This is a genomic window from Pandoraea sputorum (assembly GCF_000814845.2).
GTDB lineage: Bacteria > Pseudomonadota > Gammaproteobacteria > Burkholderiales > Burkholderiaceae > Pandoraea > Pandoraea sputorum.
In genome coordinates, this window is sequence record NZ_CP010431.2 from 1,323,085 (window position 1) to 1,784,457 (window position 461,373).

The 461,373-nt window shown below is 62.4% G+C and carries 372 protein-coding genes, 6 tRNA genes, 10 pseudogenes and 3 riboswitches (2 of these 391 cut by a window edge); of the genes and pseudogenes, 218 read left to right on the top strand and 170 right to left on the bottom strand.

All coding sequences use genetic code 11. The annotated features are described in order from the left end of the window. Positions 1-764 carry the 3' portion of a glycosyltransferase family 9 protein gene (locus tag NA29_RS06035; RefSeq protein WP_039396789.1) on the top strand. It extends 367 nt beyond the left edge of the window, so only the last 764 of its 1,131 coding nucleotides appear in the window; the start codon falls outside the window, past its left edge; it ends in the stop codon at positions 762-764. Between the two features lie 1,089 nt (positions 765-1,853). Here NA29_RS06035 and NA29_RS25665 read toward each other — a convergent pair. Then, complete coding sequence (locus NA29_RS25665; RefSeq protein WP_157127345.1) at positions 1,854-2,015, bottom strand: hypothetical protein; 162 nt, start codon at positions 2,013-2,015, stop codon at positions 1,854-1,856. Here NA29_RS25665 and NA29_RS26650 point away from each other — a divergent pair. After that, positions 1,978-2,325 carry a hypothetical protein gene (locus tag NA29_RS26650; RefSeq protein WP_503423038.1) on the top strand — a complete coding sequence of 116 codons (348 nt, stop codon included), beginning with the start codon at positions 1,978-1,980 and terminating at the stop codon, positions 2,323-2,325. The genes NA29_RS25665 and NA29_RS26650 overlap by 38 nt on opposite strands. Here NA29_RS26650 and NA29_RS06040 read toward each other — a convergent pair. Continuing rightward, entirely contained in the window at positions 2,228-3,211 is a 984-nt protein-coding gene (locus tag NA29_RS06040; protein ID WP_039396791.1) for an IS110 family transposase, read from the bottom strand. The two genes, NA29_RS26650 and NA29_RS06040, sit on opposite strands and share 98 nt — an antisense overlap. A 385-nt stretch (positions 3,212-3,596) precedes the next feature. On the opposite strand from NA29_RS06040, the gene NA29_RS06045 reads away from it, so the two are divergent. Together NA29_RS06045 and NA29_RS06050 are read left to right on the top strand one after the other, a co-directional pair. Continuing rightward, positions 3,597-5,198: an autotransporter outer membrane beta-barrel domain-containing protein gene (locus NA29_RS06045; protein ID WP_039396793.1), complete on the top strand. Its 1,602-nt coding sequence runs from the start codon at positions 3,597-3,599 to the stop codon at positions 5,196-5,198. Between the two features lie 269 nt (positions 5,199-5,467). Next, complete coding sequence (locus tag NA29_RS06050; RefSeq protein WP_052252561.1) at positions 5,468-7,681, top strand: autotransporter outer membrane beta-barrel domain-containing protein; 2,214 nt, start codon at positions 5,468-5,470, stop codon at positions 7,679-7,681. 100 nt (positions 7,682-7,781) lie between these two features. On the opposite strand, the gene NA29_RS06055 is transcribed toward NA29_RS06050, so the two are convergent. The 3 genes from NA29_RS06055 to NA29_RS06065 form a co-directional block, all read right to left on the bottom strand. Further along, positions 7,782-8,276 (bottom strand): hypothetical protein, encoded by a 495-nt coding sequence (locus NA29_RS06055; RefSeq protein WP_039396796.1) that lies wholly within the window; start codon positions 8,274-8,276, stop codon positions 7,782-7,784. Further along, on the bottom strand, positions 8,273-9,250 hold the full coding sequence (locus tag NA29_RS06060; RefSeq protein ID WP_231965173.1) for a winged helix-turn-helix domain-containing protein: 978 nt from the start codon (positions 9,248-9,250) through the stop codon (positions 8,273-8,275). Before NA29_RS06060 ends, NA29_RS06055 begins: the two co-directional genes overlap by 4 nt. Positions 9,251-9,632: 382 nt before the next feature. Continuing rightward, positions 9,633-11,714, bottom strand: a complete 2,082-nt coding sequence (locus tag NA29_RS06065; RefSeq protein WP_039396799.1) for a hypothetical protein — start codon at positions 11,712-11,714, stop codon at positions 9,633-9,635. 274 nt (positions 11,715-11,988) lie between these two features. Between NA29_RS06065 and NA29_RS06070 the strand changes: the two genes are divergently transcribed. From NA29_RS06070 to NA29_RS06100, 7 genes are all read left to right on the top strand, one after another. After that, the gene (locus NA29_RS06070; protein WP_052252563.1) at positions 11,989-16,974 is read left to right on the top strand and encodes an RCC1 domain-containing protein; all 4,986 of its coding nucleotides are present in this window, start codon (positions 11,989-11,991) and stop codon (positions 16,972-16,974) included. Between the two features lie 78 nt (positions 16,975-17,052). After that, positions 17,053-17,550 (top strand): hypothetical protein, encoded by a 498-nt coding sequence (locus NA29_RS06075; protein ID WP_039396801.1) that lies wholly within the window; start codon positions 17,053-17,055, stop codon positions 17,548-17,550. A 47-nt stretch (positions 17,551-17,597) separates the two neighbouring features. Continuing rightward, on the top strand, positions 17,598-20,747 hold the full coding sequence (locus NA29_RS06080) for an RCC1 domain-containing protein (protein ID WP_052252564.1): 3,150 nt from the start codon (positions 17,598-17,600) through the stop codon (positions 20,745-20,747). 139 nt (positions 20,748-20,886) lie between these two features. Further along, complete coding sequence (locus NA29_RS06085) at positions 20,887-22,503, top strand: immunoglobulin-like domain-containing protein (protein WP_039396804.1); 1,617 nt, start codon at positions 20,887-20,889, stop codon at positions 22,501-22,503. A gap of 216 nt (positions 22,504-22,719) precedes the next feature. Next, positions 22,720-24,093 (top strand): hypothetical protein, encoded by a 1,374-nt coding sequence (locus tag NA29_RS06090; protein ID WP_039396806.1) that lies wholly within the window; start codon positions 22,720-22,722, stop codon positions 24,091-24,093. 32 nt (positions 24,094-24,125) lie between these two features. After that, a complete protein-coding gene (locus NA29_RS06095) occupies positions 24,126-25,499 on the top strand; it encodes a hypothetical protein (protein WP_039396809.1) in 1,374 nt (457 codons plus the stop codon). Positions 25,500-25,678: 179 nt separating this feature from the next. Next, positions 25,679-26,464, top strand: a complete 786-nt coding sequence (locus NA29_RS06100; protein WP_174555901.1) for an acyl-homoserine-lactone synthase — start codon at positions 25,679-25,681, stop codon at positions 26,462-26,464. On the opposite strand, the gene NA29_RS06105 is transcribed toward NA29_RS06100, so the two are convergent. From NA29_RS06105 to NA29_RS06145, 9 genes are all read right to left on the bottom strand, one after another. Then, on the bottom strand, positions 26,431-27,132 hold the full coding sequence (locus tag NA29_RS06105; RefSeq protein WP_039402529.1) for an autoinducer binding domain-containing protein: 702 nt from the start codon (positions 27,130-27,132) through the stop codon (positions 26,431-26,433). The two genes, NA29_RS06100 and NA29_RS06105, sit on opposite strands and share 34 nt — an antisense overlap. Before the next feature lie 560 nt (positions 27,133-27,692). Then, entirely contained in the window at positions 27,693-28,073 is a 381-nt protein-coding gene (locus tag NA29_RS06110; RefSeq protein ID WP_039396812.1) for a DUF1801 domain-containing protein, read from the bottom strand. 224 nt (positions 28,074-28,297) lie between these two features. Continuing rightward, a complete protein-coding gene (locus NA29_RS06115) occupies positions 28,298-29,458 on the bottom strand; it encodes an iron-containing alcohol dehydrogenase (protein ID WP_039396815.1) in 1,161 nt (386 codons plus the stop codon). Positions 29,459-29,506: 48 nt separating this feature from the next. Further along, a complete protein-coding gene (locus NA29_RS06120) occupies positions 29,507-30,148 on the bottom strand; it encodes an ATP-binding cassette domain-containing protein (protein ID WP_039396818.1) in 642 nt (213 codons plus the stop codon). Then, complete coding sequence (locus tag NA29_RS06125) at positions 30,141-30,905, bottom strand: ABC transporter ATP-binding protein (protein WP_039396821.1); 765 nt, start codon at positions 30,903-30,905, stop codon at positions 30,141-30,143. Before NA29_RS06125 ends, NA29_RS06120 begins: the two co-directional genes overlap by 8 nt. 10 nt (positions 30,906-30,915) lie before the next feature. Continuing rightward, positions 30,916-31,932: a branched-chain amino acid ABC transporter permease gene (locus tag NA29_RS06130; RefSeq protein WP_084103492.1), complete on the bottom strand. Its 1,017-nt coding sequence runs from the start codon at positions 31,930-31,932 to the stop codon at positions 30,916-30,918. Next, complete coding sequence (locus NA29_RS06135) at positions 31,929-32,825, bottom strand: branched-chain amino acid ABC transporter permease (protein WP_039396822.1); 897 nt, start codon at positions 32,823-32,825, stop codon at positions 31,929-31,931. The genes NA29_RS06130 and NA29_RS06135 overlap by 4 nt, the downstream gene beginning before the upstream one ends. Positions 32,826-32,976: 151 nt before the next feature. Continuing rightward, on the bottom strand, positions 32,977-34,269 hold the full coding sequence (locus tag NA29_RS06140) for an ABC transporter substrate-binding protein (RefSeq protein WP_084103494.1): 1,293 nt from the start codon (positions 34,267-34,269) through the stop codon (positions 32,977-32,979). A 145-nt stretch (positions 34,270-34,414) separates the two neighbouring features. Further along, a complete protein-coding gene (locus NA29_RS06145; RefSeq protein WP_039396824.1) occupies positions 34,415-35,863 on the bottom strand; it encodes an NAD-dependent succinate-semialdehyde dehydrogenase in 1,449 nt (482 codons plus the stop codon). Between the two features lie 266 nt (positions 35,864-36,129). Between NA29_RS06145 and NA29_RS06150 the strand changes: the two genes are divergently transcribed. Together NA29_RS06150 and NA29_RS06160 are read left to right on the top strand one after the other, a co-directional pair. Further along, entirely contained in the window at positions 36,130-36,981 is an 852-nt protein-coding gene (locus NA29_RS06150; RefSeq protein WP_084103496.1) for an IclR family transcriptional regulator, read from the top strand. Between the two features lie 492 nt (positions 36,982-37,473). Continuing rightward, positions 37,474-38,130: a flavodoxin family protein gene (locus tag NA29_RS06160; protein WP_052252567.1), complete on the top strand. Its 657-nt coding sequence runs from the start codon at positions 37,474-37,476 to the stop codon at positions 38,128-38,130. 194 nt (positions 38,131-38,324) lie between these two features. Here NA29_RS06160 and NA29_RS06165 read toward each other — a convergent pair whose 3' ends face one another. Beyond that, positions 38,325-39,041: a GntR family transcriptional regulator gene (locus tag NA29_RS06165; protein WP_039396830.1), complete on the bottom strand. Its 717-nt coding sequence runs from the start codon at positions 39,039-39,041 to the stop codon at positions 38,325-38,327. Positions 39,042-39,228: 187 nt separating this feature from the next. On the opposite strand from NA29_RS06165, the gene NA29_RS06170 reads away from it, so the two are divergent. From NA29_RS06170 to NA29_RS06195, 6 genes are all read left to right on the top strand, one after another. Continuing rightward, positions 39,229-40,449 carry a pyridoxal-phosphate-dependent aminotransferase family protein gene (locus NA29_RS06170; protein ID WP_039396834.1) on the top strand — a complete coding sequence of 407 codons (1,221 nt, stop codon included), beginning with the start codon at positions 39,229-39,231 and terminating at the stop codon, positions 40,447-40,449. Between the two features lie 201 nt (positions 40,450-40,650). Continuing rightward, the gene (locus NA29_RS06175) at positions 40,651-41,928 is read left to right on the top strand and encodes an MFS transporter (protein ID WP_039396838.1); all 1,278 of its coding nucleotides are present in this window, start codon (positions 40,651-40,653) and stop codon (positions 41,926-41,928) included. A gap of 280 nt (positions 41,929-42,208) precedes the next feature. Further along, positions 42,209-45,208, top strand: coding sequence for an FAD-binding and (Fe-S)-binding domain-containing protein (locus NA29_RS06180; protein WP_095178415.1), 3,000 nt, complete (start codon positions 42,209-42,211; stop codon positions 45,206-45,208). Between the two features lie 101 nt (positions 45,209-45,309). Next, entirely contained in the window at positions 45,310-46,476 is a 1,167-nt protein-coding gene (locus NA29_RS06185; RefSeq protein ID WP_039396841.1) for a DSD1 family PLP-dependent enzyme, read from the top strand. A 128-nt stretch (positions 46,477-46,604) separates the two neighbouring features. After that, positions 46,605-46,680: transfer RNA gene (locus tag NA29_RS06190), tRNA-Ala, on the top strand. Between the two features lie 16 nt (positions 46,681-46,696). Next, a tRNA-Glu gene (locus tag NA29_RS06195) sits at positions 46,697-46,772 on the top strand. Between the two features lie 128 nt (positions 46,773-46,900). On the opposite strand, the gene NA29_RS06200 is transcribed toward NA29_RS06195, so the two are convergent. Together NA29_RS06200 and NA29_RS06205 are read right to left on the bottom strand one after the other, a co-directional pair. Then, positions 46,901-47,197 (bottom strand): YciI-like protein, encoded by a 297-nt coding sequence (locus NA29_RS06200; RefSeq protein ID WP_039396844.1) that lies wholly within the window; start codon positions 47,195-47,197, stop codon positions 46,901-46,903. Between the two features lie 91 nt (positions 47,198-47,288). After that, positions 47,289-48,011 (bottom strand): AraC family transcriptional regulator, encoded by a 723-nt coding sequence (locus NA29_RS06205; RefSeq protein WP_039402544.1) that lies wholly within the window; start codon positions 48,009-48,011, stop codon positions 47,289-47,291. Between the two features lie 177 nt (positions 48,012-48,188). Here NA29_RS06205 and NA29_RS06210 point away from each other — a divergent pair, with 177 nt between their 5' ends. Further along, on the top strand, positions 48,189-49,106 hold the full coding sequence (locus NA29_RS06210; RefSeq protein ID WP_039396854.1) for a DMT family transporter: 918 nt from the start codon (positions 48,189-48,191) through the stop codon (positions 49,104-49,106). A gap of 65 nt (positions 49,107-49,171) precedes the next feature. Here NA29_RS06210 and NA29_RS06215 read toward each other — a convergent pair whose 3' ends face one another. The 5 genes from NA29_RS06215 to NA29_RS06235 all read right to left on the bottom strand — a co-directional run bounded on the left by NA29_RS06215 (position 49,172) and on the right by NA29_RS06235 (position 53,447). After that, entirely contained in the window at positions 49,172-50,548 is a 1,377-nt protein-coding gene (locus NA29_RS06215; RefSeq protein WP_052252569.1) for a HipA domain-containing protein, read from the bottom strand. Between the two features lie 127 nt (positions 50,549-50,675). Next, the gene (locus NA29_RS06220; RefSeq protein ID WP_039396856.1) at positions 50,676-50,993 is read right to left on the bottom strand and encodes a VOC family protein; all 318 of its coding nucleotides are present in this window, start codon (positions 50,991-50,993) and stop codon (positions 50,676-50,678) included. 227 nt (positions 50,994-51,220) lie between these two features. Continuing rightward, the gene (locus NA29_RS06225; RefSeq protein WP_052252570.1) at positions 51,221-51,736 is read right to left on the bottom strand and encodes a hypothetical protein; all 516 of its coding nucleotides are present in this window, start codon (positions 51,734-51,736) and stop codon (positions 51,221-51,223) included. 137 nt (positions 51,737-51,873) lie between these two features. Then, positions 51,874-52,635 carry a 3-oxoacyl-ACP reductase gene (locus NA29_RS06230; RefSeq protein WP_039396859.1) on the bottom strand — a complete coding sequence of 254 codons (762 nt, stop codon included), beginning with the start codon at positions 52,633-52,635 and terminating at the stop codon, positions 51,874-51,876. A 77-nt stretch (positions 52,636-52,712) separates the two neighbouring features. Beyond that, the gene (locus NA29_RS06235; protein ID WP_039396860.1) at positions 52,713-53,447 is read right to left on the bottom strand and encodes a YoaK family protein; all 735 of its coding nucleotides are present in this window, start codon (positions 53,445-53,447) and stop codon (positions 52,713-52,715) included. Between the two features lie 286 nt (positions 53,448-53,733). On the opposite strand from NA29_RS06235, the gene NA29_RS06240 reads away from it, so the two are divergent. Together NA29_RS06240 and NA29_RS06245 are read left to right on the top strand one after the other, a co-directional pair. Then, positions 53,734-54,159 (top strand): TOBE domain-containing protein, encoded by a 426-nt coding sequence (locus NA29_RS06240; protein ID WP_039396863.1) that lies wholly within the window; start codon positions 53,734-53,736, stop codon positions 54,157-54,159. A gap of 56 nt (positions 54,160-54,215) precedes the next feature. Then, entirely contained in the window at positions 54,216-54,893 is a 678-nt protein-coding gene (locus NA29_RS06245) for a nitrogen fixation protein NifQ (protein ID WP_072633212.1), read from the top strand. On the opposite strand, the gene NA29_RS06250 is transcribed toward NA29_RS06245, so the two are convergent. Both NA29_RS06250 and NA29_RS06255 read right to left on the bottom strand, forming a co-directional pair. Beyond that, entirely contained in the window at positions 54,877-55,536 is a 660-nt protein-coding gene (locus NA29_RS06250) for a hypothetical protein (protein ID WP_039396864.1), read from the bottom strand. The genes NA29_RS06245 and NA29_RS06250 overlap by 17 nt on opposite strands. Positions 55,537-55,763: 227 nt before the next feature. Further along, on the bottom strand, positions 55,764-56,501 hold the full coding sequence (locus tag NA29_RS06255) for a hypothetical protein (protein ID WP_039396866.1): 738 nt from the start codon (positions 56,499-56,501) through the stop codon (positions 55,764-55,766). 213 nt (positions 56,502-56,714) lie between these two features. Between NA29_RS06255 and NA29_RS06260 the strand changes: the two genes are divergently transcribed. After that, complete coding sequence (locus tag NA29_RS06260) at positions 56,715-57,236, top strand: DUF1993 domain-containing protein (protein ID WP_039396868.1); 522 nt, start codon at positions 56,715-56,717, stop codon at positions 57,234-57,236. Positions 57,237-57,344: 108 nt separating this feature from the next. Here NA29_RS06260 and NA29_RS06265 read toward each other — a convergent pair whose 3' ends face one another. Together NA29_RS06265 and NA29_RS06270 are read right to left on the bottom strand one after the other, a co-directional pair. Beyond that, entirely contained in the window at positions 57,345-57,872 is a 528-nt protein-coding gene (locus NA29_RS06265) for a GNAT family N-acetyltransferase (RefSeq protein WP_039396871.1), read from the bottom strand. After that, complete coding sequence (locus NA29_RS06270; RefSeq protein WP_039396875.1) at positions 57,869-58,558, bottom strand: type 1 glutamine amidotransferase domain-containing protein; 690 nt, start codon at positions 58,556-58,558, stop codon at positions 57,869-57,871. Before NA29_RS06270 ends, NA29_RS06265 begins: the two co-directional genes overlap by 4 nt. A 97-nt stretch (positions 58,559-58,655) precedes the next feature. Between NA29_RS06270 and NA29_RS06275 the strand changes: the two genes are divergently transcribed. Continuing rightward, complete coding sequence (locus NA29_RS06275; RefSeq protein WP_039396877.1) at positions 58,656-59,270, top strand: glutathione S-transferase family protein; 615 nt, start codon at positions 58,656-58,658, stop codon at positions 59,268-59,270. A 71-nt stretch (positions 59,271-59,341) separates the two neighbouring features. Here the strand turns inward: NA29_RS06275 and NA29_RS06280 are convergent, their stop codons facing one another. The 3 genes from NA29_RS06280 to NA29_RS06290 all read right to left on the bottom strand — a co-directional run bounded on the left by NA29_RS06280 (position 59,342) and on the right by NA29_RS06290 (position 61,618). Continuing rightward, positions 59,342-60,103, bottom strand: a complete 762-nt coding sequence (locus NA29_RS06280; protein ID WP_039402551.1) for an ABC transporter permease — start codon at positions 60,101-60,103, stop codon at positions 59,342-59,344. A gap of 8 nt (positions 60,104-60,111) precedes the next feature. Then, the gene (locus tag NA29_RS06285; RefSeq protein ID WP_039396879.1) at positions 60,112-61,041 is read right to left on the bottom strand and encodes an ABC transporter ATP-binding protein; all 930 of its coding nucleotides are present in this window, start codon (positions 61,039-61,041) and stop codon (positions 60,112-60,114) included. A 148-nt stretch (positions 61,042-61,189) separates the two neighbouring features. Continuing rightward, complete coding sequence (locus NA29_RS06290; RefSeq protein ID WP_039396883.1) at positions 61,190-61,618, bottom strand: VOC family protein; 429 nt, start codon at positions 61,616-61,618, stop codon at positions 61,190-61,192. 221 nt (positions 61,619-61,839) lie between these two features. On the opposite strand from NA29_RS06290, the gene NA29_RS06295 reads away from it, so the two are divergent. Then, positions 61,840-62,493: a TetR/AcrR family transcriptional regulator gene (locus NA29_RS06295; RefSeq protein ID WP_039396884.1), complete on the top strand. Its 654-nt coding sequence runs from the start codon at positions 61,840-61,842 to the stop codon at positions 62,491-62,493. A gap of 21 nt (positions 62,494-62,514) precedes the next feature. Here the strand turns inward: NA29_RS06295 and NA29_RS06300 are convergent, their stop codons facing one another. After that, a complete protein-coding gene (locus NA29_RS06300) occupies positions 62,515-63,411 on the bottom strand; it encodes a LysR family transcriptional regulator (RefSeq protein ID WP_039396886.1) in 897 nt (298 codons plus the stop codon). A gap of 173 nt (positions 63,412-63,584) precedes the next feature. Here NA29_RS06300 and NA29_RS06305 point away from each other — a divergent pair, with 173 nt between their 5' ends. Continuing rightward, entirely contained in the window at positions 63,585-64,343 is a 759-nt protein-coding gene (locus NA29_RS06305) for an SDR family NAD(P)-dependent oxidoreductase (RefSeq protein ID WP_039396887.1), read from the top strand. Positions 64,344-64,381: 38 nt separating this feature from the next. Here the strand turns inward: NA29_RS06305 and NA29_RS06310 are convergent, their stop codons facing one another. Next, on the bottom strand, positions 64,382-65,341 hold the full coding sequence (locus tag NA29_RS06310) for a DMT family transporter (RefSeq protein WP_084103498.1): 960 nt from the start codon (positions 65,339-65,341) through the stop codon (positions 64,382-64,384). Next, a complete protein-coding gene (locus NA29_RS06315; RefSeq protein WP_039396891.1) occupies positions 65,334-65,822 on the bottom strand; it encodes an Lrp/AsnC family transcriptional regulator in 489 nt (162 codons plus the stop codon). Before NA29_RS06315 ends, NA29_RS06310 begins: the two co-directional genes overlap by 8 nt. A 313-nt stretch (positions 65,823-66,135) precedes the next feature. Here NA29_RS06315 and NA29_RS06320 point away from each other — a divergent pair, with 313 nt between their 5' ends. From NA29_RS06320 to NA29_RS06330, 3 genes are all read left to right on the top strand, one after another. Then, positions 66,136-68,343 carry a TonB-dependent siderophore receptor gene (locus tag NA29_RS06320; RefSeq protein WP_084103500.1) on the top strand — a complete coding sequence of 736 codons (2,208 nt, stop codon included), beginning with the start codon at positions 66,136-66,138 and terminating at the stop codon, positions 68,341-68,343. A gap of 170 nt (positions 68,344-68,513) precedes the next feature. Then, complete coding sequence (locus NA29_RS06325) at positions 68,514-69,098, top strand: TetR/AcrR family transcriptional regulator (RefSeq protein WP_039396893.1); 585 nt, start codon at positions 68,514-68,516, stop codon at positions 69,096-69,098. Between the two features lie 279 nt (positions 69,099-69,377). Further along, positions 69,378-69,803, top strand: a complete 426-nt coding sequence (locus NA29_RS06330) for an organic hydroperoxide resistance protein (protein WP_039396894.1) — start codon at positions 69,378-69,380, stop codon at positions 69,801-69,803. 111 nt (positions 69,804-69,914) lie between these two features. Here NA29_RS06330 and NA29_RS06335 read toward each other — a convergent pair whose 3' ends face one another. Together NA29_RS06335 and NA29_RS06340 are read right to left on the bottom strand one after the other, a co-directional pair. Next, the gene (locus NA29_RS06335) at positions 69,915-70,559 is read right to left on the bottom strand and encodes a DUF1439 domain-containing protein (RefSeq protein WP_072633213.1); all 645 of its coding nucleotides are present in this window, start codon (positions 70,557-70,559) and stop codon (positions 69,915-69,917) included. Between the two features lie 168 nt (positions 70,560-70,727). Further along, on the bottom strand, positions 70,728-70,940 hold the full coding sequence (locus NA29_RS06340; protein WP_039396896.1) for a SlyX family protein: 213 nt from the start codon (positions 70,938-70,940) through the stop codon (positions 70,728-70,730). A 114-nt stretch (positions 70,941-71,054) separates the two neighbouring features. Between NA29_RS06340 and NA29_RS06345 the strand changes: the two genes are divergently transcribed. Next, positions 71,055-71,372, top strand: coding sequence for a YnfA family protein (locus NA29_RS06345; protein WP_039402560.1), 318 nt, complete (start codon positions 71,055-71,057; stop codon positions 71,370-71,372). A 33-nt stretch (positions 71,373-71,405) separates the two neighbouring features. Here NA29_RS06345 and NA29_RS06350 read toward each other — a convergent pair whose 3' ends face one another. Next, the gene (locus tag NA29_RS06350; RefSeq protein ID WP_306592194.1) at positions 71,406-72,005 is read right to left on the bottom strand and encodes a helix-turn-helix transcriptional regulator; all 600 of its coding nucleotides are present in this window, start codon (positions 72,003-72,005) and stop codon (positions 71,406-71,408) included. A 140-nt stretch (positions 72,006-72,145) separates the two neighbouring features. On the opposite strand from NA29_RS06350, the gene NA29_RS06355 reads away from it, so the two are divergent. Both NA29_RS06355 and NA29_RS06360 read left to right on the top strand, forming a co-directional pair. Continuing rightward, complete coding sequence (locus NA29_RS06355; protein ID WP_052252571.1) at positions 72,146-73,648, top strand: MFS transporter; 1,503 nt, start codon at positions 72,146-72,148, stop codon at positions 73,646-73,648. Further along, positions 73,645-74,778 (top strand): LysR family transcriptional regulator, encoded by a 1,134-nt coding sequence (locus NA29_RS06360; protein WP_052252572.1) that lies wholly within the window; start codon positions 73,645-73,647, stop codon positions 74,776-74,778. Before NA29_RS06355 ends, NA29_RS06360 begins: the two co-directional genes overlap by 4 nt. On the opposite strand, the gene NA29_RS06365 is transcribed toward NA29_RS06360, so the two are convergent. After that, positions 74,706-76,256, bottom strand: a complete 1,551-nt coding sequence (locus NA29_RS06365) for a sensor domain-containing diguanylate cyclase (protein ID WP_039396905.1) — start codon at positions 76,254-76,256, stop codon at positions 74,706-74,708. The two genes, NA29_RS06360 and NA29_RS06365, sit on opposite strands and share 73 nt — an antisense overlap. Before the next feature lie 97 nt (positions 76,257-76,353). Next, on the bottom strand, positions 76,354-76,818 hold the full coding sequence (locus NA29_RS06370) for an Lrp/AsnC family transcriptional regulator (RefSeq protein ID WP_039396907.1): 465 nt from the start codon (positions 76,816-76,818) through the stop codon (positions 76,354-76,356). Between the two features lie 267 nt (positions 76,819-77,085). On the opposite strand from NA29_RS06370, the gene NA29_RS06375 reads away from it, so the two are divergent. The 5 genes and pseudogenes from NA29_RS06375 (at position 77,086) to NA29_RS06395 (ending at position 82,272) form a co-directional block, all read left to right on the top strand. Continuing rightward, complete coding sequence (locus NA29_RS06375; protein ID WP_039402566.1) at positions 77,086-77,715, top strand: LysE family translocator; 630 nt, start codon at positions 77,086-77,088, stop codon at positions 77,713-77,715. 510 nt (positions 77,716-78,225) lie between these two features. Next, positions 78,226-79,284 (top strand): ubiquinol oxidase subunit II, encoded by a 1,059-nt coding sequence (gene cyoA, locus NA29_RS06380; RefSeq protein WP_084103502.1) that lies wholly within the window; start codon positions 78,226-78,228, stop codon positions 79,282-79,284. Between the two features lie 15 nt (positions 79,285-79,299). After that, complete coding sequence (gene cyoB / locus NA29_RS06385) at positions 79,300-81,279, top strand: cytochrome o ubiquinol oxidase subunit I (protein ID WP_039402570.1); 1,980 nt, start codon at positions 79,300-79,302, stop codon at positions 81,277-81,279. 2 nt (positions 81,280-81,281) lie between these two features. Next, positions 81,282-81,908, top strand: coding sequence for a cytochrome o ubiquinol oxidase subunit III (locus NA29_RS06390; protein WP_039396910.1), 627 nt, complete (start codon positions 81,282-81,284; stop codon positions 81,906-81,908). Then, positions 81,908-82,272 (top strand): annotated as a pseudogene (locus NA29_RS06395) (cytochrome o ubiquinol oxidase subunit IV). Before NA29_RS06390 ends, NA29_RS06395 begins: the two are co-directional and overlap by 1 nt. Positions 82,273-82,581: 309 nt before the next feature. Here NA29_RS06395 and NA29_RS06400 read toward each other — a convergent pair. The 3 genes from NA29_RS06400 to NA29_RS06410 all read right to left on the bottom strand — a co-directional run bounded on the left by NA29_RS06400 (position 82,582) and on the right by NA29_RS06410 (position 86,135). Next, positions 82,582-84,366: a peptidoglycan D,D-transpeptidase FtsI family protein gene (locus NA29_RS06400; RefSeq protein WP_039396914.1), complete on the bottom strand. Its 1,785-nt coding sequence runs from the start codon at positions 84,364-84,366 to the stop codon at positions 82,582-82,584. A gap of 281 nt (positions 84,367-84,647) precedes the next feature. Then, positions 84,648-85,478, bottom strand: coding sequence for a DUF3047 domain-containing protein (locus NA29_RS06405; protein ID WP_084103504.1), 831 nt, complete (start codon positions 85,476-85,478; stop codon positions 84,648-84,650). Positions 85,479-85,508: 30 nt separating this feature from the next. Next, positions 85,509-86,135: a LysE family translocator gene (locus NA29_RS06410; RefSeq protein WP_039396917.1), complete on the bottom strand. Its 627-nt coding sequence runs from the start codon at positions 86,133-86,135 to the stop codon at positions 85,509-85,511. A 186-nt stretch (positions 86,136-86,321) separates the two neighbouring features. Between NA29_RS06410 and NA29_RS06415 the strand changes: the two genes are divergently transcribed. Then, positions 86,322-87,689 (top strand): hypothetical protein, encoded by a 1,368-nt coding sequence (locus tag NA29_RS06415; protein WP_150777509.1) that lies wholly within the window; start codon positions 86,322-86,324, stop codon positions 87,687-87,689. Positions 87,690-87,703: 14 nt separating this feature from the next. Here the strand turns inward: NA29_RS06415 and NA29_RS06420 are convergent, their stop codons facing one another. After that, positions 87,704-88,234 carry a chromate transporter gene (locus NA29_RS06420; protein WP_039396924.1) on the bottom strand — a complete coding sequence of 177 codons (531 nt, stop codon included), beginning with the start codon at positions 88,232-88,234 and terminating at the stop codon, positions 87,704-87,706. Continuing rightward, the gene (locus NA29_RS06425) at positions 88,231-88,887 is read right to left on the bottom strand and encodes a chromate transporter (protein ID WP_224786866.1); all 657 of its coding nucleotides are present in this window, start codon (positions 88,885-88,887) and stop codon (positions 88,231-88,233) included. The genes NA29_RS06420 and NA29_RS06425 overlap by 4 nt, the downstream gene beginning before the upstream one ends. 158 nt (positions 88,888-89,045) lie before the next feature. On the opposite strand from NA29_RS06425, the gene NA29_RS06430 reads away from it, so the two are divergent. Continuing rightward, positions 89,046-89,969, top strand: a complete 924-nt coding sequence (locus tag NA29_RS06430) for a LysR family transcriptional regulator (protein ID WP_039396934.1) — start codon at positions 89,046-89,048, stop codon at positions 89,967-89,969. A 13-nt stretch (positions 89,970-89,982) separates the two neighbouring features. On the opposite strand, the gene NA29_RS06435 is transcribed toward NA29_RS06430, so the two are convergent. Then, complete coding sequence (locus NA29_RS06435) at positions 89,983-90,591, bottom strand: TlpA family protein disulfide reductase (protein ID WP_157744762.1); 609 nt, start codon at positions 90,589-90,591, stop codon at positions 89,983-89,985. Positions 90,592-90,652: 61 nt separating this feature from the next. Further along, positions 90,653-91,801 carry a transglutaminase-like domain-containing protein gene (locus tag NA29_RS06440; protein ID WP_039396936.1) on the bottom strand — a complete coding sequence of 383 codons (1,149 nt, stop codon included), beginning with the start codon at positions 91,799-91,801 and terminating at the stop codon, positions 90,653-90,655. 193 nt (positions 91,802-91,994) lie between these two features. Here NA29_RS06440 and selD point away from each other — a divergent pair, with 193 nt between their 5' ends. After that, positions 91,995-93,092, top strand: a complete 1,098-nt coding sequence (gene selD / locus NA29_RS06445) for a selenide, water dikinase SelD (protein ID WP_052252574.1) — start codon at positions 91,995-91,997, stop codon at positions 93,090-93,092. Between the two features lie 104 nt (positions 93,093-93,196). On the opposite strand, the gene NA29_RS06450 is transcribed toward selD, so the two are convergent. The 4 genes from NA29_RS06450 to NA29_RS06465 all read right to left on the bottom strand — a co-directional run bounded on the left by NA29_RS06450 (position 93,197) and on the right by NA29_RS06465 (position 97,901). Continuing rightward, a complete protein-coding gene (locus NA29_RS06450) occupies positions 93,197-94,018 on the bottom strand; it encodes an alpha/beta fold hydrolase (RefSeq protein WP_052252575.1) in 822 nt (273 codons plus the stop codon). Positions 94,019-94,032: 14 nt separating this feature from the next. Then, positions 94,033-95,598, bottom strand: coding sequence for a benzoate-CoA ligase family protein (locus NA29_RS06455; RefSeq protein WP_039396940.1), 1,566 nt, complete (start codon positions 95,596-95,598; stop codon positions 94,033-94,035). 203 nt (positions 95,599-95,801) lie between these two features. Next, a complete protein-coding gene (locus NA29_RS06460; protein WP_039396942.1) occupies positions 95,802-97,388 on the bottom strand; it encodes a 3,4-dehydroadipyl-CoA semialdehyde dehydrogenase in 1,587 nt (528 codons plus the stop codon). Positions 97,389-97,430: 42 nt separating this feature from the next. Further along, positions 97,431-97,901, bottom strand: a complete 471-nt coding sequence (locus tag NA29_RS06465; RefSeq protein WP_039396944.1) for a DUF4863 family protein — start codon at positions 97,899-97,901, stop codon at positions 97,431-97,433. Positions 97,902-98,019: 118 nt separating this feature from the next. On the opposite strand from NA29_RS06465, the gene NA29_RS06470 reads away from it, so the two are divergent. From NA29_RS06470 to NA29_RS06495, 6 genes are all read left to right on the top strand, one after another. Then, positions 98,020-98,934 (top strand): helix-turn-helix transcriptional regulator, encoded by a 915-nt coding sequence (locus tag NA29_RS06470; protein ID WP_052252576.1) that lies wholly within the window; start codon positions 98,020-98,022, stop codon positions 98,932-98,934. Between the two features lie 112 nt (positions 98,935-99,046). Continuing rightward, positions 99,047-100,702, top strand: coding sequence for a 2,3-epoxybenzoyl-CoA dihydrolase (gene boxC / locus NA29_RS06475; protein WP_039396947.1), 1,656 nt, complete (start codon positions 99,047-99,049; stop codon positions 100,700-100,702). Positions 100,703-100,789: 87 nt separating this feature from the next. Then, complete coding sequence (boxB, locus tag NA29_RS06480) at positions 100,790-102,217, top strand: benzoyl-CoA 2,3-epoxidase subunit BoxB (RefSeq protein ID WP_039396949.1); 1,428 nt, start codon at positions 100,790-100,792, stop codon at positions 102,215-102,217. 57 nt (positions 102,218-102,274) lie between these two features. Next, on the top strand, positions 102,275-103,540 hold the full coding sequence (gene boxA, locus NA29_RS06485) for a benzoyl-CoA 2,3-epoxidase subunit BoxA (RefSeq protein ID WP_039396951.1): 1,266 nt from the start codon (positions 102,275-102,277) through the stop codon (positions 103,538-103,540). A 211-nt stretch (positions 103,541-103,751) separates the two neighbouring features. Then, positions 103,752-104,333 (top strand): DJ-1/PfpI family protein, encoded by a 582-nt coding sequence (locus NA29_RS06490; protein ID WP_039396953.1) that lies wholly within the window; start codon positions 103,752-103,754, stop codon positions 104,331-104,333. Between the two features lie 230 nt (positions 104,334-104,563). After that, the gene (locus NA29_RS06495) at positions 104,564-105,889 is read left to right on the top strand and encodes a hypothetical protein (protein ID WP_039396955.1); all 1,326 of its coding nucleotides are present in this window, start codon (positions 104,564-104,566) and stop codon (positions 105,887-105,889) included. 47 nt (positions 105,890-105,936) lie between these two features. On the opposite strand, the gene NA29_RS06500 is transcribed toward NA29_RS06495, so the two are convergent. Continuing rightward, positions 105,937-106,869, bottom strand: a complete 933-nt coding sequence (locus tag NA29_RS06500) for a LysR family transcriptional regulator (RefSeq protein WP_039396957.1) — start codon at positions 106,867-106,869, stop codon at positions 105,937-105,939. Positions 106,870-106,998: 129 nt separating this feature from the next. On the opposite strand from NA29_RS06500, the gene NA29_RS06505 reads away from it, so the two are divergent. From NA29_RS06505 to NA29_RS06530, 5 genes are all read left to right on the top strand, one after another. Continuing rightward, positions 106,999-108,009, top strand: coding sequence for a zinc-dependent alcohol dehydrogenase family protein (locus tag NA29_RS06505; RefSeq protein WP_039402581.1), 1,011 nt, complete (start codon positions 106,999-107,001; stop codon positions 108,007-108,009). A 31-nt stretch (positions 108,010-108,040) separates the two neighbouring features. Then, positions 108,041-108,148, top strand: a riboswitch (ZMP/ZTP riboswitch). A gap of 98 nt (positions 108,149-108,246) precedes the next feature. Further along, complete coding sequence (gene glyA / locus NA29_RS06510; protein WP_039396959.1) at positions 108,247-109,494, top strand: serine hydroxymethyltransferase; 1,248 nt, start codon at positions 108,247-108,249, stop codon at positions 109,492-109,494. 17 nt (positions 109,495-109,511) lie between these two features. Beyond that, positions 109,512-109,994, top strand: a complete 483-nt coding sequence (gene nrdR, locus NA29_RS06515) for a transcriptional regulator NrdR (RefSeq protein ID WP_039396961.1) — start codon at positions 109,512-109,514, stop codon at positions 109,992-109,994. Between the two features lie 3,249 nt (positions 109,995-113,243). Beyond that, positions 113,244-114,020, top strand: coding sequence for an autotransporter outer membrane beta-barrel domain-containing protein (locus NA29_RS06520; RefSeq protein WP_072633214.1), 777 nt, complete (start codon positions 113,244-113,246; stop codon positions 114,018-114,020). Between the two features lie 567 nt (positions 114,021-114,587). Next, positions 114,588-117,770, top strand: coding sequence for an autotransporter family protein (locus NA29_RS06530; protein ID WP_157744764.1), 3,183 nt, complete (start codon positions 114,588-114,590; stop codon positions 117,768-117,770). Positions 117,771-117,889: 119 nt separating this feature from the next. Here the strand turns inward: NA29_RS06530 and NA29_RS06535 are convergent, their stop codons facing one another. Next, positions 117,890-118,954, bottom strand: a complete 1,065-nt coding sequence (locus NA29_RS06535; RefSeq protein ID WP_039396969.1) for a porin — start codon at positions 118,952-118,954, stop codon at positions 117,890-117,892. Positions 118,955-119,559: 605 nt separating this feature from the next. Continuing rightward, positions 119,560-120,489 (bottom strand): LysR substrate-binding domain-containing protein, encoded by a 930-nt coding sequence (locus tag NA29_RS06540; RefSeq protein WP_039396971.1) that lies wholly within the window; start codon positions 120,487-120,489, stop codon positions 119,560-119,562. 173 nt (positions 120,490-120,662) lie between these two features. Here NA29_RS06540 and NA29_RS06545 point away from each other — a divergent pair, with 173 nt between their 5' ends. The 4 genes from NA29_RS06545 to NA29_RS06560 all read left to right on the top strand — a co-directional run bounded on the left by NA29_RS06545 (position 120,663) and on the right by NA29_RS06560 (position 126,030). Continuing rightward, positions 120,663-121,571, top strand: a complete 909-nt coding sequence (locus NA29_RS06545) for a VOC family protein (protein WP_052252577.1) — start codon at positions 120,663-120,665, stop codon at positions 121,569-121,571. Between the two features lie 133 nt (positions 121,572-121,704). Continuing rightward, a complete protein-coding gene (locus tag NA29_RS06550; protein WP_039396973.1) occupies positions 121,705-122,586 on the top strand; it encodes an NAD(P)-dependent oxidoreductase in 882 nt (293 codons plus the stop codon). A gap of 98 nt (positions 122,587-122,684) precedes the next feature. Then, positions 122,685-124,199, top strand: coding sequence for an aldehyde dehydrogenase family protein (locus NA29_RS06555; RefSeq protein WP_039396974.1), 1,515 nt, complete (start codon positions 122,685-122,687; stop codon positions 124,197-124,199). A 463-nt stretch (positions 124,200-124,662) separates the two neighbouring features. Then, positions 124,663-126,030: a DUF3100 domain-containing protein gene (locus tag NA29_RS06560; protein ID WP_095178418.1), complete on the top strand. Its 1,368-nt coding sequence runs from the start codon at positions 124,663-124,665 to the stop codon at positions 126,028-126,030. A 142-nt stretch (positions 126,031-126,172) separates the two neighbouring features. On the opposite strand, the gene NA29_RS06565 is transcribed toward NA29_RS06560, so the two are convergent. Further along, on the bottom strand, positions 126,173-126,745 hold the full coding sequence (locus tag NA29_RS06565; RefSeq protein ID WP_052252578.1) for an EF-hand domain-containing protein: 573 nt from the start codon (positions 126,743-126,745) through the stop codon (positions 126,173-126,175). A 115-nt stretch (positions 126,746-126,860) separates the two neighbouring features. Next, the gene (locus tag NA29_RS06570) at positions 126,861-127,127 is read right to left on the bottom strand and encodes a YMGG-like glycine zipper-containing protein (protein WP_150661568.1); all 267 of its coding nucleotides are present in this window, start codon (positions 127,125-127,127) and stop codon (positions 126,861-126,863) included. Between the two features lie 1,319 nt (positions 127,128-128,446). Between NA29_RS06570 and NA29_RS06580 the strand changes: the two genes are divergently transcribed. Both NA29_RS06580 and NA29_RS06585 read left to right on the top strand, forming a co-directional pair. Next, positions 128,447-129,094, top strand: a complete 648-nt coding sequence (locus tag NA29_RS06580; protein WP_052252579.1) for a TetR/AcrR family transcriptional regulator — start codon at positions 128,447-128,449, stop codon at positions 129,092-129,094. Positions 129,095-129,105: 11 nt separating this feature from the next. Further along, positions 129,106-130,062, top strand: a complete 957-nt coding sequence (locus NA29_RS06585; protein WP_039396979.1) for a LysR substrate-binding domain-containing protein — start codon at positions 129,106-129,108, stop codon at positions 130,060-130,062. A 73-nt stretch (positions 130,063-130,135) separates the two neighbouring features. On the opposite strand, the gene NA29_RS06590 is transcribed toward NA29_RS06585, so the two are convergent. The 11 genes from NA29_RS06590 to NA29_RS06640 all read right to left on the bottom strand — a co-directional run bounded on the left by NA29_RS06590 (position 130,136) and on the right by NA29_RS06640 (position 140,102). Further along, positions 130,136-130,495, bottom strand: a complete 360-nt coding sequence (locus NA29_RS06590; RefSeq protein WP_052252580.1) for a helix-turn-helix domain-containing protein — start codon at positions 130,493-130,495, stop codon at positions 130,136-130,138. Positions 130,496-130,702: 207 nt separating this feature from the next. Continuing rightward, positions 130,703-131,413: an ABC transporter ATP-binding protein gene (locus tag NA29_RS06595; RefSeq protein WP_039396980.1), complete on the bottom strand. Its 711-nt coding sequence runs from the start codon at positions 131,411-131,413 to the stop codon at positions 130,703-130,705. Then, on the bottom strand, positions 131,410-132,180 hold the full coding sequence (locus tag NA29_RS06600) for an ABC transporter ATP-binding protein (protein WP_039396983.1): 771 nt from the start codon (positions 132,178-132,180) through the stop codon (positions 131,410-131,412). Before NA29_RS06600 ends, NA29_RS06595 begins: the two co-directional genes overlap by 4 nt. Beyond that, positions 132,177-133,151, bottom strand: a complete 975-nt coding sequence (locus NA29_RS06605) for a branched-chain amino acid ABC transporter permease (RefSeq protein ID WP_039402593.1) — start codon at positions 133,149-133,151, stop codon at positions 132,177-132,179. The genes NA29_RS06600 and NA29_RS06605 overlap by 4 nt, the downstream gene beginning before the upstream one ends. Positions 133,152-133,168: 17 nt before the next feature. Continuing rightward, positions 133,169-134,089 carry a branched-chain amino acid ABC transporter permease gene (locus NA29_RS06610; protein WP_039396985.1) on the bottom strand — a complete coding sequence of 307 codons (921 nt, stop codon included), beginning with the start codon at positions 134,087-134,089 and terminating at the stop codon, positions 133,169-133,171. Beyond that, the gene (locus NA29_RS06615) at positions 134,086-134,958 is read right to left on the bottom strand and encodes an alpha/beta hydrolase (protein ID WP_039396987.1); all 873 of its coding nucleotides are present in this window, start codon (positions 134,956-134,958) and stop codon (positions 134,086-134,088) included. The genes NA29_RS06610 and NA29_RS06615 overlap by 4 nt, the downstream gene beginning before the upstream one ends. Before the next feature lie 74 nt (positions 134,959-135,032). Next, the gene (locus tag NA29_RS06620; protein WP_039402595.1) at positions 135,033-136,226 is read right to left on the bottom strand and encodes an ABC transporter substrate-binding protein; all 1,194 of its coding nucleotides are present in this window, start codon (positions 136,224-136,226) and stop codon (positions 135,033-135,035) included. 212 nt (positions 136,227-136,438) lie between these two features. After that, positions 136,439-137,434 (bottom strand): amidohydrolase family protein, encoded by a 996-nt coding sequence (locus NA29_RS06625; RefSeq protein ID WP_039396989.1) that lies wholly within the window; start codon positions 137,432-137,434, stop codon positions 136,439-136,441. Between the two features lie 37 nt (positions 137,435-137,471). Further along, positions 137,472-138,026 (bottom strand): 3-hydroxyanthranilate 3,4-dioxygenase, encoded by a 555-nt coding sequence (locus tag NA29_RS06630; RefSeq protein ID WP_039396991.1) that lies wholly within the window; start codon positions 138,024-138,026, stop codon positions 137,472-137,474. 51 nt (positions 138,027-138,077) lie between these two features. Next, positions 138,078-138,512 (bottom strand): RidA family protein, encoded by a 435-nt coding sequence (locus NA29_RS06635; protein WP_039396993.1) that lies wholly within the window; start codon positions 138,510-138,512, stop codon positions 138,078-138,080. A gap of 117 nt (positions 138,513-138,629) precedes the next feature. After that, positions 138,630-140,102: a 2-hydroxymuconic semialdehyde dehydrogenase gene (locus NA29_RS06640; RefSeq protein WP_039396995.1), complete on the bottom strand. Its 1,473-nt coding sequence runs from the start codon at positions 140,100-140,102 to the stop codon at positions 138,630-138,632. Between the two features lie 347 nt (positions 140,103-140,449). Between NA29_RS06640 and NA29_RS06645 the strand changes: the two genes are divergently transcribed. Then, positions 140,450-141,478: a hypothetical protein gene (locus tag NA29_RS06645; protein ID WP_039396997.1), complete on the top strand. Its 1,029-nt coding sequence runs from the start codon at positions 140,450-140,452 to the stop codon at positions 141,476-141,478. 51 nt (positions 141,479-141,529) lie between these two features. On the opposite strand, the gene NA29_RS06650 is transcribed toward NA29_RS06645, so the two are convergent. Continuing rightward, positions 141,530-142,096 carry an SRPBCC family protein gene (locus tag NA29_RS06650; RefSeq protein WP_039396999.1) on the bottom strand — a complete coding sequence of 189 codons (567 nt, stop codon included), beginning with the start codon at positions 142,094-142,096 and terminating at the stop codon, positions 141,530-141,532. A 332-nt stretch (positions 142,097-142,428) separates the two neighbouring features. Here NA29_RS06650 and NA29_RS06655 point away from each other — a divergent pair, with 332 nt between their 5' ends. The 6 genes from NA29_RS06655 (at position 142,429) to NA29_RS06680 (ending at position 148,296) form a co-directional block, all read left to right on the top strand. Then, positions 142,429-143,475 (top strand): LacI family DNA-binding transcriptional regulator, encoded by a 1,047-nt coding sequence (locus NA29_RS06655; protein WP_039397001.1) that lies wholly within the window; start codon positions 142,429-142,431, stop codon positions 143,473-143,475. A gap of 224 nt (positions 143,476-143,699) precedes the next feature. Then, positions 143,700-144,713 (top strand): extracellular solute-binding protein, encoded by a 1,014-nt coding sequence (locus NA29_RS06660; RefSeq protein ID WP_039397003.1) that lies wholly within the window; start codon positions 143,700-143,702, stop codon positions 144,711-144,713. A 56-nt stretch (positions 144,714-144,769) separates the two neighbouring features. After that, positions 144,770-145,594, top strand: a complete 825-nt coding sequence (locus tag NA29_RS06665) for an ABC transporter permease (RefSeq protein WP_039397005.1) — start codon at positions 144,770-144,772, stop codon at positions 145,592-145,594. A 5-nt stretch (positions 145,595-145,599) separates the two neighbouring features. Then, complete coding sequence (locus NA29_RS06670) at positions 145,600-146,403, top strand: ABC transporter permease (RefSeq protein ID WP_039402597.1); 804 nt, start codon at positions 145,600-145,602, stop codon at positions 146,401-146,403. A 14-nt stretch (positions 146,404-146,417) separates the two neighbouring features. Next, on the top strand, positions 146,418-147,461 hold the full coding sequence (locus NA29_RS06675; RefSeq protein ID WP_039402599.1) for an ABC transporter ATP-binding protein: 1,044 nt from the start codon (positions 146,418-146,420) through the stop codon (positions 147,459-147,461). Positions 147,462-147,468: 7 nt separating this feature from the next. Then, positions 147,469-148,296 carry a phosphodiesterase gene (locus NA29_RS06680; protein WP_039402601.1) on the top strand — a complete coding sequence of 276 codons (828 nt, stop codon included), beginning with the start codon at positions 147,469-147,471 and terminating at the stop codon, positions 148,294-148,296. A gap of 98 nt (positions 148,297-148,394) precedes the next feature. On the opposite strand, the gene NA29_RS06685 is transcribed toward NA29_RS06680, so the two are convergent. The 3 genes from NA29_RS06685 to NA29_RS06695 form a co-directional block, all read right to left on the bottom strand. Next, positions 148,395-149,597, bottom strand: a complete 1,203-nt coding sequence (locus NA29_RS06685) for a globin domain-containing protein (protein WP_039397007.1) — start codon at positions 149,595-149,597, stop codon at positions 148,395-148,397. A 217-nt stretch (positions 149,598-149,814) separates the two neighbouring features. After that, positions 149,815-151,293, bottom strand: coding sequence for an ankyrin repeat domain-containing protein (locus NA29_RS06690; RefSeq protein ID WP_150777513.1), 1,479 nt, complete (start codon positions 151,291-151,293; stop codon positions 149,815-149,817). Between the two features lie 305 nt (positions 151,294-151,598). Then, complete coding sequence (locus NA29_RS06695) at positions 151,599-152,684, bottom strand: ankyrin repeat domain-containing protein (protein WP_157127347.1); 1,086 nt, start codon at positions 152,682-152,684, stop codon at positions 151,599-151,601. Between the two features lie 260 nt (positions 152,685-152,944). Here NA29_RS06695 and NA29_RS06700 point away from each other — a divergent pair, with 260 nt between their 5' ends. Next, positions 152,945-153,604, top strand: a complete 660-nt coding sequence (locus tag NA29_RS06700) for a DUF1415 domain-containing protein (protein WP_052252581.1) — start codon at positions 152,945-152,947, stop codon at positions 153,602-153,604. 150 nt (positions 153,605-153,754) lie between these two features. On the opposite strand, the gene NA29_RS06705 is transcribed toward NA29_RS06700, so the two are convergent. The 3 genes from NA29_RS06705 to NA29_RS06715 form a co-directional block, all read right to left on the bottom strand. Then, positions 153,755-153,830 (bottom strand) — tRNA-Thr (locus NA29_RS06705). A 190-nt stretch (positions 153,831-154,020) separates the two neighbouring features. Then, complete coding sequence (locus NA29_RS06710) at positions 154,021-155,034, bottom strand: class 1 fructose-bisphosphatase (RefSeq protein ID WP_039397012.1); 1,014 nt, start codon at positions 155,032-155,034, stop codon at positions 154,021-154,023. A 159-nt stretch (positions 155,035-155,193) separates the two neighbouring features. Then, complete coding sequence (locus tag NA29_RS06715) at positions 155,194-156,477, bottom strand: aspartate carbamoyltransferase (protein WP_039402605.1); 1,284 nt, start codon at positions 156,475-156,477, stop codon at positions 155,194-155,196. A 206-nt stretch (positions 156,478-156,683) separates the two neighbouring features. On the opposite strand from NA29_RS06715, the gene NA29_RS06720 reads away from it, so the two are divergent. The 4 genes from NA29_RS06720 to NA29_RS06735 all read left to right on the top strand — a co-directional run bounded on the left by NA29_RS06720 (position 156,684) and on the right by NA29_RS06735 (position 162,028). Continuing rightward, on the top strand, positions 156,684-157,532 hold the full coding sequence (locus NA29_RS06720; RefSeq protein WP_456299545.1) for a LysR family transcriptional regulator: 849 nt from the start codon (positions 156,684-156,686) through the stop codon (positions 157,530-157,532). Positions 157,533-157,646: 114 nt separating this feature from the next. Continuing rightward, complete coding sequence (locus tag NA29_RS06725) at positions 157,647-159,617, top strand: aconitase family protein (protein ID WP_039397017.1); 1,971 nt, start codon at positions 157,647-157,649, stop codon at positions 159,615-159,617. 306 nt (positions 159,618-159,923) lie between these two features. Then, the gene (locus tag NA29_RS06730) at positions 159,924-161,342 is read left to right on the top strand and encodes an MFS transporter (RefSeq protein ID WP_039402608.1); all 1,419 of its coding nucleotides are present in this window, start codon (positions 159,924-159,926) and stop codon (positions 161,340-161,342) included. Positions 161,343-161,434: 92 nt separating this feature from the next. Further along, on the top strand, positions 161,435-162,028 hold the full coding sequence (locus NA29_RS06735; protein ID WP_039397019.1) for a class I SAM-dependent methyltransferase: 594 nt from the start codon (positions 161,435-161,437) through the stop codon (positions 162,026-162,028). Between the two features lie 42 nt (positions 162,029-162,070). Here NA29_RS06735 and NA29_RS06740 read toward each other — a convergent pair whose 3' ends face one another. Further along, the gene (locus tag NA29_RS06740; RefSeq protein WP_039397021.1) at positions 162,071-162,994 is read right to left on the bottom strand and encodes a LysR family transcriptional regulator; all 924 of its coding nucleotides are present in this window, start codon (positions 162,992-162,994) and stop codon (positions 162,071-162,073) included. 319 nt (positions 162,995-163,313) lie between these two features. Between NA29_RS06740 and NA29_RS06745 the strand changes: the two genes are divergently transcribed. After that, the gene (locus tag NA29_RS06745; RefSeq protein WP_039397023.1) at positions 163,314-163,910 is read left to right on the top strand and encodes a hypothetical protein; all 597 of its coding nucleotides are present in this window, start codon (positions 163,314-163,316) and stop codon (positions 163,908-163,910) included. A gap of 36 nt (positions 163,911-163,946) precedes the next feature. Here NA29_RS06745 and pepN read toward each other — a convergent pair whose 3' ends face one another. Beyond that, the gene (gene pepN / locus NA29_RS06750; RefSeq protein ID WP_039397026.1) at positions 163,947-166,658 is read right to left on the bottom strand and encodes an aminopeptidase N; all 2,712 of its coding nucleotides are present in this window, start codon (positions 166,656-166,658) and stop codon (positions 163,947-163,949) included. A gap of 234 nt (positions 166,659-166,892) precedes the next feature. On the opposite strand from pepN, the gene NA29_RS06755 reads away from it, so the two are divergent. Next, positions 166,893-167,501 carry a DUF4136 domain-containing protein gene (locus NA29_RS06755; protein ID WP_039397027.1) on the top strand — a complete coding sequence of 203 codons (609 nt, stop codon included), beginning with the start codon at positions 166,893-166,895 and terminating at the stop codon, positions 167,499-167,501. 95 nt (positions 167,502-167,596) lie between these two features. On the opposite strand, the gene NA29_RS06760 is transcribed toward NA29_RS06755, so the two are convergent. The 7 genes from NA29_RS06760 to xdhA form a co-directional block, all read right to left on the bottom strand. Then, positions 167,597-168,154: a TMEM165/GDT1 family protein gene (locus tag NA29_RS06760; protein WP_039402610.1), complete on the bottom strand. Its 558-nt coding sequence runs from the start codon at positions 168,152-168,154 to the stop codon at positions 167,597-167,599. A gap of 13 nt (positions 168,155-168,167) precedes the next feature. Then, a riboswitch (yybP-ykoY riboswitch) is annotated at positions 168,168-168,352 on the bottom strand. A gap of 329 nt (positions 168,353-168,681) precedes the next feature. After that, positions 168,682-170,019, bottom strand: a complete 1,338-nt coding sequence (guaD, locus tag NA29_RS06765; RefSeq protein WP_052252583.1) for a guanine deaminase — start codon at positions 170,017-170,019, stop codon at positions 168,682-168,684. A 19-nt stretch (positions 170,020-170,038) separates the two neighbouring features. Continuing rightward, the gene (locus tag NA29_RS06770) at positions 170,039-171,493 is read right to left on the bottom strand and encodes an NCS2 family permease (protein ID WP_224786867.1); all 1,455 of its coding nucleotides are present in this window, start codon (positions 171,491-171,493) and stop codon (positions 170,039-170,041) included. A gap of 251 nt (positions 171,494-171,744) precedes the next feature. Then, positions 171,745-172,785, bottom strand: coding sequence for an adenosine deaminase (locus NA29_RS06775; RefSeq protein ID WP_052252584.1), 1,041 nt, complete (start codon positions 172,783-172,785; stop codon positions 171,745-171,747). Positions 172,786-172,902: 117 nt separating this feature from the next. Further along, positions 172,903-173,982, bottom strand: coding sequence for a xanthine dehydrogenase accessory protein XdhC (gene xdhC / locus NA29_RS06780; protein WP_039397029.1), 1,080 nt, complete (start codon positions 173,980-173,982; stop codon positions 172,903-172,905). Beyond that, entirely contained in the window at positions 173,982-176,321 is a 2,340-nt protein-coding gene (gene xdhB, locus NA29_RS06785; RefSeq protein ID WP_039397031.1) for a xanthine dehydrogenase molybdopterin binding subunit, read from the bottom strand. The genes xdhC and xdhB overlap by 1 nt, the downstream gene beginning before the upstream one ends. A 12-nt stretch (positions 176,322-176,333) precedes the next feature. Then, positions 176,334-177,806, bottom strand: coding sequence for a xanthine dehydrogenase small subunit (xdhA, locus tag NA29_RS06790; protein ID WP_039397033.1), 1,473 nt, complete (start codon positions 177,804-177,806; stop codon positions 176,334-176,336). Between the two features lie 226 nt (positions 177,807-178,032). On the opposite strand from xdhA, the gene NA29_RS06795 reads away from it, so the two are divergent. Beyond that, a complete protein-coding gene (locus tag NA29_RS06795; protein WP_039397035.1) occupies positions 178,033-178,998 on the top strand; it encodes a LysR substrate-binding domain-containing protein in 966 nt (321 codons plus the stop codon). 96 nt (positions 178,999-179,094) lie between these two features. Here NA29_RS06795 and NA29_RS06800 read toward each other — a convergent pair whose 3' ends face one another. The 4 genes from NA29_RS06800 to NA29_RS06815 form a co-directional block, all read right to left on the bottom strand. Next, positions 179,095-179,607 carry a disulfide bond formation protein B gene (locus NA29_RS06800; protein ID WP_039397037.1) on the bottom strand — a complete coding sequence of 171 codons (513 nt, stop codon included), beginning with the start codon at positions 179,605-179,607 and terminating at the stop codon, positions 179,095-179,097. A gap of 209 nt (positions 179,608-179,816) precedes the next feature. Further along, entirely contained in the window at positions 179,817-181,193 is a 1,377-nt protein-coding gene (locus tag NA29_RS06805; protein ID WP_039397039.1) for an amidase, read from the bottom strand. A gap of 2 nt (positions 181,194-181,195) precedes the next feature. Further along, the gene (locus NA29_RS06810) at positions 181,196-181,855 is read right to left on the bottom strand and encodes a GntR family transcriptional regulator (protein ID WP_052253210.1); all 660 of its coding nucleotides are present in this window, start codon (positions 181,853-181,855) and stop codon (positions 181,196-181,198) included. 72 nt (positions 181,856-181,927) lie between these two features. After that, on the bottom strand, positions 181,928-182,614 hold the full coding sequence (locus NA29_RS06815; protein ID WP_039397041.1) for a DUF2848 domain-containing protein: 687 nt from the start codon (positions 182,612-182,614) through the stop codon (positions 181,928-181,930). A gap of 500 nt (positions 182,615-183,114) precedes the next feature. Here NA29_RS06815 and NA29_RS06820 point away from each other — a divergent pair, with 500 nt between their 5' ends. Beyond that, positions 183,115-184,902: a cation:proton antiporter gene (locus tag NA29_RS06820; protein WP_039397043.1), complete on the top strand. Its 1,788-nt coding sequence runs from the start codon at positions 183,115-183,117 to the stop codon at positions 184,900-184,902. A gap of 87 nt (positions 184,903-184,989) precedes the next feature. Here NA29_RS06820 and NA29_RS06825 read toward each other — a convergent pair whose 3' ends face one another. The 3 genes from NA29_RS06825 to NA29_RS06835 all read right to left on the bottom strand — a co-directional run bounded on the left by NA29_RS06825 (position 184,990) and on the right by NA29_RS06835 (position 187,252). After that, positions 184,990-185,556, bottom strand: a complete 567-nt coding sequence (locus tag NA29_RS06825; RefSeq protein WP_039397045.1) for a PaaI family thioesterase — start codon at positions 185,554-185,556, stop codon at positions 184,990-184,992. A gap of 230 nt (positions 185,557-185,786) precedes the next feature. Continuing rightward, on the bottom strand, positions 185,787-186,500 hold the full coding sequence (gene ribB, locus NA29_RS06830; protein ID WP_084103516.1) for a 3,4-dihydroxy-2-butanone-4-phosphate synthase: 714 nt from the start codon (positions 186,498-186,500) through the stop codon (positions 185,787-185,789). Positions 186,501-186,597: 97 nt separating this feature from the next. Next, positions 186,598-186,774: riboswitch (FMN riboswitch) on the bottom strand. A 277-nt stretch (positions 186,775-187,051) separates the two neighbouring features. Beyond that, complete coding sequence (locus tag NA29_RS06835) at positions 187,052-187,252, bottom strand: heavy-metal-associated domain-containing protein (RefSeq protein WP_039397047.1); 201 nt, start codon at positions 187,250-187,252, stop codon at positions 187,052-187,054. Positions 187,253-187,541: 289 nt separating this feature from the next. On the opposite strand from NA29_RS06835, the gene NA29_RS06840 reads away from it, so the two are divergent. From NA29_RS06840 to NA29_RS06860, 6 genes and pseudogenes are all read left to right on the top strand, one after another. After that, positions 187,542-190,127, top strand: a complete 2,586-nt coding sequence (locus NA29_RS06840; protein ID WP_039397049.1) for a heavy metal translocating P-type ATPase — start codon at positions 187,542-187,544, stop codon at positions 190,125-190,127. Between the two features lie 174 nt (positions 190,128-190,301). After that, positions 190,302-191,108, top strand: coding sequence for an endonuclease/exonuclease/phosphatase family protein (locus tag NA29_RS06845; protein WP_084104181.1), 807 nt, complete (start codon positions 190,302-190,304; stop codon positions 191,106-191,108). A 7-nt stretch (positions 191,109-191,115) separates the two neighbouring features. Beyond that, positions 191,116-191,508: pseudogene (gene cueR, locus NA29_RS06850) on the top strand (Cu(I)-responsive transcriptional regulator); the annotation flags it as partial. A gap of 207 nt (positions 191,509-191,715) precedes the next feature. Beyond that, on the top strand, positions 191,716-191,898 hold the full coding sequence (locus NA29_RS25670; protein ID WP_150777515.1) for a hypothetical protein: 183 nt from the start codon (positions 191,716-191,718) through the stop codon (positions 191,896-191,898). A 107-nt stretch (positions 191,899-192,005) separates the two neighbouring features. After that, positions 192,006-192,146: a DUF3563 family protein gene (locus NA29_RS25675; protein WP_072617503.1), complete on the top strand. Its 141-nt coding sequence runs from the start codon at positions 192,006-192,008 to the stop codon at positions 192,144-192,146. A 613-nt stretch (positions 192,147-192,759) separates the two neighbouring features. Next, positions 192,760-195,027 carry a TonB-dependent receptor gene (locus NA29_RS06860; RefSeq protein WP_224786868.1) on the top strand — a complete coding sequence of 756 codons (2,268 nt, stop codon included), beginning with the start codon at positions 192,760-192,762 and terminating at the stop codon, positions 195,025-195,027. Between the two features lie 116 nt (positions 195,028-195,143). On the opposite strand, the gene NA29_RS25680 is transcribed toward NA29_RS06860, so the two are convergent. The 4 genes from NA29_RS25680 to NA29_RS06880 all read right to left on the bottom strand — a co-directional run bounded on the left by NA29_RS25680 (position 195,144) and on the right by NA29_RS06880 (position 197,587). Beyond that, a complete protein-coding gene (locus tag NA29_RS25680; protein ID WP_157744765.1) occupies positions 195,144-195,626 on the bottom strand; it encodes a DUF995 domain-containing protein in 483 nt (160 codons plus the stop codon). 196 nt (positions 195,627-195,822) lie between these two features. Continuing rightward, entirely contained in the window at positions 195,823-196,488 is a 666-nt protein-coding gene (locus NA29_RS06870) for a DUF799 domain-containing protein (RefSeq protein WP_039397054.1), read from the bottom strand. Further along, the gene (locus NA29_RS06875) at positions 196,485-196,862 is read right to left on the bottom strand and encodes a DUF4810 domain-containing protein (protein WP_039397056.1); all 378 of its coding nucleotides are present in this window, start codon (positions 196,860-196,862) and stop codon (positions 196,485-196,487) included. The genes NA29_RS06870 and NA29_RS06875 overlap by 4 nt, the downstream gene beginning before the upstream one ends. An 83-nt stretch (positions 196,863-196,945) precedes the next feature. Next, positions 196,946-197,587, bottom strand: coding sequence for a CsgG/HfaB family protein (locus NA29_RS06880; RefSeq protein ID WP_052253211.1), 642 nt, complete (start codon positions 197,585-197,587; stop codon positions 196,946-196,948). Between the two features lie 197 nt (positions 197,588-197,784). Between NA29_RS06880 and NA29_RS06885 the strand changes: the two are divergent. Beyond that, a pseudogene (locus NA29_RS06885) lies at positions 197,785-197,898 on the top strand (DUF1348 family protein); the annotation flags it as partial. Between the two features lie 65 nt (positions 197,899-197,963). Here the strand turns inward: NA29_RS06885 and NA29_RS06890 are convergent. Further along, positions 197,964-199,135, bottom strand: a pseudogene (locus NA29_RS06890) (Nramp family divalent metal transporter). Between the two features lie 301 nt (positions 199,136-199,436). Here NA29_RS06890 and imuA point away from each other — a divergent pair. The 5 genes from imuA (at position 199,437) to NA29_RS06915 (ending at position 206,177) form a co-directional block, all read left to right on the top strand. Then, on the top strand, positions 199,437-200,366 hold the full coding sequence (gene imuA / locus NA29_RS25685; protein WP_052252585.1) for a translesion DNA synthesis-associated protein ImuA: 930 nt from the start codon (positions 199,437-199,439) through the stop codon (positions 200,364-200,366). Continuing rightward, positions 200,269-202,035 (top strand): Y-family DNA polymerase, encoded by a 1,767-nt coding sequence (locus tag NA29_RS06900; protein WP_052252586.1) that lies wholly within the window; start codon positions 200,269-200,271, stop codon positions 202,033-202,035. Before imuA ends, NA29_RS06900 begins: the two co-directional genes overlap by 98 nt. Before the next feature lie 21 nt (positions 202,036-202,056). Further along, positions 202,057-205,380, top strand: coding sequence for an error-prone DNA polymerase (locus tag NA29_RS06905; protein ID WP_084103522.1), 3,324 nt, complete (start codon positions 202,057-202,059; stop codon positions 205,378-205,380). Positions 205,381-205,512: 132 nt separating this feature from the next. Continuing rightward, the gene (locus NA29_RS06910; RefSeq protein ID WP_072633217.1) at positions 205,513-205,791 is read left to right on the top strand and encodes a type II toxin-antitoxin system RelE/ParE family toxin; all 279 of its coding nucleotides are present in this window, start codon (positions 205,513-205,515) and stop codon (positions 205,789-205,791) included. 74 nt (positions 205,792-205,865) lie between these two features. Continuing rightward, entirely contained in the window at positions 205,866-206,177 is a 312-nt protein-coding gene (locus tag NA29_RS06915) for a HigA family addiction module antitoxin (RefSeq protein WP_039397058.1), read from the top strand. Positions 206,178-206,204: 27 nt separating this feature from the next. On the opposite strand, the pseudogene NA29_RS06920 reads toward NA29_RS06915, so the two are convergent. From NA29_RS06920 to NA29_RS06945, 6 genes and pseudogenes are all read right to left on the bottom strand, one after another. Continuing rightward, positions 206,205-207,574 (bottom strand): annotated as a pseudogene (locus NA29_RS06920) (nucleobase:cation symporter-2 family protein). A gap of 532 nt (positions 207,575-208,106) precedes the next feature. After that, entirely contained in the window at positions 208,107-209,606 is a 1,500-nt protein-coding gene (locus NA29_RS06925; protein ID WP_052252587.1) for an HDOD domain-containing protein, read from the bottom strand. Positions 209,607-209,624: 18 nt separating this feature from the next. Continuing rightward, positions 209,625-211,364, bottom strand: a complete 1,740-nt coding sequence (locus NA29_RS06930; RefSeq protein ID WP_052252588.1) for a putative bifunctional diguanylate cyclase/phosphodiesterase — start codon at positions 211,362-211,364, stop codon at positions 209,625-209,627. A gap of 555 nt (positions 211,365-211,919) precedes the next feature. Further along, entirely contained in the window at positions 211,920-212,648 is a 729-nt protein-coding gene (gene cuyB, locus NA29_RS06935) for a cysteate racemase (RefSeq protein ID WP_039397062.1), read from the bottom strand. 87 nt (positions 212,649-212,735) lie between these two features. Further along, positions 212,736-213,638, bottom strand: coding sequence for a transporter substrate-binding domain-containing protein (locus NA29_RS06940; protein WP_039397064.1), 903 nt, complete (start codon positions 213,636-213,638; stop codon positions 212,736-212,738). Positions 213,639-213,823: 185 nt separating this feature from the next. Further along, positions 213,824-215,080, bottom strand: a complete 1,257-nt coding sequence (locus NA29_RS06945) for a D-amino acid dehydrogenase (protein WP_039402642.1) — start codon at positions 215,078-215,080, stop codon at positions 213,824-213,826. Positions 215,081-215,299: 219 nt separating this feature from the next. Here NA29_RS06945 and NA29_RS06950 point away from each other — a divergent pair, with 219 nt between their 5' ends. Then, positions 215,300-216,259: a LysR family transcriptional regulator gene (locus tag NA29_RS06950; RefSeq protein WP_039397066.1), complete on the top strand. Its 960-nt coding sequence runs from the start codon at positions 215,300-215,302 to the stop codon at positions 216,257-216,259. A 17-nt stretch (positions 216,260-216,276) separates the two neighbouring features. Here the strand turns inward: NA29_RS06950 and NA29_RS06955 are convergent, their stop codons facing one another. Then, positions 216,277-216,888: a hypothetical protein gene (locus tag NA29_RS06955; protein ID WP_150661534.1), complete on the bottom strand. Its 612-nt coding sequence runs from the start codon at positions 216,886-216,888 to the stop codon at positions 216,277-216,279. 46 nt (positions 216,889-216,934) lie between these two features. Next, positions 216,935-218,356: an ATP-dependent RNA helicase DbpA gene (gene dbpA, locus NA29_RS06960; RefSeq protein ID WP_052252590.1), complete on the bottom strand. Its 1,422-nt coding sequence runs from the start codon at positions 218,354-218,356 to the stop codon at positions 216,935-216,937. A gap of 237 nt (positions 218,357-218,593) precedes the next feature. Between dbpA and NA29_RS06965 the strand changes: the two genes are divergently transcribed. From NA29_RS06965 to NA29_RS06975, 3 genes are all read left to right on the top strand, one after another. Beyond that, positions 218,594-223,588, top strand: coding sequence for an NAD-glutamate dehydrogenase (locus tag NA29_RS06965; RefSeq protein WP_039397070.1), 4,995 nt, complete (start codon positions 218,594-218,596; stop codon positions 223,586-223,588). A 245-nt stretch (positions 223,589-223,833) separates the two neighbouring features. Next, positions 223,834-225,081, top strand: coding sequence for an MFS transporter (locus NA29_RS06970; protein ID WP_039397072.1), 1,248 nt, complete (start codon positions 223,834-223,836; stop codon positions 225,079-225,081). A 251-nt stretch (positions 225,082-225,332) separates the two neighbouring features. Further along, positions 225,333-225,518 (top strand): hypothetical protein, encoded by a 186-nt coding sequence (locus tag NA29_RS06975; protein WP_039397074.1) that lies wholly within the window; start codon positions 225,333-225,335, stop codon positions 225,516-225,518. Between the two features lie 4 nt (positions 225,519-225,522). On the opposite strand, the gene pdxR is transcribed toward NA29_RS06975, so the two are convergent. Next, the gene (gene pdxR, locus NA29_RS06980) at positions 225,523-227,115 is read right to left on the bottom strand and encodes a MocR-like pyridoxine biosynthesis transcription factor PdxR (protein WP_224786869.1); all 1,593 of its coding nucleotides are present in this window, start codon (positions 227,113-227,115) and stop codon (positions 225,523-225,525) included. 106 nt (positions 227,116-227,221) lie between these two features. Here pdxR and NA29_RS06985 point away from each other — a divergent pair, with 106 nt between their 5' ends. Further along, positions 227,222-227,947, top strand: a complete 726-nt coding sequence (locus NA29_RS06985; protein WP_039397076.1) for a GNAT family N-acetyltransferase — start codon at positions 227,222-227,224, stop codon at positions 227,945-227,947. A gap of 108 nt (positions 227,948-228,055) precedes the next feature. Here NA29_RS06985 and NA29_RS06990 read toward each other — a convergent pair whose 3' ends face one another. From NA29_RS06990 to NA29_RS07000, 3 genes are all read right to left on the bottom strand, one after another. Beyond that, positions 228,056-229,348, bottom strand: a complete 1,293-nt coding sequence (locus NA29_RS06990; protein ID WP_039397078.1) for an NCS2 family permease — start codon at positions 229,346-229,348, stop codon at positions 228,056-228,058. 117 nt (positions 229,349-229,465) lie between these two features. Next, complete coding sequence (locus tag NA29_RS06995) at positions 229,466-230,506, bottom strand: porin (RefSeq protein WP_039397080.1); 1,041 nt, start codon at positions 230,504-230,506, stop codon at positions 229,466-229,468. A 353-nt stretch (positions 230,507-230,859) separates the two neighbouring features. Next, positions 230,860-231,699: a metal-dependent hydrolase gene (locus tag NA29_RS07000; protein WP_039397081.1), complete on the bottom strand. Its 840-nt coding sequence runs from the start codon at positions 231,697-231,699 to the stop codon at positions 230,860-230,862. Positions 231,700-231,849: 150 nt separating this feature from the next. On the opposite strand from NA29_RS07000, the gene NA29_RS07005 reads away from it, so the two are divergent. Continuing rightward, positions 231,850-232,500 carry a TetR/AcrR family transcriptional regulator gene (locus NA29_RS07005; RefSeq protein ID WP_039397083.1) on the top strand — a complete coding sequence of 217 codons (651 nt, stop codon included), beginning with the start codon at positions 231,850-231,852 and terminating at the stop codon, positions 232,498-232,500. Between the two features lie 102 nt (positions 232,501-232,602). Then, positions 232,603-234,210: a Na/Pi cotransporter family protein gene (locus tag NA29_RS07010; protein WP_052252591.1), complete on the top strand. Its 1,608-nt coding sequence runs from the start codon at positions 232,603-232,605 to the stop codon at positions 234,208-234,210. A gap of 80 nt (positions 234,211-234,290) precedes the next feature. Here the strand turns inward: NA29_RS07010 and NA29_RS26230 are convergent, their stop codons facing one another. Next, positions 234,291-234,422 carry a hypothetical protein gene (locus NA29_RS26230; protein WP_257125718.1) on the bottom strand — a complete coding sequence of 44 codons (132 nt, stop codon included), beginning with the start codon at positions 234,420-234,422 and terminating at the stop codon, positions 234,291-234,293. Between the two features lie 255 nt (positions 234,423-234,677). Between NA29_RS26230 and NA29_RS07015 the strand changes: the two genes are divergently transcribed. Continuing rightward, positions 234,678-235,907: an arabinose transporter gene (locus NA29_RS07015; protein ID WP_084103526.1), complete on the top strand. Its 1,230-nt coding sequence runs from the start codon at positions 234,678-234,680 to the stop codon at positions 235,905-235,907. Between the two features lie 430 nt (positions 235,908-236,337). Next, positions 236,338-237,648, top strand: a complete 1,311-nt coding sequence (locus NA29_RS07020; RefSeq protein ID WP_039402652.1) for an MFS transporter — start codon at positions 236,338-236,340, stop codon at positions 237,646-237,648. A gap of 178 nt (positions 237,649-237,826) precedes the next feature. On the opposite strand, the gene NA29_RS07025 is transcribed toward NA29_RS07020, so the two are convergent. Next, the gene (locus tag NA29_RS07025) at positions 237,827-240,067 is read right to left on the bottom strand and encodes an NADP-dependent isocitrate dehydrogenase (RefSeq protein ID WP_039397084.1); all 2,241 of its coding nucleotides are present in this window, start codon (positions 240,065-240,067) and stop codon (positions 237,827-237,829) included. A gap of 628 nt (positions 240,068-240,695) precedes the next feature. Here NA29_RS07025 and NA29_RS07030 point away from each other — a divergent pair. From NA29_RS07030 to NA29_RS07040, 3 genes are all read left to right on the top strand, one after another. Then, entirely contained in the window at positions 240,696-242,087 is a 1,392-nt protein-coding gene (locus NA29_RS07030; protein WP_039397086.1) for a surface lipoprotein assembly modifier, read from the top strand. 103 nt (positions 242,088-242,190) lie between these two features. Then, complete coding sequence (locus tag NA29_RS07035; RefSeq protein WP_039397089.1) at positions 242,191-243,405, top strand: hypothetical protein; 1,215 nt, start codon at positions 242,191-242,193, stop codon at positions 243,403-243,405. A 137-nt stretch (positions 243,406-243,542) separates the two neighbouring features. Continuing rightward, positions 243,543-244,067 carry a DUF2867 domain-containing protein gene (locus NA29_RS07040; RefSeq protein ID WP_039397091.1) on the top strand — a complete coding sequence of 175 codons (525 nt, stop codon included), beginning with the start codon at positions 243,543-243,545 and terminating at the stop codon, positions 244,065-244,067. Positions 244,068-244,127: 60 nt separating this feature from the next. Here the strand turns inward: NA29_RS07040 and NA29_RS07045 are convergent. The 4 genes from NA29_RS07045 to NA29_RS07060 form a co-directional block, all read right to left on the bottom strand. After that, positions 244,128-244,202 (bottom strand) — tRNA-Val (locus NA29_RS07045). Positions 244,203-244,476: 274 nt separating this feature from the next. Then, complete coding sequence (gene dnaQ / locus NA29_RS07050; protein ID WP_039397093.1) at positions 244,477-245,217, bottom strand: DNA polymerase III subunit epsilon; 741 nt, start codon at positions 245,215-245,217, stop codon at positions 244,477-244,479. 104 nt (positions 245,218-245,321) lie between these two features. Next, positions 245,322-245,768 (bottom strand): ribonuclease HI, encoded by a 447-nt coding sequence (gene rnhA, locus NA29_RS07055; protein ID WP_039397095.1) that lies wholly within the window; start codon positions 245,766-245,768, stop codon positions 245,322-245,324. Between the two features lie 11 nt (positions 245,769-245,779). Continuing rightward, positions 245,780-246,646 (bottom strand): methyltransferase domain-containing protein, encoded by an 867-nt coding sequence (locus NA29_RS07060; RefSeq protein ID WP_039397098.1) that lies wholly within the window; start codon positions 246,644-246,646, stop codon positions 245,780-245,782. A gap of 14 nt (positions 246,647-246,660) precedes the next feature. Here NA29_RS07060 and gloB point away from each other — a divergent pair, with 14 nt between their 5' ends. The 9 genes from gloB to mdtD all read left to right on the top strand — a co-directional run bounded on the left by gloB (position 246,661) and on the right by mdtD (position 258,099). Beyond that, entirely contained in the window at positions 246,661-247,488 is an 828-nt protein-coding gene (gloB, locus tag NA29_RS07065) for a hydroxyacylglutathione hydrolase (protein ID WP_052252593.1), read from the top strand. A 385-nt stretch (positions 247,489-247,873) separates the two neighbouring features. Further along, the gene (locus NA29_RS07070) at positions 247,874-249,565 is read left to right on the top strand and encodes a transglycosylase SLT domain-containing protein (RefSeq protein ID WP_039397100.1); all 1,692 of its coding nucleotides are present in this window, start codon (positions 247,874-247,876) and stop codon (positions 249,563-249,565) included. 211 nt (positions 249,566-249,776) lie between these two features. Next, positions 249,777-249,959 carry a hypothetical protein gene (locus tag NA29_RS07075; RefSeq protein ID WP_039397102.1) on the top strand — a complete coding sequence of 61 codons (183 nt, stop codon included), beginning with the start codon at positions 249,777-249,779 and terminating at the stop codon, positions 249,957-249,959. Positions 249,960-249,972: 13 nt separating this feature from the next. Continuing rightward, positions 249,973-250,713, top strand: a complete 741-nt coding sequence (locus tag NA29_RS07080; RefSeq protein ID WP_039397103.1) for a lasso peptide biosynthesis B2 protein — start codon at positions 249,973-249,975, stop codon at positions 250,711-250,713. A gap of 138 nt (positions 250,714-250,851) precedes the next feature. Continuing rightward, positions 250,852-251,472, top strand: coding sequence for a class II glutamine amidotransferase domain-containing protein (locus tag NA29_RS26005; RefSeq protein ID WP_167370888.1), 621 nt, complete (start codon positions 250,852-250,854; stop codon positions 251,470-251,472). Beyond that, on the top strand, positions 251,469-252,686 hold the full coding sequence (locus tag NA29_RS25690) for an asparagine synthase-related protein (protein WP_072633219.1): 1,218 nt from the start codon (positions 251,469-251,471) through the stop codon (positions 252,684-252,686). Before NA29_RS26005 ends, NA29_RS25690 begins: the two co-directional genes overlap by 4 nt. Then, a complete protein-coding gene (locus NA29_RS07095; protein ID WP_039397107.1) occupies positions 252,683-254,545 on the top strand; it encodes an ABC transporter ATP-binding protein in 1,863 nt (620 codons plus the stop codon). The genes NA29_RS25690 and NA29_RS07095 overlap by 4 nt, the downstream gene beginning before the upstream one ends. Positions 254,546-254,669: 124 nt before the next feature. After that, positions 254,670-256,571, top strand: coding sequence for a propionate--CoA ligase (locus tag NA29_RS07100; protein WP_039397109.1), 1,902 nt, complete (start codon positions 254,670-254,672; stop codon positions 256,569-256,571). Between the two features lie 73 nt (positions 256,572-256,644). Continuing rightward, complete coding sequence (gene mdtD / locus NA29_RS07105) at positions 256,645-258,099, top strand: multidrug transporter subunit MdtD (RefSeq protein WP_072633220.1); 1,455 nt, start codon at positions 256,645-256,647, stop codon at positions 258,097-258,099. A gap of 39 nt (positions 258,100-258,138) precedes the next feature. On the opposite strand, the gene NA29_RS07110 is transcribed toward mdtD, so the two are convergent. Further along, positions 258,139-259,056 carry a LysR family transcriptional regulator gene (locus NA29_RS07110; protein ID WP_039397111.1) on the bottom strand — a complete coding sequence of 306 codons (918 nt, stop codon included), beginning with the start codon at positions 259,054-259,056 and terminating at the stop codon, positions 258,139-258,141. Positions 259,057-259,263: 207 nt separating this feature from the next. Between NA29_RS07110 and NA29_RS07115 the strand changes: the two genes are divergently transcribed. Beyond that, on the top strand, positions 259,264-260,661 hold the full coding sequence (locus tag NA29_RS07115; RefSeq protein ID WP_039402657.1) for a M20 family metallopeptidase: 1,398 nt from the start codon (positions 259,264-259,266) through the stop codon (positions 260,659-260,661). Then, a complete protein-coding gene (locus tag NA29_RS07120; protein WP_084103533.1) occupies positions 260,658-262,016 on the top strand; it encodes an MFS transporter in 1,359 nt (452 codons plus the stop codon). The genes NA29_RS07115 and NA29_RS07120 overlap by 4 nt, the downstream gene beginning before the upstream one ends. Positions 262,017-262,084: 68 nt before the next feature. On the opposite strand, the gene NA29_RS07125 is transcribed toward NA29_RS07120, so the two are convergent. From NA29_RS07125 to NA29_RS07175, 9 genes and pseudogenes are all read right to left on the bottom strand, one after another. Beyond that, the gene (locus NA29_RS07125) at positions 262,085-262,369 is read right to left on the bottom strand and encodes a DUF5076 domain-containing protein (protein ID WP_157744767.1); all 285 of its coding nucleotides are present in this window, start codon (positions 262,367-262,369) and stop codon (positions 262,085-262,087) included. A 220-nt stretch (positions 262,370-262,589) separates the two neighbouring features. Continuing rightward, the gene (locus NA29_RS07135) at positions 262,590-262,865 is read right to left on the bottom strand and encodes a hypothetical protein (RefSeq protein ID WP_039397114.1); all 276 of its coding nucleotides are present in this window, start codon (positions 262,863-262,865) and stop codon (positions 262,590-262,592) included. Positions 262,866-263,016: 151 nt separating this feature from the next. Further along, a pseudogene (locus tag NA29_RS07140) lies at positions 263,017-263,675 on the bottom strand (transposase). A 125-nt stretch (positions 263,676-263,800) separates the two neighbouring features. Next, positions 263,801-264,478 (bottom strand): hypothetical protein, encoded by a 678-nt coding sequence (locus tag NA29_RS07145; protein ID WP_039397116.1) that lies wholly within the window; start codon positions 264,476-264,478, stop codon positions 263,801-263,803. Between the two features lie 69 nt (positions 264,479-264,547). After that, positions 264,548-264,859, bottom strand: a pseudogene (locus NA29_RS07150) (IS5/IS1182 family transposase); the annotation flags it as partial. A 407-nt stretch (positions 264,860-265,266) separates the two neighbouring features. Then, positions 265,267-266,070: a hypothetical protein gene (locus NA29_RS07160; RefSeq protein ID WP_052252595.1), complete on the bottom strand. Its 804-nt coding sequence runs from the start codon at positions 266,068-266,070 to the stop codon at positions 265,267-265,269. A 376-nt stretch (positions 266,071-266,446) separates the two neighbouring features. Next, positions 266,447-274,537 (bottom strand): hemagglutinin repeat-containing protein, encoded by an 8,091-nt coding sequence (locus NA29_RS26235; RefSeq protein WP_371328957.1) that lies wholly within the window; start codon positions 274,535-274,537, stop codon positions 266,447-266,449. Between the two features lie 88 nt (positions 274,538-274,625). Beyond that, positions 274,626-276,917 (bottom strand): annotated as a pseudogene (locus tag NA29_RS07170) (two-partner secretion domain-containing protein); the annotation flags it as partial. A 9-nt stretch (positions 276,918-276,926) separates the two neighbouring features. Continuing rightward, complete coding sequence (locus NA29_RS07175) at positions 276,927-278,759, bottom strand: ShlB/FhaC/HecB family hemolysin secretion/activation protein (protein WP_157127355.1); 1,833 nt, start codon at positions 278,757-278,759, stop codon at positions 276,927-276,929. A 454-nt stretch (positions 278,760-279,213) separates the two neighbouring features. On the opposite strand from NA29_RS07175, the gene NA29_RS07180 reads away from it, so the two are divergent. From NA29_RS07180 to NA29_RS07210, 7 genes are all read left to right on the top strand, one after another. Next, complete coding sequence (locus NA29_RS07180) at positions 279,214-281,556, top strand: bifunctional salicylyl-CoA 5-hydroxylase/oxidoreductase (protein ID WP_039397120.1); 2,343 nt, start codon at positions 279,214-279,216, stop codon at positions 281,554-281,556. Between the two features lie 9 nt (positions 281,557-281,565). Continuing rightward, positions 281,566-282,387, top strand: a complete 822-nt coding sequence (locus NA29_RS07185) for an SDR family NAD(P)-dependent oxidoreductase (protein ID WP_052252598.1) — start codon at positions 281,566-281,568, stop codon at positions 282,385-282,387. A gap of 141 nt (positions 282,388-282,528) precedes the next feature. Beyond that, positions 282,529-283,392 (top strand): enoyl-CoA hydratase family protein, encoded by an 864-nt coding sequence (locus NA29_RS07190; protein WP_039397122.1) that lies wholly within the window; start codon positions 282,529-282,531, stop codon positions 283,390-283,392. A gap of 3 nt (positions 283,393-283,395) precedes the next feature. Beyond that, complete coding sequence (locus NA29_RS07195; RefSeq protein WP_039397124.1) at positions 283,396-284,580, top strand: acyl-CoA dehydrogenase family protein; 1,185 nt, start codon at positions 283,396-283,398, stop codon at positions 284,578-284,580. A 202-nt stretch (positions 284,581-284,782) separates the two neighbouring features. Further along, positions 284,783-286,426 (top strand): AMP-binding protein, encoded by a 1,644-nt coding sequence (locus NA29_RS07200; RefSeq protein ID WP_039397126.1) that lies wholly within the window; start codon positions 284,783-284,785, stop codon positions 286,424-286,426. A 65-nt stretch (positions 286,427-286,491) separates the two neighbouring features. Continuing rightward, complete coding sequence (locus NA29_RS07205; protein ID WP_052252599.1) at positions 286,492-286,965, top strand: acyl-CoA thioesterase; 474 nt, start codon at positions 286,492-286,494, stop codon at positions 286,963-286,965. Between the two features lie 2 nt (positions 286,966-286,967). Beyond that, the gene (locus NA29_RS07210; protein WP_039402674.1) at positions 286,968-287,375 is read left to right on the top strand and encodes a RidA family protein; all 408 of its coding nucleotides are present in this window, start codon (positions 286,968-286,970) and stop codon (positions 287,373-287,375) included. 414 nt (positions 287,376-287,789) lie between these two features. Here the strand turns inward: NA29_RS07210 and NA29_RS07215 are convergent, their stop codons facing one another. The 3 genes from NA29_RS07215 to NA29_RS07225 form a co-directional block, all read right to left on the bottom strand. Beyond that, complete coding sequence (locus NA29_RS07215; protein ID WP_039397128.1) at positions 287,790-288,323, bottom strand: ureidoglycolate lyase; 534 nt, start codon at positions 288,321-288,323, stop codon at positions 287,790-287,792. 50 nt (positions 288,324-288,373) lie between these two features. Continuing rightward, the gene (gene alc / locus NA29_RS07220) at positions 288,374-289,396 is read right to left on the bottom strand and encodes an allantoicase (protein WP_039397131.1); all 1,023 of its coding nucleotides are present in this window, start codon (positions 289,394-289,396) and stop codon (positions 288,374-288,376) included. Between the two features lie 119 nt (positions 289,397-289,515). Further along, positions 289,516-290,841: a C4-dicarboxylate transporter DctA gene (locus NA29_RS07225; RefSeq protein WP_039397133.1), complete on the bottom strand. Its 1,326-nt coding sequence runs from the start codon at positions 290,839-290,841 to the stop codon at positions 289,516-289,518. A gap of 483 nt (positions 290,842-291,324) precedes the next feature. Between NA29_RS07225 and NA29_RS07230 the strand changes: the two genes are divergently transcribed. The 8 genes from NA29_RS07230 (at position 291,325) to NA29_RS07265 (ending at position 301,029) form a co-directional block, all read left to right on the top strand. Then, the gene (locus NA29_RS07230; RefSeq protein WP_039397134.1) at positions 291,325-292,092 is read left to right on the top strand and encodes an SDR family NAD(P)-dependent oxidoreductase; all 768 of its coding nucleotides are present in this window, start codon (positions 291,325-291,327) and stop codon (positions 292,090-292,092) included. Between the two features lie 2 nt (positions 292,093-292,094). Continuing rightward, positions 292,095-293,528, top strand: a complete 1,434-nt coding sequence (gene treF / locus NA29_RS07235; protein ID WP_095178420.1) for an alpha,alpha-trehalase TreF — start codon at positions 292,095-292,097, stop codon at positions 293,526-293,528. Between the two features lie 154 nt (positions 293,529-293,682). After that, positions 293,683-294,444, top strand: a complete 762-nt coding sequence (locus tag NA29_RS07240) for a FadR/GntR family transcriptional regulator (RefSeq protein ID WP_039397136.1) — start codon at positions 293,683-293,685, stop codon at positions 294,442-294,444. A gap of 195 nt (positions 294,445-294,639) precedes the next feature. Continuing rightward, positions 294,640-295,785 carry a glutamine-hydrolyzing carbamoyl-phosphate synthase small subunit gene (gene carA, locus NA29_RS07245; protein WP_039397138.1) on the top strand — a complete coding sequence of 382 codons (1,146 nt, stop codon included), beginning with the start codon at positions 294,640-294,642 and terminating at the stop codon, positions 295,783-295,785. Positions 295,786-295,818: 33 nt separating this feature from the next. Further along, positions 295,819-296,487, top strand: coding sequence for a leucine efflux protein LeuE (gene leuE, locus NA29_RS07250; RefSeq protein ID WP_039397140.1), 669 nt, complete (start codon positions 295,819-295,821; stop codon positions 296,485-296,487). A gap of 18 nt (positions 296,488-296,505) precedes the next feature. Then, positions 296,506-299,748 (top strand): carbamoyl-phosphate synthase large subunit, encoded by a 3,243-nt coding sequence (carB, locus tag NA29_RS07255; RefSeq protein WP_039397142.1) that lies wholly within the window; start codon positions 296,506-296,508, stop codon positions 299,746-299,748. Positions 299,749-300,053: 305 nt separating this feature from the next. After that, positions 300,054-300,530 (top strand): transcription elongation factor GreA, encoded by a 477-nt coding sequence (gene greA, locus NA29_RS07260; RefSeq protein ID WP_039397144.1) that lies wholly within the window; start codon positions 300,054-300,056, stop codon positions 300,528-300,530. Continuing rightward, a complete protein-coding gene (locus NA29_RS07265) occupies positions 300,514-301,029 on the top strand; it encodes a DUF4149 domain-containing protein (RefSeq protein WP_052252600.1) in 516 nt (171 codons plus the stop codon). The genes greA and NA29_RS07265 overlap by 17 nt, the downstream gene beginning before the upstream one ends. Positions 301,030-301,168: 139 nt before the next feature. Here NA29_RS07265 and yhbY read toward each other — a convergent pair whose 3' ends face one another. Beyond that, the gene (yhbY, locus tag NA29_RS07270) at positions 301,169-301,669 is read right to left on the bottom strand and encodes a ribosome assembly RNA-binding protein YhbY (RefSeq protein WP_039397147.1); all 501 of its coding nucleotides are present in this window, start codon (positions 301,667-301,669) and stop codon (positions 301,169-301,171) included. 156 nt (positions 301,670-301,825) lie between these two features. Here yhbY and NA29_RS07275 point away from each other — a divergent pair, with 156 nt between their 5' ends. The 11 genes from NA29_RS07275 (at position 301,826) to phoR (ending at position 314,521) form a co-directional block, all read left to right on the top strand. Further along, positions 301,826-302,476 carry an RlmE family RNA methyltransferase gene (locus tag NA29_RS07275; protein WP_039397148.1) on the top strand — a complete coding sequence of 217 codons (651 nt, stop codon included), beginning with the start codon at positions 301,826-301,828 and terminating at the stop codon, positions 302,474-302,476. A 119-nt stretch (positions 302,477-302,595) separates the two neighbouring features. Then, on the top strand, positions 302,596-304,470 hold the full coding sequence (gene ftsH / locus NA29_RS07280; protein ID WP_039397150.1) for an ATP-dependent zinc metalloprotease FtsH: 1,875 nt from the start codon (positions 302,596-302,598) through the stop codon (positions 304,468-304,470). A 483-nt stretch (positions 304,471-304,953) separates the two neighbouring features. Beyond that, on the top strand, positions 304,954-305,733 hold the full coding sequence (folP, locus tag NA29_RS07285; protein WP_224787022.1) for a dihydropteroate synthase: 780 nt from the start codon (positions 304,954-304,956) through the stop codon (positions 305,731-305,733). A gap of 126 nt (positions 305,734-305,859) precedes the next feature. Then, positions 305,860-307,203 (top strand): phosphoglucosamine mutase, encoded by a 1,344-nt coding sequence (glmM, locus tag NA29_RS07290; RefSeq protein WP_039397152.1) that lies wholly within the window; start codon positions 305,860-305,862, stop codon positions 307,201-307,203. 470 nt (positions 307,204-307,673) lie between these two features. After that, positions 307,674-308,708 carry a phosphate ABC transporter substrate-binding protein PstS gene (gene pstS / locus NA29_RS07295; RefSeq protein ID WP_039397154.1) on the top strand — a complete coding sequence of 345 codons (1,035 nt, stop codon included), beginning with the start codon at positions 307,674-307,676 and terminating at the stop codon, positions 308,706-308,708. Positions 308,709-308,847: 139 nt separating this feature from the next. Beyond that, positions 308,848-309,822, top strand: coding sequence for a phosphate ABC transporter permease PstC (pstC, locus tag NA29_RS07300; RefSeq protein ID WP_039397156.1), 975 nt, complete (start codon positions 308,848-308,850; stop codon positions 309,820-309,822). 2 nt (positions 309,823-309,824) lie between these two features. Continuing rightward, entirely contained in the window at positions 309,825-310,721 is an 897-nt protein-coding gene (pstA, locus tag NA29_RS07305; RefSeq protein WP_039402682.1) for a phosphate ABC transporter permease PstA, read from the top strand. Positions 310,722-310,792: 71 nt separating this feature from the next. Further along, positions 310,793-311,575, top strand: a complete 783-nt coding sequence (gene pstB, locus NA29_RS07310) for a phosphate ABC transporter ATP-binding protein PstB (protein ID WP_039397158.1) — start codon at positions 310,793-310,795, stop codon at positions 311,573-311,575. A 21-nt stretch (positions 311,576-311,596) separates the two neighbouring features. Further along, the gene (phoU, locus tag NA29_RS07315; protein ID WP_039397160.1) at positions 311,597-312,304 is read left to right on the top strand and encodes a phosphate signaling complex protein PhoU; all 708 of its coding nucleotides are present in this window, start codon (positions 311,597-311,599) and stop codon (positions 312,302-312,304) included. Between the two features lie 72 nt (positions 312,305-312,376). Next, positions 312,377-313,078: a phosphate regulon transcriptional regulator PhoB gene (phoB, locus tag NA29_RS07320; protein ID WP_010805263.1), complete on the top strand. Its 702-nt coding sequence runs from the start codon at positions 312,377-312,379 to the stop codon at positions 313,076-313,078. A 102-nt stretch (positions 313,079-313,180) separates the two neighbouring features. After that, complete coding sequence (gene phoR / locus NA29_RS07325) at positions 313,181-314,521, top strand: phosphate regulon sensor histidine kinase PhoR (RefSeq protein ID WP_039397162.1); 1,341 nt, start codon at positions 313,181-313,183, stop codon at positions 314,519-314,521. A 75-nt stretch (positions 314,522-314,596) separates the two neighbouring features. Here phoR and ppk1 read toward each other — a convergent pair whose 3' ends face one another. Then, on the bottom strand, positions 314,597-316,711 hold the full coding sequence (ppk1, locus tag NA29_RS07330; protein WP_052252601.1) for a polyphosphate kinase 1: 2,115 nt from the start codon (positions 316,709-316,711) through the stop codon (positions 314,597-314,599). Positions 316,712-316,863: 152 nt separating this feature from the next. Between ppk1 and ppx the strand changes: the two genes are divergently transcribed. Continuing rightward, positions 316,864-318,405, top strand: a complete 1,542-nt coding sequence (gene ppx, locus NA29_RS07335; RefSeq protein WP_039397166.1) for an exopolyphosphatase — start codon at positions 316,864-316,866, stop codon at positions 318,403-318,405. Positions 318,406-318,528: 123 nt separating this feature from the next. Here the strand turns inward: ppx and NA29_RS07340 are convergent, their stop codons facing one another. Together NA29_RS07340 and NA29_RS07345 are read right to left on the bottom strand one after the other, a co-directional pair. Continuing rightward, positions 318,529-319,356 carry a GNAT family N-acetyltransferase gene (locus NA29_RS07340; protein ID WP_039397168.1) on the bottom strand — a complete coding sequence of 276 codons (828 nt, stop codon included), beginning with the start codon at positions 319,354-319,356 and terminating at the stop codon, positions 318,529-318,531. 217 nt (positions 319,357-319,573) lie between these two features. Beyond that, positions 319,574-320,050: a SixA phosphatase family protein gene (locus tag NA29_RS07345; RefSeq protein WP_039402684.1), complete on the bottom strand. Its 477-nt coding sequence runs from the start codon at positions 320,048-320,050 to the stop codon at positions 319,574-319,576. A 189-nt stretch (positions 320,051-320,239) separates the two neighbouring features. Between NA29_RS07345 and NA29_RS07350 the strand changes: the two genes are divergently transcribed. Continuing rightward, positions 320,240-320,316, top strand: a tRNA-Pro gene (locus NA29_RS07350). A gap of 62 nt (positions 320,317-320,378) precedes the next feature. Here the strand turns inward: NA29_RS07350 and NA29_RS07355 are convergent. Beyond that, positions 320,379-320,864, bottom strand: a complete 486-nt coding sequence (locus tag NA29_RS07355) for a site-specific integrase (RefSeq protein ID WP_052252602.1) — start codon at positions 320,862-320,864, stop codon at positions 320,379-320,381. A gap of 84 nt (positions 320,865-320,948) precedes the next feature. Between NA29_RS07355 and NA29_RS07365 the strand changes: the two genes are divergently transcribed. The 3 genes from NA29_RS07365 to NA29_RS07380 all read left to right on the top strand — a co-directional run bounded on the left by NA29_RS07365 (position 320,949) and on the right by NA29_RS07380 (position 323,290). Beyond that, positions 320,949-321,993 (top strand): IS3 family transposase gene (locus NA29_RS07365; RefSeq protein WP_371328958.1). Its coding sequence is split into 2 segments (ribosomal slippage): positions 320,949-321,199 and positions 321,198-321,993, totalling 1,047 coding nucleotides; the frame shifts between segments, so codons are not numbered across the junction. 743 nt (positions 321,994-322,736) lie between these two features. After that, positions 322,737-322,994, top strand: coding sequence for a type II toxin-antitoxin system ParD family antitoxin (locus NA29_RS07375; protein WP_039397175.1), 258 nt, complete (start codon positions 322,737-322,739; stop codon positions 322,992-322,994). Further along, positions 322,991-323,290, top strand: coding sequence for a type II toxin-antitoxin system RelE/ParE family toxin (locus tag NA29_RS07380; protein ID WP_039397177.1), 300 nt, complete (start codon positions 322,991-322,993; stop codon positions 323,288-323,290). Before NA29_RS07375 ends, NA29_RS07380 begins: the two co-directional genes overlap by 4 nt. A 695-nt stretch (positions 323,291-323,985) precedes the next feature. On the opposite strand, the gene NA29_RS07385 is transcribed toward NA29_RS07380, so the two are convergent. Genes NA29_RS07385 through NA29_RS07400 form a run of 4 tightly spaced genes read right to left on the bottom strand, consistent with a single transcriptional unit; the run spans position 323,986 to position 327,407 of the window. After that, positions 323,986-324,717, bottom strand: a complete 732-nt coding sequence (locus NA29_RS07385) for an ABC transporter permease (protein ID WP_052252603.1) — start codon at positions 324,715-324,717, stop codon at positions 323,986-323,988. A gap of 20 nt (positions 324,718-324,737) precedes the next feature. Beyond that, positions 324,738-325,502 carry an ABC transporter permease gene (locus tag NA29_RS07390; protein WP_039402688.1) on the bottom strand — a complete coding sequence of 255 codons (765 nt, stop codon included), beginning with the start codon at positions 325,500-325,502 and terminating at the stop codon, positions 324,738-324,740. 22 nt (positions 325,503-325,524) lie between these two features. Continuing rightward, entirely contained in the window at positions 325,525-326,403 is an 879-nt protein-coding gene (locus NA29_RS07395) for an ABC transporter ATP-binding protein (RefSeq protein ID WP_039397178.1), read from the bottom strand. Further along, a complete protein-coding gene (locus NA29_RS07400; RefSeq protein WP_224791856.1) occupies positions 326,400-327,407 on the bottom strand; it encodes an ABC transporter substrate-binding protein in 1,008 nt (335 codons plus the stop codon). Before NA29_RS07400 ends, NA29_RS07395 begins: the two co-directional genes overlap by 4 nt. Positions 327,408-327,843: 436 nt before the next feature. On the opposite strand from NA29_RS07400, the gene NA29_RS07405 reads away from it, so the two are divergent. Continuing rightward, positions 327,844-328,299, top strand: a complete 456-nt coding sequence (locus tag NA29_RS07405; protein ID WP_039397180.1) for a MarR family winged helix-turn-helix transcriptional regulator — start codon at positions 327,844-327,846, stop codon at positions 328,297-328,299. A gap of 76 nt (positions 328,300-328,375) precedes the next feature. On the opposite strand, the gene NA29_RS07410 is transcribed toward NA29_RS07405, so the two are convergent. From NA29_RS07410 to NA29_RS07430, 5 genes are all read right to left on the bottom strand, one after another. Further along, complete coding sequence (locus NA29_RS07410; protein ID WP_039402692.1) at positions 328,376-330,664, bottom strand: xanthine dehydrogenase family protein molybdopterin-binding subunit; 2,289 nt, start codon at positions 330,662-330,664, stop codon at positions 328,376-328,378. A 172-nt stretch (positions 330,665-330,836) separates the two neighbouring features. Continuing rightward, positions 330,837-331,499: an isochorismatase family protein gene (locus NA29_RS07415; RefSeq protein ID WP_039397181.1), complete on the bottom strand. Its 663-nt coding sequence runs from the start codon at positions 331,497-331,499 to the stop codon at positions 330,837-330,839. 76 nt (positions 331,500-331,575) lie between these two features. After that, positions 331,576-332,610 (bottom strand): 2,5-dihydroxypyridine 5,6-dioxygenase NicX family protein, encoded by a 1,035-nt coding sequence (locus NA29_RS07420; protein WP_039397183.1) that lies wholly within the window; start codon positions 332,608-332,610, stop codon positions 331,576-331,578. 42 nt (positions 332,611-332,652) lie between these two features. Next, a complete protein-coding gene (locus tag NA29_RS07425; protein WP_039397185.1) occupies positions 332,653-333,495 on the bottom strand; it encodes an alpha/beta fold hydrolase in 843 nt (280 codons plus the stop codon). A gap of 41 nt (positions 333,496-333,536) precedes the next feature. Then, positions 333,537-334,289, bottom strand: a complete 753-nt coding sequence (locus tag NA29_RS07430; RefSeq protein WP_039397187.1) for a maleate cis-trans isomerase family protein — start codon at positions 334,287-334,289, stop codon at positions 333,537-333,539. 326 nt (positions 334,290-334,615) lie between these two features. Between NA29_RS07430 and NA29_RS07435 the strand changes: the two genes are divergently transcribed. The 3 genes from NA29_RS07435 to NA29_RS07445 all read left to right on the top strand — a co-directional run bounded on the left by NA29_RS07435 (position 334,616) and on the right by NA29_RS07445 (position 338,891). Continuing rightward, a complete protein-coding gene (locus tag NA29_RS07435) occupies positions 334,616-335,785 on the top strand; it encodes an FAD-dependent monooxygenase (RefSeq protein WP_039397189.1) in 1,170 nt (389 codons plus the stop codon). An 87-nt stretch (positions 335,786-335,872) separates the two neighbouring features. After that, complete coding sequence (locus tag NA29_RS07440; RefSeq protein WP_039397191.1) at positions 335,873-336,376, top strand: (2Fe-2S)-binding protein; 504 nt, start codon at positions 335,873-335,875, stop codon at positions 336,374-336,376. Positions 336,377-336,473: 97 nt separating this feature from the next. Then, the gene (locus NA29_RS07445; protein ID WP_084104193.1) at positions 336,474-338,891 is read left to right on the top strand and encodes a c-type cytochrome; all 2,418 of its coding nucleotides are present in this window, start codon (positions 336,474-336,476) and stop codon (positions 338,889-338,891) included. A gap of 138 nt (positions 338,892-339,029) precedes the next feature. Here NA29_RS07445 and NA29_RS07450 read toward each other — a convergent pair whose 3' ends face one another. After that, positions 339,030-340,346: an MFS transporter gene (locus tag NA29_RS07450; protein WP_095178421.1), complete on the bottom strand. Its 1,317-nt coding sequence runs from the start codon at positions 340,344-340,346 to the stop codon at positions 339,030-339,032. Positions 340,347-340,650: 304 nt separating this feature from the next. On the opposite strand from NA29_RS07450, the gene nadC reads away from it, so the two are divergent. Both nadC and phnN read left to right on the top strand, forming a co-directional pair. Continuing rightward, positions 340,651-341,484, top strand: a complete 834-nt coding sequence (nadC, locus tag NA29_RS07455; RefSeq protein WP_039397193.1) for a carboxylating nicotinate-nucleotide diphosphorylase — start codon at positions 340,651-340,653, stop codon at positions 341,482-341,484. 48 nt (positions 341,485-341,532) lie between these two features. Beyond that, positions 341,533-343,311, top strand: a complete 1,779-nt coding sequence (gene phnN / locus NA29_RS07460) for a phosphonate metabolism protein/1,5-bisphosphokinase (PRPP-forming) PhnN (RefSeq protein ID WP_039397195.1) — start codon at positions 341,533-341,535, stop codon at positions 343,309-343,311. Between the two features lie 68 nt (positions 343,312-343,379). Here phnN and NA29_RS07465 read toward each other — a convergent pair. The 4 genes and pseudogenes from NA29_RS07465 to gcvA all read right to left on the bottom strand — a co-directional run. Continuing rightward, positions 343,380-343,694: pseudogene (locus NA29_RS07465) on the bottom strand (aldehyde dehydrogenase family protein); the annotation flags it as partial. A 35-nt stretch (positions 343,695-343,729) separates the two neighbouring features. Further along, positions 343,730-344,617, bottom strand: coding sequence for an oxidoreductase (locus NA29_RS07470; protein ID WP_039397197.1), 888 nt, complete (start codon positions 344,615-344,617; stop codon positions 343,730-343,732). 19 nt (positions 344,618-344,636) lie between these two features. After that, entirely contained in the window at positions 344,637-345,464 is an 828-nt protein-coding gene (locus tag NA29_RS07475) for an EamA family transporter (protein ID WP_039397199.1), read from the bottom strand. Between the two features lie 68 nt (positions 345,465-345,532). Continuing rightward, positions 345,533-346,444, bottom strand: coding sequence for a transcriptional regulator GcvA (gene gcvA / locus NA29_RS07480; RefSeq protein WP_039397201.1), 912 nt, complete (start codon positions 346,442-346,444; stop codon positions 345,533-345,535). 1,075 nt (positions 346,445-347,519) lie between these two features. Between gcvA and NA29_RS07490 the strand changes: the two genes are divergently transcribed. The 8 genes from NA29_RS07490 (at position 347,520) to NA29_RS07525 (ending at position 355,441) form a co-directional block, all read left to right on the top strand. Next, positions 347,520-348,044, top strand: coding sequence for a hypothetical protein (locus NA29_RS07490; protein WP_150777891.1), 525 nt, complete (start codon positions 347,520-347,522; stop codon positions 348,042-348,044). After that, positions 348,041-349,024 (top strand): DMT family transporter, encoded by a 984-nt coding sequence (locus NA29_RS07495; protein WP_039397205.1) that lies wholly within the window; start codon positions 348,041-348,043, stop codon positions 349,022-349,024. Before NA29_RS07490 ends, NA29_RS07495 begins: the two co-directional genes overlap by 4 nt. A 6-nt stretch (positions 349,025-349,030) precedes the next feature. Further along, positions 349,031-350,641 carry an amidohydrolase family protein gene (locus NA29_RS07500; RefSeq protein ID WP_039397207.1) on the top strand — a complete coding sequence of 537 codons (1,611 nt, stop codon included), beginning with the start codon at positions 349,031-349,033 and terminating at the stop codon, positions 350,639-350,641. After that, complete coding sequence (locus NA29_RS07505; protein ID WP_072633226.1) at positions 350,631-351,539, top strand: CobW family GTP-binding protein; 909 nt, start codon at positions 350,631-350,633, stop codon at positions 351,537-351,539. The genes NA29_RS07500 and NA29_RS07505 overlap by 11 nt, the downstream gene beginning before the upstream one ends. 285 nt (positions 351,540-351,824) lie before the next feature. Next, positions 351,825-352,775, top strand: coding sequence for a branched-chain amino acid ABC transporter permease (locus tag NA29_RS07510; RefSeq protein ID WP_039397208.1), 951 nt, complete (start codon positions 351,825-351,827; stop codon positions 352,773-352,775). An 18-nt stretch (positions 352,776-352,793) separates the two neighbouring features. Further along, complete coding sequence (locus tag NA29_RS07515) at positions 352,794-353,924, top strand: ABC transporter permease subunit (protein WP_039397211.1); 1,131 nt, start codon at positions 352,794-352,796, stop codon at positions 353,922-353,924. A gap of 21 nt (positions 353,925-353,945) precedes the next feature. After that, complete coding sequence (locus NA29_RS07520; RefSeq protein ID WP_039397213.1) at positions 353,946-354,719, top strand: ABC transporter ATP-binding protein; 774 nt, start codon at positions 353,946-353,948, stop codon at positions 354,717-354,719. Beyond that, the gene (locus tag NA29_RS07525) at positions 354,719-355,441 is read left to right on the top strand and encodes an ABC transporter ATP-binding protein (RefSeq protein WP_039397216.1); all 723 of its coding nucleotides are present in this window, start codon (positions 354,719-354,721) and stop codon (positions 355,439-355,441) included. Before NA29_RS07520 ends, NA29_RS07525 begins: the two co-directional genes overlap by 1 nt. 189 nt (positions 355,442-355,630) lie before the next feature. Here the strand turns inward: NA29_RS07525 and NA29_RS07530 are convergent, their stop codons facing one another. Further along, entirely contained in the window at positions 355,631-356,773 is a 1,143-nt protein-coding gene (locus NA29_RS07530; RefSeq protein WP_039397218.1) for a branched-chain amino acid ABC transporter substrate-binding protein, read from the bottom strand. A gap of 23 nt (positions 356,774-356,796) precedes the next feature. Further along, the gene (locus tag NA29_RS07535; RefSeq protein WP_224786824.1) at positions 356,797-358,083 is read right to left on the bottom strand and encodes an MFS transporter; all 1,287 of its coding nucleotides are present in this window, start codon (positions 358,081-358,083) and stop codon (positions 356,797-356,799) included. Positions 358,084-358,515: 432 nt separating this feature from the next. On the opposite strand from NA29_RS07535, the gene gabT reads away from it, so the two are divergent. The 3 genes from gabT (at position 358,516) to NA29_RS07550 (ending at position 362,214) form a co-directional block, all read left to right on the top strand. Continuing rightward, the gene (gene gabT / locus NA29_RS07540; RefSeq protein WP_039397222.1) at positions 358,516-359,808 is read left to right on the top strand and encodes a 4-aminobutyrate--2-oxoglutarate transaminase; all 1,293 of its coding nucleotides are present in this window, start codon (positions 358,516-358,518) and stop codon (positions 359,806-359,808) included. 36 nt (positions 359,809-359,844) lie between these two features. Further along, positions 359,845-360,558 carry a haloacid dehalogenase type II gene (locus NA29_RS07545; RefSeq protein WP_039397224.1) on the top strand — a complete coding sequence of 238 codons (714 nt, stop codon included), beginning with the start codon at positions 359,845-359,847 and terminating at the stop codon, positions 360,556-360,558. Between the two features lie 75 nt (positions 360,559-360,633). Further along, positions 360,634-362,214, top strand: coding sequence for a PucR family transcriptional regulator (locus NA29_RS07550; protein WP_039397226.1), 1,581 nt, complete (start codon positions 360,634-360,636; stop codon positions 362,212-362,214). A gap of 62 nt (positions 362,215-362,276) precedes the next feature. On the opposite strand, the gene NA29_RS07555 is transcribed toward NA29_RS07550, so the two are convergent. The 5 genes from NA29_RS07555 to NA29_RS07575 all read right to left on the bottom strand — a co-directional run bounded on the left by NA29_RS07555 (position 362,277) and on the right by NA29_RS07575 (position 369,102). Further along, complete coding sequence (locus tag NA29_RS07555) at positions 362,277-363,731, bottom strand: NAD-dependent succinate-semialdehyde dehydrogenase (protein WP_039397228.1); 1,455 nt, start codon at positions 363,729-363,731, stop codon at positions 362,277-362,279. 142 nt (positions 363,732-363,873) lie between these two features. Further along, positions 363,874-364,602: a haloacid dehalogenase type II gene (locus NA29_RS07560; RefSeq protein WP_039402700.1), complete on the bottom strand. Its 729-nt coding sequence runs from the start codon at positions 364,600-364,602 to the stop codon at positions 363,874-363,876. A gap of 129 nt (positions 364,603-364,731) precedes the next feature. Further along, complete coding sequence (locus tag NA29_RS07565) at positions 364,732-366,156, bottom strand: FAD-binding oxidoreductase (RefSeq protein WP_039397230.1); 1,425 nt, start codon at positions 366,154-366,156, stop codon at positions 364,732-364,734. 507 nt (positions 366,157-366,663) lie between these two features. Further along, entirely contained in the window at positions 366,664-368,241 is a 1,578-nt protein-coding gene (locus NA29_RS07570; protein ID WP_039397233.1) for an EAL domain-containing protein, read from the bottom strand. Between the two features lie 114 nt (positions 368,242-368,355). Beyond that, a complete protein-coding gene (locus NA29_RS07575) occupies positions 368,356-369,102 on the bottom strand; it encodes a GntR family transcriptional regulator (protein WP_167370889.1) in 747 nt (248 codons plus the stop codon). Positions 369,103-369,658: 556 nt separating this feature from the next. Here NA29_RS07575 and NA29_RS07580 point away from each other — a divergent pair. The 19 genes from NA29_RS07580 (at position 369,659) to NA29_RS07670 (ending at position 386,938) form a co-directional block, all read left to right on the top strand. Next, positions 369,659-370,690: an ABC transporter substrate-binding protein gene (locus NA29_RS07580; protein WP_072633227.1), complete on the top strand. Its 1,032-nt coding sequence runs from the start codon at positions 369,659-369,661 to the stop codon at positions 370,688-370,690. Then, positions 370,687-371,520 carry an ABC transporter ATP-binding protein gene (locus NA29_RS07585; RefSeq protein ID WP_224786823.1) on the top strand — a complete coding sequence of 278 codons (834 nt, stop codon included), beginning with the start codon at positions 370,687-370,689 and terminating at the stop codon, positions 371,518-371,520. Before NA29_RS07580 ends, NA29_RS07585 begins: the two co-directional genes overlap by 4 nt. Then, positions 371,517-372,296 carry an ABC transporter permease gene (locus tag NA29_RS07590; RefSeq protein WP_039397237.1) on the top strand — a complete coding sequence of 260 codons (780 nt, stop codon included), beginning with the start codon at positions 371,517-371,519 and terminating at the stop codon, positions 372,294-372,296. The genes NA29_RS07585 and NA29_RS07590 overlap by 4 nt, the downstream gene beginning before the upstream one ends. Positions 372,297-372,341: 45 nt before the next feature. Further along, positions 372,342-372,764, top strand: coding sequence for a cupin domain-containing protein (locus NA29_RS07595; protein WP_052252608.1), 423 nt, complete (start codon positions 372,342-372,344; stop codon positions 372,762-372,764). Then, the gene (locus NA29_RS07600) at positions 372,754-373,827 is read left to right on the top strand and encodes an Ldh family oxidoreductase (protein ID WP_052253215.1); all 1,074 of its coding nucleotides are present in this window, start codon (positions 372,754-372,756) and stop codon (positions 373,825-373,827) included. The genes NA29_RS07595 and NA29_RS07600 overlap by 11 nt, the downstream gene beginning before the upstream one ends. A gap of 42 nt (positions 373,828-373,869) precedes the next feature. Then, positions 373,870-374,271, top strand: coding sequence for a RidA family protein (locus NA29_RS07605; protein ID WP_039397239.1), 402 nt, complete (start codon positions 373,870-373,872; stop codon positions 374,269-374,271). 49 nt (positions 374,272-374,320) lie between these two features. Then, a complete protein-coding gene (locus NA29_RS07610; RefSeq protein WP_039397241.1) occupies positions 374,321-375,229 on the top strand; it encodes a fumarylacetoacetate hydrolase family protein in 909 nt (302 codons plus the stop codon). 66 nt (positions 375,230-375,295) lie between these two features. Beyond that, positions 375,296-376,195: a VOC family protein gene (locus NA29_RS07615; RefSeq protein ID WP_039402710.1), complete on the top strand. Its 900-nt coding sequence runs from the start codon at positions 375,296-375,298 to the stop codon at positions 376,193-376,195. Between the two features lie 29 nt (positions 376,196-376,224). Further along, on the top strand, positions 376,225-377,181 hold the full coding sequence (locus NA29_RS07620; RefSeq protein WP_052252610.1) for an amidohydrolase family protein: 957 nt from the start codon (positions 376,225-376,227) through the stop codon (positions 377,179-377,181). Positions 377,182-377,346: 165 nt separating this feature from the next. Further along, positions 377,347-378,873: an amidase gene (locus tag NA29_RS07625; RefSeq protein WP_084103543.1), complete on the top strand. Its 1,527-nt coding sequence runs from the start codon at positions 377,347-377,349 to the stop codon at positions 378,871-378,873. 63 nt (positions 378,874-378,936) lie between these two features. Further along, entirely contained in the window at positions 378,937-380,268 is a 1,332-nt protein-coding gene (locus NA29_RS07630; RefSeq protein WP_052252611.1) for an MFS transporter, read from the top strand. 131 nt (positions 380,269-380,399) lie between these two features. Continuing rightward, positions 380,400-381,131, top strand: a complete 732-nt coding sequence (locus tag NA29_RS07635) for an iron-containing redox enzyme family protein (RefSeq protein ID WP_039397245.1) — start codon at positions 380,400-380,402, stop codon at positions 381,129-381,131. An 83-nt stretch (positions 381,132-381,214) separates the two neighbouring features. After that, complete coding sequence (locus NA29_RS07640; RefSeq protein WP_039397246.1) at positions 381,215-382,669, top strand: aldehyde dehydrogenase family protein; 1,455 nt, start codon at positions 381,215-381,217, stop codon at positions 382,667-382,669. Positions 382,670-382,713: 44 nt separating this feature from the next. Next, a complete protein-coding gene (locus tag NA29_RS07645) occupies positions 382,714-383,193 on the top strand; it encodes a GlcG/HbpS family heme-binding protein (RefSeq protein ID WP_039397248.1) in 480 nt (159 codons plus the stop codon). A gap of 14 nt (positions 383,194-383,207) precedes the next feature. Continuing rightward, positions 383,208-384,236 carry a 2Fe-2S iron-sulfur cluster-binding protein gene (locus NA29_RS07650; protein ID WP_039397250.1) on the top strand — a complete coding sequence of 343 codons (1,029 nt, stop codon included), beginning with the start codon at positions 383,208-383,210 and terminating at the stop codon, positions 384,234-384,236. 25 nt (positions 384,237-384,261) lie between these two features. Beyond that, positions 384,262-384,591: a 2Fe-2S iron-sulfur cluster-binding protein gene (locus tag NA29_RS07655; RefSeq protein ID WP_039397252.1), complete on the top strand. Its 330-nt coding sequence runs from the start codon at positions 384,262-384,264 to the stop codon at positions 384,589-384,591. A 332-nt stretch (positions 384,592-384,923) separates the two neighbouring features. Further along, entirely contained in the window at positions 384,924-385,217 is a 294-nt protein-coding gene (locus NA29_RS07660) for a 2Fe-2S iron-sulfur cluster-binding protein (RefSeq protein ID WP_039402713.1), read from the top strand. Beyond that, a complete protein-coding gene (locus tag NA29_RS07665; RefSeq protein ID WP_052252612.1) occupies positions 385,211-386,173 on the top strand; it encodes an alpha/beta hydrolase in 963 nt (320 codons plus the stop codon). The genes NA29_RS07660 and NA29_RS07665 overlap by 7 nt, the downstream gene beginning before the upstream one ends. Before the next feature lie 90 nt (positions 386,174-386,263). Continuing rightward, positions 386,264-386,938, top strand: coding sequence for a GntR family transcriptional regulator (locus NA29_RS07670; RefSeq protein ID WP_039397254.1), 675 nt, complete (start codon positions 386,264-386,266; stop codon positions 386,936-386,938). Positions 386,939-387,002: 64 nt separating this feature from the next. Here the strand turns inward: NA29_RS07670 and NA29_RS07675 are convergent, their stop codons facing one another. Beyond that, positions 387,003-387,941: a metal ABC transporter solute-binding protein, Zn/Mn family gene (locus NA29_RS07675; protein WP_197701872.1), complete on the bottom strand. Its 939-nt coding sequence runs from the start codon at positions 387,939-387,941 to the stop codon at positions 387,003-387,005. 116 nt (positions 387,942-388,057) lie between these two features. Here NA29_RS07675 and NA29_RS07680 point away from each other — a divergent pair, with 116 nt between their 5' ends. Further along, a complete protein-coding gene (locus tag NA29_RS07680) occupies positions 388,058-389,401 on the top strand; it encodes a dihydroorotase (protein WP_039397259.1) in 1,344 nt (447 codons plus the stop codon). Positions 389,402-389,448: 47 nt separating this feature from the next. Here NA29_RS07680 and NA29_RS07685 read toward each other — a convergent pair whose 3' ends face one another. Together NA29_RS07685 and NA29_RS07690 are read right to left on the bottom strand one after the other, a co-directional pair. Next, positions 389,449-390,033: an NADPH-dependent FMN reductase gene (locus NA29_RS07685; protein WP_039397261.1), complete on the bottom strand. Its 585-nt coding sequence runs from the start codon at positions 390,031-390,033 to the stop codon at positions 389,449-389,451. Positions 390,034-390,036: 3 nt separating this feature from the next. Further along, positions 390,037-391,599, bottom strand: a complete 1,563-nt coding sequence (locus NA29_RS07690) for an MFS transporter (RefSeq protein ID WP_052252613.1) — start codon at positions 391,597-391,599, stop codon at positions 390,037-390,039. Positions 391,600-391,825: 226 nt separating this feature from the next. Here NA29_RS07690 and NA29_RS07695 point away from each other — a divergent pair, with 226 nt between their 5' ends. Together NA29_RS07695 and NA29_RS07700 are read left to right on the top strand one after the other, a co-directional pair. Continuing rightward, a complete protein-coding gene (locus NA29_RS07695; RefSeq protein WP_052252614.1) occupies positions 391,826-392,764 on the top strand; it encodes a LysR family transcriptional regulator in 939 nt (312 codons plus the stop codon). A gap of 32 nt (positions 392,765-392,796) precedes the next feature. Beyond that, a pseudogene (locus tag NA29_RS07700) lies at positions 392,797-392,942 on the top strand (IS5/IS1182 family transposase); the annotation flags it as partial. 7 nt (positions 392,943-392,949) lie between these two features. Here NA29_RS07700 and NA29_RS07705 read toward each other — a convergent pair. Further along, complete coding sequence (locus NA29_RS07705; RefSeq protein ID WP_039397263.1) at positions 392,950-393,399, bottom strand: GNAT family N-acetyltransferase; 450 nt, start codon at positions 393,397-393,399, stop codon at positions 392,950-392,952. Positions 393,400-393,920: 521 nt separating this feature from the next. Here NA29_RS07705 and NA29_RS07710 point away from each other — a divergent pair. From NA29_RS07710 to NA29_RS07730, 5 genes are all read left to right on the top strand, one after another. Beyond that, positions 393,921-395,006, top strand: coding sequence for a mechanosensitive ion channel family protein (locus NA29_RS07710; RefSeq protein WP_052252615.1), 1,086 nt, complete (start codon positions 393,921-393,923; stop codon positions 395,004-395,006). A gap of 131 nt (positions 395,007-395,137) precedes the next feature. Then, positions 395,138-395,770 (top strand): hypothetical protein, encoded by a 633-nt coding sequence (locus NA29_RS25695; RefSeq protein ID WP_150777349.1) that lies wholly within the window; start codon positions 395,138-395,140, stop codon positions 395,768-395,770. A 459-nt stretch (positions 395,771-396,229) separates the two neighbouring features. Then, positions 396,230-397,411: a porin gene (locus NA29_RS07720; protein WP_039397265.1), complete on the top strand. Its 1,182-nt coding sequence runs from the start codon at positions 396,230-396,232 to the stop codon at positions 397,409-397,411. Between the two features lie 488 nt (positions 397,412-397,899). Then, positions 397,900-398,112 (top strand): 30S ribosomal protein S21, encoded by a 213-nt coding sequence (rpsU, locus tag NA29_RS07725; RefSeq protein WP_010806331.1) that lies wholly within the window; start codon positions 397,900-397,902, stop codon positions 398,110-398,112. Between the two features lie 161 nt (positions 398,113-398,273). Further along, positions 398,274-398,747: a WbuC family cupin fold metalloprotein gene (locus NA29_RS07730; RefSeq protein WP_039397267.1), complete on the top strand. Its 474-nt coding sequence runs from the start codon at positions 398,274-398,276 to the stop codon at positions 398,745-398,747. Between the two features lie 88 nt (positions 398,748-398,835). Here NA29_RS07730 and NA29_RS07735 read toward each other — a convergent pair whose 3' ends face one another. Further along, the gene (locus NA29_RS07735) at positions 398,836-399,852 is read right to left on the bottom strand and encodes a hypothetical protein (protein WP_039397269.1); all 1,017 of its coding nucleotides are present in this window, start codon (positions 399,850-399,852) and stop codon (positions 398,836-398,838) included. Positions 399,853-400,250: 398 nt separating this feature from the next. Beyond that, entirely contained in the window at positions 400,251-401,117 is an 867-nt protein-coding gene (locus NA29_RS07740; protein WP_039397271.1) for a CsgG/HfaB family protein, read from the bottom strand. Between the two features lie 492 nt (positions 401,118-401,609). Here NA29_RS07740 and NA29_RS07745 point away from each other — a divergent pair, with 492 nt between their 5' ends. Then, entirely contained in the window at positions 401,610-401,819 is a 210-nt protein-coding gene (locus tag NA29_RS07745) for a Sec-independent protein translocase family protein (protein WP_039397273.1), read from the top strand. A 101-nt stretch (positions 401,820-401,920) separates the two neighbouring features. Here the strand turns inward: NA29_RS07745 and NA29_RS07750 are convergent. Beyond that, positions 401,921-401,995: transfer RNA gene (locus NA29_RS07750), tRNA-Arg, on the bottom strand. A gap of 1,113 nt (positions 401,996-403,108) precedes the next feature. Further along, complete coding sequence (locus NA29_RS07755) at positions 403,109-403,714, bottom strand: hypothetical protein (protein ID WP_150659859.1); 606 nt, start codon at positions 403,712-403,714, stop codon at positions 403,109-403,111. 595 nt (positions 403,715-404,309) lie between these two features. On the opposite strand from NA29_RS07755, the gene NA29_RS07760 reads away from it, so the two are divergent. The 14 genes from NA29_RS07760 (at position 404,310) to NA29_RS07825 (ending at position 419,644) form a co-directional block, all read left to right on the top strand. Beyond that, positions 404,310-405,503, top strand: a complete 1,194-nt coding sequence (locus NA29_RS07760) for a porin (protein ID WP_039397276.1) — start codon at positions 404,310-404,312, stop codon at positions 405,501-405,503. Positions 405,504-405,688: 185 nt separating this feature from the next. After that, a complete protein-coding gene (locus tag NA29_RS07765) occupies positions 405,689-406,489 on the top strand; it encodes a GntR family transcriptional regulator (protein WP_039397278.1) in 801 nt (266 codons plus the stop codon). Between the two features lie 20 nt (positions 406,490-406,509). Beyond that, positions 406,510-407,724, top strand: coding sequence for an ABC transporter substrate-binding protein (locus NA29_RS07770; RefSeq protein ID WP_039397280.1), 1,215 nt, complete (start codon positions 406,510-406,512; stop codon positions 407,722-407,724). 4 nt (positions 407,725-407,728) lie between these two features. Then, entirely contained in the window at positions 407,729-408,601 is an 873-nt protein-coding gene (locus tag NA29_RS07775; protein ID WP_039397282.1) for a branched-chain amino acid ABC transporter permease, read from the top strand. Positions 408,602-408,624: 23 nt separating this feature from the next. After that, on the top strand, positions 408,625-409,641 hold the full coding sequence (locus NA29_RS07780) for a branched-chain amino acid ABC transporter permease (RefSeq protein ID WP_039397284.1): 1,017 nt from the start codon (positions 408,625-408,627) through the stop codon (positions 409,639-409,641). Further along, complete coding sequence (locus NA29_RS07785; protein WP_039397286.1) at positions 409,634-410,410, top strand: ABC transporter ATP-binding protein; 777 nt, start codon at positions 409,634-409,636, stop codon at positions 410,408-410,410. The genes NA29_RS07780 and NA29_RS07785 overlap by 8 nt, the downstream gene beginning before the upstream one ends. Further along, positions 410,407-411,117 (top strand): ABC transporter ATP-binding protein, encoded by a 711-nt coding sequence (locus tag NA29_RS07790; RefSeq protein WP_039397288.1) that lies wholly within the window; start codon positions 410,407-410,409, stop codon positions 411,115-411,117. Before NA29_RS07785 ends, NA29_RS07790 begins: the two co-directional genes overlap by 4 nt. A gap of 4 nt (positions 411,118-411,121) precedes the next feature. Continuing rightward, positions 411,122-412,390, top strand: coding sequence for a 3-isopropylmalate dehydratase large subunit (locus tag NA29_RS07795; protein WP_039397290.1), 1,269 nt, complete (start codon positions 411,122-411,124; stop codon positions 412,388-412,390). Between the two features lie 39 nt (positions 412,391-412,429). Beyond that, positions 412,430-412,960, top strand: a complete 531-nt coding sequence (locus NA29_RS07800; RefSeq protein ID WP_039397293.1) for a LeuD/DmdB family oxidoreductase small subunit — start codon at positions 412,430-412,432, stop codon at positions 412,958-412,960. Continuing rightward, a complete protein-coding gene (locus NA29_RS07805) occupies positions 412,954-414,654 on the top strand; it encodes a hydantoinase B/oxoprolinase family protein (protein WP_039397295.1) in 1,701 nt (566 codons plus the stop codon). Before NA29_RS07800 ends, NA29_RS07805 begins: the two co-directional genes overlap by 7 nt. Then, positions 414,651-416,702, top strand: a complete 2,052-nt coding sequence (locus NA29_RS07810; RefSeq protein ID WP_039397297.1) for a hydantoinase/oxoprolinase family protein — start codon at positions 414,651-414,653, stop codon at positions 416,700-416,702. Before NA29_RS07805 ends, NA29_RS07810 begins: the two co-directional genes overlap by 4 nt. A gap of 22 nt (positions 416,703-416,724) precedes the next feature. After that, positions 416,725-417,342: a cysteine hydrolase family protein gene (locus NA29_RS07815; protein ID WP_039397299.1), complete on the top strand. Its 618-nt coding sequence runs from the start codon at positions 416,725-416,727 to the stop codon at positions 417,340-417,342. Beyond that, entirely contained in the window at positions 417,339-418,772 is a 1,434-nt protein-coding gene (locus NA29_RS07820; protein WP_039397301.1) for an FAD-dependent oxidoreductase, read from the top strand. The genes NA29_RS07815 and NA29_RS07820 overlap by 4 nt, the downstream gene beginning before the upstream one ends. After that, positions 418,769-419,644 (top strand): isocitrate lyase/PEP mutase family protein, encoded by an 876-nt coding sequence (locus NA29_RS07825; RefSeq protein WP_039397302.1) that lies wholly within the window; start codon positions 418,769-418,771, stop codon positions 419,642-419,644. The genes NA29_RS07820 and NA29_RS07825 overlap by 4 nt, the downstream gene beginning before the upstream one ends. Before the next feature lie 192 nt (positions 419,645-419,836). Here NA29_RS07825 and NA29_RS07830 read toward each other — a convergent pair whose 3' ends face one another. Further along, on the bottom strand, positions 419,837-421,060 hold the full coding sequence (locus NA29_RS07830) for a CaiB/BaiF CoA transferase family protein (protein ID WP_039397304.1): 1,224 nt from the start codon (positions 421,058-421,060) through the stop codon (positions 419,837-419,839). Positions 421,061-421,348: 288 nt separating this feature from the next. Between NA29_RS07830 and alaS the strand changes: the two genes are divergently transcribed. From alaS to NA29_RS07855, 5 genes are all read left to right on the top strand, one after another. Continuing rightward, positions 421,349-423,973, top strand: a complete 2,625-nt coding sequence (alaS, locus tag NA29_RS07835; RefSeq protein ID WP_039397306.1) for an alanine--tRNA ligase — start codon at positions 421,349-421,351, stop codon at positions 423,971-423,973. 207 nt (positions 423,974-424,180) lie between these two features. After that, positions 424,181-425,434: a YbfB/YjiJ family MFS transporter gene (locus NA29_RS07840; protein ID WP_039397308.1), complete on the top strand. Its 1,254-nt coding sequence runs from the start codon at positions 424,181-424,183 to the stop codon at positions 425,432-425,434. A gap of 56 nt (positions 425,435-425,490) precedes the next feature. Continuing rightward, on the top strand, positions 425,491-426,261 hold the full coding sequence (locus NA29_RS07845) for a class II aldolase/adducin family protein (RefSeq protein WP_039397310.1): 771 nt from the start codon (positions 425,491-425,493) through the stop codon (positions 426,259-426,261). Positions 426,262-426,376: 115 nt separating this feature from the next. Next, positions 426,377-426,571 carry a 4-oxalocrotonate tautomerase gene (locus NA29_RS07850; RefSeq protein WP_039397312.1) on the top strand — a complete coding sequence of 65 codons (195 nt, stop codon included), beginning with the start codon at positions 426,377-426,379 and terminating at the stop codon, positions 426,569-426,571. A 214-nt stretch (positions 426,572-426,785) separates the two neighbouring features. After that, positions 426,786-427,778, top strand: coding sequence for a threonine aldolase family protein (locus NA29_RS07855; RefSeq protein WP_052253217.1), 993 nt, complete (start codon positions 426,786-426,788; stop codon positions 427,776-427,778). Between the two features lie 9 nt (positions 427,779-427,787). Here NA29_RS07855 and NA29_RS07860 read toward each other — a convergent pair whose 3' ends face one another. Beyond that, complete coding sequence (locus NA29_RS07860) at positions 427,788-429,068, bottom strand: chloride channel protein (protein ID WP_052252617.1); 1,281 nt, start codon at positions 429,066-429,068, stop codon at positions 427,788-427,790. 297 nt (positions 429,069-429,365) lie between these two features. On the opposite strand from NA29_RS07860, the gene NA29_RS07865 reads away from it, so the two are divergent. Continuing rightward, the gene (locus NA29_RS07865) at positions 429,366-429,896 is read left to right on the top strand and encodes an NUDIX domain-containing protein (protein ID WP_039397314.1); all 531 of its coding nucleotides are present in this window, start codon (positions 429,366-429,368) and stop codon (positions 429,894-429,896) included. A 137-nt stretch (positions 429,897-430,033) separates the two neighbouring features. Beyond that, positions 430,034-430,261, top strand: coding sequence for a sulfurtransferase TusA family protein (locus tag NA29_RS07870; RefSeq protein WP_039402727.1), 228 nt, complete (start codon positions 430,034-430,036; stop codon positions 430,259-430,261). A 119-nt stretch (positions 430,262-430,380) separates the two neighbouring features. On the opposite strand, the gene galU is transcribed toward NA29_RS07870, so the two are convergent. Beyond that, positions 430,381-431,268 carry a UTP--glucose-1-phosphate uridylyltransferase GalU gene (gene galU, locus NA29_RS07875; RefSeq protein WP_039397316.1) on the bottom strand — a complete coding sequence of 296 codons (888 nt, stop codon included), beginning with the start codon at positions 431,266-431,268 and terminating at the stop codon, positions 430,381-430,383. Between the two features lie 29 nt (positions 431,269-431,297). Beyond that, positions 431,298-434,159 (bottom strand): valine--tRNA ligase, encoded by a 2,862-nt coding sequence (locus NA29_RS07880; RefSeq protein ID WP_039397318.1) that lies wholly within the window; start codon positions 434,157-434,159, stop codon positions 431,298-431,300. A 110-nt stretch (positions 434,160-434,269) separates the two neighbouring features. Here NA29_RS07880 and NA29_RS07885 point away from each other — a divergent pair, with 110 nt between their 5' ends. Beyond that, positions 434,270-436,588 (top strand): UvrD-helicase domain-containing protein, encoded by a 2,319-nt coding sequence (locus NA29_RS07885; RefSeq protein ID WP_039397321.1) that lies wholly within the window; start codon positions 434,270-434,272, stop codon positions 436,586-436,588. A 103-nt stretch (positions 436,589-436,691) separates the two neighbouring features. Here the strand turns inward: NA29_RS07885 and NA29_RS07890 are convergent, their stop codons facing one another. The 3 genes from NA29_RS07890 to NA29_RS07900 form a co-directional block, all read right to left on the bottom strand. Next, positions 436,692-437,504: a BPSS1780 family membrane protein gene (locus NA29_RS07890; protein WP_039397323.1), complete on the bottom strand. Its 813-nt coding sequence runs from the start codon at positions 437,502-437,504 to the stop codon at positions 436,692-436,694. A gap of 30 nt (positions 437,505-437,534) precedes the next feature. Next, positions 437,535-438,506, bottom strand: coding sequence for a homoserine kinase (locus NA29_RS07895; RefSeq protein ID WP_039397325.1), 972 nt, complete (start codon positions 438,504-438,506; stop codon positions 437,535-437,537). A gap of 139 nt (positions 438,507-438,645) precedes the next feature. Further along, complete coding sequence (locus NA29_RS07900) at positions 438,646-439,017, bottom strand: hypothetical protein (RefSeq protein WP_052252618.1); 372 nt, start codon at positions 439,015-439,017, stop codon at positions 438,646-438,648. Between the two features lie 354 nt (positions 439,018-439,371). On the opposite strand from NA29_RS07900, the gene NA29_RS07905 reads away from it, so the two are divergent. Beyond that, positions 439,372-440,604: a YeeE/YedE family protein gene (locus tag NA29_RS07905; RefSeq protein WP_039397327.1), complete on the top strand. Its 1,233-nt coding sequence runs from the start codon at positions 439,372-439,374 to the stop codon at positions 440,602-440,604. 96 nt (positions 440,605-440,700) lie between these two features. Here NA29_RS07905 and NA29_RS07910 read toward each other — a convergent pair whose 3' ends face one another. Continuing rightward, a complete protein-coding gene (locus NA29_RS07910; protein ID WP_039397329.1) occupies positions 440,701-441,435 on the bottom strand; it encodes an LOG family protein in 735 nt (244 codons plus the stop codon). On the opposite strand from NA29_RS07910, the gene polA reads away from it, so the two are divergent. The 4 genes from polA to NA29_RS07930 all read left to right on the top strand — a co-directional run bounded on the left by polA (position 441,436) and on the right by NA29_RS07930 (position 447,852). After that, on the top strand, positions 441,436-444,174 hold the full coding sequence (gene polA, locus NA29_RS07915) for a DNA polymerase I (RefSeq protein WP_039397331.1): 2,739 nt from the start codon (positions 441,436-441,438) through the stop codon (positions 444,172-444,174). 206 nt (positions 444,175-444,380) lie between these two features. Next, complete coding sequence (locus NA29_RS07920; RefSeq protein WP_039402731.1) at positions 444,381-445,745, top strand: NAD(P)/FAD-dependent oxidoreductase; 1,365 nt, start codon at positions 444,381-444,383, stop codon at positions 445,743-445,745. A gap of 177 nt (positions 445,746-445,922) precedes the next feature. After that, the gene (locus NA29_RS07925; RefSeq protein WP_039397333.1) at positions 445,923-446,798 is read left to right on the top strand and encodes a dienelactone hydrolase family protein; all 876 of its coding nucleotides are present in this window, start codon (positions 445,923-445,925) and stop codon (positions 446,796-446,798) included. Positions 446,799-447,042: 244 nt separating this feature from the next. Further along, positions 447,043-447,852, top strand: a complete 810-nt coding sequence (locus NA29_RS07930) for a ZIP family metal transporter (RefSeq protein WP_039397334.1) — start codon at positions 447,043-447,045, stop codon at positions 447,850-447,852. A 71-nt stretch (positions 447,853-447,923) separates the two neighbouring features. Here NA29_RS07930 and NA29_RS07935 read toward each other — a convergent pair whose 3' ends face one another. The 3 genes from NA29_RS07935 to NA29_RS07945 form a co-directional block, all read right to left on the bottom strand. After that, positions 447,924-448,808 carry a sulfurtransferase gene (locus tag NA29_RS07935; protein ID WP_039397336.1) on the bottom strand — a complete coding sequence of 295 codons (885 nt, stop codon included), beginning with the start codon at positions 448,806-448,808 and terminating at the stop codon, positions 447,924-447,926. A gap of 42 nt (positions 448,809-448,850) precedes the next feature. Continuing rightward, entirely contained in the window at positions 448,851-449,705 is an 855-nt protein-coding gene (locus NA29_RS07940; protein ID WP_039397338.1) for a DMT family transporter, read from the bottom strand. A gap of 280 nt (positions 449,706-449,985) precedes the next feature. Continuing rightward, entirely contained in the window at positions 449,986-451,101 is a 1,116-nt protein-coding gene (locus NA29_RS07945; RefSeq protein ID WP_039397341.1) for an aromatic ring-hydroxylating oxygenase subunit alpha, read from the bottom strand. A gap of 228 nt (positions 451,102-451,329) precedes the next feature. Here NA29_RS07945 and NA29_RS07950 point away from each other — a divergent pair, with 228 nt between their 5' ends. From NA29_RS07950 to folE2, 4 genes are all read left to right on the top strand, one after another. Further along, positions 451,330-451,602 (top strand): exodeoxyribonuclease VII small subunit, encoded by a 273-nt coding sequence (locus tag NA29_RS07950; RefSeq protein WP_039397342.1) that lies wholly within the window; start codon positions 451,330-451,332, stop codon positions 451,600-451,602. 121 nt (positions 451,603-451,723) lie between these two features. Beyond that, positions 451,724-452,620, top strand: coding sequence for a polyprenyl synthetase family protein (locus NA29_RS07955; RefSeq protein ID WP_039397344.1), 897 nt, complete (start codon positions 451,724-451,726; stop codon positions 452,618-452,620). Positions 452,621-452,862: 242 nt separating this feature from the next. Continuing rightward, positions 452,863-454,779, top strand: a complete 1,917-nt coding sequence (gene dxs / locus NA29_RS07960; RefSeq protein WP_039397346.1) for a 1-deoxy-D-xylulose-5-phosphate synthase — start codon at positions 452,863-452,865, stop codon at positions 454,777-454,779. Between the two features lie 199 nt (positions 454,780-454,978). Beyond that, the gene (folE2, locus tag NA29_RS07965) at positions 454,979-455,788 is read left to right on the top strand and encodes a GTP cyclohydrolase FolE2 (protein ID WP_039397347.1); all 810 of its coding nucleotides are present in this window, start codon (positions 454,979-454,981) and stop codon (positions 455,786-455,788) included. Positions 455,789-455,892: 104 nt separating this feature from the next. Here folE2 and tsaD read toward each other — a convergent pair whose 3' ends face one another. Then, complete coding sequence (gene tsaD, locus NA29_RS07970) at positions 455,893-456,924, bottom strand: tRNA (adenosine(37)-N6)-threonylcarbamoyltransferase complex transferase subunit TsaD (RefSeq protein ID WP_039397348.1); 1,032 nt, start codon at positions 456,922-456,924, stop codon at positions 455,893-455,895. Positions 456,925-457,014: 90 nt separating this feature from the next. Here tsaD and NA29_RS07975 point away from each other — a divergent pair, with 90 nt between their 5' ends. The 3 genes from NA29_RS07975 (at position 457,015) to dnaG (ending at position 461,066) form a co-directional block, all read left to right on the top strand. Then, complete coding sequence (locus tag NA29_RS07975; protein WP_039397351.1) at positions 457,015-458,262, top strand: BaiN/RdsA family NAD(P)/FAD-dependent oxidoreductase; 1,248 nt, start codon at positions 457,015-457,017, stop codon at positions 458,260-458,262. A gap of 405 nt (positions 458,263-458,667) precedes the next feature. Beyond that, entirely contained in the window at positions 458,668-459,114 is a 447-nt protein-coding gene (locus NA29_RS07980) for a GatB/YqeY domain-containing protein (protein ID WP_039397353.1), read from the top strand. 68 nt (positions 459,115-459,182) lie between these two features. Beyond that, entirely contained in the window at positions 459,183-461,066 is a 1,884-nt protein-coding gene (gene dnaG / locus NA29_RS07985; protein ID WP_039397355.1) for a DNA primase, read from the top strand. Between the two features lie 20 nt (positions 461,067-461,086). On the opposite strand, the gene NA29_RS26630 is transcribed toward dnaG, so the two are convergent. Continuing rightward, positions 461,087-461,373, bottom strand: the end of a protein-coding gene (locus tag NA29_RS26630; RefSeq protein WP_039397357.1) for a hypothetical protein. The gene runs 292 nt beyond the window's last position; the window shows 287 of its 579 coding nt (coding positions 293-579); its start codon lies beyond the right edge, outside the window — the gene reads right to left on this strand; the stop codon is at positions 461,087-461,089.

Here is a 461,373-nt window from a genome sequence, read left to right on the forward strand (position 1 = left end):
TCTTCGACGATCCGGCCGCGGTCAATCCGGCCGAGTACGACGTCGTCGTCATGCAGGAATTCAATTACCCGACGTTGCGCATCAAGCGCCGCTTTTTTGCGACGCTTCCCTTCGCGTGCCTGTTTCGCTTTTTCCACGGGCCGGACCGTAATCAGACGCAATTCAGTCTGGCAGCCGTCAACGATGTTTTCGGCCTGGGACTTGGGCCGGACGAACTGTTTGCGCAGGCGAAGCCGTATCTGCGCGAAGAGACGGACTTGCCTGCGGCTGTCGTGAATCAACTTCCGTCGGGACCGTTCGTTGTGCTGGCGATGGGCGGCGTGGAGCCGCGCCGCACCTATGCGCACTGGCGCGCGTGCCTCGATGCCTACGATGCGGCGTATGCCCCCGGTCTACCCACGGGCATTGTGTTGTTGGGTTCGGGTAACGGGGCCGACGCCGCCCGCGCGCTCATGGAAGCGAAATTCCGGCATCTCGAAATGGTGTCGTTCGTCGGCCAGTTGACGCTGCGCGACGCGAAGCGGGTGATCGCGAATGCATCGCTGTTCGTCGGTGCCGATGGCGGGCTGATGCACGTGGCCCACACCACGCGAGCGCCGAGTGTGACGCTCTTCGCTGCTGCGGAGCCGCCGTATCTGCGTCTCACACCGCGCTGTCAGTCGACGCCTTTGCAAACGCAAAGCGATGTGAGCGCCCTCGATCCCACTGAGCTTGCCGAGACCATCATCGCGGCCCTCGCCAGTCATCCGCAACGCCTTCGGTAACGCGTTCATCGCACGTTTGCTAGCGGTTTGCGCGTCGCAGACCCGCTGCATCCCCACTGCACCCCCACACCACAGCGCTGTCGCCCGTCCACAGACGTCGGCGGCGGCGCTGTTTCGCCTGCGCCGCGGGCATCCGCCACCGGCACATCTTCGGCCTACGTCGCCCTTTCTTGTGTCGTCGCAGCAACAAGAGTGACGCATGATTAATTCGAATGAATTGCTGTGAAAACCAATGCGTGCAATGGCTTTGCGGCGGCGTTGACGCTTATCGTCTGCTTCGATCGTCGTCGAGCAAAGAGGATTCAATAACGATTTGTCAGGCACGCAGGTGGAAGTCGGTGAGGTTGTGCCTTATCGATGCAGAAAGAAAATATCTGCGGGCGTGTCGGGATGCTTGAAGTGCGGCGACGAGTGTCCCGACATGCCTTGGGAGGTGCGCGTAGGGGTGCGTGCATCGCCCTACCACTGGCTTGACGTGGCCTGGGAGCTGGTTCCCCTAACCTGGCTTCCGGGGCCATCTTTCCCCGCACAGTTTCGGCTGTGCGGGGATTTTTTCGTTGCCGGTCACCTGTCAACGTTGACAGGTGACGCATTGCTATGTGTCGCCTAAGGTAAGTCGAAATGACTAGGTGAACGCACGTCACGGATGGTTTTTCTGCATGACGAATCGGATTTTAGCCGCTCAGATGCGAATTTGGCGCATGACAAAAGACTTCGAATAACAACTCGATTGCGCGCGACGCAGGCTGAAACGGCATGGCGAAGGGCAACGCCAAGGAACTCGCTTTCTTGAAGTTGTGAGCTGGGAGGCGCAGGCCAGCCCGGTCTTTGGGAGCCAACGATCATGCGTAACTCTATCTCCGTGAATCCCCGGCAGCGCGTGCTGGTGTCGGCTGTCGGGCTGGCCGTTGCGTCGTTGGCTATCCCCGCGCAGGCCGATACGGTGACATCGGGCACCACCACGGTACCCGCTCCGGGCAATCCCAATACCACCTGGACGGTGACCAACAACTCCACGTTGATCTTGCAAAGTGGCGCATCGAGCAACTGGATCTCGCTGTCGGGGAGCCCCCCCTCGACGGGACGGCCTCAACTCATCATGGACGGTGCGACCGTCATCTCGACGGCACCCCCCGCCGCCTCCCCGGTGGGCACGACACCACCACCGGCGATCAGCGTACGCAATGCCTCTGCAACCATCTCCAACTCCACGATCTCCAGCCCGAACAACATCGGTATCGAATTTGTCACGCAGCTTGTATCCGGGCTGCAGCCCTCGACGGGGACGATCACCAATAGTACGGTTTCCGGGTTTCAGTACGGCGTAGCGGTGAGCGCCGGGGCGACCGTGACGATCACCAATTCGACCCTGAGCGCCGGCACCGGGACCAATAGCGGGGTCAATGGCGGGCTCATCAATTTTGACTCGAACGTGACCGTCAATGGAGATACCGTCTTGCCCGTCAAGCGATTGCGACGTAGTTCGCCCGATAAGGCTGTCGTGTCTTCAGAACGCCGAAACACAGATGCACAAGCTTACGCATTGCAGCGCCGAGTATAGACATGGTGGATTTGCCACGCGCTGCCAAGCGTTCACACAATGCCTTGATGTGGGGGTTATAGCGTTTAGCGACGACGGCCGCCATGTAGAGAGTTGCCCGTACCTTGGGCGGCCCGGCCTTCGATAAACGTGAAGGGCCCTGGATCGACGATCCCGACTGCCTCTGCACCGGCACCAGGCCGAGATACGCCGCAAGTTGTTCTGCAGAATCGAAGTGGCGCGCGTGCATGATGGCAAGCAGCGTGCGGCCTACCTGAGGGCCAACTGCCGGGATACTTTGCAGCAGCATCAAGTTTGCTTTAAGGCCCGGATGGGCAGCAATGTGATCATCGATCTCGCGTTGCAGGCTGGCTAAATGGCGCTCCAGAAACTCGATCGTCTCGAGAATCGAATGCAGGACTAGCGCCGTTGGAGCCGTGATTTCCGCTTTCTCATGCCGGTTGCGCTCACGCTGAAGATCTTGTGCAAGCGCTTCACGGCGCGCCATCAGTGCTTGAAGTATGCGAGCCTCGGGCGCTGGAGGACTCCAGCGCATTGGTCGTGCGTGCATCGCAAAGCGCGCTAACACGTGGCTGTCTACAATGTCGTTCTTCGTGCGCACGCCCATTCCCGTCGCAAAAGCGCGCACCTGCGCAGGATTAACGACAGACACGGAGAGCCCGGCATCGTGCAGGCCACACGCGGCCATCTCGTGATAGACACCGGTACCTTCGAGCGCGACATGTACGTGGCTCGGCTCGGTGTGTCTCTTGCCCAACCAGCCCAACAGATCGGTTAGGCCGGCGCGGCTATTGGCAACAACCTTCGTACTACGCTTGCCGTTTGTCATGTCCAGCAGGCAGCAATCCAGCTTGGCTTTGGCAACATCAATACCGAGGTAGAACATCAATTTGATCCTTAATCGAGGAATCAATACCAACTCACCCACTTGCCTTGTACATACAGGGTCCACGCCCTTGGCTACCGTTCAGTGTCTGTGCTGGTGAGGGCGAGGCGAAGGGCATTATCTCCACAGCAAGGTCCAAGCCTTCAGGCTCCAAACATGCTCACTTCACCTCATGTGACGGTAGCTAACCATCACGAAGACGAAGATACAAGGCTCCATCAGCGGCAATCTGGCCGGTGTCGGCGCCATCTCCCTCAATACCGGGCTCACGTTCGCCTCGAACACGACGCTCAACGGCGTCGCGGTAAGCGCAGCGAGCGGCCCCGCGATTCTCATTGCACCGGCGCGTGCGCTTCCCCCGTATGCCGGTCACACCGCCAATGTCATGGTGCAAAACGGCACGACGCTTCAGGGCAGCAATGGGTTCGCGGTGCAGGCGCGCGGCGACGTGACAGGAAACGTGACCATCGACGGCGCGAACACGGTGATCGGCGGGGATGTCGGCAGCGACAGCACAGCTACGCTCAATCTCACGCTTCAGAATGCCGCCTCGCTTACCGGCAATCTGACCAATCTGAAGTCGCTGGCCGTTAACTCCAATGCCGTGTGGCGTCAGGCAGGCGATAACACCGTCTCAAACGTGACGATGAATGGCGGCACGATCGACGTCTCCGGTACCGCGCTCGGTACGTCGACGCTGCGTACCCTGAACATCGGTACGCTGTCGGGCAGCGGCACGTTCCAGATGAGTACGAATCTGGGCACGCATTCGGGCGATCTGCTCAATGTGACCGGCGCCGCCACCGGCGACTATCAGGTTCTGGTGCGTAACACTGGCGCGCAGCCGACCAACTTCTTGCCGCTTACCATCGTGCAGACCGGCGGAGGCGGTGCAGGCTTCGGGCTGGTCAACGGCAAGGTCGATATAGGCGTGTACACCTACAAGCTGCAACAGCAAGGCAACAACTGGGCGCTCGTGACCGACACCGGAACTCCGGTCGACCCGCGCACCGGCGAGGAGACGCTCGATGCCGCGACGGGAGATGCAGGCGATCCGGCGACCGGCGATCTGTCACCGAGCACGCAGACCGTGCTGGGGCTGTCGTCCGCCGCGCCCTCCGTCTGGTATGGGGAGGCGACGGTGCTACGCAGCCGTATGGGCGAGTTGCGAATGGACGATCAGCGCAATAGTGGTGTCTGGGCGCGTACCTTCGGCAAGCAATTCAATGGCAAGCCCAATGCGGGAACCAGCTATCGCCAGACGCAATACGGCGTGGTGGCGGGCGTGGATGGTGTGGTCGGGCAGACGTGGGGCGGCTCGTGGCTGGTAGGCGCGATGCTCGGCACCAGTCACAGCAAACTCACATTCGAGAATGCCTCGACGGGGGGCGTGAATAGCTATTCCGCCGGACTCTACGCGACCTGGCTCGGCCCGACAGGATGGTATTTCGACGGTGTGTTCAAGTACAACCGTTTCCAGAACTCTGCCGACGCTGTGATGAGCGATGGCGTCGCCGCGCACGGCAGCTTCAACAACAATGGCGTGGGGGTGCAACTGGAGTTCGGTCGACATCTCGAATTCGGCGACCGCTGGTTTGTGGAGCCTTATGTTCAGTTCTCTGCGCTGGGTGTGAGCGGGGCGGATTACGGACTGACCAACGGGATGGTGTCCAACTCGGCGCACAGCGGGTCCGTACAGGCGCGCGTTGGTGCTGCGTTCGGCAAGACGCTGACGTTGCCCGGTGGAGGCGCAATTCAGCCGTACCTGAAGATTGCACTGGTCCAGGAATTCATCAAAAGCAACCAGACCACCATTAACGGCATCGTGTTCAACAACGACTTGTCAGGCACGCGCGCGGAGTTTGGCGCGGGGGTGATCGGGCAATTGCGGCGCAACGCGCAGATCTACGTGGAAGCGGAGACTGCGGTGGGGAAACGTCTCAACCAGCCCTGGGGCGCGCAGATCGGCGTGCGTTACACCTTCTGAGGGAAAAATCTGTGATGACGCTTCAAAATCAGTGAAATTTTATTAAATTCACTGATATTCGTCTTATTTTGACGTAGATTCGCGGTTCTTGCGCATATCGTTCGCCTTGCATTTTTACCCCGACAAGGATTACCGATATGCCATCCCATGCTCAGACACACTTTCGTGTCCGCCTTTTAGCGGCCGCCGCGTCCGCACTCGTTTTCGCGCCTCTTGCGCACGCGCAAGCCAACCCGACATTGACGATCGACACGCCTGGCCCCGGCGGCATGGCCCACGTCGTCACGGCAACCGACAATATGGGCGTGACCGTGACGGGCGCAGGGATTGCGAACATCGGCGGCGGGGGGCGGGTCTCGATCGACGGCCGGACCCCGATGTCGTACGTGCGTACGACGAATGGCGGCACGAGTTTCATCAGTGAAATCAACATTTCGGGCAACGGCGGCATATCGCAGAATTCAGCGCTGGCGACCGCGATGTATGGATCGACCGTCACGCTCATCGATTCGAGTATCAGGAACACCGGCGATGTCGCCTTTTGGGCGGCACGCGGCAATATGGACATGAACGTGCCGGGTTCGACCGTTCATATGGATAACGTGATCCTGGAAGGTAACGGCCGCGCGCTCGTGGTGGCCGGCGACAGCACGGTCGACGTTCGGAATTCGCATATTGAGGCAACCCGTCGCGACGGCGCTCGCATGAATTACGCAGTGCAGGTGACCGATTCCCAGTTCACCGCCGTCGACACGACGATTTCAGGGACGGACGCCGCCGTGAAGATCACCACCGAGTCGCGTCCGCAGCGGGCCGGTTCGACGGTCGTGCTGGACAACGCGCGTCTGATTGCCGAAGGTGCGGGCATTCGAATCGAGCGCGGCGTGCTGAGTGCGCCGGGTGATTTCACGATCGACGTCGATATCAGGAACGGCACGACCATCAAGGCCGACAGTGGCACGCTGCTCAGCGTCACATCGGTGCCGAACGCGCTGACGCCGTATCACGTCAACGTGAACGTGGACAACAGCGTTCTCGAAGGCGACATGACGTTCCGTCCCGAACACGTGACGAACGAGCCTATCGACACGCGTCTGCGCCTGGACAACAACGCGATCCTGACCGGCAGAATCGAAGGCCTGGCCCATCTGCACGTCAACAACGACGCCGAATGGCGTCTCGTCGACAACCAGGTGCTCGCGGGTGAGGTGATCATGGGCGGTGGCGTGATCGATCTGCGCCATGGCGAGGCCCCCGGTCAGTTCCGTACGCTGGAGATTGCCACGCTTGCGGGCGAGGGCACCTTCCGCATGCAAACGGATCTCGAGCACGGTGGGGCCGACCAACTGCACCTGAGCGATAACGATTCGTCGGGCCAGTTCAAACTCGACGTGCTCAATACGGGCGCGTTCGCCGCAATACCGGTGCAGCAACTGGTGCAGGACGATGGCGGTGCCGCAACCTTCTCCGTCATCGGCGATAAGGTCGATCTCGGCGCTCGCGCCTATGAACTGGTGGCGCGCGAGGCCGATGGCAAGCGCTATTGGGAGTTGGTGCGCACACAAGAGCAATCCAATAGCACCGAGACGGTTCTCGGTGCGGCCAGCGCCCTGCCGACAGTGTGGCTCGGCGAAATCACGACGCTGCGTGCGCGTCTGGGCGAAGTCCGTCTGAACGAAGGCAAGGGCGGTGGCGTGTGGGCGCGTACGTTCGGCAACCGATATAACGCCAAACCGGCGGGCGGCCACGGTTATTCGCAAGATCAGTGGGGCGTGCTCGCTGGTGCCGATGGGATCGTCGCCAGCAACGACGCGGGCCAGTGGCTCGTCGGTGCAATGGCGGGTACGTCGACCAGCCGGATGAAGTTCGGTGTCGGCTCCACCGGCAGCGTTGAGAGCTACACGCTCGGGATGTACGCGACGTGGCTGGGCAAGAACGGTTACTACTTCGATGGCGTGTTCAAGTACAACCGTTACGCATCCGAACTGGATGTGATGATGCGCGACGGCCGTCGCAGCAAGGGCGACTATCACGCCAATGGTCTCGGTCTCTCGACGGAGTTCGGCCGCAAGCTGTCGTTCAACAACGGCTGGTTCGTCGAGCCCTATGCGCAAGTCGCCGCCATGATGTCGAGTGCCTCCGACTACACGCTGGATAACGGTCTGCAAGTCGACGCGGGGCGTGGCCGTTCGGTGCAGGGCGCGCTGGGTATCGGCGTGGGTAAGACGATCGAAACGAAAATGGGGACGTTCGAACCCTACGTTCGCGCCGCGGTAGTGCAGGAGTTCGCGAAGCACAACGCGGTCGTGATTAACGGCGAAACCTTCAATAACGACTTGTCGGGTACACGCGCAGAGTTCTCCGTCGGTCTCGCGGCCCAGATGCAGAAGAACCTTCAGGCTTATGTCGATACGTCGTACGCCGTGGGCAAGCGTCTTGAAAAGCCCTGGGGCGTCAATGTTGGGGTGCGCTACACGTTCTGAAAATAACGAGAGGCGAAGGTAAGGCCGGGTGTCGACATGCGCGAACACCCGGCCCGGATCTTCTTTAACCCTGTGCGATGCAATATCGCACAGGGCTTTTTTATTGCCGCTCGCAGAAGATGCGGGGCTGGTCGACGAACGCCATCGCCGCGTTGTTCTTCACGCGCACGATCTGGAAGTAATCGGTGTTACCGGGACGAAAACGCGGCAGCAGATGTCGCAAGACTTTCTCTTCATCCGAGTTGTCGCTCAGCAGTCGGGCGCTGCGCGTGGTGGTCATGCGCACTGTGTCGCCGAGCGTCTGGTAGTCGAACTCCATCGCGCGGTGAATCCGTGTCGCCGAGCGGCCGTCGGCGATGTAGCCAGCGAAGCGTGAAAACCCCGTGCCGTCCCGGCCAAACGCCGTGTCGAGTTCTCCCCAAACCCGCACCATGCCGGGTTGGGGCGTGTCCGAATGCGTCACGATTTCAATGTCGGCGTGACATTGCCAGGGCTTGCGCTGAGGCGTTGTGGTCAGCCACACGACCACCCACGGCGCAATGACGGCAAGTGCCGTGCCGAGCACAACATGGCGCAGACGAATTCGGAGTCTCATGGAAATGACCGGTTGCCCGTCTCCTGCATGACCAGATACGAAACGCAATTCGCATCGGGACTATCAATGGGTTGTCGGCAGAGGAAGTAACTGTACAAATCGTTGTACGCAGTGCCGTTGATGTAGATGAGACGTTCGGGAAAGTCGAGGATCGATTTGGGCGGTTCCTTTTCGATCATGCTCACGCGATTCGCGAGGAACTGGGCGTCGCCCGCGCGCTCCGGCGTCACGAAGTAGCGATGGGTATCGTCGCTCGGCACGGGCACCCATTGGCCCGAGCGTGCATGTTGATACAGATTTCCGAGCAACGGCGGAAGCGTCCGGAAAGCGTAAATGACACTTGCCAACGCGATGATCGTCCAGAGACCCAGCGCGAAGAAGAGATGCGTGGTGCGCACAGGTCGCGCAGGCACGCGGTGCCGGACAACGGGGGGGGCATCGTGGGACGAAGGGATTGTCACCGGAGACGTCGCCGCCACCACAGCGGCGCTCGGCAAAGTCTCCGAGGGTGTGTGCGAAAGCGCAGGAACACCGTCTGCCGCCAACGGTACATCGCCTTGCGATCCCGCTTCCGATGCGGTTACGGATGCCGTTGGCGACATCGGTGCGAGATCGGATTCGATGTCGTGAACGATCGCTTCCGTGATGGGAAAAGAATTTTCTGGTTCCGAGTCACTTTGGGATTTTTCATCGAAAAAGTGAGGTATCGGAAGCACCGGAGAGGCAGGAAGTACGCTTTCGACAGCGCTGGCATCGACGAACGGACTGACCTTCACAACGCTGTTCAGGCGATAGCCGATGCGCGGCACGGTGACCAATAACGAGGGATCGGCACCGGCTTGTTCGAAGGCGCGCCGGATCTGCATGATCGCCTGGCTCAGATTGTTGCTCGTCACGACGGCTCCGTATTGCTCCCATGCCTTGCCGAGCATCGCACGCTTGGTGACGATTTCGCCGTTCGCTTCGAGCAGCACCAGCAAGCAGCGGCCTGCTGCCGCGCCCAGTGGGAGCGACACGTTGGGATTCCCTTTGGTAGCAAGCGCAAACGTATCGCTGTCGAAACGTACGGCGTCGCCGATCAGGAACTTGGCCATCTGTGAGTGTAAGAAAGCGGCGTTGCGCGTCTGCCACTGGCGCTGCGTCGCGGTGCTGTCATGGGGACTTCAGTACGTGCATCTCGCGCTTGTGGCAACAGCCGGACGCACTGGTTTTAAACCATAGTACGCCGAAAACGTAGCTTCGGAGTTGGCCCACCCATTGGCGACGTGCGTTGAAAAAACGGACCGTTTCCCGATGATCGGGGAAACGGTCCGGCGTGCCGCAAAGTACCGGCCAAGCCGTTGAACGAGCGTCCGATCAGGTCGGACGACTCGGGTCGAGTGGCGGGGTTCTGTTCGCCCGCGTATCGGCGAAGATGAGCGGCGCCTGCGGCGACGTGACCGAGCCGGCGCGGTTCGTGACCGTCACCCGGGCCGTCACCTGGCAGATCGAATAGAAGTATTGCTGACGCGACCATGGGTACCTGAACTCGATCGGTTGTCCGGGCGTGGTCACCGTGACCTCGTACGGCGTCCCGGGAAGCAACGTGTCGCCGACATGACCGAATTCGGCGAGTGCAACCGGTCCCAGATCGCCGTTTCTGCCGAAGAAGCCGAAAACGTGAATACGCACGCGGTCGCCGATTTGCATATTGAGGTACGGCGGAACGCGAACGATCGAGCCCCCAGCCGCGAGCGAGCGCGTGTAATCGAGGTTGTTGTTGGGTGCGCCGACTTGCGGCATGAACACCGGCGTCGGCAACCCGCCGCCTCCGCCGGGCAGTTCGGCGGCGCTTTGCACCGTGACGTTCTGCACGCGTGAGTACGACGTATTGGCGACCTCCGTGATGCCGTTACCGGGATCGGCCGCACGCACCACGCGCGTGGCGGTGTACGCGGCGGGAATCGACCCGCTGCCGAACTCGGTGATCTTTGCGAAAGGCAGCACCTGCGTGAGGTCGACGCCGTTCGTCACATCGGCTGCGGTGACGGTATACGTCGCAAACGGCGTGGCGGCCGGTGTGACCAGGGGATCGACGCCGTAGAAGAGCGCGATGACGTCGCCCGCCTGGAACGATGGGGTACCCGATACGCCTTGCCACGGGATGACGAAAGTCGCGTCCCTGAGCGAGTCTTCCACCGGAATGTCGTTGATGGGTTGGGGGGCGACCCAGCCTCCCTTGCGCACGATCGGCAGACCGAGGTTATCGTTGGTCGGCGTGTTCGGATCGGCATCGTCTCCGCCCGGCTGCGACAGGTCGACGACCACGGTGGTCGCCGTGGCCGGCGTACCGAGCAATTCGCCGTTGCGAAGGACCTCGTAGGTCACGGCAATGTTGCCGTTACCCTCGGCCTGAATCGTCGCATACGGGATCGAAATGCTCATGAGCGGCTCGACCGCCCCACCCGCATTGGTCACGGCGACCGGCGCACTGCGTGTGTTTCCCCAGATGACGACAATCCGGTCGCCGTTCTGAATCTTTGCGTTCAGTGGAATTTCCACGCCGACCGGCGTGCGGGCGTCGGCCTCGCCGATGAGACCGTCGTCGGCGAACAAGGGGACGACCGGCGGTGCGAGATCGGTGATGCCTTCCTGAAGGCGAATGACGGACGGCACACCGGGCGAAGTGGTCGACGTGTTGCCCGCCAGATCCGTGATCGTGTAGGCAAACGATACGGGGCCGTCCCCCAGAGAGAGCAACTGGTCGCGGGTGAACGGCACTTCGATCAGATTGTCCGCGCCGCCCAGTGGAATGCGATAGGTGCTCGTCGCGGTGGTGCCGTCGGCACCGGTCGCGACGACTGTGATGAGATCGCCCTGAGACCGGTCGGAGTAGCTGTGGATGGTGGCATTGACCACATCGCCGAGCGCGGTGAGCACAACGTCGGTAATGCCATCGGGCCGGACCTCTGGCGGAAGACTCAGGCTGCCCGGATTGGGCACAGCCGGGGGTCTCGTGTCGACGACGTAGAACACAGGGTCGCTGAAACCCGATTCGTTACCGACGAGATCGGAGATGAGCTGATACCGTACTTCATAGTTGCCGTGGGCGCGCGGCGCGGGAATGACGATGGTGATCTCTCCGGCATCGCTTTCAGCCGCCGTGATCGCACGCGTCGTCTGAAGCACGCCGTTGATCGACACTTCGACAAGATCGCCATCATAGTAGCCGTCGATGCTGGAGCGATCGAGCGTCGCCTTGAGCGTAAGCGGCTTGTCGTTCGCCGATGCCAGCAGCAGTCCATTTGCAGGGAATCCGGGGGGCAACGGCGCCAGAAGTTCCACGGGAAGTGTCGGCGTGTAGATGTCGATCCCGCTATCGCTTTGCACCTTGATTCGAGGGGCCGCGACCTGATTGCCTACCGGCACGATCAGTGGCGTATTTTCGTCGGTTCTCATAACAGAACTCCTTACCAGAGGAAGTCGGCGCGTGCGCGTTGCGTGCTGGCTGTGAGGGCCATGCTTCCATGCTCGCGGCTCGCGGGCGGATCCGCCGGGCGCACACCGTTGGCGGGTGACCATTGTTGATCCGCAGTTTGCTGCCGGGGAACTGTCAACCTTGACAGTTGGCGCACGCAAATCAGCCGTGGCTTGATGGAGCTCCGGAGTGCCGGGTGCGCTGTAGTCGCTCCCGGGCATTCGACGACTCATCGAATTCCTGCGGAGACGAACCATGCCGACGACTGACGTTCTTTCCGCGCTGCAACCCGAGACATCGGCAAGCGACGCCCTTGTCTTTGCGCCTGTGCAGCGCGATCTCATTTCGATTAATACCGACCTTCAATCGATTATCGTGCCGGTGGTTCTGGCATACGGCGGCGTCGGCTTTCGCGATGTTCAGCAGCCCGATGCAAAGCTCCTCGTAACCATTGCGCCGAATGTGCTTTTCGAAATTGGCGACGTCTTCAGGGTGTTCTGGGGCACGGACCAGTTCGCAGCGGCCGTGCACACGATGGCGCAGGAAGACAGGAACCTGCCCATCACGCTCGAGATCGACGTGACCTTGATTCAACGTATCGGCGACGGCCTGATTCCGGTTTGGTTCACGCTGACGTCTGCTTTCACTGGCGATGTGCAGCGTTCCCCGGACGCGCTGGTGCGCGTGAAGATGACGCTGCCGGGCGGTCGCGATCCGAACCCGGTCGATACGCCTTATACCAACGAGAACCTCGCCGCGCCGACCATTCCGCCGGGCATCATCGGCGTACCGGAAGCTGAAGTCGGCGTGCCTGTCACTGTGCCCCCCTGGGTGAACATGGCCGTAGGCGATCGGCTGCGCATTCGCTGGGGCATCGAGTCGGTGCGCCACCCGCCGCTCACGCAAGCGGAAGTCGGCAAACCGGTCACGGTCGTCATTGACAAGAACACGATCCTTGCTGGCGGGGATAGCGAGAATCTGATGGTCACGTACGACATCGACGACGTGGTGAGCGAGTGGTCGTATAACTCACCGGCGTCGTTTGTCAATGTCGAAGCGAGCGGCGCGACACTGGCCGTGCCGTACATCCTTCAGGCGCCCAGCGGCGATCTCGACTATGCCGCGCTCAGTGGCCGGGATGCGGATGTCGTCGTGGTTTATCTGAGTCCGCCGATGGCCATCGGCGACACAGTGCTCGTGGTCTTCGAAGGACTCTCCGGCGACGGCGTTACGGTTCGTCATGAAATGACGGCGCGCGTGACCGCAGCGGGTGCGCTCATCACGACCAAGCTGCCCAATGCCGTTGTGCGCACCGTAACGCCGGGCACCGCGTCGGTCTACTACTTCGTACGTAACGGAACGACGGAGAAGGGGCGTTCGCGGCGGCTGTCCTTGCGCGTACTCGGTGAGCGGGGCGGGTTGGCAGCGCCGCGCGTTCGCGAGGCAACAGCCAACCGGCAACTCGATCCCATCAACACGCCCAACGGCGCCAACGTGGAGATCGACCCCTACGCGGGAATGAGCGAAGGGGATCTCGTGTCATTGCGTTGGGAAGGCACCCGTGCGAACGGCACGCCGATGGTCTACACGTCGTGCAAGACGCTGACGGCGGCCGATCTTCAGCGGCGGGTGGACTTCCTGGTGCCGCCGCTCTATGTCGATACGCTGTTGGGCGGCACGGTGAACGTGTTCTACACGGTGACGCCGAGTTCGGGCGACAGACTCACGCGCGTGTCGGATGTCCTCGCGCTCAACGTGGTCGGCGCGAATCTGCTGCGACGCCCCGAAGTGGCGGGTGTAACCAATGGACAACTGACGCCGCCGGCGAATCCGTCTCAAGGCGTCGAGTTGAGCGTGCTGCCCTACACGTTAATGAGCGCAGGCGACGTGATCGAGTGGTTCTGGGACGGTCCGACCGCCGCGGGTACCACGCGCGGGCGCGTCGTCGTCACCGACCCCAGCCGGGCCGTCACGGTGACCGTTCCCCGTTCGGTCGTCGATGCGAATTCGGCCGGGCTCGCTTCGGTCGACGCGCATTACCGCGTGACGCGCGCCGGTCAGGCCACGCCGCAGGAGTCGAGCATCAATCGTTTTACCGTACTGGCTGCACCGCAGCCGGGCTTGCCCCCGCCGCTGGTCGACGAAGCGCCGATGGGCGTACTGGACCCCGAAGCGCTCACGGGCAGCTTCGTCACGGTACGCGTCAAACCGTATCCCGGCATGCGCAACGGCGACCGCGTGACTGTGCGATGGGGGGAGGGCACCGGTGGCGGCGAGCAGATTCGCACGATCGATATCACCACGAACATCGAGAACCTGGATATCACGATGCGCGTGGACAGGAGCCGGGTGGACTTCTTCCAGGACAGCTCGGTCATCGTGAACTACACCGTCAATCGCCTTGACGGTACCCGCCAGGATTCGGAGGACTTCACGGTTGTCGTGCGCACCGAGCGCCGGTGGCCGGCGCCGCGCGTTGTGGATGCGGTCGGCGACTTTCTCGATCCTGCACTGGCCGCCCTTGGCGCGGAAACCATCGTACTGCGCTACGCAGATATGATGCGCGGCGATCGCCTCATCATGCATTGGGGCAATCCGGGTGACGTCGGCTTCTACACCGATAGCATCACGGTGAGCACCGTACGCGATTATCACTTCCTGCTCAATGCCGCCACGGTCGCGCCATGGATCAATCGCACCGTACCGGTCTGGTACGAAGTTCAGCGCGGCGGGGTGGTGCGATTCCGTTCCGAGGTGCTCCAGTTGCGCATCGGCATGAACGAGCAGCCCGCACTGCCTGCACCCTCGGTGCCGGAAGCCGACGGCACCGTGCTCGATCCCTCGAAGCTCACCACAAGTGCGACCGCCACGATTCCGGCTTACCCCGGCATGGCCAGCGGCGACTTCATCGTCATGACGTGGGGCGGCGGGCCGGGCAGCGGTGGGTTGGAGTGGGAGATCGACGTGTCGGCTGCCATGGTCGGGCGGCCCATCACGCGGCCGATCCCGATTGCCAACATCACACCGTTCGAAGGGCGAGACGTCACGCTGCAATACAGCGTCGACGGCGTCCGGCCGCCCCGCCGCGTGTCCGATCCGCTGACGCTGACGGTGCGTCGTCAGTCGCTTCAGATCGGTGCACCGCGCGTGCCGTCCGTGCAGAACGGCGTGCTGGACCCGCGCGAGGTGCTTCAGGGCGCGCAGGTGCTGGTCGACTTCAGCAACGTCATGCGCCAGGGCGACACCATCCGCCTGCATTGGGAAAACTCGATTGCAGCGGGCAGCGACGAGCGGTCTGCGACGGTCGGCAGCACGCAGAATCCGATTTCATTCACCATCGGCGCCGACAAGGTTCAGGCGGGCACGGGGGGCAATGTCTCCGTCTGGTACGAAGTGGTGCGTCTGAATGCGGTCATCGCGACGAGCGCGCGTCTGGAGTTTGTCGTCCGTCGTTCGGCGCTGCCCTTGCCCGTCATCGTGCAGGCCATCGGGCAGGTCCTGGATCCTACCGCCGTGCCAGCCACGGGCGCCACCGTGCGGCTCGCGGCGACAGGGATATTCCGGGCCAACGATCGGATCGAATTGCGGGTGGTCGGGGCGGCCGGGGCGGGTTCCGGGACGTTCTCTCACGTGGTGCTGGCGTCACAGGAAGGTTCGCATATCGACATTGTCGTGCCGAAGAGCGTGATCGACGCGAACAATGGCGGCGCGCCCATGACACTGAGCTATTCGGTGACGCGTCAGGGCAGCACTCTCGTCGAGAATTCCGGACCAAACGTGTACGACGTGAGGCGTGAGCTGGGCGTCGGCGATCTGCGCGTGGTCGGCGCACGTAACAACGGTACGTCCTACCGGTCGTCGTCAATGCCGCAGTACCTGCGCGCCCTCGATCGCACGACGCGCAACGACATGTTGGCCGAATGGCGGTATTCGGATGAGCAAGCCTGGACCTCCGCCGTTTCGTTCAAGGACACGCGCCCGTGGATGCCGCTGCGGGTGCGCTCAAGCACAAATCAGGTCACGATCAATCCGGTGAATCTCTTCGGTAACGGCTCCGACAGCGTGACCGCGAGCGGTGTGGCGGCGCTGAGCGCGATCTTCGCTCGCAGGAACATCGATGCCTGGGGAGCCGACGCGCACGGCGGCGTGGTGCGGCCGACGACCTATCTCACGCTGGACGACATCGTGGAGGTGTCGGCAACACGCAGTGCGTTCGCCATCCGTCGCGCGGGTGGACAGATCGCTGCTTGGGGCAATAGCGCCGAAGGCGGGGCGAGCACCCTCTTCGCGAGTGTCAACGATGCGGTGCGTATTCACGGCAACAGCCGGGCATTCGTCGTCGTGCGCGGGCAGGGTTACTTGAGCGCATGGGGCACCGCCGCAGCGGGCGCAACGCTCTCGACGGCCGCAAGCAATCTGAGAGACGTCAGATCGGTGGCTGTCGCAGGCAACGCGTTCTGTGCCCTGACCAGCCGCCGCACGGTCGTTGCCTGGGGCGAGCAAGCCAACGGCGGCAACCCCAGTCTGGCGATTACCGGTCTGAACGACATCATCGACGTACGCGGAAATTTCACGGCGTTCTGCGCCTTGCGCGCGAACGGCTCGGTCGTGGCATGGGGCGCGGGCGTCAACGATGGCAGGCAGATCGCCGGTCGGTTCGACATTGTGGAACTGGCCAGCGCCACGGCGCGCGCCTTTGCGGTGCGCACCCGAGCGGGCGGAGTACTCGCGTTCGGCCTGGGCGCATACGGCGGCACGCCTGACACCAGTGTGACCAATCTGACCAATGTCGAAGAGGTGACGGCGACGTGGGGCGCGTTCGCTGCCCGGCTCAGCAACGGTGCTGTCGTTTGCTGGGGCGACGTCAACCGTGGCGCGAATGTGCCGGAAGCGATCGCGCGCCGCCGCGACATCGTGCACGTCGCCAGTACGGCGGGTGCCTTCGCCGCGCTCACGCGTAGCGGCACCGTGGTCGCCTGGGGGAATACGTCGCAAGGCGGTAACGCCGCGCCGGTCGCGGGTCAGTTGACGGACATCGTGGCGCTCTATTCCAGCACAGAAGCTTTCTGTGCGGTCAGAGCGACGGGCGGCGTCGTGACCTGGGGCGTGGCGAACGGCGGTGCAACCATTCCGGCTGCGATCCGCGCGAATCTCGATACGAACTTCTTCTATCAGGCGACTGCTGGGGGATTGTCATTGGCGACCCCGCAAGGAAAGGCCGCGATGGCGGCAACCGTATGACCTACGCTGCGCCGGCGCGGTCCATGCGGATCGTGTGGACTCGCCGCCGCTCAGAGAAAACGCTTCGGGAGATCGATCATGGACGATGGCAAGAGCAGTGTTGACCCGGCAGGCGCTGGCGCAGGCGGTGCGCCGCTGCCCCCGCCGATGTGCAACGACGCAGTGAACGGCACGCTTGCGCTAGGTGAACTGGGCATGCGCGGCGCCTGCTTTTCGGTCGCCGCGTACCCCGGCATGCGCGAAGGCGATTACGTGTCGCTGCGTTTCGATGGTGGCGCTTCTGGGGCGGGCGCCATCGACTTCGATGTGACTTCGAATTGGGTCGGAAAGGACCTCGAGATGTGGGTGCCGTGGCCCAGACTCAAGACATTGGCGGCCCGTAACGTGACCGTGGACTATGTGTTGCAGCGTGTCGGTAGCGGCGTCGGCGAAGCTTCTACGGCGGTCTCGTTGAACGTCGAAGCGTTCCCGGTTGGTGGGGCCGGGCGTCGACGCCGAAGTACCGATGAAGACGCCGAACCGCGCGTGCGCGGCGAAAAGAAGGACTTCCGAAATCGCACGCGTTGGCAGAGCTAAGTCTGATCGCGTCATTCGCTGACATTCGAAAATGGCAGGAGGGAATCATGGCGGAAGGCACTCTGGTCGCTGCGGCGGCAACCCTTGCGGCGCCGGTTAGCAACGAAGCAAAGAACGGGGCGGTCAATCCGCCGGACTTGTCGGCGCGCGGTGCGACCTTCACGGTCAAGAGCTATCCGACGATGGCCGACGGCGACTACGTCCAGTTGTTCTTCACGGTCGATGGCGTGCGCACGCAGGTCGGTGAGTACGACGTCTCGGACACCAAGGTCGGTACGGACCTCGTGATTACGGTGCCCAAGGCGACCATGACCGCAGCGCTGAACAAGACGATCGGCGTCGATTATGTGGTGTCGCCGTTCGAAGGGGACGATCTGACGTCTGCGTCGTTGCCGCTGTTCATCGGGGTTCGGGCGGTGACCAAGCTTATCGCGCCGGTGGTGGTGGAGGCGACGGGAGATCAGCTGGACGTCGAATTTCTCGACTACGGTATCTCTGTGCGAATTCCGATCTACGCGGGCATGGCGATCAATGACGAGATCCGTCTGCTGATAGGCACGCCGGGCGAATCGACGTTTTACACCGACAAGATCAAAGTACGCGCGGTGCGAGCGGTGACATTCTCGGTGCCGCCAAACGCCATCGTGCCGTTCAAGAACCGGAAGATGCCGGTGGCCTACGAGGTGATGCGCACGGGTGTCGTCACGCCGATCCCCTCGGAGGTGCTGGGTGTGAAGGTCGGCGAGGTGGAGGATCCGAACCTGCTGGCCGTGCCGGTGATCAGCGAAGCGACCGGCAGCGTTCTGAACCCGGATCTGGCGCCCACGGGGGTGACGGCGCTCATCGGCCCGTACGCGGGCATTGCCGATGGCGACTACGTGCACGTGGTGTGGGCCGGTGGTCCGCCAGCAGGCGCGGAGTGGTATCTGGACATCTCGGAAAAGTACCTGAACGCGCCGTATCCGCTGCGCATTCCGGTGAACAAGATCACACCGTTCATCGGGCAAAAAGTCACGCTGTCGTACTCGAAGGAAATGCCGGACGGGTCGTGGCAACCGTCAAAAGCGCTGGTGCTGGACGTCAAACGCGAGTCGGCTGCGGTGGCCGCGCCGGTGGTGCCGTCGTCGGCGAACGGGCAACTGGATATTCGCGACGTGGACCCGGCGACAGGCGTAGTCGTGACGGTGCCAGCCAACGCGGGCATACGTCAGGGTGATGTGATTACGCTGTACTGGGACAGCGAGGTCGACGAGGGCGATTACACGAGCAATCCGTATATCGTCAAAGCGACGGACGTGGGGCAGGACATCCGCTTTACGGTGCCCTACTCGCGGGTGAGGGCCGGTGGCGAGAAGATGGCGGATGTGAGTTACGACATCACGCGCGGTGCGGCGGTGGTCTTTACCGGGGAAGTGACGGAGTTGGTGGTTCGCAATGCGGTGACTCCGGCGGCGGAAATCGTCCAGGCGATAAACGACCGTCTGAATCCGGACGACTGTCCGAACGGGGTGCATGTGCGCATTCCGGCCACGGCGAAGTTGCGACTGAACGACGAGGTGACGGTGACGCTGCGAGGTGCGCCGGGCGGGGGCACGATGACGCAGACGGCCAAGGTGACGCAGACGCAAGCCGGGGGTGAGTTGATCGTAGTGCTGCCCAAGAGTGTGGCGCAAGCCAATATCGGACGAACCATCTCACTGGAGTACTCGCTCAAGCGCGCGAATGGCGGAGCGCAAGAGGTGGCGCCGCCTGCGCGCTTCGATGTCGTGGCGGTACCGGGCAAGGGGCAGTTGCTGGTAATGGGGGCGCGCAACTTGTTCGGCGATCCTCTCGCGTCCCGTACGGCGCAATTCATGAGCAGCTTCGTGCGTGCCACGCGTCAGCCGGTGAAGGCGCTGTGGAAATACGACGATGAGAGCGAGGTGACACTCGCCACGACCTTCCGGGACCGGCGTCCGTGGATGACGCTTCAGGTCAGCACGCAGGACGATGTTGTGACGTTGAACCCGGTCAACATTTTCAGGATCGGCATTGGGGGTAACGCCCAGGGTCAAATGATGGCCTTGACCAACCGCGGAAGTGTTGTGAGCTGGGGCGCTAACGCGCCCGCCGTCACGGGGGCGATGCCATCGACGCTGTACACGCTTGACGACGTGATCGATGTCGCTTCGACGAACTATGCCTTTGCGCTGCGTCGGCTTAACGGTCGCATCGCGGTATGGGGCCATGCGTCCTACGGCGGTGTGCTTCCGGCGGATTTCTCGGTGACGGATGCCAGACGGATCGTGGGCACCCAATTCGCCTTTGCCCTTGTGCGCAACAACGGTCAATTGGCGGCATGGGGACATCCGAGCTACGGCGGACAACTCAGTGCAGAGGCCAAGGCGGTCACCGACGGGCGCATGGTCTATTCCACCACCGCCGGCGCGTTCGCGTGTGTGCGGGCAGGCGGGAATGTGACCTGCTGGGGGCACGCTTCGTACGGCGCCAATCCGGGGAAGGACATTCTCAACTTCACCGACATTCTCGGCGTGCGCGGCACCTGGTACGCCTTCGTGGCCTATCGCCGTAACGGCACCGTCGTGGCGTGGGGCGACCATTCGCACGGCGGACTCGTGCCGCCCAATATTGCGTCGCGTTTCGATATCGTCGTGCCCGGAGCGGCGTCGGCGCACGCGTTTACCGCCATCACGGCGAACAAGGAGGTTGTGGCGTGGGGGCATGCCGATTACGGCGGCAAGGTGCCGGATGATATTGCAAGCTTTACCGATATTGAGGAGACGACCGCGACGCAGGCCGCAGTTTGCGCGCGTCGCAGCAATGGCTCGGTAGTGGCTTGGGGGCACACATCATACGGGGCAGTCGTACCCGCCGACATTGCACGTCGCAACGACATCGTGCAGGTGGCAGCCACGAATTCTGCGTTCGCTGCTTTGTGTCAGGACGGTACGGTCGTGGCTTGGGGGAATCAGAACGATGGCGGAAATACGGCACCGGTCGCAGGACAGTTGAGAAACGTTGTCGCGGTGTACGCAGGCCCCCAGTGTTTCGTGGCTGTGTTGGAACACGGCGGCATCGTGACCTGGGGCCTGGCCGCTGCGGGCGGTAACAGCGCCGCTGTTCAACAGTTTCTCGGCACGAACCTCACGTATCTCGCCACGGCAGCCTCGCGTGGCCGGATCGTCGTGGCGTCCTGATCGACAAGGAGCGTCATCATCGATGAGCGCAACACCGACAGCGTGTCCCTGCGTGTGGGCGGCGGGCACGCAGGCGTAGTCTCGACCGGGCGCGACGCGAGGCACTTCCCCGGCCATCATTTTTGAGTGGAGCACGATCATGGATCGCGACGACGTATCGGTATTGGCAGCCGCTGCGGCAGTCCTTGAAGCGCCGAGAGTTACCGAAGCTAACGGTAACAAGCTCGACCCTGCGACGGACCCGGCAACAGTGGAAATTCCCGTGTACACGGGCAAGGCGCTGGACGACCTCGTCACCGTGAATTGGCGAGGCCGCTCGGCAGCCGCAAGCTTTTCAGATGCGCTACGGGTGAGCGCGTCTGCCGTGACGCGAGTGCAGCGTTTTTCCGTGCCGGGCACCGTCATCCTTGCGGGCGAGGGAGGGACGGTCAGCGCGACCTATACCGTGACACGCCGCAACGGGGTGACCGACACGTCCCGCACGCTCACCCTGCAGATCGGTGAGCCTGCGCCGGAGCCGGGACTCGTCGATCCGCCAGTCATCGACGGCGTTGTGGGCGGCGTGTTGAATCTGGAGAGCGTCCCTGCACAAGGTGCATCGGCGACGATCCGGCCCTATGCGGGAATGGCGCGCTTCGATGTCGTTTTCATCAACGTCGATAACGCCAGGTGGGAAGACGCGAAACGCATCGAGCTGCCCACCGACGTCAACCAGCCGGTGCGTTTCACCATTCCTCGCGAGGTGCTGGCCAGCATCTCGGGACGCGAAGTGGTGGTGAAAACGCAGGTCATGCTGGCGAACGGCACGCTCATTCACTCGAACGATTCGCGGATACGGGTGCTGGAACCTGTTGGTGCGCTGCCCGCCGTCGAAGTGCCGCAAGCCCAGTCTCAGGCGATCGATCCTGTCACGCTCAATACCCCTACGGTGCAAGTGCGGGTCAGGCCTTATCCGGGCATTGCAACCGGCGATGTGGTGGAGCTTACCTGGACCAACGCCAGCGGCGCACCGGCCCCGTTCGTGGCCCGCAGTACGGTGGGGGCGACACCTCAGGATGACATTGTCTTCGAAGTCCCGCGCATTCACGTCGACCAGAACGTCGATCGGTCGGCGTCGATTGCATACGCCGTAGTGCGCGGCACCGCGATGCCCGTGCGCTCGGCGGCCTATCTGTTGTATGTGGGCGCGCCCTTCGATGCGCCCGCGACGATCGATCTGGCCGTACATGGGTATGTCATCGGCGAGAGGCCGCCGCTTGCGCCCCCCGATTTCGCCATGCTCACACGCGAGGCGAGATTCGGCACGGCACCCTACACGTATCGCTCGGATGACACCACTGTGGCGCAGATCGATGCCAACGGGCGCGTGACGGCAACCGGCAACGGTACGACGAGGATTACCGCGACGGACCGCCTCGGCCAATCGCGCAGTTTCACCCTGACGGTGCGCGGCGCACGACGGATGTTTTTCGTCAGCGGTAATGCGACCCAATCGGGCGCACGCACCGCATGTACCGCTGCGGGGCTGGTGTTGCCGAGCGTGGACGAAGTTCAGGCGTTCTGGCGAACTTATTTCCCCAGCAGCGGGCCGGTGGGTCGTCATATGGGGTGGCTCAGTTACCACTTTTGGACGAGTACACCGTTGGACGCGGCGACCGCAGTGACGTACGACCTGAGCGGCGGGTCCGAGGAGAGAAATGTGGGCGGCCGCCGCCTGACGGATCGACTCCAGGTGGTGGGCATCACACCCCCGTGACGTCCCGCATTGCCCACGCGACACGCAATCGTGCCCTTAAGACGCTTGCCTGACATCGCTTCGATTCCTGTCTGAAATTCCCGATGGGTTGGACCGCCCGGTGGTGCGGCCATGCCCCCGGCGCGCGTTCGCGCGCGCCGGGTGGACCGGTTCACGCGCAGAATTCATACCGAATTCGCGCCGTTGCCACACAGGGCTTTCGTATGGAGGTTCCTCATGACGCGCTTATTCCGATGGCTGACGAGGGTCGGTTATGTGCTGACGTTATGGCTTGTCGCGGGCGCGGCTCATGCGCTTGCGCCCGACGATACCGGCACACTCAGCGACACCGTCGCAATCGATGCCGCCGAGGCGGCACAAATGAGCGGTGCCGACACCGCCCGGCTCATCAACATGCGATACGCGAAAACGGTGCCCCGATGCTTTGTGGCGAGTTCGACCTACGAGTGCTCCGGGGTGCTACTGCGCGTGCCACCGCCGAACGGGGTGGGCAGTACGTTCTGGCGTCAGAGTCCTGCGGAGACGGCGGCGGGGTACGCCGAAATTACGTACGTGCGTCGGGACACACCGGCGGCGCGCCCGCCCGGCTCGGTGGGTTTCGTGCTGGCGGACCGGCCGAGCGCGGCAGGCAACGAAAAGCCATATTCGCTCATGTGCGGATGCCCGCCGTACGGCCAGACATTGCCCACGTGCGCGGCGTGTGCGCGCAGCCCGAACGCCGTGGGCGTGAGTTTGTGGAACGTCAACACACCGGCTGCGCTCGACGTGGAGGCGATTTACTACGACGTCAGCGCGGGCGGCCAGCTCATGCAGGCGCTGCGGTATCAGAACGATTACTTCGCCGCGACCGGGCAATGGGTGCCGATTCTGCGTGCGTCGCTCACTGGCGGCGATGGCACCGCATTCGGCTTCGATGAGCGGGACCAATTGATGTGGGGCTTTACTGTCGTGAGGGATCTGGAAGCGCGGTATGCCGACACCCGCATGGTGTGTCCGGGCAACACACCGGGCTATCAGTGCTCCGGCGTGTTGATTCGTGTGACGGGATCAGGTCCCACATTCAGGTCATGGAATCCGAGTCCGGCGGCCGTCAGAGACGGTGCTGTGTCCTGGTCGTACGTACGCCGAGATATGAACATGACGGCTACGGCGGGCACCGGGCCGGGGCTCCTGTTGCATGAACTGCAATATCCGTCGGCATACATGCCGCAATGGCGATGCGCTTACGCGGTGAACGGGAGCACTTCGGGCACGCCGGGGCGGTGCACGCGTCCGGGCGCTCTGCCTGCGACCGCCGCCGGATTCCAGGCGTTTGTGACTGCCCGGCAATCTATTCGCGGCCCGCACAACGAAATCATTCTTCCCGCATGGCCGCAAAACATTCCTGACGATCTCCCTTTGCAGGGCATCTTCTATACGGTCGACACCTCTCGCAGCGGCGCTCAGTCCATTCAGCAGGATTACATGGGGACGACCGGGCACTTCATGCCGGTCCTCTCCGTACGTCTAACGATGGCGCCGGGCGCGATTTTCCGATTCGTTCCCGCAGAACAAACGGGGGCGACGAGCACGACGGCTATCGGAAATTGAGTTCTCACAGGACTTTCGTAGGGAGGTTCGTCATGGCGCACATATTCCAGTGGTTGACGAGGGTCGGTTACGTGCTGACGTTATGGCTTTTCGTGGGCGCGGCTCATGCGCTGGCGCCCGACGATACCGGCACACTCAGCGACACCGTCGCAATCGATGCCGCCGAGGCGGCACAAATGAGCGGTGCCGACACCGCCCGACTCATCAACATGCGATACGCGAAAACGGTGCCCCGATGCTTTGTGGCGAGTTCGACCTACGAGTGCTCCGGGGTGCTACTGCGCGTGCCACCGCCGAACGGGGTGGGCACTACGTTTTGGCGTCAGAGTCCTGCTGAGACGGCGGCGGGGTACGCCGAAATCACGTACGTGCGTCGGGACACACCGGCGGCGCGCCCGCCCGGCTCGGTGGGTTTCGTGCTGGCGGACCGGCCGAGCGCGGCAGGCAACGAAAAGCCATATTCGCTCATGTGCGGATGCCCGCCGTACGGCCAGACATTGCCCACGTGCGCGGCGTGTGCGCGCAGCCCGAACGCCGTGGGCGTGAGTTTGTGGAACGTCAACACACCGGCTGCGCTGGACGTGGAGGCGATTTACTACGACGTCAGCGCGGGCGGCCAGCTCATGCAGGCGCTGCGGTATCAGAACGATTACTTCGCCGCGACCGGGCAATGGGTGCCGATTCTGCGTGCGTCGCTCACTGGCGGCGACGGTACCGCGTTCGGCTTCGATGAGCGGGACCAACTGATGTGGGGCTTTACGGTCGTGAGGGATCTGGAAGCGCGGTATGCCGACACCCGCATGGTGTGTCCGGGTAACACGCCCGGCTATCAGTGCTCCGGCGTGTTGTTCCGCGTGACGGGATACAGTCCCGGGTCCCGGGCATGGAATCCGAGTGCGCAAGGCGCCAGAGACGGTGCGCTGTCCTGGTCGTACGCACGCCGGGACATGAACATGACGAACGCGCTGTACACCGATGCGGGGATGTTGCTGCACGAACTGCGATATCCGTCGACATACACCCCGCAATGGCGATGCGCCTACACGTACGATGCCGGGACTGCGGGCACGCCGGGGCGGTGCTCGAGACCGGGGGCCATGCCTGCGAGCGTCGCAGGGTTTCAGGCGTTCGTTAATTCCCGGCAATCGGCTCGCGGCGCGCACAACGAGATCATTCTTGCTGCGTGGCCGCTGGACATTCCCAACGATCTGCCCTTGCAGGCCTTCTTCTATCAGTTCGACGCAACGCGCAGAAACGCGCAGTCCATTCAGCAGGACTACATGGGGAGAACCGGACACTTCATGCCGGTCGTTGCCATGCGCCTGCCGATGGTGCCGGGGTCGATATTCCGATACGTACCGGCAGAACAAACGGGGGCGATGAGCACGACGGCCGTCGGAAACTGAGTCGAAGTGCTGCGATGCAACGAGAACGACGCACCCGGGCCGACATGCCGGGAAATGCCCGTTTCTCGAAAGCTAATCTCCCAAATTTTTCAACGCACGACTGTCAACCTTGACAGTTTTCGCTCATCGGTCCAGTCGATACGCTGAGCTCTCCTATCATTTTTTATTGGAGAGATACGATGCGAGTGGATGTTGTCACAGGTGCCCAGATGATGCCAGCGATGCGCGCAGAACTGGCGCGCTTCAGGCACCGGGTGTTTGTGGAGCGGCTCGGTTGGCGCGTGCCGGATCAGCGGGCTGGGGATGCCGCGTCGCGTGGCGAAGAGGCCGACGAATACGATCACGAGGAAACCGTGTACATAACGTTGCGCGGTCCGGGCGAGGACATCGTCGGCTGTGCCCGTCTGTTGCCCGCGACCCGCCGTTTCCTGTTGAAGGACCATTTCCACTATCTCGTCGACGACCTGCCCGCAGCTCTGTCGATCGGACGTCCTGCAAGCAACGGACGAGGCGCAAATCGGGTCACCAGCGCCAGCAATGTGCTCAGCGAACCGTTTCCGCCCGACGACACGGCTTGCCCCTCGGTGTGGGAGTTGTCGCGTTTCGCATTGTCGCTACCGGTTGCGCAGTCGCACAGTGCGATTCAGGGGGCGCGCGAACTGTTACGTGCCGCGATGTTCGCAGCCCTGGCGCTAGGGGCGAGACGCCTTATCGGCGTGACCTATGTCAGTCTGGCGCGGTTGTTCGTGCAATTGGGGGTGCCAACGCATCGGCTGGGGGAATGCCATCGCATCGACGGTCGGTGGGTGGCGGCCTATCGCATCGATGTCGATGCGATCACGCTCGCGGCGCTCGGCCTGACATGCGCGACAACACCTGCCGCCGATGCGACGCTGCCGGTGCAAAGCCCGGCGTCGATACCCGATCCGCGTCAACGCCACATGACAAGCCGTATGGCACTTTGAACCTTGTTGCGGCATCCCGTTTTGTCGAGACAGTTGCGGATGTGAAAATTGACCGTTCGTGCGGAAATACCGAGGATTTGGCCGATCTCGTCGGCCGTCTTTCCCTCTGCGGTCCACAGTAGCACCTCACGTTCGCGCATAGAGAGTGCGTCGATGTCGAAAGGGGGGCGTTTCGGCCGCAGAAGGCGGCTCATTGCCTCGTGCGTATAGTTTGCAATCGCCCCCATCCCCACACGCAACGAAGCGATCTCAGTGGCATCTAGTGGGGGGTGCGTGCGTCCGAAATTCAGCAGCCCGAATTCGCCGTGCGGCCCCCAGCTAGATCGGGCGACGCCATGATTGAGTCCGAATCGCGAAGCGGCTTCCCAGAAAGCGTTCGCCGGAGGTAGCGACGGATCGCGCCAGATCACCAGGCGGTCGCTGTGCTGGCCCACGACCACGGTCGGGTCGACTTCGATGAAATTATGCTTTGCGTAATAGTCCATCCAACCCGGCGGATACGTGTCGAAGATATGCAGCTCCGACTGCGTTGCGCTGTGATGGCTGCGAAAGCCGTAACACGTGTACTCGAAGCCAATCCGTTTGGAGAACGCATCGATGCGCTGAAACAATGTTTGCGCATCGGTAATGCCGTTGCAGTCCTTATCCATTGCTTCGAGCAAATGCATCAAGGCAGACATGATGTCTCCAGGGGGAAGTCGGATGCTTGTGCGTTCAACTGCTCATTTTAAAGACGTCGATTCCGAAAGCGCGCACGACGCCACCATGGAGAATTGCGCCATGTCGGCCCCTGGGTCATGCTGATGCGTCGGAGTTTTTAATAGGGCACTGCAAAAAGATGGTGTCGCTTACGTTGGCAATCGTCTCGCACGCCGTGGCAAATGCAATAAATCGAAAGCACTACGTACCGGTGTCGGATGGCTCTGGTCACATGTATGAACTTGGCTCCGTACACCGATGCGTTGAAGAATATCAACGGGTTAACGGGATTTCAATGACTGCATCGAAAATATAGGAAAACGAGACATCTCGAATTTCTAGATATTTTTTTGTTGTTTTTTCTATTCTAATATTGAAGATTTTGTATGAGGCGGATTCCGTTTTTCGCGCTTTTTTATTGAGGTTTTTGGCTTTTTATTTTTTTGAGAATCATTATCAAGAATTGTAACCGTCACCGATGAGGTGTGCAAATCGAAATTAAAAATTTTCTGACTTCATATGCCGTGTATTAACGGCGATTCGCCTTGATTGCTTCGCGAATGAGATTGATCAACGCTTTCTCGTCGATGGCGGCGCCTTCACGGAAATCGATGGCGCGGCGGGTATTACCTTCGAGGCTGGCGTTGAAGAGACCTGTGGGGTCGGGGAGCGAAGCGCCCTTGGGGAAGGTCAGTTTGACGGTGGCCTTATAGGTTTCGCCGGTGCATAGGATTCCGTCACAGGACCAGACGGGCACGCGCCACTTCCATTGCTCGACGATATCGGGCGCTGCGCGGGTCACGATGGCGCGAAGGCGGGCGAGCATATCGCCGCGCCAGTCTGTGAGCTCAGTGATGCGGGCGTCGATAAGTGCAGAGGCTTCGTCGGGAGAGGGAAAGGCCTTCGTCATGTCGAGCGTCTCCGTGGGAGATAAGGGCGATGTGTGCGATACAGCGCCCGATTCTAACGAAAACAGGAAAACGAAAGGTTTGGGGGGAAGAGAAGGGGGAAGACGGACCGGGGCTCCCTTCTGAACCGAGTTGAGTTTATGTCTGAGGGGCGGAAGGGAGCCCCGGTCCGTCGGGGGGCGGCTGGCTAGCACGACCGGAGTCGAAGCATCGCCAGCGCAAAAAATCAGAACGCTGCCGAGTAAATCGCGAAGGCGTCGGCTTCGGAGACTTCGCGGGGGTTATTGACGAGAAGGCGGGTCTGAAGCATGGCGTCGCTGGCCATACGTGCGATGTCGTCCTGCTTGACGCCCACTTCGCGCAGCGTGCGGGGAATGGCGGTGTCGACGATCATCGACTCGATGTGCCGGATCAAGGCATCGGTCTTGGCTTCATCGCTGCCGGTTGCCTTCACGGGAAGAATCACGTCGGCGAGTTCTGCGTAAAGCTTGCTGGCAGCGGGTGCATTGAAGCGCATGACGTGCGAGAGCACCAGCGCGTTCGACAGGCCGTGGGCGACGTGGAAGATGCCACCGATCGGGTAGGCGAGGGCGTGGACGGCGGCCACCGGCGAGTTGGCGAACGATTGTCCGGCGAACATCGCGCCGACGAGCATGGCTTCGCGCGCTTCACGGTTTGCGCCATCGTTGCAGGCGGGCAGGAGATTGCGCGAGAGCAATTCCAGGGCCTTCACGGCGAGCATGTCCGAGACCGGATTTTTCAGGTGTGCCGACGTATAGGCTTCGATCGCGTGCACCATCGCGTCGATACCCGTGGCGGCAGTGGCTGCGCGCGGCAGGCCGAGTGTGAGTTCCGCGTCGAGAATCGCGAGGTCGGCAAAGAGTTGCGGTGCGACGACACCCATCTTCGTCGTCTCGCCCGTCGTCACGATCGACACGGCCGTGACTTCCGAGCCAGTGCCTGCGGTCGTCGGCATTTGTACCAGCGGCAGGCGCGTGCCCGTCACCTTCTTCACGCCGTACATGTCCTTGAGCGATTGCGTGCCCGGCAGCAGTACCGCGAGCAGCTTGGCCACGTCCATCGACGAGCCACCGCCCAGGCCGAGCACGATTTCGGCGTCTGCCGCGCGCGCACGCTCTGCGGCTTCGAGCACCACGTGCTCGGGCGGATCGGCGATCACGTCGTCGATGACCGACACCTGCCAGTCGTGCTTCGTCAGATCGGCCAGCGCCGGTGCGAGCAGACCGCTCTTATGCAAAAAGCCGTCCGTGACCACGCACAGGCGTTTGGCTGACGCAAACTGCTCGCGCAGCAGCGCACCCAGGCGGCGCGCTGCGCCGAATTCCACGACGACGGTGGGGACCGTCTGGAAACGAAATGCGTTCATGATCGCTTTCCTATTTTCCTAATGAGGCTTGGTGAGACTTGATGGGACTTACGCGACCATCTGGCCGCGATCGATCCGGTGGACGTTATCGAGCACCGCACCGGCGTGTTGCAAGTCCGCGCCCGAGAGAACGACGGCGAGGCCTTCGCCGCGCATCTGGCCGATCACTTCGGCAATGCGCTTCGAGAGCGCCGGGGCCACGCCTTCGAACGGTTCGTCGAGCATCAGCAGGCGCGAACTCGTCATCAGCGCGCGGCCGACGGCCACCAGTTTCTGCTGGCCACCCGACAATTGCAAGGCACGGCGCGGGGCCCACTCGCGGGCTTCCGGAATGATGCGATACACCTTGTCCAGGCGCGCCTGGACATCCTTCGCCTTGAGTGCCCACGCAGGCACGCACAGGTTTTCCTCAACCGTCATATCCGGGATCAGACGGCGGTCTTCCGGCGCATAACCGATGCCCAGTGCAGTGCGTTCGTGCGACGGCGCTTTGACCAGATCGACGCCATCGAACGTCAACGTGCCGCCGTTCGCCTTCACGAGCCCCATGATGGCGCGCAGCGTCGTCGTCTTGCCCGCGCCGTTGCGGCCAATCAGCCCGACGATGGCGCCCTTCGGTACCGAGAACTGCACGCCCCGAAGAATGTCCGTTGCGCCGAAGCGCACATTCAGATTTCCGACTTCAAGCATGGGCTACCTCGCCAGCCATATTTCCCGACGTCGGCGCTGCGGCCACCGTCTCGCCAATGATCAACTCGCGCACCTGCGGGTCGGCCAGCACCACATCCGGTGTGCCGTCCGCCAGAATGCGGCCGTCGCAGAACGCCAGCACGCGGTCGCTGTAGCGGCGCACGATTTCCATGTCGTGCTCCACGAACAGCACCGTAATGCCGAGCGCACGCGCAGCATCCAGCACGCGATTCATCACGTCGAATTTCTCTTCCGCTGCGACGCCCGACGTCGGCTCATCAAGCAGCAGGACTTCCGGTTTGCAGACCATCGCGAGTGCGATGTCGAGCAGCTTGCGCACGCCTTCGGGCAACGTGCCGGAGATCATGTCGGCAAACTCCAGCACGCCCAGACGCGCCAGACTCTCGTTCGCCAGATCCGCCGACAAACCCGAGATCGCCAGCGCAATCTCAATGTTCTCGCGCGCAGTCTGCGAGCCGAACAATTGCGGAATCTGGAACGAACGCGCAATGCCCAGGCGCGTGATCTTGCGCGGTGCGAGGCCCGTGATGCGCTTGCCACGGAACATGATCTCGCCGCGATCCGGCTTGATGTAGCCCGTGAGCATGTTGACGAACGTCGTCTTGCCCGCGCCGTTCGTGCCGATCAGACCGACCACGCTCTGTGCGTCGATGTTGACGGTGATGTCCTTCGCGGGCGTCACGCTCCCGAAGGTCTTGTGCAGGCCCGTAGCCTCAATGATGTGTGTCGATGCCATCTCGTGCCTCTTATGCTGCGTCGGTCGAAGCGCCGACTTTCGCGGTCGCTGTCTGCGTGACGGGATGTGAGGCGGAAGCCTTGCGACGTCCCAGGCCCAGACTCGTGAGACCGCCCGGCAGGAAGGCGATGATGGCGAGCATGATCGCGCCCATCACGATTTGCCACGTATTCGGTGCGTAGCGATACGCCATCGCCCGCGCCACTTCGAGCAACAGCGCGCCGATGAACGGCGAGAAGGCGAAGCGGGTGCCCGAGAGCACGGCGATAAAGACGAATTCGCCTGACGTCGTCCAGAACGCCATGTCCGGATCGATGTGACCGATGTTGAACGCCTGCAACGCACCACCGAGACCGGCGAGCGCGCCTGCGATCACGTACGTCAGATGAATGTTGCGACGCGCGGAAGTGCCCAGATACTCCACGCGGATCTCGTTGTCCTTGATCGCGGGGCCGAGACGTCCCGGCGTGGAGCGCATGTACACAGCCACAGCCATCACGCACACGATGGCGGCGATGAAGCCCACCGCGAACAGGTTCGTGCCCGTGAGTTGCCACGGCTCGGCACTGCTGCCGAGGGTGGGGGCGTTCACGTTGAAGCCGTCGCTGCCGCCGAGTTCGACGTTATTGAGCAGCAGGCCGTAGCAGATCATCGACAACGCCAGCGTGAGCATCGCGAAGAAGATGTCGCGATAGCGCGCCAGCAAAAAGCCGAGCACTAAGGCCAGCACGGCCGACACGATCATCGACACGGCGAGCAGCGCGAACAGTTCTGTGAGGCCGTAGTAGTTCATGCCGAGGCCCACGCAATACGCGCCGACCGCGAAGAACAACGCCTGACCGAACGACGCGAGACCTGTGCGCAGCAGCAGCGCCAGACCCAGTGCGACGATGCCCTTCGACAACGCCACGGAGACCAGAAATTGCCATTGGGGCAGGGCGAGACCTGCTGCGCCGATGACAACGAAACCGACCACCGCGAGCCACGTGCCGGGCGCGCGCAGTTGGGAGCAGATTGCGGAACTCATATCTTGCGAGCCTCCAGCGGAGCGAAGATGCCTTTCGGACGCACAGCCAGCACCAGCGCCATGACGATATAAATGGAGAACAGTTCGCCTTGCGGCCAGTAATGCACGGCACTCGCGCGCACCAGCCCCACGAGCAACGCACCGAATGCTGCGCCGGGTAGCGAACCCAGCCCGCCGATCACGACCACGGCGAACGTAAGCACTACGATCTCCACGCCCATGCCGGGCGCGACCGACACCGTCGGTGCGGTGAGGGCGCCACCGATGGCCGCAAGGACCGCACCGGCCATGAACGTCACCACGAAATAGCGGCTCACGCGAATGCCCATCGCCTGACTGACTTCACGGTCGTGAATCACTGCGCGCAGCAAACGGCCGCTGCGGGTGAACTTCAGGAACGCCGTGAGGCCGATGCCTGCGACGAGCGCCACGCCCACGATCAGGAAGTTGTAGTTCGGGTACGAGAGATCCCCGAGGTCGAAGTTGCCGAGGAAGCTGTACGGCTCCGAGACCGAGTACGGGTCGACGCCCCAGACGAGTTTGATGGCGTCTTCCATGATGAGGAAGAGCGCATATGTGACGAGCAGCAGCACCACGGGGTCTTGCCCGTAGAAGCGCTTCAGAATGCCGCGCTCCATGATGAAGCCGATGGCTCCGCCCGCGACGATGGCCGCCAGCACGAGCAACAGATAGCTCACGTAGAGATTGCCGCCCTGGGCAACCCACGGGCCGATCAACGTCACGCCAGCATACGCGCCCAGCGCGTACAGGCTGCCGTGCGCCATGTTCAAGATTTTGAGCACGCCGTAGACGAGGGTCAGTCCCAGAGCAACCAGGAACAGCCACGCGGCGTACATCACCCCGTCCACCAGGACGGCGTAGATCTGCGACATCTCGCATTCTCCTTGGAACGCAATGCAGTCAGTGGCGCGATGACCACGTCGCGCGCATTGCGGGTACCGCTTTATTGCGAGGGAACGAGAGGACGAGACTTGCCCGTCCTCCCGAACTTGATGCTTAAGTGTTATCTGCCCGGGGGATGGCTTAGTGCTTCAGGCCGCCCTTGATCCAGTCGGCCGACTTCACGCCTTCAGGCGGCGTCACTTCGGCGATCGAGTATTGCTTCACGTCGGTCACAGTGACCTTGCCGTTCACGTTCTTCACGATGCCGAATGCGGTGCCTTGTGCAGCCTGATGGCCTTTACCCAGCGTCAGGCCGATCTTGCCAGCCGGTGCTTCGAAGGCGAGGTGCTCGAACGATGCGATGACCTGCTCCGGCGTGGGCTGCTTCCCGCCGTTCGCGGCTTGTGCCTTCTCGTAAGCCGCCTTGAGCGCAAGGATGCTCTGGTTCATCTTGTACGACGGGTAGCTCGGCGTGTCGTTGAACTTGGCGCTGTAGGCAGTGCGCAGCCAACGGTTCAGTGCGTTGTCCGGCGCGAACATGCCGTACATGCCGCGCGCGCCGATGATCACGCCGTCCGGCAGACGCGTCTTGCCGTGCGTGGCCGTCTCACCGGCGGTGAGCACCGTGAGCGACTTCTTGAACAGGTCGCGCGGACCGGCCTGCACGACGAGACCTTCGAGGTCGCCGCCCCAGAAGCTCGAATGCAGCACGTCCGGGTGGGCGGCGAGCAGGCTCGAAATGCCAGCGTTGTACTGACCTGCGCCCAGTTGCGGCATTTGCGAGCTGACCGACTTGGCGTTCGGCTTGAGCGACTTGAGCGTGCCTTCGAAGTCGGCCCAGGCGTCCTGACCCCAGGCGTAGTTCTGGTTGATGCCAGCGTACGTTTGCAGATCCGGCTTGCGCTCGGCGACGTAGCGGGCAGCGCCCACGTTGTCCATCGTGGCCGTGGCCACCGGGCGGAAGACGTACTTGAAGCTCGCGTCTTCGAACACGCGCGGCGTGCCGCAATCGAAGAACAGCGTGACCTTCTTCATCTCTTCGGCCACCGGTGCGATGGCCAGGCAGTTACCCGACGAGGTGTAGCCGACGACGTAATCGACGCCTTGGTTCAACAGGTTGCGGTACTCGCTGACCTGCTTGCTCGTGCTGCCCGCTTCGTCGATGTAGACGAGTTCGATGGGTGCACCGCCGAAGCCCTTCGTGGCATACGGGGCAGGCACCTTGCCAGCGTTAAGCTCGGCAGCGGTGACTTCGGCGGCGTTCTTGGCCGGCACGCCGAACGGACCGGCGGCAGCACCCGACATGAACGTCACGATGCCGATCTTGATCGGCTTGGCATCTGCGTGCGCCGTGGTGGCAACCGAGGCGATCGCGGCGCCGGCCGCAAGTGCGAGAGCGAGCGGCTTCATGCCGCGCTGGATAACGCGCTTCATACTGGTTTCCTTTGGTGGTGTTGCGACGCGTACGTCGACGGGTGTCGACGTATGTCAATTTATGAACGTGCGGAGTCTGATGCCCCGGTGCGGTGCCCGGGCCTGCCAGGGGGTTGCCGAAGGCTTGCCCGGCAGGCCGCCTACCTCACACTTGCAGGCACAGGTACTTCATTTCGAGGTATTCCTCGATGCCGTAGCGCGAGCCTTCGCGGCCCACGCCCGATTGCTTGATGCCGCCGAACGGGGCGACTTCGTTGGAGATCAGGCCGGTGTTCAGGCCGACCATGCCGTACTCGAGCGCTTCGGACGTGCGCCAGGCGCGGGCGATGTCGCGCGTATACAAATAGGCGGCGAGGCCGAATTCGGTGTCGTTTGCGAGTGCGATGGCGTCGGCGTCGAGCGTGAAGCGGAAGAGCGGGGCGACCGGGCCGAAGATCTCTTCGCGGGCCATGCGCATTTGCGACGTGGCGTCGGCGATCACCGTCGGTGCGTAGTAAGTGCCGCCCAGTGCATGGGCTTCGCCACCCACGAGCACGCGCCCGCCACGCGACTTCGCGTCTTCGACCAGTGTCACGACCTTGTCGACCGCTTTGCCTTCGATCAGCGGGCCGATGACCACGCCGTCTTCCAGACCGTTGCCGACCTTCATTTCAGCTACGCGCCTGGCGAACTTCTCGGCAAACGCGTCGTAGACGCCATCCTGAATGTAGAAGCGGTTCGCGCAGACACAGGTCTGACCGCCGTTGCGGTACTTCGCGGCGAGTGCGCCTTCGACGGCGGCATCGATGTCGGCATCGTCGAACACGATGAAGGGCGCGTTGCCGCCCAGCTCCAGCGACAGACGTTTGACCGTGGGGGCGCACTGCGCCATCAGCAGACGGCCCACGCCGGTCGAGCCGGTAAACGACAGCTTGCGCACGCTCGGGTGCGACGTCAGCACGCCGCCCACAGCGCGGGCGTCGCCTGTGACGACCTGGAACACGCCGCCGGGAATACCCGCGCGATGTGCCAGTTCGGCCAGTGCGAAGGCAGACAGCGGGGTGAGTTCGGACGGCTTGACCACGATGGCGCAGCCGGCCGCCAATGCAGGGGCGACCTTGCGCGTGATCATCGCGGCCGGGAAGTTCCATGGCGTGATGGCGGCACAGACACCGACCGGTTGCTTGATGGTGACCAGACGTTTGTCGGCGGCGGGTGTGGCGAGCACGTCGCCGTCCACACGCTTGGCCTCTTCCGCGAACCATTCGATGAAGCTGGCCGCGTACGCGATCTCGCCGCGGGCTTCGGCCAGCGGCTTGCCTTGTTCGCGCGTCATCAGGTACGCGAGGTCGTCGGTGTTCGCGATCATCAGATCGAACCAGCGGCGCAGCACGTTGGCGCGCTCCTTGCCGGTGCGGGCGGCCCACGCCTTCTGGGCAGCCTCGGCAGCGCTCACGGCGCGCGTGGTTTCCTCCGCGCCGAGCTCCGGCACTTTGGCCAGCACTTCGCCAGTCGCCGGATCGAGCACATCGAACGTCTTGCCGCTGTCGGCCGAGATCCATTGACCGTCGACCCACGCAAGGGTCTTGAAAAGATGGGTGTCTTTGAGTTGCATGGCAGTAGGCCGGGCGAACCGGCGTTTCCTATGGGCAGTGTCTCGGGTTGTTGCTTGCCGTTCTATCTATTGAACGGTATTCTATGTATTGAATATGATTCTACGTATTGAACGTTTTGGGTGCAACTAAGGGGTTTTCCCTAGGCCAGAATGAGAATGACTTGCCCGTACCATGCTGGCGGCGTGTCGGTCGTCACCCGGCGCGTCAACCGATCCATCGCAACAAAATCGACGCCGTTTCCCGAGATTCCCGAGATCCCCGATTCATGCCAAAGCGCAAACTCGATCTGCCTGCCAACGCTTCTGCGGCGAATGCCGCCGCCCAATCCGACGAGCCGCTCAAGACCACGGCGCCTGCCGTGGTGCGGGCCGTGCATGTCCTCGATGTGATTGCGGCGGCGTCCGAACCGGTGGCGCTGGCCGATCTCGCGCGCGAGACGGGGGTGCCGAAGAGCACGCTGCATGGCTTGTGCGACACGCTGGTCAAACTGCGTCTCGTGAAGCGTCATGCCAATGGCGGCATGACGATGGGGTCGTATGTGATGGGATGGGCGAACGCGTTCCTTTCGCAGACCAACATTACCGAGGAGTTCCGGGCGGTCTGGGAGGCGTCGCGCGCGTTCTCGGAAGAAACCGTGACGCTCTCCGTGCTCGATGGCGCGGAAGTGATCTATCTCGCGTGCCACAACGGCAACCGTCCGCTGGGCGTGACGTTCCGTATCGGCATGCGCTTGCCCGCGCCCTATACGGCGACTGGCAAAGCCATGCTCTCGACATTGCCGCCAGGCGAGGCGGCCGATCTGCTGGCGGGTGCATGGCCCGCACCGCTTACGCGTGCGAGCGTCGGGACCTACCCCGCATTGGCCGAAGAGATGGCTCAGGTGCGTCGTGACGGCTATTCGATCGACAACGGACAGATGCGCGAAGGCATGATCTGCTTCGGCGCGCCGGTGTTCGACGCGAGTGGTGAGCGCGCGGTGGCCGGGTTGGCGGTGAGTTTCCTGACGAATGAGATCGATGCGCAGACCGGACAGCGCATCGGTCACCAGATGCGCGAACTGGCCGATCAGTTGTCGGTGCGGCTTGGGGCATCCGCCGGGGCACTGTCGCGACGCTGAACCCGCATTGGCGTCGAAGAAAATACGCGCACGGAACGTTCGTGCGTCGTTGAGTCGAACTCACGCGGTTTGCGGGAACTGTTTGGTGTCTGCCGACGCACCCTGCGCTGTCGGCCGCCTCGAATCTTCCTATAATTGCCCCTCCTGTCGGTGGGGCCATGAACATTCGGCTCCGGCTGTCGGGGCTGTCCGGCCAAACGGCTCGTCGCGCCTTGCTGCGCGCGGCTTTTCGGCCGATGGCGCGCATGGCGGCGCGTCGTCAGCGCGGTGTCATTTTCCTGTCAGTTTCGCGCCCGCGAAGTGACAGCGTCCTGCATTCGTTCGATTGTTATCTTTAGCGGAACAGTCATGTCCGCGAATGCGGGCTATTCCCTAGGGGTTATCACTGGCATTATCTGGCCTTGACTGATGTCCAGACAGCCAGAGGAAGCGTAGGGAAGCGCGATCCCGGCGGTGCCATGGGGCGGACATCCAATAGGGAAGCACTACGCCATGTCCAATATCGCAATCGTGTATTACTCGCAGGGCGGCGCAACCGCCATGATTGCCCATTCGGTCGCCCAGGGTGTGAATGACGCGGGCGCACATGCACAACTGTTCAGCATCGAGCCGCATCAGCTCATCGGCAATCAATGGCACGACGAAGTGATGCTGTCGCGTCTGGCTGCCGCCGACGCCATCATCTTCGGTGCACCGGCATTTCAGGGCGGCGTTGCCGCCGCATTCAAGGCTTTCGCTGACGCGACCACTGGAATGTGGCGTGCGCGCAGCTGGCGCAACAAGGTCGCGGGCGGATTCTCGTTCAGCTGCCGCGCCAGCGAAGACAAGCGCAACACGCTCGATTACTTTGCCGCGCTGGCCGCACAGCACGGCATGGTGTGGGCCGATGCGCAGGCCGACGACGCCGACTTCGAGATGCGCGGCTCGGCGGGATCGATGGCCACCCGATTCGCTGGCGATTTCCCGGCGGTCACGGCCCCGGGCGTCGAAGTCGACGCGGCCTACGCGCTCGATCCGGCCGATGTCATCGCTGGCAAGCAGTACGGTCGTAACGTGGCCTCGCTTGTTGCGCGTCTTGCGGGAGAAGTGCTGGAGTCACCGGCAGTCCTGGCGCGTCGTGCGCTGGAAGCGGCAGAGCGTCGGCTGTAAAGGCGCACAGTGGCGATGCACCGGTGAGTCCGGTGTGAGGCGCAGCGTTGCGCGGCAGGGATCGTTGTAAAAGCAGCCGCAGAGAAGGTGGCGACAAAGTCAGTCGTAAAGCAAACGGCACGTTGAGTGAATGCACTCACGTGCCGTTTGTCGTTTGGCGTGGTGTTAGCGCGATGTTGTCGAGATGCCGTGCGTCAGTTGCTCGGGGCGTCGCTCGCCGGTTCGGCGTGAATTTGCAGGACAGCGTCCCGTTTCGCCAGCAAGTGCTTGCGCAGAATCTCGCCGAGCCGTTTGCCGTCGCGTTGCTCCAGCGCGTCGATCATCTGCTCGTGCTCGTGGATGGCGCGATCCCACTTGTCCGAATGGAAGTTCGAGCGAAAGCGCAGCGCCATCAGCCGACGGTTGATGGCCACATAAGTCTGTCGCAACGCGCCGTTGCGCGCCGCTTCGTTGATGCGATCGTGAATCGCCTGATTCCGCGCGTAGTAGCCCGGCAGGTCTTGCTGCGCGCGGCACGCGAGCATGGCGTAATGCAGGGCCTTGATCTCGGCGAGTTCGACGGCTGTCATACGCTCGGCCGCCAATTCCCCCGAGAATGCTTCGAGCGCGCTCATGAGCTCGAACATCTCGCGGATTTCCTTCTCCGTCATCCGCGCGACGCTCGCGCCGCGATTTGGCGCGATCTCGATAAGCCCTTCGGCCGCCAGCACCTTGAATGCTTCGCGCAGCGGCGTGCGCGAGATGCCGAGCGTCTCGCACAACTCGCGTTCGTTGAGTTTAACCCCGGGGGAGAGCACCCCCTCGATGATGAGGCGGCGCAGGTGCTCGACGACGGTGTCGTGCAACCGCAGGCGCTCGACACGCGGGATTTCTGGGGCGGCAATCGTCGACGTGTTATCCATTTTTTGCATTCAAAATCATCAAATCGGCATCAGGCGTCATGGTCGCGATTGTAACGCACGGTATCAGGCGTCCGTATCTCTAGGGTAAACGACTGTATTAAAAGCGCTTCTCACCTCTTGCGAAAGTCATCCGCTCTGCTAAAGTATTTTGAATGCAAAATTCAAAAACGAATTTTTCAAGAGGAGATAGACGTTCATGTTGAAGCTCGATTTCCATCCCTCGGGTCGCCATTTCCTGCAGATCCCTGGTCCGAGCCCGGTGCCCGATCGCATTCTGCGCGCCATGAGCTATCCGACGATCGACCATCGCGGCCCCGAATTCGGTGCGCTCGGTCGCAAGGTGCTCGCCGACATCAAGAAGATTTTCAAGACCGAACAGCCGGTAGTGATCTATCCGGCTTCAGGCACCGGCGCGTGGGAAGCCGCGCTGACGAACACGCTCTCGCCGGGCGATCATGTGCTGATGTTCGAAACCGGACACTTCTCCACGCTGTGGAAGAAGATGGCCGAAAACCTCGGTCTGAAGCCGGAGTTCATCGGCCTGCCGGGCACTGACGGCTGGCGTCGTGGCGTGCAGCCGGACATGATCGAAGCGCGTCTGCGCGAGGACACCGGCCACGCCATCAAGGCCGTGTGCGTGGTGCACAACGAAACGTCGACCGGTGTGACCTCCGATATCGCGGCCGTGCGCCGCGCCATCGATGCGGCCAAACACCCGGCGCTGCTGCTTGTCGACACGATCTCGGGCCTCGGCTCGGCCGACTACCGTCATGACGAATGGGGTGTCGACGTCACCGTCTCGGGCTCGCAAAAGGGTCTGATGCTGCCGCCAGGTATCAGCTTTAATGCCGTCTCGCCCAAGGCGCTGGAAGCGGGTAAGCAGGCCAAGTTGCCGCGCGCCTTCTGGGGCTGGCAGGAAATCATCGAGGCGAACAAGAACGGCTACTGGCCGTACACGCCGAACACGAACCTGCTTTACGGCCTGTCCGAAGCGCTCGACATGATTCTGGAAGAAGGGCTGGATAACGTGTTCGCGCGTCACCAGCGTCTGGCCGAGGCGACGCGTCGTGCCGTCAACGCCTGGGGGCTGGAGATCCAATGCCAGGACCCGGCGGTGTACAGCCCGGTGCTCACCGGTGTGGTCATGCCGCAAGGCGTGGACGCCGACGAAGTCCGCAAACGCATTTACGAGCGCTTCGACATGTCGCTCGGTCAGGCACTCGGCAAGATTCGAGGCACCATGTTCCGCATCGGCCATCTGGGCGACTGCAACGATCTGACGCTAATGGCAACGCTCTCGGGCTGCGAAATGGGCCTGCAGATCTCGGGCGTGAAGCTGGCTGGCTCGGGTGTTGTCGCTGCAATGGACTATCTGGCGCACGCGAAGGACACACCGTCGCTCAAGGTCGCCGCGTAACCTGCCGTTAGTAATCCTAACCAGGAGACGAGGAGTGCCGACGATATGGATGGAGGATCGCCGGCGCTCCTGAAGTAAAACGCTTTAATTGTCATTCACGCGTCACAGAGCTTCACAACAGAAGAGCTCGTGACGCAGCAACACCTTTGCGCTGCCAGCATGCTGCGGGCGCGCTTCACAGGATGTTTCAGGAGACATGCAATGAAGCTTTTCAAGGCGACAAGGGTCGTGCTGGTGATGCTATGCGTCATGTATTTCATCACCTACCTCGATCGCGTCAACGTCAGCACAGCGGCAGCCGGTTTCGGCAAGGAATTCAATCTCAACAAGACGGAAATCGGTCTTGTCTTCTCTGCATTTGCTTATCCCTATCTGGTTTTCCAAATCATCGGCGGTTGGGTGAGCGATCGCTTCGGTGCGAAGCGCACGTTGCTGGTGTGCGGCGCATTGTGGGCGGTGGCGACGATCCTGACCGGTATGGCGGGTGGTCTCGTCACGCTGTTGCTGGCGCGTTTGCTGCTGGGTCTGGGCGAAGGGGCGACGTTCCCGGCAGCCACGTCGGCCATGTCGCGCTGGATTCCCAAGGAAAAGCGCGGTTTCGCGCAGGGGATCACGCACGCGGCTTCGCGTATCGGTAACGCCGTGGCCCCGGCCGTGGTGGTGTTCATCATGGCCACGCACGGCTGGCGCGAGTCGTTCTACCTGTGCGGGATCGTGAGCCTGATCTGGGTGGGGCTGTGGGCACTCACGTTTACCGAACGTCCGCAAGACCATCCGCGCATCACGACCGAAGAACTGGCCGTGCTGCCCGCACTCAAGGCCAAGAGCGGCTCGGTGCCGTGGGGTCCGCTGTTCAAGCGCATGATGCCGGTCACGATCGTGTACTTCTGCTACGGCTGGACGCTCTGGTTGTTCCTGTCGTGGATTCCGCAGTACTTCCTGCATAGCTACGACCTCGATCTGAAGAAGTCGGCGCTGTTCGCTTCGAGCGTGTTCTTTGCCGGTGTGATCGGCGATACGCTCGGCGGGATCGTCACCGACAAGCTCTACGAGCGCACCGGCAACCTGAAGCGCGCCCGCAGCTGGATGGTCTCCGTATGCATGCTGCTCACGCTGATCTCGCTTGTGCCGATGATGTTCACGCACCATCTGTATGTGTCGATGGCGTGTCTGGCGGCGGGCTTCTTCTTCGCCGAAATGACGATTGGCCCGATGTGGGCGATCCCGATGGACGTCGCACCGGAATACTCGGGCACGGCCAGCGGCATGATGAATACCGGTTCGGCACTCGCGGCGATCATTTCGCCGGTGCTCTCGGGCTATCTCATCGACCGCACGGGGAACTGGGAACTGCCGTTCGTGGGCAGCATGATTCTGATGGCCGTCGGTGTGGTGCTGGCCTTCCGCATGCAACCCGAGAGCAAATTCTCGCTTGCCGGCGATGCCGCCAACGCAAGCAACGCTCGTCAGCCTGCCTGACGTGCACTTGATGTCTGCCTGATTTGTCGGATCGTGAGGGGCGCGGTGAGCGTCCGCACGATCCGCAAGACGAGCGACACCTTTCGCAGAACACCTGCCGCACGGGCCTCGTGTCCGTTCGCCGCAGGCCCGTCCCTGATGCCTTGTGCATCTACTTCGGTACGGCCAGCTCAACGCCAGCAACGTCATGAATTCCCAATCGAACGCCCGCGCGACGCCTCACGGCACCTCTCCGACTTCTCCGACTCCGCTGACGTCCATCAGCCAGCCCGTGCATCTGATGCCGATGCAGCGCGGCGGGGTGGCGCTCACGCCGTTGCAGGACCGCCTGCGCCGCGAACTGCGCGGCGACGTGCTGTTCGATCGCGCCAGTCGAGGACGTTATGCGACGGATGCGTCGATTTATCAGATCTTCCCCATCGGCGTAGTGGTGCCGCGCGATCAGGACGACCTGATTCGCGCGCTCGATATCGCACGCGACCAGAAAGTGCCGGTGCTCGCGCGCGGTGCAGGCACGAGCCAGTGCGGACAGACCATCGGCGAAGCGCTCGTCATCGACAACAGCAAGTGGCTGAACCGTGTGATCGACTTCGACGCCGAGGCGCGCACTGTGACCGTCGAGCCGGGCATCGTGCTCGATCATCTGAACGCGTGGCTCAAGCCGCACGGGCTGTGGTTTCCGGTGGACGTTTCGACTGCCGCGCAATGCACCATCGGCGGCATGACCGGCAACAACTCGTGCGGTTCGCGTTCCATCGAATACGGCAACATGGTGCACAACGTGCTGTCCATCGACGCCGTGCTGGCCGATGGCGCGCAACTGCACTTCGGCTCGCTGCACACGCCGCCCACGCACGCGCGTACGAAGGCGATCCTCGAACGCGTTCACGACATTGCGATGCGCGAACAGGCGCAGATGCGCGAGCGCGTGCCGCGCGTGCTGCGCCGTGTGGCGGGCTACAACCTCGATTTGTTCGATTGCCTCAACCCGCGCGCGTACACCGACGACGGCGTGGCCAACCTCTCGCATCTGCTGGTGGGTTCGGAGGGCACGCTGGCGTACAGCCGTCAGATCACGCTCAAGCTCGCGCCGCTGCCCGCCCATAAGACGCTCGGTGTGGTGAACTTCCCCACGTTCTATCAGGCGATGGACCTCACGCAGCACATCGTGAAGCTGGGGCCGGTGGCGGTGGAACTGGTCGACCGCACGATGATCGATCTGGCGATGGACAACGCCGCGTTTCGTCCCGTCATCGAGAAGGCGCTCACGGGCGACCCGCAGGCGATTCTGCTGGTCGAATTCGCGGGCGACGATCCCGTGGCACTGCGCGCGAAGCTCGACGATCTCGCCGCGCTGATGGGCGATCTCGGCTTGCCGGAGTGCGTTGTGAAGATGCCGGACGCCGGGCCGCAGAAGGCGCTTTGGGAAGTGCGCAAGGCGGGCCTGAACATCATGATGAGCATGAAGGGCGACGGTAAGCCCGTGTCGTTCATCGAAGACTGCGCGGTGCCGCTGGAGCATCTGGCGGAGTACACGCGGCGGCTGACCGAGGTGTTTCATCGCAACGGGACGGAAGGCACGTGGTACGCCCACGCGAGTGTGGGCACGTTGCACGTACGGCCGATTCTGGACATGCGCCGCGACGGCGCGGTGAAGATGCGCGAGATCGCTGAGCAAGCGGCGGCGCTCGTGCGCGAATACAAGGGCGCTTATTCGGGCGAGCACGGCGACGGGCTGTGTCGCGGCGAATGGGTGGCCTGGCAGTATGGGCCGCGCATCAATGCGGCGTTTGGCGAGATCAAGGATCTGTTCGACCCGGAAAATCGATTCAATCCGGACAAGATGGTGCGCCCACCGAAGATGGACACGCGCGAGCTGTTCCGTTTCGCGCCGGGCTATGCGGCAAAGCCGATGACGCCCGCGCTCGACTGGACGGCATGGAACGTGAAGCGCGATGCGCTGACTGGCGAGCAGACGGCGCCGGACACCGGCACGGACGCCACGCACGGCCTCGCGTCCGCCGTCGAGATGTGCAACAACAACGGCCACTGTCGCAAGTTCGACGCGGGCACGATGTGCCCGAGCTATCGCGTGACGCGCGACGAGCAGCATGTCACGCGCGGACGGGCGAATACGTTGCGTCTGGCCGTCTCCGGGCAACTGGGTGAGGAAGGGCTGGCGAGCGACGAAGTGAAGGCGGCGCTCGATCTGTGCGTGTCGTGCAAGGGCTGCAAGCGCGATTGTCCGACGGGCATCGATATGGCGCGCTTCAAGATCGAGGCGCGGCATGCGCGTGCGAAGCGCCACGGCGTGTCGTTGCGCGACAAGCTGATCGCGTACCTGCCGCGCTACGCGCCGTGGGCCAGCCGGGTGGGCGGGCTGCTGGATGCGGCGCAGCGTCTGCCCGGCAGCAACGCGGCGAAGCGCTGGTTGGGGCTCGCACTGGAACGCTCCGTGCCAGCGCTCACCGGCTCGTTCCTGGCGCGTCAGACGCCGCTGGGCCGACCCGACGGTGCGGAGAATTCGCGTCAGGTGCTGCTCTTCGTCGACACGTTCAACAACTATATGGAGCCGGAAAATGCCCGCGCGGCGAAGCAGGTGCTCGAAGCGGCGGGTTACACCGTTCATGTGAATCAGCGCGCGGGAGAGCGACCGCTGTGCTGCGGCCGGACGTTCCTCGCGGCCGGTCTGGTGGACGAAGCGAAGGCAGAGGCGCGACGTCTGCTCGACGCGGTGATGCCGTTCGTCGAGCGCGGGGTGCCGATTGTCGGGCTGGAGCCGTCGTGCCTGCTCTCGCTACGCGACGAAGTACTCGGCTACGGCTTCGGCGACGCGGCCCGCAAGTTGGCGGACAACGCGTTTTTGTTTGAGGAATTTCTGGTTCGCGAGAAGGCGGCAGGGCGACTGGATGTGGCCTGGCAAGCGCTGCCGGAGGGCGTGGGCGAGGCGCTTGTGCACGGGCACTGCCATCAGAAGGCGTTCGACGCTTACTCCCCCGTCACAGCGGTCCTTGGTTGGGTGCCGGGGCTGAAGGTATCATCGATCGAATCGTCGTGCTGCGGCATGGCGGGCAGTTTCGGTTACGAGGCGGAGCATTACGACACGTCGCGCGCCATGTCGGAATTGACGCTGTTGCCTGCGATTCGTCAGCGCAGCGAAAACGCTATCGTGGTGGCCGACGGCACCAGTTGCCGCCATCAAATTCACGATGGGGCGCAGACGGATGCGTTGCACGTTGCGCGGGTATTGGCGCGGGCTTTGCCGGGCGGGGTGGCGTAGGCGGTGGCGCAAGCGGTGGTATAAGCGACCGCCGCCATTTTCTGCGACCGCCCATCAAAAGATTGAGGATTGTGATGCCAGATTCAGTCAATACGGTTTCGATGTCAGCGAGTGCTGTAAACACGGCGACCGGCAGCATTGCCGTGCCGCCTGTGGCGCGCGTGGGCGACACGCTCGCGCAGGTGGCCACGCCGTCGCTGCTGCTCGATCTGGACGCGTTCGATGCGAACGTCGAACGCATGGCGAGCGCAGCGGCAGCGCGCGCCGTTGCGGTGCGTCCGCATGCCAAAGCGCACAAGTCTGTCACCATCGCGCGGGCACAGATGGCGGCGGGCGCGGTCGGTATCTGCTGCCAGAAAGTGACGGAGGCTATCCCGTTCGTCAATGCGGGCATCGGCAACATCCATATCAGCAACGAATTCGTCGGCGAGGCGCGCGTGGCGCTGGCTGTGGCAATGGCGGCGCATGTCACGCTGTCGGTGTGTGTCGACGATGTGCGGCAAGTTGCACCGCTCGGTAAGGCCGCGCAGCGCGCAGGCGTGCGCATCGCCGTGCTGCCCGAAGTGGACGTGGGGCAGGGGCGTTGCGGCGTGGATTCGACGGATGCCGTGGCGCAACTGGTCGATGCCATCGATCACTACGAAGGGCTACGTTTCGGCGGATTGCAGGCATATCACGGCAGCGCGCAGCATGTGGACGGGTGGGAGAAGCGACGCGATACCGCACGTCTCGCCGCCGACCGCGCATCGGCCTACGTGCGCTTTCTTGAGGCGCGCGGCATTGCGTGTCCGGTCGTGACGGGCGGAGGCACAGGCACGGCCGAGTTCGATATCGAAAGCGGCGTGTACACCGAAATTCAGCCGGGCTCGTATGTGTTTCTAGACGGCCATTACGGTTCGCTTGAGTGGCGCGACGACTGGCGCTTTCGCCACGGTCTGTTTCTCGCGTCGACGGTCATGAGCACGGCGCGCAACGGGATCATCGTGTGCGATGCGGGGCTCAAGAGCGTAGCGACTGATTCCGGCCTGCCGCGCTTCTGGTCGTCGCAACAGGCGAGCAAGCCGCATTACCGGACTGCCTCGGACGAACATGGCGTACTGGAACTCGCCTCGGCGGACGAAGACAGCGCGCCATGGCTGGGCGAGCCGATTCTGCTGGTGCCGGGACACTGCGATCCGACGGTCAATCTCTACGACCGATACGTGGCGGTGCGGCACGGGCGGGTCGAAGGTCTCTGGCCCATCGAGGCACGTGGGCTGAGCCAGTAAGGCCGGGGATCGGGGGTGACTGTCGGTGGCCGGGTCATCGTGGTGACATCCGGCCCCGTCAAAATATTTTGATGCAGGGACTTCCCAAGGCCGGAAAAGCACGCTATAGTCTCACTTCTTCGCCGTACGGGGGTATAGCTCAGCTGGGAGAGCGCTTGCATGGCATGCAAGAGGTCAGCGGTTCGATCCCGCTTACCTCCACCAAAACGGAAGACTTTAGGTCCCCTTCGTCTAGAGGCCTAGGACATCACCCTTTCACGGTGAGTACAGGGGTTCGAATCCCCTAGGGGACGCCAGATTTAGCGGCGTGATTCTCGGAAAGCTCCAGAAACACGCCGCGCAATCGGTTGTCGACAAACGCGCTTGGCTTAACAGCCAGGCGCGTTTTGTTTTTGTGCTGCCGGTTCATCCGCCCGGCCATCTTTCAGCGCACCGGCGTGCTTGCTGTCTTGCCGACGACCGTCTTCCACGGCCGTACGCGCCACGACTTAACCAGACCATTCACCACGTACGGATCCGTTTTCGCGAAGGCTTCTGCCGCCGCAGGCGAGTCGCCTTCGAAGAGCAGGGCTGCCGTGTCGACGGGCGACTCCAGTGCGCCCGCAAGCAGCAGTTCGCCGCGCTCCGATGCTGCCCAGGCGAGGGCCAGATGCGCGTCGCGGAACTGGCTGCGACGGTCGAGGTAATCGTCAACGAGTTCGTAAGTGAGCAGGTAATGCATGGTGTGATCTCCGTGTTATCGGTGTTATCCGTGTTATCTGCGTGCGCACTATGAAGTTGTGCAGTCGCATCGACGCGCGTCGTACTCGTCATTATCGATAAAACGCCGACGGCGGTACGCCGAAGTGCCGTTTGAACATCGCCGCAAACGCGCTCTGGCTGGCATAGCCGTGATCGAGCGCCACGTTCACGATCTTTTCGCCGCGTGCCAGCGCTTCCAGCGCTTGAAGCAGGCGCGCTTGCTGACGCCAGCGGCCGAACGTCAGGCCTGTTTCCGTGGAAAAACGCCGCTGAAACGTCTTCGGTGAGAGGCCCGCTTCGCTGGCCCAATGGTCGATGATGGCGTCGTCGCAAGGGCTTTGCATCAGACGATCGCAAACGCGTGCCAGACGTGCGTCTCGTGGCCACGGCAGATAGAGTGGCAGGACGGGCAGGGCGATCAGTTCGTCGAGCAGTAGGCGCATGAGGCGCGCGTCCCGTGAGTCGGGCGCGTAGTCCGGCGGCACATGAATAGCGGCCAGAATCAGCTCGCGCATCAGCGGCGTGATCTCCACGACACAACTGGTGTCGGGTAACGGCTCGCTGCCCGGCTCCACGAACACGGTACGCATCTTGACGTTACCGCTCATGCGCACCGTATGTTCCAGTCCGGACGCGAGCCAGACGCCGCGTGTCGGTGGCACCACCCAGCGACCCGACGACGACGCGATGATCATCACGCCCTCAATCGAGAAGAGCAGTTGCGCGCGCCGATGCGAATGCGAGGCGATGAACTCGTTGTGCGCGTAATCGACCGCCATCGCCGCCATCGGCATAGGGGTGTTCTCGAATCGCAGATGGTCGGTCACGCGCGGATCGATAACGCGCCGCACAGCCTTTTCGGTAGCCACGGGTGTCCTTTTCGAGACAGGTTTTGGAATTTTAGCGTGAGACGGTCCTATGTGACATCCCTGACGATGGCGCTTCCTTTGTCAAACCTGTGGGAAATCGTCATGGGGTACTTTCTGTATCCGCTCGGCGCCATGCTGTTGTGGGCCGGCAACGTCATCGTTTCGAAGCTCTCGGCCACGACCATCGCGCCGTCGGCCATCACGTTCTATCGTCTGGTGCTGGCGCTAGCCGTCATGACGCCCTTCGTCATTCGTCCGCTAATGCGCAACTGGCATCATGTGCGCCCGCAACTCGCCAAGCTCGGCTTCCTCGGTTTTCTGAGCATGTCGTTCTATCAGAGCCTGTCGTATCTCGCGGCGCACAGCACTACGGCGACCAATATGGCGATCGTGACGGCGCTGGCCCCGCTGCTGACCCTGCTGTGGAGCGTGGTGCTGCTGCGCGAGCCGCCGACTCTCGGCATGCTTGTGGGCGGTCTGCTGTCGCTCGCAGGGCTGGTGTATCTGATCGGGCAGGGGCATCCGTCGCAGTTACTCGATGGCGGCATGCATCTGGGGGACATCCTGATGCTGATCGCGTCCGCATCGTACGGGTTGTACAGCGTGTTGCTGCGACGCTGGCACGTGGCGGTGCCGCCCGCGCAGTCGACCTACGTGCAGGCGTGGGCGGCGCTGATCACGATGATTCCGATGCTCGCGATGGTGCCTGCCGGTCAGGCACAACTGAATGCGGCGACGGTGCCGCTGGTGCTGTACGCCGGATTGGGGGCTTCGATCGTGTTGCCGATTCTGTGGATTCAGGGCATCCGGCATCTCGGGCCGAACCGTTGCAGCATGTTCATCAACGTGCTGCCGGTCATGACAGCCGCGATTGCTGTTGTGCTGCTGGGTGAGCAGTTGCACACGTTCCACGTGATCGGTGGCGGTGTGGCGCTCGTCGGCGTATTCATCGCGCAGCGCTGGCAGCGCCCGTTGCCTGGCTTCGGTGGTGTGGAAGATTCGGACGAAGTACCGGCGTGATTTTTGGCGGGGCGTCCGTTCAGCAGAAGGTCCAGTCAGGTTGCTACTGACTGGACCTTCGGCGCTCAGTTGCTGGGAACGAGCGGAACCACGAAGTCCTTCGCCACCGCGAGGTTTGCCGTCGCGAGATCCTTGTACTCGTCCGGGATCGGCAAAGAACAAGCCCCTTGTTGCACGCTTTCCCAGAATGCTTTGGCAGCGCAATAGGCCTTGCCCCAAACGTTTGGTCTCGCACCAATGGCCCCGATCTTGGGGGTGATCGGCAAAAGATCGGGATCGACGCCTGCGCCCAACGGCGCGTAATTCATGGGGAGAATGTCATACGCGGGGGCCACTCGGTCAATCCGGCCACCCTCATTAAAGAGAAGCGAGATGTTCTCGAAATGTCGGTCTCCGTTACCGATAAGCTCGCTAAATGCGGCCATCACGTGGATCTTAGTGGCTTCGGTGGCCGTTAGGAGTCGTGCCTGCTCGCATCGCGTCGCGAATGCGGACCAATTGTCTCGCTTCCCAAAGTACTCGTCGTCTATCGCCCTCGCAGAGAGCATGCCGACGCGACCAAAGCGTCCGATCCGATCGAATCGTTGCACCTCAAGAAAGGTATAACTATCGGTCGCGAGGAGGTGCGTCGACGCCGACGGGACGTCCGCGATATTCAGCGCCCGGAGGGCCAGATGCTCAAGCGATAGCAGTTCCGCCATGCGACTACCACGCTTGGCGAACTTCACGATCACATGGCCGACATCTTCGCTCAGAGAGAGAAACTTGGGTTGCTCGCCGCCCGCGCTGGAGCCATAGGCGGCGTCCTTGAGCTGATTGGCCATCGCCTCGTACGAGTCCAGCTTTTGCGCAGATGACACTGGCAGTAACTGACGGAATTCCATCTCCCTTTGCAGGGAGACGTCGCCGTAAATCAAATTGCCGGGGAGATTCAGTCCTCTGGTTAAGAGATAGGCGACACGATGTTCGTCGCTCCAATCCCGAAGACTCTCCGGAAGCTTCATTTCCAAAGCGACCGCTCGCGCGACCTGGCGCCCCAGGAATCCCGATGGCGTGGCGAATGCCATATACGGGGGCAGGCTTTCGTATAGCGTGTTCCGGGACGTGCCGAGTTCGAGCGTTGCCCCGCCGGTCAGAAATTCGACGCGGACGAACGGTTCAATCGCGCCTTCGGCTGAAACCCGATAGACCGTTTGACGGGGAGTTAACTCGCCGGGCAGCGGACGCAAAGTCCCGTACTTCGGGGTGCGATCCCCAGAAATTCGAAAGGTTGTGAATAGTTCAGGCGCTTCCCGAATGACCCGGGAGAGGGTGGGCTGGCTGATCGACAAATCAGCCATGATTTCTTGTGCAGTACGCGGTCCGAGCCTTAGCAGACGGCGTATTTCCTCAATTCGAAGCGATTGATCGGCCATCCGAATTCTCGGTTTGAACGTATCCATGAATATTTCATGAATAGTTCAAGAATAGTATATGCGCAAGTTCGAGGTACCTTTTGGCCGCGCCTTCTTCTCAGGTTGCCCCCACTGACACTTGATCCCAAGCGGAGGGGGGCGAGGGGCAGGGCGCTCAGCTATTGCGCACCGCCACCCCGTAAGTACTCACTATGCGACGGTCTTGTTCTGCGGCGGAGAAGGCTTCCCACAGCAGACCGTTGCAGTCGGTGCTGCTGGCGTACTCGGGGGCATCGTCGTCTTCGAAGCCAACGTGGCGAAGCTCGCCCGCGCGCGACGGCGACTGATTGATCGAGAAGTTCAGCAGGTCGGTGCGCCACATGGCGTAGGCACCCGGCACGACGGCTGCGGGCGGCTGTCCGAGACGCGCGGAATAATCGGTGATGGATTCGTCGAGATCGCGCACGGCGAGCGCGATGTGAAAGCGTTTCATGGGGTCTCCTGACGCCAGATTCGATGGGAACGCCACCGCTGCACTGTGTGAGCGCCCGCTCGCATGTTGCAGCGGATAACGCGGTACAGGCGGTACAGCGGGTACGGCGGCGAAATCCATCTTAGGCGTCGTGAGGAACGCTAACCAGACGGGCAGTTATCCCGGTATCCGCAGTGATGGGATGGGACGGGAGAGAAGGGAGCGGCGGGAGCGGCGTTAGCGGGCGCTCACTGGGGACGTTGAAAGTCGTTCTCGACCCAGGCGCGCGCACTGTTGCGTGAGAGCTTGAACGACGGCGGCACTTTGACCGTCGCAATCGTTTCGCCGAAGCGGTCGATGGCGCTCAGCATGGCGTAAGGATCGTAGTCGTCGGGCACGATATCGAGCGTGACGTCGATTTCGCCGTCCGGCCCGTCCACACTGATGCGCTTGTGCAACTGCGCGTGCAGTTGCTGTTCGTGACGCCGCAATACCTCGGCCGCCGTTTTCACCAGCGTATGGAACGCGCCGACATCCAGTGGCTTTGGATTCTTCTTGTCGCGCCCCATCGTCCACGGCCCCACGAGGGCGGGTTCCGACTCGCCGTCCTTGAACATCGCCACCGCCCAGCCGTCGTCCTCTTCGTTCTTGACGACCTTCGCCGTCCACCCGTCGTCACGCCATAGGCGGTCTTCGTGGATGGCATCGGTGCTGCTGGCGTCGTCACTCGGGATGTCTGCGGGTGTGGCGGAAGTTGCGGTCACTGTCTGAATTCGGGGTTTGGAAGTGAGATGGGTGTGAGTGCGCGCTCACAAAGACGGCGATTTTACCGCGTCCGGCGACAGCACGGACGCGTTCCCCGCCTTGCGTAGGGGCACAGCGCGCGCAGGGCGTAGCGGGCTCAGCCCTTCACCAGCCCGCCGTCGACGATGAGGTTCTGCCCGGTCACGGCACGCGCCCACGGCGAGAGAAAGTACAACACGGCGTCGGCGAACTCTTCCGGCGTCGTGACCCGGCGCAACGGCGTGAGGTTCGCAATCAGGTCGAACACGGCTTCGGGCGTGGCGGCGCTGGCATCGGTCACACGCAGAAGGCCGCCCGAGACCATGTTGACGGTGATGCCGTCGGGGCCGAGATCGTTGGACGCCGTGCGCGTGAGCGCGAGCAGAGCAGCCTTGGCGGTCGTGTAATCGTGATACGGCACGACAGGGTTCTGAAACAAGTTAGTGCCCACGTTCACGATGCGTCCGAACCCGGCTTCGCGCATGCCCGGCAGTGCGGCCTGCATCGTGTTGAGTGCGCCTTTCACGGCCCCTTCGAGCTGCTGCGAGAAGCGCGACCAGGAGATGTCGGCCAGCTTGGGGCGCGCATCGCCGTCGAAGCGGAAGTCAGCGAGCGCGTTGTTGACGACAGAGACGATGGGGCCGCCAATGCGCTCGCGGGCTTCGGCGAAAAGGCGGGCGACGGCCTTCTCGTCGGTGACGTCGGCCTGCAATGCGATAGCGCGATCGCCGAGCGATTCGGCCAGTTCGCGGGCGGCCACGTCGCTGCGCAGATAGTTGATGACGACGCCTGCGCCTTCACGCGCCACTGCGCGCGTAATGGCCGCGCCCAGTCCGCGTGCCCCACCCGTGACGAGTACCCACTGCGAATCCAGCTTCATTACGATCTCCCCTAATCCCGCAAAAGGCCGCCATTATCGCGCGTTCCGCGCGATTGTTCTTCGGGGACGAGGGGGGCTCACTCGTTGGCGGTGGCGAGTGCGGCGAGCAGTACGACCGGCAACAGTACGCACCAGAAGCCCGCGCCGTGATATGCGAAGCCGCCGAGGATGGCGCCGACGGCGAAGGCGGCCAGCGCAGGGAGCATCTTGCGCAGCCGAGTTCTGGCGGCCTTGTCGTCGCCGCAGTTGCCGCTGGCGAGTTCCACCATGTCGATCACGATCTGCGTGGTGTTGCCGGTCATGATGGTGGTCGGGGCGAGGTCGGCGAGCACCAGCCGTCCGATGGCGTTCTGGATCGCCAGCGCGGCGACGCCGAACATGCCGGAGAGAATGGCGAGCGGCGCGTCGGCCGAGATAATCGGCTGCGCAATCATGCCGATGATCATGAACCCCAGTAGCAACAACGTCTGCAAGATCAGCAACAACCGGAGCGGGCGACGGTTGGTGTTGGCAAAGCCCTGCACGATGAGCTTGACCATCGCGACGAAAATGACGAACACGGGCAACGCGAGCAACTTGGCGAGCACACCGACGTGGGTGTTGGCGACAAGTTGCACGCCAATCATCACGAAGTTGCCGGTCACGTGCGCGGTGAAGAGGCCGAACAGCGCGATGAAGCCGACCACGTCGATATAACCGGCGACAAACGCGAGCGTCATGGCGATGACGGTGGGTTTTGAGAAGTGGCTGACCCAGCTGCGGGCGAGCGTGGCGGCCTCGGTCGGCGTGGGGATGTGGCGGGGAGTACCCATGACGGCTCCTGTGTCGGCATGCGTGGCAGATGGCGTCCCGTGCAGCGTGCCAGGGTGGCCTCGATACTGCGCGCCCGAAGCGGGCATCTGTCCGGCCCCGGACGCTGATGAAGCATATCACCGGCCTGCTACGCCGGACGCCACGTCGACTCGCTATACTGCATCACACTTGCGGTCCGGCGCGACCGTCCGAACGTCTTATTGCATCGCGTGGCCTCGGTTGCATTGTCCACATCGCCGACATGAAGGTCTCCGGCCACGCGCCCCACATCGACAGGAGATTTCCATGAAGACCAGTGCCCGCAACCAATTCAACGGTAAAGTCATTGCGCTGCAACGCGGTGCCGTGAACGACGAAGTCACGCTGCGCACGGACGCCGGGCAGGAGATCGTTGCCGTCATCACGCACGAAAGCACGGTGAATCTGGGCTTGAAGGAAGGTAGCGACGCGGTGGCACTGATCAAGGCCTCGTCGGTGATCGTGATGGTCGATGCCGACGCGAGCAAGGTCTCCACGCGCAACGTGATCACCGGCAAAGTCTCGCGCGTCGAGACGGGCGCGGTGAACAGCGAAGTCGAAATTACGGCCGACAACGGTGCGATCATTGCCGCCATCGTGACGAACGAAAGCGCGAAGCGTCTGGGGCTGACGGCCGGTCGCGCTGCCGCTGCGCTGGTCAAGGCATCGAGCGTGATTCTGGCTGTCGCCTAAGTCACCAGAGTCACCTCATTCCGAATCATTCGGCAAAATTGCCTGAACGCCGGGCAATGTCACTCATGCACGGTCCCACACTGACGCCTTCGCATGCACGCCCCGAGGCGGCGTTGTTCGCCTCGCTCCTCGCGGCCAATGCCACGCCCGAGCGCCTTGCCCGCCTCGGGCTGTCGGGCGCCGCGCTGGCGGCGTTGCTGCGTCGTCACTTTCTTCCTGTGCCCGACGGATGGCAGGCGCTTGCCTCGACATTGCCGACGCCTGCGTGGGCGTCGCATGCCGTCTTCGTCGTCGAGATGAAGGAGATGATGCGCCGTCGCGCCGATCCGATACTGCATCCGGTTGAGGCGGCCGACATGGCGACGATCCTCGCCACGGCGTGTCTGCGGCCCGATCATCTCTGGCGCGATCTGGGCCTGACGGGACGCGACGACGTCACCGCGTTACTCACGCACTTTTTCCCCACGCTGGTCGCCGAGAACACGGCGAATCTGCGATGGAAGCGATTCCTCGCCGAAGCTTGCGCGCACGCCTACGGGCGCGCACCCGCGCCTGCGCCGGGTTGCCCCGGCTGTGAGGCCTATGGCGAGTGTTACGCGCACTTGCGGCAGACCATCATCCCGATCGGCGCGACGGACTCGATGCACCTGAAACGTCGTTCAGACGCAGACCAAGAACCGATGACCCCCCCCGGGACAGATGTGGCGGCCATGCGTGTCAGGCCGCGCGATTGAGCGGATTGACGGGCAGGTTGGCCAACAGAGCGGTCCGCTTCAAATGCTCACGATCGTGGAACATGTCGGTCACCAGACACATCAGGTTCTCCGCATTGCGCGACATCACGGCGGTCTTGTCGTCGTCCTCACCGCCAAGCGCCTTTTCGACGGCCAGCCGGAGTTGGTAGGCGAGTTCCCCGTCGTCGTCATTTCGATGCAGGCCGATGAGTTCGAGTGCGTCGACAAGCGACGGTGAACGTCCCAGGAACCACTGTTGTGCCTCGAGCATCCGATCTGCATTCACTTCGGCCTTTGCCTCAGGGAGCCCTTCCTCGCGCGCCGCTTCGACGATGCGACAAAGGCCAACGTCGCGCAGCGTCTCCAGCACCGGCAGTCCCTTGTATCGAAGAGACAGCAGTAGCCTTGCCATATCCGTCACGCTCGGCGGCGGTTCCGAGGGTCCCTGACACGCCCAGTCGACCTTAGATGAGACGACGTACCCGCCGATCTGGAAGGCGGGGCGTTCGTGCTCGCAGATGAGCCACGCCAACTGCTGACGATGTTCGGGCTCGACGTAGCGAAGCAGCTCGAGATACGACGCCTGCATCACATCGGTCGTTTCGGCGTTCAGCATCCGATACAGCGCCAGTTTTGCGTCCACGCGATGCGTGCCAAAAAACCAGTCCTTGATGCGTCCCCATAGGCTTTCCAGGTCTTTCTCGGTGCGCGTTCGTGCACTCGTCGATGTTCTTCGCGCTGAGGCTGGAGGCGGTGTCGCCGCAGAGTGAGAGGACCGGCGAGGACGGGTTCGTGATCATGGCGAAGATTCCTTTGCAATGCGTTTCCAATCATGAGGGCGCTGGGTTGCGCCGCTGACACTGTGACTTCTTAGTAACGATCCCTGAGCATCGTCGCGAGCCTGGATAGCTGCTCGGCATTACGGCCGATTGCGCCGCTCACGGGGGCGCCGGTGCCGTTGATCTCGATCATCAGCGCGTTGATCGCGACCCTTACGCGCACACTGAGGCCAGGAATTTCGTCGTCGCGATGCAGGCGCATGATTTGCAGGGCGTCGAGCAGCGTCGGCATTGCGCTGAGCTGCCGCTGGCATCTCCCGGTCGTCACGGGGCACTGCGGGGCATCCGTCAGATCGTGTAGCGCCAGTCCGAAGTCGTCGCCTCCCGTGAGCACGTGATGGCCGTCGAACCGAAGGCTGAGCAGCAGATGACAACTGTCTTCGAAGTCCATCCACGTGGTGTGCTTCATGTAGTCGACGACATCGTGCGCGGGCGCGAAGACAGGATCGCCGACCTGGAAGCCGATGACTTCGTGACTGGAGAGATGCCAATGCAGACGGTGCATATCTTCGGGGGCGGCGTAGCGCAGCAGTTCGGCAAACGCGGCGACCTGTTCGTCCATGGTTTTCGGATGTGCGAGCCGAAACAGCGCGCGTTGTGCCACTTCCTTGTGGGTGCCCCGGAAGAAGTCCTTGACCTGGCCCCAGATGCTTATGAGCGCATACTCGCTTTCGGCGTCCCTGCACGTCTGGATCGCCTCCTCGCTCGACGTGCACGCGACGTGACCGGAGCGCGGGAGAGGAGGGACGGAAAGCGTCGAACTCGCCATGCGATGAAATCCTTTTGTCGTGATGGGGGTGGAGCACGTCGTCGTTGCGTCGCTGCCCCGGGCCATTAATTTTGCGCAAGTGTCCGGGTGGCGAATTCCAGAAATCGCCCGGTGCGCGGCAAGAAAATTCCTGCGCTGATAGCATGTGCTTTTGCCCGCATTTCCCCGTTACCCGCGCATTGCGCAATGGGTCATCTCCCGAGGAGTTCCCCGATGTCCATCACCCTCTATCGCGCCACGATCCCCGTTTATCTCCGTGGCCTGACCGTCATGGCCGACTACATCAAGAAGGCGCGCGCGCACTGCGAAGCGACGTCGACCGACCCGGATTCGATTCTCAAGGCCAAGCTCGCGCCGGACATGCTCGATTTCGTCGCGCAGGTGCAGCGCGTGAGCGATACGGCAAAGTTCGCCGTGTCGCGCATCACCGGCGTCGAGTCGCCGAAGTTCGAGGATACGGAGACGACGTTCGATCAACTGCGCGACCGCATCGCCAATACCGAGGCTTTCATTGCGGGCATTCTCGAAGACCGTTTCGATGGGGCGGAGTCGCGCCAGATCACGCTGAAGTTCAAGGCGCAGCAGACCACGATGGACGCCGTCGACTATCTCTTCAAGTTCGCGCTGCCGAACTTCTATTTCCACGTGACGACGACGCACGACCTGCTGCGCGCGCAAGGCGTGGAAGTGGGCAAGATGGACTATCTGGGACCGTTCGAGATGCAGCCGGTCTGATGTCTTAATGAAGCGCGCCGCGTTGATGGCGTGCGTGTGCAAGAAGCGAGCGCGCCGACCCGGACAGGTGTCGGCGCGCTCGTTTTCAATGGAGTGAAGGCTGGCGGCTCAGCGCGTGGCAATCGGCAGATACATGCGAATGTCGTCGCAGAAGCCGTTGCCTACGCGCATGGCGTCTGGCTCGCGGCCGATCTCCACGAAGCCGAACGACTGGTAGAGCGCAAGCGCCGCACGATTGTCGGCGTTCACCTGAAGTGTGAGATGGCGCAGTCCCGGCTGCGAGCGTGCGAGGGCAAGGGCGGCGTCGAGGAGCGCTCGGCCAACGCCGCGCCCGACAGCGGCCGTATGGACGTACATTCCCCAAAGGAAGCCGACGTGCGCGAAGTTCGCGCGTGTCTGACGTCCCAGACCGACTACGCCCACAAGCCGTTCGTTTTCGAATGCACCAAAAACGCCCGTATCCGGGCGCACTGTCAGCCACTCGCGCACACGTTCGAGCGGCCAGTCCTTTTCTTCGGCATAGCTCGACCCGAACGCCTCCGGATGCGCCTGCAAGCCGGAAAGACGCAATGCCTGAAAGGCGAGTGCGTCGGCAGGAACGAGCCGACGCACCTGAACCGACGACACCGTGCTCATGGCAGGCGCGGTTCCATCATCGCCAGCACCGTGCGTGCGGCCTCTTCCGATGAGGCAGGGTTCTGCCCGGTGACGAGGCGTCCGTCGCCGACAACATGGGATTCCCAGTTGCCGCCTTTCTCGTATAGCCCACCCAGCCGCTTGAGTTCGTCTTCCACGAGGAACGGCACGACGTCGGTGAGGCCGACGGCGGCCTCTTCGTCGTTGGTGAAGCCGGTGACGTGGCGTCCGCGCACGAGCGGTTCGCCGTTCGCGGCACGCACCTGACGCAGCACGCCCGGGGCATGACAAACAAAGCCGATGGCCTTGCCCGCGCGCTCGAAGGCTTCGATGAGGTGAATGGAGTGCGGGTCTTGCGCAAGATCCCAGAGCGGGCCGTGGCCACCGGGATAGAAGACAGCGTCGTAGTCGTCGGCTTTGACGTCGGCGAGTTTGAGCGTGCTGGCGAGCGCCTTCTGCGCGTCGGGGTCTTCGCGAAAGCGCCGGGTGGATTCCGTTTGCGCGTCAGGCTCGTCGCTCTTGGGGTCGAGTGGCGGCTGGCCACCGGCCGGCGAAGCGAGCGTAACGGTGAGCCCTTCGTCGATGAATACGTAGTAGGGCGAGGCGAATTCTTCGAGCCAGAAGCCCGTCTTCTTGCCCGTGTCGCCCAGGCGGTCGTGCGAGGTCAGAACCATCAGGATGTTCATGAAACGTCTCCCTGTCGAATCGGCCATGCGAACCATTCTACCCGTCATGTATGATCGACGAAACCGGCGGTGAGCGCCTCGAACCTTGGAGCGAGACATGCAGTTGATCGGAATGCTGGATTCGCCGTACGTGCGTCGTACGGCGATTTGCCTGAAGTTGCTCGGGCTTGCCTTCGAGCACCGTTCGTTGTCGGTGTTCAGCACCTTCGACGCGTTTGCCGCGATCAATCCGGTCGTCAAGGCACCGACGCTCGTGACCGACGACGGCACGGTACTCATGGACTCGACCCTCATCCTCCAGTACCTGGAATCGCTGGTCGATCCGGCGCAGCGGCTGGTGCCTGTCGACCCTGCTGAGCGTGTGCGCGCGTTGCGTCTGACGGGACTGGCGCTGGCGGCCTGCGAGAAGTCGGTGCAGTTGGTGTACGAGCGCGAACTGCGTCCGAGCGAGAAGCGGCATACGCCGTGGACAGACCGTGTGCGCACCCAAGTGCACGCGGCGTTTCACGAGCTGGAACTGGAGTTAGCGCAGGTGCCCATCCTGGCAACGCCGGAGCAGATTGGCGAGCATGGCGTGGCAGTGGCCGTGGCGTGGCGTTTCCATCAGTTGCTGCTGCCGGAAGTCGACTTCGGCGCGGAGTTTCCCGAGATCGCCAACTTCTCGGCGCAGGCCGAGGCGCTGCCCGCGTTTCGCGAGACGCCACCGATCTGACGTAGCCTGACGTAGCGGGGCGGGGGCGAGGACAAGCCGGACGGCATCACCGTCCGGCATTGCTATCTACCTCAGCTCTTCAGGCGATAGCCCGTCTTGAACATCCATGCGACGACGGCGAGGAAGATCGCCAGGAACAACAGCGTCATGCCAAGACTCACGGCGACGCTCACATCTGCCAGTCCGTAAAAGCTCCAGCGAAAACCGCTGATGAGATACACGACAGGGTTGAACAGCGTCACAGCGCGCCAGAACGGCGGCAGGATGCTCGTCGAGTAGAAGCTGCCGCCAAGGAACGTGAGCGGCGTGATGATGAGCAACGGTACGAGTTGCAGCTTCTCGAAGCCATCGGCCCAGATGCCGATGATGAAACCGAGCAGGCTGAACGTTACTGCGGTGAGCACGAGGAAGAAGATCATCCAGATCGGATGTTCGATGCGCAACGGCACGAACAACGCGGCCGTGCCCAGCATGATGACCCCGAGAATGATCGACTTGGTCGCCGCCGCACCCACGTACGCGCACACGATCTCCATGTAGGACACCGGTGCGGAAAGCACCTCGTAGATCGTGCCGGTAAAGCGTGGGAAATAAATGCCGAACGAGGCGTTCGTCACACTCTGCGTGAGCAGTGAGAGCATGATCAGGCCCGGCACGATGAACGCACCGTACGGCACGCCTTCGATTTCCGGAATGCGCGAACCGATCGCCGCGCCGAACACCACAAAGTACAGCGAGGTCGAGATGACCGGCGAGATGATGCTTTGCATCAGCGTGCGACGCGTGCGTGCCATCTCGAAGTTGTAGATCGCCTTCATGGCGTAGAAATTCATGGCGCGGCTCATCCTTCTTTCCTGTGCACGAGCGAGACGAAGATGTCTTCGAGCGAGCTTTGCGTCGTGTGCAGATCCTTCACCGATATGCCGGCGCGCTCCATGTCGCGAAGCAGCGAGGCGATGGACGTCTGCTCGATGTTGGCGTCGTACGTGAACACGAGTTCGGTGCCGTTGTTGCCGAGCGTGAGGCCGTACGCGGCCAGTGCGTCGGGGACGGCGGAGACTGGCTCGGTCAGTTGCAACGCGAGCTGCTTGCTGCCCATATGCCGCATCAGTTCGGTCTTCTCCTGCACGAGCGTAATCTGACCGCCGGTAATGATGCCCACGCGGTCGGCCATTTCCTCGGCCTCTTCGATGTAGTGCGTGGTGAGGATCACGGTCACGCCGGTCTCGCGCAGCGACTGCACGAGACGCCACATGTCGCGCCGCAGTTCGACGTCCACACCGGCCGTGGGCTCATCGAGGAACAGCACGCGTGGCTCGTGCGAGAGCGCCTTGGCGATCAGCACGCGTCGCTTCATGCCGCCCGAGAGCTGCATGATGCGGCTGTCCTTCTTCTCCCACAGCGAGAGCGAGCGCAACACCTTCTCGATGTGCGCCGGATTCGCGGGCTTGCCGAACAGGCCGCGCGAGAAGGAGACGGTGGCCCACACCGATTCGAACGAGTCGGTGGTCAGCTCCTGCGGGACAAGGCCGATGGCTTCACGCGCCGCACGGTAGTCCGTGACGATGTCGTGACCGTCGACCGTCACCGTGCCCGAGGTCGGTCGCACGATGCCGCAGATGGTGCTGATAAGGGTCGTTTTGCCGGCGCCGTTCGGGCCGAGCAGGGCGAAGATCTCGCCGCGCTGGATTTCCAGGTTGATGTTCTTGAGCGCCTGGAATCCTGTCGCGTACGTCTTCGACAGATTCTGGATAGAGATCACGGATGGCATGGCGGCGACGATAGCACAGGCGTGAGGAACTTGTCGGACACGAACCGGCAGACAGCCGGGGAACAAAAAATGCTCGCCGCCCGATGGCGGGCGGCGAGCGTCGATGCGTGTGTGTCGGCGTGCCGGGAGATTCGGCGAGGGCGGAACATCAGCCCTTCGGCATTTCCTTGGGCACGATCACCATCCAGTTCATGCCGAAACGGTCCTTGACCATCCCGAACGTTTTCGCGAAGAACGTCTCGCCGAGCGGCATGTTGACCGAACCACCCTCAGCCAGCGCGTGGAACGCCTTTTCGGCAGCGCCGACTTCCGTGAAGTCGACCGACAGCGAGAAGCCCTCGAACTTCGGCTTGCCGCTCACCATGCCGTCCGAGGCCATCACCATCGATTCGCCGATGAAGAACTCGCCGTGCATGATCTTGTTGTCGCTGCCCGGTGGCAGCATGCCTTCAGGGCACTTTTCCGGACTTTCGCCGTAACGCATCAGCATGCCGCGTCGTGCGCCCAGCGTCTTTTCGTAGAAATCAATGGCTTCTTCACAACGACCTTCGAAAAACAGATAGGAATGAACTTGCATGGAGCGCTCCTCGATGTGTCGGTAAAAAAGGGGCGCAGGGACGCCCCGTTGGGGAAGTGTCATTGGGCGAAGGTCTTCGGTACCTCATCAACCATAGTGCCTTCGCATTTAATGCGCGAATGTGACGAAGCCGGTGCCGTCTGACGCACTGCAACTTGCCTTTGTGGACAGTGTACACAAACAATAGCAGACATAATGGACACTGTCCACAAGGGGTAGCAATGACAGAACAAGAAACAACGACCGGGCCGGCGCGCGCGACATACCGCCACGGCGACCTGCGCCGGGCGTTGCTGGAAGCGGGGATCGCGCTGGCGCGCGATGGGGGGCCGGACGCGGTGATCCTACGTGAGGCGACGCGTCGCGCCGGGGTCGTTCCCAATGCCGCTTACCGGCATTTCGCCAATCGTCAGGATTTGCTTGATGCGGTGCGCGCGGCGGCACTCGCCGAGCTGGCGACGGGGATCGAGCACGAGCAGGCGATGATCGACGCGGCAACGATGCCGGATGGTGTGTCTCGCTCACGCGCCGTGCTTCGCGCGGTGGGCATTGGGTATCTGCATTTTGCGCGGCGGCAGCCGGGGTTGTTCCGTACGGCGTTTGCGCCGTCCGAGAACGTGCGTTCGGCAGGCGGGCCGGAGAAGGCTGGCGCGAGCGGCCTGAATCCGTTCGAGTTGTTGGGGGCGGCGCTCGACGGCATGGTCGCGGCGGGCATCATCGACGCAGCGCAGCGGCCCGGCGCGGAGTATCTGGCCTGGTCGGCGGTACATGGTCTCGCCGTGCTAGTCATCGACGGTCCGTTGCGCGATTTGCCCGATGATCAGGTCGATGCGCTCGGGCAGCGGCTCGTCGCGATGGTGGAGAAGGGGCTGTAAGCACCCCTGAATGCAGCCGGGCTACAAGCGCGGCGTCAGCAGTTCCGCAAGCCAGTTCATGAAGGCTTGCGCACGACGTGGCAGGTGACGCCGGTTCGCGTACAGCAGCGAGACGGCCAGCGGCTCCGCCTGAAATTCCGGCATCACCTCCTGCAACTTGCCCTCTGCGATGAGGCCGCGCACGCCGCCTTCGGGCGCTTGTATGAAGCCGAGTCCGGCGACGCAGGCAGCCTGATAGGCGTCGGCGTTGTTCACCGTCAGCACGCCTTCCATGGGCCACTGCGCATAGCGCTCGCCGTCGAAATACTCCCAGCCTGCGGGACGCGTGCCGAGGGTGGTCGTGTAATGGATCAGACGGTGCTGGCTCAGGTCGTCCAGCGTCGTCGGCACGCCGTGACGTTCGAGATACGCAGGACTTGCCACATTGATCTGACGCATATGACCCAATGGCCGCGCGATCAGCGTGGAGTCGGCGACCGCGCCCACGCGCAACACGCAGTCGAACCCCTCGCGCACCAGATCGACGCGGCGGTCGGTGCTCGACAACTCCACCCGCAGCGCCGGATGCTGCGCGAGAAACGTGGGCAGCGCCGGGATGACGGTCGTGCGGGCGAGCGTCGCGGGCAGATCGACCCTCAGGCGACCGGTAAGCGCTTCATCGCGCGCCACGAACATCGTCTCCCACTCTTCCACGTCCGCAAGCAGGTCCTTGCATCGTTCGAGGCACGCCTGACCGTCCTGCGTCAGTTGTACGCGTCGCGTGGTTCGATGCAACAGGCGCGTGCCCAGCTTCGTTTCGAGTTGCTTGATGGCATTGGAGACGCTCGCGCGCGGCAGGCCGAGGCTGTCGGCGGCCTGTGTGAAACTGCCGGTTTCGGTAACGCGCACGAAAATGCGCATGGCGTCGAACTGATGCATGGGGGCGAGGGGCCAATCGTCTCGACGGACGATCGATTGTTATTTGAATTTGATCAGTGTAATCAAATTCGTCCGGTTTATTGGTGAAATTCGTTGCAATAGGATGTTGAACAGTTCAACGCGGTGTGGCCGGGCGGCCCCGCCGGATCCATTCAGCATTCAGGAGAATCACCATGACGAACAAGATCGCTCTCATTACCGGTGGCAGCCGTGGTCTGGGCCGCGCATCGGCCCTTGCCGCAGCACAACACGGCATCGACGTCATCCTCACCTATCGCAGCCAGCGCGCCGAGGCTGACGCAGTGGTCGCCGAGATCGTCAAACTGGGCGCGAAGGCCGTGGCCTTGCCGCTCGACGTTTCGGAATCGTCGCAATTCGCGCCCTTCGCCGCAGAGGTAACGCGTGTGCTGAACGAGGTCTGGAAGCGCGACACGTTCGACTTCCTCGTGAACAACGCGGGTACAGGCCTGCACAAGCCGGTGACCGAGACGACGGAAGACGAGTTCGACTTCCTCGTGCGGCTGCACCTGAAGGGGCCGTTCTTCCTCACGCAGACCTTGCTGCCGACGATCGCCGATGGCGGTCGCATCCTCAATGTGTCGAGCGGGCTTGCTCGCTTCACGTTCCCGGGCGCCTCGGCATACGCCATGATGAAGGGCGGTATCGAAGTGTTCTCGCGGTATCTGGCGAAGGAGCTGGGTGCGCGCGGCATTCGTGCCAACACGCTCGCACCGGGGGCCATCGCCACCGACTTCAACGGCGGCACCGTGCGCGACAATCAGGCCGTGCACCAGATGGTCGCGGGCACCACTGCGCTGGGACGTGTGGGCGAAGCCGACGACATCGGTGGCGTCGTGGCGGCGCTGCTCGGCGACGAAATGGGCTGGATCAACGGCCAGCGCATCGAAGCGTCGGGCGGCATGATGCTCTAAGGGGCGCGGCGACGTCGCTCAGACGAAAGACAGACGGCTCAGTGAGCCGGGCGGCGCGAGCGCATCGAACCGGACCACGCGACGGCACCGACGATGCATACGCCGCCAATCGCCATCTTGAGCGTGGGCGACGTGCCGAACAGCACCCACGCGAACGCAATCGCGTAGACGGGTTCGAGTGCGATCACGACTGCCGCCTGACTCGCCTTGACGGTACGCAGCGCGTGAATGAAGAGGGTGTAAGCCAGCGCGGTGCAGACGACGCCCAGACATGCGAGCCATCCCCATTGCGCGGCGGGAAGCGTCAGGGACTCGCGCCATGCGAACGGGCCGAGCACGACCAGAATGCCAAGACACTGCCACCAGCTTGCCTGCAGCGGCGAGGCCTGCGCGCCGAGCAGCCGGTTCGACAGGGCGATGACGGCGTAGATCGCGCCGGACAGCACACCCCACGCGAGGCCCACCGTCGCGCCTGCTTGCCAGTCGAACGCGGGCGTCACCAGCGCAAGGCCGATACAAACAAGCCCAATCACCCCGGCATCCCCCAACGTGGGACGTTCACGGCGTAGTGGCCATTCCAGCAGAATCACGAACGCGGGGAAGCAGGCGAAGCCGAGTGTGCCGACGGCCACGCCACCCGCCTTGATGGCGAGGAAGAAGGCGAGCCAGTGCACCGCCAGCAGCACGCCTGCGACGATGAGGCGCGCGCCGGATGCCATCGACAGGCCACGCCAGGGCGCACCACCGGAAAGACGCGCGGCGCTGCGCATACCGGCCAGTCCGGCGAGCGCGATGGCGGTGAGCGCGAGCCACGAGAACAGCCCGCGTCCGAAGACGATCATCGTGCTGCTCGCGGCGATGTGTTCGCCGAACAAGGCGGACGCGCCGAAGAGCATGGCCGCCACGTGCAGTGCAATCTGCTGGCTGGCGCCACCCTGCGGCGCGGCGCTCAGTGCGCCGGTCGGTGGGGACGAAGTGTCGGAGGTGGCCTCAGGCATCGCCCGAGGCGTCTGGCGGTTGGGGCACCGGCACGGCCGTGGTGTACATCACTTGCTTGAGCGCGAAGCTCGAACGAATGTTGCGGATGCCCGGAATGCGGGAGATGCGGTCGGTGATCAGCGATTCGTAAGCCGCCATGTCGCTGACCATCACGCGCAGGAGATAGTCGGCGTCGCCGGACATCAGGTAACACTCCATGACGTTCGGCAGCGCGGTCACGGCGGCTTCGAAGGCATCCAGTCCGTCACGATTCTGGTTTTCCAGCGTGACGTGGATGAAGACGTTGATGTGCAGCCCGAGGCGCGACGGGTCGAGCAGCGTCACGCGCTGCCGGATGTAGCCCGCCGCTTCAAGCGCCTTGACGCGCGCCAGACAGGGCGACGGCGACAGGTTCACGCGCGAGGCGAGTTCAACGTTGGTGAGGCGGGCGTCGGCTTGCAGCTCCCGCAGAATCTTCAAATCAATGGCGTCGAGTTCCATACCACTCTACGCACGTGCCCCGGATGGGGGCCGGCGTTCCGTTCAATTAGCCGCTCGGTAGGCGACAGTGCCGCGATATTAGCCTATTTGTCGACGTTGCCGGGACTCGCGTCACTCTCGCCGTGTGCGTTCCCCGCATTGGCACGACTGGCAGGGTAAGGAACGGAAATGTTGTATTTCGGTGTTGTCGTTGCCGTCGGACGACAACATTTGTTGACGCTGGGCGGTGGTTTGTTAATATCCCGAACCTGTGAATGAGAACGTTAACGATTCTCATTAAAAATATATTGTTTAGTCACACGGGATTTCAAGCATGTCTTCCGCTCCGGCTCACCGGGTCAGTCGCGTTTTGCGCGCGAATGGCCGTCTCGCTGCACGTCATCTTTCTCTGGCTCCCCGTAGCACCGTCGCACCGCTCGCGCTCGCCACATTACTGACGTTTGCCGCGTCGTCGGCGTTCGCGCAATCGGCCACCGACGCGACCGACACCACGAATACCGGGGCCGCGCCTGCCATGCTCAAAGCGACGACGGTGACCGATTCGACGCTGCGCGAAACGCCGCAAAACCTGAAGCAGTCGGTGCAGGCCGGTGCGCTCGGTTCGCGTAGCCAGCTCGACACGCCGTTCTCCACGACGGTCGTGAGCCAGGAGCAACTCGAGAAGCGTCAGGCGACCAAGCTCGGCGACGTGTTCGTCACGGACGCCTCGGTGACCGACGGCAGTAATGCATTCGACGCATGGGCCGGTTATATCTACGTGCGGGGCATGCCCATCGACTGGCAATCGGGCTTCAAGCTTGACGGCATGCCGGTCATGACCTACGGCGTGACCATGCCGTACGAACAGTTCGACCGCGTGGAATTGCTCAAGGGCCTGTCCGGCTTTATGTACGGTTTCGTCGCCCCGGGTGGCGTGGTGAACTACGTCACGAAGAAGCCGACGGACGAGCGCATCGCCAGCATCGATGTGGGTTTTCAATCGGAAGGCATCTGGCGTGAGCACGTCGACCTCGGCGGGCGCGCCGGTCCGAACGACATGTTTGGCGCGCGTCTGAATTACACGCACGAAGAAGGCCGCACGTACACCGACGGTAATCTGAACCGCGACACGGTGTCGGTCGCCCTCGACGCACGCATCACGCCCGACCTCACGTGGAACTTCGGCGCGATGTATCAGGACCGTCGCGCGACGGGCACCTCGCCGTCGCTCTCGACGTACAACTTCACGGGCAACCAGTTGCCCGCGCCGATCAATGTGTCCAACGCGAACCTGCAAACGCAGGCGACGCACCTGAACACGATCACGCAGTTCTACACGACGGGCCTGCAATACCAGCTCAACCCGGACTGGAAGGTCTCGGCCAACTTCGCGTACAACAAGTCGACGCGCGACCGTAACGAAGCCACCCTGTACCTCCTGAACGGTGCCGGTAACTTCAGCGGCATGAACGACCTCGGCGACGAAGTGAACACGTTCCACGCGTGGCAGGTGACGGCCGAAGGCAAGGTCCGCACCGGTCCGCTGACGCATCAACTGACGTTCGGCTACGCGTCGCAATATCAGACGAACGATTACGCCTACACATACAGCCCGAGCTACACGGGCAACCTGTATCAGGGCACGTCGTATCAGTTCTACGGCAACGGCACGCCGCTTCAGGCGCAACGCTCCAGCGCCATCGAGCAGAAGTCCGTTTTCGCGTCGGATACCGTGCAGATCACGGACCGCTTCTCGGTACTGGCCGGTGGCCGCTTCACGAACTACGACCAGACGAATGCGCAGGGCGCGTCGACGTACTCGACCAACGGCGTCTTCACGCCGACCCTCGCTGCGATGTACAAGCTCACGCAGAACACCACGGCCTACGCCAGCTATGTTGAAGCGCTCGAAGCGGGGGAAGTGGTCGGTTCGACCTACGCCAACGCGGGTGCGGTGCTCAACCCGTTCAAGAGCCGTCAGTATGAAGTCGGCGTGAAGACGGAACAGGCGACCTGGAGCACCACGGCGGCGCTGTTCCGCATCGAACGCGGCGCGGTGTACACGAACAGCGCGAACGCTCGCGTGGCCGACGGTCAATCGATCTATCAGGGGATCGAACTCGCTGGCTCTGTGAAGCTCGGCCCGCAGTGGATGCTCGGTGCCAGCGCCATGGCCCTCGACGCCTGGTACGCGCGCACGGCCGGTGGCTTCGACGGCAACCGTGTCGGCGGCGCGCCGCGCTTCGTGCTCTCGGGCAATGTCGAATACAAGGTGCCGTACGTGCCGGGCCTGTCGGTCGGCGGCGATATCCGCTACAACGGCCGCACGACGCTCAACCCGCAGAACTCGCTGACGGTCTCCGGCTACACGCTGATCAACATCGGTGCGACGTACCGCACGCGCGTGGCCGGCAAGGACGTGACGCTGCGCGCAGCCGTGAGCAACCTCACCAACCGCAAGTACTGGGAGTACCAGTACGACAACTACATCAAGCCCGCCGACCCACGCATGGTCAGCCTGAACGCCAAGATCGATTTCTGATCGACGCTCGGTGTTTTGATGCGACGAACGACAGCGGCCTGCGGGCCGCTGTTTTTCATTGTGTGGCAGATGCTCGTTGGAGCAGGGCTATCGCCGTCATCGAAACAATCAATCGATGTCTCGGAAGAAAGCACTTGACTATCTATCTACTGGTAGATAAAGTTCGTCCCATGAACCGCACAACGACATCGCCCGCTGCACCGACCGTCCGGGAACAACTGCTCGATCACGCGCAGACGTTTCTGATGACGCGAGGCTACAACGGCTTTAGCTACCGTGATCTGGCGGAGCGCGTCGGTGTGAAGACGTCGAGCATTCATTACTACTTCCCGGCCAAGGAAGATCTGGTGCTCGAAGCGATCAAGGCGTACGACGGTTTCATCGGCGAAGGACTGGCAGCGATCGACGAGACGCTGCCCGCACCGGAAAAGTTGGCGTTGTATGCGAAGGGCTTTGGAAGAATCATCGAAGACGGCCATCGGATTTGCCTGTGCGGCATGCTGGCGGCGGACATCGAAACGCTGCCGGAGACGGTACGCGAAGCGGTGCAACGGTTCTTCGCGTTTCACGAAGCATGGCTGGCGCGGGTGCTGACACAGGGCACGCAAGCGGGCTCGCTGACGTTGACGTCCTCGCCGGAAGCAACGGCCCGCGCACTGTTCGCTGGGTTTCAGGGCAGTGTGATGGCGTCGCGGTTGTTCCGGGCGCCGTCGAGGCTGGAGGATGTGGTCGCGTCGGTATGTGGCGTGGCCTGAAGGGCTGAAAACGCGCCGCAAACGACCGTGGCGCAGCAGGATCAACACGGGAGGCATCTCCCGTTTATTTGGGTTTGATCATCTATCTAGTGGTAGATAGATTTTGTGAGATGCGAGAAACGGGACGAGCGAAGCGGTGAGGTTACCGCGACGTTCACAGAAGGTGTCCCGTGGGTGCATTAAGATGACCGCTTGGCTGCAAGGCACCGCGTTGTGCTGTGTCGGGTCAGGAAGGTCGAAGTTTGGAAGTGAAATTTTTCTACTTACCAGGAGTTCGTCATGTCGATCGAAAAAGTGCTGTACACCGCCCATGCCACCGCCACCGGAGGCCGTGATGGCCGCGCCACGTCGTCGGACGGCGTGCTCGACGTCAAGCTGGTTGTGCCCAAGGAAATGGGTGGCCCCGGCGTTGGCGGCACGAACCCGGAGCAACTGTTCGCCGCTGGCTACTCGGCCTGCTTCCTGGGTGCGCTGAAGTTCGTCGCAGGCAAGGAAAAGGTGACGCTGCCCGCTGACACGAAGATCGACGGTAGCGTCGGCATCGGTCAGATCCCGACCGGCTTCGGCATTCAGGCCGAACTGAAGATCAGCGTGCCGGGCGTCGATCGCGCCGTGGTCGAAGGCCTCGTGCAAAAGGCGCACATCGTGTGCCCGTACTCGAACGCCACGCGCGGCAATATCGATGTGACGCTGACGATCGTTTAATCGTCTCCGTCCTGGCCCTCGCCGAACGTCGTATGTGAAAAGAGCAGCCCTCGGGCTGCTCTTTCGCTTTCTGCCGCCTGCACTGCTGCGCGGCGTCGCGTCACTTCCTCTTCACTTCGTCTTCACTTCGACCTTGATGCCGTCCGGCAGCACGGTGATCGCACCCGGCTCGACGTCGCGACCGCCGTATTTCAGCTGTTCCGGCTTGAACGTGTAAATCGGGTATTGATTGAGGACTTGCTGCGCGACATTGCCGCCGATGGCCGTGAGTTGCTGACCGTAGGCGGGCGGCATGCCATTCACGTCGACGCGTTCGACGCTCGGATTGTCGAGCAGCACAGCACGTTTGACCGGGTCGTACTTCAGCGCGCTGGAGATCGCGAGCACGCCTTTGAGCGGCTGACCTTGCAGCAGCACGTTCTGCACCTGCGCATCGACTTGCGTATTGATGCGGTTGGCCTGCGGATTGAAGCCGATCTGCGGATGCGTCAGTTCGACGGCGAGCAACTGGCCGTAGTTCAGCGTCGTCGGAAAACGTTTGTCGACGGCGGCCTCGATGTCTTTGCGCGTCATCGTGTACTCGCCGGTCCAGATGTTGTAGGCGGCATAAGCAGGGCGCATGAACGGCGTGAGCGTCAGACCGAGTAACCCGCCGATGGCGAGACGCAGGGTGTCGCGGCGCGAAAGGGCGGAAGTGTCGTCGAGACGCAGCGTGTGCGTGATCGTTTGGTTGCGGCGTGAGCGTTGCGAAGTCATGTCACTGGGCCCGGCAAGCGGGCGTGCTTGAATCGTCGATGGTCGTGTGACTCGCATGGCGTGGAATCGTTCTGAATGAAGCGTTGATCCATACGACCGACGTCGGAAACAAGATTCCACAATTTCCGTTGCGAGGCGGCCATAAATGCTGCCGCAACGAGGCGCGTCTCAATAGTGCGGCGGGATTTCGTGACGCGGATTGCCATCGCCGCCACTCTGCCCCTGCGATTGCATCTGTTGATAAAGCGCCTTGAGCTGCTTCTGTAGCAGATCGATTTGCTGCTCCTGACGCGTCACGATCTCGTTGAGCGTCTCCAGCAGATCTTCCTGAAATGCCGCTTTGACTTCGAGTTCGACGACGCGGGCTTCCAACGATTCCATGAGCTTCTCCGGTGAACGCGGCATTGTAGGCTATTGAACGATCCACACGTCCGCGCTGCAACGCGTGAGTTGTGCGGCGAGACGTTTCACGAACGTGCCGGGCATAATCGCAACATGAAAACTTTTCTGCTTTATGTCGCCACGGCGGTCGCGGAAATCGTCGGTTGCTACTTGCCCTGGTTGTGGCTCAAACAGGATCGCAGTGCGTGGCTGCTGGTGCCTGGCGCTGCGGCGCTTGCGCTGTTCGCGTGGTTGCTCACGCTGCATCCGTCGGCCGCCGGACGCGTCTACGCCGCATATGGCGGCGTGTACGTCAGTGTCGCCATTGTGTGGTTGTGGCTTGTCGACGGCGTGCGTCCGACCTCCTGGGACGTCGCGGGTGTCGTCGTGGCGCTCGCGGGCATGAGCCTGATTGCGTTTCAGCCACGCTGAAACCACACAGGCAGCAACAGCAAAGACGGCCGTTCAGGTCGTCTTCACCCGATAGGTGCAACGTTGTCCGCCCGCAAGGATATGCGTCTCGCGCGACACGGTGCCACGCTCGCCGATCAACTCCTGGAACAGTTCCAGTTCCGTACGGCAAAAGCCCTGACAAGTCTTGGCCGCCGCGCAGATCGGGCAGTGATCTTCGATCAGCAGCCAGTCGTCGCCATCGCGCTCCACGCGCGCCATGTAGCCTTCCGCCGAACGAATTTCCGCGAGTTTCTCCATGCGTGCCGATAGGCAGGGCAGCGGGTCGATGGCCTTTTTGTAGCTCGTGCGCGTCTCCGCCGCGCGTTGCGTGATAAGCCGGTCGAGCCCGTCCTCGCCGAACAACTGGCGGATCGAGCCGATCAGTTGAATCGTGAGCGTGGAGTGCGCGTCGGGGAAGCGACTGTGACCGGCTTCGGTGAGGGTCCACGCCTGACGCGGACGTCCCGCGCCGCGCGAAGGCATTGTCTCGCCAGCGAGCAGACCGTCCGCCACCAGCTTCTGCACCTGCTGACGCGCCGCTTCCGCCGTGATCCCCAACCCCGAGGCGACTTCCGCCGTCGACGCAGGGCCTTGCGTCTTCAACCAATGCAAAACGCGCTCGTGCCCGGCGACCGGGACCACGAGCGGTGCTGCCCTATTATCCAAGTGGTTATTTGGGTAATTCATCGCGAGGCATGTAATATCCAAGAACTTTCTTGCATATTAGTCGCCTCAGGGGTGACTGTCCATCCATGACAACGAGCACGACGAATTCCACGGCACCGGGCTGGCGCGATTTGTTAAGTGGCAGCAACGGCTGGCGGTCGCTGGCGCTGGCGGGCGGGGTCGCGTTGCATGCGACCAACGTGTATGTGGCGACGACGGTGTTGCCGTCCATCGTGAAAGAAATCGGCGGACTGGATCTGTATTCGTGGAACACGACACTGTTCGTCGTGGCGTCGATCCTCGGCTCGGTCTTCGCGGCTCAGATGCTCGCGACGCTGGGGCCTCGCGTCGCTTACATTGCGGCGCTCGTCGGCTTCAGTGCGGGCACGATCGTGTGCGCAGCCGCGCCGAGCATGCCGTGGATGCTGGCGGGACGCACGTTGCAAGGCTTTGGCGGCGGCATTCTGCTTGCATTGAGCTACGCCTTGATCCGCATCGTCTTCGCGCCGCCGTTATGGTCGCGGGCGATGGGGCTGGTCTCGGGGATGTGGGGTGTTGCAACGCTCTGCGGCCCGGCCGTCGGCGGTGTTTTCGCGCAGTTCGGTCACTGGCGCTGGGCGTTCTGGTCGTTGCTGCCCATTGTGGTGGGACTGGGCCTCATCATCCGCGCACAGGTACCGGCCGGACGTGCCGTGAAGGCCGCAGACGGGACGTCGCCAAGCCACGGTGACAACGACGGCGCGCACGCCGTGCCGTGGTTCAAGGTCGTGCTGCTGTGTGCGTCGGCGGTGGCGATTTCGCTCGGCGCAGTGGTGAATTCGCACGTCGTGGCCGCCGGTTGGATGGTGTTCGGCCTCGCGCTTGCGTGGTGGCTGGCGCAGCGAGAGCGCAGCGCGCGCCATGCGTTGCCGCGACTGATGCCCACGGGCGCGTACTCGCTGCGCACGCGTCTGGGCGGACTCTACGCCACGATGAGCCTGCTCGGTCTGGCCATGACGAGCGAGATCTACATCCCCTATTTCCTTCAGACGATTCACGGACAGACGCCGTTTGCTGCGGGCTATCTCGCTGCACTCATGGCGGCGGGCTGGTCGGTCGGCTCGATGAAGAGCGCCAGCCGTCAGGGCGACGCCGCCGAGCAGCGCGTTCGCCTCGGTCCGGTCATCGTCGCTGTGGGGATGTTCGCGCTCGCATGGTTGCTGCCGCAGGCATCGCTCTTCGACAGCGCCGCAGGGATTACGACGCTTTGCGTAGCGCTATTCGGCGTGGGGATCGGTGTCGGCATCGGCTGGCCGCATTTACTCACGCGGGTGATGACGGCGGCGCGTCCGGGCGAAGCGGGGCTGGCGTCTGCCTCGATCACCACGGTGCAGTTGTATTCGATGGCGCTCGGCTCTGCGCTCGCGGGACTCGTCGCGAATTCGGCGGGTCTGGCCGACGGCGGTCTGCGCGAAATCCAGCGCGCTTCGATCTGGTTGTTCGCGGTATTCGCCCTCGCACCCGCAGGCGCTGCCGTCATCATCCGGCGCGGCAGGGCAACCGCATTCGTTAGCGGACAGAACGAACGAGAGGGACAGGAGGCGTCATGATCGATCGAATCACTGCCATGCGTACCTTCGTACGCGTGGCCGAAGTCGGCAGCTTCACGAAGGCGGCGGCATCGCTCGACATACCGCGCGCGACGGCGACGACACAAGTGCAGCATCTCGAGCGCTGGTTCGGCGTGGCGCTCTTCACGCGCTCCACCCGGCGTGTAGCGCTCACGATGGAAGGTGCGGCGTATTACGAACGATGTTCGTCGATTCTCGCAGACGTCGAAGAAGTCGAGTCGGGGTTGTTCGGCGCGCAGGCGCAGTTGCGCGGACGCCTCGCCGTCGTTCTGCCGCCGGTCATCGCGCGGGAGGTGGTCATGCCGTCGCTCGCTGAGTTTCAGGCGCGTTATCCAGGACTGGAGATTGCACTCGATGCGACGCCTGCACACGGAGACTGGCGTGGCGACGGAGTGGATTGCGGTGTCGTGCTGGGAGAGTTGCCGGACTCGCGGCTGGTGGCGCGACATCTGGGCGACCTGCCGCGCGTGACGTGCGCAAGCCGTCGCTATCTCGACCTGCACGGCACGCCGGAGGATCTCGACGGACTGGCGACGCACACGTCAGTCAAATGGCTGTCTGCACCGGCGGAGTCGTTGGCCTCACTTGCCGTGCCATCGCAGGGGGCGCCGGGATCTTCCGGTGAGGGCGCTCAGGGCTTCATGTTACCGACGCGCTGTGGCGATCTCACCCTGACGGTCGGCGGTCAGGCGACGTGCGTGCGCACGCGCGGACAGTTGCACGTCGGCGACGAAGCGGCGTATCTCGCCGCAGGGCTGGAAGGGCTGGGACTGATTCAGCCGACGCTGCTGGCGGCCGCACCGTATCTGGCGTCGGGGCGTCTCGTGCCGGTGCTGCCGAAGTGTCCACCGCCGCCGTTGCGGCTGTCGGCGGCGTATCCGGCGCAAAAACGCGTATCGCCGCGTGTGCGCGCGTTCGTCGATTGGCTGGCGTTGATCTGCGAGCCGTTAGGTCGTGCGCAGACCGCAGCCAGCGACGTAACAGGAGATGCAGGAACGGTCGACCCGAAGGCCGACTCGAAGGCCGACGCGAAGGATTATGTACCCCTGCCGGTCTTGCCCGAGGGGGCGCCGTCCAGCACGCGACGCTCGTTGACGCTGCCCGCGTAGTGATTGCGCTTCTCTTCGTACATCAGGAGGTCGGCGCGCTGGATCGTGGCTTCGAGCCGTTCGCCAGCTTCGCACGTCGCCATCCCCATCGAGAACGACAGCGGTGTGCCGGGGTAGAACGAGTTGTTCAGTTCCACGAGCTGACGAATGCTCTCGATCATGGCGGCACCGCCCGTCTCGTCGGTCGACGGCAGCAGCAGTGCGAATTCGTCGCCACCGATGCGGGCCGCGATCTGAGGTGCAGCGACCGCCTTACCCAGCACTTCGCCCGCGCGACGCAGCAGGGCGTCGCCAGCGGCGTGGCCTAACTGATCGTTCACCGCCTTCAGGCCGTTCAGATCGGCAACCACCACCGTTACCGGATACGGGCCCTTGCGTTCGAGCCGGTTGAGTTCGTCTACATAGAACGATCGGTTGCGCAGTTTGGTGAGCACATCGTGCTTGCCGAGGAATTCCAGATACGACTCGGCCTTCTTGCGCGCGGTGATGTCGGTGAGCGCAACGAGCACGAGATCCCAGCGCGATTCGTGTCCGGGTAGCACCGCGAATTGCAGATGGACGTTGATCTCGTTGCCGTCGAGCGCGTAGTTCACGACTTCGCGTTGCTGAAAGAGCTTGTTCTCCCACAGGTCGATCAACTGCTCGCGGAAGTTGTGACGCATGTCGTCGCGGAACACGTCGGGTAGCCGACCGAGCAGGGTGGCCTTGTCGGGTGCAACGAACATCGCCAGCGTATGACGGTTCACGTCGAGCACATCGATTTCCTGCATGCAGCGCTCGACGAACTCCGGGTGCACGTCGGTGAACGTGCGGAAGTCGGTGATGCCGCGCGCGCGTGCGTCGTCGAGGAGTAATTTGATCGCGCTGAAATCTTCGACCCACAGCGAGACCGGCGAATACTCGAACAGTCCTCGGGCGTATTGCTCGCCCATGGTGACGCGCTCGCGGGCGTGCTCCAGTTCGGTTACGTTCTCCAGCGAGATCAGCACGCGGTCGAGCGTGGCTTCATGACCGGGCAGGACGGAGCCGTTCAGCAATACATCCAGACGGCGGCCGTCGAGCGTGTAATTGACGGTCTTGCTCGTGAAATGGGTGTGGCCGTCCCACAGTTGGCAAAGCTCTTCGATGTGCGTCTTGAGCATGTCGTCGCGGAACACGCGCGACAGGTTGGCGACGAGTTCATCGAGCGTGGGCGCGTTGAACATCGCGAGGGTCCGGCGATTGACCTTGATGACGCGAATGCGTTGGGAACACTGCGAGACGTGCGCCGGATCGGCTTTGAAGTGTGCGCGCAGATCGACCACGCCCTGCGCACGCCATTCGTCAAACAATCGCTTCACGCCGCTGAAGTCTTCGAGCCACAGAGAGACGGGCGCGAGGTCGAACATCAGGGCGTCGTCGGTGACGCCAGCCGCCGATGTCCCGGCGGTGGCGGATGTCGCGTTAGGCGAAGGTACGGCGGGCATGGCGTCCGGCATGTGTCACCTGGTCTGTTATGTCTGTTTTAGCCCGCCATTTTACGTTCAAACGATTTGCAAGCTGTCCTGACTTCGTGCGATTTCGCGCTGCGTCGAATTACAGCAGCGGCGCACCGGTATCGCGTTTGACTTCGCGCAGGGAAAGCATCGACTCGATGGACGACACGCCGGGCAGGGCGCGCAACACATCGCGCGTGAAACTGCCGTAATCGTCGAGGTCGGTGGCGACCACGCCGAGCAGATAGTCGGCACTGCCGGAGATGTTGTGGCACGACACGATACGGTCGATGGCCTGCACTTCCCGCTCGAACTGCTCGGACAGGGCGCGATCATGCACCGCGAAGCGCACGTGGACGAAAGCGGTCACGCCCAGGCCCAGCGCACGGTGCGAGAGTTCGGCGCGGTAGCCGGTGATGTAGCCCTCGGCTTCGAGACGCTTGAGGCGTCGTGCACACGGCGTTTCGGAAAGCGACACACGCTCGGCAAGGCGGGCGTTGGAAATGCGGCCATCGCGTTGGACGATGGCGAGAATTGCCCGATCGATCGCGTCGAGTTCGTTCATTGTGGGTATCCCGCTACAAAATCTGCTGCAAAGATGGCATTCCACCACGATATGGAAGGAGGGGAAAGTGTTTCCCTCGTCCGTTTGGATTAAGCCGCTCGGCAGTGAGCAAAAGTAGGGTGTGGTGTTTTTTGTCGATAGCGAATGAATAGTGGCGTAATACACCAATAATATGAATTTATTTGGGTGGAAAACGCCATGTATCGCTCATCCAATGGCGAGATCATGAAGCTCATTTTCATCCGCTTTCGTTCATTGGGGAAAAACATGGTCTCGCCGCAGTTGCTCACCGTCTTCATTGGCGCGCTGGTTGTCGTCTACGCGCTGCCCGGTCCTGATATGGCGGTAGTGATGCAAACGAGCATGACGCGAGGCACGCGACACGGACTTGCCACGGCCGCCGGTCTGGCGCTGGCGCGTGCCGCGCACGTGACGCTCTCGGCTTGCGGCGTGGCGGCGCTGCTGCGCGCCGCGCCGTGGCTGTTCGAGACGGTGCGCATTGTTGGGGCTGTCTACCTTGCATGGGTGGCTATCCAGATCTGGCGCTCGCCAGCGTTCGGGGTGAAGGCCGTGGCCGCGGCAGACGATGCCGCGCCGCCGCTCTCCCATGCGTTCCGCCGTGGCGTGCTGTCCAGCGTGCTCAACCCCAAGGCGCTGCTGTTCTGTTCCGTGCTCCTGCCACAGTTCGTCCGCCCTGAAGCGGGTCCGGTGTGGACGCAAGTGCTCGAACTCGGCGTGCTGCTGCTGGTCGTCGGGGCGATGTTCGACGTCGCGCTTTCGTTCGGTGCAGCGCGCATCGCGAACTGGCTGCGCACCCGGCCGCTTGCACAAAAAGTACAACGCTGGTCGTTCGGCGCGGCGCTCATGGCATTCGCCGTACGACTGTCGCTCGACTAAAAAGCCGGGCACAATACATCTCACCTACATCACCTTCCGGCGATTGCACCAAACGAGTGCATTTCGCTGCGACACGGCAAATTGGGGTGCGACACAACGTCGCACCCATTGAATTCCCAGAACCTTCCCGCATTGCTGCATTGCACAGCGTTTACCGTCAAAAAGGTGCCGATCTGCTCGGAAATCGACGCGCGCGTACGCGTGAAGGCCGCGCGACACATTGTCGCGCAGGCGGGTGTGCGATGTCCGGCCTAATTAAACTTCGGCATAATGCCGCACCGTGATGGAAGTAAAAGACAAGAAGTCGGACAGTGACTTGAGGTCTGCGGGCGGCAATCCGCCCCGGTTCCCGTCTTTTCGATGACACAGTCGTCGTAGTTCGACCGGTGCAATACCGGCGAGACGACTGCTCCCGTCCCACCTAACCCTTGCCAACCTCCTGCGACCCTGCATCAGGCCGGTAAGCCCGTGTTGCGCCGTTCGCTGGCCAACTCAACCCTGTCGTGTGACATGAAGAAACACAGAAACCCGCGATTGTTTAGGCTGCTCGCCTTGTGCTCGCCGCTGCTTTTGGCAGGCTGCGACATGACGCTGCTCGACCCTAAGGGGCAGATCGGAATTGAGAATAAGAACCTGATCCTCACGGCCACCTGGCTGATGTTGATCGTGGTGATTCCGGTCATTCTGATGACGCTTTGGTTTGCGTGGAAGTACCGCGCATCCAACAAGACGGCGCGCTATGAGCCGAATTGGTCGCACTCGACGGCCATTGAGGTCGTGGTCTGGCTCGTGCCGATCATCATCATTGCGATCCTCGCGCGCATCACCTGGGTCTCCACCCACGAACTCGATCCGTACAAGCCGCTGGAAAGCGACGTGAAGCCGATTACGGTCGAAGTGGTGGCGTTGAACTACAAGTGGTTGTTCATCTACCCGGAACAGGGCATTGCGTCGATCAACGAACTGGCCGTTCCTGTCGATGTCCCGGTGAATTTCAAGATCACCTCGGAATCGATCATGAACTCGTTCTTCATTCCGCAATTGGGTAGCCAGGTCTACTCGATGGCCGGTATGGAAACGAAGCTGCACCTGATCGCCAACCACGTCGGCTCGTACGACGGGATTTCGGCGAACTACAGCGGCGGCGGCTTCTCGGGCATGCGTTTCAAGACGCTGGCGATGACGGACGGCGACTTCCAGCAATGGGTCACGAAGGTGCGCGAGTCGAAGAAGGTGCTCGACAAGGACGCCTACGCCTCGCTGGTGCCGATGAGCGAGAACACGCCGGTCACGTACTACAGCTCGGTCGACGCGAAGATGTTCCAGTCGATCGTGCACGCCCCGATGGCATCGGGCATGGCTCAGCAGCATGAAGGCCATGAAAATCACGGTGCCATGGAAATGAAGGGCATGGACATGAAGATGGAAATGAAGGGCGCGGGCACCGACGCCGCAACGGCTCCGGCCGCTGCAGCCAATGTGCAAGGCCAGTCGATGACCATGGCCATGGACGCCGGCGCGCACGCGATGCACGCCGCCGGTCCGGCTGCGCACGCGCATAAGGAGTAATCAACAATGTCAGCACTGTTTGGCAAACTGACTCTCGAAGCCATCCCGTACCACGAGCCGATCATCGTCGGCGCGGTCGGCATGATGGTGCTGGGCGGGTTGGGCATTTTTGCCCTGCTCACCTACTTCGGTAAGTGGAAGTATCTGTGGAACGAGTGGGTCACGTCGGTCGATCACAAGAAGATCGGCGTGATGTACGTGCTCGTCGCGCTCGTCATGCTGTTGCGCGGCTTTGCCGACGCCATCATGATGCGTACCCAGTTGGCGCTCGCGCACAACTCGCCGGGCATTCTCCCGCCGGATCACTACGACCAGATCTTCACCGCCCACGGCGTGATCATGATCTTCTTCGTGGCGATGCCTTTCATGACGGGTCTCGTGAACCTCGTGGTGCCGCTGCAAATCGGCGCGCGCGACGTGGCCTTCCCGTTCCTGAACACGCTGTCGTTCTGGCTGTTTGCCGCCGGCGCCGTGCTGGTGAACCTGTCGCTGGGCGTGGGTGAATTCGCACGTACGGGCTGGCTGGCTTACCCGCCGCTTTCGGGCATTCAGTACAGCCCGGGCGTGGGGGTGGATTACTACATCTGGGCCTTGCAGATTTCAGGTCTGGGGACGTTGCTCACGGGTGTGAACTTCGTCGTCACGATTCTGAAGATGCGCGCACCGGGCATGAACCTGATGAAGATGCCGATCTTCACGTGGACGTCCCTGTGCACGATGGTGCTGGTGTGCGCTGCGTTCCCGGTCCTGACCGTGACGCTGGGCCTGCTCTCGCTGGATCGCTACCTCGACTTCCATTTCTTCACGAATGAGTTGGGCGGCAATCCGATGATGTACATCAACCTGATCTGGATCTGGGGTCACCCTGAGGTGTACATCCTGATCTTGCCGGCGTTCGGTATCTTCTCGGAAATCATCTCGACGTTCTCGGGCAAGAAGCTGTTCGGCTACAAGTCGATGGTGTACGCCACGGCCGCGATCATGGTGCTGTCGTTCCTCGTGTGGGCGCACCACTTCTTCACGATGGGCTCGGGCGCAAGCGTGAACGCGTTCTTCGGTATCGCGACGATGATCATCTCGATCCCGACTGGCGTGAAGATCTTCAACTGGCTGTTCACGATGTACCGTGGTCGCGTGCAAATGACGACGCCGGTGCTGTGGACGCTGGGCTTCATCGTCACTTTCGTGATCGGTGGTATGACCGGCGTGTTGCTGGCCGTGCCGGGCGCAGACTTCGTGCTGCACAACTCGCTGTTCCTGATTGCTCACTTCCATAACGTGATCATCGGTGGCGTGCTGTTCGGTTACATCGCCGGTATGAACTACTGGTTCCCGAAGGCCTTCGGCTTCAAGCTCGACGAGCGTCTGGGCAAGGCAAGCTTCTGGTGCTGGCTGATCGGCTTCTACCTCGCATTCATGCCGCTGTACGTGCTCGGCCTGATGGGCATGACCCGTCGTCTGAACCACTACGACAACCCGGCATGGCAGCCGTGGCTGATCGCTGCGCTGATCGGTGCACTGTTCATCGCTGCCGGTATCGGCTTCCAGGTGCTGCAACTGGTCGTGTCGATCAAGAACCGCAAGGCGCTGGCCGACACCACGGGTGACCCCTGGAATGGCCGTACGCTGGAGTGGATGACGTCGTCGCCGCCGCAGTTCTACAACTTTGCCGAAGAGCCGCGCGTGCATGACATCGACGAGCTGGCTTATCGCAAGGAACACGGCATCAAGAGCGATCTGAAGACGAGCTACGCCCCGATTCACATGCCGAAGAACACCGGCGCCGGTTTCATCATCAGTGCGTTCTCGCTGGTGTTCGGTTTCGCCGCCATCTGGCACATCTGGTGGCTGGCTATCGTTGGCTTCGTGGGCATGATCGTGACGTTCATCTGCCGCAGCAACAACGATTCGATCGACTACTACGTGCAGTCGCCGGAAGTGGTGGCCATTGAATCGGCTCACCATCAGGCACTGGCCGCAGCAGCAAAGGCTTAATCATGACGAGCGAAGTTCTCAAACACACGGGCGCGCATGCCGATGCGCATGCGCACGACCACGCGCACCACGACACCGGCGGCAACACGATCTTCGGTTTCTGGGTGTACCTGATGACCGACCTGGTGCTGTTCGCCAGCCTGTTCGCCACCTTCGCGGTGCTGCGTGACTCGACGGCGGGCGGCCCCACGGGCAAGGAACTGTTCGACCTGAAGTTCGTGCTGGTCGAAACGTTCATCCTGCTGTTCTCGTCGATCACCTATGGCTTCGCCATGATCGGCCTGCACAACGGCAAGAAGGGCGCCGTGATGGGCTGGCTGGCCATCACGTGGCTGCTGGGCGCAGGCTTTATCGCGATGGAACTCTATGAATTCCATCACCTGATCCTCGAAGGCGCAGGTCCGAACCGTAGCGGTTTCCTGTCGTCGTTCTTCGCACTGGTGGCGACTCACGGTCTGCACGTGGCCTCGGGCCTGCTGTGGATGGCCGTGCTGATGTTCCAGATCGCCAAGAAGGGCCTGACGTCGACCAACACGACGCGTCTGCAGTGCCTCTCGCTGTTCTGGCACTTCTTGGACGTGGTGTGGATCGGCGTGTTCACGGTCGTGTACCTGATGGGAGCGATGTAATGAGCAATACCAAATCGGTGCAATCGCACGGCCACGACGCTGGCCACAACGCAGCCGGTGGTAGCCACGGTAGCGTGAAGTCGTACCTGATCGGCTTCGTGCTCGCCGTGATCCTGACGGTTATCCCGTTCAAGCTGGTGATGGACGGCACGATGCCCCGTCGACGGTGCTCCCGCTGATTCTTGGCGCAGCGCTGATCCAGATCATCGTCCACCTGATCTACTTCCTGCACATGGACCGCTCGTCGGAACAACGCTGGAATGTGATGGCGTTCCTGTTCACCGTGCTGATCGTCGCCATCGTGCTCGTCGGCTCGCTGTGGATCATGCACAACGCCAACTCGCTGATGATGCCGGGGATGTAAGTCTCGGAACTTGCCAGTAGTCTTCGGCAAGTGCGAAAGGCGGCTTTGGGGTGTTCCGGGCCGCCTTTTTTTGTTTGTTGGTTTCTGTGGTGCGCAAAAAGGGCAATTCGACTAATCGAATTGCCCTTTTTGCTCACGCGCTATCTGTTCGTCGACACCGCCCGCCATTCCACCCCCACCACCCTTGACTCACCCCCGAACCCGCGGCGCTCGCCGGTACCCTGACTCCGCTCCACCTGAAAGTCGCTCCGTCAGGGCACCGACAATCGCCGCTCACTTATCCTGTGCGGTCACCGGCCTCGCTTTCGCTTAACCATGCGGTGGCTTGTCGTCCGGAGGCGTATCCGAGGTTGGGGCCGCCAGTATTACTCCCGGGCGCACCGGTAGGTCCGGGCGAATGCCCAGCAAGGGCAGCGCCTGTGATGCAATCTCCGCAAACGCCGGGCCCGCCGCCTGCCCGCCAAAGTGCTGCGATGCCTTCGGCTCATCCACCGACACCGCTATCACCAAACGCGGTGCCGATAACGGCGCGATCCCTACGAACGATGCCCGGTACTTTGAGTGGTCGTAGCCATGTGCGCCCGCTTTGTAGGCCGTGCCCGTCTTTCCGCCAATGCTGTATCCCGCCACCTGCGCCGTCGTTGCCGTCCCGCCCGTATCCACCACAGCGGCCAACATCTTGCGCATCTCGGACGCCGTGTGCGCATCGATCACCCGCACACCCTCAGGCTGCACCGGGGTGTCCGGCTTGATGATGGAAATGGGGACCATCACGCCATCGTTCGCGAAGATTGTGTACGCTCGGGCCAACTGGAATAGCGACGCTGAAATCCCATAGCCGTACGCCATCGTCGCCTGCTCGATCCGTCGCCACGACTTGTATGGACGCAGACGGCCCGACACCGCGCCAGGGAAGCCCAGCTTCGGCTGCTGCCCCAGACCAATCTCGGTGAACATGTCCCACATCTCTTCCGCACGCAACATCGTCGACACCTTCGTCATACCGATGTTGCTCGACTTCTGAATGACACCCGCCGCCGTCAGCGTGCCGTTCGCACTGTCGTCGCTGATCGTCGCCCCCTCGAAGACATATCGGCCGGGGCCGGTGTCGATGAGCGTCGTCGGCGTCAGGCGATGCAGGTCCAGCGCCAGCGCCATCGTGAATGGCTTGAGAATCGATCCGGGCTCGAAGACGTCAGTGAATACGCGGTTGCGCAACTGTTCACCCGTCAAATGCTCCCGGTCGTTCGGGTTGTACGTCGGCAAGTTGGCCAGTGCCAGCACCTGTCCCGTCTTGGCGTCGATGACCACCGCCATCGCCGCCTTCGCGCCCGTGCGATCCAGCGCATTCTTCAACGCCTCGTAAGCGATGTACTGCACGCGGGTGTCGAGCGTCAGACGAATGTCCTTGCCATCGCGCGGCGGACTGGAGTCGTCGAGATCCTGAATCGTTCGGCCGATGCGATCCTTGATCACTCGCCGCACACCCGCCGCGCCTTCGAGCAGCGGCTCCTCGCCCAGCTCCATGCCTTCCTGTCCCTTGTCCTCGACATTGGTAAAGCCAACCACGTGCGCGGCCACTTCACCTTCGGGGTAGAAGCGCTTGTATTCGCTACTCTCATAGACGCCGGGAATGCCCAGTGCTTCGACCTGCTTGCCGATCTCCGGCGACACCTGACGCTTTACATAGACGAACTTCTTCTCGCCAATGAGCTTGGTGCGCAGTTCTTTCGCAGGAATGTCGAGCAGCTTGCTGGCCTTCTGGACGTCGCTGTCGGAAAGGTCGTCCGGCACTTCGGCAGGGACGGCCCAGATGGTGCGCATCGGCAGACTGGTCGCGAGTACGCGGCCGTCGCGATCCTCGATTTTGCCCCGCACACCCGGCATGACGATGGCGTGCTCGTAACGCTTTTCACCCTGCGCGATGTAGAAACTGTTGCCCGGCCCGGCAATCCAGAACGCCCGGACGACCAACCCGATAAAGGCGATCGTGATGACGATGACGATGAATTTGGAGCGCCATAACGACATGCGCGATTGCAAAACAGGACTGGCGGCGAACGTGACGTCCTTGGGCTGGCGATTCTTTTGCATGGCGCTCGCGGGGCGAATGAGAGGCTGGTTACAGCAATTAGCAGCAATGAGCCCGTCAACCAACTATGGCTCAAATTCTAGGCGAGATAGCGTAGCATGCAAGCGACCGTTGCAATAGCGCAAAAGCCCCGTCACACGGGGCTTTCAGGGTTATTTTGGCGTCTTTCGGCACGACATTTTGCATGGGTGTCGGCAGGTGAAACCAAAGGCGGATTTTCGCCCGGTTTGGCGTGACGGTCAGCGCGAGTGTCAAGGCACTTGTAAGTGTGCTTGCTAACGCGCTATTTCCCCGCGTCGAATCGCACGTCGCCGTACCAGGCGTGCGCCGTCGCATGCGTATTGTCGCTGTCGGTGAAGATGCCGTAACCGAGCAACTTGCCCGGCTTCTCTTTATAGACGCGCTCGTAATCGGCCGCGACGTTGCGCGAGAACGTCTGCCACTTGCCGAGCGACGCATCGCCACCCGCTACGACCATCATCTGCACCCGGTCGGTGTGCGGGTTCTGGATGACGCCGCCCACCGGCGCATCGTTGGACCAGATGTACATGAACGTTGCGTACGGCAGGTCTTCACCGCCTGCTTTGGCCAGCGTCATCGCCGCACGGTCCCCGAACGACAGCGACGACTTGTCCCCATCGAAGAAGAACACCAGCCGCGCGGGTGAGTCCTCCTTGTCGCTCACCCGGTTGTCAGCCCCCGGAATGGCCTTGTCGACTTTCCATCGCCATGCCACGACCGGCGTGGCGTTCAGATCGACACCGTCACCCCTGGCCATGAGCGCCGACGCCGAATCGGCTGAGTTGGCCTCGATGACGTTGCGCTTGCCGTCGACCATCACGGTATAGGCCGTGAGCTTCTTGCCGCTCACGACAGGCAGGTTCTTCCAGCCTTCAGGCAATGCGTTGCCCGGACTGGCTTTCGAGAAGGGCGCGGCCACTGCGCCGCCGGAGGCTGCGTCGGCCGAAACGGCGTTGGGAACATGGGCCAGCGCGGTGAGCCACGCGACGGCCGCCGTCAATGCCACCCCCTTCACGCGACGCGGCGGCTGGTGGAAGGCTTGAGTGGAACGTGAGACGTGCGGCGAACGAAGCGTCGAGACAATGCTTTGCATGGTGAACGACTCCAACGTTGAATGACGAACTCAGCGCTGCTGCATGGCAACGCGCAGGCCCAGGCCAATGAAGATGGTGCCGATGATCTTGCCCTGCCAGCGCAGCAGCCAGGTGAAACGTCCCACGAACTGGCCCAGCGGACGCACCGACATCGCAATGGCCGCCGTATAGAGCGCACTCATCGCGACGAACACCAGCCCCAGCACGAGGAACTGCCCGAAGGCGTTGCCTTCGCTCGCGTGCACGAACTGCGGCATGAAGGCGAGGAAGAACAGGGCGGTCTTCGGATTGAGCACCTCGGTCGCCACGGCCTGGCCGAATGCGCGCCCCGGCGAGACTTTCGGCGCGACGGGCAACTGCGGGTCGGACGGCCGCTCGCGCAGCGCCTTGACGCCCAGATAGATCAGATAGGCCGCACCCACGTATTTGACGACGTCGAACGCCAGCGCGGACGTCATCAACACGGCCGAGAGTCCGATCGCCGCGCACAGTGTGTGCACCAGATCACCGAGCGCGATGCCCATGCCGGTCATGACGCCGGCGCGGCGTCCGCCTTGCACGGTGCGGGTGATGGTCAGCAAGACAGCCGGGCCGGGAATCAGAAAAAGCCCGAAGACAACGACAACAAATGTGGCAAGCGTGGCAAGGGTCGGCATGAAAAGCCTCCGGTGGGGTCGAGGGCGGTGCGGGCCATGACGGCCGTGCAATTGCGACATCATCCCAGATTCCGAAGGCGGGCGCCCAAAAGGGCGCAGAGCGAATCCTGAAGCGCCGCGCGTCGCAGTGGCGGACCATGCCCGGTCTTCGATCCCGCCGGACTACGGCATTCAGGAGCCCGCTCTATGTCACTTATTTCATCCACCTCCGATGCGACCGCTTCGCCCTCGATGGTCTCGTCTGCCTCACCGACAGGCACGCTCTTTCAGGTCGTGATGAATGCGATGCATTGCGCCTTCGACGGCTTCCGTGGCGACTTCTCGGGAGCGCAGGCTTGCCTGCGCGAGAGCGGATTAAGCCAGTTGCTATCCGACGCATGGCAGCACGCAGGCCAGCGGTTCCAACAGCACGCGCTAACACATTCCGGTGTCTCGGACGTCGGCTTTGCCTGCGCCTTGAGCGCGATCACCGTCGGCGCGACTTGCACCTATCTTTGGCCCGAACTCAAGGCGTTGGAACGCGCCATCGACGGGGGCGACGAGACACAGCGTCAGTGGGCGTTGCAGACGGACACGCAACTGCGTCGTCGCACGGTGGCGGATGTGACGGCTATGCGTCAGTGCCTCGCCGTGTTCGACGCGACGGCCCTCGCCGCAGCGGCGCAGCAAGCGGGCACAGACATGCCCCGGCGTGCGCTGGCAGAAATGCGCATCGCCGAAGCGCTGCTGCTTCATATCGCCGACGCGCCTCAATCCGATGAGGCAAGGAGCGACCGGATTGCCGGGCTTTGTCAGCTCATGGCGCACGGCCTCGGGTTCAAACTGCCGAAGACGGTGCGAGATGCCTTGCACATCAGCGACGAGCGGCCGTCCCTGATTCGCGACGATAACGCTTTCACGCTGCTCAAGACTCAACTGGAGCCGGATTGGCGTCAGGACGTGGCGGGCAGTGCGACGTTTACCGTCCATCCCATCGACGTACAGGTGTTCGATCCCGACGAGACAACCGACGACCTCTCGTCGAAGACGCGCAACGAACGCCGCTTGTTGACGCACCCGGTCGCACTGGGTCGCGTGCGCGCCCGTCTCGTGGCGCTATTCGCCGCGAGTGTGCGTGAAGACTGCGGGGGGACGGGCGACTGGCGTGCGCTCGCGCAGCGGGCACTGGCGGTTGCCGCAGAGCACGGCATGTCGTGCGACAAGGTATTGTTGGCGATGGGGATTGCCACGCGTTCAAGCATCAGCGCCCGCTTTGCATGGCGCTGGAGCGACGAGCCGGCGCCCCGGCCAGGGGAAACGCTACGACCGACGATTTCCCTGGATGTGGCCCAATGGATCGCACGCGTGATGATCGTCGCGGGCAATCCCGACGCGAATCTGCCGTGCCCGTCGCGTCTTGCCGCACTCGTCAGAGGCGACACCCCGCCAACGCTGAAGATCGGCAGCGACGACTGGGTGCGTCTCACCGACGGGATCGACGCGCTCGGCCGCAGTCACTGGCACCTGTCGTTCGTGCAGGTCTGCAACGCCGCACGCGGGGCGCGCCGCGTGTGACGCGTTCGGCACGCTCAGAGGTATGCGCCGCCCAGCAGTCCTGCGACGCTGCCAGCCGCGAGCCACCACAGCGGATGCACGCGGGTTCTGATGGCCAGCACCGCCACGCTTGCCGTGATGCCCGCGAGCAGCCACGACGTGGCCGACGCCTCGGCGATCAGCGCCGCGCTCGCGGCAACGAGTCCCGCCGTCATCGGCATCAGACCCGCTTGCACGATGCGTCGCCACGGACGATCCCGGAAGCGCTGCCACAGATGCAGCACTCCCACCGTGATAAGCGACGACGGCCCGAACTTGGCCAATGTCGTGACGAGCATGCCTTGCCAGCCGGCGACATGCCAGCCGACGAGCGTCACGATCATGAGGTTCGGTCCCGGTGCGGCCTGCCCCAGCGCGAACAGCGCGCTGAATTGTTCGGACGTCATCCAGTGATGCAGATCGACCACCTGCCGCTCCATCTCCGGCAGGATCGTATTGCCGCCACCAAAGGCGAGCACAGAAAGCTGCGTGAAGATGAGCGCAAGCGAGATAAGGGTGCCGGTCATTGCGAAACCCTCCAGGTGGCATAAATCGAAATCGGTGTCATCACGAGCATGGTGAGCACCAGTGGCACGCGCAACACGGCAATCGCAATGAAGCACGCCACCGCCACGCCGCCGAGTACGACGGACTTGCGCAGCGGCCACGCCACCTTCCACGCCATCTGAATCAACAGACCGGCTGCCGCTGCCGCCAACCCGGCAAACAGATGTTTCACATGCGGGTCGTTCTGGAAGTGCTGATAGATCGTGCCCAGCGCAATCACCACGGCCGATGGGGCCGCAATCAATCCGAGGATCGACGCGAGCGCTCCGCGCCAGCCACGAAAGCGCATGCCGAGCGCGACAGACAAGTTGATGATGTTGCCGCCCGGCAGAAACTGGCACAGACCGAGCAGATCGGTGAACTCCGCGTCGCTGATCCAGCGATGCTTGTCCACGATCATGCGTCGCGCCAGTGGCAACGCGCCGCCGAACGCGGTCATGCCGAGGCCGAGAAAACCGAAGAAGAGGGCGCGAATGCTCGGGCTGTCCGCCGCCGCTGTGTCGTGCCCGTTGTGGGGCGCGGTAGCGTTGGCGGGGGTGTTCGGCGCAAGGCGGGTGTCGGCTGTCCCGGGCGTACCCGGGGTGGGAGAGGTGAAGGGGGCCTGAGTGTTCATGGCGGGCAAACTCTGAAAACTGGACTACGGTGGGGCCGCCCGGCAGGGAATGTCATCGAGGGAGGGATGCATGGGTGCCGCGCGGGACACCCTGAGAGTAGGACGATTGCGCTATATTGTCCAATATATGGAAGTGACTTGAATCATATTGAATCGATATGGCAAACATCGACGTGCGCTTGCTGCGCTATTTCATTGCGGTGGCTGAAACCGGGCACATGACGCGGGCCGCCGAGCGGCTCGGCATCGGGCAGCCACCGCTCTCACAACAGATCCGTGTGCTTGAGACACAACTGGGCGTGACACTCTTCGAACGCTTGCCGCGCGGCATGGCGCTGACGGACGCGGGGCAGGCTTTCCTCACCGATGCCTACGAAGTCGTGCGCAAGCTCGATCAGGCGGTCGACGACGTGCGGCGTGTGGCAGCGGGTATCAAGGGACGCTTGTCGGTCGGCTTCACTAGCTCGGCGGCGCTGCATCCGTTCGTGCCGACGGTCATTCGCGCGTTCCGTAGCGATGCGCCGTCGGTCTCGTTGATGCTCGACGAGTCGAGTACCGGGGATTTGCTCGACGGGTTGCGCGACGGCCATATCGACGTCGCATTCATCCGTCAGCCGCAGGGCAACACTGGCGAGATCACCGTCGTGCAGGTGCTGGAAGAACCGATGGTGCTGGCCGTGCCGTCCGCGCATCCGCTGGCGCTCACGGGCCGTGCAGGCAAAGCGGCGGTGCCGATGACGGCCATAGCCTCGGAAAAGTTGATTCTCTATCGGCGACGCGCAGGGCAGGGGCTGTACGACGCGATCATCGCTGCGTGCCACGGCGCGGGTTTCAGTCCGGCCATCGAACAGGAAGCGCCGCGTCTGTTGACGACGCTCTCACTTGTCGCGGCCGGACTGGGGGTGTCGGTGGTGCCTGCGTCGCTCATGCGCATGCAGATCGAGGGGATCGTCTACCGGCCCCTCGCGCCGCCGCCGCGCGCACCGTTGTGCTGCGCCTATCGAGAAGGCGTACTCGCCGGTCCGACGGCGCGTCTGCTCGAACATGTGAACGCCGCAGTGCAGACCATCGCCAGGGCATGACGGGCTCGGAAGCTCAGGCCGACGTGCCTGCCTTTTGTGCGACCAGCGCTTCGATGTGGCCGTGCAGTCCCACATCGTTCCAATCCAACTCGCCCATGCGCCAGAAGCGCGCGTTGCCCGCACGGTCGACGAGATACGTGGCGGGCAGGCCGAGCGAGCCGAAGCGTTTGTAGACCGCGCCGTCGGTGTCGAGCAGCACGGTGCCGTCGATGGGGAGCTTGTCGACGAAAGGCTTCACCGTCGTGGGCGGCTCCTTGTAGTTGATGGCGAGCAGGGCGAGGCCGCGCTGGCGGTACTGACGCACCACCGCCCCCATCGCCGGAATCTCCTCGCGGCAAGGCCCGCACCACGTCGCCCAGAAGTTGACGATGACGACGCGTCCGCGATACTGCGATAGCGAGTACGTCTTGCCGTCGAGCCCGTCGAGCGAGAACGCCGGTGTCGCACCGCGCCATGCCGACAGCGTGCCGCCGGACGCACCGGCGAGCGCGCTGTCGTCGACCTCCGTCGCCCCCTTTGCTTCCTTTGTCGGTCCCGCTGCGAGCGCATTGGGGCCGGCGGCCCCGAATGCACCGGCTGCGCCGAGCGCCCCCAGCGTGTGAAGAAAGTGACGGCGTTGCATGGCGATGCGCTCCTTCATTGGCGTGTGACGCTCACGCCGTGGCGGGTGTCGACAGTGACTGTCAGGCGGTGATTTCGCGAGCGTTCATCCGATAGCGGAAAGTATCCGGATTCAGGCTATCGAGCTGAGCGCGCGCCACTTCACCATTCGGGTACATGAGGAACGGCACGGTGCTTGCAGGCTTACCCTGCGCGCCGGGCAGCGAAATGTCAGCGCCGTGATTGAACGCGACCCAGTTCATTTCCCACTGACCGAAGAGCATCGCACGCGCGGCGCGAACGCGCAGATCGTCGACCGGCAGACCGCCCGGCACTTCTTCGAGCACGACCTTGCGCACATCGGCCGGATCGACCGGCACCCAGCCGTAACCGGCCGCGTAGAACTCGGCGCGGCAATGCTGGGCACGCGTCACGTCGCCCGCCTTGCCCAGACTGTTAAAGCCATGACGCGAAGTCGCCACACGCACACCGTAAGCGTCGCGCGCAGGAATCCCTACGGAGCGGGCCAGCGCCGTAAAGAGTGCGTTGATGTCGGCACACTTGCCCGCGAGGTTGCCGGTCGTGAGCATGTAGCGCACGTCGCCCGTGCCGCAACCGCGCACCGAGCCTTCGCGACGGCAGTTCTCCACGATCCATTGATAGATGGCGCGCGCCTTCTCCACGTCGCCCTTCTCACCACGCGTGATCTTCTCGGCGGTTTCGCGCACCAGCCCGTCGGTCGGCTGGAGCTCTGTCGGCTGGAGGTACTGACGCAGCACCGCCGCCGATTCGCGCGGTGCATTGGCCGACGGGGGCTGCGACAGATCGACAACGCGATCGCGCGTGGCGAACGTGTTCGTCAGGGTGACGGTGCGAGCGTTCTGCGCGGCACCTTCGGGCCATGCCACGGCGAGCATCGGTACACCGATTCCCGACGCACCGCGCGCCATGCGTAACTCGGCCCTGGCTCCCGGGGCATCCCAGCGCGTGCCGAGCGCTTGCTGATAGGCCCCGGACGGTGACGTCGCCACCGGCAGCCAGACGTTCGCTGAACCGTTGCCAGCGGGCAGCTCGACCTGCGTCGTCAGCTCGAACGTGCGCCAGCCGTCGGCAGCGCTGGGCGTCTGGCTCGACGATTTGGCCGCGTGGGCATAGCCGGGCAGCAGCGAAGTGGACAGGAACGAGGCGGGGAGGGCATAAGCGCCCAGGGACAGGAAGCGGCGGCGTTGCATGATGTAGACCCCTTTTGGCATCAGCGCTCACGGCGCATTGAGGTTAGGGCAATAGCGGTGGTGTCCCATGCAGGGACGATGTGAACCGGTAGCATCACACCGTCGGATGTCGTCCACAGTCATTTCGGGACATGGCGACGGCGCAAAGCTGCTTCATAATACGTCGACTTAAGGAAAACGAACACCAACGACCATGACTGCAAACGAAGCAACTCAAGTAGGTGCTGAAACGGCGGCACAATCGTCGGCACAGGCGCCGCGTCTGACGTCGCTTTCGCACGGCGGCGGCTGCGGCTGCAAGATCGCGCCGGGCGTGCTTTCCGAATTGCTGGCGCGCAACGACGCGCCGCTGCCCGCCCCGGCCGCGCTGCTGGTGGGCACCGAAACGTCCGACGACGCAGCCGTCTATCAGCTCAACGACGAGCAGGCCATTATCGCGACGACGGACTTTTTCATGCCCATCGTCGACAATCCGTTCGACTTTGGTCGTATCGCCGCGACGAACGCACTCTCCGACATCTACGCGATGGGCGGCAAGCCGATTTTCGCGCTCGCTATCGTCGGCATGCCGATCAACGTATTGCCGCACGAAACGATCCGCGAGATTCTGCGCGGCGGCGAGTCGATCTGCGCCGAAGCGGGCATTCCGATTGCAGGCGGTCACAGCATCGATTCCGTCGAGCCGATCTACGGCCTGGCGGCGCTGGGGGTGGTGCATCCGAAGCGCCTGAAGCGCAATGCCGATGCGCAGGCAGGCGACGTGCTCGTGCTCGGCAAGCCACTCGGCGTCGGCGTGATGTCGGCGGCGCTCAAGAAGAATCAACTGGACGACGAGGGCTACCGCTGCATGATCGACGCCACCACGCGCCTCAATCGCGTGGGACCGGCGCTCGCCGCGTTGCCTGGCGTGCATGCGCTGACCGACGTGACGGGTTTCGGCCTGCTCGGCCACACGCTGGAGATGTGCCGCGGTGCGAATCTCGCCGCCTATCTGCGCATGTCGGACGTGCCGCTGTTCGACGGCGTGCGCGAACTGGCCGACAAGGGATGCATTACCGGCGCGTCCGGTCGCAATTGGGCGTCTTACGGCAAGTCGGTGGAGCTTGGGGAACGCATTACGGAGCGCGACCGCGATCTGCTGTGCGATCCGCAGACGGCTGGCGGCTTGCTGGTGTCGTGCGCACCGGGCGCGGTGGACGATGTGCTGGCCGTCTTCCGTGCCGACGGCTTCGACGCCGCCGGGATCGTGGGCGCGATGCGTCCGGGCACACCGGGCGTGCGCGTCATCTGACGAACGGCTCGCGGTGGTCCAAGCGACAACGGGCGCGCTCCGAAGACCGGAGCGCGCCCGTTTGGTATCCAGCGTCGTCGGACGTCAGCCGTCAGCCGTAACGATCACGCCGCCTGACGTTGTATCTGTGCACCAATAAACGCGACGATCGCCTCGCCGAGCGGTGCCGGGGCGTCGCGATGCGGCGAGTGTCCGCAATCCGGCAGCTTCACCACCTTTGCGTGCGGCACGTGCGCGGCAATGCTGTCCATCTGCGCCATCGTGCCGTACTCGTCATCCTCGCCCTGAATTGCAAGCAGCGGTTTCGAGATGGTCGCCACCGCACCGACCAGATTCCAGTCGCGGAACGCCGGATTCAGCCAGATGTCGTTCCAGCCCCAGAAGGCCGAATCCACATCGTCGTGATAGCGGCCGAGTTTCGTGCGCAGGTCTGTCGTCTCGTAGACGGTTTTCGTCTTTGCGATGCTCTCTACGGAGACGTCCTCGACGAATAGATGTGGTGCGATGACGACCGCGCCTGCCAGCCGGTCGGGGAACGCGGCCGAGAACAGCAGCGCAATCGAGCCGCCGTCGCTGTGACCGACGAGCCAGACGCGGTCCGCCTGCGCCGCACCGACACCGACCGCATCGAGAAACGCGGGCAGTACTTCGCGCGCCTGACGGTGCATGAAGTCGACGGGCCACTTCTCATCCTTCGGGCGCGGCGTCGAGCGGCCGTAGCCGTTTCGTGAAAACACGAGACCACGATAGCCGCCCGCGTCGCACAACTGCTGCGGCCAGTCTTTCCACATGGCGATGGAGCCGAGCCCTTCGTGCAAAAACACCAGCAGCGGCGCGTCGGCGCGCTCGCGGTTGATCCATCGATACTCCAGCGAGAGCGCGCCATGTGAGGGCGTTTCGATCTCTGCGAACTGTACGTCGGACATGCCTCTCAAGTCTCCTAAAGCATCTCGCGCAGCTTGAAGCGCTGGACTTTGCCCGTGGCGGTCTTCGGAAGATCGTCGACGAACACCAACTCGCGAGGATATTTGTGCGGCGCGAGGCGCGCCTTGACGAAGGCTTTCAACTCGGTCGCCATGGCGTCCGTGGCGACCAGCCCCGGCTTGAGGACGACGAACGCCTGCGTCTTCGTCAGGCCGTTGTCGTCGCGTCCCACGACCCCCGCCTCCAGCACTGCGTCGTGCTGCATCAGCACCATCTCGACTTCGATGGGGGAGACGTATTGGCCGCTGACCTTGAGCATATCGTCACTGCGTCCCGCATAGACGTAATACCCATTGGGCAGACGCTGGTACTTGTCGCCGCTCTTGAGCCAGTCGCCGAGAAATGTCGAGCGCGACTTCTCGCGGTTGCACCAGTACATGAGTGCGGCGCTCGGCCCCTTGATGTACAGATCGCCGATTTCGCCGTCGGGCACCGGCTGACCGTTCTCGTCGCGCAACTCCACCGCGTAGCCGGGCACCGGCTCGCCGGTCGTGCCATAGGCGACCTGGCCCGCACGGTTCGACAGGAAGATGTGCAGCATTTCGGTCGAGCCGATGCCGTCCAGAATCTCCGCACCGAAGTGCGCGGTGAAGCGCTCTCCGATCTCACGCGGCAGCGCTTCACCTGCGGACGTGCACAGGCGCAGCGCCACGTCGGCGCGTGCGGGTAGATGGGGCGAAGCGAGCAGTGTGGCGTAGAGCGTCGGCACCCCATAGAAGATCGTCGGCCGATGCTCGCGCAGCCGCTTCGCGACCGCTTCGGCCGTGGGGCGCTCCGCCATCAACACGATGGTTGCGCCGACCGACAGCGGGAACGTCAGCCCGTTACCGAGGCCGTACGCGAAGAACAGTTTGGCCGCAGAGAACACGACATCGTCCTCGCGAATGCCGAGCACGTTGCGTCCGTAAGTCTCTGCCGTCCAGTAAAGATTGGCGTGCGTGTGCACCGTGCCCTTGGGCTTGCCGGTCGAGCCCGACGAGTACAGCCAGAACGCGATGTCGTCGCCAGCCGTGTCGACGGGCAGTGCGCTGGGTGGGCCATCCAGAAGTGCGTCGAATGTCGGCAACGCGCCGTCGTCCCTGGTCGCAATCGGTTGCGAGACGATGCACGGCGGCGGCGATCCCGTCTCGGCGACCTTATCGAGGGCAGTCTGCACCGTCGGCATCAGCGCGCCTGAAGCGATCACGAGTTGCGCCTTGCTATGCAAGATCATGTACGCGTAGTCGTCGGCCGTAAGCAGCGTGTTCACCACGACAGGTACTACGCCCGCATAGAGCGCGCCAAGAAACGCGATGGGCAGATCGATGGTGTCTAGCATGACGAGCAGAATGCGCTCTTCGCGATGTACGCCCGCGCGCGTGAGGCCGGTGGCGAAGCGTCGGCTTTGCTCGGCCAGTTCGCCATAGGTCAGCGCGCGCGTGTCGTCGAGATATGCAGTCTTGGCAGCGCGCTCGCGGTTGAGCGCCTCCAGATGCGCAGCGAAGTTGAAGTTCGCTGGCGGTGGGGTGAGTACGGCTTCCATGTTGCCTCCGGTGGATCACCACACGGCACAGCGCACTCCAACGGGCGCGGCACGCGTGGCGTGAGTTCTATTCAGCGCTCTGACGGCGCCTCTTTGAATCACCTTGACTACGACGGCTTGCGACTTCTACGGCTGGCGTAAAACGGTGCCGATGGCGCAGGCTGTGCCCGCCATCGGCTCAACGCTGCGACATCGTTGCGACGTTATGACGTCGGCAGTTCGACGGCGTCCTGCGTCAGCGCTTCGACGAGGGCGGCAGGCCCCTGTACGGCCGAGCGCACTTGATAGAAGCGCAGCGCGCGCAGGCCACCGAGTTCTTCGCCGCCACCGGCGCGACCCGGGCCACCGTGCAGCGACTGCGGCATGACGTTGCCGTGCCCCGTTTGCGTCTTGGCCACCGACGGATCGACGGCATGAACGCGACCATGCGCGTCGGCCAGCGCAAGCGCGGGCGCGCGCATGGCGACGGCGTCGTTGCTGTACAGCGAAACGACCAGCGATCCCTGACCGCGCTTGGCGAGCATGACGGCTTCGTCGATATCGCGATAGCCGACGAGCGTTGCCACTGGACCGAAGACTTCGGTGTCGTGCACGCGCTTGCCTGCCGCACCATCGCGCAGACCCAGCAGCACTGGCGCGACACAGGCGCTATTCACATTGGCATCGACAAAGACAGCGTCGCGATTCCCGTCGTAAAGCGTTTCCGCTTCGGCCTGCAAATGCGCGATGCCGTCGAGCACCGCGCGCTTTTGTGCAGCACTCACGAGCGAACCCATCTTCACGGTCTCGTTGCGCGGGTTGCCGACGACTGTCTTCGCCAGTCGCTCGGCAATGGCGGTGGCCGCCGCGTCGAAATGCTCGACCGGCACCATCGCGCGACGAATCGCCGTGCACTTCTGCCCGGACTTGACCGTCATCTCACGCGCCACTTCGCGCACGAACTGATCGAAGGCGGCGGTGCCCGGTGCGGCGTCCGGCAAAAGGATGGCGCTGTTCAGACTGTCGGCTTCCACGTTGATGCGCGCGGAGCGTTCGGTGAAGGCGGGATGTGCGCGCAACGTGGCGGCGGTGTCCGCCGAGCCGGTGAACGAGACCACATCGAACGGTCCGATGCGATCGAGCAGACCGGCGGCGCTGCCGCAGATCACCGACAGGCTGCCCGGCGGCAGAATGCCTGCGGCGACCACATCGGCCACCATGCGTTGCGTGAGCCATGCGGTCGACGTCGCCGGTTTGACGATGACGGGCACACCGGCGAGCAGCGCACCTGCCGCCTTCTCCCAGAGACCCCACGAGGGGAAGTTGAAGGCGTTGATAAAGAGGGCGACGCCCGGCGTCGGACGGAAGACGTGACGCACGGCAAACGACGCGTCTTTGGCGAGCGGTACGGTCGCGCCGTCGAGCAACGTGTGCGCGTCGCCCAGCGACGCACCTAGTTTTGCGTAGGTCGACAGCGTGTAAATCGCACCGTCGATGTCGACAGCGGAGTCGGTGGCGACCGTGCCCGAGTTGGCCGTGGCGATGGCGTAGTAGTCGTCGCGATTCGCCTGCAACGTGGCGACGATCTGCGAGAGACGCTGCGCCCGTTCGCCGTACGACAGCGCACGCAGCGCGGGGCCAGCCGTGTCGCGCGCGAAGGCGAATGCGGCGTCGAGATCGAGACCGGCGCTCGAGACGAAGGCGAGCGTGTCGCCCGTCACGGGATCGGTCAGCGCGGTGCGCTCGCCGTCACCGGCCACCCATCGGCCAGCGACATAGTTTTCCAGCAAGGCAGGGGTACTCATATCCATCAACCGAAATGAATCAAGCAGGGAAGCCGGGGCGCGCCGGTCTCAGGCGCTGCGCGTAAATTCGATAGCGCCTTCGGGCAGCAGGTACAGCACGAGGGCACGGCCGCTCGCGACCGTCGGCCGATGCGCGGTGCCCGGGCCGTACACGCACCAGCCAGCGGGATGTCCGTCGAACGTCGCGCCCGGCGTGAGCGGCATGATCAGATCGATTTCGCCATTGGGGTGCACGTGGTGCGGTCCGGCCAGATCGGCCATGTCGACGACGTCCACGGAAAAGCCGTGCGTGTCGGGCGTGGGCTTGATGACGCGCCCATACCGAATGCCGCCGCCTTCGCGATTGCACAGCCACCCCTCGGCCACGCCGGTGCGGCAGGCGTCGATGAGGGCTTCGTAACCTGGGGAGCCCGCGCCGTAGTTGGTGTTGAGCCAGTCGGCAAGCGAGCTGTCTAGAGGGCGGCCGTCGAGCTGACGTGTCACGTCGGCGATCAGCGCCTGAAATTGGGGCACATCCATCCATGTCTCCTGGGGACGTCGTGTTTGCTTTTTTACCGACGCATGGTGAAAATTAGAGCATGCAAATTTGACTGTCAAGCAATATATTACATGTTACCTGCTTCGAGGATCTCATCCGATGAATAAGAGTGCGCAAGCCGATGGGGTGCCGACGGCGCGAGGCGCCGGCGAGAAAGACCCGTTCCTGGTCGCACTGGGCGAGCGGGTTCGCACGCTGCGCGCCCGCCGCGGCCTGACCCGTAAGGCGCTGGCGTTGGATGCCGGAGTCTCCGAGCGTCACGTCGCCAATCTTGAGTCGGGCGTGGGGAACGCCTCCGTGCTGTTCCTGCGTCAGCTCGCACAGGCACTAAATTGCACATTGGCCGAAATCGTGGGCGACGAAACCACGTCTTCCGCCGAGTGGCTGCTGATTCGCGAGATCCTGCACGGGCGCGACGGCGAGGCGCTGACCCGCGCGCGTCAGGCGTTGAGCGAACTCTTTGCGGGCAGCGAGCGAGACCCCGACCGGCGTGGGCGCATCGCACTGATCGGCCTGCGCGGCGCAGGCAAGTCGACGCTGGGCCGTATGCTTGCCGACGACATGCACGTCCCGTTCGTCGAACTCAATCGCGTGATCGAACAACTGGCGGGCTGCCCGCCGTCGGAGATCTATTCGCTGTATGGCGCGAGCGCCTACCGTCGCTACGAGCTGCGCGCGCTGGAAGCCGTGGTGGCCGAGCATCCGCGTGCCGTGATCGCTTCGCCCGGCGGTATCGTCAGCGACGCCGCCACGTTCAATTTCCTGCTGACCCACTGCTATACGGTGTGGCTGCAAGCGTCGCCCGAGGAGCACATGAAGCGCGTGGTGGCACAGGGCGACCTGCGGCCGATGTCGGGCAATGCGGAAGCGATGGACGACCTCAAGCGCATTCTGGCTGGGCGCCAGGACTTCTACGCCAAGGCCGACATGAGCTTCGACACCGGCGGAAGGGCGCTCGCGGATGCTTATCTGCAACTGCGCGGACGCCTCGCAGTGCAGTTGTCATCCGATTGATCGGATGTATTCTGCAAAATAATTCATTTTTATTTGGGTAAGCGGTTGACGGTGGGTTTGTGCTGCACTATATTGCAATTCAACAAGATCATTATTCGAGTTGGAGGCAATCATGTTCGGCAAACCCCACGTCGACTACCGTACGGACCCCACGCAGTACAAGCACTGGAAGCTGACCTTCGACGGCGCAGTGGCCACGCTCGCCATCGACATCGCGGAAGACGGCGGTATTCGCGAGGGCTATAAGCTCAAGCTCAATTCGTACGATCTGGGCGTGGATATCGAACTGCACGATGCCGTCCAGCGCATCCGGTTCGAACATCCGGAAGTGAAGACGGTGGTGGTCACGAGCGCCAAGGACCGTGTGTTCTGCTCGGGAGCGAACATCTTCATGCTGGGCCTCTCCTCGCATGCGTGGAAGGTCAACTTCTGCAAATTCACCAACGAAACACGTAACGGCCTCGAAGACTCCAGCCGTCATTCGGGCCTGAAGTTTATTGCCGCCGTGAACGGCGCCTGCGCTGGCGGCGGTTACGAGCTGGCACTGGCATGCGACGAGATCTATCTGGTGGACGACCGCTCGTCGTCGGTTGCGCTGCCGGAAGTGCCGCTGCTGGGCGTGTTGCCGGGCACTGGCGGCCTGACGCGTCTGACGGATAAGCGCCATGTGCGCAACGACCGCGCCGACATCTTCTGCACCATCGTGGAAGGCATTCGCGGCGAGCGCGCCAAGCAATGGCGTCTGGTCGACGAAGTGGTCAAGCCCGCGCAGTTCGCGCAGGCCGTGGCTGCGCGTGCGCAGGAACTGGCGCAGGACAGCCATCGACCGGGCGGCAAGGGCGTGACGCTCACGCGCATCGAGCGCACCGATGAGCCGGACGCCATCCGTTACGAATTCGTCGAAGTGGAAATCGACCGCACCAATCGCACCGCAAGCCTGACCGTGAAGGCGCCGAAGTCTGCGCCGCCGAGCGACATCGCCGGTATCGAAGCGGCAGGCGTCAACTGGTGGCCGCTGAAGATGGCGCGCGAACTCGACGACGCGATTCTCAACCTGCGCACCAACGAACTCGACATCGGTACGTGGCTGTTGCGCACCGAAGGCGACGCAAAACATGTGCTGGCCGCCGATGCGTCGCTGCTCGCGCACCAGGATCACTGGTTCGTGCGTGAAACCCTCGGCATGCTGCGCCGCACGTTCGCCCGTATCGATGTGTCGTCGCGCTCGCTGTTTGCGCTGATCGAGCCGGATTCGTGCTTCACCGGCACGCTCGCCGAATTCGCCTTCGCCGCCGACCGCACGTATATGGCCGCGCTCCCGGCAAGCGAGGAAGACGAACCGGCCATCACGCTAAGCGAGGTCAACTTCGGCCTGCTGCCGATGGTCACCGATCAGTCGCGTCTCGCACGCCGTTTCTACGAAGACGCCGCCGAGCTGGACGCCGTGCGCGCCACCATCGGCCGTCCGGTGCGTCCGGACGAAGCCGAGCGCCTGGGGCTGGTCACGGCCGCCGTCGACGATCTCGACTGGCCGGACGAAATTCGCATCGCCATCGAAGAGCGCGCGGCGATGTCGCCCGATGCGCTCACCGGCATGGAAGCCAACCTGCGCTTTAACGGTAAGGAGACGATGAACACGCGCATCTTCGGCCGTCTGTCGGCGTGGCAGAACTGGATTTTCATTCGTCCGAACGCAGTGGGCGAGAAGGGCGCGCTCAAGGTCTACGGCAAGGGTAACAAGGCGCAGTTCGATCTGAACCGCGTCTGACGAATTCGTAGGGGGGGGCGGCAGTCGCCCGCCCGGACCCGATCAAACGTTTCCATAGAACACGTACGAGACACGAGGATTCCCACGATGGCTTCGATCAACTACAGCGAGAAGATCCCCAACAACGTCAACCTGTCGGACGACCGCACGCTGCAACGCGCGCTCGAACAATGGCAGCCGAACTTTCTGTCCTGGTGGGGCGACATGGGGCCGGAAGGCTCGCATGGTTTCGACGTCTATCTGCGCACGGCCGTGAGCGTCGATCCGAGCGGCTGGGCGCACTTCGATCACGTGAAGATGCCGGACTATCGCTGGGGCATCTTCCTCACGCCGGGCGAGTCGGATCGCAAGATCCACTTCGGCGAGCACAAGGGCGAAGCCGCGTGGCAGGATGTCCCGGGCGAGCATCGCGCGAACCTGCGCCGCATTATCGTCACGCAGGGGGACACGGAACCGGCGTCGGTGGAACAGCAGCGTCACCTCGGGCTGACCGCACCGTCGATGTACGACCTGCGCAATCTGTTCCAGGTGAATGTGGAAGAAGGCCGTCACCTGTGGGCGATGGTCTACCTGCTGCATCGCTACTTCGGTCGCGACGGCCGTGAAGAAGCCGAAGCGCTGCTCGGACGCCGCTCGGGCGACGAGGACAATCCCCGCATTCTCGGTGCGTTCAACGAGAAGACGCCGGACTGGCTCGCGTTCTACATGTTCACGTACTTCACCGATCGTGACGGCAAGTTCCAGTTGTCCGCACTGGCCGAGTCGGGTTTCGACCCGCTGGCCCGCACCACCAAGTTCATGCTCACCGAAGAAGCGCACCACATGTTCGTGGGCGAGTCGGGCGTCTCGCGTGTGATTGCCCGCACGGCGCAGGTGATGAACGAACTGAAGACGGACGACGTCTCGAAGCTGCGCGCGGCAGGCGTCATAGATCTGCCGACCATCCAGCGCTACATCAACTTCCACTACTCCGTGACGATCGATCTGTTCGGCGCGGACCAGTCGTCGAACGCGGCGATCTTCTATAGCTCGGGCCTTAAGGGTCGCTATGAAGAGAGCAAGCGCGACGACGATCATCAACTGAACGGTCAGATGTACCGTCTGCTCGATGTCGACAACGGCAAGCTCGTGGAGCGCGAAGTGCCGATGCTCAACGCGATGAACGAAGTGCTGCGCGACGACTACATCAAGGATTCGGTCGCCGGTGTGAATCGCTGGAACAAGGTGCTGGAGAAGGCCGGTATCGACTTCCGTCTGACGGTGCCGCACAAGGCGTTCAATCGTCAGATCGGTACGTTCGCGGGCGTGCGCGTGTCGCCGGACGGTCGTGTTGTGAGCGAGACGGAATGGGCCGCACATGAGCGCGAATGGCTGCCGACGTCGGAAGACCGTGCGTATGTGGCGTCGCTCATGGGCCGTGTGACCGAGCCGGGCAAGTTCGCCAACTGGATTGCGCCGCCTCCGTTGGGCATCAATCGTCAGCCCATCGATTTCGAGTACGTGCGTTTCAACTAAGTCATTGCCCAGTTATTGGAAAGGCCGCAAGAGCCATCCCCACAAGGAGACAGCATCATGAACGGCCCCGTTCCGGTCGAAGTCCTGAAGCAGCATCTGATCGATCCGGAGATCTGCATTCGCTGCAACACTTGCGAGGAGACGTGTCCGATCGACGCGATCACGCATGACGAGAACAACTACGTCGTGCGCGCGGACACGTGCAATGGGTGCATGGCGTGTATCTCGCCGTGCCCGACGGGGGCCATCGACAACTGGCGCGACGTGCTCAGAGCCGAGGCCTATGCTGTCGACGACCAGCTCACGTGGGACGAACTGCCCGTGCAGGATGACGCGCTTGCCGGGCAGGGCACGATTGGCGAGGCGTCGGAGGGCGCGGCGGGTGGTGCGTCCGGTGCCTCGGCCGATTCGTCGGAGCCCGTCATCGGCGGCTCGGATCTGGTGCGCGGCTCGGTCGTGCCGCCCTGGTCCGCCGCGAAGCCGTACGTCAACCTCTATAACCACAAGGCCCCGGTGCAGGCCACCGTGGTCGGCAACTATCGCGTGACGGACGCGAGTACCGAGAGCGATATCCATCACATCGTGCTCGACTTCGGCAAGCAACCGTTCCCGGTGCTCGAAGGGCAGTCCATCGGCATCATCCCTCCGGGCACGACGGCGGACGGGCGTGCGCACCATGCGCGTCAGTATTCGATTGCGTCGCCGCGCGATGGGGAACGTCCGGGTTACAACAATCTGGCGCTCACGGTGAAGCGCGTGACGAAGGATCATCAGGGACAGGCCGTCGGTGGCGTGTGCTCGAACTATCTGTGCGACCTGAAGAAGGGCGACGTGGTCAACGTGATGGGGCCATTCGGCAGCACGTTCCTGATGCCGAACCACGCCGACTCGCATCTTCTGATGATCTGCACCGGCACGGGCGCGGCGCCGATGCGCGCGATGACCGAATACCGTCGTCGTCGCCGCATGAAGGGCGCGACCGGCAAGCTGATGCTGTTCTTCGGTGCGCGCACGCAGGGCGAGTTGCCGTACTTCGGTCCGCTGCTCAATCTGCCGAAGGATTTCATCGATACCAATCTCGCGTTCTCTCGCACGCCGGGAAGCCCCAAGCGTTACGTGCAGGATGCGATGCGCGAGCGTGCGGCCGATGTGGCGGCGTTGCTGCGGCACGAGCATACGTACATCTATGTCTGCGGGCTGAAGGGGATGGAGGACGGTGTGCTCCAGGTGTTGCAGACCATCGCCGGTGAGGCCGGTCTCGACTGGCAGACGCTCTGGCAGCGGATGAAGACGGAAGGGCGTCTGCATCTGGAAACTTATTGACGACTCAGGCGCGCGGCGTTGCACCGCACTTCGCGAAGCGGAGGCCTCACGATTGACCGACGGCGTTTTGCGCCGACTTAACACCGCGTGTTTCGGCACGCGGTTTTTTTTCGTCCCGATGGTATTCGATGCTGTCTCAAGTGCGTCACCGGAATTGAGTAACATGGAGGAGCTGTTTCCCTTCCATTTTTTTCTCTGAACGGAGAGTCACATGGGCAAGAAGCGGATTCTGGTGTTGGCGGGCGACTACGTCGAAGACTACGAGCTGATGGTGCCGGTGCAGGCGCTGATGGCCGTCGGGCATCGCGTGGAAGTCGTCTGCCCTGGCAAGAAGGCGGGCGACAAGGTGCGCACTGCGATTCACGATTTCGAAGGCGATCAGACCTACAGCGAGAAGCGCGGTCACGACTTCACGCTCAACGCGACGTTCGATGGCCTCTCGCCAGCGGACTTCGACGCGCTGGTGATCCCTGGTGGCCGCGCCCCTGAATATCTGCGGCTCAACGAGCAGGTGCTCGCCGCCGTGCGCCACTTTGCCGAGAACGACAAGCCGATTGCCGCGATCTGTCACGGCGCGCAGTTGCTCGCGGCCGCAGGTGTGATCGAAGGGCGCGAATGCTCGGCGTACCCCGCTTGTGCACCGGAAGTGCGTCTGGCGGGCGGTAAGTACATGGAGATCGCCATCGACGACGCCCATACCGATGGCAAACTTGTCACCGCCCCGGCGTGGCCCGCGCACCCCGCGTGGATCGCACAGTTCCTCGCCGTGCTCGGCACGAAAATCGAGCTGTAATGCCGCAGTAAAGCAGCCGTAGTGCAGCAGTAATGCAGCAGTAATGCAGGACCTCCCATCGGACGTCGCCGCCGCTGCGGTCGTTGCCGCAGACGCGCGGCGGATTTGTCCGATCTTGCCTCATTTTCGAAAGCTGGATGCGCGACGCCGCAGCAAGATTGCCGCTCTCAACCGGGGTGGCCGGCGTCCGCACACGTCACGGCCCCCTGCCACGACCAGGGAGCGTCGCGATGCAGGTCAACACTTTCCTCGTTCACAGTGACATCGATCACCACCGTCACGACCAACCAATCGGCGACGCCACCGGGCGCGCCGGTTTGTTGCCGGAAGCCGGGCCGCAGGGCATCTTCGGTGCGGTCGTCGGGCACGACGGCAGTGGTGCGTCGCTGCCGGACATCGGCCCCTACGATTTTTCCAGCGCCACACGCGTGACCGATGCCATGCCGATGGGCAGCACGGGCGCGGCGATCCGCATGTCGCTCACGCTGCGTGCGGATATGCCTCAGTACGTCGTCAAGGCGTGCCCGAGCGCAGGGCATGCCGCACAGGCATGGCTGGCGTCGCGGCTCTTCGGCGCCGTGGGACTGGCGACGCCTACGGCAGTCCTCGCGCACGGTTGTTCGCAGGCGTTCGACGGGACGCTCGATCCGGCGCGCGTCTATCTGGCGACGACGTTTCTGTCCCGATATCAGGATCTCGGCGACTGGCTGGAGAGCGACGATGCGTGGCGTGTCTTCGAAGGCAAACCCGGTGTCGACGGGCTCGACGTCGGTGGGCTGCAACGGGCGAGGGACGAAGCGATGGCGGCGGGGCGGCAGATGGCGGGACTCGTGGCATCCAACGGCGTGCCGTTCCATGCGCTAAGCGGTGAGGCGGCAAGGGGGTATGCCGATGCACTGGCGCGTCGCAATGCTATGCGGCATCGGCTCTGTCACGCGCTGCCGGACGTCTATCAATGTGCGCTCGAGCGTCACTATGTCGCCGGGCTCTGGCTCGGCAACGGGAATCTGTGCAACGTCTTCATGGAGAACCTCGGCGTCTGGCGCGACAAGAACGACCTGCCGTATGCGATGTCGCTCGACTTCGACGCGGCAGACTTCACCGACACGCCTGCGGCAAACGCGCTCGCGGATCTCTCTCAATTTCACTGTGGCGATCATTACGCGCCCCATGTCCGTCGTCTGAAGGGACTCACAGGCGAGGCGTCGAACAAGACAGTGCACGATGAATTGAAGAACCCGGTCGGTGTGCGCGCGCTGGCGGCCGAAATGGCCTACCGGCTGGGCCGGATTTCGGCGCAGAACATTCGCCCGTGGGCGCAAAGCGCGCATGCGGTGGCGAGGGCCGGGGACGCGGCGCGCGATGCTTCGCCCGACGTTGCCGCCGCGTGCATTGAACCGGATGCGCTCGTGCATCGGCTGCTGGCACGACGCGATCAACTGGTGGAGGGCCTCGGCGGCACATGGGCTGCGCAAATCTGGGCGCACATGTACGGCACGCGTGCCAGGGCGGTAGACGCGCGGCAGGAACCGTTCCTGTGTGCAGGGCAGCGTTGAGCGCCGACGTTTGCGTCAGACGCTTCACCCTTCACGTCGTCTGACCATCAGGTCGTCGTCGGCATCCCCAGCAATGCCGGTGCGGCGCTCACGAGCGTATCGATGGCGGCGCGCAGCTTGGGAGACGGATGCCGCGTGTCGGGCCAGACCAGATGCAACGGTGTGCCGGGCGCGCGAATCTGCGGCAGCAGGCGTACCAGCGTGCCGTCGGCGATCGCGCGCATGATGACCCAGTGCGGCATGCAAGCGATGCCGAGCCCCTGTTCGGCGGCATCCACGAGCGCGATCAGATCGTCGAGGATGAAGCGCGGCGAGCGATGCGGGCCGTCGGCGGGCATCATCGGCGTGGGCCATCGGTACAGATTGCCCGCGCGTCCGTACATCAGACATTCGTGAGCGGCGAGATCGTCGACCGTCTGCGGTGTGCCATACGTCGCCAGATAGGCAGGGGACGCACACAGCATCATCGTCTGCTCGCCAAGCGAGCGCGCCTTGAGTCCGGGCGTGTCGTCGAGCCGCCCGCTGCGCACGGCCAGATCGTAGCCCTCTTCCACCAGATCGATGCGGCTGTCGCAGAACGCCATCTCGAGACGCAACTGCGGATGCGCCTTCGCCAGCGTCAGCAAGACCGGCGCGATGCATTGACGCCCGATGTGCACGGGCATCGTCACGCGTAACTTGCCCATCGGCGTCTGCGAACCGGCGCTTAGCTCGTCTTCTGCTTCGGACAGTTCCGTCAGCACCTTCGTGCAACGTTGATAGAACGTCTGGCCCTCACCGGTCAGATGCTGGCTGCGGGTCGTGCGGTGGAACAGGCGCACGCCCAGCCGCGCCTCCAGTCGGCCGATGCGTTTGGCGACAGCCGAGCGGGTGAGATGCAGCCGTTCGGCCGCGCCCGCAAAGCTCCCGGCGTCGACCGCCGCGACGAACGCTGAGATGCCCGAAAGCCGGTCGGGCGTGTAGGTCTCATTGGTTCTCATAAGTCGCCAATCAGTAGAGAATTTACCGTCACTGCTGCGAAGTATTCTCCAATAAGCTGATCCTTGTCCACCCGGCTCGCCGGGATATCCGTTTTGAAAACGTCGACGAGGAAATTGGCAATGACAACGATGCAGCAATGGCAAATGACGACGCTGGGCGAAGCCTCGCTCAAACTGGCGACCGTGGAAGTCCCGACGCCCGGGCCGCGCGAAGTGCTCGTGAAAGTGAACGCTGTGTCGCTCAACTATCGCGACGCCCTCATGATCGATACCGGCATGGGATTGCCGGTGACGTTCCCATTCGTGCCCGGTTCGGACATGGCAGGGGAAGTGGTGGCCGTAGGCGATGGCGTGACGCGCGTGGGGGTGGGCGAGCGCGTCATCAACACGTTCTGGGATCGCTGGAACGAGGGGGAACTGGCACCGGCCGGTTTGCAGATATTCGGTGGCACCTTGCAGGGGGTGCTTCGGGAGTACGCCGTATTCGACGAGGCGGCGCTCGTGCGCGCGCCGTCCACGCTTGACGCCGCCGCCGCATCGACGCTGACGTGTGCCGGGCTCACCGCCTGGTTTGCGCTGTTCGGCACCGGCCGCAAGCTTGCACCCGGCGAGACGGTGCTGTCCATCGGCACGGGGGGTGTGGCATTGTTTGGCGCGCAACTGGCGCTTGCACACGGGGCAAAGGCGATCGTTGTGAGCGGCAGCGAGGAAAAGTTGGCCCGCGCGGCGGCGCTTGGCGTGACGCATGGTGTCCAACGCCGGGAAGGTTGGGCGGAAGAGGTCCGTCGACTCACCGAAGGGCGGGGCGTCGAACAGGTGTTGGAACTGGCTGGCGGCGACATGCGGGAGACGATGGCGGCGCTTGCGCCCAACGGCAAAGTCTCGGTGATCGGCACGCTGGGCGGGGATTTCCTGCAAATCCCGGTCTATCCGGTGCTGCTCAAGCGGGCGCATGTGCAAGGCATCGGGGTGGGGCATCGCCAGGGGCTGGAGGCGCTCAGTGCGATGATCGACCGCCACGGTATTACCCCGGTGGTGGACGCCGTCTACGACTTTGCCGACGCCGCGCAGGCGCTGTCTCACCTGCGCCGAGGGGCGTTCGGCAAGGTGGTGGTGCGCGTCTCCGGGTCAGTTGCCTAACGTCCCAAGCTCGCATAAACTATCGACGCCACAAACCCCGCGTGACTGGCGATTAGGGCGCACACCCTTGTGTGCCCGAGGTGGAGCAACCCACCGGGAAGCGCCGGGGTCTTATTTGCCGTTCGCCTGGGCAGCCGTGATGGTTGGTGCTGCCCTGTCTATCGTCTTCCGAAGCACAAAGGAAGACGCGCCGCAGCATCCCCTCCCGGAAAATCTGTTCAACTCAACGGAACCGCCATGTTCGACAAATCGAAATCTACCGTTGCCTCCGTCGATCCCGACGTCTGGGCCGCGATTCAGAAAGAAAACCAGCGTCAGGAAGATCACATCGAGCTGATCGCGTCGGAAAACTACACCAGCCCGGCCGTGATGGAAGCGCAGGGTTCGCAACTGACCAACAAGTATGCGGAAGGTTATCCGGGCAAGCGCTATTACGGCGGTTGCGAGTATGTCGACGTCGTCGAACAACTGGCGATCGACCGCGTGAAGGCCCTGTTCGGCGCAGAAGCTGCCAACGTGCAGCCGAACTCGGGCTCGCAGGCTAATCAGGGCGTGTACTTCGCCATGCTCAAGCCGGGCGACACGATCATGGGCATGAGCCTCGCGCACGGCGGTCACCTCACGCACGGTTCGCCGGTCAACATGTCGGGCAAGTGGTTCAACGTTGTGAGCTACGGCCTGAACGAAGCCGAAGACATCGATTACGATGCCGCTGAGAAGCTGGCGCAACAGCACAAGCCGAAGATGATCGTGGCAGGTGCCTCGGCTTTTGCGCTGAAGATCGATTTCGAACGCATGGCCAAGATCGCCAAGTCGGTCGGTGCTTATTTCATGGTCGACATGGCGCACTACGCCGGTCTGATCGCCGCGGGTGTGTACCCGAACCCGGTGCCGCACGCCGACTTCGTCACCACGACCACGCACAAGAGCCTGCGCGGCCCGCGCGGCGGCGTGATCCTGATGAAGGCGGAGTTCGAGAAGCCGATCAACTCGGCCATCTTCCCGGGCATTCAGGGTGGCCCGCTCATGCACGTGATCGCCGGTAAGGCCGTCGCGTTCAAGGAAGCCGCATCGCCGGAATTCAAGGAATACCAACAGCAAGTCGCGAAGAACGCACGCGTGATGGCTGAGACGCTGGTCAAGCGTGGTCTGCGCATCGTGTCGGGCCGTACCGAATCGCACGTGATGCTGGTCGACCTGCGCGCCAAGAACATCACCGGTAAGGCTGCCGAAGCCGCGCTGGGCGAAGCGCACATCACCGTCAACAAGAACGCGATTCCGAATGATCCGGAAAAGCCGTTCGTCACGAGCGGTGTTCGTCTTGGCTCGCCGGCCATGACCACGCGTGGTTTCAAGGAAGCCGAAGCAGAACAGGTCGGCAACCTGATCGCCGACGTGCTGGACAACCCGGAAGACGCTGAAAACCTGGCCCGCGTGCGCGCACAAGTGGCTGAGTTGACCAAGCGTTTCCCGGTCTACGGCTAAGCCACGGCGTCGCACGCATGCGCTGCCCGTTCTGCCGGCACGACGACACGCAAGTCATCGACTCGCGTGAAGCGGAAGACGGCGCCGCCATCCGGCGGCGTCGGAAATGCCCGTCGTGTGACAAGCGCTTCACGACTTACGAGCGCGTCGAACTCGCCATGCCGGTTGTCGTCAAGAAAGACGGCAGCCGCGCCGAGTACGACCGCGCGAAAGTGCGTGCCAGTATGCAACTGGCGATTCGCAAACGCCCGGTGAGTGCCGAAGCGATGGATGCCGCGATTGCGCGCATCGAGTACAAGCTGCTGGCCGGTGCCGAGCGTGAAGTGATCAGCCAGCGCATCGGCGAACTGGTGATGCGCGAGTTGAAGCGGTTGGACAAGATTGCGTACATCCGCTTCGCCTCGGTCTATCGAAGTTTCGAAGACATCGCAGAATTCCGCGATGTCCTTGAGGAAATCGACAGTCCGGACGTCAAGCCCAAGCGCAAGCCGGTGGCCTGACTGCGGGCGGCATACGCTGCCAGCGTTTAAGACTGCCGGACAGACTTAGGTGGGGAACGCACCGCCGGTCGAATGAATGACGAAAAACCCGTTGTGCCTGAAAGGGCACGACGGGTTTTTTTATGGGCATCCGCAGGGTGACCTCATACGTTCATGACGGACACCCTCGACGCGGAACAACCCGAAATTCACGCATGGGACGCGGCTGAAAGGCGCTCCCACGCCGTTGCACGCGCGCTGCACGCTTCGGCGCTTTGGGGAAATAAGAAACATAATAAACACTGTTTTGGGATGATTCGGAAAATATTTAAATCAATATTATAAGAATGGTCCCAAATGAAAATTCTGATTGAATTATGGGGTAAGTACTAAAAATTATCTGAGTTGACGGGATTTCGATAGTTCGTCTCTAGAATTCACAGCCTTGCTGGTGACAGGTGTGTTGCCGTTTTGGCGGTAGCGAGTTAATTCGCTATTTGATGTGAATTGGAAATAAGAGATTTATCGAATGCAAAAGAATCATCCGAAGTCGAATGTCCTGCGTCAGACGAAAATTTGTATGGCAGCTGCGGCGGTGGCGGCCGCGGTGTTGCCCGCCTACGTTCAAGCACAAGCGGTGCCGCAGCAGCTTGCGCAATGGGAAATCAGCCGCAATGACCGGATTTCAGAAATTTCGAATGCAATTGGAGATTTACAAAAGAATCTTGATAAAGCGCGAGCTACGTCGCGTTTTGCCGATAAGGTCGATATTCAATTGGCTTGGGTGAAGACGGTTATCGCCGATGCCGCGGGGAACGAGGATAGAGAGAAATCATTCAAGTATCTGGCGTCCTCCATTGCGGATGATTTAGAGATCGAGGACTCGCTGCTTACCGATGCGGGGCGGAAGCAAAAGCTTGCACTGTCGGCGCTCAAGGAAAAGCTCGATGAAGCCTCTGCCGCAGCAGAGGGTGGTCGGCAAGACGACATCGACCGTGCGCAAAAGGCACTGGAAACAGAAGTCGCAAAGCACGCACGTTTTCTCGCCGACAGTGAACATGCGTTCGAGGCGCTCCAGCGCGAAGCGCGTCTGCTAAGGACGAAACGCGATCGTGTGCAAAGCGTGACGTCCGAGGCAGAGCTCAACGGACTGACCAATACCCGTCGGCTCCGTGCCACCACGTCGAACGTAGCAACACTTGGGGGGGCGCCGACGTGGAGCGATAAGCATCTGACGAATTTTATGGGGGCGGACGCGACGACCGATACCCACAGTGCGCTTGGCAAGGACAGCATCCTTGAATTCACGCGTCGTTCGGGAGAAGAATCGGATGCGATCGCAGGAACGAGCGGAGTGCGTGACGTGGGCACGCTCCACGCGCGCGGGTCTGCAGACCACGACGTGCGCGTCGACGGCGGTACGCTGAATATTCACAGGGAGATCGCAGGGGAGGGCCGACTTGGTGTCACGGTCGGCAAGGGGGGCACGCTGCATTTTGCGGACGGTGGCATCGGGGTTTCGTCGAATGCGAAGGACGTGACGTTGTGGGCCGGACGCAGCGAAAAGGGATCGCCTGAAGGCGGGGCCATCAAGTTTGGTGAGCACACGAGCGCAGGCACGGCAACGATCATCCTACATAAGGGCGGAAGCCTGTATTTCGCCGAGGGTGCGAACGCTGGCGTCAGTGACATCGATATCGCGCAAGGCGCTAGCGCCACGTTCCACGCCGCCAATGCCGCCGTCGCGAGCATCCAAAACGACGGGACGCTGACGCTTGAGGCGGGGTCGAAGGCGGGACGTGCCGATATCCTCAACCAGTCAGGCGCGCGTGCGACGTTTCTGAACGCCGATCTTCAACGAGCCGAACTCGTCAATCAGGGCTCGATGCGTCTGGAGCGGACGCAGGGCGGATCGGCGACGTTGATCAACGGTGTCGACGCGCATGTCGACGTGCTCGATTCGGATCTGCAACAGCTCGGTCTGGCCAACGTCGGTGTCGTCAACCTGCGAGGCAACACGCTGGCAGACGGTGCCCGCATCGAAATGCTCGGCGGCAACCTGAACATCTCGGGTATCGAGGCGCAGGCACCGGGGCGCAAGGCCGAGAAGACGCTGTCCATTGGCTCGCTAAGCGGTATCGGTCGCGTCGTCACGGGTGACACGAAGCTGGTGCTGGGGGATCGCGACGAAGACGATCGTTTCGACGGCGAGATCGTGCGCGAGGAGGTGTCGTCCGGCGGCGCGTCGAACGCATTGCGCCGTGCCTCCAAGTCGAGCGCGCAAGTTGCTGCGGCAACGGGTTCGAACGTCGTTAAGGCCGGTACCGGCAATCTGACGCTGGGTGGTGATCAGAGTGGCGTGGCCAGTCTGCGAATCGAAGGCGGCAGTGTGACGGCCGCGCATGCGAAGGCATTGGGCGCGGGCACTGTCACGGTGACGGACAACGGCGCGGTCAAGCTCGCGTCCGATGTCGATGGCGTGAGCCACATCGACAACGCCGGTCGGATCGAGCTCGGCACGAACAAGCTGGCTGTGCAGAAGTACACGTCGAAGGCGGGCGCGGAAATCAGTTCGCATGTGTCTCGCGTGGGGGATCGCGTCGCCGGTGGTGCGATTCAGGTGTCGGAAGACAGCGATTTCACGAACACGGCCATCAACGTCACCGTTGCTAACGACATCACGCTGGCGGAAGTGCAGGACAAACTCGGCGTGGTGAGCGTAGCCGAGGGGAAAACGGCCAGTCTTGGCAAAGTCACGATCGGCAGCATCGTCGGAGGAAAGACGGAAGATCCGACCGATCCGACGACGACCACCGATCTCACGGGCCCTACAGACCCGACTGGCCCGTCGGACCCTTCGGGCGTCATCACTAGCCAGAACGTCGTGCAGTACCTGGCGACCGACGGCAACTACAGCGCGAACGAGCGGGCGGTGCTGGCATCGGTCGACGGCGTCACCGTGGGCGACCTGACCTCGGGCGGGATCGGCGGCAAAGTTCTCTCGGAGATGGCGCTGCAAACGGCGGGATCGGACGAGCAGCGTCGCTCGGCGAGCTTGCTCTCGGGCGAATCGCTTGTGAACAATGCCCTCGCCGCGCAAGGCGCGACGACGGCATTCCAGCGCGGCATGCAGTCGCGCATGCTGGCGGGCGGCGCAATGTTCGACGACAAGACCGCTAACGGTGTGAGTGCCGACAACCACGGCATCGCGGGCTGGGCGTCGTTCTCGGGGGCAACACGTCGCAACGTGGCGATGCTCTGTCGTTCGACGTGCGCGGTATCGATGGCGCGATCGGTGTCGACAAGCGGATCGGCAGCAGCACAATCGTCGGCGCTTCGGTGGGTATGGGCAATCAGAACTCGAAAGCGAAGGGCATGCCGGGCGAGTCGAAGATCAACAGCGTGAGCGTGGGTCTCTACGGTTCGCACATGAACGACGCCAACGTATTCGTCGGCGGTGGCGTGTCGTACACGAATCACAGCGTGACGACGGACCGTACGGTGGCGGCACGCAACGCGTCGGCGCGTCTGTCGGGGAAGACGAGCGGCAACACGTTCGGTGCATTCGGCGAGATCGGTAAGCGCTTCGATGTGGCGGGCTTTAATGTCGATCCTTCGATTGGCCTGCGCTTCGCATCGACACGTCTGAATGCCTTCGACGAAACGAACCGCGATGGCGCTGCCGCCGCGGGTAACGACGGACTGAAGGTCGGCGCGCAATCGCAGACGTCGGCACGCAGCGTGCTGGGTGTGCGGTTCTCGCGCGACGTGATCACCTTCGACGGTGGCAAGGTGACGCCGATGATGCGTCTGGCGTACGAACATGAGTTCGGCAATACGCAAAGTAGCCTGACGAACTCGATTTATGGCGCACCGCGCGCGTTCAACGTAAAGGGTGCGAAGCTGGGCCGTGATGTCTTCACGGCTGACCTCGGCGTCGACCTCCAGCTCAAGAAGCGATTCAACCTGCACGTCGGCGGCAATGTCAGTGTGCGTCAGGGCGAGCGCGCGCTGGGCGGCGGCATCTCGGCGAAATATCGCTTCTAAGTGATGCGTCGGGCCGCGTGTGCTGCGGCTCGACTGAATGCAGTGGCGAAACCCGTCGTGTCCACGAGGACGCGGCGGGTTTTTTCGTTCCGAAATCCCAAAAACCATCGGAGGAAATGTCGCAATTACACGGGCGGTATGTGGTGTCTCGGCGTCAGGCCCACGTCCGTTTGGGACGACGGCGGATAAAACGCAGCCGGGTATGAGCGATTAATTAAAATTAAAATTCAATCGCAATGGGATTTAACGGTTATTGGATTAAATGGTGACGGTTAGGCGAAGTACCAAAGCGCATTGATATCGGGAGTGTTCGGATAAATCAACTCCAGAATTTGCCGGAATGATGGCGGCCGCAAAGCCACTGTCTGAAGCGTGATGAGGAAATTCATCATTTGAGGCGAATTGAATAGGAGTTGTCTAATGCGAGGGAATCGTCCGAAGTCGTATGCGCTGTGTCAGACAAAGATTTATGCGGCGATCATTATGGCGGTTGCGGTGATAGGGGGGGCTCCGAATGCTTCGGCCGGAAGTCTTCAGTCAAGTGGGATGGAAAACCGAGAGCAAAGGTTGAAGGCGCTTGTTCCCCTCGATCAACACCTAAAAAACGTCGAAAAAGAGAAGTCGGATGAACATGGAAAGAATATGTCTCTGCTGGGGACGGAGATTCCGATTCATAATTCTCTGACAAACATTATCGATGCCGATGAGTTGAAGAAGGCTCTGGGGAATCAGGTGGCGGATATACAAGACGCCATTGACGTTGTTCAGAAGCGGATAGATGAAGGCACGGAACTGCCGAAGGATAGAGAGCTCATTCAGGAACTGAATGACCTGAAAGGGAGGGTCGATGCGCTGGCGAATAGCCAAAATCCATTGGTAGGACCGGAGCGCACTGCATTGGATGATCTCTTGACGGATGATGCGAACAAATTCAAGGAGTCGCTCGCGGCATTGGTTCAGGCAAAGAAGGATTCCGAGCTCGTGGGCTATAAGCTTCAACGTTGGCGTGACGCCGACGATGAAAAGACGGCGAGTAGTCTCAGCGTCACCAAGGAATTGAACGCGTCTGCCAACGGGGTGGATCTTGTTCCCAATACCGACTACGTCACATGGAATGACAAGAACCAGATCGACTTCATGTCGGACGCCGTTCCTGTCGATGGTCAGTCGCTGATCGATGCCAAAACGACGCTTGAGATTTCGGCGCGCTCCGGGCGATTGTCCGACGCAATTTACGGCGCCACCAATCAGCGGCGGGACGTGGGGACCATCCGCGCAGTAAGCGGCGCAGATCACACAGTGCGTGTCGACGGCGGCACGCTCTCCGTTCATCAGGGCATCGACGGGGAGGGCACTCTGACGATGAATGTCGGCAGCAACGGAGCGCTCGAATTCGTGGCGGGCGGGCAGGGCATCTCGGATGCCGCACAGCACATCACGCTGAGTGCAGGAAAATCGGATGGACAGCCACCGGACGCACCGGGGGGCACGATCGATTTCTTCAAGGGAACGAGTGCCGGAGCGGCAAGCTTCCAGATCCACGACGCAGGCGCACTCACATTCAACGCGGGCTCGACCGGGGGCAGTAGCGTCATCGACGTCGAGAAGGGGGGAGTCGTCGGGTTCGACGAGGCCAATGCCGCCGACGCTACGATCCTTAACAGTGGGTTCGTGGGGATGCGAAAAGCCAAAGGGGGCGCCGGGGTCATTGAAAACAGGAAGGGCGGGCAACTCGCTGTGGTGGATAGCGACCTGGAGACGCGCCAGATCCTCAATGCTGGCTTGACCAATCTTTCCGGAACGACAACGGCGGACTCGGCAACCATCAAGATGGAGGACGGCGCGCTCAGTCTGGTGGACCTCGAGTCCAACCTCCGAGACGATCCGCCGGCCGAACGGTCACTGACCATCGGCTCGCTTTCGGGCAGCGGCCATGTGGTCACTGGCGGCAAGACGCTCAAGCTCGGCGCGCTTGGCAAAGATGATGTCTTCAGCGGCGATATCGTCAAGCTCGACACCGATAAGCTCGGTGCCACCGTCGCCAAAGTCGGCACCGGCAACCTTACCTTCAGCGGTGACCAGAGCGGCATCGATTCGCTGACGGTCGAGAACGGCACGCTCACCGCAGCGCACCGCAACGCCCTCGGTACCGGGCTGCTCGCGCTCTCCGCTCCGGGTACGATCTCGCTGGCCAACGACGTCTACGACGTCAGGAAATTTGAGAATGCGGGCACGCTCAAACTCCACGGTTACCGGATCGTGATGGATGAATACGAATCGAAGGGCAAGGACGCCAGGATCGAGTCGGACGCCAAGCGCGATCCGAACGCGCCCGACGACGTGCATCGCGGAACGATTCACATCAAAAAGAAGGGCGACTTTACGGATACCAAGATCGTTCTGACGCCGGATGGATCGGTAAGTCCCAAAGAACTGCTCGACAAGAAGATTCAGGTCGTCACGCATGATCCCGATGCCGACGTGAAACTCGGCGAGGTCGACTACGGCAGTATTCCTACAGAGCCGGGCGATGGGGGCGGTGACGGTGGCGACGGTGGCGACGGTGACGTCGTCATCGATCCGGGCAAGGAGATCGCGTTTCTCGATCCCGGTGCACCCTACACTGGCAACGAAAAGGGCCTGCTCGATTCGCTTCAGGGCGTGACGCTCAACGACATCATCGAGGGCCGGGTGGGCGGTGCAGTCCTCGGGCAACTGGTGCTGTTGCCAGCCGGGTCGGCCGAACAACGGCGCGCGGCACGCATGCTCTCGGGCGAATCGCTTGTGAACAACGCGGATGCTGCCTACAGTGCGTCCGACGCCTTTCGCAACAGCTTGCAGACACGCATGCTCGCGGGCGGCTCGCTGCCCGACTGCAACGCTACCAATGGGCAGCGCGCGGGCCAGAACGGCATGTCGGTCTGGGGCGCTTTCAAGGGGGCGGGCACGGATCGGAGCGACGGCGAACAGAGCTTCTCGACCTCAGGCATCGACGGCGCCTTTGGTGTCGACAAACGCCTCAATCAGAACGTGCTCGTGGGTGTCGCGCTCGGGTTGGGCAGCCGGACGTCCCGCGCCGACGATCTGCCGGGCGACGCCAGCATCAGAAGCGCCAGCGTCGGCCTCTACGGCTCGTATCTGAGCGACGCCCGCTGGTTCGCCAACGGCGGCCTCTTCTTCACCAACCATAACGTGACGACCGACCGTACAGTGGCGGCCCGCGATGTGTCGGCGCGGGTCGCGGGCAAGACCAGCGGCCGCACGCTCGGGCTGTTCGGTGAAGTCGGTCAGCGCGTACTCGTCAGCGGCATGAGCGTCGACCCGTTTATCGGTATGCGGATCGCCTCGACACGTCTGAATGGCTATGACGAAACGGATCGCGACGCTGGACAGGGCAGAAACGGCCTGCACGTCGGGTCGCAGATCAGCAACTCGCGACGGGCCATTCTCGGCGTGCGTCTCTGGCGCGAGTTGGTGAATACGAGCGGCGGCAGCGTGATTCCGTCATTAAGGCTGGCCTACGAACATGAGTTCGGCGATACGCAAAGCAGCCTCACGAACGCCATTTACGGTGCGCCGCGCGCGTTCACGGTAAAGGGTGTCAAGCTTGGCCGCGATATCTTCACTGCCGATCTCGGCGCAGACGTGCGCGTCACGCGGCAACTCAACGTCCGTGTCGGCGGAAATCTGAGCCTGCGCTCAGGGGAGAAGGCCATCGCGGGCGGCGTATCGGCGAAGTACATGTTCTGACGCAAACGCAAACGCAAACGACAGGCGCCAAAGCGCATGTCGTAACAAACAGGCCCCCCACAAGCAAACCGCCCGGTCAACACCGGGCGGTTTGCTATTTCTATGGCGCGGCCATGTTGTCAGAACGAGTGCGACACCCCGATGTAGGCGCCCATCTGGTTCTTGCCCGCAGGCGGATTGTCCAGCGAGTCGCTCGGAATTGCCGCCACCGAGAAGCTCTGGCCCGAGCTGTTCATCACGTACGCGATCGTGCCGTACAGGAAAGTGCGTTTCGAGAGGTTGTAAGTGGTGCCCAGTTCGGCCATCGTGGCGTGTCCGAAGCCCCCAGGTACGTTCACGTGATAGACCGCCGCGTTCGCGGCCCACGCCGCCGTCGCCTGATACTTCACCCCGGCCCAGTAATGGTCGGCGCGTGTGGCGAAGCTCGGGGCGGGCGCGTCCGGCGCGGACATGTGCGTGTAGCCCAGCGAAATCGTGAAGCGGTTCAGGAAGATGTTCGCGCCAGCGAAGTATTCCCGCGAGGTGGCGAACACGTCGGTGAAGCGTCCGTTGGTGTCGCGAATTTCGTCATACAACGCGCGCAACTGGAACCGGTCGTGCGTGTACGTCAGCTGTGCGCCCATGCCACGGCCGTTGTTGAACTGCCCGGCGATGTTGGAGAAGGCGTACTGACCGGCAATGTCGAACCCGCGCCAGTTCGGGCTTTGATAGTTGACGGTATTGCTCGCCTGCGGCCAGTTGCGTCCGCGCACCAGCGACGCCGACGAGAAGGCCTGCTGCTGGAACGGATCGAAGTCCCAGACGCCATTGCTGATGAACAGGTTGCGCCCGAGCGTCAACTGGCCCCACGAGCGGGAGTTGAAGCCGACCAGGGCACGGCGGTCGAAGATCGAACCTGAGCCGTTGTTGTTGTAGCCGTTCATCAACTGGAAGCCACCTTCCAGATTGAATACCGCATGCAACCCCTGTCCGAGATCCTCGTAGCCGCGCAGGCCGAACAGGCTCGTGCCGTAGTCGCCGCCCTGCGCGCTGAAGCGCGAGGTGGTGCCACCGTTGCCGTCCTGCAAATTGTTCATGAACTGAAAGCCGCCATCGACGCGGCCGTAGAGTTGCACGCTCGATTGCGCGTGCGCAAACGTACCGATGCCGCAAAGCAGGCTTGCTGCAATGAGCTTCTTCTTCATGATCTGCTCCCCAGGTTGCGTTTTGCCCCGCACCTTCTTTTGCGTGGTTATGCCCGTCGTCGTCGCGACACGCCCGCGCGCGGGCGTACACAGACATCGGCGGAAAAGCCTGAAATTTCGTTACGACTGACGAGAAATCGGCAAGCGGGGACGCCTGGGCAACGGGCGCCGCGTGGGGGAACGCGGCCGGTTGCGAGTGATGCCTGCACGCTCTGCATATCCATTTCGGACACTGCGAACGTCACGCTCTGGTTTTCAGAGATCGTTGTCATGGCAGTCCACTGGCGTTGGGTCGGCGGCAGCGCGATGCGCGCGCTGCCATGCGACCGGAATGCGTGGCGGGAAGGGGCGTAACGATCCAGCGTGTGGGTCGATTAAGTTCGTATTAAGTTCGCATTACGTACGATTTCTCGACGCGATACAAACGCACCTTCGCCTGATTGGCTTCTTTATATCCGAATTCCTCCTGACGCAACATAAGGGAAAGGCTTAGTTTTTCGACTGTTGCGCGCCAGCAACCAGAATGCTTCCGACATGACATTTCTGTGGCGAAAAGTCTCGTGGGAGCTTTTCAGTCGTCCGTTTTGGTCTGCGGCTCGGGCACGTCAGTCCGGCGCACCAAAGGCTTCCATCTTGCTGGCGAGGTGCGTGAGCAAGCGGTTGGCGGCACCGGACAAGCGTCGTCCGGCGCGCGTGATCAGATGCGCCTCGGCACTGCTGAGAATCGGGTGGTCGATGGGCAGTGCGCGCAGTACGCCCGCGTCGATCTCCTGAGAGACGGCAAAAGTCGGCAAAAACGTTGCGCCAAGCCCAGCCCGCACGAAGTGCTTGAGCACGGAAATCGAGTTGGTGGTCACCGCTGGCACGAGCCGGTGCTTCTCCGACTGCTCGGCCAGTTCCATCAATTGACGCGTGCCGTAGGAGCCGTGCATGAGCGCGAGCGGCACATCGTAGAGCGCGTCGAGCGTGAGCGTGCCGAGCTTGTCCGCCTTCGCGATCAGGGGCGAGCCGGGAGCGACGATCGCGTGCACCGGTTGCGCCAACTGGGCGCGCGAGACGATCTTGGGCTCGGCGGGCGGGTTGTAGACGAGTCCGATATCCGCATCGTCTTCCGCCACGAGCCGCATCACTTCATTCGTCCCGGCCAGATCGAGCGTGAGGGTGATGTCGGGGTAGCGCCTGCAGAAGAATTGCAGCGGCGCACCCATCAGATCGCTGACGAAGCCCTCGCCGACGGCCAGCCTGATATGGCCGCGCCGCAGTCCGCGCACTTCCTGAAGCTTGGCGAGCAAGTCCTCCTGGTGCGCGCGCTGCTCGCGGTAGTACTCCATGAGCAAACGGCCCGCCTGCGTCAGGTGGACCCCGCGCTTGTGACGTTCGATGAGCGGTAGCGCCAGTTCGGCCTCCAGCAAGGCGATCTGGCGGCTCACGGCGGACGGGGCGATGTCGAGTCTGTCGGCGGCGGCGCGCACCGTGCCGCACTGGACGGCTTCGAACAGATACGACAGACGGCTTTCGTTGATGGCAGGTGTCATGCCCTAAAGACTAATAATTAGAACAAAAATGTTCAAGCGTTGTCATTGAGCGTCGTTTTTTTTCAATCCACACTGCGAAACATGCGGATCGGCCCCGACGCCGTGCAACGAACCCAGGCGAGGCCCGGTGTCGGCGGTCCGATTCCGCGCCACTCACCCTTCGGAGGCACCCGATGAGCCTGACGATTCCACCGCGCAATTCGCGATTCGGCATCGATCATCCGCTGGTGACGGTCCATGACCATCCGCGGCGGCTGGCGCATTACGAGCGCATGGGGTTTGCCCCGTCGCCGGTGTCTTATCACCCGTGGGGTACGGTCACGTCGCTGATGATGTTCGGCGACAACTTCATCGAACTGATCGGCGTGGACGACGCGAGCAAGTTCGGCACGAACGCCGTCGGCGACTTCTGCTTCGGACGCTATCTCGGCAGCTTCCTCGCTCGCGAAGAGGGCGTCTCCCTCATTGCACTGCACAGCAAGGATGCTCGCGCCGACCACACACGCCTCACGCAGGCCGGGCTGGAGACGCAGGGCATCATCGATTTTCGCCGCGCGATGCGCAAACCCGACGGCACGCCCGACGAGGCGGTGGTTGCGCTGGGGCTGTTCATCGACGACTCGCTCGGCGACGCTTCCAATTTCATCTGCCACCAGCATCGCCCCGAGCTGATCTGGGTGCCCGAGTGGCAGAACCACGCGAACGGTGTCACTGGCATCGTCGGTATTACGTATGTGACGCCCGACACGGTGTCGTTGCGCACGCTCGCCACGCGCTGGCAGCGCATGTACGGCGCGCGCCACGTCGATCTGTACGACGGCGGTGCGGTGGCCGATACGGGGTGCGGGCACTTGCGGGCGATGTCGCCGCAGCGCGCCGAAGCACGTTACGCCGCCGTGGGCTTGCCGATGGCGCAGGGCGTACGCACGCACGCCGTGGCCATCACGCTGCTCACGCCGGATCTGGCGCACGTCGAGGCGCTGTGGCGCGAAAACGGCGTGCCCTATGGCTATAACGAGCATGGACTGGTCGTGGAGCCCGAGTTCGCGGGCAATGTGGTGCTGGAGTTCGTCAATCACTAGCGCCAGGACCGGAACCCGTCAAAACATCACGATCCCCTGAATTTACTCACCGACCGGATGTCCCGGGCGGTGTCGAGCAACGCGGCGTCGCCCGTGGGGGCGGCGTCATCTTCGCAGTCAAATTGGAGTCAACATGAAAATCATCGGAGTGGTCGGACTGGGCAATATGGGACGCGGCATGGCGCTGTCGTTGCAGCGCGGCGGTTTCACGGTGCTTGGGTTCGATCCTTCGCCGGCCGCCGGAGCCTCGCTGGCGGAGGCCGGTGTCGGTCTGCGCGCCTCGGTCGCCGAACTCGCTCGCGAAGTCGATGCCCTCGTGCTGTCGCTGCCGACGTCGCAAGTCGTCGAGGCCGTGGTGAATGGCGCGGACGGCATCGCCGCGAACGGGCGCGAAGGTCTGGTCGTGGTCGACACGTCGACGGCCGATCCGGAAAGCACCCGCGCGCTGGCCGTCACGCTGCGTGAAAAAGGCATTGCGTTGGTCGACGCGCCGGTCTCCGGTGGCCCGAAGGGCGCGCTGAACGGTGCACTCACGATGGTGCTGGGCGGCTCGGTCGAAGATATCGCCCGTATCGAGCCGGTGCTCGCCGCCATGTCGGCCAAGCGTGTGCACATCGGCGACGTGGGTGCCGGTCACGTGACCAAACTGATCAACAACCTGATGTGCGCCGCCCATCTCGTGGTGGCCGGTGAAGCGATGCGTCTGGCGAAGGCCGCTGGTGTGGCCCCGGAGCAAGTGCTCGAAGGCTTGAACGCCGGGTCGGGCCGCAGCGGCATCACGCAAACCAACTATCCGACGTGGATCCTGAACGACGCCTTCGACTCCGGCTTCACGATGAAGCTCATGCGCAAGGACGTGCGTCTGGCCATGGCGCTGGCCGAGCAGACGGGCACGCTCGCCACGGGCCCCCTGACGGCGGAAGTCGGACGCCTGTGGGCCGCGAGCGCCGCGACCGTAGGCGACGACGAGGACTTCAACCGCATCGTGCAATTCATCGAGCCGGGCCGGGCGTAATCGCCGAGAGCCTGCCTCAATGTTTCACGACGTACCCCTCTGACTTTTGTTTTGACGACACGATGCGCACCTGAGTGCGCGTCGCACGGAGCTTTCTCATGGCAGACCAACAAGCCGCCGCTTTGCTCGGCGCATTCGCCAAGTTTTTCCCCAACGCCACCACCATCGGCTCGTTCGTCAATGGCGAACTGGTTGAAGGCACGGGCGAGTCGAGCATCGACATCGTGAACCCGGCCACCGGCCAGACCGTGCTGACCTACCGCGATGCGGGGGCCGCCGTCGTGGCGCAGGCCGCCGATGCCGCGCAAGCGGCACAAAAGACCTGGTGGGCGCTCACGCACGCCGCACGCGGTCGTGTGATGCAAGCCGTCGGCGCGAAGATTCGTGAAAACGCGGAAGCGCTCGCCCAGCTCGAATCGATTGGTGCAGGCAAGCCGATCCGCGATTGCCGTGGCGAAGTCGCCAAGGTCGCGGAGATGTTCGAGTACTACGCAGGATGGACGGACAAGTTCTTCGGCGACGTCATTCCCGTGCCGAGCACGCACCTGAACTACACGCGTCGCGAAGCGATGGGGGTGGTGCTGCAAATCACGCCGTGGAACGCGCCGGTCTTCACCTGCGGCTGGCAACTGGCCCCGGCGATCGCCATGGGCAATGGCGTGCTGCTCAAGCCGTCGGAACTCACCCCGGCGAGCTCGCTGGTCGTGGCTGCGCTTGCCGAGCAGGCCGGTGTGCCGCGCGGTCTCATCAACGTGCTCGCCGGCTTCGGCCATACGACGGGCCAGGCCGCGATTTCGCATCCGGTCGTCAAGAAGGTCGTGTTCGTCGGCTCGCCCGCCACAGGCAGCAAGATCGCCACTGCCGCTGCGCAACGTCTTTTGCCGAGCGTGCTGGAACTGGGTGGCAAGTCGGCCAACATCGTGTTCGACGACGCCGACCTCAAGCGCGCTTGCCTCGGTGCGCAGGCTGCCATCTTCTCGAGCGCAGGCCAGAGCTGCGTGGCCGGTTCGCGTCTGCTGGTGCAGCGCGGCGTGTACGACCAGATGATCGACATGCTGGCGCGTGGCGCGGAAAAGATTCGCGTGGGCGAGCCGATGGACGACACCACCGAAGTCGGTCCGATCTGCAACCGCACGCAGTATCAGCACGTCATGAACATGATCGACGCGGGCGTCGAAGGCGGCGCGCGTCTGGCCGCCGGTTCGCAGCAGCGCAGCGATGGCGGCTTCTTCGTGCGCCCGACGGTGCTGGCCGATGCCAATAACGCGATGGGCGTGGCCCGTACCGAAATCTTCGGCCCGGTGGTCGTGGCGATTCCGTTCGACACGGAAGAAGAAGCGCTGGCGATTGCCAACGACAGCGAGTTCGGTCTGGCTGGCGCCGTCTGGACGCAGGACGTGGCGCGCGCACACCGAGTGGCGTCGCAGGTCAACGCCGGTACGTTCTGGATCAACGGCTACAAGACCATCAACGTCGCCTCGCCGTTCGGCGGCTATGGCCACAGCGGTTATGGCCGTTCCAGCGGCGTGGAAGCGCTGTATGAGTACACGCAGACGAAGAGCGTCTGGGTCGAGACGGCCGCCAATCCGGCCACGCCGTTCGGCTACGTCTGAGCGTGACACCGCGGGCGACCGGGGGTAAAAGCCCTCAATCGCCCGTTGGGAATTGCTGTCATCGTGCGTTCAGTTGTCGGGAACGCATGGCAATAGGGCAATAAAAGGGTAGTGAGTGTGCCGGACACCGGTCGTGAGACGTTGTCTGGCATGCGAGCGTTTCAGCCTGCGGGACAGGGGGCCGAAACGGTGTTTTTGACCGCGTATAATGCCGCCCTCGGGTGGTTCGGCGCGGGGGATTGATTACGCTGTTGCTGTCACCAAGGCGTGCCAACATGGCGGGCGTTCAGCCGCCATGCCCCAAGAGTTCGCCGGTGTATCCCGTCATGATCGGATTGACGGAATGGACCGGACGGACGGCGCGCCGAACTTCCTTAACTACCGAAATGGTGGCCGACCCGCCGAATAGTTCGACGGCGCACGGCATCGGACCGGCTCAATAGCAAGTGCAGTGGAGACCCAGATGGCAGTCATGGAACAAAAAGCGGCCAAGCCGCAGGGAGGCGCCTTCAGCGATGGCGTGCGCCTGTATGTTTGGGCAATCGTGATCCTGGTGATCGCGGAGCTGATCGGTGCGATCAGCATCAAAGCCGGTCACGGCAAGATCGTGTTGTTGCCGATGGTCTGGGCCTTGTTGCTCGGCGCGGCATTGGGCCTGTCGCAGGCGCGCTTGCCGCGTTTCGCGCAGATCGACCTGTCGATGCAGCACAAGGCGGCCGCCATTCTGCAGCCGGCGCTGCTGCTCTTCGTGGCAAAGCTCGGCCTGCTCGTGGGCGGCTCGCTGCCCAAGCTCGTGGCCGCCGGCTGGGCGTTGGTGTTCCAGGAGTTCGGCCACTTCGTCGGCACGATCATTCTGGGCCTGCCGGTCGCACTGATGCTCGGTATCAAGCGCGAAGCCATTGGCGCGACCTTCTCGGTCGGCCGTGAGCCGAGCCTCGCGATCATCGGCGAAAAGTACGGTTTCGATTCGCCGGAAGGCCGTGGTGTGCTGGCTGAGTACCTGACGGGCACCATCTTCGGTGCGGTGTTCATCTCGCTGTTCGCGGGCTTTGTCGCCAGCCTGAACCTGTTCCATCCGCACTCGCTCGCCATGGGCGCCGGTGTGGGTTCGGGTTCGATGATGGCTGCTGCCGCCGGTGCGATTGCAGCACAGCAGACGCCGGAAGTCGCCAAGGAAGTCGCCACGTTCGCCGCTGCGTCGAACCTGATCACGACGACCATCGGCACGTACTTCACGCTGTTCATCTCGCTGCCGCTCGCCGTGTGGGGCTACCGTGTCATGGAGCCGGTGCTGGGCCGCATGAGCAAGCGTGGCCGTGCCAACGCCGAAGCTGCTGCCGTGGCTGACGCCGAAGCCGCCAAGGAACTCAAGCAAGCCAGCAAGGCGCACTCCGTCGAGATGAACTTCGGTGCACGTCTGTTCGCATGGTTCTTCTCGGGCGCCCTTGCGCTGGTCGGCAACAGCATGGCCTTCAAGACGCCGTTCCTCGACGGCGTGCCGGGCATGCTGATCATCATCGGTGCTGTGCTCGTGGGTGAAGCCCTGTACTTCGTGACGCGCCGTAAGGTGCCGGCCGTGTGCTGGGTGTCGCTGATCGCCATGTTCCTGACGTCGCCGGCCTTCCCGTTTGCGCCGGTTGTCGAGCAGTTCACGGGCAAGATCAACTTCCTGTCGCTGGTCACGCCGATGCTGACCTACGCCGGTCTGTCGGTCGCGAAGGACGTGCCTGCTTTCCGTCGTCTGGGCTGGCGCATCGTGGTCGTGTCGTTCCTCGCGAACGCCGGCACGTTCCTCGGCGCCGCGATCATCGCCGAATTCTTCCACGTGTAATGCCTGACGGCGAACGCGCGACGGTGACAGGTCGCACGTTCGCGGGCAGTCGGAAGACGCAATAGCTGGAAATAGCTGGAAAGCGAAGGGCCGGGTCCTGCGGTATGCAGGCCCGGCCCTTAGTGTTTCAGGGAAGAGGTGATCAGGGCTTCGTCGTGGCGGCGTCGGCCTGTGCCCGTTCGTGATAGTAGCGACGGAAGAAACTGCGGATTTCCGCGGGCGAGAGCTTGCCGTCGTGATTGACGTCGATCTCGTCGAAATGCTGATACAGGAACGGCTCCGAGGCGGCGACTTCGTCGCGGCTCAGATAACCGTCGCCATCCTTGTCGGCAGCCTTGAAATAGCGCTCAAACGTGGCGCGACGTGCCTGCAACTGGCTGCGCTGATACGCGGCCCATTCGTTGCGGTCGATCTTGCCGTCGTGATTAGTGTCGATGGCGTCGAACGAGCGCTGCAGGTACAGGCCAAGCGCGGCGTTCTGGTCGGCGGCGTCGCCGTAGTCCGGGCCTGCCGTGGGCGGTGGCGGCGGGTTTGGCGTTGTCGGCACGACGCCGTTGACGGGCGGCGCGCCCGTCTGCGCAAAGCTAGGCATGGCGGCCAGCGACAAAGCGGCCGCGCCTGCACAAACGGTCACGACAGCGAGGGCCCTGCGGCCAAGGCGCCGTGTCTTGAGCGTGCGAAGCGTACGCTGGCGAAGGGTGTCCTGGGAGTTCATATCTCGCTTCTCCTTATTGCATCGTCAGATGAGCGGGGGGCGTTTATTGACCGTTTACTGACCGTTCATCGCCCCTTAACGACAGCAGTCGGCTGCCGTCGGCATTTGGCATCGATCAGCGACGACGGCGATCGTCAGTGATGACATTGCCGATCACGCCGCCGACGACGGCGCCGCCTACGGTCGTGCCGAGATCACCGCCGGAGATGAGGGCGCCGCCCAGTGCGCCCACGCCAGCGCCGACCGCGGTATTACGCGATTCGCGCGGGGTCATGCCGCCGCAACCGGCCAGCGTGCCGATGAGCGCAGCGCCCACGAGGATCGGGGCGGCCGAGCGCGAAAGATGTGAGATGTGCGAGATCCATCGTTGTGTGGTTTTCATGACGCATGCTCCTTCGGTTGGGGCAGCAGGCCCCGGGATATCTGCAGGCAGTTCGCGGTCCGTCGGCTTCGGGCTTCGACTCGCTGCCGGATTGCGCACCGCCTGTTGTTCGTAAATCGGTCGATTCGACGTTGATGGCTGACGTTCAGTGGGCTGTGGCCGAGCCGTTCTCCGGCGCAGCCACTCCGTCGGCAGGGCTCGATTCCCGGTAAGCCGGCGGAGGCGGGGGCGGCGGATACGGGCGTCCCTGCGCATCGGTCGGATACGGGCGGCCATAACGGTCCGTCGGCGGATAAGGGCGACCGTAGGCGTCGGTGTTCGGGACCGGTGCCGCAGGGGCTGCATACGGGCTGCACGCAGAGCCCGGCGCATACGGCGGCGGGCCGCAGTTCGGATCCGCCGATCGATATGACGGGTTCGTGCTTTCGATGCCTCGATACGGCAGTCGCGGCTGAGGCGGCGCTTCATACGCGCAACCTGCCAACGTCAACATTACCGATGCGAGTCCGACTGCTGAGGACACCTTGGCAATGCGCGACTTCACGCCGCACGCCACCTCTGCATTTGCAACACCTTCACGGTTCGTTCTCATCATGACCTCCGTTCGAGCGCGGTGTTTGTCCCGCCCTTCGCCATCATGGATTGTGTGGATCGAAAGGATCCACCCAAGTTGGACGCAGATTGCGTGATTTGGATCGCCGCATCTTGTAAATCTTTGTAATTGGCTCGCAATGCGACGTCCCGTGTGGCTTCTCAGGGATATTGCATTGCACACAATGCATCAATTATTTGATGGAGTCCGAATTAATGTAGGAATGCGCTGACGGCGCATGCCTACGGCGCGAGTCACGCGCGCGTCGATGCCACATCCGGATGCGCAAACGGATACGCCAACGGACACGCAAAGTGCGTACGCATGCGCGTATCCACAGCTCTCAGCGACGGACGTTCATATTCCTTTGGGTATTCGGCGTCATATACGAAGTGCGCAACGCATCGACCCCGATTCCATGCGCGAAATGCATGACATCGAAATTGTTCAATTTTGAAATATATGACGAGGGACGTCGGGCGCGTTTCCACTTCCCGAGCGCATGCGGGCAATGTGCGATAACCCCACGCATTACGCGATGTCTGTCATCGCAATTCGCGTTGTGTGCGTGGAAATTCCGGGAAAGTCCGGGGGAGTGTTTGCGCTTAGTTTTCGCCGCAAGCTGCGTTTGCGCTGGCATACTGTGCGCGCTGACATTGTGTATCGACGTCAGCGGACGCTGAGAATTAACGATCGAGGTGCCCCGCCTAACGGTGCAGGCTCACATATGCCACAAGTCAAGAAAGAAGACATTCGTCTCGCCATTCTCGAAGCCTCGCATGCCCTGTTTCTAGAAAAAGGGTATGTGGACACCACAATGGTGCAGATCGCCAAGCGTGCCGGAATTTCGCACGCGAACATTTACAGCTACTTCACTGCGAAGCTGCAAGTCTTCTTCTGTGTCTACGACAAATGGTTCAAGGCGCGTATCACGACCCTTGAATCGGAGGTCATGTCGGCACACGGCGCGCATGCCCGCATGCGCACGCTGCTCGCCGGTCTGCTGGTCGACACACCGAGGCTCGACAACGGCTTCTCGCACAATCTGGTGCAGGCGCTTTCCACGGTGAAGCCGGGCGATCCCTACGATCCGTCGTTGCTTCAGTGGTTCAGGGAGCGCTTGTCGGCGATGCTGGCCGCCTGTGCCCCGAGTCTGGCGCGCGACGGCGTGCGACGCGCACGTCTTATCGACATGCTCGTGTTGACTTTCGACGGGTGCCTCGTCAACTACCACGTCAACCCGGCCTCGCTGCCAGACGTGGCCATGCTCGAAGAGTACGTGACTGCCTTCCTGTCGACGGAACCCGCCGAGTCGGCGCCCGCGCCGCAGGGGGCAGATTCGGTGACGGCGTCCGGAACGACGGCGACAGCCTGAACAGGACGCCGATGCGATCACTCCCCTGGACAGCGCTTAATCTCGGACGAAAGCTCAAGTTTCACCAGCTTCAGGTCTTCGACCGCGTGCTCGAAACGGGCTCGCTCGTGCGCGCGGCCAACGAAACCGGACTCACGCAGCCTGCGGTGAGCAAGATCGTGCATGAGCTCGAAGCCTGTTTCGAAGGCCCGCTGTTTGTGCGCAGCAACCGCGGCATGCAGCCGACCGAGCTCGGCGAGTTGCTGGGCCATCGCGTGAAGTCGCTGATGGCCGAACTGCGCTATCTGACGGACGAAGTGAACGCGTTCAGTGCGGGCACGAGCGGACATGTGATCGTCGGCACGCTCATTTCGGCCGCCGCCGACCTGTTACCGCGCACCATCGCCATGCTCAAGGAGCGCACGCCGGGCGTGCTGGTGACGGTGCGTGAAGCGACGACCGCACAGCTCTTTCCGGCACTAGCCAGTGGCGATCTGGATATCGTGGTGGGGCGCTTGCCCGAGCGCTCGCTGCCGGTGGCCAACGCCTTTGCACTGACGCACGAAATTCTCTTCAACGAATCGCTCAGCGTGATCGGCGGTAAGCGTCACTGGACGCACCTGCCGGACCGTGTGCCGCTCGCCGAACTGCGTGAAGGCGCGTGGATTCTGCCGGTGCCCGAGTCACCCTCGCGGCTGGCGGCGGAGCGTCTGTTTCACGATGCCGGGCTCGCGTTGCCGGAAGACGTGGTGGAATCGCTCTCCGTGCTGACCAACATCGGCCTGATGCTGGAGACGCCTCGCGTAGCGCTGATGCCGCGTGCGGCGGCCACACCGTTCGTGGAATCGGGCCTGCTGCGCGTGCTTGCCGACACGATGTCGGGCAGCTTCGGCGACGTCGGCTATTCGCTGCGCGCGGACAAGTCGCCCAGCCCGGCCTGTGCGCGATTCGTCGCGTGTCTGCGCGAGGTCTGCGGTCTTAAGCCGTAACGATCGTAGAACACAGAAAAAGGGCGTGCCGACGAATCGGCACGCCCTTTTTTTGCCCTGCGAGTGCAAGGCCTTACAGGCGAGCGAGCGAAGACACCAGCCCCGGGTTTTGTTGCACCAGCCGTATCAGGCAGGCGGCCTGGGCGTTCGGGCGCGCGCGCCCTTGCTCCCAGTTTTCCAACGTCCGGGGATTGGTCCGGAGATAGTGGGCGAAGACGTTACGGGACATGCCCAGATGTTTGCGCAGGGCAAGCAACTCGTCGGGGAAGACTTCCAGCTTGGGAAGCGGTGTACGCGGCAACTCTTTGATATTGAGCGGGAGGTCCGCAGGGAGCCCGTTCTTGACTTGAGCAGGCTCGGCGGGCGGCGGCGCACCGGTGTCCTGCGTGAGCAGCCAGCGGAAGGGATTCGAAGGCGTATTGGTGTAAGCCATAGTCCTGACCGGTGTCGTTAGTTGTTGATCGGGTGCGCTTGCAAAGGCAATCAAGCGGAGCCGATTGCACCACATCCATTTGCTGGGTGCTTTCACAAAACACTCCCGATTTTCGCGTCTGACACCTATCGAGTACTACGCACCTCGTGGAGACGAGGTGCCGTAGAGTGTACGCAGACAGGGGATGCGCGTGGCTTGGCGCGGGTCTCAGACGCCGAGGTAGGCCTGCAATTCCGGCAACGACTGACGCAGCTTCGACGAGTCGCCTTGCCACGCCACACGGCCCTTATCGACGATGTAGTGCTGGTCGCCGAGTTCGAGCATTGGCGCCAGATTCTTGTCGATGCAGAGGATCGACAGGCCGCTGCCTTTGAGTTGCTTCAGGCATTGCCAGATTTCACCGCGAATGAGCGGCGCGAGGCCTTCCGTTGCTTCGTCCAGAATGAGTAATTTCGGATTCGTCATCAACGCACGGCCGATGGCGAGCATCTGCTGTTCGCCGCCGGACAGATTGCTGCCGAGGTTTTTCTCCCGTTCGCGCAGACGCGGAAACAGGCCGTAGATGCGCTCCAGCGTCCACGGCGAAGCCGCGCCATGGCGGTTGCCAGCGGTCGCCACGAGGTTCTCGCGCACGGTGAGCGTGGGGAATATCTGACGGCCTTCGGGGACCAGTCCCATACCCGCGCGCGCAATGCGATGCGACGGGCTTGCGTGTACCGGTTGCCCGTCGAATACGATCTCACCGCGTGCGGGGCGCATCAGCCCCGTCATCGACCTGACGGTGGTCGTCTTGCCCATGCCGTTACGTCCGAGCAGGGTGACGAAAGCACCGCGTTCGATGTTCAGTTGCATGCCGAACAGCGCCTGACTCGCGCCGTAGTACGACTCGACGCCGGATAAAGACAACAAGGTGCTCATGCCGTCGCTCCCAGCATTTCGTTACGGGTTTCGTCCCCGAGATAGGCTTCGCGCACGCCCGCGTCGCGGCGGATGGTGTCGGCGTCGCCACAGGCGATGGCACGTCCGTAGACGAGCACCGTGATGCGGTCGGCCAGCGCGAACACGGCGTCCATGTCGTGTTCCACCAGCACGATGCCGTAGTCGCCCTTGAGCTCGGCAAGCAGATGCGTCATCTGTTCGGATTCGGCCTGCGACATACCGGCCATCGGCTCGTCGAGCAGCAGCAGCTTCGGCCGGCCGGCCAGCGCCATGGCCAGTTCGAGCTGACGGTGTTCGCCGTGCGCGAGCGCGCTGGCGGGCACATTCATGCGGGCGGCCAGCCCCGTGCGCGCCAGAATCTCGCGCGCCGGCTCGACCAGCGCCGCTTCGCGGATCGCCGGACGCCAGAAGCCGAAGCTATGCCCTTGCATCGCCTGCACGGCGACGAGCACGTTCTCCAGCGCCGTGAATTCCCGGAAGACCGAGGTGATCTGATACGAGCGCGCCAGCCCGGCACGCGCACGTTGCTCGATGGGCACCGAGGTGATGTCGAGCCCGTCGAAATGAATGCTGCCTTCGTCGGAGCGCAGCTCGCCCGCCAGTTGGCCGATGAGCGTGCTCTTGCCCGCGCCATTCGGGCCGATGATGGCGTGCAGTTCGCCCGGTGCGACGTCGAGGCAGAAGTGATCGGTGGCGGTCAGTCCGCCATAGCGTTTGACCAGTTGGTCGACACGAAGGAGGCTCATGCTTTGCCCTCCACGGTGCGCGTGCGACGCGACAGACGCACTTGCAGGTCGCCCAGCAGTCCGTACAGACCGCGACGCGAGAGCAGCACCGCTACGACGATGAGCGGCCCGAAAATGATCATCCAGTGTTCCGTCATGCCCTTGAGCCATTCCTCGATGAGCAGCATCGCCGCACTGCCCAGCACCGGCCCGAAGAACGAGCCCAGGCCACCCAGCACGACCATCACGATCAGTTCGCCCGAAGCGGTCCACGCCATGTAGGCTGGCGAGACGAAATGCGTGAGATTGGCGTACAACATGCCAGACACACCGCACACCATCGCGCTGATGACATAGGCCACGAGCTTGTAGCGCAGTGTCGGGTAGCCGAGGGCGCGCATGCGGCGGTCGTTCTGACGCGCGCCGCGAATCACCATGCCGAAGCGCGCTTCGACCAGGCGGCGGCCCGCCCACACGCAAAGGCACAGCACGGCGAACGCGACGTAGTACAGCACCGCAGGATCGTCGAGCGTCACACTGCCGAAGCGGCTGCCCGCCGAGACGGGCAGACCATCGTCGCCGCCGTACTGCTTCAGGCTCACGGCGAGGAAGTAGAACATTTGCGCGAACGCCAGCGTGATCATGATGAAAGCGATGCCGGTCGTGCGCAGAGACAGCAGGCCGGTGAGTGCGCCAACGAGTGCGCACAGGACAAGCGTCACGCCCAGATGCAGGAAGCCGTTGTCGATGCCATGGAAGCTCATGATGCCCACGACGTAAGCGCCGAGGCCGAGATACAAGGCATGGCCGAAGCTGACCATGCCGCCATAGCCGAGGATCAGATCGAGCGAGACGGCGGCGATGGCGAACACCACGATGCGGCCGAAGAGGGTGAGGAGGAACGGTTGCTGAGCAAACGTCGCATAAAGGGGCACCAGCGCCAGCAGGACCAGCAGCAGTATCGGCACGGCGGTGCGTAGGTTGAGTTTCATTTCCATCGTTTCCATCGTCAGCCGTGTTTCACCGGGAAAAGACCTTGCGGACGCACCGCGAGGACCGCCGCCATCACCAGATAGATCAGCATCGACGCCAGCGCGGGACCTGCGGTGTCGGCCGTGCTGCGCTCCATCATGCTGCGCAGTATCGAGGGCAGTGCCGTGCGGCCCAGCGTGTCGACGACACCGACGATGAGTGCTGCGAGGAACGCCCCGCGCACTGAACCGATGCCGCCGATCACGATCACGACCATCGTCAGAATCAGGATCGGCTCGCCCATGCCCGGCTGCACCGACAGAATCGGCCCGGCCATGAGACCGGCGATCCCGGCGAGAATCGCGCCCAGCCCGAACAGCAGGGAGTTGAGCAGCACGATGTTCACGCCGAGCGCACCGACCATCTGACGGTGCGTCGAGCCTGCACGGATCAGCATGCCGATACGGGTACGGTGAATCAGCAGGTAGCAGCCAAGCGCGACCACGAGGCCCACCACGATGATGAGGAAGCGATAAGCCGGATAGTCGAGACCGAAGAGGTTGACCGTTCCGGAGAGCCATTCGGGCACTTCCATGTAGTACGGCGACGGTCCCCAGATCATGCGCGCCAGTTCGTTGAAGAACAGGATCAGACCGAAGGTGGCCAGCACCTGGTCGAGGTGATCGCGGTCATAGAGCGTCTTGAGCGCGACGAATTCGACGATCAGGCCGATCAGCAGCATGGCGGGCACGATCGCGATGGCAGCCAGTGCGAACGAGCCGGTGTAGTTGTAGACGGTGGCGGCGATGAACGCACCCATCATGTACAGCGAGCCATGCGCGAGGTTCACGAAGTTCATGATGCCGAACACCAGCGTGAGACCGGCGGCCATCAGAAACAGCAGCACCCCGAGTTGCAGTCCGTTCAGGCACTGCATGATGAAAAGCGTCAGGCTCATGTCGCCTCCCGGGGCAGGCCCATCTGACGGAAGATGGCTTGCGTGAGCGGGCTTTGCGCGTCGTTGAGCGTGAGCACGATGTCGAAGTGGTTCGTGCCCGGCATCGGAATGTACTCGCCCGTGTAACCTTTCGCGCGCCATGCGGCGAGATAGTCGTCGGTCTGGCGTTTGAACTCGGGCGTCTCCGTCTCGCCGTAAGACACGACGAGCGGGCAGCCGCGCACCGGCAGGTGGAAAAACGGGCTGTTGCGTTGTGCGTCGTCGGCCGAGAGCTTCATCCATTCGTTGATGTGCGTGAACGGAATCGGCGTGAGGTCGAACAGGCCGGACAGCGGCGCAGCCCCTGCGACGACATCCTCGGGCACACCGTATTCGGCATGCCAGCCCTGCGCGAGCAGCATGCCGACGAGATGACCGCCGGCAGAACTGCCGCAGATGTGAATGCGACGCGCGTCGCCGTGATGCTCGCCGATGTGACGATGGACCCACGCGAGTGCGCGACGCGTCTGGTCGACGATGGTGTCGAGCGACGCGCCCGGCGCGAGCGAATAGTTGACGGTGACGACGGTGGCACCCGCTTTCGTGAACGCCGGTGCCATGTTGCTCGAATCGCTCTTGTTCAGCGCGCGCCAGTAGCCGCCGTGAACGAAGAAGAATACCGGCGCGCCAGGCTGCGGCGCGGGGAAGATGTCGAGCGTTTCGTCGGGGTGGTCCCCGTAGGCGACATCGAGCACGCACGGCACGGTGGCGCGGGCATGCGCGCTCTGCTCGGCGTATTGCGTGAGGATGTCGAGAATGTTGGGGGTGGTGGCGCGAGCGTTGTACTGAACATCCAGCTCGGCTTCGTCGAAATTGCGGTAGCGCTTCATAAACCCTCGATAGTGCTCAAAGACCGCGGGGGCTGGGCGCCCCCGCTTTACTGCATTGCACAACCTTGAGCGGCTTACGAGCGGATCTTGCACATCGACGCGAGGTTGGCGCGCGTCTTGACGTCGATCTTGCCCTTGTTCGCGAAGGCGGCACCGCTGGCGTCCTTCACCACATCCACGCGATAGAACGGCGCGATGGGGAACTGGTTGCTGGCGAACTTGAACGAGCCGCGCACGGACTGGAAGTCGGCGGACTTGAGCGCGGCACGCAGCGCCTCGCGGTCGGTCACGCTGCCCTTCGTCTTGGTGAGTGCGGAGTCGATCAGGTTCGCGGCGTCGTACGACTGCGCGGCGTACATCGACGGCACACGGTTGTACTTCTTCTGGAAGGCCGCAACGAACTGCTTGTTCTGCGCGTTGTCGAGGTCGGGCGAGTAGGGCGCGCTGGTGATGCTGCCTACGGCCTGTTCCTTCAGTGCGGGCAGCGTCGAGCCGTCGATGGTCGACACGGAGATCAGCGGAATCTTGCCGAGCAGACCGGCCTGGCGGTATTGCTTGACGAAGTTCACGCCCATGCCGCCCGGGTAGAACACGTAGACGGCGTCCGGCTTGGCAGCGGCGAGTTGGGCGATTTCGGCCGAATAGTCGGGCTGGTTGACCTGCGTGTACACCTCGTCGACGATCTGGCCCTTGTAGTCGCGCTTGAAGCCGTTCACGGCGTCGCGTCCGGCCTGATAGTTCGGGGCCATCACGTACATTTTCTTGTAGCCGAGATCGGTCGAGAGCTGACCGCCGGCTTCATGCAGTTCGTCGTTGTCCCACGAGGTCGAGAAGAAGTTCGGCGAGCATTGCTCGCCCGCGATCGGGGCCGGGCCGGCGTTCGAGCCGACCATGACCACGCCTGCGTTCGTCACGTTCTTGTGGATGGCCATCATCACGTTCGAGAACGTCACGCCGGTGATGAGCGAGACCTTGTCGCGCTCCACCAGTTTGGTCGCGGCCTGCACGCCGACGTCCGGCTTGAGCTGGTCGTCTTCCTTGATCACCTGCACCGGCACGCCACCGAGCTTGCCACCCTTTTGTTCGACGGCGAGCATGAAGGCGTCGTACTGGTCCTGTCCGAGCGCGCCGCCCGGACCGGAGAGCGTGCCGATGAAGCCGATCTTCACCTGAGCATGGGCACCCCCCGATGCGAACATCGCAGCAGCGGCTGCGATGGCGCCCAGCACGGCGATGGCTTTGCGTTGCGTGGTCTTCGTTCCCGTCATCATGGTCTCCAAACAATGAATTCAAGCACTGTCAGCTGCGGACTCGCGCCGGGATACTTGACCGCTTCTTCACGTCGGTCATGGCAGGCCAGGCGCGTCAGACTAATTCAAAACTTCCAGAATTGTTTAAGCATCAAATATTTCTATGCCCAGCCTAAACGACGCCTTTTGCGTAGGCAAGCATTTTCAAAAACACCTCGGGAAAGCACCAGTTACAGCCCGAAGAACTCCAGTGCGTTCCCGGCCAGAATACGGTGTCGTGCGTTGTCGTCGAGGCCCGGCTGATCGGCCACCAGACGCCCGATGTCCTGCTCGCCGAGCGGGAACGGGTGGTCGGAGCCGAGCATGATGCGCTCCACGCCCATTGTGTCCACGAGCAGACGCAGGGCGCGCGGATCGAACACGGCGCTATCCACGTAGAAGCGGTCCAGATAGTGCGACGGCGGGTGCGGGCTGTCGGCGCGCACGATGTCGCGGCAATGCCAGGCGTTTTCGGCGCGCCCGAGCAGGTACGGGAACGCGCCGCCGCCGTGTGCGAAGCACAGCTTGAGCGAGCGCGGCAGGCGCTCGAACGCACCGGAGAGGATCAGCGAGAGGATCGACAGTTGCGTCTCGGCAGGCATGGCCACAAGCCACGGCATCATCCACTTCTTCATGCGGCCGTCGGTCATCATGTCCCACGGATGAACCAGCACGGGGATGTGTTCGTCGCCGCAGTGCCGCAAAAACGCCACGAGTTGTTCGTCGTCCAGATCTTTCTCACCGAGGTGATTGCCGATCTGCACGCCGACGTGGCCGGTAGCCTTGGCGCGCGAGGCTTCGGCGCAGGCCAGGTCGAGGTCTTGCAACGGCACCTGCGCCATCGCCTTCAGGCGGTGCGGGGCGTAGGCGCAGTGTTCGAGCGCGAGGTCGTTCATGCGCTGGACCCAGTCCATGACGGCGCGACCCTCGTAGCGATAGCCGAACATGATCGGCGTGGCGCACACGACTTGCAGGTCGACGCCGTGGCGGTCGAGTTCTTCGATGCGCAGCGACGGATCCCACAGGGCGCGGTACACCGGACGGAATGCGCGATTGTCCAGCATGATGTTGCCGGTCTCGCCGCCTTCGTCGATCCGCAGCCACGGGGCGGTAGCGGCGTCGAGGCGGGCCGCTTCTTCCTGCGTGATGCGCGGGAAGAAGTGGGCGTGCATGTCGATTTTCTTCATGACGTGACGTGTGAGTGTCTTTGTTCGGCGTGGCGGGTCAGGCCGACGTGGCTGTGGTTGTCTTGGGTTGCGCCGCGCGGCCGGGGTGGATCTCGCCGCAGCCCGGGCAGCGACGCAGCGTTTCGTTACCGTAGAACGCCTCGAAGAGCGGGGGCAAATCGGTCACGATGCTCTTGAGCTGCACTTCCACGCGATGCACCAACGTGCCGCAGCTCAGGCAGTACCACTCGAAGCCGTCGAGCAGACCGGCCGGGCGCTGGCGCTCGATCACCAGGCACAGGCTGCTTTCCTCGGGACGCTGTGGCGAGTGGCGCACATGCGGCGGCAACAGGAAGATGTCGCCTTCCTTGAGGTCGATGCGTTCCGGTTTGCCGTCGATCCAGAGATTGACCCAGGCATTGCCCTTGAACTGATAAAAAAACTCTTCGAGCGGATCGTCGTGATAGTCGGTTCGATGGTTCGGACCGCCGACGACCGTCACGATGAAATCACTGTCCTGCCAGACTTGCTGGTTACCGACGGGCGGCTTGAGCAGGTGCGCGTGATCGTCGATCCAGCGCTGGAAATTGAACGGCTTTCCATACGTCAACATGCTTGTCTCCCGGGTCATGTCGCGCGACGTCATACGTGCGTGAGCGAAGGCTTAGCGTGCGCGCGGCGCATAGGCCACGCACTTGATCTCGATGAGCAGCAGCGGATGCGGCAACTGGTGCACGGCTACCGTCGTGCGCGTCGGGCCGTTCTCGTCGAAATACTCGCCGTACACTTCGTTGTACCCCCCGAAGTCGTTCATGTTCACGAGGAACGAGCCGACTTCGACGACGTCCGCAAGTGTCGCGCCTTCGCTCGCGAGAATGTCGCGAATGTTCTCGATGACGGCACGCGTTTGCTCGCGAATGTCGAGCTGCGTGACGCCCAGCGCATCGACCTGCGCGCCGGCATACGAGTTATCGGGGCGTCGCGAGCTGGTGCCCGAGACGAACAGAAAGTCGCCTGCGCGCTTGATGTGCGGGAACTTGCCGCGCGGCTTGGCCTTGCCTTCGACCACGCGGGCCTGGGTGTCTTGCAATGCGCTCATGGATTCGAGTCTCCGTTGTGTTCTCGTCATGGGACGGCGCGCGGGTGCGGCAGCCTCGACCCCCATCGAGATTGCCGCACCGTCGCCTCCCTACATGGCTGTGACGTACCGCGTTGTTTATAGCTTGATGCAGATGTTGGTGATTTCGGAATAAAAATCGAGCGAGTGACGCCCGCCTTCACGGCCGAGGCCCGAGAGCTTCACGCCGCCGAACGGGGTGCGCAGATCGCGCAGGAACCACGTGTTGACCCACACCAGGCCTGTCTGGAACTGACGCGCCACCCGGTGCGCGCGCGACAGGTTCGTCGTCCATACGCACCCGGCCAGACCGTAGTCGCTGTCGTTCACGCGGCGGATGACTTCGTCCTCGCTATCGAACGGGGCGACGTGGCACACCGGGCCGAAGATCTCTTCGCGTACGCAGCGGGCCGTGTCGGGCAAGCCGGTCCACACCGTCGGCTGGACGAAAGCACCTTCGTCTCGGGCGTCGCCGAAGGTCGGCACACCGCCGCCGGTGACCACCGTCGCACCTTCTTCGACGGCCAGTTGATAGTACGAGAGCACCTTTTCGCGATGCTTGCGGGAAACGAGCGGACCCATCTGAACGCCTTCCGCGTCCGGTGCGTCGATACGCAGCGCGGCGGCGCGCTCTGCGAGGGCGGCGACGAAGCGATCGAAGATCGGGCGCTCGACATAGACGCGTTCCGAGCACAGGCAGACCTGACCGGCATTGGTGAACGACGAACGCACCACACCGTCGACAGCCTTATCGAAGTCGGCGTCGGCGAAGACCACAGCGGCGTTCTTGCCGCCCAGTTCGAACGAGATTTCCTTCACGCCGTCGGCCACCGCTTTCATGATGGCGCTGCCGGTGCGCGATTCACCGGTGAAGGTGATGGCGGAAACGTCCGGGTGCTTCGTCAGAAACTCACCGGCCGAGTTGGGACCGAAGCCATGCACGAGATTAAAGACACCGGGCGGCACACCGGCGGCGTCCATGACTTCGGCGAGCAGGGTGGCGGACGAAGGCGTTTCTTCCGAGGGCTTCGCAACGACGCAGTTGCCCATGGCCAGCGCCGGGGCGACCTTCCACGTGAAGAGCAGCAGCGGCAGATTCCACGGCGAGATGATGCCGATCACACCTAGCGGCTTACGCGTGACGTAGTTCATTACGTCGCCGCCGTCGGCCGCACGCATTTCGTAGACTTCGCTACCAGCGGTCTTGATGAGGTCCGCAAACATGCGGAAATTGGCGATGCCACGCGCGATGTCGAGCGTGCGGGCCTGTTCCTCGGGGCGGCCGGTGTCGGCCACTTCGGCCGCGACGAACTCGTCGAAACGTGCCTGAATGCCGTCTGCAATACGGTGCAGCACAGCTGCGCGCTCGGCGGGCGTGGTCTTGCCCCACGGGCCGTCGTGCAGGGCGCGACGGGCGGCGCTCACGGCGCGATCGACGGTAGCGGCATCGGCTTCGCAGACCTTTGCGACGAGCCGCCCGTCTACCGGGCTGAGGTTATCGAACTGACGGTCGGTGGCGACGAAGGCGCCATCCACGTAATGCCGCAGCAGCGGTGCAGTCGCAAGGCTCACGAGGTCTCCTGGAGCTGAATGTCTTAGGGTGGCAGATGTCGGCGGTGGCGAGCGCCACGGCATGACCGCCGGATGTCCACAAGTCTAGGCATCCATTGATATAAAAAATAATGAAATGTGTGGTGTTGTGTATTCCTTAATGGAATATCGGCGCCACGCCTCCCGGCGGGGGATGTGCAACGCTGCTGCGCGCTATGGATTTCGCGTCGGCTCCCACACCGTTCGTTAGGAGGAGACACCATTTGAGTCGGCGATGTTTCGAAAGCAGAAGGCCGGTAGCCGTCTCTTAAAGTGATGTGCCGCATCGAGACCAAGATGGAATCTCCCTTACCCGATGGAGAGCCATCATGATCCCGAGTCCAGCATTCACCCCGGTGACCACCACGACATCGATTACCCCAGTGCAGTCGTCGACGCAGCAAACGGGAAATCAGTCTGTCGAATTTGTCTGCACCTTCGCGGGGGCAGGTCATCGCCCCACACCGGGCCAGCCTTCGCGGCGCGATGCATGGCAAGGCTTTCTCGACGAACAACACATATATGACGATATCTTCCCGATCGACGACTTTTGGGACATATACGGCTACGGCGCACCGTCTGGCACGCAGGAGAGAAGCCCGCGCGACATGCGTGCGGCGTTGGCTGTGCACGGCGAAACAACGGTGAAGGTTATGTTGGCGGACGGTTCCAGCGGATCTCGCATGCGGGAACTGCGTTCTGGCGTCGTTACGCGGGTTGTGAGCGGTCAGGGGCGCTTGACGACCTGTGTGTCGGGTGCCGGACCAACCCGCGCAACGGCCGAGACCCCGCGCCCGCAACGACCGGCCGACAAAAGCGGGGAAGGCATGCCGTTATGCGTCGACCCGTCATCCAAACTGGAAGCCAGGTCGCTGCCATCGCAAACCGTGGGTGTTCTGGATTGGTTCGGCAACGCGATGATCGGGCCGGTGTGCGGGCATAGGCTCGTGGTGAAAGACGGCACGATCCTGAAGCGAGGCACGGAGCCTGCCGAGGAGAAAATGCCCGAGACCCTGCTCAAAGCGGTGTCCCCCGATACCGATCTGATCAAATCATGGTCGGAGGTGGCGCAAAACGGCAGCGCGGCGTGGAACGCGACCGTCAATCGATATGTGGCGACCATTGTCGACGCGCTGAAGCCGTATATTGAGGCGCACACCGTGTCGGCGCACATCGTCATGTTGGGGTCGCTACGCGACGAGGACAAACTCCCGGCGCTGAGGTGCATTCTGAGCGACAACGCGCGCGGGGGCGTGAACGTCGTTCGAGATTACTTGGACGAGTTGGAATCCATGTTCGACGAGTGTCAGCAGGGCGATCTAAAGCAGCTACTGCGCGAGTTCAAAGTCGTAGAGTAAGCATCGGGTCGACGCCACCTGCATGAGTCCCGCACCGCCCCTTTTGCTGCGTCAGCGGTGCGAGTCGTGACTGACCCGAGCCCGCGCCTCGCGCAGTTCGCGCGGGTCGCGCTCTTTTCCGATGGCGGCTGGCGGCAAGTCGGAGTCGAGGCACTCGACCAGATGCGCATTGAGCGTCGCGGCCAGACCTTCGCCGCCACGCCGCATCACGTAGTTGTGATTCCAGCGGAACAGCGGCCGGGCGAGCGGCGCGAGTTTGTTCATCCATTCGCGCTTGGTGTGGACATCCCACGCGTAACGAACGACGGTAATCGAGCCTTCGGTATCGAAACGCCACACGCCCGTGCCTTCGGCTTCGCCGGTGGCGACGGTGCGCACTTCGCGCATCGGGTCGATGTGCGTGACGCGCGTCTCGATGGTGAGTGAATAGGGCAGTGCGCCGTGCCACGTCAGTTGGCGCACGGCACCGATGCCATCGGCGTCACCCGGGTCGAGCGTGCGGACCTCTCGCACGCACGGCCACCAGCGCGCCCAGTGGTCGACGTCGCGCAGGGTGTCCCAGACTTCATCGAGCGGCGCAGTGAGCCGCCACAATGTGAGGAAGTGATAGTCGTTCATGGCCTTTCCCGGTCGTAGATGGAAGGGGGTGCCGTGATATCCCGTGGCATGCCGGACGGGGGAATTTCAGTATAGGCGGCATCCCACGCACTTCATCAAACTCATCGCCGGATATCGGCCAATTCGGCGAACCGCGCCTCTGTGAGAGGGCGGTGCCTCTGCGTCCTGCCGTGTCCCGTCGACTGTTGCACGCTAGCATCGACGAATTTCCTGTCACGAATTCATCACAAAGACTCCATACAATCCCTAAATGAAAACGTTTTCGTAAACGTTTACATTTGCGTAAAATCCGTCAACGTCAAAAATGACGGTCCAGACAAGAGGAGCGGGGTGTGGCAGATATTCGGGATGTGGCACAGCGTGCAGGATGCTCGATTGCGACCGTGTCGCGCGCGCTCAATTCGCCGCAACTGGTGCGTCCCGAGACGCTTGCCCGCGTGCAGGCGGCCGCTGCCGAGCTCAAATTCCGTCCCAATGCGCTCGGTCGCCAGTTGCGCGGCGAGCGGACCGGCCTGATCGGCGTGATGTTGCCCACGCTCGGCAACCCGGTCTTTGCCGATTGCCTCGAAGGCATCGAAGCCGCTATCGACGGCACGGGCCGCCGCCTGCTGCTCGTGACGACCCAATACGATCCCGAGCGGGAGCGCAACGCCATCGAAACCCTGCTGCAACAACGGGTCGACGGCTTGCTGATGACGCTCGCCGACGCCGAGCACAGCGCGCTTGTCGACGATCTCGCGGCCGAAGGCGTGGCGTGCCAACTCGTCTACAACGACGCCCCCGAGCGCCCCTGCGTGTCCGTGGACAACCGCGCGGCGGCCGCGCAGGGCGTGAACATGCTCATCGAAGCCGGACATCGCGACATCGTGATGGTGACGGGGGCGCTGCATGCGTCCGACCGCGCCAAGCGTCGATATCTCGGTTATGGCGACGCCATGCAGGCCGCAGGTCTCACGCCGTTGCCCGCGTTCGAAATCGACTTCAACAGCGGGGCACGCGGCGAGCGGGTGCGCGAATGGCTGGCGCAGCGCGAGCGCGACGGCGCGCGTCCCACGGCGCTGTTCTGCTCCAACGATCTGCTCGCGCTCGGTGTCATGCGAGCGCTGCGCGAAGCCGGTCTGCGTGTGCCGGACGACATCTCCGTTCTCGGCTTCGACGGCCTCGCCGTGGGCGAACTGCTCTCACCGACGCTCGCGACCGTGGTGCAGCCCAGCGTAGAAATCGGCCGTCATGCAGCGCAGCGTCTGCTTGCACAGATCGACGGGCGAGTCGGTGTTGTCGGTGCGTCGCACGACCCATCGCTCAGCCACGCGCTCATCCTGCCGCACGAGATTCGCCGGGGCGGCACTGTGTCTGCTCCGCCCGCCAGACAAGCATGATGAGGCGCACCACTGCGCAACAGTGCGCACCACAGATTTCGAAGCAATCGCAGCACCCAGCTAATAGCAAGCAAGAAAGTGGCCGACGACCGACTCCATCGAGAGAGTGCGGCATTGGCCGAGGCAATCAGGCATCCGGCCGTAAGGCCTGTACCACACGGTAGAAACGTAACCTGCGGCGGCACACGCGTGCCGCCAACGCTCAGACTTTCAGGAGCCCAGAAATGAAGCTTTGGATCACCCGCGCCGCTCGCACGCTGGCGTTGTTCACCTTGCTCGGCGCTGGCGCCGCGCATGCTCAGCAGACGGCGATCTGCTACAACTGCCCGCCGGAATGGGCGGACTGGGCCGGTCAGGTCAAGTCGATTGCGCAAGACACTGGCATTCGCGTGCCGCTGGACAACAAGAACTCGGGGCAAGCGGTCGCGCAGCTGATCGCAGAACAAAAGGCCCCGGTCGCCGACATCGTCTATCTGGGCATCACCTCGGCCATCGAAGCCGCGAAGAAGGGCCTGCTCGCCCCGTACAAGCCTGCGAACTGGGATCAGGTACCGGCCAACCTGAAGGATCCGAACGGCATGTGGACAACGATCCACTCGGGCACGGTCGGCTTCTTCGTGAACCGCGATGCGCTGGAGGGCAAGCCGGTGCCGCGTTCGTGGGCCGACCTGCTCAAGCCGGAATACAAGGGCATGGTGGGTTATCTGGATCCGAGCAGCGCCTTCGCAGGCTACGCGGCCGCGATTGCCGCCAACCAGGCGCTCGGCGGTTCGATGGACAACTTTGCCCCGGCAATCGGCTTCTTCCAGAAGCTCAAGGCCAACGCGCCGATCGTGCCGAAGCAAACGGCTTACGCTCGCGTACTCTCGGGTGAAATCCCCATCCTGATCGACTTCGACTTCAACGCTTACCGCGCCATCTACAAGGACCGCGCCAACGTGCAGTTCGTGATTCCGATGGAAGGTTCGGTGTCGCTGCCGTACGTGATCGCTCTCGTGAAGAATGCGCCGCATGCCGACAACGGTAAGAAGGTGATCGACTACACGCTATCGGACAAGGGCCAAGCGCACTGGGCACAAGCGTTCCTGCGTCCGGTGCGTGCCAGCACCATGCCGGCCGACGTCGCTGCGAAGTTCCTGCCCGCGAGCGACTATGCCCGCGTGAAGCCGGTCGATCTGCAAAAGCTCGCCGCACAGCAGGACGCGTTCGGTCAGCAGTATCTGAAGAACGTGCGCTAAGTCCTCGCGACTGAACGCACGGTAATGTCCAACGAGGAAGAGGAGCAAAGCAAGCGATGCGTGACCTGACTCTGCCGCGCGGCTGGCGCGTGGCACTTCTGCTACCGGCACTGGCGGTTTTTCTGGCGTTCTGGCTCTTGCCGATGGCCGCACTTGTGCAGGTAAGCGGCGACGGTCACGCGTTCGAGACCTATCGCGCCATTCTCACCAATGCGCGTTATCTCGATAGCCTGTGGCAAACCGTGGTGCTGTCGGCTCTTGTCACACTGGCTACTCTGGCGTTGTCGCTTGTGGCGGGCCTCTTCCTCACCCGTCATGACTTTCCGGGCAAATCGGCCCTCGTGTCGATGTTGACCCTGCCGCTGGCGTTCCCCGGCGTGGTGGTCGGTTTCATGGTCATCATGCTGGCGGGACGTCAGGGTCTGATCGGCGATCTGACGTCGAAACTCATCGGCCATAAGGTCGTGTTCGCGTACTCGCTCACCGGTCTGTTTCTCGGTTATCTGTATTTCTCGATTCCGCGTGTGATTCTGGCCGTGATGGCCGCCGCGGAATCCCTCGATCATTCGCTCACGGAAGCGGCGTCGTCGCTGGGCGCAGGCCCCTTCGCGATTGCCCGCGACGTGACGCTGCCCGCGCTCGCCCCCGCGCTGATCGCCTCGGGCGCGATGTGCTTCGCGACCTCGGTCGGCGCGTTCGGCACGGCCTTTACGCTTGCCACCGACATCGACGTGCTGCCGATGACCATCTACACCGAGTTCACGCTCAACGCCAACGTGGCGACGGCGGCGGCCCTCTCGGTGATTCTCGGCATCGTCACGTGGGCGGTGCTGATGCTCGCCCGCAATTTCACTGGGCAGGCTGTCGCCGCCGGAGGTTGATCCGCATGCTCAAGAAAACCCTTTTCACGCTGCAATTGCTGCTCACGCTGCTGATGTGCGCGTTCTTGCTGATTCCGGTGGGGATGTCGATTCTCGCCGGGCTGTCGGTGAACTATTTTCGTGGTCCGTCGGCTGGCCTCACGTTCAAGTGGGTGATTCAGGTCTGGCAGGACTATCACGACGCGATTCTGAATTCGCTGTACGTCGGTGTCGCCACGCTGGTGCTGGTCGCGCTGCTTGGCGTGCCCGCCGGTTACGTCCTCGCCCGCTGGCAAAGCCGTTTCGCGCGCTGGATCGAAGAACTGCTGACGTTGCCCATCGCGCTGCCCGGACTGGCGAGTGCGCTGGCCCTCATCAGCGTGTACGGCGGCATGCGCGGCTTTCGCGAAAGTCTGGCGTTCATCGTCGTGGGGCACGTGATCTTCACGCTGCCGTTCATGGTGCGTGCGGTGGCGGCGGCCTGCGCCGACTCGCGCATCAAGATGATGGAAGAGGGCGCAGCGAGCCTCGGCGCGAGCTTCCTGAGACGTTTCATGACGGTGGTGCTGCCTAACATCCGCGGCGAAATCGTGGCGGCGGCGCTGATCGTCGTGACGCTCTCGCTCGGCGAATTCAACCTCACGTGGATGCTGCACACGCCCGACACCAAGACGCTCCCGGTGGGGCTGGCAGATGCCTACGCGTCGCTGCGTCTGGAGATCGGCAGCGCGTACACGGCGGTGTTCTTCGTGCTGATCGTGCCGCTGCTCATCGTCATGCAGATGACGGCCCAACGGGCAAAGGTCCGCAATTCGCGCGGGCGCACCTGATTACGGATATGACGATGAAACTGACTTCCATCCCCATTCATCTCGAACGCTGTGCCAAGACGTTTCACGGCAACACTGTGCTGCAGCCGCTCGATCTGACGATCGGTGCAGGCGAGACGCTGGTGCTGCTCGGCCCGTCGGGATGCGGCAAGACCACGACGCTGCGCATGATCGCCGGGCTTGAGCGCCCCGACGCCGGTGGACGCGTTCGCTTCGGCGACGAAGACGTCACGCGCCTGCCTATCGAGAAGCGTCGCGTCGGCATGGTCTTTCAGAATTACGCCCTATTCCCGAACTTCACCGTACGCGGCAATGTGGCATACGGCCTCAAGTTGCGCGGTCTGCCCTCGGCGCAGATCGACAAGCGTGTGGACGAGTTGCTCGATCTGGTGCATCTCACGCCCTACGCAGACCGCGCGATCGCACAGCTCTCCGGCGGCCAGAAGCAACGTGTCGCCCTGGCGCGTGCGCTCGCACCTGAGCCGCGTGTGCTGCTGCTCGACGAACCGCTCACCGCCCTCGACGCCAAGCTGCGTGAGACAGTGCGCGCCGACATGGACCGTTTGCTGCGTGGGCTGGGGGTGACGACGGTGTACGTCACGCACGATCAGGACGAAGCAATGGCGCTCGGCGACCGCATCGTGGTGATGAGCGCGGGCCGTATCGAACAGATCGGCGCGCCGCGTGACATCTACTACCAACCGGCGTCGCGTCACGTAGCCAACTTCGTCGGCACGCTCAATCGTCTGGCGGGGGTGTGGCGTGACGGGCACTTCCATCTGGAAGGCGGTCATGTCGAATGCCCGAACGTGCGTGCCGATGTTCAGGAGCTGTACTTCCGTCCCGAGGACGCCATCGTCGTGCCCGCTGGCGACGCCCCGCTGACCGGCCAGATCGAAGAGGTGCAGTTCCTCGGCGACCGCACGCGTCTGACGCTCAGTGGCGTGTCCACCGCTGGTGCGGTGCTCGTCGAAGTTTCCAGCCGTCGCGAGTGCCGCGTCGGCGATAAGGTGGGCTTGTCGCTGCCCGCCGCCCATGTCTTTTCGCTTCACGGATAAACCGCTCATGCTGTTCGCGCAAATCAGCGACCTTCACATCAAACGCCCCGGCAAACTGGCCTATCGCCGCGTCGATACCGCCACTTATCTCGAGCGTTGCGTGGCACGTCTCAATACGCTTACGCCGCGTCCCGACTTTGTCGTGCTGACGGGCGATCTCGTCGACTTCGGTGCGCGTGAGGAGTACGAACATCTGCGTCGTTTGCTCACGCCGCTGGAAATCCCGTACTACCTCGTCATCGGCAATCACGACGGGCGCGACGCGCTGCGCGAAGTGTTCCCCGAGCATACATATCTTGGTAAGCCGGGCGACTTCGTGCAATACACGGCGATGTTCGGACCGTTGCGTCTGGTTGCGCTCGATACGCAGGATCCGCCTAATGGCGGGGGGAAGCTGTGCGACGAGCGTTTGCAATGGCTCGAAGCGACGCTCGCGAGCGATACGCAAACGCCGACGGTCGTCGCCATGCACCATCCGCCGTTCGCGTGCGGCATCGAGCATATGGACGTTCAGTCGCTCGACGCTTCCGATGCAGCGAAGCTGGCCGCCGTCGTGCGTCGCTTCGACAACGTGGAGCGCGTGATTTGCGGCCACGTGCATCGTCCGATTCATACGCGCTTTGCAGGCACCGTAGCAAGCGTGTGCCCGTCGCCTGCGCATCAGGTCGCGCTCGATCTGCGCGAGGGCGGTCCGTCGGCATGGGTGCTGGATCCGCCGTCGTTCCAGTTGCATCGATTCACGCCGCAGACGGGACTCGTCTCGCATCTCGCATTTGTCGATGACGCGGGGGGCGCGCATCCGTTCTATGACGCGGCGGGCAAATTGATCGACTGAACGAGTCGCGGCAGCGATGTCGCGTCGACAGGTCATCATGCAAAAAGGCTCCCTCGGGAGCCTTTTGCGTTGCGGGTGCGACGAGCGTCTGCGGCGGATTACAGTAAGTGGTCCAGGGCGTCCGGGCCGAAGACTTCGCGGCGCATGCGACCTGCGGATACACCCGCGTCGCGCAGGGCACGCCATTGCGTCTGCATGAAGGCGGACGGTCCGCACATCAGGTAGTCGGCATCGGCAGGCAACGAGAGACGAGAGAGGTCCATGCGTCCGGCATGCGTGTAGTCGATGCCTTCACGGTCCGTGCTCAACGGCGCTTCGAAGAACGTGACGGTGCGCAGATTCGGCAACTGCGTCTTGGCGAACGCCAGATGACGGCGCAGCGCCACATGCGAGCCGTTGCGACCGGCGTGGGCGAACAGCACTTCGCGACGCGAGCCCTTGGCGGCCAGCGCTGCGACCATCGACATCATCGGCGTGATCCCCACACCGGCGCTGAGTAGCACGAGCGGACGGGCGGAGTCCTGCGGAAGCGTGAATTCGCCGTAGGCCGGACCGACCAGAATGCGATCGCCCGCCTTGACGTTTGCGTGCAACCAGTTCGAGACCATCCCTTCGGGCTTCGACGCATTGGCTTCTTCGCGCTTGACGGTGATGCGCCAGTGCGGGGCTTCGGGGGCGTCCGAGAGGCTGTACTGGCGACGCTGTTGCAGGCCGTCCGGCAGCGTGACGGCGACACTCACGTACTGGCCCGGTGCGAACTCGCCCGGCGAGCCGCCTTCCGGCGTGCGCAGGTAGTACGACACGACGTGTTCGGTCTCGCGGTCGACGTCGGCCACCACCAGCTCGCGCAGTGCGCCCAGAGGCGCACGCGATTGCTCGGACAGTCGCGCTTCGGCCGCGATCAACTCGCCAGCGAGCAGCCAGTAGGCTTCATCCCAGGCAGCGATGAGTTCGGACGTCGCGGCGTCGCCCAGCACGGCCTTGATGGCGGCGAGCAGATAACGTCCGACGATCGGGTAGTGCGCCGGCGTAATGCCGACAGAGACGTGCTTGTGAACGATGCGCTCCAGCACGGGGGCGAGAGCCGCTGCATTGTCGATATTCGCGGCGTAAGCAAAGACGGCCGAGGCGAGCGACTGCTGTTGCGCGCCGCTTGCCTGATTGCCCATGTTGAAGAGATTGCGCAGCTCAGGATGCGCTTCGAACATGCTCGCGTAGAAGTGGCGCGTAATCGCAAGACCGTGTTCGCGCAAGACCGGAACGCTTGCGTCGATGTAGGGGCGGGATGCGGCGGATAGCATGGCAAGACTCCTGAGTTTATAAGATGCAAATAAAATGCATCTTTTTGGTCGTACTTGTGGGTATTTCATCGACGCCGTGGACGCTCGCGCGCTGCGGCGTCCACAGTGCGGCATTCGGTCGCCGGTCCCCAGGGCTCACTTCACGGACAACTTGAACAACATGGCAACAACTTTCAGGGGCCGGCGCAGTGATTATAAGATGCAAATTAAATGCATGTTATGGGGCTGCGGCGGAATGTCGCAATGGGTCGGCCGGTGCATCTCGCTGTGAGGGCATTTGTTGACGCAGGCGAGGCGCGCGGCGGTGCTCGACGATCTGCGCTACGCGCTTGCGCGTCTGCTGGATGAAGAAGAAGCCTGCGCGCACGAAACGAACCCGCTCGGCAGAGAGCGCCATGAGCGCCGTGTTGCCAGCGTTGTTGGGCCGGGTCGGATCGCCGCCATAGCGTAGTGCGGTGTTGAGCATGTAGTCGGCGTAGATGGCGTCGCGCGGATGGTGTGTGGTCATGGCAAGGCAGTGCATGATCGAGTTGCCTTCGTACACGGGCGCGTTGCAGTCGGGATGAAAGGCGAGCAGCACCTCGGCCGCACCGCAAAAACCTTGTGATGCCAGCCACATCACCGGCAGCGTGCCGTCTGAATGTGGTTGCGTCAGATCCATGCCGCGCTGTTGCAGCGAAGCCGCCAGCGCAAACAGCGCCTCGTGCGCCAGCAAAGGGTCGTGCCCGGCATCGCACAACCGCTTCGCTTCGCGCAGTAAGGTGGCGCTCGTTGCAGGCACGTTGTTCGTCGTCTGGTTGCCGGAGACCGTTTCCGAGTTGGCGATGACGTGCACGGCGCGCTCGCGTGCCTGCTTCACCATCTTCTGTGTGAGCCGCAGGTAGCTCACGAGGCTGTCCGGCAAGAGCGAGACAGGGGTCACGCCTGCGTTGTTGGGGCGGTCGGGGTCGCCGCCGTAACGCATTGCGAGGATGAGCAGAAAATAGGCGGAGAACGAGTGGGGGCGCAATCGCGTGGTGGTCGCGAGCTGATGCATGAGTGTGTTGCCCTCACGACCGATTTGCGCGGTGTTGCAGGCCGCACCCAGCGAGAGCAGTACGTCGGCCGCAGCGCAGTATCCATTGAATGCCAGCAGCACGACCGGGAGCGAGCCCGTGAGCGCCGGTTGTGTGAGATCGGCTCCGTGCGACAGGAGCATCTTTCCAAGACGAAACAGCGCATCGTGTGCCACGAGCAGGTCGCAGCCGTTCAGATACAAGCGCTTGGCCTCGGCGGCCATCGCCGTGGCAATGAGCGGCACGCCGCTTGCGGTGGTCTGCCTGGCGCCCGCTCCCATGTCCAGCAGCGTGGGCAGCCATTCCACGGCGACGTGGCTGCATAGATGGGACAGCGGCAGATGAACGTCGCCCGCCACTTCGGATGCCGGGACGTTGTTGGTCTTGTCCCGACCGCATGCGATCAGCACGCGCAACGCAATGGCGACATTGGAGGACGGTAGCGCGGGGAATTCGTCGGCCATGAGGGCGTCGACGAACACCGTGGGGTAGGCGGACGGCTCCGCTGCGTAACGAAGCCAGAGTTGCAGGCCAATGTCGCTGAGCAGCAGATCCGCGTCATTCGGGTCGAGTTCGTCGCGCCGTGACGCTTCGACGAAGACTCCGGCATTTTCAAGATCGCTCAGGGTTCTGTGCTGCATCGGAGTGCAAAGCAGAGTGGCCATCGAGAAGAGCAGTTTTTGCGGGTTTTCCGGTCTCGCCAACGAACAGCTGTCGTTAAGCTCTCGGCCGGCGGTCGTCATGGGGCTCATCAATATCTCCCGCACTTCGCGCGACGTACAACGCGCTTCGCGTCGGGCGCGAAGGAGTGCATCGAGCGTGAGGTGCTCGGGCGGTACCGCCGCGTCGCGCTCGGAAGCGCAATGCGTGTGAGATGACGCACGGCCCATGGTCGGCGTAGTCGAGGTGGTGGTGACGGAAGGTAAGGGCATGGCGGGCAAGCGGATCAGCTGAGGGCTCGGATGCGACGGAGCGCGGTCGCGCGGACGGTTGTGAGGAATGCTTCGTCGACATGCGTGCCGAGGGATGTGGGGTCGGGCAACCATGCGCGGGCCGTGTGTCCCGCGACATTCGGCAAGTCCAGATTGCCGCCGTGGCGGACGGCCGCGATCAGGGCGTAATGGGCGAGCGTGGCGTTTTCGGTGTGCGTTGGGGACGCCCGCATGTGAACGGCATGGGCCAGGTGATGCATGAGGGTGTTGCCACGCGGATCGGCCACGTTCGGACTGGCGCCGCTGATCAGCAGCGCTTCGGCCGCGCCGCACAGCCCGTGAAAGGCGAGCAGGGCGACGGCGGGCACGCCGCGCGCGTTCGGCTGCATCAGATTGGCGCCGTACCGTTTGAGCAGTTCGGCGAGATGCACAAGCGAGCGGTGCGCGCACATGAAGTCTTGTCCGGCGTTGTGCAGCCGGATTGCTTCGGCGCGCATGGCGCTCACCGTCAGCGGCATACCGCGTTGGCTCATCTGATGCGGGCAACTGCCGAGTTCGAGTATGCGGCGTAACCAGTGCGGCGCGACCTGGCTGCACAGGTGGGAGAGGGGGTTGATGGGGGCGAGGTCGGACGGGTTCGATGGCGTAGCGGCGGTGCGATCGCGCCCGCAGGCCACGAGAATCCGCAGAATCTTGGCGATGCGCGCCCGGTCGCTCATGGACGTCGCACCGAAGATATCGGAGCCGTCGAATACCTTGAGGTAGGCCGTCGGTGACGCGGCGTATTGCAGCCAGATGAGAAGTCCTTCATTGCTGCGCAGCAGGGCGGCGTCTTCGGCGCGTAGATAGCCGGCACGTGCCGGGATGAGGAAGACGCCGGCGTCGGTGAGCCGATCTATCGTGCGTTCGGATTCGGGCATGGTCAGCAGCGTCATCAATTCGAGATACAGCGGACTGTTCGGGGAAGCGGCTTCGCACGCGTCGCGCAACTCGCGCCCCGCACGACTCTGCGGATCGACGAGCATGTTCCAGATGTCTTGCGTGCGATGTAGCGACCCGCGCCGCTCATCGAGCAGGTCCGCCAACGAGGTGTCAGACAAATGCTGTCTCTCGATGTGTGGCCAGGAGGTGGCGAGGTTGTCGGTGGTGCTGTGGGTGCACGTGCTGTGCGCAAGGGTGGTGATGGGCGGGGTACCGGGCATGATGGTTGTACGCGTGGCGTGAAGAAGCCGCATGGTCGCGCACGTGCCGCCTGCGGGTTTTGGCATTCGCCCTGTAAGGTTCTCCATGACGGACATGCCGACGCGGCGCGCATGCCGCACTACAATGCGGTATTCATGAATCATCGCCACACATTTGTATGACGGAGAAAAACATTCCAGACGCCGCATCCTCGACGAACCCGTTGCAAGCGCAGGACAACGAGGCCGTGATCGCGGCCACGCGCCACTGGCTCACGCGTGCCGTGATCGGCCTGAACCTTTGCCCGTTTGCGAAGGCGGTGCACGTCAAGGATCAGATACGGTATGTCGTGAGCGCTGCGCGCGATATGGAGGGCGTGCTGCTCGATCTGGAGAAGGAATTGCAGTGGCTGGCACAGGCCGACCCGCAAGCTGTCGATACGACGCTGCTGATCGTGCCGGACGCATTGCTCGACTTCCACGAGTACAACGACGCATTGTTCTTTGCCGAGCGCATGCTCAAGCAGTTGCAGCTCGAAGGCGAACTACAGATCGCGAGTTTCCATCCGGACTATCAGTTCGAAGGCACCGATCCGGACGACGCTGAGAATTTCACGAATCGTTCGCCGTATCCGATTCTGCATTTGTTGCGCGAAGCGAGCATCGACCGCGCGGTGGAAGCGTTCCCGGAAGCGGAAGCAATTTACGAACGTAACGAAGCGCTGATGCGCAAGATGGGGGTCGCGGGCTACCACGAATGGATGGCGCAACCCGCCGAAGACGAAGACGGCGCGAACGACAATGCCATCGAGGATGACGAAGGTAACGCCGGGAAGTGACAAGGGATTGCGCAGAGGGGGATTCGATTCCTCTCTCCGGCATCAGAGAATGCTGAAAAACAAAAAAGCCGCGCGACATAATCGGGCGGCTTTTCTGTTGACTGCTAAGTACTTCGTCTTGCTTGCATCACCAGGGACTGAGTAAGTCGCTGGTGCCGGAGAGAGGAATCGAACCCCCGACCTTCTCATTACGAATGAGCTGCTCTACCGACTGAGCTACTCCGGCGCTGCGAAGAAGTGAGATATTAGCAGACTTTACGGATTTGTCACTACTTTTTTCGAAGATTTTTTGCTGTGACTGCGTCAGTCACGCGTAAATCATTGAAATTTCAGAAATCCTGCGCTTCCGTCGTCGCGCAAAAATTTTCACGACATTGCATCGTCTTCGCGACGACGAAACCGCGTCCTCACGTCACTTACTTCTTGTCGGCTTCGTGGTGATACCCGGTCACCCGTTCGACTTCGTTCTTCGAGCCGAGGAACACCGCAACACGCTCATGCAGCTTCTGCGGCTGAATGTCGAGAATGCGCTGCGTGCCGTTCGTGGCTGCGCCGCCTGCCTGCTCGACGAGGAAGCTCATCGGGTTCGCTTCGTACATGATGCGCAGCTTGCCCGGCTTGTCCGGATCGCGCTTGTCGGCCGGATACATGAACACACCGCCGCGCGTCAGAATGCGATGCACGTCTGCCACCATCGACGCGATCCAGCGCATGTTGAAGTCCTTGCCGCGCACGCCTTCCTTGCCTTGCAGCAACTCGCCGATGTAACGCTGCACCGGCGGATACCAGTGGCGCTCGTTCGACATGTTGATCGCGAATTCCTTGGTGTCTTCCGGAATACGCATGCCTTCCTGCGTCAGCACCCACGAACCCATCTCGCGATCAAGCGTGAAGCAATTCACGCCATGACCCGTCGTCAGCACCAGCACCGTTTGCGGACCGTACACCGCATAACCGGCCGCCACTTGCTGCGTGCCCGGTTGCAGGAAGTCCTTCTCGGTCGGATCCGTCACGCCTTCCGGGCAACGCAGCACCGAGAAGATCGTGCCGATCGACACGTTGACGTCGATGTTCGACGAACCGTCGAGCGGATCGAACATCAGCAGGTATTCGCCTTGCGGATAGCGGTTCGGAATGTGGAAGACGTCTTCCATCTCTTCCGAGGCCATCGCCGCCAGATGGCCACCCCATTCGTTCGCTTCAAGCATGATCTCGTTGGAAATCACGTCGAGCTTCTTCTGAACTTCGCCCTGTACGTTCTCGCTGCCGGCGCTGCCCAGGACACCGCCGAGCGCGCCCTTGGACACGGCGTGGCTTATGGACTTGCACGCACGTGCGACGACTTCGATCAGCAGACGAAGCTCGGCGGGAATGTTGTTGAATTCCCGCTGCTGTTCGATCAGATATTGAGTAAGGGTCTTGCGCCGCATGTGGGCCTCCGGAAAAGCGAAAAAGCGTACATATCGAGATGCCCGCAATTTTACTCGTAAAGCGACACTGCCCCCGCGAAAAATCCTTGGGGGCAGTGCAGTATCGGCATCGTCCGACGAACGATTCGGATTTCTCCGATGCGTTCGCGGTGTGCGAAATCAGTCGAGACCGTCGAACAGCGCGTCGTCCGGACCGATGTGTGACGGCGAGCGCCAGGCGGCGTCGCGCATGCTGTGCTGCACTTGCTTGTCTACGCCGAGCAGGATCGCGAAGATCGCCATGCGCACCGGAATACCGTTGTCCGTCTGACGGAAGATGGCCAGACGCGGATCGTGATTCAGGTCCGTCGACAGATCGTTTGCGCCCGGGCGGCTGTCGCGCGGCAGCGGGTGCATGATGATCGTACGGCTGTCGCAATACTGGTTGATCAGCGCTTCGTTGATCTGGAAGTCCGGCGTGTAGCCTTCGATAGCCTCGTCGGCAAAGCGCTCCTTCTGGATGCGCGTCGCGTAGACCACGTCCGCACCGGCCAGATCGGCGAGCGAATTGCTCTGCACGATGACGTGGCCGTTCTGCGAGATCTGGTCGAGAATGTACGTCGGCATTTCCAGCGACGGCGGCGAGATCAGCGTGAACTTCAAGCCCCGATACAGCGCGAGCAGCTTGATGAGCGAGTGCACCGTGCGGCCGTAGCGCAGGTCGCCGACCATCGCCACATGGGCGCCGTCGACCAACTTGCCCAGACGCGAGAACTCGCGGCCGATGGTGTACAGATCGAGAATGGCCTGACTCGGGTGTTCGCCCGGGCCGTCACCGCCGTTGATGACGGGGATGTTCGTGGCGCGTGCGAATTCGGCGACCGAGCCCTTTTCCGGGTGACGCACGACGAGGGCGTCGACATAACCGCTCATGACACGGCTCGTGTCGTAGATCGATTCGCCCTTGGCCATCGACGAGAACGTGAAGCCGGTCGTGTCGCACACCGAGCCGCCAAGGCGGCAGAAGGCGGAGCCGAAGCTCACACGGGTGCGGGTACTGGCTTCGAAGAACAGATTGCCGAGTACCGCGCCTTCAAGCACACGCGAAATCTTCTGGCGGCGCGCAATCGGTTGCATGATGTCGGCAACGTGGAACAATTCTTCCAGCGAATCGCGCGAGAACTGATCGACGGAGATCAGGTGCGGCTTGCCGTCGAGGCCCATGCGTTCACGCAGCGGCTTGTGTGCGCTTTGCGTAGATTCCGCAGACGGTGCTTCGCGACCGAGAATTTCACCGACGAATTTCTCCACGATGCTCGGCATCGTGCGATATTCGCTGGAATCTTCGGGCAGCAGCCAGGTGTCGAGGGCGCGCCGACGAACGCCGATGCGCTCGGCGAAGGTGTCGCGGGTCATGTTCAGGCGACGCATCGCGTCGCGCAGGAAAGTCTGCTGTGCACTCATGGTCGGGTCGGCAGGAATGTGTACGCGATGCGTATAATAGGCGTCGATTCGTTGTTTGTCCAGCAAAAGACGTGCCCCTCGCGGGGCCGCGCCAGCCGGGCGTTTCCGGCATTTCCGGTGTATTGCCGTACGGTATGGAAAACCTTCTCCGCAAGCTTGACCTCACATCTTTGCGTCTTTTCGTGGCCGTCTGCCAGGAGCGGAGCATGGCGCGCGCCGCCGAGCGCGAATTCATCGCGCCTTCGGCGATCAGCCGTCGCATTGCCGACATCGAAGCCATCGTGGGACTCCCTCTCATCCAGCGTCACCAGCGCGGCATCACCGTCACGCCGGTGGGCGAGACGGTACGCCGTTACGCTGAACGTATTCTAGGCACGATCGAATCGCTGGGTGCCGAGTTGTCCCAATTCCACGAGGGGGCGCGCGGCAGCGTGCGCATTGCGGCCAATCTGTCGGCCATCGTGCAGTTCCTGCCGGAGGATCTGGCGGCGTTCGGGCGTGTCTTTTCCGCCGTGGATGTCGAACTCGACGAACAACACAGTAACGAAGTGCTGCAGCGCGTGGCCGAGCGTGCGGTGGACGTGGGCATCTGCAATGCCGTCGAAGGCATCGAAGCGTTCACGATGGTGCCGTACCGCCGCGACCGGCTCGCCGTGATTCTGCCCGCAGGGCATCCGCTTGCTGCGCGTACTGGTGAGATTCCGTTTTCCGCGTGCGTCGGCGAGACGCTGGTAGGGCTGCAGGGTAACAGCGCGCTCACGCAGATGCTGCGTCAGCAGGCGAGTGCGGCGGGGGAATCGTTGCGTATCAAGATCCGCGTCTCCAGTCTCGATGCGCTGTGCCGCATGGCGCACGCCGGACTCGGCATCGCCATCGCCCCCGAGCAGGTGGGGCAGTTGTACGTCGGCAAGCTGGACGTCGTGGTGCGTCCGCTCACGGACGAGTGGGCGCATCGTCAGCTCTGGCTGGTCTTCCCGTCGCGTGAGCAACTCAGTGCGACGGCGTCGGCCGTGGTGAATTTCCTCGCGCAGGGGCAGAGCCCACAGAGCCATTAGGCGTCGAAGCGCCTGCGCTTTCCCTCCTTCGCCATCGGTCACGCCCGCCTTGCCGAGACGGCACGGCAGGGCAACGACACGGCCGCTATGCTGTCTTCCGGAGGTTAATGCCGCATGGAAGACATCATTCGTTTCGACGGCCGCGTGCTGTTTCTGTCCGACGACCCGGCCATCGTGCGCCGCCAGTTGTCGGGCGAGTCCGTCACGCGCGCCGAGGCTGGCGTGCTGCGCGATAACGTTTCAACGGACGAAATCACGCCCGTCACCGTCATGCTGACGTACGACGAACGGCTCGGTCGCTATCCGTATGTCGGTTTCAAAGCGGGAAACGAGATGCCCGTGGGCGAGCACGAGGTGCGTCGCGGCGGTTTTCAGGTCACCGTCGCTGGCAAGCGCTACGGCAAAGGCTCGTCGCGTGAGTCGAGCCCGCTCGCGGAGCTGTCGGCGGGCATCCGTCTGATCGTCGCAGAGAGCTTCGAGCGCATCTATCAGCAGAACTGCGACAACATCGGCATTCTGACGACGACCGATTTTGGTGTGCTCGATCGCATTCTCGCGAGCGAAGCCATTCCGATTACCGAATTCCTCAAGGGACGCGACGCCCTCACGCAGCAGATCATCCGCAGCGGCGGTTTGCTGGCGTACAGCAAGTTTGCGGAGTGGCCTGCGCCGCTCGCGCATGACGACGCAGCGCCGACGCCAACTCAGCCGCCCACCCAGGCACCGCGCACCCTCGTCGAAAAGATCATGGCGCGTCGCCTGCATCCGGCCACGCCCGGTGCCGAGCATGGCGACGGTGTTTTCCTGCGCGTCGACTGGCGTTTCTCGCATGATTACTTCACGGGGATGTGCGCGCATCTGATGCATCGTGCGTTCGGTGAACCGGCGGCGCTGCACGATCCGGCGCGCATCATCGCGTTTCAGGACCATCTGGTGCTTGCAGCGCAGAGCTTTCCGCACGTCTCGCAAGGGCTGTTGCCCGGTGTCGCAAATCTGACGAGCGGTCATCGCGAGTTCGTCGCGCGCTACCCGGTGCTGGCGCACGGGCAACTCGCCGATGATGGTGAACACGGCGCCGACGGCATCTGCCACGCGCTCATGGCCGAGCGCTACGCGTTGCCCGGCCAGATCGTGATCGGCACCGACTCGCACACGCCGCACGCGGGTGCCCTCGGTTGCCTCGCGTTCGGCGCCGGCGCGACGGATATCGCGAACAGCTGGGTGACGGGCTACGTGCGCTGCAAGGTGCCGCAGACGTTGCGCATCGAGATCGACGGCGACCTCGCGCCAGGTGTGACGGCCAAGGACGTCGTCCTCCATCTGCTGCGCCTCGACGCTATCCGCAGCGGTGGCGCCATTGGTCTCGTCTTCGAATATGCGGGCAGCGCCGTGCGGGCCATGTCGGTCGACGAGCGCGCCACGCTCACCAATATGGTGGCCGAGCTGGGCGGCTTTACCGGCATCGTCGCACCGGATGAGAAAACGGTGGCGTTCCTCAAGGAGCGGCGAGGCATCGACTTCACGCTCGAACCGTGGATGACGAGCGACGCCGGTGCCCGCTACCGCGACGTGATCCGCATCGACGCCGCCTCGCTCACGCCGATGCTCGCGCGTCCGGGCGACCCCGGCAACGGCGTGGCGCTCGCCGAGCTGGACGCTCCCGTCGCCATCGACATTGCCTACGGCGGCTCCTGCACCGCAGGCAAGCGCGACGACTTCGACGCCTATCACGACGTGCTTGCGTGGGGTGTCGCCCACGGACTACGCGTCGCACAGGGGCGATCGCTGTTCCTGCAATTCGGCACGATGGACGTGCGCGCCTATTGCGAGGCGCAAGGCTATCTGAAGACGTTTGAGGACGCGGGCGTGACGCTCATCATGCCCGGCTGTGGTGCGTGTGCAAACTGCGGGCCGGGGCAATCGACGTCTTCCGATCAGGTCACGATCAGCGCGATCAATCGCAACTTCCCGGGGCGTTCGGGGCCGGGCAGTGTCTGGCTCGCGAGTCCCTATACGGTCGCGGCGAGCGCGCTGGCGGGGCGCATCGCCAGCTTCGACGAATTGAAAGCGACGGCATTGCAGTAACGCGCGTCGCGACGGATCTGCTGTGGTTTTGCTGTATGCGACGTATGCCGCAGCACATCGACGATTCGACACGATGTGCTGTGCACCGTCACATCGAAAAGCGACTGTGCTGTTGTTGGTGAACATCGCAATTTTTCGTAGTGCGTGGCAAAGGTGACTGGCGCGGTGTCATTCGTGGCACAATTTCGGCCTCGCGCCTGTCGATTCATGGTGTATCCGATGTCCGAAGAGACGTCGGACTGTGAGCAGTTCGGCCATGACCGAACCGGCCCGGAGACGATTTCCATGCCATTCCCCGACGTATCAATGCCTTCCATGCCTCGCGCCGCTCAAGCAACGACAGCGGCAACTCGCCTGAGTGCAGGCGACATTTCCGCCCGACTCGACCGTCTGCCCCCGACCCGCACTGTCTGGAAACTGGTGGTACTGCTCAGTCTCGGTTTCTTCTTTGAACTCTACGACCTGCTCTACACCGGCTACATCGCACCGGGTCTGGTGAAGAGCGGCATTCTCACGCCCACGACACCCGGCCTGTTCGGCACGACCGGCGTGGCAAGCTTTATCGCCGCGCTCTTCTCAGGCCTGTTCATCGGCACCATTGCGTGCGGCTTTCTCGCCGACCGTTTCGGGCGTCGCGCGGTGTTCACCGGCTCGCTGCTCTGGTACACCGTCGCCAACGTCATCATGGCGTTTCAGGAGACGGCCACCGGCGTGAACTTCTGGCGCTTCGTGGTGGGCCTGGGCATCGGCGTGGAACTGGTGACGATCGGCACCTACATCGCGGAACTCGTGCCCAAGCAGATTCGCGGGCGTGCCTTCGCGTGCGAGCAGGCCGTTGGTTTCACGGCGGTGCCGGTCGTGGCGCTGCTGGCGTATTGGCTCGTGCCGCGCGAATTCCTCGGTCTGGAAGGCTGGCGCTGGGTGGTGCTCATCGGCGCGCACGGTGCGGTATTCGTCTGGTGGATTCGCCGTGCTTTGCCGGAGAGTCCGCGCTGGCTCGCGCAGAAGGGGCGTCTGGATGAAGCGGACCGCGTGCTCTCGGCGCTCGAAGCCCAGGTCGAGCGCGAGTACGGCAGGCCGCTGCCCGCGCCAGGCGTGCCGGAGCCGGTCGTGCCCAAGAGCGCGTTTCGCGACATGTGGGTGCCGCCGTATCGCAAGCGCGCCATCATGATGATCCTCTTCAACATCTTCCAGACGGTCGGCTTCTACGGCTTCGCGAACTGGGTGCCGACGCTGCTCATCAAGCAGGGCATCACGGTGACGACGAGTCTCGCGTACTCGAGCGTGATCGCGCTGGCCGCACCGGTCGGCCCGCTGATCGGGCTGTGGATGGCCGACAAAGTCGAGCGCAAGCACGCCATCGTGTGGACGGCAGGCATCGGTATCGTGTGCGGGATGGTGTTCTCGCAGGTCACGTCGTCGGTCATGCTGATCGCAATGGGCATTGGCCTGACGCTCGCGAACAACATCATGTCGTACAGCTATCACGCGTATCAGACGGAGTTGTTCCCCACAGGCATTCGTGCGCGTGCGGTGGGTTTCGTCTATTCGTGGAGTCGCTTCTCGGCGATTTTCACCGCGTTTCTGATCGCGTCGGTGCTGCGCAATTTCGGCGTGACCGGAGTGTTCGCATTCATCTCTTGCGCCATGCTGATCGTGATGCTCGCCATCGGTCTGATGGGGCCGCGCACGAAGGACATCGCGCTGGAGAAGATTTCGCAGTAAGGCATCTATAGCGCCGACGAGGGCGATTCCCCATCCCTTCGTCGGGTGACCGCTTACCTCTTACTGCTTAACGCATACCGGAGATCCCGATCATGGCGGACTTGCAAACCGAAGCGGCCTACGAGGCCAATGCCGAACGTTACAGCGAGGACTGGCTGGAGCAACCGCCACCGGACGATATGTACGTACTGCTTGTGCGTCATTTCGTTCCGGGCGGCCGGACAATCGACGTGGGATGCGGTAATGGACGCGACGCCGCATGGCTCGCGCGAGAAGGCTTCGACGTCGAGGGCTACGATGCTTCACCGGCGCTCGTGGCGCTCGCGCGCAAGACCTTCCCGTGGGTGACGTTTCACGTCGACCGTTTGCCACTGATGCAAAGCGTGACGACGCAATTCGACAACGTGATCTGCGAGACAGTACTGATGCATCTGCCGGTGGATGAGGTGGCTCAGGCCGCAGCTCGATTGTGGACGCTGGTGCGTCCGGGCGGCGTGCTCTACGTGTCGTGGCGCGTGACGGAAGGCGCCGATCTGCGCCATGAAGACGGCCGTCTCTATAGCGCGTTTAATCCCGACGTCGTTCGCGCAGCGTTGCACGAGGGCGTCGTGCGCCATGAAGAGGACGTCACGAGCGCGAGTTCAGGCAAGCGCGTCTGCCGCCTGATCGTGCAGCGTCCCGCCTGACGAGTCGCAGCGCAGCGAAGTTCGCTCCGCCAGCACATGTCGTCAGATCAACTCGATGCCCGGCAACGTCAGCAGACTCGTCTCGCGCATGATCGAGACGAATTCGCCGATGTAGGGGCGCACTGTCGTCGCGGGTAGTGTGGCGGCCCACAGTTCGGCCGTCAGCCCTTGCGGTGTGATGGGCCGCGCACTCACGTAACGACGCTCCAGATAGCCGGTGATCGCCCACAGCGGCAGCGCGGCCAGCCCGCGACGGCTCGCGACCAGTTGCAGGATCGCCACCGTCAACTCGGTCGTGCGGCGTGTCGGCTCAATGCCCGCCGGGCGTAGCACCTGTCGCACGATGTCGAGCATGTCGTCCGGCACGGGATAGGTGATGAGCGTCTCGTCACGGAAATCTTCGGCGTCGACATGCGACTTGGCGGCAAGCGGGTGGTCGTTCGCCATGAGCGCCATCATCTGAAAGCGGAACAACGGATGGAAGTCCACCGCTTCGCCTTCCTCGTGCTCGGAGATGATCGCCAGATCCGCGCGGTCCTGATGCAGCAGCCCGATCGGGTCGGCATGAAAGCCCGACACGATGTCCAGTTCCACTTCCGGCCAGCGTTGACGAAACGCATCCATCGCGGGCATCAGCCAGTCGAAGCAGGTATGACATTCCACGGCGATACGCAACGTCCCCTGCGTGCCCTGTGCGAGTCGGGTGAGATCACGCCCCGCTTCGTCGACAGCGGGCACAACGTCTTCCGCGAGCGCGAGCAAGCGTTTCCCCGCTGGGGTGAACACGAGCGGGGCCGACTTGCGCACGAACAGCGGCAAGCCGTAGAAATCTTCCAATGCCTTGATCTGATGTGACAGGGCGGATTGCGTCAGGTGAAGCCACAACGCCGCGCGAGAGACGCTGCCGGTGTCGCGCAACGCCAGCAGGGTCTGCAAGTGACGAAGTTCGATGGGGGTGCGTTGCATGAATAAAATTAATGAAAAATTTAGAGTTCTTTCTTTTTGATAATACACGTGCGCTCCGGATACTGCCAGAGGCCTGCGCACCTGACCGAATCGGTGTCGGCGCCTTTCACTGGCGCGACAGGTGCTTTGGAAGCGGGGGGGCGCAGCACCTGTCAGGGTTGACAGGTGCGTTATTGCATTGCGTTGACTAGACTGCGCTCCAAATGGCGCGCATGCATGAGAGATACAAGAGACATCAATTGCGCGCCTATGCGGGTGACGGCAAGATAGGCTCGCGGCAACGACTCGGAATTGCAGAGCAGAAGTCGGGAGGTAGCGCATGGAAGAGTTCATTCTCCTTTCGCGCGGTGATCTCGTGCCGCCAGTTTCCGTCGACAGCCGCTATCCAAGGGTGATGATCGACGAGCAGGGAACGCCCGAACGCGCAGCGTTGCACTACGACGGCTGCATGAAGTCGTGGTGCTACGACGGCGAGGAAAAGCGGCGCTTTCTGCCTGTCGACGTACGTCTGGATGTCATAGAGGGCTCGCCGCACTGGTGGAGTGTGCGTGCGGAGGTTCGCTCACCCGTCGCGTCTCACGCGGCGTTCGACGAGTCGCTGCGCCTCACGTTTCGCTCGCACCTGCGCAACGGCACCTACGAAGTCGAGAGTCCGCCGGACGCCGACGTGATGATGATCTATCAATTGACGTTTCGCGATCCGCCCGCTTACCCCGGGCAGGATGTGCACATCACCGTCAGTGCGATGAGCGGCAAAGTGACGTTATGCAACGACCCCGCCAACTTTCTCATGGGCGGGACGTTCGAGGACGTGGTGATTCCGGTGCCCGCGTTGCGGCCGTTGATCGGTGCCGGGCCGCGCTGGCCTTACAAGCTTTGCCTGACCTGCGGATACTTCGAAGTCATGCGGCCGTGACGAGCATCGCCCTCGGCCGCATGACTTCGTCATCGATCAGGCGAGCGCCTTCTCGACGATCTCACGCACGTCTTTCGACAATGCCTGATGCTGCGCCACTTGTTGCAAGGCGTCACGCATACGCTCGCGCAGCGCGGGCGTGTACTTGCGCCAGCGGTCGAGCACGCGTGCCAGCCGTGCAGCGACCTGCGGGTTGAGCGCATCGAGCGCCAGCACCTGCTCGGCCCAGTACTGATAACCCGAACCATCGGTGGCGTGGAACTGCGCCGGATTGCCGCTGCAGAAGCTGAAGATCAGCGAGCGGGCGCGGTTCGGATTCTTCAGCGTGAAGGCCGGATGCCCCATCAACGCGCGCACCGCATCGATTACACAATGGCTGCCGTCGCCACGCTGCATCGCCTGAAGTGCAAACCACTTGTCGATGGCGAGCGGCTCGTTCTCGAAGCGCTGATAAAAGTCCACGAGCGCTTCGGCAGCGTGGTTCGGGCCATGTGCGGCGTCGCCTTCACGTGCCGCACCGCCGCGTTGCACCAGCGCGGTGAGCGCGGAGAAGCGGTCGGTCATGTTATCAGCCGTGTCGTATTGCGTGCGGGCGGTTTGCGCCACACCGGCGTCCGACAGCTCCATCAGATACGAGAGGGCAAGGTTCTTGAGCGCACGCTCACCCGCCGATGCGGCATCGGGCTGATACGGGCCCGGCACACGATGGTTGTGATAGGCCGCGAGCCATTCCGTATGCAGCGATGCGGCCAGACGTTGACGCAGATACTGACGCGCGGCATGAATGGCGGCCGGATCGATCTCCGTCATCTGCTCGCCGAGATACGACTCAGCGGGTAGCGTCAGCGCCTGCGCGCGGAACGCCGGATCGAGCGTTTCGTCGCGCAGCACCTGGCGGAAAGCTTCGAGCACATAGCTGTCCACGCTCGGCAACTGGCCCATCTGGATCGATTCGACGAGGGCGAGCAACTGACGCGTCGCGAGACGCTGCCCGGCTTCCCAGCGGTTGAACGGATCGCTGTCGTGCGCCATCAGGAACGCGAGTTCGTCAATGGTGTACTCGTGTTCGACGATCACAGGTGCCGAGAAGCCGCGCAGCAGCGAAGGCATCGGCGCGTGAGCGACATCGACGAACGTGAAGCTCTGACGCTCCTGCGTGAAGTCGAGCACGCGCGTGGTGGATGCCGGTGCATCGGCCGCTTCACCGTCGAGGCGCAGCACCATGTCGCGGCCGTCGCGATCGAGCAGACCCACGGCGAACGGAATGTGGAAGGGTTGCTTGACGAGCGTTTCGTTCTGCAACTCGACGCCGACCTTCGGGCAACGTTGCGTGAGCGTGAGCGTGTACGTACGGGCCGCTTCGTCGTAGACGGCGTCGACCGTCACACGCGGCGTGCCCGCCTGGCTGTACCAGCGGCCGAACTGCGTGAGGTCGCGCTGGTTGGCGTCGGCCATTGCGGCGCGGAAGTCGTCGCACGTGACGGCCTGACCGTCGTGACGCTCGAAGTACAAGTCCATGCCGCGACGGAAGCCGTCACGGCCGAGCAACGTCTGATACATGCGCACGACTTCGGCGCCTTTCTCGTAGACGGTGACCGTGTAGAAGTTGTTGATTTCGACGTAGCTCTCGGGGCGCACCGGGTGCGCCATCGGACCGGCGTCTTCCGGGAACTGCGCCTGACGCAGCACGCGCACATCGTCGATGCGCTTGACCGCGCGGCCCGACTCGGAACCCATCATGTCGGCGGAGAATTCCTGGTCGCGGAACACCGTCAGGCCTTCCTTGAGACTCAGCTGGAACCAGTCGCGGCAGGTCACGCGGTTGCCGGTCCAGTTGTGGAAGTACTCGTGGCCTACGACCGCTTCGATGTTGCCGAAGTCGTCGTCCGTCGCCGTCGCGGCATCGGCCAGCACGTACTTCGTATTGAAGATGTTCAGTCCCTTGTTCTCCATTGCGCCCATGTTGAAGTCGCTCACGGCGACGATCATGAAGCGATCGAGATCGAGCACACGGCCGAAGCGCTCCTCGTCCCAGCGGATCGAGTTGACGAGCGAATGCATGGCGTGTTCGGTCTTGTCCAGATCCTGCGGCTGCACCCAGACCTGAAGGAGCTTCTCGCGGCCGTCGCCAGCGACGATGCGTTCCTCACGGCAAACCAAACGTCCTGCGACCAGCGCGAACAGATAGCTCGGCTTCTTGAACGGGTCGTCCCAGACGGCGAAATGGCGGCCGTCCGGCAGATCGCCCTTGTCGATCAGATTGCCGTTGGCGAGCAGCACCGGATACACCTCGCGGTCTGCGCGCAGCGTCACGGTGTACGTCGCCATCACATCCGGACGGTCGAGGAAGTAGGTGATCTTGCGGAAGCCCTCGGCTTCGCACTGCGTGAAGAAGTTGCCGCCAGAGACGTACAGCCCCATGAGCGAGGTGTTCTCTTGCGGACGGCAGCGGGTGACCAGCGCGAGTTCGAACGTTTCGGGCGGTGCAACGACGGTGAGTGTTTCTTCGCCGGTGTGGTAACCGGACCAAGGCTTGCCGTCGATTTCGAGGCTGACCAGTTGCAGCCCCTGGCCCACCAGTTCGAGGTCGCCGCCGGGGCCGGCCGGATTGCGGTGTACGCGCAATCGGCTGGTCACGGTGGTCACGTCGGGGGCGAGGTCGAAGTCAAGTTGGACGGTGTCGATCAGATACGCCGGGGGCGTATAGTCGGAACGTTGGATGACACCTGCGAGGTCGGTTCTGAGCATGGACGGTAATGTGCGGACGGCCAAGGATTCACAAATTGTAACGGAGTGGCGCGCGCTTAGTGTCCGAGCCGCTAATTTGCTGAATTTTCGTTCAACGCAACCGTCAAACGAATCGGATGTGCGCGAGATGCCGTCCTATGCTTAAATCGTCGCAACATAATGACCAATGAGGCTGATGAGGCGCAGCGGCGCCGAGGCGTCTACAGCGGGTATCGGAATCGGGAGTACAGAATCATGTGGAAACGATGGGGAATGGCGACGTTGGCCGTCGCCAGCGTGTTGCTGGCCGGATGTGCCAGCACGGTGACCAGTCAGGTCACGGCGTTCGGCACTTCGCCGGGCTTCGAGGGGCCGCGCACGTATGCGCTCACGCGCACCCCCGAGCAGCAGAACAATCAGGAGCATGCGACGTACGAGCAGTGGTTGCGTACGCGTCTCGCGGGGGACGGTTTTAGCGAGCAAAGTCCGTCGAGCGCTCACTATCTGATCGGCATGTCCTACGGCATTACCCAGCAGGTGATGCGCGTGACGGAACCGGCCTACGACCCGATGTTCGCTCCCGGTCCGTGGGGACCTTGGGGGCGTCCGTGGGGCTGGTATGGGTATCCGTACGGCGCGCCGCCAGCGTACGTCCAGCGCGATTACCCGTACGGCCTGGCTGGCTTGCAATTGCGTTTTACGGACCGTCCGACGGGCAAGGAGGTGTATCGCGTGCAGGCTCAGACGAGCGATGCCGGAACGTCGATGGCCTCCGCCATGCCGTTCCTGATCGATGCGGCGCTCAAGCAGCTACCGTTCCCGAGCGGACAAACCGTCAACGTCCAGCAGAAAGTCGGGCAGTAACCTTCCGACGGATGTGACGGATACGAAAAAGACCGGCCGATCCCAGGCCGGTCTTTTTCGTTTACTGCGGTGATTGCGTCGCGATGGCGGGGTGATTACTGCATCAGCGTGATGACGCCGAGCACGAGGAAAATCACGGCCGCCACGGCATGCACGGCGCGGGTCGGCAGGCGTCCCGCGAACTTGTGGCCGACGAGCACGGCAGGCACGTTCGCGAGCATCATGCCGAGCGTCGTGCCCGCTACGACACCGAAGAAGTCCTGATAGCGCGCGGCGAGCATGACCGTTGCGATCTGCGTCTTGTCGCCCATTTCGGCAATGAAGAACGTGATGACGGTCGAGACGAACACGCCGAACTTGCGACGTGTGTTGGCCTCTTCGTCGTCGAGCTTGTCGGGCACGAGAATCCAGATCGCCATGCCGATGAAGGACGCCACGACGGCCCATTTCATGATGGCGGGACTGACGGCCGTCGACAGCCATTCGCCGACCGCCCCGGCAAAGCCGTGGTTGACGAGCGTGGCGACGAAGATGCCGAGAATGATAGGGACTGGCTTCTTGAAGCGCGCAGCGAGCACCAGGGACAACAATTGGGTTTTATCGCCGATTTCGGCAAGCGCGACCACACCGGTCGATACGAGGAATGGGGACACCTTATTTTTCTCCGCCGGGCCGTGAAAACGCGAGCCAATGACAATGCATCCCGGCCCGGGTGGCGGAAGCATCGTCATCGGTCTCGCCAGGCCCGAGGGCTGCGCACGCCATAGCCGGAACCGGCCAAGTTTGTTGACGTACGCCCCTGCCGAAGACTGATGTCTATGACAGGGCGGCTACTCCCCAATGAATCGAGGCGAATTATAGCATCGGCGCAAGGCTATCGCGCAAGCGACGTTTCAATGACGTCGCGTCCGACGGCTGCTCAACGCACAAAAGGTGGCCGTCGGCTGCGTGGAGCAAAAAAGGGTGGCCAACGGCTGCGTGAAATAAAAAAGGGCAGCCATCGGCTGCCCAAGGAGATCCCCGACCGTTTGCCCCTTGCGCACGGTCGGCGACCGCGAGGGCGCGTGCGCCGCCAGAGTGACGACGCTTACGCCTTCGCGTATGACATCAGGCCTGCGGTATGCGCCAACAGACCGGATCGGTGCAACGACTGCGATCGGTGCGTCGGGCCGTAAGGCGCCTAGGCAGCCTGGCGGCGATGGACCGGCTTGCCAGCGGCATACGTCGTGGCAATCGCGCGATCGTCACCGAGCATGGCGAACGCGAACAGCAATTCCTCCAGCGACTCCGCCAGCGCCGTACGACGCGCGAGCAACGATGTCGCCTTCGGATCGAGCACCACGAAGTCGGCTTCGGCGCCCACGGCGAGCGTACCGATGGTGCCGTGCAGATCCAGCGCGTGCGCCGCGCCTTCGGTCGCGAGGTAGAACATGCGTTCGGCCGAGAGGTGGTACCCCGACAGACGCGCGACCTTGTGCGCTTCGTTCATCGTCTGCAGCATCGAGAACGTAGAGCCGCCGCCGACGTCGGTCGCGAGCGTGACCGGCATGCGCGTCGCCTCGGCAGCAGCAAAGTCGAACAGGCCGCTTCCGAGGAACTGGTTGGACGTCGGACAATGCGCTGCCACCGTTCCCGTCTCGAACATACGGCGACGATCATGCTCGTCGAGCCAGATGCAGTGACCGTACACGGCGCGCTTACGCAGCAGCTTGTAGTGATCGTAGACGTCGAGATAGCTGCGATGTCCCGGGAACAGCGAGCGCACCCATTCGACTTCGTCGGTGTTCTCGGCGACGTGACTCTGGATGAACACGTCCTGATACTGTTCGGCGAGTTCGCCGCACACGCCGAGCTGCGCCTCGGTCGAGGTCGGCGCAAAGCGCGGCGTGAGCGCGTACAACTGACGCCCCTTGTTGTGCCAGCGCTGAATCAGCGCTTCACTGTCGCGTGCGCCAGTCTCGGCCGTGTCGCGCAGGAACTCGGGGCAGTTGCGATCCATCATCACCTTGCCCGCGATCATGCGCAGGTTGCGCGAATCGCTTTCCTTGAAGAACGCGTCGGCCGAGCCGGGGTGCACCGTGCAGTACACCAATGCGCTCGTGGTGCCACCGCGCAGCAGTTCGTCGAGGAAGAACTGTGCGACGTCTGCCGCGTATTCCGGATTCTCGAAACGGCGCTCTGTCGGGAACGTGTACTTCTCGAGCCAGGGCAGCAGCCCCGGCGCTGGCGACGCGATCATATCCGTCTGCGGATAGTGGATGTGCGTGTCGATGAAGCCCGGTGTGACGACCTTGTTGCGCAGATCCTCGATGGGCGTACCGGCGGGCAGCGTCGGCGCGACCTTGGCGTAGTCGCCGACGGCCGTGATGCGGCCGTTCTCGAACGCGACGATCCCGTCCGTATGGTGGACGGTGCCCGGCGTGCCATCGAGATAGGCGCGCGCCGGATCGTGCGTGAAGTAGACCAGTTGCGCGCGTACGGCGCGCAGAGCCTGCGTCGTCGTGTTTGTGGTGGACATTAGCGGGGTCCTTGAGTCGTTACATTTGCGTGAGCAGCAGCACCGCGAGCGCGGCGACGATCCACATCGCAGGCTTGATTTCCTTGATGCGTCCCGTGAACAGCTTGAGGACGACGAAGGCAAGGAAACTGTAGGCGATGCCGTCGGTAATCGAATACGAAATCGGAATCATCACGAGCGCGATGAAACTCGGAATCGCTTCGTCCATGCGATGCCATTCGATGCGCGCCACAGATTCCATCATAAACACACCGACGAGAATCAGCGCCGGGGCCGTGGCGATGGCAGGCACGAGCGAGAGCATCGGCGACAGGAACAGGAACGGCAGGAACAGCAGCGCGCAGACGACAGCAGTCAGGCCCGTGCGGCCGCCCTGTGCGATGCCCGCCGCCGACTCGATGTAAGCGTTTGCCGGGCTCGTGCCGAGCGGGCCGGAGATCAGCACCGAGAACGAGTCGACGATCATGGCCTGACGCATGTTGCGCGGATTGCCGTCGCGATCCTTCATGTTGCCAGCTTCGGCAATGCTCATGAAGGTCGAGAGGGTATCAAAGAACGCCGTGAAGAGCATCACGAAGATGAACGGCATGTACGCCACCTTCAGCGCGCCCAGCAAGTCGAGCTGGCCGATGCCAGAGAAGTCCGGCGCGGCGAAGAAGCCCTGGAAGTTCACCAGCGTGGCTGTCGCGATTTCCTTGGGAAAATAGCCGCTACCGTCGCCCCAGAGGCGGCCGATGGGCACGGCCATGAGGGTGGTGACGACGATGCCGATCATCAGCGCGCCGTTCACGCGGCGTGCGACGAGCACGGTCGTGAGCGCCAGACCGATGAGGAACGTGACGGTCGGCGGCGACAGGTGCGCCAGACGCACGACCGTGACCGGGTCGCTGACCACGAGCTTCGCGTTGACCAGCCCGATCACCGTGATAAACAGGCCGATGCCGCACGAGATCGCGTAGCGCAGGTTCGCGGGAATCGCTTCGACGACGAAGCGTCGCACGTTGAGCGCGGCGAGCAGCGCGAACAGAATGCCCGACCAGAACACGCAGCCCAGTGCCGTCTGCCAGGGCATGCCCACGCCGTGCACCATCGTGAAGGCGAACAGGGCGTTCAGACCCATGCCCGGCGCAACCAGCACCGGATTGCGCGCGTAAAGCCCCATCGCACAGCTGCCGAAGAAGCTGATGAGCACGGTAGCGGTGAGTGCTGCAGGGAAGGCCATACCCGTCTTCGACAGAATGGCCGGATTCACGACGATGATGTACATCGCCGCGAGGAAAGTCGTGATACCCGCTATCACTTCGGTGCGGAAGGTGGAGCCGAGCGCCGTGATGCCGAAATAGCGGTCGAGTGTCGACGTCGGCTGCGCGCCCGCCACGCGCGTGGTGTCGTGTGCTGCGTCCGGTGCAGCCGGGGCTACATCCAGCGTTGCCGCTGCTGCATTACTCGCCGGGGGGCTGAGCGATGAGTCCATGGGGTGTTGTCTCCGATATTTTCTATGTGATGAGCGCCCGGCGTTGCGCGGTGTGGGGGCACCTCGCGACGTGTATCAGGGCACGCTCGAAAAATAGCATCGGGTCCCGGCGAAAATATTCCTTATGGGGAATGTTCGACATCATCGGGAGGTAATGTGACAACGCGCCCACACGTCGATTTACGTCGCGCAGGCACAAAAAAACGCCCGAATGATTCGGGCGTTTGACGTCGGGCGAAGCTAACGAGCGATCAGGCGGTCTGTGCAGCCCGGAACCGGTCCAGTTCGCCGACCAGACGGCGCTTCTCGCTGTCGTCGATGAACGAGGCTTCAAAGCTGTTCCTTGCCATCGTGTAAGCGTCGTCCAGCGTCATGTCGAGCGCGTCGAACGTCGCGAGGAAGTTCTCGTTGAGATAGCCGCCGAAGTAAGCGGGATCGTCCGAGTTGATCGTCACGGCCAGCCCGCGTTTGAGTAGTTGGTGCAGCGTGTGCTGGCCCATGTGATCGAACACTTTGAGACGCACGTTCGAGAGCGGGCACACGGTCAGCGCGATCTTCTCGCGCGCCAGACGATCGAGCAGCGCTTCGTCTTCGATGGCGCGCACGCCATGATCGACGCGCTCCACGCGCAACATATCCAGGGCTTCGTGAATGTACGCGGGCGGACCTTCTTCACCGGCATGCGCCACGATACGCAACCCGAGCGCACGGCAGCGCTCGAAGACACGCGCGAACTTGTTGGGCGGGTGCCCCTGTTCCGACGAATCGAGCCCCACACCCACGAGACGATGACCGTGGCTGTTGAAATACGGCAGTGCCGTTTCCAGCGTTTGAAGTGCATCCTCCTCGGGCAGGTGGCGCAGGAAGCACAGAATCAGGCGACTGGTGATGCCTTGCTGCGTTTCGGCTTCGGCCAGCGCGCGTTCGATGCCGTTCACGACGGTGGCCATCGACACACCGCGCGACGTATGCGTTTGCGGGTCGAAGAAGATTTCCGTGTGACGGATGTTGTCGGCGGCGGCGCGCTCCATGTAGGCGCGCGTCATGTCGTAGAAATCGTCTTCGGTGAGCAGCACGCTCGCGCCGGCGTAGTAGATGTCCAGAAAGGACTGGAGGTCGGTGAAGGCGTACGCGTCGCGCAGGGCTTCGACGCTCGGATACGACAGCTTCACCTGATTTCGCTCCGCAAGGCGGAAGATCAGTTCGGGCTCCAGCGTGCCCTCGATGTGCAGATGCAGCTCCGCCTTGGGCATGGCGCAAAGGGTCTTGGCGAGTTCTGGCGTGAGGGGCATGGCGTGTCTTCTTGGGGGGAGATGGGCGGGATTTTACCGTCGCAGGCGTTTGTCGTGCATTGGCGCGTCGGGCGGCCGCTCCGGTGCCGGGGGAGACGGGGCAAACGGCGCCGCGTCTCAGGCAGGAACACCGCTGTCCTGTGCCCCGGCCGGTGCACTCTGACGCATCTGTTGTTCCCGCACGCGCAGCAGCTGTGCGGTCACGGCAATCGCAATCGTCGCGGGCGCTTTGCCGGAGATGCCTGCCACGCCGATGGGGCAGATCATCTGCTCGAAGCGCTCGGGCGGCACACCCCGGTCGCGCAGACGATGCTCGAACTGGCGGCGCTTGGTCATCGACCCGATCAGCCCGAAATAGGCGAAATCGTCCCGTTTGAAGATCTCCTCGCACAGACGCTGGTCGAGCGCATGGTTGTGCGTCATGACGAGGAAGAACGCGCCCGGCGGCGCTTCGGTGACGACGGCCTCGGGGGTGTCGGTGGATTCGACGACGGTGTTCGGCGGCACCGTCTCGGGGAACGTTTCGGTGCGTTCGTCGGCCCACGTGACACGGCACGGCAGCGTGGCGAGCACCTGCACGATGGCCTGTCCGACGTGTCCCGCACCGAATAGCACGATGTGAAAATCGCTCGGCGCGAGACGCTCGCTCAGCCATAGCCAGCCGTCGCTGCCTTGCCAGAAGGAGCAGGCAGCATCGTCGGCGTCGCGGGTGAGGGTGTGCGGGTGGGCGAGAGGCTCGTCGGCGTCGAGTTCGGTCAGCATGACCGGCCCGCCCTGATGCTGGCTGGCGGCGGCGTCTGCGCCGGGCGCCCCGAAAGCTACGCTGCGCAGGCTCGCTTCACCGGCCGCCAGACGCTTGTGCAACGCGCTCACCCAGGCCAGATCGCTCAGTGTGAGCACTTCGAAGGCAAGGGTGACGGCACCGCCGCAGCACTGGCCGAGGCTCGGGCCAAGGGCGAAGCGCTCGACGTGACGCGCGCCTTGCTGTCCGTACTGACGCAGCAACTGGCGGGCGACGTCCATCGCCCGCCATTCGAGATGACCGCCGCCGATGGTCTCCCACACATGCTCGCGCGTGACGAGCAGATGGGTGCCCGCTTCGCGCGGCGCAGAACCCTCCACGCGCGCGATCGTCACCAATACGGCGGCTTCACCGCGTACGAGCAGCTTGTGGGCGGCGTCGACCCAGCGATGCATCAGGCGGCGCTCCGTGCGCGCAACTCGGTGATCGCCATGAGCAACGCCTCGGACGTGGCCGGGGCGTTCAGCACCGGTTCGTCGCGATAGTCGTTCACGCTGGCCACGGCGTCACGCAACGCATTGAAGACCGAGAACGGCAGCAACAGAGGCGGTTCGCCGACCGCTTTGGAGCGGTGGATCGAGTCCATCACGTTGGCATTCTCGAACAGGTTCACGCGAAAGTCCGTCGGGCAATCGCTGATGCTGGGGATCTTGTAGGTGGAAGGGGCGTGCGTCATGAGCTTGCCGTCCTTGTTCCACCACAGTTCTTCCGTCGTCAGCCAGCCCATGCCCTGAATGAACGCGCCTTCGACCTGTCCGATATCGAGCGCCGGGTTGATCGACTTACCGGCGTCGTGCAGCACGTCGGCGCGCAGCAGACGCCACTCGCCGGTGAGCGTGTCGAGAATGACTTCCGAGACCGCAGCGCCGTACGCGAAGTAGTAGAACGGGTTGCCGTTCATCGTCTTGGCATCCCACGACAGGCCCGGCGTGGCGTAAAAGCCGTCCGACCAGAGTTGCACGCGCGCCCAGTAGGCGGCCTCCACGAGATCGGGGAAGGGGATGTGATTCCCGTTCGCACTGACGATATCGTTGGCGAACGTCACTTCGTCGGCGGCGCAACCGTACTTCGTTGCCGCGAACTCTGCCAGACGCTGACGGATTTGCCACGCAGCGTTCTGCGCAGCCTTGCCGTTCAGGTCTGCGCCGGTCGACGCTGCGGTGGCCGATGTGTTCGCGACCTTGGTCGTGTCGGTCGCCGTGACGCGCACGTGCGAGAGGTCGACGCCCAACTCATGCGCCACGACCTGCGCGACCTTGGTGTTCAGGCCCTGACCCATCTCCGTGCCGCCGTGGTTCACGAGCATGGAGCCGTCGCGGTAGACGTGCACGAGTGCACCGGCCTGATTGAAGGCCTGCACGTTGAACGAGATTCCGAACTTGAGGGGGGTGAGCGCAAGGCCCTTGCGCAGTACGGGACTTGTGCGGTTGAACGCCTGCACGGCGTCGCGACGCGCGCGATAGTCGCTCGTCTGTTCCAGCTCGGCGACCAGCTCGTGAATGATGTTGTCCTTGACGAGTTGCCCGTACGGCGTGGTATTGCGCTCGGTCTTGCCGTAGAAGTTCACGCGGCGCACGTCGAGGGCGTCGCGGCCCAGACGTCGTGCAATGGCGTCCTGCACCACTTCCATGATGAGCGCACCCTGCGGGCCGCCAAAGCCCCGGAAGGCGGTGTTCGACTGCGTGTTCGTCTTGCCGCACAGGGCGCGCAGATCGGCGTCCGGTACGAAGTAGGCGTTGTCGAAGTGGCAGATGGCGCGCGTGGCGACCGGGCCGGACAGGTCGGCCGAGAAGCCTGCGCGCAGCGTCATGTCGACCTTCGCGCCGGTGATGCGGCCCTCGTTGTCGAAACCGACGTCGTATTCGAAGTAGAACCCGTGACGCTTGCCCGTCATCATGAAGTCGTCGTCACGATCCAGACGTAGCTTGACGGGGCGCTTCAGGCGCGACGCGCACAGCGCGGCCACGCACGCGAACAGGCCAGATTGCGATTCCTTGCCACCGAAGCCGCCGCCCATGCGTCGGCACTCGACGTGCACCTGGTGGCTATGCCAGCCCAACGCGTGGGAGACGAGCGCCTGCATCTCACTCGGGTGCTGCGTCGAGCAATAGATGTGGATGCCGTCGTTTTCCTTGGGAATGGCGTAAGAGATCTGTCCTTCGAGATAGAACTGCTCCTGCCCGTTGCATTCGAACGTGCCGCTGATGCGGTTGGGCGAGGCTTTCAGGGCGGCATCGGCGTCGCCGCGACGCAGTTGCATCGGCGGGAGCACACCCGCGCCAGCGGCCTTGGCGGCCTGCGGCGTGAGGATGGCAGGGAGGTCTTCGTATTCGCCCTTGGCCAGACGTGCGGCGCGACGGGCGGCGTCGTGCGATTCGGCGACCACGGCGAACATCGGCTGGCCGATGTACTGGACGACACCGTCCGCGAGGATCGGATCGTCGTGGATGACCGGGCCGCAGTCGTTCACGCCCGGGATGTCGGCGGCGGTAAGCACGGCGATGACACCCGGTGCCCGGCGCACGGCGTCGAGATCGAGCGAGAGAACGCGCGCATGTGCCTTGGGCGACGGGCCGAGCGCGCAGTGCAGCGTGCCTTGCAGCTCGGGAATGTCGTCGGTGTAGGTGGCTTCGCCAGCCACGTGAAGCTCGGCCGACTCATGCGGACGCGAGCGGCCAACCTGAGCAGCGGTCTGTGCGGTCTGCGTCATGAAGCCTTCGACTTGCGTGTTCATGGGCGGCTCCGGTTAGACGTTGGCGAACGCGTTGACTTCGTGCGCCGCAAGCGGCGCGTCGTTGCGCGTTTCCAGGAAAAAACGATACAGCAGATTTTGCGCACCGGCCAGTCGGTAAGTACTCGTCGCGCGCATGTCCGAGAGCGGCTGGTAGGCCGTCGGCAGCGCGGCCATGGCGGCCCGCACGGTCGCTTCCGTCCACGGCTGGCCGTTCAGCGCGGCTTCGATGGCGCTGCCGCGCTTGGGCGTCGCTGCCATGCCGCCGAAGGCGATACGCGCCGAACGCACGGTGTCGCCGTCGAGTTCGACCGCAAACGCGGCGCACACGGCGGAGATGTCCTGATCGAAGCGTTTTGCGAGTTTGTATGTGCGGAAACGTTGCGCCGATGCGGGCAGCGGCACACGAATCCCCTGCACGAATTCGCCCGCTTCGAGGGCGTTCTTCTGATAGGCGATATAAAAGTCTTCAAGTGGCATTTCGCGGACCACACCCTCGCGGTGCAGCACGATACGCGTGCCGAGCACGATCAGCGCGGGCATCGAGTCACCGATGGGCGAGCCGTTCGCGACGTTGCCGCCCAGCGTCCCGGCGTTGCGGATCGGGAACGAGGCGAAGCGCTGACGCAGCTCGGCCAGATCCGGATAGTGGTTGACGAGTGCATCGAACGCATCGTTGAGCAAGGCTCCCGCACCGATATAGATGCCGTTCGGGCCCTCGGAGATCTCACGCAGCTCCGCGACCTGGCCGATGTAGATCAGATGCTTCAAATCGCGGAATTGCTTCGTCACCCACAAGCCGACATCGGTGCTGCCAGCGAGAATGCGTGCGTCCGGATAAGCGGCGCGCAGACGGCCCAGTTCGGCCAGCGTGCGCGGTGCGTGGAAGACGTGACCGTCGTGCTCGTATGAGAGCGTGTCGCCGCGTTGCAACGCCTTCAACTGCTCGGCAAGCGCCTTGCGGTCGAATTCGTGACGCGGCAGGTCGTACATCTTCTGGGCGGCGTCGACGATGGGGCGATAGCCCGTGCAACGGCACAGGTTGCCCGACAGGACGTCGTCGATCTCGCGGCGGCTCGGGCAGCCCGCTTCTACCGGACGGTTCAGATACATGGCCCACAGCGACATCACGAAGCCCGGCGTGCAGAAACCGCACTGAGAGGCATGGCAATCCACCAGCGCCTGCTGCACCGGGTGCAACGTGCCGTCGGCATGGCGCAGGTCTTCGACCGTGAAGAGCGCTTTGCCGTCGAGCGTGGGCAGGAACTGGATGCAGGCGTTGACCGCGCGCAGCGCCACATTGCCATCGTCGGCCAATTCGCCGATCACGACCGTGCAAGCGCCGCAGTCGCCCTCGGCACAGCCTTCTTTGGTGCCGGTGCAGTGCAGGTCTTCGCGCGTGTACTGAAGCACGGTGCGGGTCGTGGCTTCGCCAGTGACCTCGTGCACCTTGCCGCGGTAAAAGAAGCGGATGGCTTGTGTCTCCATGATTCTCAGTGTAGTGCAGTGCAATTGTGGACGTGCCGACGTTGCCGTATGGGTCTTATTAACGACCGGCGTGGGGATGAGCCGAAGATAGCACTGGCGGCACAGGGAAATATTTCGCCGTCATGATGATGGCTATTCGGACGCCCCGATGACCCGGCATTGTCATAAACTACGGCTCAACCCGCCGTTTTCCGGTCTTCAACACGCCTTCAGAGTGCCCCTGCACATGCAAAGACCCCGCGAACAGATCGACGCCTACCTGCTGCGGGTACTCCATACGCTGCTCACAGAGCAAAGCGTGTCGCGCGCCGCGCTCAAGCTCGGCCAGTCGCAGCCGGCCATCAGCAACTCGCTGCGACGCCTGCGCGAGATCACGGGCGACGCCATTCTGGTGCGCGGCAAGAGTGGCATGGTGGCCACCGAGCGCGGTCGAGAACTGTTGGGCTACGCCACCGACGCGCTCGCCGCCATCGAACGCATTACGCATCCGACCACGGAATTCGCGCCACAGACCACCACACGGGCATTCCGGCTCGGTGCGCCGGACTACCTCGACGCCGTTTTTCTCCCCAACATCGCCGAAGTACTGCGTCGCGACGCGCCGTCGGCTCGTCTGCACGTGCAACCCATCAACGCCGGTTTCGACTATGCAGGCGCGCTGGAAAACGGCTCGCTCGATGTGGTGATCGGCAACTGGCTGGAACCGCCGCCGCAGTTGCATATGTCGCGTTTGTTCGACGACGAGGTGGTTTGCATGCTCGGCGCACAGCATCCGCTGGCCAGCAAGGGCATCTCGCTCAAGCACTACCTGGAATTGCCGCACCTCGCGCCGATGCCGTATGTGGCCGAGCGTCAGAGCTTCATCGATGGTTTTCTGGCCGAGCAGGGCCTGCGTCGCAATATTCAGATGACGATGCCGTACTTCGGGCTTGTACCTTACGTGCTGATGCGCACCGATCTGGTGTTCACGACGGGGCGTCAGTTTGCGCAGCATTACGCGCGCTATCTGCCGATCCGCGTGGTGCCGTCGCCGGTCAACTTCCCACCGATGCGCTTCTACCAACTCTGGCATGAACGCACGCACGCAGCCCCCGAGGTGACGTGGCTGCGGCGGCGGATCGCGGAAGTGGCCACTGAACTCGACGCAGCCAGTGGCGCAGGAGAGCCGACACCGGCGCTGGTGCGGCCTTAACCACGTTCGCACGTCCGCCAAAAAGCCAACGGCCGTCGCCCTGAGGGGCCGACGGCCGTTGTGCGTTTGGGAGCGCCGCCGGGTGCGCCGAGTGCGTTAGCGCAGCGAAATGGCACGGCGCGGCCGATGCAGCGCCAGCGCGAGGAAGATGACGACGAATGCCGCGAGCGACCACATCGGCAACGTCAGGCCGAGGATCGGCGGATACATCGTCTGGCACATGCCCTGCACCTGGAAGACCTGCGGCAACAGGCGCGAGGTCGGCAGCGCGTCCACAAACCCTTCGACGACGTCGTAACCGCAGCTCACCATCGGATTGGCCTGCACGTAGATGAGATACGCGGACGCGGCCATCCCGCCAATCGCGGAGAGCGCAGCGAGCACGCGCGCCACCTTGATTCCCGCCCAGTTGCGCGAGACCGCACCGACCAGCCCGAAGATCGCAATCAGCACGAGCGCATAGCGCGCGAGAATGCACAGCGGACACGGGTCTTCGTGAAGCACGTACTGGAAGTACAGTGCTCCGCCCAGCAAGGCGAGGCAAACCACGGTGAGCAGGAGATAAAGCAGACGTTCGCGGCGAAAAGCCGGGTCGAGTTGAGCGTTCATTTCACTTCAGGCGGTAGGCCATCACGAATCCCACGGATCCCGCTATTCCCCGCATGACGCCGGGCGGCAGGCACTTGGGCTGGGATTGTAACCCCAGCCCGATTCGCATGTGAGATGAAAAATTACGGGATTTTTCGGAACTTTCCACCGAAAAATCGGACGTTTGCGCGCATTTCTGTACGAAATCGTCCGAAAGTTGAGGATTGCGCTCAGCGGGCCGGGCGCAGGGCCTGCTCGATGGCGCGGGCGACCGGGAACAGACGCGCGTCGTCGCCCGCAGCACCGCTGACCATCAAGCCGATTGGGGCTTCACCCTGCGCCTGGCACGGCAGCGAGAAGGCGCACCCGTCGATCATGTTGATGGCCGTCGGGTTGCGCAGCACAAGGGCGTTGGTGGCGGTGAAGGTTTCGTCGCTGGCTTCGAGCGGTGCGATGGCCGGCGGCGTGAGCGGCGCGGTCGGGCACAGCACGGCGTCGAAGCTTTGCCACACGGGGTTCGCGGCTGCGATGAGCGCGGCGCGGGCGTTCAGCAGATCGATGTAGTCGGCCGCGCCTGCCGGTTCGCCCTTGCGAATGCGCACCAGCACGCGCGGGTCGTAGCCGTGCGCCCGCTCGGCCAGCAGCTTGCGATGCCATGCGTACGCTTCGATGGGCGAGAAACCGAAGCGGTTGATCGCGGGCAGGGTGTCGAACGGTGCGAATTTGAACTCGACGAGCGTTGCACCTGCCTTGGCGAGCGTGGCAAGGGCGCGCTCGTAGATGGCGAGCGCTGCGGGCTCTGCGCCGTCGAGCACGAAATTCGTCAAGACACCGAAGCGCATGCCACGAAGGTCGCGCGGTGCGGCCGGTGTTTCATTTGGGACGTTGCCCGACAGAATCGCATCGACCCACGCGCAGCAATCGACCGAGCGGCCGATGGGGCCGACGGAGTCAAGCGTGGTCGAGAGCGGCAGGGCACCGTCTCGCGGCGTACGCGAAGCCGTCGGCTTGAAGCCGGTCAGGCCACAGAACGCGGCCGGAATACGGATCGAACCGCCGGTATCCGTGCCAAGGCCGACGGCGGCCATGCCGTCGGCCACCGAGGCGGCCGCGCCTGAAGACGACCCGCCCGCGATGTGCCCGACGTCGCGCTGCCACGGTGAGCGCGGCGTGCCGTAATGCGGATTCAGGCCGAGTCCGGAGAAGGCGAACTCGGTCATGTTGGTGCGACCGACGATCACAGCACCTGCCCGACGCAGACGCGCAACGGCCAGTGCGTCGTGCGTGGCCGGGGCGGCGTCGGCGAGCACCGTGGAGCCGGCGCGCGTGACCTGACCCGCTACGTCGAACAGGTCTTTCACCGAGACGGGAACGCCCATCAGCGGCGACAAACGTGCACCGGCGCGGCGCAGGGCGTCGAGGCCGTCTGCGGCGTCGCGGGCGGCCTGTGCGTCGACCTGCGTGAAGACGACACTGCCCTGACCGTCCGGATCGGCGATGCGCGCGAGTGCCTGCTCGGTGAGGGCACGGCTGGTGGTGCGACCTGCGTCGAGCGCGGCGGCGAGGTCGGACAGGGGGCGTTGCAGATCGATGGCGTCGTGGCTCATGTTCAGATCGCTTTCAGAATATGGGTGCGGAATTCTTCGATGTGACGGGCGATCGCCCGTCGGGCGCGTTCGCCGTCATGGGCGGCCAGCGCTTCGTACAGTTCAAGGTGTTCTTCATAGACGCCTTCCAGGTGGCTCGGCGTCGACAAGGCGAGAAACCAGAAGCGCAGCGAGCGCTCGTGCAAGCCGCGCAGCAACTCGGCAAGCGTCTGATTGCGCGAGGCGCGTGAGATCGCCAGATGGAACTCGCGGTCGATGCGCATCATGGCGGCGACGTCGCGCGCTGCGATAGCGTCATGCGAGCGGGCCAACACGGCCTCGATGGCAGCGAGATCTTCCGGCGTTGCCGCGCGGGCGGCCAGCTCGACACAGTACGTCTCGTTGACCATGCGCACATCGATGATTTCGAGTGCGTCGTTCAGCGAGACGGGCGCGACCATGGCCCCCTTGCGCGGCAGAATGACCAACAACCCTTCGAGTGCCAGACGATGCATCGCCTGATGCACGGGCGTGCGTCCCAGTCCCGTCGACTGCATCAATTGCGCTTCGTTGAGCGTCTCGCCGGGGCGCAGACGCAACGTAATGATGTCGTGCTTGATGGCTTCGTAGGCGCGCTCGGTCAGGCTGCGGCCGTCATGAGGCACAGACGGCTCGGGCGGCATGCGGTGGGCGTCGCCCGCGACTTCCGTCGTGCGGGGCTCGAAAAGTGTCTCGTTGGGCATCGGATGGGGCAGTCAGTCGGCAATCGCCAGCGCCTGCGTGGCGTAACGGTGCCGGATCGTGCGGCCGAGGACCGGGTCGTGCAGTTCGATCTCGAACTGCTCGCCGCCCGCCACGCCGCCAATGGCAGCGAGTGTGCCACAGAACATGGCCGCGCCTGCGGGCAAGCCGTCCGGCCCGAGTTTGGCCATCAGTTCCTGCGGCGAGAGCAGACCCGCGACGGTGCCTTCCTGATAAAGACGCCGCTCGCCCTCACGCGTCACCCATGAGCGCAGTTCCAATTGATCCCAATGCGCCGCGACTTCGGCAAAACGCCATGCTTCGCGTGCCACTGGCTTGGCGCAGACCTGCTTGGAGACGGTCACCCCATAGGCTTCGACCTCGCGGTCGGTATGGTCCGAGCCGACGCTTACGAACAGTTCGTCGCCATGACGGACCAGCACGCATTCGGCTTCGCCGCTGCTCGTCTCGCCGACGACGTCGATGGCGTCGTCCTGGGCCAGCAGGGCGGGGGCGAGGCGATAGAAGCAAGGCGTGGTCGACGGACGGCGCACGCCCAGCGCCGCCAGTTCGGCGATGTGGTGCTCGACCGCGTGCCGGTCGCGTCCGGCCCATCCGGCAATGATGAGCGTGTCAATGGAGACATCGATACAAAGGGCAGCGCCGTCACCGGCCACCGTGAAAGACAAACAGGAACTCATACGTCGACCACTCCAGAGAATCACACAGTGAAATTCATTTGATATTTATGTGATATTTCACAAGGAGGCAAGACAAAAATCAAGAAAAAAAATTTCGTGCGATCGTGTGGAAAACGGGAATTTTTTATGAAAACCCCCGTCAATCTTGGGTTGCGCGCGTGTCAGGCCATCGCGTATATTGATTCGGCGCCCGTTTTGGGCCGAATGTTCGTTGGCTTTTCCGTTCCGGTGTCCGAACCGGAGCCCCTCGAAGCGATGGGGCCTGCAACGGGTTCGGCGGCGGGTCCGTCCGGACTTGCAGGGAATCGGGCGAACGAACGCAACGTCTATCAAGCCGGCAGGCAAGCAGCTCATACGCTGCCCACGGTCGGCTTCCCACCTTCATCAAGCATCACGTCTCGTGTTGTCGCTGCGCCTCCCTGGGGGAGACGCGGCGTGTCACCGGCGTGGAGTCAAGAACATCAATATCGGCGCAACGCGCTGCGGGGAGAACGTATCGGATGCATCACGCCATCGACTTCATTCAGGATCTGGCCGTCATCATGCTGCTGGCAGGCATCGTGACGGTCATCTTCAACCGGTTCCGGCAGCCAGTCGTGCTGGGCTACATCGTGGCGGGCGTGATCATCGGGCCGTATACGCCCCCGTTCGCGCTGATACATGACGAGAAGACCATCGGGATCCTTGCCGAACTCGGTGTCGTGTTCCTGATGTTCTCGCTGGGTCTGGAGTTCAGCCTGCGCAAGCTCGCCCGGGTGGGCGTGACGGCGTTCGTGGCGGCGATTACCGAAATCGTGCTGATGCTCTGGATCGGCTACGAGATCGGCCGCTTCTTCGGCTGGAAAGCGATGGATTCGATCTTCCTCGGGGCAATGCTCGCGGTCTCTTCGACCACGATCATCGTCAAGGCGCTCGACGAACTCGGCATGAAGCGCGAGCGTTTTGCGCAACTGATCTTCGGCGTGCTGATCGTGGAGGACGTGCTCGCCATCGGCATGATCGCGTTGCTCTCGGGCATCGCCATCAGCGGTCAGGTCGATGCAGGCGAAGCAACGTTCACGCTGGGCAAGCTGCTGCTGTTCATGGTCGTGTCGCTGGTCGTGGGCATTCTGCTGGTACCGCGCATCCTCGGCTATGTGGCGAAGTTCAAGAGCGACGAAATGTTGCTGGTCGTGGTGCTGGGCCTGTGCTTCGGCTTCTGCCTGCTCGTGATTCAGATGGGCTACAGCGTGGCGCTCGGCGCGTTCCTGATCGGCGCGATCATGGCCGAAGCGCGTGAGTTGCATACGATAGAACGACTGGTCGCGCCGTTGCGCGACATGTTCAGTGCGGTGTTCTTCGTGACCATCGGCTTGCTGCTCGACCCGCATGTGCTGGTCACGTACGTATGGCCGATTCTGTTGATCACGGTGGCGGTGGTGGTCGGCAAGATCGTGTCGTGCGGGCTGGGCTCGTACCTCTCGGGTCAGGACGGCCGCACGTCGATGCGTGTGGGCATGGGGCTGTCGCAGATCGGTGAGTTCTCGTTCATCATCGCTTCGCTCGGCCTGTCGCTGAAGGTGACCAGCGACTTCCTGTATCCCATTGCGGTGGCCGTCTCGGTCATTACCACGCTGCTTACGCCCTATCTGATCAAGGGCGCAGACCCGTTCACCGGCTGGCTGGGCCGCGTGATGCCGGGGCGTCTGTCGTACGTGCTCGGTCAATACACGCAATGGCTGCAAAGCATTCAACTGACGGGCGACAGCGCGGCGCTCGTCACCATCGTGCGTCGTATCGTGGTGAGCGTGGCGATCAATCTGGCGCTCGTCGTGACGATCTTCCTCGGTGGCGCGTTCTTCTATCGTCGTCTTGCCGATCTGATGAAGCCGTGGGTCGCAGACCCGAGTCTGCAAAGTGCGGTGGTCTGGGGCGGGGCACTGGTGCTGTCGCTGCCGTTCCTGATCGCGGTGTACCGCAAGCTCAAGTCGCTGTCGTTGCTGCTGGTGGAGTTGTCGATTCCGCCGAGCCTCACGGGCCGCTATACCTTCGAGGTGCGCCGCGTGGTCGCCGAGATCCTGCCGATTGCCGCGATGGTCGGAGTCATTCTGCTGGTGGCGGCGCTCTCCGCGAGCATTCTGCCGTCGACCGAGATGATCGTGCTGATCGTGGCGGGCACGCTGGTGCTCGGCGTCATTATGCGTAGCTGGTTCGTGCGCATGCACGCCAAGCTTCAGATCGCGCTGAAAGAGACGCTCGAACATCAACCCGATGGCGAGCATGGTGGCGGGGGATCGTCGTCGCACTGAAGGACACGCCACGGTTAAGTCAGCCGTCACGTGAAAAAAGCCCGCCGGGATGCCTCGGCGGGCTTTTTCTTTGGTGCGGCGGGAGGCTTACGCCTTCTTCTGCGGAAAGTCGAAGATCAGGCAGGTGGTGGTGGCGTGAGCATACAAGGTGCCGTCCGGGCCGACGATGCGGCCTTCCGCGATACCGACCTGACGGCCCACCTGAATGACCTTGCCTTCGGCGCGCACGACGGGCACGTCGCGCGTGAGGGCACGGACCATGTTCGTCTTGAGTTCCAGCGTGGTGTAGCTGCGCCCGGCGGGTAGCGTCGAATGGATCGCGCAGGCAACGGCCGAGTCGAGCAACGTGGCGAACCACCCGCCGTGGATCGAGCCGAGCGGGTTGTAATAGGGCAGCGCCGGGCGACCCTGAAACACAGCGCGGCCATTGGAGACTTCCACGGCGATGAAACCGAGCGTCTCACTGATCGGCGGCAACGGCAGCTTGCCGTCGAACATCGCGTCGAAGATTTCCTGGCCGGTCAGGCCGACCACGTCGGACGGCGTTGCGACGCCATAACGCGCCGGACCATTGCGCGTGACGCGTTCGCGCACGGCGGCTTCGTCGGCTTCCCATTGGGCCAGAACGGCGGCGGCTTCCGGTTTGATGCTCATCACGTCTTCCTCGTAACTTTTATGATGCTAGGCAATCGGCTTGTCAGCGATTATAGAAGTCGCGGCGTCCGGATGTGCGTTTCGCGTTAGAGGGAAGCGTCGACCCGTCAGTGACGAGGGCGCCGAGGGCGATGGGGGCACTGGTGGCTCGATGGAAGTGACGCGGCAACGACGGAGTGCGTCGTTGCCGCAGGGGCCATCGCCTTCGGTGATTAGCGGACGGCGTCCGATCAGGCCGCTTGCGCGAGGCTGAGGCGGTAGGTCGCCAGTTCGTCGATGGTGAGAATCGGCAGATCGTGCTGCTTGGCGAAGCGCTCGATATCGGCGCCGCGCGTCATCGTCCCATCCGGATTCATCAGTTCGCACAACACGGCGGCAGGCTTCAGGCCGGCGAGAATCGCCAGATCGACGGACCCTTCCGTGTGACCGCGACGCGTGAGCACGCCGCCCGGCTGCGCGCGCAGCGGGAAGACGTGGCCGGGGCGGGAGAGGTCGGAGGGCTGGGCGTCGTCGGCGATGGCTGCGCGAATCGTGGTGACGCGGTCGGCAGCGGAAACGCCGGTACTCACGCCCTGACGCGCTTCGATCGTCACCGTAAAGGCAGTGCCGTAACGGCTCTGGTTCTGCTCGACCATCGGCGGCAGATCGAGACGGCGCAGCGTCTCGTCCGGCAGACACAGGCAGACGATGCCACTGCATTCGCGGATCAGCATGGCCATCGTGGCGGGCGTGATTTTCTCTGCGGCGACGATCAGATCGGCTTCGTTCTCGCGGTCCAGATCGTCCATCAGAATGACGGGACGGCCTTCGCGCATGGCCGTAAGCGCAGCGGGCAGACGAACTTCCACTGGCGGCAGATCGACGAATGCAGGGTAGGCATGCAGGTCGTCGGTCGAGGCAGTGTCTTGCGAAACAGCTTGGGTATTGCGGGTACTGGTGGACATGAAACGCTCCTCGCGTAAGTCAATCGGGCGAAAAACGTTTTCGGGGCATGCGAACGGACGTCGCCATGGGACGGCATCCCATAGCACGCGGGTATCGACGCATCTTCTCTCATCCGGACTATGACCGTCGGCTCTGGCTTCTCACCAGATCTGCTGACCCTGCCGATGTCGCGAAAGCGACGGTGACAAGCGCTCGCGGGCTCATGACGACGCAGCGAACTGCGTGATGTCACATACCGCCGGTGGGGACTTTCACCCCGCCCTGAAGACGTGTATGCCGTACGAACATTGCGTTGCATTGCGTGTAGTTACGCATTGCGCGGCGTCATGACGTATGCGGCGAGACAAAGCGTAGCACAGGGCGTAAGAGGTCTGCAGGGAAGGCCGCGCGGGGCGCGTGGGATTGCCCATCGGCCACAAGACGCGAAGCGCCTCTTGTGGCCGTGTTTGATGCGGGCTGATGGCGTCGGCTGAGTACGTCGACTGCGTGCGTCTGGCATCCCTCAAACGGAGTTGAAGCCAGACCCGGACGCTGGTCAGCCGTCACTCAATCAGACGCTGGTGCCCTTGACGGTGTAACCGGCGTCGGTGATGGCGGCGCTGACTTGTGCGGGCGACAGGTCGCTTTGGACGTCTACGCGGCCAGCACCCAGATCGACGTTGACCTTCGCGTCCGCATCCAGCTCGGTGATCGCACGCGTGACGGCTTTGACGCAATGGCCGCAGCTCATACCTTCGACTTGGACTTGCATGTTGCTCTCCTTGAAAGACGATTCAATTGACGGTGACACTGATCAGGTAAATGGATCATAGACCTTCCCATAGAGGGAAGCTCAAGCGCTTTTTTCAGACGAATCGCGTGTCGGGTCAGACGTCCCCCAAACATGGCCGGTTCCGGTGGCGCTATCGTTGAAGTGTGACGGGTGTGGTTCTGCTGTTCCCATCCGAATGCGTGACAAGTTGCCGCACAGTGCTTGACCTTCCTGTCATGGCAAGGTCTATGCTGTGACGCATGATGACAGTCCTCGTGGGGGCCTATAAATGACTCAGAACTGGTCGGTCGGTATTGAAGGCATGACCTGCGCATCGTGCGTGACGCGGGTGGAGAAGGCTTTGCGGCGCACGCCCGGTGTGACGAGCGCGAATGTAAACCTCGCGACCGAAACGGCGGCGGTGGAGGCGGCGGCAGACGTCGCACCGGTCGCGCTGCTGGGAGCGGTCGAAGCCGCCGTCAGCGACGCCGGGTACCAGGTTGCGGAGCAATCGTTCGAACTGGCCATTGGCGGCATGACATGTGCCTCGTGTGCAGGGCGGGTGGAAAAGGCGTTGCGCAATGTGCCGGGCGTGGTCGAAGCGAACGTGAATCTTGCGACCGAGCGTGCGGCGGTGCGTGGCGTGCGCGGGGTGGTCGATGTTGCGGTATTGAGCGCTGCCGTCGAGAAGGCGGGGTACGAGGCGTCGGTCGTTACCGACCCAGCGCAGGCGGCATCGGAGGAGAGTGGTCCGGCATGGTGGCCAGTGGCGGTCGCTGCAGTGCTCTCGCTGCCATTGTTACTGCCCATGCTTGTCGAGCCCTTCGGTGTGCATCTGATGCCACCGCCGTGGGTGCAGTGGCTGCTCGCCACCCCTGTGCAGTTCTGGCTGGGCGCGCGCTTCTATCGGGCGGGTTACAAGGCGGTGCGTGCCGGTAGCGGCAACATGGATTTGCTTGTGGCGTTGGGCACGTCAGCGGCTTACGGCCTGAGCTTGTACGAGTGGTGGCGCGCACCGGCGGGCAGCATGCCGCATCTGTATTTCGAAGCGGCGGCGGTGGTGATCACGCTGGTGTTGCTGGGCAAGTGGCTCGAAGCGCGGGCAAAGCGGCGGACCGTGGAAGCGATTCGGGCGTTGGCGGCGCTGCGCCCGGAGACGGCGCGTGTCGTGCGTGACCCGCATGGCGCGGCGAGCGAAGTCTCGGTGCCGCTGTCGCAGGTGAAGGTGGGCGACTGGGTTGTGGTGCGCGCCGGTGAGCGCGTGCCGGTCGACGGTGTGATCCGCGACGGCGCGAGCCAGCTCGACGAATCACTGCTGACCGGTGAGCCGTTGCCGATCGACAAGGCCGATGGCGACAAGGTCGTCGGCGGTTCAATCAACGGCGCGGGCACATTGCGTGTGGAAACCACGGCGGTGGGCGCCGATACGGCGTTGGCTCGCATCATTCGCATGGTCGAGGACGCGCAAGCGGGCAAGGCGCCGATTCAGCGCGCCGTGGATCGAGTGGCGGCGGTTTTCGTTCCGGTGGTCGTGTTGATTGCCGTTGTGACGGTCATTGCCGGTTGGGCGCTGGGGCTCGGTCTCGAGGCTTCGCTGCTTAACGCGGTTGCGGTACTGGTCATTGCTTGTCCGTGCGCATTGGGACTGGCGACGCCAGCGGCGATCATGGTCGGCACCGGGGCGGCTGCGCGACAAGGCATCCTGATCAAGGACGCCGAGGCGCTGGAACTGGCGCACCGGATCAACGTCGTGGCGTTCGACAAGACGGGGACGTTGACGGAAGGCAAGCCGCGCCTCGTTGCGCATTTGCCTGCGCAAGGGGCGAGCGCCGACACGCTGCTGCGCTGGTCTGCTGCGGTGCAGTCGGGGAGTTCTCACCCGCTGGCCAAGGCCGTGACGACGGCCGCCGAGGAAGCTGGGCTGGCTTCGGCGGTGCCGGTGGCCTCCGACATTGCCGCATTGCCGGGGCGCGGCATGCGGGCCGACATTCTGGAAGCGCATGGCGCGGGTGCATTGAGCGACCCATCAAGTGGGTCATTAGGTGGCCGTCACACGCTCCAGTTGGGCAATGCGCGACTGCTTGACGAACTCGGTATCTCGCAGGGGGCCCTGGCGTCAGAGGCCGTGCGGCTGGCGGGCGAGGGACGAACTGTCTCGTGGCTGGTCGAGACCGGCAGTGCTGATACGGGGGATGTTGCGGGTGATGCTGCGGACGCGCGCGCTCGCGGCGGTCGTCTGCTCGGGCTGCTCGCGTTCGGCGATACGCTCAAGGCAACCGCTCGTCCGGCCATCGACCGTCTGCACGCGTTGGGTGTGCGCTGCGTGATGGTGACGGGCGATAACGCAGGGAGCGCGAAGGCGGTCGCCAACGCGCTGGGACTCGACGAGGTGCATGCCGATGTTCTGCCGGAGCACAAGGCGGAGGTCATCGCGCAACTCAAACGTGACGGCGCGGTCGTAGCCATGGTCGGCGACGGGATCAACGATGCGCCGGCACTGGCTGCCGCGGATGTCGGCATTGCCATGGGCTCGGGCACGGACGTCGCGATGCAGACGGCGGGCATAACGCTGATGCGTGGTGACCCGCAGCGGGTCGCCGATGCCATTGATGTGTCTCGTCGTACGTGGTCGAAGATTCGTCAGAACCTGTTCTGGGCGTTTGCGTACAACGTTGTGGGGATTCCGCTCGCGGCGTTTGGCATGCTCAGTCCGGTGATTGCCGGGGCGGCCATGGCGCTCAGTAGCGTCAGCGTCGTCAGTAATGCACTGTTGCTGCGCCGCTGGCGTCCTGCCGATCAGGAGACGACCTCCGCGTCGACAGGCAGCGCCGGAAAGTCGGATGCCGCTGGCGAGGCCCGCCGGGCGGGTGTTTGAGAAGGTTCCCACGGGCATAAGGTGATCGGCGCATAATGAATCGATCAGGGGCGACGTACTGGAAGCAACCTTCCGATGCGTCGCCCGGATTTCCACCTGACTTGAAATTCGCCGAAAGCGACATCATCTAGGTGATATCGTCTGTCTTCCGGCACGGAGTCAATGCTGCTGCCTATGAATAGTCTGCATATTGCGAGTTACAACATCCACAAGGGCTTTTCCGCGTTCAACCGCTTGCGCGTTCACGAACTGCGTGCGGGGCTGGAGGGGCTCGCACCGGATCTCGTCTTCCTGCAGGAAGTGCAGGGCATGCATCAACGCCACGCGGTGCGTCACACTAACTGGCCGGTACAACCGCAGCACGAGTTTCTGGCGGGCGCGATGTGGCGCGATCATGCTTACGGACGCAATGTTGTCTATGAGCACGGGCACCACGGCAATGCGATTTTGAGTCGTTATCCGATCGTCAAATCGGACAATCACGACATCACGACCTATAGTTTCGAGAAGCGCGGCATGCTTCATTGCGAAATCGCCGTGCCGGGGCTGACCCAGCCGCTGCATTGTCTCTGCGTACATTTGTCGCTCGCAGGGCAGGGACGCCGGCGTCAGTTCGAAATGTTGACGGAGCGGGTGGCCGATGCCATTCCTGCGGATGCGCCGCTGATCATCGCGGGCGATTTCAACGACTGGAGCAATCAGGCAGACCGTTTGCTGGCCGAGAAGCTGGCGTTGACGGAGGTGTTTCAGAACAGTGCCGGACGTCCGGCACGCAGTTTTCCGAGTGGATTGCCGCTGTTGCGACTTGACCGCATCTACGCACGCGGCTTTCATATCGAAGGGGCGCAAGTCTTGCATGGGCGCCCCTGGTCGCGGATTTCCGATCATGCGCCGATCAGTGCCCGACTCGTGCCGTCGGATACCGAGAAGGACATGAACGGTTCCTCTCTCCCGTCGTTCAACCCTCGTTCCCCCCAGTGAGGTAGCCATGAACATCGGACAAGCGGCGCAGGCCAGCGGCGTGACGGCCAAGATGATCCGGTACTACGAGAGTATCGGCCTGATGCCTCCGAGCCCTCGCTCCGAGGCAGGTTATCGACGATATGGCGAGCAGGATCTTCATCTGCTTCGGTTCATTCGTCAGGCGCGTCGGCTCGGTTTCGGCATCGACCAGATTCGCCAGTTGCTGGCGCTCTGGCAGGATCGGGGGCGCTCCAGTGCGCAGGTGAAGGCGCTCGCGCAGTCCCATGTGGACGAACTTAATCAGCGTATCGGCGAACTGGTCGCCATGCGCGACTCGCTCTCGCATCTTGCGATGCATTGCCACGGCGATGACCGCCCGGACTGCCCGATTCTGGAAGGACTAGCGTCGGCGGATCTGCCGGGCGATCTGACAGCAAAGAGCGATTGCGCGACGAATGCAACGACCACGTGCGGCACTGCGACACAATCAGGTGCCGTACCGACGACTTCGGCCGCGGGGGCCCCCACCGGCGGGGCGGTAGGCGACGGTGACGCTCAGGTCGCACGCCACGTGCCGTAAGGACGCGGAGGTCGCAGCAGTCATGTGACGGTACGGATTCGTCACATGAAAGACTCCATTTTTAAGGATGATGCGCCGCAACAGCGGCGCTTTTTTTGTTCCTCGAATTTTGACTGTGCAGTGCGACGGCATGCCGCAGTGGGCTGTTTGGGTGCTGTTGTTTTTATGTATGTTGTTGATTTTTATGTAAATTATTTGGAATTGACTCCATTCGAAGTGACGCTCTAGCAGAATTTGTTGGTTTTTCCCATATAGGGGCTAACCCTTAACGGGAAAACCCTATATAATGCGAAGCACTGCTGCGATGCAGCACACTAATGAATTGGAGAAACGTCATGTTTGCCGCCCTGTTTGAAGTCGTGAACACTTGGTTCGAAACTGCTGAGCGCCGTCGTCGTGAAGCATTCCTGGCTGAGTCGAAGGACATCATTGAGCTGGAACAACGTATCCGCGCGCTCGAAACCGCCGGTTACTAAGCAAGTCAGAAGTCCTTCCGGACGAGCGGTCGCTGCTGGCGCAACCAGGCAAGTCGATCGTCTTATCGGGCGATTCCCGTCATCGTTGTGATGATGTGCGACGGCGCCCAACCGTGAGTTCGGATGCCATTCCCGCTGTTCCGGGATTGGCCACACAAGCCCGCCATTTTGGCGGGCTTTGTCGTTTACGGCGTCGCCGTCGCGTCGTCGCAAGTCTCTTGCTGGCGGCCGTCCTCCTTCCTTCATCTCCTCCCCTCTCGAAACTGACAGGTTTATCTCAACGGTTCAGTGAGTGGATCCGCACCGCTGCGCGCAAATGTCAGCCGCATCCATATGAGTGCTTGATTCGCAACCCATTTGCTCCCGATTTGTTGCGCAACCAGCAGGCCGCCTGACACGTTGTCTTTAGTAATGATATTGATAATCATTTCTATTATTATTAAACTTTCACCGAATTGAGATGCCGCGTCGTGCCCCGGCGAGGCTCTCGAGGGTGCCATTGTCGTACGCAGTTTTCCTCTCTTGTGGAAAGGGATTCGCCGTCGACCGGCAAGTCTCTTCTCAGCCCGGGCATCTGTCCGTTGCCAGGGCGCACTCCAACAAGTTGTTCCTCATGTCGCTCGCTTCCCGTTCTTCCCGTTTTGCCCGAGTCTCTCGCGCTGGCATCGTCGCGCCCAGCGCAAGTCCATGGCCTTCGCTGTGCCCGATTGTCGTCGCGTCGGCGCTGAGCTTCGGCACGGTCGTTTTCGGTGGCAACGCCATGGCGCAGTCCGCTCAGTCAGGCGATGCTGCAGGGGCAGCACAGGCTGGCGCGCAGAGTCCCGTCGCATTGCCGACGGTGACCGTGCAGGGGGATCGGGAGCAGTCGCCGAACGACACGCAGCCAGCGTACGTGGGCGGACAGGTGGCACGCGGTATGAGCTTCGGTGTGCTCGGTAATCAGAGCACGCTCGATGTGCCGTTCAGCATGAGTGCATACACGTCGAAGATGATCGAAGATCAGCAAGCGCGCACGCTTGCCGACGTGCTCGATAACGACCCGTCAGTGCGTATGTCGCGCGGTTTCGGCAACTTCGCACAGACGTTCGTGATTCGCGGCTTCACTTTGGCGGGCGACGATATTTCGCTCAACGGACTCTATGGCATCACACCGCGTCAACTGGTTTCGACCGAAGCGCTCGAACGTGTCGAGCTGTTCAAGGGGGCGAACGCGTTTCTAAAAGGGGCATCGCCGGGCGGTTCGTCCATCGGTGGCGGTGTGAATCTGCAACTGAAGCGGGCAGACGACACCCCGCTTAACCGTGTGACCATCGACGGCAGCGGCTCAGGCGAATTCGGGACGCACATCGACGTCGGCCGCCGTTTCGGTAGTGAGGGTCAGTTTGGCATTCGTGTGAATCAGGCGATTCGTGACGGTGAGACCGCCGTTGACCGGGAGCATTCGAACTCGCGGACGACATCGGTTGCGCTTGACTGGCGCGGCGACAAGTTGCGTCTGTCGGCGGACTTCCTCTATCAGAAGCTGCACATCGGTTCGGGGCGGGCGCTGTACAACTTCTCGGGAAACGTGCTGCCGCAACCGCCGGCTGCGACGTCGAACTACGCGCAGTCGTGGAGCTACTCCACGCTGGAAGATAGCGTCGGTATTCTGCGTGCCGAGTACGATTTCCTGCCGCACTGGACGGCCTACGTCACGGGTGGCATCCGTCATACGAACGAGAACGGGGAGTATTCGAATCCGACGTGGAAGGGCGCGTCGAGCCCTGTGACGGCGACGCGTCTGAATGCACCGCACCAGGAAGATGCGCTCTCTGGTGAAGTGGGCGTGCGCGGTCGCTTTACGACGGGGCCGGTGTCACATTTCTTCACGGCAGGGGCTTCCGGAACGCGTCTGGACTCGCAGTCTGCGTTCACGTTCGCCTCCGCGTTCAATACGAGCTTCGTCAATCCGCCACAGGTGGCTTATCCGACGACGTCGTCGCAAGGTGGCAACCTGAACGACCCGCAAACGACGGCACTCACGTTGCTGCGTAGCGTCTCTGCGTCGGACACGCTGGGTTTCTTCAACGACCGCATTTTGGCCACCGTCGGTGTGCGTCATCAATCGATCGGTGTGAACAATTACGGTTACACCGGCGTGCAATCGCTGGCTTACAACGACGCCATCACCACGCCGTTGTTCGGCATCGTCGTCAAGCCGTGGCAGAACGTGTCGTTGTTCGCGAACCGTAGCGAAGGTCTCGCCGCAGGGACGACGGCACCACAGGGGACCGTGAACTACGGTCAGTCGTTGCCGCCGTATCGTTCAAAGCAGATCGAATTCGGGGCGAAGTACGACACGGCGCGTTTCGGTGCGTCGATTGCGTTCTACCAGATCGAAAAACCTTCGGCTTATACGAATGCATCAAACGTCTATGTGGCAGACGGGCTTGAGCGCCACCGCGGCGTCGAAGCGTCGGTGTATGGCAGCCCGGTCAAGAATGTGCGTGTGATTGCCGGGGTGTCGTACATCAACGGCACGTTGCTCAATCAATCGAGCGCGGCGACGAACGGCAATCGTCCGGTCGGCGTGCCGACGTTCCAGTACAACCTCGGTGCGGAGTACGACATTCCCTGGGTACAGGGCCTGACGTTGAACGCGCGCTGGATTCACACGGGCCGTGAGTACGCGAATATTGCGAACACGGCGTCGATTCCGGCATGGGATCGTTTCGACGTGGGCGCGCGCTATGCCACGCAGATTTACGGCAAGTCGACGACGTTCCGTCTGAGCGTGCTCAACGTGACGAACAAGGCGTACTGGTCGAGCGTGTCGTCGAGCAACTATCTGACGCTGGGTGCACCGCGTACATTCCTGCTGTCCATGACGACGGACTTCTAAGCCGTCGCGGTCCTGGCAACCTCAACTGCCTCGCTGACGACGGAAAACGCAGCTTGCAGTCGCGCCCCGGTGCTGTTCGTAGCCCGGGGCGGTTTTTCGTCCGCTTTTCGGACGGATCATTTCTCGATGCTGAACTCGGTCGCAATCGCCGCGCCGTTGGCCAGAGAGGTGACGACGTAGTATTTGTCACCGACCTTGAACATGAAGCGGCACCAGTTTTCGGTGAGCGCCCGCCATTCCAGATTCACGCAATACGAGCCGTTGTCGTTGACCGACCAGGTGCCAGTGGCATGCGCGACCTGCACACTGCGTCCACCCGATCCGATGTTGCCCTTGTTATCGCTCGTCGCGTTGAGCGATCCGCCGGACTCGTTGACCCACTTGCGTGTGCTGCCGTTCTGAACGACGTTAGTGATGTGAGCGCCGGGCATTAGCGAACGCAAGTCGTCGACGCTGAGTTGCTGGCCGTTGGCGTCTTTGATGTCGGATAGATGCATCGGATCGGCGGCGGCGAGCGCAGGCAACCAGAGAGCAGCGACCGTGGCGAGGACGGTGATGCGAGGGGGCTGAGGGAAAGAAGAAGCGAAGCGGTGAACCATGATGACTCCCGGACGAGGCTTGCCGACACATACGCAAGCCGACGAGGCGCACACCTGACGGGCGCATCGTCTGACACTGTTGTCCCCGCACTGCGGCGGGGTGTCGCTATCGGTCCGGGCGATGAGCGGTCGGGAAGGCCGACCGCTCATGCGTTACCACTATAGGTGACAGTGCGAGGTCTGCCCAGTTTCCCGGTCAGTCAGTGCCGTATTTCGGCGAACGCGGACCGTAGAGCATGCCGTTGGGACGTCCGGCAGACAGCAGACGCGCATTGGCCGTGCCCGCGACCGTGTAACCGGCGTTCGACACGCTGTTGACGATCTGCTTGACGGCCGCCGTGACCAGCATGCCGATCAACCCGCCGCCGCCACTGTTGTTGCCCTCATTGTTCGACGCGCTGGCTGCGCCGCTCCACAGCTTCGCACCGTTGCGCAGATCGATGAGTTCGGCCGAGACCGTCACGACGGTGGCGCTGTCGAGCACCATGTATTTCGTGCCGTACTGAGTGATCTTGATGTAGAGCGCAGCGTCCGCACCGAAGATCTCACGCAGCTTGGCCGGGCTGACCTGATGGATGTCACCGGCGACGGTCAGACCGTTCTGACGGAACGATTCGTCGACCAGCGTCACCGGCATCACGTAGTAGCCAGCTTCGCCCAGCGGCACCGTCACTTGCGAAAGCACGCTGTAGGTCGCGTCGATATCCGGCGACTCGTTCAGCGGCGGCAGCACCAGAATCGACTTCGGCTTGCTTTCCTTGAACGCGGTGTAGTCATACGGCTTGGCTTGATGCACAGCGCAACCGGTCATCACAGCGGCCAGCGCGGCGACCGTCATCCATTTGCAGAGTCGGGCGATCATTGCTTGGCCTCCGGGGTCTTGTTTTTCAGCAGGAAGTCGATGTAGCTGGCCGATTCGGGGAACAGTTGCTTTTCGGTCTGGAACTCTTCGACCATCTTGTCGGACTTGCCGACCGAGGCGTAGAGCAGGCCGAGGTGAGCGTGATATCCGGGGGGCGCGGCGTGATTGGACGCCTTGATCTTCTCCAGATCGCGCTCCAGCGCAATGATCTGTGCTTCCTTCGATTCGCCCTTGAAGTATTCGTAGACTTGCGGCTGATAGCCTTCCCAGTCATACAGCGGCTTGGGCGGTGTGGCGCAGCCGGAGAGCGCGAGGATGACGCTGCCTGCGATGGCTGCGACGGCGATCCGGCCGGACGAGAACGTGCGATTCATGACGATATATGTCCTGACGTGCAAAGCCGAGCGCGTGACGAATCACGCGCTACGGCATGCTGCAAAAAAGGGTGTCGGTGCGCTTACTTGCCCGGCTTCCAGGCACCGCTCTCGATGCCTGCGACGAGCTTGTCGACGGCTTCGCGCATGGCGAGGTCAAGCACCTTGCCATTGAGCGTGGAGTCGTAGCCCGCAGTGCCACCGAAGCCGATGACTTCGCGATTCGAGAGTGCGAATTCGCCCGCGCCGCCGCTCGAGTAGACAACCTCCGACGTGGCGATATCGACCACGTTCAGGTTGACCTTTGCGTAAGCGATCTGCTCGCGGCCACGGCCCAGAATGCCGAACAGTTGCTTGTCACCCACTTCCTTGCGGCCGAACTCGACCACATCGCCGGTGATTACGTAGTCGGCGCCCTTGAGCGTCTGTTGCGTCTTCTTGATGTCGGCTTCCTGACGGATCTCGGCCATGTTGTCGCGGTCGAGCACGTTGAAGCGCTGGGTCTGTTGCAGATGGGTAATCAGAATCGTCTTGGCCTGGCTGCCGAGGCGATCGACGTTATCGGAAAAAACGCCGCGCATGTACGCGGAACGGTTATCGAACTTGCCGACAGCGATCGGCGTGCGCACGCCAACGTACGGACGGCTGGCACTCTCGACCTTGGCGACTTCCACGGTACGCGAGCTTTCGGTGGCGCAACCGCCGAGCACGGCCATAGCGAGCATGGCAGCGCTGAGCAGCGCAATGCTGGATTTCCTTTTCTGCACGGTGATACCCCTGAGTGTGTTGTCACCCGCCGGACGATGCATCGTGGCATCGTTCCGATGCGGACATCTGAAGCCCTTACCTCATTAAAGTTGTTTGCCGCTTGTAGTAAGCGTTGGTAAGGGGTGCTGATGGTAGCACGCGTTTTCGGTGCGTTGTGACACCCACTTGCATCCTGCGTACCCCGAGTCCGCCGTTTACACGGGAGACTGCAATTCAGGAAGTTCGCATGGCCGGGGAGGGCTGGAATTCGCGTGATCCGACGCGAGTTTTGAGTGACCTCGGTTTGTGAGTTTTCCTATCGTCCGGAGACATTTCTGTCGACATTGTCGGTTCTCAGCCCAGCCCGAAAATCAGCAACAGATTGGTCGCCGTGATGACGGCAAAAAGGCACCACGCTAACACCTGCGTCGGACGCCCGATCGTATTGCCGTTCATCACGCGCGCATCGCTGACCGAGCGAATGAGCGGCCACATGGCAAACGGTAGTTGCAGGCTGAGCAGCACCTGACTCCACACGAGCAGTTTGCCCACAGCACCGTCGCCGAGCCACAACACCCCGATCAGTGCGGGCACGAGCGCGAGTCCGCGCGTAATCAGTCGGCGCTGATAGCACGGAATCTTCATGTGCAGGAAGCCGTCCATGATGACTTGCCCGGCGATGGTGCCCGTCAGTGTTGAACTTTGCCCCGAAGCGAGCAGGGCGATGCCGAACATGAAGGCGGCAGCCCCCCCGCAATCGGCGTAATCAACTGATACGCCTGCTCGATATCGGTGACGTTGGTCTGACCGCTGGCATGAAAAACTGAGCCAGCAAGAATCAGAATGGCCGCATTCACGCACATGGCGATCAGCAATGAGACCCAGGTATCGATGCGCACTAACGCGAGTGTGTCGTGCACATCGCCGCGCTTGCCGCCGACGACCCGCCGGGTCTGTACGACGGAAGAGTGCAGGTACAGGTTGTGCGGCATGATCGTCGCGCCGACGATGCCCAGCGCCAGTACGATCGCGTCGCGCCGGTCGTGACTGGGTGCGCCCGGGACAAGACCCGCAGCCACCGCGTGCCAGTCGGGCGGCACCATCGCGACCTGCGCGATGAAACAGAACGCCATCGTGCCGATCAATCCGAACACGATAGCTTCGATCTGACGGAAGCCCTTGCCCTGTAGTCCCAGCACGATCATCGTGTCGAGCGCGGTGAGCACGATCCCCCACGCGATGGGTACGCCTAGCAAGAGCTTGAAGGCCAGTGCGCAGCCGAGCACTTCGGCGATATCGCACGCAATGATGGAAATCTCGGCCGTGATCCATTGGACGAAACGGCCTGTGCGACCGTAGCGTTCGTAGCTGGCCTGCGCAAGATCGCGTCCGGCGACCAGTCCCAGACGTGCGGCCAGCATTTGCAGGAAGATGGCGGCGAGACTCGAGAGCGCCACTACCCAAAGCAGCGAGTAACCGAATTGCGATCCTGCCTGAATGTCCGTCGCCCAGTTGCCGGGATCCATGTAACCGATGGCGACGAGCAATCCGGGGCCGGCGAAGCGTTTGAGTTTGGTCCAGCGCGACTGACGCGCGTCGATGACGATGCTGCCTTTGACCTCGGCGGGGCAGAAGGGAGCGGTGGCAGTGGTCGGGAGCGGCATGAGGAGTGGGTTGTGTGCAATGACGCTCACGTTAGCCGGGCCGACGCCTGCCCGCAAGCGCGATCGCCATGATCGGCGTGATGAGGCGTGATGAGGCGGCCATGAAGATGCCGTCGACGGCAAATGAACTGCTATACTGTACATTCATACAGCATTTGGGCGCATGATGACCCTGCCGCTTTCCTCCCCTCTGCCTGCCGGGCTATGGCGTGCCAGTGAGCTGGCGCATTGCCATCGCGCGGGCCACACCACCGGTTTCGCCGCGCTCGACGCCGAGCTGCCCGGCGCGGGGTGGCCGCATGGCGCGGTGACGGAGCTGCTGAGCGACCGTCCGGGCATCGGTGAATGGCGTTTGCTGGCACCGACGTTGCGCGATCTGACGCAGGCGGGAAAGCCGGTCATGGTGATTGCACCGCCGATGCTGCCCTATGCCCCGGCGCTGGCGGGGTGGGGCATCGATCTGCGGTGGTTGAGTGTGGTGATGCGCCCGTCTTATACAGCGTCCCCGGCGTCCCGGCCAACGCGCACCTCCCGAGTGCGGCGCGGGGCCGGGGGGCAGGGCATGAGACCCGAGGACCGCGACATGCTGTGGTGCGTCGAGCAGGCGCTCAGGAGTGCGTGCTGCGGGGCGGTGCTTGCGTGGCTACCGGCCGCGACACCCGAGCAGCTTCGGCGGTTTCAGGTGGCCACTGGCGGTAGCGAAACACTGACCTGGGTGATGCGTCCGCCGGCGGCTGTGTCGACCGCGTCCGCAGCGCCGTTACGGCTGGGACTGGTCGTCGGAGAGGCGAGCCGCCTCGGCTTGCAGTTTCATAAGCGTCGTGGACCGCCTCGTTCCGAACCGCTCTGGCTGACGTTGCCTGAGCCCTATACGCGTGCGCAGCAATCGCTGACAAGGGGCGCGGACGACGAAACGCCGCTGCATGCCCAGCCCGATCCGGCACCGTCGCCCGTGCCGTCTACGGCGTCTTTTGTTTCTGCTTCCGGAGTCTCGCATGGCCTGCTGGATCGCCCTGCATCTGCCTTGTCTGGCACTCGAGATCGCCTCGCCGCTCACATCACTCCCGTCACTCCGGTCGCGCATACGGGCTGACGGGCCGACGGAGGCGAGCGACGCGCAAGCCGACACGACGGTCGTACTGGCGCAGTCACGTGTCTGGCAGGCGAGCGAGGCGGCGCAGGCGGCGGGTGTGCAACCGGGCATGCGTCGCGGCGGTGTTCTCGCGCTCTTGCCACAGGCGCGGTTTCACGATCGCGACGAAGCCGCCGAGGCGCTCGCGCTTGAAGCGCTGGCGCTGGCGTTGCTGCGTTTTGGTCCCGATGTGGCGATTGCCGCGCCGCAGTGTGTATTGATCGACGTCGCGCCGAGTTTGCGTCTGTTTGGTGGATTGGCATCGTTGGCGGCACAAGTGTTGGAAAGTGCCGAGTCGCTCGGACACCGGGCATCGCTGGGCATTGCCGCGACGGCCAGCGCGGCAACGCTGCTCGCACGCGCCGCGCAGGCTGTGCCGACACACGTTGATCCTCATGCGCCGACATCTCAGGACATGCAGGCCGCGATGAAGTCGCGTGCATCACGTCGCTCGATCGTGCCGGTGACAAAGGCGGCAGCGGGGGCGACGTCCGGGGCGGCGCTATCGCTGTCGTCGTCGGCTACGGCGCCATCCTCGTCGTCGTGGCCTCCCGAGCCACTGCTGCCACCGTCATTGGCGGGGCTACCGGCGCAACTCGATCCGCTCCCGGTGGCATTGCTGCCCGAAGCGCAGCCGTGGCTCGACTGGCTCGCTCAGATCGGTTGCGCGACGTTGAGCGAATTGCGTGCACTGCCGTCGGCGGGCGTGAGACGTCGCTGCGGTGCCGCGCTGCCCGCATCGCTTTCGCGCGCCTATGGCGAAGCGCCGGAAGCGCCGGCGTGGTATCGCGCGCCGCCGCATTTCGAAGCCGTGCTGCCATTGCCGTCGCTCACGCATGACGTTGAAGTCTTGCTGTTCGGCTTGCGCCGTCTGCTCGCGCAACTGACGGGGTGGCTCGCCGCTGGGCAACTGGCCACGCAGGCCTTGACGCTGATTCTCGAACACGAGCCGCTTGGCCGGGAGACCCTGGCACCGACGCGTTTCGACATCCGTCTGGCCGAAGCGAGCGCCGCACCGGCGCACTTGTTGTCGCTCTGCAAGGAACGGCTGGCGCGTTCTCCGTTGGTCGCGCCGGTGCTGACATTGCGGCTCGACGTCACGCAGACGGCGCAGCATGTCCCGCAAAGCGGTTCGCTGCTGCCCGAGCCGGGGCGCGAGCGGCAGGATTTCGTGCAATTGATGGAGCGCGTTGCGGCGCGTCTGGGAGATGAACACGTGCGGCGTTTGCAGGTGCGTGGCGATCATCGTCCCGAGGCGGCGTTCGTGAGCGTGCCTTATGCAGTGAATGCAGGGGTGGGTGCAGGAGTGAGTGCGAGTGTGAATGGGGAGGCGACGTCTGCGTCGAATCGTCATCTGCCGGATACCGTGAGCGCACTGCCGCCGCGCCCGGCGTGGCTGCTCGACGCGCCTCAGCGGCTCAGCATGCAGCAGGAGCGTCCGTGGCGGCAGGGACCATTGCAACTGGTGAGCGGCCCGGAGCGTATCGAGGCTGGCTGGTGGGAGCCGGGCACGGTCACGCGCGATTACTTCATCGCAGCGGACACGACGGGGGCGTTGCTGTGGGTGTTTCGGGAGCGTCCCGTGAAAGGTGCAGACGCTGCCTGGTATTTGCATGGCCTGTTCGGTTGAGACGGACGGGGCCGCAGTCTTATGAATTTCGACGATTTTCTCCCGTGGCAAGGACCGACCGAAGGGCTGGCCAACAACGACGACGGTGCCGATACCCCCGATGCGGCACCCTCTGCCCTGCGAGGACAGCAAGACGACAGCCTGCCCGCGTATGCCGAATTGCACTGCCTGTCGAACTTCTCGTTTCAGCGGGGGGCGTCGCATCCGGAGGAGTTGATCGCGCGCGCCGTGCATCTGGGTTACACCGCGTTGGCGATTACCGACGAGTGTTCGCTGGCTGGTGTGGTTCGGGCGCTGGCGGAGTCGGCCAAGCATGAACCACCGTTGGTGTCGCTGATCGTGGGGAGTGAGTTTCGATTGACGCCCGAAGTGGACATGTTGTCTGCCTCGGAACTTGACGCCCTCGGCACCGTGCATCTCGTAGCCCTTGCGCAGCATCGCGAGGGCTACGGCAATCTGTCCGAGATGATTACGCTCGGGCGTATGCGAGGTCCGAATCGCGGCTATCGCCTGCATGCGAGGGATTTCAGCGCGCCGGACAAGGCGCACGCCCATCTGCTTGGTTTGCGAGGTTGCCTGATCATCCTCGTGCCGGATCCCGACGCGAGTGAGGAGCGTACGCTGGCGCAGACTCGCTGGGCCGCGCAGACCTTTGGCGAAGGGCGTGTCTGGCTGGCGCTGGAGCGCCGTCATCGTGCCGACGACGAGGCGCAACTGGCGCGCCTTCACGCCATTTCGGCCGAGTGCGGCGTGCCGCTCGTCGCGACGGGACACGTGCTCATGCATGTGCGCTCGCGCAAGCCGTTGCAGGATACGCTCACGGCCATCGGATTGGGCAAACCGGTACAGGCATGTGGCCTGGCATTGGCGGCAAATGCCGAGCAGCATCTGCGTACGCGACTGCGGCTTGCCTGGCTTTATCCGAAAGAAGCACTGGCGCAGACGATTGCCATCGCTTCACGATGCCATTTCGATCTGCGTAGTCTGCGTTACGAGTACCCGGAAGAACTGGTGCCTGCGGGGCATACGCCGGAGTCGTATCTGCGTCAGGAGGTGGAATCGGGCGCGAAGCGACGTTATCCGGGCGGTTTGCCGTTGAAGGTGCGCCAGCTCATTGAAAACGAGCTGGCACTTATCCGCGACCTTGAGTACGAGCCGTATTTTCTGACGGTCTACGACATCGTGAGCTTTGCCCGCAGTCAGAACATTCTCTGTCAGGGCCGGGGTTCGGCAGCCAATTCGGCGGTTTGTTATTGCCTTGAGATCACGGCGGTGAATCCCGACGAGGTGCAGGTGCTGTTCGGGCGGTTTCTCTCGAAGGAGCGCAACGAACCGCCGGATATCGACGTGGATTTCGAACATCAACGGCGTGAAGAGGTCATCCAGTACATCTACAAAAAGTATGGCAACGACCGGGCGGCGTTGGCGGCGACGGTCATCAGTTACCGCATGCGCAGCGCGGTGCGCGACACGGGGCGGGCGTTGGGCATCGATCTGTCGATCGTCGAGCAGGTGGCGCAGAGTCAGCAGTGGTGGGACGGCAAGGAGAATCTACTCGCACGCATGGCGGCGCAGGGGCTGTCGCCCGAAGCGCCGACGACGCGGTTGTGGGCCGATCTGGTGGCCCGTCTCATCGGTTTTCCCCGGCATCTGTCGCAGCACGTGGGCGGCTTCGTGATCGCTCGCGACCGACTGTCGCGGCTCGTACCGATTGCGCCGGCGGCGATGGAGAATCGCTACGTCATTCAATGGGACAAGGACGACATCGAGACCCTCAAGCTGCTCAAGGTCGACGTGCTTGCGCTCGGCATGCTGAGCGCACTGCGTCGTACGCTCGATCTGTTGGGGGAGTGGCGTGGCGCACCGATCGGGCTTGCCGATATTCCGCGAGACGATCCGGCGACGTACGGCATGATTCGTCGTGCCGACACGGTGGGCGTTTTTCAGATCGAGTCGCGAGCGCAGATGAGCATGCTGCCGCGTCTGAAGCCGGAGACATTCTACGATCTGGTGATCGAAGTCGCGATTGTGCGTCCCGGGCCGATTCAGGGCGGGATGGTGCATCCGTATCTGCGCCGCAAGCAGAAGAAAGAAGAGGTGGTCTATCCGCGCGAGGAGATCAAGGTCGCGCTGGAGCGCACACTGGGCGTGCCGATCTTCCAGGAGCAAGTGATGCAGATCGCGATGATCGCTGCCGATTTTTCGGCAGGTGATGCCGATCAATTGCGTCGCTCGATGGCCGCATGGAAGCGCAAGGGCGGTCTCGAAAAATTCCAGACGCGCATCATTTCCGGCATGTTGAAGAACGGTTACCCGCTTGAGTTTGCCGAGGCCATCTGCCGACAGATCGAAGGCTTTGGCGAGTACGGATTTCCAGAGAGCCACGCAGCGAGCTTCGCGTTGCTCGCCTATGCAAGTGCTTGGCTCAAGTGCCACGCGCCGGAGATGTTCCTGTGCGGCTTGCTCAATAGTTTGCCGATGGGGTTTTATTCCGCATCGCAACTGGTGCAGGATGCGCGTCGGCATCGTGTCGAAGTTCGGGCGGTGGACGTGTGCGTGAGCGATATCGAGTCACGTCCCGAAGTCAGGATGACCCGATATGGGGAGGCACGCCGTCCGGCGGTGCGATTGGGCTTGTCGCTGGTCAAGGGCTTGTCGGCCGAGGGGGCGCAAGCCATCGAAGATGCGCGTCGTCGGCGGCCCTTTACCGATATCGACGACCTCACCGCCCGAGCCGCGCTATCGCGCCGCGACCTCGATGCGCTGGCTGCCGCAGATGCGCTGTCGGCGTTGTTGGGCGGACGCCGTCAGGCCCGCTGGACGGTCGCTGCGTGGCAGCCGCCCACGCCGCTATTGGGCGCAACCGTCTTGCGCGACGCCGCGCCCGGCAGCACGGACGAGCAGGTGGCGTTGTCGCCGATGCCCGAGGGACAAGACATCGTGGCCGATTATGCGAGTACGGGGCTGACGCTTCGGCGTCACCCGCTGATGCTGTTGCGCGAGAAGCTGAACAAGATGCGGGTGCGCACGGCAAAGGAGTTGCAGTCCGAGGGCGTGCATGGCCGACGTGTACGCACCGTCGGCATCGTGACGGGACGACAGCGGCCCGGCACCGCCAACGGCACGGTCTTTGTGTCGCTGGAAGATGAGACGGGCGTCATCAACGTGATCGTCTGGCCCGATCTGGTGGAAGCGCAGCGCAAGGAGTTGCTGGCGTCGTCGCTATTGGGCGTGGAAGGGGTATGGCAGCGCGAGGAGCGCGTGACCCATCTGGTCGCCCATCGTCTGATCGACCTCTCGTCGATGCTCGGCGAACTCACGATCTCGAGTCGGAACTTTCACTAAGCGGATGTCGATAGGATGGCGTGTCTTTGGCCCCCCTGCCATGCGTGGACTCGCCTTCTCGATTTGACGTGACCGGCGCCACGCTTTGCTATTAACGTCAAACGTTAATAACGTGATGCGTTATTATGTTTCTTGATTGAAAATTTTAAATGCAGGGATACGGCACTCCTGTTTAGCGGGCGGCGCGTGACGCGCTGGCGTGCGGTCGAGTCGGCCGCTATACGCAAGCTTCAGCAACTTCATGCGGCGGCAACACTGAGTTTCTTACGCGCGCCACCGGGTAACAGACTTGAAGCGCTGCGTGGAGATCGTCTGGGGCAATACAGTATCCGGATCAACGATCAGTGGCGGTTGTGCTTCCGTTTTGACGCGGGCACCGCTTCGGACGTCGAAATCGTCGACTACCACTGATCGCAACGCGACCGCATAGGTGGGTGTGTTCCTATATTTCTGCTGGGTTCGCGAAAGGTCGATGGAGGACAAGCATGACCCGACAAGTACCGCTGGCAACACCGGGCGAGATTCTCGCGCAAGAGTGGCTCGGCCCGATGGGGATCTCGCAATACGCACTGGCCAAAGCCATTGACGTGCCCCCTCGCCGGATCAATGAGATCGTGCTCGGCAAACGGGCGATTACCGTCGATACCGCACTGCGTCTGGGGGCGTTCTTTGGCGTAGATGCGCAGAGTTGGCTCAATCTGCAAAATCAATACGATGCTGAAATTGCGCGCGCGAACATGGTTGATGTTCTGAAGACGATCAAGCACCGCGCGCGGGCGTTGCTCGCAGCCGCATGAGGTGCGGCTGCATCGCGCATTCATCCGTCAATGCGCAGCATCCGCCTGCTTACCCGCCTCCTGCGCGAGCGCATTCGCTTCCTCTTCGCTGCGCAGCCCGTTGAAGTGGGCATTGAGCAGGACCGCGCTGATCGACGCGAGCAGAATGCCGCTGTGGAAGAACGGGGCGAGTGCGTGCGGCAGCTTCATGAAGAACTTGTCCGACGCCACCGGAATCATCCCCACACCGATGCTGATCGCAATGATGTACAGGTTGTAGCGGTTCTTCGACAGATCCACCGTCGACAGAATCTTGATGCCCGTGGCCGTCACCATGCCGAACATCACGATACCCGCGCCGCCCAGCACGAATTGCGGCACCGACGCCACCACGTGCGCCACTTTCGGAAACAATCCCAGCACGATCAGAATCAACCCGCCCATCGCGCACACCCAGCGACTCTTCACGCCCGTCACGCCGACCAGCCCCACGTTCTGTGAAAACGAGGTGTACGGGAACGTGTTGAAGATGCCGCCGATCACGGTGCCGAGGCCATCGACACGCAATCCGCGCACCAGCGTCTTCTGATCGACCGGACGCCCCACGATGTCGCCCACCGCAAGGAACATGCCGGTCGATTCGATGAACGTCACGAGCATCACCAGCGTCATCGTCGCGATGGCGATCGGATCGAAGCGCGGCACGCCAAAATGGAACGGCATGACGAAACCGAACCACGGGGCTTCCGATACCCCGCAAACGACACCTTGCCCAGCGCAATCGCCACCATCGTGCCGAACAGAATCCCCAGCAGCACCGCAATGTTGGAGAAGAAGCCACGCACGTATTTCGTGATGAACAGGATGCAGAGCAGCACCGCAAACGACACGCCCAGATACAACGGATTACCGAAGTCCGGGTTGCCGAATCCGCCGGCCGCCCAGTTGATGCCCACGCCCATGAGCGAAATGCCGATCACCGTGATCACGGTGCCTGTCACCACAGGCGGGAACAGCCGCAACAACTTGCCGATGTAGGGCGCGATCAGAATGCCGATGATCCCGGCGGCAATCGTTGCGCCGTAAATATCGAGCAAGCCGAGGTCGGGGTTCGTGCCGATGGCGATCATCGGCGTGACGGCCGTAAACGTCACCCCCATCATGATCGGCAGACGCAAACCGAAGATCCAGAGGCCTAGCGTCTGAATCAGTGTGGCGATACCGCATGCAAACAGGTCGGCGTTGATGAGAAACGCAATCTGATCGACCGACATCTTCAGGGCGCCACCGATGATCAGCGGTACTGCGACGGCCCCCGCATACATCACCAGCACGTGTTGTAAACCCAGCGTGAACAACTTGGGGAGCGGCAGGCGCTCGTCGACCGGATGTACCGGTGCAGCAGCAGATTGCGTCATGTCTTCTCCTGGTCCGACGGTACGAATTGATTTGCTTGGCGGAACCGAGCGTAAATTTTTTACCGGGGCGCAGCGAGTCGTGTCAAAAAACACCCGGTCTCACGACGGGCGACAGACGACCAGTGACCGACGCGCAGTCGTGGAGAAAAACTGCGGTCTGGCGACATAGTACGCCTGAGTTCGTACGGCGATGCCCAAATGGGTGGAAGCCTTGTGCTGCAAGGGGCGGCGGGTGGTCGGACGCGACGATCGCCAGCGGCGAGAAAGCGACCGCCCGTAGGCAAAATGTCCTGTGTCGCAGGGACGCCACCGGACCGGCGTCTCGGCACATATCGGATTCGCAATACTAAAGATTGCGTCTGACGTATGAAACGCCGAGACACCGGAGACGGTGGCGACATCCTCCCGGCGACATCATGGTGTCCGTGGCTTGCGTCGGAAACGAGAGGATGGAAAGCGAAGGTGAAAGTGAAACGCCCGCCGACAATTGTCAGGCGGGCGTTGGTGAGGCTGTCCGGCGTCGTGACGCGTACTAGCGCCCGGCGGTGCCCCACGGTCTGCGAGCGAGCGAGTCGGCCGCATTCGCGCCGCTCGCGGTGTTTTGTTGCGCCACGCTTTCGAGCTTGCTGGAAATTTCCTCCCCCATGTAATGCAGGAACTCCATTTCCTTCGCCCCAATGCCGCCCGCGCACAATGCGCCGCCCCAGTCGCCGTAGAGCAGCGCCACGGTCTGGTTACGCTGGCGAACCGGCAACAGGAAGAACGATTTCACGTTCGAGAAATGCTGGCGATGCCACAGCGGAATGCGGGGGACGATGCGCGGCTCGCGGGCGTTGTCGATCAGGATCGCCCGGCCGTTGGTCAGCGCGAGATGGAAGACGTCCGGCTCGAACGCTTCGGGGAAAGTCAGGCCCAGCAATGGCTGTACCTCGCGACCAATGCCGAAGCGCATCTCGAAGACCTTGCTCGCGGGCGAACGCACGAAGGCTGCACAGTTCACGAAGCCGAGCGACTGGAGAATCGCTTCGAGCGTCAGGTTGAGCAGGCCCACGGCATCGGTCTCGCCGGTGGCGGCGCGCACTTCGGAAAGCCCGTCGGCCAGACGTCGCGCCGAATCCAGCGGCTTGCCTGCCGGTGGCTGACGCGTATTCGATGCGCCCGTGCTGATGGCGATGAATTCCTGATGGCTCGTGTCGCGCGCCATCTCTTCGCCGACCGACACCACCTCCCTGATGTCCAGCGCCAGACGGTCGGCATAACGCTCTGCAAGTTCAGCAAGGCGCTCAGGATCTGCGCCGCGTGTGAGCTCCGTCACCATCTCGTTGGACATGTTCGCCACGGCGCACAGCCAGTCGGCGTGCGAGAGCGGTGCGTCACCTTCGAGATCGATCGGACGCATGCTGGTCGCAATCGACTCCGGCAGGCCCCACTTGCGAGCGGCAGCCTCGGCCAGTTCAGGGAACGTGATGCCGAGCACTTGCTCGCAGGCGTCGCTGTCGCTGATGCCCCGCTCGGCGGCAATTTCCTGAATCTCGACCCATTCGTTCGGGAAGCAATACGTCACCAGCAGGCGCGCCACGTGATGCAGCAACGTGCAGACGACGGCTTCTTCACCGTCGCGAATCCCGTTCTTGGCCGTAATATCCCGCGCAAAAGCACCCGCCAGCGTGGCACGAGCCAGTTCGCGCGCCATGTCGTCGCGACGTGCGGCGACTTCACCAAAACCCTCGAGCAGCTTCAGGCTCAGGGCGAGGTGGCCGATCGTGTCGACACCCAAAATCATGATCGCGCGCGAGACCGTCGTCACGTTGCAGCCGAACGGCGCATACATGGCGGAGTTGGCCAGACGAATCACTTTCTGGGTGAGGGCGAAATCCGAGAGCACGGACGACGCGAGGTCGGCCGTGCTGGTGTTCTCGCTTTGCATGGCAGACACGATGCCCGTGACCGAGCGTTGCAGCGACGGGAAGTCGCCGCGCTCGGCCATGCGCTGCCACAACAATTCGAGCGTTTTTTCTTTGGTAAGGCTCATGGTAGCGGGGTTGTCCGGTCAGTGGCCGGCATCCACGTTGAGACGCCCGCTCGCAAAGGCCGCCTCCAGTTCTCCCGCAGGCAGGGCCTTCGATACCAGCCAGCCCTGGATGGAATGGCAGCCGCGATCGATCAGCATCTGCCGTTGTTCTTCCGTCTCGACCCCTTCGGCCACCGCCGACAGACCCAGCTCGCGTGCCAGTCCCAGGACTGCCGTCACAATCGTACGGTCGTTCGGTGACGTGGGCATGTCTTTGACGAAACTGCGGTCGATCTTGAGCGCGGAGAGCGGGAAACGCTTGAGGTAGCCCAGACTCGAATAGCCCGCGCCAAAGTCGTCGACGGCAAATCGCACGCCCAGCGTCTGCAACTCGCGCAGCACCAGATTGGCCTGCTCCGGGTCGCGCATCAGCACGCTTTCGGTAATTTCGAGCACAAGGCGGTGACCTTCCACGCCGGAGTCGGCAATGGCCTGCCACACGAGGCTCGGGAAAGACGGATGGTGAAACTGTTGTGCCGAGACGTTGACGGACATGTAGATCCCGTCGAGCCGGGTGCGATCCCAGCGCGCGAGCTGCATGCACGCGGCGCGCAGTGCCCAGCCGCCCAGCAAGTTGATCAGACCGTTGGCTTCGGCCAGCGGAATGAACTCGGCGGGCGAGACCGGACCGAGCGCGGGGTGCCAGCGCATCAGCGCTTCGACACCCTTCACGTTCAGCGAAATCGGGTCGCAGATCGGCTGGTAATGCAGGCTGAATTCACCGTTGTGAATGGCCTCGAACATCGCCGATTCCAGCGAAAACGCCTTGCGATGCAAGTCACCCAGATCGTCCGTGTAGACGAACAGGCCGTTGCGACCGCGATCCTTGGCGCAATACATGGCGGCGTCGGCGTGCTTGATGAGCAGACCGGCGGAGTCGCCGTGTTGCGGGTAAAACGAAACACCGATACTGGTCGTCAGGTGCAGCAATTGGTCGCCGACCTGGAACGGTTGCTGTACCGCCGAGAGCAGTCGCTTCATGATGCCGCTGAGCGCCTGTTCGTTGTCGCAGCCGGGCAGCACCAGCACAAACTCGTCGCCGCCCATACGAGCGGCCATGTCCGTCTCGCGAATCTGCGCGATCAGACGTTGACCTGCATCGCGCAGCAACTGGTCGCCCACGTCGTGGCCGAGCGAGTCGTTGACCTTCTTGAAGCCGTCCAGATCGAGCAGGGCGACGGCGAAGTTCGGACCGCCTTCACGCGCATGCTGGATCGTCTCAACGATGCACTGCTGAATATATTGACGATTCCCGAGCCCGGTCACCGCATCGCGCACCGCCAGATCGGACAGGCGTGCTTCGTTTTCCTTGAAGGCGGTGATGTCTTCGCCGTGCACCAGGAAAGACGCGCTCGCACCCGCGATGCGGGGCGTGTACTGGGCGATGCGCAGACGCATCCAGACGCGGTCGGTCAGACCACGCAGCAAACGCACGGTGCACTGTTGAGGGCCGAGGGTCTGGGCGGCAGAAAAGGCGTCCTGAAGCAGGGGAACGTCTTCGATGCCGGTCAGCTCGAAGAGCGTGGCGTGGTCGATGTACTCACGCGAGTACTCAAGCAGGCGTAGGGAGGCTTCGGCAATGAAAAGGAAACGGCCATCGGCACCCACATGTGCCGATAGTCCGCCGGTCAGCTCGACCAGCGCCCGGGACAATGCCGGGGCCGGCGCCGTGGCATTGGCCTCGGCGATTGCCGGTGCCAGGGTCGATGGTTCGACCAAAGGCACACCGGCTGGGAGTCGATCTGAACTCATTGTTGTTGTCTGTACATGCATCACGTCGAGCGCGCTGCCGCTCATGTGCTTCCCCGTTCAGGCAAACGCGCTCATGGCCGGACCCTGGTCCGGCGGGTGTTCGATGGATTGTGGGCCATTATAGCTAAAGACGCCAGCGATTTTGATGGCCTCAACCCCCGTTTTACCCCCGTTCCACGCCGCTTTCCGTCTGAATTCCCGTGTGGGATTTTTTCCTACAAGACGATCGGGATTTTTTCCTGCAAGGCCGGTGGCGTTCGGTCTACGTACGACCCGAATCGTCCGCCCGGTTCACCTCCATGCCGCCGGTGCAACCCCGGCGCGATCATCGTTCGTGCGCCAGTCTACCCAAGCGCGAGCGACTTGAGGGAACCGCAATCGTGGATTTTTATCATTGCGATGCAACATCGCAACAGCCGCGCAAGCCCCGCAGTGCTTCGCTATGCCATGAATTCGCGGCGGATGAGAGTCGCGCCGGAAAATTGAGAATCGGGAGACGGCGCGCGCGCCGTCGACGTCGAGTCAGACGTGCGCCTGCGCCTCATGCGCGAGCGACCACGCAATGCACGCGCGCGCGAGTGCTGCGGATGCGTCCAGCCCGAATCGCCCGAGCGGTGTTTCACACGTGGCAAGGGCGACCGGGATTTCGGTACAGCCGAGAATGACGCGTTGCGCGCCGGCCGCCAGTAGTTGCTCCATCGCCATTGCAAGCGCCTCACCGCCGCGACGAATTTCCCCGGCCTTGATGAGCCGTATGCCTTCGTTCACGAGCGTCTGGTGCGCAAGCGGGTCGCCTGCCGAGACAAACCGGTAACCCAGTGCTTCAAGCCGTGGCCGGTAGACGTTGGCGTGATGGGTGCCTTCGGTCGCCATCAGGCCGATGGGCGAGCCGGGGGCGACACACGTGGACAGTTCCCCGGCGACGGCTTCGACCACATCCAGCACGGGCAGACGGGTGCGATGACGCAGCGCGTCGAGCCAGGCATGGGCGGTATTGCACGCGATGGCGATGCAGCCGACGCCCGATTGCTCCAGCGCGTGCACGCCGTCGAGCATGCCGTCGAGCGGCGAGGCGCCGTCGCGCAGCAAGGCTTCGGTCCGGTCGGGGATCTGCGGCACCGAATACAGGATGAACGGGATGTGATCCTGATCGCGGTTGGCCGGATGTTGATCGACGATCTTGCGGCAGAGGTCGATACCGGCGGCGGGGCCCATACCGCCGAGAATGCCGAGCGTGGCGTGCGAGTTCATGATGATGGTGAATCTGCGGGAACTGCAAAAAACGGGATCGCGAAGTGCAGGGACCGTGGTCCCCGCACAACGCCTAATCCGTCAGGATCAGTCGTAAGCCTTCGTGATCGGATCCTTGAACATGGCGCGCATTTCAGCCGTCATCGGGTAGTTCATGTTCTGACCCTTCGGCGGCACCGGCTGCGTGAACCACTTGTCATAGAGCTTGGTCATTTCGCCGGACTTTTCCATATCGGCGATGACCGTGTTCACGACCTTCGTGAACGCCGGATCGTCCTTACGCGTCATGCACGCATAGTTTTCGAACTGGAGGTTCGGGCCGACGACTTCGTAGCCCTTCGCTTCGTCGGCCGACAGAGCGGCGCGCTGACCGTAGAGCAGCGGCTCGTCCATGACAAACGCCACTGCACGGCCTTGCTTGACGGTGAGGAAGCCGTCCGAGTGTTCCTTCGTCTGGATCAGGTTGAAGCCGATTTCGCCCTTCTTGCCCGACAGAATGCGGTCGGCCGTGGTGCCGGCCGTCGTCGCGATGGTCTTGCCCTTGAGGCTGTTCAGGTCGGTGATGCCCGAGCCCGTCTTGGCGATCATCTTGATCGAGTACAGGAAGATGTTGTGCGAGAAGCCGACTTGCTTGGCGCGCTCGAACGTGTGGGTGGTCGAGCCGCATTCCAGGTCGATCGTGCCGTTTTGCATCAGCGCGATACGGTTTTGCGACGTAATCGGCGTTTCGGTGACCTTCAGATTCGGCATGTTCAGGTCTTTCTTGACCGCCTCGACGATCTTGAGCGCGATTTCCTGCGAGTAGCCGATCGTCTTGCCGCTGTTGTCCGAGTACGAGAACGGAATCGACGATTCGCGCACGCCCAGCGCGATCACGCCGTTGTCCTTGATCTTCTTGAGCGTGCCAGTGAGTTCCTGTGCGCTCGCGGTGTGCGCGAACAGGGCGGCAGCAGCGCTGACGAGCAGCAGGGGAGCAAACAGCTTCTTCATGGTCTCTTGTCCTATCGGAAGTGGTGGCACGGTGGTCCGTGCCGTTGGAATGTCAAAAGCCTTAAACACCGAAAACACAGATACAACCCGATACGTCCCCCATCGGTCCCCGTGGGAGTGATGTCGCAGCGCGCTGGCGTACGATCGTGTCATCCGGCTGGCACGCTATGGTCCAGTCTCATCGCTCATGCAGCCAGCCGGGCAAACCCTGCAAGATCGACGGCGGGGCGCTTGCCGTCGATGGCGTCGGCGATGGCGCGTGCAGCCCCCATCGACAACGTGAAACCCAGTGCGCCGTGGCCGACGTTCAGCCACAGATTGCCCACCTTGTCCGCGCGTCCGAGCACCGGTCGGCCGTGCGGCGTGGACGGGCGCATGCCGGTCCATTCCAGCGGCGCGGGCGTGCCGCGCAACGACGGGAACAATCCGGTCGAAAGCGTGCGCAGCGCATCGATACGATGCTTGACGATGCGGTAGTCGTAGCCCACCAGATCGGCAATTCCGGCCACGCGCAGATGCTCGCCAAGGCTCGCGTAGACCACTTTGTTGTCGGCGTCCGTGACGGAGACCTGCGGGCGGGCGTCTGCCGGTGCGCCGCGATACGTCAGGCTGTAGCCCTTGAGCGGATACATCGACACCGGCTCGCCCACGGCGCGCAGCAGCGGCATGGCGGCCAGACCGTTGGCGACGACGCAGGCATCGACCGGGATATCCCCGGCGCGCGTGCGAATGGCCCGAACGGTGTTGCCACGTACATCGAATCCCGTCACTTCGCGCTCGAACAGCAGCGTGCCGCGTTCATGAGCGCCGATCAGACGCATCAGTTCCTTACACAGCATCTGGCAGTCGCCAGTGCCTTCGCCTGGCGTGTGGATGCCGCCCGCCAGCTCCCCGGCGATCTTGCTCAGCGCCGGTTCCAGCGTGACGCAAGTGGCCGCATCGACACGCCGTTGCGTGTAGCCCAGGCCATTGGCCATTTCAAGCGAGCGCTCTGCGGCTGCGAGCTTGCTCGCGTCGCGATACACCACGAGCTTGCCGCTCAGGCGGTAGTCGAACGTTCCCGACTCCTGTGCCAGAAACTCCAGCATCACCTCGCGACTATGCAGGCCGAGCGAGAGCAGTCGCAGCGTCGAGCTGGCGTTCGCCTGGGCGTTGCAATGTTTGACGAAGGCCAGCGACCAGCGCCAGAAATCCGGATCGAGCGACGGCTTGATCCGCAGCGGCCCGGTGCTGGAGAACAGTAGCGAGGGCAGTTGCGAGAGCACACCGGGGGCGGCAAGGGGCGACACATAGCCATAGCTCAACTGACCGCCGTTGGCGAAGCTGGTCCCCAGACCGCCGTCGCGTGCTGCGTCGATAACTGTGACTTCGTGGCCTGCGCGAAGCAACTGATACGCGCTGGCGAGGCCGACGATACCCGCCCCGATAACTCCAATGTGCATGACGATAGATAACGACGAAAAGCTGATGGAAAGCAAGGCGGGAAAAAATTGCGACACGTGGCGAGCGCCTCGTGGCAGGTCTTCTGCACCGCCTTTGCTACGCAGTGTAGAGGGAGAAAATTCGCTAACCTATGCGGTTTTGAGGCAGCATATGTCTTTTGGCTATAGGGTCCGCCGCGCTAGTGCGCAGGCGGGCAGGATACGGAGACGACGTCAGGCATGAAATTGCGGCATATCGAGACGTTTCGCGCAGTCGTGCTGACCGGGTCGGCCAGCGGCGCGGCGCAATTGCTCAACGTATCGCAACCGGTCGTCTCCCGCGTGTTACAGCACGCGGAGCAGCAACTCGGCTTCAAGCTGTTCGACCGGGTGAAGGGCCGCCTCGTGCCCACGGCCGAAGCGCGCCGCCTGTATCCCGACGTCGAACGCATCTTCAGCGATCTGGAGCGCCTGCGCACCACGTCGCGCAATCTGCGCCAGCACGGCGTGGGGCACCTGCGTATCGCGGTGACGCCGAGTCTCGCGCAGAGCCTGTTGCCCGCTGCCATCGAGCGCATGCGGCGTGCGCACCCCGACGTGGTCTTCGAACTCATCACCCATCACACGAACGAGACCATCACCGCGATTCTCACGTCGTCGGTGGATGTCGGCATCGTTTCTGCACCGCCGATGGCGGCCGGTATCGTGAGCCGTCCCGTGGCGCAGGGTCACATCGTGCTGGCCGTGCCCGCCGCATGGCCAAAGCTTTCGCGGCGCGGACCAGCCAGCGCCGACGCGCTCGCCGGGCGCGATCTCATCAAGCTGCACGACGACACGCCGCTCGGTGCGCTGATCAACGAGCGTCTGGATCAGACGGAACTGCTGCAGGATGCCGAAGTGATGGTGCAGACGTATTCGCTCGCGGCGGCGCTCGTCGAGCACGGTCTGGGATACGCGCTGCTCGATCAGTTCACGGCGGCGAGTGCGCATGTGCAGGCGCAGCGTTTGTATCGTGTCGCACCGGCCATCGAGTTTCCCGTCGAGATGCTGCGCCCCGCACATGAACCGGAATCGGTGCTCGCGGATACGCTGCGGCGGCATCTGGCGGACGTCGCCAATGAACTCAGCGAGCGCGCCGAAGCGCTATGCGAAGGGCGCGAGATCGTGTTGACGCCGGCAGACGCGGCGCAGGAGAGCTGACAGGTTGAACCTCAAAGTCAGCGGCAACTCGGCTCGCTTTTCACTTCGTAATAGGTAAACGGTTGCGGCTGGAGCTTGTCGGCCAGCGACGGGTAGTTGGCCTGCACGAAGCGTCGCGCGCCTGCCATGTCGAATTCGGTGCGCAGCCAGATCTTGCCGTCGTGATTGTCGAGGATCAGCGTGCCCGCGTAGACGACGTCGCCACGGTTGACTCGCACCGTCGGCACTTTGCGCCCCTTGCAATAGCGAAAGCGATAGCTGTTGTCCGCCGGGGTGAACTCCATCGGACCGAAGCGCTCGTTGCGCATGAGCGGCGAGACGCGCATGGCAATGTACCCGCGCGTGGGCGGATTGCTGTTGAGCGTGCGGGTGATCTTGCCGCCGATGATGCCGTTGACCGTCTGATTGAAGTCCGAGAAGGTCCACGGTCCCCAGGTGCTTTGCAGCGGCGTGTCGAGGCCGACGATGACGAGGGCGTACTCGTCGAGCGTGTCTTCGGTCAGTGTGGGGTTGGGCGCAACGCCCTTGGTGCTGCAAGCGGCCAGCCAGGTCAGTCCACCGGCCGCCAGCAGAATGAGCGCGAGACGCCGCGCCGCCGGAAAGCACAACAGGGTACGCATCGACCTCATTGCAATCTCCTCGTGGCGCGTCGCGCTCAGGGGATGGATCCGAAAATTAATCCTGCAAGAATCTTACCTTGACCTTGCGGCCCTTCACACGGCCGTCGGACAGCTTGCGCAGCGCCACCGGGGCGATGTCCCGGTCTACAGCAATATACGTGAAGTTTTCGAGCACGTTGATCTTGCCGATCTGCGCAGCCGCGAAACCGGCTTCGCCGGTCAGCGCCCCGAGCACGTCGCCCGGACGGATCTTGTCCTTCTTGCCGCCCAGCATCTGGATCGTCACCATCGGCGGCAGCAGATGTCCGCTACCCGTCGGCGTAAGCTCCGAGAGTTTGTGCCACTGGACTTCCCCGCCCATCGCGGCTTCGATATTGCCCACACGGCCCATCTCGTCCATCGTCGCCAGGCTGAACGCCCAGCCGTCTTCGTCGGCTCGGCCGGTGCGGCCGATGCGGTGCACGTAGACCTCGGGATCGGGCGTCACGTCCACGTTGATGACGGCTTCGAGCTGCGCGATGTCCAGACCGCGTGCGGCGACATCGGTCGCCACCAGCACGGAGCAACTGCGGTTGGCGAACTGGATCAGGACCATATCGCGTTCGCGTTGTTCCAGATCGCCGTGCAGCGTCAGGGCGTGGAAGCCCTCGGCGCGCAGCACGTCGGTCAGGTCGTTGCACTGTGCGCGGGTGTTGCAGAACGCAATCGTGCTGACCGGGCGGAAGTGATCGAGCAACTGTCCCACAGCGTGCAGACGTTCCTCGTCGCGCACCTCATAAAAGCGCTGGCGAATCTTGCTCGCGTCGTGCTTTTCTTCCAGACGGATCTCGCGCGGGGTCTTCAGGAAGCGCTGGGCGAGCTTGCCGATGCCCTCGGGGTACGTGGCCGAGAAAAGCAACGTCTGGCGCGAGGCGGGTGTTTGTCGCGCTACTGCGGCGATATCGTCGAAAAAGCCCATGTCGAGCATGCGGTCGGCTTCGTCGAGCACCAGCGTCTTGATGCCGGTCAGCGTGAGCGTGCCGCGCTCGAGGTGATCCATGATGCGGCCCGGCGTACCCACGATCACGTGAGCGCCGTGCGCGAGGCTTTCCGCCTGCGGACGGATCGGCGAGCCGCCGCACAGCGTGAGGACCTTGATGTTGTCCTCGGCGCGCGCGATGCGGCGCACTTCCTGGGCGACTTGCTCGGCGAGTTCGCGCGTGGGGCAGAGCACGGCGGCCTGCACGGCGAAATCGCGGGCATCCACGCGCTGGAGCAGGCCCAGCGAGAAGGCGGCGGTCTTGCCGCTGCCGGTCTTGGCCTGCGCGATGATGTCGTGGCCAGCCAGCATGTCGGGGAGCGACGCCTGCTGAATGGGCGTCATCGAGGCGTAACCGAGCCGTGCGAGGTTCTCCTGCATGGCAGGCGAGAGCGGCAGGCTCGAGAAGGGAATGACGGGGGCGCTGTCAGCGCGCGAATCGGTGGCTTTTGAGTTCATGCGCGATTATACCGGTGGCGTCGGTGGCGTCGGTGGCCTTGGTGGCCCCGGCGGCTTCGAGTTGATCGGATGGCTCGGGGCAGATCGGCTCAGCATACCCGAACTCGGGAATCACGCCGTTGCCAGCCCGGGGCCGCCGGGCGTAGCATGGCCTTGCCTGTCCACAAGCCAGTGAATGGCCGGTGACTTATCCCTCGTTCCCCGGTCGAAGTCTCGTCCAATCCCGCAGAGGTGCCCATGCCCGCGAATCCGGAAGAGAAGGTCCGCCAGCACATGGCGGAAGTCGTCGCGATGGCCCGTGAACGTGCGCCCGAATTGGCGGCGCTCTTCGAGCCTTTCGTCCTGCAGTATTACGGTCTGGCCGACGCCGAGGATGTCGTCTCGCGCAGTGTCGCCGATCTTTATGGCGCGGCGATGGCGCACTGGCAACTCGGCCAGAAGTTCGTCTCCGGCGAGCCGCGCATCCGTATCTACAACCCCACGCTCGATCAGCACGGCTGGCATTGCAGTCACACGGTCGTTGAAATCGTCAACGACGACATGCCGTTCCTCGTCGATTCGGTGACGATGGAGATCAACCGGCAGGGGCTGGCGCTGCATTCGGCCTTCCACCCGGTCTATCGCATCCGGCGCGACGCGGCGGGCAAGCGCCTGAGCGTCGTGCCCGGCAACAGTCCGGCGGGTAAGGACGACGGCGCGGGAGGCGGCGCGGAAGACGGCAAAGAGAACGGCAAGGAGCGGGAGGGCGACCGCAGCCGTTTCGAATCGTATATCCACATCGAAGTCGACCGGTTCTCCGAGCCGGAGCGCATTCAGGCGCTGGTCGACGGGTTGCAACGCGTGCTGGGCGACGTGCGCGCCGCCGTCGACGACTGGCGCGCCATGCAGGCTGCTGCACATGCGGCCATCGAATCCCTGACCGAGCGCGCCGCGCAGCAGGGCGTGGCGGCGCAGGAGCGCGCAGAGATCGACGAGGCGCAGGCGTTTCTGGACTGGATGCTCGCGCGCCACTTCACCTTCCTGGGCTATCGCGATTACGAACTGGTCGAGCGCGACGGCGAGCACTACCTGCAAGGCGTGCCGGGCACCGGCCTCGGTGTGCTGCGCGAATCGCGTCGCGATGCCAGCACGCCCGACGTCACGCGCCTGTCGCCCGGGGCCATCGGTATCGTGCAGGCCAGCGCCCCGATCTTCCTGACGAAGGCCAATTCGCGCGCCAGCGTTCACCGCCCGGGCTATCTCGATTACGTGGGCGTGAAACGCTTCGACGCACAGGGCAAGGTCTGCGGTGAGCGGCGTTTTCTGGGGCTGTACACGTCGACCGTCTATATGGTGCCAGCCGACGAAATTCCGCTGGTGCGCCGCAAAGTCGCCGAAGTGATCCGGCGCGCAGGATTCTTGCCCAACGGCCATCTGGCCAAGACGCTCGCGACCATCCTCGAACAATATCCGCGCGACGAACTGTTCCAGATCGACGTCGAGCAACTCGCCGACATCGCGCTGGGCATTCTGCGTTTGCAGGAACGTCAGCGCACGCGACTTTTCGTGCGACGCGACCGCTTCGACCGCTACGTGTCGTGCCTCGTGTTCGTGCCCCGAGAGAAATTCAACACCGATTTGCGCGTGCGCGTGCAGAACCTGCTGCTGGCCGCGTATCACGGCACTGGCGTCGAGTTCACGCCGCAACTCTCCGAGTCGATGCTCGCGCGCATTCAGATCACCGTGCGGACCGAGCCGGGGCATGTGCCGGAGGTCGACGTCAACGAACTGGAAGCCCGCATCGTCGAGACCACACGCCGCTGGCAGGACGACCTCTCCGACGCGCTGCGCGAGCAACTGGGCGAAGAGCGCGGTACGCGGGCCTTGCGACGCTACGCACTGGCGTTCCCTGCGGGGTATCGGGAGGATTACGCGGCGCGCGTGGCTGTGCGCGACGTGGAACTGATCGAACCGCTACTGAATGCGGCACCTTCCCCTGCGCAAGCTACGCCGTCCGGTAGCCCGGGCGCGACGCCGCTCGCCATGCAGCTGTATCGCCCGCTGGAGGCAGCGCCCGGCACGCTGCGCTTCAAGATCTATCAGGCGGGCGAGCCCATCGCGCTCTCACGCAGCCTGCCGATGCTCGAACACCTCGGCGTGCGGGTGAACGACGAGCGGCCTTACCGGATCGAGCCGTCCGATACCGGCGTCGTGTGGATGCACGACTTCGGCATGACCAGTCTCGACGGGGCCGAGGTCGATCTGGAGCACGCCCGCGCGCGCTTCGAAGACGCCTTCGCACGCATCTGGGCTGGCGACGTCGAAAATGACGACCTCAACCGTCTCGTGCTGCAAGCTGGCCTGACCTGGCGCGAGGTGCGCATTCTGCGGGCGTACGCAAAGTACATCCGCCAGGTCGGATCGACCTTCAGCAATGCCTATATCGAGAATGCACTGACGGGGAATCCGTCGATTGCGGGCATGCTCGTCCGCCTGTTCCTCGCGCGCTTCGACCCCTCGTTGAGTGCGGAGGTCCGCGAGTCGCGTGCCGAGCAATTGCGTACGCAGATCCACACGGCGCTGGAAGACGTCCCCAATCTCGACGAAGACCGCATCCTGCGTCAGTTCCTCGGTGTTCTCGAAGCCACGCTGCGGACCAACTACTTCCAGACAGCACAGGACGGGAAGGGCGGGGGCGCGCAGAAGGCGTACCTGTCATTCAAATTTGACCCGTCGAAGGTGCCGGGGCTGCCCGAGCCGAAGCCGATGTTCGAGATCTGGGTGTATTCGCCGCGCGTGGAGGGCGTGCACCTGCGCGGTGGGCGCGTAGCGCGCGGCGGCCTGCGCTGGTCGGACCGCCGCGAAGACTTCCGCACCGAAGTGCTGGGGCTGGTGAAGGCGCAAATGGTCAAGAACACGGTCATTGTGCCGGTGGGGTCGAAGGGGGGCTTCGTGGTCAAGCAGCCGCCGTCGCCGGGGGACCGCGACGCCTACCTCGCCGAGGGCGTCGCGTGCTATCAGACGTTCCTGCGCGGGCTGCTGGATCTGACGGACAACTACGTCGACGGGCAACTCGTGCCCCCGCCGCAAACCGTTCGTATCGATGGCGACGATCCGTATCTCGTGGTGGCCGCCGACAAGGGCACGGCCACGTTCTCCGACTATGCGAACGCGATCTCTGCGGAGTACGGCTTCTGGTTGGGCGATGCGTTTGCCTCGGGTGGCTCGGTCGGTTACGACCACAAGAAGATGGCCATCACGGCACGTGGCGCGTGGGAGTCCGTCAAGCGGCACTTCAGCGAGATGGGCGTCGATACGCAGACGCAGGACTTCACGGTGGTGGGCATCGGCGATATGTCGGGCGACGTGTTCGGCAACGGTATGTTGCTCTCGAAACACATCCGGCTCGTAGCGGCGTTCGATCACCGTCACATCTTCCTCGATCCCACTCCGGATGCCGCGAGCTCGTTTGCCGAGCGCGAGCGTCTGTTTCAGTTGCCGCGGTCCAGTTGGGCCGACTACGACGCGAAGCTGATTTCCAAAGGCGGCGGCATTTTCCCACGCACGGCGAAAGCGATTGCGCTGTCGCCGGAGATGCGCGAGTGGCTCGGCACTGAAGCTTCCGAGATGGCGCCGAACGAATTGCTGCGTGCGCTGCTGACCGCACCCGTCGATCTGCTCTACAACGGCGGCATCGGCACTTATGTAAAGGCGAGCACCGAGACGCATGCGCAAGTCGGCGACCGCGCCAACGACGGGCTGCGTGTGAACGGCGCAGAACTGCGCTGCAAGGTCGTGGCCGAGGGGGGCAACCTCGGGCTGACGCAGCTCGGACGCATCGAGTACGCCCAGCACGGCGGTCGTATCAACACCGACGCCATCGATAACTCGGCAGGTGTCGATTGCTCGGACCACGAGGTCAACATCAAGATCCTGTTGGGCCTCGTCGTGACCGACGGCGAAATGACGCTCAAGCAGCGCAATACGTTGCTCGCTGAGATGACGGAAGAAGTCGGGTCGCTCGTGTTGCGCGACAACTATCTGCAAACGCAGGCGTTGTCGCTCGGGCGACTGCGCTCGGCGGCGGCGCTCGATGGAGACGCCCGCTTCATGCGTTATCTGGAGCGCGCACAGCGGCTCGCACGCGCCATCGAGTTCCTGCCGGACGACGAAGCCCTCGATGCGCGTCGCGCGGCGGGCGCCGGGCTGACCTCGCCGGAGCGCGCCGTGCTGATGGCGTACAGCAAGATGTGGCTCTACGACTTGCTGCTGGCGAGCGATCTGCCGGACGCAGAATTCGTGGCCGACGGATTACCGTCCTACTTCCCGACGCCACTGGCGAGCCGCTGTGGCGCGGCGATGCTGCGTCATCCGCTCAAACGGGAAATCCTCGCGACGATGCATGCCAATGCGCTCGTCAACCGGGCGGGGGTGACGTTTGTGCATCGCCTGAGCGAAGAGACGGGCGCGGAGCCCGCCGATGTCGTACGTGCCAGTCTCGCCGCGCGCGGCGCGTATGGACTCGACGCCTTGTGGCTCGACATCGATGCGCTAGACGCCAGGGTGTCGCACGAGACGCAGGCGTCGCTCTTCACGGCGATTGCGCAGTGGCACGAGCAGGCGACGCTGTGGTTCCTGCGTCGGCGTCTGACCGATGTGCCGCAGACCGTGGAGCGCCTGCGCAGTGTGCTCGATCCGATTCTGCCCACGCTCGACACGCTGGTGAGCGGCGAAGCAGCGGATGAAGCCCGCACGCGCTGCCAGACCATGATCGACGCCGGTGTGCCGCCGCGGCTCGCGCAAACGGCGGCCGGTGTCGGCGCACGCGTGGCGTTGCTCGACATCGCCGAGGTCGCGAGCACCAGTGGATGCGAGCCGTCGCTCGCGGCGCAGGTGTACTTCGCGCTCGACGCGCCGCTGGGCTACGGCTGGTTGCAGACGGGCGTGCTCGGCCTGCCGATGCAAACGCACTGGCAGCGTCTCGCGCGGGCGACGTTGCTCGAAGAGTTGTCGGTGTTGCGTCGACGTCTGACGGCGAGCGTGCTGGAAGGCGGGAAGGGGAGCGATGTGGTTGCACCACCGGAGGCCGCCGACCAAAGTCCGGCCGCACGACTCGTCGCCGGATGGCAGCAGACCCACACCGACGCGCTCGCCCGTTATCACCGGGTGCTGGCCGACCAGATCGCCGTTGGCAACGCCGACCTTGCCATGTTGTCAGTAAGCCTGAAATCCCTGGCAGAAGTCGGTCGCTGATGTCGACCGATGCCGTTCAAACGCTTGCCGCGCGGGGCTGTGAGTGATTCGCCCCGGGCGGCAAGCAACGGCAGCCGGGTACCGACGATCGTCGCCGCAGCAACATTTTTTAAGCGTTTACACAAAAGCGGCGAAACGGCGTATGATCCGGGAAAACCCTAGGATTGAGATGACCCGCGCGCATGCTTGCCCGTCGCGCGGGTGGTCGCGTCCTGGGGTTTCGTCGATTCCTGATCCCCTGCGCAATGCCTACCGACACCCGCCCTGCGAACGGCCAGTTCGCCACGACGTTGCAGATCGTCTCCACCGTGTTCTTCACGTTCCTCTGCTATCTGACGATCGGCTTGCCGCTCGCAGTGCTGCCGTCGTTCGTGCACGTGGATCTGGCATACAGCTCCGTGATCGCCGGGCTGGCGATCAGCGTTCAATATCTCGCGACACTGCTCTCGCGCCCGTATGCCGGACGCACGGCCGACGCGTGGGGTCCGAAGCGCACGGTGCTGTGCGGTCTGGTCGCGTGTGGCGCGTCCGGCTTGCTCGTGGCGTTGGGCGGTGTGTTCTCCGGTGTGCCCTGGCTGGCGCTGCTCGCACTGATCGCCGGACGCCTCGTGCTCGGCTTTGGCGAAAGCTGGGTGTCGACGGGCGCGATCATGTGGGGCATCGGACAAGTCGGGCCGTCGCACACGGCGCGCGTGATTTCCTGGAACGGCGTGGCGACTTACGGCGCGCTCGCGCTTGGCGCACCGCTCGGCGTGGCGCTCAACAATGCGTACGGCATCAAGGCCGTGGGCGCTGCGGTGGCGCTGGCGGGTATCGTCGGTTTGCTGTTGGCCCGCATGAAGCGTGCGACGCCCGTCATTCACGGGGAGCGACTCGCGTTCCGCGCGGTGCTCGGCCGCGTGATGCCGTTCGGCATGGGGCTGGCGCTCGGGTCCATCGGCTTCGGTGCGATCTCGACATTCATTACGCTTTACTACGCAAGCCATCATTGGGACAACGCAGCGCTGGCACTGACGGCCTTCGGTCTGTGTTTCATGGGCGTGCGTCTGTTGCTCGGCAGCAGCATTCAGCGCTTTGGCGGCTATCGCGTCGCGATGGCGTCGTTCGCGCTGGAAGCCTTCGGTCTGATCGTGTTGGGTATTGCCCCGACGGGCTTCACGGCGCTGCTCGGTGCCGCGTTGGCGGGTGCAGGCTTCTCGCTTGTGTTCCCGTCGCTGGGTGTGGCGGCCGTCAACCTCGTGCCTGCACAGAATCGTGGCGCTGCACTCGGTGCGTACTCGGTGTTTCTCGACGTCGCACTGGGCGTCACGGGACCGGTCGCGGGTCTGATCGTCGGGGCGTACGGGTACGCCGAGGTGTATCTGTGCGCGGCACTGGCCGCCATCGCAGCCGTGCTGCTTACCCTGTGGATGTCGCGCAATGCCCGCGTGGGCCAAGCGCCTGATACTGCGTCGACGGCGAACAAGTCAGCACAGACCGCGACGTCGTCGTAATCGTTTTTCCGATCCGGGCCTCGCCTCATTCGCATAAGGAGATCGGCACACGGCCACCGCGCGCCGATCTCGGGGCAATCTCCCTCCTGTTGCACAGCGCTGTCTTCCCAATTCCCGGGGCGCGAGCGCATTTCTGCAAGTCATCTGCCGTATCGCCCCCCTAAATTGAATCCGCAGCAGCCAGCGAGTCGCGCACGGTTGCTGCGAGCGCCCTTGCTTGTCGCAACGGGCATTCATCTTAGGAGTGTGAAATGAAACTGAACTGGATGATTCGTGCCGGGTTGATCTCGGCGGCGCTTTGGACACAAATTCCGACGATACAAGCCGCCGAGCTTCCCGGGGCGCAGGCAGCCGACGCACCTTACCAACTGTGCCCGCCGTGGGACGATGACGAGTGCTCGTGTCCCGACCCAACGCTCATCTGCCGTCTGCGCTGAGAACTTACCCGTCCGACTTTGACCCGGCGGCTGCGACAATCGCCGCCAGCCGCTTGATCAATCCGGGGATGCGGGAGGCGTCCGTATCCCCGTAGCCGATCACCAATCCGTTGTCTGCCGGTTGTGGGTCGAGTGCGAAGCTCGACAGCGCGCGAGGGCCGATCCCTTCGCGCTGAGCTGCCGCGACGATGGCCGCGTCCGGGAAGGCCGAGTCCAGTCGCACCGTCAGGTGGAGTCCGCAGCGTTCGCCAATCACCGCATATGCCGGATCGAAATACGTGGCCAGCGCGTCGCGCAATGCCGTCTGACGCTCCCGGTACAAACGCCGCATGCGCCCCAGATGACGCGCAAACTGCCCACTTCGGATGAAGTCGGCGAGTGCTAGCTGTTCGAAGCGATGGCCGCCGCGCAGGAGTTCGTCGAGCGCATCGCGGGCCTGCGTCGCGAGTGCCGTCGGCAGAATCAGAAACCCGAGACGCAGTGCCGGGAACATCGTTTTGCTGAAGGTGCCGACGTACACGACGGGCGCGTCCGGCACCATCCCCTGCATCGCGGCAATCGGCTCGCCCTGATGACGAAACTCGCTGTCGTAGTCGTCCTCCAGAATCCATGCGCCGTGACGCCGCGCCTGCGCAATCAGATCGAGACGGCGCGATGCCGATAACACACTGCCAAGCGGGTACTGGTGCGACGGCGTCACGTACACCAGTCGCGGCGGCGAGCGCTCCCACAAGCCTTCGGGAATGACGATGCCTTCGTCGTCCACACGCAGCGCCTGCAATCGCACATCGCTCGAATGAAAGGCGGCTTTCGCACCACGATAGCCGGGGTCTTCCATCCACACCGTGTCGCCCGGGTCGGTCAGCAACCGTACGCAGAGAATCAGCGCCTCGTGCGCACCTTCCGTGATGACGACCTGTGACGCATCGCACCGCACGCCGCGCGAGATGCGCAGATGGTCCGCAATGGCTTCTCGCAGCGCAGGCTCGCCCAGCGGGTCGCCATAGTTGTAGTGGCGGGGCTGCGCTTCGCGCATGACGCGCTCCAGCGTACGTCGCCATGTGCTCGCGGGAAAGCGGGTAAGCGCGGGCACACCGGGTGTGAACGGCAGCGGGGTTTCACCCGCGCGTGCGGCGTGCCGGGTGGCGGGCAGGCGTTGGATGCGGCGTGACGGTGACGGTGCAGTTACGACTTCCGGTGCGACGTCGGGCGCATCGACCTCTTGCGTCCTCGACCTCGCGACCTGTGCCGCCTGCGCGGCAATGTGCGGATCGAGCGAGAGTTGCGCGACGCGCGTGCCGAGTCGATGCGGGACGATGAAACCCTCGGCAGCGAGCTGGTCGTAGACGATGGAGACGGTGTTGCGCGACACGGCGAGGTCCTCCGCGAGTGTGCGCGAGGCTGGCAGACGTGCGCCAGCAGGCAAACGTCCTTCGAGAATGGCGTGCTTGAGTCGCGCCAGGAGTTGCTTCTGGAGTGAGACGTTGCGTCCCGGTCCCGTGGCAAGCGGGCTGTCGAACAGGGCGGCAACGTTCTCCGGTGCAAAGGCAGGCGCCGGGGGCGTCGTGTCAGCGCGTGTTTTGGCTACGGATGTCATGGCACCAAGAGATTCGCGAAGAGTGGTGCTTTTCATCGTACCACCGGCGCGATAACTTAGTCTGAATGATCAAAATGCCCATCCAATTGCCGGAGACGAGAGAGCCATGACCGACGCACCGAACTTCAATGACTACGACCAGCCCATCGGCCCGGCGCTGCCCGACTGGAAGCCGCGCGCTCAGCCGCCGCGCACGCCGGTCAGCGGCCGGTATTGCCGTCTGGAGCCAATCGACGTCGAGCGTCACGCTAAGGATCTCTTCGACGCCTACGCCACCGCACCGGACGGGCGCGACTGGACCTACATGAGCGGCGGCCCGTTTCCCGACTTCGACAGCTACTACGCCTACGCAACGAAGCTGGCGGCGTCCACCGACCCGCTGCATCACGCCATCGTCGATCTGGAGACGGGCAAAGCCGTGGGTACGCTGGCGCTCATGCGCATCGATCCCGCCAACGGTGTGGTCGAAGTCGGGCACGTGGCGTACTCGCCGTTGCTCAAGCGCACGCGTGCGGGGACGGAGGCACAGTACCTGCTGATGCGTCGCGCATTCGACGAGTTGGGCTATCGTCGCTACGAGTGGAAGTGCGATTCGCTGAACGCGCCCTCGCGCCGTGCGGCGGCCCGCTACGGCTTCACGTTCGAAGGGATCTTCCGTAACGCCATTGTCTATCGCGGACGCAGCCGGGATACGGCGTGGTTTTCCATCACCGATGCGGAATGGCCTGCAATCAGCCGGGGCTTCGAGCAGTGGCTCTCGCCGGAGAACTTCGACGCGCAAGGCCAGCATCGTGCGGGACTTGCGGCATTGATCTCCGCTGCCCGGGCATAACTGCGACGTCAAAACAAAACGGTCCGCCGGGAAATCCCCGGCGGACCGTTTTGCTTGTTGCTTGCTATCGGAACCGTCCCAATCGACGGTGGCGATACCTCGGGCCGATCAGCCCGGGAAGAAGGCGTACTTCAACACGAACAGTACGGCGATCACCCACGCTGCCGGGTGGACTTCCTTCGCACGGCCCGTGAACAACTTCAGCACGGCGTAAGAGATGAAGCCGAACGCCAGACCGGTGGCGATCGAGTACGTGAACGGCATGGCCAGCGCGGTCAGGGCGGCCGGCGTAGCTTCCGTGATGTCGTCCCACTCGACGTCGAGCAGTTCGCGCAGCATCAGGCCTGCAACATACAGCAGTGCCGGTGCGGCGGCGTACGCCGGGACCGAGCCAGCCAGCGGGGCGATGAACAGCGCGAGGATGAACAGCAGGGCAATCGTCAGTGCGGTCAGACCCGTGCGGCCGCCAGCCTGCACGCCCGAGGCGCTTTCGACGTAAGCCGTCGTGCTGCTCGTGCCCAGCAGCGAGCCGATGAAGATGGCGATGGAGTCGGCGAAGAGCGCGCGTCCCAAGCCCTTGTAATGCGTGCCTTCGAGCAGACCGGCGCGCTTGGCCACGCCCATCAGCGTACCCGTCGCGTCGAACACTTCGACCAGCACGAAGGCCAGAATCACGTGGACGAAACCGGCGTGCAAGGCACCCGGAATGTCGAGCTGGAGGAACGTCGGCGCGAGGCTCGGCGGCATGGCGAACACGCCCTGGAACTGGTTCAGACCCAGCACCATCGAGAGCACCGTCACGGCCAGAATGCCGATCAGGATGGCGCCACGAACCCGCAGCGCGTCGAGCACGGCGATCAGGAAGAAGCCGAAGATGGCGAGCAGTGCCTGCGGCGAGTGGAGATCGCCCAGACCGATCTTCGTAGCCGGGTTGGCGACGACCACGCCGGCGTTACCGAGCGCGATGATGGCGAGGAACAGACCGATACCCGCTGCAATCGCACATCGCAACGATTTGGGCACCCCGGCAATGAGCCAGGATCGCACCCCTGTCACGGTCAGGATGATGAACAGACACCCTGAGATGAACACCGCGCCGAGCGCCTGTTGCCACGTGTAGCCCATCGCGCCTACGACCGTGAAGGCGAAGAAGGCGTTCAGGCCCATACCCGGCGCCATGCCGATCGGATAGTTGGCGACGAAGCCCATCACCACCGAGCCGATCGCCGCTGCCAGACAGGTCGCCACGAACACGGCACTCTTGTCCATGCCCGTCGTGCCGAGGATGTTGGGGTTGACGAAAATGATGTACGACATGGTGAGGAAGGTCGTTAGACCCGCCACCATTTCCGTGCGTACATTGGAGCCATGCTCCTCGAGTTTGAAGAATTTGGTCAGCAACGCGCTCTCCTTGTGACTTTGTTATGCCGTTGTCCGTGTGCAGCGGGGGCGCGCGCATTGTACTGCGCGCGAGCCCGTGCCACCGATTTTGTCAGGCGACTGCTTGCGTCGAGTCTGTCAGAACTTCATGCGCATGCCCACCCCGAAAGTATTCCCGGCATCCAGCCCGGAAACCTTGTCGTTGAGGTAGGCCGTGTACACATCGGTGCGTTTGGAGAGGTTGTAATCGTAGCCGATGGCCCACGTATTCCGGCTGGTATTGTTTGCGCCGGAATTTTTCGTGTAAGCGTAAGACGCCATCACATTCCCCCCGCCGAGCGGCACGGTAAAGCCGAGCTGGCCCCCGTTGGACGTCAGATTGCCGCCCGTGATCGTGTTCTTGATGTATTGGTACTGACCGAAAAACTTGACCACTTTGAAGTCGTACGTCAGACCGGCCTGAAGCGCTTGCTGATTGCGAAAACCGGTGATACCTGCCTGATCGTCGGGCGTCGAGTCGAACTTGACCTGCTGGTAGGCGAGCGTGGCGGCGAGCGGGCCATGGAAGTACATGGCCGCGGCACTCCACTTGTTCTGCCCCATTTCGCCCGCCTTGTTGCCGAAGGCATAGGAGAAGCTTGCGCCCAGCCCCTTGTAGTCGGGCGTGGCGTACATCACGCCATTGTTCCAGCCCGAGTCGCCGACGATCCCTTGTCCCGCGAGACCGAGGAACGTGTGGTAGACCATCGGGCTGAAGGTGTAGGAGTCGACAAACGGGTTGAACAGGATCGTCGACACGAAGTACGACGTGGTGAGCCGCCCCATCGTGATCGTGCCCAGCGTGTTCGATTGCAGTCCGACGTAGGCGTTGCGCGAGAAGAAGCTGTCGCCGGTGAAGCGGCCGTAGCGGCCGTTCTGAGGCAGGAAGAAGTCTTCGAGCGTGAAGATCGCTTTCAGACCGTCGCCAAGATCTTCGGCGCCCTTGATCCCCCAGTAAGACGTGGACATGCCGCCGCCGGCCTGGGTCCAAGCGCGTTCGCCGCCGGGGGCCTTGGCCGCGCCGACCCACGCGTCGACCTGGCCGTAAAGGGAAACGCTGGATTGTGCGTTCGCGACGCCCGCCGCGCCGCAAATTGCGAGGGCGAGCGTGCCCCGCAGCCAACCTGCTGCCTTGCTCATGAATGTGTCTCCGTCTCGTTTTAGTTTGTGCGTGCCTCTGAACTGCTCTTTTCACCGAAGAGTGCAAGGGGGCACGCCTGAGTCATTGACACACTGACTTCGCGTTGCGCGGGGATCGGTGTTGCTTTGAGGCGTGATCATTATTATCAAGGTGCCTCATACGACATATCACGCGGCGTTGATACTCGTTATTCCGTTGTTGCCGTCACACTTCGCGGGTTAACACGGGCGGTTTACCTCTTGCGCAGCGCAATTTGCGGGGGCGAAAAAAAAGCGGATATCCGCGTCTCGGACGCGAATATCCGCTCTCGATCTGATGGCGGCTTCAGGCAAGCCGCCGTCGTCGACCGCGCTTACCGAACCGCGCGCCAACTCGCGTTGTGCGCTTCGAGCCAGTTCTGCGCGAGCGCCGGATCGCCGTGACGATTCGGATGGAACGACGGCAGCATGTACTTGAGCATCGGCCCGGTCGTGCGCCAGACGACGCCGTCGCGACCGAAGAACATCGTCGTGAATCCCCACCACGTGCTCGGCTTGAAGAGTGTGCCGTCGCGCCAGAGATTGTTGATCGTCTGCGCGTGGCTCTCCAGCCCGAACATGAACAGCACGTAGAGATACGTCAGTACCCGCTGTCGCTCGCTGCCACCCAATGCACGGTACAGGTCGAACGCCACCGCCTTGTGCTCGGTCTCTTCGGCCGCGTGCCAGCGCCACATCAGACGCATCTTCGGCTCCGCCTTCGCGAGCCAGCGGTCGTAGCGCAGTGCGCCGTCGCCGAACACCGCCGTGCAATGCTCGTAAGCAGCCGTGACGGCGAGCATGTACATCGGCGACAGCTTGCGGCGTCGCGCCCACTGAATGCGCGACGTCGCCCAGTTCTCCCAATGATTCACCAGGCCTTGCTTGGCAAGCTGCGCGTTGTACTGGCCGTGTAGATGACGGTGCGTGGCTTCCTGTCCGATGAATTGCGCAATGTCGGCGCGCAGTTTGTCGTAACGCGCATCGTCAGGCAGACGGTCCATCGTGTCGCGCACCGAGTCGATGAACGACTGCTCGCCGACGGGAAAACTCATCGACAGCGAGTTGTAGTACATCGTGCGGTAAGCGTCGCCGCTGTGCCAATGGCGCTCGAAGCCACTGGCAAGATCGACCGTCAGCTTGCGCACGGTCAGCGCGGAAATGTCGTTGCTCATGATGGCAGACCTCTCTGGCAGTCGAGACGAACGTCCGATGCAACGAATGTGACGTCCATGACGCCGTCTCTTGAATTTCATACCGAATGTGAGCATTATTCATTTTTCAGGCGCCTTGCCGCAACTCGCTTCCTGCTCAGGTTTTTATTTATGTCCACACCGAAGTCGCCCGCCACCCCGAACGCCCCGTCCGCCATGCGAAAGCGGCCGATGCAGGCACGCGCGCAGCACACCGTCGAGACCATTTTCGAGGCTACGGCTCAGGTTCTCGACGAAGAAGGTGAGGCGGCGCTCACGACCAATCGCATCGCCAAGAAGGCTGGCTTTTCGATTGGCACCCTGTATCAGTACTTCCCGACCAAGGAAGCGATTCTGCTGGCGATGATTGCGCGCGAGCGACGTCGCGTGATGGATGAGCAGAACGAATTCCTCGCCCGTGCCGTCGATGAAGGCGCAGACCCCGAGCGCGTGATTCGCGAACGCATCCGCATGCTGATCGAAGCATTCGGTTCGGGGGGACGCGTGAAGCGCTCACTCATCAAGATGGCGTGGCAGATGGACCATCACGAGAACATCATGCAGGCGATGCGCGAGGCGGCGGAGCATATCGCCGTCGCCATGTCGCGCCGCGATGCGCCGGGGATGCGTCCGCCGACCACCGCCACGGTGTTCGTGCTCACGCGCGCATTCATGGGCACGCTGCGCTCTGCGGTACTCGAAGACTCCCCGTTGCTTGGCACTCCAGAATTCGAGGACGAGCTTTACCGGTTATGCTGGGGCCTGTTGCGCGCCGACGCCTGATGGCACGCTCACCGGACCGACGATAGGTTCCACCGTCGCTTCGCAGGCAAAGACGCGCACCACTTCGATAGCTCCGGCAGTTCGCACAAAGGAAGGCGTTGCATGGGTGAAATCGTCAAGGCGGTCAGCATTCTGGCGGGGGGTGTCGGCATCTTCCTGATCGGCATGGCGATGATGACCGACGGCCTCAAACTCGCCGCTGGGCCTGCGCTCGAACGCATCCTCGCCGGGGCGACGCGGACCCGATGGCAGGCCTTCGCATCGGGCGTGCTCGTCACCGCCATCACCCAAAGCTCGTCGGTCGTGACGATTGCAACCATCGGCTTCGTCAACGCCGGGCTGCTCCAGCTCGGTGGCGCGCTCTGGCTCATGTTCGGTTCGAATCTCGGATCGACGATGATGGGGTGGATCGTCGCGGTGATCGGCCTCAAGTTCAATATCGATGCGTTCGCGCTGCCGATGATCGCCGTCGGCGTGGCGCTGCGCCTGACGGGCGCGGGCACCCGGCGCGGTGCCGTCGGCAATGCACTCGCGGGCTTCGGCCTGCTCTTCTTCGGCATCTCGCTGCTGCAATCTGCCTTCATCGACATGGCGGGCATGATTCGTCTGCCCGACGGCACCGGCCCGCTCGACGTGCTGCTGCAAGTCGTCGTGGGCTTCGTGCTTACCTGCATCGTGCAGTCCTCGGCGGCGGCGATGGCCATCACACTCACGGCCGCGCAGAACGGACTGCTGGGCGCGCAGGGCGCGGCGGCCGTGGTGATCGGCGCGAACATCGGTACGACGGTGACGGCCGTGATCGCGGCCATCGGCGCGACGCCCAACGCGCGGCGGGCGGCCATGGCGCATGTCGCCTTCAACGTGGTGGCGGCTGTCGTGGCACTCCTTTTGCTACCGTGGATGATCCGCGCCATCGCCACCGGCATGGAATGGATGCACCGCGAAGCCGACCCCGCGATCCAGCTCGCGATCTTCCACACGACGTTCAACGTACTCGGCGTGTTGCTGATGATTCCGCTGACCACGCCGCTGTTGCACTGGTTGCAGCGTCGCTTTCGCTCGCGGGAGGAAGACGACGGGGCGCCGCAGTTCCTTGACGACAACGTGCTGCAGGTGCCGCAACTGGCCGTCGACGCGCTTAAGCGTGAAGTCGAGCGCCTTGGCGTGATCAGCCGACATATGGTGCGCGGCGCATTGACCGGTACGAGTTCCGGTGTGCTGGCCCAGTCGCACGCGTCGGTCACGCGCCTCGGCAGCGTTTGCCAGACATTCGCCGAGCGCATGAGTCGCGTGGCCATGGGCGCGGCGTCCGCCGAGCAACTGGCCGACACGCTGCGCACACTGCGCTACTACGAGAGCGCGGCAGAGCAGGCGGTGGCGGCCGCCGCGTTGCGCGACCAGACCAGCACCGCGACCGGTATGTCGGACGTCTACACAGCGTTCCTACGCGAATCGGGCGCGCTGCTCGATCATGTGGAAAGCGATGCGTGGCCGGAAGACAGTGGCGAGTCGCTCGGCACACATGCGTCGGCAATGGAAGCGGCGTATGGCGGGCTCAAGGCCAAATTGCTGGCCGACGGCGCGGCGGGCACCGTACGTATCTCCGTGATGGAGGAAGCCTTGCGGCGTTACAGCGCCCTGCGACGCGCTTTGCAGCAGACCGTCAAGGCGAGCACGCGTCGAGCGAGGGGGACCGATCCCATTGACTGAGCGGCTGACCGGCCAACCGATTGAGCGGGAGGTGTGGTTTTCGCGTCATGCCCGTCGCTTGCGCAACGCAACATGCGTGGCTAGAATGACGACAGATTCTTGGCATCCGGTGAAATCTCCACGGGTGTCACGTAAGCGTTCACGTGAATCAACGCATTCTCCGCGACAGCGGCCGGTTCTATCGGCACGTCGGTCGAGGGGCGTGCGTTCATGCGTGAACTACCGGGCAACCCATTCAGCGTTGTATCCGGTTCACTGAGCGCCATAAGCGCCGTCCTCCTCCGATTTGCCTGTTTCGATACCGATGCCCCGTTTGCGGTCGTTCGTCCGCTGGTTGGCGTCCGGTGTCCGTCGTTCGTGGCTTGTTCATCGTTCGCCGGTGTTTCACCGATGACTTCGCTTGCATGTCGCTTGCATCTCCTTCGACACTGGCTTTCGCTGACCGGCAACCTTTGGAGCTTTCTCGCATGTCGTCCTCCGCTACACCGGCCCAATCTTCGGATCAGGCCCAACCTCCCCATCAGGCGGCGGGCGCGCCCGTCAACGCTACGGCATTGCTCGTGCGCTTCTCGCTCAATGTTTTTCTCGCGTGCCTGACCATCGGCATGTCGCTTTCCGTCGTGCCGCTGTTCGTGCACAACATGCTCGGGTATCACAACGTCATCGTGGGTTTTGCCGTGGGCGTGCAGTCGCTCGCCACGGTGCTCACCCGCAAGTTCGCCGGACGCACCGCCGATCAGCGCGGTGCACGCGTGGCGCTCATGCGCGGTCTGGTGTTCGTTGGACTGTCAGGCGTCGCGCTGCTCGCGACGAGCCTGATCTCGGTAGCCGCCGAGCCGCGTCTGGCTGTGCTGACCCTCGCCCGCTTGCTGCTCGGCGTCGGTGAGAGCCTGTGCATCACCGGCACATTGACATGGGCCATCGGCAGTCTCGGTGCTGCGCAATCGGGCCGTGTGATGTCATGGACCGGCGCGGCTGTCTTCGGCGGATTCGCGGTTGGCGCCCCGTTGGGGCTGGCGCTCTATGGCGGTACATCGCTGGCGGGCGTTGCCGTCGCGATCTGTTTGTTGCCGCTGGCGGGCTGGGCGGTCATCTCGCGCATCGCTGCTGTCGCGCCCGCGCATCAGGCCGGGGGCGCGCTGGCGTACTCGCAGGTGTTGCGTATCGTCTTCCTGCCGGGGCTGGCGCTGGCGTTGCAGGGTGTCGGGTTCGCTGTGGTCGGTGCGTTCGTGGTGCTGTACTTCGAGGCGTCGCGCTGGACCGGTGCGGCGATTGCCTTGTCGGCGTTCGGTCTGGCGTTTGTGCTGATGCGTTTGATCGGCGGCCGCTGGCCCGAGCGCTTCGGCAATCTGCGGGTGGCGCAGGCGTCGCTCGTCGTCGAGGCCATTGGGCTGCTGATCGTCTGGCAAGCGCCCGTCGCGTGGCTCGCCCTACTGGGGACGGCGTTGGCCGGGGCAGGGGCATCGCTGATTTTCCCGTCGCTGGGCATTGAAGTCGTCAAGCGCGCACCGGCGGCCAGCCGCGGTACGAGCCTTGGCACGTATGCCGCATTTCAGGACATCGCTATCCTGACCACCGGTCCGCTCGCGGGGGCCGTGGCTAACCCGTTCGGTTATCGGGCCGTGTTCCTGTGCGGTGCGGTGGCGGCTGTGCTGGGTGTCATCGTGGTCGTGTCGTTGCGGGCGCGTCAGCGCTGATCTGATGGTCGATGCAGCGCCGTGCAGCCTCTCGACCCGAGAGGTCGCACGGCGCTGCATTCCGCCGTTCCGTAGGTGCCCGCAAACGCTAAAGGCCCATTCGATATCCGACGATCGCGCCTCAAGAAAATGTTCACGCACTGAAGGTTCGTTCCATTTAAAGCGGTGTCCTATGGTTTACAATCCGCCTCGGCCTCCCAATACCTAAGGGGATGGCAGGGTGAGATGCGTCGCACAACGGCTTAACCGTTGGGCGCGACGTCCGGAGACAATGCCTCCGGGCCTGCGCGTGATCGATTCCTGCAACATGGGAATCGTGAGGTCTTCAGAGCGGTCGAGTGGGTAAGGCAGCGTGATCGGTGCGAGTGGTCCGGGTGCAACGTTGCAGTCAATTCAGGCTGCGTGGCAGCCGAAGTTCGAAGTGGAGACCATGAGTACTATCGCTAGCGGTGTCAAAGCCAACGCGCATACGCGCGAGATCGAGGCGCAAGCCTACGCAAAAGCGACCTGGCGTTTGTTGCCGTTCCTTTTCCTGTGTTATGTCGCGGCCTATCTGGACCGCGTGAATGTCGGCTTCGCCAAGCTGCAAATGCTGAACGACCTTCAGTTCAGCGAGACCGTCTACGGTCTGGGCGCCGGCATCTTCTTCATCGGTTACTTCTTCTTCGAAGTGCCGTCCAACATCATCATGCACAAGGTCGGTGCGCGTCGCTGGATTGCACGCATCATGATCTCGTGGGCGGTGCTCTCGGCAGCGACGCTGTTCGTCACGACGCCGACACAGTTCTACGTCGTGCGCTTCCTCCTCGGTGTGGCTGAAGCGGGTTTCTTCCCCGGCATCGTGCTGTATCTGACCTACTGGTTCCCGGCGCAGCGCCGTGGCCGCATGAACGCGCTGTTCATGATCGGTATTCCGGTGGCCGGTGTGTTCGGCGGTCCGCTCTCGGGCTGGATTCTGCAAGCGTTCAACGGCGTGGGCGGCTGGAAGGCCTGGCAATGGTTGTTCTTCATCGAGGCCATTCCGTCGGTGATTCTCGGCGTGATCACGCTGATGTATCTGCCGAACGGCATTCGCGCTGCGAAGTGGCTGACCGAAGACGAGAAGGCCGTGCTGGAGCACAACATCGCGCAGGACAGCGCGGGCAAGGCACCGCAATCGGTGGCCTCGGTGTTCGCGAACGGTCGTGTGTGGCTGATGGCCGTGATCTACTTCTGCTGCATGATGGGTCTGTACGGCATTGGCTTCTACCTGCCAACGCTCATCAAGGCCAGCGGCGTGAAGAGCGCGCTCGACGTGGGTCTGCTGACCGCCATTCCGTACGCTTGCGCCGTCGTCAGCATGATTGCCGTGGCACGCAGCTCGGACCGCTCGCGTGAGCGTCGCTGGCACTTCGCAGTGGTGTCGTTCGCCGGCGCCGTCGGTCTGTACCTGAGCACGATCTGGGGCAACAATGTACCGCTCGCGATGGTCGCGCTGTCGGTCGGCACGGCCGGCATGCTGGCCACGATGCCCGTGTTCTGGACGTACCCGAGCGCACTGCTCGTCGGCGGCTCGGCGGCGGCGGCCATCGGCATGATCAACTCGATCGGCAACCTGGCAGGCTTCGTGAGCCCGTTCGTCATCGGCTGGCTCAAGGACGTGACGCAAAGCACGAACGCCGGTATGTACTGCGTGTCGGCAGCGCTCGCGCTGGGTGCCGTGCTGGCACTCACCCAGTCGAAGGAACAGGTCAATCGCTGATCGTTCTGTCGAACTGTGAGGGGAGGTCGGCGGTGCTGCCCATCCCTCCCGGGCGATGTCTCACGCGAGAAGTTTCGCCAACAAAAAAAGCTGGTCCATGTGAGTGGACCAGCTTTTTTGTTGCTCCCTGGCGGGTACAGGGCAGTCCTTGGGGACCGCCCGCCAGCGGCACCGTGGCTTACGCCTTGGCGACGCTTGCCAGTGCTGCGTTGAACGTCTTGCTCGGACGCATGACTTGTTCGAGCTTTTCGAAGTCAGGCTTGTAATAGCCGCCGATATCGGTCGGCTTGCCTTGCACGTCGGCGAGTTCGCCCACGATGGTCTTCTCGTTCTCGGTCAGTTGCTTTGCGAGCGGGGCGAACAGCTTGGCCAGCTCGGCGTCGTCCTTTTGCTCGGCCAGTTCCTGCGCCCAGTACATCGACAGGTAGAACTGGCTGCCACGGTTGTCCAGCTCGCCAGTCTTCGGCGACGGACCCTTGTTGTTGTCGAGCAGCTTGCCCGTTGCGGCGTCGAGCGTCTTGGCGAGGATCTTGGCGCGCTGGTTGCCCGTCTTGATGCCGAGGTCTTCCAGCGAGACTGCCAGTGCCAGGAATTCACCCAGCGAATCCCAGCGCAGGTGGTTCTCTTCCACCAGTTGCTTGACGTGCTTCGGTGCCGAGCCGCCAGCACCCGTTTCGTACATACCGCCACCGGCCATCAGCGGCACGATGGAGAGCATCTTGGCGCTGGTGCCCAGTTCCATGATCGGGAACAGGTCGGTCAGGTAGTCGCGCAGAATGTTGCCGGTCACCGAGATGGTGTCCAGGCCGCGAATCACGCGCTCGAGGGTGTAACGCATGGCGCGCACTTGCGACATGATCTGGATATCGAGACCGTTGGTGTCGTAATCCTTCAGGTACGTTTCGACCTTCTTGATCAGTTCGGCTTCGTGCGGACGGTACGGGTCGAGCCAGAACACGGCCGGCATGCCCGAGTTGCGCACGCGGTTCACGGCGAGCTTCACCCAGTCGCGGATCGGTGCGTCCTTGACCTGGCACATACGCCAGATGTCGCCAGCTTCCACGTTCTGCGAGAGCAGCACTTCGCCCGTGGCGATGTCGACGATGTTCGCCACGCCGTCTTCGGCGATTTCGAACGTCTTGTCGTGCGAGCCGTATTCCTCAGCCTTCTGTGCCATCAGGCCGACGTTCGGCACCGTACCCATCGTGGTCGGATCGAATGCGCCGTTCGTCTTGCAGAAGTTGATGATTTCTTGATAGATGCGAGCGAACGTGCTTTCCGGGATCACGGCCTTCGTGTCCTTCGGACGGCCGTCGGCGCCCCACATCTTGCCGCCGATACGGATCATGGCGGGCATCGATGCGTCGACGATGACGTCGTTCGGTGCGTGCAGGTTCGAGATGCCCTTGGCCGAGTCGACCATCGCCAGTTCCGGACGGTGCTCGTGGCAGGCGTGCAGATCGCGGATGATCTCTTCGCGTTGCGTGCTCGGCAGCGCTTCGATCTTCTCGTACAGGTTCACGAGACCGTTGTTGACGTTCACGCCCAGTTCGTCGAACAGCTTGCCGTGCTTCTCGAAGGCTTCCTTATAGAAGATCTTCACGGCGTGGCCGAACACGATCGGGTGCGAGACCTTCATCATCGTGGCCTTCACGTGCAGCGAGAACATGACGCCGGTCTTGCGTGCGTCTTCCATCTGTTCTTCGTAGAACTCGCACAGCGCCTTCTTGCTCATGAACATGCTGTCGATGATTTCGCCGTCGAGCAGCGAGACCTTCGGCTTGAGCACGATCGTCTTGCCGCTGTTCGTCACGAGTTCCATCTTGACGTCGCGCGCCTTGTCGATCGTCATCGACTTTTCGCCGTGGTAGAAGTCGCCATGCTTCATGTGCGCGACGTGCGTGCGCGAAGCCATGCTCCACTCGCCCATGCTGTGCGGGTGCTTCTTGGCGTAGTTCTTGACGGCGAGCGGTGCGCGACGATCCGAGTTGCCTTCACGCAGGACCGGGTTCACGGCCGAGCCGAGGCACTTCGAGTAACGCTTCTGGATGGCCTTCTCTTCGTCGGTCTTCGGGTCTTCCGGGAAGTCCGGGATCTTGTAACCCTTCGACTGGAGTTCCTTGATGGCGCTCTGGAGCTGGAACACCGATGCGCTGATGTTCGGCAGCTTGATGATGTTCGTGTTCGGATCCTGCGTCAGACGACCGAGTTCGGCGAGGTTGTCCGGGACGCGCTGTTCTTCGGTCAGGAATTCAGGGAATTCGCCGAGGATACGGCCCGAGACCGAGATGTCGCTCGTCTCGACCGCCACGCCCGCCGGAGCGGTGAACGTGCGGATGATCGGGAGGAAGGAGCCGGTGGCGAGAAGCGGAGCTTCGTCGGTCAGGGTATAGATGATGCTGGGTTGCTGCGTGCTCATCGCTGGTCTCGGATTCAAGAATCAGGAAAAGGTGGGGGAACGCCGCCGACTGGGTCACAGTCCGCTAGCCATGACAAATTTTCCCTGATTGTGACACGGGTCGGGGGCAAAACTGAAATGCCTTTTCGTAATGTGAATGCTCGGGTCTTATATAAGACTGGCACGGAAGTGCCCATCACGCCGTTGAAAACCCCGCAGGCTGGGGCAGGGGTGCCGGAAACGGCAGGGTGGAACCGGGTTCTGATGAGGGTTGTTTGAATGGACTTCATTTTTCAATAGTTAAAATCTATGAAAAACGCGGCAATAACGTCCGTCGAGACACAAGGAAATCCTATTTGAGACCGCGCTGTCGCGTCGCCTGATGCTGCCGCGCGACACTCTGTTTTCTCAGTTGCAACCGGCAAGGCGTTGCGATTAAATGGCGCGCAACGCTCCGACCCCCGGAAGGTTTGATCCCCGGGCGCAGTCGTCCCCCCAACTGCCACCGGGCGTTCGTCATCTGCCGCAAGCAAAAGAGATATAGGCGCAGTGACGGATTGAGCTGTGCGGTTGCACAAGACAAAACTAATAACGAACCAGCATGAGGCTGCCGGCCGCGCCGGGGTCTCGTCGTACCGGGGATTCATGCATGTCCGTTTTATCGCTTCGCCGCAGTGCGCTCGTCGCCGCGGCGTTCTCTGTTGTGCTGATGGGAACTGCGGGGGCGTCCGAGGGCGTCGCCGCCGAGAATGCGTCATCGTCCGTAAGCACTGACGTCCGGGGTTCCGCCATCGCACAGGCGCGTGCGCACATGCGAGCGAAGTCGCCGGAGCAGGCATACGCTCTTCTGGCCCCGCTGGAGGGGCGTCTCGCCGGGGACGCGGAGTACGATTATCTGCTTGGCATCGCGGCAGCGGACACGCGTCACCTCGACGTGGCGGAGCGCGCGCTCAAGCGCAGCATTGCCGAGCGGCCGGGCGACGGTCCGACGCATCTCGAACTCGGGCGCACCTATTTCTTGCTGGGCCAGCGAGAAAACGCCCGTCGGGAATTCGAAGGTGTGGCGGCGGGCGATGTGCCCGAAGGCGTTCGTCCGGTCATTCAAGCCTATCTGAATGCGATCGATGCGCCGGTCGGTGTGCGCACGGCATGGTCCGGCTACGTGCAGGGCAATTTCGGACATGACACCAACGCCAACAATGCGACGACCCATTCGTCCATCGCGATTCCGGCGCTCGGCGGCCTGATGTTCGTCCTCGATGGTGGCTCCCGTGGCACACCTGCGAATTTTGGCGATGTGAGCGGCGGGCTTGCCGTTCGTCACGCGGTGACGGAGAACCTCGTGATCTCAGGTTCGGGGGACGTCGACGTGCGGCGCTATGGCGGCAACGCCCGCGCGTTCGATCAGGGCAGCTACTTGTTTCAGTTGGGCGCGAACTGGCTGTCCGGCAAGAACAACTTCGGGCTGCAATATGCGAATCAGCATATGTGGGTCGATTCGGAGAGTTACCGGAATCTCAACGGTTTCACCGCGCAGTGGACGCGCGACCTCGGCGAGAGTCTTCAGGCGGCAGCGTTCGCGCAGTACACGCCGATCCGCTATATGGGGACGAACGCACGCGACGTGAATCGCGCGATTGGCGGGGCGTCCATCGTCAAGGGATTTGCGTCGGTCTATGGTGAGCCGGTGGCCTATGCGTCGATGTATGCAGGACGGGAGAGTCCCAGGGACGATCTGTCTGCGGCATTCGGCAATCACCTCTGGGGCGGACGCATCGGTGGCGAATGGCATGTGATGCCGAACCAGATGCTCTTTGCCAACGTTAGCTTCGAGCGTCGCAACTACGACACGCTGGACAGTATGTTTCTGGTTGAGCGCCGCGACCGTCAGCTCGATGTGAGGGCGGGCTACTCGTACTTTGTGACGAAGGCGTTTTCGATCACGCCGCAATACAGCTTTACGCGCAACGGTTCCAGCCAGCCGCTGTTCGATTACCACCGGAGTGTCTATGAAATCGTGGCACGTTATGACTTCCGCTGATCTCGCGCAGCGTGCTCGACAGCTCGGTCGGTTGCGCGAACCCATTGAGGTCCGATCATGCCCTCAGTCCACTCAGTCCCCTCGGTCAGATAGGGAGCGACACATGATGAAGCGCAATCCACCGTCGGCAGCGCGACGCAACCCTGGCTCGGTTGTCCCGGCGGCGGCGGGGTGGCTCGCGGCGTTGTCGGTGATGGCGGCGCTGGGGAGTACCCCGGCGATGGCTCAGTCACCGACCATTGACTTCAGCCGGTTCCTTGCGCAGCAGGCGTCGTCTTCGCCGCCATCGGCGAGCGCAGGCGCGCTTACGCCCATCACGTCGAGCGCAACGGCCCCGGGTTTGTATGTCCAGGTGATCGACGGCCTGGTGGCCCCGAGTAATTCGGCCGGTAACCCGCAATTCCAGGCGGGGCAATTCGGTTTCACTCCCTCGTACACTGTGCCGCCGATCGTCCTCCCGCAGAATCCGGGATTGATTTTTACGCCGCCGTCATTCTTCGTCAGTACGCCGGCACCTCAGGCACCAGCGCCCGCTGTCCCCAGCGTGCCGATAGTCAGTCCAAAGCCTGCAGATCCGATCGTCGCGTTACCCCCGTTTGTGACAAAGCCTATTCCGCCCGCCGCAACGCCGGTGGTGCTGGCGAACGGTGCGGATTACTACATGATGAACTGGGGTTCGGACGGCCTGGCGAATCTCGGCATTGGCGCGGGGGTGTTCAACAATGCGAATGCGCTGACTAAGTTTACTGGCACGACGGTGCCCTTCAACGTGGTGTCTGGTGTGACGACGACCGATACCGGGGCACTGGAAGACCTTGGCTGGGGACGCTGGACGGCGGGCAAAGTGGCGGATCACGGCATCACGTTCGATCTGACGACGTGGAATTCCGGCATGCCTTACGTCATCGGTCGTCCAACGCTTGATGCGAATCTGCCGGTGAGTGGCACGATGACATATGCGCTTGCGGGTGCGACAAAGGCCATCGATATGACGACGGGAGCCGTGGGCACGCTCTCTGGCAATCTGAGCATCGCGTTCCAGAACGCGCAGTATGCCGTCACGCCGAAGCTGAACATTGCGATGTCGGCGGGGCCGACCTACGTGACCGGGGCAGGATCGACGACCGTCGGCCCTGATGGTGCGCGTGCAACATTCAGCACGATGACGCAAAACGTGACGGGTGGTGCTTGTGCAGGCGGGTGCCAATTCTCGACGCAGGGTGTGCTGACGGGCGCGGCGGCGAACAATGCCGGGATTGTCTATTCGCTGACGGGGCCGGACGTTCGTGTGGTGGGGGCGGCGGGATTCAAGCGTTGACAAGCGCGACGAACTCCCCAATAGCGTAATCATCCGGGGTGCGGCCTTGTGCCGCATAGGCGAGCATCCGATCGGTGTAGTCTGTTTCACATGTTCACCGTTGCTGAACCCACTTTCCGGGACTCGTGACTTCACCCATGAACAAAGCGCGCGCGGTGCCGATGCCTAGCGACAGCCTAATCGCACCGCTCTACGCGGGCGCAGACCTGTCGGACGCTTATGCAATTCGACTGCCGCCAGAGGCCAGCGATGACCTGGAAGTGCTGACACGGATCCTATTCGAGCAACAGGCGTTGTGGATTCGTGCACTCTTGTGTGTCCGCGATGCGGTGATGGTGACCGTCAACGTTAAATCGTCCCGCGCTGTCGGTCTTGCTGGCGCAGCGCGTGGGCCGGTGATCAGCTTCTTTCCACTGCTGTCGAAGACTGCGACGGAGTTGGTTCTGGGTGCAGGCGATCGGCATCTCGATTTCCGCGTCAGCGTCCAACTTCGTGGCGACGCGGCCAACGGGCGGGAGTTGCTCGCGGCGACGGTGGTGCATTGCCATAACAGACTGGGAAGAATCTATCTTGCGACGATTGCACCGTTTCATCGCGTGATCCTTCGGGCGAATTTGGAGCGGGCTGTCAGAGATATGCGGGATGGGCAGAGATTCGGTTGAAAAAGAAAAAGGCCCTCGGCATTTGCCTGAGGGCCTTTCCTTGCGCGATTCGCGCGAATCTGGTGGGTGGTACAGGGATTGAACCTGTGACCCCTGCCGTGTGAAGGCAGTGCTCTACCGCTGAGCTAACCACCCAAATCATTAACTAAATCAATGATTTAGAGCCGATTGCTGAAGTTCTTCTTTCGCAATCAGGAGCAGAACTTTAACTGTTTTCGTAGAAGTCTGCAACTTTTCTTTTGTTCTGTTTTGCTGCCGTCGTGATGATATCTCTCGATCACTTCACGTCGTTTCTTGCGATGACTCGCAAGCAGCAAAGACAGCGATTATAGGGACGTTTTCTTCGTTTGGGAAGGGCTTTGTGCGAATTTTTCGCGAGGCTCGCCGCATTCGCCGAAAGATCGCGCAATCACGGCGCTGCCGGTGCTTCGCCTTCCGGCGGCATCGGTTCCTTGCGCCACACGCACGTCCCCTTCATGCCCTTGTCGATGCCGTTGAGTACGCCGTCGTGCGACTCCACCTCTTCGCTGGCCGCGAGGATCACCGGCAGATCGAACTGACGCAACGAAATCTTCTCGCGCGGCACGCCATCATTGCTTTCGTCACCTTCGCTGTCGTCGATGACAAGGCTTTCCTGACCGCGCGTCATCGCGAGATAGACGTCCGCGAGCAGTTCCGCATCGAGCAATGCGCCGTGCAACGTACGGTGCGCGTTGTTCACGCCAAGTCGTTCGCACAGCGCGTCGAGCGAGTTGCGGCGCCCAGGGAACATTTCGCGCGCGCGCAGCAGCGTGTCGATCAGCCCAGAGCAATGCTGCATGAACGGTGGCCAGCCGAGGCGGCCGAACTCCATGTCGAGAAAGCCCAGGTCGAACGCCGCGTTGTGAATGATGATCTCGGCATCGCGGCAGTACTCGCGCAGCTGCTCGGCAATCTCGGCGAACTTGGGTTTGTCGGAGAGGAATTCGGTCGTCAGGCCGTGCACCGCCAGTGCACCTGGATCGCTGTCGCGCTCGGGGTTGATGTAGAAGTGCAGGTTGTTGCCGGTCAGGCGTCGATTGACCAGTTCCACGCAACCGATTTCCAGCAGACGGTCGCCCGTCTTGGCATTCAGGCCGGTGGTTTCGGTATCGAGGATCAGTTGTCGCATGATGTTCGTCGTGTTTCGTGTGCTTTCGGAATTGGCGCACCGCGGGCCATTGCAAATGACAACGTCCTCACGCAGTGCGCGGATGATGCGAAGGGCTTACCCGCTTACCCGTGGCGCAGGCTCTCGACGCCGCGATTGGCCAACTGGTCGGCGGCTTCGTTGCCGTCGTGCCCCGCATGGCCCTTCACCCAGCGCCAGTCGATATCGTGCTTCTGCGACACGGCGTCCAGCTCCTGCCAGAGGTCGGCATTCTTCACCGGTTCCTTCGCGGCCGTCTTCCAGCCACGCGCCTTCCAGCCGTGAATCCACTCGCTGATGCCCTTCTGGACATATTGCGAGTCGGTATGCAGTACGACCTGACAGGGCTTGTTCAGGGCTTCGAGCGCGCGGATGACGGCGAGAAGCTCCATGCGGTTGTTCGTGGTGTTGGGTTCACCGCCGAACATTTCCTTGCGGTGCTTGCCCGCGACGAGCAGGGCGCCCCAGCCGCCGGGGCCGGGATTGCCTTTACAGGCACCGTCGGTGTAGATCTCAACTTGCGGCAAGGTCATCTCTCAAACAATCAATCGGACGCTTCGGTCGTTTCCGCCAGTTGGCGATGCGTGGTATTCGGTGTGGCAACCGGTGCCGCCGCTGGCTGGAGGCCGAGTATACGCTTGCGGACTTTGCCGACCAAACGCATGCCCTTGACACGCTTGACCGCACGCACGGCATACAGCGCGCCGAAGATCGGCCACCAGCGGTCGCCTGCGGGCTCCATGAATTCGAAGCGTTGTAACCAGTGCTCGCCACGAAGCGGGGGACGATAACACCCGAAGCGGCCACGGTCGATGTCGAACGACAACAGCTTGAGCCAGTCCTTCAGGCGGGTGAATGCAATCAGGTCAGCCCCCGGCGGCAGGAACGGCGCACCGGCGAGTCGGCCCAGTTCCTCTCGCGCGCCCCACAGACTCAGGTTGTTAAATCCGGTAATGATGACCTGACCTTCCGGCACGAGAATGCGTTCGACCTCGCGCAGGATGTCGTGAGGATTCTCGGCAAATTCGAGGACGTGGGGTAGCACCACGAGATCTGTGCTGGCCGTAGCGATCGGCAGTTCGTCGAAGCGACTCACGAGGATGTCGCGAGCAACCATCTCCGCGTTCGCGCCTCCGGGCGTGCCGGATGGCGCGCAGGCAGTCGTGACGCTGGCGGCTTTGGTCATGAGAGGCGGGGCCTCCGGGCCGCGCGCGGCGGGCAGGATGAGGCCCCGGTAGGGCATGCGGTTTTCGCGCAGCGTATCGAGCTCGGGACGGCCCAGCTGCAACGCGTGATAGCCGAACAGATCCCCGACCCATTGGTCGAAGAGGGCCTGTTCCCATGCGAGCGCGTAGCGGCCTGGCGGTGAGACGAGCCAGACGGGCCAGTCTATAATCGGACGTTCTGACATGGTGGCGAGTATATATGGATGCGCACGCAGATGCGGTGAGTGGCCAGTCGGCCGGAACACTGACCGTCTTTCCGGTCCCCGCGTTCCAGGATAATTATCTCTGGGTCGTCGATAACGGCAAAGATGCCGTTGTGGTGGACCCGGGCGACGCCGCACCGGTGCTCGCCTATCTCGAATCGCGCAACCTCACACTGCGCGCTATCCTCATCACGCACAAACATGCCGATCACATCGGCGGCGTCGATACGTTGCTCGAACGTTTCGACGTGCCGGTGCACGGTCCCGCGCATGAGGCCATTGCCTGCGTCGATCATCCGCACAACGGTGGCGAGACGGTGCACATTGCATCGCCCGCGATGACGCTTCAGGTGATCGACGTGCCCGGCCACACGGCTGGCCACATTGCGTATTTCCTGGGGGCCGGTACCACGGGTGCCCCACACCTGTTCTGCGGCGACACGTTGTTCTCGTGCGGTTGCGGCCGATTGTTCGAAGGCACGCCTGCACAGATGCTCGCGTCGCTCGATGCGCTCGCTGCGCTGCCGCCCGCCACCCTCGTGCACTGCGCGCACGAATATACGTTATCGAATATTCGCTTCGCACTTGCCGTGGATCCGGATAACGAGGCGCTCGGCGCATGGCATCGGGAAGCGACGGCGCTGCGTGCGGCCGGTCGCCCGACGCTGCCCACGACGCTCGCTCAGGAGCGCGTGACCAACCCCTTCCTTCGCAGCGACGCCCCGGCCGTGGTCGCGGCCGCCGAAGCCCACGCGGGACGAACGTCGCTCTCGCGCGAAGCAGTCTTCGCGACCGTGCGCGCCTGGAAAGACACCTTTCGCTGATTTCACGGCTAGCCTGCAAAGCGCTAGCTGTGCAAGTGCTGTGCTGTCAATATCGCGGCGCGTCATGAGCTCTGTCACGCAGCAGACGTTGACAGGTTTGTCACCGCCTGCTCCGCCCCGACGAATCGCCCCAAGTGTGAAGTTTCGGTGTCGTATCGATGGCATCGACACCATCGTATATGGCACGGACTGTCACAAAGCGCGTCGAAAATGCGTCTCGTCGCGGCCACAATTTGTGAATTCAAACTCGGGGATAACCCTTATTTTTGGGGCATTTCTGCGTAAATTTTGCAAAAAATTTAGGCAGAAAGGTTGACGCATCTGAAGGGTTTCCTTAACATCCTTGCCAATTTCATGAAGATGTAACCCAAATCGAGCCCGATCAATGCGACTTATCGTTAGCTTGCTCCTGACGCTGCTTCTCGCAGCGTGTGCCAGCACAGCGCCGACCACAGGTGCATCGAAATCCACGCCCGATGCGCAGAGCAAGTCGCCTGTCGCTTCGACCGCAAAAGGCAAGCAGCGCGTCTCCAGCGATCAGACCATCGACCTGGACAACGACTCGATCAACGATCTGGCCTACGGCAGCGACGACGCCGATCTCTGGTCGCGCATCCGCCACGGATTCTCCATTCCCGACCTCGACACCGACCTCGCGCAGGATCGCACGCAGTGGTACGCGCAGCGCCCCGAGTATGTCGAACGCATGATTCAGCGTTCCGAGAAGTATCTGTTCCACATCGTCGAAGAGCTTGAGCGCCGTCATATGCCGACGGAACTCGCGCTGCTGCCGTTCGTGGAAAGCGCATACAACCCGCAAGCGCTCTCGACGGCCAAGGCCGCCGGCATGTGGCAGTTCATTCCCAGCACGGGCAAGACGTACAACCTCAAGCAGAACATGTTCCAGGACGAGCGCCGCGATGTGCTCGCCTCGACGACCGCCGCACTCGATTACCTTTCGAAGCTCTACGCGATGTTCGGCGACTGGCATCTCGCACTGGCCGCCTACAACTGGGGCGAGGGCAACGTGCAGCGCGCCATCGATCGCAATCAGGCGCAAGGTCTGCCGACCGACTATCTGAGCCTGCGCATGCCCACGGAGACGCGCTATTACGTGCCGAAGCTCCAGGCCATCAAGAACATCATCGCGCATCCGGACATCTACAGCGTGAAGCTGCCGGACATTCCGAATCACCCGTATTTCGTGAGCGTCACCACCAAGCGTGACATCGACGTGGCGCTGGCCGCCAAGCTGGCCGATCTGCCGCTCGACGAATTCCGCGCGCTCAACCCGTCGTTCCGCAAGCCCGTGATTCTGGGCGCGGCACAACCGCAGATTCTGTTGCCGTTCGATAGCGCGGAAGTGTTCCAGCGTCGTCTGAAGGGCTACGACAAGCCGCTGTCGAGCTGGACGACGTACACGTCGGCGTCGCGTGAGCGTCCGGAAGACGTGGCACGCAAGCTGGGCGTCGATGCAGCCGTGATTCGCTCGGTCAACAACATTGCGCCGCGCATGCGCCTGAAGGCGGGCTCGACGCTGCTGGTGCCGCGCTCGGACGACATCGATCAGGACATCAGCGCCTCGGTCGCGAGCAGCGCCGTGCTGGCCCTCGAACCGGATCTGCCCGACACCCGTAAGGTAATGGTGCGTGCCCGCAAGCACGACACGCTCGCTGGCGTGGCATCGCGCAGCGGTGTGAGCGTCGCGCAGATCAAGAGCTGGAACCGCCTGCGTCGCGACACGCTGACGTCAGGCCAACTGCTGGTGCTGCACGTGCCGGTGAAGGACGCCTCGCGCGTGCTCGCGTCCTCCGCACCCGAGCCGGTCGCCGCGAAGGGCGATGACGATGCACCGCGTACGCGTCTGGTGCGTGGGAAGAACGGCAAGATGATTCGTGTGGTCGACCACCGTCCGGCCGCCAAGCCGACCAAGGCGGCGGTCGCCAGCAAGGCCGCTCCGGCTGCCAAGGTCGCCTCCAAGGCACCGGTCAAGGCCGCAGCGAAGGCACCTGCCAAGGCTGTCGCGAAGTCGTCCGCGAAGCCTGCGACGAAGGTCACGAAGACCGCGCAGCGCTAAGCCGCAGCAACGTTATCGCAAACGCCCGTGAGGTTCGCCTCACGGGCGTTTTGCTTTGGTGCTGCCGTTACCGTTGGCCCACCGTGACCCGCAAGTCCCTGCACGGGGTTCACGTGCGCCTTCGGAAAATTCCCATAAATGCATCGGCTCCCGTTTCCTATGATGAAGACGCGGACGATTTCGTTCGTATTCACTCAACAAGGAGTCCTAAATGAAGAAGGATCTGGGAACCGTGAAAGAAGTGACCGAACTCGACGTGCTGGCATCGGTGGATGCCACGCACGCCACGCGAGGCGTCCTCGGCAACGACGTTGAAGGCATCACCGTGCTGCCGCTGTGCTTCAAGCCGGTTTGCATCCCGACGCTGCCGCCGGTGACCGGAGGTCACGCCTGACGTGGCAGATTCGATGCGAATCGGAACCGGCGCGTGTGCGGACGCGCCGGTTTTCCGTCATCTGGCGCCGGACGTTCACATCGTCGGGATGGACGCACACGTTGTCGTGCTCAAACTCGCTTGCGATCGATACTTCAATCTGTCGTACGCGCACTCTCAGGCGCTGCGTCGGCTGATCGGATGGCGTCACGCGCCACAGGAAGTTGCGCAGACGCTGCCAGCGATGCAGGACATGTTCGACGCCGAAGGGCTATTCGCACCCGGTGAGCAGGCCATGCCCGACCCCCGACACGCCACGCGCGACATGGCGCCGCGTCTCGGCTTCGATGCCTGGCTGGCGATGCCCGGCGATCTTGCTGGCAACGCGCGTACTCGCGATGTGATGCGTGCGAGCTACTGGCTCTGGCAAGCCCAGCGAGCGACGCGCAAGACGCGAATGGCGGGCGTGATCGGGCGCATCAACGCCGCCCAGCAACGACGCGACACGCAATACGGTTTGCCCGGGGATTACGCGCCGTACGTCGCGGCGATGCACCGCGCGGCGTTGTGTTATCCGCAGTGCACGCCGTGCCTGCCGTGGTACGCGGCGCTGGCCCTGTGGTGCGCGCATGACGGGCTGCGTCTGCAACTGGTGATCGGCGTTCAGCGCCAGCCGTTCTACGCTCACGCGTGGGCGGAAGCGCAGGGGCGTGTGATTGGCGACGACCCGCGACGTCGCGAGCAGCTTGCCGTCATTTACGAGACGCCGGTCTGATCGTCCGTTCGCACGGTCTCGTCGTCGCGCTTCGGCACATCGACGCCAACCGGGCTGTCCAGGCCATCCAGGCCATCTACATGCGGCCTGAACCGCATCTGCGCCCCCACCGGCGCGCCATCCAACACGGAGCCTGTCATGCAACTTGCCCGTCTAAGACCAGGACCGGCCGAGCGTCACGTGCCGTTGCCCGGCGCCGTCGTATTACGGGGGCTGGACGGCCAGCCTGCCGCCCGGATTCGTCCCGAAGCGAACGATGACCGTCGTCATGTGAGCGATCAGAGCGAATTGCTCGCGTGGTATGTGAGCGGTCGTGTGTTTCACAAGGACGATGGCCGCGAAGTGTTGCCGGGGCTGGAGCTGGCGCGACTGGCGTTGGAGTCGCCCGAGCGCTTTGTGCAGCAGTACTGGGGGCATTACCGAATCATCGTGCATGACCGTTGGTGCGGCGCGACGCTTGTGTTGTGCGACCCATGCGGCCACTGTCCGACGTACTACCGCTTCTGTCGCGACGGCGCGGTGCATGTTGCGTCGGATCCGGCGGCGCTTGTCGGCGACGACCCGTCGTTCGACAGCGCAGCGCTCAAATCCTTTCTCGTGCACGGCGATGTGGGCGGTGTGCAGTGTGCGTTGTACGACGTGGAGCGTTTGCCGCTCGGCCACGCCCTGTGGATTCCCGAGCGTGGCGCGCCGAAGACGCGCGTCGTCTGGTGGCCCGCATGGCAGCCGGGGGAGGGGCGAGTGAGGTGTATGAGATGACGTCGGGCACCGGCCTGCTTGGCGTGTTGCGACGTTCTACGGAGCGTTGTCTCGGCGACCGCCCGGCGGTACTGGAACTCTCGGGGGGCGTGGAGTCGACCTCGCTGGCGCTTGCGCTCGCACAGTCGGGACTCGCCGCTCAATGCACGGCGGTGAATCACTGTGATCCGGCGTCGCCGTCGAGCGACGAATCGCATCACGCAGGCAGTGTGGCGAGGCATGTGCGCATGGCGTTCGAGCGTCTCGATATGGCGTGTGCGGCGTTCTCGCCGCCGACGGACATTCCACGTCTGGCGCGTCCGGCCATGCATTTGTGCATGCTGGCGCAACTGGATGCCGTGCGAGAGCGTCTGATGCCATACCGCGAGCATCGCCTCGTCAACGGTCACGGCGGCGACGCCATCTTCCTCGCACCGCCGCCCGACGGGGCCTTCCTCGATGCCTTCGCGGACGGTCAGTGGCGTCGTGCGCTCGGTGCGTGGCGCGATCTGGCGATCATGCAGCGCTTGCCGCTTTGGTCGGTCGCGCGGGGGGCGTTTGGACAACTGCGTCAACGCCATGCGAACCCCTTGGCCGCGCTGCAAGACGGCTTACTGACGGCCGCCGCCTGCGCGGGCGAGCCATGCCGTGGAGAACCGCTCGCGCGGGCATGGCTGGCGCAGTGGCCGCTCAGGATGCGTCCCGGCAAGCGCACACAGATTCTCGGCACGCTCGGCAACCTGCGCGACATCGAGGTGCATCCGTCGCTGGCCGCGGGCGGCACGGCGTTTCCATTCCTCACACAACCGGTGGTCGAAGCCGGGTTTGCGATGCCGACGTACCGGCTCTTCAACGCCATGCACAACCGTTTGCCGCTACGTCGCGCGGCGTATCTGGCCAGTGGTCTGCCGAACCTCTGGCGTCGCGACAAGGGGATGATGACGGGCGTTGTAGGGGCGGGTGTGGCCGCCAATTTGCGCCATGTCGAGGAGGTCTGTCTGGAGGGCTATTGCGCAGCGTCCGGATGGATCGATCGCGACGCCTGTCGTCGCGCCATCGGCCGGATTGCCCATCATCATCTCGAATCGATGACGACGATTCGCCGCCTTTACGCCGTCGAGATGTTCGTGCGCGGCTGGCGGCAGGGAGCGGGCGCTGTTGGGGGAACGCCCGACGCAGGTGGACGGCGCGGGCAATATGCGTCCGAGGGGCCCGGCAACGAGGCGACGGCATGACGCGACAGGCGGGGTGGAACGCGCTGTGTTTCGTGCTGCGCACGCTATGGGCGCGTGAGACGGCGAGATCGCGTCACCGTCTGTGGCTTGCCGCCGCGACGCTCGCAGCGGCGCTGATGCTCGCGTTGCGGCTCATGGCGCCCTGGGTGCTGGGGCTGGCCGTCGATGCGCTGGCGAGCGAGCGACCGGGCACGCTGGCGATGCCGTTCGCGGTGGCCTACGTCGTGCTGTGGTCGGGGGCGGCTATCGGCGAGCGGGGTAAGGATCTACTCATCCAACGGGTGATGGAAGATCTTCGACGCCGCACCGGACTCGGCTATCTCACGCGCCTGATCGAGTTGCCCGCGCATCGCGCGCGGGACGTCAATGCCGGGCATGTGCTCGACTGCCTGTTTCGTGTGGAAGTGGCGCTACCGGTCATCGTCACGGGACTGGTGTTCGGGTTGCTGCCGCTGGCTGTGCAGGTGATCGCGACGTGCGTGATCCTGATGCTCAACTTCGGCGTGCTTTACGGCGTGATACTTGGCGCGACCGTCGTGGCCTACGTGCTGACGCTGCGACCTACGCTCGCGCGCGTGACGCGTCGAGAGTCGCAGGCGAACGACGTCTCGCGCGCCACCACCGGCGCGCTGGCCGATACGCTGAGTCAACTGGAGTGCGTGAAGACGTTCGCGCAGGAACCCGCCGAAGTGGACCGCTTGTCGCAGCGTCTGCGCACGCGTTATGTCGCAGCGTTGGCAACGGCGACGACGGCGCAGGTCACGAGCGCTTTGCAGATGGCGATCATGGCGGCGGGCGTCTCGGCGATGACCTTGCTCGCGGTCAGCGACGTGGCGCGGGGTGCCGAGCCGGTGGGCACACTCGTGCAGGTCAACGCCTATCTGCTTCAGTTCGCCTTGCCTGCGGCCATGCTCGGTGCGTTGGTTTCGCAGGTGGCCAGAGCCCTGGTCAGCGTCGACGAGCATCTGCGCGATGGCGCGGCCGGGCCGACAGCGGTGGCGGCGCTCCCGACGTTAGTCGGGCACGATGTATCGGCACCTCCACCGTTCCCTGCGTCTCCGACGTCCGCTGCCTCGCAAGCACCCACCATCGAGTTCGACGACGTCAGCGTGGCCGTCGGCGAGGCACCGCCCATCGTGTCGGGCATCCGTCTGCGGATCGCTGCGGGCGAGTATGTCGCGCTCGTCGGTCCCTCAGGTGCAGGGAAATCGACGTTGTTGCGTCTGATGGCGGGTCTCACGCTGCCTTCGCGCGGCGAAGTGCGCATCGATGAAGACAGGCTGTGTGCGGCGCGTGCCGAAGCCGTGCGTCGCATGATGGGCTTCGTCACGCAGGATTGCCGTCTGTTCGATCGCACCGTGTTCGAGAACGTCGCCTATCGCGCGGGACTGAGCAAAGGTGTATTGCCCGAGGACGGTCGCCTACAGCACGAATTCCAACGCGTGACGACGCTTGCCGAAGTGCCGGATTCGGCGTCCGTTACAGGTCTGTCCGGCGGGGAGCGCCAACGCGTAAACATTGCGCGTGCACTCTGGGGCAGCCCGCCGTTGTTGCTGCTCGACGAACCGACCGCCGCGCTCGACGCCCTGACCGAGGCGCGCATTCTGGCGCGTCTCTCACACGAACGGGCAGGCGCGACGTGCGTGATCGTGGCGCACCGTCTCGCTGCCATCCGGCAGGCGGACCGCATCGTGGTGATGGAGGGCGGGCGCATCGTGGAAACGGGCGACCACGTGGCGCTGCTGCGCCAAGGCGGCCTGTACGCGCGCATGTGGCAGGCCCAGCAAGCCGAAGCATCGCCATCGCCAGCAGTGCCAGCCACGCCGACGACAGCGGCCACCGTCCCGGAACTCACTTAAATCGACAGAAATCCCCCCGATCTCCGCGTAATCCCCTAGCATTTCAGGCATGTACCCGGTGCCCCGGTAAGCCTTCCGTAAGCGTCAACGCGCACACTGAATGCCAATAATGCAAGGAGACAACATGACTTCGTACGCGTCGTTTCACGCCCGTTCGATTGCTCCGGACTCGCGTGCGGCCTTCTGGGAGGAACAGGCCAAAATGATCGACTGGGAGACGCCCTTCGATCAGGTGCTCGAATACGACAAGCCGCCCTTTGCGCGCTGGTTTGTCGGTGGGCGGACCAACATCTGCCACAACGCGGTTGACCGTCATCTGCCGTCGCGCGGCACGCAGAATGCGCTGGTGTGGGTGTCGACGGAAACCGAACAGGAGCGTGTCTACACCTACGACGAACTCGCGGCGGAAGTGAACCGCATGGCGGCATCGTTGCAATCGCTGGGTGTGACGCGCGGCGAACGCGTACTGATCTATATGCCGATGGTGCCGGAGGCGCTGTTCGCGATGCTCGCGTGCACGCGTCTCGGCGCGATTCACTCGGTGGTGTTCGGTGGCTTTGCGTCGGTCAATCTCGCCGCGCGCATCGACGACGCGCAACCCAGAGTCATCGTCTCGGCGGATGCCGGTTCGCGTAACGGTAAGGTCGTACCCTACAAGCCGCTGCTCGACGAAGGCGTTGCGCTCGCGCAGCACAAGCCCTCGAGCGTGCTGCTGATCGATCGCGGGCTGGCACCGATGGAGCGAGTCGCAGGGCGCGACGTCGACTATGCGCCGCTGCGTGAACAGCATCTCGATGCGTTCGTTCCGTGCGAATGGATGGAGTCGAGCGAGCCCTCCTACATCCTCTACACGTCGGGGACGACGGGCAAGCCGAAGGGCGTGCAGCGCGACACCGGCGGTTATGCGGTAGCGCTGGCTTCGTCGATGAAGCACATCTTCTGCGCGAAGCCCGGCGACACGATGTTCTGTGCGTCGGACATCGGTTGGGTGGTGGGGCACAGTTACATCGTCTATGCGCCGCTACTCGCGGGCATTGCGACAGTGATGTACGAGGGCACACCGATCCGTCCCGATGGCGGAATCTGGTGGCGCATCGTCGAGAAGTACAAGGTGACGCAACTCTTCACCGCGCCGACTGCGATTCGCGTGCTCAAGAAGCAGGACCCGGCGTATCTCACGCAGTATGACCTGTCGTCACTGCGACTGATTTTCCTCGCGGGCGAGCCACTGGACGAACCCACGGCGCGCTGGCTCACCGAGGGTGTGGGCAAACCGGTCGTCGACAATTATTGGCAGACGGAGACGGGGTGGCCGATTCTCGGCATGGCGCGCGGCGTCGAAGTCCTGCCGAGCAAGCTGGGGTCACCGGGCAAGCCGGTGTATGGCTACGACGTCAAACTGGTCAACGAGGCGACGGGCGAGGATTGCGGGCCGAACGAGAAGGGGGTGCTTGCCATCGAAGGCCCGATGCCGCCGGGCTGCCTCAGCACCCTGTGGGGTGACGACGCGCGTTTCGTCAAAACGTATTGGCAGACGGTGCCGGGCCGCACCCTGTATTCGAGCTTCGACTGGGGCGTGCGCGACGAGGAAGGCTATTACTTCATTCTCGGGCGCACCGACGACGTGATCAACGTGGCCGGACACCGGCTCGGCTCGCGTGAGATCGAGGAGAGCATTGCGAGCCATCCGGCGGTGGCGGAAGTCGCGGTGATCGGAGTGCAGGATGCGCTCAAGGGGCAGGTGGCGATGGCGTTCGCGGTGCTGCGCCGCCCGGAGCTGGTGGACACGCCGGACGCACGTCTTGCGCTTGAAGGCGATGTCATGAAGACCGTCGACAAGCAACTCGGGGCGGTGGCGCGTCCGGCGCGCGTGTTTTTCGTCTCGATGCTGCCCAAGACACGTTCAGGCAAGCTGTTGCGTCGCGCCATTCAGGCCATTTGCGAGGGACGTGAGACGGGCGATCTGATCACCATCGAAGACCCGTCTGCGCTCGAGCAGGTGCGGGAGGCGGTGGCAGGGAGGTAAGCCGCTCCTGGTCGCTTCTGTCGTCGGTGGTGATGCCGGTATGATGCGTTGTGCCTCTTCATAGCCCAACGTCATGACTTCACCCGATCAGGCCGCCTGGCGGCAGAAAGCGATGCTTTTGGTCGTCTCCGTCGGCTTCTTCATGCAGACGCTAGACTCGACCATCGTCAACACGGCGCTACCCGCGATGGCGCGCGATCTCGGTCAGTCGCCGTTGCACATGCAGGCGGTCGTCATTGCCTATGCGCTGACGATGGCCGTGACGATCCCGCTGTCGGGCTGGCTTGCCGATCGGTTCGGCACGCGCGTCGTCTTCTCAAGTGCGCTCACGATCTTCTCCATCGGCTCGGCCATGTGCGCCTATTCGAGCACGCTTGACGAACTCGTCTTATGGCGCGTCGTGCAGGGTTTCGGCGGCGCGATGCTCTTGCCTGTCGGGCGTCTGGCAGTGTTGCGCACATTCCCGCGCGAGCAGTATTTGCAGGCGCTGGCGTTCGTCGCCGTGCCTGGCATGATCGGGCCACTCATCGGGCCGACGCTCGGCGGCTGGCTCGTGAAGGTGGCGTCGTGGCATTGGGTGTTTCTGATCAATGTGCCGGTAGGCGTCGCGGGATGCGTGGCGGCCCACTTCTTCCTGACGAACGCGCGGGCTCCGCACCAGACATCGTTCGACGTCAAAGGCTATCTGTTGCTGTCGGTGGGGATGGTCGCGACATCGCTTGCGCTCGACCGTCACGCCGACATGGCGGGGGCGCACGCGCTGATGCTGGTGCTGCTCGTGGTCGGGTTTGCGGGCTTCGTCGCCTACGGGCTCTACGCGAACCGGACGCCGCAGCCGTTGTTCTCGCTCGCCATGTTCCGCGTGCACACGTTCAGCGTCGGGTTGCTCGGCAATCTATTCGCCCGCATCGGGATCGCGGCTGTGCCGTATCTCGTCCCGCTGCTGTTGCAGGTCAGTCTCGGTTATACGGCGTTCGAGGCGGGGCTGCTGATGCTGCCGACTACGATCACGGGCATCTTCGCAAAGAGTCTGGCGACGCATCTGGTCGTGCGTTATGGCTATCGTTCTGTCCTCGTGTGGAACACGATACTGGCCGGCGCAGTGATGGCCAGCTTCTCGTTGGTCACGCCCCACTATCCGGTGCCGTTGCTCATCGTTCAGTTGGGGATTCTCGGCGGCATCAACTCGATCCAGTTCACAGCAATGAACACGCTGACGCTCAAGGATCTGAACCCGGACGACGCGAGTGGCGGCAACAGCTTGTTCTCGCTCGTGCAGATGCTGGCGATGAGCTTCGGTCTGACGGTCGGCGGTGCGCTGCTGGTGACGTTCACGGGCGCGTTCGGCGAGGCGGCGGGCGTGGGCGCGCTCCCGGCGTTTCGTGCGACGTTCGCGTGTGTTGGCCTGATTACGTGTTGCTCGGCATGGATCTTCGCGCAGTTGACCGATCGCGAGCAGATGGCCAACGACGATGGCGTTGCTCAGGCGCAGGCGGCTGCCACGACGCCGCCACCGCCTGCGAACTAGCGGCGCTTTGTCAGAGGATCGGGGCTTCGGTTCGTGCCGTCAGGCAAACGGCTTGTCGAGAATTTCGGGGGCGCGAATGGCGTCGATGAGCAGGCCGAGAAACGCCTCGACGGGCGCGGGCAGGGTGCGTCCGGCCATGGTCTGCACCTGAAGCGAGCGCTGATGCAGCGCCGGATTGCGGATAGGGATGGCGACGAGGCCCTCGGGCGCGAGGCGACTGCGCACCGTGAGCAGCCCGGTGAGCGTGACGGCGTTGCCCGAGCGCACGAAGCTGTGCAGTGCGGCGTGGTAGTTGCTGATGAAGACCGGTTCGAACAGCAGGCCTTCGAGCGTGCAGCACAAATCGAACATCTGACGGATCGTCACCCCGGCCTCCGATAGCGCCATCGGGTACGGCAAGAGGTCGGCAAGGGCAATCTCGCGCCGCTTGGCGAGCGGGTGCTTTTTCGCCATCAGCGCATAGATCGGCGCGGGTTGCGTGTGAACGACCTGCACGCCTTTTTCGGGCGCGACGCTGAAACACACCGCGATATCGGCTTCGCCATCGCGGACCCGCTCCGTCGCTTCGAAGGGCGATACGACATTCAGCAGAAAGTGCGCGCCCGGATACGCCTCGCGAAAGCGCGCGAAGACTTGCGGCAGGAAGTCGCGCGCCACACCTTCCGAACTGGCCACGCGAATCGTTGCGCGTCCCACTTCCGTGAGACCGCGAATCTCGGATGTGACGCGCTCGGCATCGAGCAACACACGCCGCGCATGATCCGCGAGTAGCGCGCCCGCTTCGCTCAGCACCATGCCGCGCGGACGCCGTTCGAATAGCGGCGTCCCCAGATCCTCTTCCAGCTTGGCGATCTGACGGCTCAACGCTGAAACCGCCACATGCAAGCGTTCCGACGCCCGACTCAGTGAGCCTGTCCGGGCGACTTCCAGAAAGTAGCGCAGTGCGTGCGTTTGCATGGGGAGATCGGGGTGGGGAAGGTGTCATTTTTGCTTTGCCGAAACAGCAAAGAAACCTTCGAAATATTATCATTGTTGTCAAAAATAGCGACTCCTAGAATGGCCTGAACGGTTGTGCCGCAGCGTGCTACCGACACGCGTCGCATCCATGTCGTACCAATGAGCGAGACCGGCAGCCGTGCCCACAATGCCATCTGGAGACAAGCAGTGACCCGTAGCGCAGCGATTTCCCAAGCCACCGCCCAATACGATTCGGGCGCTTTCCTCGACACGCTCAATCGTCGCGTCGCCTACAAGACTGAGAGTCAGGAGCCGGACAGCGGCGACGTTCTTCACGCTTATCTCTCCGACGAAATGACGCCCGCGCTCGCGACGCTGGGCTTTACGTCGCGCATCGTCCCCAATCCGATACCGGGCGGCGGACCGTTCCTGATTGCAGAGCGTCACGAAAGCGACGACGCCCCGACCGTCCTCACCTATGGGCATGGCGACGTCGTGCGCGGTTACGACGCACAATGGCGCGACGGCCTCAAGCCGTGGGAGATCGTCGTCGAGGGCGACCGCTGGTACGGACGCGGCACTGCCGACAACAAGGGACAGCACACGATCAATCTGGCGGCGCTCGCGGAGGTGCTTGCCGCACGCGGCGGCAAGCTCGGCTACAACGTGAAGATGATCGTGGAGATGGGCGAGGAAATGGGCTCGCCGGGGCTGCGTGCCATCTGCGAACAACTGCGCGACGAGTTGCGTGCGGACGTGCTGATCGCCTCCGACGGTCCGCGTCTGGCGGCGCAGCGGCCCACGGTCTTCCTTGGCTCGCGCGGTCTCGTCAACTTCAAACTCAGCCTGAATTTGCGTGATGGCGGCCACCACTCAGGGAACTGGGGTGGTCTGCTGCGCAATCCGGGCGTCGTGCTGGCGAATGCGATTGCGTCGATGGTCGACGGCAACGGCAAGATTCTGGTCGAGGGATTGCGTCCGCCCGAACTGCCTGTGTCGGTGCGACGTGCGCTGGCCGGACTTGAAGTCGGTGGCGGCCCGAACGACCCCGAGGTCGATGCCGATTACGGCGAGCCGGGCCTGACACCGACCGAGCGCGTCATCGGCTGGAACAACATCGAAGTGCTGGCCTTCAAGACGGGCAATCCCGAGAAGCCCGTCAACGCTATCCCCCCTTACGCCTACGCGCATATGCAGATCCGGTTCGTCGTCGGGACGGATTGGGAGCGTCTGGGAGACATCGTGCGTGCGCACCTTGACGCGCATGGTTTCACGATGGTGGACGTAGAAGTCGAGCGCGGTGTGATGGCGACGCGTCTCGATCCGGAGGATCCGTGGGTGCTGTGGGCGCTGGCGTCGATGCGCGAGACGACCGGCAAGCCGCCGGTGCTGCTACCGAACCTGGGCGGTACGTTGCCGAACGATGTTTTCGCCGACGTGCTGGGGTTGCCCACGCTGTGGGTGCCGCACTCCTATCCGGCGTGTTCGCAGCACGCGCCGGACGAGCATCTGCTGGGTTCGGTGGCGCGCGAGGCGTTGCAGATCATGGCGGGACTTTTCTGGGATCTGGGGGATGTGAACCTGAACGAGGGGAAACCGCGATGAACAGCTCCGCTGCCGCCGCCGGGGCGGATCAAGCCGAGGGTACCCACGACGCCAATGTGACGGCGAGCGCACGTTCCGATGTGCCCGTCTACAAACTGATCGTCGCGACGTCCATCGGCAATGCGCTCGAATGGTACGACCTGATCGTCTACGGCTACTTTGCGGTGACGATCTCGAAGCTGTTCTTTCCTGCGCACGACGAAACCGTGTCGTTGCTAATGGCGCTCGGCACGTTCGCGTTGTCGTATCTGGCGCGACCGTTGGGGGCGTTCGTGCTCGGCGCGTACGCCGATCGACACGGACGCCGCGCGTCGCTGATGCTCTCGATTGCGATGATGACGGTTGGCACAGGAATCATCGCCTTCATGCCGACATATGCGGTCATCGGCGTGTGGGCACCTATCGGCATCTTCCTGTCTCGTCTGATGCAAGGGTTTTCGGCGGGCGGAGAGTTCGGTAGCTCGACGGCCTTTCTGGTCGAGCACGTGCCGAACCGTCCCGGCTTCATGTCGAGCTGGCAGTTCGCGAGTCAGGGCGCGAGCACGTTGCTGGCGTCGGCATTCGGGGCGGTGCTGACCGGTGCGCTGACGCAGCCGCAGCTCGAATCGTGGGGCTGGCGGATTCCGTTCCTGTTCGGGATGCTGGTCGGCCCGATCGGCTTGTACATTCGGAAGTACGTCGACGAGACGCCCGCATTTGCGAACGATGTGGCACGTAAGAAGGCGGCAAGCGCCGAGGGCGGCGATGCAGGCAAGTCGCCGGTGTGGGAGGTGCTGGCGACGCAGAAGTCGCGTCTGTTGGTGTCCATCGGCGCGTTGATTCTGACGACGACCGCGAACTACATGATCCTGTACATGCCGACGTATGCGACGAAGCAACTCGGCCTGCCGCCCGCGCAGGGCTTTATCGCGACGCTGGTGACGGGGTTTGTGATCATGACGCTCACGCCGTTCGTCGGTCATTGGTCGGATAAGGTCGGACGCATTCGCATCATGCTGGTGGCCGGGGTGCTGTTTCTGTGTACGGTGTATCCGGCGTTTGCCTTCATGAATGCGCATGCGTCGCTGGCGACGATGATGGTCGTGATGCTGTGGGTGGGCGCGTTGAAGGCGGTGTACTTCGCGCCGATCCCGGCGCTGATGTCGTCGTTGTTCCCGACACGCACGCGCGCCACGGGCATGGCCGTCGGCTACAACCTGGGGACGACGATTTTCGGCGGCTTCACGCCGTTGGCGGTCGCGTGGCTGATTGCCGCGACGGGCAACAAGCTTGCCCCGGGGTTGTATCTGATGGTGGGCGCCGTGATCAGTCTGACGACACTGTTGATCGCCAGAACGCGGATGGGCGCTCGCTGAGCGTTACATCGGACGTTGCATAGCTACGTCGTTACATCGTTACGTCGCCACATCGTTAAGCCGCGAAATTAGTGACGTTGAGGTGGCGCGTCCTCGGTCGAAAGGAGCGACGGGGCGCGCAACTCGTTGAGGAAGTGATCCCGCACCATGGCGAGCGAGTCGGCTTCGGTGTCGGGATTGGCCTGCCGGAGGGCGTCCGAAACCTGACGGGCGACGTCCGCGAGAATGACGCCCCAGACCGCCTCCTCGGAAACTTTGCGGGTTTCCTGATACATCCCGACCTTCATCGAGCAGTACATCGTCTTTTCTGCGGTCCAGACGCGCAGCATTTCGACTGCGTCATCGTCGGCCAATACGGCGTCGGGGATGGGACATGCGTGCATCAAATACCTCTTGGATTGTTGACGGACTTGCGCGAGCCGTCGGTCTGGCTTGAACGGGGGAGTGTGCTTGCGGAGGCCGGAAACACAGGCTTTGCGCCGGGCAAAACCATGCGACGATGATGACGCGGCCACTCGTTCAAACCCATCGGGTAACGACCGTAGATTGCCTTGGTACTTGTCTGATAAATCATCAGCTTTGGCTGCGATACGTATCCTTCTTGATGCCTAGGGCGGCCGCGATGCTCGTCGTCGCGTCCTTGCGGACTCCTGCCGTAATGCCTTCCACAACGCTTTCGATCAGATTCAATCGGGCCTCATTTTCCTTCTGCGGTAATTCGTCACTGCGCGTGTCGGCTATCTGATTGAGCAAGTTGCCAAGCACTACGCTTGCCGCACCGCCCATCGCACCCGCGCCGCAGTTGCCCCCTGACGCCGAGCCAGCGGCGCAGCCGCCAATAGCCTTCATTCAGTTTTCCAATGGCCCGGGGCCACTCGTTGTGCGTCAAAAAATGCTCAGTGAATGGCCATGAGTAGCTCGTGAGTTTTCGAGGTCGCATTGCCAGGGCGTTGTTGCATCAATGGAGATCGAAAACATGAGCCCCTCAGTGAAGCCGAATTCAGGCGATGCGGACGGATTTCGGGCGTGCGAGCGTGGCCATTCGGTTGAGCACGCCTGCGCGGATGACCACTTCGGTAGCTTGCGAGCCGATTTCGCGCGCCCACAGGCTGTGTCCCGTGAGCGTCTTGAGGCGGTACTTCAGGGTCTCAGCCAGCGAGCGCTTGTGATAACCGCTGGCGACTTTCCATTCGCGCCGACTGCTTTTCTCAATGACATCGATGGCCTCGTGAACCTTCCACTCGCCTTCGCCGTAAAGCTTCAGCCCAGTGCTGTCGATTACCAAATGCAGCGGCTCGCTGGCATGCGAGGCGGGCAGCACGACATTCAGATGCTGCGCTCGGCGGCTCAACGTCGTGTAGTTCGGCACAGGCAACGTTGGGAAGACCAGGCTGCGCAAGCTCTGCGCGAAGCCTTGCAGCGCGCGCAACTGCAAGTGGAACACCGTCTTCAGACCGAGCAGCCCTTGGATCGGCGCGTCCGTGTAGACGGGCGGGCGCCCACGCTTGGGCGACTCGGTCTTAGCCGACGGCACAAGCGAGCTCTGTTCGACCCACACGTGACATCCCCTGGGGCAATCAGCCCCTGGTTGTACTGCGCCCAATTCTTGACGCGGTAGGTACCCTTGGGCTCGCTTCGCTCTCGGTGGTCCTTGCGCATCGTCCCGGAAAAAATCCAAGACACTACGCCGCTTCGGCAAAAGTTAACAGCACTACCCTCACAGCCGTTGCGCCTAAACGTCAGCCCAACCAAACCCGAATTTATGCAACAACGCCGCGCGAGGTTTAGATTCCGACGGAGCGGCTTCGAATGGCTTTAGTGCCTTGAGCTGCAAGATATCCGGTAATTGCTAGCAATGCGGTAAGGGGGAAGGTAGCGAACCAGAGCTGCAACGGTTGCTTATGAATTAGATGCAATGGGGCTGAAATCAACCAAGTGAGCAACGCCGAGAAAAAAACATGCGCAAGACGATTTTTCAAGATGCAGGCTGTGAGTATGCAATACGCTAATGGGGTTAGAAGTAAGTTGCACACGGTCAGCGCAACAATTAATAAGGGGCTTCCTTGAAGGACGATTTCTATGATATGGCCGATGGCAGGAACTACCAGTGCTACGACGATGAAGGGGAATATCCATCGTCTCAATTCGAAATTCCAGAATTCGGCCTCCTCATCAAGCGCACCTAATCTTCTTCCCACAATTGCAGAGATTGCGGTCGAGAGACTGCCGAAAATGACAGACATGGCGAGTCCCGCGATGCTGAAGCCGTCAGGACTGTAGAATATGAGGATGAAAAATAATTGAAATATTGAAATTCCAAACGCCGATCCAAATGCTACGTAAATAAAAGATTTTTTAATAAAAAAATTCTTTTTCATGTTTGGTTTTTGCGCGGTTAGAGGTTTTTGCAAAAATAGCCAGGTAAGCGTTCCCGAGAAAACACTAAGCCCGACAAAATACATGGCCAATTTACCGAGGCGATTCCACGTGGCGTTGTTGCAGAAAACATGAGCCCCTCAGTGAAGCCGAATTCAGGCGATACGGACGGATTTCGGGCGTGCGAGCGTGGTCATTCGGTTGAGCGCGCCTGAGCCGATGGCCATTTCGGTAGCTTGCGAGCCGATTTCGCGCGCCCACAGGCTGTGTCCCGTGAGCGTCTTGAGGCGGTACATCGGGGTCTCAGCCAGCGAGCGCCTGTGATAACCGCTGGCGACTTTCCATTCGCGCCGACTGCTTTTCTCAATGGCATCGATAGCCTCGTTACGCTAGGCTGCACCCGTCGTAAGCTCGGACTAAGGCTTCGCGCCATCGCGTGGTGGAATCAAGGGCCGCGCAGATTTGGCCCGTGTTTGCGTCCCTGCCGTGACGTTTCCACCCGCCGCCGCTATCACCGTGACGATCTGGCGATAACGCCCGCATGACGTCCATTGAGCGGTATCCTCGATCTGAGCCTCTATCGTCGAAGCTCTGTTGAAGGCGTTTTTGAACGGGAAAAGCCCTAATTTTTATCGTCCTTTCGCTCTTCAATTTTTGTCAAAATCCAAGATCCAAACCCAACGGGTACTCCTGCAGCCAATCCAACTTTGATCGATGAAATAATGTCGTCATCGTAAAGAAATAATTCCCCGGTTGATTTGAAAATGAAAAAATAAGAAGACACTGCAAATCTCGTAATGATTGATATTATGAAATAAAATATTGATGTGTAAATTATGAGGATAATGATGTGAGTAATTTCTTTTATCATTTTTCAATTGGTTAGTTTTTGGATAATCGAGGTTGATCCTTCCGAAACAACGGGGCCGGTGGCCGTGCCTAGTAGTTCCATAACTGCCGGTGTTGCCGTGCCTTTAATCAATTTTTCGGGGAGTCCGCCTGCACCAACTCCTACGGCTGTTCCCACTGCCGAGCTCAAGGCCGGAGTAGTGATTGATTCACCCTTAATCGTTGCTCCAAGCGCGGCACCAGCAGTACTGATCGACGTCGTCGCGATAATTCCCCGCCCCTGCGTTATCGCCCCGTCCACAATAGCAATAAGCGCATCGACCTTACTCATTTCCTGCTCGCCGTTGAGCGCTTTCTGAACGACTAGGTTCGCCGCTCCACCGATCGCGCCGCGCACGGCCATACCGGTCGCGGTAGCAGCACCCGGCGCGAGTGCTGGTGCATTGCCCATCAAAATCACCCAATTCTTCAAAAGCAGCGTCGCTGGCTGCGGTACGTCGGTACCGATCCATTCGAGCAGATCGGTTTGGGCTTTTTGGATTTCCTCAGCGGATGCGCCGTTCTGGCTCATGAATTCCCCCAGCGAGGCCGCAGCAGCACCCGCTTTCACTACGCCTTGTGGAAGCGTGAATTGGTTGTTCTCCAATTCCAGTCGAGACGCGATGCTCGCTGTCGTGGCGTCATTGCCCGTCCCGGCGGTGATGCCTGCCACGACGCTTTCAATGAGATTCATCCGGGCCTCCTTGTCCTGCTGCGGTAATTCGTCATTGCGCGTGTCGGCTATCTGATTGAGCAAGTTGCCAAGCACCACGCTTGCCGCACCGCCCATTACACCTGCACTGCAGTTGTTGGGGCTCCGGCGCATCCGACAGATCAAGAGGTGAGCGTCCGATCCCCCTGATTAAACATACTTTGCGCGGATTTCGGGCTGCCACCACGTTGGGGGCATGCTATCAATCGTTTACTTTTTTTGGGATTTGCGTTGGTTGCTGGTTTTGATTTTTTCCATTACGAGTATCCCGATCGATAGTGGGATGCTGGCGGCTGTCGCTGCTTTCGCTGAATAGATAATGTCTTCGGTGCCAAAAATAAATATTCCATGAGTTAAGAAAAAGTAGGCTGACACTAAAAAACTTGAGAACGCCACCGTCAAAAATATGGTTGTCGATGTCGATGTTGCATAAAATATAAATCTTAAAATAATGTTATTTGTCATTTAATAATTTCAGAGTTTTCAATTGATCCTGTGCTTTTGCAGACGTTGCTTCAGATGTAACCGATCCAACCACGGCGCCGAGAAAGTTTGATGCCTCGTGCGATGCGATACTTTTTGCTGCTCCGGTGATTGCTTGCCCTGTCTTTGCCCCAGAAACCGTGCCGATCAATGCGCCAGCACTGGCCCCCGAGATGTTCTCGCCTTTAATTATTGCCCCCAAAGCCGCGCCGCTGACGTTCGTCGATATAGAGGTAATAATCCCCCGTCCCTGCGTTATCGCCCCGTCCACAATAGCAATAAGCGCATCGACCTTACTCATTTCCTGCTCGCCGTTGAGCGCTTTCTGAACGAGTAGGTTTGCGGTTCCACCGATCGCGCCGCGCACGGCCATACCGGTTGCGGTAGCAGCACCCGGCGCGAGTGCTGGTGCATTGCCCATCAAAATCACCCAATTCTTCAAAAGCAGCGTCGCTGGCTGCGGTACGTCGGTACCGATCCATTCGAGCAGATCGGTTTGGGCTTTTTGGATTTCCTCAGCGGATGCGCCGTTCTGGCTCATGAATTCCCCCAGCGAGGCCGCAGCAGCCCCCGCTTTCACTACGCCTTGTGGAAGCGTGAATTGGTTGTTCTCCAATTCCAACCGAGACGCGATGCTCGCTGTCGTGGCGTCATTGCCCGTCCCGGCAGCGATGCCTGCCACGACGCCTTCAATGAGATTCATCCGGGCCTCCTTGTCCTGCTGCGGTAATTCGTCATTGCGCGTGTCGGCTATCTGATTGAGCAAGTTGCCAAGCACTACGCTCGCCGCACCGCCCATTGCACCCGCGCCGCAGTTGCCTCCCGAAGCCGCTCCACCGGCGCAGCCGACGATGCCGTGCAGGGCTGTTCGGGCGGATTCGCTTTCGAGGCTGTCAGCGATCTGTTTCACTTTTTCCACCGCTAACGTCTGCAAATAGCCGACGGCTGCACGCTGCAGGAATTCGCCAGTCCCTGCCGTGACGTTTCCACCCGCCGCCGCCGCCATCACCGTGACTATCTGACGGTAGCGTCCGCCCGGTGCCCACTTCGCCGCGTCTTGAATCTGTCCGTCCAACGCCGCGATCTTCACCGGATCCGTCTCCTTCTTACGTGCCTCTTTCAGCGCCTCGAATTCCTTCGCCCGGTTGGCCACAAACGTCCCGACTTCGCGCTGCAGCGCCCTCACGATCTCGAAGCCGGCTTCGATCTGCTCCTTGTCGAACTTGTTGGCGAGGGCGTTGCTCCCATCCCGATCCGACGACACGTCACGATTGACGTCCGCTACCGCTTCCTGCGCCGTCTTACCCGTCAGGTCGAGTTGCCTTGCCTCGTCGGTAATCTCGATCACAGCCCCGCTTACACCGCTTCGGGTGACGCTGGAGGCGCTGTCGCCAGCCGCCACAACTATCGGTGGAGCGACGCTGACAGGCCCAGTTTTCGGTAGTTCGGTCCCCGGCGTCGCGTTAGCACCGGTCTGAGCATCCCCCTTCTGATCGGTCCCGACTTTTGCGTTGTCGCCACCACCCGTACTGATGCCGCCGCCCAAGCTGATACCGAAGGCGTCGTACTCTGCGTGGTTCTCGATGTCACGCGTCGTCAAAGACCCAGTTTTCAGACGGTTCCTATTCGCGTCGACCGCTTTTTCCGTGGATGCAATGACCGCTCCCGTCAGGTCGGTGTTGCCCTTGACCGTCACGTCGAAACCCGCATCTCCCGCCTTAATTCCCGCCTGGTCCACGACGCTGGCGAAGTCACTGTTGATTTGCTGATGGCTGACGTTGATGCTGCCGGACGCCCCGCCGAAACCCACCGTTCCGCTCCCGCTGATCGACTGGTCTTTCGACTGGTAACGGCTGGTGTCCTGAAGGCTCTCGATGTTCAGATCGCCATCGACCCTCGCGATGACGCGCTCGCCGCTCACCGTCCCGCCGCGGATATTGGTATCGCCTCCCGATGAGATTTCGGCCACGTTGCCCGCCTTGACGTGACTCGATCGATGCGTCACATCCGAGCCGTCGGCTTTGCCGCGCGACAGGCTTGCGTTGGCCGTTACACCAATGGTCGAGCCTTTGGTCCCCAGGGCAATGCCCAGCCCTATGCCGCCAGATACCCCGCTGGAGGTTCGATGATGCTCGGCCGTATCGGTCGACGCGAGAATGTCGAGCGCGCCGTCCGAAGCGAGCGTCACGTTGTCTCCCGCCTCAATCGTGCTCCCCCGAATCTGCATCGATGATCGATCGCCGTCGCCTGTGGCGTTGATGGTAATGTCGCCTCCCGCTCGCACCGTCGAGCCGGTGGACGTCGTGCTGTCGTTCGTTTCGCGACTCTGTTGCTTCGATCCTCCGACGGTGACGGAGATATTGACGTTGGCCGCGTCCTGTAGATTCTTGACGCTGTCTGCTGCGTTCTTGATCGCAAGCCCCCCGGCGGCGACACCGAGAGCCTTCATGCGGGAATCGTTCACCTTGCCAACGGCCTTGCCCATCTGGCCGAGCGTCTCAGCGGCGCTCAGGAGGGGGCTGGATACGGCGACCGTCAGGCCAGATTGCTTGACTTCCCGCTCATGAACGGACTTTTCCGAATCCTGGCTTTCGACGATGGCAACGCGCGTGGCGGCGATTTCGATGCTTCCGTCGCGCGCGAGAACCGTGCTGCCTTCCTGCCGGAAATCGTTGCCCGCGCGAACCGTGACGTCGCCATTGACCGTCCCAACGATGCTTCCCGTTCGATTCACCTGCTCCCGCCGCTGCCTGTCTTTCTCAGTTCGGCTGCCAATAGTGAAACTCGTGCCACCGCCGAAAACACCGGTGGTCGTTTTTTCGGAGGCGGACAGTGAAGTCCCGCGGTCTTCCGTGGACGAGATGTCGATATTCCGTCGGGCGCCCAATACGACGTCGTTGTCAGCGATGACGTGACTACCCGCAATGGCGATATCCCGTCCCGACATCAAGGAAACGGCATCCCCGGACAACGTACTCCCCGTCGTGCGTGTTCCGTGACGCTCCCGATGCGTGGTCTCCGTCGTCGATGACAGAAGACCGCTGCTCGTTCGTTGCGTCCAACGGACGTCGTCGTATTGCGCGGCAACGCCCCCGACGGTGACGTCCCCAGTGGCCGTGATTTGAATATCGGATTTGCCTGTGTGGCCCGGAACCGGCTTCGTCGTGGACCGATCAGGCGCGTCGCCACCGGCGCTGAGGTAGGCGCCGAGTAAGATGACGTCACCAGTGCCGGATTTGTCCGTCGACACGTAGGCGCTCACGCCTCGTTGCTCCAGCAGTCGACTCAACGCCGCAGCTTGCCCGGCGGCTATGCCGATTCCCTTGCCAGCCGACAGTTGCGTTCCTCGCGCGGTCTCTTCGTAACTATCTACCTCGGTGGAGTATGAACTGCTACGAACGCGCCCGGCGTCCTGAATGCTGTCGAGGACGGCATCGACCTTGACGTCTCTTCCCGTCGCGATGGCGATATTTCCATCCACACCAACGCGTGCACCCGATGCTGTCAAGTCGCGCCCTGCGATCAGCGTCGCATGTTCACCGGCGGTAATCTGCGACGCCACGTGCTCTTTGATCTGCGTCTGATTGTGGTTGTCTTGCGTGCCACCGCCGAAGTCTCGTTGCAACGCGCTCGCGCCCAATGAGATGTCGCGTCCGGCTGTCAGCTTCATATCCTCGCCCGCATCGATGACCGCCCCGACGACGGTCAGGTCTCGACCTGCGGTGACGGATACGGATCGGGTCGCGGACACGTTGCCCAGAGATTCGATGGACTTCGTCGCACCACCTTGAGACCCTTTGCGCCACTCGAAGGTGTTGAGGGCGTTCTCGAAGACGACGTCACGCCCGGCGAAGACGTCAACGTCGCGTCCCGAAATATCGCCGCCAATATTGGTCATGTCGCGCGCCGCGACGACCTCCACCTTTCCTTTGTTCCCCGCACCGCCGATCGTGCCGAGATTCCGAACGTCGTCGGCCGTCAATCGGGTGCTGGCGCGCCCGGCTATCTGACCCGCGTTGTTGATTAGATTTGTTGCCTCGATGAGGACGTCGCTACCTGAGATCAATGCGCCCCCGGGCTGCATGGTGACGCGCTTTCCATGGGCGAGATAAACCGTGGGAACAAGGACCTCTTGTGTTGTCCCATCTGGCAGCGTGACGGTCTGCCGCACAAGCCAGACGATGTCGTCCGTGAGCGCCTTCATTTGTTCTGCGGTCAGTCGAATGCCAATACGAAGCTCCAGATCACGTCCAGCCCGGGCACCTTGCGCCAACAGATTCCGAATGACCGTATCGTCTTTCCCCCCGACGGCTTGCCCGGTGAGCTTGAGAATTTGCTCCCGGACCAGCTTTGACTCGTAGAAGCCATCCCCGATGCGCCGTTCCACGGCCGACGGGTCGATGCCGAGCAGATCGAGCATGTAGTTGCTGGAAACCAGCTTGCCGCGCTCGGTAAATCGTGGATCGGTTTCTATCAGGTAGGGATGGTCGGGCGCAGAGATCACCTGAAAGAGCGCACTTCTTGGCAGAGTGATCCCCGGAATACCGCCGGAAATGGCGTCGAGCGTCTGAATCGCACCCACGGCCCCGGGCCGCGTCGCAGTCTCATTCAGCGTATCGACAGACGCCCGAGTGGAAGCGGAGACGGACTCAACATTGGAATTCACGGAGACTCTGGATGACGCGTTCACGCCGCTGTCGGTGTTTCGGCTACCAATGACCGTCCCGTCGATGGCTGCTGTCTCGATCGTGATGTCGCGACCACGAATTCGGGTTGCCTGATTCGACGATATGAGACTCGAGAGCCCGCCGACGACGGTCGTCCGCTCGGCGCCAGGAAGACTGACCGAGGTGCGCCATGAGTCGCTGTTCCCGCTCTTTTCGTGCCAGTAAAGGTCTGACACCTGCTCGATCCGTTCGACGCGCTTCAAGCCGACACTACGACTCGTAATGTGCCCGTCGTTTCCGCGGACCTTCAGGTCCCCGCCCGCGCTTATCGTCGACGCGTGATTCAGTGCAGTACCGTTATCGACGTTCAGTCGGATCGTGCCTTGCGATGTGATAACGCCCGGGGCAGCTACATCGCCCAATACGTCGGTTCGGCTATGCACGGTGAGAGTGCGGCGATACTCATTGGTATCGCGGCCATCGCGTATGCCGTGCCCTCGCCGGAAGATTCGCACCCCCTCGTCCGGAGCGCCCGAGATCGCCTGGCCCGACTGGTCGACGACCGTCGGCAAGATATGTTTGGCAGGGTCGTAGTCAGGCCAGAATTCGATAATCCAGTTTCCGCGGCCGTCATCCGTTATCGACTCGAAATGCTGGACCGCGCTGCGCGTGATGTTTCGGGTGTCGTATTCGGAGAACGATCCGCGTCGAAGCGATACCTCGATGATTGGCTTTTCTAGGGAGAACGTCTTCCCCTCGGTATCGAGTGCCGTCAGCCCACGCTTCGGAATGGTGACGCTTATCGGCGCGCCGACCGCCCGAAGTTTTTCTGCCGAATGCGCCGCGCGCGCCTCGCGACCCCAACGCCATTGGGTGAAGCTTTGATTCCGCGGATTCGGGACGAGCTTCGTCGTCTTGATCGTGCGTCCGTTGATATCGGTTTCGATGTGCGGTGTTTCGATCAATGGAGGCTCACCGTCTACGCTCAGGCTGTGGCTCGTATGAACGGTGGGCAATTCTTCGCATGCGCTGCCGGTATGTGCGGCACACCTCTCACGGCTATCCGAGTCGGGTAGGGCGATGTATCCCGCAATCCAGACGTCGCGAATGGTCTGCGTCGTGCTTTCGTGTTCGCCTTCAGTGACGTTGATGTAACTACGATCATTGATGAAGTCGCGCGTGGCGATATCGATGTCGCCACCGGCTTCGATCGTCGCGGAGCGGTTAACGAGCCGTTCGGTTTGCTCGGTGAGAAGGCCCTCGGCATCGAGGGAGTCACCGGCCGCGATGCGTAATTGCCCAAGGCTTAACAGCGTGGCACCGGTTTGGTTGACGACTTCACCGCTCGCGAAGATGTCCAACTGCTGCGTCGCAGCGATCACCGCCGGGTCACCCGTATTTTCAACGCGTGCCCCGTCGAACCGAATGCGATGACCGAGGATGGATCCCGTGTTGCGCAACGCGGTGCTGCGCAGTCGGATGTCGTCACCGTCGACACGTGTTTCGTTGATGAAATCGCCGGAAGCGTCGACAACCACCGAACTTGCCCGGAGGCGACCGCCCTGCGAATTCAATACCCGCATCGCCGTGACCGTCAGTACCTTGTTGGCTTCCAGCAAACCGTAGATCCCTAACGTGCCCCCTACGCCGAGCGTCAGATTTCCGCCAACTTGCCAGATATGGTTCGGGCCGTAGACGAAGTCGCCAGGCAGTGCGATGTTCAAATCGCCGCCCGCGCGTAATCTGGCGGTGCCTGACAACTGATTCGTCCGCAGGCCCAGCGTCCGATTCACGGAAATCTCGCCGCTTCTATGATCCAGCCGCTCGACCGCGAGAGACGCATCACGTCGTGCCTGCACTACACCGCCATTGTTGAAACTTCCCGCTTGCTCGCCGTTTTCCCGGGACAGGGTGAGATCTTCATTGGAAAAGATCGTGCCATCGTTGGTCAACGTATCTCTGATCACTAACGCCAGACCTGTGCCGGACGTGATTTGTGAGGACGGCCCGTTTGTCAGAGCATAGGTCCTGATGGAAAGACGTCCGTTGCCGCCGATCAGTCCTGTTGGATGAAATCGGGTGGCGTCGCTTGTCCTGGCGTTGATAAGTGAGTCGGACACGAGGGTCAGATCTCCTTGTCCGCCATTCACAATTCGGCCATTGGTGTTGTCGATACTGGCTGCGGTAATCGAAACGACGTTGTTCGCAGTCGTGGCGTCAGCGGCCGCAGCGGGGCCGCTCTCAATGCTTCCGTCCGTATTGTCCAGCGCGCCACGCGTCGTCAATTTCAGCGCGGTGCCGGAATGGACCTCCCCGGAGACGTTCCCGAAGTCCCCCTCTGCAGACGCCGTTATCGCCTCGTTGGCGTGTAACTGTCCCCGTTGATTGTTGATGTCCTTTGTCGACGCAATGGTCAAGGCGGCCCCGGCTTCGATGCGTGCCCCGTCGAGATTGTCGACGCCACCTGCATGTACGCTGACCGCGCCGTTACCGGCGATATTGCCCCGCCGATTCGCTGTGCTTCGGGAGGCCGCGACGTTTCGTAGCCGCTCGCGAAGCACGATGTCGATAGCACCGTTGCCGGCATTCAGAATGCTACCGTTTTCGTTATCCAGACGTCGTCCCGACATCCGCATGCGGCCGTTGGGCGCTCCGATCTCAAAACGTCCCGAGCCGTTGTCGATGTCGCCTTCGACGGCGAGCGTCAATATTTCGTGGACGCTCACCAGGCCCGAACGATTGAAAAATCCACGACCGGCCATCGCGCTCAGACCCTTCAGTGCGATCAGGTGTCCGGCATCGTTGAAGACGTCGGATGACGCTTCCAGTATGAGCGTGTTTCCGCTCAGTCGGCCGCCGCGGTTATCGAACGTGCCAACGCCAAGTTCAATGTCTGCGTTTGTGGCGATTCGCCCGCCATCAGTATTTTTCAACGCGTTGCGAACGTTGATTTTCGTCAGTTCCTGCCCAGCGTTTTGGAGACTGCCTGCAGTGTTGTCGAATGCTTGTGCGTCGAGTGAAAGGGCGTCGTTGGCCTCGATGAGGCCGCTGTGATTGTTGAGCGCCCCGCCGACGTTGAGCGAGAGACGTTTCCCCGCTATCAGACCGGAGGCGTTATCCAGCCCGTGAGCGGTGTTCACTGTCATGCTTCCAAGTGAACTGAGATGCCCCCGGCCGTTCGCAATCTCGCCGCCATCCAGCTGTAAATCGCCGTTGGTTCGAATACGTCCGCCGCGATTGGCTATCGTTGCTCCTGTGATGGTGATCGTTCCGGATCCGGCATGCGCAATGTCGCCATCGCTGGTGTCCAGCTCCGCTGCGTCGATATTGGCGTTGTGTGCCCCGAAATGAATCGTGCCGCCACGATTGTCCAACGCGTAGCGATGAGGCGTCATGTGGGCGGTTCGCGGTTTGGCGAACGGCGCCGGACTGATTGTCGAGTTGCCGGGCATCGACGGACAGCGAGCGCGCTTCCAGTTGTCCACGGGCGTTGATGACCTGATCGGCGCGCAAGGCCAACTTATCGCCAGCCGATATCGATCCGTCACTATTGTCGAGCGCGTTCCGGACCGAAAGGGTGACGTCGTGCTGTGCAGTGATGGTGCCGCCAAGGTTCAGAAGGCTACGCGCAACGTCGATGATGAGTGAGTTCTGCGCCGCGAGCGCGTCGGAATTGGAGAGGTCGGCAGTCGTAATGAAGACATTCGCGTTCCCCGCAATCTCTCCCTTTGCGTCGTCGAGCGCGGCGTTATGAATTCGATCGCGCACACGAAGATGAAGGTCGTCGGCAAGGGCGAGTATTCGGCCGCCACGATTCTCGACGATGCCGGCGCTCAGGGAGAACTTCGACCCGGACTGGATCAGACCTGCATCGTTACGAAATTCCTCTTGAATCGACGCAGACAACGAACGTGTGGCGGATATTGCGCCGCCCGTGTTCCGCCACGCGTCGGTTACCGCAGACAGGTCACCGTTCGTGGCAATGGTGCCTTGCCCGTTATCGATGGATGCCGCGCGCACGCGAAGCTCGCCGGTACCGGCATGTTCGATTTTCCCCGAGATGTTGTCGACGTGTGCCGCCGTCAGCGAGAGATCGAGGCCATTGATTTGTATTCGACCATCGTGATTGTCGAGCAACCCAGAGAGCTTGATCTGGACAGGAGACTTGCCCCATTGAGAGAGAGTGCCCCGGCGGTTGCTCAACGCAATGGCCTCCATGAACAGAGCGGCCGTCTTGAGTGTTGCCGAGTCGTGGTCGATCGTTTTTGCCGCCGTCATGTGAAGCGCGTCACCCACGCTCGTCGTGGCCCGTACCATCGAAATGTCGCCGATGCGAGCATGGACTCGCATGCCATACAGCGCCGTCAGCGTCGCGTCTGACAGGTCGATCGCGTCACCCGATAGTTCGAGATTTCCCGTCGATGAGAGCGTCCCGCTTGATTGCAGTGAGCCTGAGGCCGAGACCGATACGTCTCCCGGACTGCCGCTTGTCCCGTCGGGATCGGTTCCTGAGGCGATCATGCCGGACGAGGCGACGGCACCGCCTCGTGCGCTGAAGTGTCGCCCGGTCGAGGCGATTCCCGTATGTCGCCATGTGCCGCCAACACTCAGCGTCATGTCGTGACGACTGCGCAAGGTGCCAGCGCTGATGAGCTCGCGTGCTGACGCCAGATCGAGTGCTCCATCGGAGATCACCTCTCCGCTAACGGAGAGACTTCCAACTGCCCGAGCGTGAATGTCCTCGCTCGCGTGCAACTTACCGGCAATCTGAACATGCCCCGCATTGTTGAGCACTACGGCGCCACGACTGGCTGCCACGTGTCCGTCCAGATTGACGCCGACACCGGTCTCCGTACCTATCAGTCGGATTTTTCCCGCGTACATGCCGCCAAGGCGCGAAACGTCCAGGGCGAACGTCGGTCGTCCTCCTTCGGCTTGTGTCGAGTGACGAACTTCGAACGTTGCTGCGTCGACGTCGTTCAAGCCGGTGATCACGTCCAGTCGCTGCGCGTGGACGGCGGCATTGATCTCCACAGCACGAGCAAGCAAAGCGGTGCTCTCAAGGTTCCCGCCATTCAAGCCGTTCCCGGTGATGTTCAGAAGACCGCCGGTGACGCGAAAGGCCTCAAGCGACCCACTGCCGCCGAATACCGGCAATCCGGTTGTCAGGACGCCACGCGGTACGTTGATGAAGCCGCAGCCGTTGCAGGTCAGGCCATTGGGGTTGCTAATGATGACTTCCGCTCGTTGGCCTGCGACCTCCAGATAGCCGGCAACGTTCGATGGCAACGTGCTCGTGACCTGGTTGACGATAATTCGCGCCGGATCGCCCGCGAGATTGGGGTTGCCCGGAACGAGCCCTCCGATTTGCGTCTGCACGATGGTGCGCGAGTTGTTGAGAATGACGCCTTGCGTGGGGACGTCGAACTGGTGGTATTGATTTTGAGAGACGCCGGCTGCGGTGGGCGATGTGATATTCACCAGCGGCAGGCCGTTAGGCGTCGTGCTGACGCCCGGTGCATGCGGGCCCGGGGCCGCGACGATTTGAGCGAATGCCGTCACCGGAAGCGCCATGGCTAGCAGTGCAGGGATTAACGACATCCGCAGCACATGCGCGACGCCCGACGGCGAGCGAGGCGATTGCCGGTGAATTGCCGCGCGGCGCTTAGCGCTCCGATCGCTTCCGGGTGTCCTGCCGCGGCTGACGTTTTCGCCGACAGCGACCCATTGATGTTGAACGTGACTGAATATCAGTCGATAGCAATGTGTATTCATGGACTGAGCTCAGTAGCGAACGGCGAGGGAGAGACCTGCGACGGCGGTGTTCACGGGAAATCCGGATGGATAGAGGAGGGGCTTCGCGACGAAGACGTCGTAATTGGCGTTGCCCCAGGGGCCGCCGTATGCGCCGATCTGGCCGCTGAGTCCAATGGCTACACCGGCCAACTGCGTGCCCGGAAGATGGCGGGTACCGGGACCGAACACTCGCCCGTAGTCGATACCCACATAGACGGCGTGAGTGCTCGTTGCGAGAGGCGCGTGGATGTCGTGACGGAGAAAGAAGCCGCGTGCTGCGCTGAGTGTTTGATCGCCCGTGAAGCCCCGTACGCTGTATCGACCGCCGATTGCCATCTGGTCGACGGCCCAGAGCGCATTGGCCGTGGTCTGGCCGTGAAGCGTGCCGGTGAGCCTTAACGGGATGCCGCCGAGTCGAATTGGGGCAGACCACTGTAAGTCGGCGAGAAACATGCGGTAGCGATACGTTTGTGGCGTCGGGTGGTGTGTCACCGGGTCACGCAGATCGTCTTGTGCGCCGAACCACGGCATGCCTTGCCGATAGCTCAATGCAACGTCCGCTTGCGCCGCACCCAGATATTGCCTTCGGGCCATCCCGAGTTGGAGATACGTGTTGTTCCTGTATTGCTGGGAAATCTCGAAGTCTTCGATGAAGCTCTTGCCGAACCGGCGGCCGATGCGCGCTTCCGCGGTCGTCTTGCTTCGGCTGTCCCGATGCACGACGCGTTCCAGCCGTAGTTCGGCTGTCTGGTTTCGCCCGCTGGACACGAAGGTTTCATTGGCGCCCGCTACACGCTGGAAGTAGGTGCGAGTGCTCCCAAAGACGGAAACCGTGCCGTAACCCCAAGGGACGGAATAGCTGACGCTGCCGCCTTTCGTGCCGAAGCGATCGTCGCCGGTCGACAAGTCGTGCTGCGCGGAAAGGTCGAGAAGATCGTTTAGTCCTAGCGGGTTGTCGATGCCGATGGCCAGTTGCCCCTGCAGGCGACCTGTGTCGCGGGTGCCACTGTTATCCACGGAGGCCAGCAGTCGCCAGAGCCGTCGACGTTGCACGTCGATCAACACATCGCTGGTCCCGAGTCCCTTACCGGGCTCGATACGGATGTCTGCGTCCTGACCGGGCATGCGCTTTAGCTGCTCCAGTCCTTGTTCGAGCCCGTGTATCGAAAGGATGTCGCCTTCGCGCAGGGGAACGGCGGATCGCCAACTGCCTCTCACGCTGTCATCGGCAAATCGGACGCTCGAAATCCGGCCGACGATGAGGTGCAATGTCAGGCGGCCGCCGGCCAAGTCCTGTTCCGGGACTGAAACGCGGGTTGTGACCCAGCCGTTCGCCAACACTGCCTCGGTCGCCTGCGATGTAATCAACGCAATGCCTTTCGTGCCTGCGCACTGGCCGACAAACCGGCCCAGGGCAGTCGCGATGGGGGCGAACCGACTCGGTAAGGCATCGCCATCCGGGCCGGTCATCGCAATGTCGGTTAGCGGAACACAGGGCGCTTCCGTTGGCAGTTGCGTGGTGTCGATCGGAGATTCGGTGCCGTCGGCAGGGGCCGATAAATGGACGTCGGGTGCGTCGGCTCTATGTTGGCGTTCCTGCGCGTCTCGTCGTTGGCGCTCCAGTTGCGCGTCCTGGACGCCTTGCCGAACTGGGTCCCGGACGACCTGTGGTGGGGTCTGCGCCAACGCCGTTTCGGGATGAAGTGCCAGGCCACCGATGAGCGCGCCGAAGCAGGTGATCGCCGAGGCTTGAGTGATAAAACGAGTGCAAGTGCGGTGTGAGACGACTGCCGATTGATGTGGAAGATCTGGATATGCCACGAATTGCGCTGCCCTTACTTTTGGTCGAATCAAAGCGCAGCGTCGCGCTCACGACGAACACCGCAAGGGCGGTTTCGGGCGCGAACGCATTAACGCGTGCGTAGAAGGGCGCAACAGCGAGCACGGTTGACGTGCGATAGCCGGGGGGGCTTACACCCTGGCGTCTCGCCAGAGAGTGGATGGTTCGAAAGTGACAAGACGGGGACGATTCTGGCAGGGGGGCGGCGACACGTATTTCGAAATTGAACCAACTTGTGCACTTTCGGAATTGTCTGAGTGGAACTTGGGGAGGTGCCTTCGCCTAAGTGCTTTCCCTCCCACGGCATCCCTGCACACCACCGACCTTGCCGTAGTGAATTTTTTTCGCTAGTATTTTAGGCATAAACTATTTACGATTTAACAAAGGTCGACCGCTCGGCTAGCGCGACGCGATCTGTGAATCCGGAGGCTGGAGATGAATATCGTCTGTATCGGTGGCGGTCCCGCAGGTCTGTATTTCGGGCTGTTGATGAAGCTGCGCGATCCTTCCCATCGTGTCGTGGTGGTCGAGCGCAACCGGCCTTACGACACTTTCGGTTGGGGCGTCGTGTTCTCCGACGCCACCATGGACAACCTCCAGGAAGCCGACCCGGTGAGTGCCGCAGAGATCAATGCTGCGTTTAACCACTGGGACGACATCGACATCCACTTCGAGGGCCGCACGATCACCTCGGGCGGGCACGGCTTTATCGGCATCGGCCGTAAAAAGCTCCTGAACATTCTGCAAGCGCGCTGCGAAGCCCTCGGCGTCGAACTCGTGTTCGAGACGGACGTGAGCGACGATCAGGAGATCGCCCGCCGTTACAACGCCGATCTGGTGATCGCCTCCGACGGCCTGAACAGCCGCATCCGTACCCGCTACGCCGACACCTATCGCCCCGACATCGACACGCGTCAGAACCGCTTTGTCTGGCTCGGCACGCATCAACGTTTCGATGCCTTCACGTTCGCCTTCGAGAAGACCGAACACGGCTGGTTCCAGGCGCACGCCTATCAGTTCGACGCAGACACGTCGACGTTTATCGTCGAGACGCCCGAGTCGGTCTGGCGCGCCCACGGCATCGACCAGATGAGCCAGGAAGAGGGCGTGAAGTTCTGCGAAAACCTCTTCGCCAAGTACCTCGGCGGTCACGAACTGATGAGCAACGCCAAGCACCTGCGCGGCTCCGCCATCTGGATTCAGTTCCCGCGCGTCATTTGCGAACGCTGGGTGCACTGGACCGATGTGGACGGTAAGCGCGTGCCGGTCGTACTCATGGGCGATGCCGCACACACGGCGCACTTCTCCATCGGCTCGGGCACCAAACTCGCACTCGAAGACTCCATCGCGCTGGCCGACGGTCTCGGCACGCAGGGCATCGACGCCTTGCCGCAAGTGCTCAACGACTACGAAGCCGCCCGCAGCATCGAAGTGCTCAAGATTCAGAATGCAGCGCGCAATTCGACGGAGTGGTTCGAAACCGTCGACCGCTACGCGCGCTTCGCCCCCGAACAGTTTGCTTACTCGCTGCTCACGCGCTCGCAGCGCATCTCGCACGAGAACCTGCGTGTGCGCGATGCCGGTTACGTGGAAGGCTATGAAGACTGGCTCGCCGAACACGCAGGTGTGAAACGCGCCGCCGGTCAGCACGCGATTCCGCCGATGTTCACGCCGTTCCGCGCACGCGAACTCACGCTCAAGAACCGCATCGTGATGTCGCCGATGGCGATGTACTCGGCGATCGACGGCGTGCCTGGCGACTTTCACCTCGTGCACCTTGGCAGCCGTGCGCTGGGCGGCGCGGGCATGATCGTCGCGGAAATGACGTGCGTGTCGCCGGACGCGCGCATCACGCCGGGATGCCCCGGTTTGTGGAACGACGAACAACGCGATGCCTGGAAGCGCATCGTCGATTTCGTGCATTCGGGCAGCGACGCCAAAATCGCCATGCAGATCGGGCACGCGGGCCGCAAGGGCTCGACGCGTCTGGCCTGGGATGGCATCGATCTGCCGCTGAACGACGGCAACTGGCCGCTGATCTCGGCCTCACCGATGCCCTACATCGATGGCGTGTCGCAGACGCCGCGCGAGATGACCCGTGCCGATATGGTCCGCGTCAAGGATGACTTCGTGCAAGCCGCCCGTCGTGCCGCCGAAGCCGGTTTCGACTGGCTCGAACTGCACTGTGCGCACGGCTATCTGCTGTCGAGCTTCATTTCGCCGCTGACCAATCAGCGTCAGGACGAGTACGGCGGTTCGCTGGAAAACCGTCTGCGCTATCCGCTGGAAGTGTTCCACGCGGTGCGTGATGTGTGGCCCGCCGCCAAGCCGATGTCGGTGCGTATTTCGGCGCACGACTGGGTCGAAGGCGGGATTACGCCGGACGACGCAGTCGCCATCGCCATCGCCTTCAAGGACGCCGGGGCGGATCTCATCGATTGCTCGTCGGGTCAGGTCAGCAAGGAAGAGAAGCCGGTCTATGGCCGCATGTTCCAGACGCCGTTCGCCGATCGCGTGCGCAACGAAGCCGGTGTGCCGACGATTGCCGTCGGCGCCATCTTCGAGGCGGATCACGTGAACAGCATCATCGCGTCGGGGCGCGCCGATCTGTGCGCTCTCGCCCGACCGCATCTGGCCGATCCGTTCTGGACGCTGCACGAAGCCGCGAAGATCGGCTACAAGGATCTGCCGTGGCCGTCGCAGTACTATGCGGGCAAACGTCAGTACGAGACCAATCTGGAGCGTGCTGCCGCGTACGCTCAACAGATCGGTAAATAAGGACAGTTCATGACGTCGACGACAACCTCTACCCACGCCATCGGTACGACACCGACATCGCTCACGGGCGTGCATGCGCTCGTGACGGGCGGCGCGCGGGGCATTGGCGAAGCGGTGGCCCGCGCGCTGCTCGCGCAGGGCGCGCGCGTGACGCTGCTCGGTCGCAATGAAGCGAAGCTTGCGCAAGGCGTGCAAGCGTTGGCCGGGTTCGGTGAGGTGGCCTGGGTGGCGGCGGATATTTCGGACGCGACCGCGGTCGAGGCCGCTTTTGCCCGTGCCGCAGAGCGTTTCGGCCCGGTGCAGGTGCTCGTCAATAACGCGGGGCAGGCTGTGAGCGCGCCCTTCGGCAAGACGGACGCAGCGCTCTGGCAGCAGATGATCGACGTCAACCTGACGGGTACGTATCACTGCATCTCGGCCGCGCTGCCCAACATGGTGAGCGCTGGCTGGGGACGTATCGTCAATGTCGCCAGCACGGCTGGTCTTATCGGTTATCCGTACGTCACCGCGTATTGCGCGGCCAAGCACGGCGTGGTCGGTCTGACGCGGGCACTGGCACTGGAAGTCGCGAAGAAGGGCGTGACGGTGAATGCTGTCTGCCCGGGCTATACGGAAACGGACATCGTGCGTGAAGCGGTCGCGAACATTGTCGCCAAAACGGGGCGCAGCGAAGACGAAGCGCGTGCCGAGCTGTCGAAGCGCAATCCGCAGGGACGCCTCGTACAGCCGCAGGAAGTCGCCGATACGGTGCTGTGGCTGTGTCAGCCGGGCGCGGGCGCGGTGACGGGGCAGTCGATTGCGGTGGCTGGCGGGGAAGTGACCGTCGGCTAAGTGTTGTGGGTGTGACGAAGACTCAGGACGTTGCGTAGTCGGATGACCACGCAACGTCATTCTAACTAGCAGGATCGTTGGGCGTCATGGGCGGGGAACACCGACCCGGAGCGGCTCGACGATGGCAAAGGAGATCGGCCAATGAGTGACGTGAAACTGACGATGGCGCATCACAAGCGCCCCTTCGCGAACTATGAAGCCAGGCACTTTCTGTGGTCGGTGTCGAACGATGCGCAAGGGCGTCCGAGCATCGGCACGATCACGCTGAACCGTCCCGACAAGAAGAATCCGCTGACGTTCGACTCGTACGCCGAGCTGCGCGATCTGTTTCGCGGTCTGGTCTACGCAACGGACATCAAGACGGTTGTGGTGACGGGCGCAGGCGGCAATTTCTGCTCGGGTGGCGACGTCCACGAGATCATCGGGCCGCTCACGCAGATGAGCATGCCGGAGCTGCTGGATTTCACGCGCATGACGGGCGACCTCGTCAAGGCGATGCGTGCTTGTCCGCAGCCGATCATCAGCGCGATTGACGGCATCTGTGCCGGTGCGGGCGCGATGGTGGCGCTGGCCTCGGACATGCGTCTGGGCACGCCGCAGACGAAGACGGCATTCCTGTTCGTGCGTGTGGGGCTGGCCGGTGCCGACATGGGCGCCTGCACGCTGCTGCCACGCATGATCGGGCAAGGTCGGGCGTCGGAGCTGCTTTACACCGGCCGCGTGATGACGGCGGAAGAGGGCCAGCAGTGGGGCTTCTTCAACGCGTTGCACGACGGTGGTGCGGTCCTCTCGGCAGCACAGACGCTGGCCGATCAGATCGCCTGCGGACCGACCTTTGCGCACGGTGTGACGAAGAAGTTGCTGCATCAGGAATGGAATATGGGCGTGGACGAAGCCATCGAGGCGGAAGCCGAAGCACAAGCCATCTGCATGCAGACGAAGGATTTCCGCCGCGCTTACGACGCCTTCGTCGCAAAGCAAAAGCCGGTGTTCAAGGGCGACTGACCTATGAGCGATATCACGCCTCACAACGCACGTAATGCGGACTTTCTGGCCTGGCCGTTTTTCGACGACGCGCATCGCCGTCTCGGGACGGAACTCGATGACTGGTGCACGCGCGAACTGAAGGTCGACCATCACGCGGATACGGACGCGACGTGTGTCTCGCTGGTGCGTCAGTTGGGCCGCGCCGGATGGTTAAAGTACTGCGTGCCCGCGAGCCACGGCGGTGCGCTGGATCAGTTGGACTCGCGCGCGCTGTGTGTGCTGCGCGAAACGCTGGCGCGTCACGACGGTCTCGCCGATTTCGCCTTTGCGATGCAGGGACTCGGCAGCGGCGCGATCACGCTCGCGGGCGGCGACGCGCTCAAGCAACGCTATCTGCCGCGCGTGGCGTCGGGCGAGGCGATTGCCGCGTTCGCACTATCGGAGCCGGATGCCGGTTCGGATGTGGCGGCGATGGCCTGTTCGGCAACGCTGGACGGTGACCACTACGTGCTCAATGGCGAGAAGACGTGGATCTCCAACGGCGGCATTGCGGACTTTTACTGTGTGTTCGTTCGCACGGGCGAAGCGCCCGGGGCGCGTGGCATCAGCGCATTCGTGGTGGACTCGGACACGCCGGGCCTGACGATCGCCGAGCGTATCGACGTGAGCGCACCGCATCCGTTGGCGCGTCTGAAGTTCGAGAACTGCCGCGTGGCAGCGTCGCAGCGTCTGGGCGACGCAGGGCAGGGCTTCAAGGTCGCGATGATGACGCTGGATATTTTCCGCGCATCGGTGGCGGCCGCCGCGCTGGGTTTTGCGCGTCGCGCACTGGATGAAGGGCTGGCACGCGCGAAGTCGCGCGAGATGTTCGGACAGACGCTCGCGGACTTCCAGTTGACGCAGGCGGCACTGGGGGACATGGCGACGTCGGTGGATGCTGCCGCGTTGCTGACGTACCGCGCCGCGTGGCAGCGCGACGTTCTGGGGCAACGCACGACGCGTGAAGCGGCGATGGCAAAGATGTTCTCGACGGAATCGGCGCAGCAGGTGATCGATCGCGCGTTGCAGATGTTCGGCGGTGCAGGCGTGGTGTCGGGCGCGGTGGTGGAGCGTCTGTATCGCGAGATCCGGTCGCTGCGGATTTACGAAGGGGCAACGGAAGTACAGAAACTGATCATCGCGCGCGAACTGCTCAAGGACGGTTGATCGTTCGCATTCGGCAGTCGACGCGCGGGACAAGCTTTGACAAGTCCATGGCAGTTACACGGCGGGACTTGGGATGTGCGCAGTGGCAACCCACGGAGACAGGGATGGCATGGCGTCTTGCAATAACACTTGGAAGCACTAGGACTCCGTCGGGCGCGAAGCGCCGGCGTCATGCTTGATTACCGGGGGCAAGGAGAAGCACATGGAACGATCTGGACATCTCGACACTTTCGCGCGCGACAATCTGCCGCCTGCCGATCAGTGGCCCGAGTTTCTGCTGGACAATCCGGACGTGGCGTATCCGGCGCGCTTGAACTGCGCTGCCGAGTTGCTGGACCACGCGATTGCGCAGGGACGCGGCGACGCGCCTGCGATTTATTCGGTGGAGAACGGCCAGCCGACGGTGACGACGTATCTCGGTTTGCGCGAGATGGTGGACCGCATCGCCCATGTGTTGCGCAACGATATGGCGCTGGTGCCGGGCAATCGCGTGTTGCTGCGTGGCCCGAACAATTTGTTCATGGCGGCCGCATGGCTTGCGGTGATCAAGGCCGGGCTGGTCGGTGTGCCGACGATGCCGCTGCTGCGTGCGAAGGAACTCAAGCAGATCGTCGATAAGGCGGAGGTAACGGCTGCGTTGTGCGATGGCAGGCTTAAGGAAGAGCTGGAATTCAACCGTCAGGCAGGGCATGAGTACTTCTGTCCGGTGCTGTCGAAGGTGGTGTATTTCCACGACGTTGGTGAGGACTCACTGGAGGCCCGTATGGCCCATCAGCCAGCGAGCTTCGACGCCTGCGACACGGCTGCGGACGACGTCTGTCTGATCGCCTTCACCAGCGGTACGACGGGCCAGCCGAAGGGCACGATGCACTTCCATCGCGACGTGCTCGCGATGTGCGATCTGTTTCCGCGTCACGTGCTGAAGCCGGGGCCGGACGACATCTTCTGCGGCACTCCCCCGTTAGCGTTCACTTTCGGTACGGGCGGCTTGCTGACGTTCCCGTTGCGCGTTGGCGCAGCAACGGTGTTGCTGGAGAAGCTCACGCCGGACAGCCTGCTGCAAGCTATCGCCGATTACCGCGCGACGATCTGTTTCACGGCCCCTACGTTCTATCGTCAGATGGCGGGGCTTGTGGGTAAGTACGAACTTTCGAGTCTGAAGAAGACGGTGTCCGCCGGTGAGGCGCTGCCGGATGCGACGCGTCAGTTGTGGAAGCAGGCGTCGGGCATCGAGATGATCGACGGCATCGGCGGCACGGAGATGATTCACATCTTTATCTCGGCCGCCAATGGCGACGTGGTGCCTGGCGCGATCGGTAAGCCGGTGCCCGGCTACATCGCGATGATCGTGGACGAGAACATGCAACCGCTGCCCCCGGGGCAAGTGGGCAAGCTCGCCGTGAAGGGGCCGACGGGGTGCCGTTACCTCGCCGACCCGCGTCAGACGAATTACGTGAAGAACGGCTGGAATCTGCCGGGCGATACGTTTATGTGCGACGAAGCGGGCAATTACTACTATCAGGCGCGCTCGGACGACATGATCGTCTCGGCGGGCTATAACATTGCGGGTCCGGAAGTGGAGTCGGCGCTGCTGCAGCACCCGGCGGTCGCGGAGTGCGGGGTAGTCGGTGCCGACGACGAGATGCGCGGTCAGATCGTGAAGGCTTACGTGGTGCTCAAGTCGGGGCAGGCCCGTGACGATGCGATGGTGAAGACGCTTCAGGAGTATGTGAAGGCTAACATCGCGCCGTATAAGTACCCGCGGGCGATTGAGTTCGTCGACACGCTGCCGCGCACGGAGACCGGTAAGCTGCAACGCTTCAAGCTGCGTCAGATGGCGCAGTAATACGATAACTACAAAGCTCAGGGTGCTCCAGTGGGCACCCACTGACTTTGGCAGGGGAGGACGCAATGACAACGAAAACCGATGTCGCGGAACACGCTTTCGTGAAACCGCTTCTGGTGCGCTTCAAACACTGCGACCCGGCAGGCATCGTGTTTTATCCGCGCTACTTCGAGATGATCAACGATCTCGTCGAAGACTGGTGCGCCGAAGGCCTCGGCCTGTCGTTCGGCGACATGCACCTGCGCAATGGCATGGGCGTGCCCACGGCAAACATCGAATGCCGTTTCAGTGCCCCGAGCTTTCTGGGCGAGACGCTGCAACGCTCGCTGGAAGTGACCCGTCTCGGTCGCTCGTCCATGACGCTGCGTATCCGCTTCGCCGGCGCTAACGACGAAACCCGCCTGCAAGCCACGCTCGTGCTGGTCTGGGTCGCAAAAGGCGAGGGCGGCAAACCCGCCCCGATCCCTGTGCCCCCAGCCCAACGCGACGCGATTGTCCGCTTTGCTTCACCCGATTCTGTGATTGAAGGAGTGTCCTGATGCTGCAAGTTCTCCAACCGCCCGAATGGGCAAAACCGCGCGGCTACGCCAACGGCATGGCCTTCGAAATGACGGCAGGCAGCCGCATCATCTTCGTCGGCGGTCAGATCGGCTGGAATGGGCAGCAACGCTTCGAGACGGATGATTTCGCACTTCAGGTGCGCCAAACGCTCGAGAATATCGTCGCGATCCTCGCGCAAGGTAACGCCAAGCCCGAACACATCGTTCGCATGACCTGGTACGTGAAGAACAAACGCGAATACGTCGCCAACTATCCCGCCATCGGCGAACACTATCGCGCCGTCATCGGACGCCATTTCCCCGCGATGACCGCTGTGGAAGTTGCCGATCTTGTTGAGGACGAAGCTAAGGTCGAGATCGAAGTGACGGCTGTTGTGCCTGCTGTCTGATTCTTTCTCGCCCTGTCTCGCGCGCTCTCGTGCTCTCTCGTGCTCTCTTAAAACCTTCCCCCTAACGGACCGGGGCCCCTTTCCGCCGCTCAGACATAAACCCAACTCGCTGCAGAAAGGCGCCCCGGTCCGTCTCCCTCGAAGCACCCAGTGCCTCAACCGACACCGCCCGATTCCCGCTTCCTTAATCGAAGCCGTCGTCCCGTTGACACCGCTCTACTCAAGCGCAGTCGCGACGTCACACCCGCCCCGCACGTGCTCCGCAACTGCTGCGGGACGGCCGTGCCGTCGCCCACACGCTTCCTCTCCCTCCCAACGCCTCACCGCGTTCCTCTGCGCTTCACTTTGCTTTCTCCCACCCAATAAAAACGCCGGGCATCGCCCGGCGTCTCTTTGTCCCACTGACTTCATTCCTCACGCAGCCTTCTGCGCTCCCTGCACCGCATCCAACTCAACCTGCGTCAGCAAGTACACACCCGGCAAATCCTGCTCGTCACAGTTGTGGCCGTCACCACCCCGGTCCACCACCACGAAGTCGCTCACCTCATCCAACGCCAACAACGGGTGATGCCACACGCCTCTCGCATAGTTCACGCCCTGCCAGCCATCCGAGACGAACGCACGCATCTTGCTCACGTCCAACTCGCCCGCCGGGGCGACAACCACCAGATACGGCGTCGTCTTCAACGGGATGAACGCCTGACTGCCCAACGGGTGACGCTCCAACATCTTCACCTCGTACGGCAACTGCCTCGGCTGGCCTCGGAAGACGTTCACCAACGTACGCCCACCCTCCGGACCCAGATCCACCGTCGCCAAATCATGGAATCGCTCGGTCGTCCCGCCATTGATCGCGAAATGCTTCGCACCCTCCAACTCGATCACATCGCCGAACGGCGCGAACGCCTCCCGCGTCAATCGCTCGATCTTCAATGCCGGTCCCACCATGTCACGCTCCTTGTTCTCTCTGTTCGTTTTGCTCTGCGACTTCTAAACCATTACGCCTTCTTGTCGCTCAACCGGCCCCACAGTCGCAGACGCGATACGCCACCATCCGGAATGATGTTGAAACGGATGTGCGTGATCGCCCCCAACTTCTGCACCTGCTCTTCAAAGTAGAACTGCTTGTCCATCGCCAACTTCTGCTCCGGCAACAACACCGGCCAGAACATCGATTGCGTAATCAGCGACTGCTCAGTGCCGCCCGTCACATACGCCGCCTGGATGGAGCAGCGGTCCGGGAAGTTGCCCTTGAAGTGCGCCGTATCCACCTCGATCTTGCCAATTTCACCCGGCTGCGCCAACGCAATAATCGCCCAGTCGTTACCCGGCTCACGACGACGGCGCGTCTCCCACCCATCCCCCATGTTCACACCTCGGCCCGGCATCAGCAGGTTCGACGCCAAACCGAAGTGCTGGTTGTTCGCTGCCACGACGTAGCCGCCGTTTTCCATCGCAATCAGATCGATCAGCTCATCTCGCGAACGGCCCGCCCAGTCGCTCTGCGGCAACCCATACAAGCGCAGACGCGCGAGACCACCATCCGGGTACAGGTTCACGCGCACGTGCGTCGCTGCGCGCTGCTGCGTGATGGCATGGTAGTGGTGCGAGTTGCCCTGCAACGTGGTCGACGGCAGCAGTTCGAACCATTCGGCCGACTCGTTCGGTGCGCCGTCCGGGCTGTAGCAGCCCTCAAGCGACGCGGCCGGTGGGAAGTTGCCCGTGAAGTGGCTCGTATCCAGATCGACACCGAACAACACGCCCGGGCGCGCCAGCTTGACGATGCACCAGTCGTAACCGTTCACACGCTTGCGACGCGTCTCCCAACCATCCATCCACTTGCCGTTCTCGTCGTACTTGCCCGGGATGAACACCGCCGGTTCCGGGTTGAGCATGCGCTCTTTGGCCGCGAAGAATTCGTCGGTGGCGACGAGCGCCTCAGCCCCCAGACGCGGGTCGGCCAGATTCACATAACGGCGCACGAAGTCCGGTGCGTTCGGGTCTTGCGGGACGAGGGCCATGTTGCTATCTACTCCAGATGATGATGCCGACGCCATTGTTCTCAGCGTCGGCAGAAATTACTCGGTTGTTGTGAGGGGCGCAGCATCCGCCGCGACCCTCGCATGCTTTACTTAGTGGGTCAGCGTGTCAGCGCAGCATTTGCCGGTGCGCCTTCGATGCCGTCTTCAGACGCCGCAATCGGCTCGTACGGCAACACGCCATCCAGGACTTTGTGTGCTCTCGCGAAGTCGACGTCTTTTTCCCATGCGGCCACAACGAGCGTCGCCACACAGTTGCCCAACAAGTTGGTGATGGCTCGCGCAATCCCGACGAACCAGTCGACCGGCAGAATCAGCACTAGGCCGATCACGGGGATGGCGGGAATGGCCGCCAGCGTCGCCGCCAGAATCACGATCGCCGAGCCCGGAATCCCATGCGCACCCTTGGACGTCAGCAGCGATACCAACACCACCAGAATCAGGTCGTGCATCGACAACGGCGTGTTGGTGGCCTGCGCAATGAAGATGACCGCGAGCGTCAGGTAGATGGAGAAGCCGTCGAGGTTGAACGAGTATCCCGTCGGGACGACCAGACCCACGGTCGACTTTTTGATGCCCATCCATTCAAGCTTGCGCATGATCGCGGGCAATACCGCATCCGACGACGCCGTGCCCAACACGATCGACAACTCCTCACGGAAGTACTTGATGAACTTGAAGATGTTGAAACCCGCCAGACGCAACACCCCACCCAGTACCACCGTCACGAACACGAAGCAGCTCGCGTAGAACACCAGCACGAGCAAACCCAGTTGCTTGAGCGACGACGCACCGTACTTGCCCGTGGTGAACGCCACCGCGCCCAGCACGCCCAGCGGCGCGAGCCGGATGATGAACGCCATCACGCGAAAGAAGACATGGCTCAGGTCTTCGATGAATCGCGCCACCGGACGGCCCCGCTCACCCAACGCGGCCAGCGCACAACCGAACATGACGGAGAAGACGAGGATCTGCAGGATGTCGCCTTTGGCAAAGGCGTCGGTAATGGTGTCGGGGATGATCTTCAGCAAGAAGCCCGCCGTGTCTTTCAGGCTCTTGGCATGCTCGGTGTAGGCCGCCATCGAACCGGCGTCAAGACTGCGGATGTCGATGTTCATGCCCGCGCCAGGACGCGTCACCCAAGCCAGCACCGCACCAATGACAAGCGCGAAGGTGGTGATGATCTCGAAGTACAAGATCGCCTTGACGCCCACCCGGCCCACTTTGCGCAAGTCGCCCGCGCTCGCCATGCCGCTCACGACGACGCAGAAAACGATCGGGCCAATCACCATCTTGATGAGCTTCAGAAAGCCATCGCCCAACGGACGCAACGACTCTCCCAACTGCGGAAACCAGATGCCTAACGCCACACCCACTATCAACGCAATAACGACTCGGCCAAACAACGAACGAAACAGCTTGGGCATGGTTTGTCTCCTCTGCCTGCGCAACTCACTCTCTAGGATTTCGCAATCTCGATTTCAACGGGATTGAACGGACTGCTCTCGGGGGCTGATTCTCTACCGCTGTACGTCTCACTTCAGGCAACGCGCGGCGTCATCATCGGCCGCCAACACCAGATTTCATCAGTGTAAATCTACAAGTCATACCGGTCTGACCAGTGGTGTTATGGAGAATATTAGAAAGCCAATATAGTGAGGTCAAGATTTGTCGTTTGAGGGGATTCCCTAGGGCGGAGGCATGCGGCGGCGTGGGCCGATCCGGGTAGGGGAAATCGTTCGAAATTGCTCGTAAGTTGTTGGTTTTACTAGGTGAGTCGAGCGAAATTTGTGTGAACTTCGCTTTCCGGCCCGCGGTCGCACTGGCATCTGGTCCATGGTTTCGACATCCGTCGTGAGGGTGCCGGGCCGGGCGCACAGAGCTGACTTCTTGCTCACCAGGGAGGCGACATGCGAATGAAGGACACGGTGGTACTTGTCACCGGCAGCGCTCAGGGGATCGGACGCGCCATCGCGATCCGACTCGCCCAGGAAGGGGCGCGCATCGTGGTGGAAGACCGGCAGGACAACGCGATGGCCGGGCAGACGCTCGACTCGGTTCGCGCCGCCGGGAGCGACGGCTGCGTGATCGCGGGAGATGTCGGGAGCGTGGAGAACGATCGCGCCATCATCGAGCAGGCCGTAGCCAAAATGGGACGCCTTGATGTTTTGGTCAACAACGCAGGTGTCGAACGCCGTGCCCCATTTCTCGATGTGACGGAAGCCGATTACGACCTCGTCATGAACGTCAATCTGAAAGGGGCGTTCTTTCTTACGCAAGCCTTTGTGAAGCACCTGCGCGATACGCAGCGCGGCGGACGCATCGTGAACGTCAGCTCGGTGCACGAAGAGCTGCCATTTCCTCACTTCGCGAGCTATTGCGCGAGCAAGGGCGGCATGAAGATGATGATGCGCAATCTCGCCATCGAACTGGCGCCGCTCGGTATCACGGTGAACAATGTCGCGCCCGGTGCCGTGGGCACCCCTATCAATCAGCAATTGCTCGCGAACAAGGCGCAGCTCGAAGCGCTCGTCGCGAACATTCCGCTCGGCCGCCTCGCGAATCCCAGCGAAGTGGCGAATGCCGTGCTCTTCCTCGCTTCGCCCGAAGCCAGCTATGTGACGGGCACGACGCTGTTCGTCGACGGCGGCTTGCTCTGGAACTACGCGGAGCAATAACAATGACCGACACCGCACAACGCACGCTTGCGATGGGTGGCATGACGCCGGACGTCGACCACTGTGCACCGTCGGACATCCTCACGCCGGACGATCGCTATCAGGAGCTTTTCGTCGCCGTACAAACGCAACGCGTCTTTGCCGACAGCAAGACGTTCGTGGACTGCGCGCCCTCGCTCGCGCCCGAAGCGCATCCCGCCTATAGCTCGCTACTCCCGCTGCCACGCGCGTACGTCGTGCCCGGTGGACGCTTTCACGAACTCTATTATTGGGACTCCTATTTCACGATGCTCGGCCTCGCCAAAAGCGGACGCCACGATTTGCTCGTGAGCATGGCCGACAATTTTTCATTTCTCGTCGATGCTTACGGCCACATTCCGAACGGTAACCGTACTTATTACCTGAGCCGTTCGCAGCCGCCCATGTACGGTCTGATGGTGGAACTGTTCGAATCGCATGGTGTGGCGCGCGCTATCCGTTATCTGCCGCATCTGCGCCGCGAATACGACTACTGGATGGACGGCGAAGCGTCGCTGCGGCCGGGCGAGGCCTATCGGCATCTCGTTCGTCTACCCGACGGCTCACGCCTGAACCGCTATTGGGACGAACGCGACACGCCGCGTGAAGAGGGCTATCTGGAAGACGTGACAACCGCACGCGATGCGCCGCAACGCCCCGCCAGTGAGGTATTCCGCGACTTGCGCGCCGGTGCGGCCTCAGGCTGGGACTTCAGCTCCCGCTGGCTTGGCGACGCGACCGACCTTTCGTCGATTCGTACCACCTCGATTCTGCCCGTCGACCTGAACAGCTTTCTCTTCGCCACTGAGCGGCATATCGCTCGTCTCAGTGAGGCGGCGGGGGATGTCGACGCGGCGCTCGCGTTTGCGAAGCGGGCGCAGGCGCGTCAGGACGCGATGACGCGGCATCTGTGGTCGGACGCCGCAGGCGCGTTTGTCGACTACGACTGGCAACTCGGCGAGCAACGGGTGCAATTGTCGGCGGCGCTCGCCGCCCCCCTGTTCGTCGGCCTCGCCACGCGCGAACAGGCGCACCGCTCGGCACTCGCAATGGCCGAACACCTGCTGGCGGCGGGAGGGTTGCGAACGACGCAGACGTCGAGCCTTCAGCAATGGGATCCGCCTAACGGCTGGGCACCGCTCCAGTGGATCGCTATTCACGGCCTTCGCAAGTACGGGGAGAACCGGCTCGCGGGGGACATTGCCCATCGCTGGCTCTCCACCGTCGGTTCGCTCTACGCACGTGAGAGCAAACTCGTCGAAAAGTACTCGCTGCACACAAGCGAAGCGATGAGCGCCAGCGGCGGTGGCGGCGGCGAGTACCCGCTTCAGGACGGCTTCGGCTGGACGAACGGCGTGGTGCGGCGTCTGCTTGGCGATCACCCGGAACATCACGCGCATCAGGTGAAGGCGGCGTGAGCGCATAGTGGGGCAGCGAGCAGGGCAGGGATGGCACAAACCGGAAGCCCGCTGTGGTCGGGCTTTCCCGGCCGATGGGGGGGAGGTTCGCGTGAGGAGAAATTTGGCGTCGTACAATGCGCCATACGCTTACCCACACGCCTTGTGAGGACCCATGAAGCATTCGGCGCATGCCGTAACCGACGCCGCCGTCGCCACGATCCGCGAACGCATCGAACGTCAGGTCTATCCCGCCGGTGCGATGCTGCCCTCGCAACGTCAGCTCGCCGAGGAACTGGCCATCAGCCGCGCCTCGCTGCGCGAAGCCCTCTCGACGCTGGAGGCGCTCGGTATGGTCGCCATCCGCCCGGGCAAGGGCGTCTATGTTAACGACGCCTCCGCCCGTCTCGGCGTCGCGTGGCGCTTCGCCGACCAGATTTCGCTCGCCGACACCTATCAACTGCGCTATGCACTGGAAGGCTTCTCCGCCCGGCTCGCCGCACTCGCGGCCAGCGTCACCGAGATCGATTGGCTGACCGATAACGTCGAGTCGATGAAAGGCGCGCTGATCGAGGGCGACGTCGACACCGCCGCGCAACTGGACTTCGCGTTCCATCTGCGCATCGTCGGCCTCGCAGGGAACGCCGCCATCGCCGATATCCTGCGCGGCAGCACGGAAATCGTCATGGAGAGCCAGCGTCTGCCGTTTTATCAGCGAGAACTGGTGCTCTCCACCTATCATGAACATCTGGAGATCCTCGACGCTCTGCGACGCCGCGACGGCGCAGCCGCAGGCGCTTCGATGGAGCGCCATATCGTGCTGGCGGCCCAGCGGGCCGGCATTCACTTCCCTATCCCCTCTGCGTATCCGTCTGCCGACGGGGTTACCCCCCGGGAGTCCGCAGAGCGTACTGGTGCATCACACGTTCAGCTTTGAGAAGATCCGGATTTGCGCTATACTTTGAAGGTTTTAGTCATTTAACCCTCACCCTAGCGCCTACCCGCCCGACATCTCGTCCGCCGCCCGAGCATCCGCTGTGCGCATATTCCGCGCAATTCCGGTGCCCGCGCTGATGTCATCGCTAGCGGACGGTGAGGCTGGCAGCAGGGGTGAACCCTCCAGGAGTTTCCCGTGCTGCCGTCATTCTCACCCGCCATTCTCGCGCTCGCTGACGGCACGGTCTTTCGTGGGTACGCCATCGGCGCTGCCGGTCACACCATCGGTGAAGTGGTCTTCAATACGGCCATTACCGGCTATCAGGAAATCCTCACCGACCCCAGCTATGCGCGCCAGATCGTCACGCTGACGTATCCGCACATCGGCAACACGGGCGTCAACGGTGAAGACGTCGAAGCCACGAAAGTCCATGCCGCCGGCCTGATCATCAAGGATCTGCCGATCCTCGACTCGAATTTCCGCGCCAACAAGACGCTGTCGCAGTACCTGAAGGACGAAGGCGTTGTCGCCATCGCAGGCATCGACACGCGACGTCTGACCCGTATCCTGCGCGACAAGGGCGCTCAGAACGGCTGCATCCTCGCTGGCGAAGAAGCCGACGAAGCCAAGGCCATCGCCCTCGCGCAATCGTTCCCGGGTCTGGCCGGTATGGATCTCGCCAAGGTCGTCTCCACCACAGAGCAGTATTCGTGGACGGAAACGGAATGGACGCTCGAAGAAGGCTACGGCGAGCAGAAGGATCCGAAATTCCACGTGGTCGCCCTCGACTACGGCGTGAAGCGCAACATCCTGCGTATGCTCGCCCAGCGCGGCTGCAAGGTCACGGTGCTGCCGGCCCAAAGCTCGGCGGACGACGTGTTCGCTCTGAACCCGGACGGCGTGTTCCTCTCGAACGGCCCCGGCGACCCGGAACCGTGCGACTACGCTATCGCTGCGACGAAGACGTTCCTGGAACGCCGCTTCCCGACCTTCGGTATCTGCCTCGGCCACCAGATCATGGGACTGGCCGTCGGCGCGAAGACGCTCAAGATGAAGACCGGCCACCACGGTGCCAACCACCCGGTGAAGGATCTCGATACGGGCCGCGTCGTCATCACGTCGCAAAACCACGGTTTCGCCGTGGACGCAAACAGCCTGCCGGCCAACGCCCGCGTCACGCACGTGTCGCTGTTCGACGGCACGCTGCAAGGCTTCGAACTGACGGACCGTCCGGCATTCTGCTTCCAGGGCCACCCGGAAGCGTCGCCCGGCCCGCACGACATCGGCTATCTGTTCGACCGGTTCGTGCAGTCGATGGCCGACGCCAAGCAGCCCGCGTAAGCGAAACAAGCGAGAGATAGGGAAACACGCACCATGCTCGGAAACTCGATCGGCATCCTCAACCTCTGGACGTATCTCGCCGGGGTCGTGGTCGTCATTCTGCTGCCGGGGCCGAACTCGCTCTACGTGCTGGCCGTGGCCGCACAGCGCGGGGTTCGCCAGGGGTATGCAGCCGCTTGCGGCGTGTTTCTGGGCGACACGGTACTCATGACGCTGGCAGCCGCCGGTGTAGCGTCGTTGCTGAACACGCAACCGGCACTGTTCTTCGTGGTGAAGTACCTCGGCGCGGCGTATCTCTGCTGGATGGGCCTGAACATGCTGCGCGGGGCGATCGCCAACGCGCGGGCGGCACGGGCCAAATCGACCCAGACAGTCGTCGCGCCGAAGCCGGTCGACGCCGATCACCCGTTCAAGCGCGCGCTGTTCATCAGTCTGCTGAATCCAAAAGCGATCCTGTTCTGCGTGTCGTTTTTCATCCAGTTCGTCGATCCGGGCTACGCCTACCCGGCCGTGTCGTTTGCGGTGCTGGGCGTCATCGTACAGACCTGCAGTTTCCTGTATCTGAGCACGCTGATCCTGGCCGGTTACCGCCTGGCCGAGCACTTCCGGCAACGTCGCCGGTTGAGCGCCGGGGCAACCGGCGGCGTGGGCGCGTTGTTCGTCGGCTTCGGTGTGAAGCTCGCGACCGCGACGCTGAGTTAAATTTTTGTTGAGAACGTTATGCCAAAGCGCACAGACATCAAGAGCATCCTCATCATCGGCGCCGGCCCGATCATCATCGGTCAGGCATGCGAGTTCGATTATTCCGGCGCACAGGCCTGCAAGGCACTGCGCGAGGAAGGCTACAAGGTCATCCTGATCAACAGCAACCCTGCCACGATCATGACCGACCCGGACACGGCCGATGTCACCTACATCGAACCGATCACCTGGGAAGTCGTCGAGCGCATCATCGCCAAGGAGCGCCCGGATGCCATTCTCCCGACGATGGGCGGCCAGACCGCGCTGAACTGCGCGCTCGACCTGCATCGTCACGGCGTGCTCGACAAGTACAAGGTGGAGCTGATCGGCGCATCGCCGGAAGCCATCGACAAGGCCGAAGACCGTCAGAAGTTCAAGGACGCGATGACCAAGATCGGTCTCGGTTCGGCCAAGTCGGGCATCGCCCACTCGATGGAAGAGGCGCTTGCCGTGCAGGCGCAGATCATGGCCGAGATCGGCGGCAGCGGCTATCCGATGGTGATCCGTCCGTCGTTCACGCTTGGCGGCTCGGGCGGCGGTATCGCCTACAACCGCGAAGAGTTCGAAGAGATCTGCAAGCGCGGTCTCGACCTCTCGCCCACGCGCGAACTGCTCATCGAAGAGTCGCTGCTCGGCTGGAAGGAATTCGAGATGGAAGTCGTGCGCGACCGCGCCGACAACTGCATCATCGTCTGCTCGATCGAAAACCTCGACCCGATGGGCGTACACACCGGTGACTCGATCACGGTAGCGCCCGCACAGACGCTGACCGACAAGGAATACCAACTGCTGCGTAACGCATCGCTCGCCGTGCTGCGCGAGATCGGTGTGGAGACGGGGGGCTCGAACGTCCAGTTCTCGATCAACCCGAAGGACGGCCGCATGGTCGTCATCGAAATGAACCCGCGCGTGTCGCGTTCGTCGGCGCTGGCCTCGAAGGCCACCGGCTTCCCGATTGCCAAGGTCGCTGCGAAGCTGGCCGTCGGCTATACGCTCGACGAGCTGCGCAACGAAATCACCGGCGGCGCAACGCCGGCTTCGTTCGAGCCGACCATCGACTACGTCGTCACCAAGGTGCCGCGTTTCGCGTTCGAGAAGTTCCGCGAAGCCGACGCTCGCCTGACCACGCAGATGAAGTCGGTCGGTGAAGTAATGGCCATGGGCCGCACGTTCCAGGAATCGTTCCAGAAGGCGATGCGCGGTCTGGAAGTCGGTGTGGACGGTCTGGACGAAAAGTCGACCGACCGCGACGAGATCGTGGCCGAGATCGGTGAGCCGGGCCCGGACCGTATCTGGTACGTGGGCGACGCGTTCCGTCTGGGCATGAGCCTCGAAGAGGTGTACGCCGAGACCGCTATCGACCCGTGGTTCCTCGCTCAGCTCGAAGCCATCGTCAAGAAGGAAAAGGCACTGTCGGGCCGCACGCTGGCAAGCCTGACGACCGAAGAACTGCGCTTCCTGAAGCAAAGCGGCTTCTCGGATCGCCGTCTGGCCAAGCTGCTCGGCACCGATCAGACCGCCGTGCGCAAGGCGCGTATCGCGCAGAAGGTGCGCCCGGTCTACAAGCGTGTGGATACCTGCGCTGCCGAATTCTCGACCAACACGGCTTATATGTACTCGACCTATGAGGAAGAGTGCGAAGCCCAGCCGACCGACAAGAAGAAGATCATGGTGCTCGGCGGCGGCCCGAACCGTATCGGTCAAGGTATCGAGTTCGACTACTGCTGCGTGCACGCCGCGCTCGCCATGCGCGAAGACGGCTACGAGACCATCATGGTCAACTGCAACCCGGAAACGGTGTCGACGGACTATGACACGTCGGATCGTCTCTACTTCGAGCCGGTGACGCTGGAAGACGTGCTGGAAATCGTCGACCTCGAAAAGCCGGTCGGCGTGATCGTGCAGTATGGCGGTCAAACCCCGCTCAAGCTTGCGCTGGATCTCGAAGCGAACGGCGTGCCTATCATCGGCACGAGCCCGGACATGATCGACGCCGCCGAAGACCGCGAGCGTTTCCAGAAGCTGCTGCACAAGCTTGGCCTGCGTCAGCCGCCGAACCGTACGGCCCGCGCGGAAGACGAAGCGCTCAAGCTGGCTGCCGAAATCGGCTACCCGCTGGTGGTGCGCCCGTCGTATGTGCTGGGTGGTCGTGCGATGGAAATCGTCCACGAGCCGCGTGACCTCGAACGCTACATGCGCGAAGCTGTCAAGGTGAGCCACGACAGCCCGGTGCTGCTCGACCGTTTCCTGGACGACGCCATCGAGTGTGACGTCGATTGCATCTCGGACGGTAAGGACGTCTACATCGGCGGCGTGATGGAACACATCGAACAGGCGGGTGTCCACTCGGGCGACTCGGCTTGCTCGCTGCCGCCGTACTCGCTGTCAGCCGAGACGATTGCCGAGCTCAAGCGTCAGACGGCTGAAATGGCCAAGGCGCTGAACGTGGTCGGTCTGATGAACGTGCAGTTCGCGATTCAGCAGGGCAACGGCGTCGATACCATCTACGTGCTGGAAGTGAACCCGCGTGCGTCGCGTACGGTGCCGTACGTCTCGAAGGCCACGGGCCGTCAACTGGCCAAGATTGCCGCCCGCGCGATGGCCGGTCAGTCGCTCACGTCGCAAGGCATTACGAGCGAAGTCGTGCCGCCGTACTACAGCGTCAAGGAAGCCGTGTTCCCATTCGTGAAGTTCCCGGGTGTCGACCCGGTGCTCGGGCCGGAAATGCGCTCGACGGGCGAAGTGATGGGCGTGGGCCGCACGTTCGGCGAAGCGCTCTTCAAGTCGCAACTGGCGGCGGGTTCGCGTCTGCCTGCTTCGGGCACGGTGCTCCTGACGGTGAAGGACGCCGACAAGCCGCGCGCGGTCGAAGTGGCGCGCATGCTGCACTCGCTGGGCTACCCGATCGTTGCCACGCGTGGCACGGCGGCGGCCATCGAAGCGGCCGGGATTCCGGTGCGCGTGGTCAACAAGGTGAAGGATGGTCGTCCGCACATTGTCGACATGATCAAGAACGGCGAGATCGCGCTGGTGTTCACCACGGTGGACGAAACCCGCACGGCGATTGCCGATTCGCGCTCGATCCGTATGTCGGCGCAGGCACACAAGGTCACGTACTACACGACGATCTCGGGTGCCCGTGCGGCCGTGGAAGGCCTGAAGTATCTGCAAAACCTTGAGGTCTATGACCTCCAGGGTCTGCACGCGCAACTGCCGGCCTGAGCGTCGGGCAGGTGACGCGGGTGCGCTCGAGGCGTTCGACTTGGTAGGTTGAGTCTGCCGCATCGGGTGAAGTCGCAAAACGATGGCGCGTTCGTTGGGGAACTGATCTCCGCCGGACGCGCCAAATGCTTTAGATGTGCTCGTAGTGTGGCCGCGCGCGGCGCGACCGGTCCTCCGGTTGGCAGCGTCGGCAACTCTGCTACACTAATGCAACATAGGTGTCACAGCCGCGGTCGAGCGGCGTTCGCAAAAAGTGCGAATGCGGCTTCGCTGCGGCAATTTTTTTGTCTTTCGGAACAACGCGCATGAGTACCATTCCTCTGACCAAGCGGGGCGCTGAACTGCTCAAGGAAGAGCTGCACCGCCTGAAAACCGTCGAACGTCCGCACGTGATCACGGCGATTGCTGAAGCCCGTGCGCAGGGCGATCTGTCGGAAAACGCTGAGTACGACGCTGCCAAAGAAAAGCAGGGCTTCATCGAAGGGCGTATCGCCGATCTCGAATCGAAGCTCTCGGCTGCACAGATCATCGATCCGTCGGTGTTGGACGCCGAAGGTCGTGTGGTCTTCGCCGCCACCGTCGAACTCGAAGACCTCGAGAGCGGCGGCACGGTGCTGTATCAGATCGTCGGCGACGACGAAGCTGATCTGGAGCACGGCAAGATTTCGGTGAGCTCGCCGATTGCCCGTGCGTTGATCGGTAAGTACGCAGGCGATGTGGCCGAAGTGCAGGCCCCGAGCGGCGTGCGCGAGTACGAGATCATCGATGTCCGCTACGTCTGACGTGACGTTTGCCAGCGGTGCGCCACGGCTGGAACGACTGTTCCGCCTGATCGCCACCGTCTGGTGCGGTAGTCAATGGGCGATCGGCTATATCGTCGCCCCCACGCTGTTCGCTGTGCTGGAGTCGCGCACGGTGGCCGGAACGGTTGCCGGTCGACTGTTTCACACGCAAGCCTGGCTTAGTCTGGTATGCGGCGTGTTGCTGGTCTGGCTGTCCACTGCGCTGATTGCGCGCACGGCCGATGCACAGGCGGCGCGCAGCTATCGTGGTCTTCGCTGGCTCGCGGTGGCGATGATGGTGTGTGTGCTGATCAGCTCGTTTGGCCTGCAGCCGTTGATGGCCGATCTGCGCGCACAGGCAGAAGCGTCGGGCGTCGACATTGGTCAATCGGCTTATGCCTCGCGCTTTGGCATGCTACATGGCATTTCGAGCGGCTTTTACCTGTTGCAAAGCTTGCTGGCGATTGCGCTGATCTGGCGTCAGCCGGTGCGCGGCTAATTGCTGCAGGGCAGGGTGAGGCGGAAATCGTTTTTAGTCTTGCCCAATGGTGTTACGCATAAAACAACGCGCCCGACGATGTCAGGGCGCGTTGTTTTGAGGGCTGGCGGACTTTGCAACGTCCGCAGCCATCGGGGACTTAGTCGTTGCGCTGGCGCTTGACGCTGGTTTGGCGCTTCTTGGCGCGTTTGACGATACCACCGGCGGTCATGCGTTCGTTGCCAGCAACCGTCACTTTCTTGACGGTCGGGCGACGACCCGCGTTGGTGCTGGACTTGACGACGGTCACGGTGCGCGGTGCGCGGCCCTTGACCGTAGTGCCGGTGCCGCCGGACTTGCCGCGAACCGGCATGGCCGTTTCGTCCGGCGTCGGGCGATACAGAACGAGCAGCTTGCCGATATGTTGCACCGGCGCTGCACCCAACTGGTCGCAGATGGATTCGTAAATGGCCACGCGCGTGTCGCGTTCGTCACCGAACACACGCACCTTGATCAGTTCGTGGGCTTTCAGTGCGCCGTCGATTTCCTTGAGCACCGCAGGCGTCAAGCCATCGGCGCCGATCAGAACGACGGGATTCAGCGCGTGAGCGGCAGAGCGCATGTCGGCGCGTTGCGCCGGTGTCAGGGTCAAAGCGGGCATAAAAGACAGAAGACAGACGAGACAAACGAGTAGGGATGCGCCCGCGAATCGTGGCCTGAACACCGTTAGCGGCCGATGAAGGCTGCCGGCGGGCTAAAAGATTTTGGGCGCGCAAGGGCGTATTATCCTGCAAATTCGCAGTGTTTTTGAAGAAATATGGCAAAAAACCGTTTCAACCACGCGTGGTTGCACGATCACATCAACGATCCCTACGTCAAAATGGCGCAGCGCGAGGGCTATCGTGCCCGTGCCGCCTACAAACTCAAGGAAATCGACGAGCAGGACCGGCTGATCAAGCCGGGCCAGGTCATCGTCGACCTCGGCTCGACGCCGGGCAGCTGGAGTCAGTACGCCCGTAACAAGCTGGCGGGCGGCAAGCGCGTCGAGGGCGGCATCGACGGGACGATCATTGCGCTCGACATCCTGCCAATGGAGCCGATCGCCGACGTTCACTTCCTGCAGGGCGACTTCCGCGAGGACAGCGTACTGGAGCAGCTCGAAGAAATCGTCGCCGGACGCAAAGTCGACCTTGTAGTTTCCGATATGGCCCCCAACTTGTCGGGTGTGGCGTCGGCCGATGCGGCGCGGATCGAGCATTTGTGCGATCTGGCGCTCGATTTTGCACAGCGACACCTGAAACCGGAAGGGGCGTTACTGGTCAAATGTTTTCACGGCAGCGGCTATAGCCAGATTGTCGAAAAATTCAAACACCAGTTCAAAACCGTGGCGCCGCGCAAGCCAAAGGCGTCGCGAGACAAATCTTCCGAAACGTTCATTCTGGGTCGGGGTTTGAAAAATCCGGCTTGATGCCCGTCAATACAGCGCACTGGCGCTATGGTGGCGGTAGAGAATCACTATAGCGGTGCGCCTGCGAGTGGATTAGAATGAATTCCTGGCGCGAAGCGATTTCATGAAGGAGCAACGCTTTGAACAATAATATGTTTTCCAAAGCGGCGGTGTGGTTAGTCATCGCGCTGGTCTTGTTTACTGTTTTTAAACAGTTCGACAAGCCGCACGTCCAGGAGGGCGTGACGTACTCCCAGTTCATGGACGATGCCAAGAATGGCAAGATCAAGAACGTGGTGGTGCAGGGCCGCAGCCTTCAGGTGACGCCTAGCGATGGCCAGAAGTACACCATCGTGTCACCCGGCGACATCTGGATGGTCGGCGATCTCATGAAGTACGGCGTTCAGGTGTCGGGTAAGGCCGACGACGAACCGAACGTGCTCATGTCCGCGCTGTACTACCTCGGACCCACGCTGCTGATCATCGGCTTCTGGTTCTACATGATGCGACAGATGCAGGGCGGGGGTAAGGGCGGTGCCTTCTCCTTCGGCAAATCCCGCGCGCGCCTCATTGACGAGAATGCCAATCCGGTCACCTTTGCCGACGTCGCAGGCTGCGACGAAGCCAAGTACGAAGTCGGCGAACTGGTCGACTTCCTGAAAGATCCCCAAAAGTTCCAGAAACTGGGCGGCCGTATTCCGCGCGGTGTGCTGCTGGTCGGCCCGCCGGGAACCGGTAAGACGCTGCTGGCTCGCGCCATCGCTGGTGAAGCCAAGGTGCCGTTCTTCAGCATCTCGGGTTCGGACTTCGTGGAAATGTTCGTCGGCGTGGGCGCTGCCCGTGTCCGTGACATGTTCGAAAACGCGAAGAAGCAATCGCCCTGTATCGTGTTCATCGATGAAATCGACGCGGTCGGTCGCCATCGTGGCGCCGGCATGGGCGGCGGTAACGACGAACGCGAACAGACGCTGAACCAGATGCTGGTCGAGATGGACGGCTTCGAAGCGAATTCGGGCGTGATCGTGATCGCTGCCACGAACCGTTCGGACGTGCTGGACAAGGCGCTGCTGCGTCCGGGTCGTTTTGACCGTCAGGTCTACGTCGGTCTGCCGGATATCCGTGGCCGTGAGCAGATCCTGAAGGTGCACCTGCGCAAGGTGCCGATCGCGAACGACGTCGATGCATCGGTGATCGCCCGCGGTACGCCGGGTATGTCGGGTGCCGATCTGGCCAACCTCGTGAACGAAGCCGCACTGTTCGCCGCGCGCCGTAACAAGCGCATCGTCGAGATGCTGGACTTCGAAGACGCGAAGGACAAGATTTTCATGGGTCCGGAGCGCAAGTCGGCTGTGATGCGCGACGAAGAGCGTCGTGCCACGGCTTACCATGAGTCGGGTCATGCTGTGGTTGCCATGCTGCTGCCGGGCGCCGATCCGGTGCACAAGGTCACGATCATTCCGCGTGGCTGGGCGCTGGGTCTGACGATGCAGTTGCCGGAGCACGACAAGTATTCGGAGTACCGCGACACGATGCTCACGCAGATCGCCATTCTGTTCGGCGGCCGTGCAGCAGAAGAAGTGTTCATCAACAAGATGTCGACGGGCGCTTCGAACGACTTCGAGCGTGCGACCAAGCTGGCGCGCGACATGGTGACCCGTTACGGTATGTCGGACGCCCTGGGCCCGATGGTCTATGTCGATACCGAGCAGGATTCGATGTTCGGCCGGATGTCCGCCAAGTCGGTGTCTGAAGCGACGCAGCAGAAGGTCGACACGGAAGTTCGCCGCATTCTGGACGAACAATACGCGCTGGCGAAGAAGCTGCTGGAAGACAACCGCTCAAAGGTTGAGGCGATGACCGAAGCCCTGATGGAATGGGAAACGATCGACGGCGAGCAAATTGGCGACATCATGGAAGACCGTCCGCCGCGTCCGCCGAAGGGTGGTCAGTCGAACGGCGGTGCTTCGGGTGGCAACCCGCCGCTCAAGCCTAGCAATACCCCGGCGACCGTCTGACGGTCGCCCCGACAGCCGAAAGGTTGTCTCCCAAAAAGGCCGGCACTTTGCCGGCCTTTTTGCATCTATGACGCGATAAACCGCAGGCGTCGGGCGATGAGTAACGCCTGGGACGGTATTTCTCAGAATTTTCGCGAAGATGGATTTCGTTGTTACCGAGTGTTTCCGTCGTCGATGTGACAGTTGAATCCGGTAACATTACGGCCATATGGGGCGTCCGGTACACCGGGCGCACCGGCCCGACCCGCACCTCAGCAGTACGGGCCGCGATATGGGTTTTATTGAGCTACGAGCTTCCGAATGTCCACCGAGCAGTCGCAATCCCTTTCTTCGTCCACGCAGGCAGCGCAAACGGGCGATCCTGACACACAAAGCGTCACCGACGACATCGTCCTTCCGGCGAGGGCGTCCGACGCACCCGTCAAGCCCGACACGCTGGCGTTGGGGCCACGCTTCCGACTCGACGCGCGTCGCGTTCATGTCATGGGCATCCTGAACGTGACGCCCGACTCGTTCTCCGATGGCGGCAAGTTTGTTGCGCGCGACGCCGCTTTGCGCCACGCGGAGCAACTGATTGCCGACGGCGTCGACATTCTCGATATCGGCGGCGAATCCACCCGTCCGGGCGCAGAAGCGTTGCCGGAAGACGCGGAGCTTGAACGTGTCTTGCCGATTGTCGAAGCATTGCGCGATTGTGGCGTGCCGCTGTCCATCGACACCTACAAGCCCGGCGTGATGCGCGCGGTCCTGGCTGCCGGGGCGGACATGATCAACGATATCTGGGGCTTCCAGCAGCCTGGTGCAGTGGAGGCTGTGCGCGACAGCGAGGCGGCCTTGTGCATCATGCACATGCTGCACGACCCGAAGACCATGCAAGACGCCCCGATCTATACGGACGTGGTGACTGAGGTGGCGGCATTCCTCGACGGCCGTGTCGATGCGATGCTCGCGGCCGGTGTTGCGCCGACGCGTCTCTATCTGGATCCGGGATTCGGTTTTGGCAAGAATCTCGCCCATAATCTCGCCTTGCTCAAACATTTGCGCGTGCTGTCGCGCGACGGTTTGCCCTTGCTCGTCGGCATGTCGCGCAAGCGGATGCTGGGCGAAATCACGGGACGTCAGACGCCGCAGGAGCGCCGCGTGGCAAGCGTTGCGGCGGCGATCTGCGCAGCGCAACGGGGCGCTGCGATCGTACGCGTGCACGACGTCGCCGAGACGGTCGATGCGCTCAAGGTCTGGCAAGCCGTGCGCGATGCCGAGTAAGTTTGCAAACCGGCGCAAGTCGGTGCAAACCGCGTATACGCAGCAAAAGAGGCGCTACAAATAACGAATGACGCGCACGCCTGAACAGTCAACCGGCGCGACGCGTCAACTGGGAACGATGCAACGATGAAACGACGCTATTTTGGGACCGATGGGATTCGCGGCACGGTAGGTGAGAGCCCGATTACGCCGGAGTTCGTGCTGCGCCTGGGTTATGCCGCCGGACGCGTGCTCGCCGGTAATCAGTCCACAGGTCGCCCCACGGTATTGATCGGCAAGGACACGCGTGTCTCGGGCTACATGCTCGAAGCGGCGCTCGAAGCCGGTTTTGCCGCCGCAGGCGTCGACACCATGCTGGCCGGGCCGATGCCCACGCCTGCCGTCGCTTATCTCACGCGCGCGCTGCGTCTGGCTGCGGGCGTGGTGATCAGTGCATCGCACAATCCGTATCACGATAACGGCATCAAGTTCTTCTCCGCAGACGGCAACAAGCTGCCGGATCAGACCGAACTGGCCATCGAAGCCGAACTCGATAATCCGATGACCTGCGTGCGCTCCGAGCAGCTCGGCAAGGCACGCCGTCTGGATGACGCCGCAGGCCGCTACATCGAGTTCTGCAAGAGCACCTTCCCGAACGACTTCGACTTGCGCGGCATGAAGATCGTGGTCGACTGCGCCAATGGCGCGGCGTATCACATCGCCCCGCACGTGTTCCACGAACTGGGCGCGGAGGTCATTGCCATCGGCAATCAGCCGAACGGCTTCAATATCAACGAAGACTGCGGTGCGACCGCACCGGATGCGCTCATGCGCGCGGTGCGGGCCAACCACGCCGATCTCGGTGTGGCGCTCGACGGTGACGCGGACCGCCTTCAGATCGTCGACAGCGCGGGGCGTCTCTTTAACGGCGACGAACTGCTGTATCTGCTCGTCAAGGACCGGCTGGAGAATGGCGGCGTGGCGGGTGCGGTCGGCACGCTTATGACCAATATGGCAGTCGAAGTGGCGCTCAAGGGCCTGGGTGTGCCGTTCGTGCGGGCGAAGGTGGGCGACCGCTACGTGCTGGAGCAGTTGTACAAGCACGGCTGGCAGATTGGCGCAGAGGGCTCGGGACACATTCTGTGTCTCGACAAGCACACCACGGGCGACGGCATCGTCTCGGCCCTTCAGGTGCTGGCCGCGATTCGTCGCGCGGACAACAAGCCGCTGGCCAAGTTGCTCGAAGGCGTGCGCTTGTTCCCGCAACACATGATCAATGTGCGTACGCCGGCCGGGTACGACTGGCAGGCCGATGCCCGTCTGAGCGCCGAGCGCGAGGCCATCGAAGCTAAGCTGGGCGATGCGGGTCGAGTGCTTATCCGTGCCTCGGGCACCGAGCCGGTGTTACGCGTGATGGTCGAAGCGCGCGACGAGTCGCAGGCGTCGGGCTTCGCTCAGCAACTGGCGAACGTCGTGAAAGCGGCAGCGTAAGTTCAGTAAGTGCCGTAATTGCCCTCCGGCGACGCCCTTCGCGGCGTCGCCAGCCTTCAGAAGTCCCCCCGCGCGAACACACTGCGCACCTCCACGAATTCCCTCCGCATTGCCTCCGAGGGTGCCTCCCATCATAGCAATCTGAGCGGTCGACATTCACATTTGTGACAACGGCCTGAGATTCGTCAGACCATTTCCGACACCGATCCGTCACTGTCACGGCGCTGACACAGGCTGAAAGTGAGGGTTTCCGGCCCTTCGATTTTCATTGGAAATCCTCCGAAACCCGCGCCAATCCGCGATCTTCGCACAAACGTCATGAACACCGGAATCCGCATGCAATATGACGCTTCCGAGGCGAATCCGTGACACTAGTATTGTGAGCTTTCGAAAATGACACATTACTGTCACATTCGGAATCTATTCTTCGAGCCATCCACACGCTGTACCACACCAACTCGGAGAGATCCATGAAGCTGATGAAGACTGCGATTGCCGGCCTGGCTGGCGTTCTGTTCGCCGCTGGCGCGATTGCGGGCGAGATTACGGGCGCAGGCAGCACGTTTGCCGCACCGATCTACACCAAGTGGGCTGACGCCTATCAGAAGTCGACCCAGAACAAGGTCAACTACCAGGGCATCGGTTCGTCGGGCGGCATCAAGCAGATTCAGGCCAAGACCGTCGATTTCGCTGGTTCGGACGCCCCGCTGACCGATGAAGAACTCGCCAAGCAAGGTCTGTTCCAGTTCCCGACGGTTGTCGGTGGCATCGTGCCGGTGATCAACGTTCCGGGTGTGAAGGCTGGCGAACTCGTCCTGTCGGGCGAAGTGCTGGGCGACATCTACCTGGGCAAGATCAAGAAGTGGAACGATCCGGCTATCGCCAAGCTGAACCCCAAGGCCAAACTGCCGGATACCGACATCGCCGTGGTTCGCCGCGCCGACGGCTCGGGCACCAGCTTCGTGTTCACGAACTACCTGTCGAAGGTCAACGCCGAGTGGAAGAGCAAGGTCGGCGAAGGCACCACGGTCAACTGGCCGACGGGTACGGGCGGCAAGGGTAACGACGGCGTTGCCGCCTTCGTGCAACGTCTGCCGGGCGCGATCGGCTACGTGGAATCGGCCTACGCCAAGCAAAACAAGCTGACGTACACGGCGCTGACGAACGCCGACGGCAAGACGGTCGAGCCGACCGCCAAGACGTTCGCCGCTGCCGCTGGCAAGGCCGAATGGTCGAAGACGTTCTACCAGATCCTGACGAACGAAAAGGGTGCGGATTCGTGGCCGATCGTGGCTGCTACGTTCGTGCTGGTTCACCAGAAGGCTGACGCTGGCAAGGAAGCGCAAAGCGCCGACGTGCTGAAGTTCTTCGACTGGTCGTTCAAGAACGGTGCCCAGACGGCTCAGGAACTCGACTACATCTCGCTGCCGGAAGATGTTCTGAAGCAAATCCGCGCTGGCTGGAAGGCGAAGGTTGCCGAGTCGGCCGCTAAGGCTGGCGTCTAAAACGCTTTGCATGAGGCGCCGGGCGATGCAACGTAGCGCTGCCCGGCACCTCGAAACCGGCAATATCCGCGCCGCCTGTTCCGAAGCCCGAATCGATATCTGGCAACGGCTGGCGGCGCGCTCACGCTGAGACGACATCATGGCAGAAGCCACCAGCCCCCTCGCATCATCGGGCGCGCAGCGCGCTCCGTCTTCCCTGGGCGACTTTCTCTTCGCGCTGCTCACCCGCGCCGCCGTCCTCATTACGCTGCTCCTGCTCGGTGGCATTATCGTGTCGCTGATCGTCAGCGCACTGCCGTCGATCGAGAAATTTGGCTTCGCCTTCCTGTGGACGAAGGAATGGGATCCTCCCGCAGAACAATTCGGCGCACTCGTGCCGATCTACGGCACGATCATCACGTCGGTCATCGCCCTGATCATTGCGGTGCCGGTCAGCTTCGGCATCGCCCTGTTTTTGACTGAACTCTCGCCCGTGTGGCTGCGTCGCCCGCTGGGCACCGCCATCGAGCTGCTGGCCGCTATCCCGAGTATCGTCTACGGGATGTGGGGCCTGCTGGTCTTCGCCCCGATCTTCAGCCAGTACTTCCAGAAGCCGCTGGGCGCGTTGCTCGGTGGTGTGCCGATCATCGGCGCGTTGTTCCAGGGCCCGCCGCTCGGTATCGGTATTCTGCCCGCTGGCGTGATCCTCGCGATCATGATCATTCCGTACATCGCCTCGGTCATGCGCGACGTGTTCGAAGTCACGCCCGTGCTGCTCAAGGAATCGGCTTACGGTATCGGTTGCACGACCTGGGAAGTGATGTGGCGCGTCGTGCTGCCCTTCACGAAGACGGGTGTGATCGGTGGCGTGATGCTGGGTCTTGGCCGCGCGCTCGGCGAGACGATGGCGGTCACGTTCGTGATCGGTAACACGAACCTGCTCGACAACATTTCGCTGTTCTCGCCGGGTAACAGCATTACTTCGGCGCTCGCCAACGAGTTCGCCGAAGCCGGTCCGGGGCTGCATACGGCTGCGCTGATGGAACTCGGTCTGATCCTGTTCTTCATCACCTTTGTGGTGCTGGCGCTGTCCAAGCTCATGCTGCTGCGCCTCGAGAAAAGCGAAGGTAAATAATGATGACCCAACAAGCGCTCGAATTGGAAACGCCCGCCGTGAAGCCCACCGACGCCTTTACCCGCGTGCGTCTGCAAGCTTATCGCCGCCGCAAGAACATGTTCGCGATCGCCATGTCGCTCGCGGCCATGGCCTTCGGTCTGATCTGGCTGCTGTGGATCCTCTACACCACGCTTTCGCTGGGCATCGGCGGTCTGTCGCTGTCGCTGTTCACCGAAATGACGCCCCCGCCGAACACGGCCGGTGGCGGCCTCGCCAACGCCATCGCTGGCAGTCTGGTGATGGTGGGGGTTGCAACGCTGGTCGGCACGCCGCTGGGCATTCTGGCCGGTGTGTATCTGGCGGAGTACGGTCAGAAGTCGTGGCTCGCGAGCATCACGCGCTTCATCAACGACATTCTGCTGTCGGCCCCGTCGATCGTGATCGGTTTGTTCGTCTACGCATTGGTTGTCGCGCAGATGGGCCACTTCTCCGCCTGGGCGGGCATCATCTCGCTCGCGCTGTTGCAGATTCCGATCGTGATCCGTACCACGGAGAACATGCTCAAGCTGGTGCCGAACAACTTGCGTGAAGCGGCCTTCGCGCTGGGCACGCCGAAGTGGCGAATCATTGTGAAGATCACGCTTAAGGCGTCCATCGCCGGTATCGTCACGGGCGTGTTGCTGGCCGTGGCGCGTATCGCTGGTGAGACGGCGCCGCTGCTGTTCACGGCACTCTCGAACCAGTTCTGGTCGCTGAATCTGAACCAGCCGATGGCCAACCTGCCGGTCACCATCTTCAAATTTGCCATGAGCCCGTTTGCCGAATGGCAATCGCTTGCCTGGGCGGGCGTATTCATCATCACCCTTGGGGTGCTGTTCCTGAACATTCTGGCGCGTACGTTGTTCGCCAAGAAGTAATCGGCAACTTCGAGCGACACCACGCGACCATAACGCGACGACCAACGCATACCTGACGGTTGAGACAGACCATGACGAACCCGACTCAAGAAATCAAGCTGCCCTCGAAGATCGAAGTCAAGAACCTGAACTTCTTCTACGACAAGTACCACGCGCTCAAGAACATCAACCTGCGCATTCCCGACCGTAAGGTGACGGCCTTCATCGGCCCGTCGGGTTGCGGCAAGTCGACGCTGCTGCGCACGTTCAACAAGATGTACGCCCTCTACCCGGAGCAACGCGCCGAGGGCGAGATCAACATGGACGGCGAGAACCTGCTGACCGCCAAGCAAGACATCGCGCTGCTGCGCGCCAAGGTCGGCATGGTGTTCCAGAAGCCGACGCCGTTCCCGATGTCGATCTACGACAACATCGCGTTCGGTGTGCGTCTGTTCGAAAAGCTCTCGCGCTCGGAAATGGACGATCGTGTGGAGTGGGCGCTGACGAAGGCTGCGCTGTGGAGCGAAGTGAAGGACAAGCTGCAACAGTCCGGCTACGGCCTGTCGGGCGGTCAGCAGCAGCGACTGTGTATTGCACGCGGTATCGCGATCCGTCCGGAAGTGCTGCTGCTCGACGAACCGTGCTCGGCACTCGACCCGATTTCCACGGGCCGCATCGAAGAACTGATTGCCGAACTCAAGGACGACTACACGGTCGTGATCGTGACCCACAACATGCAGCAGGCCGCACGTTGCTCGGACTTCACGGCGTATATGTACCTGGGCGAGCTGATCGAATTCGGTGAGACCGAAAAGATCTTCATCAAGCCGGACCGCAAAGAGACCGAAGACTACATCACCGGCCGTTTCGGTTGATGCCACGAGGAAACCCGCGACATGAACGATAAACACCTTTCCAGCCAGTTCGATACCGACCTGAATCAGGTTTGCTCGCGCGTCCTCGAAATGGGCGGCCTGGTCGAGTCCCAGATCGTCACGGCGATGCAGGGCCTGAACACGTTCGACCGCACGCTGGTCGACGAAGTGATCTCGAACGAGCATCGTCTGAACACTCTGGAAGTCGAGATCGACGAAGAGTGCAGCAAGATCATCGCGCGTCGTCAGCCGACCGCGCGCGACCTGCGTCTGCTGCTGTCGATTTCGAAGACGATCACCAACCTCGAGCGCGCAGGCGACGAGGCCGAGAAGATCGCCAAGCGTACCCGTCACTTGCTGGAAGACGGCGCGGCGCAAAGCGTGAATTTCGCCGAAATCAAGCTCTCGGGCGAGATGGCGGCGCAGTTGCTGCGCCGCACGCTCGACGCGTTTGCCCGTCTGGACATCGTGGCAGCCGCCGAGATCGTGCGTGACGACAAGGCCATCGACAATGAATTCCGTGGCTTCGTGCGAAAATTGGTGACGTACATGATGGAGGATCCGCGGACCATCTCCGCCGGTCTGGACTTCCTGTTCATTGCCAAGGCTATCGAGCGTATCGGCGATCATGCGAAGAACATCGCCGAATTCATCATTTACATTGTCAAGGGCACCGACGTCCGCCACATTTCGCGCGAAGACTTGCAGCGTAAAGTGCAAGGCGAGTAGCACGAGTAGCGCGAATAGGGCAAACAAGGCGACTAGAAGCGCCCGACATTACTGAAGGTTTGAGAGGAACCGATGCCTAGCAGCATTCTGATCGTGGAAGACGAGCCGGCGATTTCCGAGCTGATCTCCGTTAACTTGCAACACGCGGGTCACTATCCGATTCGGGCGTACAACGCAGAGCAGGCGCTCACGTTGATCAGCGACGTCTTGCCGGATCTCGTTCTGCTCGACTGGATGCTGCCTGGCAAGTCGGGCGTGACGTTCGCGCGCGAGCTGCGTGCGAACGAGCGCACCAAGCACGTGCCGATCATCATGCTCACCGCGCGCAGCGAAGAGCAGGACAAGGTGATGGGGCTTGAGATCGGCGCAGACGACTACGTCACCAAGCCGTTCTCGCCGAAGGAACTGATGGCGCGTATCAAGGCCGTGCTGCGTCGTCGTGCGCCGCAGCTCACCGAGGACGTGGTGAGCGTGAACGGCCTGAAGCTGGACCCGGCCACGCATCGCGTGACGAGCCACCAGTCGAGCGGCGACATCAAGCTGGACCTCGGCCCGACGGAATTCCGTCTGCTTCACTTCTTCATGACGCATCCGGAGCGCGTGCACAGCCGCTCTCAGTTGCTCGATCAGGTGTGGGGCGATCACGTCTTCGTCGAAGAACGGACGGTGGACGTGCATATCAAGCGCCTTCGCGCGGCCCTTAAGCCGGCCGGCCACGATGCTATGATCGAGACCGTACGCGGCAGCGGCTACCGACTTACGAAGTCGGTCTGACGCGATGGGTCGACCGGGGACACTCCCGGTCGACCCTGTCGAAAGCTGCCGTGCCCATGCCACGCCTCAGGGTGAGGGCGGCAAAATTCCTGTGCATCGTCTATGAATATCATCTGGGCCCGTGCGCTGGCGTTCTTGATCCTGCAAGCGGCCATTTCGGTGGCCGTCGGCTGGCTCTTTGGCGCAAGCGCGGGTTACGTCACCGCAGTCGCCCTGCTGGTGATTCAGCTTTTCTTCAACGTCTATCACGCCCAGCGCCTCTGGCGTCTGCTCGATGCCCCGGTCTATGGGGAAGTGCCGAGCGCTCTCGGGTTGTGGGGCGAAATCTATTACCGGCTGCACAAGCTGGCCAAGCGCTGGCATAACCAGGTCAAGCAGGTGGAACAACAGCACGCACGTTTCATTCAGGCGATCCAGGCATCGCCCAACGGCGTGATCATGCTCGATGAGCAAAATCAGATCGAGTGGTGCAATGCGATTGCCGAGATGCATTTCGGCATCGACGCCAGGCGCGATCTGCGTCAACAGATCACCCATCTCCTGCGCACACCGGCCTTTGTGCATTACCTGTCGTCCGAGCGTTACGACGAAGCGCTGCTCATGCATCACATGGGCGAGAAGCGCAACAACGTGCTCTCGATGCAGGTGTTTCCGTACGGCGACAACCGCAAGCTGATCATTTCGCTGGACGTGACCGACCTGGAGCGCACCGACGCAATGCGGCGTGACTTCGTGGCCAACGTATCGCACGAGCTGAAGACGCCGCTCACGGTGCTTTCCGGCTTTCTCGAGACGGTGGGCGAACTGCCGCTATCTCCGGACGAGATTCAGCGCTACGTGGAAATCATGCGTCAGCAGGCCGGGCGCATGCAGAACATCGTGAACGATCTGCTGACGCTGGCGAAGCTCGAAGGCAGTGGCAAGCCGCCCTCGGACGACCGCATCGACATGGGCATGCAGATGCGTTCCCTGCGCGGCGACGCCGAAGGCCTGTCGCAAGGTCAGCACGTGATCGAAGTGACGGGGGCCGAGGGGCTCGATCTGCGCGGTGCGGAAGGCGAGTTGCATAGCGCGTTCAGCAACCTTGTGAGTAATGCCGTGCGTTATACCCCACAGGGCGGCAAGATCCGCATCGAATGGGGCGCGACGGATGACGGCGGCGCTCGCTTCGCGGTGGTCGACTCCGGGCTGGGCATTCCGGCCGAGCACATTCCTCGCCTCACCGAGCGCTTCTACCGCATCGACCGTAGCCGCTCGCGCGATACCGGCGGCACCGGCCTCGGGCTCGCCATCGTCAAGCACGTGCTCACACGCCATCAGGCCGATTTGCGCGTGACGAGCGAGGAAGGGCGCGGCAGCACGTTCGCTATCCATTTCCCGCCAACGCGTGTGGTGCATCGCGCACCGGTCGATATGCCGTCGGATGTGTCGGTGAACGGTTGACCTGTGACCTGTCGCTGAAATGAAAAAGGGGCTTTATCAGCCCCTTTTTCAATGGCGAGCGCAAAGCCCGTCGGCTTAGTTACCCGTCTGCACGTGCTGTGCGATCTCCTGCATGAGCGCCATCTGACTGTTATACGACGTCTTGCCCGCGCGGCGGCGAAGATAGCTGCCGTCCGGGCGCATCAGCCAGGACAGCACATTGTCGCGCAGATGCACCATCAGCCCCTCGCGAATCACGCGGGCCTTCAGGCGCTTGTCGCGCACCGGGAACGCCACTTCCACGCGACGGAAGAAGTTGCGCTCCATCCAGTCGGCGCTGGACAGCATCACATGCTCGTCGCCGTTCGCGTAGAAGTAATAGATGCGATGGTGTTCGAGGAAGCGTCCGACAATCGAGCGTACGGTGATGTTTTCTGACAATCCCTTTACGCCGGCGCGCAGCGAGCACACGCCACGCACGATCAGATCGATCTTCACGCCTGCACGAGATGCCTTGTAGAGCTCGGCGATGATCGTCGGCTCCAGCAAAGCGTTCATCTTCGCGATGATGCGTGCCTTCTTGCCTGCAGCGGCCGCTTCCGTCTCGCGACGAATCGCTTCGAGCAGATGCATGTGCATGGTGAACGGCGACTGCCAGAGGCCGTTCAGATGCGTCTGACGGCCGATGCCGGTCAGTTGCTGGAAGACGACGTGCACGTCGGCGCACAGCGCTTCGTCGGCGGTCATCAGGCCGAAGTCCGTGTACAGACGCGCGGTACGCGGGTGATAGTTGCCGGTGCCGAGGTGGACGTAGCGTTTGAGGAACGTTTTCTTGCCGTGGCGCGTGCGACGCACCACGAGCAGCATCTTCGCGTGGCACTTGTGGCCGACCACGCCGTAGACGACGTGCGCACCCACCGCTTCGAGCCGTGCGGCCCAGTTGATGTTCGTTTCTTCGTCGAAGCGCGCCAGCAGTTCCACGACGACCGTCACTTCCTTGCCATTGCGGGCAGCTTCCATGAGGGCGTCCATCAGCGACGACTCGTTGCCGGTGCGATAGATCGTCTGCTTGATGGCCACCACGTCGGGATCGCGTGCGGCTTGCAGAAGCAATTCGAGCACGGGCTGGAAGCTGTCGTACGGATGGTGCAGCAGCAGATCGCCCTGATCGATGAGATCGAACATGGCGGGCGACGCGCTCATGCGCTTGGGCAGCGCAGGCACAAACGGCACGAACTTCAGATCCGGGCGGTCGACCATCTCGGGCAGCGGCATTAGCCGCACGAGATTGACGGGGCCCTTCACGCGGTAGCAGTCCGAGTCGGCCAGCCCGCATTCCGTCTGAAGACGGCGCACGAGGCGGGCAGGGGCGCCGGCGTCGACTTCGAGGCGTACGGCGTCGCCAAGATGGCGGGCCGGGAGTTCGCCCTGAAGCGCGGTGCGCAGATTGGTGATTTCGTCTTCGTCGACGAACAGGTCGCTGTTACGCGTCACCCGGAACTGGTGGCAGCCCTTGGCGGTGAGTCCCGGGAACAGTTCGCTGGCGAAGCGCAGCATGAGCGAGCTGAGCAGCACGAAGCTGTTGGGCAGCGGGGCGAGCGTGGGCGGCATCGGTACGAGGCGCGGCAAGGCTCGCGGGGCTTGGACGATGGCGAGTTCGGCGTCGCGGCCGAAAGCGTCCTTGCCTTCGAGTTCGACGGCGAAGTTCAGGCTCTTATTGAGTACGCGCGGGAACGGGTGGGCCGGGTCCAGGCCGATAGGCGTGAGCACGGGCACGAGTTCGCGCATAAAGTAGTCACGGGCCCATTCGACCTGCGCGTCGTTCCATTGGCCGGATGGGTGGAACGCGATGCCTTCGGCTTCGAGCAGCGGCAGGATGCTGCCGAACATGGCGTACTGCTTTTCGACGAGCGCTTGTGCCCGGGCGCAGACTTGCGTGTAAACTTGCTGAAACGTCATGCCGTCCGGCGTGAGCATGCCCGGATTCTCGCGCATCTGCTCCTTCAGTCCGGCGACGCGGATTTCGAAGAATTCATCCAGATTGCTACTCACGATACAGACAAAGCGCAGGCGCTCGAGCAGTGGCGTGGCCGGATCGGCCGCCTGGGCAAGCACGCGTTCGTTAAACGCGAGAATGCCCAGCTCTCGGTTGAGCAGCGGGTAATTCATATTGAACGTGCGAAAGACATGGGATTGGCGTGAATTCTTCATCCGTATTGTTACAGTTATATGACATTCACATTTGTCAACGACGTGTCATATTCGATTTGTAACTTATTCGTCATTTATTTGTCGAGTGGCCGTCATGCTTTTAAAGTTAAGCATCGGACATTACGGCGCTCTTCGCTCAGGCGCACCTCCACATGAGTACCTCATCGCCCTCGTTAGCGGCCGTCGATCTCGGCTCGAACAGTTTTCGCCTGATCATCGGCCGCGTGGAGGAGACTTCCGCCGGCACCCAGATCTATCAGGTCGATGCGCTGCGCGAGCCGGTGCGACTTGCCGCTGGCCTGAACGCTGAGAAGTATCTCGATCATCCGTCGCAGCAGCGCGGCTGGGACGTGCTAAAGCGCTTCGGCGAGCGGCTGCGCGGTTTTCATCCCGATCAGGTGCGTGCGGTTGCGACCAACACGTTGCGCGTCGCCAAGAACGCGCAGGACTTTCTGGGCGAAGCGCAGCGTGCGCTCGGGTTCCCAATCGAAGTGATCGCCGGACGCGAAGAAGCGCGCCTGATCTACGCGGGCGCGGCGCATTCGGTGCCGACGTGTCCGGGGAATCGCCTGGTGGTGGATATCGGCGGCGGCTCGACCGAATTCATCATCGGCCAGGATTACGAACCGCTGATCATGGAGAGTCTCTATATCGGTTGTGTGAGTCACAGCCGTCAGTTCTTCCCCAGCGGCAACGTCGACGAGTATGCGATGAAGCAGGCCGAGCTGGCCGCTCGTCGCGAAATCCAGATCATTTCGTCGTCTTTCCGCGAAGCTGCCTGGTCGCAGGCCATCGGCTCGTCGGGCACAGCGCGGGCGCTGGCTGAGTTGCTCGAAGCCAATGGCTTCAACGACGGTGGTGTGCATGGCCTCACGCGCGGTGGTCTCGAACGGCTGAAACGCGCGTTGATCAAGGCCGAGAACGCTAACCGTCTCAAGCTGGCGGGCCTCAAGCAGGATCGTATTCCGGTGCTGCCGGGCGGCCTGTCCATCATGCTGTCCGTGTTCAACGAACTCGAAGTCGACCATATGGAGACGACGGACGCCGCGCTGCGTCTGGGCGTGATGTACGACTTGCTGGGCCGTACGCAGCATCAGGACATGCGCGCGGTGACCGTCGAGCAGTTTGTGCGCCGTTACGGCGTGGACCGTGCGCAGGCTGAGCGGGTAGGGCGTCTTGCCGTGTCGCTGTACCGTCAGTTGCCGGTCGATCTCGATGTCGTCGATGGCGATGCGTCCGATGACGCGCAGGACGAAGGCCGCGAGGAGGGCGAAGCGCTACTCAACTGGGCATCGTCGCTGCACGAGATGGGTCTGTCGATCTCGCACAGCGCCTATCACAAGCATTCGGCCTACATCGGCAGCAACGCCGACATGCCGGGCTTCTCGCGCCCGGATCAGGCGCGGCTCGCCGAGCTGTTACTGGGGCACGTCGGCAAGCTGGGCAAGCTGGCGTCGCAGGCCCAGCAGGTCGACTGGCAGTTGCTGTTCTGTCTGCGTCTCGCGGTGCTGTTCTGTCGCCGCCGGACCGATGCACTGCCGGAAAGTATCGATGTCGAACGTCTCGACGACGGTTTTCAGGTCTGCGTGCCGCGCGCATGGATCGAGGCTAATCCGCTGACCGATTACAGCCTGCAACGCGAAGCGCAGGAGTGGGAGAAGATCGGGATGCGTTACAAGGTGGTCTACGCCTGACGCCTTCGGCGCGCACAGTTCGGGGCGCGTAGGACAGCCAACGAAAAGCCCGGCTCTTGCCGGGCTTTTTCTTGTCCCTCAGGGTATTGAGCAGGGACGGAATACTTGGGGGATCGGTGTCGGTCAGGCTTGTTGGAGCTTGCTGACGAGTTCCGGTCCGAGGAAGTGACGCGCGTAACGCGGGTTCATGTCGGACAGGCGGAACAGCGTGAGAAAGTCTGCGGTGTTGAAGTCAGGGTCCCAGGCCGGTGCGCCGCAGATGCGGGCGCCAAGGCGCAGGTAGCCTTTGACGAGGGCGGGCGGCTCGACGTCGAGGGTCGATTGCAGCTCGTCCACCGGCAGGGCGATACGGGGTACGGCGTGGTACTCGGCCGGGGCCATCGAGGTGTCTTGCAGCTTGCGATAGAGGCTGGCGGCATAGTGACCGCCGTCGGCCATCGGCACGCTGGCGCAGCCGAGCATCGTCTCGAGGCCGTTGCGCAGCATGTATTCGGCCAGACCGCTCCACAGGGCCATGATGACGGCGCCGTTGCGGTAGTCCGTGTGCACGCACGAGCGGCCGGTTTCGAGCATCTTCGGGCGCAGGTGATCCAGACGCGAGAGGTCGAACTCTCCTTCGGAGTAGAGACGGCCGAGGCGCTTGGCTTGCGAGGGGGGCAATACGCGATAGGTGCCGACGACCTTGAGCGAATCCTGATCGCGCACGATCAGGTGGTCGCAATATTGGTCGTATTCGTCGACGTCGAGGCCTTCGGGACCCTTGACCGACGCGCCCATTTCTTCGGCGAAGACCTGATATCTCAGGTGCTGCGCTTCACGAAGCTCGCTTTCGTCGCGTGCCCACGCCACAGCCAGATTCGGTTTGACAGGCGTTTCAGGGCGAGGAAGACGCCTCCGCGACGTAGGGGGCAGCGAAGAGAGCGGCATTGTGGGGTTCGGCAGGTCGCGCATAAAAGCCCTTTTTTTGACGGTCGCGTTGCGACGTACTTTAAAAAGCATCAATGTCGATTCCGTGAACGGTAGGCGACAATTCTATGACAAAACGTCCGTTGTCATGAGTCAGATCCCCTATTCGACACCTTACATCGTCCGATTCACGGGCATTTCCGGGCATTGAGAGGCAACCGAGGGCGAATTTGCAGCCCGTCGATAAATGCCGGATCAAGCGTCAGATGAGATCGGGATTGACCACGGCACGCACAACAACCTGGCTCTCGTCTTCACGACGACGGGAGGCGAGCCACCAGATACCACCTTTCTTGATCGTCCAGTAGGCTTCCTGGCCGCTTAACAGGAGGGCTGCGAGCTGGCCGAGGGCGGGTTGATGGCCTACGAGCACGATGGTCTGGGCGGTGCCGGGCCAGTCGATGGCGCCGAGCAGCGTGACCGCGTTTGCGCCGGGCGCGAGGTCGCGCACGATGCGTGGGGTAGGGGAGAGTGCCTGAGCGGTCTGGACGGCGCGTACGGCCGGGCTGGTGAGGATGAGGGCGTCGTCGGGCAGGCGAGGGCGGAGCCACTGGGCGGCCTTTTCGGCCTGTTTGCGGCCCCGGTCGGTGAGTTCACGGGCCAGATCGGCTTGTGCGCTGAGCGCGAGGGAGGCGGGCAGGTTTTCGGCGTCGGCGTGACGCCAGAGAATCAGGTTCATCGACACGGGTTCTGACATGGTGAACCTCCCACTATGGCGAGTTTTCGTGGCGGCCGCGTGACTATCATCGGCGCGATGATTGCGTAATGATTGTGCAACCGATATCGGGAAAATACTCAGAAGACGCCGGAAACTTGCGCGACGATTTGACGCGGCGCAAGAAAGCTTCTAGAATGCGTCCTCTTTCGTCGGAGCGTAGCGCAGCCTGGTAGCGCATCTGATTTGGGATCAGAGGGTCGTAGGTTCGAATCCTATCGCTCCGACCACTAGCTTCAAGGGATTGGGACAGGCGGCATCTATTGTCCCTAATCTTTTTTCTAGCATTTCCCTAATAAGTTTCAAAAACGCCGCTTGCACGTGTCTGGTGCATGTCGGTCACGCCGGTATTTTCAGTCTGACATTTGTCGTCGGTATCTCCCTTAGCTTCAGATAGTCCTTGGTCATCGTAAGCGTGCTGTGAGCCGCTACCGTCTGTAGAGCGGTAAAGGTCGTAGCCTGCTCGCTTGGCATCCGTCGGAGCCTTAGCTCTAATCGATTTAACGGTGTATCCACGGTGGGCGAGGCCGACCCTCTCCGCAGCCCGGTTCCACGCAGTTCGGATGGCCGTCGCTTCGTATTCCTCGTTGGAGAGCGAATGAACGACGTTCAATCTGCCGATCCGCTCATGCCCGTCGATTTCCCGGATGCGGTTTAGTACCTCACGTATTTCTGGCGTGATCGTCACGTCGAAGGCGATGCCGCTCGAATCTTCCGTTTTCGTGGGGATGAAGTGGATTACCCCGGCGGCGAAATCTACCTGAGACCATTTGAGCAATCGAATTTCGGTAGAGCGTTGAGCCGTCAGGTAGTTAAGTAGCGCGGCGATTTAGAGTTCAATCACGTAATCAGGAGATTGGACATGAAGAAGCGATTCACGGAAGAACAGATCATTGGCTTCCTGAGGGAAGCGCAGACTGGCATCCCGATCAAGGATTTATGCCGTCGGCATGATTTCTCGGAGGCGAGCTACTACCTCTGGCGCAGCAAGTTTGGTGGCATGAGCGTGCCGGACGCGAAGAGATTGAATGAGTTGGAAGCCGAGAATGCCCGGCTGAAGAAGCAGCTGGCGGAGTCGCTGCTGGAAAACGAAGTCACTCGCGAGGCACTGCGAAAAAAGTGGTGAGCGGAGCTTGAGCGAACGCCGAGCCCTACGGGTCATCGGCATGAGTGCGATCGCCTATCGTTATCAACCGGCGCCGGATCGCAATCAAGCCTTACGAGCGCAGATCTTAGCCTTGGCCCAGCGACATCGTCGCTACGGCTCGGGCATGATCTATCTGAAGCTGCGGCAGTCAGGCATGCCAGTCAACCACAAGCGGGTTGAGCGGCTGTATGCCGAAGAGAAGTTGCAGGTGCGCTGCCGCAAGCGCAAAAAGGTGCCGGTATCGGACCGTCAGCCGTTGGGGCGACCGTCGATGGCGAATCAGGTCTGGTCGATGGATTTCGTGTTTGACCGAACAGCGGAAGGCGGTGTCATCAAAAACCTGACGGTGGTTGACGACGCCACGCATGAAGCCGTGGCCATTGTGCCGGAGCGAGCGATTGACGGCCTGGCGCTCACGCGCATTCTGGATCGTGTGGCGTTACATCGCGGTTTGCCGCAAGCGATTCGTACCGAAAACGGCAAAGAATTTTACGGTCGTGCAATGCAGAGCTGGGCACACGGGCGAGGCGTCAAACTGTTCCTGATCAAGCCGGGAAAACCCACCCAGAATGCCTACATCGAATCGTTCAACGGGCGCTTTCGTGATGAATGCCTGAACGAACATTGGTTCACCAGCTTGCATCATGCCAAGGTGGTAATCGAGGCTTGGCGACGGGAATACAACGAGGAGCGACCGAAGAAATCACTGGGCGGATTAACGCCAGCAACCTACGCCCGAAAACTGGCAGGAAAGCAGTGACATTAACCCTCGGACTCTAAAGCCTGGTGCTACTGAAAACGGGGAGACGTCGATAGGTCGCAACAGACGATGAAAATGCCTCGTTGCCGGTGTGTGAAGGTTTGCGCGGGGAGAGTTGGTGCGGAGGCTCGCGGCTAGGAAGTTAACGTCTAAAGAGCGGCTCACCCGGTTAGATGAGCCGTTGTTATTTATCTGACCAAGCGCGGAGCTGAACCCATTTGGGGCGAATAAAGAATTCGATATGGACTCAGCAATGTTTCGGTCGCGATCATCGCCTGGGCAAACGTGTCAAAGTAGATCGCATGATCGGGATCAGACACCCGTGCTCTCCTAATTTCTCTCTCCTCTTCATTCCAGGCGTAGCCAAGGAATTCGTCGTGCGCATAAAACCATACGACATACCCTCTGCGGGGCAAGACTGGAGGTAGCGTTGGTGGTAGGCCTTTCCCTCCGCAAGTACCGGAGCCTGCCGCATCCGCCGAAGTTTGTGGCTGAATACGCTGCTTGCTTGTCTTCTGCATATTTCTTCCATAAGAGAGTTACCCCGGGGGCCACATCCATCATGGCAGCCTCTCTGACACCTGCGTTTCAGATACTTCCGAGAATTTTTCGTCTGAGGGGCCGCAGCGCAGGGACTCCAAAGGTGGCGACTCGTTTCGTAAGGTTCGGCGGCTGATTTGATAACTATTGATAAAGGTGCTAGAGTGATCGCTAACCTAGCCAACTCCAACCGGAGGAAAACCATGATCAGTGCTGAACTCGGCCGCTCGCTTGAGGAGTACGTCGCCGAACTCGTGAAGAGGGGCCGTTATGGATCGAAGAGTGAAGTGTTGCGTGAGGGGGTCCGTCTGATTCAGGATCGCGAGTCGCAGCTTGCTGCGCTCGATGCGATGGTTGAGAAGGGCATCGCAGATGCAGCAGCAGGAAAGGGCCAGTCGGCCGCCGATGTGTTCGACCGCCTTGAGAAGAAGTATCAGGCAAAGGTGGACGAAGAGGGATGATCGTTCACTTATTACCCGAAGCCATCGTAGACCTTGAGAACGTCGGTGATTACATCGCGTTGGACAATCCGCGTCGTGCCGTAACATTCATTCAGGAACTGCGGGACAAGTGTTTGAGCCTCGCAGACATGCCGTACGCGTTCCCCGTCGTGCCGCGCTATGAGCGATTCGGCATTCGCCATCGCATCTACGGTAACTACCAAATTTTCTATCGCGTGGTCGAGTCGGACGAGCGCATCGACATCGTCCACATCCTGCACAGTGCACGAAATTACGCGGCGATTCTGTTTCCCTGACGGCATCCGTTTAAGTGCCGAGGACGGCTAAGCGGCGCGGCAAGTGCCCTCAATCGCTCCCTAAACATTCCCCAACAATCCGTCTGAATCACACCGCCCCGAGCCGCATTCCCACGTAATTCTGCACGCGGACGACGATTAGGGTGCTGACGTCCAGGAGCCTAGCCAATCAAGGCTCCGGACCCGACCTCAAACGATGATTTGGGATCAGAGGGTCGTAGGTTCGAATCCTATCGCTCCGACCAGCAGGATCAAGGGGTTACAGGTTTGTAGCCCCTTTCTATTTCCCGGTTCCTGTTACCGCCACGTTACCGGAAATTCGGGCGCACGATCTAGGACGCTATCGACCTATGTGGACCTTCATCCTGTTCAGCGTTGCCGATACGAAAATCTAATATGCTTCCTCTTCAACGAGGAGCAGCATTCTCGTCGGCTGCATTGGGTTGACCATTCATCGGCCGTAAGTCGACATCTGCTCTTATCGAAGACCGGTGCAGCAGCATTGCGTTTGAACTCGGGGGAAAACGATCGGCGTTGTTTGGTCATCAGACACCTCTCTATATGGCGAGCATTCGCGCCTAAATGAGTGTCCGGACGGATTAGACCACTACACGACAAGCGAGGGCGGTGCGGTGACGCGCCTCGGTGAGGGCGGCAGCGAGAATCCCCAACGCCGCCTCCCTCGCCAGGGCGCATCACCGATGCGTAAGCCGTTTGTCCGCCGCCATCAGAAGGCCGTTGCAACTCAGCGCGAAGAGGGTGAGGAACAGCGCCACGGACATGATCGTGCCGATGTCTCCGAGGTTCATCGCATTGGTCAGCAGGTAGCCGAGCCCCTTTTGCGAGGCGAACATTTCGCCGATGAGCACGCCCAGCAGCGTGAGCGAAAAGCCCAGTCGCATGCCCGCCACGATCTCGGGAAAGATGGCCGGCAGCACCACCCGCCATACGGTCTGCCGGAACGGCAGTCGCATGGTGTGCGCCGCGCGCAGGTACACGGGCTTCATCTGGCGAATAGCGTTCATAGTGAACACGAGAATCGGGATGAGGCCGTGCATCACGCCGAATGCCACCTTGGCAGACAGTCCCAGACCGAAGACCAACAGCACCAGCGGATACAGCGTGACCTTCGGCAACGAGTACAGGTTGACCAGCAACGGCTCGGCCACCGTACCGGCCATGCGGTTGATACCTAGCAGCACGCCCAGGGCAATTCCGCCCGCTATGGCAATAACGAGTGCGTAGACCAGCGCCCGGCCGGTCTCAGCCACATTGTCCCAGAACGATGCCGTGCCGAGCATCTGCCACAACGCCGCCCCTGTCTGGGCCGGAGAGCTAAGCGATGTCCCGCCCACCGCCAGATGCAGGGCCTCCCAGAGCAAGAGCACGACCAGCGCGACGCAGGTGGGTCCGATCAGATTTTTCATGCGAATTCTCCGTTGCCCGCTCAGCGCTGACGGCGCGCCTGGAAGCGCGCGTCGAGCCGGTTGAGCACCACGTTGATCAGCGTGACGGTGACCAGCACCATCAGCATCAGCGCGTACATGTCGTCGTTCTGGAAGTTGTTGTAGGCGTAGCCGATGGCGTATCCGACGCCCGATCCCGACAGAATGAACTCCGACGCGATCACCCCGATGAACGCATACGCCACCGATAACTTCACGCCACTGAACAGATAGGGCAATGCCGCAGGCAGCTTCACCCGCAACGCCGATTGCCACGGCGAGAGCCGCATCACTTTCGCGGTCTTCGACAGCGAGCGCGGAATGCGGTCGAGGCCGGTGAGCGTCGCCGTGATCATGGTCACTACCGCGAGCATCACGGCGATGGCGATGATCGGCAACGACCCGACACCGAACAGCACGATGAATACCGGATAGAAGATGAACGTCGGCACAGCGTAGTAGCTCACGATCATCGGCTCAAGTGCGCGCCGCACGCTGGGCATCGCATGAATCGCGAGTCCGAGCGCGAAGCCAAGCACCACCGCCGCGACCGACGCCGCCACGATATTGACGAGGCTCGTCAAGATATCGTGCGCAAAGCGACCGTCACGCAGCACTTCGATGGCATGGCTGGCCATTGCGCTTGGCGCGATCATCACGTCCACCGGGATCACGCCAACGCGGCAAAGGAACTCGATGAGCAGCACGAAGCCGATCACCACGCCGCTACGCCACACGGTTTCCCGCTTGATCAGGGATTGCGTCATCACGACTCCTTTGGCCATGACGTCAGTGCGCAGCGCCATCGGCGCCCATGACCTTGAGCGATTCGATGCGCAGCTTCTCCCACAGACGCGACGTGATCTCGCCGAAGCGCGGCGTCGACACTACCTGACTGTCGCGCTCACGCGACCAGCCCGTCTCGACGATGTCGATGAACAATCCGGGGCGCGACGACATCACACCAACACGATCGGACAGCATGGCCGCTTCGTCGAGTGCGTGCGTGATCAGCAGCACGGTGGCCGACGTTTCGCGCCACAGCCGTAGCAATTCATCGCCCATGAGCAGACGGGTCTGCTGATCGAGTGCGCCGAACGGCTCGTCGAGCAGAATGAGCCTTGGCTGGATCACCAGCGTGCGCGCAATGCACACCCGCTGACGCATCCCGCCGGAGAGCTGCGCCGGGTAGGCCCTGGCGAAATCGCGCAGCCCCATGAATCCCATGGCGTACTCCACACGACGGTTGATCTCCGCGCCATCGACCCCTGCAGCACGCAGACCGAACGCGATGTTGTCGCGCACGTTGAGCCACGGGAACGACGCGTCTTCCTGGAACACCACGCCCACGCCGTCCGGCACGCCCCTGACCGGCTTGCCCTCGAACATCACCGTGCCGCTGCTGGGTTTGGCGAGTCCGGCAAGCGCGTCGAGCAGTGTCGACTTGCCGCAGCCCGATGGCCCGACGACCGAGAAGAACTCGCCCTTGAGCAGCGTCAGATCGATGGGGCCGAGCGCATGAAACAGCTCACGCTCGCCCGGCTTGTTGAAGTAACGCATCACCGCAGTAAGCACTGCATGGGCTTCGGGATGGGCCACCGGGGTGGGCGCGCGTGCCGCCACGGCCTCGACGATATGGAGCTTGGCATTCGCTTGCATGAGGTTCATAGCTTCCCCTTGGCTTTCAGGTCGGCCGGCAGGAAGCTCGTGTCGACGAGTTTCGACCAGTCCACGTTATCTTTGATTTCTCCGACCAGCTTGAGCCCGTCGACCATGCGATCCAGTTCTTCGCGATCGAACTCGCCCGTGCTCCACATGTGCGAGCGCACCATGTTGTCGACGGCTTCCTTGGCGACCGCCGGCGTGAGCTTGAAGCTGGTTTCGATGATCTTCGCCGCGCCGGCCGGATCGGCATAGGTCGCCTCGACACCGGCGCGACGCCCGGCGATGATGGCACGCAACGCGTCGGGATGCGCCTTGGCGAACTCGCGTGTGGTAATGCCCACCGACGTCGTCATCGGTCGCAGCACGTCGCCGGCACGATAGACCACACGGTACTTGTCCTTGCGCACGATCGACAGTGGCTCGATTGCCACAGCCCCGGCCACTGCGCCCTGCTCGAGCATCGTCATTCCGTTGACGTAGCCGCCCGAAGCCACGCGTGTCACCTTGGCGGGGTCGATGCCCTTGTCGCGCAATACCATCATGAACAGCATTTCCGATACGCTCTTCGGCGAAGTGATGGCCACCTTCTTGCCGACCAGATCCTCCACCGACTTCACGTTGCCGTTGGGCATGGTCACCATCGACGCTTCTGCCACGCTGCGTGTGCCCGTATTGACGATGACGATGTCCATGCCCTGACGCGCCGCCGCGAGGGCCGCCGATACCGCGACCTCGCCGTATGGCGTCTTGCTGGCGAGGATGTTGCGCACGGTGGTTCCGCCGCCGCCGGAACTGAGAATGCCCGTGATGTCGATGCCGGCTTTCTTGAACAGGCCCTTGTCTATCGCCACGGCATAGGGCAGTCCGTACAGGCTGTTGCCCCACTGTGTCACCGAGATTTCCTCAGCGTGAACTGCGCGTACTGCGGGCACCAGCATGGCCGCAGCGCCTAACGTCAGGCAAGCGCGCTTGAACAGATTCGTCATCATCAGCTCCGGGTCCAACATGCAAAAGGTTCGTCGGATTCTGCGCGTTCCCTGCTTGCGCAAAATACATTGTAGACACTCAAATAATCATTGCAACGCAATGTTCGTGCCACGCCCTAGGGGTTTGCACTCAGATGCGCTGAATCATGCAAAATCCCGTGAAAATAAAGCGTTTTATTGATTCATTCGCCGTGATTTCATGCGTTCTCCAGCACATCATGATCGTGCAATTTCTAATCGAAAAATTAATGTGTACGTTATAAATTGCCATGCGCGACGTATGCTGGTGCAGTCTCTCCCGGCTTTGGTGCTGCGTCGCTTCGCATGCACTTGCTTGAGGCCTTCGATTTGCAGTGACATCACGCGTTTGATTTGCCGCAAACCACTGGATACCGGGGCTTTGGTCGTCGCGGTTTCAAGGTGTACACTTCATCATTTTTCATTCGGGCATCGCTTCATGACGTCGCGCAAAGACTCCTACGATTTCCACGATCAGATCGGCCATCTGCTGCGCCGTGCTTACCAGCGACATGTCGCGATCTTCCAGGACGCCATTCCCGATTCGGACCTGACCGCGGCACAGTTCGTGGCGCTGTGCACCGTCAAGGAAAAGCAGTCGTGCTCGCTCAACGACATCGTCAAGACCACCGCCATCGATCAGGCGACCATTCGCGGCGTGGTCGAGCGGCTCAAGGCGCGACATCTGATCGAAGTCACGACCGATCCCAGTGATGGCCGCAAGCTCCTCGTTCGCGCCACGCCCGAAGGACTCGCGCTCATCGATCACACCGTTCCGTTCGCAAAGGAAGTGACCGAGCGCACTTACGGCGCACTCAATCCGGCCGAGCGCGTCGCGCTCGTTTTCCTGTTGCGCAAGATGATGGATAGCGAGACGGTGGAGAGGGACGAGTAAGACCGACACGCCCCTGCCGTGCCCTGCGGCGTTCGCTATCGGTCTGGCTTGGCTCGACATCATCGCGTCGGCATCCTTACGTCGATGCTGCCGGACTCGACTGCGCCGATATGAGGCGGCCCGCGCTCGCCAGTGCGGCGCGCACGGTTTCCGGCGTGAACGGCGGCGCGAAGATGCGCACACCTGTTGCATCGAAAATCGCATTGGCCAACGCTGCAGGCCCGGGTACCGAAGCGGACTCTCCCGCTCCCATCGGCGGCTCGCCCTGACGCGGCATGAGCACGACATCCAGCACGGGCAGCTCGGCGAATGTCAAAATCGGGTAGCTGCCCCACTCGCGGCTGGACACCTTGCCGTCGACGAAGCGCACGCGCTCCTTGAGCGAACGGCTCAGGATCTGCACGACGTTGCCGTGCAACTGATGACGCACCCCGTCGGGGTTCACCATCGTGCCTGTATCCTGACCGACCGTTACGCGCTCCACCGTCACCTCACCGGTCACTCGATCGACGACGACGTCGACGATCCACGCCGACCATGCGGCCCCGAAGCCCGGAAAGCGGCTGTGCACATAACGGGCATAGGACACGCCGCGCCCGCGCGCATGTCGAGGTGCGGCGTCCCAGCGAGCGGTGTCGTGCGACCTCGGCGTCCAGCCTGCGCGCGCGGCGACGGCTTCGAGCAGCTCGATCGCGCGTGCGTCCTTGAGGTGACGCAGCTTGAATTGCAGCGGATCGACGCCGGTGGCCGCCGCCATTTCGTCGGCAAAGGCGTCATGGGCGAAGGAATTGGGCAGCGCCGACACGCCTCTCAACCATGAGGCACGTACCAGCGGCGCCATATCGTCACAAACGAAGCGGCGATTAGGGCTCTCGTAAGGCGATACCGCTGTGCGGTCGCCCATTTCGAAGACGCCGCCGGTCGGGGGCGTGACACCGGTGAGCAGCGAAGCGAGGAGCGGCGCATCGTTCGACGGGTAACGCGAAGCGAAGTCGTAGGCCAGTAACTCGCCATCGCGCGTTGCCGCACCGCGGACCGTCACGACCTGCCCCGTGCCTTTCGGCTCCCAGAGATGTTCGTCGGCGCGCGACAATTGCACGCGCACCGGCGCCCCCACCGCGCGTGAGAGCAGCAACGCATCGCCGCACACGTCATCGGCGCAATTGCGCCCGTAACACCCGGAGGCCTCCATGCGCACGATATCGATCTCCGATTCGTCGCGCGAGATCAACTGCGACAGGTCGTAGCGCAGCGACACGGGATTCTGCGTGCCGGACCAGATAGTGATCCGCTCGCCGCGCTCGGCACGATAATCGGCGACGGCGCACGACGGGCCGATGGAGCCGTGCATCTGATAGGGCCAGGCGTAGGTGCGCTCAAGCGTGACGACGTCATCACACGTGAAAACCGACGCCACGTCGCCCTCTTCGAGCAGCGCGCGACGCGTGGCCGGAGCGGCGGCGATCGCCGCTGCCGGGTCGTCCATGGTGGGCATTGCAGGCAGCGGTTTCCACGCCACCCGAATTTCGCGCGCGGCCCGAATGGCCTGCTCTTCGCGCTGCGCGACGACACCGATGAAATCGCCGATTACGACGACCGCCTTCACGCCCGGTAAATGGACGACGGACGACTCGTCGACCGACAGTAGCGACGACCCGACGAACGGCCCCGAATCGATGCCGCTGTATGGTGGACGCACGACCCGACCGTGCAGCATGCCCGGCACGCGCACGTCGTGCACGAACGTCAGTTCCCCGCTCGCCTTGGCCGGTAGATCGACGCGGCGCGAAGAGGTGCCAACCACGCGATAGGTCGCCGGGTCCTTGACCGGGGTTTCGAGATTCAGGGCGAGTGCGATGCGCTCGCCACGGACAAGCTCGGCGAAGGTGGCGCGGCATGTCGTGCCGTCAACGGTTTCACCGAAGACGCATCCGCCGTCGCACGTCAGTCGCTCGGCGGGAATGTCGAATCGACGGCTTGCCAGTTCGATCAGCGCGTGGCGTGCCTGCGCCGCAGCGCATCGCAGCGGAATAGCGGAAATCTGGAGCGTGGCGCTCGCGATGGTCGGCCCCTGATTGGGCGTGGCGTCGGTGTGACCGAGCTCCATGGCGACCTGCGCAGCTTCGACGTCGAGCTCTTCGGCGACGATCTGGGCGAGTGATGTGCGGATGCCAGTGCCCAGATCGACATGACCGTTAAACCCGAGAATTCGGCCGTCGTCGAGCACGGCGACGAACACTTCGGCGACTGCGGGTACGAAGCTCGAATGGCTTCCCGGCTGGCCTGGCGCGGGCTTGATGGGTTTGACGGGCTGGCGGATGACTGTCAGGCAGCCGTCGCGCGCCAGTAACTCGGTGCGATTCACAAGCAGATTCCTGAGGTTCGGCAAGTGCTGTCGCACCACGCCATTCGTCACGGTAGGGGGCCAATATTGCCCCGTCAATGACCCTGCAGCGGGCGGGGCGCCCATCGATTTCCGGTCGTCTTCGTCGCGCGCCCGCGCTGATAAGGGGAGGCGCACGGCGGGGTTCTGTGGGTCAGCGAGTGCGCTTTTCGTCGGCTTTTGCGGTTTCGATGGCTTCGATGGCCTGCGCCAGCGGCATGACCGCGGCATACTTTTGCTGCATATCGAACAGATTGGCCTCGTGCGGTGCGATGGCGCGGTCGCCCACGCAGTCCGACAGCACGAGCGGACGAAAGCCGTGCGACATGGCGTCGACCACGCTCGCGCGCACGCAGCCACTCGTCACCGCGCCGGCAACGAGTAACGTCTGCACGGCACGCTGCGACAGCCAGGGGGCGAGTTGGGTGCCGAAAAATGCCGATGGCACGACCTTGCGCACCACCAGTTCACCGGGTGCCGGGGCGAGTTCGGGCACGATAGCGCTGTTCGGATGATCTTCGGTGAGTGTGGCCATGCCCGGCACCTTGAGCGAAAACACGTTGTCGTCGCTGCCGTCGTCGGCATACACGATGCGGCTGTGGGCCACCGGCCATCCGTTGCGCCGCGCGAGTGCCAGTGCATCGACCGTGCGGGCGATAGCCTGCGGAATATTGCCGCCGCCGAAGGTCTTCGGGTCGGCAAACCCGACCACCAGATCGATGATCAGCAAACCAATATTGCCGTGCACCGGCAGCGGCGTGCCGAAGCCCTGGCGCTGGTAAACATGGGCTTCGGCGTGTTGCGAGGTATCGCTCATGACATTTGTCTCGTGGTTGGGGGAGGCCGCATCGGTGGCCGACGGTGGGCGGTGGCGCGTCGATATGCCGCGCGGATCATTCGTTCACGACGCGGCCGTCCTTTACGACCACGGTGTCGTCGAGCGATACCGTGCAGTTGCGCAGGGGGATATCGATGTGGCACGTCGTGGTGCGACTGCCGCCGCCTTCATTGTTGGGGCCGAGCGAGAAAAGGAAGTTACCTTCGAAAGCGCGTGCGTCCATGCCGATCGTCGCCTCTCGGTCATACAGGCCGAGCGTGGACCAGCGCGCCCTCGGCTGCAGGCCCCAGCCGATGTGCGAGATGGCGTAGCCCTCGGGATCGCGGAACGTCTCCATGTAGTCGCGCAGCAGCGCTGCGTCCACGCCGCCCTCGATGCGCGTGGCATACCCCTTTTCGACGGTGAGCACGATCGGCTCGGCGACATAGCGCTTTTGCGGCAGCAGGATGTCGCCGCGATCGATCACGAGGGTACCGTGCGCCGTGTGATCGTTCGGATACGAGAGCGCAAAGCCACTTGGCCAGTGGTCCCATCGCCCCGGCTCGTCCACGAAACCGTATTCGGCAGTCGGACCGAATTCGCCCATCGGGCAAACGAACGAGGTGCCCGCAGGCGACGTCACGCGCATCTCGCGCGCCCCCGCGAGTTTGTCGGCTGCGGCAAGCACTCGTGCTTTATCCGCCAGCGTCGGCACCATGCGTGCGAGCACTTCCGGCGGCTCTACGGCCAGCAGGATCTTCGTGCCGCCCTTGAGAATGTCGTGCTGCTCCGGCGAGAACAGCAACGTCATCAGATCGAGCACGAGGTCGCTGTGCTTGAGTGCGGCAATGGCGGCGCGGTTGCCAGTGAGCGGTGTCGTGCCGAGATAGGCCAGCGAGTCGCGGCTGAAGGCCTTCTCGCCGTTGACCGGCGGCAGGTCGAGCCGGTTGACGATTGCGCCCATGGACTGCGTGGCGATCAGTGCGCACGAAAGCGTCTGCGGATGGGTCGCCTGACTCGTGAGAATCGTGACCGTCTGCCCGGGCGTTAGCTTCGAGAGCTTGAGCACTTCCTTCCAGGCTTCGATCAATTGGTAATCGCTGATGGCCATCGTTTGATTCCTCGGTGTTTCTCGGTGTTCGATATCGGAACGTCAGGCGGCAACGGGTCCGCCGAGCGGCGCGCCGAGGAAATCGCCGAACGCGGTGTAGAAGCCGGCCGCGTTGTCCCACGGAATCATATGGCCGGCGTTCGGCACGCGCATGTGCCGCATCGCGGGCGTGGCGCGCTGCAATTCGGCGACGTCTTCGTCGCGCACCACGTCGCCGTTCTGCGCCGTGATCAGCAGCGACGGCACCCGCAATTGCGCGGCGTCGGCATGGAAGTCGTCAGTGTGAAAGCCCTCGTAGGACGCCAGCACGGCGCGCTCGTCGCAGGTGTGCAACCATTCGGCGCGCAGCGCGCGCTCCTCGTGCGTCCAGGTCGGGCAGAAGGCGCGCATGCCTTCGGCATCCGTGCCCGCGCGAGCGAGCGCCATCGAATCCACGTACCACGGCAGTTTGCCCGGGTACTCGCGGCGTCCCGGGCCGGAGACAGGTGGATCGATCAGCACGACCGACGCCAGACCGTGCGGCTCGCGTATGGCCGCGCGCGCGGCGATGCGTGCGCCCATCGAGTGTCCGACGAACGCCACGCGCGCCAGTCCGAGGGCGGCCGTCAGTGCCACCACGTCGTCTGCCTGCGCGTCGAGGCTGTAATCGAGGTCGTTCGACGCGCTCGACAGGCCGCGCCCACGCACGTCGAGTACGTAGGTGTCGAACTCACGGCCGAAGACCTCACCCACAAAGCCCCACGTGACGGCCGGGCTCGTGATGCCCGGTATGAGCACGATGGCGGGGCGTGAAGCGCGCAAACCGTGTGCGCCGCCGTAACGCAAGTAATGCTGGCGAATGCCGTTGGCGGCCACATTGGCGCCGTACTGGAATGTCAAAGACATGAGGCTCGCTCCGGGAAAGTCGGGAATGGGGGGGGGGCTTGTCAGTAAGCGCCGGAGAGCAATGCCCCGGCACCCGGCACGATCGGCTCAAGATCAAGCTCGCGCAGCATGGCGTAGGTCGTGGCGATCGCTGCGGTGATCACGGGCTTGCCCGTCATCGCTTCGACTTTCGATACGGCGGGCAGCGACGGCATTTGCACGCAAGCCGAGAGCACGATGGCGTCGGCATCCTGATAAGGCAGCGTCTTGACGATGTCCGGCAAACGGTTCGGATCATGACGGCCGACGTCGAGGTTGTCGGGAATTTCGAGTGCGCGATACGCGATCACTTCGAAACCTTCGTTGCGGATGTAATCGACCACCAACTCGGTGAGCGGCACCATGTACGGCGCCACCACCACGATGCGCCTGGCTTGGATGACGCGCAGCGCATCGACGAGCGCACCGGCGCTAGTGAGTACGGGTGCCGCTGCACCGTTCTCGACCGTCTTCTGCGTCAAGCGCTTCTGTGACACGCGGTGATAGCCATGGCCCATGGCCATAATCGCCACGAGACAGGCGTACCCGAGTACGTCCACGCGCGCATCGCTCAGCTCCAGCGCGCAGCGATCCGACTCGGCATCCATCGCAGCCAGTTCTTCCTTGACGACCTTTTTCATCCGCATACGGCTCGAATGGAACGTGAAGCGCTCGGGGCGGATAGTCTCGCGCAGCCGCAGCATCGCGGGAATCTCGGTTTCCATCGTGGTGTTGGAACTCGGCACGATCTGGCCGATGCGGAAATGCTTGGTCATGGCGACATGCTCCCGAAGGGGTGGGCGACCCGGCTTGTGCGCGGCGGCAATGCCATGCACACACCATAAATGGTCGAAGTGCGACAAACTCTAGCGCACACATTATATTTCCGCAACTCTGAACAAAATCCGACGGAACGCCATGAAAACCCCGTTTTACAAGGGTTTATAGCTGATTTATCGATCTTCATCCGGATAAACCCTAGCGGGAGATTTTTCTTGTTGCGATCAAAATTTATGGTGTGTACGCTATTAATGGTCGAATTCAACCAGCCCGGATATTTCTTCGATTCACGGTGAAGCCGGGCGCAAGATCAGGAGCTTTCATGAGCAAACCACGCATCGCCGTCATTGGCGCAGGCCTGGGCGGCACGGCTGCCGCCGGTCTGCTGGAGCGCAGCGGCTACGACGTTGCGCTGTATGAGCAGGCGCCGGGCTTCTCCCGTCTTGGCGCCGGTATTCACCTGGGGCCGAATGTGATGAAGATCATGCGTCGCCTGGGCATCGAAGATGCGCTCAACGTCATGGGCTCGCACCCCGACTTCTGGTACAGCCGCGACTCGAAAACGGGCGAGGCGTTGTCGCAGATTCCGTTGGGCGAGTTCGCGGTGAAGACCTATGGCGCGACCTACCTGACGGTGCATCGCGGCGACTTTCATGAGTTGATGACGCGCGCCGTCTCGCCGGGCACCATCCGCTTCGGCAAGTGCCTGCAATCGGTGGAGGACACCGGCAGCGAAGTGCGCATGACCTTTACCGACGGCACCGTAGAGACGGCCGATATCCTGATCGGTGCCGATGGCGTGAACTCGAAGGTTCGCGAGCATCTGCTGGGCGCAGAGCCGCCGCGTTATACGGGGTACGTGGCGCACCGCGCCGTGTTCCCTGCGTCGCTGCTTGGCAATAAGCCTTACGACATGTGTGTGAAGTGGTGGTCGGAAGATCGTCACATGATGGTCTACTACGTGACCGAGAAGAAGGACGAGTACTACTACGTGACCGGCGTGCCGCAGAAGGAATGGCCGGCGGGTGTCTCGATGTTGCCGAGCAGTCGCGAAGAGATGCTCGAAGCGTTTGCGGGGTATCACGCCGACGTGCAGCATCTGATCGAGGTCTCGCCCACGATTACCAAGTGGCCACTGCTCGAGCGTGACCCGTTGCCGCTTTGGAGTCGTGGTCGCATGGTCATGCTCGGCGACGCGTGTCACCCGATGAAGCCGCACATGGCCCAGGGGGCGGCCATGGCGATCGAAGACGCTGCCATGCTTACGCGCTGCCTGAACGAAGTGGGGGTTACCGATTACGGCGATGCCTTCGCGCTTTACGAGGCCAACCGCGCGGCGCGCGCCTCCGAGGTGCAGCGCGTGTCCCACAACAATACATGGCTGCGCACCAATGAGGACCCGGCGTGGGTGTTCGGTTACGATGTGTTCGAGATTCCCCTCGTCCCCGCGTCCTCGCGCACGGTAGCGCCTCCGCTGAGCGCCGTCGCCTGACGTGCAGGCACAGGACTTGCATGAACCTGCGGGGTGAGGTGTCCGCCACGGGCGGCTTCACCCCGATTTATCGTCTGCGAGTAACCCATGGCTGTATCGAATACCGTCGCAGGACCAGTCACGCTGAGCGTGAACGGCGAGCGCCATACCGCAGCGGAGGCGGCTCCCGACACGCCGCTGCTCTACGTCCTTCGCAACGATCTTTTGCTCAACGGCCCGAAGTACGGCTGCGGGCTTGGTCAATGCGGCGCGTGCACGGTGCTCGTGGACGGTCAGCCCACACGCTCGTGCGTGGTTCCCGTCAGCATCGCGCGCGAACGTGAGATCACCACGCTGGAAGGGCTTGGCAGGATCGGCGATCTGCATCCGATCCAGCGCGCTTTCATTGACGAGCAGGCGGCCCAGTGCGGGTACTGTCTGAACGGCATGATCATGAGCGCCAAGGCATTGCTCGATCGCAATCCGACGCCTAGCGACAGCGAAATCCACGCCGCGTTGCGCTTCAATCTGTGTCGCTGCGGGACACACTACGAAATCGTCAAGGCCGTGCACCGCGCGGCGCAATACCTACAAAATGGCACGGATCGATAACCGCGATAGCGACGCACATCCCGTCGAACCTGACGGTGACGCCGACGCGCTTCCCGCCGCCGACAGTGCCGCCGAAAGGGCCGCTGAACGTACTGTCATGAGTGCCACCATGGGTGCCGAAATGGAGGCCTCTGCGAGTGCCGCCTCGCAGGTGCCCAACGACAGTTCGCGCGCGACTTATCACTGGCCCACGCGCGATGGGGGCGGTGTCGCCCGGCTCGAAGTGACGGCTCACGCGCGTGCAGATGGCACTTTGGGCACCTGGCGCTATCGGGCGGAGGTGTCTGCCGACGCGGCGCCCGGGGATGCCGCGCCGCCCGCGCTTGCATCACAAGATTGCGCGTTGCCGCCCCCCCAGCTCTACCGTCATGACGTTAGTGCCGTGCAAGTGAGCGATGTCGGTGGACGAATTCCGTCGCAAGCGCACGCTTTTGCGCGCGAATCGTTCATCGACGAAGCGGCGGCCGACGCAGGGCAGGACCCGGTCAGCTACCGCCTGCACCATCTTGATCCCCGTCAGGACGCGGGGGCGCGCGAGGTCATCCGCATGGTGGCGCAGCGTGCCGCCTGGGGGTTGCCGGAGCGTGCCGATGCGCAGGCCGCACCGGCCGGTTGGCGACGCGGACGAGGCTTTGCCTTCGATGGCGAGGCGTCGTTTGCCAAGGGCGCGACGCACGCATCGACTGCTCCTGCCGAGCGAACAGATGCCTGGTCGGCATGGATCGTCGATCTGGACGTCAACCCGCACTCGGGAGACATCGTGATTCGCCGCGTAGTCGCTGGTGCGGCGACGGGCGAGCCCGATGCCGAACCGCATGTGAGCGGCTTGCCCGCCTGGCAGATCACCGATGCGATGCAGCGTGCACTGGGCATGGCGTGGCATGCTGAAGCGGCGCACGACGAAACCGGCAGCGCCGGGCATGCCAACGACCAACACGCCGCCGTCGCGCTCGCGCTGCAACGCGCGCTCGCGCAAGTGAGCGTGATGCCGAATGGGGCGCACGTGCCCCATGCGCTTTCCGACGAAGATGCCCACCGTCTGGCCGCGGCCGCAGCGCCCGCTGCGGCCGCTATCGCCAATGCCCTGTATGACGCGACCGGCGTGCGCCTGCGTCAACCACCCTTTGACCCGGCCAGCCTGCGCCAGGCGTTTGGCGATCCGCTCGCTGCCGAAAGGGTGCAGGCGCCCGCCGACCGGCGTCGCCCGACGCGATGGCGGCGCTGGCTCGCCGGAGGTGGCATCGGTGGGTTGATCGGTGGTGTGGTCGGACTTGCCTGCGCCGTGCTGCCCGGACCGGTGGCCATCGCCCCGATCTCGGCGGTGGACAACACATTGTGGTCGACCGCGACGCTGGAGCGCGGCCGTCAGATCGCGCTGGCTGGCGACTGTGCGGTTTGCCACACCGCGCGAGGCGGCGCGACCAATGCCGGAGGCCTCGGCCTCGAAACGCCGTTCGGCATCGTCTACTCGACCAACCTGACGCCGGACCCCGAGACCGGCATCGGCCGCTGGTCATACGCTGCCTTTGCCCGCGCCATGCGCGAGGGCATTTCGCGCGATGGCTCGCATCTGTACCCCGCGTTTCCATACACGTCGTTTGCCAAGATGAGCGAGTCCGACATGCTCGCTCTGTATGCGTATCTGATGTCGCAGCCAGCCGTCGCGAATACGCCGCCGAAAACCGAACTCCCCTTCGTATTGAATCAGCGCCGGTTAGTCGCAGGCTGGAACTGGATGTTTCACGATGCCGCCGAATATCGACCCGATCCCTCGCAGTCGACGCTGTGGAATCGCGGCCGCTATCTCGTGGACGGCGCCGGTCACTGCAGCGCGTGTCACACGCCGCGCAATTGGCTCGGCGCGGAGCGCGACAAGCTGTATCTGCGGGGAGGCGAAGCGGAAGGCTGGCGTGCGCCGCCGCTCGTCGGCACGTCCGACGCGCCGGTGCCGTGGACCGAGGTAGCACTGTTCGACTATCTGCGCACCGGCTTTTCGCCGGAGCATGGCGTCGCCGCGGGGCCGATGGCGCCCGTGGTCTCCGGACTCGCGGCGTTGCCCGAAACCGACGTGCGCGCCATCGCGCATTACATCGCTTCGCTGGCGCCGCAGCCGGACACCGCCAAGGTCTCCGATCTCGCGGGTCGTCGTGCTGTGGGCGTGGACATTGCCACGACACTCGGACTGGAGAACGGGCGTCGCGCCTTCGAGGCGGCCTGCGCCGTTTGTCATACCGAATCGGGTGGAGTGGGGCACTTTGGCGTGCGACCGCTCATGGGACTCAATACGAGCGTAAGCCAGGCCAAGCCCGATAACCTCATGCATGTGCTGATGAACGGTATCGATCAACCGGCGACGGAGGGGCTCGGCTACATGCCCGCATTCCGCGATGCGTTCGACGATCGCCAGATGGCCGAACTGGCCGCTTACATACGCACACGCTACGCGCCCGATCGGCCCGCTTGGGAAGGCCTTGACGACGCTGCTGCCCGCGCCCGCGCCGCACATCGTCCTTGAGTGTTATCCCGAGTCACGACGACGGCACTGGCCGATGCGCATTGCTGAGGCCGGATCGGTAACGGCTCGCGCATTGCACTGCAAAAGACGATGCCGTACGAGTCATGCGACTCGCACGGCATGGGCTTCACGATCTTCTCAACGATTCACGACGTGTTTCGGATAGGCCAGGGCAAGCGCGCAACCGATCACCATGCACGCGGCAAACGCGTAAATCCCGGCCGATTGCGAGTGGAACGTGTCGCGCAGCCAGCCGATGAAGTAGGTGCTCAGGAAGCCGCCCAGATTTGCCAGCGAGCACGCGAACGCAATGCCTGCGGCCGCTGCCGCCCCCTTCAGGAAGGTCGACGGTACCGCCCACACGACCGGCATTGCGGCAGCCGCGCCGAGATTGATCAGCGAGAACAACACCACCGTCATCGCCGTGCCGTGAGTTCCGCTGGCAAAGACGAACATCGCCACGGCCGAGAGCAGGAACGGCAGCACGATGTGCCAGCGTCGCTCGCGCAGGCGATCCGAGCGTGCCCCCCACGCCAGCACGCCGACGACGGCCAGTGCGTTGGGAATCGCCATCAGCCAGCCGATCGTGTAAGGGTCCTTCACGCCGGTGTCTTTCAAAATCGTGGGCAGCCAGAAGCTCACGCCATACAGGCCGAGCAGCACGCACAGATCGATCAGCCCCAGCATCCACACCTTCACGTCGGAGAATGCTGCGCCGAGATTGTGGCGTTTGTGGACGCCGGCGTCCCTGTCGAGATTGGCGACGAGAATCGCTTTTTCCTGTGCCGTAAGCCAGCGAGTCGACGCGATATCGTTGGGAAGGTACATGAAGATCGCAATGCCCAGCACGACCGAGGGGATGGCCTCAATCACGAACAGCCATTGCCAGCCGCCGTAGCCGTGGGCACCGTCGAGCATCTGCATGATCCAGCCCGACAGCGGGCTGCCGATCATGCTCGAGAGCGGCAGGCCGACCATGAACAGCGCAATAATGCGTGCGCGTCGCTCATCCGGATACCAGCGCGTGAGATACAGCAGCACCCCCGGCAGAAATCCCGCTTCGGCCACACCGAGCAGGAAGCGCAACACATAGAACTGTGTGGGCGTGGTGACGAAGGCGGTCGCGCCCGAAATCAGGCCCCACGTGACCATGATGCGGGCGATCCAGAGCTTCGCGCCGACTTTTTGCAGGATCAGATTGCTGGGCACCTCGAAGAGGATATAACCGGCGAAAAACAGTCCGGCGCCGAGGCCGTAGACCGTATCGCTGAACTGCAGTGCGCTGAGCATTTGCAGTTTGGCCAGGCCGACGTTGATGCGATCGAGGTAGGCCGCGAAATAGCACAGGCAGAAGAAGGTGATGAGGCGCACTGTGACCTTGCGGTAGACCGCATGGGTGTCGGCGCTGGACGTGGCTACAGCGTCGGCCACGTTGGGTGTTGAGATATAAGACATGGCGATTCCCGATGGCTGGAAAGAATGGGTGAATCGTCCGCCCGGCGAGATTCGGGCGTGTGCGCTCGGCACGATGGATGTATAGCACGAACAAAAAGTGTATGCGCTACAAAAAAAGATGTCCGCATATCGCAAGACACGCCCCGATCCTGCTGCGCCCAATGCCGATAAAGGTCGACAATTAACCGTAAATAAAGGGCTCAGGGTTTTTCTCTATCGGCAAGTGGATTTGTTTTCCTTGAAGGCGATATTTTAAGTGTGTACGCTACGAATAACCCTTCCGCACTCTGACTGAGGAACCGCCATGTACGACCGTTTTGCTGTTGACCGCCTGATCGACCTGTGGCTCACCGAAGACATCGGTTATTGCGACCTCACGGCGCAGACCATGATCGACGAATCCGCCACCGGCGCCTTTGTGATGAATGCCCGTGAACCGGTGATCGTTGCCGGGATCGACGTGGCTGCGCGTATTTTCCAGCGCTACGACCCCGCGCTCAAGGTCGATGTGAAGGTGCGTGACGGCGAGCATGCCCCGAAGGGCGCGATCCTGTTGCACGTGTCGGGCAACGCCCGAAGCATTCTCACGGCGGAGCGCACCGCGTTGAACATCGTGCAACGCATGAGTGGCATCGCTAACGAAACCGCGCGCTATGTCGCTGCCATCGAAGGCACCCGCGCCCGCCTGCTCGACAGTCGTAAAACGACGCCGGGTCTGCGCATGCTGGAAAAGCATGCCGTGAGTTGTGGCGGCGGCCTGAACCATCGTCTGGGGCTGGACAACGGTGTGATGATCAAGGATAACCACATCGCCGTGGCCGGCAGCATCAAGGCCGCTGTGTCGCGCGCGCGCAAGCTCGTGCCCATGCTGACCAAGGTGGAAGTGGAATGCGATCGCCTCGATCAGGTGAGCGAAGCGCTGGAGACCGATGTGGACGTGATCATGCTCGACAACATGTCGGTCGAGGACATGAAGACGGCCGTCGCGATGATCAACGGCAAATGCAAGGTGGAAGCCTCGGGCGGCATTCGTCTGGACACGATTCGTCCGATCGCCGAGACGGGCGTCGACTACATTTCGACGAGCAAGATCATGCAGTCGGCCCCGGCCGTCGATATCGGCCTGGATGAGGCCTGATCAAGTCATCGACACCGCTCGACACCCATTGAGACTTACAAGCTGACGATGACGCGTCCCGGGATATTCTTCTTCGTGGTCGGCCCCAGCGGGGCCGGCAAGGACACGCTGATCGACGGGGCGCAGGTGCGCCTCGCCGACAGCGACCGGTACGTGTTTGCGACACGCACCATCACCCGTCCCGGCGATGCACCGGGTGAGGCACACATTGGCGTGACCGAAGCTGAATTTGCCGCGCTCGATGCCCAGGGGGCCTTTCTCGTCACCTGGCAGGCGCATGGCCTGCATTACGGGCTCGATGCGACGCTGCGCGATGCCCTGGCACAGGGCCGTCACGTCGTCGCCAATGGCTCCCGGGCGATTTTGCCCAAACTCATCGGCCGGGTGCCGCGCCTGATCGTCGTCGAGGTCAGTGCGCCTGCGGAAGTGCTTGCCATGCGTATCGCCGGACGCGGTCGCGAAACACCCGAGCAGATCGTCGCGAGGCTGGCACGCAGCGTCACGGCGTATCCGGCTGAGGTGCCGCTTGTGCGTGTTTCGAACGATAGCACCAGCGATGTCGGCATTGCCCGTTTCGTCGAGGCCTTGCAGGCCTGCGCGGCGCCGCCGCAGAGCTTCGCGCTGGCCGAGGCGAAGCGCGCCGGTGCGACCCTTGACGAAGCGTCGTGGACGCAGCTTCTCGACGACCTGATCTACGAGCGCTATGCCCCCGAAGAAGGCGAGGCGCTACTGCGACTGCTGATCGAGGGGCTCGACGGCAACGAGATCGTTGCGTTGACGCGTGCAAGAACGCGACTGATGCCGCGCATCGATTGGGAGCGGCCGATCGTGGTCGACAAGCATTCGATGGGGGGTGTTCCCGGTAGCCGCATCACGCTGATCGTCGTGCCGCTCGTCGTGGCCTACGGGCTTTGCATGCCGAAGACATCCTCGCGCGCGATCACGTCGGCCGCCGGAACGGCCGACGCCATGGAGGCGGCAGCGCGTGTCGTTCTCGACGCCTCCGAAATGCGCGCAGCGGTGGCGCAAGCCGGCGGCTGCATCGTCTGGAACGGACGCCTTAATCACTCTCGTGTGGACGACGTGACCAATGCGATGGTGAGACCGCTGCGGCTCGATACGCGGCGATGGTCGGTGGCGTCGATTCTCTCCAAGAAGTTCTGTGCCGGTGCCACGCATGTTGTGGTGGACCTGCCTTGGGGGCCGCAGGCCAAGATAGCGGACGAAACGCAGGCGCGCGAGCTGGGCGCGTTGTTCGCGCGTGTCGGGGCGGCGCTGGGCATGACCGTGCAAGCCATTGCTACCGACGGTCGCGCGCCGATCGGTCGCGGCATCGGCCCGGCGCTGGAATTGCGCGACGTGCTGCGGGTGCTCGACAACGACGCGGCCGCCCCCGCCGATCTGCGCGCCAAGGCGCTGATGTTCGCTGCGCAGATTCTGTCATGGGACCCGGCGCTCGGTGGTGATGTCGTGAAGGCGCGGGGCATCGCCGAAAAACTGCTTGCCGACGGGCTGGCCCGCCGCGCGTTCGAGCGTATCGTCGACGCGCAGGGCCGCAAACCTTATGCCACACCTTCCACGGCATTCACCGACATCGTGGCTTCGTCGGACGGTGTGGTCGTCGCGATCGATGGCTGGGAGATTTCCGGCATCGCGCGCGACGCTGGCGCACCGCAGGACATGGGGGCAGGCGTCGATCTGTTTTGCACCGTCGGACAATCGGTGCGTGCGGGCGACGTCCTGATGCGCGTGCACGGCAACGATCCGCAGCGTCTGGCGGCTGCGGCGGCGCGCGCGACGGCGGCGAGCGGCATTGGGGTGCAGTGAACCCGGATTTTGTTTCGACTCGCTGCCGTTTCCCTTAGGAATGCGCTTGTCCCAAACTCAATCCAGTCCCCTTGATAGACGTATTTGATCGACAAGTAACCGTCGAGTCCGTAGCTCGATCCTTCGCGCCCATAACCTGACGCCTTCACGCCGCCGAACGGCGCGGCTTCGCTCGATACCGCCCCCTCGTTCCAGGCGATCACCCCCGCTTCGAGCCGACGTGCCACGCGTTCGGCGCGTCGCTTGTTCTGCGTGTTGAAGTAGGCCGCGAGTCCGAAGGGCGTGTCGTTCGCGCGACGAATCGCCTCCTCTTCCGTCTCGAAGCGAAAGAGCGGGACGACCGGCCCGGACGTCTGCGCCCGACTCAACAGCATGCTGTGCGTGCCGCCGTCAGTTCGCAAATTGCGGCGTCGCGCACTTAACCCGGTCCCTCGCTGCCCGCCGCCAGGAGGGGCACCAGCACGTTGCTAATAGGTGTAGGAATGCCTCTGAGGCGACCGTAACGCTGTATCACGCCATTACGGATATCCCACTCCATGGGACGGTTGGCCTGTCTGTCCGCGAGTATTGAAGTGCCCAAGTCCGCCGGGGCGCGTTGAAAGCCATCGAGGATCTCTTTCGGAACGCTATCGCTGAGTGATGCACCACTTGCGCGCGCTACGGATAGGCACTCACTAAGGTAAGCCAGCGCAAGTTCGGCGATGTCCTGACGGGAGAACATCCCGGCGCGGCGATTGGCGAGGACCATCAGCCCTGCGGCCGCGTTTTGCATCAGTTTGCGCCATGCGATGGACGCAAAGTCGGCGGACAACGCCACCGCACAGCGTGTCCCGTCGAGCACGTCAGCCACCTGCCTTGCCTGCGGCAGATCCGGCAGGGTGAGGCGCGGGCTGGCGCGCAGCCGCACTGAAGCATCAGGCTCACGCTGCGCGGGGAACCACACGACCGATGGCAACACCGTGGCGCTGACGTAGGGGGCCAACAGGGCTTCCTGCTCGATGCCATTTTGTAGTGCGCACACCACGGTGTTTTCGTCGCATAGCGCCTTCAACCAGTCGGCGCAGTCGGGTATCTGAGTGGTTTTCACCGCGATAAATACCAGACTGAACGGATGGCGCACCGTCCTTGGGTCGACCAGCACAGGACCGGGCACCACGATTTCACCGTCATCGTGGCGCAGTGTTAGTTGCGAGTGCGCAGTACGCCCGCAAAGCAGGGGAGTTCGGCCGACTTCGTGGAGGGCAGCAGCGATGGTGGTGCCGATCGCGCCCGGACCAATAAGTGCAGAGCAGGCATGTTCAGACATTTGTGTTCCCCGGATGCAATTAACCGATGATCAGCGTGCCGCCAGCAATTAGCGCGCAGGCCAGGATTCTTCTGCGCGTCAACGCCTCGCCCAGAAACAAATAACCCAGCACGGAAGCGAACAAAACGCTAGTTTCTCGCAGTGCCGATACGGCGCCCATGGGGGCGGCCGTCATGGCATAGATCACGAGGCCGTAAGCGAGTAGCGAAATCAAGCCGCCGACTGCCGCATGAACCATACCGGGGCGCCAACGCAGCAAACTCCCGCTATCGCGCAACGCGACATAGAGCCCCGGCATCAGCGCTCCCCACAGCGCGCTCATCCATACGATGTAGGCAATCGCGTTGCCAGCGATGCGTACGCCCATTCCATCCACGACGCTATAGGCTGCAATAAATGCGCCCGTTGCCAGGGCATATCGCAGGCCCGGCGTCGCCAGCTTCCCCTCTTTCACCGCAAGCATCAGAATGCCGCCTGAAACCATTGCGATGCCGCCCACGGTATTGACGTCGATCTTTTCGCCCGCGAAGAGCGCCGCTGCGCAGGTCACCAGCAGCGGCGAAGAGCCCCGTGCAATCGGGTAGGTCTGTCCCAGATCGCCAACCTGATAACTGCGTACCAGACATAGGTTGTAGCCGACATGCAGCAAAGCGGAGAGAAGCGCGTACGGCCAACTGGCCCTTGCTGGCGCCGGTAAAGATAGCGCGATTGCCGTGCAGGTGACGGCGATCGTCAGGCACATGACGGTCATCGACCACAATCGATCGGTGCCACCACGCAACAACGTATTCCAGGCGGCATGCAGTAGCGCGGCAAACAACGTGAGGAAAATGACGTATCGAGGCATGTGCCCATACTAGGTAGCACCGGCCCGGATGGAAAGTGAAGTGTCCTCATCTGGGTATGAGTGCACACTCATGGCTTGTCATAGTTGTCTTGCGCTCGTTGTGACTCGACCAATAGCCAGTTACGGAATGTCATGATGTGTGGCTGCGTTTCTATGCCTTTCGGGCACACGAAGTAATAGGCCGCCGGGGAAGGAAACGGGATGTTGAAAAGTCGCACCAGACTGCCGTCGCCGATCTCCTTTTCTACGTGTCCGCTGCGCGCCAATGCAATGCCCTGCCCGAGTAGTGCGGCCTCGATCGTCATATTCGTGTCGGCGAAGCGTACGCTTTCGTGCAGCACATCCGTATGGATGCCAACCGACTTGAACCAGACATCCCATTTCGGCACGAGGTCGGCGCCGTCTCGCGTCAGTAGCGCATAACGCAGCAGTTCGGCCGGTTCGGATGGCGTTCCGAAGCGCTCTAGCAGCGCCGGACTGGCAACGGGAAAAAGCTGTTCCCGGAACATGAACTCGGTGTGCAGTGCGGGATAGTTGCCGTGACCGAAGCGGATCGCCACATCCGAGTCCGTGTTGGCGAAGTTGATGGCTTTGTCCGAGCTCTCGAGTGTGACGAGAATCTCCGGATGCAAACGCGCCAAATCGGGCAGGCGTGGGAGCAGCCACTTCAGCGCGAAGGAATAGGTGGTGTTGACGCGCAATCTTACCCGTCCTTTTTGCTCACGGAGTTCCGCAAGCGTTGCTTCCAGCTTGCCTAAGAACTCGCGCACCAAGGGGGCGAGCGCTGCGCCGGCGGGCGTCAGCCTGAGCGTTCTGCCGCGCTCGAAAAGCGGTAAGCCCCAGCGTTCCTCCAGGTTCTTCAACTGATGGCTGACGGCGCTTTGGGTAATGGACAGTTCCTCTGCGGCTGAGGTAAAGGTGGCGTGACGGGTAGCGACTTCGAAAGTACGTAGCGCAGCGGTTGCGGGAAGATCTCGCATCGTAGGAACCTGTCGATGAGTTAAAGCTCATGACACGATAGACGAGAATTGCTGCAAAAGAAATCGATGAGACTTCGAAATGAGTGCAGTCGCGCCGCATTAAGACACGCGGCGCGCCATTGCCATTTGCCCGTTGCCTATTGACGCTACTTCGCGTTGGCCTGTGCGGGCGCTTTCTCCAACGCCGTGGCGAGCGTGTCGACGTTGTGACTGAGCATGTCGAGATACGTCGAAGCAGGGCCACCCAGGCGCGGCGTCGCAAAACAAGATGTTGACTGCGTGTGACTTACTAGGTGGAGTTAACAGGATTTGGTGGACGGGGGTAGCATTCAATCAATGATTGAGAGTGGCCACAATGTCCAAAGCCAAGACGTCAAGCAAGACAAGGCAGACGTATAAGTTCACTGAATCGCACTGTGACGAATTCAATGTGACGCTCATGTGCCGGGGGCAGGTCAGGGCGATTCCGATGATTTTCAACGCCCAGCTATGCGATTCGGCGATTCGGCGCCAATTGGCGCCACAGGTAGGCGCGGTCATTTGACCGGACGTCAGTTGCCTTTCTTTTCGTGCGTCCCTGATGAGGGAGGCGGGCCGTGCGGGGGACTGCACTCCCTCAATGCTTTCTGACAACCTCGCCGTTGTCGGCAGGCAATCAAGGTGCGATGCCCGGATGTTGACGACTTTGGGCGGGCTCCGGCAGTTCTCCGCGCGGGCTACCTGATGACTTCAGGTATCGATATTTATCGGTCGAACGGGACGGTTCGCAGCGCCGAGGCCAGTTCCGGGCAGTCATCAATTGCCATGACCAACATGAATTGATAAGCGCCCGATACCGTCGCGTCGTGCCGCAGGAAGGGGCCGATTGTGTGAACAGTACGAATCGGGGCGTCGGATATCGTACGTTGTGTTTGATGTGTCCGCCTTTTTGAATACCTATCCTCGAACGTAAATTACAAGCGAGGAGAGTTCGGTGGACAGGAGACGGTTCGCATTCGCAAGCGCAATATCCGCTTGTACGCTTGTCACCCGTAACGGATATGCGGATGAGGCGCCGGTTGCCGTTCGACACCGGTTGTCCCGCGAGGATGTTGCCGACGAGTTACTGTCGAAAATCCGTCAGGCAGAATCCGTGATGGCGGCTTTCCAGGCTTGGAACGGTGTCGTGAATCCGTTGCTGCCGTTCATCCACGCCACGGCGCTGGTGTGCAGCGCGTCCAGTGCGCCCAATACGATTGCCGATCCATCCCCAGGCGACGTACGCCGTGTGTTTTCCACCGTTCCTGCGGCCTACCCGGTAGGGGGCTGGAAGCATCTCTCTGGCAGCGATTGGGCACGGCATGTGCTCGTTGAGCAGAAAACGCTCATTGCTTCCGGTCCCGAACGTCTAAAACACTTTTTCCCCGACTATGCGCTGCTGGCGTCGCTGGGCGTTCGTACGTTGGTCAATATTCCAGTTGTTGTGTGTCGACGCACGATCGGCGCTTTCGCACTTCTTTTCAGTGCGACGGACATCGACCAAACCGCCCTGGCCGAAGTCGAGCGGCTTGCCCCGCTGATGGCAGGGGTCTTTGCGCTAGGACAAGGGGACGCAACATGAGCCCGGAAGCCGCGCGACAGTTGATGGATAGGGGCGCTTTTGACCGGCAATATGCCAACGTCTCCACGCCATCGCAACCTCGCTCCGAGCGTCTGCCACTCTTGGTGGCGATTCTGACCCTGCTGATCTGGAGCACATTGGCCGTATCGGTGGTGAGTCTCAGCGCGATTGCGCCGCTTTTGACCACGGGCATTGCGCTCACCGGTGGCGGTCTCATCGGTTTGCCCTGGGTCAAATGGCGCTCGCTCAATTGGCGCGCCGTTCTGGTCGGTTCGCTTTCGATGTTCGGCTACCACGCCCTGTACTTCCTGAGTCTGCAATGGGCGGATCCTGTTGCCGCCAGTCTTCTGCATTACCTCTGGCCCCTCTTCATCATCCTTCTGACGCCGGTCATGCTCAGGGAATATCGGATTTCCCGACTGCATGTGTTTTCCGCGCTATGCGGATTTGCCGGCGCGGCGGCGTGTATCGCCTCCGGACCCGCATTTTCCAGCAGCACATGGGCCGGGTTCGCGCTGGCCGGCGTCTCCGGATTGGTCTGGGCCTACTACACCGTTTGGTCTCGCAAGCAGCGTTCGGTACCTACCTCGACCGTCGCGTTGTACTGCGCACTGGCTGGGGTGCTCGCGCTCGGGGTGCATGCCGGAATACAAGGCGCTTCCGGGGACGTTGGCACGACGTCGATGTTGGGTCTTGCCGACCTGAGTTTGCGCCAATGGGCAACGCTGGCCTTCCTTGCGCTCGGCCCTCTGGGTGGCACGTTCTACATGTGGGATTTCGCTATCAAGCGGGGGCGTCCAACCCAGATCGCGATGCTGGCGTACGCCGTTCCCATTGCATCTACCCTATTCGTCGGTCTCTTTCTGGGGCGCGGAGTGGAACTGGCGGCGCTTGTCGGCGCTGTGCTGGTCAGCATCGCCGTCGCCCTGGGCAACCGGGCGGACCGGCAGGTTCAGAAGACGAATCAACCATCTCCATAGCACATCATGCATTCGAACACATACGACGCCGCGCGTCCGATCGCTATTGGCGAGGAGATCGTCGCGGGCTTTGCCAAATACAAGCTGTCTGGCGTAGTGCCTGCGACGTCCCGCGACCGGGGAATCGGTCCTCACCATCGCTTAATTCTTCGTGGCGCCACGCTAATCGACGGGACCGGCGCCCCGCCATGGGGATTCGTCGACGTCGTCGTTGAAGACGGGGTCATTGCGGACATCGTCAGCGTTGGCGTGCCCGGTGTTGCCATCAAACCGGAGAGACGCCCTGCGCCGGGGGATTTCGAAATCGATTGTCACGGAAAATTCGTTACGCCGGGATTCATCGACGCGCACGCTCACATCGGCGCACCATTCCACGCGGCCCGTGGTGTCATGCCGAGCGCGGACTACGTCTACAAGCTCTGGTTGGCGCACGGCGTAACGACCATTCGCGAGGCCGGATGCTTCAACGGTCTGGCATGGACGCTAGCGCAGAAACAAGCCGCTACGGAGCATCGCATCGCGGCCCCAGGCATTTACGCTTACGCGTATTTCCCTGCCATCAACGATTATTTGAAGACGATTCACACCCCGGCGCAGGCACGGGAATGGATTCGCCGCATCGCTGAAGCGGGCGCTGACGGGGTGAAGTTCTTCGGTGCACCGCCCGCCGTGATGGAAGCCGCGCTCGACGAAGCGCGTTCGGCAGGACTGCGGACCTGCTGTCATCACGCCACGCTCGCTGTGAGTCGCATGAATGCGCTGACAACGGCCCGCTGGGGGTTGACCAGTTCGGAGCATTCGTATGGGCTTCCCGAAGCGCTTTTCGACGATCGCACCGTGCAATCGTTTCCCGCCGACTATCACTACAACGACGAGTATCTGCGTTTCTCGACTGCCGGGACTACGTTCCTGCAGGCGGCAAAACCGGGAAGCGCGAAGTGGAATGACGTTCTGGACGCCTTCATCGAGGCGAGGCACACCTTTGTACCGACCTTGAACGTCTATGACGCCAACCGTGACCTCATGCGTACCCGTCGCGCGGATTGGCACGATCGGTTTACCGACCCAACGCTGATGCGCTATTTCGAACCGCACCGCGGCGGTCATGGTGCCTATTGGTATCGATGGAGCACGCAGAACGAAGTTGACTGGCGTGAGACCTTCCGGCTTTGGATGCACTTCCTGCGGGACTACAAAAATCGCGGGGGACGCGTCTGCGCAGGAAGCGACTCGGGCTTCATGTATCAGGTCTACGGATTCGGCTTCGTTCGCGAGCTCGAATTGCTCCAGGAAGCCGGATTCAACCCTCATGAAGTGTTGCGTGCGGCCACGCAATCGAGCGCCGAGCTGCTGGGCATCGATGACAGCGTCGGGACGGTAGAAGTCGGCAAGCGCGCTGACCTGCTCGTGCACGATACGAATCCTCTCGATGACTTCAAGCAACTTTACGGGACGGGCGCGCTGCGGCTTAACGAGGAGCGGCAGGTCGGTATCTGGCATCGTTGCCTTAGATACACGATCCGCAGTGGCGTGGTCTTCGATACTGGCGAGTTGCTGGCGGACGTCGAAGCCATGGTCGTTCAGGCGAAGGCACGGGAGGCTGGAGATGGCACCTGATCTCACGGATTTCGTGATTCTGTCCGGCTTCCTGGGCAGCGGTAAAACGACGCTATTGTCCGAGTTTCTCCGCCAGGCAGCCGACGACGGGACTGCGGTCATCGTCAACGACATCGGCGAAGTCAACATCGACGGAGCCATTCTGGCGGTCCACGATGGCGTGCCAATGGCCACACTTGGCAATGGATGCGTCTGCTGCAGTCTCATCAACGATCTTCAATTCACCGTGCAATCGTTGATTGCTTCGCGCCGTGCGACCACGGGACGCGCTTTCTCGCGCATCGTGCTGGAGTGCAGCGGACTGTCGGATCCCGGCGCAGTGATGCGAGGGCTATCGGCGCTGGCGTCGCACGGTATGCGAGTGCGCGTCGTGACGACCTATGCCGCGAATAATGAAGTCAGTCGAGACGACTTCCCGCTGCTGGCCGCACAGGTTTGTGGCGCCCATACCGTCGTCGTCACCAAACTTGACTTGTGCGATCCCGCGCAACGTGCACATGCACTGGCGGAGATCGACGTGTTGGCGCCGCTTTCCCACAAAATCGTCGAGCAGGACCGGGGGCGCAGGGCTGCGATGGCGTTCTCCCAAGACTCATCTACGGCCCCAATACCTCTGGATCCCGCCATGACAAGGATTGGACTGCCCGGTGGTCATGCGCGTGTGAGGGCGTTCACTTTGTCGTGGGATGTGCCACTCGACTGGCGAGCGTTTGCCGACTGGATGGAAAACGTCGCTGGCTTCCTGGAAGGGCGGCTACTTCGCGTCAAGGGCATTCTGCGTGTCATCGATTGTGCCGAAGGCGTGCTCGTGCAGGGGGTCGGGCAACATTTCGATCCCCCACGCGTATCGCTTACCTTGAGCAACGCTCGCAAATTGTCGTTATTTCGGTGGACGTAGATGCGAGGGAGTTGCTGGCCGTTCCAACAAGTCTGCCCGCGCCTGACGTATCGACACTGTCGAGTACTGCGTCCCCGGCGATGTCGGGTTTCGCTTTACGCGTCCGCTTTTTCTCTCTCCCTCACGCTGAGTCCAGCGCGTCTTCCCACCAATTTTCGATGCCCCGTTTCTCAATCCTCGACTTCCGGTAGTCGCGGCGTCCGGTCGTCGCAATCCACGAGTGGAGCGGCAGGGACTTTCTCACGACCCTGCCGAATCATCCAAATTAACCAAAAGAAATCTCGTATGGATATTTTTGCTCAACAAATCTTGAACGGCCTCGTGCTTGGCAGCGTCTACGCGATCATTGCACTGGGCTATACGATGGTCTACGGCATTCTGGGCATCATCAACTTTGCCCACGCCGATGTGATGATGATCGGCGCGATGGTCGCGCTGTCCACCATCAACCTGCTTTTGAAGATCGCGCCGGACATGAACCCGGCGCTCATGCTGGCGATTGCCACGCTCGTGTGTATGCCCGTGTGTGCTATAGCCAACTTCGTGATCGAGCGTGTGGCCTACCGGCCGTTGCGCAATGCGCCGCGCCTGGCCCCTCTGATCACCGCCATCGGCGTCTCGCTGCTTCTGCAGACGATCGCCATGCTGATCTGGTCGCGTAACCCCCTCTCGTTCCCGCAACTGCTGCCGACCGACGCCATGAACGTCATTCCGCCGCGCGGCGACCATCCCGGCGCGGTCACAAACGGCACCGGCATCGTGATCGTTGTCGTGGCGTTCCTCGTCATGTTCGGTCTGACCCAGCTCGTGAACCGCACCAAGCTCGGGCGTGCCATGCGTGCGACGGCGGAAAACCGCAACGTCGCCGGTCTCATGGGCGTGAACCCGAACTTCGTGATCTCCGCGACGTTCGCCCTCGGTGGCGCGCTCGCCGCGCTCGCGGGCGTGATGATGGCCTCGAACTACGGCAACGCGCACTTCTACATGGGCTTTATTCCCGGCATGAAGGCGTTCACCGCTGCGGTGCTCGGCGGTATCGGCAACTTGCAGGGCGCCATGGTCGGCGGCGTGCTGCTGGGCCTGATCGAAGCATTGGGCGCGGGCTACATCGGCGATCTGACCGGTGGCGTGTTCGGGAGTAACTATCAGGACGTCTTTGCGTTTGTCGTGCTGATTGTGGTGCTGGTGTTCCGTCCGAGCGGTCTGCTCGGCGAGCGCGTGGCAGATCGTGCATAAGCGGGGAGGATCGACATCATGAATCAACCCGTGCAAACGTCGCCGGTGACGCAGATTTCTGCCGCCGCTGCGACCCGCAAGGCCTATCGCGGCCTCGCATTTTTCCTGCTGGCCGCCATTCTCGCGCCCGTGCTCGTCGGCTATGCCGGCGGTAACTACTGGGTGCGGGTGCTCGACTTCGCGCTGCTCTACATCATGCTCGCGCTGGGCCTGAACATCGTGGTGGGCTTTGCTGGCCTGCTCGATTTGGGTTACATCGCGTTCTATGCCGTGGGGGCGTACGTCACGGCCTTCCTGAGTTCTCCTCACCTGAGCACGCAGTTCGAGTGGATCGGTGCGATGTTCCCCGGCGGGCTGCATGTGCCCGTGTGGTTCACGATTCCGATCGGCGCTGCGGTCGCGGCGATCTTCGGCATCTTGCTCGGTGCGCCCACGCTGCGTCTGCGCGGCGACTATCTGGCCATCGTGACGCTGGGCTTCGGGGAGATCATCCGTATCTTCATGAACAACCTGGATAGCCCGGTGAATATCACTAACGGGCCGAAGGGCATCACCGGTGTCGAGCCGATCTCCCTGTTTGGATTTGACTTCTTCAGTAACCACGAGATATTCGGTTTGCAAGCAAATCCCGTCTATCTGCACTATTACCTGTTTGTCACGTTGGCCGTTCTAATAGCGTTTGTATGCGTGCGTCTGCAACATTCACGCATGGGCAGGGCGTGGATTGCCGTGCGCGAAGATGAGACGGCCGCCAAGGCGATGGGCATCAACACGCGCAACATCAAGCTGCTTGCGTTCGCGATGGGGGCGTCGTTCGGCGGCGTGGCAGGTGGCATGTTCTCCGCGTTCCAGGGTTTCGTCTCGCCCGAGTCGTTCACTTTCTGGGAGTCGATCGTCGTGCTCTCGATGGTGGTGCTCGGCGGCATGGGCCACATTCCGGGCGTGATTCTGGGCGGTGTGCTGCTCTCGGCGTTCCCCGAGATCCTGCGCTCGACCATGGGCCCGTTGCAGATGAAGTTGTTCGGTAGCGTCATCGTCGATCCCGAAGTGATCCGGCAGTTGCTGTACGGTCTGGCCATGATTCTGATCATGCTGTACCGTCCGGCCGGCCTGTGGCCGTCGCCGCGTCCGGAAGAGCGGACTCTGTAAGTCGAGGGAGATGACCTGAATATGAGCGAACAAATTCTTCTGTCCGTCAAGGGCGTGAACAAGCGCTTCGGCGGTCTGCAGGCCCTCACCGACGTGGGCCTGGAGATCAAGCCGGGGCAGATCTACGGGCTGATCGGCCCGAACGGCGCCGGCAAGACCACGTTCTTCAACGTGATCACCGGTCTCTACACCCCGGACTCCGGCGAATTCAAGCTCGACGGCGCGGCTTACAAGCCGACCGCCGTGCACGAAGTGGCCAAGGCCGGTATCGCGCGTACGTTCCAGAACATTCGTCTGTTTGGCGGCATGACCGTCATCGAGAACGTGATGGTTGGCCGTCACGTGCGTACGAAGATGGGTGTGATCGGCGCCATCGTCCGCTATCCGGGGGCGAAGGCCGAGGAGCGCGCCATCCGCGATCGCGCGATGGAGTTGCTCGAATACGTGGGCGTAGCGAAGTACGCCAACTACACGGCAGCGAACCTCTCGTACGGCCACCAGCGTCGTCTGGAAATCGCGCGTGCGCTGGCCACCGATCCGAAGTTACTGGCGCTGGACGAACCCGCTGCTGGCATGAACGCCACGGAGAAGGTCGAGTTGCGCGGCTTGCTCGACAAGATCCGTAGCGACGGCAAGACGATTCTGCTCATCGAGCACGACGTGAAGCTGGTGATGGGTTTGTGCAACCGCATGACGGTGCTCGATTACGGCAAGGTGATTGCCGAAGGTTTGCCGCAGGATGTGCAGAAGAATCCGGCGGTGATTGAAGCGTATCTGGGTTCGGGAGGCCATTGATGAGCGCAATGTTGACGATCAAGGGCCTGAAAGTCGCTTACGGCGGGATCAAGGCGGTCAAGGGCATCGACCTGAACATTGAGCCGGGCGAGCTGGTCACGCTCATCGGCGCGAACGGTGCAGGCAAGACGACCACCATGAAGGCGATCACGGGCTTGCTGCCGTGGGCCGATGGTGACATCGAGTATCTGGGCAAGTCGATTCGCGGCGTGAAGGCGTTCGACCTGCTCAAGCAGGGGTTGGCGATGGTGCCCGAAGGTCGCGGCATCTTCACGCGCATGACCATCCTCGAGAACATGCAGATGGGGGCATATCTGCGCAACGACACCGCGGGCATCAAGCAGGACATCGACAAGATGTTCGGCATTTTCCCGCGTCTGAAGGAGCGCAAAGATCAGCTCGCAGGCACGCTCTCGGGCGGCGAGCAGCAGATGCTTGCGATGGCGCGTGCGCTGATGAGCCAGCCCAAGCTGTTGCTGCTCGACGAACCGTCGATGGGTCTCTCGCCGATCATGGTGGAGAAGATCTTCGAAGTGGTGCGCACGGTCTCGGGCGAAGGCGTGACGGTGCTGCTCGTGGAGCAGAACGCGCGTCTGGCGCTGCAAGCGGCGCACCGGGGCTACGTGATGGACAGCGGCCTTGTGACCATGACAGGGGACGCGAAGGACATGCTCGACGATCCGAAGGTGCGTGCTGCCTACCTCGGAGAGTCCGTAGCGTAGCGCTAGCCGAAGGGGGCGCCGCTATCACGGGCGCTCCCCGTCAGGCAAAAACGAAACGGCCCCGATCTGCGATTCCCCCAAGGCTGGAAATCATTCTTGGGGGCGAGTCAGATTGGGGCCATGCTTTTACCGCCAAATCGGAAAGGCACAGCCCTGTCGCCCGAAGCGGCCGACAGGGCTGTACATGGATTACTTCCCGGCAATGCTCTCCAACGGTTGCCATTTCCCGCCGACGACCTTGTACATCGTGATACCGCCTTCCTTGAGATCGCCGTGCGAATCGTAGCCGATGCGTTGTGCCGTCACTCCCGTCATCGACGTGGCGGCGAGTACCGGGAGGTACTTTGCCGGTTCTGACGAACCCGCCTGAACCATTGCCTTCATCATTGCCATCGCGCCGTCGTATGCATAGGGCGAGTATGTCTGCACAGAACTGCCGAAACGCTTCTGATAACGCTGACTGTAGGCGGGGCCGCCGGGCATTTGTTCGAGCGGCAGACCCGCCAGCGAACAAATCGCGCCTTCGGACGCTTTCCCTGCCAATCGAATGAAGTTATCCGTCTTCGACATCTCTCCCGAAACGAGCGTGGCTTGCATCCCGAGTTCGCGCATCTGCTGAACCATCGGTGCCGACTGCGCTTCCGCGCCGCCGTAGAACAGTACATCGGGATTGAGGCGCTTGAGGTTGGTCAGCACGGCCTTGAAGTCGACGGCCTTGTCGTTGGTGAACTCTCGGCGAACAACCGTTCCGCCCGCGGCTTTGGCTGCCTTCTCGAACTCGTCGGCGAGACCCTGTCCGTAAGCCGTGCGGTCGTCGACGATCGCGATGCGCTTTGCCGCTAGCTTCTTCACCACGTAGGCGCCGACCACGCTACCTTGCTGTGTATCCGACGTCATCATCCGGAAGGTGGTCTTAAAGCCCTGACGCGTGTATTCCGGCGCTGTCGCCATGGCGATCTGGGGAATGCCTGCACGGCTGTAAACCGCTGAAGCCGGGATGCTCGTGCCGGAATTAAAGTGACCGAGCATCCCCTTGATTCCGTTATCTACCAGACGCTGTGCGACGAGCGATCCTGCGCGAGGGTCGGCTTGATCATCGTCCGATTCGAGCACGAATTTGACTTCCTTCCCGCCAATCTTGGGATGGGTGCCGTTGTAATCGTCGATAGCGAGAACGATGCCGTTCTGCATGTCCTTGCCGTACTGGGCCTGCGCGCCGGTAAGCGGGCCGGCGAAACCGAGTTTGACTTCTTGAGCCTGTGCATGGGCGGACGAGGCACCGAGCAAAGCCACGGCGGCGGCTACGCCGGTCAGGGAAAGACGAAGTTTCATCAATGCATCTCCAATAGCTGCGGTTATCGAACGAGGGAGTTGTCCGTGCTGCGATCGCGAAATCCCAGCACTACGCCGAGGAAACTGACGGTGGCCGCAGCGATGACGTAGAGGGCGGGGGCCATGGAACTGCCGGTGGTAGCGATCAGCCAGGTGAGAATGAGTGAGGCGAAACCGCCAAACGTCATGACCGCGATGTTGTAGGCAACGGAAAGCCCCGTTGAGAGCACACGCGACGGAAAGATCTCTGAGAAAGCGGCAAGAATTGGGCCCGTGTATCCGGCAATCAGGACGCCGAAGACCGCCTGAAAGATGACAAGGCTCCATTGGGTCGGATGCGAGACGATCAACGCGAACATGGGGTACGCCACTAGCAGAATGCCGCCGGAGCTATAGGCGAGAATTTTGCGACGCCCGATCTTGTCCGACCACGCGCCCACGAACGGTGAGAGCACCGTGATGATGAGTCCACCGATAACGCCTGCGATGAAGGACATCGATTGCGGCAGCTTGAGCGTTTTCACGGCGTATGTCGGCATATAGAACAGCAGCACGTAAATGCAGACGGTCCAGAGAATAACCATGGAGAACGTCGTGAACGTCTCGCGCGGAAACATTGTGATGACTTCCGAAAGCGGCTTTTTCACCTTGCCCTGATTGGCGAGGAATGCGGGCGTTTCGTCGACACCGCGACGAATGTAGAAGCCGATTGGGCCGATCAGAATGCCCAACAGGAACGGGACGCGCCAGCCCCAGGATTTCATCGCTTCCGGTGACAGGTAGAGGCTGAGCAGAGTGCCCGCCAGCGCCCCGAGCACGACGGCAAAGCCGATGCTGCTTTGAATCCAGCTGGCGTAGTAGCCTTTTCGGTCCGGCGGCGCATGCTCCGTCAGGAAGGCCGTAGCGCTCCCCATTTCTCCCCCGGCGGAAAAGCCCTGCATCAGGCGAGCCAGAATGATGAGGATCGGGGCCGCGATGCCGATCTGATCGTAGGTCGGTGCGAGCCCGATCAAAGCGGTGCCGCCGGCCATCAGCAGAATGGTTAGGGAAAGCGCGGCCTTACGCCCAGCGCGATCCGAGTACATCCCGATCAGAATGCCACCGAAGGGGCGAACGACAAACCCGACCCCGAATGTCGCGACCGACAGAAGGAGCGACGTCAGGTCGTCACCGGTTGGGAAAAATAGCTGACCGATGGTGATGGCAAAGAAGCCGTAAACCATGAAGTCGAACCACTCGAATCCATTTCCCAGGATGGTTGCCGTAATGGCTCTGCGCCGACGCTTTGCTTCGTCGTGAGAGTCCGACATGGTGCTAGCTGCGATCTCCATTTTGCGTGCCTATATCGGTAAGGTGGAAGTCGGCGAAAGGACGGGCGTCCGTTTCGCTCGTATTGCCCTGTAGGTGAGCTGTCTTCCATTCAATAGCGCCAATATGTGCATTCCTATCTACGTTTTGTCGGAAGTCGTGAGTGGCACCTCGCAGCTCCCATAGGATTTTTCAGGGTTTTCCTGCGAATTGGATATGACATTTCTTGCTGAAGGCGACGCATCCGACGCTCGATATGGCGCACGTTTCTTTTGCGGTTCAAGTCGGAGGGGATAGCGCCGCGTCGCGCATAGGGATATGGCACGGTAAATTCCTATGTCTCGTAGGTAGAGCCCTGTGCCGTCAGCGCCCTAACATCCGAAAGAAGCGATCTGGCTTTTCATGGCCATCGTGCTTCGGACCGAGAGAGGACTATGTCGAACAACACCAAACACGAAGTGCTCGCAGCGGCGCGCACACAACATGTGGCGCGCGGCGTCGCGACGGCGCATCCCTTGTTCATCGAGAAAGCCTTGGGTTCCCACGTCTGGGACGTCAATGGCCGCCGGTATCTGGATTTTGTGGGCGGGATCGGCGTCATGAACGTCGGTCACAATCACCCGAAGGTGGTCGATGCAGTGAAAGCGCAACTGGAGCGTGTCACGCACGCGGCGTTTCAGGTCGCGGGTTACGACGTCTACATCGAACTCGCTGCCAAGCTCAATGCGCTGATCGGTGGAAAGGAAAATTACAAGAGCGTGTTCTTCACCACGGGTGCCGAAGCGGTTGAGAATGCCGTGAAGATCGCGCGCTCGTATCGCAATGCCCCGGGCATCATCGCGTTCCGTGGCGGTTTCCACGGCCGAACGCTGCTCGGCATGACGCTGACCGGGATGAGCACGCCGTACAAGCAGAACTTCGGGCCGTTCGCCGGTGACGTGTATCACACGCCCTATCCGGATCCCTACCATGGCTTTTCGGCTGACGACGCCATTCAAGCGATCGAGGACCTCTTCGCCACTCAGATTTCTCCGGATCGTGTGGCGGGTGTGATTCTCGAACTGGTGCAGGGCGACGGCGGTTTCATCGCGGCGGGAAGCGAGTTCCTTCGGAAACTGCGCGCGTTGACGTCAAAGCACGGCATCGTTTTGATCGCGGATGAAATTCAAACGGGCTTCGGTCGCACCGGCGAGCTCTTTGCGTTCCAGCAAGCCGGCATCCAGCCGGATCTCGTGACTGTCGCGAAGAGTCTGGCTGGCGGCTTCCCGATCTCGGGCGTTGTAGGCCGTGCAGAAATGATGGACTCCCCCGAGCCGGGCGGGCTGGGCGGGACGTACGCAGGCAATGGGTTGGCGTGCGCCGCCGCGCTTGCCGTCATCGAGCTCTTCGAGAAGGAAGGATTGCTCACGCAGGGGCGACAACTGGCGGAAGTGTTGCGTGGGGGCCTCGACAATCTGGCCCAGAAACACGGGGAGATCGGCACGATTCGCGGCGTGGGGGCCATGTTGGCCGTGGAGTTCGTCAAGCAGAAGGATCCGAATCAGCCAGACGCCGCGTTTGCACAGCGGGTTATCGACGCCGCGCGAGAGCTCGGCTTGTTGGTCATCAAGTGCGGTGTTCAACGCAACAATGTCCGATTGCTCGCGCCGCTCAACACGTCCGTCGAAGACGCGGGAGAAGCGATCGAGATTCTTGACAAGGCTATCGAGAAAGCCCGTTTGATTTGATAAACGCTGGCCCGCTTGCGCCAGCCAAGGCCGATCATGACAAGTGACACCGCGCGTCGATTCGCGGAAAAGACAATATTGACGATCGACGTGTATGGAACGTTGATCGATTGGGAGTCGGGGATTTTCAACGCCCTCGACCCCATTCTCCGATCGCACGGTCATGTGCTCACGAGCGACGCCTTGCTGGAAAAGCACGCGTGGCACGAGTCTGCCCTTGAAGCCGGGCCGTATCTCACCTATCGGGAGATCCTGGAAGAGGCACTCAGGCGGATCGCGAGAGACCTCGAGTTCACGCCGACCGAACAAGAACTCGAGAGTTTCTCGCATTCGGTCGGCGACTGGCCGGCGTTCTCCGATTCCACAGACGCGCTGTTAGCGCTCCAGCAGCGGTTCCAACTGGCGGTCATCACGAACGGCGACGACGAGTTCTTTGCGCTCTCGAATAAGCATATCGGCGTTGAATTCGACTACGTCGTGACGGCCGAGCAGACGCGAAGCTACAAACCGTCACTGAACAACTTCCACGTGGCGCTGGGGCGGATGCGCAAGCCGCGCAGCGAGGTTTTGCACGTCGCGCAAAGTCTTTTCCACGATCATGTTCCTGCGCAGGCTGTCGGGCTTCAAACCGTCTGGATCAATCGACGACAGGGACGACCGGGCTACGGCGCGGTGCCACGGGCGGTCGCGGTTCCGGATGCCGAGTTTGCCGACTTGCGTTCATTTGCAGACGCTATTCTGGACGAATGAGGGCTTGCGCTTTACGCGCTTCTTCGCGATCATCACGCGATTCCAACGGTCTTGTCATCGTGTCGGAGAAACACCATGAACATTTCGACGGCGCTTGAGAATACCGCGCTGCGCGGGGCAAATGTCGTGGCTGGCATGTCGGGTCTCGACAGAGACATTACTTGGGTGCATATCGTCGATCACCCGGATATCGCTGCCTGGGTCGAACCCGGACATCTGCTGCTGAGCACGGGTTACAACTGGCCGAAAGAAGAAGCGCAGCAACGGGCTATGATTCGCTCGCTCTCCGATCTGGGGTTGGCCGGGGTTGTGCTCGCCGTCCCGAAATTCCTGGCGCATTTTCCCAGTGCTTCGATCGAAGAGGCGAACGACGTCGGCCTGCCGCTGCTGGAGTTGGAGTGGGACGTTCCATTCAGCGCGATTACTGAGCAGATTCATTCGAGCATCATCCGCTGTCAAAGCGAACTTATTCAACGATCTTATGAGATTCACAGGGCGCTGACCAACGCCGCGCTCACGGCCAACACGTTGAGCGACCTCGCGACGTCGCTTGGCGATCTGCTCGATCGAGCGGTCAATTTCGTGGATCCGGACGGCTTGTCTCTCGGCACGAGTGAAGGCAATACGACACAAATTGATGTCGGTGCCAGAGAGCGGAGCTACATGAGGCTCTTGCACAATCGCATCATCCTGCGTCGAATTCAGGACAGCATGCACCCCATCCTGATCGATGCGCAGGAGGAAGTCGGTGTTCCTCGACGGCTTGGATGTCCGATTCGCATTCGAGGGGAAATCGCTGCCATCGTGTTTGTCGACGAGGGCGATTGCGAGTTGGGTGAGCTGGACATCCGGGCGACCGAGCACGCGTCCATCGTCGCCGCGCTGCACCTGGCGCATATGCGCGCCTTGCATCTCCAGGAAGAGCGACTCGGCTATGCACTCGTGGGAACGCTCCTCGAAGGAAAGTTTGAGGAGACGCCGTCGGCCTTGGAAAGGGCGCGCCTGAGTGGATGGGATCCCTCCGGGAGCTACCGGGTCTGTCTGGTGCTTCTCGACGAGCCGTTGCCCTTGTCCAGAGAGGGTTTTTTGCGTAGAGAGCGATGGGTAGACCGGCTACGTAAGTATTTGGAAGGCATCGAGCAACCACCGCTCGTGCTCGTCTCGCTCAATCAGATCACCTTTTTCCTGCAGTCGCATCATGAGCCCGAACCGCTGTGGCGAATTCTCGGTAGTCGTGGCGCGGCATTGGCGGTGAGCCGTGAGCATTCCGGGGTGGCCGGTATGGCCCGTGGTGGAGAGGACGTGCAGTCGTTGTTGCCTCTGTTGAAACCTGGCAAGGTGCACCACTTCCATGAAGTGATGTTCCCGCGCGCGCTGATGGGTGACCCCGGCGCGCGAGAATTGTTCGTCGACAGCCGAATTGGCCCGTTGCTCGCCGACAAGAAGGGTGAAGTACTGATGGAAACGGTCGAAGCGCTGTGTGCAGAGGGGTTTCAACTGGCCAATACCGCTCGCAAACTGGGCGTACATATCAGCACGTTGCGTTACCGTGTCGAACGCATCGAGTCGATGTTGGGAACGACGCTGGAACGACAGGAAAGTCGCTTCGAAATTCAGGTGGCGGTGGCGCTCCACAAGATCCTCTCCGAGAGATGAAAAAAATGGCGCCCGCGTAAGGCGCCATTTTTCCTATACCTCGTGCTCAGTGAATCGCACGCTTAGCTCACATCGAGATGCAGCGTCTGGGCTTCGAGAAACTCGTCGATGCCGTGGTGGGAGCCTTCTCTGCCCAACCCTGACTCCTTGACTCCGCCGAATGGCGCCACGGCGGACGAGATTACACCGGTATTGATACCGACCATCCCGTACTCTAGCGCTTCGCCGACGCGAAAGACTCGCGCCAAATCGCGAGAGAAAAGATATCCGGCCAGCCCGTAAGGGGTGTTGTTGGCGCGGCGTATCACTTCTTCTTCCGTGGTGAACTTAAAGAGTGCGGCGACAGGCCCGAACGTCTCTTCGGAAGCGATTCGCATGCCGTCGGTTGCACCGCTCAGAATGGTCGGCTGGAAGAATTGCTCCCCCAATTCGGACGACGCGCCACCGGTGACGACGCTGGCGCCTTTGGCAAGGGCGTCTGCAACGTGGGCGGACACTTTCGAGACGGCCGCCTGATTGATCAATGGTCCGATCGTCACGTCTTTTTCGAATCCAACGCCAAGGCGCAACTGATCGACCGAGTGTTTCAGCTTTTCGATAAATGCATCGTAAATGCCGGCTTGCACGTAAATGCGGTTCGCACAAACGCAAGTCTGTCCGCTGTTGCGGAACTTGCTCAGCATCACACCGGTGACCGCCTTGTCGAGATCGGCGTCATCGAACACGATGACCGGCGCATTGCCACCGAGTTCCATGCTGACGCGTTTGACGGTATCTGCACATTGACGCAGCAGCAGCTTGCCGACGTTCGTCGAGCCGGTGAACGTCAATTTACGAACGGTGGGATTGGCGGTGAGTTCTCCGCCAATGGCTTGCGGCATCCCTGTGACGATATTGATGACGCCAGCGGGAATGCCGGCGCGCTCAGCGAGCACCGCCAGCGCGAGTGCCGAAAACGGCGTCAATTCGGAAGGTTTGACGATGACCGTGCAACCGGCTGCCAACGCGGGCGCCAGCTTGCGGGTGATCATCGCGTTAGGGAAGTTCCACGGTGTGATGGCTGCACAAACACCGACAGGCATTTTGCGAACGATGATTCGTCGTCCCGGTTGTTGGGCGGGGATCGTTTCCCCATAGGCACGGATACCTTCTTCCGCAAACCATTGTACGAACGATGCGCCATAAAGGACCTCGCCGCGCGACTCCGCCAGCGGCTTGCCTTGCTCAAGCGTCATGATCAGCGCGAGATCCTCTGCGTGATCCAGCATGAGGTCATACCAGACGCGCAGGCGTGCCGCGCGCTCATGGGCGGTGAGGCCGCTCCATTGTGGCAGGGCGCGCTCGGCGGCCTCGATGGCCATTCGCGTGTCGCCGGCGTCACAGTTGGGCACGGTGCCGACGGTCTCGCCGTTGGCGGGATTGATCACGGGGAGCGTTTCGCCGGAACGGGCGGGCAACCAGAGTCCGTTGATGAAGGCATGCTGCCTGAGCAGCGAGGGGTCTTGCAGAGAAATCATGTCGACCTACCGGCTTACGTGATACGCAAACGGTAAACACCGACCGGCCGACGGCACGGGGCGCGCTTACCGCGCGATTCGAGGAAAGGGGGAGGGGCCTCCGGATTGACGTGGAATGTCGAGACCCCTCCTGTCAAACAGCTCAGCGAGCCAGTTCCGTCTTGTGCGCCTCGGCCAGGGCAGCCATGCTCTCAAAGCGGAAATCGTACTTCGGCGTGCCGGGCGGGGGCATCGTCGCACCCCAGCCGGTATCAGCGTGACGGCGATCGATCCAGGCGGACGCAAGGTCGAAGCCGTTCGCCGGCGCGTGATCGTGGAACAAACTTTGCGCCGTATGCAGTACGTCCGTCTTCTGGAAGCCGAAGTCAGCGCCAAGTCGACCGAGCATGTATTCGAAGTTGCGCGGGTCGGGCTTGTACGAACCAATATCCTGCGCCGTATAGATCGCATCGAATTCGACACCGAGTCGCGCATTGCTGCCGCGGAACGAAAGACGATCCACATTTGACAGAATGACGAGCTTGTAATGCTGCTTCAGATACTGCAGCGCCTCGACCGAATCCGGGAATGCAGGCCAATCGGGCACCGATGCGCCGAAAATGTTGGCTTCTTCGTCGGTGACGCCCACGTTCCACTCGTTGGCTAAACGACGATACACCGTGCCGAGCAAGAGGGAGTAGGCGAGCGCCGGAGTGCGCAGTTCCTGGTCGGCTTCATGGCGAGCGAAGATTTCCAGCGCCTGATCGCGGGTCAAGCCGCGTTTGCCCGCTTTCTCGAGCAGTGGCGACAGCCCGTTGAAAATACCGGATTCCCAGTCGATCAACGTGCCGTAGCAGTCGAACGTGAGTACTTTAAAGTCACTTAGCTTCATCATCGCTCCTTAGTGAAAAGTGTCTGCGACGGCCTGATAAGAAGAGAATCGCAGGATTTGAGTGAAATTGTCCATATCGGCAGATGACTGACGTTGCGCGTTGTTGCGCTGTCGTCGGCCCCCGCGGGCTTATGTCGGCAACATGGGTAGAACCTTGCCCGGATTGAGCAAGTTGCGTGGATCCAGTGCGCGCTTGACAGCCCACGCCATATCCAGCTCCACCCAGCTTCGCACCGTCAGCAGTTCGTCGCGCTTGGCGACGCCTACACCGTGCTCCGCAGAAATCGACCCGTTCAGTTCGTTAGCTGCGTCGTCGATGAGTTGTGCAATCGCGGCGCCACGCGTTTGGACGAATGAATCCGCCGTGACATGGCTTGGGCGAAGCGGGTTGAAATGCACGTTCCCATCGCCGACATGACCGTAGACGATCATTCGGGTAGTGGGTTCGAGGTCGAGCACCTTGGCGGTGGTGTCCCGAATGAACGCCGGAATGCTGGACAGTGGCACGGAAATATCGCATCGCACGCTGCCACGTGCTTGCGTCTGGGCATCCGATATTTCTTCACGAATCATCCAGAAGTCGGCTGCTTGTCTGGCGTTGGCTGCAATCACGGCATCGGTGGCATGGCCGGACGAGAGGGCGTCGGAAAGCACAGAGACGAGTTCAGCCTCCGCATCTTCCTGACCGGCATTCGACGAAGTTTCGACGAGTACATACCAGGGATGGGATGTCTCAAGTGGCGACGGACGATCGTTCAGATGCGACAGAACCAGCGTCATGGCATCGGACGAGATCAGTTCGAACGCGCTTACGTCGGAGCCGAGTCGCTCGCGCATCAAATTGAAGATTGCCAAGGCGTCCTCCGGGCTATTCGTACCGAGAAACGCGCTGGACACCGTGCGAGGCATGGGGAACAACTTCAACACTGCGGCGGTGATGATGCCCAGCGTGCCCTCTGAACCGATGAAGAGATGCTTGAGGTCGTATCCCGCGTTGTCCTTGCGCAAGCCGCGCAGTCCATGCCAGATGCGACCGTCCGGCAACACGACTTCCAGACCCAGAACGAGCTCACGCATATTGCCGTATCGCAGAACGGCGGTTCCTCCGGCGTTGGTCGAGAGATTGCCGCCGATCTGGCAACTCCCCTCCGAGCCGATACGAAGCGGAAACAGGGTGCCGACATCCTCGGCGGCGCTGCGCGCCTGGCTAAGAGTAACGCCCGCAGACACCGTCATCGTGGCGTTCATGGTATCGATGGCGCGAATCTGATTGAGACGTGCGAGCGAAATGATGATCGATGTGCCGGTGGCGTCCGGCACGCTGCCGCCGAGCAGAGAGGTGTTTCCGCCTTGCGGGACGACCGAGATGCCATTGGCGTAGCAGTAACGCATGACGGCGCTGACTTCGTCGGTATTGCCCGGCCGGACAACGGCTAACGACTTGCCGTGAAACACGTGGCGGTAGTCACTCTCGAACGATGCTGCGTCCGAGCCAATCAGCACGTTGTTATCACCGACGAGGGTTCGTAAATTGACGAGATGTTGTTCAGCCATGAGGTTGTGCCGGGGATTGAGTGTTCTCGATCGTCTTGCTGAGCGTCACATTGCATGCGATTTCAGGATTGATGACAGCTTATGACCTTCCCGCGCTCGCAGATATGGCTAAAACGTAGGAGAAATGGGGGGCAAATTCGTGTGGCAGTAACCAAAAGATGGGGGCGTTAAGACACCCTTTGCCATCTGCGCTCCGACAGCGTTGGCGGTCAAAGCACATCTTCCTGGCACAAGCCGGGCGAGCGGGTCGGCGTTCGTGCCATGGTTTGCATATCACGACAGGGGGGGCTGCGAGTAGGGCCGAAGGCGAATGTGACAGCCTAAATTGGCGGAAACACACGGAAATTGACGTCAAAAGCCGTATGCCACATTCGACGAATTCGGGTAGTGGAAGAAAAACTTAACGCAGTGTCCGCGATGGGTTGACCACTACAGACCGCCTTGCTCAGATAGGTAACACTTCGACGTTCAAGCTGTAGCAGCTCAACCCACCGGCGCAGCCCAAACTCAGCAACCCCGACCGAGCGGTGTACGTTCGGGAAGATTAAGAAACGTCTCAAGTGCCTCCACGGTCATTGCTTTACCGTATAGCCACCCTTGACCATATTGAACACCTCGCTTTCGCAAGTATTCCTCTTGACTCGTATGTTCAATACCCTCGGCCACCAACGCGAGCTTCAGTTCGTGGGCCATTGCGATGATATGGGGAGCGACAATGCTCGATGCGGCGCCCTGGTTCACTGTATCCACGAACGCCTTGTCGATTTTCAGTACGTCGACGCTAAGTTCTTGCAGGTACTTGAGGCTTGAATAGCCCGTGCCAAAGTCGTCCACGTATATGGGATGACCCGCCTCGCGAAATTTTCGCAGGACGCGGCGGGCCTCGTCACCTACAGCCTCACGCTCGGTGACCTCGATCCGGATCTGCTCGGGTACTAAGCCGGTAGCGTTCATCTTCGACTTCAAAACCTCAAGAAATCGATCGGTACGTAGATCCTCGCTGCTGACATTAATAGAGAAATAGAAGTTGGAATGCCGATGAAGCACCTCATCGAGATCGCGCATTGCATGCGCGAGTACGAGGTCTGTCAATGGTTCGATCAGGCCATTGGATTCGGCTATCGGAATGAACACCTCCGGCGAAAGAGGTTGCCCGTTCAGGTTCCATCTCACGAGCGCCTCGACACCAACACATCGTCCGTCGGCCAAGGCCACAATAGGCTGGTAGACGACGGTAAGTTCGTCGCGACGAATTGCTCTGGCCAGTCGCGAGGGAAACGATAGTTGTTGCCTGGACCAGCGCAAGGCCGCCCAACCCACCAAGGCGCCGACCACGGATCCGACTGAGAGCCAAACGAGCAACAGGCGATTACGCAGCGAATCGAAGTTGGCTTTCGGGGAGCGCACCACCACGCCAAGTGTATTCCCGGGCTGTGAATACACGCTGTAGGTCCATTGCGTGCCCGGCATATTCCCGTGGTCTTTCCACGACGCCAGCATTGCTCCACCGTCGGCACCTGGCGTCATCGCGACCAACGTATTCGTCTGTGGGTGGATCACAGCGATTTGGCGACCTGCCGGCTCTATCTGATCGACGTACGATTGTGGGTCGATGGATATGTAGACGCCATTTCGGCCAAGCAATAGCTCGTCAGGCGCGGCGCTATCACCGGAGCGCCGTGGAACCCAAAACGAGCGTCCGTCCACGGCAGGATATTTGTCAAGGTGTGAGCCATGATTGCTCGCTCGCCCGTTCCCGAATGCTACCGAACAAACGTACGTATCCCCCTGGTAACGGCCCACGTCACGAACAAACCGATAGCGGTAGTTGATGCGGCCCATTTCTACGAGGTCTGCCGCTGAGCAGTTCTCGCTGGTGGATCGCTCGACTTCGGCAAGCGCGTCGTGGGCTTCGCGACTGATCATCTCCGCACGTTGTTCCACTTGTCGCGCGAAGTTTGCAGCCATTTGTTTGTTCTCGCGATCCGCTTCCAATCCCGCGAAGTAAATGCTAGTCAGCACCGGCGTCAGCGTGCCGACACATGCGATCACAATGGACAGCAACACCAAGGGTGTACGGGGCATCGCGAGTACTCACAAGGTTGCGGTCGCCGTCTTTGGCCGGAACGATCTCTCGCGAGGCAACGATTCGCGAAGAGCATATTCGTTGTATGGACGTTCGATATCGACGTATCGGTGTTACTCGGCAATCGGATGCAACGGAAGCGGTTCGTTAAACGACGTAGGGGCGACGCGTCGGCGACGAAGCGATGCCAGGTGCGCTCCCATCGCGCTGGCGGCTGCCTGAGCGTCGCCAGCCGCAATGGCATCGAGCACGGCCGAATGCTCGTGCTGTGTATGCGCGAGATCGCCCGGGGCGAGCAAGCGAAGCTTCCAAAGACGCGCAGATCGCTCGTGCAATGAACGCATGATTTCCGTCAACGCACTGTTCCCGGCCGCTTCGGCAATGATCGCGTGGAAATCGTGATCGATTTGCATGAACCGGTCGCGGTCATCCGCACGACTCAACTCGCGCGATGCTTCGATTAGCTCCCGCATCCGGCTCAACTGCGCCTCGGTGCGCCGCTGCGCAGCCAATGCCGCAACATTGGCTTCCACTGCCCATCTCGCTTCGAGCAAATCCAGTATCTCGTCCATCGACTCGCGACGAATCTGAAGCCCCTTGCGCGGAATGATATCGATCAGTCCTTCAAGCTTTAATCGCTGGATTGCGTGATGCACAGGGGAGCGGCTGAAGCCGATCAGCTCGCAAATCATCAGCTCGTTAAAAAACTGGCCGGGACCGAACTCCAGCGAAAGAATACGCCGTTTGATCTCGACGTACGCCTGCTCCGCGAGCGACGCGCCCTTGGTGATCCGTCGAAGCGGCGACGGCGTCAGGGCTGCGTGCGGTGTTTCGAGATCGATAGGGCTCGGCTTTGGCATTTCTGACGGTATCTCCTTACGCATCTTCTGCATCTTCTGCAACTCGTGCGCCCTCACGCGGCGTCATGCCACCTGGGCGCGCATCGTGGGGTGCGGGTGTGGGGGCCTCATCGCTGAGCATCGTCGTCGGAGCAATGAGAGACAGAACGTGCGCCAGACGGATGTCGCTGCCCACGCGTCGAATCGGGGCGAGAAGGTGGGCGCCAACAGCGAATCCCTGCCTCAACGACCGCGAGCCGGGCGGATGGGCACGATCGGCATCGCATTCTACCCGAGCGTCAACGCGCTCCCGACCCGATAACGCTCCGTAGACGGCCGCAGCCACGCAGCGACGCATCACCAGTTCGGTGAAAAAACTATGCCATCGCTGCCACTTCAGCGCATCCATCAATAGGCTCCGGTCGGAATATTTTTTCACTTGCGAATCTGTAACATATCACACAGTATGTCACAAACTATATTACGCCTTATGAACAAACACAACGTCCGGCGATGAGGGTTTCGCGGGACGTTGGCTTGACCGCGTCATCCATGGATTTCTACTTAGGGGTCGGAAATGGCAACGAACAGCAAGCGTCGGCAGGTCGTAAGAAGTCTCGGTGCTGTCGCCGTCGGGTGGGCCACCGGAGGGTGGCAGATGGCGGGGGCGCAAGACCGGGGGCAGGGCGAACTGACGTTGTCGCTCGATTTCACCGCGCTGGGCCGCCACACACCGTGGTATGTCGCGTTGGGAAAGGGCTACTTCAAACAGGCCGGACTGAACGTCAAGATCGTGCCGGGGCAGGGCACTGCGCAAGCCATCCAGGCCCTTGAGTCCGGTATCGCGCAGTTCGCGTTTTCGGATGTGGTGTCGCTGGCGCTGGCCAGAGCGCGCGGCGCAAGCAGCGCGAAGTTCGTCGCAATGAACTATCAGAGCGCTCCCTATGCAGTCTTCTCGCTCGCGCAAGGGGCGAACGTGACAAAGCCCGAGCAACTGGGCGGACTGGAAATCGCCAGCGGCGCGGGAAGCTTTTCGCCCAAGGTCATTCAGGGCTTCATGAAGCAGCACCGGCTGGATCCGGGTTCCGTCAAGTTCGTCAACGTGGATGGCGCAGCCCGCGTGGGCATGCTGCTCAGCAAGAAGGTGCCCTCCATCGAGAACTTCATCTTTACGCAAGTCGGGTTGGAAAAGGTGCTCCCCGGCGGGCAACTGAGCACGTTGCTGCTCGCCGATCACGGGCTCGAACTGTACGCGAACGGATTGCTGGTCAAGGAGGACATGATCAAGTCCCGGCCAGACACCGTACGTGCCTTCGTCAAGGCGGCCATGAAAGGGTGGCGCGACACGATGGCGGATCCGCAGGCGGCCAGCGAGATCATGGCGAACTACGTGCCGGGCATCAATCGCGACGTCGTCGTCGGCGAGATCAAGCTTCTGAGTGCGCTCGCACAAAGTGCCGATACCCGCCGATTCGGCATGGGATGGATCGACGCGGGCCGAATGCAGCGTAGCGTCGATTTCATCGCGCAGAACATCGGCATCCCGGGCGCGCCGCTCTCTGCGGCCTCGCTGTTCACGACCGACTTCCTGCCCAAGGGGGCGGCATGAACGCGCGGCTCGACATGACCGGCGCGGGCGGCATGGGCGGCATGGGCGGCATTACGCCAACCGAGGCAGTTTTTGCCTCCATCGAAGACGTCAGCAAGATCTATCCACCGCGCGGCAAGAACGGCGAGACGGTCGCGCTCGAAGCGGTGAGCTGCGCGTTCGACGCCGGACAACTGGTTTCGCTGCTTGGGCCAAGCGGCTGCGGAAAGACGACATTACTGCGCATCGTGGCCGGACTGACCAAGTCCACGACGGGCGTGGTCAAGATCCATGGAAAAGCGATCAGCGGCCCACAGCGTGACTTCGGCTTTGTGTTTCAGAGCGCCAATCTCATGCCCTGGCGCAATGTGCTGGCCAACGTGATGTTCCCGATGGAGATCCTTGGGAAAGCCGACAAAGCTGCCAAGACCCGAGCGCATGAGCTGCTCACGCTGGTCGGTTTGGACGCCTTCACCAGTGCGCGGCCGCACGAGCTTTCCGGAGGCATGCAGCAACGAGTCGCGTTGTGCCGCGCGTTGATCCATGCGCCACGACTGCTATTGATGGATGAGCCGTTCGGTGCGCTGGACGATTTCACGCGCATGGAAATGCACGACCTTTTGCTGTCCGTTCGCGAACACACGCGGGCTGCCGTCATGTTCGTCACGCACAGCATTTCCGAAGCGGTCTATCTGTCCGACGAAGTCCTCGTATTCAGCAAGCGCCCGGCAAAAATCGCGGAACGCATCACCATCGACTTTCCCTATCCCAGATCGCAGGAACTCCGATTCACGCCGAAATTTACGGCTTACGAACATCAGGCCAGCACCGCACTCGGAGTCGTGAAATGAAGACATTGAACCTTCGCGTGATCGGGTATCCCACGTTCGGCATCGTGCTACTTCTGGTCGTCTGGCAGATGTATGTGGTGATGTTCCACGTGCCCATGGCCGTGCTTCCGACGCCCGTCCAGATCGCGCAGTCATTCGTTGACGACCGGGCGGCGCTCTTGTCGCAAGGGTGGGTAACGCTTCAGGAGTGCGTCTACGGTTTTGCGTTGGCGTTTATCGTCGGTGTGCCCATCGCCTTTGCCATTGCGAATTCGCCGATATTGAACCGGATGTTCTATCCGCTCCTCATCGCGATGCAGTCGGTGCCTAAAGTGGCGCTCGCCCCTATCGTGCTGGTCTGGCTGGGAACGGGTATCGAATCGAAGCTGGCACTGGTGTGGCTGGTCGCGTTCTTTCCGATTGTCGTGGATACCGCCACAGGCTTACGAACCACGCCGGTCAATCTCATCGAACTGGCCACATCGCTCAGAGCCACACGCATGCAGATCTTTCTCAAGATTCAGATGCCAGCCGCGCTTCCGCATGTGATCTCCGGCGCAAAAATCGCAGTGACGCTAGCGGTAATTGGCGCGGTGATCGGCGAGTTTGTGGGCAGTACCGAAGGTCTCGGCAATCTGCTGCTGGTCGCCAATTCACAACTGAATACGCCACTCGCGTTTGCCGCACTGATTTCGTTGGCCTTGCTCGGTCTGTTGCTTTATCTGGCGATTGCCGCCATCGAATTCGCGCTTCGTCCGTGGTTGCCGCATACGGCAGAGATGGCGGGCGCGGTCTGAGCACACGTTCTTTTGTGATGTCGATACATAACGGGAGTCACTTTCATGAGCGATAACGACAAGCAGACAAAGACGGCCGGTGCGCCGATGCCTTCGATGGCCGAAATACTGCTGCACAGCGAAACGATGCCCTGGCGGGAAAAATCGCTTGCCGGTGTCGCGGAGAAAATGTTCTGGCGCGATGACGAAACCGGTGCGTCGATTGCGCTGATCAAATTTTCGAAAGGCGCAGGTATTCCCGCCCCGCACTCCCACGCGTCCAATCAGTTCATGTACTGCCTGAGCGGCAAGTACGAATACACGTCCACCGGCGTCACCCTGTTGCCGGGAAGCTTCTATTGCAACCCAAAGGGCAATGTTCATGGCCCGACGATTGCACACGAGGAGACCGTCGTTGTCGAGATCTACGACGGCCCGCACTATCCGCAGAAGCCCGATTGGTACACGGATGAACGCGATGCTCACTGACAATTCGTCGATCCGTGTGCCGACCGACTCACTGCGTGAACTGGTCGTGAGTCTTCTGGTTGCCGAAGGCGTCTCGGTGAATGTGGCGACGTCGGTGGCCGACCCGCTGATTGCCGCAGATCTTGGCGGGAAAGCGTCGCATGGGGTCATGCTGTTGCCCATGTACATCGAGCGGATTCGCGCTGGCTCCGTCAGCAAGGCCGAGTTTGCGCAGGTCGCACATGACGCCAAAGCCGTCGTCGTACTCGATGCCGCAAACGTGCTCGGTCAGGTGAGCGCGAAGCAGGCCATCACGCTCGCGATAGAACGAGCCCGACGTTACGGGCTGGCGATGGTCACCGTACGAAACGCATTCCATTTCGGTGAAGCCGGATTCTGGGCAAGAAAAATGGCTGATGCGGGGTGCGTCGGCATTGCGATGGCGAACACCCGCCCGTTGATGCCCGCACCCGGCGGGGCGCAACGCGTGATAGGCAACAACCCGCTGGCGATTGCCATGCCGCACGCCGACGAGATTCCGGTGGAGCTCGACATGGCGATGAGCGCAAGCGCCATGGGCAAGATTCGTCTCGCGCAAGGGGCGGGGCACGAGATCCCCGAGGGCTGGGCCGTCGACGCGCAGGGTATTCCGACGCGCGACGCAACCAAGGCCATTGCCGGAATGCTGCTACCCGCAGCAGGGCCGAAAGGCTTCGGTCTGGCTTTCATGATCGATCTGCTATGTGGCGGCCTGTCGGACGGCGGTGTGGCCGACGAAGTGCAACCGCTCTACGGTGCCAGCGCTACGCCCTACAACAGCGCGCAGGCATTTCTGGCAATCGATGCCTCGCAATTCGGTTTGCAACGGCCGCTCGAACAGCGCGCATCCGATTTGGCCACCCAAGTCCGCACGTCGCCCCCCGCAGCCGGTACGGAACGGCTTTACAGCCCGGGGGAGATCAGTTGGCAAGTCGCTCAGGCAAACGGGCAGACATGCCCGGTCGCCGTCGACGTCGCACGACAACTTGCAGGGCTGGCGAGCGTCGCGGGTGTGCAGGCGCCTGCGGCGTGGGCAGATATCTGAAGCAACTTACCGCCTCATCAGGCTAACGACAGGACTTTCATCATGGCGAAAGAGCAAATCAGCACCGACGCACTGCGCACGCCCAACGGACACTTTTCGCAAGCGACCACCATTGAGGCGAAGGGCAAGCTCGTGTTCATCTCCGGGATGACCGCTCGACGTCCCGACGGCACGATCGCGGGCGTTGGCGACATCGAAGCGCAAACCCGTCAGGTCTGCGAGAACATCAAGAGCGCTGTCGCGGCCGCTGGCGGCACGCTTGCGGACGTTTGCCGCGTCGATGTCTACGTGCGCAACATGGAGCACTTCGAGGCCATCCACAAGGTACGACGCGAGTATTTCCATCCGCCGCTGCCCGCTTCCACGATGGTCGAGGTGACCAAGATGGTCTCGCCCGACTACCTCATCGAGATCAACGCCATCGCCGTTTTGCCGCAAGCGTGACGTCTGAAACATCGTATCGACAGATCGTGACTACCCACTGAGGAGCACCATGGCTTTCGCAACACTGCAGTACAACGGCGAGAAGCGCATCGCCGTCAGACACGATGACGACTGGGTCATTCTGCCCGCATCGATGGGCGATATGGTGGCGCTGATCGAAGGTGGAAAGGATGCGCTGGCGCGGGCCCGGCGCTACGCAGCGTCGCCCGATGCCCCTCGGGTGGCGGTCGGCGAAGCGCGTCTGCTCGCGCCGATTCAGCGCTTTTCTCGCGACGTACTTTGTACCGGGTGGAATTACTGGGACCACTTCGAAGAGGGCAAGGGAAAGCGGGAAGGGCAGGATGTTCCCGCACCCACCGCCCCCACGTTTTTCACCAAGGGGCCGGATACCGTGATCGGGCCGGTCGATGACATCGCGTACGACGCATCTCTGTCCGCCAAATGGGACTATGAAGCCGAAATGGTGGTCATCATCGGCAAGACCGGGCGGAGCATCCCGGTGGAGGACGCGATGGCGTACGTGTGGGGCTATTGTCTGGCCAACGACATCTCCCAGCGCGATCTCCAGCGGCGTCATGGCGGGCAATGGCTGAAGGGAAAGAGTATCGACGCCACCATGCCCTTGGGACCCTGGATCGTGCCGGCGGACGAAGTCGATCCCGCGAACGTCCAGCTTGAGTGCGTAGTCAACGGCACGGTGCTTCAGTCGGCGAGCACGCGGCTCATGGCCTTCTCGATTCCCGAACTGATCGCTGAGTTGTCGTTCGGCATGACGCTTCGTGCCGGTGACGTGTTGCTCACGGGAACGCCCAGCGGCATAGGCAACGCGCGAGAGCCGCAGGTATTTCTCCACGAGGGCGATGAGGTGATCGTGCGCGGAAGCGGCCTCGGAGAGCTTAGAAATCGGATGACGTCCGTTGATCTGCACGGTAAATCCGGCATCCGTATCGGTGTCTGATACCGAATTTCCCTATCGAGGTGCCATATGACAACGTCTGCTGTAGAGGGTCTGAACGGCTTCGGCATGACCGTGCCCGATCTGGACGTCGCTCAACGCTTTTACACAACGTTCGGATTGGATGTGCGCCGCTCAGACGATGGCCGGGCGCTTCTGTGTAACTCACCGGGGCGATCCAGTAACGAAATCGTGTTGACGCAAGGCGAGAAGAAGCGACTGCATCACCTTTCCTTTCGTATCGCGCCGATATCCGTGGCGGGCATGACTCGGCGCATCGAGGCGGCAGGGATCAAGGTCTATCCCTGCGCCCCGGACGGATGGCAGCGCGAGGGGCTCTGGTTCGAGGATCCGTGGGGCACATGGATTCATCTGAATCCTGAGAACGCCGATGCATTGCCGCGCGTCGAGGTCCCGGCCTTCAATTTCGGAGGGGCTGCCGATCGCGTCGACATCAATCTGTGGCAAACGCTTGAGAAAGACAGACCGCCGTTACGGATCGGGCACCTGCTTATCTTTACGCCGGAATGGGCGCGTGCCGAGCGGTTCTACTCGGACGTACTGGGCTTGCGAACGACGGACCGCGCCGCTGGCAAGGTCGCGTTCATGGCGGCGGGGCACGGCGTCATCGATCATCATTGTTTCGGGCTGATCAATAGCTCTCACCGGGGTTTCCAGCACGCGAGCTTCCAGGTTCCAAGCTTTGACGATATCGGCTACGGGGCGTGGCGAATGCGCGAAGCGGGATACGGCGATGGCTTCGGTCCCGGGCGGCACGCAATTGCCTCCAATCTGTTTCACTATGTGCGCGATCCGTGGGGGAGCTGGGTGGAGTTCTATGCGGACATGGACAAGATCACCGACCGGTGGCTTTGCCGCGACTGGAACGATTTGCCCTATACCTGGGGGCCGCGTTGGTCGCCGGAGTTTTGGGGCAAGGAAATGAACGCCAATCTCGAACCCAGTTGATGGGTAGACGCAGTGAGTTCGGAGTCGACATGGAAACCACACGCATTGCGCTGGATGTTCACGCGCATCTGGCCCCGATCGATGAGGCCCGGCTGTCCACGATGGCGAATGTCCAATGGGACGGCGCAGCACGACGGCTTACGCTCGACGGTCACACGATCGGGATGAGTGCCTTGTTTTCGCCTGACGCGCTGATCGAGTGGATGGATCAACAAGGGGTTGCGCAAGCCTGGGTATCGATACCACCGCCGATGTATCGACAATCGCTGGATCAGGCGGCGTCGGCGGTGTGGTGCGCGTATGTCAATGATGGGTTGCGAGGCGTTTGTGAGCGCTTCCCGTCACGTCTGTCTGCGCTCCGGCATCTGCCCCTCGAACACCCTGAGCTCGCGGCTCGGCTCGTGCTGGAAAACCACGAGACGTTTCGCTATGCGGCGGCGGCGGGGGGCTACGAGGGAACGCTCTCGGACACCGCCTACGAGCCACTCTGGGCGGCGTTGAATGCGCAATCCGCTTTTCTATTCCTTCACCCGGGGCAGTGCTGCGATACCCGCCTGAGCAAGTTCTATCTGGAGAACTTGATGGGTAACCCGGTAGAGACGACCGTCGCGGCGTCGCATCTTGCGTTCGGGGGGGGGACGGTCCGGTATCCGGAAATTCGCTTTTGTCTTGCGCATGGCGGTGGCGCTACGGCGATGCTGGCCGGTCGGTACGAGCGAGGTTATCGAACGTCCCGACCGGGCGTCGATATGACGCTGCCTTCCCCGCGTGGCATCTTCTCCCGCTTTTACGTCGATTGCATCACGCACGATGACAGCGCGTTGGCGCTGAGTGAGTCCGTCTTCGGCTCGGAAAACGTCGTGTTCGGCTCCGACTGGCCGTTTCCGATGGGGTTGCTCAAGCCGCACGACGACTTGTCCGGACTTGACGAGTCGCGTCGACAGACCATCCTGACGCGCAACGCGTCGGCCTTGCTCAAGGCCTAACGCGTCAAGTAACGCGCCATGTAACGACCGGGCGAATTGCCCGGTCGCCCCCTCAAGCGCCTGCCGCTCGGCAGGCGTCTCCGCATAAACCCTGATCCCCCAGTCCCTTGACAGTCGTAATTTGTCGGCAGATGGTATACAGAATACTGAAATGCGTACCCCATCATGACAAACTTCACGATTGACGCTTTCGATCATCCCCCGGGAGCGACGCTGGCCGAACCCGCAGCAAGGCCAGCCAGCAAAGGTTTCCCCTGGCACCACGCCTCAATGGAGGCCGTACAGGCGGCGCTCCATCGAGGCGAAGTGACTTCGGTCGAACTTGTGCAGGCCTGCGAAAGCGTCTGGCGTGAAGCCAACCCACGGCTCAATGCCGTCGTCGTGAGCGATTTCGAGCGAGCCTATCTCACCGCCAGGGAGTGTGATGCGCAGCGACGGGCGGGACTTGCGCAAGGGCCGCTGCACGGGGTGCCGTTCACCATCAAAGAATCGTTCGATGTGCTCGGCTGGCCCACGACCGTGGGGGACCCCGCGTACGCAGACAACACGGCAACGCGACATGCGACCGTCGTACAGCGTCTGGTCGATGCGGGTGCCATCCTGCTCGGCAAGACCAACGTGCCGCTTTGGTTGCGCGACTGGCAAAGCTACAACGCGGTGTACGGCACCACGCGCAATCCGCACGATCTGTCGCGCACCCCGGGAGGCTCGTCGGGCGGGAGCGCGGCCGCTGTCTGTTCGGGGATGGCGTTCTTCGACGTCGGTTCGGACATCGGTTCATCCATCCGAAATCCCGCCCACTACTGTGGGATCTTTTCGCACAAAAGCACGCACGGCCTCATACCGCTCGACGGTCACGGGTTGCCCGGTGGTGTGACCTTTCCCGATATCAATGTCGCCGGGCCGCTCGCGCGCAGCGCGGCCGACTTACGTCATGTGCTGGGCGCGCTCGCTGGCCCGTCGGTCGATGCGGCCTGCGCGGTACGCATCGAGCTTCCGCATTGTGACGTCGACGACTTGCGTCAGATTCGCTTCGGTATTCTCCCGAATCATGCCGTCGCCGAGGTCGATGCCACCATCGAGCAATGCCTTGTGGATCTGGGTAAGACGCTTGAGCGTGAAGGCGCTCAGGTCGTCTGGAACGCGCGTCCGGCACTCGACGCGGCCGAACTCCTGCGGGTGTACACACTGCTCCTACGTGCGGCGACTTGCGGATATTTGTCCGACGAGGCGTACGCATCCGCACAGACGGCGGCGCGCGATGTCGCGCTCGACGACTTACGCTACGCCTCGCTTCAGCACACCGGCGCGGTGCTGAGTCATCGCGACTGGCTGCGTCTGCAACCGCTGCGTGAGGGGTATGCCGCCGCGTGGCGCGCGCTGTTCGAGCAGGTGGATGTTCTGCTCTGTCCAGTGGCCGCGACGCCAGCGTTTCCCCTGAACGAAGCCGGTGCACCGTGGCAACGCACCCTCGACGTGAACGGTCGCGCGCAGCCGCTCACCACTCAGCTTTTCTGGGCAGGCCACTCAGGCCTGTGCGGCTTGCCCTCGACGGTGGCACCGGCCGGGCGCACCGCGCAGGGTCTGCCTGTCGGCGTACAAATCGTGGCGCCGCTGTACCACGACTTGCGCGCCATCCGCGTTGCCGAACTGCTTGAAGCGGCCGGCTACGCCTTTGTTCCACCCGCCTGAGGCACCACCCTTTTCATCACCGACGATCCCACAGAACCAAGACAACTCAAGGAGGACACCACCATGTCCTGGCTCAGCTCACTATCGAGAAACGAGAAGCGCGCCTTTGCAGGTACGTTCATCGGCCACACGGTCGACGTCTACGACTTCATGATTTATTCCTTCCTCATTCCGGTGTTGCTCACCACCTGGAATATGAGCAAGGCAACGGCAGGCAGCATCGTCACTTACACACTGATCGCCTCGCTCGTCGGCGCGATCGGCGCGGGCCTGCTGGCAGACCGCTACGGTCGGGTGAAAATTCTGCGATGGACGATCGCGCTCTTTGCGCTGGCATGCTTTGCTTGCGGGCTGGCCAACTCGCCTACGCAACTGGCCGTGCTGCGCATCATTCAGGGGTTGGGCTTCGGCGGCGAGTCGTCGCTGTGCATGGTGCTGGTCATGGAGACGATCCGGAATCCGGCGCATCGCGGCAAGTTCTCGGGATTCACCGCCAGCAGCTATTCGTTTGGCTGGGCGCTGGCGGCGCTGGCTTACAGCGCGATTTTCAACTGGCTACCGCCGGAATGGGCGTGGCGCGTGTGCCTGTTCATCGGCGTGGCGCCCGCTTTACTGGTGTTCTGGCTGCGACGCAATCTCGAAGAGCCGGAAGCCTTCACGCGCACGCTGGCCGAGCGCAGTCAGACGAGCCCGCTGACGACGATTCGTGGCGTGTTCAAGGGGCGGCTCGCAGCCCGCACGCTATGGTGCAGTCTGCTCTCCGGGGGCATGCTCGGCTCGTATTACGCCATCGCAACGTGGATGCCCACTTGGCTCAAGACCGAGCGTGGCCTCTCGGTGACGGGGACCGGATTGTGGCTGGCCATCACCATCACCGGTTCCATCGTAGGTTATGCCGTGGGCGCATGGTGCACCGACAAGCTGGGCAGACGGCCGACGTACATCCTGTTCGCGATCGGCGCCTTCGCGATGAGCATTGCGTACATGCTGATCCCCGCGCCCATGCCGGTCATGATGGTGCTGGGTTTCCTGATGGGCGTGCTGATGCAGGGGACGTTTGCCGGGGTCGCCGCGACCATCTCCGAGACGTATCCGCATGAGATTCGGGCGACGGGCTACGGCGTGGCGTATAACGCCGGGCGTGTGATCGGCTCCGTGTTTCCGTTCATGGCGGGCTGGCTTGCCAGCGGTCACACCACGCTGACGCTCGCGATCCCTGTCGTGGCGGCAGTCGGTTATGGACTCGTCGTCATCGCGGCAATCATGCTGCCCGAGACCAACGGCATTGCGCTCGACGCCATCGAACCCGTCGACAACGCATCTGCAACATCGGCGGCACACATCGGCACCCATGCCGCGCCGCAGGCCGCCGCCGTTGGCCGTTCTGCCGACTGACCTTTCCCGGAAAGACTTCTGATTCACTCGTTTCGTCGTATTGGCATTTTTTGCAAAACAGTATACCGTATACAAAAATCATCCGATCCAGCGCTTAGGGATCGTTCACCTGGCAATCAAAGGAGTTGGACATGGCAGAGCTGATGGACCGCGAAACCTTCCGCGCGGCACTCGAAGAGGCAATCAAGGGCAAGAGCGCGAACAAGGCACCGTTTAGCGTGGCGTGGGCGAGCGGCAAGCTCTCTCGCGCGCATCTTGCACGCTGGGCCGAGAACCACTACCACTACGTCGGGCCGTTTGCCGACTATCTCGGCTACCTGTATGCACGCACGCCCGATCACATGACCGAAGCGAAGGACTTCCTGCTCGCGAACATGTACGAGGAAGAGATCGGCGGCGATCGACATACCGATCTGCTGATTCGCTTCGCCGAGGCCTGCGGCACGACGCGCGAGCGCGTCGTCGATCCGGACAACATGTCGCCCACGACGCGCGGGCTGCAAAGCTGGTGTTATGCCGTGGCCATGCGCGAAGACCCGGTCGTCGCCGTGGCCGGGCTGGTGGTGGGGCTTGAGTCGCAAGTCCCGTCGATTTACCGCAAGCAGACGCCCACGCTGCGCGACACCTACAAGTTCACCGACGAGGAAGTCGAGTTCTTCGATCTGCACATCGTGTCCGACGAGATCCACGGCGAGCGCGGCTACCAGATCGTGCTGGAGAACGCGAACACGCCGGAGCTTCAGGCGCGCTGTCTGAAGATTTGCGAGATCGGTGCGCAAATGCGCCTGCTGTATACCACGGCGCTTTACTACGACTACGTGGAGAAGGAGTTGCCGTTGCCTGAACTTGGGCTGGCGGCCTGACTGACGTAGCGCCGCGTTCCTGTGCCACGCATGACTGGCAGGGGAGCGCGGCCCCCCGGCTTCTTTGCAGGACTGTTGCAGTGATGACAACTGTGCCCACGTTCTTCAACTACATCGACGGTGAATGGTGCGCGAGCCAGACCGGACGCACCTTCGAGAACCGTAACCCCGCCGACACACGCGATGTCGTCGGCGAATTTCAGGCATCCGGCGAAGCCGACGCGACAGCGGCGGTTCAGGCAGCCGCCTCGGCATTCTCCGCATGGAAGCGTGCCGCGCCCGGCGCGCGCGCCAAAGTCTTGCTGAGCGCGGCGGCTTATCTGGAGCGTCATGCAGAGCGATTCGGCGACGAGCTTGCCCGCGAGGAGGGCAAGCAGAAATCGCTCGCTAAGGACGAGTTTCTGCGAGCGTCCCAGACCTTGCGTTACTACGCCATTGAAGCCCAGTCGTTCGGCGGCGAGACCTTCCCGAACGACGATGCAGACATGGCGGTGTATACCGTTCGCGAACCGCTCGGCGTCGTGACCGTCATTTCTCCGTGGAATTTCCCCGTCTCGATTCCGGCGCGCAAGATTGCGCCCGCCTTGATCTGCGGAAACACGGTCGTATTCAAGCCTGCCACCGATGCGCCCTTGAGTGGCCTGCGGCTGGTCGAGGCGTTCGTCGAAGCGGGTATCCCGCGCGGCGTGCTGAATTTCGTCACGGGCAGCGCCAGCGCTGTCGGGCCGGTGCTGGTCGGCGCAAAGGAGATCCGGGCGATTTCCTTCACGGGGTCGACATCTGCGGGTGAGCAGATTCACCGCGCTGCATCGATGTCGACGCGCACGCAAATGGAACTCGGCGGCAAGAATGCGCTGATCGTGCTGGCATCCCGCGACATTGACCGTGCCGTCGATCTCACGGTGAAGGGCGGATTCTCGCTGACGGGGCAGGCATGCACGGGGACGAGCCGCGTGCTGGTCGCCCGTGAGATTCGTGCGGCGTTCGTCGAAAAGCTGGTGGCGCGAACAGCGGCGCTCAAGATCGGTCCGGGCCTTGAGGCGGGCAACGATATCGGGCCGCTCGCCACCGAGGGGCAGCTTCGAACGGTACTTGAGTACGTCGAGATCGGTCGTGGCGAAGCCAAACTGGTTTGCGGCGGAACACAGATCGTGGACGGTGCCTATGCGCACGGCTACTTCGTGACACCCGCGATCTTCACTGATGTGCCCCGCGATGCGCGCATCGCTCGTGAAGAAATCTTCGGGCCGGTGATAGCCGTCATCGATGTCGATGGCTACGAGGATGCCATTGCGGTGGCCAACGACAGCGACTACGGACTGGCCGCTTCGCTGGTCACGCAGGACGCGTGCCTCATGCATCGCTTCGTCGACGACATAGAAGTCGGCACCGTCAAGATCAATCGCACGACGACCGGCAATCTGATCAACGCCCCGTTCGGTGGCCTCAAGCGCTCTAGCACGGCGACGTTCCGCGAATCGGGGCGCGACGGCCTCGACTTCTATTTGCAGGTCAAGACGATTTATCGCGGCGTCTGAAGCCGACCGCACACGTCCGATCAACACAGGATTTTCACTTCGACATGAAACCTTTTTTCAAACTTGAACTGGCCGAAGCGCGTCACATGATCGCGGCGGCCATCGCACGCTCGCATGAAATCGGCGTGCTCGAATCGATTTGCGTAGTCGACGAAGGCGGCTTTCCGCTCGCACTCGAACGCATGGACGGCGGCCGTATCACAGGCCCGCAGATCGCTTGGAACAAAGCGTTCACCGCGGCCGGACACAAGCGCTCGACGCATTTGTTCACCACACCACCGAACGGTCCTGCACTGCCGGGCAACGAGGCATTCGGCATTCAGTGGAGCTTCGAAGGCCGGTTTGCTGCGTTCGTCGGCGGCTTCCCCATAGTGGTCGATGGTCAGGTTGTAGGCGGCATCGGTTTGTCCGGGGGGAACGGCGAGCAGGACACGCAGGCGGGTCTGGCGGGCCTGAGCGCGCTGCAATCGTTGCTGGGTGCCAGCGGTCGTGAAGTGCTGGTGCAGGCCGACATCAAACTCTGACGGCGAGGAAAATCGTGGCCCATCGAATCACCTGGATCGAAGCGCAGTGCAGCTTCGATGCATCGCCCGACGAGACCGTGCTGTCGGCGGCGCACCGGGCAGGCGTCGCGTTGCCGTCGGAATGTGAATTCGGCGGCTGCGGGACATGCCGTGTGACGTTGCGCGAAGGACACGTGCAATACGAAGAGATGCCCCTCGCGTTGTCGCATGAGGACGCCGAGGCGGGCTTCGCGTTGCTCTGTCAGGCACGTGCCTGTTCCGATCTGGTCGTGAGTACCGAGCGATTGCTGGACGCACCGACTGCACAGCGTCGCCAGGCGAAGGTGCTGCGCGTAGAACCCCTGAGTGGCGACGTCACGCGTCTCGTGCTGGCGTTCGACGATGGACAGCCTTTCGTGTTTCGTCCGGGGCAATACCTGAACGTACTTCTGGGTGAGCTCGGGGCACGCAGTTTCTCGATGGCGTCGCGAGCGCCGCTGGCGGACGATCCCGCGCTGGCGGAGTTCCACATCCGTCGTATCGACGGTGGCCATTTCACGCATCGGCGACTCGGCACGCTGCGCGCGGGCGAAACGCTGGACGTCGAAGCGCCGCTCGGTGCCTTTGGCTATCACGCGGACGATTATCGACCGATCGTGATGGTCGCGACCGGCACGGGCATCGCGCCACTTCGCAGCATGCTGTCCGAAATGCTGGCAGACGGTGATACGCCACCCATCACGTTGTATTGGGGCGCACGCACCGCCGACGCCCTGTATCTGCATGAAGAACTCGAAGCGCTCGCTGCGACGCATGAGGACTTCCGCTATGTGCCGGTGCTCTCGCGTGCGGACGCGGGCTGGCAGGGCGTGCGGGGCTACGTGCAAGACGCGGTGCTTTCCGATCAGCCCGATCTGTCGGAGCACGCCATCTATCTGTGTGGTTCGCCGGTGATGATCGCCGACGCGACCCGATCGTTTGTCGCGAACGGGGCAAGCGTGCGGTACCTGTACGCCGACAGCTTCACCTTTCACCACGCGCCACCGGTCGATGTGGCCGCGTGAAACACCCGATCTGACAGGGGGCTTCATGCCAGTCGTCGTATTTCACAAGAACGGCCAGACCTTTCAGGACGAGGTGAAGCCGAACGCCAATCTCGTGGTGCGCGCGGGGATCAAGCAGTTCCCGTATCCGCATCTGCGCTACGAATGCGGGATGGGCAAGTGTGCCCGGTGTGCCTGCCGGGTGCTGGCGGGCGCCGAGCATTTGCCCGCCCCTAACTGGAAAGAGAAGAAGCAACTGGGCGAGCGGCTGTCCGAGGGCTACAGACTCGTGTGCCAGTTGTGGATCGAGCACGATATCGAACTGGAGCAAGGGGCCGAGGTCGCCGTCGCCGCCCCGGAAGTCTGCGCTAAGTAGCCGTAGACGTTGAGCCATCGCGACAAGGAGTTCGCATGTTCATTGTATTGACGAGTCGCCCGGGCCAATACCGCAGCGAGCCGACACCCGGCATCACCGCGCTGGAAACGCACGACTATTTTTACGGAAAGCGCCATGTCGCGGCCTTCGTGGTTGCGCGACTCGACACGCCGACGCGCGTGCGCATCGTCGACGAGGCGGCCGGTGACGCCAACCTCGTGCCGACAAAATTCTTCGAGCAGTTCGAGAGCGTTCCCGACGCGCTCGCGTCCCTACAGTCTTTAGTCGGTGGCGATCCTGCGGCCGCGCGGCTGACCCGTCGCGACGACACGGTGCGCGTCGCGACGACGGTCCAGATCACCTTCCTGACGAATGGCGGCAAGATCGTCGAGGCCGCGCCGAACAGCAATCTGTTGCGGGTCTCGCTGCGGGAAAAGGGCGGTATACCGTTCAAGTGTGGGGGCGGACTGTGCGGCACGTGTCGATGCAAGGTCGAAGCGGGCATTGAGCATACCGACGCGGTCAAAGCCAAGGAGCGCCGTCATCTGACGGACGAAGCGATTGCAGAAGGGTACCGAATGGCCTGCCAGACGTTCGTCAACGGCGATGTGAGCGTGTCATGGTGAATGAGGGCAACGTCGCCATGGAACCGTTCGGCGCATTGCCGCAGGCGCAGCGCCAGCAGATGCTGGAGATCGGTCCACGCTGGAATGACGATATCGTCGGCAATCGCAAGATCGTGATCGACTGCTACACGCCGGTCGTGGCGGTCGCCCCGAAGAGCCCGCATGTTGCGCGCGATTTACCTTACGGCGCGAACGCGCGTCAGGTACTCGATGTATTCAGCCCTGTGCGCAAATCGAGCGATTCGCCCGACGCCCTGCGCGATGCCGTGATTTTCGTTCATGGCGGTGCGTTCGTACGCGGCAGCAAAAGCGTGAACGGCGAGATTTACGACAACGTTTGCCACTGGTTCGCGAGACAGGGCGTTGTGGCCGTCAACGTGGAATACAGATTGGCCGACATTGCGCCGTGGCCCGGTGGGACGGACGATGTCGCCGATGCCGTTTTGTGGGTGCACGAACACGCCCGGGAGTGGGGCATCGATCCGCAGAGGATCTTCCTTGTCGGGCATTCTGCCGGTGGCACCCATGCGGCAAGCAGTCTGTTCGATCCTGGTCACGCGCGAGGTGACGACATGCGCGGGATCGTCGCGGGACTGGTGCTTATCAGCGCGAGACTCTTTGCCGATACCGATCCCCGAAATCCGAACGCCGGGCCAGTGCGGACATATTTCGGTCCGGATGAATCGACGTATACGGAGCGCTCACCGCTCACGCACGCTACCCGAAGTGTCCTGCCGACCATGATCGCGGTCGCTGAATACGAGAATCGGTTTCTCGACGACTACGGTGCAGAGTTCTTCCTGCGTTTGCTGCGGCATCGGGGGGCGCCGCCGCGCTTCGTTCAGGCGCGCGGGCACAATCACACGTCCATCGTGGCGCACTTTAATTCCGGCGAGGACTGGCTCGGGCGGGAAATGCTGGCTTTCATGGCCTCGATACCGGGCCGAGGCCGATAGATGCAGCACCCAAATTCATATTGTGTACAGTCTACGAAATGCCGCGCGCTGCTAGAATTGCGCCATTGGCGGTTAGGGGAGACTGGAAATATGGTGCGGGGAGCCAAGGCGGCAAATGGGCGAGCGCCGATCATGCATCAGCAATTGTCCGATCTGGTATTTGATCGTCTGCGCGAGTCGATCACCAAGGGCGAATACAAGCCGGGCGACCGGCTCGTCGAAGGACGGATCGCCGAGGAACTGGATGTCTCTCGTGTCCCGGTGCGAGAGGCCCTGCGGGCGCTGGCCGTCGAAGGGCTGGTCGAGGTGCGTCCGAGGCACGGGGCGGTGGTCGCTTCGATCGATCCGGCATCGACACGAGAACTCGTGCAGATTCGCGCCACGCTCGAAGGCCTCAACGCCCGACTGGCGGCAGAGCGCCGTTCGCCGGAGCTTGTCCAGCGGATCGAGGCCGTCCTACAGGAGGGCAATGCAAAGGTCGCAGCGGGCGAAACCTCCGGGTTGCTGGAGCTGAACGCGCGCTTTCACGATCTCTTGTATGCGGCCGGTGCTAACGCGATGCTGGCCGATCTGATGCGCTCGCTACGTGATCGGACGCGTATTGTCTTCGTCAAAACAGATGACGAGGAAGTGCGCGTTACGTGGGAAGAGCACGCCGCGATATTGCGCGCCGTGCAAACCGGCGACGCCGCTTTCGCGGCGTTGCTTGCCGAGCGCCACGTCACACGCGCGGCGCAATACTATCTCGACAACCTTCCGAAATGAGTTCAGTCGCGCCGCGTCAAGAGACGTGGCGCGACATTGCCCATTGCCTATTGCCCATCGGCGACTACTTCGCGCTGGCCTGCGCGGGCGCTTTCTCCAACGCCGTGGCGAGCGTATCGACGTTGTGTCGAAGCATGTCGAGATACGTCGATGCCGGGCCACCCGGGGGCGACAGCGCTTCCGCATACAGTTCGCCGCCGGGTTTCACGTTGGTCGCCTGAGCGACCAGTTCCACAAGGCGCGGATTGTTCGAATTCTCGACGAAATAGGCCGACACGCGCTCCTTGCGAATCTGATCGATCAGCGCGGCGATGTGCTTGGCAGACGGTTCGTCGGCCGTTGAGATGCTCATCGGCGAGAGGAACGTGATGCCATACGCATCGCCGAGATAGCCGAACGCTGCGTGCGACGAGATTACTACGCGCTGCGTCTCAGGAATCTTGCCCAGGCGTTGGCGCGCGTCGGCATCGATGGCCTTTAGCGCAGCGATGTAGCGGGCCGCGTTAGCTTCATACTCTGCGCGCCCGGCCGGATCTTTTGCTTCCAGGGCGTCCTTGATGTGGCCCACATAGATGACCGCATTCATCGGATTGTTCCAGGTATGCGGATCGTCGCCCGCCACGCCTTTGCGAACACGGGTTCGCAACTTCACGCCCTCCGAAACCGTCACGACCGGACCGGTGTAGCCGGACGCCGCGATCAGGCGAGGCAAATACCCCTCAAAGCCCGCGACACCGTGCACAAACACGACGTCAGCCTTACGCACTTCGGCGACATCCGCCGGGGTGGGTTCAAAGTGATGGGCATCGCGATTGCGTGGAATCAGCGAGGTGGTGTTAATGCGATCCCCGCCCACGCTTTGCACGATGTCGGCGAGCACCGAGAAGGACGCCACGACGTTTAACTTCTCCTGTGCCGCGTGCGACGAAACGGGTGTGGTGAGTCCGACTAGCGCCGCCAGCCCTACCACCAGCCGCCATGCGGCATCCATACCAAAACGCATCTCAACTTCCTCCGGGAAAGACACCGTGACATTCGTCGGTCGTGACGGGACGGCGCAATATCGATATGATCTTAAATGCAACTGAGTTGCATATTGTTCCATAAAGGATCTGTCAAATGCAAACCGAAAGTTCCCGCAAACACGTCGATCTGCTGATTACCGGCGCAACCGTCATGACGCCCAACGGCGCGGAGCGTGTCGACGTTGCATGTCGTGACGGCCGTGTTGTCGCCATTGGAGAACTCGCGGGCACGTGGAGTGCGCAAACGGTTCTGGATGCGCGGGGGTTGCATGTGCTCCCGGGTGTCATCGACAGTCAGGTGCACTTTCGAGAGCCCGGCCTAGAACACAAGGAGAACCTTGAGGCGGGCACTCGTGGGGCGGTGCTCGGCGGCGTTACGGCCGTGTTTGAGATGCCCAACACTCATCCGCTCACGTTGGACGCTGCCCAGCTGCAAGCCAAGCTCGACGCCGCATCAGGCCGCGCGTGGTGCGACTACGCCTTTTACATTGGCGGTTCTGCATCGAACGCAGAGCAACTCAGTACGTTGGAGAATTTGCCCGGATGCGCTGGCGTCAAGGTGTTCATGGGAAGCTCGTTCGGCGATCTCCTCGTGGACGACGAGCGCGCGTTGCGCAGGATCGTTCGTCATGGTCGCCGCCGAATGGCCGTTCATGCCGAGGACGACCGCCGTCTGCGCGAACGAAAATCGATTGTCGAGCAGAGTGGCGACGTGACGGACCACCACGTCTGGCGGGATGTCGAAAGCGCACTGATGGCCACGCGAAGCATCGTGAATATCGCGGCGGAAACCGGGCGGCGAATTCATGTGCTTCACGTCTCCACGGCAGAAGAGATCGCCTATCTGGCCCAGCACAAACACCGGGTATCGGTCGAAGTCACGCCGCATCACCTGACGATGCATGCCCCCGAATGCTACGAAACACTGGGCAGTCTGGCGCAAATGAATCCCCCCGTGCGCGAGCGACGACACCAGAGGGCATTGTGGGAAGGCATCCGCGAAGGTGTCGTGGACGTGATCGGCAGCGATCATGCCCCGCACACGTTGGAGGAGAAAGCGAAGCCGTATCCGCAATCTCCGAGTGGCATGACCGGCGTGCAGACCTTGTTGCCCACGATGCTCGACCACGTGAGCGCCGGACGATTGAGTTTGCAGCGGCTGGTCGATCTCACCAGCGCAGGACCCGCCCGAATTTTCGGTATCGAGGGGAAGGGTCGCATTGCGCTTGGCTACGACGCAGATTTCAGCATCGTCGATCTGAGTGCCCGTCGCGTGATTCGCAATGCGTGGATCGCCAGCGTCTGTGGATGGACACCCTATGACGGCAAGTCAGTCACCGGCTGGCCCATTCATACCGTCATCAGAGGGAAGTGCGTTGTGCGCGACGAAGCGCTGGTCGGCGATCCGGAGGGCGCGCCGATACGGTTTCTCGATTGAGGCGCGGGATTCGGGCAGAGATATCGACGTCCCTGATCCCACGCCGGTCAGCGACGTGCGTTTGGAGCCTCAGACATGACGTTGACAGCCAACTCTGTCATGGCCTGTTCGACGCTGGAAGCAAATTCGGCGAAATCCGTGGCCGGATGCAAGGTGCCGCCGTGACGGATGACATCGTCGGACAGGGTGATGGAGGGGGCTGTCGTGATGACGCGCATTTTCAGTGCTTCGGCGACTTGTCGTAGTTGGCTGGCGCACTTGGTGCCGCCGTGCCCGCCGTAGGTCACGATGACCGTGGGCTTCTCCCGCCATTCGAAATACAGATGATCGATTGCGTTTTTCAAGGCTGCCGGATAGCCCCAGTTGTATTGCGGTGTGACGAAAACCACGGCGTCGCAGGAAGAGATCTTCTCGCTCCACGCGCGCGTGTGAGGTTGAGCATAGGGGGCGCCCGAGGCAGGTAGTCCCGGCTCGTCATCAAGCGGAAGGTGCCATGCTTTGAGATCTACGATCTCATAAGTCATATCCGTGCAAGTCTGGCCGATGTCGGCAATCCATTGCGCGATCGCGGGGCAGTTTCGGCCTGCGCGCGTGCTTCCCATGATAACGAGCACCAGTTTCGTTTCTCTCATCGTTCATCCTTTGGAGGGTGTGGGCGACATCAGGGGGACGAAGCACAGAGCCAGCACCCCGACAGACGCCATGAAGACGAAGGCGTCTGCATAGGCGAGGGTTCTCGCTTGCCTTATCGCGGTTTCGGCGAGTAGCGCTTCGGCTGCGCTGCGGGCTTGTGTCGCCGACATCCCGCGCTGCATCAACATGATGGTTGCGGATGTCATCCATTCGTTGACCTGCACGGACGCCGAGTAAAGGAAGTCGAACAACCGGCTCGAATGCAATTGCTCGCGCCATGCCAATACGACGGTCACGAGGGTCACACCCAGTGACATACCGAATTGTCGGAACGTCATGTACATGGCGACCGCGTCCAGTTGCACATCTTGCGGCAATCGGGCGACCGTCCCGCTGGCGAGCGCCGACAATACCGGCGAAAGGCAGAAGGCGTAGAGGATGAGCGGTAGCGCGAAATATCCGTACGGCGTGGTTGTCGTAATCAGATATGACATCAGCGACATCGATACCGTCAAAAGGATAAAGGCGAATGCGAGTACCTTTCGTGGCCCGAATTTACCGACCGAGCGCGTCACGAGCGGGCGAATGGCCGCAGCCGTTAGTGCATACACACACAAGATTCGTCCCGTGTGGGTGGCGTCGAGCCCGGGCGAATAAACGGTGCGCAGGAACTCCGGCAACGCATACGTGCTGCCGGACACGATGACGCCGGCAAGCACCCCCAGTACAACGGAGGCAGCGACATCGCGGTGTCGAAGGAGATCGAGGCGATGTAGCCGGACACTGTTGCGATGATGCAGCTGCCATCCGACGAACAAGACGAGTGCCGAGATCGCGGCCCACGCCAATACGCGAATTTCCGATGAGCCGAACCAGTCGTTCGCCTGCCCCCGGCTCATGACGACTTGCGTGCAAACGAGCGCTACCGCAAGCAGCAGAAGTCCGGGCGCGTCGATGCCACGGGCCCGTACATCGGTTGGGCGGACAATCTTGGGAAAGTGGCGAATGAGTAGCCAAATGGCCGCGACAGCGACGGCGATATTGGGCACGAAAAGCCAGCGCCAGGTGTATCGGTCGGTCACGTATCCGCTAAATAGCAATCCCGCCGCGGTCGACAGATAGATCATGATGGAGATGCGCATCATCGACACGCTGCGTCGAGGCCGGGGCATTAACAGATAGACGCTGCCTCGCCACCACATCGCCAGGCCCGCACCGGCAATCCCTGAGACGGTACGCCACACCAGCATCGTTCCGAAATCCGTGGCGAACGCGCAGCCCAGCGACGCGATTGCGAACAGAACGATGCTGCCCAGGATGTATCGCAAATAGCCAATATGGCCAGCGAGCCAGACGGAGATGGCCATTCCCCAGAACAACGATGCGCTGAACGCGATCAGGAGCCAACTGGCTTCCTCGTGCGACACGCCGAATGCGCCGGCCATGTCGGGCAGCACGAGATTGACGGCATCGAACGTATAGAACTCCATCCATGCCGCCAGCCCGAGCCCTGCGACCAGCCCGGTCTGTTTCCCGTCGACGAGCGGCGTAGGTGGGGTGGTCATCGCGAATGCATCGGTTGCACCTGTGGTGCCGGTTGGAGGAGGAAAGGAATGCGCCATATTTGTGAAATTCGGAAGTAATCAAGCCGATTCGTCATATTGAATCGCCTGAGGTGCCGCCGAAACCTATGAATTCGGATGGCATATTTCCGATAAGTGGAAGTATGGAGCGGTCGGTGCTAGCATCCTTTCGGATAATTACGCAGCTATCACTCGGCGGGAGACGGCCTTGGACTCGATTTCTGAACTGGCGCTTTTTCAGGCGATTGTCGATAACGGGGGCATTTCGCGCGCGGCGGTTGCCTTGCGTTCCTCTCCGGCGGCAGTGAGTCGGCGTCTGCGACAACTGGAAACACGTCTGGGCGTTTGTCTGGCGAATCGCAGCACGCGACGATTCAATCTCACCGATGAAGGGTTGTTGCTGTATGAGCGCGCGGTGGCGATTCTGGAGTCTGTTCGGGACGTAGAGTCCGAGGTGTCGTCGCGAGGCACGGTCGCTCGGGGTCTTTTGCGCGTGAGTGCCCCATCCGACTTGGGGCGTCGTCGGCTATCGACGTTACTCGCGCAATTTGCGCGCCTCCATCCCGGCCTTGAGATCACGCTGTTCCTGTCCGACGCCGGGGTTGAAAACATGCTCGACGGCTGTGACGTCGTGCTGCGTTTTGGCTTGCCGGGCGACGAGGGCATGGTTGCCCGCAAAGTTGCATCGTCGGACATGCTGCTGGTTGCTGCGCCGTCTTACCTTGAGCGGTACGGCAATCCGGCAACGCCAGAAGCGCTAAGCGCTCACAATTGCCTGAGACTGTTTCGTCGCCATCGAGTCCAGGGAACGTGGCGGTTTATGCATGAGGGGGAGCCGAAGGGAGGATCGTCGGATGTCGAGGTCACCGGCACGTTGGCCAGTGCCGACGGGGCGATGCTGCGTGAGTGGGCGCTGGCGGGCGAGGGTATCTCCTGCGAAGCCGCGTGGGACGTCGAAGAGGACATCGCGTCGGGGCGACTGGTCCGCTTGCTCCCGTCTCACCCGATGCAGCGCATCGATCTCTATGTCGTATTCGCGCCCGGAAACCCCGTACCGCCCCGGATTCGGCTACTGGTCGATTTCCTGATGCACGAATTTGGCGACGCGCTTCAGCGCCTTGAGGGTCGCGCCGGGGCGGGGTCCTAGGGGCTGATTACATCTTGTCTTTTGCGCGCGCAGGCCACCGGACTCGTAACATTGTTGGGCGCTTTTTCAATCGCATCAGACAATCTCGTCGCGTTTCGACCCGTTACGACAAGCTCGCCGTTAACTACCTCGCTTTCGCGGGCTTGCCTGCGCCTTTGGCCCGCTCGTAAGGGTGTGAGTAGGAACTATGCCTTCGGGGAGCGTGGTCGCCGCACGTAGTAAATATCCCACTCCGCTTCGTCTGTCTGCTCGAAGCCGTGTCGTTGGTAGAAACGGTTCGATTCGCTGCCACGCAATGCGCCCAGGCGGATCGGCATCAGTTGTAAATCCGCATCTGCAATGATCTGTCGCAGCACTGCGGCTCCGATTCCCCGAGCCTGATGTTCAGGCAGGATGTAAAAGTGGTCCAGGTACCAGTGGTCTGGTTGCGGGCGAACCAGGACAAAGCCCACCCGAACGTCATCGGCTTCGATTAAGCGGCACAGCGCAGGGTCAAAAGATGCCAGGAAACGTTCTCGCGCGCGCTGTGGGTCAAAGCGCCCGATGCGCTCCAGGCTCTCGCGCATCGCGGCGATTCGGATGCTCACCAGCAGATCAGCGTCAGATTGCGTAGTGGGTGAGAAAGTCAGATTCATTCGAAAAGCCGGTGATGTCGCGTCGGTAGAAGCCGACCAGCATAGCAGGCCCTCCTGATTTCGGTCGACGCATTGGCGAGGACGTGTGCAAGGCGCTTTGCGCGAAATGTAAACAGGCCTTAGTCTCAGATGATCGCTGTCGTGTTAGCGGCTCCCTCGGACTTGTTGCCCAGTGTGAAATCCTCTCTTTCAGGCAGTCGATATACGCGAAGGGGTTCTACTGCAGGCCGATGGCGAGAGACCCGTAGGATTGCATGACGAATCGCACACCGCAGTCCACCGGGGCAATTTCTTCCTTCGATTGAAACATTGGGCATGGCCGATCAATGAGACGCCGCTGGCGCGCTCCCATCCATCGTCGAATTCGGCACCTTTGAAGACATTTCCATCTCACTGATTTCCCCGGATTTTTTCACCTTCGTCTGCCGGATCGACGGTCGACCGGACGTCTGCTCGTCCGCCCGGCACGCCGCTTGCTCCTTTATCAGTCTTTTGCCTGACGAGGGAGGACGCATTTGCCGATGACCACGCTGACATCACTGAGAGCCTTCGAAGGGATAGCGCCCGCCGACTGGGCGTTCGCTGCGGTTGCCATGGTGCTGAGCTATGGAATTCTGACGGGCGTGTTGCGTCTCGCGCTCGGACGCTTCGGGGCGTTGTCGAAGCGCCTGCAATCGCAGGCGGCCGGGATGTTCGCTGAGGTGCTGGGCGCAACGCGGCACTTCGTGCTGCTCTGCGCCGCACTGCTCATTGGCCTGAAGATGCTGGATCTGGGGGGCAAATGGGACACCGCTATCGTTCACGGCTGGACGGTGTTGTTCTGTCTGCAACTCGCGCTCTGGGTCAATCGCGCGGTGGGCGTCTGGTCCACGCGACGCATGCAGCATCGCTCGACGGTACCTGACAACCCCGTCATCGTCACCATGACGGCATGGACGCTGCGCGTGCTTGCGTGGGCCGTGTTGCTGCTGGCCATGCTCGCGAACTTCGGCGTGAACATCACCGCTTTCGTCGCCAGTCTCGGGATCGGCGGTGTGGCCGTTGCGCTTGCGGTGCAGAACGTGCTGAGCGATCTGTTTGCGTCGCTCGCCATCGGACTGGATAAGCCGTTCGAAGTCGGTGACTTCATCGTGTTTGGCGATGTGGCGGGGACCATTGAGCGGATCGGCCTCAAGACCACGCGCATCCGAAGCCTTAGCGGTGAGGAGATCGTTTGCGGCAACACCGAGTTGCTCAAGAACACGCTGCATAACTACAAACGCATGTCCGAGCGACGCATCGTCTTCACATTCAGCGTGACGTACCACACCGTGCCCGACAAACTCGCCCGCGTGCCGGCGATGGTCAGGCAGGCCGTGGAGGCCTCCGGCAAGACGCGCTTCGATCGTGCTCACTTCAAGCAATTCGGTGCGAGTTCGCTCGACTTCGAGGTCGTCTATTTCGTGCTCAGTCCCGACTACAACCTCTATATGGACTTGCAGCAAGGCATCAATCTCGCGCTGATGCGCGCGTTTCTGGACGAGGACATTCGCTTCGCAATACCGGCCAGCGTCCAGTATTTCGCGCAGGCGCCCGAACCGCCCGAGGTTGCGCCGACCACACACTGAAGGGCCTGGAAGCCGCATGCCTGCTGGCATGGACATTGCGGCGTGGTAGGATCGAGCGCATCCACGTGATCCAGATCGTGGCTTCGATCCAATCCGGGCTCGCCGCGCGGCGGGAACATCAGGAGGCCAGTATGTCTGCAGAGCAGAAGACGTCGCATCGCGGGTTCACCATCATCACCGTTCTCGAACGCCTCTCGAAGGGCCGCGCTCGGCTCTCGGTGAAGGTGCTCGCCAGCGACGAAGATCATAAGCGGCGTCTCGGCGGAAAGAAGTTGTTGCAGGCCAAGCGCTGGTTCGATCACTTTGCCGACGATCTGGCTGCCCCCGTCATCGCAGGCCTCAAACACACCATCGATCTTGAACTGGCTGCCGCTGCCAAGGCTGCGCCGAAGAAGGCCGCGAAGCCTGCGAGCGCAGCCGCTGGCGGGAATGCCGGAAAGGTTGCGAAGGTTGAGAAAGCCGCCAAGGCCCCCAAGTCTGCGAAGCCCGCAAAACCGGCTAAGCCGGTGAAGCCCGCAAAGGCCGAGAAGGTCGCGGAAAAGGGGGCAGAGAAGGGGGTAGAGAAGGGCGCGCCGAAGTCGGGCAAACCTGCCAAGGCAGCAACGGCGAAAGCCAAAGCGCCCGCAAAGTCGGCCGTCACAGCGAAGCCGGTGAATGGTGCTGCAACGACGGCGAACGGTGTCGCGAAGCCGGTGGTCGGCGGCGTCGCGGCAGCGGCGCGCAAGCGCGCGGCGACGGCAGCATCCAAAGCCCCCGCTCGTTAAATTCGCGCCGCGGGCGCGGCGCAAGCGATAACGAAAACGGCGCATGCCTACGAGGCGATGCGCCGTTTTTCATTGCACCGTTGAATCGTGGTCGAGTGCGAGTAGCGTCGAAATTGTCGCCGCACCTTACCGCGCTCCCCAGACATCGCCGCACCATGATTTGACTTATCACGGTGTCCGAAACCGTTGCGGCACACGTCGCAAATGTCCGTTATTTCATGTGTTGCAATTGCACCACTTGCGTGCGAATTGTGTCGCTAGCGTGTCAGAATGCACCCGCTTGCAAACGACCCGCGGTGCTTTTCCTTCATATGGAAAGCACCGCGTGTCATTTAGTGAGTACTCCATTGCATATGCGGTTGCAGCATCCTCGTCGCACAGATCGAGGCAGCCGACATTGACAGTGGACGCCCGCACCAGCGGGCCAAAAATATAAGACCACTATCAAAGAGGATAAAGATGAAGCGCTTCCAACTCACGGCCCTGGCTGCTGCCAGCTTCGCCGTTGCCGCTCCGGCAATGGCCCAGAGCAGCACGAACGTCACGCTCTACGGTGTGATTGACGCGGGCGTTGCTTACGTCAACAACGTCGCCACCGGCCTGAACGCCAAGGGTGCACACAACTTCCAGGCCGTGAGCGGCATTGGTCAGGGCAACCGTTGGGGCCTGAAGGGCACGGAAGATCTGGGCGGCGGTCTTAAGGCCGTGTTCGTGCTGGAGAACGGCTTTAACCTGATGAATGGCACGATGCTGCAAAACAGCCGCATGTTCGGTCGTCAGGCGTATGTGGGTCTGCAAAGCGCACAGGCCGGCACGGTCTCGATCGGTCGTCAGTACGACTCGGTGGTCGACTTCGTGAGCCCGATCACGTCGGCCAAGCAGTGGGCCACGCAATACGGCGCGCACATCGGCGACATCGACAACCTGTACAACTCGTTCCGCGTCAGCAACTCGATCAAGTACACGAGCGCGAACTACAGCGGCTTCTCGTTCGGCGCGCTTTACGGCTTCAGCAACCAGCCGAACACCGGCGGCGGTACGGGCTTCTCGAACAACAACGCGTTCAGCATCGGCGCTGGCTATGCTAACGGCCCGCTGACGGCAGCCCTCGGCTACATGCACCTATCCAGCCCGGGCACGACCAACGCCAACGGCGCGGTCTCAAACGACTATTCGAGCGCCACGGACATTTTCTACACGAGCGCCGTCGACAAGCACGATATCGCTGCGGCGGGTGTTTCGTACGCGATCCAGGCGGCAACGGTCGGCTTCGTGTATAGCTACGCCAAGGTGAACTACGTCAATCAGTCGTCGATTCGCGTGAACACGTTCGAACTGAACGGCAAGTACCAGTTCACGCCGCGTCTGCTGGCGGGTCTGGCCTTCGTCTACAGCGATGGCAGCGTGAGCGGCGCGACGGCACTGTCGGGCATCAGCAAGGGCACGAAGCCGCGCTGGTTCCAGGTCAACGCCGGCACGACCTACTCGTTCAGCAAGCGCACCGAGACGTACCTGAACGGCGTGTACCAGCGCGCTACGGGTGACGCTGTCGTCGCCGCGATCGACAACGTGGGTGGCCCGACGGGCACCGGCGCGCAGTCGCAGATCGCCGTGATCGCAGGCGTGCGTCACAAGTTCTAAGCAGGTTTTTGCCTGAACCGGGGCGGCGTTCGACGCCGCCTGGCAGTGCAAGCCTGACTGGCGGGGGAGGGCATCGAATGCCGTCTCCTGCCAGTGACGGGCCCCTCCAGTGTGCTGGCGGGGCCCGTCGTACATAGCGGGACGTCAAAATTTGTGCGCCTGACGTCCATTCTGTGTATAATCACGACCTTGTCCAAATTATGGGCATTGCGGGGAGTGGCGCTCACTGACGAACGATGAGCATGCTGCTTCGCCATCAATCAACCGTTCAGCCAGTCTGGAAGGCGCGATACCAGGTATCGAATGCCAATCGGGAGATCGCAGAGGAGGTGAGTCGCGGTCCCGCCGGATGTGGTGTAGTGCAGTCCGTAGCAAGTCCGTTCGTCGCGCCTGGCAGGAGGAATCTCCGGCAGGGCGGTGAATGGCGTCTTTGCGCGGTAAATCAAATTTACGGCTCTTCGGGGCCGAAACACTATTCGAGATATTGCATGACCAAGATCGTTATCAAAGACGGTGAACCCGTTGAAGTTGCACTGCGTCGTTTCCGCCGCGCTATCGACGGCACGGGCCTGATCAAGGAAGTCAAGGCACGCGCTGCTTACGAAAAGCCGACGGCTGAACGCAAGCGCAAGAAGGCCGCTGCCGTGGCCCGTCTGCGTAAGCGTCTGCGCAGCCAGACCCTGAAGAAGAAGATGTACTAAGCACGCCGTTGCGCCGTTCAGGCGCAATGTAGTGCGAAGTCGAAAAACCCGCCACACGGCGGGTTTTTTTATGGGCAGGCGAAGCGAACCGGTTTGCTACACTCGCAGGCATCGCCAATAGCTGCCGCTGCCACGAACACCCCCACACACCACATAAGCCGATGAAAACGTTGACCTTTGCCGCGCTCGACGCGCTGACCGAACAAGCCACTCAATCGCCTCGTGCGCGTATGAATCAGAACCTGCACGAATCGCTCGACGATTCGATTCAGCGTCTGGCGATTGCGATGGAGCCGTCGACGTACATTCGTCCGCATCTGCATCACCATACGTGGGAGTTGCTGACGGCGCTGCGTGGCCGCTTTGTCGTGCTGACGTTCGATGCGGCTGGCGTCGTGATCGACCGCAAGGTGCTCGGCGAGGACACGAGCGTCATCGAAAGTCCGGTCAAGACGCACCACACGGTGCTGTCGCTTGATCCGGGCGCCGTGATCTTCGAGGTAAAGCACGGCCCGTATCGTCCGTTCGTTGAAGCGGATTACGCGGACTGGTCGGCGCCGGCGGATACCCCGGAAGCGACGGCGTTCATGGAGTGGGTCAAGACGGCGCAGGTCGGAGACCGCTGGGTGGCTTAATGCCCAGTGTGTCCCGTTGACAGTTGTTGACGGCTAGGCGACATGGCGTGTACAGACGGCCTCGTCGCCTCGTCGCCTCGTTGACGAGTTAGCGGGTCCAGCCCTGAAACTCTGTGGCCATCGCGAGAAGCGCTTTCGCAGCGGTGTCCACCGCGCCGGGCCAGTCTTGCGAGGCGGGGGGTGGTCGGAAATCGTCCACGTCGGCGCGATGACTCAGGCGTTCCGGGCTGAAGTGCGTGTCGTAACGATCGTCATGACGCGCCGACGCCGATAGTGCCGTTCGCGGCGCACCCAGATACCACACCGGCACCCCCAGGCCTTCGGCCAGATGGGCGTGTCCGGCATCCAGTGCGATCACCAGATCGAGATTGTCGATGAGCGATGCTTCGTCGGCCAGATCGTCACAGTCCGTGCGCCAGTCGATCCAGTCGACCGATTCCGGCGGCATGGCATCGGATGCCCCGTCTCCCTGCTTACCCAGCGGCACCCAGGAAACCCCAGGCACGCGCAGCAACGGTGCCAGCGACATCAGGCGCGAGGTGCTCAGTGACGTTCCTTCCAGTCCCACGCTGTCGAGCGCATCCAGTCCGGCAAACCCTACGCAGAGGCCATGTTGTGCGGCGGCCGCCAGTCGGTCGCGCCAGTGTCGCGCGGGGACGGCGGCTACGCGCAGGAATGGACGTCCGGCGTGCGCATGTGCAGCTTGCGGGCCGAGCGTGCGCGCGAGCGAGGCGAGCGTGCAGCGCAGATCCCAGTCTGAGACGTTGCGCGGCATACGCGAAAGCACGACGACGCGCTCTCCCATCGACCATTCGACCAGGCGCCGCGCGTTCGCCGGACCGACAAAGCCGACCTTGCCGAAGCGTGCGGACGCGACTTCCAGTTGCCTGAGCTGGCTGACCAGATCGTTGTCGTGCTCGTTGCCGATGACCAAAAGATGTTGATGCAGCGTATCGCCGCCCCCGGTCCAGTTGGGCAGCGGACAGTCCGGATGCGGGCTGAGCGCTGCGCCGACCTGAGCCCAGGCCTGAGCGACGGCGCTCGCGGCGGGGGCGTCGGCGTTGGGTGTCGTAAGCGGGACAGCGCGCTGCGAAGGCTTCGTCATACGAATCCTGGCATCGATAGAGGACAACGAAGAGCGGAATTGCGCGCACGGGCGGCGAGCGCGGCGACGCAACACCTACGAAACACCTGGGTCGTGCTAATGAATGCTTAGGTATTGCTCAGGTAACGGCTAGGCAAACGGCTTGGGCGACGCGCAAGCGATGGCTCAAGCAAAAACGTAGGCAGAGCAACTCAGGCACTTTGGGGGGAGGGCACGTGGGGAATGATAGTGGAGCGGAGATTGGCGGCTAGGCGGTTGCCTTTGCCGACGGGGCCAATCCATTTGCTGGACGGCAAAATATTTGAGGTTTGAAGCGGGTGGGACCGAGGGGACATAAAACCATCCCTCAAACCTGCCGAGGAGACAGGTCTGAGGGACGGCTAATCGCGCAAGCGTGATTACTTCTTCTTGCGGACGGCCTTCTTGGTCGGTGCGGGTGCGTCGTCGTCCTGGACGGTGAGTTGGCCGCCCGTGCCGAGGCCACCGGCGACGGTTTGTTGCTTGTAGTTCTTCACGGCGCGCACGACGTTGTTATACGAGTCGGTGAACGCGGCCACGATGACCTTGCCTTCGGCGGTGTTCGAGTAGCCGCCGAGCGAGCCGCCGGCCGAGCTGCCGACGATACGGCCGAGGGCGCCGAAGTCCATGGCGGTGGCGCTGCCTTCGGCGGCGGCGATCTGCACGCTGGAGCGGTTGTCGATGACAGTCAGCATGGTGCTGGCTTCTTTCGAGTTCATGCTGCCGGCGAGCGCGCCGATAGCTGCACCGATACCGCCGGGCAGAAGACCGGCGATGCTGGCCCCGGCACCGCCGGCGTTATTGTTCGTGAAGGTGATCGACGGGCTCAGCGCGTAATCGGCGGAGACCATCTTGCCCTTGCCGAAGTTCGACTTGTTGCGCAGTTCGCCGGACTCTTGCAGGGCGCGTTCGCCCATGATCGTGTTCATGCCGCGGCCGCGATCGACGATCACGAAGCAGTTCGATTGCTGGACCAGCAGCTTGAGCACCGGGACGGTCGAGCCGAGCTTGTACTGGCCGGTCAGTACACCGTACCAGGGGGCGGAGGTGTCTTCGATGACCGCCATGGTGCCTAGCGGGCGATCGCATTTTTCAAGCGTTTGGTTAGCGTTTTCGGAGTTCGCACCGCCGGCGGATCCGGTGGCGGCCGTTTTGGCGCTGCTGCTCCCTTGGTTCATGGTCGAGCAACCCGCCATGATGCCGGCTGCCAGAAGCAGGCCGGTGACTTTTACGAGATGGTGTGCCATTTTCCTAGTTCTTTAGAATGTTGTTCTGGAAATTGGCGGCGCTGCCGTGCCCGCTTTTGTAACGGATTTGGCCCAGTCGGGGACGCCGCCTAATGCCAGGAGTCCAAAAAAGCAGGAGTGAAATCGATTTACGGTAGGACTCCTATGCTGAAATGCTCCGTAAGAACATTCCGCGCCGCATGCTAGCACGGGCGTAAAGTGCGTATGCCCTATCAAAAATAGCGGGGATTACGAACGGATTAAGGCACTGCTCTCGTAGGTCTTAGGTAAGTATTAGGGGAAAACCACGAGGTTATGGTTTGCGGGCGAGTGGTGGGTGTGTATCGGCATGAATTTGTATGGAGTCATGACAATTCGATAGACGAATTGGGGTTGGATGTTGCGAGCCAAATGGACCAAATAGTCGAAAAATTGGCCTCGCGCAGCAAACGCTGTGCGTGACAATGTGCAGCATTAACCGTCGTTCCACGACACTAATAAGTGAGGAGAGTTATGGGGCACCTAGGCATCTGGCATTGGTTGATTGTGTTGCTGTTTTTGGTATTTTTCCTGTACCCCTATGCGCGCATTATTCGTCGCGCGGGATTCTCGCCCTGGTGGGTGCTGGTGGCATTTGTACCGCTTCTCAATTTCGTGATGATTTGGGTGTTCGCATTTGTTCAGTGGCCGGCATTGGAAAAGAAGTCGAGCGCTCCTTACTGACGTCTTGGCACTGAAGTACTTGTGAAAGCAAAAAAGCCCCGTCCGACGAACGCCGGACGGGGCTTTTTTTGCTAAATCTCATGAGACGCGGGACGCAAAATTGGTCCCCCCGACAGGAATCGAACCTGTATCTAGCGCTTAGGAGGCACTCGTTCTATCCATTGAACTACAGGGAGAGACTGGATGTTATCCAGCGGGACGCAATAGCATCGTTCATGCAGGTACGATGCGAGGGCAAGAGTATAGCAAAATCGTTACGGGCGAATGGCGTCCGCCTCCACACGGGCACGCAAAATTGGGGGGGGACGGTTGATGGAGGTCGGGATCTGGGCACGGTGTCGGCCAAGGCGCTGTTGCCGACGATATCGCGCACTACTGGAGGGGGCTCGAAGAGTCGAGGCGTCCGGTAAGACCGAAAACCACTGCCGGTCACTCGCTGAAGCAGATTGCAGAGTACTTCAGCGCTATCACGATAGCTGAACTGACGCCCAAGAAGCTTGTGAAACGCGCTCAGTCAAGACATAGGGCCGGGTCGACGCGGCTACGGTCAATAGTGCTGCTTGGCTCGTTGGGTCGTTGCGATTTGGTAATCATTCGAGTCTTCAAATTCGCCGCGCTTCGCTTGTGGGAGTGAGCCTGCCAGTATGCGCGCTGGAAAAGGCTAGGGCTGCGTGTTGTTCGTCAGTCCTGAGGCCAAAGTAATACTTAGCCGCTCATCGACTCCTGTCCTATTGCCTTCGCCAGCCATGATGGAAGGGCCGCACGTGGAGATGTGAGCGTGTTCCAGTCGTCGGCCGACATTCGCCTGTGAAGCGCGCTTAACGACTTCGTAACATGAGCTCGGCCCATCCATGCCAGAGCGCGTACCGCGTCTCCCCCGGTCCGCCTCCCAGTGCGCGCATTCATTGAGGCGCATGCCTTATTGCGGCCACCGACCGCCAAAGCCGAAGTTTTCGACTCCGCTCGGACGAAAGGAATACCTCACGAGTCGGGACCTGTTGCGTAAGGCCGAAGACATTCGCCGAATTCCCGCCGTAAGACATCACGACTTCGCCTGACTTTTCCGCAAATGCTCGTACTACCTTTTCCGCAGGGCAGGTCACAGAGGGCTTAGGTAAGCGCGACAGAATCAGGCTTCAATCGATAAGGGCGCCCCGCTCCCCGAGAAAATAATTCAAGGTGCTACAGCGGTTAGGGTTGGACGCAGGAGGCGATCGCGCGTCGCAGGAACTGGCCGAGATACGCGGATTGGCCGAGAACAAGAATGACTGTTGAGGACCACCGTGCATTCATTCCGGGCTTAATACGGAGTATGCGCTGAGATGAGATTCGGCCATTTTCAAACTCGTTTCGAGCTGCCAAAGCCTGAGATGACGCTCCGGAGTCATCTCGCCCGGAAGCTCCCGTAGTGTTTTCAATTGCAGTGCCAAATCGTCCCTCACAGCAAGCGCAGCATAAATCTTCTTTTTTGCTTCGGACAATGCATCGGTCTTGGACGCAACCGCCTGAATCAGGTTGGAAGATGTATAAACTTCTGCGAGCGACATCCCCATACTCCCCTTCAATCCATCTCCGTCCGGAACGCCACGGTATGCGGTGGTGGTTTTTGATTCTTCCCCTTTGACGTGGACGAGGACGAAGTAGTAATCGAATTCTCGACTAGGAATTGGCGTCAGACTCGCAGGTTTGTACTCTTCAAGGTTTAATTTTGGCGTGGTGGCATAGATGAACGAATCACTACTGATACGAAACGCCTTGGCCGGAAACTGTTGAAAATTCCTGTCTTCGAAGACAACTTTCTCCGCACCGTCGAAACCACTTCCCTCGATAAGAATCTCGACGTTTTCCCTCATCAACACTACATCTGGCGTAACTCGCTTAACAACGGCCGGCATGATTGACCCCTCGTATTCATCTACGCACTATCCAATCGGATAACTCGGAGGATAGGTCCCGTGCCGTCAATGTCCATGTAAAGGTTGACAGGCTATGAGTGGAGAAGTTTGATAAGGCCGAGTGTCTACGCATTTCCGTCGAGCAAAACGCCGCGCTGACGATGTCTCGGGAATTTCCCGATAGAACAACCGGGATTGGCATTTGTTCCATTGACGCTACAAATTGGCCCTCCTAGAGTCGTCGCCATGATGACTCGTTCCTTCCTGCCTATGCTCACGTCCGCCCGCATTCGAGCGGCACAGCACGTGCATCGCGTGCTGCGCGAGTAACTCGCCGCCTCTCAGCGCGTCTGGGCGTTCGCCGCGTTTGTCACATTCACCCTTTGTGACAAATCGCATCGGACGCCGCCGCGCTCACCCCATTCGCCCCATGCCGGACGACGCGCTACTCATAAGCGCGCCGCGGCGTCGTGCGCCCTCGCGATTCGATACGTGACGCGAGCGAGTTCCAAGCAACACCGGACTCGCCGCAACGGTCGACGCACGGCGTCGTGGGGTGCTGTTTTCCTCAACAACAAGTAAGACGCCCAACCTCATGACGCACTCCTCGCGCATATCGTCAAAACTGCTGCCGTTCACTGGTGCCGCCAGTGTCACCAGTGTTGCTCTACTCCTCGCAAGCGTCGCAACACCCGCGCTCGCCCAATCGAGCGTCACGCTCTACGGCCTGATCGAATCCGCCGTCGTCTCGCAAAACCACGCCAGCCCCACCGGCGGTCGCATCTACTCCGTCAATCAGGCAGGCGAAGGCTTCCTCTCCGCCAGCCGCTTTGGTCTGCAAGGCATCGAAGACCTCGGCGGCGGGATGAAAGCCCGCTTCGTGCTCGAAAACGGCTTCAACTCGCAAGCCGGCACCTTCGATCAGCAAGGACAGCTCTTCGGACGCCAGGCGTTCGTCGCGCTGCAAGGCGGATGGGGGGAACTGGCGTTCGGGCGTCAATACACCGGGGCCGTCGTCGCCATTTCGATGGTCGATCCGATCTTCATCGGCGCACCGCCCACGAACTCGTGGCTCGTCTTTCTGACCGGTCAACGCTACAACAACGCACTCACCTGGACGAAGAAGTTCGGCCCGTTCGGCGTGAACCTGCAATACGCGTTCGGCGGCGTCGCGGGGCAAGGCTCGGCGCGCTCGTCCGCATCGGGCGGCGTGTCGTGGGACCAGAACGGCAACGTCTTCACCGGCCAACTGCAGCAGACGCACGACTCACAAAGCCGCACCGCGAAGACATGGTCGCTCGGCGGCAAAGTCAGCTATGGCCAATGGAAGTTCCATGCAGACTACCTGCAAAGCCAACGCGATCCCGGCTTCGACGTGACCAACGGCGGCGTCGACTACGCGTCGATCACCAACATGAGCACGGCCGCCACGCCAACGACCGTGGCCGCCATCGGATCCGTGTTCTCTGCCGCACGACGCGATCAGTTCTTCACCCTCGGTGCGACCTATCTGCTCAGCCCGTCGTGGCAATTCATCGCCGCCTATATGTACAACAACACCACGGCGGTCAATTTCAGCGGCAAGCGCCAGACTCTCTACGGCGTCGTCGATTACTTCCTCTCGAAGCGAACCGACGTCTACTTCGCCACCGCATACGAACGTGTCGACGGGGGCTGGGGCGGTCTGTTCGGCACCACGACCACCAACTGGACCGGCGGCAACGGTGTGAAGCTCAACGGCTTCGATAACCAGATGAGCTACTACATCGGTCTGCGTCACCGTTTCTGAGCGCTCAAAAACGAAGCGGCGCAGCATCCGAAAATGCTGCGCCGCAACCTTGAAACCCTTGCTGTACCTGCGTTTGCAGGCCATCTGCCCAATATCCAGAATCGCTTAGGTGTTTTCCCGATAGGACATTTTGTCTGCACCTTTGTTCTATTGACCGGACATTATGACACTTCCAGAATCGCCGCATGGATACCCCACTTCCGCTTCCGAAATATCACCAGATCTACCTCGTGCTGCGTGAGCAATTGCAGGAGGGACGCTTCGATCGGGACGGTGTGCCCGGCGAGCATCTGCTAGCCGATCAGTTCAGCGTCGCGCGCATCACGATCCGCAAAGCGATGGAAATGCTCGTGGCCGACGGTCTCGTCGTGCGTCGCCCGGGACTCGGCACATGGCCGCTGCATGCCGGTCAGCGCACCGGTGGCGGCAAGACGCCCGGCATTTCCCGGGAAAAGGCGCACCTCACGGGTCTGCTCGAAAACATCGTCAACATGGGCCTGCGCACGAGTGTCGCTGTGCTCGAATCGTCGGTCGTCGGCGCGAGCGACGCGGTCGCAGATGCGCTGACGCTTGCGCCCGGTGCCCCCGTCTACAAGAGCATTCGTGTGCGTAGCACGCAAGCCGGGCCGCTGTCGTACATCACCACGCACGTGCCGCAGGACATCGCGCAAATCCGTCGCGAAGAGCTCGAACGCAAACCGCTGCTGATGCTGCTCGAAGAAGCGGGCGTCGAGCTGGGCGGGGCGACGCAAACCATTTCCGCGCGTCTGGCCGATGCCGTCGTGGCGCGCCATCTCGATATTGCCGTCGGCTCCGCACTGCTCGCGGTCACGCGTCTCGTGCGCGACGTTGCCGACCGTCCGGTGCAACTTCTGCAAGGCCTGTATCGCCCAGATCGCTACCAGTACCAGCTTCAACTCTCGCGCGTCGGCGACATCGACGCCAAGGTCTGGGTCAGCGAAGAACTGTCTGCCCAATTCCACTGAACACGTCCGGAGAATCTTTCATGAGTTCGCGTCGCACGTTCCTGCGTCAGTCCACCGCCATGGCCGCGCTCGCCGCTGCCTCCACCAGCACCCCGTGGCTCGCGCGTGCTGCCGGCAAGCCGGTCAAGATCGGCGTGCTTCACCCCGTCACCGGTGCACTGGCCTATTCAGGACAACAATGCCGTCTGGGTGCGCTGCTCGCCATCGATGACATCAACGCAGCAGGCGGCATCAAGTCGCTCGGCGGAGCGCCCATCGAAGCGATGCTCGGCGACGCACAATCACGTCCCGAAGCCGGTTCGGCCGAAGTCGAAAAAATGAACGAAGCCGGCGTGTCGGCGATCCTCGGTGCCTACGCCTCGGCCATTTGTCTGGCAACGACGCAAACCGCCGCGAAGTATGGTCTGCCGCACGTGGTCGACGTCGGTGTGGCCGACCAGATCGTCGAGCGCGGCCTGACCAACACGTTCCGCTTCGGTCCCGGCTACCGCATGTGCTCGCTGCGCGCCGTCGACGACCTTGCCGCGTTGAACAACGCCGCAGGCAAGCCTGCGAAGACCGTCATGATCGTGCACGAGGAGTCGCTCTTCGGCACCGGCACGGCCGCACTGCTGCAAAAGGAACTGCCCGCGCGCGGCTTCGAAATCAAGGAAGTCATCAAGCACGCGAACCCCACGCGTGACTTCAACAACATCGTGCTGCGCATGCGCTCGGTCAACCCGGATATCGTGATTCCGGCGAACTACTACAACGAATACGCGCTGCTGCTGCGTGCGATGAAGCAGCAGAAGGTGCGCCCGAAGGCGATCTACTCGGTCCTGGGCGGCGCCGCGTCGAGCTACAAATTTCTGAAGGAATTTCCGGATATCGCCGACGGCATCATCGACTGCAATCACTGGTTCAACCCGAAAGACCCGCGCGTGGCGTCGCTCAAGAAGCGCGTGGAAGCGAAGGGCGCTTACTTCAGCTACGAAGTGTTCATGACGTACACGGCCATGATGCTGCTGGCCGACGCCATCGAGCGCGCCAAATCGGTCGACCGCGCAGCCATCACAGCGGCGCTTGCGTCGAGTACGTTCAAGGATCACATCATGCCGTACGGTCCGACCAAGTTCGTGAACGGTCAGAACACGGGCGCGCAGCCGCTGCTCACGCAGGTCTCGGGCGGGGACATCAAAGTGATTCTGCCGGACAGCTATCGCCAGGTCGCGCCGGTCTTCCCGCTCAAGGCCTGATGCAATGCTAGATCCGGTCATTCTGCTTTCAGCCGTGCTCAACGGGCTCACGACGGGCGCGGTCTACGCGCTCATCGCGCTCGGCCTCACGCTGGTCTACGGCGTGCTGCACATCATCAACTTCGCGCACGGCGCGGCGTTGATGGTGGCGCTTTATGCCGTCTGGCTGCTTCGCGAGAAGCTCGGCATCGACCCGTACGTGGCGTTGCCGTTCGTCACGCTGGGCATGTTTGCGCTCGGCTACGCACTGCAACGCGCGGTCATCGAGCGCGCCAGTCACGGCAAGGACGAGAACATTCTGCTCGTGACGCTTGGACTGGCCATCGTGCTCGAAAACCTCGCGCTGGTGGTGTTCAAGTCGGACACGCACACGATCGATACGCCTTACACGCTGGCTACTGTCGATATCGGGCCCGTCATGCTCGCACTGCCCAAGCTGATCGCGTTCGGTGGCGCGCTGGCTGCTGCTGCCGTGCTGTTCTGGATCATGCGCTCGACGGATCTGGGACGCGCAATTCGCGCGGTCGCGAAGGAGAAACACGGCGCGAAGCTCATGGGCATCGATGTGGAGCGCGTGTACGCGCTCTCGTTCGGCATCGGCATGGCCTGTGTAGGCGCTGCCGCGTGCTTCTTGCTGCCGACGTATTACGTCAATCCGCAGGTCGGTGGCGGCTTCGTGCTGGTGGCGTTCACGATCGTCGTGCTCGGCGGCATGGGGAGCTTCGTCGGCGCGCTCGTGGGCGGTCTGCTCATCGGTGTGGTCGAGTCGCTGGGCGGTCTGTGGCTCGGCGATTCGCTCGGCCAGATGGGCATCTTCGCCATTTTCATCGTCGTCGTGCTGCTGCGCCCGCAGGGGCTCTTCGGCGCACGCGCCTGACGGAAGACGGCGGGAGAAAAACAATGAAAGATCTTCGGATGATTGTGCTGTTCGGTGTTGTGATGACAGCGTTGCTGTTCACGCTCCAGTCCGGCGTGTGGCTGTCGTTCCTGATGATGACGTTCTACACCGTGCTGCTTTCGCAGTCGTGGAACATTCTCGGCGGGTTCGGTGGGCAGTTGTCGTTCGGCCACGCGCTGTTCTTCGGCGTCGGTGCCTACGCGCAGGCCATCGCGCAATTGCAGTGGGGGTGGAACCCGTGGCTGGCCATGCCGTTCGCGATGGCGGCCGGCACGGGGGTCGCCGTTTTGCTCGGGGCCGTGACGTTCCGCTATGGCCTGAAGGGATCGTACTTCGCGCTCGTGACGCTCGCGTTCGCCGAGGTGTTCCGCATTCTGGCCGTGTCGCTGCCGTTCACCGGGGCGGGCGTCGGTCTGATGGTCCCGCTGCGCCAAAGCCTGGGCAATCTTCAGTTCGCCTCACCGCGTGGCTACGCGGCGCTGCTGCTCGTGTTCGTGATGGCGGCACTGCTGGTCACCGCCTGGCTGCGCCATTCGCGCTTTGGCGCATGGTTGCAGGCGGTACGCGACAACGAGAACGCGGCGCGCGCCGTCGGCGTGAACCCGTTGCGTGTGAAGCTCGGTGCCATTGCGCTCTCCGGTGCGTTCATGAGCGCGGCAGGCATGTGCTACGTGCAGATGTTCCAGTACATCGATGCTGGCATCGCTTTCGGTTCGACGATTTCGGTCGAGGCGCTGGTCGGCGTGATCGTGGGCGGCATGGGCACGCTCTGGGGCCCGGTCTTCGGTGCAGCCGTGTTGTACACGCTCGGCGAGCTCACCCGCAACCTGTTCGGCGAACTGCCCGGCCTGTCGATGGTGATCTACGGCGCCGTGCTGATCTTGATTGTCATGTTCCTGCCGCGTGGCATCACGGGCGCAGGTGCGTCGGTGCGCCGCTTGCTGGGCATGGATCGGAAGACCAGCGCCACACATGGCGCTCAGCCGACGACATCGCGCGAGGAGAAGGCCCGTGTCTGACATCTTGTTGAGGGCCGATGGCTTGTCCATCACGTTTGGCGGTCTCAAGGCTGTGCAGGACGTCAGTCTCGACGTCAAGGCCGGTACGCTCACGGCGCTCGTGGGCCCGAACGGCGCAGGCAAGACCACGCTTTTCGGCCTGCTTTCCGGCTTTCTCACGCCCACGGCCGGTCGCGTCGAATTTCAGGGGCGCGACATTACCGGTCAGGCACCGTACGACACAGCGCGTCAGGGGCTGACGCGCACGTTCCAGATCGTGCAGCCGTTTGGCGCGCAGACGGTGCGCGAGAACATCGCTGTCGGCGCGCATCTGCACCAGCGCGACCGTCGTGCGGCGCTGCGTGAGGCCGAGGAAGTCGCGCTACGCACCAACCTGCAAGCGCAGCTCGACAAACCAGCGGCCGACCTGACCGTGTGCGGGCGCAAGCGTCTCGAACTGGCCCGCGCACTCGCGACTAAACCTCGTCTCTTACTGCTCGACGAAGTGCTCGCGGGCCTGAATCCGAGCGAAATCGACGAAATCATTCCGGTGGTGCGCGAGATCGCGGATCGCGGCACGACGGTGCTGATGATCGAGCACGTGATGCGCGCCGTCATGAGTCTCGCCGAACACGTGTGGGTGCTGGCGCAAGGCAAGTTGATCGCGGCAGGCACGCCGCGTGAAGTGACGTCCGACCCGGCCGTGATCGAAGCCTATCTGGGGCACGGCACCGCCGCGCGGCTGGCTGCACAGTCGCGCGTGCCGATGACGAAGGGAGACGTGCAATGAGCCATCTTCTCGAAGTCGAGGGCTTGCATACCGGCTATGGCCGCGTGGAAGTACTGCGCGGCGTAGATCTGACGGTCGGCGAGGGCGAAATCGTGGTGCTCCTCGGCAGCAACGGCGCGGGCAAGTCCACGCTGAACAACACCCTGTCCGGCATCAATCCCGTGTGGTCGGGACGCGTGCGCTTCGACGGGCACGATCTCACCGGACGCCATTATCGCGAAGTCGTCAAAGCCGGGCTGATTCAAGTGCCGGAAGGGCGTCGCATCTTCCCGAACCTTAGCGTGCGGGAAAACCTCGCGCTGGGCGCGTTCGCCCGTGGCCGGGCGTCGCGGGAGGAGCGGCTGGAGCGCATGCTCGACCTGTTTCCGCGTCTTCGCGAGCGCATCGACCAGGCGGCGGGAACGATGTCCGGCGGCGAGCAGCAGATGCTGGCTATCGGACGCGGTCTGATGGCCGAACCCCGTCTGCTGATCCTTGACGAGCCGTCGCTCGGTCTCTCGCCGCTCATGGTGGAAGAGCTGTTTTCGCTGATTTCACGTCTGCAACGCGAAGGCCTGTCGATCCTGCTGGTGGAGCAGAACGTCGGGCAGTCGCTGGAGACCGGTCAGCGCGGCTACGTCCTCGAAAACGGTGCGATCCGCCATCGCGGCACCTGTGCAGAATTGCTCGCCAGCAGCGATCTGCGCCGGGCCTATCTCGGAATGTAAGGGAATGACTGTGCCTCAAACTTTGACGCAAAAGCTGCTGGCAGCGGCGTGTGGGCGTGACGAAGTCGCCGTGGGCGAGATCGTCACGTGCGGCGTCGACCTCGCCATGTTTCACGATTCCAGCGGTCCGCGCCGCTTGCAGCCGATGCTCGAATCGCTCGGCGCGCAACTATGGAACAAGTCCAAAGTCGTGCTCGTGATCGATCACTACGTGCCGGAAACCGACGACGAATCGCGCCGTATCGTGCGTATCGCCCGCGATTGGGCGAGTGCGCAACAACTGCCCAATGTCTATGACTCCGTAGGCATCTGTCACGTGGTCGTGCCCGAACACGGTCATCTGCGCCCGGGCATGTTCTGCGTCGGCGGCGACTCGCACTCGCCCACGGGCGGTGCGTTCGGCGCGTACATGTTCGGCATCGGCAGTACGGAAATGCTGGGCGTGGCGGTGTCCGGTGAAATCTGGGTAAAGGTGCCCGACACGATTCAGATGCGCTGGGACGGCAAGCTTGCCGACGGCGTGACCGCGAAGGACATGATGCTGCACATGATCGGTCGCTTCGGGATGAATGGCGGACGCTATCAGGCCATCGAGTTTTGTGGCGAGGCGGTGCGCGCCCTGTCGATGCAGGAGCGCATGACGCTCTCGAACATGAGCGCAGAACTCGGCTCGCAAGTCGGTCTGATCGCACCGGACACCACGACCGTCGACTATCTGCGCGCTGTGGGTGTGGCCGATCCTATCGACGTCGACCGCTGGCAGAGCGACGCCGGAGCGCACGCCGAAGTGCATACCTTCGACGCGAGCACGCTCGCTCCGCAGGTCGCCGCACCGCACAGCCCGGCCAACACGCGCGCCATCGACCAATTTGCCGATGTGATGGTGGACGTCGCCTATCTCGGCGCATGCACGGGCGCGAAGCTCGAAGATTTGCGCGCGGCGGCGCGTGTGCTCAAAGGACGTCGCGTCGCCGACGGCATGCGCTTCGTCGTAGCACCGGCCTCGGCGCGCGATCAGGCGCAGGCCGTGCGTGAGGGGGTCATGGACGTGCTGGTCGAGGCGGGGGCGCAAGTCCTTGCCAACACGTGCGGCGCATGTGCGGGCTACGGCGGTTCGATCCCCGAAGGCGCGACGGTGCTGTCGAGCACCGCACGCAATTTTCGCGGACGCATGGGGGCAGAGACGGCGCAGGTCTACCTCGGTTCGCCGTACGCCGTGGCAGCTGCCGCGCTCACCGGCCGTATCGCAGATCCGCGCGAATTGCTCGCCTGATCGCTTGATCGACGATTCCTCGACTTCATCACTTCTGACATGACAACGCCAACGTCTTCTTCCGGCCGAGCGTGGCGCGTCGGTGCCGACATCGACACCGACGCGCTCGCACCCGGTGCCTACATGAAGTTCGGCATCGACGAAATCGCCCGCCATTGCCTGCATCGCGTGCGGCCCGAGTTCGCGGCCGAAGTGCGCCCGGGCGATGTCCTCGTCGCAGGCCCTAACTTCGGCATCGGGTCCTCACGCGAACAGGCGGCTGCCGCGCTCGTGCATCTCGGCGTGCGTGCGGTGATCGCGCCGTCGTTCAATGGCCTTTATTTTCGCAACGCCTTCAACGTGGGGTTGCTGCTGCTGACCTGTGCCGACGCACAGCGCATTGCCGAGGGCGAAGCCCTCACGCTCGCGCCGCGCGACGGATACGTCGAACTGGCCGATGGCAGTCGGCTGACCTGCGAGACCGTACCGGGGTTCCTCCTCGACATGGTCGACGCCGGTGGCCTGCTCAATCTGCTCAGGCAGCGCACTACGGCATCCCCATCGACATCTCACGGAGTTTCTTCATGCTAGATCCCGTCACGCTGGCGGTCCTGAAAGGCCGGCTGGAGCAGATCGCCGACGAAATGGACGCGACGCTCTACCGCAGCGCTTTCAACCCGATCATTGCCGAGGCGCACGACGCCTGCCACGGCATCTACGACGCCACTACCGGCGCAACCCTCGTGCAAGGCAAGTCCGGCCTGCCCGTATTCGTTGGCGCGATGGCGTTCGCGGTGCAGGCGGCCGCACGCGCCGCGTCCGAGCGCGGGGGGATGGTCGAGGGCGACGTCTGGCTCTTCAACGACCCGTACGAAGGCGGCACGCACGCCAATGACTTCAAACTCGTGCGTCCGGTGTTCCGCAACGGCAAGCTGTACTGCTTCCTTGCCTCGGCAGCGCACTGGCACGACGTGGGCGGCGCGGTGCCTGGCAACTACAATCCGGCGGCGACCGAATGCTGGCAGGAAGCGGTGCAGATCCCGCCTGTGCGCATCTTGCGAAGCGGTGAACTCGATCTCGATGTGCTCGCCATCCTGAAGGCCAACACGCGTCTGCCCGACAGCCTGTGGGGCGATCTGAACGGTCAACTGGCTGCGCTCGAACTCGGCGGGCGTCGTCTGTCGGATCTGCTCGACGAGTACGGCGACGGCACGGTGCAGGACGCGCTCGTTCAGTTGCGCGAGCGTGCCGTCAAGCTCATGCGCACCCACGTGGCGGCGCTGCCTGATGGCGAGTACGTCTATCAGGACACGCTGGATAACGACGGCGTGCGCGACGAGCCGCTCACGATTGCGCTGCGCATGCGCGTCGAAGGCGAGCTGCTCACGCTCGATTTCACCGGCACGTCCCCCGCGTGCATGGGGCCTGTCAACATCTCGCGCGCCACGGCGATTGCGGCTTGCTACGTCGCGCTCAAGCATCTGTTCCCGGATGTCCCGGCCAACGCCGGTGTGCTCGACGCGGTTCGCTTCGAGTTGCCCGAGGGGTTGCTGATCTCGGCGCAACGTCCGCGTCCGGTCGGGGGCTATACCGAAACCATTCTGCGCATGATCGACGTGATCTTCTGCGCGATGGCGAAGGCCGCGCCCGAGCGCGCGATGGGGCAGGCGTACGGCACGATCAACGCGTTGTCGATTGCCGGGTATCGCACCGACGAAGCGCGACGCGGTCAGCGCTGGGTGATGTTCAGCTTCTTCGGCGGCGGTCATGGCGGGCATATCGACGGCGATGGCCTGTCGCACGGCAACGCACCGATCTCGACGGCGACGATTCCGCCCGTGGAGATTCTCGAGGCTGCGTATCCGGTGCGCTTTACGCAATGGGCGCTGCGCCCCGATTCGGCCGGTGACGGCGCGCATCGCGGCGGTCTGGGTGCCATCTACGAAATCGAGTTGCTCGAAGAAAGCGCGGAAGCATTCGTGTTCGGCGAGCGCGGTCGCTCAGCGCCGCAAGGGATTGCGGGCGGCGAGGCATCGGTGCCTAACGTCTTTCGCTACCAGAACGAAGGGCAATGGCACACGCCGCCGATGGCTTCGAAGATGCTCGGCATCAAGCTGACGAAGGGCGAGCGGGTACGACTGGAGACGCCGGGCGGCGGGGGATATGGGGCACCGGCGCAGCGCGACGAAGCGGCCCGCGCCCACGACCGTGAGATGGGCTACGTGACGACACAAGCCACCGTGAGCGGTGAGCGCGGCGCGACCAAGAAGGAGCAACAGGCATGAGCGAAGCAGCAACGATTGTCGGCGTCGACGTTGGCGGCACTTTTACCGACTTGTTTGTCCTCGACGAAGCGGCCGGTGTGGCCCGCATCGTCAAGGTGCCCTCCACGCGCGGCGAAGAAGCGCGCGGCTTCATGAACGGGATCGAGCGAGTCGATACACAAGGGCGCGGGGCTGCGGCCATCGCGACCATCGTGCACGGCACGACCGTCGGCACGAATGCGCTGCTCGAGCGCAAGGTGGCGCGCACCGGGATTATTACCACGACGGGCTTTCGCGACGTGCTGGAGATGCGCCGCCGCGACCGTCCCGCCACCTGGGGGCTGCGTGGCAACTTCACACCGATCGTGCCGCGAAATCTGCGTCTTGAAGTCGATGAGCGCGTGCTGGCCGATGGCACCGTGCATACCGACGTCGACATCTCGCAGGTCGAAGCGGCGGCACGCGCTTTGCTCGAAGCGGGCTGCGACGCCGTGTGTGTCTTCTTCGTCAACGCATATGCCAATCCCGTCAACGAACAACGCGCGGTCGCGGCGGTACGCGCGCTCTGGCCGAACGGCAACGTGACGGCGGCGACCGAAGTGCTCCCGGAGATTCGTGAGTTCGAGCGGTGCTCGACGGCCACGTTGAACGCTTCGCTGCAACCGGTGGTGGGCAGCTATCTGACGCGTCTGGAGAGCGACCTGAAGGCGCGTGGCTTCGGCGGGGAACTGCTCGTCGTGCAAAGCAATGGCGGCATCATGTCGCGCCAGACGGCCTGCGACGTGCCGGTGCGTACGGCGCTCTCAGGCCCGGCCGCCGGTGTGATCGCGTGCGCGGCCATTGCGCGTTCGGCGGGCTTCGCCAACGTGGTCACGGGCGACATGGGCGGCACGTCGTTCGACGTCTCGCTGGTCGCGAACGGTGAGGCCTCGCTCGCAGCGCAGACGTCCATCGAATTCGGGATGGTGGTGCGCTCGCCGATGATCCAGATCGAAACCATCGGCGCGGGCGGCGGCTCGATTGCCTCCGTCGACGCGGGCGGGCTGTTGCAAGTCGGCCCGGAGTCGGCGGGCAGTGTGCCGGGACCGGCGTGCTACGGACGCGGCAACACGCGCCCGACCGTGACCGATGCCAACGTGCTGCTCGGTCGGATTGCGGCGGATCGTCCGCTGGGCGGCGGGTTGCTCGCCAAACTCGACGGCAATCTCGCCTTGCAGGCCATTGATACACACGTGGCCAAGCCGCTGGGCCTCGATGCTTATGCCGCAGCAGAAGCGATTCTGACCGTGGCCAACGCCAAGATGGCGGGCGCGATCCGTCTGGTGTCCATTGAGCGCGGGCACGATCCGCGACAGTTCGCTTACATGCCGTTCGGTGGCGGCGGCGCGCTGCACGTCTGCGCGATGATGCGCGAAGTCGGTACGACCACGGGCATCGTGCCGCGTTACCCAGGGGTGACGTCGGCGCTCGGTTGCGTGATCGCGGACATGCGTCACGACAGCGTGCAGACGCTCAATCAGCCGCTCGCTGCGCTCGATACGGACGACCTCGCCGAGCGTGTGGATGGGTTGGCGCAGGCGTGTCAGGCGCGTCTGGATTCGGCCGGGGTGCGCTTCGAATCGGTGCGTGAAATCATCGAACTCGACATGCTCTATGTGGGGCAGAGCCACACGGTGCGTGTGCCGGTGGCGCGCGAACGTCTGGATCGGGACGGCATTGCCGTCGCCTTCGAGACCGCCTATCGCGACGCGTTCGGCCGCGCGCTCGACGGCATTCCGGTGCGCATCATGAACCTGCGATACGCACGCATCGGTGTGCGTCCGAAGTTCGACCTCGCGGTGCTCGCACCGCAGGCCAACGCGATGCCCGAGCCGCTTGGCAGCCAGCGCGTGTATCACGCCGGACAGTGGTGGGATGCCGTGCGGTATGCGCGTCTCGATCTGCCGGTGGATGCGAGCGTCGCCGGTCCCGCAATCCTCGAACAGTCGGACACGACGATCTGGCTCGAACCGGGATTCTCGGGGCGCGTCGATGCGCTGGGCAACCTGCTCATCACGCGCGACGCCTGATGCCCGCGACAGGAGCCATGAAATGAGTCAAACCTCTTTGCTCGACCCGGCGCGCACTGCACTCGTCATCGTCGATCTGCAAAACGACTTCATCACGCCCGGTGGTGCGTACGACCGGGGTGGTGCCGCAACGCCCGAAGCACAGGCGTTGCCCGCGCGTGTCGCACCCATCGCGCAATCGCTCAAGGCCGCAGGTGGTTTTGTCGCGGCAAGCCAGTTCACGTTATGGCCGGACGCGAGCGGCGAGCCGATGATTTCGCCGCATCTGAAGCAATTGCGGCCGTTCCTGCGCCGTGGCGATTTCGTCGCGGGAACGGACGGTCATGCCACCGTGGCGGCGCTGGCGAAGCACGTCGACGTGTCGGTCTGGAAGGTGGCTTACTCCGCCTTCTTCAACACGCAACTGGACTGGGTGCTGCGACGTGCGGGTATCGAGACGGTGGCGGTGTGCGGCATCGTGACCAACGGCGGCGTGGCGAGTACTGCGCGCGATGCGCACATGCGCGACTACCGTGTGCTGGTGCTCTCCGACGGATGTGCCGCGCCCACCGTCGCCGCGCACGACGCCGCGTTGACCGACCTGCGCACCGTTGGCGAGGTCGTGACCTGCGAGGCCTTTGCGGCCCGCATCGCCTCATGAGCGGTCCTACGACACCGGTCGTCCGTCAGGGCATGCCGCCGGTTGACGATCTGCCGCAAATCAGCGTGGTGATCGTGGGGGCGGGTGCGTGCGGCCTGACCGCTGCACTGGTGCTGCAAGATGCGGGCATCGACTGCGTCCTGCTGGAGCGCGACGCCATTCCCAGCGGCTCGACCGCCCTGTCGTCGGGGTTCATTCCGGCGGCGGGTAGCGCGGTTCAGCGTGCGGTTGGCATCGACGACAGCGCGAAGCAGTTCGCCGCCGACATCATGGCGAAGACGCAAGGCACGGCGGCGGCGCATCTGGTGCAGGCGTATTCGGAAGCGTCCGGCCCGGCGATGGATGCGCTCGCGCGCCACGGGCTGACGTTCGACATTCTCGACGGCTTCCTGTACCCCGGACACAGCGTTCGGCGCATGCACAGCCTGCCGGAGCGGACCGGTGCGGCTTTGATGGCGGCGCTGGAGCGAGCCGTTCAGGCGACCGACGCGCACGTCATGACAAAGACGCTGGTGCGCGAGCTGTGGGTGGATGCGTCGGGCAACGTGCAGGCGGTGGGGTGCGTGCGCCCGGACGGCGCGATGGAATACCTCGGCTGCGACATGCTGCTGCTCGCCTGCAACGGGTTCGGCGGTAATGCCGGGTTGCGCACCGAACTGCTGCCCGAGATGGCACACGCCGTGTACGGCGGGCATGAAGGCAACGACGGCAGCGCCTTGCTCTTGGGCCGTGCGCTCGGCGCGGCGACAGCCGATCTGGGCGGCTATCAGGGACACGGCTCGTGGGCGAGTCCACACGGCGTGCTGATCTCGTGGGCCGTCATCATGGACGGCGGGGTGCAAATCAACCGGGAAGGTCAACGTTTTCATGACGAGACGCACGGCTACTCGGAAGCGGCGGTGCACGTGCTCGCACAAACGGATGGCATCGCCTGGAATGTGTTCGACGCGCAGACACTCGCGCTGGCGCGCACGTTTCCCGACTTTCAGGAAGCCGAAGCCGCGGGTGCGCTCAGGGCCTGCGCCGACATCGACGCGCTCGCCAGTGTCATCGGCTGCGACGTGACGGCGCTGCGCGAAACGTTGAACGGCGTCGCGCCGGGCGTGAATGCCACCGATGGCCGCCGGTTCACGCGCTCGCTCGTCGCGCCGTATTACGCAATCCGGGTCACGGGCGCGCTGTTTCACACGCAGGGCGGACTCGATATCGACGCCGCCTGCCGGGTGCTGCGTCCCGACGGATCGCCGATGCCCAACCTGCTCGCCGCAGGCGGCGCGGCGCGTGGCGTGTCGGGCAATGCAGTGTGGGGCTATCTGTCCGGCAACGGGCTGCTCTCGGCCGTCGCGGGCGGCTACATCGCGGCGAATACGGTGATTGGCTCACTCGCCGCCATTCCCGCCATTATGAACACTCAGGAGATTTCTTCATGACGGCTTCGTCGTCTGCCCAACTGTCGCTCCGGCAGCGCCTCTCGCAAGGTGTGCTGCTGGCGCCTGGCGTCTACGACGCCTTGTCTGCCCTCATCGCCGCACAGTCCGGTTTCGACGCCTTGTATCTCTCGGGGGCATCGATTGCCTATACTCGGCTCGGCCGCTCCGACATCGGTCTGACCACGTTCCCGGAAGTCGAAGACACGGTCGCACGGATTGCCGAGCGTGTGTCGGTGCCGGTGATCGTCGATGCCGATACCGGTTTCGGTAACGCGCTCAATGTAAAACGCACCGTGCGTGGTTTCGAGCGGGCGGGTGCGGCCATGATTCAGCTTGAAGATCAGACGTTTCCGAAACGTTGTGGCCATCTCGATGGCAAGGGCGTGGTGCCAGCTCAGGAAATGGCGGGCAAGGTGCGGGCGGCCGTCGATGCACGGCACGACGCCGGGACGCTGATCCTCGCGCGCACCGATGCGATTGCCGTCGAAGGACTCGACGCCGCACTGGACCGCGCAGAGTTGTACCTCGAAGCCGGGGCCGACGCGCTCTTCATCGAAGCGCTGCGCACAACCGAGCAGATGACTGCGGCCTGCGAGCGCTTTGCCCATCGCGTGCCGTTGCTGGCGAACATGGTCGAAGGCGGCAAGACGCCCGTGCAAAGCGCGCAGGCACTTGCAGATATCGGCTTTCGCATCGTCATCTTCCCCGGTGGCGCGGCGCGCGCGGTGGCGCACACGTTGCAGGGCTATTACGCAAATCTGCACGCGCAGGGTACGACGGCGGCATGGCGCGAACAGATGCTCGATTTCGACGGTCTGAACGCGGTGATCGGCACGCCTGAACTGCTGGCCGAGGGCAAGCAGTACGAGTGATTCGTGGCGCTGGGGAGAGCGCCAGGGAAAGCGCAGGGGAAAGAATAGGGATGTCAACGATGACTGTGTGACGTCCGTCAGGGTCTCGGCGTGGAACGTGGGTAGCGCCGGAACACGGGGCCTGTCGCGATGAGAGTCGCGGCAGGCCCTTTTTGCATCAGGCACACTGCCCGGACGGTGCTGCAGTCGGTCTCACACCACGCCATCGGTACGCAGGCCTGCGATCTTCGCGTCGTCAAAGCCGAGCCGTTCGCGCAGGATCTCGTCGCTATGCTGGCCGAGCGTTGGCGGGGCGGTGCGCGCGAGCGGCGGCGTCTCGCTCATCTTCATGGGGCTCGCGACCAGTCGCGACATCCCCCCGGATGCGTGCGGCAACGCGACTTCCATGCCACGCGCCTTGACCTGCGGGTGCGCGAAGACTTCGGGCAGCGTGTTGATCGGACCACACGGTACGCCGGACGCTTCGAGCTTGTCGATCCAGACATCCTTTCCGAACTTGCGCACCATCTGCGCGAGCAACGGCACCAGCACCTCACGATGACGTACCCGCGACGGGTTGGTGGCGAAGCGCTCGTCGTCGGCCAGCGCAGGTTCGCCCCCGGCTTCCACGAACTTGCGGAATTGTCCGTCGTTGCCGACAGCGACGATGATCCAACCGTCGTCGCCTGTCTGGAACGTCTGATAGGGCACGATGTTCGGATGCGCGTTGCCCCAGCGCACCGGCGCTTTGTCGCTGGCCAGGTAGTTGGTGTTCATGTTCGCGAGCATGGCCACCTGCGTGTCGAGCAGCGCCATGTCGATGTACTGGCCCACGCCGGTGCGATCGCGGTGGGTGAGGGCGGCCATGATCGCCAGACTTGCGTACATGCCCGTCATCAGATCGGCAATCGCTACACCGGCCTTTTGCGGGCCACCGCCGGGCAGCGCGTCGCGCTCGCCGGTGATGCTCATGAAACCGCCGATGCCCTGCACGATAAAGTCGTAACCTGCGCGTGAGGCATACGGACCGTCCTGCCCGAAGCCCGTGACCGAGCAGTAGACGAGATCCGGCTTGATCGCTTTGAGTGAGGCGTAATCGAGACCGTACTTGGCGAGCTGCCCGACTTTGTAGTTCTCGACGACGACGTCGCTCTGTGCCGCCAGCGCCTTCACGATGGCCTGTCCTTCCGGACGAGAGATGTCGAGCGTGAGCGAGCGCTTGTTGCGGTTTGCCGCGAGGTAATAGGCGGCTTCGGCTGTGTCGTGGCCGTCCGCGTCGCGCTGGTAGGGCGGGCCCCAACTGCGGGTGTCGTCGCCCACACCGGGACGCTCCACCTTGATCACGTCTGCGCCCAGATCGGCCAGATTCTGCGTGGCCCACGGACCGGCCAGTACACGCGAAAGGTCCAGTACCCGGATATGACTCAGCGCGCCCATCGTTCGCTATCTCCTTGTGTTTCGATTTGTCTTCGTTCGTCCGATGCCTTGTTCGAGCGACGTCGATTCGTCAACGATCGTTGGCTCTGGCATGTTGCGGAACGTTGTTTTGCAATGCGGAACTTGTGAGTGAGAGTCTACGGTGCGTGCGCGGTGGCTGACCAGCGCAGTTTCGCACTGCGGTTAGCGGCGGGACGCTGTGGAGAGGTCGATTTCCCGTATAATCAAAAGTTTGCAAAATACCCCGCCAGGCTTAGCCTGCCCGGTCCCCACGCTCCCACGCAGCCTATGAAAGTCGCAGACATTCGGGAAAAATTCCTAAACTTCTTCGAGTCGAAGGGGCACACCATCGTGCGCTCGTCGAGCCTCGTGCCGTCCAATGACCCCACGCTGCTGTTCACGAACTCCGGCATGGTGCAGTTCAAGGACGTCTTCCTCGGACTCGAATCGCGCCCGTACACGCGCGCGACCACGGCCCAGCGCAGCGTGCGCGCCGGCGGTAAGCACAACGACCTCGAAAACGTGGGCTACACCGCCCGTCACCATACGTTCTTCGAAATGCTGGGCAACTTCTCGTTCGGCGATTATTTCAAGCGCGAAGCGATTCAGTACGCGTGGGAATTGCTGACGACCGTCTACAAGCTCCCGAAGGAAAAGCTCTGGGTCACCGTCTACAAGGAAGACGACGAGGCCTACGACATCTGGGCGAAGGAAGTGGGCGTGCCGGCCGAGCGCATCATCCGCATCGGTGACAACAAGGGTGCGCGTTACGCCTCGGACAACTTCTGGCAGATGGCCGATACCGGTCCGTGCGGCCCGTGCTCGGAAATCTTCTTCGACCACGGTGAAGACGTGTGGGGCGGCCCGCCGGGATCGCCGGAAGAAGACGGCGACCGCTATATCGAAATCTGGAATCTCGTGTTCATGCAGTTCAACCGCGACGAGCAGGGCAATATGACGCCGCTGCCCAAGCCGTGCGTTGACACCGGCATGGGGCTGGAGCGTATTGCGGCCGTGCTGCAACACGTTCACAGCAACTACGAAATCGACCTGTTCCAGCACCTGATCAAGGCCGCCGGTCGTGAGACGGGCGTGACCGATCTGAGCGCGAACTCGCTCAAGGTGATCGCAGATCACATTCGCGCGTGCTCGTTCCTGATCGTCGACGGCGTGATTCCGGGTAACGAAGGCCGCGGTTACGTGCTGCGCCGTATCATCCGCCGCGCAATCCGTCACGGTTACAAGCTCGGCTGCAAGAAGCCGTTCTTCTATAAGCTCGTACCGGATCTGGTCGCCGAGATGGGCGTTGCCTATCCGGAACTGGCGCAGGCGCAGCAGCGCGTGACCGACGTGCTCAAGCAGGAAGAAGAGCGCTTCGGCGAGACCATCGAGAACGGCATGGAGATTCTCGAAGGTGCGCTGGCCGATCTGGCCAAGAAGGGCGTGACCACGCTCGATGGCGAACTGGCATTCAAGCTGCACGACACCTACGGCTTCCCGCTCGATCTGACGGCGGACGTTTGCCGCGAGCGCAGCATCACGGTGGACGAAGCAGGCTTCGACGCCGCGATGGCACGTCAACGTGAGCAGGCGCGCGCCGCAGGCAAGTTCAAGATGGCGACGGCCCTCGAATACACGGGCGACAAGACGCGCTTCGAAGGCTACGACAAGCTCGCGCTCGAAGGCGCGAAGGTCACGGCTTTGTACGTCGATGGCACCAGCGTGGCCAAGATGACCGCCGGTCAGCAAGGCATCGTTGTGCTCGACACGACGCCGTTCTACGCCGAGTCGGGCGGTCAGGTGGGCGATCAGGGGCTGATCGTCGCCGGGGCTGCGCGTTTCGGCGTGTCGGACACGCAGAAGATTCAGGCCGACGTGTTCGGTCACTACGGTTCGCTGGAATCGGGTGAACTGAAGGTCGGCGAAGTGGTGACGGCGCAGGTTGATGCCGTGCGTCGCGCGCGCACCGTGCGCAACCACTCGGCGACTCACCTGATGCACAAGGCCTTGCGCGAAGTGCTGGGTGCTCACGTGCAGCAGAAGGGCTCGCTCGTCGACGCCGACAAGACCCGCTTCGACTTCGCGCATAACGCCGCGATGACGGCCGACGAAATTCGTCGCGTGGAAGATATCGTGAACGCCGAAGTGCTGGCGAACGCGCCCACGCAAGCCGCGCTGATGTCGTTCGACGACGCGGTCAAGGGTGGCGCAATGGCGCTGTTCGGCGAGAAGTACGGCGACGAAGTGCGCGTGCTCGACATCGGGACGTCGCGCGAACTGTGCGGCGGCACGCACGTCTCGCGTACGGGCGATATCGGCCTGTTCAAGATCGTGATGGAGGGTGGCGTGGCCGCCGGTATCCGTCGCGTGGAAGCGATCACCGGCGATAACTCGGTACGCTTCGTCCAGAAACTCGACGACCAGATCAACGAAGCGGCTGCCGCGCTCAAGACGCAACCCGCAGAACTGAGCCCGCGTATCGCGCAGGTGCAGGAGCAGGTCAAGTCGCTGGAGAAGGAACTGGCGGCGCTCAAGTCGAAGCTGGCATCGAGCCAGGGCGACGAACTGGTCGAGAAGGCCGTCGACGTGAACGGTCTGAAGGTGCTGGCCGCGCAACTCGAAGGCGCCGACGCCAAGACGCTGCGTGAGACGATGGACAAGCTCAAGGACAAGCTGGGGAGCGCAGCCATCGTGCTGGCTGCCGTCGACGGCAGCAAGGTCACGCTGATCGCCGGTGTGACGGCGGATGCGACGGCCAAGGTCAAGGCGGGCGAACTCGTCAACTTCGTCGCACAGCAGGTCGGCGGCAAGGGCGGCGGTCGTCCGGATATGGCGCAGGCGGGTGGTACCGACCCGTCGGCACTGCCGCAGGCGCTTGCTGGCGTTCAGACATGGGTGACCGGCAAGCTGTAATGGGACGATGACGGGGGCAGCCCCGTTTTCGGCCGGGCTTGATCTGACAAGACGCGCACTTCGGTGCGCGTTTTGCATTTCTGAGCGGACGGCGTGCGCTATCGCCCTGCCGGGGGCAGGGGCACCGTCACCTTCGGGAATGGTTTGCATGTAAAGTATTTGCCACGATTCATGTCAACTTCTTTTGCCTGCGGGCCAGCCATCGCCATGCCAGCTACTCTCGCCGATTCCGACAACGTCACGAAGCTGCGCCAACCGTCGCCGGAGCGTGCGGCATGGCGCATCGCGTTATCGTGCATGCTCGCCTTGTCGATTGCGATGGGGATCGGCCGCTTCGCTTTCACGCCGATGCTGCCGCTCATGCTGCATGAGCAGCTCACCGATATTCAGCACGGTAGCTGGCTAGCGTCGCTGAACTACGCGGGGTACTTCATCGGGGCGTTGTCGTGCATGTGGCTGCATTTCACACCGACGCTCATCATTCGCTTTGCACTTGCCTCCACGGTCGCACTGACGTTGGCGATGGGGCTGATGGAGTCGTTCGCGGTGTGGGCGATCGTGCGCACACTCGCGGGCGTGATGAGTGCGTGGGCGATGGTGTTCTCGGCCGGGTGGGGCTTTCGCAAGCTGGCCGAGCTGCGCATGCCGAGTCTGGGTGGTGTGATCTTTGCCGGGCCTGGCGCAGGCATTGTGGTGACGGGCTTGCTCGCGAGCCTGAACGACACGCTCGGCTGGCCTGCGCGCGGCGGCTGGTTGCTGTGCGGCGTGCTCGCGCTGGCGTTGCTCGCCGTCATCTGGCGGACGTTTGTGGCTGATGTGCCCGTCGCCGTCGATGCGACCAAGTCAGCCGACGCTGCCAAATCTACGACCGCCACCGTCGCGCCCTCGACCAATCATGGCAGCGGCGAGAGCGTGATCCCGGTCACGATCCTGTACAGCTTCGCCGGCTTCGGCTACATCATCACGGCGACGTTCCTGCCGGTGATCGCACGTCAGGCGTTGCCCGGCTCCCCGTGGCCCGACCTGTTCTTCCCGCTGCTCGGTCTGATGGTGATTCCGGGGGCCATCATCGGCGCACGCGCACCGCTTTCGTGGGATAACCGACTGCTGCTAGCGGTGTGCTACGTCATGCAAGGGCTGGGGGTGGGCATTGGCATCGTGCTGCCGAACGTCGTGGGCTTCGCGCTGGGGAGCGTGCTCGTGGGGCTGCCGTTCACGGCGATTACGGTCTACGCGGTGCGCGAATGCCGACGTTTGCGTGGGGACAATGCCAATGGCCTGATCGGGCTGGTGACGGCATCCTATGGCATCGGGCAGATCGTCGGGCCGCTGGTGGCCGCGCCGCTCGTCGCCGCGACCGGCGGGTTCACGACGGCACTGCTGTGTGCCAGCGGTGTGCTGGCGCTCGGCGCCATCGGTTTCGTGTGGGACTGGCGTCGTTCGCTCGAGCGCGCGCCCTGAGGCGACACCTCCAGTAGGTCTTCGCCCGATTCTTCAGACTTTCCTCAGAGAAGCGTATGTCTTTTACCTTGAAGGCGGGCCGCAAGGCTGCCACTGTCATGAGCGACGAAGAGCGTCAGGTGCGTGTCGATCTCGCCGCCTGCTATCGCCTCGTGGCACTGAACGGCTGGGACGATCTCATCTACACGCACATCTCCGCAATGGTGCCTGGCGAGCCGGGGCACTTCCTCATCAATCCGTTCGGGCTGGCGTTCGACGAAGTGACGGCGTCGAATCTCGTGAAGATCACGATGGACGGCGAGATCGTGGGCGAGAGCGCGCATCCCGTCAACGTGACCGGGTTTGCGCTGCACGGTGCGGTGCACGCCGCGCGCGCGGATGCCGTTTGCGTCATGCATTTGCATAACACGGCGGGTATCGCCGTGTCGATCCAGCCGCACGGCCTGCTGCCCATTTCACAGCACGCGCTGCGCTTTCACGAACGCATCGGATATCACGATTACGAAGGGCTGGCGTTTTCGCCGTCGGAAGGCGAGCGGCTGGTGACGTCGCTTGGCGCACATCCTGCGATGTTGCTCCGCAATCACGGCACGCTCACCGTCGGCCGTACGGTGGCCGAAGCCTTCGTGCTGATGGCAACGCTCATCAAAGCCTGCGAGATTCAGTTGCAGGCGCTGGCGGGCGGCGCTGCGCCGAATTTGCCGAGCCCGGCGGTGCAGGACAAGACAGCGATTCAGCTCGAAGACGGTGGCGCGATCGAGGGCGTGCTGGAATGGCCTGCACTACTGCGCAAACTCGATAGAATAGACGCCTCGTTTCGCGATTGACCGCTCGATGGAGCGGCGCACCGACTTGTTGTCTGCGGCGCTCGGGCAGGGCATCGAAGACGTCCGGCAGCGTCACGCTGCCGGTTCCAATAACGACATCAGGAGATAGATCGCAATGCCAACGTTTCACGTCGAGATGTTCGAAGGGCGCACCATCGAGCAAAAGCGCGCGTTCGTCAAAGCTGTTACGCAAGCCGCAGTGGATACGATCGGTTGCACGCCGGGGTCCGTCGATATCATCATCACCGACATCAAGCCCGAAAACTGGTCGACGGCAGGCACGCTCTGGTCGGATCCTCGCCCAGAGTGAGCGGGTGAATCTGAAGTCAGCGCAAATCATGTAAGCCGGTGACCGTCACCGGACTGTCTGAAGCGGGAGCGTCGTGTGGCGTTCCCGCCGTCTTGAAGAGGTCGTCATGTCGCAAGCCCCGTCTGTTTCGAATCCAGAGATCACGTCCACCGACACTGCGCAAACGCCGCAGCACTTCGCGTCCGACAACTACGCCGGGATTTGCCCCGAGGCCATGCGCTATCTGGTCGAGGCAAATGCCAGTGGTCATGAAGTGTCCTATGGCGACGATACATGGACGCAACGCGTGTGCGACGGCATCCGGCAACTCTTCGACACGGATTGCGAAGTCTTCTTCGTTTTCAACGGCACGGCGGCCAACTCGCTTGCGCTGGCATCGCTGTCGCAGTCGTATCACTCCGTCATTTGTCACGAACTGGCGCATGTCGAGACGGACGAGTGCGGTGGTCCGGAGTTCTTCTCCAACGGCGCGAAGCTGCTCACCGCGCGCGGTCGCGAGAATAACGGCAAACTCACGCCGGACGCTGTCGAGGCCGTGATCAACCGCCGCTCGGACATCCACTTTCCGAAGCCCAAGGTCGTCACGCTCACGCAGGCGACGGAGGTCGGTACCGTCTACTCGGTCGATGAGGTCAAAGCGATCTCGGCGGTCGCCAAGCGCCGTAACCTGCGCGTGCACATGGACGGCGCACGCTTCGCCAACGCGGTCGCGACGCTCGGCTGCCATCCGGGCGACGTGACCTGGCGTGCGGGCGTGGACGTGCTGTGTTTCGGCGGCACGAAGAACGGTCTGCCGGTCGGCGAGGCCGTCGTGTTCTTCAATCGCTCACTCGCAGAGGATTTTGCTTATCGCGTGAAGCAGGCGGGGCAGTTGGCCTCGAAGATGCGTTTCATCTCCGCTCCGTGGCTCGGCATGCTGGAGAACGACACGTGGCTGCGCCATGCACGGCATGCGAACGAGATGGCGCAGTTGCTCGCGAGCCGCATCCGCGACATTCCCGGCGTATCGATCATGTTCGAGACGCAGGCCAACGGCGTGTTCGCAGAATTGCCACCGCATGTGATCGAAGCGCTACGCGCGAAGGGCTGGCGCTTTTATACGTTTATCGGCGCAGGTGGCTGCCGCTTCATGTGCGCGTGGGATACCCGTGTGGAGACGGTAGAACGTCTGGCCGCAGATATCCGTGCGCTGAGTGCGAAGGCGTAGCCGTTTCGATCAGGCTTGACGCGGCGCAGGCACGGTAGGCGTCAGGAAGCGGTGTGCGAGCGTGTGATAGAACGACGGCGCGATGGTCTTCGAGACCTGCGTCGACAGCAGTGCGACGGCCATGAGCGGAATCACCATCTGATGGCCGTCGATCATCTCCATGACGATCACAAACGACGTAATCGGTGATTGCGTCACCGCCGCCAGATAGCCGACCATACACAGCGCGGCCATGGCAGGCAGCGGTATTACGGACGTCACGTGCGCCATCACATTCCCCAACCCGGCACCAATCGCCAGTGACGGCGCGAAGATGCCACCGGGAATGCCCGACAGATACGACACGCACAAGGCGGCAAACTTCAGCACGGCGTAGAACGGCGAGAGCGCCGCGTGCGATTCCAGCAAACCCCGCGCTTCGGCGTATCCGCTGCCGAACGTGGTGCCGCCCGAGACAATGCCGATCACCGCAATCGCCAGACCACACAGGAAGGCGAAGTGGACCGGGCGTGCGCGACGCAAATTGACCAGTTGCGCGGGCATCCATCTCGGCACGTTAAGCATCAACCAGCCGAACAGCCCCCCGGCCACGCCCGTCAGCACACTGGCGACGATAAGCACGGGAATGAGCGCCCAGTTGAAATCGCTGATGGCTTTGATCTGGCCGAAATAGAGATAGTTGCCCTGCAGGCCGAGCGCCACGACGCCGGAGAAGATGATGGCGGTAATAAGGGTGCCGCTGCTGCGTGCGACAAAGCTGCGGCTCAGCTCTTCGATGGCGAACACGACGCCCGCGAGCGGCGTGTTGAACGCTGCCGCCAGACCTGCCGCCGCCCCGGCCAGCGTCAGTTGGCGCTCGATGTGCACGCTGCTGCGGCGATACCCGCGTCGCATGGCGTACATCAGCGATGCGCCGATCTGCACGGTCGGGCCTTCTCGGCCGATCGTGAAGCCGCAAAGAATGCCGAGAAACGAGATCGCGATCTTGCCGAACATGATGCGAAGCGTCAGCAGCGATTTCGACAGACGCGAGTCCTGAAGCGTTGCGATCACCTGGGGAATACCGCTGCCCTCGGCGCCCCGGAAGAACTTCTGCGTCAGCCATATCGCCAGCGCGGCACCCAACGGTGTGACGATCAGCGGCAGCCAGAAGCCGTGCGTGAGCATGCGCTGGAACAACTCGAATCCAAAGTCCACCAGCTTTGCGTAGGCCACCGACACCAGACCGACGAGGACTGCGCCGAGCCAGAACACACCATAGTTGTGCCACAGACGCCTTGAGCGGCGCATGCCGCGTTGGGTCAGCCGGGTGGATAGCGACGTAGCCGACGCGGGCGATGTGTCAGCAGCAGAGGGCGAGGACGAAGCAGACGGCGAAGGCGACGAAGGCGACTGAGGCGGGGTGTCGGACGCGGGCGGTACGTTCGGTGGAATGTCAGTCACGGGGCCGTGATCGAAAATTGAAAGACGTTCGACGATTATACGCCCCGGCCTGTCTGGGCCTGGTCCGGGCGCGTCTCGGAATTTGCCGAATATGCAGCGCGTCATGAGTTCATTTAATATGTTCGGATTCGCCGAAGAACGATCATGAACGAACTTATTTTTTGTCCCCGCTGTGCCTCTGCACTCGATTCTCGCGAGGTCGCCGGGCGTATTCGCCGTGCCTGCCCGGACACGGCTTGTGGTTTCGTCCACTGGGACAACCCGCTCCCGGTCGTGGCCGGGCTGGTGGAATACCGGGGCCAGATTCTGCTGGCACGCAATGCGGCGTGGACCGAAGGCATGTTCGCGCTCATCACCGGTTTTCTTGAGCGCGACGAGACACCCGAAGACGGTATTCGCCGCGAAATCAAGGAGGAGACGAATCTGGAAACCGACGCGATTTCGCTGCTCGGTGTCTACGAATTCATGCGCAAGAACGAGTTGATCATCGCGTATCACGCGGTCTGTGACGGCGATATTCAGCTCTCGGAGGAACTGGCCGAGTTCCGGCTCGTCGCGCCGCATCAGGTGCGTCCGTGGCGCGCAGGGACGGGGCACGCGGTCGCCGAATGGCTAAGACGGCGCAATCTGCCGGTCGAGTACGTCGAATCGGCGCGGATGTCGATTGCTGGATGACGTACGGATGCGCCGATGTGCCGACACGCTGAAACGGGGCGTCTCCGGGAGCGTTCGGCAACGACTACGGTAGAATCGCGGTTTGCGGGGCCAACCCCGCAGCAGATTCGAACAAGACCGAAGAGAGGGACATGAGCATGGAATTCCAGAAAGAAGTCGACGCGAGCGGCCTGAACTGCCCGCTGCCGATCCTGCGTGCCAAGAAGGCGCTGGCGGAAATGCAAAGCGGCGAAGTGCTGCACATCATCGCCACCGATCCAGGCTCGGGGCGCGATTTCAGCGCTTTCGCCAAGCAAACCGGCAACGAACTGCTCGATACGCGCGAAGACGGCAAAACTTTCCACTTCTGGATGCGCCGTCGCTGATTGCCGGTGAGTGGCGTCAGCGTCGATTTCCATCGATGCGAATGCCTTGGCGGTACAACAGATACAAAAAAACCGACGGACATGCCGTCGGTTTTTTTATGGGTGCCTGTGACAGACGCTCAGGTCAGATCGCCTTGCACGTCTTCCTGCAGGTACTTGCGGAACGCGTCCTTTAGCTCCGGGTGGCGCAGAGCGAACTCCACCGTCGCCTTGAGATAGCCGAGCTTGCTGCCGCAATCGAAGCGCTTGCCATCGTAGCGGTAGGCGAGCACGACTTCGTCCTGCATGAGTTTCTGGATGGCGTCCGTCAACTGGATTTCGCCGCCTGAACCCGGATCGATCTCGCGGATGCAATCGAAAATACGCGGACGCAGCACATAACGACCGACCACGCCCAGATTCGACGGTGCGTTTTCGGGCGCAGGCTTCTCGACGATGTCCGTCAGTTTGACGATCGCCTTCTCACCCCAGTCCGTGCCCTTGACGATACCGTATGAGCGGCTCTGCTCAATGGGGATCTCTTCTACGCCGATGATCGAGTTGTGATACTGGTTGTACAGATCGACCATCTGCTTGAGCACCGGCGGCTGGCCGTCGAGCAAGTCGTCGGCGAGGATGACGGCGAACGGCTCGTCGCCCACCAGCTTCTCGGCGCACAGCACGGCGTGGCCCAGACCCAGCGCTTTCGGCTGACGCACATAGAAGCAATCGATGTGCGGCGGCTTGATCGAATGCACGACGTCGAGCAGCGCCTGCTTGTTCTTCGCTTCGAGTTCGGCTTCCAGTTCGAATGCCGTATCGAAGTGATCTTCGATGGCGCGCTTGTTACGGCCTGTTACGAAAATCATCTCGGTGATGCCAGCCGCTGCCGCCTCTTCCACAGCGTACTGAATCAGCGGCTTGTCCACGACCGGCAGCATTTCCTTGGGGCTCGCCTTAGTCGCCGGCAGAAACCGGGTGCCGAGCCCCGCAACGGGGAAGACGGCTTTGGTCACAATCGCTTTCATTAGTATCTCCCTGATGAATATTGCGCGTCTCAGGCGGGCAGGCGGGCGAGTTGTGCCTGCAATTTGCCGAGTACCGCTTCAAAGTCGACTAATCGTTGCTTCTCAAGTTCCACGACATTGGCTGGGGCGCGCGCCACGAAGCTCTCGTTGGAGAGCTTGCCGTGGCATTTCGCGATCTCGCCTTCGAGACGCTTCACTTCCTTGCCGAGGCGCTCGCGCTCGGCCGCAACGTCGATTTCGACCTTCAGAGCCAACTTGTTTGCACCCACCACGGCGAGCGGCGCACCGGCGGCCTGCGCGTCGAGTGTGGCTTCGTCGGCCAGCACTTGCACTTCCGAGAGCTTCGCCAGCGTTTGCAGATACGGGGCAATCGACGTCAGGAACGGCACATCGCCCGCGACCAGCAGCGGCACGCGCTGCGCGGGCGACAGGTTCATCTCACCACGCAGGTTACGGCAGGCGTCCACGGCGGCCTTCAATTGCTGCATCCAGGCTTCGTCGCTTTCGTCGATCTTGCTGGTATCGGCGACCGGATACGGCTGCACCATGATACTGGCTTCGCCCGGCGCCTTGTCGGCCGGATAACGGCCAGCCAGCGGGGCCACTTTCTGCCACAGGGCTTCGGTGATGAACGGAATGATCGGGTGGGCAAGACGCAGCACCGTTTCGAGCACGCGCAGCAGCGTGCGGCGCGTGGCGCGCTGTTGCGCCGGGGTGCCGTTCTGAATCTGCCACTTGGCCAGTTCGACGTACCAGTCGCAGTACTCGTCCCACACGAACTTGTAGATTGCGCTGGCGATGTTGTCGAAGCGGTAATCGGCAAAGCCCTTCGCGACGTCGGCTTCCACGCGCTGGAGCAACGAGACGATCCAGCGGTCGGCGCGCGAGAAGTCGAGCTGACCTTCCGGGCCGCAATCGCCCACGCACGGCGCGAGACCGCAGTCCTGACCTTCGCAGTTCATCAGCACGAAGCGCGTGGCGTTCCACAGCTTGTTGCAGAAGTTGCGATAGCCTTCGCAGCGTGCCAGATCGAAGTTGATGTTGCGGCCAAGCGTGGCCATCGATGCGAACGTGAAGCGCAGCGCGTCGGTGCCGAACGGCGCGATGCCGTCCGGGAATTCCTTGCGGGTCTTCTTCTCGATGGTCGCAGCCTGCTTCGGGTTCATCAGACCCGTGGTGCGCTTGGCGAGCAGGGCGTCGAGCGACACGCCGTCGACGATGTCGATCGGATCGAGCGTGTTGCCCTTCGACTTGGACATCTTCTGACCTTCGGCGTCGCGCACAAGGCCGTGCACGTACACGGTCTTGAACGGCACCTTGCCGGTGAAGTGCGTGGTCATCATGACCATGCGCGCCACCCAGAAGAAGATGATGTCGAAGCCGGTCACGAGCACCGACGACGGCAGGAAGTGCTTCAGTTCCGGGGTTTCCTGCGGCCAGCCCAGCGACGAGAACGGCACCAGCGCCGACGAGAACCACGTGTCGAGCACGTCTTCGTCGCGCTTGAGCGCACCGGTGGAGCCGGCGGCACGCGCTTTCTCGATGGCTTCGGCTTCGGTGCGCGCGACGAACACGTTACCAGCGTCGTCGTACCAGGCCGGAATCTGATGGCCCCACCAGAGCTGACGGGAAATACACCAGTCCTGAATGTTTTCGAGCCACTGGTTGTAGGTCGTCGTCCAATTCTCCGGCACGAACTTGATCTCACCGCTGCGCACGACGTCGAGCGCGGTTTCGGTGATCGACTTGCCGGGGTGGAACGTGCCTTCGGGGGCCGGCTTGCTCATCGCGACGAACCACTGGTCCGTGAGCATCGGTTCGATGACCGTGCCCGTGCGGTCGCTGCGCGGCACCATCAGCTTGTGCGGCTTGACCGATTCGAGCAGGCCCAGCGCGTCGAGGTCGGCCACGATCTGCTTGCGCGCGTCGAAACGATCCAGACCCTGGTACTTTTCCGGGGCGTTTTCGTTGATCTTCGCGTCGAGCGTGAGGATGTTGATCTGCGGCAGGTTATGGCGCTGACCGACGGCGTAGTCGTTGAAATCGTGTGCCGGGGTAACTTTCACCACGCCCGTACCGAATTCGAGGTCGACGTAGTCGTCGGCAATGATCGGGATTTCACGGTCCGTGAGCGGCAGCTTGGCCGACTTGCCGATCAGGTGCTTGTAGCGCTCGTCTTCCGGGTGCACCATCAGGGCGGTGTCGCCCAGCATCGTTTCCGGGCGCGTGGTCGCGACCGTGAGCGTGCCGGAACCGTCAGCGAGCGGGTAGCGGATGTGCCACAGCGAGCCTTCTTCTTCCTCGCTGACTACTTCCAGATCGGACACGGCCGTGAGCAGCGTCGATTCCCAGTTCACGAGACGCTTGCCGCGATAGATCAGGCCCTGCTCGTACAGCGCGACGAACACATCGCGCACGGCGCTGGACATCTTCTCGTCCATCGTGAAGTACTCGCGGCTCCAATCGATGGAAGCCCCGAGGCGGCGCACCTGACGTGTGATCGTGCTGCCCGACTGCTCCTTCCACTCCCAGACGCGTTCCGTGAACTTCTCGCGGCCGAGGTCATGGCGCGAGACCTTCTGGGCGTCGAGCTGACGCTCGACGACGATCTGCGTGGCAATGCCCGCGTGGTCGGTGCCCGGCACCCACAGGGTGTTCGCGCCCTTCATGCGGTGGTAGCGCGTCAGACCATCCATGATCGTCTGGTTGAACGCGTGCCCCATGTGCAGCGTGCCGGTCACATTCGGCGGCGGCAACTGGATGCTGAAATCTTCGCGGGCGTCGTCGAGGGTCGGGCGGGCATAGCCGCGGCGTTCCCATTCGGGGCCCCAGTGGGCTTCGACGTCCTGCGGCTCGAAGCTCTTGGCAAGCGTATTGTCGCTGTCGCTCATGGATTGATGGACCGTGTAATGCGTGAAACCTTGAATTATAAAAGATTCGGTGGCGTTTCCGCGCCGCAGCAGGATTTATAATCGGCCTTCACTCGAAATTCCTCCCCGACATGCCCGATCTGCTCGCCAATCTGAACCCCGAACAACTGGCCGCCGTCACGCTTCCCGACGAGCCGGCCCTCATTCTCGCGGGCGCGGGTTCCGGCAAGACGCGCGTGCTCACGACCCGAATCGCCTGGCTGATCCAGCAGGGGCACGTCGGCCCGGCGGGCATTCTGGCGGTGACCTTTACTAACAAGGCCGCCAAGGAAATGCAGGCCCGGCTTGGCGCGATGCTGCCGATCAGCACGCGCGCCATGTGGATCGGCACCTTTCACGGGCTGTGCAACCGCATGCTGCGCGCGCATTTTCGCGACGCCGGGCTGCCGCAGAGCTTCCAGATCCTCGACCAGTCCGATCAGCTCTCCGCCATCAAGCGGATGATGAAGGCGGCGAATGTCGACGATGAGAAATTTCCGCCGAAAAACCTGCAGTATTTCATCAACAACGCGAAGGAACAGGGCTTGCGACCGCATGAAGTCGAGGCCAACGACGCGTTCAACCAGAAGTTCGTCGAACTGTACGCGAGCTACCAGGAGCAATGCCAGCGCGAGGGCGTGGTCGATTTCGCCGAACTGCTGCTGCGCTGCTTCGAACTGCTCAAGCACAACGAGCCGCTGCGCGTGCATTACCAGTCGCGCTTTCGCCATATCCTCGTCGACGAGTTCCAGGACACCAACAAGCTTCAGTACGCGTGGCTGAAAATGCTCGCCGGGACTCAGGCCGCCGTGTTCGCTGTGGGTGACGACGATCAGAGTATCTACGCGTTTCGTGGTGCCAACGTCGGCAATATGGCTGACTTCGAGCGTGAATTTCGCGTTCGTCACCTGATCAAGCTGGAGCAGAACTATCGCTCGCACGGCAACATTCTCGACGCCGCCAACGCGCTGATTTCCAACAACGCGCGACGTCTGGGCAAGAATCTGCGCACCGACGCGGGCCATGGTGAGCCGATTCGCGTGTATGAAGCGGCGACCGACCTGCAAGAGGCCAGTTGGCTCGTCGAAGAAATCAAGGCGCTGGTCGCGCAGGGCCTGTCGCGTCAGGACGTGGCGATTCTGTATCGCAGCAACGCCCAGTCGCGGGTGATGGAACATGCGCTGGTCGGCGCGGGTATCGCCTACCGTGTGTACGGTGGCCTGCGCTTTTTCGAGCGTCAGGAAGTCAAGCACGCGCTGGCGTATCTGCGTCTGATCGAAAATCCGAACGACGACACGGCGTTCGTACGTGTCGTCAATTTCCCCACGCGCGGGATCGGCGCACGTTCGTTGGAGCAACTGGCCGACGCGGCGCGTCTCTATAACTGCTCGATGTACGCGGCTGTGCCTTATATGACGGGCAAGGCGGGGACCAATCTGCTGGCGTTTGTGCGCATGATCGAACAGATGCGCCACGCCACCGAGCGGCTCACGCTGCCGGAGGTGGTGACGCACGTCATCGACGCGAGCGGGCTGATTACGCACTATCAGACCGAGAAGGAAGGACAGGACCGCATCGAGAACTTGCAGGAACTGGTCCATGCCGCCACGGCCTTCATCGCTGAAGAAGGCTACGGGCTGGACGCACCGGCGCGTCTGATCGCGATGCGCCCCGCACTGCCGGGCGCACCTGACGTGCTGGCGTCTCCCGATGGCGTGGTCGACGCCGATACGCCGGTGGAGATGACCCCGCTGGCAGGCTTCCTCTCGCACGCATCCCTCGAGGCGGGCGACAACCAGGCCGAAGCCGGGCAGGATGCCGTGCAACTGATGACGGTGCACGCGGCCAAGGGACTGGAGTTCACGGCGGTGTTCGTCACCGGTCTCGAAGAGGGGCTGTTCCCGCACGAAAATAGTGCGCTCGAACTCGACGGACTCGAAGAGGAGCGCCGTCTGATGTACGTGGCGATCACGCGCGCGAAGGAGCGTCTGTACCTGTCGTTCACGCAAAGCCGCATGCTGCATGGTCAGACGCGCTACAACGTGCGCTCGCGCTTCTTCGACGAAATCCCCGAGGAAGTGCTGAAGTTCCTTACGCCGCGTGCGCAGCCGGGGGCGCGTCTGAGTCAAAGCGAACCGGCTTGGGGGCGCGACTGGTTCTCGCGTCCGCAAGTCAGCGCGCCGAAGGACGAATGGGCGGCGACGAAGTCGGAGCAGGCGCTGGCCGACCGCTCTCGCGCGTCGGAGACGGGTTTCAAGCTGGGGCAGGGCGTGTTCCACACGAAGTTCGGCGAAGGCAAAATCATCGGCCTGGAGGGCACGGGCGACGAAGCGCGTGCGCATGTGAAGTTCGGCCGTCACGGCGAGAAGTGGCTGGCGTTGGCTGTGGCGAAGCTTCAGCCGATCGAGTGATCGTGCGTGCGGCATTGGCGCACGCGCGGCAATAAGCTCAAGCAATAAAAAAGGGCACCTTCGGGTGCCCTTTGCTTTTGTCGACGTCGCGCGACGCCTGCCGTCAGGCCTCCGGCGGCGAAACGTTCGGATCAAGCGCCCCGATCTCCTGCACGCCGAAGCATCCGCGATAGCTGGCGTAGAACGAGCAGTAGATGATGGCGGCGAACAAGAGCGACAGCGGCGAGACAAGAAGAATGGCGTATTGGAAGACGCCGAGCGCCGCCATGATGATCGTGAGAATCATCGATGCCGCCGCCGCGAGCAGCATCACACACAGCGCGTAGACGACAAACGCGCGGAAGTTGCGCGTGCAGGCCGTCCAACTGAAGAAGATGGCCTTGACGGGCGTGATGTCGTGCCACGCCACGAGCACCGGCGCGAACCAGAACAACATCGCCACCGGAATGTACGCAATGGCGAAGGCAATGGCGGCGACCAATCCGGCGGTGCCGTTCATGATCTCGTCGCGCTTGACGTTGCCGTCGAACAGCAGGTTGTTGATCACTTCGCTGCCATTGAACAGCGATGAAATCAGGTAGGCGGCAACGGTTGCGGCCATGTAATAACCGCCCAGCACCAGCAGACGGCGGGCGATGTCCTTGCCGTGTCCGCGAAAACCGTCGAGCAGCACCTGAGGCAGCACCTGCTTGTTCTTGATGATGTCGCGGCAGGCGGCCATGAAGCCCACCGACAGGCCCGGCACCAGGACGAGCAAAATGGGGCCGCCCACGATCGGCACGAAGGAGATCACCAACGTGCCGAACATATAGGCAAACAGCAGGCTCATGATGGCGAGCGGATTCTTGCGGAACAGCCAGATGCCCTGGCGCAGCCACAAATAACCACTCTTCGGCGGGACTTCAAGCAATTGCATAGGGTTCGAGAGACTCCGGGTGGGGTCGGGTTACAGCCAGGGAATGGAAACGGCTTCGATGCGTTTGCGCAGGATTCGTTCGAAATGCCCCGGATCGTGCGGCTTGAGCATCTCGGCCGCCCGCGGCAAGTGAAAATCATACAGGCGCGAGAGCCAGAATCGCAGCGCGCCCGCTCGCAGCATGTCACGCCAGTGCGACGCCTCGATGTCTGTCAGCGGGCGTACCGTCTCGTACGCGCGCAGCATTGCGTGCACACGGGCGTCGTCCAGGTCGCCGGTGGCGAGGTCGCAGCACCAGTCGTTGACCGTCACGGCCAGATCGAACAGCCACTTGTCGCAGCCAGCAAAGTAAAAGTCGAAGAAGCCGCCCAGACGAGGCGAGCCGTCTTCGGCCTTGTCGAAGAGTACGTTATCGCGGAACAGATCGCAGTGGCACGGCCCTGCCTGCATCGTGCGATAGTCGTCGGTGCCGAAAAACGCCTCCTGATGCGCCATCTCGCTTTCCAGCAGCGTGCGCTCGGCATCGCTCAGGAATGGCAGCACGGCCGGGGCCGCCTCACGCCACCACGGCAGGCTGCGCAGGTTGGCCTGTTCCAGCGTGAAGTCCCGTCCGGCCAGATGCATGCGGGCAAGCATTGCGCCGACATGGGCGCAGTGCTCGGCGGTTGGCGCCAGTTCCGAGCGGCCCGACAACTTGGTGACGATCGTGGCCGGCTTGCCGTTCAGCTCGCCAAGAATCTCACCCGTGCAATCCGGAATCGGATCGGGCACCGGCACGCTGTGATGCGCCAGATGGCCCATCAATTGCAGGTAGAACGGCAACTGCGTGGCCGTGAGCTTTTCGAACAGCGTCAGCACGAACTCGCCGCGCTCGGTCGTCAGGAAGTAGTTGGTGTTCTCGATACCCGAGCTGATGCCCCGGAAGTCGAGAACATTCCCCAAATCGTAGCGTTGCAGCCACTGCTGGAGCTGCTCGGGCGAGACGGAAGTAAAAACGGCCATGCGTGCGTTGAGTGGATAAGACTCAGACAAACGGCCCGTGCGCGTGCAGCGGGCCGCTGGTTTGAGACAAACAGGAAGCTCGCGCGCCGTAGTGGAGTACCGGATGCCGGGGCGCGAAAGAGTCAGATTACCAGAGACGTCAGAACTTCAGGCCGACAGACGGCAGACGGTCGTTTTGCGACGTGTTGTCACGTGCGCGCGGCGCGTTGTCGGGCGGCGTCGTCAACTGGTAGTTGGTGCCGAAACGGGAGTGGACGTCGATCTCCGTAGGCTTGCCGCGATCGCGGTACTCGGTCACGGTCGTACCCTGGTCGTTGACGTAGTAGCTCGGCTTGCGTTCCTGGTTGACGTCGACGTTCTGGACGCTGGTGGCAGCGGCGCGGGCGTCGGCTTCACGTTTGGCGGCTTGTGCGGCGGTTTCCTTGCCGTCCTGAGCGTAGACATGACCGGCGAACAGCAGGCCGGCACCGATCAGCAGGGGCAGGGCACGGGAAAAGCGCGTTTTCATCATTATTCTCCGAGGGCGGGAACGCATCCGCGACGTAAAAGGCAAGCCGGGCCGGCGCAGCGGGTTCCAATCTGTCCATTCTATCAAACGTACCCCGCTTCGCATTGTGGAATCTCGTCGGATGCACCGTGGTTGCTTGCCTGCAGCCCTTTTTACCCTCACCAATGAACGTTTCATGACAACGTTTCTGTCCGAAATGTGAGATTTCGGATGATTCGCAGTGCGGCTCTATATTTCATTTGGTTATAACGAAATCACAAAACGGTCGTTCGCATCGACGTCGTGTTCTGGCAATCTTGCACGTTGTCTCAATGGGTGGCCAGGTGCCACCCATCTGCATTCTGGAGTCAGAAAGTCATGTCGTCTTCCGCTTCGGCTGCCGTCAAAACGGCGTCGCCTTCCCCCTCTACCTACAATGCTCGCCCGCTAACGATTGCGCTGGTGCTCATCGTCATCGGCATTGCGTATCTGCAAGCAACGGTCGGACCGAAACAGGCTGCGCTGGCAGGTGTCGGTGCGTTGCTCGGCGTCGCGCTTTACCACGCGGCGTTTGGCTTCACTTCGGCCTGGCGTGTGTTCATTTCGGATCGTCGTGGTGCGGGGTTGCGCGCGCAGATGGTGATGCTCGCGCTCGGCGTCATGCTGTTCTTCCCGGCGCTGGCCGATGGCACGCTTTTCGGCAACAAGGTCGTGGGCCTCGTATCGCCGGTCGGTGTGTCGGTGGCGTTCGGCGCGTTCATCTTCGGTATCGGCATGCAGCTCGGCGGCGGTTGCGCGTCGGGCACGCTGTATACGGCAGGTGGCGGCAATACGCGCATGCTGGTGACGCTTGCGGCGTTCATCGTCGGCTCGGTCGTGGCGACGGCGCATATGCCGTGGTGGGAGTCCCTGCCGCACATCAAACCCGTCTCGCTCGTGAAGACGTGGGGCCTCTGGCCCGCGCTGATCGCGAACCTCGCGCTGTTCGCGGCCATCGGTGCGCTCACGTTGTGGGCGGAGAAGCGTCGTCATGGCCGTATCGTCGGTGTGCCGATGACGCGCAGCGCCAAGGGCAAGCCCGCGCTGCTGCGCGGTCCGTGGCCGCTGGTGTGGGGTGCACTCGCGCTCGTGCTGCTCAATTACGCGACGCTCGCTCTGGCGGGTCGCCCGTGGGGTGTGACGTCGGCCTTTGCGTTGTGGGGCGCGAAGGCATTCATGGCCGTGGGTGTCGACGTCGCCTCGTGGCCGTACTGGGCCAAGCAGGTCAATGTACTCAACGCACCGGTCGCGCAGGACGTGACGACTGTCATGGACCTGGGCATCATCCTCGGCGCATTGGTGGCCGCCTCGTTGGCGGGCAAGTTCGCGCCGGTGTGGAAGGTGCCTGTGCGCTCGCTGATCGCAGCTATCGTGGGCGGTCTGCTGCTCGGCTACGGCGCACGTCTGGCTTACGGCTGCAACATCGGGGCTTATTTCAGCGGCATCATCTCCGGCAGCCTGCACGGCTGGCTGTGGCTCGTCGCGGCGTTCTTCGGCAACGTGTTCGGCACGCGCCTGCGTCCGTTCTTCGGTCTGGAAGTCGAGACGACCCCGCGCGAAAGCGGCTGCTGATTCGTCGCTCAGGCGGGCCTGTGTCCGCCACAAAAACGGCGCTCGCGATGATCTCGCGGCGCCGTTTTGCATTGCAGATGACGTTGCGCTCAGCCCTTACAGGTAGAACATCTTTTCGCTGGTTTCCGTCTCGGGTTCGATGTGACCGTCGTAGAACGCGAAGACCGCTTTGAGGATCTCGTCGGGGTCGTCGATCACCTGCACGAGATCGAGATCCTTTTCGCTGATAAGGCCCATCGGCAGCATCGACGAGCGTACCCAGTCCAGCAGACCTTTCCAGAACTCCGACCCCACGAGAATCACCGGCACGCGACGCGACTTCTGCGTCTGGATCAGCGTGAGCACTTCGGACAATTCGTCGAGCGTGCCGAAGCCGCCGGGCATGATCACGAAGGCGTCCGAATTCTTGACGAAAGTGACCTTACGGGTAAAGAAGTGGCGAAAGCGCAGCGAGATGTCCTGCCACTGATTGCCTTTCTGTTCGTGCGGGAGCTCGATGTTCAGACCGACGGTCGGCGACGCGCCACCGTGCGCGCCCTTGTTGGCCGCTTCCATGATGCCGGGACCACCGCCGGAGATGACGGCGAAGCCGTTGTCCGAAAATTTGCGGGCAATCGTCATCGTCAGTTTGTAGAACGGCGATTTCGGCTTGATGCGGGCGCTGCCGTAGATGCTGACGGCCGGTCGGATCTCCGACAGGTACTCGGTCGCCTCAATGAACTCTGCCATAATCGTGAACATCTGCCACGACGCGCGCGCCTTCTTGGCGGTGGCGCGCTCATGGTCTGCCAGCATGCGCAGACTCGGTATCTCTTTTCTTCTCTTGGTCATATGTCGGAACAGCAAAGTCTGGAAGGTAAGACGCTCTTATTGGTCGATGGTTCGAGTTATCTGTATCGAGCCTATCACGCCCTGCCGGATTTGCGCGGCCCAGGCGGCGAACCTACGGGCGCGCTGCACGGCATCGTCAATATGCTGCGCCGCATGCGTAAAGACGTTCATGCAGAGTACAGCGCTTGCGTTTTCGATGCAAAGGGCAAGACCTTCCGCGACGACTGGTACCCCGAGTACAAGGCGAATCGCCCGTCGATGCCCGAAGATCTGCGCGCGCAGATCGAACCGATTCACGAAGCCGTGCGCGCGATGGGTTGGCCGCTGTTGATGATCGACGGCGTGGAAGCCGACGACGTCATCGGCACGCTCGCAAAGCGGGCGGCCGAACGGGGTATGCGCGTGGTCGTCTCGACCGGCGACAAGGATCTGGCGCAGCTCGTGAACGACCGCGTCACGCTCGTCAACACGATGACGAACGAAACGCTCGACGCGGCTGCCGTCGAAGCCAAATTCGGCGTGCCGCCTGCGCGCATCGTCGACTATCTCACGCTGGTGGGCGACACGGTCGATAACGTGCCGGGCGTGGAGAAGTGCGGGCCGAAGACGGCCGTCAAATGGCTCACGCAATACGGCGATCTCGACAACCTCGTCGCCAACGCCTCCGAGGTGAAGGGCGCCGTCGGCGAGAATCTGCGACGTGCGCTCGACTGGCTGCCGATGGGGCGCAAGCTCGTGACGGTGGCGCTCGATTGCGATCTCGCGCCGCAGGTCACCTCCATCGAAGCGAGTCTGCAGACGCAACCCGAAGACGCCGAAGTGCTGCGCGATTTCTTCTTGCGCCACGGCTTCAAGACGCTGCTGCGCGAAGCGGAGGCGACGGTGGCTTCGCAAGCCGGTGAAGACGCACCGGCACCGGTGGCCGACACCATCGAGCGCCAGTACGAAGCGGTGCTCACGTGGGAACAGTTCGATGCGTGGCTGAAGATTATCGAAGCCGCCGAGTTGACGGCGTTCGATACCGAGACGACCTCGCTCGACGCGATGCAGGCGCAACTCGTCGGTCTGTCGTTCTCCTGCGAACCGGGCCGCGCGGCCTACATTCCAGTGGCGCACCGTGCGCCGGGGGAAGTCGAGCAATTGCCGCGCGACGAAGTGATCGCCCGTCTGAAGCACTGGCTCGAGAGTCCCGATCACAAGAAGGTCGGGCAGAACCTCAAGTACGACGCGCATGTGCTCGAAAACTACGGCGTGATTCTGGGCGGTATCGCGCACGACACCTTGCTCGAATCGTATGTGCTCGAATCGCATCGCAGTCACGACATGGATAGTCTCGCGTCGCGCCATCTGGGCGTGACGACGGTCAAGTACGAAGACGTGTGCGGCAAGGGGGCCAAGCAGATCGGTTTTGACGACGTGAGCGTCGAACGTGCGACGGAGTACGCCGCTGAGGACGCCGACATTACCCAGCGTCTGCACCGCGCGCTGTACCCCGATGTCGCCCGCGAAGCCACGCTCGAATTCGTCTATCGCGATATCGAAATGCCCACGGCGCGCGTGCTTCAACGCATGGAGCGCAACGGAGTGCTGGTCGACACAGCGCGTCTGGCGGCGCAGAGCGACGAGATCGGGCGCAAGCTGGTCACGCTCGAAACGGAGGCGTACGCGCTGGCCGGGCAGCAATTCAATCTGAATTCCCCCAAGCAGATCGGCGACATCTTCTTCACGCAACTGCAGTTGCCGGTCGTCAAGAAGACGGCCAGCGGTGCGCCATCGACCGATGAAGAAGTACTGCAGAAGCTCGCAGAGGACTATCCGCTGCCGAAGGTCCTGCTGGAGTATCGCGGTCTGGCGAAGCTCAAGTCGACGTACACCGACAAGCTGCCGAAGATGGTCAATCCCTCGACGGGACGTGTGCATACGAACTACGCACAGGCCGTGGCGATCACCGGCCGGCTGGCGTCGAACGATCCGAACTTGCAGAACATTCCGGTGCGTACGGCCGAGGGGCGCCGCATCCGAGAGGCCTTCATCGCGCCGCCGGGCAGCCAGCTGGTCTCGGCAGACTACTCGCAGATCGAGCTGCGCATCATGGCGCATATCTCGGGCGACGAAAGCCTGCTGCGCGCGTTTGCGAACGGCGAGGACATTCACCGCGCGACCGCTGCTGAAATCTTCGCCGTCACGCCGCTGGAGGTGTCTTCCGAGCAACGTCGCTATGCCAAGGTCATCAACTTCGGTCTGATCTATGGGATGAGCGCGTTCGGGCTGGCCGCGAACCTCGGCATCGAGCGCGACGCGGCCAAGCAATACATCGATCGCTACTTCATGCGCTATCCGGGCGTGGCGCGTTATATGGACGAGACGCGCAAGAGCGCCAAGGCGAAGGGTTACGTCGAGACCGTGTTCGGCCGTCGTCTGTGGTTGCCGGACATCAATGGCGGCAACGGCCCACGTCGTCAAGCTGCCGAGCGCGCTGCTATCAATGCGCCGATGCAAGGCACTGCCGCCGACCTCATCAAGCTGTCGATGATTGCCGTGCAGCGCTGGCTGGACGATAGCGGTTTGCAGACACGTCAGATCATGCAGGTGCACGACGAACTCGTGCTCGAAGTGCCGGACCATGAGTTGGCGGAGGTTCGCAAGCGTCTGCCGGAACTGATGTGCGGCGTGGCCAAGCTGCACGTGCCGTTGGTGGCCGAAGTCGGCGTTGGCGAAAACTGGGAACAAGCACACTGATCGTGCCGGGCGAACGCCCAAAGTGTGTGAGGCGGCCGACGTTGCAGCATGCTTTGGCCACCACTACGATCAAGGTCACGCAATAGCGGAAATAGGGTGACGGGTATACCCTAAGTCCGCACTCTGCGGTATGGTAATCGCTATCGCCGGTCTGGCAAATGCTGACCGGCCGGACGGTTTTCCAAGCACGGGGAGTTATCGTGAGTGTGCATCGTATCGTTGTGGTCGGCGGAGGCGCCGGCGGTCTCGAACTCGTCACCCGATTGGGTGACAAGTACGGGCGTGGCAAGGACGTTCAAATAACGCTGGTCGACCGTTCCCTGTCGCACATCTGGAAGCCGTTGCTGCATGAGGTCGCGGCGGGTGTCATGGATACGGCGACGCATCAACTCTCTTACGTGGCTCAGGCGAACTGGCATCACTTCGAGTTTGCGACGGGGGAGATGATCGGGCTGGATCGTGCGGCCAAGACCATCCGTCTGGCAGCCGTCCCGGCAGCGGACGACGAAGGCGAGGGCGATCTGCTGCCCGAGCGCACGTTGCCGTACGACACGCTGGTGCTCGCCATCGGCAGCACGACCAATTTCTTCGGTGTGCCGGGTGCCAGGGAACACACCATTGCCCTCGATACGGTCGAACAGGCCGAGCGTTTCCGTCGCCGGTTGATGGCGGCATGCGTGCGTGCGCAGAGCGCTGCCGAGGCGTCGGCACCGGCTGCTGCGACCGGTACGCAGAGCGGTGGCGCGTTGCTGTCGCCGTCGGCCACGCAGCGTCCCAAGGTCAATCTCGTGATCGTCGGTGCCGGTGCGACGGGCGTGGAGCTGTCGGCCGAGTTGCGCAATACCGCTGAAGTGTTGCGCTCCTATGGTCTGAAGCTCGACCCGCGCAAGGACGTGCGCATCACCATCATCGAGTCGAGCCCGCGCATTCTGAAAGCGCTGCCGGAACGTGTGTCGGGCGCGGTAGCCGGATTGCTCGCCAAGCTGGACGTCGACATTCTGTGCGGCGATTCGGTGGCCGAAGTCCGCGCCAACGAAGTGACGCTGACCAGCGGCAAGGTTCTGCCTGCGGACATCACGGTCTGGTCTGCGGGAATTACCGCGCCGCCGGTACTCGGCACGCTGGGGCTGGACGTCAATCGTCTGAATCAGATCGAAGTGCTGCCGACGCTGCAAAGCAAGACCGATCCGGACATCTTTGCATTCGGCGATTGCGCGAGCTGCGAGTGGCCGGAGCACGGCTTCGTGCCGCCGCGCGCGCAGGCGGCGCACCAGCAGGCGAGTTTTCTTGTGAAGGCCATCGAGGCACGCCTTAAGGGGCAGAGCTTGCCGACGTTCACGTACCGCGACTTCGGCTCACTCGTCTCGCTGGGCAAGTTCAGCGCGGTGGGTAATCTGATGGGCGGACTGATCGGTGGCAGCATGTTCATCGAGGGGCTGTTCGCTCGCGTGATGTACACGTCGCTCTACCGGATGCATGTGGCGGCGCTGCATGGCGTCTGGCGAATGATGCTCGATACCGTGGCTAACCGTCTGCGTCGCTCGACCGTGCCGCGCGTGAAGCTGCACTGACGTTCTGACAACATTTCGCTGACGTCCCGGCCGCGCAGGCACGTTGCTTGTGCGGCTTTTTTCATGCTTCGTGCTGAGTGCAAGCGAATTCCCTCTCTAGTAATATCCGAACGTCCGGCCTCCGGTCGGCAGTCTTCCCGATCATTTTCTTTTTGACGCTTTCTCCTGGAGTGCGACATGTCGCAAGCAGATCTGGATAGTCTCGTGCCCGAAGTTGCGCCGCGTAACCGACGCGACTTTCTGAAGACCGCCGTCGGTTCGGCGTTTGCATTGGCGGTGCTCCCGGTGGCGGCCGAAACGATCACCACCGACACGCAAGGGCTGGACGCAGGCGAGCACATGCTTGAGGTGTCCGGTACCAAGATGCCGGTGTACTACGCAAAGCCCGCGGGTAAGACACATCTGCCGACGATCGTTGTCGTCTCGGAGATTTTCGGCGTGCATCAGCACATCGCCGATATCTGCCGCCGCTTCGCGAAGCTCGGTTATCTGGCAGTCGCGCCGGAGTTGTTCGCGCGTGCGGGTGACCCGCAATCGTTGGGCACGATTGCCGAGATTCAATCGCAAATCGTAGCGAAGACGCCGGACAAGCAAGTCATGAGCGACATCGACGCGACCGTGAAGTGGGCGGTGGCCAACGGCGGCGACGAAAAGCGTCTGGGCATTACCGGCTTCTGCTGGGGCGGACGTGTCGCGTGGCTGTACGACGCGCATAACCCCAACGTGAAGGCGGCGGTGGCTTGGTACGGGCGCATCGTCGGCGACAAGAGCGAGAGCTTCCCGCAGAACCCGATCGACATCGCTGGCAAGCTGCACGGCCCGCTGCTGGGGTTGTACGGCGGCAAGGACACGGGGATTCCGGTCGCGAGCGTCGAACAGGCGCGCGAGGCGCTGGCCAAGGGCGATGCTGCGTCGAAGCGCTCGGAGCTCAAGGTGTTCCCGAACTCAGGCCACGCGTTCTTCGCGGATTATCGGGCGAGCTATGTCGAGGCCGATGCGAAAGAGGGCTGGAAGCTGGCGCAGGACTGGTTCCGCAAGCATGGCGTCGCTTGATGGCAGGGAGGTTTGGGGGGGAGCCGTCGGCATGCTGACGGCGTGTGGCCTTTCGGGGTGAGGGAACAACGGAGCGATCGTCGACAGGTTCCGCCTCGATACCGCTGCGTATGTCCTGCACGCCTCGATGTGCCAACGGTTTGCCTGTAACGGTAAAAGCTGGTTAAATCGCCGGCTTGCCCGCGGGAGAATCACCATCGACGCCATCTTTCTTTTCATCGTTATCGCCACGCTGGCTTCCGGCGTGCTGAGTCTTTTCGGGGCGGCGTCGCTGTCGCTGGGTCTGCTCTCGAAGCTCATCGACAAGATGGTGAGCTTCTCGGCAGGCGTGCTGCTCGGCACGGCGTTGTTGCATTTACTGCCGGAAAGTCTGGAGTCGCACGTCGACGCCCGCGTCATCACGCGCTGGTTGCTTGGCGGACTGCTGGGGTTCTTCCTGCTGGAAAAGCTGGCGTTGCTGCGCCATAGCCACCACCACGAAGGCGACGGACATCATCACGAGCATGGCCACGACGCACACGAAGCGGGCAAGGGCGGCTGGATGATTCTGGTGGGCAGCGCGATCCACAATTTCGCCGACGGCGTGGTGATTGCGGCTGCTTTCCTGACCGATCCGCGTCTGGGTGTGGCAGCCACGGTGTCGATCACGGTGCACGAAGTCGCGCACAAGCTGGGCGACTTCATGGTGTTGCTGAACGCGGGTTTCAAGCGCCGCAAGGCGCTGGTGCTGACGTTGGCGTCGAGCCTGACGGCCTTGCTGGGCGGCGTGCTCGGATACTTCATGCTGGATCGTCTGCAAAGCCTGATCCCGTACCTGCTGGCGCTTGCGGCGAGCAGCTTCATCTACATCGCTGTTTCGGATCTCATGCCGCAGATGCAGCGGCGCACGTCGCCGCGCGACGCCCTGCCGCAGATCCTGCTGATCGGCGTCGGTCTGGCGCTGGTCGTGTGGCTCAATGGTCATGACCACGATCATGATCACGGGCACGGCCATGACGAAGGCGGCAGCGCGCTGGCGATGTCGGCAAGCGTCGTTAAGCCGAGTCGCGAGTAACACGCGACATCGACCGGTACAAAAAAAGGGCACCCCTCGGGGTGCCCTTTTGCGTCACTGGTCTACTGAACTCAGGGTTGAGCCCCCGTCGATACCGGACGACGCTTGTCCGCACACCACTCGCTCCACGAGCCGGGGTAGAGGCTAGCGCCGTGCAGCCCGGCCACTTCCATCGCCAGCAGATTGTGGCAAGCGGTCACGCCCGAGCCGCACTGCGAGATGACGCGTTCCGGCAGGCGGTCGTGGCCGATGACCTGTGTGAACTCCTCGCGAAGAGTCGCCGCAGGTTTGAAGCGGCCGTCCGCGCCGAGGTTGTCTTTGAAGAAACGATTCTTTGCGCCTGGAATATGGCCGCCAATCGGGTCGAGGGTTTCGTTTTCGCCGCGATAGCGGTCCGGTGCACGGGCGTCGATAACAAGACGCTCGTGCGACGTGAGGTTGCGCTCGATGGCGGCGGCGTCTGCCGTCGTCGCCAGCGGTTCACCCGGCGCGAAATCGCCGGGAGGCGGCGCTTCGGGCGGTGCGGCGTCGAGCTTGAACCCGGCGGCTTCCCACGCTTGCAGGCCGCCGTCGAGTACCGCGACCGACTCGTGTCCGAGCCAGCGCAGCAACCACCACAGGCGTGCGGCGTACATGCCGCCCTGCGCGTCATATGCGACAACCTGCTGGCCCTTCGACAGGCCGCATGCGGCGAGGTGTCGGACGAGGGCGTCGCGATCAGGCAGCGGGTGACGACCGTTCTTTCCGTTCGTTTTGCCGGAGAGATCGCGTTCGAGATGCGCATAGAACGCACCGAAGATATGGCCCTGAACGTAGGCTTCCTCGCCGGCCTTCGGATTGGCGAGATCGAAACGGCAATCGAAGATGACCACCGGGGCGCCGCCACCGGCGGCGGTTTGCATCAGCGCATCGAGATTTTGCGGACTGATGAGCGTGGTGAAATGCGTATGAATCATGGCGTCTCCGCAGACGGGCGTGGGGGATTCGTTCGGCGGCGATCAGGCGGAGGGGGATGGCCGGCGCAGTGCGGTCATGCCGCTCGCTACGATGAGCAGCATGCCGATCCAGCCGGCCAGTGCAGGCCAGTCGCCCCAGACAAGCATGCTGATCAGTGTAGCGAAGATTACGCCCGAATATTGGAGATTCGCAGTGACGAGCGTATTGCCCAGACTGAATGCCCGGGTGAGTGCCGTCTGCGCAATCAATGCGGCGACCCCGACGCCCAGCATCAGGCCCGCGCCGCGCCAGGTCATCGGGTGCAAGCCTTCAATGGCGACCCAGGCCAGGCCGAGCAGCACGCCGCCCGCCGAGAAGTAGAAAACGATGCGCCAGTCGGGTTCGCCTGCTGCGCCTAGCTCCTTGACCTGCATATAGGCGACGGCCGAGAACACGCCCGAGACAACGCCTGCAACACCCGCAACCCACGCCTGACTGTCGATGGTCGGCTGCAACAGGAGTGCTACGCCCACGAAACCGGCGAAGATCGCCGCCACCAGCCTGAAATCGGTGCGCAGGCTACCGCGCATTGCCGCCGTTCCCATCACGATCAGCGAAATCCAGATCGGCGACATGTAGTTGAGTGTCATTGCCGTGGAGAGCGGCAATTGCGTGAGCGAAAAGAACCAGAGCCCGAGGGAAATGACACCGGCTGTGCTGCGTTTGACGTGCGATCCCAGATGACGGGTACGAATGGACTGGCCCCGCAATCGCGCCATCCCAAGAAGGACGATTACGCCGATCAGGCTGCGGTAGAGAACAATTTCGCCGGTGTTGTATTCGTTTGCCGCCAGTTTGATGAAGAGCCCCATCAACGTGAACATGAAGGCGGAGACCAACATCCAGAGCGATTGCATGGCGAATTGTGGCCGATAACGGCGGGAAGACGAACGAGCGCGTTTTGTGCTGAACGCAGGTGACTCGTGCAGCACAAAGGATCCATGCACGGTCATATCGAAAGCATGGCGTCGATTCTAACGAAAACGGCGGGCACATGGCCCGCCGCTCGGCGATTTTTCGGCAAATATTTAATTCGGTCTCGCCGACACCACAGTGCGTGCGCGAGGCGAATCTGACAAGACTTCCGCCAGATGGCTTTGCGTTCTCATTCGATGAGACTTCCTGAGCCGGTGAGGCTTAGAAATCCCCCATCTGGCGACGCAGGAACTCGTGGAAGTGTTGCATGCCGTCTTCCATCGGGCTCTGATATGGACCCGTTTCCGAGACGCCACGCTGGAACAGGGCGCGACGTCCGGCGTCCATGCGTTCGGCAATCTCGTCGTCTTCGCGTGCCGTTTCCATATAGGCGGCACGCTCGGCCTCGATGAATTCGCGTTCGAAGAGCGCGATTTCCTCGGGGTAATAGAATTCGACGATGTTCGTCGTCTTCTGCGGTCCGTGCGGAATCAGCCACGACACCACGAGCACGTGCGGGTACCACTCGATCATGAGATGCGGGTAGTACACCATCCAGATCGCACCGAAGTCCGGCGGCACGCCTTCCCGGTAGCGCAGCAGCACGTCGTGCCACTGGCGGTAGATGGGGCTGCCGGGTTTTGCGAGACCTTCATGCACGCCAACCGTCTGGACGCTGTACCAGTCGCCGAACTCCCAGCTCAGGTCTTCGCACGAAACGAAGCTGCCCAGACCTGGGTGGAACGGCACGACGTGATAGTCCTCGAGGTAAACCTCGATGAACGTCTTCCAGTTGTAGTTACATTCGTGAACTTCGACGTGATCGAACATGAAGTTCGAGAAGTCGAGATGGTGCTTCACGCCCAGTCGTGCGAGATCGGCCTGCACATCGCGGCCTTCTGCTTCGAACAGCAGCCCGTTCCAGCGTTGCAGCGGGAACTTGCCGAGGTTCAGGCAGGGCTTCTCCGGGAAATGCGGCGCGCCGAGCAGTTCGCCCTTTGTGTCGTAAGTCCAACGGTGAAGCGGGCAAACGATATTGGGCGTGTTCCCACGCCCATTGAGCATGACCGCCTGACGATGACGGCAGACGTTCGAGAGCAATTCGATGCCGTTATGCTCGCCCGCACCGTTGCGGACCAGCATGCGACCTTCCTGCTCTGCCGGAAGCGCGAAATAATCGCCGACTTCCGGGACCATCAGTTCGTGGCCCACGTAACGGGGGCCGTGCTTAAACAGGACTTCACGCTCGCGGGCGAGGAGCGCCTCGTCGAAATACGTGTAGACCGGCAGTTGGCTTGAGGCCGGTTTTAGTTGCAAAGCGCTGCTTAGATTGGACATTCCCACTCCCGTCTAGCTTGAAAGCAGTGAACAACCCAACCATCGAAAAATCGATTTAGGGGAACCGACGATTATACCCGGTCTAAGCATCTGGGGGCCGCTAAGTCCATGATTTGCGTTAAATAATGTCCGAAAAAAGTCATCTGGACCCGATTTCAGGCAATTTACGCTCTGCGAGCTAATGCGCTTTTGCCGTAAAATGGAACATTCGACCCGAATTTTGCGTTTATGGCCAAGACTGCAAAGTCGCAAGACGCGGCGCCCGAGGCGCCGCAAGACCTGCCCGAGACCTATGAGGCTGCGCTGGCTGAGCTCGAGCAGCTCGTCGGACGCATGGAGGGCGGTGAGCTGGGACTGGAAGAATCGTTAGGCGCGTATCGGCGCGGCGCCGTCCTGGTGAAGTACTGCCAGGGTCTGCTCGAGAAGGTCGAGCAGCAGGTGAAGGTGCTCGAAGGCGAGACGCTAAAGCCGCTCGAAGCGTCGTCGCGCGACGAGTTCTAAGTCGCCTGAGCGGCCAACTGAAATACGGCAAGACGACCCACGACCCAAGGCGTCCCCCAGCAAGACAGCGGGGCGCTTCAATAACAAGCACGGCCCGACGGGCACGTGCAGGACGAAGACGATGGCGGATCAGAATATCAAGGCCTGGATGCAGGCAGTACAGGCCCGTGTGGAACAGGCGCTCGACGCTGCGCTGCCCAAGGCGGCCGATGGCGGCTCGGCGCGACTCAACGAATCGATGCGTTACGCCGTGCTCGGCGGCGGCAAGCGGGTGCGCCCGCTGCTGTGCTTCGCTGCGGGCGAAGTCACGCAGGCCAGCGAGACGGCACTCGATCGCGCAGCGTGCGCCGTCGAAATGATTCATGCGTATTCGCTGGTGCACGACGATCTGCCGTGCATGGACGATGACGACCTGCGCCGTGGCAAGCCGACGGTGCACGTGCAGTACGACGAGGCGACCGGTCTGCTCGCGGGCGACGGTCTGCAGACGCAGGCCTTCGCGCTGCTGGGTGAGGCGACGGGCGATCTGAGCGCTGCGCAGTCGCTCGCGCTGGTGCGCGAACTGGCGCTGGCCTCGGGCGCGCTCGGCATGGCTGGCGGTCAGGCCATCGATCTGGAAAGCGTGGGCATCAAGCTCACGCAGTCGCAACTGGAAAACATGCATCGCCTGAAGACGGGCGCATTGCTGCGTGCTTCGCTGCGTATGGGCGCCATCTGCGGCCGCGCGCTGTCGGACGACGAAACGATCGCGCTCGACGCCTACGCGGCAGCCGTCGGACTGGCTTTCCAGGTGGTGGACGACATTCTCGACACGACGGCCGACTCGGCCACGCTGGGCAAGACCGCAGGCAAGGACGCCGCCAACGACAAGCCGACCTACGTGTCGCTGATGGGTCTCGACGGCGCACGCGCTTACGCGGAAAAGCTGCGTGCCGATGCGCATGCAGCGAGTGCGTCGCTGGGTAACGCAGATCGTCTGCGTGCACTGGCCGATTACGTTGTCGATCGCATTAATTGACCGACGTAGACTAGACGTAAGCCGACGATTCGTGGTGTAAGTCGCGACGCGTCATCGGCAAATGAGTTTTCTGAGTGGTTCCTGGGGCGCGGGTCAATGCGTATCGGGGACCGCTGGCAGTAGCGATAAGCAAGGGGCAAGGAGGGTCGACGCGTTTCTCCCCACAGAACGCATCGGCAGGAGATCGGGAACAACTCACAGGGGGAGTTGCCCGGTAAAGAACGCCTATATATGGAACGACGATGTACGAACTTCTAAATACTATCGATGACCCGGCCGATTTGCGGCGTCTGGAGCGTCGCCAACTCGCGCCGCTGGCCGAAGAGCTACGGGCTTTCGTGCTTGAGAGCGTGTCGCGTACCGGCGGCCACCTGTCGTCCAACCTCGGCACGGTCGAGCTGACGATTGCGCTGCACTACGTCTTCAACACGCCGGAAGATCGCATTGTCTGGGACGTGGGCCACCAGAGCTATCCGCACAAGATCCTGACGGGTCGTCGCGAACAGATGGGTTCGCTGCGCCAGCTTGGCGGTATCTCGGGTTTCCCGAAGCGCGACGAATCGCCGTACGACACGTTCGGCACGGCGCACTCGAGCACGTCGATTTCGGCGGCGCTCGGCATGGCGCTCGGCGCACGCACGAAGGGTGAGAACCGTTTCGGCATCGCGGTGATCGGCGACGGTTCGATGACGGCCGGTATGGCGTTCGAGGCGATGAACAACGCCGGCGTGCATGAAGACGTGCCGCTGCTGGTCATCCTCAACGACAACGACATGTCGATCTCGCCGCCGGTCGGCGCGCTCAACCGCTATCTGGCCCGCCTGATGTCGGGCCGTTTCTACGCCGCTGCGAAGAAGGGCGTGGAGAAGGTGCTGAGCGTTGCACCCCCGGTGCTTGAGCTGGCGCGCAAGTTCGAAGAGCATGCCAAGGGCATGGTCGTTCCCGCCACGATGTTCGAAGAGTTCGGCTTCAACTACATCGGCCCGATCGACGGTCACGACCTCGACTCGCTGATTCCGACGCTCGAGAACATCAAGAATCTGAAGGGCCCGCAGTTCCTGCACGTCGTCACGCGCAAGGGCTATGGCTACAAGCTCGCGGAAGCCGACCCGGTGCTGTATCACGGTCCGGGCAAGTTCAACCCGGCCGAAGGTATCAAGCCGAGCACGAGCAGCAAGAAGACGTACACGCAAGTGTTCGGTGACTGGCTGTGCGATATCGCGGCAGTGGACAAGCGCATTGTGGGCATTACCCCGGCCATGCGCGAAGGCTCCGGCCTCGTGGAGTTCGAGAAGCGTTTCCCGGATCGTTACTACGACGTGGGCATCGCCGAGCAGCATGCGGTGACGTTTGCTGGTGGTATGGCGACCGAAGGTCTGAAGCCGATCGTCGCGATCTACTCGACGTTCCTGCAACGCGGTTACGATCAACTGATTCACGACGTCGCGCTGCAAAACCTGCCGGTCGTGTTCGCGCTGGACCGCTCGGGCCTCGTGGGTGCCGATGGTGCGACCCACGCTGGCGCGTACGACATTCCGTTCATGCGCTGCATTCCGAATATGGTCGTGATGGCGCCGTCGGACGAGAACGAATGCCGCCAGATGCTTTACACCGGCGTGCAGATCGATGGTCCGTCTGCGGTGCGCTATCCGCGTGGTGCAGGCACGGGTGCCGTGATCGAACAGACGATGACGGCACTGCCGATCGGCAAGGGCGTGGTGCGCCGCGAGAGCCAGGCGGAAGCCGGACGTCGCGTCGCCATCCTCGCTTTCGGTAGCATGGTGGCGCCGTCGCTTGCAGCGGCAGCGCAACTCGACGCGACTGTGGCCGACATGCGCTTCGTCAAGCCGATCGATGACGAACTGATCGCACGACTGGCGCAAACGCACGACTACCTCGTGACGGTGGAAGAGGGCAGCATCATGGGCGGCGCGGGCTCGGCCGTGGCCGAATCCCTGTTGGCCAGTGGGGGTAATCGACCCGTACTACAATTGGGCCTGCCCGATCGCTTCATCGATCATGGCGACCCGGCATTGTTGCTGTCCGGTGTGGGTCTTGACGCCGCAGGTATCGCCAAGTCGATCTGCGAGCGCTTCGATCTTCCGTCGGCAGAGGCCACTCAGACAACCGGCAAGACCGCGGCGAAGCTCGTCGCCTGACCTGTCCGGCAGTCTCGAGTCTGCGAACGATCCGGCCCAAGCGCCGGATCGTTTCGTTTTGAAAGACGCATTCCCCATCCCGTGCCGGGGTTCTCCGGCACGTTCCCGACGCCACTCGGCAGAGGCTCGCGAGCCGTGTGTCGGATACGTTTGCCCATTGCCTCCCCCCAGTCGGCTTGCCGGCAAAGAAGGAAATTAGATGAACCAGATGAACCCCGCTTTCGTCATGCCGGATGTGCAGAGCACCGTCGACACCCGGCAGATCCCGATTCAGCGCGTTGGTGTGCGTGGCGTGCGTCATCCGTTGTCGGTGCGTCTGGCCGACGGCGACGTGCAGGCCACCATCGGCCTGTTCAATCTCGATGTGCATTTGCGTGCCGACCAGAAGGGCACGCACATGTCGCGCTTCGTCGCCTTGCTCGAAGCGAACCGCGAGCCGATGAACGTGGCGGGCTTCCGCGCGATGCTCGCCAGCATGCTCGATAAGCTCGAAGCCGAGGCCGGTCGCATCGAAGTGACGTTCCCGTACTTCATCAACAAGACGGCGCCGGTCTCGGGCGTGCAGAGCATGATGGATTACGAGGTCACGCTGACCGGCGACGTTCGCCACGGCGAGACGCGCGTGTGGCTCAAGGTGCTCGTGCCGGTCACGAGCCTGTGCCCGTGCTCGAAGAAGATCTCGCAATATGGTGCGCACAACCAGCGCTCGCATATCACCATCGACGCGGAGATCGCAGGCGATATCGCGGTCGAAGAACTGGTGCGGATGGCGGAAGAGGAGGCGTCGTGCGAATTGTGGGGGCTGCTCAAGCGCCCCGACGAGAAGTACGTGACCGAGCGCGCCTATGAGAATCCCAAGTTTGTAGAGGATCTGGTGCGTGACGTGGCGACGCGTCTGAACAGCGAGCCGCGCGTCGCGGCGTACGTGCTTCAGGCCGAGAACTTCGAATCGATCCACAATCACAGTGCCTATGCCGTGATCGAGCGCGATAAGCGTGTGGCGGCGTGATCGTCCGTGATCTTCGTCGGACGTAAAAAAACCGCTCCTCGGAGCGGTTTTTTCTTGGGCAGTCGTCGAAGGATGTGCGGATCGTCAAACCATCGACGTCGCCGTCACACACTTCGCACGATATCCGCCAGATCCCAGCGCGGGCGCACCGTGTAGGCGTATTCGCTATCCGCTTCGTCCGGCCAGTGCTTGAGGCGCATCGCGCCCGCAAAGGCGATCATCGCGCCGTTATCGGTGCAGAACGCGAGGTCGGGGTAATGCACGCGATATCCCCGGCGGCGTGCCGCTTCGTTCAGTCCGGCCCGCAATTGGGCGTTGGCACCCACGCCACCCGCGACGACCAGCGTCTTCATCCCGGTTTGCTTCAGGGCGGCCATCGACTTGGCGACAAGGACGTCGACAATCGCGTCGACGAAGCCGCGTGCGAGGTCGGCCTTTTCCTGTTCGCACACATTGCCGCCGAGATTGCGGACCTGGGTGAGCACCGCCGTCTTCAGGCCACTGAAGCTGAAATCCAGATTGCCCGAGTGCTTCATCGGACGCGGCAGGTCGTAGCGTCCCGGCGTGCCGAAGTCGGCCAGGCGCGAGACGGCGGGGCCCCCCGGGTAGCCGAGGCCGAGCAGTTTGGCCGTCTTGTCGAAGGCTTCACCGGCGGCATCGTCGAGCGTTTCGCCGAGCATGGCGTACTGTCCGAACGCGCGGACTTCCATCAGTTGCGTGTGGCCGCCGGAGACCAGCAAGGCGACGAAGGGGAAGTCGGGTGCGTCCGGGGCGAGCAGCGGCGACAGCAAATGGCCTTCTAGGTGGTGCACGCCGACGACCGGACGGTCGAGCGCGAACGCGAGGGCGTTGGCGACGCTTGCGCCCACCAGCAGCGCGCCTGCGAGACCGGGGCCCTGCGTGTAGGCGATGGCGTCGACGGCGCTCAGCGGCTTGCCAGCTTGCGCGAGGACCTCTTCGGCTAATGGCAAGGCGCGACGAATGTGGTCGCGCGAGGCTAGTTCGGGCACCACGCCGCCGTACTCGCGATGCATCGCAATCTGCGAATGCAGCGCGTGCGAGAGCAGCCCGGCCTCGGTGTCGTAGAGGGCGAGCCCGGTTTCGTCGCAGGAGCTTTCAATGCCTAGAACCAGCATGGCGGATAGGGATACGCGCAGCGTCAACTTTAATGGGGAGCCCGGAAGTATACCAGTCGGCCTCATCGGCTGCCGGTTACAATGCCCGCCATGGAAAAGTTTGATGTAGCGGTTGTGGGTGCTGGCGCAGCTGGCCTGATGTGCGCGGCAGTGGCCGGGCAGTTGGGCCTGCGCGTGGTGCTCATCGACCATGCGACGCGTCTCGCTGAGAAGATTCGAATCTCGGGCGGCGGTCGCTGCAATTTCACCAATATCAATGCGGGCCCGGCGAACTATCTGTCGGAGAATCCGCGTTTCTGCCGTTCGGCGCTCGCGCGTTACACCCCGCGCGACTTCCTCGACCTGCTCAAGCGCCATCGCATTGCGTGGCACGAAAAGCATCGCGGTCAACTCTTCTGCGACGAAAGTGCCGAAGACGTCATCGAAATGCTGCGAAACGAGTGCGCTGCGGGGCATGTGCACTGGCGCATGCCATGCGCGGTCCATACGGTCGCGTACACCGAGGCCGGTGGGGCGCACCGCTATCATTTGACGACAGATGCCGGACATATCGCCGCAAAACGTCTCGTGATTGCAACCGGTGGGCTGTCGATTCCGAAAATCGGGGCGACGTACTGGGGGTATCGGATTGCCCGTCAGTTCGGTCTGGATATCGTGGAGCCAAGACCGGCACTCGTCCCGCTGATGTTCGACGCGTCGACCTGGGCACCCTTCGCCGGACTGTCCGGTTTGTCGCTGGAAGTCGATGTCAGCACGGGCAAAGGTAAGGATGCGGGCAGCTTTCTTGAGGATCTGTTGTTCACGCACCGCGGTCTGTCCGGTCCGGCGATTCTTCAGATTTCCAGTTTCTGGACGCCGGGACAGCCGATTACACTGAATCTCGCACCGACGTCCGACATCGAGGCGGCACTGTTCGAAGCCAAGGCGTCGTCCAAACGTCAATTGAGCAACTTGCTGGCGCAGTGGGTTCCGGCGCGATTGGCGGATGCTTGGGTTGCCAATAGTGGCCTCTCGCCGCAAGCGCGCGTGCAGGAGTTGCCGGACAAGGCGTTGCGCTCGCTCGCACAGGCGTTTTCCGGCTGGACGCTCAAGCCTTGCGGGTCGGAAGGGTGGCGCAAGGCGGAAGTGACGCGCGGCGGCGTCGACACCCGTGCGTTGTCCTCGGCCACGCTGGAGGCGCGCACGCAACCGGGGCTGCATTTCGTGGGGGAAGTGGTCGACGTGACGGGCTGGCTCGGCGGCTACAACTTCCAGTGGGCGTGGGCGTCCGCGGTAGCCTGCGCGCGGGCAATGTCCGAAAGCATCCAGGCGGGCAAGGCCGCCGGGGACGGCACCTGACGGCCCCAAGGCGACGCGCTGTCGTAGACGGCTACTAGACCGTTGTGCTACGCTCTCTCCTTCGTGGAGACGGCGCTGTATCTGTCGTAACAGTCGTTTCGGAAGGCGTTTTCGTCGGTTTCAGACGCCTCCGGCGCATTACCTGAAGATTAGCGTCCGATACGCCAGCGACACGGGGCATTGAATCATGCCTGTGTCCGGGCGGTCTAAGTTTCCGGCGAGCCCGCTTGTGATCGCACGTGTGATCGTTTCCGCAAGCGGGTTTTTGTGCTTTGTGCCCCCGTTGAACGCTGCGCCAGTGCACCGGCAGCGGCGCAGGGCGGTGCGTGTCACACCGTCGCCGTCCTTTTCTTTGGGGCGGCATGCACTACACTGAAACGTAATCGAATTCCGGAATCCCTGCTCATGAGTCTGAAAGAACGCATTAACGAAGACATGAAGACGGCCATGCGTGCCAAGGCCGCCGACAAACTGGGGACCATCCGCCTGCTGCTTGCGGCAATCAAACAAAAGGAAGTCGACGAGCGCATCACCCTCGATGACGCGGCCACCGTTGCCATCGTCGACAAACTGATCAAACAACGCAAAGATTCCATCAGTCAGTTCCAGGCCGCTGGCCGCGCCGATCTGGCCGATAAGGAAGCCGCCGAAGTCGAAGTACTCATGGTCTACATGCCGCAGCAACTCTCGGCAGACGAAGTTGCTCAGGCGGTGAAAGCGGCCGTGGCGCAAACGGGCGCAGTCGGCCCGCAGGACATGGGTAAGGTGATGGGCGTGCTCAAGGGTCTGTTGGCGGGCCGTGCCGACATGACCGCCGTGTCCGCGCAAGTGAAGGCGGCGTTGGCTGCGTAATCCGGTAGTGCGGTGAGGCGCTGTCGCTTTGTGACGGTGTGGCACCGCGTTGCGATGGCACCGATCCAGTGATTCCCCAGTCGTTTTTGCAGGACTTGCTCAACCGCGTCGATATTGTCGAGGTGGTGGGTCGTTACGTGCAGTTGAAGAAGGGCGGGGCGAACTTCATGGGGCTGTGCCCCTTTCATAACGAGAAGTCGCCCTCATTTACGGTAAGTCCCACCAAGCAGTTCTATCACTGCTTCGGGTGTGGCGCGCACGGCAGCGCGATCAGCTTCCTCATGGAGCATGCCGGGCTCGGATTTGTCGAAGCCGTGGAAGAGTTGGCCCGCAACGTCGGGCTGGACGTGCCGCGAGAAGCGCCGCTGCCGGGCGCACCGGCACCGGCTGCGCAACGCGCGCAGACTCTCGGCCTCGTCGACGTCATGACGCGCGCTTGCGACTACTACCGCAAGCAGCTGCGCGGCGCGCCGGTGGCCATCGAATATTTGAAGCGACGCGGATTGACGGGTGAAATTGCAGCGCATTTCGGGCTCGGTTACGCCCCGGAAGCCTGGCAGAACCTGGAAGCTGCGTTCGAGAATTATCGCGACGACCAGTTGCTTGACGCCGGTCTTGTCATCGAAAGCGAGAAGGGTGAGCCGGGCAGCACGAAGCGACGCTACGACCGTTTTCGCGACCGGATCATGTTTCCGATCCGCAATACGAAAGGGCAGGTCATCGCCTTCGGCGGACGCGTGCTGGACAAGGGCGAGCCCAAGTATCTGAACTCTCCCGAGACACCGCTCTTTAGCAAGGGCAGCGAGCTATACGGGTTGTTCGAGGCGCGCATCGGCATTCGCGACGCGGGTTACGTGCTGGTGGTCGAAGGCTATATGGATGTCGTGGCGCTGGCTCAGTTGGGCTTTCCGCAGGCGGTCGCGACGCTCGGTACGGCTTGCACGCCGATGCATGTGCAGAAGCTGCTGCGCCAGACCGAAACGGTGGTGTTCAGCTTCGATGGCGATGCGGCGGGGCGCCGGGCGGCGCGTCGTGCGCTTGAAGCTTGCCTGCCACACGCCGACGACAACCGGAGTTTCAAGTTTCTGTTTTTGCCGAGCGAGCACGATCCGGACAGCTATGTGCGCGAGCACGGCACGCAAGCGTTTGCCGACGAAGTCTCGCGCGCCATGCCGATGTCGCAGTTCCTGATCGGTGAAGTGACGGCAGGCAAGGAAATGCACCAGCCAGAAGGGCGGGCGCGTGCGTTGTTCGAGGCAAAACCGCTGTTGCAGCAGATGCCCGCTAACGCGCTGCGTGGCCAGATCATTCATGCGCTCGCCGAGCGCGTGGGCAGTTCGGTCGAGGAAGTCGCGGAGCTTTGCGAGTTGCACATCGGCGCTGCGCGCCGTCAGAACACGTGGGACAAAGCGCCGGCCAAGCGCGAGAAGCGTCGCGTGGTCGGCACCGAGCATCGGGCGTTACAGAACTTGCTGATGTTCCCGGCGCTGGGAAACGAATTAACCGAAGAAGAGACCAAGATTTTGCGGGAGATGGGGCAGCACGGCGAGATTTTCTCGGAAGTGCTGACGCTGTGCCGCGAAATGGGTGCGCAGGCCGATTTCCGCTATATGTCGGATCGGCTGCGGATTTCGCCGAACTGGGCCAGTTTCGACGACATCATCCGCGAAATTCTGGCATTTGAAGAAAATGCGCGGGATCTGATGTTGTTTGATCCGGCCGATGAGGCGCAGGTCGAGCGTCGCGAAGAGCAAATCGCCTTGCGCCTCACCGAGTTGCGTAGTGCCATCCGGCGTTTGCAGTACGACCGGCTGTGCGAAGAATTGGAGACGATTTTCAAGCGGGCGTCGTTGACGCCCGATGAATTGCGCCACGCTCAGGCGCTGTCACGGGAACGTGACGAATTGAAGCGGTGGCTGGCTACGGCCAGCACAGGAGGCGCGCGAAGTTGAGGTATGCCCGCGTGCTATAATTAAAGGTTTTCAGTGGGCTGTTTTCTGGCAAGCGAGATCGCTATGGCAAAGATGACAACGACCAGCGGAAAAAAGACGGTTATCCCTTCACCGACGGCTAAACGCGCGACCAGTGCGGCGGCGGCATCAGGTGGGAAGGGGGCGTCTCGTTCTGCGAAAGCTGGCGTTGCAGCAAAAGCCGGTGCGGCGTCGCAAGCCACGAAGAAAACAGCCAGCCAGGCAAGTTCGGCGAAACGTACTACGCAAACTAAGGCAGCTGCCGGTGCCACGAAGGCAACCGGCAATA

Bases quoted from the DNA above. Each gene is read 5' to 3' on its own strand.
- NA29_RS06200 (WP_039396844.1), bottom strand. From the start codon at position 47,197: ATGCATTACCTGCTCACTTACGAACTCGTTGACGATTACCTCGACCGT.
- NA29_RS07590 (WP_039397237.1), top strand. From the start codon at position 371,517: ATGAAGACATTGAACCTTCGCGTGATCGGGTATCCCACGTTCGGCATC.
- phoR (WP_039397162.1), top strand. From the start codon at position 313,181: ATGAATATCATCTGGGCCCGTGCGCTGGCGTTCTTGATCCTGCAAGCG.
- NA29_RS07905 (WP_039397327.1), top strand. From the start codon at position 439,372: ATGTCGTCTTCCGCTTCGGCTGCCGTCAAAACGGCGTCGCCTTCCCCC.
- NA29_RS07205 (WP_052252599.1), top strand. From the start codon at position 286,492: ATGACAACGAAAACCGATGTCGCGGAACACGCTTTCGTGAAACCGCTT.
- NA29_RS06230 (WP_039396859.1), bottom strand. From the start codon at position 52,635: ATGAAGCTGGATTCGCAGTGGGTACTCGTCACGGGTGGGGCACGCGGA.
- NA29_RS06680 (WP_039402601.1), top strand. From the start codon at position 147,469: ATGCTGTTCGCGCAAATCAGCGACCTTCACATCAAACGCCCCGGCAAA.
- NA29_RS06915 (WP_039397058.1), top strand. From the start codon at position 205,866: ATGACCCGACAAGTACCGCTGGCAACACCGGGCGAGATTCTCGCGCAA.
- glyA (WP_039396959.1), top strand. From the start codon at position 108,247: ATGTTCGACAAATCGAAATCTACCGTTGCCTCCGTCGATCCCGACGTC.
- NA29_RS06115 (WP_039396815.1), bottom strand. From the start codon at position 29,458: ATGAACGCATTTCGTTTCCAGACGGTCCCCACCGTCGTCGTGGAATTC.
- NA29_RS07640 (WP_039397246.1), top strand. From the start codon at position 381,215: ATGACAACTGTGCCCACGTTCTTCAACTACATCGACGGTGAATGGTGC.
- NA29_RS07120 (WP_084103533.1), top strand. From the start codon at position 260,658: ATGAACAGCTCCGCTGCCGCCGCCGGGGCGGATCAAGCCGAGGGTACC.
- dnaQ (WP_039397093.1), bottom strand. From the start codon at position 245,217: ATGCGACAACTGATCCTCGATACCGAAACCACCGGCCTGAATGCCAAG.
- NA29_RS07110 (WP_039397111.1), bottom strand. From the start codon at position 259,056: ATGCAAACGCACGCACTGCGCTACTTTCTGGAAGTCGCCCGGACAGGC.
- NA29_RS06710 (WP_039397012.1), bottom strand. From the start codon at position 155,034: ATGCGGCGCAAGACCCTTACTCAATATCTGATCGAACAGCAGCGGGAA.
- NA29_RS07600 (WP_052253215.1), top strand. From the start codon at position 372,754: ATGCTCACTGACAATTCGTCGATCCGTGTGCCGACCGACTCACTGCGT.
- NA29_RS07825 (WP_039397302.1), top strand. From the start codon at position 418,769: ATGACGGCTTCGTCGTCTGCCCAACTGTCGCTCCGGCAGCGCCTCTCG.
- NA29_RS06620 (WP_039402595.1), bottom strand. From the start codon at position 136,226: ATGACGGGAACGAAGACCACGCAACGCAAAGCCATCGCCGTGCTGGGC.
- galU (WP_039397316.1), bottom strand. From the start codon at position 431,268: ATGAAAGCGATTGTGACCAAAGCCGTCTTCCCCGTTGCGGGGCTCGGC.
- NA29_RS06135 (WP_039396822.1), bottom strand. From the start codon at position 32,825: ATGTCGCAGATCTACGCCGTCCTGGTGGACGGGGTGATGTACGCCGCG.
- NA29_RS07575 (WP_167370889.1), bottom strand. From the start codon at position 369,102: ATGCCAAAGCCGAGCCCTATCGATCTCGAAACACCGCACGCAGCCCTG.
- ppx (WP_039397166.1), top strand. From the start codon at position 316,864: ATGAGTACCTCATCGCCCTCGTTAGCGGCCGTCGATCTCGGCTCGAAC.
- NA29_RS06125 (WP_039396821.1), bottom strand. From the start codon at position 30,905: ATGGCATCGACACACATCATTGAGGCTACGGGCCTGCACAAGACCTTC.
- NA29_RS07470 (WP_039397197.1), bottom strand. From the start codon at position 344,617: ATGTCTGAACATGCCTGCTCTGCACTTATTGGTCCGGGCGCGATCGGC.
- NA29_RS06675 (WP_039402599.1), top strand. From the start codon at position 146,418: ATGAAACTGACTTCCATCCCCATTCATCTCGAACGCTGTGCCAAGACG.
- NA29_RS06740 (WP_039397021.1), bottom strand. From the start codon at position 162,994: ATGCAACGCACCCCCATCGAACTTCGTCACTTGCAGACCCTGCTGGCG.
- cuyB (WP_039397062.1), bottom strand. From the start codon at position 212,648: ATGAACTCGCACGCCACGCTCGGCATTCTCGGCGGTATGGGCCCCGCC.
- NA29_RS06605 (WP_039402593.1), bottom strand. From the start codon at position 133,151: ATGAAACTCAACCTACGCACCGCCGTGCCGATACTGCTGCTGGTCCTG.
- NA29_RS06320 (WP_084103500.1), top strand. From the start codon at position 66,136: ATGTCTTCCGCTCCGGCTCACCGGGTCAGTCGCGTTTTGCGCGCGAAT.
- yhbY (WP_039397147.1), bottom strand. From the start codon at position 301,669: ATGCCCGCTTTGACCCTGACACCGGCGCAACGCGCCGACATGCGCTCT.
- NA29_RS06595 (WP_039396980.1), bottom strand. From the start codon at position 131,413: ATGAGCACCTTGTTGTCTTTATCCGGCGTCGAGTCGTACTACGGCGCG.
- NA29_RS07500 (WP_039397207.1), top strand. From the start codon at position 349,031: ATGCATTCGAACACATACGACGCCGCGCGTCCGATCGCTATTGGCGAG.
- NA29_RS07645 (WP_039397248.1), top strand. From the start codon at position 382,714: ATGAAACCTTTTTTCAAACTTGAACTGGCCGAAGCGCGTCACATGATC.
- NA29_RS07240 (WP_039397136.1), top strand. From the start codon at position 293,683: ATGAAGCATTCGGCGCATGCCGTAACCGACGCCGCCGTCGCCACGATC.
- NA29_RS06340 (WP_039396896.1), bottom strand. From the start codon at position 70,940: ATGGAATCGTTGGAAGCCCGCGTCGTCGAACTCGAAGTCAAAGCGGCA.
- dxs (WP_039397346.1), top strand. From the start codon at position 452,863: ATGTACGAACTTCTAAATACTATCGATGACCCGGCCGATTTGCGGCGT.
- NA29_RS07690 (WP_052252613.1), bottom strand. From the start codon at position 391,599: ATGACCACCCCACCTACGCCGCTCGTCGACGGGAAACAGACCGGGCTG.
- pdxR (WP_224786869.1), bottom strand. From the start codon at position 227,115: ATGACATCCGTAGCCAAAACACGCGCTGACACGACGCCCCCGGCGCCT.
- NA29_RS06795 (WP_039397035.1), top strand. From the start codon at position 178,033: ATGCAAAGACCCCGCGAACAGATCGACGCCTACCTGCTGCGGGTACTC.
- NA29_RS06400 (WP_039396914.1), bottom strand. From the start codon at position 84,366: ATGCAAAAGAATCGCCAGCCCAAGGACGTCACGTTCGCCGCCAGTCCT.
- NA29_RS06310 (WP_084103498.1), bottom strand. From the start codon at position 65,341: ATGCCTGAGGCCACCTCCGACACTTCGTCCCCACCGACCGGCGCACTG.
- NA29_RS06105 (WP_039402529.1), bottom strand. From the start codon at position 27,132: ATGCATTTGCTCGAAGCAATGGATAAGGACTGCAACGGCATTACCGAT.
- NA29_RS07910 (WP_039397329.1), bottom strand. From the start codon at position 441,435: ATGACCAAGAGAAGAAAAGAGATACCGAGTCTGCGCATGCTGGCAGAC.
- NA29_RS06465 (WP_039396944.1), bottom strand. From the start codon at position 97,901: ATGGATGTGCCCCAATTTCAGGCGCTGATCGCCGACGTGACACGTCAG.
- NA29_RS07560 (WP_039402700.1), bottom strand. From the start codon at position 364,602: ATGAAGCTAAGTGACTTTAAAGTACTCACGTTCGACTGCTACGGCACG.
- cyoA (WP_084103502.1), top strand. From the start codon at position 78,226: ATGAAGAAACACAGAAACCCGCGATTGTTTAGGCTGCTCGCCTTGTGC.
- NA29_RS06670 (WP_039402597.1), top strand. From the start codon at position 145,600: ATGCTCAAGAAAACCCTTTTCACGCTGCAATTGCTGCTCACGCTGCTG.
- NA29_RS06745 (WP_039397023.1), top strand. From the start codon at position 163,314: ATGGAAGAGTTCATTCTCCTTTCGCGCGGTGATCTCGTGCCGCCAGTT.
- NA29_RS07925 (WP_039397333.1), top strand. From the start codon at position 445,923: ATGTCGCAAGCAGATCTGGATAGTCTCGTGCCCGAAGTTGCGCCGCGT.
- NA29_RS07620 (WP_052252610.1), top strand. From the start codon at position 376,225: ATGGAAACCACACGCATTGCGCTGGATGTTCACGCGCATCTGGCCCCG.
- NA29_RS06995 (WP_039397080.1), bottom strand. From the start codon at position 230,506: ATGAGCAAGGCAGCAGGTTGGCTGCGGGGCACGCTCGCCCTCGCAATT.
- NA29_RS07705 (WP_039397263.1), bottom strand. From the start codon at position 393,399: ATGAATCTGACTTTCTCACCCACTACGCAATCTGACGCTGATCTGCTG.
- NA29_RS07680 (WP_039397259.1), top strand. From the start codon at position 388,058: ATGCAAACCGAAAGTTCCCGCAAACACGTCGATCTGCTGATTACCGGC.
- NA29_RS06050 (WP_052252561.1), top strand. From the start codon at position 5,468: ATGGCCCACGTCGTCACGGCAACCGACAATATGGGCGTGACCGTGACG.
- nrdR (WP_039396961.1), top strand. From the start codon at position 109,512: ATGCGCTGCCCGTTCTGCCGGCACGACGACACGCAAGTCATCGACTCG.
- NA29_RS07135 (WP_039397114.1), bottom strand. From the start codon at position 262,865: ATGAAGGCTATTGGCGGCTGCGCCGCTGGCTCGGCGTCAGGGGGCAAC.
- NA29_RS07740 (WP_039397271.1), bottom strand. From the start codon at position 401,117: ATGGCACACCATCTCGTAAAAGTCACCGGCCTGCTTCTGGCAGCCGGC.
- NA29_RS06490 (WP_039396953.1), top strand. From the start codon at position 103,752: ATGGGCAAGAAGCGGATTCTGGTGTTGGCGGGCGACTACGTCGAAGAC.
- NA29_RS07030 (WP_039397086.1), top strand. From the start codon at position 240,696: ATGTCCGTTTTATCGCTTCGCCGCAGTGCGCTCGTCGCCGCGGCGTTC.
- NA29_RS06070 (WP_052252563.1), top strand. From the start codon at position 11,989: ATGCCGACGACTGACGTTCTTTCCGCGCTGCAACCCGAGACATCGGCA.
- NA29_RS06940 (WP_039397064.1), bottom strand. From the start codon at position 213,638: ATGAAGAAGCTGTTTGCTCCCCTGCTGCTCGTCAGCGCTGCTGCCGCC.
- NA29_RS07515 (WP_039397211.1), top strand. From the start codon at position 352,794: ATGAATCAACCCGTGCAAACGTCGCCGGTGACGCAGATTTCTGCCGCC.
- NA29_RS06275 (WP_039396877.1), top strand. From the start codon at position 58,656: ATGCAGTTGATCGGAATGCTGGATTCGCCGTACGTGCGTCGTACGGCG.
- NA29_RS07610 (WP_039397241.1), top strand. From the start codon at position 374,321: ATGGCTTTCGCAACACTGCAGTACAACGGCGAGAAGCGCATCGCCGTC.
- NA29_RS06295 (WP_039396884.1), top strand. From the start codon at position 61,840: ATGACAGAACAAGAAACAACGACCGGGCCGGCGCGCGCGACATACCGC.
- NA29_RS07625 (WP_084103543.1), top strand. From the start codon at position 377,347: ATGACAAACTTCACGATTGACGCTTTCGATCATCCCCCGGGAGCGACG.
- NA29_RS06235 (WP_039396860.1), bottom strand. From the start codon at position 53,447: ATGGGTACTCCCCGCCACATCCCCACGCCGACCGAGGCCGCCACGCTC.
- NA29_RS07730 (WP_039397267.1), top strand. From the start codon at position 398,274: ATGAAAACGTTGACCTTTGCCGCGCTCGACGCGCTGACCGAACAAGCC.
- NA29_RS07790 (WP_039397288.1), top strand. From the start codon at position 410,407: ATGAGCCATCTTCTCGAAGTCGAGGGCTTGCATACCGGCTATGGCCGC.
- NA29_RS06635 (WP_039396993.1), bottom strand. From the start codon at position 138,512: ATGAGCGCATTGCAAGACACCCAGGCCCGCGTGGTCGAAGGCAAGGCC.
- gloB (WP_052252593.1), top strand. From the start codon at position 246,661: ATGGATGCGCACGCAGATGCGGTGAGTGGCCAGTCGGCCGGAACACTG.
- NA29_RS06645 (WP_039396997.1), top strand. From the start codon at position 140,450: ATGATCCCGAGTCCAGCATTCACCCCGGTGACCACCACGACATCGATT.
- pstC (WP_039397156.1), top strand. From the start codon at position 308,848: ATGGCAGAAGCCACCAGCCCCCTCGCATCATCGGGCGCGCAGCGCGCT.
- NA29_RS07275 (WP_039397148.1), top strand. From the start codon at position 301,826: ATGGCAAAAAACCGTTTCAACCACGCGTGGTTGCACGATCACATCAAC.
- NA29_RS06420 (WP_039396924.1), bottom strand. From the start codon at position 88,234: ATGACCGGCACCCTTATCTCGCTTGCGCTCATCTTCACGCAGCTTTCT.
- NA29_RS06970 (WP_039397072.1), top strand. From the start codon at position 223,834: ATGCCTACCGACACCCGCCCTGCGAACGGCCAGTTCGCCACGACGTTG.
- selD (WP_052252574.1), top strand. From the start codon at position 91,995: ATGACTGCAAACGAAGCAACTCAAGTAGGTGCTGAAACGGCGGCACAA.
- NA29_RS07340 (WP_039397168.1), bottom strand. From the start codon at position 319,356: ATGCGCGACCTGCCGAACCCCACAATGCCGCTCTCTTCGCTGCCCCCT.
- NA29_RS07945 (WP_039397341.1), bottom strand. From the start codon at position 451,101: ATGTCCAATCTAAGCAGCGCTTTGCAACTAAAACCGGCCTCAAGCCAA.
- NA29_RS06810 (WP_052253210.1), bottom strand. From the start codon at position 181,855: ATGCCGCCCGAGCCGTCTGTGCCTCATGACGGCCGCAGCCTGACCGAG.
- NA29_RS07655 (WP_039397252.1), top strand. From the start codon at position 384,262: ATGCCAGTCGTCGTATTTCACAAGAACGGCCAGACCTTTCAGGACGAG.
- NA29_RS06045 (WP_039396793.1), top strand. From the start codon at position 3,597: ATGGTGCAAAACGGCACGACGCTTCAGGGCAGCAATGGGTTCGCGGTG.
- NA29_RS06950 (WP_039397066.1), top strand. From the start codon at position 215,300: ATGAAATTGCGGCATATCGAGACGTTTCGCGCAGTCGTGCTGACCGGG.
- NA29_RS06975 (WP_039397074.1), top strand. From the start codon at position 225,333: ATGAAACTGAACTGGATGATTCGTGCCGGGTTGATCTCGGCGGCGCTT.
- NA29_RS07375 (WP_039397175.1), top strand. From the start codon at position 322,737: ATGATCAGTGCTGAACTCGGCCGCTCGCTTGAGGAGTACGTCGCCGAA.
- NA29_RS06570 (WP_150661568.1), bottom strand. From the start codon at position 127,127: ATGAAAACCACACAACGATGGATCTCGCACATCTCACATCTTTCGCGC.
- NA29_RS07870 (WP_039402727.1), top strand. From the start codon at position 430,034: ATGGAATTCCAGAAAGAAGTCGACGCGAGCGGCCTGAACTGCCCGCTG.
- NA29_RS07510 (WP_039397208.1), top strand. From the start codon at position 351,825: ATGGATATTTTTGCTCAACAAATCTTGAACGGCCTCGTGCTTGGCAGC.
- NA29_RS07595 (WP_052252608.1), top strand. From the start codon at position 372,342: ATGAGCGATAACGACAAGCAGACAAAGACGGCCGGTGCGCCGATGCCT.
- NA29_RS06145 (WP_039396824.1), bottom strand. From the start codon at position 35,863: ATGCAACTCAAAGACACCCATCTTTTCAAGACCCTTGCGTGGGTCGAC.
- NA29_RS06500 (WP_039396957.1), bottom strand. From the start codon at position 106,869: ATGAGAACCAATGAGACCTACACGCCCGACCGGCTTTCGGGCATCTCA.
- NA29_RS25670 (WP_150777515.1), top strand. From the start codon at position 191,716: ATGAAAGACTCCATTTTTAAGGATGATGCGCCGCAACAGCGGCGCTTT.
- gabT (WP_039397222.1), top strand. From the start codon at position 358,516: ATGTCGAACAACACCAAACACGAAGTGCTCGCAGCGGCGCGCACACAA.
- NA29_RS06390 (WP_039396910.1), top strand. From the start codon at position 81,282: ATGACGAGCGAAGTTCTCAAACACACGGGCGCGCATGCCGATGCGCAT.
- NA29_RS06905 (WP_084103522.1), top strand. From the start codon at position 202,057: ATGAATTTCGACGATTTTCTCCCGTGGCAAGGACCGACCGAAGGGCTG.
- NA29_RS06730 (WP_039402608.1), top strand. From the start codon at position 159,924: ATGCCTTCCATGCCTCGCGCCGCTCAAGCAACGACAGCGGCAACTCGC.
- NA29_RS06450 (WP_052252575.1), bottom strand. From the start codon at position 94,018: ATGTCCGACGTACAGTTCGCAGAGATCGAAACGCCCTCACATGGCGCG.
- NA29_RS06460 (WP_039396942.1), bottom strand. From the start codon at position 97,388: ATGGATATGAGTACCCCTGCCTTGCTGGAAAACTATGTCGCTGGCCGA.
- NA29_RS07040 (WP_039397091.1), top strand. From the start codon at position 243,543: ATGAACAAAGCGCGCGCGGTGCCGATGCCTAGCGACAGCCTAATCGCA.
- NA29_RS06700 (WP_052252581.1), top strand. From the start codon at position 152,945: ATGACGGAGAAAAACATTCCAGACGCCGCATCCTCGACGAACCCGTTG.
- xdhC (WP_039397029.1), bottom strand. From the start codon at position 173,982: ATGCATCGCTGGGTCGACGCCGCCCACAAGCTGCTCGTACGCGGTGAA.
- NA29_RS06825 (WP_039397045.1), bottom strand. From the start codon at position 185,556: ATGAGCATCAAACCGGAAGCCGCCGCCGTTCTGGCCCAATGGGAAGCC.
- NA29_RS06715 (WP_039402605.1), bottom strand. From the start codon at position 156,477: ATGAGTGCACAGCAGACTTTCCTGCGCGACGCGATGCGTCGCCTGAAC.
- NA29_RS06690 (WP_150777513.1), bottom strand. From the start codon at position 151,293: ATGCAGCACAGAACCCTGAGCGATCTTGAAAATGCCGGAGTCTTCGTC.
- NA29_RS07225 (WP_039397133.1), bottom strand. From the start codon at position 290,841: ATGCCCAAGCTGTTTCGTTCGTTGTTTGGCCGAGTCGTTATTGCGTTG.
- NA29_RS07345 (WP_039402684.1), bottom strand. From the start codon at position 320,050: ATGAACCTGATTCTCTGGCGTCACGCCGACGCCGAAAACCTGCCCGCC.
- NA29_RS07380 (WP_039397177.1), top strand. From the start codon at position 322,991: ATGATCGTTCACTTATTACCCGAAGCCATCGTAGACCTTGAGAACGTC.
- NA29_RS06255 (WP_039396866.1), bottom strand. From the start codon at position 56,501: ATGGCGAGTTCGACGCTTTCCGTCCCTCCTCTCCCGCGCTCCGGTCAC.
- NA29_RS06870 (WP_039397054.1), bottom strand. From the start codon at position 196,488: ATGATCGCCCGACTCTGCAAATGGATGACGGTCGCCGCGCTGGCCGCT.
- NA29_RS06625 (WP_039396989.1), bottom strand. From the start codon at position 137,434: ATGAAGAAAATCGACATGCACGCCCACTTCTTCCCGCGCATCACGCAG.
- NA29_RS07665 (WP_052252612.1), top strand. From the start codon at position 385,211: ATGGTGAATGAGGGCAACGTCGCCATGGAACCGTTCGGCGCATTGCCG.
- NA29_RS07805 (WP_039397295.1), top strand. From the start codon at position 412,954: ATGCTAGATCCCGTCACGCTGGCGGTCCTGAAAGGCCGGCTGGAGCAG.
- NA29_RS07070 (WP_039397100.1), top strand. From the start codon at position 247,874: ATGCGACTTATCGTTAGCTTGCTCCTGACGCTGCTTCTCGCAGCGTGT.
- NA29_RS07670 (WP_039397254.1), top strand. From the start codon at position 386,264: ATGGTGCGGGGAGCCAAGGCGGCAAATGGGCGAGCGCCGATCATGCAT.
- NA29_RS25690 (WP_072633219.1), top strand. From the start codon at position 251,469: ATGACGTCGGGCACCGGCCTGCTTGGCGTGTTGCGACGTTCTACGGAG.
- NA29_RS06075 (WP_039396801.1), top strand. From the start codon at position 17,053: ATGGACGATGGCAAGAGCAGTGTTGACCCGGCAGGCGCTGGCGCAGGC.
- NA29_RS07430 (WP_039397187.1), bottom strand. From the start codon at position 334,289: ATGACCAAGCATTTCCGCATCGGCCAGATCGTGCCGAGTTCCAACACC.
- NA29_RS06085 (WP_039396804.1), top strand. From the start codon at position 20,887: ATGGATCGCGACGACGTATCGGTATTGGCAGCCGCTGCGGCAGTCCTT.
- NA29_RS06335 (WP_072633213.1), bottom strand. From the start codon at position 70,559: ATGACTTCGCAACGCTCACGCCGCAACCAAACGATCACGCACACGCTG.
- NA29_RS07445 (WP_084104193.1), top strand. From the start codon at position 336,474: ATGAGTGCCACCATGGGTGCCGAAATGGAGGCCTCTGCGAGTGCCGCC.
- carB (WP_039397142.1), top strand. From the start codon at position 296,506: ATGCCAAAGCGCACAGACATCAAGAGCATCCTCATCATCGGCGCCGGC.
- NA29_RS07880 (WP_039397318.1), bottom strand. From the start codon at position 434,159: ATGAGCGACAGCGACAATACGCTTGCCAAGAGCTTCGAGCCGCAGGAC.
- NA29_RS07100 (WP_039397109.1), top strand. From the start codon at position 254,670: ATGACTTCGTACGCGTCGTTTCACGCCCGTTCGATTGCTCCGGACTCG.
- NA29_RS06315 (WP_039396891.1), bottom strand. From the start codon at position 65,822: ATGGAACTCGACGCCATTGATTTGAAGATTCTGCGGGAGCTGCAAGCC.
- phnN (WP_039397195.1), top strand. From the start codon at position 341,533: ATGACGCGTCCCGGGATATTCTTCTTCGTGGTCGGCCCCAGCGGGGCC.
- NA29_RS07775 (WP_039397282.1), top strand. From the start codon at position 407,729: ATGCTAGATCCGGTCATTCTGCTTTCAGCCGTGCTCAACGGGCTCACG.
- NA29_RS06565 (WP_052252578.1), bottom strand. From the start codon at position 126,745: ATGAACTCCCAGGACACCCTTCGCCAGCGTACGCTTCGCACGCTCAAG.
- NA29_RS07615 (WP_039402710.1), top strand. From the start codon at position 375,296: ATGACCGTGCCCGATCTGGACGTCGCTCAACGCTTTTACACAACGTTC.
- NA29_RS06775 (WP_052252584.1), bottom strand. From the start codon at position 172,785: ATGCCCCTCACGCCAGAACTCGCCAAGACCCTTTGCGCCATGCCCAAG.
- NA29_RS07385 (WP_052252603.1), bottom strand. From the start codon at position 324,717: ATGAAAAATCTGATCGGACCCACCTGCGTCGCGCTGGTCGTGCTCTTG.
- NA29_RS06325 (WP_039396893.1), top strand. From the start codon at position 68,514: ATGAACCGCACAACGACATCGCCCGCTGCACCGACCGTCCGGGAACAA.
- NA29_RS06245 (WP_072633212.1), top strand. From the start codon at position 54,216: ATGTCACTCATGCACGGTCCCACACTGACGCCTTCGCATGCACGCCCC.
- NA29_RS07760 (WP_039397276.1), top strand. From the start codon at position 404,310: ATGACGCACTCCTCGCGCATATCGTCAAAACTGCTGCCGTTCACTGGT.
- greA (WP_039397144.1), top strand. From the start codon at position 300,054: ATGAGTACCATTCCTCTGACCAAGCGGGGCGCTGAACTGCTCAAGGAA.
- NA29_RS06165 (WP_039396830.1), bottom strand. From the start codon at position 39,041: ATGCAAAAAATGGATAACACGTCGACGATTGCCGCCCCAGAAATCCCG.
- NA29_RS06360 (WP_052252572.1), top strand. From the start codon at position 73,645: ATGATCGATCGAATCACTGCCATGCGTACCTTCGTACGCGTGGCCGAA.
- NA29_RS06425 (WP_224786866.1), bottom strand. From the start codon at position 88,887: ATGAACACTCAGGCCCCCTTCACCTCTCCCACCCCGGGTACGCCCGGG.
- NA29_RS06945 (WP_039402642.1), bottom strand. From the start codon at position 215,080: ATGCACATTGGAGTTATCGGGGCGGGTATCGTCGGCCTCGCCAGCGCG.
- pepN (WP_039397026.1), bottom strand. From the start codon at position 166,658: ATGCTCAGAACCGACCTCGCAGGTGTCATCCAACGTTCCGACTATACG.
- NA29_RS06405 (WP_084103504.1), bottom strand. From the start codon at position 85,478: ATGCAAAGCATTGTCTCGACGCTTCGTTCGCCGCACGTCTCACGTTCC.
- NA29_RS06345 (WP_039402560.1), top strand. From the start codon at position 71,055: ATGAAAACTTTTCTGCTTTATGTCGCCACGGCGGTCGCGGAAATCGTC.
- NA29_RS07545 (WP_039397224.1), top strand. From the start codon at position 359,845: ATGACAAGTGACACCGCGCGTCGATTCGCGGAAAAGACAATATTGACG.
- NA29_RS07095 (WP_039397107.1), top strand. From the start codon at position 252,683: ATGACGCGACAGGCGGGGTGGAACGCGCTGTGTTTCGTGCTGCGCACG.
- NA29_RS06455 (WP_039396940.1), bottom strand. From the start codon at position 95,598: ATGGAAGCCGTACTCACCCCACCGCCAGCGAACTTCAACTTCGCTGCG.
- NA29_RS07580 (WP_072633227.1), top strand. From the start codon at position 369,659: ATGGCAACGAACAGCAAGCGTCGGCAGGTCGTAAGAAGTCTCGGTGCT.
- NA29_RS06800 (WP_039397037.1), bottom strand. From the start codon at position 179,607: ATGAACGCTCAACTCGACCCGGCTTTTCGCCGCGAACGTCTGCTTTAT.
- NA29_RS07815 (WP_039397299.1), top strand. From the start codon at position 416,725: ATGAGTCAAACCTCTTTGCTCGACCCGGCGCGCACTGCACTCGTCATC.
- NA29_RS06535 (WP_039396969.1), bottom strand. From the start codon at position 118,954: ATGAAGAAGAAGCTCATTGCAGCAAGCCTGCTTTGCGGCATCGGTACG.
- NA29_RS26230 (WP_257125718.1), bottom strand. From the start codon at position 234,422: ATGAACGCACGCCCCTCGACCGACGTGCCGATAGAACCGGCCGCTGTC.
- NA29_RS07840 (WP_039397308.1), top strand. From the start codon at position 424,181: ATGCCAGCTACTCTCGCCGATTCCGACAACGTCACGAAGCTGCGCCAA.
- NA29_RS07780 (WP_039397284.1), top strand. From the start codon at position 408,625: ATGAAAGATCTTCGGATGATTGTGCTGTTCGGTGTTGTGATGACAGCG.
- NA29_RS06805 (WP_039397039.1), bottom strand. From the start codon at position 181,193: ATGAGCCACGACGCCATCGATCTGCAACGCCCCCTGTCCGACCTCGCC.
- NA29_RS06370 (WP_039396907.1), bottom strand. From the start codon at position 76,818: ATGAACGAACTCGACGCGATCGATCGGGCAATTCTCGCCATCGTCCAA.
- NA29_RS06265 (WP_039396871.1), bottom strand. From the start codon at position 57,872: ATGAGCACGGTGTCGTCGGTTCAGGTGCGTCGGCTCGTTCCTGCCGAC.
- NA29_RS07405 (WP_039397180.1), top strand. From the start codon at position 327,844: ATGACGTCGCGCAAAGACTCCTACGATTTCCACGATCAGATCGGCCAT.
- guaD (WP_052252583.1), bottom strand. From the start codon at position 170,019: ATGTCCACCACAAACACGACGACGCAGGCTCTGCGCGCCGTACGCGCG.
- NA29_RS06365 (WP_039396905.1), bottom strand. From the start codon at position 76,256: ATGCCGGACGCCATGCCCGCCGTACCTTCGCCTAACGCGACATCCGCC.
- NA29_RS06330 (WP_039396894.1), top strand. From the start codon at position 69,378: ATGTCGATCGAAAAAGTGCTGTACACCGCCCATGCCACCGCCACCGGA.
- NA29_RS07180 (WP_039397120.1), top strand. From the start codon at position 279,214: ATGAATATCGTCTGTATCGGTGGCGGTCCCGCAGGTCTGTATTTCGGG.
- NA29_RS07865 (WP_039397314.1), top strand. From the start codon at position 429,366: ATGAACGAACTTATTTTTTGTCCCCGCTGTGCCTCTGCACTCGATTCT.
- NA29_RS07630 (WP_052252611.1), top strand. From the start codon at position 378,937: ATGTCCTGGCTCAGCTCACTATCGAGAAACGAGAAGCGCGCCTTTGCA.
- NA29_RS07015 (WP_084103526.1), top strand. From the start codon at position 234,678: ATGTCGTCCTCCGCTACACCGGCCCAATCTTCGGATCAGGCCCAACCT.
- NA29_RS07000 (WP_039397081.1), bottom strand. From the start codon at position 231,699: ATGAGCAACGACATTTCCGCGCTGACCGTGCGCAAGCTGACGGTCGAT.
- alaS (WP_039397306.1), top strand. From the start codon at position 421,349: ATGAAAGTCGCAGACATTCGGGAAAAATTCCTAAACTTCTTCGAGTCG.
- NA29_RS07570 (WP_039397233.1), bottom strand. From the start codon at position 368,241: ATGCCCCGTACACCCTTGGTGTTGCTGTCCATTGTGATCGCATGTGTC.
- NA29_RS07530 (WP_039397218.1), bottom strand. From the start codon at position 356,773: ATGAAACTTCGTCTTTCCCTGACCGGCGTAGCCGCCGCCGTGGCTTTG.
- NA29_RS06585 (WP_039396979.1), top strand. From the start codon at position 129,106: ATGCGATCACTCCCCTGGACAGCGCTTAATCTCGGACGAAAGCTCAAG.
- gcvA (WP_039397201.1), bottom strand. From the start codon at position 346,444: ATGCGAGATCTTCCCGCAACCGCTGCGCTACGTACTTTCGAAGTCGCT.
- phoB (WP_010805263.1), top strand. From the start codon at position 312,377: ATGCCTAGCAGCATTCTGATCGTGGAAGACGAGCCGGCGATTTCCGAG.
- NA29_RS06130 (WP_084103492.1), bottom strand. From the start codon at position 31,932: ATGAGTTCCGCAATCTGCTCCCAACTGCGCGCGCCCGGCACGTGGCTC.
- boxA (WP_039396951.1), top strand. From the start codon at position 102,275: ATGAACGGCCCCGTTCCGGTCGAAGTCCTGAAGCAGCATCTGATCGAT.
- NA29_RS06100 (WP_174555901.1), top strand. From the start codon at position 25,679: ATGCGAGTGGATGTTGTCACAGGTGCCCAGATGATGCCAGCGATGCGC.
- NA29_RS06725 (WP_039397017.1), top strand. From the start codon at position 157,647: ATGGAAGACATCATTCGTTTCGACGGCCGCGTGCTGTTTCTGTCCGAC.
- NA29_RS07495 (WP_039397205.1), top strand. From the start codon at position 348,041: ATGAGCCCGGAAGCCGCGCGACAGTTGATGGATAGGGGCGCTTTTGAC.
- ribB (WP_084103516.1), bottom strand. From the start codon at position 186,500: ATGTCCACCAGTACCCGCAATACCCAAGCTGTTTCGCAAGACACTGCC.
- NA29_RS06415 (WP_150777509.1), top strand. From the start codon at position 86,322: ATGTCACTTATTTCATCCACCTCCGATGCGACCGCTTCGCCCTCGATG.
- NA29_RS07520 (WP_039397213.1), top strand. From the start codon at position 353,946: ATGAGCGAACAAATTCTTCTGTCCGTCAAGGGCGTGAACAAGCGCTTC.
- NA29_RS07450 (WP_095178421.1), bottom strand. From the start codon at position 340,346: ATGTCTTATATCTCAACACCCAACGTGGCCGACGCTGTAGCCACGTCC.
- NA29_RS06665 (WP_039397005.1), top strand. From the start codon at position 144,770: ATGCGTGACCTGACTCTGCCGCGCGGCTGGCGCGTGGCACTTCTGCTA.
- NA29_RS07535 (WP_224786824.1), bottom strand. From the start codon at position 358,083: ATGTCGGACTCTCACGACGAAGCAAAGCGTCGGCGCAGAGCCATTACG.
- NA29_RS06065 (WP_039396799.1), bottom strand. From the start codon at position 11,714: ATGAGAACCGACGAAAATACGCCACTGATCGTGCCGGTAGGCAATCAG.
- NA29_RS06735 (WP_039397019.1), top strand. From the start codon at position 161,435: ATGGCGGACTTGCAAACCGAAGCGGCCTACGAGGCCAATGCCGAACGT.
- NA29_RS07795 (WP_039397290.1), top strand. From the start codon at position 411,122: ATGACTGTGCCTCAAACTTTGACGCAAAAGCTGCTGGCAGCGGCGTGT.
- NA29_RS07025 (WP_039397084.1), bottom strand. From the start codon at position 240,067: ATGAGCACGCAGCAACCCAGCATCATCTATACCCTGACCGACGAAGCT.
- NA29_RS07980 (WP_039397353.1), top strand. From the start codon at position 458,668: ATGAGTCTGAAAGAACGCATTAACGAAGACATGAAGACGGCCATGCGT.
- NA29_RS07755 (WP_150659859.1), bottom strand. From the start codon at position 403,714: ATGCCGGCCGTTGTTAAGCGAGTTACGCCAGATGTAGTGTTGATGAGG.
- NA29_RS06160 (WP_052252567.1), top strand. From the start codon at position 37,474: ATGTCCAATATCGCAATCGTGTATTACTCGCAGGGCGGCGCAACCGCC.
- NA29_RS07935 (WP_039397336.1), bottom strand. From the start codon at position 448,808: ATGATTCATACGCATTTCACCACGCTCATCAGTCCGCAAAATCTCGAT.
- NA29_RS07800 (WP_039397293.1), top strand. From the start codon at position 412,430: ATGACAACGCCAACGTCTTCTTCCGGCCGAGCGTGGCGCGTCGGTGCC.
- NA29_RS06840 (WP_039397049.1), top strand. From the start codon at position 187,542: ATGACTCAGAACTGGTCGGTCGGTATTGAAGGCATGACCTGCGCATCG.
- NA29_RS07005 (WP_039397083.1), top strand. From the start codon at position 231,850: ATGTCCACACCGAAGTCGCCCGCCACCCCGAACGCCCCGTCCGCCATG.
- NA29_RS06815 (WP_039397041.1), bottom strand. From the start codon at position 182,614: ATGAGTTCCTGTTTGTCTTTCACGGTGGCCGGTGACGGCGCTGCCCTT.
- NA29_RS25675 (WP_072617503.1), top strand. From the start codon at position 192,006: ATGTTTGCCGCCCTGTTTGAAGTCGTGAACACTTGGTTCGAAACTGCT.
- NA29_RS07605 (WP_039397239.1), top strand. From the start codon at position 373,870: ATGGCGAAAGAGCAAATCAGCACCGACGCACTGCGCACGCCCAACGGA.
- NA29_RS06095 (WP_039396809.1), top strand. From the start codon at position 24,126: ATGGCGCACATATTCCAGTGGTTGACGAGGGTCGGTTACGTGCTGACG.
- NA29_RS06285 (WP_039396879.1), bottom strand. From the start codon at position 61,041: ATGCCATCCGTGATCTCTATCCAGAATCTGTCGAAGACGTACGCGACA.
- NA29_RS06440 (WP_039396936.1), bottom strand. From the start codon at position 91,801: ATGCAACGCCGCCGCTTCCTGTCCCTGGGCGCTTATGCCCTCCCCGCC.
- NA29_RS07720 (WP_039397265.1), top strand. From the start codon at position 396,230: ATGAAGCGCTTCCAACTCACGGCCCTGGCTGCTGCCAGCTTCGCCGTT.
- NA29_RS06550 (WP_039396973.1), top strand. From the start codon at position 121,705: ATGAAAATCATCGGAGTGGTCGGACTGGGCAATATGGGACGCGGCATG.
- NA29_RS06355 (WP_052252571.1), top strand. From the start codon at position 72,146: ATGACAACGAGCACGACGAATTCCACGGCACCGGGCTGGCGCGATTTG.
- NA29_RS07190 (WP_039397122.1), top strand. From the start codon at position 282,529: ATGAGTGACGTGAAACTGACGATGGCGCATCACAAGCGCCCCTTCGCG.
- xdhB (WP_039397031.1), bottom strand. From the start codon at position 176,321: ATGAACACGCAAGTCGAAGGCTTCATGACGCAGACCGCACAGACCGCT.
- NA29_RS06630 (WP_039396991.1), bottom strand. From the start codon at position 138,026: ATGTTGACGTATGGAAAGCCGTTCAATTTCCAGCGCTGGATCGACGAT.
- pstB (WP_039397158.1), top strand. From the start codon at position 310,793: ATGACGAACCCGACTCAAGAAATCAAGCTGCCCTCGAAGATCGAAGTC.
- NA29_RS06845 (WP_084104181.1), top strand. From the start codon at position 190,302: ATGAATAGTCTGCATATTGCGAGTTACAACATCCACAAGGGCTTTTCC.
- NA29_RS06185 (WP_039396841.1), top strand. From the start codon at position 45,310: ATGTCAGCGAGTGCTGTAAACACGGCGACCGGCAGCATTGCCGTGCCG.
- NA29_RS07420 (WP_039397183.1), bottom strand. From the start codon at position 332,610: ATGGCCATCAGCGATTACCAATTGATCGAAGCCTGGAAGGAAGTGCTC.
- NA29_RS07075 (WP_039397102.1), top strand. From the start codon at position 249,777: ATGAAGAAGGATCTGGGAACCGTGAAAGAAGTGACCGAACTCGACGTG.
- NA29_RS06660 (WP_039397003.1), top strand. From the start codon at position 143,700: ATGAAGCTTTGGATCACCCGCGCCGCTCGCACGCTGGCGTTGTTCACC.
- NA29_RS07435 (WP_039397189.1), top strand. From the start codon at position 334,616: ATGAGCAAACCACGCATCGCCGTCATTGGCGCAGGCCTGGGCGGCACG.
- NA29_RS06495 (WP_039396955.1), top strand. From the start codon at position 104,564: ATGCAGGTCAACACTTTCCTCGTTCACAGTGACATCGATCACCACCGT.
- NA29_RS06055 (WP_039396796.1), bottom strand. From the start codon at position 8,276: ATGAGACTCCGAATTCGTCTGCGCCATGTTGTGCTCGGCACGGCACTT.
- NA29_RS26005 (WP_167370888.1), top strand. From the start codon at position 250,852: ATGCAACTTGCCCGTCTAAGACCAGGACCGGCCGAGCGTCACGTGCCG.
- NA29_RS06180 (WP_095178415.1), top strand. From the start codon at position 42,209: ATGCCGATGCAGCGCGGCGGGGTGGCGCTCACGCCGTTGCAGGACCGC.
- NA29_RS06110 (WP_039396812.1), bottom strand. From the start codon at position 28,073: ATGACGAAGGCCTTTCCCTCTCCCGACGAAGCCTCTGCACTTATCGAC.
- NA29_RS25695 (WP_150777349.1), top strand. From the start codon at position 395,138: ATGTCTGCAGAGCAGAAGACGTCGCATCGCGGGTTCACCATCATCACC.
- NA29_RS07685 (WP_039397261.1), bottom strand. From the start codon at position 390,033: ATGAGAGAAACGAAACTGGTGCTCGTTATCATGGGAAGCACGCGCGCA.
- folP (WP_224787022.1), top strand. From the start codon at position 304,954: ATGGGCATCCTGAACGTGACGCCCGACTCGTTCTCCGATGGCGGCAAG.
- imuA (WP_052252585.1), top strand. From the start codon at position 199,437: ATGATGACCCTGCCGCTTTCCTCCCCTCTGCCTGCCGGGCTATGGCGT.
- NA29_RS07810 (WP_039397297.1), top strand. From the start codon at position 414,651: ATGAGCGAAGCAGCAACGATTGTCGGCGTCGACGTTGGCGGCACTTTT.
- NA29_RS06820 (WP_039397043.1), top strand. From the start codon at position 183,115: ATGCATCACGCCATCGACTTCATTCAGGATCTGGCCGTCATCATGCTG.
- NA29_RS07890 (WP_039397323.1), bottom strand. From the start codon at position 437,504: ATGCAATTGCTTGAAGTCCCGCCGAAGAGTGGTTATTTGTGGCTGCGC.
- NA29_RS06280 (WP_039402551.1), bottom strand. From the start codon at position 60,103: ATGAATTTCTACGCCATGAAGGCGATCTACAACTTCGAGATGGCACGC.
- NA29_RS06615 (WP_039396987.1), bottom strand. From the start codon at position 134,958: ATGAAGCGCTACCGCAATTTCGACGAAGCCGAGCTGGATGTTCAGTAC.
- NA29_RS06555 (WP_039396974.1), top strand. From the start codon at position 122,685: ATGGCAGACCAACAAGCCGCCGCTTTGCTCGGCGCATTCGCCAAGTTT.
- NA29_RS06290 (WP_039396883.1), bottom strand. From the start codon at position 61,618: ATGCAAGTTCATTCCTATCTGTTTTTCGAAGGTCGTTGTGAAGAAGCC.
- mdtD (WP_072633220.1), top strand. From the start codon at position 256,645: ATGACTTCACCCGATCAGGCCGCCTGGCGGCAGAAAGCGATGCTTTTG.
- NA29_RS06090 (WP_039396806.1), top strand. From the start codon at position 22,720: ATGACGCGCTTATTCCGATGGCTGACGAGGGTCGGTTATGTGCTGACG.
- NA29_RS06140 (WP_084103494.1), bottom strand. From the start codon at position 34,269: ATGAAGCGCGTTATCCAGCGCGGCATGAAGCCGCTCGCTCTCGCACTT.
- folE2 (WP_039397347.1), top strand. From the start codon at position 454,979: ATGAACCAGATGAACCCCGCTTTCGTCATGCCGGATGTGCAGAGCACC.
- NA29_RS06560 (WP_095178418.1), top strand. From the start codon at position 124,663: ATGGCAGTCATGGAACAAAAAGCGGCCAAGCCGCAGGGAGGCGCCTTC.
- NA29_RS07885 (WP_039397321.1), top strand. From the start codon at position 434,270: ATGCCCGATCTGCTCGCCAATCTGAACCCCGAACAACTGGCCGCCGTC.
- NA29_RS06410 (WP_039396917.1), bottom strand. From the start codon at position 86,135: ATGCCGACCCTTGCCACGCTTGCCACATTTGTTGTCGTTGTCTTCGGG.
- NA29_RS07710 (WP_052252615.1), top strand. From the start codon at position 393,921: ATGACCACGCTGACATCACTGAGAGCCTTCGAAGGGATAGCGCCCGCC.
- NA29_RS06210 (WP_039396854.1), top strand. From the start codon at position 48,189: ATGGGGTACTTTCTGTATCCGCTCGGCGCCATGCTGTTGTGGGCCGGC.
- NA29_RS06770 (WP_224786867.1), bottom strand. From the start codon at position 171,493: ATGGACTCATCGCTCAGCCCCCCGGCGAGTAATGCAGCAGCGGCAACG.
- NA29_RS06270 (WP_039396875.1), bottom strand. From the start codon at position 58,558: ATGAACATCCTGATGGTTCTGACCTCGCACGACCGCCTGGGCGACACG.
- NA29_RS07145 (WP_039397116.1), bottom strand. From the start codon at position 264,478: ATGTATTTTGTCGGGCTTAGTGTTTTCTCGGGAACGCTTACCTGGCTA.
- NA29_RS07390 (WP_039402688.1), bottom strand. From the start codon at position 325,502: ATGACGCAATCCCTGATCAAGCGGGAAACCGTGTGGCGTAGCGGCGTG.
- NA29_RS07215 (WP_039397128.1), bottom strand. From the start codon at position 288,323: ATGGTGGGACCGGCATTGAAGATCGAGCGATTGACGCGGGAGGCGTTC.
- xdhA (WP_039397033.1), bottom strand. From the start codon at position 177,806: ATGGAGACACAAGCCATCCGCTTCTTTTACCGCGGCAAGGTGCACGAG.
- NA29_RS06835 (WP_039397047.1), bottom strand. From the start codon at position 187,252: ATGCAAGTCCAAGTCGAAGGTATGAGCTGCGGCCATTGCGTCAAAGCC.
- glmM (WP_039397152.1), top strand. From the start codon at position 305,860: ATGAAACGACGCTATTTTGGGACCGATGGGATTCGCGGCACGGTAGGT.
- NA29_RS06900 (WP_052252586.1), top strand. From the start codon at position 200,269: ATGGCCTGCTGGATCGCCCTGCATCTGCCTTGTCTGGCACTCGAGATC.
- nadC (WP_039397193.1), top strand. From the start codon at position 340,651: ATGTACGACCGTTTTGCTGTTGACCGCCTGATCGACCTGTGGCTCACC.
- NA29_RS06430 (WP_039396934.1), top strand. From the start codon at position 89,046: ATGGCAAACATCGACGTGCGCTTGCTGCGCTATTTCATTGCGGTGGCT.
- NA29_RS06240 (WP_039396863.1), top strand. From the start codon at position 53,734: ATGAAGACCAGTGCCCGCAACCAATTCAACGGTAAAGTCATTGCGCTG.
- NA29_RS06720 (WP_456299545.1), top strand. From the start codon at position 156,684: ATGGCGCGCGCCGCCGAGCGCGAATTCATCGCGCCTTCGGCGATCAGC.
- NA29_RS06685 (WP_039397007.1), bottom strand. From the start codon at position 149,597: ATGCTATCCGCCGCATCCCGCCCCTACATCGACGCAAGCGTTCCGGTC.
- NA29_RS25680 (WP_157744765.1), bottom strand. From the start codon at position 195,626: ATGGTTCACCGCTTCGCTTCTTCTTTCCCTCAGCCCCCTCGCATCACC.
- NA29_RS06580 (WP_052252579.1), top strand. From the start codon at position 128,447: ATGCCACAAGTCAAGAAAGAAGACATTCGTCTCGCCATTCTCGAAGCC.
- NA29_RS07850 (WP_039397312.1), top strand. From the start codon at position 426,377: ATGCCAACGTTTCACGTCGAGATGTTCGAAGGGCGCACCATCGAGCAA.
- NA29_RS06215 (WP_052252569.1), bottom strand. From the start codon at position 50,548: ATGGATACGTTCAAACCGAGAATTCGGATGGCCGATCAATCGCTTCGA.
- NA29_RS06925 (WP_052252587.1), bottom strand. From the start codon at position 209,606: ATGAGCCTTACCAAAGAAAAAACGCTCGAATTGTTGTGGCAGCGCATG.
- NA29_RS07735 (WP_039397269.1), bottom strand. From the start codon at position 399,852: ATGACGAAGCCTTCGCAGCGCGCTGTCCCGCTTACGACACCCAACGCC.
- NA29_RS07415 (WP_039397181.1), bottom strand. From the start codon at position 331,499: ATGAGCGATACCTCGCAACACGCCGAAGCCCATGTTTACCAGCGCCAG.
- NA29_RS06120 (WP_039396818.1), bottom strand. From the start codon at position 30,148: ATGCTTGAAGTCGGAAATCTGAATGTGCGCTTCGGCGCAACGGACATT.
- NA29_RS07060 (WP_039397098.1), bottom strand. From the start codon at position 246,646: ATGTCAGAACGTCCGATTATAGACTGGCCCGTCTGGCTCGTCTCACCG.
- NA29_RS06590 (WP_052252580.1), bottom strand. From the start codon at position 130,495: ATGGCTTACACCAATACGCCTTCGAATCCCTTCCGCTGGCTGCTCACG.
- NA29_RS07475 (WP_039397199.1), bottom strand. From the start codon at position 345,464: ATGCCTCGATACGTCATTTTCCTCACGTTGTTTGCCGCGCTACTGCAT.
- NA29_RS06955 (WP_150661534.1), bottom strand. From the start codon at position 216,888: ATGAGGTCGATGCGTACCCTGTTGTGCTTTCCGGCGGCGCGGCGTCTC.
- NA29_RS06860 (WP_224786868.1), top strand. From the start codon at position 192,760: ATGTCGCTCGCTTCCCGTTCTTCCCGTTTTGCCCGAGTCTCTCGCGCT.
- NA29_RS06505 (WP_039402581.1), top strand. From the start codon at position 106,999: ATGCAGCAATGGCAAATGACGACGCTGGGCGAAGCCTCGCTCAAACTG.
- NA29_RS07950 (WP_039397342.1), top strand. From the start codon at position 451,330: ATGGCCAAGACTGCAAAGTCGCAAGACGCGGCGCCCGAGGCGCCGCAA.
- NA29_RS07845 (WP_039397310.1), top strand. From the start codon at position 425,491: ATGTCTTTTACCTTGAAGGCGGGCCGCAAGGCTGCCACTGTCATGAGC.
- NA29_RS07185 (WP_052252598.1), top strand. From the start codon at position 281,566: ATGACGTCGACGACAACCTCTACCCACGCCATCGGTACGACACCGACA.
- dbpA (WP_052252590.1), bottom strand. From the start codon at position 218,356: ATGAACTCAAAAGCCACCGATTCGCGCGCTGACAGCGCCCCCGTCATT.
- NA29_RS07765 (WP_039397278.1), top strand. From the start codon at position 405,689: ATGGATACCCCACTTCCGCTTCCGAAATATCACCAGATCTACCTCGTG.
- NA29_RS06600 (WP_039396983.1), bottom strand. From the start codon at position 132,180: ATGAGCCTCCTTCGTGTCGACCAACTGGTCAAACGCTATGGCGGACTG.
- pstS (WP_039397154.1), top strand. From the start codon at position 307,674: ATGAAGCTGATGAAGACTGCGATTGCCGGCCTGGCTGGCGTTCTGTTC.
- alc (WP_039397131.1), bottom strand. From the start codon at position 289,396: ATGGCCCTCGTCCCGCAAGACCCGAACGCACCGGACTTCGTGCGCCGT.
- NA29_RS06965 (WP_039397070.1), top strand. From the start codon at position 218,594: ATGCCCGCGAATCCGGAAGAGAAGGTCCGCCAGCACATGGCGGAAGTC.
- NA29_RS07855 (WP_052253217.1), top strand. From the start codon at position 426,786: ATGCGCTATCTGGTCGAGGCAAATGCCAGTGGTCATGAAGTGTCCTAT.
- NA29_RS07955 (WP_039397344.1), top strand. From the start codon at position 451,724: ATGGCGGATCAGAATATCAAGGCCTGGATGCAGGCAGTACAGGCCCGT.
- treF (WP_095178420.1), top strand. From the start codon at position 292,095: ATGACCGACACCGCACAACGCACGCTTGCGATGGGTGGCATGACGCCG.
- boxC (WP_039396947.1), top strand. From the start codon at position 99,047: ATGTTCGGCAAACCCCACGTCGACTACCGTACGGACCCCACGCAGTAC.
- NA29_RS07505 (WP_072633226.1), top strand. From the start codon at position 350,631: ATGGCACCTGATCTCACGGATTTCGTGATTCTGTCCGGCTTCCTGGGC.
- NA29_RS07940 (WP_039397338.1), bottom strand. From the start codon at position 449,705: ATGCAATCGCTCTGGATGTTGGTCTCCGCCTTCATGTTCACGTTGATG.
- tsaD (WP_039397348.1), bottom strand. From the start codon at position 456,924: ATGCTGGTTCTAGGCATTGAAAGCTCCTGCGACGAAACCGGGCTCGCC.
- rnhA (WP_039397095.1), bottom strand. From the start codon at position 245,768: ATGACCTTGCCGCAAGTTGAGATCTACACCGACGGTGCCTGTAAAGGC.
- NA29_RS07160 (WP_052252595.1), bottom strand. From the start codon at position 266,070: ATGGGCGGTGCGGCAAGCGTGGTGCTTGGCAACTTGCTCAATCAGATA.
- NA29_RS06080 (WP_052252564.1), top strand. From the start codon at position 17,598: ATGGCGGAAGGCACTCTGGTCGCTGCGGCGGCAACCCTTGCGGCGCCG.
- NA29_RS07230 (WP_039397134.1), top strand. From the start codon at position 291,325: ATGCGAATGAAGGACACGGTGGTACTTGTCACCGGCAGCGCTCAGGGG.
- NA29_RS07550 (WP_039397226.1), top strand. From the start codon at position 360,634: ATGAACATTTCGACGGCGCTTGAGAATACCGCGCTGCGCGGGGCAAAT.
- NA29_RS06040 (WP_039396791.1), bottom strand. From the start codon at position 3,211: ATGTTCTACCTCGGTATTGATGTTGCCAAAGCCAAGCTGGATTGCTGC.
- NA29_RS06650 (WP_039396999.1), bottom strand. From the start codon at position 142,096: ATGAACGACTATCACTTCCTCACATTGTGGCGGCTCACTGCGCCGCTC.
- pstA (WP_039402682.1), top strand. From the start codon at position 309,825: ATGACCCAACAAGCGCTCGAATTGGAAACGCCCGCCGTGAAGCCCACC.
- NA29_RS06205 (WP_039402544.1), bottom strand. From the start codon at position 48,011: ATGCCGATGGCGGCGATGGCGGTCGATTACGCGCACAACGAGTTCATC.
- NA29_RS06305 (WP_039396887.1), top strand. From the start codon at position 63,585: ATGACGAACAAGATCGCTCTCATTACCGGTGGCAGCCGTGGTCTGGGC.
- NA29_RS07635 (WP_039397245.1), top strand. From the start codon at position 380,400: ATGGCAGAGCTGATGGACCGCGAAACCTTCCGCGCGGCACTCGAAGAG.
- polA (WP_039397331.1), top strand. From the start codon at position 441,436: ATGTCGGAACAGCAAAGTCTGGAAGGTAAGACGCTCTTATTGGTCGAT.
- NA29_RS07525 (WP_039397216.1), top strand. From the start codon at position 354,719: ATGAGCGCAATGTTGACGATCAAGGGCCTGAAAGTCGCTTACGGCGGG.
- NA29_RS07860 (WP_052252617.1), bottom strand. From the start codon at position 429,068: ATGCGCCGCTCAAGGCGTCTGTGGCACAACTATGGTGTGTTCTGGCTC.
- NA29_RS06375 (WP_039402566.1), top strand. From the start codon at position 77,086: ATGGTCTCGCCGCAGTTGCTCACCGTCTTCATTGGCGCGCTGGTTGTC.
- leuE (WP_039397140.1), top strand. From the start codon at position 295,819: ATGCTCGGAAACTCGATCGGCATCCTCAACCTCTGGACGTATCTCGCC.
- NA29_RS06755 (WP_039397027.1), top strand. From the start codon at position 166,893: ATGTGGAAACGATGGGGAATGGCGACGTTGGCCGTCGCCAGCGTGTTG.
- NA29_RS06610 (WP_039396985.1), bottom strand. From the start codon at position 134,089: ATGAGCCTGACGCTTTTCATCATGCAGTGCCTGAACGGACTGCAACTC.
- NA29_RS07265 (WP_052252600.1), top strand. From the start codon at position 300,514: ATGTCCGCTACGTCTGACGTGACGTTTGCCAGCGGTGCGCCACGGCTG.
- NA29_RS07675 (WP_197701872.1), bottom strand. From the start codon at position 387,941: ATGCGTTTTGGTATGGATGCCGCATGGCGGCTGGTGGTAGGGCTGGCG.
- NA29_RS07080 (WP_039397103.1), top strand. From the start codon at position 249,973: ATGCGAATCGGAACCGGCGCGTGTGCGGACGCGCCGGTTTTCCGTCAT.
- NA29_RS07770 (WP_039397280.1), top strand. From the start codon at position 406,510: ATGAGTTCGCGTCGCACGTTCCTGCGTCAGTCCACCGCCATGGCCGCG.
- phoU (WP_039397160.1), top strand. From the start codon at position 311,597: ATGAACGATAAACACCTTTCCAGCCAGTTCGATACCGACCTGAATCAG.
- NA29_RS07900 (WP_052252618.1), bottom strand. From the start codon at position 439,017: ATGATGAAAACGCGCTTTTCCCGTGCCCTGCCCCTGCTGATCGGTGCC.
- boxB (WP_039396949.1), top strand. From the start codon at position 100,790: ATGGCTTCGATCAACTACAGCGAGAAGATCCCCAACAACGTCAACCTG.
- NA29_RS07895 (WP_039397325.1), bottom strand. From the start codon at position 438,506: ATGGCCGTTTTTACTTCCGTCTCGCCCGAGCAGCTCCAGCAGTGGCTG.
- NA29_RS06260 (WP_039396868.1), top strand. From the start codon at position 56,715: ATGTCCATCACCCTCTATCGCGCCACGATCCCCGTTTATCTCCGTGGC.
- NA29_RS06175 (WP_039396838.1), top strand. From the start codon at position 40,651: ATGAAGCTTTTCAAGGCGACAAGGGTCGTGCTGGTGATGCTATGCGTC.
- NA29_RS07400 (WP_224791856.1), bottom strand. From the start codon at position 327,407: ATGTTGGACCCGGAGCTGATGATGACGAATCTGTTCAAGCGCGCTTGC.
- NA29_RS06220 (WP_039396856.1), bottom strand. From the start codon at position 50,993: ATGAAACGCTTTCACATCGCGCTCGCCGTGCGCGATCTCGACGAATCC.
- NA29_RS07830 (WP_039397304.1), bottom strand. From the start codon at position 421,060: ATGGGCGCGCTGAGTCATATCCGGGTACTGGACCTTTCGCGTGTACTG.
- NA29_RS07745 (WP_039397273.1), top strand. From the start codon at position 401,610: ATGGGGCACCTAGGCATCTGGCATTGGTTGATTGTGTTGCTGTTTTTG.
- NA29_RS07195 (WP_039397124.1), top strand. From the start codon at position 283,396: ATGAGCGATATCACGCCTCACAACGCACGTAATGCGGACTTTCTGGCC.
- NA29_RS07975 (WP_039397351.1), top strand. From the start codon at position 457,015: ATGGAAAAGTTTGATGTAGCGGTTGTGGGTGCTGGCGCAGCTGGCCTG.
- NA29_RS07585 (WP_224786823.1), top strand. From the start codon at position 370,687: ATGAACGCGCGGCTCGACATGACCGGCGCGGGCGGCATGGGCGGCATG.
- NA29_RS06880 (WP_052253211.1), bottom strand. From the start codon at position 197,587: ATGCTCGCTATGGCCGTGCTCGGCGGTTGCGCCACCGAAAGCTCGCGT.
- NA29_RS07440 (WP_039397191.1), top strand. From the start codon at position 335,873: ATGGCTGTATCGAATACCGTCGCAGGACCAGTCACGCTGAGCGTGAAC.
- NA29_RS07425 (WP_039397185.1), bottom strand. From the start codon at position 333,495: ATGTCTTTGACATTCCAGTACGGCGCCAATGTGGCCGCCAACGGCATT.
- NA29_RS06150 (WP_084103496.1), top strand. From the start codon at position 36,130: ATGCCAAAGCGCAAACTCGATCTGCCTGCCAACGCTTCTGCGGCGAAT.
- rpsU (WP_010806331.1), top strand. From the start codon at position 397,900: ATGACCAAGATCGTTATCAAAGACGGTGAACCCGTTGAAGTTGCACTG.
- NA29_RS06985 (WP_039397076.1), top strand. From the start codon at position 227,222: ATGACCGACGCACCGAACTTCAATGACTACGACCAGCCCATCGGCCCG.
- ppk1 (WP_052252601.1), bottom strand. From the start codon at position 316,711: ATGAAGAATTCACGCCAATCCCATGTCTTTCGCACGTTCAATATGAAT.
- NA29_RS26235 (WP_371328957.1), bottom strand. From the start codon at position 274,537: ATGACGCCTCATCGCTACGCGTTGGACAATCGTGGCGGCACGATTCAT.
- NA29_RS06875 (WP_039397056.1), bottom strand. From the start codon at position 196,862: ATGAATCGCACGTTCTCGTCCGGCCGGATCGCCGTCGCAGCCATCGCA.
- NA29_RS07555 (WP_039397228.1), bottom strand. From the start codon at position 363,731: ATGATTTCTCTGCAAGACCCCTCGCTGCTCAGGCAGCATGCCTTCATC.
- NA29_RS07035 (WP_039397089.1), top strand. From the start codon at position 242,191: ATGATGAAGCGCAATCCACCGTCGGCAGCGCGACGCAACCCTGGCTCG.
- NA29_RS07010 (WP_052252591.1), top strand. From the start codon at position 232,603: ATGGGTGAAATCGTCAAGGCGGTCAGCATTCTGGCGGGGGGTGTCGGC.
- NA29_RS06300 (WP_039396886.1), bottom strand. From the start codon at position 63,411: ATGCATCAGTTCGACGCCATGCGCATTTTCGTGCGCGTTACCGAAACC.
- NA29_RS07820 (WP_039397301.1), top strand. From the start codon at position 417,339: ATGAGCGGTCCTACGACACCGGTCGTCCGTCAGGGCATGCCGCCGGTT.
- NA29_RS06540 (WP_039396971.1), bottom strand. From the start codon at position 120,489: ATGACACCTGCCATCAACGAAAGCCGTCTGTCGTATCTGTTCGAAGCC.
- NA29_RS07200 (WP_039397126.1), top strand. From the start codon at position 284,783: ATGGAACGATCTGGACATCTCGACACTTTCGCGCGCGACAATCTGCCG.
- NA29_RS06170 (WP_039396834.1), top strand. From the start codon at position 39,229: ATGTTGAAGCTCGATTTCCATCCCTCGGGTCGCCATTTCCTGCAGATC.
- NA29_RS06435 (WP_157744762.1), bottom strand. From the start codon at position 90,591: ATGCAACGCCGTCACTTTCTTCACACGCTGGGGGCGCTCGGCGCAGCC.
- NA29_RS07395 (WP_039397178.1), bottom strand. From the start codon at position 326,403: ATGAACCTCATGCAAGCGAATGCCAAGCTCCATATCGTCGAGGCCGTG.
- NA29_RS06470 (WP_052252576.1), top strand. From the start codon at position 98,020: ATGAATAAGAGTGCGCAAGCCGATGGGGTGCCGACGGCGCGAGGCGCC.
- NA29_RS07020 (WP_039402652.1), top strand. From the start codon at position 236,338: ATGAGTACTATCGCTAGCGGTGTCAAAGCCAACGCGCATACGCGCGAG.
- NA29_RS07565 (WP_039397230.1), bottom strand. From the start codon at position 366,156: ATGGCTGAACAACATCTCGTCAATTTACGAACCCTCGTCGGTGATAAC.
- NA29_RS06545 (WP_052252577.1), top strand. From the start codon at position 120,663: ATGAGCCTGACGATTCCACCGCGCAATTCGCGATTCGGCATCGATCAT.